The 461373-nt window shown below is 57.1% G+C and carries 416 protein-coding genes and 4 tRNA genes; 154 read left to right on the forward strand and 266 right to left on the reverse strand.

Translation table 11 applies throughout. The features are described 5' to 3' along the window. Window positions 1-30 precede the first annotated feature (30 nt). Window positions 31-1377, reverse strand: a complete 1347-nt coding sequence (locus tag ACN0XM_RS06300; protein ID WP_417566077.1) for a Na(+)-translocating NADH-quinone reductase subunit A — start codon at window positions 1375-1377, stop codon at window positions 31-33. Between the two features lie 267 nt (window positions 1378-1644). Beyond that, the gene (locus ACN0XM_RS06305) at window positions 1645-3099 is read right to left on the reverse strand and encodes a glyceraldehyde-3-phosphate dehydrogenase (protein WP_417566595.1); all 1455 of its coding nucleotides are present in this window, start codon (window positions 3097-3099) and stop codon (window positions 1645-1647) included. Between the two features lie 236 nt (window positions 3100-3335). Here ACN0XM_RS06305 and mfd point away from each other — a divergent pair, with 236 nt between their 5' ends. Further along, on the forward strand, window positions 3336-6869 hold the full coding sequence (mfd, locus tag ACN0XM_RS06310; protein WP_417566078.1) for a transcription-repair coupling factor: 3534 nt from the start codon (window positions 3336-3338) through the stop codon (window positions 6867-6869). Window positions 6870-6898: 29 nt separating this feature from the next. Next, window positions 6899-7723, forward strand: a complete 825-nt coding sequence (locus tag ACN0XM_RS06315) for a CsiV family protein (protein WP_417566079.1) — start codon at window positions 6899-6901, stop codon at window positions 7721-7723. Here ACN0XM_RS06315 and ACN0XM_RS06320 read toward each other — a convergent pair. Genes ACN0XM_RS06320 through ACN0XM_RS06340 form a run of 5 tightly spaced genes read right to left on the reverse strand, consistent with a single transcriptional unit; the run spans window position 7698 to window position 11899 of the window. Then, complete coding sequence (locus tag ACN0XM_RS06320; RefSeq protein ID WP_417566080.1) at window positions 7698-8486, reverse strand: S-methyl-5'-thioinosine phosphorylase; 789 nt, start codon at window positions 8484-8486, stop codon at window positions 7698-7700. The genes ACN0XM_RS06315 and ACN0XM_RS06320 overlap by 26 nt on opposite strands. Continuing rightward, window positions 8483-9700 (reverse strand): mechanosensitive ion channel family protein, encoded by a 1218-nt coding sequence (locus tag ACN0XM_RS06325; protein WP_417566081.1) that lies wholly within the window; start codon window positions 9698-9700, stop codon window positions 8483-8485. Before ACN0XM_RS06325 ends, ACN0XM_RS06320 begins: the two co-directional genes overlap by 4 nt. A gap of 23 nt (window positions 9701-9723) precedes the next feature. Then, window positions 9724-10218: a L,D-transpeptidase family protein gene (locus ACN0XM_RS06330; RefSeq protein WP_417566082.1), complete on the reverse strand. Its 495-nt coding sequence runs from the start codon at window positions 10216-10218 to the stop codon at window positions 9724-9726. 55 nt (window positions 10219-10273) lie between these two features. Beyond that, window positions 10274-10951, reverse strand: coding sequence for a TetR/AcrR family transcriptional regulator (locus ACN0XM_RS06335; protein ID WP_417566083.1), 678 nt, complete (start codon window positions 10949-10951; stop codon window positions 10274-10276). 60 nt (window positions 10952-11011) lie between these two features. Next, the gene (locus tag ACN0XM_RS06340) at window positions 11012-11899 is read right to left on the reverse strand and encodes a hypothetical protein (protein WP_417566084.1); all 888 of its coding nucleotides are present in this window, start codon (window positions 11897-11899) and stop codon (window positions 11012-11014) included. Between the two features lie 156 nt (window positions 11900-12055). Here ACN0XM_RS06340 and ACN0XM_RS06345 point away from each other — a divergent pair, with 156 nt between their 5' ends. Next, window positions 12056-12676 carry a riboflavin synthase subunit alpha gene (locus tag ACN0XM_RS06345; RefSeq protein ID WP_417566085.1) on the forward strand — a complete coding sequence of 207 codons (621 nt, stop codon included), beginning with the start codon at window positions 12056-12058 and terminating at the stop codon, window positions 12674-12676. A 24-nt stretch (window positions 12677-12700) separates the two neighbouring features. Here the strand turns inward: ACN0XM_RS06345 and ACN0XM_RS06350 are convergent, their stop codons facing one another. From ACN0XM_RS06350 to ACN0XM_RS06370, 5 genes are all read right to left on the reverse strand, one after another. After that, window positions 12701-13870 carry a class I SAM-dependent methyltransferase gene (locus ACN0XM_RS06350; RefSeq protein ID WP_417566086.1) on the reverse strand — a complete coding sequence of 390 codons (1170 nt, stop codon included), beginning with the start codon at window positions 13868-13870 and terminating at the stop codon, window positions 12701-12703. 165 nt (window positions 13871-14035) lie between these two features. Beyond that, window positions 14036-15085: a methyltransferase gene (locus tag ACN0XM_RS06355; protein WP_417566087.1), complete on the reverse strand. Its 1050-nt coding sequence runs from the start codon at window positions 15083-15085 to the stop codon at window positions 14036-14038. Window positions 15086-15201: 116 nt separating this feature from the next. Beyond that, the gene (locus tag ACN0XM_RS06360) at window positions 15202-15375 is read right to left on the reverse strand and encodes a hypothetical protein (RefSeq protein WP_417566088.1); all 174 of its coding nucleotides are present in this window, start codon (window positions 15373-15375) and stop codon (window positions 15202-15204) included. A 123-nt stretch (window positions 15376-15498) separates the two neighbouring features. Continuing rightward, window positions 15499-16179, reverse strand: a complete 681-nt coding sequence (gene can, locus ACN0XM_RS06365; protein WP_417566089.1) for a carbonate dehydratase — start codon at window positions 16177-16179, stop codon at window positions 15499-15501. A 65-nt stretch (window positions 16180-16244) separates the two neighbouring features. Beyond that, window positions 16245-21137 carry an NAD-glutamate dehydrogenase gene (locus ACN0XM_RS06370; protein ID WP_417566090.1) on the reverse strand — a complete coding sequence of 1631 codons (4893 nt, stop codon included), beginning with the start codon at window positions 21135-21137 and terminating at the stop codon, window positions 16245-16247. Between the two features lie 163 nt (window positions 21138-21300). Here ACN0XM_RS06370 and ACN0XM_RS06375 point away from each other — a divergent pair, with 163 nt between their 5' ends. The 6 genes from ACN0XM_RS06375 to ACN0XM_RS06400 are packed head-to-tail and all read left to right on the forward strand — an operon-like array spanning window position 21301 to window position 28232. Further along, window positions 21301-22263: an AAA family ATPase gene (locus ACN0XM_RS06375; RefSeq protein ID WP_417566091.1), complete on the forward strand. Its 963-nt coding sequence runs from the start codon at window positions 21301-21303 to the stop codon at window positions 22261-22263. 37 nt (window positions 22264-22300) lie between these two features. Then, window positions 22301-23242 (forward strand): DUF58 domain-containing protein, encoded by a 942-nt coding sequence (locus ACN0XM_RS06380; protein WP_417566092.1) that lies wholly within the window; start codon window positions 22301-22303, stop codon window positions 23240-23242. Further along, entirely contained in the window at window positions 23239-23709 is a 471-nt protein-coding gene (locus tag ACN0XM_RS06385; RefSeq protein ID WP_417566093.1) for a DUF4381 domain-containing protein, read from the forward strand. The genes ACN0XM_RS06380 and ACN0XM_RS06385 overlap by 4 nt, the downstream gene beginning before the upstream one ends. Then, window positions 23703-24731, forward strand: coding sequence for a vWA domain-containing protein (locus tag ACN0XM_RS06390; RefSeq protein ID WP_417566094.1), 1029 nt, complete (start codon window positions 23703-23705; stop codon window positions 24729-24731). The genes ACN0XM_RS06385 and ACN0XM_RS06390 overlap by 7 nt, the downstream gene beginning before the upstream one ends. After that, on the forward strand, window positions 24721-26514 hold the full coding sequence (locus tag ACN0XM_RS06395) for a VWA domain-containing protein (RefSeq protein WP_417566095.1): 1794 nt from the start codon (window positions 24721-24723) through the stop codon (window positions 26512-26514). Before ACN0XM_RS06390 ends, ACN0XM_RS06395 begins: the two co-directional genes overlap by 11 nt. Then, window positions 26508-28232, forward strand: coding sequence for a BatD family protein (locus ACN0XM_RS06400; RefSeq protein ID WP_417566096.1), 1725 nt, complete (start codon window positions 26508-26510; stop codon window positions 28230-28232). The genes ACN0XM_RS06395 and ACN0XM_RS06400 overlap by 7 nt, the downstream gene beginning before the upstream one ends. A 6-nt stretch (window positions 28233-28238) precedes the next feature. Here the strand turns inward: ACN0XM_RS06400 and ccmI are convergent, their stop codons facing one another. From ccmI to ccmA, 9 genes are all read right to left on the reverse strand, one after another. Further along, a complete protein-coding gene (gene ccmI / locus ACN0XM_RS06405; RefSeq protein ID WP_417566097.1) occupies window positions 28239-29507 on the reverse strand; it encodes a c-type cytochrome biogenesis protein CcmI in 1269 nt (422 codons plus the stop codon). A gap of 69 nt (window positions 29508-29576) precedes the next feature. Next, window positions 29577-30056: a cytochrome c-type biogenesis protein gene (locus tag ACN0XM_RS06410; RefSeq protein ID WP_417566098.1), complete on the reverse strand. Its 480-nt coding sequence runs from the start codon at window positions 30054-30056 to the stop codon at window positions 29577-29579. Then, window positions 30056-30592, reverse strand: a complete 537-nt coding sequence (locus tag ACN0XM_RS06415) for a DsbE family thiol:disulfide interchange protein (protein ID WP_417566099.1) — start codon at window positions 30590-30592, stop codon at window positions 30056-30058. Before ACN0XM_RS06415 ends, ACN0XM_RS06410 begins: the two co-directional genes overlap by 1 nt. Then, window positions 30589-32595 (reverse strand): heme lyase CcmF/NrfE family subunit, encoded by a 2007-nt coding sequence (locus ACN0XM_RS06420; RefSeq protein WP_417566100.1) that lies wholly within the window; start codon window positions 32593-32595, stop codon window positions 30589-30591. Before ACN0XM_RS06420 ends, ACN0XM_RS06415 begins: the two co-directional genes overlap by 4 nt. Window positions 32596-32632: 37 nt before the next feature. Continuing rightward, window positions 32633-33109 (reverse strand): cytochrome c maturation protein CcmE, encoded by a 477-nt coding sequence (ccmE, locus tag ACN0XM_RS06425; RefSeq protein WP_417566101.1) that lies wholly within the window; start codon window positions 33107-33109, stop codon window positions 32633-32635. Window positions 33110-33123: 14 nt separating this feature from the next. Further along, window positions 33124-33363, reverse strand: coding sequence for a heme exporter protein CcmD (gene ccmD, locus ACN0XM_RS06430; protein ID WP_417566102.1), 240 nt, complete (start codon window positions 33361-33363; stop codon window positions 33124-33126). A gap of 3 nt (window positions 33364-33366) precedes the next feature. Next, entirely contained in the window at window positions 33367-34110 is a 744-nt protein-coding gene (locus ACN0XM_RS06435; RefSeq protein ID WP_417566103.1) for a heme ABC transporter permease, read from the reverse strand. A gap of 31 nt (window positions 34111-34141) precedes the next feature. Beyond that, the gene (ccmB, locus tag ACN0XM_RS06440; RefSeq protein WP_417566104.1) at window positions 34142-34867 is read right to left on the reverse strand and encodes a heme exporter protein CcmB; all 726 of its coding nucleotides are present in this window, start codon (window positions 34865-34867) and stop codon (window positions 34142-34144) included. Beyond that, on the reverse strand, window positions 34857-35495 hold the full coding sequence (gene ccmA / locus ACN0XM_RS06445) for a cytochrome c biogenesis heme-transporting ATPase CcmA (RefSeq protein WP_417566105.1): 639 nt from the start codon (window positions 35493-35495) through the stop codon (window positions 34857-34859). Before ccmA ends, ccmB begins: the two co-directional genes overlap by 11 nt. A gap of 157 nt (window positions 35496-35652) precedes the next feature. Between ccmA and ACN0XM_RS06450 the strand changes: the two genes are divergently transcribed. Both ACN0XM_RS06450 and ACN0XM_RS06455 read left to right on the forward strand, forming a co-directional pair. Beyond that, window positions 35653-37005, forward strand: coding sequence for a flagellar hook-length control protein FliK (locus ACN0XM_RS06450; RefSeq protein WP_417566106.1), 1353 nt, complete (start codon window positions 35653-35655; stop codon window positions 37003-37005). Beyond that, window positions 37002-37310: an EscU/YscU/HrcU family type III secretion system export apparatus switch protein gene (locus ACN0XM_RS06455; protein WP_417566107.1), complete on the forward strand. Its 309-nt coding sequence runs from the start codon at window positions 37002-37004 to the stop codon at window positions 37308-37310. Before ACN0XM_RS06450 ends, ACN0XM_RS06455 begins: the two co-directional genes overlap by 4 nt. Window positions 37311-37362: 52 nt before the next feature. On the opposite strand, the gene ACN0XM_RS06460 is transcribed toward ACN0XM_RS06455, so the two are convergent. The 14 genes from ACN0XM_RS06460 to flhA all read right to left on the reverse strand — a co-directional run bounded on the left by ACN0XM_RS06460 (window position 37363) and on the right by flhA (window position 51577). Further along, window positions 37363-37755 carry a DUF2802 domain-containing protein gene (locus tag ACN0XM_RS06460; protein ID WP_417566108.1) on the reverse strand — a complete coding sequence of 131 codons (393 nt, stop codon included), beginning with the start codon at window positions 37753-37755 and terminating at the stop codon, window positions 37363-37365. 67 nt (window positions 37756-37822) lie between these two features. Further along, window positions 37823-38311: a chemotaxis protein CheW gene (locus ACN0XM_RS06465; RefSeq protein ID WP_417566109.1), complete on the reverse strand. Its 489-nt coding sequence runs from the start codon at window positions 38309-38311 to the stop codon at window positions 37823-37825. A gap of 134 nt (window positions 38312-38445) precedes the next feature. Next, the gene (locus ACN0XM_RS06470; protein ID WP_417566110.1) at window positions 38446-39192 is read right to left on the reverse strand and encodes a chemotaxis protein CheW; all 747 of its coding nucleotides are present in this window, start codon (window positions 39190-39192) and stop codon (window positions 38446-38448) included. Beyond that, complete coding sequence (locus ACN0XM_RS06475) at window positions 39185-39982, reverse strand: ParA family protein (protein ID WP_417566111.1); 798 nt, start codon at window positions 39980-39982, stop codon at window positions 39185-39187. Before ACN0XM_RS06475 ends, ACN0XM_RS06470 begins: the two co-directional genes overlap by 8 nt. Before the next feature lie 194 nt (window positions 39983-40176). Then, window positions 40177-40959 carry a flagellar motor protein MotD gene (gene motD / locus ACN0XM_RS06480; RefSeq protein ID WP_417566112.1) on the reverse strand — a complete coding sequence of 261 codons (783 nt, stop codon included), beginning with the start codon at window positions 40957-40959 and terminating at the stop codon, window positions 40177-40179. Window positions 40960-40977: 18 nt separating this feature from the next. After that, the gene (locus ACN0XM_RS06485; protein ID WP_417566113.1) at window positions 40978-41718 is read right to left on the reverse strand and encodes a flagellar motor protein; all 741 of its coding nucleotides are present in this window, start codon (window positions 41716-41718) and stop codon (window positions 40978-40980) included. Next, complete coding sequence (locus tag ACN0XM_RS06490; protein ID WP_417566114.1) at window positions 41718-42887, reverse strand: protein-glutamate methylesterase/protein-glutamine glutaminase; 1170 nt, start codon at window positions 42885-42887, stop codon at window positions 41718-41720. Before ACN0XM_RS06490 ends, ACN0XM_RS06485 begins: the two co-directional genes overlap by 1 nt. Before the next feature lie 42 nt (window positions 42888-42929). Continuing rightward, complete coding sequence (locus tag ACN0XM_RS06495; protein ID WP_417566115.1) at window positions 42930-45029, reverse strand: chemotaxis protein CheW; 2100 nt, start codon at window positions 45027-45029, stop codon at window positions 42930-42932. A gap of 16 nt (window positions 45030-45045) precedes the next feature. Next, window positions 45046-45831 (reverse strand): protein phosphatase CheZ, encoded by a 786-nt coding sequence (locus ACN0XM_RS06500; RefSeq protein ID WP_417566116.1) that lies wholly within the window; start codon window positions 45829-45831, stop codon window positions 45046-45048. Between the two features lie 20 nt (window positions 45832-45851). Beyond that, window positions 45852-46235, reverse strand: a complete 384-nt coding sequence (cheY, locus tag ACN0XM_RS06505) for a chemotaxis response regulator CheY (protein WP_008173086.1) — start codon at window positions 46233-46235, stop codon at window positions 45852-45854. Between the two features lie 162 nt (window positions 46236-46397). Then, window positions 46398-47141 carry an RNA polymerase sigma factor FliA gene (locus ACN0XM_RS06510; protein ID WP_417566117.1) on the reverse strand — a complete coding sequence of 248 codons (744 nt, stop codon included), beginning with the start codon at window positions 47139-47141 and terminating at the stop codon, window positions 46398-46400. A 32-nt stretch (window positions 47142-47173) separates the two neighbouring features. Next, on the reverse strand, window positions 47174-47986 hold the full coding sequence (locus tag ACN0XM_RS06515) for a MinD/ParA family protein (protein WP_417566118.1): 813 nt from the start codon (window positions 47984-47986) through the stop codon (window positions 47174-47176). Between the two features lie 57 nt (window positions 47987-48043). Then, window positions 48044-49336, reverse strand: a complete 1293-nt coding sequence (flhF, locus tag ACN0XM_RS06520) for a flagellar biosynthesis protein FlhF (protein ID WP_417566119.1) — start codon at window positions 49334-49336, stop codon at window positions 48044-48046. A 60-nt stretch (window positions 49337-49396) separates the two neighbouring features. Then, the gene (gene flhA / locus ACN0XM_RS06525) at window positions 49397-51577 is read right to left on the reverse strand and encodes a flagellar biosynthesis protein FlhA (protein ID WP_417566120.1); all 2181 of its coding nucleotides are present in this window, start codon (window positions 51575-51577) and stop codon (window positions 49397-49399) included. Window positions 51578-51796: 219 nt separating this feature from the next. Between flhA and upp the strand changes: the two genes are divergently transcribed. From upp to ACN0XM_RS06540, 3 genes are read left to right on the forward strand one after another with little or no spacing between them, the layout of a single operon-like run. Further along, window positions 51797-52435 carry a uracil phosphoribosyltransferase gene (upp, locus tag ACN0XM_RS06530; RefSeq protein ID WP_417566121.1) on the forward strand — a complete coding sequence of 213 codons (639 nt, stop codon included), beginning with the start codon at window positions 51797-51799 and terminating at the stop codon, window positions 52433-52435. A 2-nt stretch (window positions 52436-52437) separates the two neighbouring features. Then, entirely contained in the window at window positions 52438-53694 is a 1257-nt protein-coding gene (locus tag ACN0XM_RS06535) for a uracil-xanthine permease family protein (protein WP_417566122.1), read from the forward strand. Beyond that, window positions 53675-54529 carry a class I SAM-dependent methyltransferase gene (locus ACN0XM_RS06540; RefSeq protein WP_417566123.1) on the forward strand — a complete coding sequence of 285 codons (855 nt, stop codon included), beginning with the start codon at window positions 53675-53677 and terminating at the stop codon, window positions 54527-54529. Before ACN0XM_RS06535 ends, ACN0XM_RS06540 begins: the two co-directional genes overlap by 20 nt. Before the next feature lie 380 nt (window positions 54530-54909). Here the strand turns inward: ACN0XM_RS06540 and flhB are convergent, their stop codons facing one another. The 23 genes from flhB to ACN0XM_RS06655 form a co-directional block, all read right to left on the reverse strand. Beyond that, window positions 54910-56046 (reverse strand): flagellar biosynthesis protein FlhB, encoded by a 1137-nt coding sequence (gene flhB, locus ACN0XM_RS06545; RefSeq protein ID WP_417566124.1) that lies wholly within the window; start codon window positions 56044-56046, stop codon window positions 54910-54912. 197 nt (window positions 56047-56243) lie between these two features. Then, window positions 56244-57029 (reverse strand): flagellar biosynthetic protein FliR, encoded by a 786-nt coding sequence (fliR, locus tag ACN0XM_RS06550; RefSeq protein ID WP_417566125.1) that lies wholly within the window; start codon window positions 57027-57029, stop codon window positions 56244-56246. Between the two features lie 3 nt (window positions 57030-57032). After that, window positions 57033-57302: a flagellar biosynthesis protein FliQ gene (gene fliQ / locus ACN0XM_RS06555; RefSeq protein ID WP_417566126.1), complete on the reverse strand. Its 270-nt coding sequence runs from the start codon at window positions 57300-57302 to the stop codon at window positions 57033-57035. A gap of 12 nt (window positions 57303-57314) precedes the next feature. Next, the gene (gene fliP, locus ACN0XM_RS06560) at window positions 57315-58106 is read right to left on the reverse strand and encodes a flagellar type III secretion system pore protein FliP (protein ID WP_417566127.1); all 792 of its coding nucleotides are present in this window, start codon (window positions 58104-58106) and stop codon (window positions 57315-57317) included. A 4-nt stretch (window positions 58107-58110) separates the two neighbouring features. Next, window positions 58111-58560 carry a flagellar biosynthetic protein FliO gene (gene fliO / locus ACN0XM_RS06565; protein ID WP_417566128.1) on the reverse strand — a complete coding sequence of 150 codons (450 nt, stop codon included), beginning with the start codon at window positions 58558-58560 and terminating at the stop codon, window positions 58111-58113. A gap of 1 nt (window position 58561) precedes the next feature. After that, window positions 58562-59050: a flagellar motor switch protein FliN gene (gene fliN, locus ACN0XM_RS06570; RefSeq protein WP_417566129.1), complete on the reverse strand. Its 489-nt coding sequence runs from the start codon at window positions 59048-59050 to the stop codon at window positions 58562-58564. After that, window positions 59043-60041: a flagellar motor switch protein FliM gene (gene fliM / locus ACN0XM_RS06575; RefSeq protein ID WP_417566130.1), complete on the reverse strand. Its 999-nt coding sequence runs from the start codon at window positions 60039-60041 to the stop codon at window positions 59043-59045. The genes fliN and fliM overlap by 8 nt, the downstream gene beginning before the upstream one ends. Before the next feature lie 35 nt (window positions 60042-60076). After that, window positions 60077-60586: a flagellar basal body-associated FliL family protein gene (locus ACN0XM_RS06580; protein ID WP_417566131.1), complete on the reverse strand. Its 510-nt coding sequence runs from the start codon at window positions 60584-60586 to the stop codon at window positions 60077-60079. A gap of 165 nt (window positions 60587-60751) precedes the next feature. After that, window positions 60752-61954 (reverse strand): flagellar hook-length control protein FliK, encoded by a 1203-nt coding sequence (locus ACN0XM_RS06585; RefSeq protein ID WP_417566132.1) that lies wholly within the window; start codon window positions 61952-61954, stop codon window positions 60752-60754. Between the two features lie 155 nt (window positions 61955-62109). Then, the gene (locus ACN0XM_RS06590) at window positions 62110-62457 is read right to left on the reverse strand and encodes an Hpt domain-containing protein (RefSeq protein ID WP_417566133.1); all 348 of its coding nucleotides are present in this window, start codon (window positions 62455-62457) and stop codon (window positions 62110-62112) included. Window positions 62458-62486: 29 nt separating this feature from the next. Then, window positions 62487-64250 carry an ATP-binding SpoIIE family protein phosphatase gene (locus ACN0XM_RS06595; RefSeq protein WP_417566134.1) on the reverse strand — a complete coding sequence of 588 codons (1764 nt, stop codon included), beginning with the start codon at window positions 64248-64250 and terminating at the stop codon, window positions 62487-62489. Between the two features lie 24 nt (window positions 64251-64274). After that, on the reverse strand, window positions 64275-64580 hold the full coding sequence (locus ACN0XM_RS06600) for an STAS domain-containing protein (RefSeq protein ID WP_417566135.1): 306 nt from the start codon (window positions 64578-64580) through the stop codon (window positions 64275-64277). 122 nt (window positions 64581-64702) lie between these two features. Further along, on the reverse strand, window positions 64703-65146 hold the full coding sequence (gene fliJ / locus ACN0XM_RS06605) for a flagellar export protein FliJ (protein WP_417566136.1): 444 nt from the start codon (window positions 65144-65146) through the stop codon (window positions 64703-64705). Further along, entirely contained in the window at window positions 65146-66537 is a 1392-nt protein-coding gene (gene fliI / locus ACN0XM_RS06610) for a flagellar protein export ATPase FliI (protein WP_417566137.1), read from the reverse strand. Before fliI ends, fliJ begins: the two co-directional genes overlap by 1 nt. Beyond that, window positions 66518-67411 carry a flagellar assembly protein FliH gene (locus ACN0XM_RS06615; RefSeq protein WP_417566138.1) on the reverse strand — a complete coding sequence of 298 codons (894 nt, stop codon included), beginning with the start codon at window positions 67409-67411 and terminating at the stop codon, window positions 66518-66520. Before ACN0XM_RS06615 ends, fliI begins: the two co-directional genes overlap by 20 nt. After that, entirely contained in the window at window positions 67411-68454 is a 1044-nt protein-coding gene (gene fliG, locus ACN0XM_RS06620; protein ID WP_417566139.1) for a flagellar motor switch protein FliG, read from the reverse strand. Before fliG ends, ACN0XM_RS06615 begins: the two co-directional genes overlap by 1 nt. Beyond that, a complete protein-coding gene (gene fliF, locus ACN0XM_RS06625) occupies window positions 68447-70147 on the reverse strand; it encodes a flagellar basal-body MS-ring/collar protein FliF (RefSeq protein ID WP_417566140.1) in 1701 nt (566 codons plus the stop codon). The genes fliG and fliF overlap by 8 nt, the downstream gene beginning before the upstream one ends. Window positions 70148-70162: 15 nt before the next feature. Continuing rightward, entirely contained in the window at window positions 70163-70531 is a 369-nt protein-coding gene (gene fliE, locus ACN0XM_RS06630; RefSeq protein WP_417566141.1) for a flagellar hook-basal body complex protein FliE, read from the reverse strand. A 248-nt stretch (window positions 70532-70779) separates the two neighbouring features. Continuing rightward, window positions 70780-72243 (reverse strand): sigma-54-dependent transcriptional regulator, encoded by a 1464-nt coding sequence (locus tag ACN0XM_RS06635; protein ID WP_417566142.1) that lies wholly within the window; start codon window positions 72241-72243, stop codon window positions 70780-70782. Between the two features lie 12 nt (window positions 72244-72255). After that, on the reverse strand, window positions 72256-73491 hold the full coding sequence (locus tag ACN0XM_RS06640; RefSeq protein WP_417566143.1) for a sensor histidine kinase: 1236 nt from the start codon (window positions 73489-73491) through the stop codon (window positions 72256-72258). Window positions 73492-73722: 231 nt separating this feature from the next. Beyond that, window positions 73723-75174 (reverse strand): sigma-54 dependent transcriptional regulator, encoded by a 1452-nt coding sequence (locus ACN0XM_RS06645; protein WP_417566144.1) that lies wholly within the window; start codon window positions 75172-75174, stop codon window positions 73723-73725. A 70-nt stretch (window positions 75175-75244) separates the two neighbouring features. Further along, window positions 75245-75574, reverse strand: coding sequence for an SOS cell division inhibitor (locus ACN0XM_RS06650; protein WP_417566145.1), 330 nt, complete (start codon window positions 75572-75574; stop codon window positions 75245-75247). 17 nt (window positions 75575-75591) lie between these two features. After that, window positions 75592-76950: a DUF1329 domain-containing protein gene (locus ACN0XM_RS06655; RefSeq protein WP_417566146.1), complete on the reverse strand. Its 1359-nt coding sequence runs from the start codon at window positions 76948-76950 to the stop codon at window positions 75592-75594. 259 nt (window positions 76951-77209) lie between these two features. On the opposite strand from ACN0XM_RS06655, the gene ACN0XM_RS06660 reads away from it, so the two are divergent. Together ACN0XM_RS06660 and ACN0XM_RS06665 are read left to right on the forward strand one after the other, a co-directional pair. Beyond that, window positions 77210-77722 carry a hypothetical protein gene (locus ACN0XM_RS06660; RefSeq protein ID WP_417566147.1) on the forward strand — a complete coding sequence of 171 codons (513 nt, stop codon included), beginning with the start codon at window positions 77210-77212 and terminating at the stop codon, window positions 77720-77722. Window positions 77723-77773: 51 nt separating this feature from the next. Next, on the forward strand, window positions 77774-78034 hold the full coding sequence (locus tag ACN0XM_RS06665) for a hypothetical protein (protein ID WP_417566148.1): 261 nt from the start codon (window positions 77774-77776) through the stop codon (window positions 78032-78034). Between the two features lie 4 nt (window positions 78035-78038). On the opposite strand, the gene ACN0XM_RS06670 is transcribed toward ACN0XM_RS06665, so the two are convergent. Together ACN0XM_RS06670 and lexA are read right to left on the reverse strand one after the other, a co-directional pair. Beyond that, on the reverse strand, window positions 78039-78530 hold the full coding sequence (locus ACN0XM_RS06670; protein WP_417566149.1) for a cell division inhibitor SulA: 492 nt from the start codon (window positions 78528-78530) through the stop codon (window positions 78039-78041). Between the two features lie 42 nt (window positions 78531-78572). Then, window positions 78573-79181 (reverse strand): transcriptional repressor LexA, encoded by a 609-nt coding sequence (gene lexA, locus ACN0XM_RS06675; protein WP_417566150.1) that lies wholly within the window; start codon window positions 79179-79181, stop codon window positions 78573-78575. 219 nt (window positions 79182-79400) lie between these two features. On the opposite strand from lexA, the gene ACN0XM_RS06680 reads away from it, so the two are divergent. From ACN0XM_RS06680 to ACN0XM_RS06690, 3 genes are read left to right on the forward strand one after another with little or no spacing between them, the layout of a single operon-like run. Further along, window positions 79401-80402, forward strand: coding sequence for an amidoligase family protein (locus ACN0XM_RS06680; RefSeq protein WP_417566151.1), 1002 nt, complete (start codon window positions 79401-79403; stop codon window positions 80400-80402). Further along, entirely contained in the window at window positions 80395-81135 is a 741-nt protein-coding gene (locus ACN0XM_RS06685) for a gamma-glutamyl-gamma-aminobutyrate hydrolase family protein (RefSeq protein WP_417566152.1), read from the forward strand. Before ACN0XM_RS06680 ends, ACN0XM_RS06685 begins: the two co-directional genes overlap by 8 nt. Before the next feature lie 31 nt (window positions 81136-81166). Then, a complete protein-coding gene (locus tag ACN0XM_RS06690; protein ID WP_417566153.1) occupies window positions 81167-81853 on the forward strand; it encodes an SIMPL domain-containing protein in 687 nt (228 codons plus the stop codon). A 2-nt stretch (window positions 81854-81855) separates the two neighbouring features. On the opposite strand, the gene ACN0XM_RS06695 is transcribed toward ACN0XM_RS06690, so the two are convergent. Together ACN0XM_RS06695 and ACN0XM_RS06700 are read right to left on the reverse strand one after the other, a co-directional pair. Beyond that, entirely contained in the window at window positions 81856-85617 is a 3762-nt protein-coding gene (locus ACN0XM_RS06695) for a translocation/assembly module TamB domain-containing protein (protein ID WP_417566154.1), read from the reverse strand. Beyond that, window positions 85614-87368 carry an autotransporter assembly complex protein TamA gene (locus ACN0XM_RS06700; protein WP_417566155.1) on the reverse strand — a complete coding sequence of 585 codons (1755 nt, stop codon included), beginning with the start codon at window positions 87366-87368 and terminating at the stop codon, window positions 85614-85616. The genes ACN0XM_RS06695 and ACN0XM_RS06700 overlap by 4 nt, the downstream gene beginning before the upstream one ends. 186 nt (window positions 87369-87554) lie before the next feature. Here ACN0XM_RS06700 and ACN0XM_RS06705 point away from each other — a divergent pair, with 186 nt between their 5' ends. After that, window positions 87555-88562, forward strand: a complete 1008-nt coding sequence (locus ACN0XM_RS06705; RefSeq protein WP_417566156.1) for a hypothetical protein — start codon at window positions 87555-87557, stop codon at window positions 88560-88562. A gap of 43 nt (window positions 88563-88605) precedes the next feature. After that, entirely contained in the window at window positions 88606-90093 is a 1488-nt protein-coding gene (locus ACN0XM_RS06710; RefSeq protein WP_417566157.1) for an amidase, read from the forward strand. A 20-nt stretch (window positions 90094-90113) separates the two neighbouring features. Here the strand turns inward: ACN0XM_RS06710 and ACN0XM_RS06715 are convergent, their stop codons facing one another. From ACN0XM_RS06715 to ACN0XM_RS06725, 3 genes are read right to left on the reverse strand one after another with little or no spacing between them, the layout of a single operon-like run. Next, window positions 90114-92330, reverse strand: a complete 2217-nt coding sequence (locus tag ACN0XM_RS06715) for a PepSY domain-containing protein (RefSeq protein ID WP_417566158.1) — start codon at window positions 92328-92330, stop codon at window positions 90114-90116. Window positions 92331-92352: 22 nt separating this feature from the next. Further along, window positions 92353-92823, reverse strand: coding sequence for a DUF2271 domain-containing protein (locus ACN0XM_RS06720; RefSeq protein ID WP_417566159.1), 471 nt, complete (start codon window positions 92821-92823; stop codon window positions 92353-92355). 60 nt (window positions 92824-92883) lie between these two features. Further along, window positions 92884-93285, reverse strand: a complete 402-nt coding sequence (locus tag ACN0XM_RS06725; RefSeq protein ID WP_417566160.1) for a PepSY domain-containing protein — start codon at window positions 93283-93285, stop codon at window positions 92884-92886. A gap of 203 nt (window positions 93286-93488) precedes the next feature. Between ACN0XM_RS06725 and ACN0XM_RS06730 the strand changes: the two genes are divergently transcribed. Together ACN0XM_RS06730 and ACN0XM_RS06735 are read left to right on the forward strand one after the other, a co-directional pair. After that, window positions 93489-94154, forward strand: a complete 666-nt coding sequence (locus ACN0XM_RS06730; protein WP_417566161.1) for a response regulator — start codon at window positions 93489-93491, stop codon at window positions 94152-94154. Next, a complete protein-coding gene (locus ACN0XM_RS06735; RefSeq protein WP_417566162.1) occupies window positions 94144-95472 on the forward strand; it encodes an ATP-binding protein in 1329 nt (442 codons plus the stop codon). The genes ACN0XM_RS06730 and ACN0XM_RS06735 overlap by 11 nt, the downstream gene beginning before the upstream one ends. A gap of 75 nt (window positions 95473-95547) precedes the next feature. Here ACN0XM_RS06735 and ACN0XM_RS06740 read toward each other — a convergent pair. After that, window positions 95548-95624: transfer RNA gene (locus ACN0XM_RS06740), tRNA-Met, on the reverse strand. Window positions 95625-95723: 99 nt separating this feature from the next. Beyond that, complete coding sequence (locus ACN0XM_RS06745; protein ID WP_417566163.1) at window positions 95724-97061, reverse strand: acetyl-CoA C-acetyltransferase; 1338 nt, start codon at window positions 97059-97061, stop codon at window positions 95724-95726. Between the two features lie 410 nt (window positions 97062-97471). Here ACN0XM_RS06745 and ACN0XM_RS06750 point away from each other — a divergent pair, with 410 nt between their 5' ends. Further along, a complete protein-coding gene (locus ACN0XM_RS06750; protein WP_417566164.1) occupies window positions 97472-98878 on the forward strand; it encodes a 3-oxoacyl-ACP reductase in 1407 nt (468 codons plus the stop codon). A 41-nt stretch (window positions 98879-98919) separates the two neighbouring features. On the opposite strand, the gene ACN0XM_RS06755 is transcribed toward ACN0XM_RS06750, so the two are convergent. From ACN0XM_RS06755 to ACN0XM_RS06780, 6 genes are all read right to left on the reverse strand, one after another. Next, a tRNA-Val gene (locus ACN0XM_RS06755) sits at window positions 98920-98995 on the reverse strand. An 8-nt stretch (window positions 98996-99003) separates the two neighbouring features. Beyond that, a tRNA-Asp gene (locus tag ACN0XM_RS06760) sits at window positions 99004-99080 on the reverse strand. A gap of 67 nt (window positions 99081-99147) precedes the next feature. After that, window positions 99148-99223 (reverse strand) — tRNA-Val (locus tag ACN0XM_RS06765). Window positions 99224-99416: 193 nt separating this feature from the next. Next, window positions 99417-99632: a hypothetical protein gene (locus ACN0XM_RS06770; protein ID WP_417566165.1), complete on the reverse strand. Its 216-nt coding sequence runs from the start codon at window positions 99630-99632 to the stop codon at window positions 99417-99419. Between the two features lie 90 nt (window positions 99633-99722). Next, window positions 99723-100595, reverse strand: a complete 873-nt coding sequence (locus ACN0XM_RS06775) for a DUF2846 domain-containing protein (RefSeq protein WP_417566166.1) — start codon at window positions 100593-100595, stop codon at window positions 99723-99725. 139 nt (window positions 100596-100734) lie between these two features. Further along, on the reverse strand, window positions 100735-101718 hold the full coding sequence (locus ACN0XM_RS06780) for a hypothetical protein (RefSeq protein WP_417566167.1): 984 nt from the start codon (window positions 101716-101718) through the stop codon (window positions 100735-100737). A 181-nt stretch (window positions 101719-101899) separates the two neighbouring features. Between ACN0XM_RS06780 and purE the strand changes: the two genes are divergently transcribed. The 6 genes from purE to ACN0XM_RS06810 all read left to right on the forward strand — a co-directional run bounded on the left by purE (window position 101900) and on the right by ACN0XM_RS06810 (window position 109494). Continuing rightward, window positions 101900-102391: a 5-(carboxyamino)imidazole ribonucleotide mutase gene (gene purE / locus ACN0XM_RS06785; protein ID WP_417566168.1), complete on the forward strand. Its 492-nt coding sequence runs from the start codon at window positions 101900-101902 to the stop codon at window positions 102389-102391. Between the two features lie 446 nt (window positions 102392-102837). Beyond that, window positions 102838-103956 (forward strand): 5-(carboxyamino)imidazole ribonucleotide synthase, encoded by a 1119-nt coding sequence (locus tag ACN0XM_RS06790; RefSeq protein ID WP_417566169.1) that lies wholly within the window; start codon window positions 102838-102840, stop codon window positions 103954-103956. 71 nt (window positions 103957-104027) lie between these two features. Beyond that, entirely contained in the window at window positions 104028-104606 is a 579-nt protein-coding gene (sodB, locus tag ACN0XM_RS06795; RefSeq protein WP_417566170.1) for a superoxide dismutase [Fe], read from the forward strand. A gap of 328 nt (window positions 104607-104934) precedes the next feature. Continuing rightward, window positions 104935-106932, forward strand: coding sequence for a putative bifunctional diguanylate cyclase/phosphodiesterase (locus ACN0XM_RS06800; RefSeq protein ID WP_417566171.1), 1998 nt, complete (start codon window positions 104935-104937; stop codon window positions 106930-106932). A 31-nt stretch (window positions 106933-106963) separates the two neighbouring features. Further along, the gene (locus ACN0XM_RS06805) at window positions 106964-107551 is read left to right on the forward strand and encodes a LemA family protein (RefSeq protein ID WP_417566172.1); all 588 of its coding nucleotides are present in this window, start codon (window positions 106964-106966) and stop codon (window positions 107549-107551) included. A gap of 11 nt (window positions 107552-107562) precedes the next feature. Next, complete coding sequence (locus ACN0XM_RS06810; RefSeq protein WP_417566173.1) at window positions 107563-109494, forward strand: M48 family metallopeptidase; 1932 nt, start codon at window positions 107563-107565, stop codon at window positions 109492-109494. 5 nt (window positions 109495-109499) lie between these two features. Here the strand turns inward: ACN0XM_RS06810 and gspD are convergent, their stop codons facing one another. The 9 genes from gspD to ACN0XM_RS06855 all read right to left on the reverse strand — a co-directional run bounded on the left by gspD (window position 109500) and on the right by ACN0XM_RS06855 (window position 118504). Continuing rightward, complete coding sequence (gene gspD / locus ACN0XM_RS06815) at window positions 109500-111455, reverse strand: type II secretion system secretin GspD (protein WP_417566174.1); 1956 nt, start codon at window positions 111453-111455, stop codon at window positions 109500-109502. 32 nt (window positions 111456-111487) lie between these two features. Further along, window positions 111488-112342, reverse strand: a complete 855-nt coding sequence (locus ACN0XM_RS06820; protein WP_417566175.1) for a type II secretion system protein N — start codon at window positions 112340-112342, stop codon at window positions 111488-111490. A 1-nt stretch (window position 112343) separates the two neighbouring features. Continuing rightward, window positions 112344-113144, reverse strand: a complete 801-nt coding sequence (gspN, locus tag ACN0XM_RS06825) for a type II secretion system protein N (RefSeq protein WP_417566176.1) — start codon at window positions 113142-113144, stop codon at window positions 112344-112346. Between the two features lie 134 nt (window positions 113145-113278). Further along, complete coding sequence (groL, locus tag ACN0XM_RS06830) at window positions 113279-114931, reverse strand: chaperonin GroEL (RefSeq protein ID WP_417566177.1); 1653 nt, start codon at window positions 114929-114931, stop codon at window positions 113279-113281. Between the two features lie 78 nt (window positions 114932-115009). Then, window positions 115010-115297, reverse strand: coding sequence for a co-chaperone GroES (groES, locus tag ACN0XM_RS06835; protein ID WP_417566178.1), 288 nt, complete (start codon window positions 115295-115297; stop codon window positions 115010-115012). A gap of 193 nt (window positions 115298-115490) precedes the next feature. Beyond that, window positions 115491-116039, reverse strand: coding sequence for an FxsA family protein (locus ACN0XM_RS06840; RefSeq protein WP_417566179.1), 549 nt, complete (start codon window positions 116037-116039; stop codon window positions 115491-115493). A gap of 269 nt (window positions 116040-116308) precedes the next feature. Next, a complete protein-coding gene (locus ACN0XM_RS06845; RefSeq protein ID WP_417566180.1) occupies window positions 116309-116614 on the reverse strand; it encodes an MGMT family protein in 306 nt (101 codons plus the stop codon). A gap of 3 nt (window positions 116615-116617) precedes the next feature. Then, the gene (locus ACN0XM_RS06850; RefSeq protein WP_417566181.1) at window positions 116618-117943 is read right to left on the reverse strand and encodes an AmpG family muropeptide MFS transporter; all 1326 of its coding nucleotides are present in this window, start codon (window positions 117941-117943) and stop codon (window positions 116618-116620) included. Between the two features lie 78 nt (window positions 117944-118021). Then, window positions 118022-118504 carry a YajQ family cyclic di-GMP-binding protein gene (locus ACN0XM_RS06855; RefSeq protein ID WP_417566182.1) on the reverse strand — a complete coding sequence of 161 codons (483 nt, stop codon included), beginning with the start codon at window positions 118502-118504 and terminating at the stop codon, window positions 118022-118024. Between the two features lie 113 nt (window positions 118505-118617). Between ACN0XM_RS06855 and ACN0XM_RS06860 the strand changes: the two genes are divergently transcribed. Beyond that, entirely contained in the window at window positions 118618-119589 is a 972-nt protein-coding gene (locus tag ACN0XM_RS06860; protein ID WP_417566183.1) for a response regulator, read from the forward strand. Between the two features lie 327 nt (window positions 119590-119916). Then, entirely contained in the window at window positions 119917-120942 is a 1026-nt protein-coding gene (locus ACN0XM_RS06865) for an AraC family transcriptional regulator (protein ID WP_417566184.1), read from the forward strand. Here ACN0XM_RS06865 and ACN0XM_RS06870 read toward each other — a convergent pair. From ACN0XM_RS06870 to ACN0XM_RS06890, 5 genes are all read right to left on the reverse strand, one after another. Beyond that, window positions 120939-122150 (reverse strand): argininosuccinate synthase, encoded by a 1212-nt coding sequence (locus tag ACN0XM_RS06870; RefSeq protein ID WP_417566185.1) that lies wholly within the window; start codon window positions 122148-122150, stop codon window positions 120939-120941. The genes ACN0XM_RS06865 and ACN0XM_RS06870 overlap by 4 nt on opposite strands. A 75-nt stretch (window positions 122151-122225) precedes the next feature. After that, window positions 122226-122627, reverse strand: coding sequence for a flagellar export chaperone FliS (gene fliS, locus ACN0XM_RS06875; RefSeq protein WP_417566186.1), 402 nt, complete (start codon window positions 122625-122627; stop codon window positions 122226-122228). 36 nt (window positions 122628-122663) lie between these two features. Further along, window positions 122664-124667 carry a flagellar filament capping protein FliD gene (fliD, locus tag ACN0XM_RS06880; protein WP_417566187.1) on the reverse strand — a complete coding sequence of 668 codons (2004 nt, stop codon included), beginning with the start codon at window positions 124665-124667 and terminating at the stop codon, window positions 122664-122666. Window positions 124668-124903: 236 nt separating this feature from the next. Continuing rightward, entirely contained in the window at window positions 124904-125338 is a 435-nt protein-coding gene (locus ACN0XM_RS06885; RefSeq protein WP_417566188.1) for a flagellar protein FlaG, read from the reverse strand. Between the two features lie 73 nt (window positions 125339-125411). Then, the gene (locus ACN0XM_RS06890; protein WP_417566189.1) at window positions 125412-126872 is read right to left on the reverse strand and encodes a flagellin; all 1461 of its coding nucleotides are present in this window, start codon (window positions 126870-126872) and stop codon (window positions 125412-125414) included. A 389-nt stretch (window positions 126873-127261) separates the two neighbouring features. Between ACN0XM_RS06890 and ACN0XM_RS06895 the strand changes: the two genes are divergently transcribed. The 3 genes from ACN0XM_RS06895 to ACN0XM_RS06905 all read left to right on the forward strand — a co-directional run bounded on the left by ACN0XM_RS06895 (window position 127262) and on the right by ACN0XM_RS06905 (window position 133125). Beyond that, window positions 127262-128734, forward strand: coding sequence for a flagellin (locus ACN0XM_RS06895; RefSeq protein WP_417566190.1), 1473 nt, complete (start codon window positions 127262-127264; stop codon window positions 128732-128734). A 149-nt stretch (window positions 128735-128883) separates the two neighbouring features. Beyond that, complete coding sequence (locus tag ACN0XM_RS06900; protein WP_417566191.1) at window positions 128884-130959, forward strand: 6-hydroxymethylpterin diphosphokinase MptE-like protein; 2076 nt, start codon at window positions 128884-128886, stop codon at window positions 130957-130959. 165 nt (window positions 130960-131124) lie between these two features. Next, window positions 131125-133125, forward strand: a complete 2001-nt coding sequence (locus tag ACN0XM_RS06905) for a tetratricopeptide repeat protein (protein WP_417566192.1) — start codon at window positions 131125-131127, stop codon at window positions 133123-133125. Window positions 133126-133169: 44 nt separating this feature from the next. Here ACN0XM_RS06905 and sbcB read toward each other — a convergent pair whose 3' ends face one another. Together sbcB and ACN0XM_RS06915 are read right to left on the reverse strand one after the other, a co-directional pair. Next, window positions 133170-134615 carry an exodeoxyribonuclease I gene (gene sbcB, locus ACN0XM_RS06910; protein WP_417566193.1) on the reverse strand — a complete coding sequence of 482 codons (1446 nt, stop codon included), beginning with the start codon at window positions 134613-134615 and terminating at the stop codon, window positions 133170-133172. A gap of 49 nt (window positions 134616-134664) precedes the next feature. Further along, entirely contained in the window at window positions 134665-135564 is a 900-nt protein-coding gene (locus ACN0XM_RS06915; protein WP_417566194.1) for a hypothetical protein, read from the reverse strand. 267 nt (window positions 135565-135831) lie between these two features. Between ACN0XM_RS06915 and ACN0XM_RS06920 the strand changes: the two genes are divergently transcribed. Both ACN0XM_RS06920 and ACN0XM_RS06925 read left to right on the forward strand, forming a co-directional pair. Further along, window positions 135832-136860, forward strand: coding sequence for a response regulator (locus tag ACN0XM_RS06920; protein WP_417566195.1), 1029 nt, complete (start codon window positions 135832-135834; stop codon window positions 136858-136860). Between the two features lie 3 nt (window positions 136861-136863). Further along, complete coding sequence (locus tag ACN0XM_RS06925) at window positions 136864-137817, forward strand: GGDEF domain-containing protein (RefSeq protein WP_417566196.1); 954 nt, start codon at window positions 136864-136866, stop codon at window positions 137815-137817. Window positions 137818-137856: 39 nt separating this feature from the next. On the opposite strand, the gene ACN0XM_RS06930 is transcribed toward ACN0XM_RS06925, so the two are convergent. The 17 genes from ACN0XM_RS06930 to ltnD all read right to left on the reverse strand — a co-directional run bounded on the left by ACN0XM_RS06930 (window position 137857) and on the right by ltnD (window position 155474). Continuing rightward, the gene (locus tag ACN0XM_RS06930; RefSeq protein WP_417566197.1) at window positions 137857-138225 is read right to left on the reverse strand and encodes a histone-like nucleoid-structuring protein, MvaT/MvaU family; all 369 of its coding nucleotides are present in this window, start codon (window positions 138223-138225) and stop codon (window positions 137857-137859) included. A gap of 160 nt (window positions 138226-138385) precedes the next feature. Further along, entirely contained in the window at window positions 138386-140152 is a 1767-nt protein-coding gene (locus tag ACN0XM_RS06935) for an SLC13 family permease (protein ID WP_417566198.1), read from the reverse strand. A 4-nt stretch (window positions 140153-140156) separates the two neighbouring features. Next, window positions 140157-140762: an adenylyl-sulfate kinase gene (gene cysC / locus ACN0XM_RS06940; protein WP_417566199.1), complete on the reverse strand. Its 606-nt coding sequence runs from the start codon at window positions 140760-140762 to the stop codon at window positions 140157-140159. 15 nt (window positions 140763-140777) lie between these two features. Then, window positions 140778-142190 (reverse strand): sulfate adenylyltransferase subunit CysN, encoded by a 1413-nt coding sequence (gene cysN / locus ACN0XM_RS06945; protein ID WP_417566200.1) that lies wholly within the window; start codon window positions 142188-142190, stop codon window positions 140778-140780. Beyond that, complete coding sequence (gene cysD, locus ACN0XM_RS06950) at window positions 142190-143104, reverse strand: sulfate adenylyltransferase subunit CysD (protein WP_417566201.1); 915 nt, start codon at window positions 143102-143104, stop codon at window positions 142190-142192. The genes cysN (ACN0XM_RS06945) and cysD (ACN0XM_RS06950) overlap by 1 nt, the downstream gene beginning before the upstream one ends. A gap of 57 nt (window positions 143105-143161) precedes the next feature. After that, a complete protein-coding gene (locus tag ACN0XM_RS06955; protein WP_417566202.1) occupies window positions 143162-144124 on the reverse strand; it encodes a DHH family phosphoesterase in 963 nt (320 codons plus the stop codon). 40 nt (window positions 144125-144164) lie between these two features. After that, window positions 144165-145427, reverse strand: coding sequence for a Vi polysaccharide biosynthesis UDP-N-acetylglucosamine C-6 dehydrogenase TviB (gene tviB / locus ACN0XM_RS06960; RefSeq protein ID WP_417566203.1), 1263 nt, complete (start codon window positions 145425-145427; stop codon window positions 144165-144167). A gap of 90 nt (window positions 145428-145517) precedes the next feature. Beyond that, window positions 145518-146390 carry an NAD(P)-dependent oxidoreductase gene (locus ACN0XM_RS06965; RefSeq protein ID WP_417566204.1) on the reverse strand — a complete coding sequence of 291 codons (873 nt, stop codon included), beginning with the start codon at window positions 146388-146390 and terminating at the stop codon, window positions 145518-145520. A gap of 29 nt (window positions 146391-146419) precedes the next feature. Further along, window positions 146420-147868 (reverse strand): aldehyde dehydrogenase family protein, encoded by a 1449-nt coding sequence (locus ACN0XM_RS06970; RefSeq protein ID WP_417566205.1) that lies wholly within the window; start codon window positions 147866-147868, stop codon window positions 146420-146422. Between the two features lie 22 nt (window positions 147869-147890). Continuing rightward, the gene (locus ACN0XM_RS06975; RefSeq protein ID WP_417566206.1) at window positions 147891-149165 is read right to left on the reverse strand and encodes a TRAP transporter large permease; all 1275 of its coding nucleotides are present in this window, start codon (window positions 149163-149165) and stop codon (window positions 147891-147893) included. Next, window positions 149162-149674: a TRAP transporter small permease gene (locus ACN0XM_RS06980; RefSeq protein WP_417566207.1), complete on the reverse strand. Its 513-nt coding sequence runs from the start codon at window positions 149672-149674 to the stop codon at window positions 149162-149164. The genes ACN0XM_RS06975 and ACN0XM_RS06980 overlap by 4 nt, the downstream gene beginning before the upstream one ends. Before the next feature lie 69 nt (window positions 149675-149743). Next, entirely contained in the window at window positions 149744-150745 is a 1002-nt protein-coding gene (locus ACN0XM_RS06985; protein WP_417566208.1) for a TRAP transporter substrate-binding protein, read from the reverse strand. A gap of 62 nt (window positions 150746-150807) precedes the next feature. After that, on the reverse strand, window positions 150808-151770 hold the full coding sequence (gene denD / locus ACN0XM_RS06990) for a D-erythronate dehydrogenase (RefSeq protein WP_417566209.1): 963 nt from the start codon (window positions 151768-151770) through the stop codon (window positions 150808-150810). Window positions 151771-151775: 5 nt separating this feature from the next. Further along, a complete protein-coding gene (gene otnI, locus ACN0XM_RS06995; RefSeq protein WP_417566210.1) occupies window positions 151776-152591 on the reverse strand; it encodes a 2-oxo-tetronate isomerase in 816 nt (271 codons plus the stop codon). Between the two features lie 20 nt (window positions 152592-152611). Next, window positions 152612-153259, reverse strand: a complete 648-nt coding sequence (gene otnC, locus ACN0XM_RS07000) for a 3-oxo-tetronate 4-phosphate decarboxylase (RefSeq protein ID WP_417566211.1) — start codon at window positions 153257-153259, stop codon at window positions 152612-152614. After that, on the reverse strand, window positions 153256-154536 hold the full coding sequence (otnK, locus tag ACN0XM_RS07005) for a 3-oxo-tetronate kinase (protein WP_417566212.1): 1281 nt from the start codon (window positions 154534-154536) through the stop codon (window positions 153256-153258). Before otnK ends, otnC begins: the two co-directional genes overlap by 4 nt. A gap of 2 nt (window positions 154537-154538) precedes the next feature. Further along, window positions 154539-155474 carry an L-threonate dehydrogenase gene (gene ltnD, locus ACN0XM_RS07010; RefSeq protein WP_417566213.1) on the reverse strand — a complete coding sequence of 312 codons (936 nt, stop codon included), beginning with the start codon at window positions 155472-155474 and terminating at the stop codon, window positions 154539-154541. A gap of 120 nt (window positions 155475-155594) precedes the next feature. On the opposite strand from ltnD, the gene ACN0XM_RS07015 reads away from it, so the two are divergent. Then, on the forward strand, window positions 155595-156635 hold the full coding sequence (locus tag ACN0XM_RS07015; protein WP_417566214.1) for a LacI family DNA-binding transcriptional regulator: 1041 nt from the start codon (window positions 155595-155597) through the stop codon (window positions 156633-156635). Window positions 156636-156658: 23 nt separating this feature from the next. On the opposite strand, the gene ACN0XM_RS07020 is transcribed toward ACN0XM_RS07015, so the two are convergent. The 37 genes from ACN0XM_RS07020 to cysQ all read right to left on the reverse strand — a co-directional run bounded on the left by ACN0XM_RS07020 (window position 156659) and on the right by cysQ (window position 199158). Beyond that, window positions 156659-158065, reverse strand: a complete 1407-nt coding sequence (locus ACN0XM_RS07020) for an MBL fold metallo-hydrolase (protein ID WP_417566215.1) — start codon at window positions 158063-158065, stop codon at window positions 156659-156661. Window positions 158066-158134: 69 nt separating this feature from the next. After that, window positions 158135-159187: a pseudaminic acid synthase gene (gene pseI / locus ACN0XM_RS07025; protein ID WP_417566216.1), complete on the reverse strand. Its 1053-nt coding sequence runs from the start codon at window positions 159185-159187 to the stop codon at window positions 158135-158137. Window positions 159188-159189: 2 nt separating this feature from the next. Then, a complete protein-coding gene (gene pseH, locus ACN0XM_RS07030; protein ID WP_417566217.1) occupies window positions 159190-159687 on the reverse strand; it encodes a UDP-4-amino-4,6-dideoxy-N-acetyl-beta-L-altrosamine N-acetyltransferase in 498 nt (165 codons plus the stop codon). Between the two features lie 16 nt (window positions 159688-159703). Beyond that, the gene (pseG, locus tag ACN0XM_RS07035) at window positions 159704-160837 is read right to left on the reverse strand and encodes a UDP-2,4-diacetamido-2,4,6-trideoxy-beta-L-altropyranose hydrolase (protein ID WP_417566218.1); all 1134 of its coding nucleotides are present in this window, start codon (window positions 160835-160837) and stop codon (window positions 159704-159706) included. Further along, window positions 160815-161615 (reverse strand): SDR family NAD(P)-dependent oxidoreductase, encoded by an 801-nt coding sequence (locus ACN0XM_RS07040; protein WP_417566219.1) that lies wholly within the window; start codon window positions 161613-161615, stop codon window positions 160815-160817. The genes pseG and ACN0XM_RS07040 overlap by 23 nt, the downstream gene beginning before the upstream one ends. Continuing rightward, complete coding sequence (locus ACN0XM_RS07045) at window positions 161612-163240, reverse strand: aldo/keto reductase (RefSeq protein WP_417566220.1); 1629 nt, start codon at window positions 163238-163240, stop codon at window positions 161612-161614. Before ACN0XM_RS07045 ends, ACN0XM_RS07040 begins: the two co-directional genes overlap by 4 nt. Next, complete coding sequence (gene pseC / locus ACN0XM_RS07050; RefSeq protein ID WP_417566221.1) at window positions 163237-164394, reverse strand: UDP-4-amino-4,6-dideoxy-N-acetyl-beta-L-altrosamine transaminase; 1158 nt, start codon at window positions 164392-164394, stop codon at window positions 163237-163239. Before pseC ends, ACN0XM_RS07045 begins: the two co-directional genes overlap by 4 nt. Before the next feature lie 3 nt (window positions 164395-164397). Beyond that, the gene (gene pseB, locus ACN0XM_RS07055; protein ID WP_417566222.1) at window positions 164398-165396 is read right to left on the reverse strand and encodes a UDP-N-acetylglucosamine 4,6-dehydratase (inverting); all 999 of its coding nucleotides are present in this window, start codon (window positions 165394-165396) and stop codon (window positions 164398-164400) included. Between the two features lie 144 nt (window positions 165397-165540). After that, window positions 165541-167481, reverse strand: coding sequence for a polysaccharide biosynthesis protein (locus ACN0XM_RS07060; protein WP_417566223.1), 1941 nt, complete (start codon window positions 167479-167481; stop codon window positions 165541-165543). A gap of 118 nt (window positions 167482-167599) precedes the next feature. Beyond that, a complete protein-coding gene (locus ACN0XM_RS07065; protein WP_417566224.1) occupies window positions 167600-168778 on the reverse strand; it encodes a DegT/DnrJ/EryC1/StrS family aminotransferase in 1179 nt (392 codons plus the stop codon). A gap of 41 nt (window positions 168779-168819) precedes the next feature. Next, the gene (locus ACN0XM_RS07070) at window positions 168820-169440 is read right to left on the reverse strand and encodes an acetyltransferase (protein ID WP_417566225.1); all 621 of its coding nucleotides are present in this window, start codon (window positions 169438-169440) and stop codon (window positions 168820-168822) included. Next, window positions 169440-170036 carry a sugar transferase gene (locus tag ACN0XM_RS07075; RefSeq protein WP_417566226.1) on the reverse strand — a complete coding sequence of 199 codons (597 nt, stop codon included), beginning with the start codon at window positions 170034-170036 and terminating at the stop codon, window positions 169440-169442. The genes ACN0XM_RS07070 and ACN0XM_RS07075 overlap by 1 nt, the downstream gene beginning before the upstream one ends. Then, the gene (locus ACN0XM_RS07080) at window positions 170033-171154 is read right to left on the reverse strand and encodes a glycosyltransferase family 4 protein (protein WP_417566227.1); all 1122 of its coding nucleotides are present in this window, start codon (window positions 171152-171154) and stop codon (window positions 170033-170035) included. Before ACN0XM_RS07080 ends, ACN0XM_RS07075 begins: the two co-directional genes overlap by 4 nt. A gap of 221 nt (window positions 171155-171375) precedes the next feature. Then, a complete protein-coding gene (locus ACN0XM_RS07085) occupies window positions 171376-172506 on the reverse strand; it encodes a glycosyltransferase family 4 protein (protein ID WP_417566228.1) in 1131 nt (376 codons plus the stop codon). Then, on the reverse strand, window positions 172499-174388 hold the full coding sequence (asnB, locus tag ACN0XM_RS07090; protein WP_417566229.1) for an asparagine synthase (glutamine-hydrolyzing): 1890 nt from the start codon (window positions 174386-174388) through the stop codon (window positions 172499-172501). Before asnB ends, ACN0XM_RS07085 begins: the two co-directional genes overlap by 8 nt. A gap of 1 nt (window position 174389) precedes the next feature. Beyond that, window positions 174390-175610: a hypothetical protein gene (locus ACN0XM_RS07095; protein WP_417566230.1), complete on the reverse strand. Its 1221-nt coding sequence runs from the start codon at window positions 175608-175610 to the stop codon at window positions 174390-174392. A 19-nt stretch (window positions 175611-175629) separates the two neighbouring features. Then, window positions 175630-176514: a glycosyltransferase gene (locus ACN0XM_RS07100; RefSeq protein WP_417566231.1), complete on the reverse strand. Its 885-nt coding sequence runs from the start codon at window positions 176512-176514 to the stop codon at window positions 175630-175632. Window positions 176515-176709: 195 nt separating this feature from the next. Next, window positions 176710-178158, reverse strand: a complete 1449-nt coding sequence (locus tag ACN0XM_RS07105; RefSeq protein WP_417566232.1) for a lipopolysaccharide biosynthesis protein — start codon at window positions 178156-178158, stop codon at window positions 176710-176712. After that, on the reverse strand, window positions 178155-178955 hold the full coding sequence (locus ACN0XM_RS07110; RefSeq protein ID WP_417566233.1) for an NTP transferase domain-containing protein: 801 nt from the start codon (window positions 178953-178955) through the stop codon (window positions 178155-178157). The genes ACN0XM_RS07105 and ACN0XM_RS07110 overlap by 4 nt, the downstream gene beginning before the upstream one ends. Continuing rightward, window positions 178952-179827 carry a formyltransferase family protein gene (locus ACN0XM_RS07115; RefSeq protein ID WP_417566234.1) on the reverse strand — a complete coding sequence of 292 codons (876 nt, stop codon included), beginning with the start codon at window positions 179825-179827 and terminating at the stop codon, window positions 178952-178954. Before ACN0XM_RS07115 ends, ACN0XM_RS07110 begins: the two co-directional genes overlap by 4 nt. Further along, window positions 179814-180209 (reverse strand): hypothetical protein, encoded by a 396-nt coding sequence (locus tag ACN0XM_RS07120; protein WP_417566235.1) that lies wholly within the window; start codon window positions 180207-180209, stop codon window positions 179814-179816. Before ACN0XM_RS07120 ends, ACN0XM_RS07115 begins: the two co-directional genes overlap by 14 nt. 3 nt (window positions 180210-180212) lie before the next feature. Further along, on the reverse strand, window positions 180213-180821 hold the full coding sequence (locus ACN0XM_RS07125; protein WP_417566236.1) for a gamma-glutamyl-gamma-aminobutyrate hydrolase family protein: 609 nt from the start codon (window positions 180819-180821) through the stop codon (window positions 180213-180215). Next, window positions 180821-183913, reverse strand: a complete 3093-nt coding sequence (locus ACN0XM_RS07130) for a PEP/pyruvate-binding domain-containing protein (RefSeq protein ID WP_417566237.1) — start codon at window positions 183911-183913, stop codon at window positions 180821-180823. The genes ACN0XM_RS07125 and ACN0XM_RS07130 overlap by 1 nt, the downstream gene beginning before the upstream one ends. Continuing rightward, window positions 183907-185232, reverse strand: coding sequence for a CDP-glycerol glycerophosphotransferase family protein (locus ACN0XM_RS07135; protein WP_417566238.1), 1326 nt, complete (start codon window positions 185230-185232; stop codon window positions 183907-183909). The genes ACN0XM_RS07130 and ACN0XM_RS07135 overlap by 7 nt, the downstream gene beginning before the upstream one ends. A 9-nt stretch (window positions 185233-185241) precedes the next feature. Next, window positions 185242-186360: a DegT/DnrJ/EryC1/StrS family aminotransferase gene (locus tag ACN0XM_RS07140; RefSeq protein WP_417566239.1), complete on the reverse strand. Its 1119-nt coding sequence runs from the start codon at window positions 186358-186360 to the stop codon at window positions 185242-185244. Next, window positions 186357-186821, reverse strand: coding sequence for an acyltransferase (locus ACN0XM_RS07145; protein WP_417566240.1), 465 nt, complete (start codon window positions 186819-186821; stop codon window positions 186357-186359). The genes ACN0XM_RS07140 and ACN0XM_RS07145 overlap by 4 nt, the downstream gene beginning before the upstream one ends. Further along, the gene (locus tag ACN0XM_RS07150; protein ID WP_417566241.1) at window positions 186818-187234 is read right to left on the reverse strand and encodes a sugar 3,4-ketoisomerase; all 417 of its coding nucleotides are present in this window, start codon (window positions 187232-187234) and stop codon (window positions 186818-186820) included. The genes ACN0XM_RS07145 and ACN0XM_RS07150 overlap by 4 nt, the downstream gene beginning before the upstream one ends. After that, window positions 187224-188102 (reverse strand): glucose-1-phosphate thymidylyltransferase RfbA, encoded by an 879-nt coding sequence (gene rfbA / locus ACN0XM_RS07155; RefSeq protein WP_417566242.1) that lies wholly within the window; start codon window positions 188100-188102, stop codon window positions 187224-187226. The genes ACN0XM_RS07150 and rfbA overlap by 11 nt, the downstream gene beginning before the upstream one ends. A 47-nt stretch (window positions 188103-188149) precedes the next feature. After that, window positions 188150-189226 carry a dTDP-glucose 4,6-dehydratase gene (gene rfbB / locus ACN0XM_RS07160; protein ID WP_417566243.1) on the reverse strand — a complete coding sequence of 359 codons (1077 nt, stop codon included), beginning with the start codon at window positions 189224-189226 and terminating at the stop codon, window positions 188150-188152. A 90-nt stretch (window positions 189227-189316) separates the two neighbouring features. After that, the gene (locus ACN0XM_RS07165) at window positions 189317-190336 is read right to left on the reverse strand and encodes an NAD-dependent epimerase/dehydratase family protein (RefSeq protein WP_417566244.1); all 1020 of its coding nucleotides are present in this window, start codon (window positions 190334-190336) and stop codon (window positions 189317-189319) included. Between the two features lie 3 nt (window positions 190337-190339). After that, the gene (gene tviB, locus ACN0XM_RS07170) at window positions 190340-191614 is read right to left on the reverse strand and encodes a Vi polysaccharide biosynthesis UDP-N-acetylglucosamine C-6 dehydrogenase TviB (RefSeq protein WP_417566245.1); all 1275 of its coding nucleotides are present in this window, start codon (window positions 191612-191614) and stop codon (window positions 190340-190342) included. 82 nt (window positions 191615-191696) lie between these two features. Continuing rightward, window positions 191697-192671, reverse strand: a complete 975-nt coding sequence (locus ACN0XM_RS07175; protein WP_417566246.1) for a Wzz/FepE/Etk N-terminal domain-containing protein — start codon at window positions 192669-192671, stop codon at window positions 191697-191699. After that, entirely contained in the window at window positions 192671-195283 is a 2613-nt protein-coding gene (locus ACN0XM_RS07180; RefSeq protein WP_417566247.1) for an SLBB domain-containing protein, read from the reverse strand. Before ACN0XM_RS07180 ends, ACN0XM_RS07175 begins: the two co-directional genes overlap by 1 nt. 66 nt (window positions 195284-195349) lie before the next feature. Beyond that, window positions 195350-196831, reverse strand: coding sequence for a capsule assembly Wzi family protein (locus tag ACN0XM_RS07185; RefSeq protein ID WP_417566248.1), 1482 nt, complete (start codon window positions 196829-196831; stop codon window positions 195350-195352). A gap of 220 nt (window positions 196832-197051) precedes the next feature. After that, entirely contained in the window at window positions 197052-197810 is a 759-nt protein-coding gene (locus ACN0XM_RS07190; protein ID WP_417566249.1) for a Wzz/FepE/Etk N-terminal domain-containing protein, read from the reverse strand. Between the two features lie 95 nt (window positions 197811-197905). After that, entirely contained in the window at window positions 197906-198385 is a 480-nt protein-coding gene (gene rfaH / locus ACN0XM_RS07195; protein WP_417566250.1) for a transcription/translation regulatory transformer protein RfaH, read from the reverse strand. After that, window positions 198382-199158, reverse strand: coding sequence for a 3'(2'),5'-bisphosphate nucleotidase CysQ (gene cysQ, locus ACN0XM_RS07200; RefSeq protein ID WP_417566251.1), 777 nt, complete (start codon window positions 199156-199158; stop codon window positions 198382-198384). The genes rfaH and cysQ overlap by 4 nt, the downstream gene beginning before the upstream one ends. 93 nt (window positions 199159-199251) lie before the next feature. Here cysQ and ACN0XM_RS07205 point away from each other — a divergent pair, with 93 nt between their 5' ends. Further along, on the forward strand, window positions 199252-200613 hold the full coding sequence (locus tag ACN0XM_RS07205) for an MBL fold metallo-hydrolase RNA specificity domain-containing protein (RefSeq protein ID WP_417566252.1): 1362 nt from the start codon (window positions 199252-199254) through the stop codon (window positions 200611-200613). Window positions 200614-200868: 255 nt separating this feature from the next. Here the strand turns inward: ACN0XM_RS07205 and ACN0XM_RS07210 are convergent, their stop codons facing one another. Then, a complete protein-coding gene (locus ACN0XM_RS07210; protein ID WP_417566253.1) occupies window positions 200869-201369 on the reverse strand; it encodes a pilin in 501 nt (166 codons plus the stop codon). A gap of 392 nt (window positions 201370-201761) precedes the next feature. On the opposite strand from ACN0XM_RS07210, the gene pilB reads away from it, so the two are divergent. The 12 genes from pilB to ACN0XM_RS07270 all read left to right on the forward strand — a co-directional run bounded on the left by pilB (window position 201762) and on the right by ACN0XM_RS07270 (window position 215705). Continuing rightward, window positions 201762-203477, forward strand: coding sequence for a type IV-A pilus assembly ATPase PilB (gene pilB / locus ACN0XM_RS07215; RefSeq protein ID WP_417566254.1), 1716 nt, complete (start codon window positions 201762-201764; stop codon window positions 203475-203477). Window positions 203478-203479: 2 nt separating this feature from the next. After that, window positions 203480-204700, forward strand: a complete 1221-nt coding sequence (locus tag ACN0XM_RS07220; protein WP_417566255.1) for a type II secretion system F family protein — start codon at window positions 203480-203482, stop codon at window positions 204698-204700. An 87-nt stretch (window positions 204701-204787) separates the two neighbouring features. Then, window positions 204788-205663: a prepilin peptidase gene (locus ACN0XM_RS07225; RefSeq protein ID WP_417566256.1), complete on the forward strand. Its 876-nt coding sequence runs from the start codon at window positions 204788-204790 to the stop codon at window positions 205661-205663. A gap of 3 nt (window positions 205664-205666) precedes the next feature. Next, window positions 205667-206266 carry a dephospho-CoA kinase gene (gene coaE / locus ACN0XM_RS07230; protein WP_417566257.1) on the forward strand — a complete coding sequence of 200 codons (600 nt, stop codon included), beginning with the start codon at window positions 205667-205669 and terminating at the stop codon, window positions 206264-206266. Continuing rightward, complete coding sequence (locus ACN0XM_RS07235; protein ID WP_417566258.1) at window positions 206238-207353, forward strand: hypothetical protein; 1116 nt, start codon at window positions 206238-206240, stop codon at window positions 207351-207353. The genes coaE and ACN0XM_RS07235 overlap by 29 nt, the downstream gene beginning before the upstream one ends. Next, window positions 207353-208096, forward strand: coding sequence for a tRNA (N6-threonylcarbamoyladenosine(37)-N6)-methyltransferase TrmO (gene tsaA / locus ACN0XM_RS07240; RefSeq protein WP_417566259.1), 744 nt, complete (start codon window positions 207353-207355; stop codon window positions 208094-208096). Before ACN0XM_RS07235 ends, tsaA begins: the two co-directional genes overlap by 1 nt. A 43-nt stretch (window positions 208097-208139) precedes the next feature. Further along, on the forward strand, window positions 208140-210497 hold the full coding sequence (locus ACN0XM_RS07245) for a response regulator (RefSeq protein WP_417566260.1): 2358 nt from the start codon (window positions 208140-208142) through the stop codon (window positions 210495-210497). Window positions 210498-210538: 41 nt separating this feature from the next. Further along, window positions 210539-210727 carry a DNA gyrase inhibitor YacG gene (gene yacG / locus ACN0XM_RS07250; protein WP_088556790.1) on the forward strand — a complete coding sequence of 63 codons (189 nt, stop codon included), beginning with the start codon at window positions 210539-210541 and terminating at the stop codon, window positions 210725-210727. 122 nt (window positions 210728-210849) lie between these two features. Continuing rightward, complete coding sequence (locus ACN0XM_RS07255) at window positions 210850-211410, forward strand: YfaZ family outer membrane protein (RefSeq protein ID WP_417566261.1); 561 nt, start codon at window positions 210850-210852, stop codon at window positions 211408-211410. 168 nt (window positions 211411-211578) lie between these two features. Beyond that, entirely contained in the window at window positions 211579-213750 is a 2172-nt protein-coding gene (locus ACN0XM_RS07260; RefSeq protein ID WP_417566262.1) for a hypothetical protein, read from the forward strand. A gap of 92 nt (window positions 213751-213842) precedes the next feature. After that, window positions 213843-214778, forward strand: a complete 936-nt coding sequence (locus tag ACN0XM_RS07265) for a glucosaminidase domain-containing protein (protein WP_417566263.1) — start codon at window positions 213843-213845, stop codon at window positions 214776-214778. 12 nt (window positions 214779-214790) lie between these two features. Continuing rightward, window positions 214791-215705, forward strand: a complete 915-nt coding sequence (locus ACN0XM_RS07270) for an acyltransferase (protein ID WP_417566264.1) — start codon at window positions 214791-214793, stop codon at window positions 215703-215705. On the opposite strand, the gene ACN0XM_RS07275 is transcribed toward ACN0XM_RS07270, so the two are convergent. The 5 genes from ACN0XM_RS07275 to zapE form a co-directional block, all read right to left on the reverse strand. Next, window positions 215671-218361, reverse strand: a complete 2691-nt coding sequence (locus tag ACN0XM_RS07275; protein WP_417566265.1) for a LuxR C-terminal-related transcriptional regulator — start codon at window positions 218359-218361, stop codon at window positions 215671-215673. The genes ACN0XM_RS07270 and ACN0XM_RS07275 overlap by 35 nt on opposite strands. A 229-nt stretch (window positions 218362-218590) precedes the next feature. After that, window positions 218591-219952 carry a DUF1329 domain-containing protein gene (locus ACN0XM_RS07280; RefSeq protein ID WP_417566266.1) on the reverse strand — a complete coding sequence of 454 codons (1362 nt, stop codon included), beginning with the start codon at window positions 219950-219952 and terminating at the stop codon, window positions 218591-218593. Window positions 219953-219985: 33 nt separating this feature from the next. Continuing rightward, window positions 219986-221839, reverse strand: coding sequence for a DUF1302 domain-containing protein (locus ACN0XM_RS07285; RefSeq protein WP_417566267.1), 1854 nt, complete (start codon window positions 221837-221839; stop codon window positions 219986-219988). Between the two features lie 235 nt (window positions 221840-222074). Further along, window positions 222075-223259 (reverse strand): thiolase family protein, encoded by a 1185-nt coding sequence (locus ACN0XM_RS07290; RefSeq protein WP_417566268.1) that lies wholly within the window; start codon window positions 223257-223259, stop codon window positions 222075-222077. A 36-nt stretch (window positions 223260-223295) separates the two neighbouring features. After that, window positions 223296-224393, reverse strand: a complete 1098-nt coding sequence (zapE, locus tag ACN0XM_RS07295; protein WP_417566596.1) for a cell division protein ZapE — start codon at window positions 224391-224393, stop codon at window positions 223296-223298. Between the two features lie 232 nt (window positions 224394-224625). Between zapE and ACN0XM_RS07300 the strand changes: the two genes are divergently transcribed. Further along, window positions 224626-225066 carry a YhcB family protein gene (locus tag ACN0XM_RS07300; RefSeq protein ID WP_417566269.1) on the forward strand — a complete coding sequence of 147 codons (441 nt, stop codon included), beginning with the start codon at window positions 224626-224628 and terminating at the stop codon, window positions 225064-225066. Between the two features lie 45 nt (window positions 225067-225111). Here the strand turns inward: ACN0XM_RS07300 and ACN0XM_RS07305 are convergent, their stop codons facing one another. The 11 genes from ACN0XM_RS07305 to ACN0XM_RS07355 all read right to left on the reverse strand — a co-directional run bounded on the left by ACN0XM_RS07305 (window position 225112) and on the right by ACN0XM_RS07355 (window position 234288). After that, complete coding sequence (locus ACN0XM_RS07305; protein ID WP_417566270.1) at window positions 225112-225855, reverse strand: Nif3-like dinuclear metal center hexameric protein; 744 nt, start codon at window positions 225853-225855, stop codon at window positions 225112-225114. 248 nt (window positions 225856-226103) lie between these two features. Continuing rightward, window positions 226104-227156, reverse strand: a complete 1053-nt coding sequence (hisC, locus tag ACN0XM_RS07310) for a histidinol-phosphate transaminase (protein WP_417566271.1) — start codon at window positions 227154-227156, stop codon at window positions 226104-226106. A 157-nt stretch (window positions 227157-227313) separates the two neighbouring features. Further along, window positions 227314-228618, reverse strand: a complete 1305-nt coding sequence (gene hisD / locus ACN0XM_RS07315; protein ID WP_417566272.1) for a histidinol dehydrogenase — start codon at window positions 228616-228618, stop codon at window positions 227314-227316. Window positions 228619-228883: 265 nt separating this feature from the next. After that, window positions 228884-229525: an ATP phosphoribosyltransferase gene (gene hisG, locus ACN0XM_RS07320; protein ID WP_417566273.1), complete on the reverse strand. Its 642-nt coding sequence runs from the start codon at window positions 229523-229525 to the stop codon at window positions 228884-228886. A gap of 29 nt (window positions 229526-229554) precedes the next feature. Then, window positions 229555-230817: a UDP-N-acetylglucosamine 1-carboxyvinyltransferase gene (gene murA, locus ACN0XM_RS07325; RefSeq protein ID WP_417566274.1), complete on the reverse strand. Its 1263-nt coding sequence runs from the start codon at window positions 230815-230817 to the stop codon at window positions 229555-229557. Between the two features lie 28 nt (window positions 230818-230845). Further along, window positions 230846-231088 (reverse strand): BolA family protein, encoded by a 243-nt coding sequence (locus ACN0XM_RS07330; RefSeq protein WP_417566275.1) that lies wholly within the window; start codon window positions 231086-231088, stop codon window positions 230846-230848. A gap of 116 nt (window positions 231089-231204) precedes the next feature. Next, on the reverse strand, window positions 231205-231537 hold the full coding sequence (locus tag ACN0XM_RS07335) for an STAS domain-containing protein (RefSeq protein ID WP_417566276.1): 333 nt from the start codon (window positions 231535-231537) through the stop codon (window positions 231205-231207). Continuing rightward, the gene (locus ACN0XM_RS07340; RefSeq protein WP_417566277.1) at window positions 231534-232187 is read right to left on the reverse strand and encodes an MlaC/ttg2D family ABC transporter substrate-binding protein; all 654 of its coding nucleotides are present in this window, start codon (window positions 232185-232187) and stop codon (window positions 231534-231536) included. The genes ACN0XM_RS07335 and ACN0XM_RS07340 overlap by 4 nt, the downstream gene beginning before the upstream one ends. A gap of 16 nt (window positions 232188-232203) precedes the next feature. Next, window positions 232204-232662, reverse strand: coding sequence for an outer membrane lipid asymmetry maintenance protein MlaD (gene mlaD / locus ACN0XM_RS07345; protein ID WP_417566278.1), 459 nt, complete (start codon window positions 232660-232662; stop codon window positions 232204-232206). 34 nt (window positions 232663-232696) lie between these two features. Next, the gene (gene mlaE / locus ACN0XM_RS07350; protein ID WP_099616902.1) at window positions 232697-233479 is read right to left on the reverse strand and encodes a lipid asymmetry maintenance ABC transporter permease subunit MlaE; all 783 of its coding nucleotides are present in this window, start codon (window positions 233477-233479) and stop codon (window positions 232697-232699) included. After that, window positions 233476-234288, reverse strand: coding sequence for an ATP-binding cassette domain-containing protein (locus tag ACN0XM_RS07355; RefSeq protein WP_417566279.1), 813 nt, complete (start codon window positions 234286-234288; stop codon window positions 233476-233478). Before ACN0XM_RS07355 ends, mlaE begins: the two co-directional genes overlap by 4 nt. 189 nt (window positions 234289-234477) lie before the next feature. Between ACN0XM_RS07355 and ACN0XM_RS07360 the strand changes: the two genes are divergently transcribed. From ACN0XM_RS07360 to yjgA, 12 genes are all read left to right on the forward strand, one after another. After that, entirely contained in the window at window positions 234478-235458 is a 981-nt protein-coding gene (locus tag ACN0XM_RS07360; protein WP_417566280.1) for a KpsF/GutQ family sugar-phosphate isomerase, read from the forward strand. After that, window positions 235458-236033 carry a KdsC family phosphatase gene (locus tag ACN0XM_RS07365; RefSeq protein WP_417566281.1) on the forward strand — a complete coding sequence of 192 codons (576 nt, stop codon included), beginning with the start codon at window positions 235458-235460 and terminating at the stop codon, window positions 236031-236033. Before ACN0XM_RS07360 ends, ACN0XM_RS07365 begins: the two co-directional genes overlap by 1 nt. Before the next feature lie 20 nt (window positions 236034-236053). Further along, on the forward strand, window positions 236054-236623 hold the full coding sequence (gene lptC / locus ACN0XM_RS07370) for an LPS export ABC transporter periplasmic protein LptC (RefSeq protein WP_417566282.1): 570 nt from the start codon (window positions 236054-236056) through the stop codon (window positions 236621-236623). After that, on the forward strand, window positions 236607-237161 hold the full coding sequence (gene lptA, locus ACN0XM_RS07375; RefSeq protein WP_417566283.1) for a lipopolysaccharide transport periplasmic protein LptA: 555 nt from the start codon (window positions 236607-236609) through the stop codon (window positions 237159-237161). The genes lptC and lptA overlap by 17 nt, the downstream gene beginning before the upstream one ends. Further along, window positions 237139-237864, forward strand: coding sequence for an LPS export ABC transporter ATP-binding protein (lptB, locus tag ACN0XM_RS07380; protein WP_417566284.1), 726 nt, complete (start codon window positions 237139-237141; stop codon window positions 237862-237864). The genes lptA and lptB overlap by 23 nt, the downstream gene beginning before the upstream one ends. Before the next feature lie 157 nt (window positions 237865-238021). Beyond that, complete coding sequence (locus ACN0XM_RS07385) at window positions 238022-239548, forward strand: RNA polymerase factor sigma-54 (protein ID WP_417566597.1); 1527 nt, start codon at window positions 238022-238024, stop codon at window positions 239546-239548. Between the two features lie 101 nt (window positions 239549-239649). Further along, the gene (hpf, locus tag ACN0XM_RS07390) at window positions 239650-239958 is read left to right on the forward strand and encodes a ribosome hibernation promoting factor (protein WP_417566285.1); all 309 of its coding nucleotides are present in this window, start codon (window positions 239650-239652) and stop codon (window positions 239956-239958) included. An 86-nt stretch (window positions 239959-240044) separates the two neighbouring features. Then, window positions 240045-240515 carry a PTS IIA-like nitrogen regulatory protein PtsN gene (ptsN, locus tag ACN0XM_RS07395; RefSeq protein WP_417566286.1) on the forward strand — a complete coding sequence of 157 codons (471 nt, stop codon included), beginning with the start codon at window positions 240045-240047 and terminating at the stop codon, window positions 240513-240515. A gap of 28 nt (window positions 240516-240543) precedes the next feature. Beyond that, on the forward strand, window positions 240544-241428 hold the full coding sequence (gene rapZ, locus ACN0XM_RS07400) for an RNase adapter RapZ (RefSeq protein ID WP_417566287.1): 885 nt from the start codon (window positions 240544-240546) through the stop codon (window positions 241426-241428). Window positions 241429-241435: 7 nt separating this feature from the next. Further along, window positions 241436-241705: an HPr family phosphocarrier protein gene (locus ACN0XM_RS07405; RefSeq protein ID WP_417566288.1), complete on the forward strand. Its 270-nt coding sequence runs from the start codon at window positions 241436-241438 to the stop codon at window positions 241703-241705. Window positions 241706-241713: 8 nt separating this feature from the next. After that, entirely contained in the window at window positions 241714-243075 is a 1362-nt protein-coding gene (gene mgtE, locus ACN0XM_RS07410) for a magnesium transporter (protein WP_417566289.1), read from the forward strand. Between the two features lie 26 nt (window positions 243076-243101). After that, window positions 243102-243635, forward strand: a complete 534-nt coding sequence (yjgA, locus tag ACN0XM_RS07415; protein ID WP_417566290.1) for a ribosome biogenesis factor YjgA — start codon at window positions 243102-243104, stop codon at window positions 243633-243635. Window positions 243636-243691: 56 nt separating this feature from the next. Here the strand turns inward: yjgA and ACN0XM_RS07420 are convergent, their stop codons facing one another. The 7 genes from ACN0XM_RS07420 to ACN0XM_RS07450 are packed head-to-tail and all read right to left on the reverse strand — an operon-like array spanning window position 243692 to window position 252894. Beyond that, the gene (locus tag ACN0XM_RS07420; RefSeq protein ID WP_417566291.1) at window positions 243692-244537 is read right to left on the reverse strand and encodes a carbon-nitrogen hydrolase family protein; all 846 of its coding nucleotides are present in this window, start codon (window positions 244535-244537) and stop codon (window positions 243692-243694) included. Window positions 244538-244569: 32 nt separating this feature from the next. Next, window positions 244570-248325, reverse strand: a complete 3756-nt coding sequence (locus tag ACN0XM_RS07425) for a YhdP family protein (protein WP_417566292.1) — start codon at window positions 248323-248325, stop codon at window positions 244570-244572. 40 nt (window positions 248326-248365) lie between these two features. Then, a complete protein-coding gene (gene rng / locus ACN0XM_RS07430) occupies window positions 248366-249847 on the reverse strand; it encodes a ribonuclease G (protein ID WP_417566293.1) in 1482 nt (493 codons plus the stop codon). Then, window positions 249844-250449 (reverse strand): Maf family protein, encoded by a 606-nt coding sequence (locus tag ACN0XM_RS07435; RefSeq protein WP_417566294.1) that lies wholly within the window; start codon window positions 250447-250449, stop codon window positions 249844-249846. The genes rng and ACN0XM_RS07435 overlap by 4 nt, the downstream gene beginning before the upstream one ends. Before the next feature lie 2 nt (window positions 250450-250451). Beyond that, a complete protein-coding gene (gene mreD / locus ACN0XM_RS07440; RefSeq protein WP_417566295.1) occupies window positions 250452-250928 on the reverse strand; it encodes a rod shape-determining protein MreD in 477 nt (158 codons plus the stop codon). Beyond that, a complete protein-coding gene (gene mreC / locus ACN0XM_RS07445; RefSeq protein ID WP_417566598.1) occupies window positions 250928-251851 on the reverse strand; it encodes a rod shape-determining protein MreC in 924 nt (307 codons plus the stop codon). The genes mreD and mreC overlap by 1 nt, the downstream gene beginning before the upstream one ends. 2 nt (window positions 251852-251853) lie before the next feature. Next, entirely contained in the window at window positions 251854-252894 is a 1041-nt protein-coding gene (locus ACN0XM_RS07450; protein WP_048497043.1) for a rod shape-determining protein, read from the reverse strand. Window positions 252895-253268: 374 nt separating this feature from the next. Between ACN0XM_RS07450 and gatC the strand changes: the two genes are divergently transcribed. Genes gatC through gatB form a run of 3 tightly spaced genes read left to right on the forward strand, consistent with a single transcriptional unit; the run spans window position 253269 to window position 256496 of the window. Continuing rightward, window positions 253269-253556 (forward strand): Asp-tRNA(Asn)/Glu-tRNA(Gln) amidotransferase subunit GatC, encoded by a 288-nt coding sequence (gene gatC, locus ACN0XM_RS07455; RefSeq protein ID WP_417566296.1) that lies wholly within the window; start codon window positions 253269-253271, stop codon window positions 253554-253556. A gap of 10 nt (window positions 253557-253566) precedes the next feature. Continuing rightward, on the forward strand, window positions 253567-255024 hold the full coding sequence (gene gatA, locus ACN0XM_RS07460; protein WP_417566297.1) for an Asp-tRNA(Asn)/Glu-tRNA(Gln) amidotransferase subunit GatA: 1458 nt from the start codon (window positions 253567-253569) through the stop codon (window positions 255022-255024). Between the two features lie 20 nt (window positions 255025-255044). Then, window positions 255045-256496 carry an Asp-tRNA(Asn)/Glu-tRNA(Gln) amidotransferase subunit GatB gene (gene gatB, locus ACN0XM_RS07465; protein ID WP_417566298.1) on the forward strand — a complete coding sequence of 484 codons (1452 nt, stop codon included), beginning with the start codon at window positions 255045-255047 and terminating at the stop codon, window positions 256494-256496. Window positions 256497-256823: 327 nt separating this feature from the next. Here gatB and rimO read toward each other — a convergent pair whose 3' ends face one another. Continuing rightward, window positions 256824-258173, reverse strand: a complete 1350-nt coding sequence (gene rimO / locus ACN0XM_RS07470) for a 30S ribosomal protein S12 methylthiotransferase RimO (protein ID WP_417566299.1) — start codon at window positions 258171-258173, stop codon at window positions 256824-256826. 315 nt (window positions 258174-258488) lie between these two features. Here rimO and ACN0XM_RS07475 point away from each other — a divergent pair, with 315 nt between their 5' ends. The 4 genes from ACN0XM_RS07475 (at window position 258489) to ACN0XM_RS07490 (ending at window position 262761) form a co-directional block, all read left to right on the forward strand. Further along, a complete protein-coding gene (locus ACN0XM_RS07475; RefSeq protein WP_417566300.1) occupies window positions 258489-258899 on the forward strand; it encodes a PilZ domain-containing protein in 411 nt (136 codons plus the stop codon). Between the two features lie 159 nt (window positions 258900-259058). After that, window positions 259059-259967: a sulfate adenylyltransferase subunit CysD gene (cysD, locus tag ACN0XM_RS07480; RefSeq protein ID WP_417566301.1), complete on the forward strand. Its 909-nt coding sequence runs from the start codon at window positions 259059-259061 to the stop codon at window positions 259965-259967. Window position 259968: 1 nt separating this feature from the next. After that, window positions 259969-261627 carry a sulfate adenylyltransferase subunit CysN gene (gene cysN, locus ACN0XM_RS07485; protein WP_417566302.1) on the forward strand — a complete coding sequence of 553 codons (1659 nt, stop codon included), beginning with the start codon at window positions 259969-259971 and terminating at the stop codon, window positions 261625-261627. Between the two features lie 117 nt (window positions 261628-261744). Then, window positions 261745-262761, forward strand: a complete 1017-nt coding sequence (locus ACN0XM_RS07490) for a nucleoid-associated protein (protein WP_417566303.1) — start codon at window positions 261745-261747, stop codon at window positions 262759-262761. Here ACN0XM_RS07490 and trmH read toward each other — a convergent pair. Next, a complete protein-coding gene (gene trmH, locus ACN0XM_RS07495) occupies window positions 262697-263482 on the reverse strand; it encodes a tRNA (guanosine(18)-2'-O)-methyltransferase TrmH (protein WP_417566304.1) in 786 nt (261 codons plus the stop codon). The two genes, ACN0XM_RS07490 and trmH, sit on opposite strands and share 65 nt — an antisense overlap. 227 nt (window positions 263483-263709) lie before the next feature. Between trmH and miaB the strand changes: the two genes are divergently transcribed. From miaB to lnt, 5 genes are all read left to right on the forward strand, one after another. Further along, complete coding sequence (gene miaB / locus ACN0XM_RS07500; protein ID WP_417566305.1) at window positions 263710-265056, forward strand: tRNA (N6-isopentenyl adenosine(37)-C2)-methylthiotransferase MiaB; 1347 nt, start codon at window positions 263710-263712, stop codon at window positions 265054-265056. A 388-nt stretch (window positions 265057-265444) separates the two neighbouring features. After that, window positions 265445-266428, forward strand: coding sequence for a PhoH family protein (locus tag ACN0XM_RS07505; RefSeq protein WP_417566306.1), 984 nt, complete (start codon window positions 265445-265447; stop codon window positions 266426-266428). Then, window positions 266425-266898 (forward strand): rRNA maturation RNase YbeY, encoded by a 474-nt coding sequence (gene ybeY / locus ACN0XM_RS07510; protein ID WP_417566307.1) that lies wholly within the window; start codon window positions 266425-266427, stop codon window positions 266896-266898. The genes ACN0XM_RS07505 and ybeY overlap by 4 nt, the downstream gene beginning before the upstream one ends. After that, window positions 266895-267740, forward strand: a complete 846-nt coding sequence (locus ACN0XM_RS07515; protein ID WP_417566308.1) for an HlyC/CorC family transporter — start codon at window positions 266895-266897, stop codon at window positions 267738-267740. The genes ybeY and ACN0XM_RS07515 overlap by 4 nt, the downstream gene beginning before the upstream one ends. After that, window positions 267730-269292, forward strand: coding sequence for an apolipoprotein N-acyltransferase (lnt, locus tag ACN0XM_RS07520; protein ID WP_417566309.1), 1563 nt, complete (start codon window positions 267730-267732; stop codon window positions 269290-269292). The genes ACN0XM_RS07515 and lnt overlap by 11 nt, the downstream gene beginning before the upstream one ends. Here lnt and ACN0XM_RS07525 read toward each other — a convergent pair. Further along, entirely contained in the window at window positions 269261-269809 is a 549-nt protein-coding gene (locus ACN0XM_RS07525) for a zinc ribbon-containing protein (protein WP_417566310.1), read from the reverse strand. The two genes, lnt and ACN0XM_RS07525, sit on opposite strands and share 32 nt — an antisense overlap. A gap of 208 nt (window positions 269810-270017) precedes the next feature. Between ACN0XM_RS07525 and leuS the strand changes: the two genes are divergently transcribed. The 5 genes from leuS to ACN0XM_RS07550 all read left to right on the forward strand — a co-directional run bounded on the left by leuS (window position 270018) and on the right by ACN0XM_RS07550 (window position 275395). Continuing rightward, complete coding sequence (leuS, locus tag ACN0XM_RS07530; RefSeq protein ID WP_417566599.1) at window positions 270018-272603, forward strand: leucine--tRNA ligase; 2586 nt, start codon at window positions 270018-270020, stop codon at window positions 272601-272603. After that, on the forward strand, window positions 272587-273192 hold the full coding sequence (lptE, locus tag ACN0XM_RS07535) for an LPS assembly lipoprotein LptE (RefSeq protein WP_417566311.1): 606 nt from the start codon (window positions 272587-272589) through the stop codon (window positions 273190-273192). Before leuS ends, lptE begins: the two co-directional genes overlap by 17 nt. Beyond that, the gene (holA, locus tag ACN0XM_RS07540) at window positions 273189-274196 is read left to right on the forward strand and encodes a DNA polymerase III subunit delta (RefSeq protein ID WP_417566312.1); all 1008 of its coding nucleotides are present in this window, start codon (window positions 273189-273191) and stop codon (window positions 274194-274196) included. The genes lptE and holA overlap by 4 nt, the downstream gene beginning before the upstream one ends. A gap of 111 nt (window positions 274197-274307) precedes the next feature. Next, a complete protein-coding gene (locus tag ACN0XM_RS07545; RefSeq protein ID WP_417566313.1) occupies window positions 274308-274571 on the forward strand; it encodes a hypothetical protein in 264 nt (87 codons plus the stop codon). 188 nt (window positions 274572-274759) lie between these two features. Further along, window positions 274760-275395: an endonuclease gene (locus ACN0XM_RS07550; protein WP_417566314.1), complete on the forward strand. Its 636-nt coding sequence runs from the start codon at window positions 274760-274762 to the stop codon at window positions 275393-275395. Between the two features lie 97 nt (window positions 275396-275492). On the opposite strand, the gene ACN0XM_RS07555 is transcribed toward ACN0XM_RS07550, so the two are convergent. The 9 genes from ACN0XM_RS07555 to bioB form a co-directional block, all read right to left on the reverse strand. Further along, entirely contained in the window at window positions 275493-277283 is a 1791-nt protein-coding gene (locus ACN0XM_RS07555) for an acyl-CoA dehydrogenase C-terminal domain-containing protein (RefSeq protein WP_417566315.1), read from the reverse strand. Window positions 277284-277493: 210 nt separating this feature from the next. Beyond that, entirely contained in the window at window positions 277494-279293 is a 1800-nt protein-coding gene (locus tag ACN0XM_RS07560) for an acyl-CoA dehydrogenase C-terminal domain-containing protein (RefSeq protein ID WP_417566316.1), read from the reverse strand. A gap of 273 nt (window positions 279294-279566) precedes the next feature. After that, on the reverse strand, window positions 279567-280241 hold the full coding sequence (locus ACN0XM_RS07565) for a putative metalloprotease CJM1_0395 family protein (protein ID WP_417566317.1): 675 nt from the start codon (window positions 280239-280241) through the stop codon (window positions 279567-279569). 15 nt (window positions 280242-280256) lie between these two features. Beyond that, window positions 280257-280502 (reverse strand): flagellar basal body rod C-terminal domain-containing protein, encoded by a 246-nt coding sequence (locus ACN0XM_RS07570; RefSeq protein ID WP_417566318.1) that lies wholly within the window; start codon window positions 280500-280502, stop codon window positions 280257-280259. Window positions 280503-280553: 51 nt separating this feature from the next. Next, the gene (gene bioD, locus ACN0XM_RS07575) at window positions 280554-281246 is read right to left on the reverse strand and encodes a dethiobiotin synthase (RefSeq protein ID WP_417566319.1); all 693 of its coding nucleotides are present in this window, start codon (window positions 281244-281246) and stop codon (window positions 280554-280556) included. 12 nt (window positions 281247-281258) lie between these two features. Next, window positions 281259-282095, reverse strand: coding sequence for a malonyl-ACP O-methyltransferase BioC (gene bioC, locus ACN0XM_RS07580; RefSeq protein WP_417566320.1), 837 nt, complete (start codon window positions 282093-282095; stop codon window positions 281259-281261). Then, a complete protein-coding gene (locus tag ACN0XM_RS07585) occupies window positions 282083-282841 on the reverse strand; it encodes an alpha/beta fold hydrolase (protein WP_417566321.1) in 759 nt (252 codons plus the stop codon). Before ACN0XM_RS07585 ends, bioC begins: the two co-directional genes overlap by 13 nt. Next, the gene (bioF, locus tag ACN0XM_RS07590; protein ID WP_417566322.1) at window positions 282838-284013 is read right to left on the reverse strand and encodes an 8-amino-7-oxononanoate synthase; all 1176 of its coding nucleotides are present in this window, start codon (window positions 284011-284013) and stop codon (window positions 282838-282840) included. The genes ACN0XM_RS07585 and bioF overlap by 4 nt, the downstream gene beginning before the upstream one ends. Window position 284014: 1 nt before the next feature. Then, window positions 284015-285073 carry a biotin synthase BioB gene (gene bioB / locus ACN0XM_RS07595; protein ID WP_417566323.1) on the reverse strand — a complete coding sequence of 353 codons (1059 nt, stop codon included), beginning with the start codon at window positions 285071-285073 and terminating at the stop codon, window positions 284015-284017. A 224-nt stretch (window positions 285074-285297) separates the two neighbouring features. Here bioB and ACN0XM_RS07600 point away from each other — a divergent pair, with 224 nt between their 5' ends. After that, window positions 285298-285858, forward strand: a complete 561-nt coding sequence (locus ACN0XM_RS07600; protein WP_417566324.1) for a ComF family protein — start codon at window positions 285298-285300, stop codon at window positions 285856-285858. A gap of 20 nt (window positions 285859-285878) precedes the next feature. Here ACN0XM_RS07600 and ACN0XM_RS07605 read toward each other — a convergent pair whose 3' ends face one another. Then, window positions 285879-287006: an NAD(P)/FAD-dependent oxidoreductase gene (locus ACN0XM_RS07605; RefSeq protein ID WP_417566600.1), complete on the reverse strand. Its 1128-nt coding sequence runs from the start codon at window positions 287004-287006 to the stop codon at window positions 285879-285881. A gap of 130 nt (window positions 287007-287136) precedes the next feature. Here ACN0XM_RS07605 and ACN0XM_RS07610 point away from each other — a divergent pair, with 130 nt between their 5' ends. Genes ACN0XM_RS07610 through cmoB form a run of 5 tightly spaced genes read left to right on the forward strand, consistent with a single transcriptional unit; the run spans window position 287137 to window position 290756 of the window. Then, window positions 287137-287562 carry a hypothetical protein gene (locus ACN0XM_RS07610; RefSeq protein WP_417566325.1) on the forward strand — a complete coding sequence of 142 codons (426 nt, stop codon included), beginning with the start codon at window positions 287137-287139 and terminating at the stop codon, window positions 287560-287562. 9 nt (window positions 287563-287571) lie between these two features. Beyond that, entirely contained in the window at window positions 287572-288588 is a 1017-nt protein-coding gene (locus tag ACN0XM_RS07615) for a serine/threonine protein kinase (RefSeq protein ID WP_417566326.1), read from the forward strand. Between the two features lie 32 nt (window positions 288589-288620). Further along, window positions 288621-288989, forward strand: a complete 369-nt coding sequence (locus ACN0XM_RS07620) for a kinase (RefSeq protein WP_417566327.1) — start codon at window positions 288621-288623, stop codon at window positions 288987-288989. Continuing rightward, entirely contained in the window at window positions 288982-289761 is a 780-nt protein-coding gene (gene cmoA / locus ACN0XM_RS07625; protein WP_417566328.1) for a carboxy-S-adenosyl-L-methionine synthase CmoA, read from the forward strand. The genes ACN0XM_RS07620 and cmoA overlap by 8 nt, the downstream gene beginning before the upstream one ends. Before the next feature lie 2 nt (window positions 289762-289763). After that, on the forward strand, window positions 289764-290756 hold the full coding sequence (cmoB, locus tag ACN0XM_RS07630) for a tRNA 5-methoxyuridine(34)/uridine 5-oxyacetic acid(34) synthase CmoB (protein WP_417566329.1): 993 nt from the start codon (window positions 289764-289766) through the stop codon (window positions 290754-290756). A gap of 72 nt (window positions 290757-290828) precedes the next feature. Here cmoB and ACN0XM_RS07635 read toward each other — a convergent pair whose 3' ends face one another. The 11 genes from ACN0XM_RS07635 to ACN0XM_RS07685 all read right to left on the reverse strand — a co-directional run bounded on the left by ACN0XM_RS07635 (window position 290829) and on the right by ACN0XM_RS07685 (window position 303865). Then, window positions 290829-292124: an adenylosuccinate synthase gene (locus ACN0XM_RS07635; RefSeq protein ID WP_417566330.1), complete on the reverse strand. Its 1296-nt coding sequence runs from the start codon at window positions 292122-292124 to the stop codon at window positions 290829-290831. 86 nt (window positions 292125-292210) lie between these two features. Further along, window positions 292211-293392 carry an ATP phosphoribosyltransferase regulatory subunit gene (locus ACN0XM_RS07640; RefSeq protein WP_417566331.1) on the reverse strand — a complete coding sequence of 394 codons (1182 nt, stop codon included), beginning with the start codon at window positions 293390-293392 and terminating at the stop codon, window positions 292211-292213. 178 nt (window positions 293393-293570) lie between these two features. Further along, window positions 293571-294446 (reverse strand): protease modulator HflC, encoded by an 876-nt coding sequence (gene hflC / locus ACN0XM_RS07645; RefSeq protein ID WP_417566332.1) that lies wholly within the window; start codon window positions 294444-294446, stop codon window positions 293571-293573. A 2-nt stretch (window positions 294447-294448) separates the two neighbouring features. Next, the gene (gene hflK / locus ACN0XM_RS07650) at window positions 294449-295654 is read right to left on the reverse strand and encodes an FtsH protease activity modulator HflK (RefSeq protein WP_417566333.1); all 1206 of its coding nucleotides are present in this window, start codon (window positions 295652-295654) and stop codon (window positions 294449-294451) included. A gap of 83 nt (window positions 295655-295737) precedes the next feature. Beyond that, a complete protein-coding gene (gene hflX, locus ACN0XM_RS07655; RefSeq protein ID WP_417566334.1) occupies window positions 295738-297036 on the reverse strand; it encodes a ribosome rescue GTPase HflX in 1299 nt (432 codons plus the stop codon). A gap of 119 nt (window positions 297037-297155) precedes the next feature. After that, on the reverse strand, window positions 297156-297407 hold the full coding sequence (gene hfq, locus ACN0XM_RS07660; protein WP_417566335.1) for an RNA chaperone Hfq: 252 nt from the start codon (window positions 297405-297407) through the stop codon (window positions 297156-297158). 34 nt (window positions 297408-297441) lie between these two features. Next, on the reverse strand, window positions 297442-298479 hold the full coding sequence (gene miaA / locus ACN0XM_RS07665) for a tRNA (adenosine(37)-N6)-dimethylallyltransferase MiaA (protein WP_417566336.1): 1038 nt from the start codon (window positions 298477-298479) through the stop codon (window positions 297442-297444). A 1-nt stretch (window position 298480) separates the two neighbouring features. Continuing rightward, a complete protein-coding gene (gene mutL / locus ACN0XM_RS07670; RefSeq protein ID WP_417566337.1) occupies window positions 298481-300385 on the reverse strand; it encodes a DNA mismatch repair endonuclease MutL in 1905 nt (634 codons plus the stop codon). Between the two features lie 20 nt (window positions 300386-300405). Then, on the reverse strand, window positions 300406-301731 hold the full coding sequence (locus ACN0XM_RS07675; RefSeq protein WP_417566601.1) for an N-acetylmuramoyl-L-alanine amidase: 1326 nt from the start codon (window positions 301729-301731) through the stop codon (window positions 300406-300408). An 83-nt stretch (window positions 301732-301814) separates the two neighbouring features. Beyond that, entirely contained in the window at window positions 301815-302315 is a 501-nt protein-coding gene (gene tsaE / locus ACN0XM_RS07680; protein ID WP_417566338.1) for a tRNA (adenosine(37)-N6)-threonylcarbamoyltransferase complex ATPase subunit type 1 TsaE, read from the reverse strand. Continuing rightward, window positions 302315-303865 carry an NAD(P)H-hydrate dehydratase gene (locus tag ACN0XM_RS07685; protein WP_417566339.1) on the reverse strand — a complete coding sequence of 517 codons (1551 nt, stop codon included), beginning with the start codon at window positions 303863-303865 and terminating at the stop codon, window positions 302315-302317. Before ACN0XM_RS07685 ends, tsaE begins: the two co-directional genes overlap by 1 nt. Window positions 303866-304012: 147 nt before the next feature. Between ACN0XM_RS07685 and queG the strand changes: the two genes are divergently transcribed. Then, a complete protein-coding gene (gene queG, locus ACN0XM_RS07690; RefSeq protein ID WP_417566340.1) occupies window positions 304013-305092 on the forward strand; it encodes a tRNA epoxyqueuosine(34) reductase QueG in 1080 nt (359 codons plus the stop codon). Here the strand turns inward: queG and orn are convergent. After that, window positions 305087-305629: an oligoribonuclease gene (gene orn / locus ACN0XM_RS07695; RefSeq protein WP_417566341.1), complete on the reverse strand. Its 543-nt coding sequence runs from the start codon at window positions 305627-305629 to the stop codon at window positions 305087-305089. The genes queG and orn overlap by 6 nt on opposite strands. Window positions 305630-305882: 253 nt before the next feature. Here orn and rsgA point away from each other — a divergent pair, with 253 nt between their 5' ends. After that, window positions 305883-306938, forward strand: coding sequence for a small ribosomal subunit biogenesis GTPase RsgA (rsgA, locus tag ACN0XM_RS07700; protein WP_417566342.1), 1056 nt, complete (start codon window positions 305883-305885; stop codon window positions 306936-306938). A gap of 11 nt (window positions 306939-306949) precedes the next feature. Here rsgA and motB read toward each other — a convergent pair whose 3' ends face one another. Together motB and motA are read right to left on the reverse strand one after the other, a co-directional pair. Next, complete coding sequence (motB, locus tag ACN0XM_RS07705; RefSeq protein WP_417566343.1) at window positions 306950-307909, reverse strand: flagellar motor protein MotB; 960 nt, start codon at window positions 307907-307909, stop codon at window positions 306950-306952. Between the two features lie 31 nt (window positions 307910-307940). After that, complete coding sequence (gene motA / locus ACN0XM_RS07710) at window positions 307941-308792, reverse strand: flagellar motor stator protein MotA (RefSeq protein WP_417566344.1); 852 nt, start codon at window positions 308790-308792, stop codon at window positions 307941-307943. A 174-nt stretch (window positions 308793-308966) separates the two neighbouring features. On the opposite strand from motA, the gene asd reads away from it, so the two are divergent. After that, window positions 308967-309821: an archaetidylserine decarboxylase gene (asd, locus tag ACN0XM_RS07715; RefSeq protein ID WP_417566345.1), complete on the forward strand. Its 855-nt coding sequence runs from the start codon at window positions 308967-308969 to the stop codon at window positions 309819-309821. Window positions 309822-309868: 47 nt separating this feature from the next. Here the strand turns inward: asd and epmA are convergent, their stop codons facing one another. After that, window positions 309869-310837 (reverse strand): EF-P lysine aminoacylase EpmA, encoded by a 969-nt coding sequence (epmA, locus tag ACN0XM_RS07720; RefSeq protein WP_417566346.1) that lies wholly within the window; start codon window positions 310835-310837, stop codon window positions 309869-309871. Window positions 310838-310844: 7 nt separating this feature from the next. Beyond that, the gene (gene efp, locus ACN0XM_RS07725) at window positions 310845-311420 is read right to left on the reverse strand and encodes an elongation factor P (RefSeq protein WP_099616970.1); all 576 of its coding nucleotides are present in this window, start codon (window positions 311418-311420) and stop codon (window positions 310845-310847) included. A 45-nt stretch (window positions 311421-311465) separates the two neighbouring features. Here efp and epmB point away from each other — a divergent pair, with 45 nt between their 5' ends. The 3 genes from epmB to ACN0XM_RS07740 all read left to right on the forward strand — a co-directional run bounded on the left by epmB (window position 311466) and on the right by ACN0XM_RS07740 (window position 316728). Then, a complete protein-coding gene (gene epmB / locus ACN0XM_RS07730) occupies window positions 311466-312506 on the forward strand; it encodes an EF-P beta-lysylation protein EpmB (protein WP_417566347.1) in 1041 nt (346 codons plus the stop codon). A 223-nt stretch (window positions 312507-312729) separates the two neighbouring features. Continuing rightward, window positions 312730-314535, forward strand: coding sequence for a GTPase (locus tag ACN0XM_RS07735; RefSeq protein WP_417566348.1), 1806 nt, complete (start codon window positions 312730-312732; stop codon window positions 314533-314535). 108 nt (window positions 314536-314643) lie between these two features. Then, complete coding sequence (locus ACN0XM_RS07740; RefSeq protein WP_417566349.1) at window positions 314644-316728, forward strand: EAL domain-containing protein; 2085 nt, start codon at window positions 314644-314646, stop codon at window positions 316726-316728. 10 nt (window positions 316729-316738) lie between these two features. Here ACN0XM_RS07740 and serB read toward each other — a convergent pair whose 3' ends face one another. Beyond that, window positions 316739-317971, reverse strand: a complete 1233-nt coding sequence (serB, locus tag ACN0XM_RS07745) for a phosphoserine phosphatase SerB (protein WP_417566350.1) — start codon at window positions 317969-317971, stop codon at window positions 316739-316741. Beyond that, complete coding sequence (gene parC, locus ACN0XM_RS07750; protein WP_417566351.1) at window positions 317964-320273, reverse strand: DNA topoisomerase IV subunit A; 2310 nt, start codon at window positions 320271-320273, stop codon at window positions 317964-317966. Before parC ends, serB begins: the two co-directional genes overlap by 8 nt. 276 nt (window positions 320274-320549) lie before the next feature. Here parC and ACN0XM_RS07755 point away from each other — a divergent pair, with 276 nt between their 5' ends. Then, on the forward strand, window positions 320550-320807 hold the full coding sequence (locus ACN0XM_RS07755) for a hypothetical protein (RefSeq protein WP_417566352.1): 258 nt from the start codon (window positions 320550-320552) through the stop codon (window positions 320805-320807). A gap of 108 nt (window positions 320808-320915) precedes the next feature. Here ACN0XM_RS07755 and ACN0XM_RS07760 read toward each other — a convergent pair whose 3' ends face one another. Both ACN0XM_RS07760 and ACN0XM_RS07765 read right to left on the reverse strand, forming a co-directional pair. Next, on the reverse strand, window positions 320916-321497 hold the full coding sequence (locus tag ACN0XM_RS07760; protein WP_417566353.1) for a YceI family protein: 582 nt from the start codon (window positions 321495-321497) through the stop codon (window positions 320916-320918). A 72-nt stretch (window positions 321498-321569) separates the two neighbouring features. Beyond that, window positions 321570-322115 (reverse strand): cytochrome b, encoded by a 546-nt coding sequence (locus tag ACN0XM_RS07765; RefSeq protein ID WP_417566354.1) that lies wholly within the window; start codon window positions 322113-322115, stop codon window positions 321570-321572. A 536-nt stretch (window positions 322116-322651) separates the two neighbouring features. Here ACN0XM_RS07765 and ACN0XM_RS07770 point away from each other — a divergent pair. Then, window positions 322652-323938, forward strand: a complete 1287-nt coding sequence (locus ACN0XM_RS07770) for an EAL domain-containing protein (RefSeq protein ID WP_417566355.1) — start codon at window positions 322652-322654, stop codon at window positions 323936-323938. On the opposite strand, the gene ACN0XM_RS07775 is transcribed toward ACN0XM_RS07770, so the two are convergent. From ACN0XM_RS07775 to ACN0XM_RS07810, 8 genes are all read right to left on the reverse strand, one after another. Then, complete coding sequence (locus ACN0XM_RS07775; RefSeq protein WP_417566356.1) at window positions 323939-325711, reverse strand: SLC13 family permease; 1773 nt, start codon at window positions 325709-325711, stop codon at window positions 323939-323941. A gap of 95 nt (window positions 325712-325806) precedes the next feature. Then, complete coding sequence (gene parE / locus ACN0XM_RS07780) at window positions 325807-327702, reverse strand: DNA topoisomerase IV subunit B (protein ID WP_417566357.1); 1896 nt, start codon at window positions 327700-327702, stop codon at window positions 325807-325809. A gap of 67 nt (window positions 327703-327769) precedes the next feature. Continuing rightward, complete coding sequence (locus tag ACN0XM_RS07785) at window positions 327770-328246, reverse strand: protease complex subunit PrcB family protein (RefSeq protein WP_417566358.1); 477 nt, start codon at window positions 328244-328246, stop codon at window positions 327770-327772. Beyond that, window positions 328243-330945, reverse strand: coding sequence for a S8 family serine peptidase (locus ACN0XM_RS07790; RefSeq protein WP_417566359.1), 2703 nt, complete (start codon window positions 330943-330945; stop codon window positions 328243-328245). The genes ACN0XM_RS07785 and ACN0XM_RS07790 overlap by 4 nt, the downstream gene beginning before the upstream one ends. 120 nt (window positions 330946-331065) lie before the next feature. Beyond that, the gene (locus ACN0XM_RS07795) at window positions 331066-333117 is read right to left on the reverse strand and encodes a TRAP transporter large permease subunit (RefSeq protein ID WP_417566360.1); all 2052 of its coding nucleotides are present in this window, start codon (window positions 333115-333117) and stop codon (window positions 331066-331068) included. Between the two features lie 15 nt (window positions 333118-333132). Continuing rightward, the gene (locus tag ACN0XM_RS07800) at window positions 333133-334143 is read right to left on the reverse strand and encodes a putative solute-binding protein (RefSeq protein ID WP_417566361.1); all 1011 of its coding nucleotides are present in this window, start codon (window positions 334141-334143) and stop codon (window positions 333133-333135) included. 58 nt (window positions 334144-334201) lie between these two features. Continuing rightward, window positions 334202-335266 (reverse strand): hypothetical protein, encoded by a 1065-nt coding sequence (locus ACN0XM_RS07805; RefSeq protein WP_417566362.1) that lies wholly within the window; start codon window positions 335264-335266, stop codon window positions 334202-334204. Between the two features lie 205 nt (window positions 335267-335471). After that, a complete protein-coding gene (locus ACN0XM_RS07810; RefSeq protein WP_417566602.1) occupies window positions 335472-336086 on the reverse strand; it encodes a TetR/AcrR family transcriptional regulator in 615 nt (204 codons plus the stop codon). Window positions 336087-336232: 146 nt separating this feature from the next. On the opposite strand from ACN0XM_RS07810, the gene ACN0XM_RS07815 reads away from it, so the two are divergent. The 7 genes from ACN0XM_RS07815 to ACN0XM_RS07845 all read left to right on the forward strand — a co-directional run bounded on the left by ACN0XM_RS07815 (window position 336233) and on the right by ACN0XM_RS07845 (window position 347202). Next, a complete protein-coding gene (locus ACN0XM_RS07815; protein WP_417566363.1) occupies window positions 336233-338029 on the forward strand; it encodes an acyclic terpene utilization AtuA family protein in 1797 nt (598 codons plus the stop codon). 149 nt (window positions 338030-338178) lie between these two features. Continuing rightward, entirely contained in the window at window positions 338179-339045 is an 867-nt protein-coding gene (locus ACN0XM_RS07820; protein WP_417566364.1) for an SDR family oxidoreductase, read from the forward strand. A 10-nt stretch (window positions 339046-339055) separates the two neighbouring features. After that, window positions 339056-340672, forward strand: coding sequence for an acyl-CoA carboxylase subunit beta (locus ACN0XM_RS07825; RefSeq protein ID WP_417566365.1), 1617 nt, complete (start codon window positions 339056-339058; stop codon window positions 340670-340672). A 485-nt stretch (window positions 340673-341157) separates the two neighbouring features. Then, complete coding sequence (gene atuD / locus ACN0XM_RS07830; protein WP_417566366.1) at window positions 341158-342318, forward strand: citronellyl-CoA dehydrogenase; 1161 nt, start codon at window positions 341158-341160, stop codon at window positions 342316-342318. Window positions 342319-342404: 86 nt separating this feature from the next. Further along, window positions 342405-343223 carry an enoyl-CoA hydratase/isomerase family protein gene (locus ACN0XM_RS07835; RefSeq protein WP_417566367.1) on the forward strand — a complete coding sequence of 273 codons (819 nt, stop codon included), beginning with the start codon at window positions 342405-342407 and terminating at the stop codon, window positions 343221-343223. 154 nt (window positions 343224-343377) lie between these two features. Continuing rightward, window positions 343378-345354 (forward strand): acetyl/propionyl/methylcrotonyl-CoA carboxylase subunit alpha, encoded by a 1977-nt coding sequence (locus ACN0XM_RS07840; protein ID WP_417566368.1) that lies wholly within the window; start codon window positions 343378-343380, stop codon window positions 345352-345354. A gap of 18 nt (window positions 345355-345372) precedes the next feature. After that, complete coding sequence (locus tag ACN0XM_RS07845; RefSeq protein WP_417566369.1) at window positions 345373-347202, forward strand: long-chain-acyl-CoA synthetase; 1830 nt, start codon at window positions 345373-345375, stop codon at window positions 347200-347202. Between the two features lie 185 nt (window positions 347203-347387). On the opposite strand, the gene ACN0XM_RS07850 is transcribed toward ACN0XM_RS07845, so the two are convergent. Both ACN0XM_RS07850 and ACN0XM_RS07855 read right to left on the reverse strand, forming a co-directional pair. Then, window positions 347388-348368: an NADPH:quinone oxidoreductase family protein gene (locus tag ACN0XM_RS07850; protein ID WP_417566370.1), complete on the reverse strand. Its 981-nt coding sequence runs from the start codon at window positions 348366-348368 to the stop codon at window positions 347388-347390. 148 nt (window positions 348369-348516) lie between these two features. After that, window positions 348517-349083: a BLUF domain-containing protein gene (locus ACN0XM_RS07855; protein WP_417566371.1), complete on the reverse strand. Its 567-nt coding sequence runs from the start codon at window positions 349081-349083 to the stop codon at window positions 348517-348519. A gap of 195 nt (window positions 349084-349278) precedes the next feature. On the opposite strand from ACN0XM_RS07855, the gene ACN0XM_RS07860 reads away from it, so the two are divergent. From ACN0XM_RS07860 to ACN0XM_RS07880, 5 genes are all read left to right on the forward strand, one after another. Then, window positions 349279-349896 carry a trimeric intracellular cation channel family protein gene (locus tag ACN0XM_RS07860; protein WP_417566372.1) on the forward strand — a complete coding sequence of 206 codons (618 nt, stop codon included), beginning with the start codon at window positions 349279-349281 and terminating at the stop codon, window positions 349894-349896. Window positions 349897-350049: 153 nt separating this feature from the next. Next, complete coding sequence (locus ACN0XM_RS07865; protein WP_417566373.1) at window positions 350050-351348, forward strand: NCS2 family permease; 1299 nt, start codon at window positions 350050-350052, stop codon at window positions 351346-351348. 30 nt (window positions 351349-351378) lie between these two features. Further along, complete coding sequence (locus tag ACN0XM_RS07870; protein WP_417566374.1) at window positions 351379-351921, forward strand: adenine phosphoribosyltransferase; 543 nt, start codon at window positions 351379-351381, stop codon at window positions 351919-351921. A 23-nt stretch (window positions 351922-351944) separates the two neighbouring features. Beyond that, window positions 351945-352607 carry a fumarylacetoacetate hydrolase family protein gene (locus ACN0XM_RS07875; RefSeq protein WP_417566375.1) on the forward strand — a complete coding sequence of 221 codons (663 nt, stop codon included), beginning with the start codon at window positions 351945-351947 and terminating at the stop codon, window positions 352605-352607. 48 nt (window positions 352608-352655) lie between these two features. Then, window positions 352656-353969, forward strand: coding sequence for an ABC1 kinase family protein (locus tag ACN0XM_RS07880; RefSeq protein WP_417566377.1), 1314 nt, complete (start codon window positions 352656-352658; stop codon window positions 353967-353969). A 50-nt stretch (window positions 353970-354019) separates the two neighbouring features. Here ACN0XM_RS07880 and mscL read toward each other — a convergent pair whose 3' ends face one another. The 3 genes from mscL to ACN0XM_RS07895 all read right to left on the reverse strand — a co-directional run bounded on the left by mscL (window position 354020) and on the right by ACN0XM_RS07895 (window position 356631). Next, window positions 354020-354424 carry a large-conductance mechanosensitive channel protein MscL gene (gene mscL / locus ACN0XM_RS07885; protein ID WP_417566378.1) on the reverse strand — a complete coding sequence of 135 codons (405 nt, stop codon included), beginning with the start codon at window positions 354422-354424 and terminating at the stop codon, window positions 354020-354022. A gap of 126 nt (window positions 354425-354550) precedes the next feature. Further along, a complete protein-coding gene (locus ACN0XM_RS07890; RefSeq protein WP_417566379.1) occupies window positions 354551-355228 on the reverse strand; it encodes an SIR2 family NAD-dependent protein deacylase in 678 nt (225 codons plus the stop codon). Further along, window positions 355228-356631: an FAD-binding oxidoreductase gene (locus ACN0XM_RS07895; protein WP_417566603.1), complete on the reverse strand. Its 1404-nt coding sequence runs from the start codon at window positions 356629-356631 to the stop codon at window positions 355228-355230. Before ACN0XM_RS07895 ends, ACN0XM_RS07890 begins: the two co-directional genes overlap by 1 nt. 190 nt (window positions 356632-356821) lie before the next feature. On the opposite strand from ACN0XM_RS07895, the gene serA reads away from it, so the two are divergent. After that, entirely contained in the window at window positions 356822-358051 is a 1230-nt protein-coding gene (serA, locus tag ACN0XM_RS07900) for a phosphoglycerate dehydrogenase (protein ID WP_417566380.1), read from the forward strand. A 70-nt stretch (window positions 358052-358121) separates the two neighbouring features. Here serA and ACN0XM_RS07905 read toward each other — a convergent pair whose 3' ends face one another. Together ACN0XM_RS07905 and ACN0XM_RS07910 are read right to left on the reverse strand one after the other, a co-directional pair. Further along, a complete protein-coding gene (locus ACN0XM_RS07905) occupies window positions 358122-358778 on the reverse strand; it encodes an OmpA family protein (protein WP_417566381.1) in 657 nt (218 codons plus the stop codon). A gap of 36 nt (window positions 358779-358814) precedes the next feature. Continuing rightward, complete coding sequence (locus ACN0XM_RS07910) at window positions 358815-359822, reverse strand: alpha/beta hydrolase (RefSeq protein WP_417566382.1); 1008 nt, start codon at window positions 359820-359822, stop codon at window positions 358815-358817. A 94-nt stretch (window positions 359823-359916) separates the two neighbouring features. On the opposite strand from ACN0XM_RS07910, the gene ACN0XM_RS07915 reads away from it, so the two are divergent. Further along, a complete protein-coding gene (locus ACN0XM_RS07915; protein WP_417566383.1) occupies window positions 359917-360810 on the forward strand; it encodes an alpha/beta hydrolase in 894 nt (297 codons plus the stop codon). Here the strand turns inward: ACN0XM_RS07915 and ACN0XM_RS07920 are convergent. Together ACN0XM_RS07920 and ACN0XM_RS07925 are read right to left on the reverse strand one after the other, a co-directional pair. After that, on the reverse strand, window positions 360788-361066 hold the full coding sequence (locus ACN0XM_RS07920) for a GIY-YIG nuclease family protein (RefSeq protein WP_417566384.1): 279 nt from the start codon (window positions 361064-361066) through the stop codon (window positions 360788-360790). The genes ACN0XM_RS07915 and ACN0XM_RS07920 overlap by 23 nt on opposite strands. Next, window positions 361056-361964 (reverse strand): DMT family transporter, encoded by a 909-nt coding sequence (locus ACN0XM_RS07925; protein ID WP_417566385.1) that lies wholly within the window; start codon window positions 361962-361964, stop codon window positions 361056-361058. The genes ACN0XM_RS07920 and ACN0XM_RS07925 overlap by 11 nt, the downstream gene beginning before the upstream one ends. Before the next feature lie 170 nt (window positions 361965-362134). Between ACN0XM_RS07925 and dctP the strand changes: the two genes are divergently transcribed. After that, window positions 362135-363241 carry a TRAP transporter substrate-binding protein DctP gene (gene dctP, locus ACN0XM_RS07930; RefSeq protein WP_417566386.1) on the forward strand — a complete coding sequence of 369 codons (1107 nt, stop codon included), beginning with the start codon at window positions 362135-362137 and terminating at the stop codon, window positions 363239-363241. 28 nt (window positions 363242-363269) lie between these two features. Here dctP and ACN0XM_RS07935 read toward each other — a convergent pair whose 3' ends face one another. Beyond that, a complete protein-coding gene (locus ACN0XM_RS07935) occupies window positions 363270-364109 on the reverse strand; it encodes a 23S rRNA (adenine(2030)-N(6))-methyltransferase RlmJ (RefSeq protein ID WP_417566387.1) in 840 nt (279 codons plus the stop codon). Between the two features lie 155 nt (window positions 364110-364264). Between ACN0XM_RS07935 and ACN0XM_RS07940 the strand changes: the two genes are divergently transcribed. Continuing rightward, window positions 364265-365572: an MFS transporter gene (locus ACN0XM_RS07940; protein WP_417566604.1), complete on the forward strand. Its 1308-nt coding sequence runs from the start codon at window positions 364265-364267 to the stop codon at window positions 365570-365572. A gap of 22 nt (window positions 365573-365594) precedes the next feature. Here the strand turns inward: ACN0XM_RS07940 and ACN0XM_RS07945 are convergent, their stop codons facing one another. From ACN0XM_RS07945 to ACN0XM_RS07965, 5 genes are all read right to left on the reverse strand, one after another. Then, window positions 365595-365960: a DUF4870 family protein gene (locus ACN0XM_RS07945; RefSeq protein ID WP_417566388.1), complete on the reverse strand. Its 366-nt coding sequence runs from the start codon at window positions 365958-365960 to the stop codon at window positions 365595-365597. 68 nt (window positions 365961-366028) lie between these two features. Continuing rightward, window positions 366029-367669 carry a methyl-accepting chemotaxis protein gene (locus ACN0XM_RS07950; protein ID WP_417566389.1) on the reverse strand — a complete coding sequence of 547 codons (1641 nt, stop codon included), beginning with the start codon at window positions 367667-367669 and terminating at the stop codon, window positions 366029-366031. Between the two features lie 217 nt (window positions 367670-367886). Continuing rightward, a complete protein-coding gene (locus tag ACN0XM_RS07955; RefSeq protein WP_417566390.1) occupies window positions 367887-369911 on the reverse strand; it encodes a PhoX family protein in 2025 nt (674 codons plus the stop codon). Between the two features lie 178 nt (window positions 369912-370089). Then, entirely contained in the window at window positions 370090-370386 is a 297-nt protein-coding gene (locus tag ACN0XM_RS07960) for a hypothetical protein (RefSeq protein WP_417566391.1), read from the reverse strand. Between the two features lie 91 nt (window positions 370387-370477). Then, window positions 370478-370729: a hypothetical protein gene (locus tag ACN0XM_RS07965; protein WP_417566392.1), complete on the reverse strand. Its 252-nt coding sequence runs from the start codon at window positions 370727-370729 to the stop codon at window positions 370478-370480. Between the two features lie 182 nt (window positions 370730-370911). Here ACN0XM_RS07965 and ACN0XM_RS07970 point away from each other — a divergent pair, with 182 nt between their 5' ends. Next, on the forward strand, window positions 370912-372183 hold the full coding sequence (locus ACN0XM_RS07970; RefSeq protein WP_417566393.1) for an alkane 1-monooxygenase: 1272 nt from the start codon (window positions 370912-370914) through the stop codon (window positions 372181-372183). A 140-nt stretch (window positions 372184-372323) separates the two neighbouring features. Here the strand turns inward: ACN0XM_RS07970 and ACN0XM_RS07975 are convergent, their stop codons facing one another. Then, window positions 372324-373103 carry a crotonase/enoyl-CoA hydratase family protein gene (locus tag ACN0XM_RS07975; protein WP_417566394.1) on the reverse strand — a complete coding sequence of 260 codons (780 nt, stop codon included), beginning with the start codon at window positions 373101-373103 and terminating at the stop codon, window positions 372324-372326. After that, window positions 373103-374905, reverse strand: a complete 1803-nt coding sequence (locus ACN0XM_RS07980; RefSeq protein ID WP_417566395.1) for an acyl-CoA dehydrogenase — start codon at window positions 374903-374905, stop codon at window positions 373103-373105. The genes ACN0XM_RS07975 and ACN0XM_RS07980 overlap by 1 nt, the downstream gene beginning before the upstream one ends. A gap of 162 nt (window positions 374906-375067) precedes the next feature. On the opposite strand from ACN0XM_RS07980, the gene ACN0XM_RS07985 reads away from it, so the two are divergent. Then, on the forward strand, window positions 375068-376063 hold the full coding sequence (locus ACN0XM_RS07985; RefSeq protein WP_417566396.1) for a GlxA family transcriptional regulator: 996 nt from the start codon (window positions 375068-375070) through the stop codon (window positions 376061-376063). 111 nt (window positions 376064-376174) lie between these two features. Then, on the forward strand, window positions 376175-376339 hold the full coding sequence (locus tag ACN0XM_RS07990; protein WP_417566397.1) for a hypothetical protein: 165 nt from the start codon (window positions 376175-376177) through the stop codon (window positions 376337-376339). A gap of 63 nt (window positions 376340-376402) precedes the next feature. Here the strand turns inward: ACN0XM_RS07990 and ACN0XM_RS07995 are convergent, their stop codons facing one another. Then, a complete protein-coding gene (locus tag ACN0XM_RS07995; protein WP_417566398.1) occupies window positions 376403-378457 on the reverse strand; it encodes an NADPH-dependent 2,4-dienoyl-CoA reductase in 2055 nt (684 codons plus the stop codon). A 354-nt stretch (window positions 378458-378811) separates the two neighbouring features. Here ACN0XM_RS07995 and ACN0XM_RS08000 point away from each other — a divergent pair, with 354 nt between their 5' ends. The 8 genes from ACN0XM_RS08000 (at window position 378812) to ACN0XM_RS08035 (ending at window position 386795) form a co-directional block, all read left to right on the forward strand. Continuing rightward, entirely contained in the window at window positions 378812-381613 is a 2802-nt protein-coding gene (locus ACN0XM_RS08000) for a monovalent cation/H+ antiporter subunit A (RefSeq protein WP_417566399.1), read from the forward strand. After that, entirely contained in the window at window positions 381613-381981 is a 369-nt protein-coding gene (locus ACN0XM_RS08005) for a Na+/H+ antiporter subunit C (RefSeq protein ID WP_417566400.1), read from the forward strand. Before ACN0XM_RS08000 ends, ACN0XM_RS08005 begins: the two co-directional genes overlap by 1 nt. Next, window positions 381978-383495, forward strand: coding sequence for a monovalent cation/H+ antiporter subunit D (locus tag ACN0XM_RS08010; RefSeq protein ID WP_417566401.1), 1518 nt, complete (start codon window positions 381978-381980; stop codon window positions 383493-383495). Before ACN0XM_RS08005 ends, ACN0XM_RS08010 begins: the two co-directional genes overlap by 4 nt. Continuing rightward, window positions 383495-383983 carry a Na+/H+ antiporter subunit E gene (locus ACN0XM_RS08015; protein WP_417566402.1) on the forward strand — a complete coding sequence of 163 codons (489 nt, stop codon included), beginning with the start codon at window positions 383495-383497 and terminating at the stop codon, window positions 383981-383983. The genes ACN0XM_RS08010 and ACN0XM_RS08015 overlap by 1 nt, the downstream gene beginning before the upstream one ends. Continuing rightward, the gene (locus ACN0XM_RS08020; protein ID WP_417566403.1) at window positions 383980-384249 is read left to right on the forward strand and encodes a K+/H+ antiporter subunit F; all 270 of its coding nucleotides are present in this window, start codon (window positions 383980-383982) and stop codon (window positions 384247-384249) included. The genes ACN0XM_RS08015 and ACN0XM_RS08020 overlap by 4 nt, the downstream gene beginning before the upstream one ends. Before the next feature lie 39 nt (window positions 384250-384288). Continuing rightward, on the forward strand, window positions 384289-384621 hold the full coding sequence (locus ACN0XM_RS08025; protein WP_417566404.1) for a Na+/H+ antiporter subunit G: 333 nt from the start codon (window positions 384289-384291) through the stop codon (window positions 384619-384621). A 95-nt stretch (window positions 384622-384716) separates the two neighbouring features. Beyond that, entirely contained in the window at window positions 384717-384998 is a 282-nt protein-coding gene (locus tag ACN0XM_RS08030) for a pyrimidine/purine nucleoside phosphorylase (protein ID WP_417566405.1), read from the forward strand. A gap of 153 nt (window positions 384999-385151) precedes the next feature. Next, a complete protein-coding gene (locus ACN0XM_RS08035) occupies window positions 385152-386795 on the forward strand; it encodes a fatty acid--CoA ligase (protein WP_417566406.1) in 1644 nt (547 codons plus the stop codon). Window positions 386796-386871: 76 nt separating this feature from the next. Here the strand turns inward: ACN0XM_RS08035 and ACN0XM_RS08040 are convergent, their stop codons facing one another. The 6 genes from ACN0XM_RS08040 to ACN0XM_RS08065 form a co-directional block, all read right to left on the reverse strand. Further along, window positions 386872-388125: a D-amino acid dehydrogenase gene (locus ACN0XM_RS08040; RefSeq protein ID WP_417566407.1), complete on the reverse strand. Its 1254-nt coding sequence runs from the start codon at window positions 388123-388125 to the stop codon at window positions 386872-386874. Between the two features lie 86 nt (window positions 388126-388211). Continuing rightward, window positions 388212-388568 (reverse strand): translation initiation factor Sui1, encoded by a 357-nt coding sequence (locus tag ACN0XM_RS08045; protein WP_417566408.1) that lies wholly within the window; start codon window positions 388566-388568, stop codon window positions 388212-388214. Between the two features lie 36 nt (window positions 388569-388604). Continuing rightward, window positions 388605-389135, reverse strand: a complete 531-nt coding sequence (locus tag ACN0XM_RS08050; protein WP_417566605.1) for a DUF4136 domain-containing protein — start codon at window positions 389133-389135, stop codon at window positions 388605-388607. A gap of 81 nt (window positions 389136-389216) precedes the next feature. Further along, on the reverse strand, window positions 389217-389822 hold the full coding sequence (locus ACN0XM_RS08055) for a YigZ family protein (protein ID WP_417566409.1): 606 nt from the start codon (window positions 389820-389822) through the stop codon (window positions 389217-389219). Between the two features lie 48 nt (window positions 389823-389870). Continuing rightward, a complete protein-coding gene (locus tag ACN0XM_RS08060; protein WP_417566410.1) occupies window positions 389871-391190 on the reverse strand; it encodes a sensor histidine kinase in 1320 nt (439 codons plus the stop codon). Continuing rightward, complete coding sequence (locus tag ACN0XM_RS08065) at window positions 391187-391873, reverse strand: response regulator transcription factor (RefSeq protein WP_417566411.1); 687 nt, start codon at window positions 391871-391873, stop codon at window positions 391187-391189. The genes ACN0XM_RS08060 and ACN0XM_RS08065 overlap by 4 nt, the downstream gene beginning before the upstream one ends. Window positions 391874-392034: 161 nt before the next feature. On the opposite strand from ACN0XM_RS08065, the gene ACN0XM_RS08070 reads away from it, so the two are divergent. After that, window positions 392035-393201: a GNAT family N-acetyltransferase gene (locus ACN0XM_RS08070; protein WP_417566412.1), complete on the forward strand. Its 1167-nt coding sequence runs from the start codon at window positions 392035-392037 to the stop codon at window positions 393199-393201. A 47-nt stretch (window positions 393202-393248) separates the two neighbouring features. Further along, window positions 393249-393914, forward strand: a complete 666-nt coding sequence (locus ACN0XM_RS08075) for a hypothetical protein (RefSeq protein ID WP_417566413.1) — start codon at window positions 393249-393251, stop codon at window positions 393912-393914. A 27-nt stretch (window positions 393915-393941) separates the two neighbouring features. Here the strand turns inward: ACN0XM_RS08075 and ACN0XM_RS08080 are convergent, their stop codons facing one another. Genes ACN0XM_RS08080 through ACN0XM_RS08090 form a run of 3 tightly spaced genes read right to left on the reverse strand, consistent with a single transcriptional unit; the run spans window position 393942 to window position 396104 of the window. Beyond that, window positions 393942-395279 carry a nicotinate phosphoribosyltransferase gene (locus ACN0XM_RS08080; RefSeq protein WP_417566414.1) on the reverse strand — a complete coding sequence of 446 codons (1338 nt, stop codon included), beginning with the start codon at window positions 395277-395279 and terminating at the stop codon, window positions 393942-393944. A 30-nt stretch (window positions 395280-395309) separates the two neighbouring features. Then, window positions 395310-395858, reverse strand: coding sequence for an isochorismatase family protein (locus ACN0XM_RS08085; protein ID WP_417566415.1), 549 nt, complete (start codon window positions 395856-395858; stop codon window positions 395310-395312). Between the two features lie 30 nt (window positions 395859-395888). Then, the gene (locus ACN0XM_RS08090) at window positions 395889-396104 is read right to left on the reverse strand and encodes a dodecin (protein ID WP_417566416.1); all 216 of its coding nucleotides are present in this window, start codon (window positions 396102-396104) and stop codon (window positions 395889-395891) included. Window positions 396105-396301: 197 nt separating this feature from the next. Between ACN0XM_RS08090 and ACN0XM_RS08095 the strand changes: the two genes are divergently transcribed. Further along, the gene (locus tag ACN0XM_RS08095) at window positions 396302-397072 is read left to right on the forward strand and encodes a DUF3750 domain-containing protein (RefSeq protein ID WP_417566417.1); all 771 of its coding nucleotides are present in this window, start codon (window positions 396302-396304) and stop codon (window positions 397070-397072) included. Here ACN0XM_RS08095 and ACN0XM_RS08100 read toward each other — a convergent pair. The 3 genes from ACN0XM_RS08100 to ACN0XM_RS08110 all read right to left on the reverse strand — a co-directional run bounded on the left by ACN0XM_RS08100 (window position 397069) and on the right by ACN0XM_RS08110 (window position 398738). Then, window positions 397069-397380, reverse strand: a complete 312-nt coding sequence (locus ACN0XM_RS08100; RefSeq protein ID WP_417566418.1) for an AzlD family protein — start codon at window positions 397378-397380, stop codon at window positions 397069-397071. The two genes, ACN0XM_RS08095 and ACN0XM_RS08100, sit on opposite strands and share 4 nt — an antisense overlap. Continuing rightward, the gene (locus ACN0XM_RS08105; protein WP_417566419.1) at window positions 397377-398126 is read right to left on the reverse strand and encodes an AzlC family ABC transporter permease; all 750 of its coding nucleotides are present in this window, start codon (window positions 398124-398126) and stop codon (window positions 397377-397379) included. The genes ACN0XM_RS08100 and ACN0XM_RS08105 overlap by 4 nt, the downstream gene beginning before the upstream one ends. A gap of 69 nt (window positions 398127-398195) precedes the next feature. Beyond that, entirely contained in the window at window positions 398196-398738 is a 543-nt protein-coding gene (locus tag ACN0XM_RS08110) for a hypothetical protein (protein WP_417566420.1), read from the reverse strand. 331 nt (window positions 398739-399069) lie between these two features. Here ACN0XM_RS08110 and ACN0XM_RS08115 point away from each other — a divergent pair, with 331 nt between their 5' ends. Further along, window positions 399070-400191, forward strand: coding sequence for a Glu/Leu/Phe/Val family dehydrogenase (locus tag ACN0XM_RS08115; RefSeq protein ID WP_417566421.1), 1122 nt, complete (start codon window positions 399070-399072; stop codon window positions 400189-400191). A 91-nt stretch (window positions 400192-400282) separates the two neighbouring features. Next, a complete protein-coding gene (locus ACN0XM_RS08120; RefSeq protein ID WP_417566422.1) occupies window positions 400283-401695 on the forward strand; it encodes a sodium-dependent transporter in 1413 nt (470 codons plus the stop codon). A gap of 6 nt (window positions 401696-401701) precedes the next feature. Here ACN0XM_RS08120 and ACN0XM_RS08125 read toward each other — a convergent pair whose 3' ends face one another. The 4 genes from ACN0XM_RS08125 to ACN0XM_RS08140 all read right to left on the reverse strand — a co-directional run bounded on the left by ACN0XM_RS08125 (window position 401702) and on the right by ACN0XM_RS08140 (window position 405698). Beyond that, the gene (locus ACN0XM_RS08125) at window positions 401702-402604 is read right to left on the reverse strand and encodes an NAD-dependent protein deacetylase (protein WP_417566423.1); all 903 of its coding nucleotides are present in this window, start codon (window positions 402602-402604) and stop codon (window positions 401702-401704) included. Between the two features lie 15 nt (window positions 402605-402619). Next, complete coding sequence (locus tag ACN0XM_RS08130; protein WP_417566424.1) at window positions 402620-403351, reverse strand: spermidine synthase; 732 nt, start codon at window positions 403349-403351, stop codon at window positions 402620-402622. Window positions 403352-403355: 4 nt separating this feature from the next. Next, window positions 403356-403916: a DUF1415 domain-containing protein gene (locus ACN0XM_RS08135; RefSeq protein WP_417566425.1), complete on the reverse strand. Its 561-nt coding sequence runs from the start codon at window positions 403914-403916 to the stop codon at window positions 403356-403358. 195 nt (window positions 403917-404111) lie between these two features. Next, a complete protein-coding gene (locus ACN0XM_RS08140; RefSeq protein WP_417566426.1) occupies window positions 404112-405698 on the reverse strand; it encodes an ABC-F family ATPase in 1587 nt (528 codons plus the stop codon). 182 nt (window positions 405699-405880) lie between these two features. Between ACN0XM_RS08140 and ACN0XM_RS08145 the strand changes: the two genes are divergently transcribed. Further along, window positions 405881-406159, forward strand: a complete 279-nt coding sequence (locus tag ACN0XM_RS08145; protein ID WP_417566427.1) for a peptidylprolyl isomerase — start codon at window positions 405881-405883, stop codon at window positions 406157-406159. Window positions 406160-406182: 23 nt separating this feature from the next. Continuing rightward, window positions 406183-407109 carry a succinyl-CoA synthetase subunit beta gene (locus ACN0XM_RS08150; protein ID WP_417566428.1) on the forward strand — a complete coding sequence of 309 codons (927 nt, stop codon included), beginning with the start codon at window positions 406183-406185 and terminating at the stop codon, window positions 407107-407109. Here ACN0XM_RS08150 and ACN0XM_RS08155 read toward each other — a convergent pair. After that, window positions 407082-408284, reverse strand: coding sequence for a M24 family metallopeptidase (locus ACN0XM_RS08155; protein ID WP_417566429.1), 1203 nt, complete (start codon window positions 408282-408284; stop codon window positions 407082-407084). The two genes, ACN0XM_RS08150 and ACN0XM_RS08155, sit on opposite strands and share 28 nt — an antisense overlap. 97 nt (window positions 408285-408381) lie before the next feature. Between ACN0XM_RS08155 and ACN0XM_RS08160 the strand changes: the two genes are divergently transcribed. Then, a complete protein-coding gene (locus tag ACN0XM_RS08160; protein ID WP_417566430.1) occupies window positions 408382-409461 on the forward strand; it encodes an MBL fold metallo-hydrolase in 1080 nt (359 codons plus the stop codon). On the opposite strand, the gene ACN0XM_RS08165 is transcribed toward ACN0XM_RS08160, so the two are convergent. Then, the gene (locus ACN0XM_RS08165) at window positions 409433-410263 is read right to left on the reverse strand and encodes a DUF2059 domain-containing protein (RefSeq protein WP_417566431.1); all 831 of its coding nucleotides are present in this window, start codon (window positions 410261-410263) and stop codon (window positions 409433-409435) included. The genes ACN0XM_RS08160 and ACN0XM_RS08165 overlap by 29 nt on opposite strands. A gap of 99 nt (window positions 410264-410362) precedes the next feature. Here ACN0XM_RS08165 and ACN0XM_RS08170 point away from each other — a divergent pair, with 99 nt between their 5' ends. Then, window positions 410363-411070, forward strand: coding sequence for a lysozyme-like domain containing protein (locus ACN0XM_RS08170; protein WP_417566606.1), 708 nt, complete (start codon window positions 410363-410365; stop codon window positions 411068-411070). Between the two features lie 6 nt (window positions 411071-411076). Here the strand turns inward: ACN0XM_RS08170 and ACN0XM_RS08175 are convergent, their stop codons facing one another. Next, the gene (locus ACN0XM_RS08175) at window positions 411077-411976 is read right to left on the reverse strand and encodes a LysR substrate-binding domain-containing protein (protein WP_417566432.1); all 900 of its coding nucleotides are present in this window, start codon (window positions 411974-411976) and stop codon (window positions 411077-411079) included. 148 nt (window positions 411977-412124) lie between these two features. Between ACN0XM_RS08175 and ACN0XM_RS08180 the strand changes: the two genes are divergently transcribed. Next, window positions 412125-412319 (forward strand): hypothetical protein, encoded by a 195-nt coding sequence (locus ACN0XM_RS08180; RefSeq protein WP_417566433.1) that lies wholly within the window; start codon window positions 412125-412127, stop codon window positions 412317-412319. A 114-nt stretch (window positions 412320-412433) separates the two neighbouring features. Here ACN0XM_RS08180 and ACN0XM_RS08185 read toward each other — a convergent pair whose 3' ends face one another. Both ACN0XM_RS08185 and ACN0XM_RS08190 read right to left on the reverse strand, forming a co-directional pair. Next, window positions 412434-414116 carry an AMP-binding protein gene (locus ACN0XM_RS08185; RefSeq protein ID WP_417566434.1) on the reverse strand — a complete coding sequence of 561 codons (1683 nt, stop codon included), beginning with the start codon at window positions 414114-414116 and terminating at the stop codon, window positions 412434-412436. Between the two features lie 337 nt (window positions 414117-414453). Beyond that, window positions 414454-414882: an Lrp/AsnC family transcriptional regulator gene (locus ACN0XM_RS08190; protein WP_417566435.1), complete on the reverse strand. Its 429-nt coding sequence runs from the start codon at window positions 414880-414882 to the stop codon at window positions 414454-414456. A gap of 117 nt (window positions 414883-414999) precedes the next feature. Here ACN0XM_RS08190 and ACN0XM_RS08195 point away from each other — a divergent pair, with 117 nt between their 5' ends. The 3 genes from ACN0XM_RS08195 to ACN0XM_RS08205 all read left to right on the forward strand — a co-directional run bounded on the left by ACN0XM_RS08195 (window position 415000) and on the right by ACN0XM_RS08205 (window position 417827). After that, window positions 415000-416121: an arginine N-succinyltransferase gene (locus tag ACN0XM_RS08195; protein ID WP_417566436.1), complete on the forward strand. Its 1122-nt coding sequence runs from the start codon at window positions 415000-415002 to the stop codon at window positions 416119-416121. Then, window positions 416111-416917 (forward strand): DUF1338 domain-containing protein, encoded by an 807-nt coding sequence (locus ACN0XM_RS08200; RefSeq protein WP_417566437.1) that lies wholly within the window; start codon window positions 416111-416113, stop codon window positions 416915-416917. Before ACN0XM_RS08195 ends, ACN0XM_RS08200 begins: the two co-directional genes overlap by 11 nt. 244 nt (window positions 416918-417161) lie before the next feature. Then, a complete protein-coding gene (locus ACN0XM_RS08205; RefSeq protein WP_417566438.1) occupies window positions 417162-417827 on the forward strand; it encodes a hypothetical protein in 666 nt (221 codons plus the stop codon). Between the two features lie 25 nt (window positions 417828-417852). Here the strand turns inward: ACN0XM_RS08205 and ACN0XM_RS08210 are convergent, their stop codons facing one another. Continuing rightward, window positions 417853-418626, reverse strand: coding sequence for a TSUP family transporter (locus ACN0XM_RS08210; protein ID WP_417566439.1), 774 nt, complete (start codon window positions 418624-418626; stop codon window positions 417853-417855). A gap of 108 nt (window positions 418627-418734) precedes the next feature. On the opposite strand from ACN0XM_RS08210, the gene ACN0XM_RS08215 reads away from it, so the two are divergent. The 8 genes from ACN0XM_RS08215 (at window position 418735) to ACN0XM_RS08250 (ending at window position 427951) form a co-directional block, all read left to right on the forward strand. Then, window positions 418735-420612, forward strand: coding sequence for a methyl-accepting chemotaxis protein (locus ACN0XM_RS08215; RefSeq protein ID WP_417566440.1), 1878 nt, complete (start codon window positions 418735-418737; stop codon window positions 420610-420612). A gap of 91 nt (window positions 420613-420703) precedes the next feature. After that, the gene (locus ACN0XM_RS08220) at window positions 420704-421765 is read left to right on the forward strand and encodes a PA0069 family radical SAM protein (RefSeq protein WP_417566441.1); all 1062 of its coding nucleotides are present in this window, start codon (window positions 420704-420706) and stop codon (window positions 421763-421765) included. A gap of 62 nt (window positions 421766-421827) precedes the next feature. Beyond that, window positions 421828-423567, forward strand: coding sequence for a L,D-transpeptidase family protein (locus ACN0XM_RS08225; protein ID WP_417566442.1), 1740 nt, complete (start codon window positions 421828-421830; stop codon window positions 423565-423567). A gap of 44 nt (window positions 423568-423611) precedes the next feature. Beyond that, on the forward strand, window positions 423612-424268 hold the full coding sequence (locus ACN0XM_RS08230) for a c-type cytochrome (RefSeq protein ID WP_417566443.1): 657 nt from the start codon (window positions 423612-423614) through the stop codon (window positions 424266-424268). A gap of 14 nt (window positions 424269-424282) precedes the next feature. Next, window positions 424283-425263: a c-type cytochrome gene (locus ACN0XM_RS08235; RefSeq protein WP_417566444.1), complete on the forward strand. Its 981-nt coding sequence runs from the start codon at window positions 424283-424285 to the stop codon at window positions 425261-425263. Between the two features lie 46 nt (window positions 425264-425309). Further along, the gene (locus ACN0XM_RS08240; protein ID WP_417566445.1) at window positions 425310-425765 is read left to right on the forward strand and encodes a hypothetical protein; all 456 of its coding nucleotides are present in this window, start codon (window positions 425310-425312) and stop codon (window positions 425763-425765) included. A 4-nt stretch (window positions 425766-425769) separates the two neighbouring features. After that, window positions 425770-426708, forward strand: coding sequence for an alpha/beta fold hydrolase (locus ACN0XM_RS08245; RefSeq protein WP_417566446.1), 939 nt, complete (start codon window positions 425770-425772; stop codon window positions 426706-426708). A gap of 142 nt (window positions 426709-426850) precedes the next feature. Then, window positions 426851-427951: an NADH:flavin oxidoreductase gene (locus ACN0XM_RS08250; RefSeq protein WP_417566447.1), complete on the forward strand. Its 1101-nt coding sequence runs from the start codon at window positions 426851-426853 to the stop codon at window positions 427949-427951. Between the two features lie 8 nt (window positions 427952-427959). On the opposite strand, the gene ACN0XM_RS08255 is transcribed toward ACN0XM_RS08250, so the two are convergent. Next, window positions 427960-428199: a hypothetical protein gene (locus ACN0XM_RS08255; protein WP_417566448.1), complete on the reverse strand. Its 240-nt coding sequence runs from the start codon at window positions 428197-428199 to the stop codon at window positions 427960-427962. 18 nt (window positions 428200-428217) lie between these two features. On the opposite strand from ACN0XM_RS08255, the gene ACN0XM_RS08260 reads away from it, so the two are divergent. Next, a complete protein-coding gene (locus ACN0XM_RS08260) occupies window positions 428218-429003 on the forward strand; it encodes a ZIP family metal transporter (protein ID WP_417566449.1) in 786 nt (261 codons plus the stop codon). Here ACN0XM_RS08260 and ACN0XM_RS08265 read toward each other — a convergent pair. After that, window positions 429000-429911, reverse strand: coding sequence for a LysR family transcriptional regulator (locus ACN0XM_RS08265; RefSeq protein WP_417566450.1), 912 nt, complete (start codon window positions 429909-429911; stop codon window positions 429000-429002). The genes ACN0XM_RS08260 and ACN0XM_RS08265 overlap by 4 nt on opposite strands. Before the next feature lie 186 nt (window positions 429912-430097). On the opposite strand from ACN0XM_RS08265, the gene ACN0XM_RS08270 reads away from it, so the two are divergent. From ACN0XM_RS08270 to ACN0XM_RS08280, 3 genes are all read left to right on the forward strand, one after another. Beyond that, complete coding sequence (locus ACN0XM_RS08270; protein ID WP_417566451.1) at window positions 430098-431609, forward strand: CoA-acylating methylmalonate-semialdehyde dehydrogenase; 1512 nt, start codon at window positions 430098-430100, stop codon at window positions 431607-431609. Window positions 431610-431637: 28 nt separating this feature from the next. Further along, window positions 431638-433308: a GMC family oxidoreductase gene (locus ACN0XM_RS08275; RefSeq protein WP_417566452.1), complete on the forward strand. Its 1671-nt coding sequence runs from the start codon at window positions 431638-431640 to the stop codon at window positions 433306-433308. Window positions 433309-433398: 90 nt separating this feature from the next. Beyond that, complete coding sequence (locus tag ACN0XM_RS08280) at window positions 433399-434019, forward strand: LysE family translocator (protein ID WP_417566453.1); 621 nt, start codon at window positions 433399-433401, stop codon at window positions 434017-434019. A gap of 16 nt (window positions 434020-434035) precedes the next feature. Here the strand turns inward: ACN0XM_RS08280 and ACN0XM_RS08285 are convergent, their stop codons facing one another. From ACN0XM_RS08285 to ACN0XM_RS08300, 4 genes are all read right to left on the reverse strand, one after another. After that, on the reverse strand, window positions 434036-434707 hold the full coding sequence (locus ACN0XM_RS08285; RefSeq protein WP_417566454.1) for an NAD(P)H-binding protein: 672 nt from the start codon (window positions 434705-434707) through the stop codon (window positions 434036-434038). 187 nt (window positions 434708-434894) lie between these two features. Beyond that, window positions 434895-436421 (reverse strand): tripartite tricarboxylate transporter permease, encoded by a 1527-nt coding sequence (locus ACN0XM_RS08290; protein ID WP_417566455.1) that lies wholly within the window; start codon window positions 436419-436421, stop codon window positions 434895-434897. Beyond that, the gene (locus tag ACN0XM_RS08295) at window positions 436421-436867 is read right to left on the reverse strand and encodes a tripartite tricarboxylate transporter TctB family protein (RefSeq protein ID WP_417566456.1); all 447 of its coding nucleotides are present in this window, start codon (window positions 436865-436867) and stop codon (window positions 436421-436423) included. Before ACN0XM_RS08295 ends, ACN0XM_RS08290 begins: the two co-directional genes overlap by 1 nt. Continuing rightward, window positions 436864-437841, reverse strand: a complete 978-nt coding sequence (locus tag ACN0XM_RS08300) for a Bug family tripartite tricarboxylate transporter substrate binding protein (RefSeq protein WP_417566457.1) — start codon at window positions 437839-437841, stop codon at window positions 436864-436866. The genes ACN0XM_RS08295 and ACN0XM_RS08300 overlap by 4 nt, the downstream gene beginning before the upstream one ends. Window positions 437842-438100: 259 nt before the next feature. Between ACN0XM_RS08300 and ACN0XM_RS08305 the strand changes: the two genes are divergently transcribed. Together ACN0XM_RS08305 and ACN0XM_RS08310 are read left to right on the forward strand one after the other, a co-directional pair. After that, the gene (locus ACN0XM_RS08305; RefSeq protein ID WP_417566607.1) at window positions 438101-439690 is read left to right on the forward strand and encodes an ATP-binding protein; all 1590 of its coding nucleotides are present in this window, start codon (window positions 438101-438103) and stop codon (window positions 439688-439690) included. Then, complete coding sequence (locus ACN0XM_RS08310; protein WP_417566458.1) at window positions 439687-440370, forward strand: response regulator; 684 nt, start codon at window positions 439687-439689, stop codon at window positions 440368-440370. The genes ACN0XM_RS08305 and ACN0XM_RS08310 overlap by 4 nt, the downstream gene beginning before the upstream one ends. A gap of 7 nt (window positions 440371-440377) precedes the next feature. Here the strand turns inward: ACN0XM_RS08310 and mtgA are convergent, their stop codons facing one another. Continuing rightward, window positions 440378-441079: a monofunctional biosynthetic peptidoglycan transglycosylase gene (gene mtgA, locus ACN0XM_RS08315; RefSeq protein WP_417566459.1), complete on the reverse strand. Its 702-nt coding sequence runs from the start codon at window positions 441077-441079 to the stop codon at window positions 440378-440380. A 159-nt stretch (window positions 441080-441238) separates the two neighbouring features. Here mtgA and ACN0XM_RS08320 point away from each other — a divergent pair, with 159 nt between their 5' ends. Beyond that, window positions 441239-441751: a DUF2244 domain-containing protein gene (locus ACN0XM_RS08320; RefSeq protein WP_417566460.1), complete on the forward strand. Its 513-nt coding sequence runs from the start codon at window positions 441239-441241 to the stop codon at window positions 441749-441751. A gap of 27 nt (window positions 441752-441778) precedes the next feature. On the opposite strand, the gene ACN0XM_RS08325 is transcribed toward ACN0XM_RS08320, so the two are convergent. Further along, the gene (locus tag ACN0XM_RS08325; protein ID WP_417566461.1) at window positions 441779-442561 is read right to left on the reverse strand and encodes a substrate-binding periplasmic protein; all 783 of its coding nucleotides are present in this window, start codon (window positions 442559-442561) and stop codon (window positions 441779-441781) included. A gap of 211 nt (window positions 442562-442772) precedes the next feature. Beyond that, entirely contained in the window at window positions 442773-443684 is a 912-nt protein-coding gene (locus tag ACN0XM_RS08330; RefSeq protein ID WP_417566462.1) for a diacylglycerol/lipid kinase family protein, read from the reverse strand. An 84-nt stretch (window positions 443685-443768) separates the two neighbouring features. On the opposite strand from ACN0XM_RS08330, the gene ACN0XM_RS08335 reads away from it, so the two are divergent. After that, on the forward strand, window positions 443769-444659 hold the full coding sequence (locus tag ACN0XM_RS08335) for a haloalkane dehalogenase (RefSeq protein WP_417566463.1): 891 nt from the start codon (window positions 443769-443771) through the stop codon (window positions 444657-444659). A 10-nt stretch (window positions 444660-444669) separates the two neighbouring features. Here the strand turns inward: ACN0XM_RS08335 and rarD are convergent, their stop codons facing one another. The 5 genes from rarD to ACN0XM_RS08360 all read right to left on the reverse strand — a co-directional run bounded on the left by rarD (window position 444670) and on the right by ACN0XM_RS08360 (window position 449810). Continuing rightward, complete coding sequence (gene rarD, locus ACN0XM_RS08340; RefSeq protein WP_417566464.1) at window positions 444670-445560, reverse strand: EamA family transporter RarD; 891 nt, start codon at window positions 445558-445560, stop codon at window positions 444670-444672. 32 nt (window positions 445561-445592) lie between these two features. Continuing rightward, window positions 445593-446480 (reverse strand): DMT family transporter, encoded by an 888-nt coding sequence (locus ACN0XM_RS08345; RefSeq protein ID WP_417566465.1) that lies wholly within the window; start codon window positions 446478-446480, stop codon window positions 445593-445595. 103 nt (window positions 446481-446583) lie between these two features. Next, window positions 446584-448779 carry a hypothetical protein gene (locus ACN0XM_RS08350; RefSeq protein ID WP_417566466.1) on the reverse strand — a complete coding sequence of 732 codons (2196 nt, stop codon included), beginning with the start codon at window positions 448777-448779 and terminating at the stop codon, window positions 446584-446586. Beyond that, a complete protein-coding gene (locus ACN0XM_RS08355; protein ID WP_417566467.1) occupies window positions 448776-449510 on the reverse strand; it encodes a TVP38/TMEM64 family protein in 735 nt (244 codons plus the stop codon). Before ACN0XM_RS08355 ends, ACN0XM_RS08350 begins: the two co-directional genes overlap by 4 nt. Before the next feature lie 60 nt (window positions 449511-449570). Further along, window positions 449571-449810 (reverse strand): TIGR02647 family protein, encoded by a 240-nt coding sequence (locus tag ACN0XM_RS08360; RefSeq protein WP_417566468.1) that lies wholly within the window; start codon window positions 449808-449810, stop codon window positions 449571-449573. A gap of 55 nt (window positions 449811-449865) precedes the next feature. Between ACN0XM_RS08360 and ACN0XM_RS08365 the strand changes: the two genes are divergently transcribed. Together ACN0XM_RS08365 and ACN0XM_RS08370 are read left to right on the forward strand one after the other, a co-directional pair. Next, on the forward strand, window positions 449866-450564 hold the full coding sequence (locus ACN0XM_RS08365; RefSeq protein ID WP_417566469.1) for a pseudouridine synthase: 699 nt from the start codon (window positions 449866-449868) through the stop codon (window positions 450562-450564). Window positions 450565-450642: 78 nt separating this feature from the next. Next, entirely contained in the window at window positions 450643-451992 is a 1350-nt protein-coding gene (locus ACN0XM_RS08370; protein ID WP_417566470.1) for a dicarboxylate/amino acid:cation symporter, read from the forward strand. Window positions 451993-452028: 36 nt separating this feature from the next. Here the strand turns inward: ACN0XM_RS08370 and ACN0XM_RS08375 are convergent, their stop codons facing one another. Together ACN0XM_RS08375 and ACN0XM_RS08380 are read right to left on the reverse strand one after the other, a co-directional pair. Beyond that, window positions 452029-452517, reverse strand: coding sequence for a hypothetical protein (locus tag ACN0XM_RS08375; RefSeq protein WP_417566471.1), 489 nt, complete (start codon window positions 452515-452517; stop codon window positions 452029-452031). A 79-nt stretch (window positions 452518-452596) separates the two neighbouring features. Further along, window positions 452597-453121, reverse strand: a complete 525-nt coding sequence (locus ACN0XM_RS08380; RefSeq protein ID WP_417566472.1) for a shikimate kinase — start codon at window positions 453119-453121, stop codon at window positions 452597-452599. Between the two features lie 164 nt (window positions 453122-453285). Here ACN0XM_RS08380 and ACN0XM_RS08385 point away from each other — a divergent pair, with 164 nt between their 5' ends. Then, complete coding sequence (locus ACN0XM_RS08385) at window positions 453286-453987, forward strand: lytic transglycosylase domain-containing protein (protein ID WP_417566473.1); 702 nt, start codon at window positions 453286-453288, stop codon at window positions 453985-453987. 58 nt (window positions 453988-454045) lie between these two features. Here the strand turns inward: ACN0XM_RS08385 and putA are convergent, their stop codons facing one another. After that, the gene (gene putA / locus ACN0XM_RS08390) at window positions 454046-457675 is read right to left on the reverse strand and encodes a bifunctional proline dehydrogenase/L-glutamate gamma-semialdehyde dehydrogenase PutA (RefSeq protein ID WP_417566474.1); all 3630 of its coding nucleotides are present in this window, start codon (window positions 457673-457675) and stop codon (window positions 454046-454048) included. A gap of 170 nt (window positions 457676-457845) precedes the next feature. Further along, window positions 457846-461349, reverse strand: coding sequence for an NAD-glutamate dehydrogenase (locus ACN0XM_RS08395; RefSeq protein WP_417566475.1), 3504 nt, complete (start codon window positions 461347-461349; stop codon window positions 457846-457848). Between the last annotated feature and the right edge of the window lie 24 nt (window positions 461350-461373).

The following is a 461373-nucleotide window of genomic DNA, read 5'->3' on the forward strand; positions in this document are numbered from 1 at the left end:
CCATCGAGAAACTGTCTGATTGCCATCGTATTAGCCCTCGATCTCGATTCGGGTCAGGTTCTCGCGGAGAATCGGACCGTATTCATATTTACCCGGGCACACGAAGGTGCACAGCGCCAGATCTTCTTCATCCAGCTCGAGCGCGCCGAGTTTCTGCGCCATCTCGGTATCGCCAACGATCAGCGAACGCAGCAACTGGGTTGGAAGAATGTCCAGTGGCATGATCTTTTCGTACATGCCCACCGGCACCATCGCCCGTTCACTGCCGTTGGTAGTGGTGGTCATATCGAACCGCTTACCGCCGGCCAGTTTAGACAGGTAGATGTTCATGACAGAAAACCTGTTGGCTCCCGGTGAGAGATAGGCCATGAACTCACGCTTGTTGCCCTCTTCCAGCACCGAAACCTGGTTGGCAAACCGACCAAGATACGCACAGGGGCCATCGCCGCGACGACCACCGAACACAGAACCTGAAATCGCCCGCACTTCGCAGTCCGTGGCAATCTCACCATCAAGAAGTTCCGGAAGACTGGCGCCCAGACGAGTGCGGACCAGGCGAGGCTTCTGGGCCTTAGGACCGCCAATAGCCACAATCCGCTCGACCGGAACTTCTCCCGTTTCGAACAGCTTGGCGATATCAATTACGTCCTGATAATTGATGCTCCAGACGGTCTTGCTGCCGGATACCGGATCCAGATGGTGGATATGGGTACCTACATTGCCGGCCGGATGCACACCATCGAACTGATGCACTTCGATGGCATCAGACTTGGGAACAGCAACATTGGATCCCGGTTTACCGGTAACAAAAACCTTGCCGGAGGTCAGTTTGGTGAGGATCGTCAGGCCTTTCTCGAACGCCTGGCTGTTCTCTCCAATGACGACCGTCGGATCCGCTGCCAGCGGATTGGTGTCCATCACCGGCACGAAAATGGAGTGAGGGGCGGAATCGATCTCGGGAACCTTGCTGTAAGGGCGCGTCTTGAACGCCGTCCACAGACCGGATTCCACCAGATTATCAATGACCTGCTGGCGCTCAAGGCCGGCAAGGTCCGCTTCGGTGTAACGTGCAAAGGTCTCAGCCTCATCGCCATCAATTTCGATAACGATCGACTGAAAAACACGACGCTCACCACGATTGATCTCTTTCACTACGCCGGCGGCGGGTGAAGTGTAACGAACGCCTTCGGTCTTCTTGTCCGTGAACAGCAGCGTACCGCGCTTGACACGGTCCCCTTCTTTCACAGCCATCGTCGGCTTCATGCCGTTGTAGTCAAAACCGATCAACGCCACGTGGCGAACGGGTTTGCCGTCTGTAATGGTCTGTTCGGGTGCGCCGCTGATGGGAAGATCCAGGCCTTTTTTGATCTTAATCATTAGCCTCGTCCAATCATCAGAAACTTTTCAATGGATTTGTAACGCCCGACACCTGCGGCCCAGAAAATGATGAGAAACGGAGTGCCAGACATACCCAAAATCGCGCCAATTATAGAGTTTAAGGAATCCTATTTCCACCAGAAACCGGAACAGGTTTGTGCCCGAACGTAAACCGCCTGATTCACAGACCGATAAAACAAAAAACCCCGACAGCATTCACTGTCGGGGCTTTCATACCTTTCACCTCACCAGGTCAGTGCGATTTGCTCAGTCTCTCGCACGTTTGGGGAAGATCGGGTAACTTACGCCGGCCATCTGGCTAACGACGCGGATAACCTGGGCACTGTAGCCGAATTCGTTGTCATACCAGACGTACAGGATCAGGCGCTTGCCAGCGGCAATGGTCGCCTGGGCGTCGACAATACCGGCATGGCGGGAACCCACGAAATCGGTGGAAACGACTTCCGGAGAGTTCACGAAATCGATCTGTTTCTGCAACTCGGAGTGCAAAGCCATGTCCCGCAGGTAATCATTAACCCCCTCAACATCAACGTCCTTTTTGAGATTGAGATTCAGGATCGCCATCGAAACATTGGGCGTCGGCACACGGATGGCATTACCGGTCAGCTTGCCTTTGAGAACCGGCAACGCCTTGGCAACTGCCTTGGCGGCGCCGGTTTCCGTAATGACCATGTTCAGGGCCGCACTGCGTCCACGGCGACTACCCTTGTGATAGTTATCGATCAGATTCTGGTCGTTGGTGTACGAGTGAACGGTCTCAACGTGACCGTCCTCAATGCCATACTCGTCTTCGATCGCCTTAAGAACCGGGGTAATGGCATTGGTGGTGCAGGAAGCCGCTGAGAGGATCCTGTCTTCATTCGTGATCCAGTCGTTATTGATGCCATACACAATGTTCTTGATGTCGCCCTTGCCAGGCGCAGTCAACATCACACGACTGACACCCTTTGACTTGAGGTGCAGGCCAAGTCCGGCCTCATCACGCCAGATACCGGTGTTATCAATGACGATCGCGTTATTGATGCCGTACTTGGTGTAATCCACCTTATCCGGGCCATCGGAGTAGATCACCTTGATGTAGTTGCCATTGGCAATCAGGGCCGATTCTTTCTCGTCAACGGATATAGTACCGTCAAACGGGCCATGAACAGAGTCGCGGCGCAGAAGGCTGGCACGCTTCTCGAGATCATTCTCCGCACCACCCTGGCGAACCACGATGGCACGCAGGCGAAGATTGTTGCCGCCACCGGCCTTTTCAATCAGGATGCGCGCCAGGAGACGGCCAATACGTCCAAATCCGTAAAGAACCACATCTTTGGTGTCGTTGTTGGCGTCTTCCTCGGATTGCGCCGCATACTGACCAACCACCGGGCCGATTTCGCGCTTCAAAAATTCGGTGAGGTCGCCACCGTCTTCTTTGAACTTCACCGCCAGCTTGCCAATGTCGACGTGGGCACGGCCAAGCTCCAGCTTGTCCATGACTTGAAGGATCGGCAGGGTGTCGTGAACAGATAGCTCGCTATCCTCAACCTGGCGCACGAAACGGTGGGCACGAATGATATCGATCACCGACTGGTTGATGATGGCGCGACCGTATACAGAAGTTACCACGTTGTTCTTGCGGTAGAGGCGGCCGATCAGCGGAATCATGGCTTCCGCGGTGGATTCTCGCTCTGTCCAGTTAGACAGGTACTGATTGATCTGTTCGTGACTCACGCTTGGACCTCTGCAGTTGGCAGTTGGAATTTGGCGCGCATATTATCCAATTTAATCCAGCCGACCGCAAATACAGGCGCCCAAGACCTTCGTAACAATTTTTCATCGCCGCAGGCTGGCAGGCCCGCCAGCCGGGGCGACCATGACAGCGCCATCTGCGAGCGCTAGAATACGCGGCTCGCCGCCTCCCGGACATCCACAGCAGGAGAACCAGACTGCCCATGAGCCAAGGTGCAACCAAACGCCCGTCGTCCCAAACTCTGATTGCCCCGGAATTTCCACGCCGGCCGGCCGATCATCGCACGTGGGGCCAATTGCACGGCAGCAGTGACGCGCTGGCCATCTGTGAAAGTGCCCGCGCCCACAAGGGCCTGACGCTGGTAATTACCCGCAGCACCGACGATGCCATTCGCCTGGAACAGGCCATGCGCTTTTTCCTTGGCCTGCCCGCCGAAGAAGATGGCCCGGCAGTGAGCGAGGACGGACTGGAGCTGCTGTCACTGCCCGACTGGGAAACCCTGCCCTACGACCTGTTTTCACCGCACCAGGACATTACCTCGCGGCGTATCCGCACCCTGCACCGGCTGCCGGCCACCAGCCACGGCGTGCTCGTGGTGCCGGCGCGAACGCTCATGCACCGGCTACCGCCGGTCAACTATCTGCAGGGCAACACACTTCTGCTGGAAGTCGGCCAGTCCCTGGACATCGACAGCTGGCGCATGCAACTGGAAGCCGCCGGATACCGGCACGCGGAAAACGTTTACGAGCATGGGGAATATGCCGTTCGTGGCTCGATCCTCGACATCTTTCCCATGGGTGCCAGTCTGCCCTACCGGATCGACCTGTTCGATAATGAGATCGAAACACTCAGGACCTTCGACCCGGAGACCCAGCGCTCCATCGACCGCATAGGCCGCATCGAGCTGCTGCCCGCCTACGAGTTCCCCTGGCATAAAGAGGCCCGCTCGGGGTTTCGCAGCCGCTGGTTCGAACAATTCCCCAGCTCCGACAAAGACACGCCCATCTATCAGGATGTGACCCACGGCATCACCCCCCCGGGCATCGAGTACTATCTGCCCCTGTTCTTCGACGAAACAGCGACTCTGTTCGATTACCTTCCGGGCACAACCCATGTAGTTACCGCCGCCGAACTGAACGAAGCCGTCAGCCACTTCGATGCCGAAACCCGGAATCGGTACGAGGACCGCCGCCACGATCGATTGCGGCCAATCCTGCCCCCTGGACACTTGTTCTTGCAGCAGGATGAACTGTTCGGGCACCTGAAGGCCTTTCCCAGAGTATCGATTTCGTCGGAAACCTCAGACGCCTCCGGATCGTTCAATTGCCCCAGTGAAACCTTGCCGGACATTGCCATGGACGGCCGCGCCGCAGACCCTTCGGGTCGATTGAAACGGTTTCTCGGGGAGTTCAAGGGCCGGGTGCTGATCTGTGCAGAATCATCCGGGCGGCGAGAGGCGCTGATCGAGAACCTCGAAGGTCAAGGCCTTGAACTTGAGACCCTCACCGGTTGGCAGGCGTTTCTGGAGGACAGCACATGCGCCCTGGGCATAACCATTGCTCCGATGGAGCAGGGACTCCTGCTTCCGGACCACGCAGTTGCTCTGATTACCGAAACCGCGCTCTTCGGAGAGCGGGTACTGCAAAGGCGGCGACGGGAAAAACCCACGGAAACCGACGACGCCGGCTTTCGGGATCTGTCGGAGCTGCGAATCGGCGCCCCTGTGGTCCATATCGACCACGGCGTCGGCCGCTACCGGGGCCTGGAGACCATTACGGTTGAGGGCGAAGCCAGCGAATTTCTGATGCTGGAATACGCTGGCGGCTCCAAGCTCTATGTGCCGGTCTCCAGTCTGCACCTGATTTCCCGCTATGCCGGCAACGACACCGAGCACGCCCCGCTGCACAAACTCGGCACGGATCGCTGGAGCACAACCAAACAGAAAGCACTGGAGAAGATCCGCGACACCGCAGCGGAACTTCTGGATGTCTACGCACGCCGAGAGGCCCGCAAGGGTTTTAGCTTTGAAGATCCGAAAGAAGCGTACCGGGCCTTTGCCGCCGGCTTCCCCTTCGAGGAGACCCCAGACCAGCAGATAGCCATTGAGTCCGTTATTGAAGACATGACCAGCGAACGCCCCATGGACCGCCTTGTCTGTGGTGACGTCGGCTTCGGCAAAACCGAAGTGGCCATGCGGGCTGCGTTTATGGCGACCTGGTCCGGCAAACAGGTTGCCGTCCTGGTGCCAACAACCCTGCTGGCACAGCAACACTACGAGTCGTTCCGGGACCGGTTCTCAGATACGGCCGTGCAGGTGGAGCTACTCAGCCGCTTCCGCTCGGCCGGCCAGACCAGCAAGGCGATGGAAGCCATCGAAAATGGCAACGCCGACATTGTGATCGGCACCCACAAACTGCTTCAGAGCGACATCCGATTCAAAAATCTCGGGCTGGTGATCATCGACGAAGAGCACCGCTTCGGGGTTCAACAGAAAGAAAAGTTTAAGGCGCTGAGAGCGGAAGTCGACATGCTCACCCTCACAGCGACGCCGATTCCGCGTACACTCAACATGGCCATGGGACACCTGAGGGACCTGTCGATCATCGCCACCCCGCCGGCCCGGCGACTGTCGGTGAAAACCTTTGTCCGGCAGCGGGACAACCCCATGGTCAAGGAAGCCATTCTCCGGGAAATTCTCCGGGGCGGTCAGGTGTACTTCCTCCATAACGATGTGGCCACCATTGAAAAAACCGCTCAGGACCTCCGGGCCTTGATTCCCGAGGCCCGCGTGGGCGTGGCCCATGGCCAGATGCGGGAACGGGACCTGGAACAGATTATGTCGGATTTCTACCACAAGCGTTTCAATGTGCTGGTTTGCACCACCATTATCGAAACCGGCATCGACATCCCGAGCGCCAATACCATCATTATCGAACGGGCCGACAAGTTCGGCCTGGCCCAGCTGCATCAGCTCCGTGGGCGCGTGGGTCGCTCCCACCACCAGGCCTACGCCTATTTGCTGACGCCGCCGCCAAAATCGATCACGGCGGATGCCAAAAAGCGCCTTGAAGCGATATCGGAAGCACAGGACCTGGGTGCAGGCTTTATGCTGGCCACCCACGATCTGGAAATCCGGGGCGCCGGCGAGTTGCTTGGTGAAGAACAGAGCGGACAGATCGAGAGCATCGGCTTTACCCTTTACATGCAGTTGCTGGATGAAGCTGTCAAGGCCATCCGTGAGGGCCGGACACCTAACGCAGACCTGCCCCTGAGCCATGGCACCGAAATGAATCTGCGCATTCCCGCGCTGATTCCAGAGGATTACCTGCCGGACGTCCACAATCGACTGATGCTGTATAAACGAATTGCCAGCGTGGATAACATCGACGCATTAAAAGAACTTCAGGTTGAGATGATTGACCGGTTCGGATTATTACCGGATCCCGCTAAGAACCTGATCCGCCAGACCGAGCTTCGGCTTGAGGCCGAGGCCCTGGGCATCGTAAAAGTCGATGCCGGCAAGGAATGGGCGCGCCTGGAATTCGGCAGCTCGACACCGGTGGACCCCTTGGTGTTGGTTAAAAAGGTGCAATCCGGGCCGGACCAATATCGGCTTGAAGGTGCCAACAGCTTCCGTTTTCGGCTGAAGGATGCCACAACCGGTGGTAAACTCGACGGCATTTCCCGGATGCTTGGTGAGCTGGAACCTGCCAAACGTGGCGCATCCGGCTCATGAACGCCCGATCAACATGTGGAGTACGACCCTTGCAGATTGATGAAATTCGCTGGCTCCGATACGCGACACGGGCCATTCTGACAGCGCTCCTGCTGACTTTTTCACTCACTGGCAGTGCCCAGCAACCTGAGCGCGCCAATTTGCCACTGGAACCGGGAGAATCGATTCCTGCGGACTATTACCGGGCAGAACTCGTCATTCTTGAGCGGATTGTCGAGCCTGAGGCGGTGAACGAACGCATGTCGGGCCGGACCGTGGAACCTCCGATCGAGACAAATGAGGTGCTTTGGTCGGTGCTTCAGGGCGGGTCAACAGAAACCACGCTGGACCTGGTGCCTCGGAATGAGCTGTATCTTGCGAACGCAGCCCAACGACTGGAGCGCAGCGGCAGATACCGGGTACTGGTCAGCGCCGGCTGGTACGAAGCCTTCCCGCCGGATTATGAAGGCATCCCCCTGAGGATCGAGGCAGGCGACTGGATCGAAGGCGCAGGAACCCGCGAGGTGGAAGGCCACATCACCATCGACCGCCAGCGCTACCTCCACGTGGGTGTTCACCTGAACCATTGGCAGCCTGCGAAAGAGGAGCGGCCCGCAATTGATGAGCCGATGCCCGGAGCAGCCCCGGCAGCAACTCCTGAAGAGGCGCCCACCCCCGAGGGCGCAAACCCGGCCACAGGCTCAACCAGCGGGTCCGCCGCTCAACCGCAGGCCCTCAGGGCTGAACCGGCGCCCTTGGAATTGCTCACCTGGATTCGGGAAACACGCCGGATGCGGAGCGAGGAAGTCCACTTTCTGGACTCCCCCACCATCGGCGTTCTGGTTTTCTTCAAGAAGATTGAGGCAGCGGAGTAAGTACACCAAGACCGGCCATTGAGACCTCAAGGATTCGCCTGACTCCGGACATTCCCTGCTCAATGGCCTCCTCAATTTCCGCCATCGTGATGATGTGGTCGGATTTGCCGGCCGCCCAATTCACCACCAGTCCGAGACAGACGTAGCGCATCCCCAGCTCGGCTGCCAGGGCCGCCTCGGGCATGCCTGTCATACCCACCAGATCGCAGCCGTCCCGCTCCATCCTGACAATCTCGGCAGCCGTTTCCAGTCGCGGCCCCTGGGTTGCGCCGTAGACTCCAAAACCCGAAAACGGCACTTTCTCGGCGCCAGCGGCATCCACCAGAATCTGGCGGGCACTCTCGTCATAGGGCCAGGTGAAATCGATGTGGGTCACCGACTCCAGATCGCCCTCGAAAAATGTGCTCGCACGACCCCAGGTGTAATCAATGATTTGATCGGGAATAACCACATGGGCGGGCCCCATGTCCCGGTGAATCCCGCCAACGGCATTCACCCCGATCACCGTTCGCACGCCAGCATCGTACAGAGCGCGAAGGTTGGCCCGGTAGTTCACCTGATGGGGCGGGATGCGGTGCGGATTGCCATGGCGGGACAGAAAGACAACGGGCTGGGCTCCCAGCCGACCCTCAACCAGAGGCGCCGAAGGAACACCCCAGGGCGTCTCGAGCTGCCTTTCACCGGTGATCTCCAGGCCTGCGAGGGTCGTCAGGCCGGTGCCACCGACAATACCAACTGGGTGACGCTGCTCCGGCGACGTCATTCTGCATCTCCTGACTCTTCCACTTCCCCTGTTATCTGGCGCTGCCCGGTTTTCGCAGGCGCCTCTTCCGATGACGCCTCCGCGTCCCGGCCCCGGTCGCGATCCGCGCCGGTCAACCTCACCCCCTCCGGCAGATGCAAGGTCCGAGTCGGGAAGGCAACCTCGGCTCCATAGCCCTCGATAATGTCACTGATTTTCAGCAACACATCCTGCTTCACTTCGTGGAAGCGAACCCACTGAACCGTTTTGGTAAAGGTGTAAACCATGATATCTAGAGACGATGCGTTGAACTCCAGGAAATTCACGATCAGCGTCTGTTCACTGTCGATGTCTTCGTGTTGCTCCAGCATGGCCCGGATGTCGTCGACTATGGTTGCCATCTGGCTCACATCGGCATAGCGGATACCAATGGTCTCGTAAATCCGGCGATTGGTCATGCGGGAGGGGTTCTCAACCGCAATGGTGGTAAAGACCGCATTCGGCACATACAACGGGCGTTTGTCGAAGGTCCGGACGGTTGTCAGGCGCCAGCCAATATGCTCCACGGTACCTTCAATGTTTCGATCCGGAGACCGCACCCAGTCACCCACCTTGAACGGGCGATCCAGGTGGATGATAAACCCGCCGAAGAAGTTTGCCAGCAGATCCTTGGCGGCAAAACCGACAGCAATGCCACCGACACCACCGAAGGCCAGAACCCCTGACATGCTGTATCCAAGTGACTGCATCACAGTCAGCACGGCAGTAATTATAACCACGGCACGGGACAACTTGCTCACCGCGTTTACGGTGGTGTAGTCCATGGGCTTTTGCATTTTGAGAGGAGAGACAAGAATACCCTCGCCCTCCTTGATCAGGCGCAGCACCGCCCAGACCAGCACGAAAACGAAACCCATCCGGAGCACAGCATCATTGGCGGTGAAGATTTCCGCGTCCGAGTACCGGTGGGCCACTTCGGCAGCCCAATACACCCCCTGCAACCAGACAAACGCGACGACCGGCTTCCTGGCCGCGTGCAAGATCGCATCATCCCAAAGGTTTTTGGTATCGCTGAACTTGCGCTCCAGCGCCCCGATGATGTGGCTGGCGATATACGCTACCGTAGCTGTTCCGAACACAAGCGCAAAGACAACAATACCGACACGCCAGCTTTCTGACAGCAGCCCGAAATTTTGAATCCAGCCATTCACCATGGCCACGACATCCCCGATCATCGGATTCCTCTGAGACAAAAGGTTTAACGGATAAAAACAGCCGTTCCCGGCCTGACACGATCAAACAGGTCAATCACGTCGGCGTTACGCATCCGGACACAGCCGTGGGACAGCGCCACCCCCATGGGCTCGCTGTCCGGCGTGCCGTGAATGTATATGAAGCGGCGGAAAGTATCGACACCCGGGCCCCGGTTTTTTCCCCACTCACGGCCACATAACCAGAGAATCCGGCTGAGAATCCAGTCGCGATCGGGATATTCCAGGGCAAGCTCGGGGCCGTAAATTTCGCCGGTAGGACGCCGGGCACGGAACACGGTCCCCGGAGCAAGTCCGTAGCCGATGCTGGCACGGATGTAATGGCTTCCCAAGGGAGTACAGCCAGTGCCATCCTGCTCGCCAGCGCCGTTACGTGCGGTTGAAACCGGGTAGGATGCAAGAACCTCTCCGTCTCCGGCCAGGAGGCTGAGGCTCTGGAAGGTCAGATCAATGTCGATTCGGACTGCTGTGGAGTGAATCAAAACCGGCCAGGCTCCCTTATGGATTGATAGGGAAGCCTAACCGAGAGGAAGGAGTTCAGGCAACCGAGACCTTGCTGCCAGGCGACGGAATCAGCATGGCGTCCTCTGCCTGCATACCGGCGGCAAGAAAGGGGACCAGCCGGGCGGCAATTTCCTGAACCGTAGTCTCGACACCCAGCTTGTTCTGCAGAATATCTCGCAGGGCATCACTGCTGGACATGGTGAACGCAGTTGCTCCGAGCATGAACTGAATGCGCCAGTAACGGTCGACTGAAGACAACTGCGGTGTTGCTTCCTTGAGGAGGCGCATGAAACGGCTGAAAGGCTCGCTGTACTCCTGCTCCAGAAACTTCCGAAGATGCCCCTGGGACTGAGTGTAGGCGAGCCCCAGCAGGCGCATGAAGATGGAAATACCCTTCTCGTTCCGCTGAGGCATCCTTACCGCACTTTCCGTCAGGGCCCAGAGCGTTTGATTCAGCGTGGGCGGTTTACCCTCACAGCGCTCCTCAAGTTCGTCGAATGCGCTTTCAAGAGTTGCAGAAAACGGCGTCAGAAAACGCGCGAAGACAGCATGGATGAGGGCATTTTTTGAGCCAAAGTGGTAATTGACAGCGGCCAGATTTACTTTAGCCTTACTGGTAATCATCCGGAGCGAGGTTTCTGAAAACCCACGGTCGGCGAACAGCTCTTCGGCTGCATCGAGAATCCTGTCAACGGTATCAGACTGCGCCATTTTGTTTTCAATGCCTCTAGCAAACGTCTGTTTGAAACATACGTTTGAAGTGCAGTTATGTCAAGTTCTGGGCTCCGGCTCTGCCGCAACATCCTGCCAGCCATGGTCAATGGCTTTTTGATTGCCCTCGAAAAAAGCCTTCTGAACCCGACCGAAGGCCTTCTCTGCCTCCAGCAGGTATATCAGATAAAGGCGCACATGCTCGCGCCGGGTCAGCTGACGGGGAAGAATGCGGCTTTCAGACAGCCTCAGCAAGTGACTGAACTGCGGATTCCTGAGGGCCGGATTAAAGTCGGCCATATGGGCACACTGCCATATCAATCCGTCGGTGCCTTCCAGGTGCGCGGCATGCCGCCTGGCCTCCCGAAGCATCCGCTGACGGGTGACAACGAGATCCAGGTAGGATGGTTTCGACGTGTAGATTCGACGAACAACCGGTATTCCGAGCAGCAGGATCATCACAAAGACCCCAAAACCGCCACCTGCGATCCAGGCCGGCACAAATCCGGTCAAGCCGCTGAGAAAGACGACTGCCGCGAGCAGTGCACTGAACACCCACAGGTCCCGTCCCCGGCGCGCCTCGGCCAGAGTGTAGTTGTCGGGCCAGTCATTCATCGACAGCAAATCAAAATCCATCAGCAGGACGCGGTCGCACTGTCGCAGCATCAGCCGTAGCTTGCGTTGCCTGGATTCCGCCACCATCCGCTCTGTACTGCCACTGGCCTTATCACCATCCTCGTCAGTCCCGGCGTCGGGTGCAGCTGCAGCGTCTGAACCATGCCCGGGTGATGCGAGCTCCACGGCTCCGTCCGTGGCAGTCGCCGGGACCGAAGGCTGTGCATCTGTAGCCGAGGGTGCGGGCACAGGGTCCGCAGCCCGGCCAGGCCGCAGCACAGGAGCCTGAGCGGGCGCGTCTGCTTGCGTGGCTTTGCTCTGGTTTTGAGCCATGGCAGGTTGTCCGGATTAAAGGTGGTTTTAACAGGTATCGACTGCCAAACCGGATTCTTGAATCCTTTGCCGCCACCTTGGCATCGGGCGGTCCGCTCGCTATCCTTTGCTCTCCTGCCAAACCGGCAGCCGCACACCACTTCATGAGGTCAGGTTATGTTCACAGGCATTGTTCAGGGGATCGCAACCATTGAAGACGTCACTGCCGAACCCGGTCTGAGCACCTTCGCTGTCCGCTTCCCCGCAGACAGAGTGGGCGGCGTCACCATTGGAGCATCTGTGGCCATCAATGGCACCTGCCTGACCGTCACCCGCCAGGAAGGCAGCGCGCTGTACTTCGACGCCATGCAGGAAACCCTGAGACTGACCACACTGGGGGACCTGAAAGCCGGGGACACGGTTAATTTTGAACGCGCGGCCCGAATCGGGGACGAGATTGGCGGGCATCTGCTGTCCGGTCACATCCATACCACCGCAGAGATCGTGGAAATCCTGCGCCCTGAGAACAATGTCACCCTGTGGTTCGAAGTGCCTGATGAGTGGACCCGCTACATTTTCCCCAAGGGCTACATAGCCATTAACGGTGCCAGTCTGACCATTGGCGAAGTCCGGGGTAGACGGTTCAATGTCCACCTGATTCCGGAAACACTCAGGGCCACAACCTTTGGCTCAGCTCAGGAAGGCGAGCGGGTGAATATTGAAATAGACAGCCAGACTCAGACCATTGTGGATACTCTGGCTCGACTGGGCTATGACCGCCCGACACCCACCCTTTAGCCAGCCCATAACCAGCCCGACGTGTCAGCGATTGCCAGCCCGGAAGACCACGAACTTTGGGCTGGCATCCAACTGATATACAGACGAGAAATGCCGGTGCAGGCTGCGGTGATAGCCCAGATGGCGGTTTCCGACCAGCAACAATATGCCGCCTGGCGACAGATGTCGGGCGGCCTGCTCGAACAGACGCAGGGCGATGTGATCGCCAATCACGCCTCCTTCGTGAAACGGCGGATTCAGGAGTATAAGATCAAATCTGCCTTGCCCCGGCTCAATACCGTCGGCGTGCACAAAGGCCACCTCCGCGTCCGGAAACGCCCGTTCAACATTGTGGCGGGCGCTGAGCACCGCCTGGCTCGATACGTCGTTGAAGCACACCTGCAGATCCTGCCGCTCTGCCAGAGCCGTTAAACCAAGCACGCCATTGCCACAGGCGAGATCAAGAACCCGGGCTCCGGGTTCGGCACTTATCACCACCTCTGCCACGCGGGGCATCAGCAGCCGGGTACCGATATCCAGCTTTTCCCGCGCAAATACAGCGGGCAGCGCGTCAACCCGGCAATTGCTTTGCCCGTTTAGCAGATAGCCTTTCCAGATCCCCGGCCAATCTCCAAGAAGGGCACTCCCCTTCCTGCAACGAATGACCCGCGCCTTTTTTCGTGCCGGCAGTACCTGTTCGGTATTTACAGCTTCAGCAAAGACATCGACGCTTCTGGCCGGGAGGTGCTTGATCATGCCTCCAGCTAGCAGGACACCGGAGTCTGCCATTACGCCGTTGAGCCAGCGCAGCAGCCAGCCGAGGTAATCCGCCTGCCGTGGAATTCGCATGACCACAAGATCAAACGGCCCTTCAGGGGGGAAGATCCAGCTGTGTAGCTGGCCCGGTGCATTTAAGGAAGGATTCAGTGAAGCATTCTCGTCCAGCGCTGAGACCAGGGTTGCACTATCTGTGACGATCACCGGTGACCAACCGGAGAGACCAAGTGACAGGGCGCCATATTGATCATCCACGATCAGGACCCTGAGCTCTGCAAGACCACTGGCGGCACTTAGAGCCTCAGTCAGCAGAAGCTCATCGGCCGCGTCCCAGGCCCGGAGCGCCGGATCTCCGGTACCCGGCCGGTTCAGAGTCAGGGTCCGGGGCTCGTTCTCTACCAGAGTACCGCCAGCATAAACCAGTTCAGCAGTTGTCATTTCAGGCATCCCGAGGGCGTTTTGTCACAAAGGTGCCATTTTAGGCTGATTATTCTAGAAATTAACCCTAACGTTGCAGGTGTTCACTCTGAACATCCCTTTTCCGGTTAGCTCCGTTTTTCAGGACGCAAACCTTTTGCCCCTCACCCCAGGGGCTTTTTTATTTCAGGGCCGACGAAAAGCCCGGTATACGGTAAACCGGCGATCTTCGCGCAATCGCTCCACCGGGCCGATGCAGCGTTTCATCAAAGGCTCATAGGGCAGGAAGCCATTCGCAACGAGGCGAACCTCACCGCCAGGCTTCAGATGCCGCAGCACATCTCGCAGAAAACGCTCGGTCATGGACATATCGGTTCTCACGCCGCTATGGAAGGGGGGATTGCTCAGTATCGCCGACCAGACACCCTCAACACTGCTCAGGCCGTCCGACGCCATTATTTCGCCAGAAACACCATTACGCTGATAGGTTGCCCGGGCACAGGTTACAGCCTGGGACTGCACATCCACCCCGTCGACCGTGATTGCCGGCTGCTCCATTTGTTTTTGCCGGGCATCGAGCCAGGCGCCGATCACACCCGCTCCGCAAGCAAAATCGAGAATGTGACGGGCGTGCAAGGGGTGGGTGCTCAGAGTTTCCAGAAGCATTCGGGTGCCGTCGTCTAGCTCTCCATGGCTGAAAATTCCCGGAAGCCCGGCGACCTCCAGATGAATACCCGCGCATTCCATGCCGGTCCAGCTCATCCACTCCCGAAGCTCAAACCCTGCCAGCGGAACAACGGCTTCTGCACACCACACCTGGCAATGCCTGGCACTGTCGACTTTGGCCGCCCGCGGCGCCACCGTTTTTAACTGTTTGGCAGCCCCGGCAACCCCCTCCTTTTTCTCACCAACCAGAACCAGCCGGGCACCTTTTGCCGCCAGCCAACGGGCAAGTGCCAGCCGCAACTCCAGCTCGGCACGAGCCTTTGGCAAAAACACCACGAGGGTGTTGAAGGCACCCGCACTCAAGATCGGGTCGTCATAGCCGAAACCGACCTTCCAGTTTTCCAGCCCTCGCAGCGTTTCGCAAACACCCGCATGCTCACTCATGGCGATACCGCCGGACTCGGAAAGCTCAGATAGCAGGCCAGCGGAAGTAACACCCAACAGGGCAACCTCCCCTATCAGCAGGTCGCGATTCTTCAACAGGGCTTCGTGGGAATTGGGCAAAGACATTGAACAGGCAATCCCGTTTGGGTGGCTCGAAAACGGAATACTTTAACCGGAATGCGCCCTAGAGTCTCCCATGGCAGGCCAGACTCTCAGGGCTTCAGAGCGAAGGGAAATAGCGGTCACTTGTATCGGGCAACGGTACCCACACGCAGAGCATCTTCCGGGGACATGCCCCAGTCCTCAGGTTGTCGGTTATCAGAAGGCTTGCGTCCCTGGGTGTGCTCATCTGACGCGATAGAAACGCCTCTGCGATGATTTAAGGCTGTCAGAGCCTTTTGCATCAGTTCTTTCACGGTTCACCTCCTCACTTAAAGCAGTACTTACTCTACCAAAGCGGGAAGTGACCAACTGTGATGGCACCGAGGGTCAGGAAGTGACACTCATCACGAATTTTTGACGCAATTTTACATTCTTCTCTAGACGATTTTCTGACGCCCTGAGCGCACCGGCCTCAGAATCAGCTCATCCAGGCTGGCTTGTCGAACACGCTCAAGATCTTCTTCGCCAGACACCGACAACCCCATGTCCCGGAGAATACCGTCGGCCACGTCGTAGACAAAACCATGAACCGTCAGCGGTTGACCACGCTTCCAGGCTCCCTGGACTATGTTGTTCTGGCACACATGCCCTACCTGCTCAACCACGTTCAGTTCACACAGCCGGTCTACCCGGTCCTGCACTTTCGGCAGGGCATCCAGCACTTTCTGATGTCGGTCACGCACATCCTGCACATGTCGCAGCCAGTTACTGATCAACCCGAAGCCCTCGTTGAGCAGCGCTGCTCTTACGCCACCACAACCGTAATGTCCGACCACCAGAATGTGCTTGACCTTCAGCACATCTATGGCGAACTGGAGCACCGACAAGCAGTTGAAGTCCGTATGCACAACCACATTGGCCACATTCCGGTGAACAAACAGTTCACCGGGCAGCAAATCGACAATCTGGTTGGCCGGCACGCGACTGTCCGCACAGCCAATCCAGAGATATTCCGGTGCCTGCTGGTTCGACAGGCGATGGAAGAACTGGGGGTCCTGGGCCTTGATGCCGTCGGCCCAGGCCCGGTTTTTTTCGAGAAGATGGTCAAGCTGACCCATTACCCTACTCCATTTAGTGATTCCCGGCCGCCGATTGAACGGGAATCGTGGTCTCAAAGCAATACTCAGTTTGTCTGAGCCTCAGCCTCAACCTCGCCATGAGGCTGGTGCATGGTGGTCTGGGCCAGGTCCAGAAGCTCCCGCAAGGCCACCGAGAACATCGCATACTCTGGCTCTCTCACGCCCTTGAGCTCGGACAACATGGTTTTCCAGCGATCAATCATCTGCTGATATCGCTCCATCCAGCCCTCGACACAGGCGGGCACGTCGGCCGGCTTTTCTGCCAGCTTCAGTACACCCGTGGTCAAAGCCCGCTGCTGCCAGTCCAGATCCTCGCGAAAACTTTCCCTGGCAAGGGCCTGCCAGTGAGAGGCCGGCGTCAGAGCGGCAATGGCGTTGGCGAACCAGTTGAGATCAAGACGGTCACCCAATTCGTAGTAGAGATTGGCGACGGTTTTCAATGGCATTCCTGACGCTTCCTGAGCCTCAATAATACCGAGAGAGGAGTATAGATGTCCGGTACCGGAAACCACGGAAGCCAGCTCTGTCGGCAACCCGAGTTCCACCAGTGCCTGATGCCGCTTTTCCCAGTTGATCCGGGCCTGTTCTCCGAGATATTCCGGCAGGCCTGCGGTAATGGCCCATACGCTGTCGGCAAAACGCTCCATATGATTCTGGATACTCAGTTCAGCGCGACGGTTGCGCAACAGCCAGCGCACGGAACGGCGCATCAGCCGCATCAGGTCCTGCATCAACTGCATCTGAAGCTGGGCCTGGATATGAAAATCCAGAGCCTCAATTCTGTCCCACCAGTTATCAATGCGGAAAACATCCCGGGCAATGATCCAGGCCATTGCTATCGACGCCGCATCAGCACCGGTGGACTGGTTGAGCCGCTCCACAAAGGTAATACCCATGTGGTTAACCATGTCATTGGCAATCTGGGTGGCAATGATTTCACGACGCAGCTGGTGCTCTCCCAGCTCTTTCGAGAATTTCTGGGTCAGATCCCGTGGGAACACCTTGTACATTTCACCGGCCAGCATCGGGTCGTCCGGCAACGTGCTGTTGATTAGAGTTTGCTTGAGATCGCCTTTCACATAGGAGATCAACACCGACAACTCAGGCCGGGTCAACCCTTTCTTGTCCAGCTTGCGCTCAGACAGGGTTTCGTCATCCGGCAGAAATTCCAGAGCGCGGTTCAGCTTACCCTCACTCTCAAAGGTGTTCATCAGCCGCCGGTATTCCTCCAGGCGCGTTGCCGCATCCTCGTTGGCAATACTGATGGCCTGGGTCTGGCGGTAGTTGTTCTTCAAGACAAGCTGAGCCACATCGTCGGTCATTTCCTCAAGCATGATATTGCGCTGCTTGAAAGTGAGATCACCCATGGCCATTGCCCGGTTGAGCAGGATTTTCATGTTGACCTCATGGTCTGAACAGTCAACGCCACCGGAGTTGTCAATGAAGTCAGTATTCAGGCGCCCGCCCTTGAGAGCATACTCAATACGCCCAAGCTGGGTCAGCCCGAGATTACCTCCCTCGCCGACAACCTTGCAGCGCAGCTCCGACCCATTAATCCGAAGGCCATCATTAGCTTTATCGCCAACGTCGCTTTGGGATTCGCTTGTTGCCTTCACGTAGGTACCGATACCGCCTACCCAGAGCAAGTCCACGTGCGCCCTGAGAATATGGGATATCAGCATGTTTGGCGGAACCCGGTCAGACTTGATTCCCAACAGCTTTTTCATTTCCGGGCTGACCGGAATTGACTTGGCATTCCGGCTGAAGATGCCACCGCCCTTTGAGATAAGCTTGCTGTCGTAGTCGGTCCATGCGGATCGGGGCAGCGCGAACAATCGTTTACGCTCTATATAGCTGCGCTCCGGATCCGGGGTCGGGTCGATAAAGATATGAATATGGTTAAAGGCCGCAACCAGCTTGGTCTTCTCCGAAGACAACAGACCATTGCCGAACACGTCGCCGCCCATGTCGCCGATGCCAATGGCGGTGAACTCATCCAACGCCGGGTTGATACCCATCTCCCGGAAATGACGTTCCACCGAGACCCAGGCACCCCGGGCGGTAATGCCCATTTTCTTGTGATCGTAGCCATTGCTGCCGCCGGAGGCGAAGGCATCGCCCATCCAGAAGCCGTATTCCGAGGCCAGGCCATTGGCTATGTCAGAGAAGGTTGCCGTGCCCTTGTCCGCAGCCACCACCAGATAATGATCGTCTTCATCGTGACGGATCACCCGCTCCGGAGGCTGAATGCCGGCATCCACCAGATTGTCGGTAATATCGAGCAAACCACGGATAAAGGTTTTGTAGGCTTCGACACCCTCCGCCTGGAAGGCTTCCCGATCGGAGGGATCCGGCAGGCGTTTGGCAACAAAGCCGCCTTTGGCGCCCACCGGAACGATCACTGCGTTCTTGACCTGCTGGGCCTTCACAAGGCCCAGAATCTCGGTACGGTAGTCCTCAAACCGGTCAGACCAACGCAGGCCGCCACGGGCGACCTTGCCGCCCCGAAGATGCACACCCTCAACTCGTGGCGAATAGACGAAAATTTCAAACATTGGCAGCGGCAGAGGTACATCCGGAATCCTGGCTGGGTCGAACTTGACACTGATATAGGGTTTCGGGCCGCCCGTTTCATCCTGCTGGTAATAGTTGGTGCGCAGGGTGGCCTGGATCAGCTCCAGGTAAAGCCGGAGAACACGGTCTTCACTGAGATTCTCCACCTCCTCCAGTCCGGCATTGAACTCAATCTCCAGCTTTTGCTGGGCCGCCTGGCATTTACCCGGGCTCTGGTACCGCTCCGGGTTGAAACGAACTTCGAAAAACTCGAGCAGCAGCCGCGTCAGCTCAACATGGTTCACCAACGTGTTGGAGATGAAGGTCTGACTGTTGGAAAAACGGATCTGGCGCATATAACGGGCGTAAGTCCGCAGAAGCGCAATCTCCCTCCAGCTCATATAGGAGGACAGAAGCATCCGGTTGAAGGCATCGTTTTCAGCCTGCCCGTACCAGACTCGCCGGAACAATTCCTCGAAAATCGGCCGGATACGATGAATGTCCACCACATTGCCGGTGTGAGCCTGAAGGGTGAAGTCATGAATCCAGACTGTCTTGTTATGGCGGTCAGTCACCTCGAACGGATGCTCGCCAATGACGCGGAAGCCAAGGTTATCAAAAATCGGCATCACGTCTGAAAGCGGCAGCGGTTCGTCCGGATAGAATAACTTGAAGTGCAGCGTGCTCTCATCTTCTTCCAGCGCCCGATAAAAGCTCATGGCCAGAGCGCCTTTAGTGGCCGACGCCGAAATATGCTCTAGATCGATCGCTGCGCGCCTGGCCGAGAACATGTCGGTATAGCTGGCCGGAAAGCCAGCGGCCCAGAGCCGATACAGCTCATTGCCCTGCTCTTCACCATAAGCTTCGCTCAATGCCTCGGAGAGGCCGTCACGCCAGGACTGCGCCAGTTCAATGACTTTTTCACGGATTTCCGCAGTTGGCAGCTGACGATTTTCAACCTGGGGCACCCGGATAGTGAACTGGACCCGGGCCAGCACAGATTCCGAGAAATGGGTAACGAACTCAACGTCTTCGGCATCGAGCCGTTCAACCAGCACCTGCTCGACTTTCAGGCGGAGTTCGGTGTTATAGATATCCCTCGGGAAAAACGCCAGGCAAGTCACAAACTCGCCATAAACATCCTCCCGCATGAACAGTTCAATACGGCGGCGTTCCTGAATGTACAGGATGCTTTTGGCCACCTTGAGTAGCTCGTCCGACTCGATCTGAAACAACTCGTCCCGAGGGTACAGGGTCAGGATCTGCTCCAGTTCCTTGCCGGCGTAATCATCACGGAGGAAACCGGAGCGCTTCATCACACTCTGGAATTTACGGCGCAGCAGCGGAATTTCATCCGGCCGCTCGTTATAGACCCGGGCGGTATACAACCCCAGGAAGCGGCGCTCGCCAACAACCTCACCCTTGCTATTGAACTTCTTGACCGCGATATAGTCCGGATACGCCGGGCGGTGCACCCGCGAGCGCTGGGCCGACTTGGCGAAGATAAAGATATCGTCGGTCCGGGTCATCTCATGCCGGGTACGCTGGGGCATTTCGTTTAGGCGCACCCTGTCTGGCCGCTCATTGTTCACTCTGAGGATGCCCAGCTCGGAATTCTCGACCCGTCGGACCACCATCCCACTCTTGTCTTTGGCAAAATCGTATTCGTCGTAACCAAGGAAAGTGAAATGATCACGTGCCAGCCACTCAAGAAACGCCCGGGCTTCCTCCTTCTGCTCTTCGTTGATCCCGGCGGTAGTACTGTCCAGCTCCCCGATGATCTCGGTCACCTTCGCGCTCACCACGGGGAAATCGGATACGGCAATCCGGACTTCATGGAGCACGTTCTGCAGAGTGTCTGCCAGATCCCGGAGATCCTCCGGGTTACTGTGTCGGTCAATTTCCAGAACGATAAAAGCCTCAAAGGCGGATCCGGAGGCACTTTTTTTGGTGGTATGCAGTTTCTTCAGCTTGCCGTCCTTGTCCCGCTCGACCTGAAGAATTGAATGCTGAATCGAGTGAGTTCCGATTTCGCGCTGATTAATGGCAATGCGCAGGGAATCAATCAGAAACGGAATATTGGGGTGCAGAACAAAAATGACTGTATGGGTCGACTGCCAGCCGTCGCTTTCAAGGTCAGGGTTAAAAACCGCAACCGAGGTTTCTTCGGAGGAGCGCTTCTGCAGGAATTGCCAGGCCGCCAGTACGGCACCGTAGGTGTCAGCGAAACGTCGGCTGACCAGCTCTTCCAAAGGAATGTGTGCATAATGTTGCTTGGCAAATTCGCTGATTCTTTTGGCTTCGGTTTTGGTAATCTTCTTTGCAAAGGCCTCAGCCAATTGCTCAAAGAACTGATCCTTGCTGGCCACTGTCAGCGCATTCATGGTCGACCTCAGTTAGTGTGAAATAAACGTAATCACGGAATCGTTACATAAGCATAGTCAAACCCTTGATTTTTGCCGCCCAGACGCCAAAACTGCGGCAACTACTTACGCACGATACGGGTTTCTCCGGAAAATCCTCAAAGAGAGGGAGCAGTCACTTCCAATGTCGTTACAGCATACGTTCGGTGAGTTACGGGTACAGTTAGCCAAACGGATAATCGGCCAGGAAAAGCTGGTAGACCGCCTGCTGATCGCCCTGCTCGCAGACGGTCACCTGCTTGTGGAAGGGGCTCCGGGTCTGGCCAAAACCACCGCCATCAAGGCCCTTGCAGACCACCTGGACGGAGATTTCCACCGGATCCAATTTACCCCGGACCTGCTGCCATCAGACGTCACCGGCAGCGAGATCTACCGGCCGGAAACCGGCCAGTTCGAGTTTCAGCGTGGTCCCATTTTCCACAATCTGGTGCTGGCCGACGAAATCAACCGCGCACCTGCCAAGGTACAATCGGCACTACTGGAAGCCATGGGGGAACGACAGGTCAGCGTGGGCATGCGCACCTTCGCTCTGGAACAGCCGTTCATGGTAATGGCCACCCAGAATCCGATTGAGCAGGAAGGCACCTACCCCCTGCCCGAAGCTCAGCTGGACCGGTTCCTGATGCATGTGATGATCCATTACCCGTCGGCGGAAGCTGAGAAAGCCATTCTTCAGCTTGCTCGGAACGATTATCGGCAGGGCATGCCCAAGACAGACCTTCGCCTCACGGCCAAACAGGTTTTTGCCGCCCGGGCCGAGGTGGCCGACATCTACATGGCAGAGGCGGTCGAGCAGTACCTTCTTGCACTGGTGCTGGCGACCCGGGACCCGGGCACCCTTGACCCGGAACTTGCGCGCTGGACTGCCTTCGGCGCCAGTCCCCGGGGCACCATTGCCCTGGATCGCTGCGCGCGCGCGCTCGCATGGCTTGATGGCCGCGACTATGTCACGCCTGACGACGTCCGGGCCATGGCCTTTGATGTGTTCCGGCACCGCATCCTGCTGACTTTCGAGGCCGAGGCCGAAGGCATGACCGCAGACACCGTGATCGAGCGGCTGATCGAACGTGTTCCGGTGAGTGCCTGAAAGCGACGACGGAAGCAATTCACGGGAGCCGTCAGGAATGCCGAACACCGACGCAGTAACTCACATCGGCCTATCGGATCTCATCCGCCTACAGGCAGACGCACGGGCATTGAAACTGCCCTCGGCGCGTCCGGTTCGGTCCCGGCAGGCCGGCCTTCAGCGATCGCCCCAGCGAGGCCGGGGAATGGCCTTTGCCGAGGTCCGGCTATACCAGCCTGGGGATGACATCCGCAGTATCGACTGGCGGGTAACCGCAAGACGACAAGCTCCTCACACCAAGCTCTACGAGGAGGAAAGGGAACGGCCGGTACTCCTCCTGTGCGACCTCGGTCCTAGCCTGTTTTTCGCCAGCACCGGCGCTTTCAAACAGGTGCGTTGCGCCCAGCTGGCTGCCATTCTCGCCTGGCTGGCCCTTTGGTCAGGCGACCAGGTCGGCGGCATTGTCTTCAATGGTGAAACACTGAATGTCCAGCGCCCGGCCCGGCGCAAGAAATCGGTACTACGGCTGCTGGACACTCTGGCAGAGCAGCAACACAGGACGAGTCGCGACCTGGCGCAGAATGAAAGTACGGGGCAGGCCAAGCTGGATACAGCCCTGACCGAGGCGCGCCGGGTCGCCCATACCGGCAGCAGGATTTTCGTGATCAGCGATTTTTTGGAGATCTCACCAGAGACCGGGAAACTTTTGGGCGCCCTCGCCCGCCACAATGCGGTCAGTGCACTCAGAGTCGTCGATCCCCTGGAAAAGGAATTGCCTAAAACCGGGCGGTTCGCGGTGGCGGGCCCGGATGGCCCAGTCTGGTTTGATGCCGCCAACCCACGCTTCCAGAGGGCCTGGCATGAGAAAGTGGCCCACCATGAACAGCAGCTCGAAGACTGTTTCCGAACCTCGGGTGTTATTGCTGCGACTGTTTCGACGGGCGAGGATCCGGCGGTGACCCTGAAATCACTGCTCGGACCAGGAGGGCGAATCGGGTGAATCCGCAGGACCCCTTCAGCCAGCTCAGAGACATTCACCTGCCCGATCCCGGAGGTTTCTGGCCGCCGGCCCCTGGGTGGTGGATGCTGGCCATTCTGGCCATGGCTGTTAGCGCTGCACTGATCTGGCAGATTCTCAAGCGCAGACAGAGGAACCGCTGGTTCCGGGCGGCATGGTCGGAACTGGCCCTGCTGGAGAGTTCGGCGGCACCGAATGCCCGGTGGTTTTTGCTGCTGAATACGCTCCTGAAACAGGCGGCCCGGGAGCGATACCCGGAATCACACCCCGAAGCCCTGACCGGCGAAGCCTGGGTGGAATTCTTATTGGCCACAGCGCCCACACACAGGGTTGCCTCAAGACCGGTGGCAGAGGCTCTGGTAGAAAGCGCGTGGCGGCCTTCGGTGTCAACTGAGCCTGATCAGGCACTGGCATTTGCCAGGCTATGGCTGGGAGGCCAGAAATGCTGAGCCTTGCCTGGCCCTGGGTGCTGACTCTGGCAGTCATTCCCCTGCTTCTTCAGTGGCGCAAACCGCAGGGGCAGCAGGTGGATGCCCCAATCCTGCCAGTTGGCCACTGGCTCTCAGACCTGCCCGGCGTCAGCCGCCGGGGCAATGCTGTGCCACTGTGGCACAAACTGCTGCTGTTCCTGATGTGGGTATTGCTGGTCACCGCCCTTGCGAGGCCACAGCACGTTGGTGAGCAGACGCAGATGCCAGTTTCTGGACGTGACCTGATGCTTGTGGTGGATATCTCTCCCAGTATGGACGAGCAGGACATGGTGCTTCAGAACCGGAGCATTAACCGACTGCAAGCGGTAAAGCGGGTCCTTGATGATTTCATTTCACACCGCCGGGGTGACCGGTTGGGGTTGATCCTGTTCGGCACCGAACCCTACGTGCAGGCGCCCCTGACCTTTGACCTCGAAACCGTCCGAACCCTGATGCAGGAAGCTGGCCTCGGTATGGCAGGCCGGGCCACCGCCATCGGTGACGCCATTGGCCTTGCCACCAAGCGGCTCCGGGACAGACCCGAAGATCAGCGTGTGATGGTGTTGCTCACTGATGGTGCCAACACCGCCGGCGAAATAACACCGGACAAGGCTACGGAGATTGCCGCTTCCGCCGGCATCCGGATTTACACCATCGGCATCGGCGCGGAGTCCATGGTGCAACGCGGCCTGTTGGGGTCGCGCCGCGTCAACCCGTCCCGGGATCTGGACGAAAGCCTGTTGACCCGAATGGCGCAACAGACCGGCGGCGAGTATTTCCGCGCCCGCAGCCTGCCAGAGCTTGAGCTAATCTACGAAAGCATTGATCAGCTGGAGCCTATCGAACTGGAGGGCAAATACTACCGCCCTGTCACCGAACTTTACGCCTGGCCCGCCGGCCTCGCGGCAGCATTATGGGCCATGCTGTTTCTTTACCGGCAGATGGGTCAGTTGATGGCCGAGCGTCGCCAGCAAAGGGAGGGGGAACCGCATGTTGACTGATTTTCACTTCCTGCGCCCGCTTTGGTTGGCATTGGTTCTCCTGCTGCCATTGATGTATCTGGCATTCCGCCGGTTACGTCTGGGGGACAGTGGCTGGTCCCGGCTCATTCCGCCTCGCTTGCTATCGCCTGTCATACGTCACGAGGGCACATCAGGCCGGCCCCCGAAATCCCCTATGTTGCCAGCTGCCATTGCCCTTGTTGTCCTCGCCATTGCCCTTTCCGGACCGGCCTGGCGGGAGGCGCCTACCCCGCTGAATCAGCCGGGAGACAGCCTTGTGATTGCACTCGATCTTTCACTTTCCATGTTGGCAACCGACGTAGAGCCAGACCGCCTGACCCGGGCCAAACGAAAAATCCGGGATATTCTCGCAGTACGGCAGGGCAGCCTGACCGGGCTGCTCGTGTATGCCGGTGACGCTCATGTGGTCACACCGCTGACCGATGATGCCAGAACCATCGAGGGCATGCTGGACGTGCTTGATCCGGTCATTATGCCAGCCACCGGCAATCGCGCTGATCTTGCCGTCGCCAGGGCAGCCAATCTATTGAAACAGGGTGCGCCGGGTAATGGCCGGATTCTGGTAATCACCGATGAGATCAGTGAACGTTATTGGCCTGAAATACGGGACACCCTGTCCGGCGCCGGGTATCCGCTCAACACCCTGGTGGTGGGGACCAAAGAAGGCGGGCCCATCCCTCTCGCCCGCCGCGGATTCATTCGTGAAGATGGTGACATTGTGATCAGTCGAGCCACCCCGGAAGCCCTTTCGGAGCTTGCCCGGAGCACCGGGGGACTGAGCCATGAACTGACCCTCAACGACTCAGATATTGAATCCCTCGAACTCAGTCCGAGGGATTCCGATGACTGGCAGGAAACAAAAGCAGGGCTGACGGTTAGCCGTTGGCAGGATGACGGTTACTGGCTGCTCTGGCTGGCAGTCCCCCTGATTTTACTGGGGTGGCGCCGGGGCGCATTCACTGCCCTGGCTCTGGTGTTGTTGCCAGTGCTTCCTCAGCCGGCAGCGGCCATGACCTGGGCCGACCTATGGCAGCGTCAGGATCAGAGGGCCACCGAACTGATCCAGAACGATCCGAAGCAGGCAGCCGCCCGGCTGGATGATCCCGAGTGGAAAGGCTCCGCACTGTATAGGTCTGGTCAGTTCGATGCCGCGGCCCGGGTCTTTGACCTAGCCAAAGGACCTCGCGCCAATTACAACCGCGGCAATGCGCTGGCCAGAGCTGGCAAACTCGAAGAAGCACTCGCGGCCTATGACAGTGCCCTGGCCGAAAATCCGGACATGGCAGATGCCCGTCACAACAGGAAGATTGTCGAAGAATTGCTGAAGCAGAAAAAGCAGGACAGCGACCAGAGCAACAAACAGCAAGACTCGTCAGACTCCCAGGGCAGTGAAGGCAACAAACCGCAGGATAGTCAGAACCAGCCCGGAAACAATAAAGAGCCCGGTGACGCTGGCAACGAGCAGCAGCAGAACTCCGGGAACGGCCAGCCTTCCCCCGGGAACCCCGAAAAATCAGGCGAACCGGATAAGCAGAGCGATGAACAGCAGGGACAGGCTCAGGAACAGGCCTCGGGAGAACGGGAGTCACAGACGAACCAGGCCCAGGCTCCCGCGCCAATCTCTGAAAAACCCCTGACGCAAAGCCAGGAGCAATCGCTCAGGCGTGTTCCCGACAACCCCGGCGGCCTGTTACAACGCAAGTTCCTGCAACAGTATCAACAACGCCAGACTCCATCCGATGAGGGCGACACACCATGGTAAAACGCTTGATCAAAGCGGCTGTCTGTCTTTTTCTTCTGACCGCAATCTGGCTGCCGGTCCAGGCGCAAGAACTCACCGTCGAGCCGGATAGAACACAGCTATACGAGGGTGAGGTGCTGACCCTAACGGTTAAAGGCAGCATGGAAATCGATATCAACCTGGGCAACCTGTTCGACTTCGACATGTCCAACCTGCCCAAACCCGATATCGAAAAGGTACAGCCGGATTTCGAGATCCTGGCGCAAAATCAGCAGTACAGCATCCAGACCATCAACAACCAGATGGTGGGGGAGATAACCTGGACCTACCAGCTTGCCCCGACAACCACCGGCGAACTGACCATTCCGGCCCTCACCTTCAATGGCGCCGTTTCCCGGCCTGTCACCGTAGAAGTAGTGGACGGCACGCCACCGGACCAGGCGGACACCGGCCGCGACAGTTTTATTGAACTGTCTGCCGATAAGGCCGAGGTATATGTGCAGGAGCAGTTGATTCTTACCGTACGTCTATTTTTCCGCGGCAATCTGATCCGGGGCGAACTGTCAGAACCCACACACCCCAATGTCGTTATCGAACCGCTCGGCAGGCAACAGGAATTCTCACGCTACCGTGACGGCGTACGCTATCGTGTGGTGGAGCGCCGCTATGCTCTGTTCCCCCAGAGTCCGGGCAACTTCAAGCTCGCGCCGATCCGATTTGAGGGGCAGGCCCGGGACGCCCAGGGCACCCTGAAATTCCTCAGGGACAGCGAGGAGTTGTTTGAAATACCGGTCAAGAGCGTCCCTTCGCAGTTCACCGGGAAAACCTGGTTGCCGGCGAGCAGCGTAAACCTGACTGAATCCGGATTGCCACCAACACTTGAAGTCGACACTGGTGAAAACCTTACCCGGAAAATCCGGCTGACAGCATCCGGCCTGCCCTCGGAGACGCTGCCACCTCTGCCGGATGCCGTACCTCTGGGTTTGAGGAGTTACCCCGAACAGCCCGAACGAACCACCGAGACAACCCCTGATGGTCTTACCTCGTCATTGAGTCAGTCCGTGGCTCTGGTGCCCGTTGAGTCCGGGCAAATGACCCTGCCGGCCATCCGTATTCACTGGTGGGACACGCAAGCCGATCGCGAACGTGTTGCCGTGCTTCCGGAAAAAACTCTGACGGTCACAGCCCCGACACCCGGCACCGGCGCAGTACCGCCGGAGAACACGACGACAACTGGTGGGAAGCCCCCTGAAATAAGCACGGGGCCCAGCTCCCCGGATTTACCGGCTCCAGGCCGGACCATGCCCTGGAAATGGCTCAGCCTGGCGCTGGCAGCACTCTGGATCGGCACGTTGCTGGTCTGGTGGCTGTCACGTAGGAACTCGGCAAAACGACCGGTCACCAACGAAAACAGAAAGGATCGGGTCGTTTTTGAACGGCTCATCAAGGCCGCCCGGGACGGTGCTGCGTCAACGCCGGAACTGCTGGTGGAATGGGCCAATCTGCACGCACCCGGTCACGGCTTTCATTCTTCTGCAGACGTCGCCAGCCACTTCCAGAGCGAGGCGTTAACCGCGGAGATCAGAAAACTCCAGGCTCGGCTTTTCTCGCCCGGTCAGGGCACCGGCGACTGGGATGGGCGCCCCTTGGCCAAGGCATTGCAGCAGATAAGGGAAGCGACCGCAAAGCCCGAGACCCGGACTGACCTGCCGCCGCTCTATCCGAAAGGACTGGCCTAGACCAGGTCAGTTGGTCAGCTGCTGGTCGATCACAACGGATACTGGCTCTTTCCCGGCGTCGCCCACCGCAACCGGTGACTCCGAGCTGCCCTGCCAGTCTCCCGGCTGGGCACTCACACTGCCGGACCGGCTGAGCCGGGCAGTAATCACCACTTCTTCCGCACCAGAAATTCTGGCTTGGGGCGACATGGAATAACTGTCGTCCAGGCGTATTTCCGCCGGCAGCTGATCCGCCGTCAGCCTTGCCACCGCCAACGGCGGCCCTTGCTGGGCGCCAGCCTGGCGTGCAAATACGAACAACGTAGTATCCGCAGGCACCTGATCCCGGAACGCTTCCACCAGCGTTACCCGTACTGTAACCCCTGCTCCGGCAGCTTCGGGTTTGGCCGCCAGTTTGGGCGGCTCCTCTCCCAACCGGGTATAGGCTTCACGTATTCCCTCACGGATGGAGGCGATCTGGGGATGATCCGGAGCCACGGCCCCAATACGTTCCCAGTATTCGATGGCCTCGCGATAATTTTGCTGGCTGAAAGCGTTAATGCCCAGCAAGCCAAGCGCATTCACTTCATCGGGGTCCAGACTACGGGCCTGTTCGATGGTGGCATTGACTTCTTCTGTCATGGCGCCCTCGCTGCCGAAGAACAACGCCTGGGCCGCCAGGCCATAGGCAACGGCTTCGGAGCGATCATCCTCTGAGACGCTGTCCGCCAGTTGACGGAAGGCCCAGGCGGCATCGTCATAGCGTTCCAGGCGCATGTAAGTGCGGCCCAGCATGGCCCAGCCTTCCGGATTATCAGGGCTGGCTTCCAGTCGTTCGCGAAGCTGCCCTGAAAGTTCCGTCATCTGTTCTTGTCGGGAGGCGTCCGTGGTGCCCATTTTCTGCATGGTGATGAGTTGCTCGACCCGGTCCATGGCGCCCCACTGCTGATACAGATAGAACGTAGCTGCCGGCATCACAAGAATCGACACCAGGCCTACCACCATGGCGCTTCTCCGCCCCTTGATCAAAGGCTTCAACTGCTCGTTTTCCGGCACATCGTCTAACATGGCGCCGGCCAGCTCTTCTTTCAGTTGGCGGTAGTTCTCTTCGTCCAGAATGCCGGCCTCGTATTCGTTATCGAGCTCTTTCATCCGGGAGCGATAAGCCAACAGGTTCTGGTTTTTCCGATCCGCCTGTTTTCTGGCACCCGTATGGTGGAAAAACACCGGGTAAAGTACGAACGCCAGAGCAAGAATGATCAATACCGTTGCGGCAATCCAGAAGGTTTCAGTCATGGAGTTCCAGTCACAGGTTCAGAATTAAATGGAGTAGCAGCGTGAACATCAGGGCCGGCATCAAATGATTCAGGAGGCCCTGTCGTGCTTGTGAGCAGCCAGCATTTTATCCACGCGGGCCTTTTCTTCCTCGCTCAGCGCTGGGGCATCGGGTCCGGCCCGCCGGGACCGTATAACCACGCCGGCGACAACCAGGAGCCCACCAAAAACGGCGATGGCCGGCGTTGCCCAAAGCAGGAACGTGCGACTGTCGAATTGCGGCTTATAACGCACAAACTCACCAAACCGGGCGACCAACGCCTCGACAATCGCTTCATTGCTGGCGCCTTGCTTCATCATTTGGTAGACCTCTTCCCGCATATCCTTCGAGATCGGGGAGTTGGAATCAGCAATGTTCTGGTTCTGGCATTTCGGGCACCGAAGCTCGGAGATCAAGGTCTGATACCGCTGTTCCTGGCGGCTATCCTCAAAGTTATAAACGTCGGCAACTTCTGCCGCAGCAAGCCCGGAAAAAAGGACAGCGAAGGCAACTAATACAACCCGGATCATCAGCCATCCTCCCTGACTTCGTTGATGACCGGCAACAGTGTCTGCTCCCAAACGGTCTCATTGATCACGCCAACATGTCGGTAACGAACAACACCACCGGCATCAATTACGAAGGTTTCCGGCGCGCCGTAGACACCGAGATCAAACCCCAGGGTTCCCTTCGGATCATAAATCGTTTTCTGGTAGGGATCGCCCAGCCGGTCAAGCCAGACCAGGGCATCTTCACGGTTATCCTTGTAATTCAGGCCGATAATTGGCACTCCCTTTTCTTCTGCCAACCACATCAGGTCATCGTGTTCTTCCCGACAGGACGGACACCAGGTGCCCCATACATTCAACAGGGAAACCTGACCACGGAAGAGGCTCGGATCAAGCATGGCATCGGGATTATGCAGATCCCGCAGGCTGAACCCCGGGACCGGCTTGCCCACCAACGCCGACTCCAGTTTGGTGGGGTCCTTACCAATACCAGCAAACAGCACTATGCCAATCACGACGGCAACGAATAACGGGAGGAAAAGCAGGAACCGCTTCATGAGACGGCTCCTGCCGAGCGCGCCGAGCCAGTGTCCGTAACAGGCCCACCGGTGTCTACCGTCTCCTCTGCCCGCTCGCGGATCCGGTAACGGCGATCAGAAATGGCCAGGAAGCCACCTGCGGCCATGAACATCGCACCCAGCCAGAGCCAGCGCACCAGCGGCTTGTATTGCAGACGAATGGCCCAGGCGTCGTCGGAAATGCGTTCGCCAATTGCCACGAAAATGTCCCGGAACAGGCCGGCATCGATGTCCGCTTCCGTCATAACGCTCATGCCAACAGAGTACTGACGCTTTTCCGGATGCAGCTCGGCAATGCGCTCACCGTCCAGCATGACGTCAAAACTGCCATACTGTGCGGTGAAATTGGCTCCATTACGTGCGCCAATGTCCTTGAATACAAACTGATAATCACCAACCGTCGCCACGTCACCCGGCACCATGCGAACGTCCCGCTCAATACCGTAATTGGACACCACCGTGGCTCCCGCCATGGTAATTGCCAGGCCCAGATGGCCGAGTACCATGCCATAGTAGCTACGAGACTGGCGCTTGAGCCCATGGATTCGACCTTTCCTGGAAGACGACTTGTCCCATACATCCCAAAGGGTGGCAACCGTCACCCACATGGCTGTAAACACCCCAAGGAAGGCCCACGGCTTGAAGCCGCCATAACCAATCACCACGGCCGTACTGGCGATCAGGCTGACCGCCAGCGGCCACAGCAGCTTGCGCGCCAGCCAGCCACCGTCGGTCTTCTTCCAGCGGGAAAAAATCCCGGCGCCCATCAACAGACCTGTTGCCACCGCCAACGGGCTGAAGGTGAGGTTGAAGAACGGCTCGCCAATCGACAGCTTGCCCATGTCCAGAAAATCGAGAACCAGCGGGTATAGCGTACCCACGGCAACCAGCAGGGTTGCAGATACCAGCAGGACATTATTGAGCAACAGGAAGATTTCCCGGGACAGTGACCCGTACCGGGAACGGACATGAACTACCGGTGCCCGAACCGCATAAAGCGCAAGGCTGGCGACGATAGTGACTGCCAACAGCGCCAGCAGGAATGTTCCCCGCTCGGGATCGGAAGCAAAGGCATGAACGGACGTCAGCACTCCGGAGCGTACCAGGAAGGTGCCCAGAAGGCTGAGGGAGAAAGTGACAATCGCCAGCAGCACGGTCCAGCTCTTGAACACGCCGCGCTTTTCAGTCACTGACAGGGAGTGCATCAGCGCGGTGCCGGACAGCCACGGCAACAGGGATGCGTTCTCGACCGGATCCCAGAACCACCAGCCACCCCAGCCAAGCTCATAGTAGGCCCACCAACTGCCCAGAGCGATACCCAGGGACAAGAAGGCCCAGGCAACGGTGGTCCAGGGCCGCGACCAGCGTGCCCAGGCAGCATCGAGGCGGCCGTTGATCAATGCCGCAATCGCAAAGGCAAAGGCGACGGCAAAACCCACATACCCCATATAAAGCATGGGAGGATGAATGATAAGGCCGACATCCTGAAGCAACGGATTGAGGTCCGCGCCGTCTGCTGGCACATTGGGCAGCAGGCGATCAAACGGGTTGGACGTGACCACGATGAATAACAGGAATCCGACTGCGACCATGCCCAGGACCGAAAGCACCTGAGAAATCATCACCGAAGGCAGTCGGCGACTGAAGATCGCCACCGCCAGCGTCCAGCCGGAAAGCATCAGTATCCAGAGCAGCAGTGAGCCCTCATGGCCGCCCCAGACCGCACTGAACTTGAAGTACCAGGGCAGCATGCTGTTGCTGTTGTTGGCAACGTAGGCCACTGAAAAATCGTCCGTCACAAACGCGTGGGTCAGAACAGCAAAGGCAAGGCCAACAAAGACAAACATGCCAGCCGCCAGAGGCCTGGCAAATGCCTGAAGGTTGTCCCTGCCAGTCAGGGACCCCGCCAAGGGTACTGTAGAAAGGAGCACTGCCAACAACAGCGCGAGTATCAGTGCAAGCTGTCCGAGTTCGGGATACATCAAAGCCCTCCAGAAACCAGGCTGTCAGGTGAAGCGTTTAATAGGATACTGTATTCGTAGTCGCACTCTCACTGGCCTTGTTCTGGCCTTTTGATGCCTTTTCCAGTGCATCCGCAACTTCCGGCGGCATATAATTCTCATCATGTTTGGCCAGAACCTGATCAGCGACAAAGCGACCGTTGTTATTCAGTCTCCCCATGGCAACCACGCCCTGCCCTTCGGCAAACAGGTCCGGCAGGATCCCGGTGTATTCAACCGGTACCGAAGCGTTGAAATCGGTGACCCGGAACTCTACCGTGAGGCTGTCCGGATCCCGCACGACCGACCCCTCTTCGACCATTCCGCCAGCCCGGATTCTGACATCCACCGGCGCTTCACCGGCGGAAATCTGGCTGGGGTCGTAGAACAGATTGATGTTCTGGCGCAGGGCATAGGTTGTCAACGCCACAGCGATTCCCAGCCCCACTAGCAGGAACAGGACAATCGTCAGGCGCTTTTTTCGGATCGGATGCATCACATACCTGCCATTCAGTCTTGGGAAACGTTTACGCGGGTGAAGGAAGCGGCTGAGCCACGGGCAGCCTGTTGTCTACTTTTGCCAGCCTGAAATTCATAACCGCGCCGGCAGGATTCAATGGCTGCCTTGCGGCGACGAACAGACCAGACCATCATCGCGATCATCAGGATAAAGAAGACACCGTAACAGGCCCAGACATAGGATCCGTGGCCTTCCATCACCATAAATGCCGAAAAGGAATCAAACGCCATAGATCAGCCCCTCCCGGCCATAACATAATCTCGTACCCAGCGAGTTCGCTGTTCGCGTACCAGAATTTCTGTCTGCATCCGCAAGCAGGCCAGCCAGCCAAACAACAGATACAGGCCAAGAACTGAAAGCAGCAACGGAACCCACATGTCCGCAGGCATAGAGGGCCTTTCAGTCAGCTTGAAAGTGGCCGGCTGATGCAGGGTATTCCACCACTCCACGGAGTACTTGATAATCGGAATATTCACTACCCCGACCAGAACGAGAATCGCCACAGCCCGAGCTGCCGACTTTTCATCGTTGATGGCTCTGTCCAGGGCAATCACACCACCATAAAGAAACAGCAGGATTAGCATGGAAGTCAGCCGGGCGTCCCAGATCCACCAGGTTCCCCAAGTCGGCTTGCCCCAGACAGCTCCGGTGAATAGCGCGAGAAATGTGAGCACCAGCCCCACCGGGGCCACGGCCTTGACAAAAACATCCGCCAGCTTCATGCGCCAGACAAGGGTGACCACCGCCGCGACGGCCATCATGATGTAGATCGACTGGGCAATAAAAGCCGTGGGCACATGAATGAAGATAATCCGGTAACTGTTGCCCTGAAGGTAATCCTTGGGCGCGAAGGCCAGCCCCCAGACAATCCCTGCCATCAGCAGCAGTGCGCCACCTGCCAGCAGCCAGGGCATAAGCCGGGTCGCAATCCCGAAGAACCATTTGGGGGAACCCAGCTTGTGAAAAAATTGCCACATTAGATGGTCACCGTCCTACCGTTACCTTGTTTTAGCCGTTCGACAGGCTGATACGCAGCGCTGCAGCGGATGCAAAGGGCGCCAGCGTCAGCGCCAGCACGAGAAATGCCCCCATCAGGGCCACATAGGCACCAACCTGAGCTCCTTCGGCTGCAGCGGCCACTGTCCCCGTACCAAAAATCAGGACAGGAATGTACAGCGGAATGATCAACAGGGACAAGAGCACCCCTGCTGAGCGTAACCCGAGGGTCAGGGCCGCACCAATTGAACCAATCAGACTCAGCACCGGCGTACCGATCAGCAGCGTTAGACACAAAACTCCGATAGAGTTCCCGTCAAGATGAACCATTACGCCCAAAACCGGCGTCAGCATCACCAGTGGCAACCCCGTTAACACCCAATGCGCCATGGTTTTCGCCAACACCAGCAGAAACAGAGGCTGAGGCTGGAGTACCAGCTGTTCCAGAGTGCCGTCATCAAAGTCATGCCGGAACAGATGATCAAGCGACAGTAACACCGAAAGTAACGCAGCGACCCAAAGGATACCGGCACCAGCCTCCCGCAGAAATGACACTTCCGGGCTAACCCCCAGGGGAAAAAGAGTTACAACCATGACAAAGAACAACAACGGATTCAGCAAATCCTGCCGTTGCCGGAAAGCCACCTTCAGGTCCCGGGCAAAGACGCCTCGCATTGCTGCCAGAGCCCCTACTGTATCATCCCGCAGCTTCAGAACGGGGCGAACATCAGCATTCATCAGATGACCCTCCGCCTAGAACAATACGCCGCATTCCGGGCATCCGGAGATCGTGGTGGGTCGTCACAACTACTGCACCCCCCTCGGCGGCTCGCTGCTGAAGGAGTTTTTCAATAGCACCGACGCCATCTGCATCAATGGCCGTAAAGACCTCGTCGAGCAACCAAAGGGGCTCATCGGCGATCAGCAGTCTCGCAAGGGCTACCCGCCTCTGCTGCCCTGCCGAAAGCTTCCGGCAGGGCACGTCCTGGAAACCAGCCAGCCCGGTGCCCTCAAGCGCGTGGCGTAGCACCGGATCTGGCACCGGCCGTCGCCCGGACGTCAGGGCCCGAAGATTTTCCATCGGCGTCAGCAACGGCTTAATGCCCGGCCGATGACCAACAAAGAGGGTATTTCTGAGGAATTCTTCCCGCTGGGCGGACCTTCGCTTGCCACACCAAAGAAGCTCGCCGGACCAGGCATCGTTCAGGCCAGCAAGCATTCGCAGCAAGGTGGTCTTGCCGGAGCCGTTGGGGCCCTCGACACGGGTAACCGTACCGGGCAGTATGGAGAACGAGAGATCACGGAAAAGAATCCGTTCGTCCCGCTCGCACTGCAGATCGACAGCCTGTAATAACGGCTCAGACATCAGGGCCCCGTAACCAGGACGATGCGCGTGTGTACGGCATCGTGTGCATTCGTGACAAAGACGGCGGGTGCGCCATATTAGCGCATGGCCGACCGGCGCGGCGTATTATAACGAAAGAGCTTGCGGATTACTCTTGTCCAACATCAAATCAGTGAAGATGAAACTACCCAGCGGACAACAGCCCCCGACTCCTCCTGCCCAGCCCGCATCCCGGACGGCCCGGCCAACCGGCACCGCGGAAGTCAGCCGCGAGCCCGCCGCCGCCTCTGCCAGGCAACTGCTGGACCAGATCCAGCTGGCAAACCGGGAAACCACCCTGGCCCGGGTGGCGGAGATATTGAACCGGCAAAGCGGAAGTAGTGCCGATGTGTTGCTGGATATTCGCGGCAAATCCCTTTTGGTTCAGGCCTCAATTGGTAAAACCGAACTCTCGCCGGGTGACTGGGTAAAGGTGATGCGGGCGGGCAACGAACTTCAGCTTATGGGCAAACTGGCGCCTGCTCCCGAAGCGGGTATTGCCCGGGCCCTGGCCCAGCGACTGCCCTGGCAGCAAACCCTGGACACCGGGCTGGCAAAGCTTATGGGTACGCTAACCCAGGGCCTCAGGCAAGACCCGCTGCCCGGGCAGTTACCTTCATCCCGCCCGGCCCAACCCCTCCCGATAGCCGCCCGGCAGGCGATCGAACAGCTGGTGGCAAGGCTTCCCTCGGGGACCGGTCTGGCGTCCGGCTCCGGCGGTCAGGCTGTCACACCACAACAGGTTCGGCAATGGCTATCCGAAAGCGGCCTGTTTGCCGAATCCCGCCTCGTCCAGACCCCCGATGCCCAGCTCCCGGATCTCAAGCTGGCCCTTGGCAGGGTAATTACCGCATTGCTGGCGCACCAGGGCAGCAATCCGGAACAGTTCAACCGTTTGACGCCGATATCGACACCAGAATTAATGCAGGCACCCCTGCAATTCCCACAACCTCTGGCGACGCCCCAGGCAGCCAGCGACGGCGAACCTCCCAGCGTCGGGCAAATGCTCCGCCTGCTGGCAGGGATGCTCAACCGCATCACGGTGAATCAGTTACACACTCAGGTGCTGACAGCCCGGGGTAGCGGTGATGCCACAGCACCCACCTCTACCCTGCTAGTGGATCTGCCCTGGCTGACACCCCAGAACGAACCCAGGCTGGCGCAGCTGCGAATCGAACAGTATTCGGAGGAGCAGGAGTCAGAACGGAGTTCTGCGATGCCAGCTACCAACGAGTGGCGGCTGGCACTGGCCATGGATCTGGATGAGGCTGGCCCGCTTCATTTCGATGTCACTTTGCGACAGCACGCGGTCAGCGCCCGGGTCTGGGCGGAGAAACAGACGACGCTGCGACGGGTGAACCGGGAACTCCCCATGCTGAGGCAGAGCCTGGCGGACATCGGGCTGGAAGTGACGGATCTGGAATGCCGCCGCGGAACACCCCATAGCAGCATCACCCGACTCGAACACAGACTGGTGGATACCCGGGCATGACTTCAGAGACGCATCATACAGACACCAGGGCCGCCGTCGCACTCAAATACGATGGCGACAAAGCCCCCACCATCAGCGCAACCGGCACCCACGAACTGGCGGAGGAAATCATCCGCATTGCCCGGGAGCATAACGTTCCGCTGTATGAGAACGCCGAACTTGCCAGCATCCTGGCGCGACTGTCCCTCAACGAGGAAATCCCCGAGTCACTGTACCGGGTGATTGCTGAAATTCTTGCGTTTGCCTTCCATATCCGAGGGCTCACGCCGGATGACCGGAAACCGGATGGCTCAGCGGATCAGTGAACGGAGCGTCCAGGCGTGCAGGAAACGCTTGCCCCGGTGCAGCCCTCGGGGATCAGGCCGCCTGGCGTTTTCTGAGTGCTGACACCAACTCGGCCTCGGGACGGGATATTCCGCAGGTATTCATAAGATCGTCGATATCGGCACCGAGATCAACCAGTCTTGAGGCTTCATCGTAGGAGATTCGCAGCGGATCATTCTGGCGCATCTCGTCCAGTGTGGTCCGCAGTTCATGCAGTTGACGCTCGCAGGCCACAAGGCGCTGCCCCACCCCCATGCTGGCGCTGGTGGTGGCATGCAATTCTCGGCCGAGCGTGTCGCACCGTTCTTTCAGAGATGCCTTCAGGCCGCGTACCTGGCGCCCCAGAAGCAGCCCCTGAACGAGGACCAGAGACAAGGCGACAACAGTCAGCGCCCAGGGAAGATAGGAAGGAATTTCTGTAAACATGACGGATATCTCCCGTTAATTTCCACGGAAGGCATCCATCATCTGGCCTGAAACGGATTGCTCCGATCTACAGCGCCGCGACTTCAGCCCACTCGTGGTCTGACAGCATCTTGTCGAACTCGACCAGTATGATCAGTTCGCCATCCTTGTTGCACACGCCCTGGATGAACTTGGCACTTTCCTCGTTACCCACGTTCGGTGCAGTCTCAATTTCACTGGCTTTCAGGTAAACCACCTCAGCTACCGAATCCACCAGAATACCCATAACCTGATTGGCCGATTCCATCACCACGACTCGGGTTGCATCGGTCACTTCCGCATCCGAAAGACCGAAGCGCCGGCGAGTGTCGATCACCGTAACCACGTTACCCCGCAGGTTGATGATTCCGAGCACGTAATCCGGAGCACCCGGAACCGGCGCAATCTCCGTGTATCTCAGCACCTCCTGGATCTGCATGACATTCAGACCGTAAGTCTCATCATCCAGCCGGAAAGTAACGTATTGCAGTACCTGATTATCCTGGGCCTGATTGGTTTGTCCGCTCGGGGATGCCATAGCGATGTTTCTCCTCTTGGGCTGCCCGGCGGGCAACCTGATCGTCAAAAAATTATCGTCAGTGCCCAATACTATAGTTAAGGGCACAAACCGTGCCAGCACGGCTCGGTTTCATTCGGTAACCGTTATATGTGTCAGCTCAGATCCAGATGATGCTCCCGCTCGGCCCGCACCAGAAGATCTGCCATGGTACGCACGTCAATGAGCGCGCACATCTGGTCTATCACGGTTCCCGCCAGCCAGGGACGCTTGCTCCTGGCCGTCCGCCAGCGCACTTCATCTGGCTTCAGGGTAAAGGACTGGGCTACGTTGTCGCAGGCCAGTCCCCAGTCGCTGTTATCGAGTCGGATCACAAACCGGTAGTTATCTCTGGCATCAAGCGGCACCCGCCCCGCCATGATCCATTCCGCAGTATCCACCACCCTGAGATTCTGATCCCGGTCGGGCCGGATACCCATATACCAGCGCGGGCTTCCTGGTATGGGACGAATCTCTTCCTCAATGCGATGGATGGCACCGAGCAAAATCAGCGGCACCGCCAGCTGCAACCCGCCAACGGTAAAAATAAGGCACTCAAAGGGCTGTTCGGACCATTCGGGGCGCGAGGGTGGCGCGACCGGTTCTGGCTCAGGCGCGGCAACGACTTCTGGTTCCGGCATGGAGGCTTCCGGTGCCAGACGAACCGTTGGCCGAGCCACGGCGGGCTTTTCCCGCAAAGGTTTGGGCGACTTGGGCCTGGCCGCCGGTTTTTCGGCGGTCTTTTCCGGAGCAACAACTTCCTCTCGCAACGCCGTATCCGTTGCGATATGCAGCAACTCGTCGAGATAACTGGCAATGGCGGACTCCGGGCTCGCCAGCTGTGTCAATTTATCGTCAGCCATGCTGACGTTCCTTCACGGACCCTACCCGGGCCATCAGGTCGTCAAGGAGATGGCTGTAGGCCCGGACCCCGTGAGTCTCCGCATCCATCGCAGAGGGAATCAAGCCCGCCTGGCTGGCATCCCGGAATTTTGTATCCACGGGAATGGCAAACTGCCACAGGGATTCCCGGTAGGTTTTGCGTAGCAAGTTGAGGCTTTTCACTGAAGCCTGAGTGCGGCGGTCATAGAGCGTTGGCACAATGGTGTAAGCCAGCTCATTCTTCTGGGAACGCATGATCATCTTGAGCGTATGGAGCATTCGCTCAAGTCCCTTGATAGCAAGAAATTCGGTTTGTACAGGGATGATAAGGTGCTGGGCAGCGGCCAAGGCATTGACCATAAGCACCCCAAGGGACGGCGTGTTGTCCAGAAGCACATAATCAAAATCATCCCAGAGCTGGGTCAGGGCCCGGGAGATAATCAGCCCCATGCCCTCCACGCCGATCATCCGGCGCTCCAGGGTGGCCAGCGCAGCACTCGCCGGCAGCAGGGACAGCCCCCGGCAACTGGTTTCAGTAATCAGCTGGGCCGGGAGTCCCGCAGGGACCTTGCCCTGATGCTGGAACAGATCAAACACACTGTGGGCGATGGTGTCCGGGTCGTATCCGAACCAGCTGGTAAGCGAACCGTGAGGGTCCAGATCAACAACGAGAACGCGCTTGCCCCGCTCAGCGAGCAAGCCGCCCAACGCAACAACGGATGTGGTTTTGCCGACACCACCTTTCTGATTGGCTACTGCCCAGATTCGCACGCTTTGATTCTCCAGAATACTCATCGGTGTGGCCGGATTAACAGGGGCCACAGTCCCGTTTATCGGCAGCCCCCCCGGCAACTTGAACGAATAACAGGGGGGTTTCCGGCAAGCTCTTGCCGTCGCCTTTTATGGACGGGAAGTAATACAGGAACCGTGCCAACGGAGCCATACGCATCTGCCGAGGAACGGCATCATCTCATGGCGCCCCGGACACTGGCGTCGCGGGAAATCAGCAACACCACACGCCGGTTTCTGCGCCGTCCCTCTTCCGCGTCATTTCGGGCAACCGGCTGATACTGGCCATAACCGACCGCGGCAAGCCGCTCGGGCTCAATGCCTTCCATGACCAGCATCCGGACAACGGCCGCCGCTCGGGCAGCGGACAGCTCCCAGTTGGATGGGAAGCGGGGCGTACTGATGGGCAGATTGTCGGTGAAACCCTCGACCTTCACCGCGTTATCACGGTTGTTAAGGACGGCAGCAATCTTCTCCACCACCTCGAAGGCATCATAGTGCGGTTCGGCATCCCCACTTCCGAACAGAAGACTGTTGGGCAGGTTCAGCTCCAGCCACTTGTCACTGGTTTCCAGCGTCACCACCCCCTGACTGATCAGCTCGTCGAATTCCATGGTCAACTGATCCGCCATGGCCCGCAGGGCCTCGGTCCGGGCCTGGGCGTCCATTTCAGGGTTTCGGGGAGCTTCGGTGACCGCCGGGGGTATCACGTTTTCGGCGGGCGCGCTCAGAGACTGCCGAGGCTGGTCGCCGATTTCGACGGGCTGAAAGGATCGCTGGGGCGCATTGAAAACCCCGGTCAGGGTTTCCGACAACACCTTGTATTTGCCTTCATTCACAGATGAAACCGAGTACATCACCACAAAGAAAGCAAACAGCAGGGTGATGAAGTCGGCATAGGAAATCAGCCAACGTTCCTTGTTGTTCAGGTCGTCCTGAGGTTGCCTACGGCGCCGCATAAATTGACCTGCGCATGCTTACTGCAGGAAGCCCCGCAGCCGCAATTCGATGGATTTCGGGTTTTCACCCTCAGCGATGGCAATAATGCCGTCAATCATCATGTCCTCGTAGCGGGTACGCTCCCGCACGATGCCGCGCATCTTGTTGGCCACCGGGAAGAACAGCAGGTTTGCCAGGGCAACACCGTAGATGGTTGCCACAAAGGCGGTGGCAATGCCGCTGCCGAGTGACTGAGGATCTTCCAGATTGGTCATCACCTGGATCAGACCCATGACAGCGCCGATAATCCCGATGGTTGGGGAATAGCCGCCCATGGCCTCAAACACCTTGGCAGACTCAAGATCCCGCTGTTCCCGGGAATCCAGATCCACCTCCATAATGCCCCGGAGGGTTTCCGTTTCCGCACCGTCCACCAGTAACTGAAGGCCTTTCCTGGCAAACGGTTCCGGCTCTCTCTCGGCTAGTCCTTCAAGGCCCAGAAGCCCTTGCTTGCGCGCCTTTACGCTCCAATCAATGACCTTGCCAATACCATCTTCCATATTGACGTACGGCGGAACAAAAACCCAGCGCACCTGAGTAAAGGCTCTTTTGAGCACAGGCCACGAGGTCTGGAGAATCGTCGCGGCAAATGTGCCACCAATAACAATCACAGCCGCGGGGCCATTAAAGAGCGAGCCCAGCGCTCCGCCTTCCAGCAGGTTGCCACCCAGTATGGCGGCAAAGGCGAGAACCACGCCAAGAAGGCTGAGGATATCCATCAGCTGACGCCTTCCACCAGCCGCGGCCCGATTTCATCCAGTGACAGGACCTCGTCGGTCAACCCGGCCTTGGCAACGGCCATGGGCATTCCGTAAATGACCGACGATTTTTCATCCTGAGACCAGATATCCGACCCACTCTGCTTCATCATGCGGCAGCCATCCTTGCCATCAGACCCCATGCCGGTAAGGATGACACCCAGGGTCTTGCCCGGGAAACTCCTGGCCAGTGAACCGAAGGTCACGTCGACGCAGGGCTTGTAATTGAGCCGCTCGTCGCCTGGCAGGATCCGGACACGGGCCTGCCCGCCCCGGTTTTCAATCATCATCTGTTTACCGCCGGGCGCCAGTAAGGCAAGGCCCGGGCGAAGCACATCGCCATCCTCTGCCTGCCGAACCTCTATGCGACAGAGTTTGTTCAGCCGTTCGGCAAAAGCTGGCGTAAAACTGGCAGGCATATGCTGGACCAGCACCAGTGGCGCCGGAAACGAAGCAGGCAAGGCGGTCAGTACCCGCTGCAGCGCCACCGGCCCACCCGTTGACGTACCAATGCCGACTACCGCGTAATGCTTGGCGGGGCCCCGGCGAAGATGGCGTCTGGGAGCTTCCGCCTCTCCTGTGGATCCCACACCCGGGGCCCGGTCCTGGAGGCCGGGGCGCTGATGCGGCGTTGGTTCAGGCCGGGGTCGTCCTGAAGCAATTCCCTCCGTGGTTCGGGCAATATTCGATGGAGGCTCTGGCCTGGCGGGGGCAGCCGGCCGGGCGCCGGGACGGCTGCGGGCGACATCCAGAACCCGGTCGATCAGGATTTTCTGGAGCTGACTGTTATCCCTTGCAATCTCCTCGAAATTCTTCGGCAGAAAGTCAACCGCGCCGGCTTCCAGGGCATCCAGAGTCACCCGCGCACCTTCATAGGTAAGCGAGGAAAACATAAGTACTGGCACTGGATGCTTGCGCATGATTTCACGAACCGCAGAAATGCCGTCCATTACCGGCATTTCGTAATCCATGGTGATCACATCCGGACGCAGCCTCTCGGCGAGTTCGACACCTTCGCGGCCGTTGGCGGCAGCACCGACGACCTTGATCTGACCGGAGCTGGTCAGGATTTCCGTCAGCCGTTTTCGAAAAAAACCTGAATCATCAACGACCAGGACAGAAACTGTCATCCATTTCTCCTACCTATTCCGTAATCACCGGCTGGCAACGGGTTAACCGTAGTGTTGCAGCAGGCTGGGAACATCAATAATCAGCGCGATTCGACCATCGCCGGTGATCGTGGCGCCGGCCATACCCGGAGTGCCCTGGAGGGCACGACCCAGCGGCTTGATAACGACCTCTTCCTGCCCCACCAGCTGGTCGACCACAAAGCCTACCTGTTTGGTGCCCATGGCCACTATCACGACGTGGGCATTCGCCGGGACTTCCCGGGATCCGTTGTTACGCAACAGCCAGCGCTTGATGTGGAATAACGGGAACACTTTTTCCCGAACCACGATGCATTCTCGGCCGTCTACGATATTGGTTTTGGTGAGATCGAGATGGAATATCTCGACCACGTTTACCAGCGGCAAGGCAAAGGACTGGTCCCCGAGCATGATCATCAGGGTCGGCATGATCGCCAGTGTCAGCGGAACCTTGATAACAATTCGCGACCCTTTACCCAGCTCCGACTCAATGCTTAGCTGGCCATTGAGCTGGCCAATCTTGGTCTTCACCACATCCATGCCGACCCCACGGCCAGAGACATCGGAAATCTGCTCTTTGGTGGAGAAGCCGGCGGCAAAGATCAGGTTGTAGCACTCGGTATTGCTCAGGCGATCGGCTGCATCCTGTTCGTAAATCCCCTTTTCTACCGCCTTGCGACGCAACACTTCAGGATCCATACCAGCTCCATCGTCCTCGATGAACAGCAGGATGTGATCCCCTTCCTGCTCCGCCGACAGGGTCACCGTACCCTGGCGCGGTTTGCCGGCCTTTTCCCGAACATCCGGTGCCTCGATGCCGTGATCGACAGAGTTGCGGACCAGGTGCACCAGAGGATCGGACAGTGCTTCCACCAGGTTCTTGTCGAGGTCGGTTTCCTCGCCATGCATCACCAGATTCACTTCTTTCTTGAGGCTTCTGGCAAGATCCCGGACCACTCGCGGGAAGCGGCCAAACACTTTCTTGATCGGCTGCATGCGGGTCTGCATCACCGCGGACTGAAGATCGGTTGTTACCACATCCAGGTTCGAGACCGCCTTGTGCATGTGCTCGTCTTCGCTTGCCGCGCCCAGACGCTGCAAACGGTTCCGGACCAGAACCAGCTCGCCCACCATGTTCATGATGTCGTCCAGGCGCTTGGTGTCGACGCGCACGGTGGTTTCCGCCGCCGAGGCATGTTCCCTCGCTGGCATGGCCGGTGCCGCACCGCCTTGGGTGACCGGTTTGTCAGCGGGTTTCGGTTCTTCCTTCGGTTTGTCAGCCTTGGGTGGCCCGGCTTTCGGTTTTTGCGTTTTCGGCTGCGACGCCGGCTGACCGCCGATGGTCGGGCTTCCGCCCTTGCCATGGAGTTCGTCCAGCAGCTGCTCAAATTCGTCGTCGCTGATCAGATCATCGCTACCGCCGGTTTCAGTCTTCGGGGGCTGTTTTTCGCCTTGCTTGCCTGTCGTCTCATCCCCGGCAGGCGCACCCGCAAACTGACCCTTTCCATGCAACTGGTCCAGAAGCGCCTCAAATTCATCATCACTGATCTCATCACCACCGGAACTCTCGTCCTTGCTGGCACCGGCATCAGGACTGGACGGCGGTGACGGTTCGTCGGGTTGATCATCATGCAAGGCATCCAGCAACTTCTCGAATTCGTCGTCGGTGATGTCGCCGCCGTCTTCCTTCACTTGTTCCTGTAGTGGAGCAGTGGCCGGGGAGGCACTTTCGGACTCCGGCCTTGCCAGGGCGTCGAGCGCTGCAATCAGTTCCTTGGGGGCGGGCGTCGCTTCTTGGTTGTTCCGGACCTGCTCAAACATCGCGTTAACGTTATCGAGGGCTTCCAGAACCACATCCATCAGCTCTGAATCCACCTTGCGCTTGTGGTTGCGCAGGATGTCGAACACGTTCTCCGCGGAATGACAGCAACTCACCAGAGCATCAAGCTGCAGGAAGCCCGCCCCACCCTTTACGGTGTGAAAGCCGCGGAAGATGGCGTTGAGCAGATCACTGTCATCTGGATGTTGCTCAAGGTCTACCAACTGCTCTGACAGCTTTTCGAGTATTTCGCCGGCCTCTACCAGAAAGTCCTGCAGAATCTCGTCATCAGCATCAAACGCCATGCGTTACCCTCTTTGTTCAGAAACCGAGACTGGACAACAAGTCGTCTACATCGTCCTGTCCCGAGACTACATCTTCACGCTCATCGGCCTTGATCTGGGGCCCGACGCCCTTTTCCGCAGACTCTTCCCTTTCCTCAATCTGGTGCACTGTGCCCGTCAATTGATCGACATGACTGGCCATCACCACCAGGCTGAGCATCTGCTCTTCAACCTCTTTCACCAACGTGGTGACTTTCTGGATGACCTGCCCGGTGAGGTCCTGGAAATCCTGCGCCAGCAGTATTTCCGAAAGATTGTTGTACATGATGTCCGCGTTCGTGGTCATGCCGGCAAAAAAATTGTCGATCCGGCCATACAACTGGCGAAATTCTGCCGGCTGCATCTCCCGGCGCCGTAAACGTTGCCACTCGTCTCGCAAGGCCGACGCCTCGTCTCTCAGTGCGTTGGCTACCGGCATGGTTGCCTCAACCAGATCCATGGTCCGGTTGGCCGCTTCACCGGTCATTTGCACCACGTACTCAAGGCGATCAGAGGCGTCTGTCATTTTTGACAGCGCTTCCTGCTGCTCCGCGTTACGGGGATCTATCTGAAAGTTCCGAATTGCTTCGTGCAGGCTCCGGGTCAGTCGCCCGACCTCGCGATACAGACTCTGATCCCTGACTTCACTGAGCTCATTGATCAGGGTCATGGCTTTGGCATAGTCACCGGCATTAACGCATTCAGCCAGTTCGATTGCCTGACGCTGGAGCTTTTCCGTAACCTCTGGTTCGAGGCCCCGATGGTTCTTCTTGCTATCGCTCATGAGAGCCATCCGACCTCTGGTTACTGGATTCTTTCAAAGATTTTCTCAATCTTTTCCTTGAGCACCGCTGCGGTAAACGGCTTGACCACATAGCCATTCACGCCTGCCTGGGCAGCGGCAACAATCTGGTCCCGTTTGGCTTCCGCGGTCACCATCAGCACCGGCAGGGTTTTCAGGTTCTCGTCCGCCCTGACGGCCTTGAGCAGATCGAAACCGGACATGCCGGGCATGTTCCAGTCAGTGACCAGAAAATCGTATTTTCCACTCTTGAGCATCGGCAACGCCGTGTTGCCGTCATCAGCTTCATCGGTGTTGGTGAAGCCAAGATCACGCAGCAGGTTCTTGATGATCCGTCGCATCGTGGAAAAGTCATCCACAATGAGAATTTTCATGTTCTTGTCCAATGGGACCTCCAGTTAGTAACGCCCGGAATTCGTTTGACCTTTCTGCTCGAAAACCAGCAGGCCGCTGTTTTAAGCGCTTATTGTCTGATGTTTGCTTCGGTTGTAAAGCATCGGTTACCAAAAACTACAGACTGCCCCGCTGCGGTCACACACAGGCGGTGATCAGTTGCCCGCATCCTGGCGCCAGTCCGATAACCGTCCGCGAAGGCGCAAGGCCGCCTGGCTGTGAATCTGACTGACCCTACTTTCACTGACACCGAGCACCGCGCCGATTTCCTTGAGGTTCAGTTCGTCCTGGTAATACAGGCTCAGTACCAGTTTTTCCCGCTCTGGCAGATCCTCTATGGCTTCAGCGAGACTGCGGCGGAATGCGTCAGACGACAGCCCTTCCAGGGGATTATCCCGTAGGTCTGTCTGTTGTATCGGCAGCTCGCCGGATTCATTGAGCTCATCGAGACTAAAAAGTCGGCCACTGTTGGAATCGGAGAGGTAGGAGTGATACTCGTTTAACCCCATACCCAGTTCTTCAGCCACCTCCATATCCATGGCTCCCCGGCCGAGGCGATCTTCGGCGGTCTTGATGGCCTGGGAAATACGGCGGGCATTGCGGTGCACGGAACGGGGAACCCAGTCACCCTTGCGGATCTCATCCACCATGGCGCCACGAATCCGGATACCGGCATAGGTCTCGAAGGTTGCGCCCTTGGTGGAGCTGTAGCGTTGAGCAGCCTCAAGCAGACCGATCATTCCGGCCTGCATAAGGTCTTCAAGCTGGACAGAGGCCGGTAGCCGGGCCATCAGATGAAGGGCGATTTTCTTGACCAGAGGCGCATGCTCCTCAACGAGCTGAGAAGGCTTCTGCGCGCCAGACTGGTTATAGATTCCGAGGTTTTTCGCCAATGTCATGTATCCGGTTTTTTTGTTTGACTGGATCCGATTCAGACTTCGACGAGCCGCTCCACAAAGAATTCCAGGTGGCCGCGGGGAGAGGAAGGCAGCGGCCAGCTATCAACTTTTTCCGCCAGCGCCTTGATAGCCAGCGACGCTTTCGCCCTGGGATAGGCATCCAGCACTGCTCTCTGCCGCTGAACCGCTTTTTTCACAGCCTCATCGTACGGCACCATGCCAACATATTGTAGTGCCACATCCAGGAAGCGCTCGGTGACCCGGGTCAGTTTTTCAAACAGATGCCGGCCTTCCTGCTCATTCCTCACCTGGTTGGCAAGAATGCGAAAGCGGTTGGTGCCGTAATCACGGTTCATAAGTTTAATCAGAGCGTAACAGTCAGTGATGGATGTGGGCTCGTCGACCACCACCAGGAGCAGCTCCTGGGAGGCTCTCAGAAAACTCACCACGGATTCGGAAATGCCCGCCGCGGTGTCCACGATCAGCACATCGATTTGGTCACCGAGTTCACTGAATGCGTTGATCAGCCCGGCATGCTCCATGGGGCTAAGCTGGGTCATCCGCTGGGTACCGGAGGACGCCGGTACAATCTTGATACCACCCGGGCCATCGACCAGAACATCCCTGAGATCACAGTCACCCGCCAGTACATCCTGAAGGTTCCGGTTGGCGGTAATACCGAGCAGTACATCGATATTGGCCAGCCCCAGATCGGCATCAAGAAGCACCACTCTCCGGCCTTTCTGCGCCAGAGCAATCCCGAGGTTCACCGACACGTTACTCTTGCCGACTCCACCTTTCCCGCCGGAAACTGCAATCACCTGTACCGGTTGTGCTCTGCTCATACTGTTTTTAGTCTCTCGCCACGTTTAGCCGGGTGCTGTTTTTGGAGGCTAGCTCTCTCACGCTCCTTCAGCGACTGCCTGCTGCTTCTGGAGGGTTTTAAGCCGGTCCACGGCCAGCCGCACCAGCGGAACAGCTTCCGCGTGGTGCAGGTCTTCGGGAATCTTTTGCCCGTCTGTGTAATAAGCCACCGGCAGGCCGGTTTCCATCACAAAGCCGAGCGACTCGCCCAATGTCAGGGCCTCGTCGATCTTGGTCAAAACACAGCCCGCAAGTTTAGCCATCTTATAGCAATGCCAGACGGATTTCATGATGCGCGGCTGACTGGTAGCCGAGACAACCAGATGTGTCTTGATATTGTGATGGCTGCGCGCCAGTTCGGCCAGCTGTTCCTGATAGCCTTTGTCCGAACTGGTGAGCCCGGCGGTGTCAATCAGTACCAGATGACGGTCTGACAACTCGTCCAGAATATCATCCAGACTATGACTCTCGTCGACGACTCTCACCGGAACATTCAAAATGCGACCGAAGACAAACAACTGTTCATGGGCCGCCACCCGATAACGGTCAGTGGTCACCAGCGCCACGGAATCAGCACCGTGCTTGAGCACATACCGCGCCGCGAGCTTGCCAATGGTGGTGGTTTTACCCGAGCCTGTCGGCCCCACCAGGGCAAAGACGCCGCCCTGATCCAGCCATTCCGTGCGGGAAGTCCGTACGCCGGTGCACAGCATTTTAAGGGATTGCTTCCAGCCATCCTCCAGACGCCCAGCCTTGTGGCGGCGAGAAATTGACCCCGCCAGATCGCTTCCCAGACCAAACTCCTGAAGTCGCTCGGCCAGCCTCTGCTGAACCGCATTGGTTGCCGGCACCTCAGGCTCCGGCTTACGACCCTGCATCATGTCCTTGAGGGAACTGATCTCCGCGCGCATCTGCGCCAGCTCATCGGAATAGACTTCCCCGGATCGGTTTAAAGCCGGATCCTGATCATCAAACCCGGAACCCAATGTCTCTTGAACCGCCGCGAACGACGCCCCGGTATAACCCGCCCCCTGGGAGGCCCGCCTTTCCCGCACCTCGCGAATACGATCCCGGGACCGGCCGAGCTCGTCCTCAAGACGACGGTGCTGATTCGCCTGCATTTCTGCCAGGCGCGAGCCGTTGGTAGCTTCCTGCGCCTGGTCACCCAGTCGCTGGCGCGCCATGTTTTCGTCATAGTCCAGCGCCGTCACAATTTCGACGCCGCCGTCCACCCGGCGGTTTGAAAGAATTACGGCGTCCGGCCCCATTTGTTCGCTGACCTGTTTCAGCGCCTCTGCCATAGTCTTGGCAAAAAACCGTTTTACTTTCATGATGCCTCTTCCTCCACCGGCAACGCCGTTCCGGCGTAGTCCGTTATGTCATCCGCGCCGTTACTGACCAACGGACGCCACGATCGTGATCTGTTTGTTATCCGGTATTTCCTGGTACGAGAGCACATGCAAGCGCTCTACCCCGTAGCTGGCAAACTTCGCCAGCACCGGCCTCAGCGGCCCGGAAACCAGCAAGATGGCCGGCTTACCTAGCATTTCCTGCCGCTGGACGCTCTCCTGAAGGGAGCGCTGGAGCTTTTCAACCATATTCGGCTCCAGAACCAGGCCAATGTCTTCCTGTCCGCCGGATTGTTGACTCTGCTGAACAGACTTTAGCAATAACTGTTCCAGATCCGGATCCAGGGTGATTACCGGTATCTCCGCCCCATTGCCACAGATGCTTTGCACGATCATCCGTCGCAATGACTGACGGGCAACGGTCGTCAGCAACTTCGGATCCTGGCTCTTCGGATGGACATTGACGATAGCCTCGGCAATGGAACGCATATCCCGGATCGGTACTTCTTCCCGGAGGAGATTTTGCAGCACCTTGAGAAGCAGACTGATGGAAACGGTGGTCGGCACCAACTCTTCAGCCAGCTTGGGCGAGACCTTCTCCAGCTGATCCAGCCACTTCTGAACCTCCTCGTGACCCAGCAATTCATGGGCGTGCTTCTGCAACACCTGATTGAGGTGGGTCGCCACAACCGTGCTGGCATCCACAACTGTATACCCGAGGGTCTGGGCCTGATCTTTGCGATCCGGCTCGATCCAGCAGGCATCCAGGCCAAAAGCCGGGTCCTTACCTTCAATCCCCTCTATTTTCCCGAACACCTGGCCCGGATCGATGGCCAATTCCCGGTCAGGGTGAATCTCAGCCTCGGCGATGGTCACCCCCATCAGCGTGATGCGATAGACGTTGGGCATCAGATCGAGATTGTCGCGAATGTGAACCGACGGCATCAGAAAGCCGAGATCCTGGGACAGCTTCTTGCGCACGCCCTTAATGCGGCTGAGGAGCTGACCACCCTGGGATTTGTCGACCAGTGGGATCAGCCGGTAACCCACCTCCAGGCCGACGATATCGACTGTAGCAACATCGTCCCAGCCCAGCTCTTTGGTTTCGCCCGGAGCCGGAAGCTGGCGACCCGGATCGCCACCCACATCCCCGCCTGGTGGCAGATCGCGACCAGCCGTACGAGACGTACCAGCTGTCCCGCCGCGCCCCGGGAATACGCCCTCTTCTTCTACCGTCTGGCGCTGATGTTTCCAAATATACCAGGCGGCCCCCCCTGCCAGCGCACCCAGACCCAGGAAGGCGACATGCGGCATACCCGGAATCAGGCCGAGAATGATCAGGATCCCTGCGGCAATTGACAGCGCCTTGGGTGCACTGAACATCTGCTGCAAAATCTGCCCACCCATGTCCTGGCTGGAAGTTACCCGGGTAACCATGATGGCGGCAGAGGTTGAGAGCAGCAGCGAAGGAATCTGGGCGACCAGGCCATCACCGATGGTAAGGAGTGCATAGCGCTCCATGGCCAGACCAAAATCCAGGCCATGCTGGAGCATGCCGATCGCCACCCCACCGATGATATTGATCGCCAGAATCAGCAGGCCGGCAACAGCATCGCCTTTCACGAACTTCGACGCACCGTCCATGGAGCCATAGAAATCGGCTTCCTGGGCAATCTCGGACCGACGATGCTTGGCTTCGTCCTGGTTGATCAGGCCAGCGTTCAGGTCGGCATCAATCGCCATCTGCTTGCCGGGCATGGCATCCAGCGTAAACCGGGCACTTACCTCGGACACCCGACCGGCACCCTTGGTCACCACCAGGAAGTTAATGATCATCAGGATTGCAAAGACCACCAGGCCAACGGCGTAGTTGCCGCCAATCAATACGGCGCCGAAGGATTCAATGACCTTACCGGCGGCGTCTCCGCCCTCATGGCCATTGAGCAACACGATCCGGGTAGACGCCACGTTCAGCGCCAGGCGCAGCAACGTGGCGACCAGCAACACCGTTGGGAAAGACGCAAACTCCATGGGCCGAAGCGCATAGACACACACCAGAAGGATGACGATCGACAGGGTGATGTTAAAGGTAAAAAACACGTCCAGCAGGAAGGCCGGCATGGGCAGAATCATCATGCCCAGCAACCCCATCAACATGACGGGTACGCCCAGATTGCCCCGCGTCAGGGTTTTGACGTTATTGAGGACTAAAGCTCTGTCCATGCCGGAAAATTCTCCGATTGGCCGTGCCTGAAGGCATTTTGAAGGTCGAGATTCTGACGCCGGGACGTCGTTTGAAGGGGTTATCGCAAGATCCGTACCACTCCTTGAGGATTTTCACCCAGACCAGCGCTCAGCGGCCTGACGCGACTTGCCAGATGCGGTATCCTTGCGCCATTTGATCGCGACATTGAACCCCTAACCAGACACACAGGTGACCCCATGCCAATCCACGAGGTAAAACACCCGCTCATCCGCCACAAACTCGGCCTGATGCGCCGTGCGGATATCAGCACCAAGAATTTTCGTGAGCTGGCACAGGAAGTCGGTGCCCTGCTGACCTACGAGGCCACCAAGGATTTCTCCCTGCAGGAGAAGACCATTGAGGGTTGGGCCGGCCCGGTGAACGTGGAACAGATCCACGGCAAGAAAATCACCATTGTTCCGATTCTTCGGGCGGGTCTTGGCATGCTCGACGGTGTACTCAGTCTGATCCCGGTCGCCCGGGTCAGCGTTGTCGGCCAGATCCGCAACGAGGAAACCCTGGAAGCCAGCACCTATCTGGAAAAACTGGTGGGCGAACTGGACCAGCGCATGGCCCTGATTGTCGATCCGATGCTGGCTACCGGCGGCTCCATGATTTCCACCATCGACCTGCTCAAGAAGGCAGGCAGCACCGAGATCCGGGCCCTGGTTCTGGTCGCCGCCCCTGAAGGTGTTGAAAAGGTTCTCGAAAAACACCCGGATGTGTCTATCTACACGGCCTCCGTGGACCAGCGCCTGAATGAGAAGGGCTATATCCTCCCGGGTCTCGGCGATGCCGGCGACAAGATCTTCGGCACCAAGCAGAAGGACGTTTGAGCATGCAGGATCACACCAATGACCCGGTCTGGAAACAGGCAATTGCCGGCTCCCAGATGCTGCTAGTGGCCTTCGGCGCCCTGGTTCTGATGCCACTGATCACCGGGCTGGACCCCAATGTGGCCCTGTTCACAGCTGGCCTTGGAACCCTGATCTTCCACGTGGTCACCGGCGGCCAGATTCCCATTTTCCTGGCCTCTTCCTTCGCCTTTATCGCACCCGTTATTGCCTCCAAGGGCCGGTTCGGCATGGAAGAAACCCTCGGCGGCCTGATGGCCGCGGGTATTCTCTACATCATTCTGAGCGGACTGATCCGCCTTCGCGGCACCGGTTTTGTTCGCCAGCTGCTGCCACCGGTCGTGATCGGGCCGGTAATTATGACCATCGGGCTTGGCCTCGCGCCAGTGGCTGTGCATATGGCCTCCGGTCGCACCGGCGACGGTGCGACCCAGTTGATTCCCCACGACACCGCCATCTGGATCGCCATGACCTCCCTTGCTGTGACCATCATCATGTCGGTCTGGGCCAAGGGGATTTTCCGGCTGATTCCCATCATGTTTGGGGTTATCACCGGCTATATCCTCTCCGCATTCGCCGGCATTGTGGATACCACGCCTATTCAGGAAGCGGCGTGGTTCGCAGCACCCAACTTCGTTGCGCCGTCCTTCAGCTGGGGCGCGGTCCTGTTCATGATTCCGGTAGCCCTTGCGCCGGCCATCGAACACATCGGTGACGTACTGGCCATCGGCAACGTGACCCGCAAGAACTACCTGGAAAAGCCCGGCCTTCATCGCACCCTGCTGGGCGACGGCCTCGCCACCAGCGCCGCCGCCCTGCTCGGCGGACCGCCCAACACGACTTACTCGGAAGTCACCGGCGCGGTCATGCTGACCAAGAACTTCAACCCGAAGGTGATGTGGTGGGCCGCCTGTATCGCCATCGTTCTGGCCTTCGTGGGCAAGTTCGGCGCCGCGCTGCAGACCATCCCGGCGCCGGTCATGGGCGGCATCCTGTGCCTGCTGTTCGGCTCCATCGCGGTAGTTGGCCTTAACACACTGATCCGCCATCAGGTGGACCTGTCAAAGTCCCGCAATCTGGTTATCGTGGGTGTCACCCTGGTGTTCGGAATTGGCGGCATGGTTCTCGGCAACCTGGAAGGTATCGCGCTGTGCGCGGTGGCCGCCATCAGCCTGAACCTGGTGCTGCCCGGTAGCCGCGAGGCTTGGGGTAAAGCAGTCTATGAGCAGAAAGCCGACTGACAGCTCGGGCATCAGTTTCACCGCCCTGTACACCGGTGCCGTCTGGCACCGTTACGGGCTGTCGGATGACGCCCTCGCCACCACCAAGGGGCGTGTGCTCTACCACCTGATGACGCCATTTGAAGCCGCCAGCAAGGCGGCCATCGGCGGCAACATCCGCACCTTTCTGCTCCAGCGCCACCTCATCATCGACCACCTGATTGACCGGGCAATCCGGGACCGAGGCTTCACCCAGGTCCTGGAAATCGCCTGCGGCATGTCACCCCGGGGCCTCCGCCTCCGGCAAAGGCACCCGCTGATCCACATGGTGGAGGCCGACCTGCCCGACATGGCCGGCCGCAAGGCCCTGAGACTCCTGGCCACCGGCCGGTTGGGCGACCACCACCAGGTAACACCGATTGATATCCTGGCAGACCACGGCGAGTATCAGCTTGAGACTGTGATCAACCGGGTGTTCGACAACACCCAGCCGGTGATCATCATCACCGAAGGCCTGACAAGTTATTTTTCGGTGGATGTCATCAGCAACTTCTGGCGCCGGCTCGCCGCGGCCACGGCAAAGCGCCCCGGTTCCATCTACCTGTCCGAAAGCTACTACCAACCCACCCAGCCGCTGCTTAGCGCCACCCTCAAAGCCCTCGGCAGCATGCTCGGAGCAGCCACCCGAAGCCAGGTTACCTTCCACTTCCAGACCGACGAACAGGCCCGGGAGCATTTCCGTTCCTGCGGGTTCAACGCCACGACCGTGCATGATCCCCGGTCCTGGTATGGAATCCTGCCGATACCGGAAAGCCGGGGGGAGCCGATGGTTCGGGTTATTGAGGCTGGCTGTTAAGTAGGTTTTCGGCTTCGGCTCTAGCCCAAGCCTGAAATTGGAGAGGAGGAGGCTTGCGGGGTTACTTCCCAAAAACCGCTACGAGCACGTCCATGTGCGCTTGTTTCCGGCCATCCATGGCCTCCAACATTTTTGGGAAGTAACCCCGCAAACCTCACCAACTTCACAGGAATCCTCCGGTTCCCCAGCGACACCTCTTCAGCGTTTTTTGAGCGATATCGATTGGCTTGAAAAGTGGTTGTGAGCGGCCTTTTCAGGACTGTCTGTGGCCATGGATGGCCACAGTCAAGCGCACATGGATGTGCTCGTAGCGTGTCCTGAAAAGGCCGCTCACAACCACGCTTACTCCCTAACAGGCAGGCTAATAAAAGAACGCAAACTCAAACATCGCGCCGCAAATCCGAAGGAATAGGCAAGTCAGGCATACCAGGCTTGGCCCCACGCCCCTTGCGGAACTGCCGCAACTGGAACACATAGGCAAGAACCTGCGCGATAGCCATATAAAGGCCATCGGGAATCTCCTCGCCGATGTCGGTGTTGTGATAAACCGCCCGGGTCAGCGGTGGCGTCCGCAAGATCTCGACTTTGTTCTCGCGGGCGATTTCCATGATCTTGAAGGCAATCTCATCGGCGCCCTTGGCCACCACCACCGGCGCGCCCATCGCCTGCTGATCGTATTTCAGGGCCACCGCATAATGGGTCGGGTTGGTAATAACCACGTCCGCCGTGGGTACGTCCTGCATCATGCGGCGCTGGGCCATTTCGCGCTGGAGTTGGCGAATCTTGCCCTTGACCTCCGGCTTGCCCTCGGTGTCCTTATACTCGTCCTTCACTTCCTGCATGGTCATCCGGAGCTTTTTCTGATGATCAAAGATCTGGAACGGCACGTCGATCATCGCGATGATGATGGTGGCGCATGACAGCGCGAAAAAGCTCCAGCCAAGGGTCCAGAGTACGTGCTCCATCGCTGGTACCGCCGGTTCTTCAGCGATGCTGAGCAGATCTTCGGTGCGAAGATTAAGGATGAGTATGGCCACGGCCATGACGAGACCGACTTTGGCGATGGCTTTGACCAGTTCGATCAATGAGCGCATGGAAAACATCCGGCCAAGGCCCTTGATGGGGTCCATGCGGTTGAGTTTGGGGGCGATGGCTTTGCCGCTGATCAACAATCCACCGATGCCGATGGAGCCGAATACGGCGGCGATCAGAAGCATAACCAGGATGGGCGCGAGTGCCCAGGCGGCTTCCTTGGCGGAGGCCAACAGTTGGAGGCTCATGTGCCGGGTGTCGTAGATGGCGGAGCGTTCGATAACGAAGCTGTCGCGCATGATGGCTTCCAGCGATGCCCCCAGACTGCCGCCAAACATGAGCAGGCCGCCGGCGCCGGCCAGGAGCACGGCCATGGTGGCCAGCTCTTTTGAACGGGCAGTCTGGCCCTCCTCCCGGGCTTTTTCTAACCGTCGGGGGGTGGCCTCTTCCGTTTTTTCCTGACTGTTGTCGTTTTCATCGGCCATTCTTTGGATCCGGCTTTGGCTTTGGCGGTGCCGGCCGGGAGGAACCGCTTCCCAAAACACGCTCCTTGCGGCACATCCCTGTGGCGCTTGAGCTCCGCCATCCATGGCTCCGCACAGTTTTGGGAAGCGGTTCCTCCCGGCCTCATCAAACTTTCGAGATAGATTCCCGTGATATTTCCGTCTTCATTCGAGCGAAATTAGGGCTGCCCCTGGAGCCCCCGCATGAAATCAAACGTCTCTCTCGTGTACTGATCGAAGTGCGGCAGGAAATTGGCGTGCAGCACCCATATGGCAAACAATCCAAAAATCAGGCCAATCGGGAAACCCAGGGCGAAGATGTTCATCTGGGGCGCAGCACGGGTCATGACACCGAAGGAGATGTTGACGATCAGCACGGCAGTGACGGCCGGTAGTGCCAGCAGCATAGCGGAAGCGAACATCCAGCTGATGCGATGGGCCAGTTCCCAGACACCGGTTTGCCCCAGGCCTTCCATGCCGATAGGCAGGGTTTGGAAGCTTTCGATGAAGACTTCGAAGGCAACCAGGTGTCCATTCATGGCCAGGAACAACAGGGTGATGGTGATGGTGTAAATCTGGGCCAGAACAGGCACGTTAACGCCGTTGGCGGGGTCAACCATGGAGGCGAAGCCGAGACCCATTTGCATGGCGATCATCTGGCCGGCAACAACGAAGAGTTGCCACAAGGCCGTCAATGCGAAGCCCATACCAACGCCAATCAGGATCTGTTGCAGAGTGATCACCACAGCGTCCGCACTGAGAGCCTCTACCTGGGGAACCGGCGGGATCATGGGCACAATGAGGATGGTCATCAGCAGGGCCAGGCCCAGGCGCACCCGGGCGGGGACCAGCTGGGTGCCGAAGATGGGGACCACCATCAGAAAACTGGCCAGGCGGAACAGGGGCCAGAGGTGTTGGCCTACCCATTGGCCGATCAGGTCCGCGCTGATGTCTGCCGGTGTCATCCGTCAACCAATCAGGTAGGGAATGTTGGCGAACAGGCGGTTGGCATGATCGAGGAGCTGGGTCAGCATCCAGGGGCCCGCGACGATAATCACAATCAGTGTAATCAGCAGGCGCGGCAGGAAACTCAGGGTCTGCTCGTTGATCTGGGTGGCCGCCTGGAAGGTGCTGACAACCAGGCCGATGACCAGACCCGGTACGATGATGACGGACGCCAGCAGGACGATCAACCAGAGTGCTTCGCGCAGGATGTCGATAACCGTTTCCGGAGTCATAAGCCCCTTCCCCTATATTCCGTAACTGGCAGCCAGGGTGCCCATGATCAGGGCCCAGCCGTCCACCAGAACAAACAGCATGATCTTGAATGGCAAGGAGATAATGATGGGCGACAGCATCATCATACCCATGGCCATCAGAACACTGGCCACCACCATGTCGATAATCAGGAACGGGATGAACAGGATGAACCCGATCTGGAATGCGGTCTTGAGCTCACTGGTGACAAACGACGGCATCAGTATCCAGAAGGAGACGTCCTGAGGGGTGTCGTACTGGACGTCGGCAATCCGCATGAACAGGGCCAGGTCGTCTTCCCGGGTTTGTTCGAGCATGAATTTTTTGAAGGGCTGGCTAGCCAGTTCAACCGCTTCAAGGGAGGTCACTTCTTCCTGCAGATAAGGCTGCAACCCCACCTGGTTGGCTTCTTCCAGAACCGGCTTCATGATAAAGATGCTCAGAAACAGGGCCAGGCCCAGCAAGATCTGATTCGATGGTGTGGACTGCAGGCCAATGGCCTGACGGAGGATGGCAAACACGACGATGATTCGAGTGAAAGAGGTCATCATCATGAGCATGGCCGGCAGGAAGGTAAGCGCGGTCATCAGCGCCAGTATCTGCAGGGTCACCGAATACTCCTGTGCGCCCTCGCCCTGCCCCGGGGTCACAGTAAACGCTGGAATGCCGGGAATACCGGTTGATTCCTGAGCCAGAGCCAGTGGCGCCCAGGCCAGGCCGGCGAGCACAACCAGAGCCGGAATCAGTCGCTTGATAATGGCAGGCTTGAGAGTAACGGCAAGCATGGGCCTAATCATTCCTTGTCGGGGAGGTCCAGGATTTGCCGATCATGCTTTGCAGACGGCGGGCAAAGTCACCGGAATTGGCATTGCCGGCCTCGACAACGGGTTCGTCAAAGACGTGCAGGGTTCTTATGGCCGAGGGGGTAATCCCCAGCAGGATCTGCTGGCCGCCGACCTCAATCAGTGCGATACGCTCCCGTGTTCCGATAGCCATGACCGAGACCACCTTGATGGCGTTGTTGTTCATGCCGGTCATGCCGTTCATCCGGCGGATGATCCAGGCGCAGCCATAAATCACCGCAATCACGGCGACAAGGCCAAGACCAAGGCTGACAATGGTACCAAGGGTATCCGGCGACCGAACCGGGGAAGCCGGAGCTGTGGTGCTGGCCGTTTCCTGAGCCAGGACGGGAATCGCCAGCACCAACAATGAGAGGCCCGGGAGCTTTGACCACATATTACTTCTGCAACCGTTTGATTCGTTCACCCGGGCTGATCACGTCAGTCAGGCGAATGCCGAACTTTTCGTTCACCATAACAACCTCCCCGTGCGCAATCAGAGTGCCATTTACCAGGACATCCAGCGGTTCACCGGCCAGCCGGTCCAGTTCGATCACCGAGCCCTGGTTCAGCTGAAGCAGGTTGCGTATCGGAATCTGGGTATTGCCTACTTCCATTGATATGGTGACCGGAATATCCAGGATAACGTCGATATCCGGTGACAGGTCATCGCCCAGGGCGGGCTGGGCTCCCGTCTCGAATTCCTCCATGGGGGCGGTCTGAACGCCATTGCCCGCTTCCTCGGACTCACCGGCCTCGGCCATGGCGGCAGACCATTCGTCCTCACGACCGCCTTCATCGCCGGACTCTTCCATGGCTGCTTCCCACTCGGCAGCCAGCTTTTCGTCTTCGCTGAGCTCCTGCTCGTTCTTCTTGTCGTCAGCCATTGCGTCCCACCTTCAGTTGTTTCTTTACTTTGGGCCGCGTGGCCCGTTCGTGAATTCTCAGTGCCAGTTTTCCGTCACGAGTACCCATCGTAGCTTTGTAGATGGGAATGCCGTTGGCGGTAACGGTCAGGTGTTCCGGCATCTCCACCGGGATGATGTCTCCGGCCTTCATTCTTGCGATATCCCGCAACGAAATCCGCCGGCGACAGACCGTTGTGTTGATCGGCACGCTAACCTCCTTGATGTCTTCCTGGAGCGCGTTAACCCAACGCTCATCAACATCATCGATATCACTCTGTACCCCGGCATCCAGAACGTCGCGGATTGGCTCTATCATGGAATAGGGCAAGGCGAAGTGGAGCTCACCTCCACCACCGTCCAGTTCAATATGGAATGTGCTGACTACCACCACTTCGCTGGGGCTGACGATGTTGGCCATAGCCGGGTTTACTTCCGAACTGAGGTACTCGAAATCGACCTTGAGCACCGCATGCCAGGCCTCTTTCATATCCTGAAAAACCTGGTTCAGAACCATCTGCACGATGCGGGTCTCGGTCGGGGTGAATTCCCGGCCTTCGATCTTGGCATGGCGCCCTTCCCCACCGAAGAAATTGTCCACCAGCTTGAACACCAGCTTGGCGTCCAGCACGAACAGGGAGGTGCCGCGCAGCGGGCGCACCTTGCACAGGTTAAGGCTGGTCGGCACATACAACGTGTGGATGTACTCACCGAATTTCATGATCTTGACGCCGCCGGTGGAAACGTCGGCATTGCGGCGCATGAGATTGAAAAGACTGATTCGGGTATAGCGTGCAAACCGCTCATTGATCATTTCCAGGGTCGGCATGCGACCACGGACAATTCGGTCCTGACTGGAGAGGTCGTAGGACTTTATGCCGGTATCATCGGTCTCTTCGTAGGTATCAATGTCACCATCATCCACCCCGTGGAGGAGGGCATCGATCTCATCCTGTGACAACAAGTCCTGCATACTTAATCCTGCCCTTGATAGGCTTCGGCCGTACCCTATTGCACGACAAAATTTCTGAATAACACCCGTTTGACGGCCGGTTCACCTTCCTGCTCCAGCACCTGGTTCACGGTCATCAGCATTCGCTCGGCCAGACCGCGGCGCCCTTCGGGCGTCTGCAGATCATTGAACTGACTGTTACCAAGAACCATGACCAGCTGGCTGCGAATCAGTGGCAAGTGCAGTTGTGCCGCCGACAGAGCCTGAGGGTCGGTCGCTTCCAGCGCCAGAAAGACCTGAGCATAACGCTGGCGCCCCTGGGCCTGCACCGTTGTAACCAGAGCCTTATCGATCAGCACGTAGGTGCTGGGAGCAAAACTTTCTTCTGCTGCTTCGACTGTTTCCCCATCGTCTTCGCCCATTCCGGGCAAACCACCGCCAAGAAACCACAGGGTGCCCACAACGGACAGTACAATCGCCAGAATAACGACCACCATCAGCATGATGATCAGCTTCAGTTTGCCTTTTTTGGCGGGAGCCGTTTCAGACGCGTTATTTTCAGCCATAGTGATCGCTTTGCCAGAAATCCGTCAGAGGGAGCGTTTTTCCGTGACTTTCTCAGAGTGGATGCAAAGGCTGGGCCAGAAACCCCACCCTTCCCGTTCAGAACAGCAGTTTAGCGTTGCCGGGAAGGATGGGCAAAAGAGATTGGAAGAGAATTTCGGCAGCCGTCAGGCGAAGATGTCCACTTCGCCTTTCCAGCTGAGATCAAGGTTACCGGAGTTCAGGCTGTCGTCATCCTGGCCGGAGTCGGCAAGTGGCGATGCCGTGGTTGTACCGGAGCCATGGCTTTCGTCCGCTCCCTGATCACCAGTCTGCTGCTGGGGCGAATCAGATACATCAAACCCGGCCAGAGACAGGCCCTGCTCTCCCAGCATATCCCGCAGCCGGTGGGAATGCAGTTCCAGCTGGTCCCGCACCACAGGGTTGGCAGAGTGAACGATGATATTCGCCTGCTCATTCTGAACCCGAACCTTGACCTCCATCGGCCCCATATCGGGCGGAGTCAGGTGAATTTCCGCCACCGACATGTTCCGGGCCGTCAGCCAACTGAGTTTACCAACCAGTTTGTCACCCCACTCGGCGTGGCCAACCGGCACATCAATAGAGGTGGCATAACCTTTCAACGGGCCCGCCAGTGAGCCTGCTGTCTCGGCAGCCAGTTTTGCCGCATTGGTGCCGCTTGCCCCCTGCTGAGACACCAGGTCCAGGGCTGACTGGAAACGACCGGAGGAAAGCACTGTACCCGAATCCGCGTTCCGGCCAAGGTCCGTGAGCGCCGCAGCTTTCATGGCTTCCGTAACCGTTACATCCGATGTGACACCGGCAGGAGTCTTAGCTTGCTGACCCGGAGCATTCGACAACAGCCCGCTGAACAACCCGTTGCCTGGGGTCAACTGGCCCGGCACTCCGGCCGATACATCGGAGGGGGTTTGGGGGGCAGCTGCAAACCGGCCGACCTCGCCCGAACTAGCAGATTTAGGGCTTAGCCAGGCCTGCAACTCGGCAAAGGTAAGTGGCAGTGCGGTAGCGTCCAGGTCTGTTCCCTCATCGGCGACCTTGGCCTCGGTGGGCTTTGAACCCGCTGCTTCAGAGGACCCGGCGGCCTTCTCGTCACCTTTCCTGACGATGTCTTTGTCGCCGGGGGTCTCACGCTGGCCGACGTCAGATTGGGCTGACTGCGGCTCATCAGTGGAATTTTCCTTGTCGTTTCGCTCCGCTTTCTGGCGGTCCAGACGTTTTTGCTCAGCCTGTGAAACTGACTCATAATCGCGCTTTCTGTCAGTCGTATCACCACTGCTGGTGGATCTGGACGAACCAGATTCCTTCTGAATCCCGGGCGCGGGAGTTTGGGGAAGAACCATTTGGGCCATGGCAACCTCTTGCCGCTTTTGTCATGTTGGCGCCCTCACCTTGCCGGACTCTGGCCAATGCAGGGGCGATTTATCCACTATTACAAAAGGCTTTGCAAATGCGGTGCCAGAGCAGTCTTGTTTAATAAAGCCGAGGTTGATAAAGCGGGCACCCATTAACGTTCCAGCAGACCCTCCAGCCGTTCGGCTACCTGATGAAACTCGACATCAATGGCATCCAGCAATGCCGGGGCTTCTTTTAGACGAGAATCTTTTCCGGCCTTTTCAGCATTCCGGCTAAGTTCACCGAGCCGGGGAGCGCCAATATTGATACAGCTGCCCTTGAAACTATGTGCGGCTTTCGCGAAGGCATCACTGTCATTTGCCTCCAGCGCTTCTCGCAAACTCCGGATCCTGTCCCGGGAATCCGCAAGATAGGTCTGTATCAGAACTTCAAATTCGTCTTCCATGACGTCCCGAAGCTCAGCCAGTGCTTCCTCGTCAAGGTGTGGCTTATCATTCATGACCAACCCCCTGGTGCGTTTGATGACATTTAACGGCCCAAATCTCTCTGGTTTACAGCGGCGCCGCTGAAATGCCAGTCATAAACAATTTCAACATGATTGCCCTTCTCACGAAACCTGACTGATTCAGAGAGACGCTTCAGCAACGACAGACCCCGCCCGGCAAATTGCTTAGTACCGCCCGGAAGAACTCCGGATATGGCACCCGGATGGTTTCGGAAATCAAATCCCTGACCGCTGTCCTCACATACGACACGCAGCCGGCCACCATCCGGTTTCAGGGAATGATGAAGAGTGAAGCGAATGTAATGGCCTTCAACTTTTCCCAGCCGTCGCTTTCGCTCCAGATAATAACGGCCAAATCCTTCCGGTGAGTGCTTCCACTCCGACGGCAGTTCCAGCACTCCATGTTCAAGCGCATTGTTGTAAAGCTCAGCCAGCAAGGCATAGACCTCACCGCTTCTCCGACGAAGACCAGGAACCTCCATGCAGATATGTAGAAGCAACGGTAGCGGACTGAATTCCGCGAGTGTCTGCTCCCGAATCTCATAGCTGCAATGCCACTCCGCAGGACCGGCAAGCGCGGAAGGCACTGCCCGATCCGGCAAAGCGGAAAAGCCCGCCTGGTCGCTCATTTCCAGGCAACAGAGCGTCAGATCGTCACCATCTTTAAAGCCACCGGTAAACCGGTGTACTGCAGACATCATGGAATCAAACGGGTGCTCATTGTGATCAAGATGTGTCAGAGCATCAACCACACCCTGCTCGCCAAATACATTGCCGGCCCTGTCCGCGGATTCCAGAAATCCGTCGGTCATCATCATCAGGCGGTCGCCCGGCCCGGTGCCAAGCCTCTCGAATTCCGCATTGAACTGGCCAGGCGCAAGAATACCGAGGGGCAGGTGCTGCGACGGCAGCACCTGCCGGTCGCCAGAAGAGCGTATTAGCCAGCCGTCCGGCAAACCGCCATTCCAGACCTGAACCTGGTTGAGCTTGAAATCCGCCTCAATCATGGCGCCGCAACAAAACATGCCGGTGGGAAGAATTCGCTTGAGTTTCTGATTGATCTCCCGCAATACATCCTGACCGTTAAAGCCTTTGCTGGCCATTCCGTAAAAAATTTCTGCAACAGGCATGGCGCCAATGGCTGCCGGCAATCCATGGCCGGTAAAGTCGCCCATGAAAATGAGCATGCCACCAGCCGGTCTCGGAGATGCAAACAATACGTCACCATTAAAAATCGATTGCGGCGACGCATGATAGCGAATATTGCTTGCGTCCAGGCAACCGGAATGAGCAACGTTATCGAAAACCCGCTTGGCAATTTCCTGCTCTTCGGTCAATTGCCGGTGCCGCTCACGGATCAGATCCCGCTGGTCAGACAGAGCCTGGTGCATCAGCCGCATCCGGTTGAACGCGTTGATCTTCGCTTCAATGATAATTCGGTTATAAGGTTTTCCCAGGAAGTCATCGCCGCCAGCCTCCAGACACCGGGCCAGCGCGCCGGCCTCGGACAACGACGTCAGGAAGATCAGTGGAACCAGCCGTTCGCCGGCCAGGGCTTTGATCTGCCGGGCCGCCTCCATGCCATCCATCAGCGGCATCAACGCATCCAGCAGAACAAGATCCGGCTGTTCCTGCTGGAACAAGGCGACGGCATCGAGGCCATTCGATGCATCCAGCACTTCGTGGCCCAGGCGCTTTAAAAGGGTTTTAAGGATGAGGCGATCGCTGTCCGAATCATCGGCGATCAGAATTCTGAGTGGGCTGTCTTCTCCAACGGCATCATCCATGAGAGCTCCGGCAATTCGCACGCATCAGCGAATATTGAACAGTTGCTCGAAGTTGGAAATGGAGAGGATTCGCCGGACGTCGTTATTGCAGTTCTCAATCACAATGCGAGCGCTATCGCCGCCGGCATAATCCCTGAGCAACAACAACATGCCCAGCGCCGAGCTATCCAGGTAGGTTGTATCCGACAGGTCTACGATATAACCCCGAATATCCGGGTCGCCATGCTCGTAGGCATCCCGAAAGGCCTGGTGCGTGCTGAAGTCAAAGCGCCCTTCAATCCTGATAACAAGGGTCTTACCGTCATCATCGCGGCGCGTCTGAATCGGCATTCCGAAACCTCCAAAGGCGTCAATAGCAGCATCAAACCGGAACTACCCTCCGGCTATTCCTGGGTTAAGAATAGCTGAGTGACCTGAAATTGCATCTGCATTCGTTTGATGCAGGACAACATTTAGCGCCGCCGGCGGTTAAAGGCACGGCCTGCGGCCTCATCCGAGAGCTTCTGTTCACGAAGGTCCTGCTCTCTGCGTTCCTGTTGACGGCAGGTGTCTATGTATTTTCCCATGCCACGACGCCGCTCCCAGGCTTGCTGCCATTCCTGCTTGCGCACCTCGAACACTTTCTCCGCCTGGTCCAGCTGCGTCTGCTGCTGCCGGATCACTTGGTCAAGTTGCGCGATGAAAGCCTGCCAGGCCTGCAGACGGGATACCTGAACCACCCCTTGCTGACTGTTCCGGATCTGCTGGCGGTACTCCTCCTGGTAACGGTTCAGGTTTTCTACCTGTTGGCGCTGCTGGTCAACCAGTTTGCGGGCGTCGCCCATCCGCTCCAGGGCTTCCCGCTCTTTGCGCTCCTCAAGGGCGAGAACCACTGCCAGACGCTGTGACCTCAGCATCAGCCATCACCCGCACTGCTGGCGGGATTCGGTACGGCAGTTTTGCGCCGCTCGGGAGATCGGCGCTCAGGCACAACCGCCAGCAACTGTTCGACACTGTCTTTCAGCGATGCCCTTTCATTAAGCCCCTGTTGCAGAAACTGGCGCATATTGCCGATGTGGGTAATGGCAAAATCGGTTTCCGGATCGGACCCTTTCACGTAGGCACCAACGGATATCAGGTCCCTGGCCTGCTGATAGCGAGAGTACACCTGCTTGAACCGCTGGGCCCGGGCAAAATGTTCGGTGTCCGTGACCTGGGGCATTACTCGGCTGATAGAGGCTTCCACATCGATTGCCGGATAATGCCCTTCTTCCGCCAGCCGGCGGGACAAGACAATATGGCCATCGAGAATGGCACGGGCGGCATCGGCGATCGGATCCTGCTGGTCGTCGCCTTCGGTCAGAACGGTATAGAACGCGGTGATGGACCCACCACCAGGGCGGCCATTGCCAGTTCGTTCAACCAGCTGGGGTAATTTGGCAAACACGGATGGGGGGTAACCCTTGGTCGCTGGGGGCTCACCAACAGCCAGGGCAATCTCCCGCTGGGCCTGGGCATAGCGGGTCAGGGAATCCATCAGCAGGAGTACACGCTTGCCCTGATCCCGGTAATACTCGGCAATCCGGGTGGTCAGCATGGCGGCGCGCAGGCGCATCAGCGGTGAATCGTCCGCCGGTGAGGCCACCACCACGGATCGTGAAAGTCCTTCCTCGCCAAGGATGTCCTCAATGAACTCCTTGACCTCTCGGCCCCGCTCGCCAATCAGGCCGACCACGGTAATATCGGCATCAGTAAACCGGGTCATCATGCCCAGCAGCATACTCTTACCCACGCCACTGCCAGCAAACAGACCCAGGCGCTGGCCCTGGCCAACGGTCATCAAGGCATTAATCGCCCGAATGCCGACATCCATGGACTGGCGCACTGGCGCACGGTTCAGGGGGTTGATGATATCGCCGCTCAGCGGCACCCGGGCTTCCGCCTGCAAGGATCCCTTTCCGTCAAGGGGCTCACCACTGCCATCGACCACCCGACCCAACAGTTGCGGGCCTACCGGAACGCGGCTCGCCGCCGACAGGGGCACCACCCTTGCCCCCGGTTGGAGGCCTTCAATGGCGGTGAGGGGCATCAGGTAAACCCTGTCATCTTCAAATCCCACGACTTCGGCTTCAACATTGCCGGTGCCCTGGCCAAAAATCACGCACCGGTCCCCCACCACCATGGGACAGCCAACGCATTCGAGGGTCAGACCGACCATGCGGGTCAGCCGACCGGATAACTCGGGTTCGGGCTCATTGCCCAGAAAACCCTTGAAGCGGTTCAGGCGGTCAGCGAGGCTCGAGGTCATCGCCGTCACCCTCATTCTGATCCGGCTTCGGGTCTTCCCCGGAATTCTCCGGCTCCTGCGAATCCAGGACATCTCGATGGAAACCGGTCAGATCTTCCATCAGCAAATCCAGCTCTTCGGTTTCTCCGCTGTCACTCTCGCTCATCTGCTGGTCCAGCATGCTCTGAACAGCTCGCTGAAAGCGCTTCTCCACCGTGAAATCAACCAGGCTGTGCCGGGTTTCAACCTTGCAGCCACCGGGCAGGATGTTGTCGTCTTCAATCACCGAAGCGGTCGTTTCGAGGCGTACAGCAACTTCCCGGACCATTTCGCAATCTTCCGGATGAATATGGATGCGGACGTTTTCGGCTGTCGACGGGAGGACCTCCAGTGCCCGGCGAACCACATGCCGAATCTGAGAAGAATCGATGGTAAGTTCCCGGTAGACCACCGCCCGGGCCAGCACCGTGGTGAGATTGACCAGGGCCGTTTCCAGTTCGCCCTCGTGTCGACGAATGGGCAGCAGCAACTCGCCCAGCAGGTGCTCGAGCCGGTCAAGTTTGGTATCAATTTCCTTTCGGGTATCGTCGTAGCCCCTACTCTTGCCCTGTTCACGGCCTTCCGCCAGCCCGGTTTCCACGCCTTCCTGGTGCCCCTGATCGCGCCCTTCCGCGAGCCCGGCCTGGTAGCCCTGCTCCCGACCCTCGTTGTAGCCATCGTCCCGCGCAGCCTGGCGGATCTCGTCGATGTCCGCCGCCGTTAGAGGTTTGACGTCTCTCTCCTCTTCCCTGGCCACTTCGTTGCCACGCGCATCCAGCAAAGGCAGCTCCCAGCGCTCATAGGCTGTCAGCTGCTCTTTCGGAATCCGGTTGAGGTCGCGGATGGAATCTTTCATCACATCATTTCTTCGCCAGCGCCGCCGAGGGAGATTTCACCGGCTTCAGCCATCCGACGTGCGATGGTGATGATGTCTTTCTGTGCGGACTCCACTTCGCTGACCTTGACCGGTCCCTTGGCTTCCAGGTCATCCTGAAGCAGTTCCGCAGCGCGCTTGGACATGTTCTTGAAGATCTTCTCCTGCACCTGGTCATCCGCACCCTTGAGCGCCACCACCAGAACCTCCGAGGACACTTCCCGCAGCAGTGCCTGGATACCGCGGTCGTCGACCTCTTTAAGGTTGTCGAACACAAACATGAGGTCTTCGATGGTGCTGGCAAGATCCGGATCCATATCCTTGATGGAATCCATCAGATTGCCTTCAATGCTCCGATCCATGAAGTTCATGATATCCGCCGCCCGCTTCACACCGCCGATCCGGCTGGTCTGGGACGCGGCGCCACCGGAGAACTGCTTCTCCAGAATATCGTTCAGTTCCTGCAGGGCCTGGGGCTGGATACTCTCCAGCGATGCCACCCGCATCATCACATCGAGGCGGACTTTTTCATCAAGGGTGCCAAGAATCTCTGCGGCCTGGTCCGGATCCAGGTAGGAAATAACAATGGCCTGGATCTGGGGATGCTCGTAACGAATGATGTCACCCACGGCCCGGGGCTCCATCCATTTGAGGGTATCCAGCCCCGTGGTGTTGCCACCAATCAGAATCCGGTCAATCAGGCTGGCGGCTTTATCGTCGCCCAGGGCCTGGGTCAGCATTGCCCGGATGTAGTCGTCATTGCCGACGCCAAGACCGGTCTGACCACCCACGGCATCGACAAACTGGTTCAGTACAAAGGTCACATCATCCTTGCTGACGTCTTTCATCTGCGCCATGGCAACGCCCACACGCTGAACCTCTTTGGGCCCCATGTGCTTGAGAACCTCTGCGGCATCAGTCTCGCCCAGGGACATCAGCAAAATGGCAGCCTGCTCAACCCTGGGAATTTTCCGCTGGAGTTTCTGCGGTGCGTTGGCATTCTGCTGATTGGCTTGTTCAGTCATCGACATTCACCCACTGGCGCATCACCTGTGCGACCCTCGCCGGGTCTTCCGCGATTAGGCCTTTCAGTGCATTCAGTTGCCTATCATAACTGTCTGTCGCGCCGGGCAAAAGCAGCTCATCCTGGGACGACATGGCCTGGCGCAGTTCATCACCACCCTCAATCTGGTCCAGACCGCCGTAACCGCCGTCACCGGAATCCATGCCCCGCCCCCGATGACCACCACCAGAAAGGCTCTTGAGAGTGGGACGCAAAAGACCAAGCACCAGAACCAGAATAACCAGCCCGGCCAGAACCTGTTTCATCAGGTCCCAAAACCAGGGCTGTTCCCAGAATACGGGAGCCTCGAATTCAACGGCTTCTTTCGGTGCGAAGGCAGTGTTCATTACGGTAACGCTGTCGCCCCTTGCCGCTGAATAACCAACGGCATCCCGCACCAACATGCTCAGGCGCTGCAGTTCCTGTTCCGGCCAGGGCTCATAGCTGACCTCGCCGGTCTGGGGATCGACCACCCTCATGTCGTCCACGGCAAGCGCTACGGTAATTCGTTTGATCCGGCCGAGCTCCTGGCGCACGTAGCTGACCGTGCGGTCCATTTCATAATTCCTCGTCGACTCGCGACGGACATTCACCGGCTGGGGCGCACCACCTTCGCCATTACCACCAGCTGCCTGCTCTGGCACTGTCGCATCTGCCGGCGGCTGGTTGGCCAACGCGCCGGGGATCCCGCCGGGAGCCCCAGCGCTACGCTGCTCGGTAAGCTCACGCTCACTCCGCACGGCTTGCTGCTCTGGATTGAACAGTTCTTCCGCTTGCTCAACGGAGGAGAAATCAAGATCCGCGGAGACCTCGGCCCGGTATCGGCCATCGCCTACAATCGGCGATATCAGGGAAGCGACACTGCGCGCCAGTCGGTCTTCAACCCTGGAAGTGTAGTCGTACTGATCCCCCATCCTGTCGGCATTACCCTTGCTCTCCCTTCCGGTGAGCAGGTTGCCGTTCTGATCCACGACAGTTACTCCGTCCTTGTTCATCATCGGAATGCTGCCAGCAACCAGGTTCACGATCGCGCTGATCTGTTCCTGCTCTGGCCGACCGCCGGCGAAAACCTCAAGAAACACAGACGCAGACGGCTCCCGGGCATCACGGACGAAAACCGAACGTTCGGGAATGGCCAGGTGTACCCGGGCATTGCGCACACCTCGCATGCTGGAAATGGTGCGTGCGAGCTCACCCTCAAGGCCTCTGCGGTAGCTGATGGTCTCCATGAACTGTGAGGTACCCAGTCCGCGCTCCTGGTCGAGCAATTCATAGCCCATGGTTTTGCGGTCCGTTACCCCCTCGGCTGCCAGCTTCAGTCGCGCGTTGTAGACCTGGTCCGACGGCACCAGCAATGCGCCGGTTCGGGGGTCCATCTTGTACTCGATGCCATTGCTTTCGAGGATGGAGGTAACGTCCTGCGGGTTGTAGGAAGACAGATCCCCCACCACAGGCTGGTAATTGGGCTCCTGGGCCCAAAGCACCACAGCAAGCCCCAGTGCCACACTGGCAGCAAGACCAACCATCAGGCCAATCTGGCGCAACAAATTCAGTCGGTTAAACCCCAGGAACAGATCGCTCTGGCTCTCAGGCGCATCACCATCCCGGGCTGCCGGAACATTAGAGGCGTTGGTTTGTGCAGGTACGCTGGCCATGACTCTGCTCCGTTATCAGATCGGCATGTTCATAATGTCTTCATAGGCCCGGACCACCCGATTACGTACCTGGGTCAGTGCTTCGAAGGAGACAGAGGACTTCTGGGCGGCAATCATGACACGGGTGATATCCACGCTCGGATCGCCCATATCGTAGGCGGTGCGGAGATCCCCGGCGGTTTGCTGGAGGTCATTAACATTGTTCACAGCCTTGCCCAGCATATCGCTAAAGGTTGAGGGCTCCTGAGTTTCCCGGACCTGGCGGGGGCCGTCGATTCGGCCACGAACCGATTGATCCTGCTCGATTTGCTGGTTCTGCATCATTTGTGAACGCAGAGACCGGATATCGGACAAAACACTGTTGATGTCGGCGCGCTGAACCATAGCTCTCTCCTGGCTCCGTCCTCCCACGGACGAAATTGCTCTTGGGACTCTGTTACTTCGACTAAAGCAATCGGCAGGCCAACTAGACTTTATTATTATATTTCATAGCCTTACTGGTATCTTTTCTGTAAGACAGGAAGACCAACGACGGACTTTTGACGACGCAACGGGAGTTCCCCAAGGACATCGGAGAAAGGAAAAAAAAGGCACCCCAGAGGGTGCCAATGAAGGAGTTCGTTTTGCAGGGGTCAGGCCATAGCCATTTCAGCATCCAGATCGATTCCGGCATCACGCATCTGGGCCAGTTTGTACCGGAGCGTTCTGGGGCTTATCCCCAACTGCTCCGCGGCCCGATTGCGACGCCCACGCTCTTTCCGGAGGGTCTGAATAATGATACGGAATTCCTGCTGTCGCAGATCATCACCCAGCGATCCGGCCCCATCAGCGTCCTGGTCGCGCGAGGCCTGAGGTTGCTCGTCTGCAGCAACAGCGCGGCTCAAGACGTCCTCCTGCGGCCGCGACTCGCAAAAGTCCGGCGGGGCAGAGACGGGCGCCACGCTGTAAATATCAGGCCTGCCGGTGATGCCAAGCTCCAGACACAGGTCGCCGGCATGAATGACATTGCCCTGGTGCAACACCAGGGCACGCTGAAGGGCGTTATCCAATTCCCGGACATTGCCTGGCCACCGATGGTTCATCAGGGCCGTTCTGGCATCCTGGGCAAAACTGATACCGGTGAGTTTCATCTTACGGCAATGCTTTTTCAGCAGCGACATGGCCAGCGGCATAATGTCCAGTGGCCGCTCCCGCAAAGGTTGCCAGTGCATGGGAAATACGGTCAGTCGGTAGTAGAGGTCTTCCCGGAACTTGCCTTCGCGAACGTAGTCCGCCAGATCCCGGTTGGTGGTAGCCACCACTCGGACATCCAGGCTGATGGTCTTGCGGCCACCCACGCGCTCTACCTCCCGCTCCTGCAACACCCGCAGCAGCTTGGACTGAAGCCCCAGATCCATTTCAGAGATTTCATCCAGAAGGATGGTGCCGCCGTTGGCCTGCTCGAACTTGCCCGGCGACGAGGCCACCGCCCCGGTAAAAGCCCCCTTCTCGTGGCCAAACAGAATCGCTTCCAGCATGTTCTCGGGAATGGCCGCGCAATTAATGGCCACAAATGGCTGATCTGCCCGAGGGGACTGCTGGTGAATGAAACGGGCAAGCACTTCCTTACCCGTTCCGCTTTCGCCGGAGATCATCACCGTGGAGTCAGTGCCGGCGACTTTCGTGGCAAGCTGGAACATGCGCTTGCTGATCGGGTCTTCGGCCACCGGTTCATCGCTGGATTTCTGGCGCCCGCCGCCCACAACTTTGCTGACCGCATCCACCAGGAACTGCGGCTCGAACGGTTTGACCAGATAATCGGTAGCGCCAGCCTGCATCGCAGATACCGCATCGCTGATCTGGCCATAAGCGGTGATCAGCATCATCGGCAAACCGGGATAAAGGCGGTGCACCTCAGCCAGCAGCTGATGCCCGGACAAGCCCGGCATATTGACGTCACTGACCACCATATCGACCGGAGACTCTGCCAGCCGCTCCAGTGCCTCATTGGCGTTCGACGCTTCCCGGACCCGGAACTTCGCCAGCTCGAGGGTGGTGACCAGCGCTTCCCGCAGGTCATGGTCATCCTCGACTATCAGAATCTGGGCCTTGGCCATGGTTGCCTCCGATCAGTATTTGTTACGCAGTTGAGGTAAACGCAGAGTGGCGACAGCACCGCCCTGCTCCGGCGATTCTATGGAAAAGCGGCCCTGATGAGCCTTTACGACAGCCTGCACCACCGCAAGCCCGAGACCAGTGCCATGGGATTTCGTGGTGTAGAAGGCTTCCGTCAACCGGCTCGCTTCAGCAGGCTGAAAACCCGGCCCGTTATCCACCACCCGGATCACCAGTTCGCCGCCCTCTTCAACAATGTGAAGGGCAACCTTGGTGGCGCCGGATTCAAGACTGTTATTAACAAGATTGGTGCAGGCACCGACGAGCGCGTCCCGGTTGCACATCAGACGACATTCCCCGGAAATCCCATCCTGCAGAGTGACCTCCGCCCCCGGTGCTGGTCGGAGCCCCTCGACTGCGGAAGACAGCGCTGCGACCAGTTTTCCGGCGGACAACTCCTCGGCCAGCCGGGTTTCACCGCGGGCAAAAATCAGCATATCCCGGACCTGCTGCTCAAGATGGGTCAGGCGGGACATCAAACGGGACGCGCAACGCTGACGCATTTCTTCATCCAGGTCTTCCTGGCTGAGATGGCCACCATAAAGAATGGCCGCAGACAACGGCGTTCGAATCTGGTGAGCGAGAGACGCCACCATCTTGCCCATGGCGGACAACCGCTGAGCATGGGCAAGCTGGGCCTGAAGATGGCGGGTTTCGGTCAGATCGGTTAGCAGAATCAGCTGCCCGGGCTGGTTTTCCATGGTTCGGATTTCGATGCTGACCCGGCGACCATCCTTCAGGGATACTTCGTGACCGTCATCCCGGCGCGGCGCAAAGCAGCGCTGAATCACATCAATCCAGCGGGCGCCGTCCAGAGGTTCGCCAAGCAGGGCGATGGCGGCAGGGTTAGTCTGGGTGACCACCCCCTGGCTATCCAGCACAACAACACCTGCGGGCAGTGCATTAAGCAGAGTGGATAACCGGTCTGCAAGCTGTTCCTTTTTTTCAAGCTCCTGCTGGCGCTGCAGGGATTCCTGGGTCAACTCACCGGACAGCTGGTTAACCCTGGATTCCAGAGTTCGGTAGGAGTCGGTGATCTGGCGCGACATCCGGTTAAACAGTTCCAGAGCGGAATCCACCGCCTCATCATCCTGTTGCGGAAACAACGCTGTAACCTTGTCATTAACGTCCGCCGCCGCGTTGGCCTTTGTGCCAGCTTCGGACTGAATAACAAACTGTGCCTGACTCATAACCTGACTCCCCGATCGGCCCGTTGGCCTGGACCCTATTGTTCGGATGCTTCGTTTTCAGGTTATTAAGCCAGCGCCGTGCCAACTTGAATTTTGTCATATATTTCATATAGAAAGGGAAACACATCGGAGGGAAATGACAATTTTACGTCGTCCAGAAACGAAAAAGGCGCCTCAGGTTACGAACCTTTGACGCCATTGCTGGAAACGCTGCCACCCGTAATAAGGGTTTCAGGACTCTTCAGACTCCTCCTCCCGAAGCCCATACTTGCGCACCTTCTCCACAAGAGTTGTGCGCCGGATTCGCAGCTTTTCGGCGGCCCGTGCAACCACGCCGCCCGCCTCGTCCAGAGCCTGCTGGATCAGCTGCCTCTCAAGATTCGAGAGGTAGTCTTTCAGGTCAATTCCGTTCACTGGCAGCAGCGCTGGTGCATCCAGCCCCACCAGACCGGGCATGCCAGAGGGCATTCCTGTGTCTTCGACCGGCCGGTTCTCATCGTAATCGTCAACGTACCGGAACTTCTTGGGCAACTCCTGTACACCGATAACGCCGTAAGGATGCATGATGGAAAGCCGCTCCACCAGATTGGCCAGCTCACGCACGTTACCCGGCCATTCATGTCGACAAAGGCTCATGATCGCTGCGGAATTCATTCGCAAAGATCCACGCTTCTCCTTTTCCATTCTGGAAATCAGCTCGTTGATCAACAGAGGAATGTCCTCTACCCGCTCCCGCAATGACGGCATTTCGATCGGAAACACGTTCAGCCGGTAATAAAGATCTTCCCGGAAGTCCCCGGCCTCTATCATGACCTCAAGATGTTTGTGGGTCGCTGCGATGACCCGGACATCCGCCGACAAGGTGCGATTGCTACCCACCCGTTCGAACGTGCGTTCCTGTAGAACCCGCAGAATTTTCACCTGCATATTGAGCGGCATATCCCCGATTTCATCCAGAAACAGCGTGCCACCCTCTGCCAGCTCGAAACGCCCGACCCGGGCAGTGATCGCGCCGGTAAAGGCGCCTTTCTCATGGCCGAATAATTCGCTTTCCAGCAACTCCGCGGGAATGGCGCCACAGTTAACGGGAACAAACGGTTTGTCACGGCGGGAGGAATGATAATGAAGGTTGCGGGCCACCACTTCCTTGCCGGTGCCGGATTCACCGGTAATCAGAACACTCACGTCCTTGTCGGCCACCTGCTGCATCAGCTGACGTACGTGCTGAACTTTCCGACTGGTGCCCACAAGGCTCCGGAAAAGCTGAAGGTCTCGCTGCTGGCCACGTTCCCGGGAATGACTGAACTGGTCCCGGTAGACCTGGGCACGGTAAAGCGAATCAACGAACTTGGTGTAATTCAGTGGCCATTCTATACGGGCAATAATACGGGCATTGTCATCATCGGACAGGCCTTTGAGCTCCGGGTGCCCCAGCAAAAGCAGAGGAACCCCTTTAACCGCTTTGCACATAGCCATAATGGAGTCGGCGGCCCCAGCATCTTCACCGTTCACCACCGCCGCCGAAATATCCGAAAGGCTCTCCTCATCGCCACTGCTCAAAAGCGCCTTAGCGTCCTCGCCGGCAAGGACCTGCTCCTCGCCCAGGAACTCGAGAATAGTGACCATGTCACGCAATCTTGTATCATCCTCGCTCAGCACCAGCACTTTGTTATTTTTAGACATTCAACCGAAACTCTTGAGGGATTTGTGCGGTATTTAAGACTGTAAGGATCGCAGAGTCAATTTTATGACGCTATTTTGGCGGATTAGAAGAGATGTTTTGATAGGCCCTGGCCGCACTGCGATTCCGGTTGACCCCCTTGAGGCCATCTTCTGCTTCCTTGCGGGCGATGTGGGCGGATTCATCCGCAGCGTCAATAAACTGCTGCAGCTCCTCCAGCCGAAGCCGCAACGGCTCCGGTTCAAGTTCTCCAGACTCCAGGGCAGCCATCAGAGGCTCAACCGCGGGCTTTACCTTGTCATTCAGTTGCGCCATAGCGTCCCAGTCCTTGTCCGCCAATGCGCGACCGAGATCGGCCATCAGCCGATCCAGGTGTTCCAGTTGCGCTTGCAAAGCTGTCATTCCGATCTCCTGATCGATCAACGGCGCGCGGCCCTACGTGCCGCTGATGCGGTGAACTCGCTGCCCCGGAACCCGGGTTCGAAATCGTACGCCGGAAAGCCATCGTCCAGGCCATCGACGTAGTACCGCGAGGCTTTCAGGTCGTAAGTCATTTCCATGGTAGTCCAGAATACCGGCTCACTGTAATAGCTGATGTTGTGAGCCTCTGATACTCGCCACAAATTGCCCTTCGCATCGTACTCCTCAGACGCAAGAATCTGCCAGCTGTCCTCATCCACATAAAACACCCGACGATCATAAATGTGCCCGATGCCGGTTCTGCGCCTGGCCTCAACCACCCACACCCGATGGAGCTCGTATCGTGTCAGCGCCTGATTGATATAGCCGGGCCGGATCACGTCAGTTGGCCTCACAGTCGGCCCGTGAAGTTTATAGGCATTGTAGGGCACGAACAGTTCGCGCTTCCCTCTGAGCTCCCAGTCATACTGATTCGGAGCCCCGTTGTACATATCTTTCTGGTCCACCGAACGCAGTGAGGATGAGTTCGGCAGATCCGTCTCGTAGGCCAGATTCGGGGACCGGCGAAGACGGCGGGACCCGGAATCATAACGCCACGCGAGGCGCGGCGAACGCACCTGGTCCAGGGTTTCATGAACCAGGGTAATGGTCCCGGCCAGCGACGATGGCGAAACGGTATCGGTTTTCAGGTAGAAGATTTTGTTGTCAATTTCTGACAGTTCTGCGCCCTTCTGACTGTAGGCAAAAAAGTAGCTGTAATCGTTGACCACGGGATTAAATGAACCGTCTACCTGAGGTGTTGCAGAAGCGCTACGAAAGGCAATCTCCTCGCCCCGATAACGCAGAATGTGGTTCCAGATCACCTCCAGGCCATTGGCAGGAATGGGAAAAGGGCTGGTCATGATGGTGTTCCGGACGCCATTGCCGTTATCAAGCAACTCGGCAGTAACCGCATTTTCCCTGTACTTGTCGTAAACATGCTCGGGGAATGCCGCTGTGCGCCGGGTCTGGTAAACCGGCATGAAGAAATCCGGGCCATACTTCTCGAGCATGGCAATGTGGGCGTCTGAAAGCTTGTCCCGATAGAGCTCAAGATTGTCCGCGGTAATCACAAACAGGGCTTTATCTTCCGGGAATGGATCCATCTCCACCTGGCCTTTACGCCAATTTGCCGGTGGTTGGGCAAGACCTCCAGTCCACTCGGGAATGCTGCCCGAGGCATTTGCGCTCCGCTCGGCGCCGACTGGGGTGAGATCATCACCCAGGCGCTGGGCCTCGGGCGCCGTGACCTTGGACAGGGCTTGTCCGGACAAACAGAGAAAAACCGCTGCAACACCTGCAACTATGTGGCTTCGCATCCCTTACACCTCCAGATATTCATGCTGTTGGGCGGCTGCAACGATCAGAGTTCGTAAAGCCGGGCGCCTTTTTGCCAAATTCAAACGATCGTTTCAAGTGAATGTTTGTATTTAATTGTGAAACCCTCTGCCATCGTAGGGGGACTCTCTGTCACCGCACCCCTCCAAAAGACAGCTGCAGAAAATTTCTGTCAGAAATGGTATAGTGACGGATTAATTTTCCGGCATTACACCCCCATTCCGGGATCGCAGGTATTACATGGCCTCACAATGGCATTCACTGGTTTCGCAAAAACTGTTCCTCGCCCGGACACTGCTCGGTCAACTCGACCGGCCAACGGCTCAGAATGAGGAACATGCACCTAACGAAGCAGAGAAGGCGTTATGTCGCGAAGCGATGATACAGGGCGCCACGGAGCTACTTCTGAGGTCCAGGCGTCTGCTACTGGTGATGATTGCCCGGCTATACCAGAAAAGATCCGACGAACCTTCAACACTGGACGATCTGGCCAGGGCAATCGGGGAGGAGCCCAGCGAAGTAAACGGGCTGCGGGAGATTGAGCACAGAACAGGAAGTTGGTGGAACCATCTGGATCAGCTGGAAATGGCCCAAAGCCGGCCGCCGACAACCCGAAAAACAGTCAGTACGGACAATATCATTGCGGTATCCGCCGACTCGGGCCCGGACCGCTCTGCTACGGCGTTGTTGAAAACACTCAATGCCGTCAAACACTTTGCCGACGACCTGGAAGAGCAGCACAGCGAGTGGTAAGCGCATAAAGCTGCCCGTTTTCCGGATCTCAACAACTGAAAGGTTTATTGAATGTCACCATCGTTTTTTGAAATTGTACAACTGACCAATGGCGACTATGCCCTGCGCCGCATCGACGATGACAGTGCACCCCTGGTGAAGATCTCATTCTCGGAAGAAGCGCGGGAAATGATGGAGGATCGTGACCTGTCCGTTGCCAAGGCGATGATCGCGGCGGGCATCGAAGCAGTCGGCAACGTTGCACACGATATCGATTGGGAAGACGACGAACTGGACGCCCCCGACGCCCAGCCCTCCCACACGCTGCACTGAGCGGTTAACGCTGCCTTAACACCACACCGTGGCTGTTACCCTCTGCGGACGCCTTTTGCAGGGAGTCGAAGGCAGCACGACCCAGCTTCCGGGTCCACATAACAACCGCATGGCAAGTTCCCGCGCTCAAGGCGCGCTCTGCCAGCTCCTGCGCGGGGTATTCCGGGGTTGAACGCAGCACCAGCAGCTCGCCGGCAATAATCCCGTGCATCTTCTGCCATTTGCTGACCAGTGCCTGAGGCGGGTCAATCCATGCCAGCCAGCGCTTTTCCTGGTTCAGCTGAGTCAGCATAGGCAGCAGCAACTGGAAGTTTTCTACCTGCCCCTGCGGCAGGATAATTTCTGTCACGTTTCCGGTAGCGGGCGCTTCCGAGGTATCCGGGGTGCGTCGGGCGCGAATGACGGAACGTCGCTCGCGGGCGACAGCTGCCGGCACTGAACAGGACAGAGCGTTGTGTTGGTATGCCAGATTCTGGTTAAAGCTCAGTTGTTCCATAATTCACCCGTTTCTCAATAAATCTGTGGTTGTCCGGCCGGATCAGTGAAGATCAGAGCGGCGGATAACCCCCACACCCAGACCTTCAATGAACAGGTCCTGTTCTTTCAGGTCGACTTCAATGGGCGCGAACTCTTCATTCTCGGCAATCAGATAGACCTTTGAGCCTTCCTTGCGAAAACGCTTAACGGTGACCTCGTCCCCCACCCTGGCAACGACCACCTGACCGTTATGAACATCCTGGGTGCTGTGAACCGCCAGCAGATCGCCGTCCAGAATACCGATATTTTTCATACTCATGCCCCGCACCCGCAGCAGGTAATCAGCCGAAGGTGAAAAGAACTCCGGCTTAAGGGTGCAGTGATCCTCAATGTGCTCCTGCGCAAGAATCGGGCTACCGGCAGCCACCTGACCAATCACCGGCAAACCCAGATCCTCTTCTGCCTCAGGCAGACGGATGCCCCGGCTTGCTCCGGGCACCATTTCAATGGCGCCCTTCCGGGCGAGTGCCCGCAGGTGCTCTTCAGCGGCATTGGCTGAACGAAAACCCAGCTCGGCCGCGATTTCCGCCCGGGTCGGCGGATAGCCGGTCTCGTCAACGTAACGGCGGATAATATCCAGTACCTGGGATTGCCTTGCTGTTAGCTTCATTAAGCTGCTCCGCTTGATCAGGGCCGGCATTCCCGCTATTAAAAAGGGGCACCCCAAGGGGCGCCGGCAAACCTGTTTTTATATACAGTGATTTGACTATATACAGTGTTTTATCCAGTGTAAAGCCAACACCCGAAATTTCTTGCCAGCGCTTAACGGTGACGATCAGTACCGGTGTGATATGGTGAGCGAATCACTTACTAGCTACCAGGGAGCTCCATGACACGGACCAAAGCCTGCAGGATGCCCGACGCTCTGAAAACCGCAGAAGGAAAAGAACGCAGGGTTGGCATTGAAATTGAAATGTCCGGTCTTGGCTACGACGAACTGGTGGCCCTGTGTGCAAAGCTGCTCGGAGGAACACCGGTCCTGCAGTCGCGATACGTGACCACGCTCAAGACGGAACTGGGAGAATTCACGGTTGAACTGGATTCCGACCCCATTAAGGATCTTGATCTGACCGATGAGCGGCTTCCCCGTTCGGTTCGGGAATTGGGCGGCCAGGCCATGGATATGATCGACGCCGCTGCAGAAAGGATCGTGCCTCTGGAAATCATCAGCCCACCGCTGCCATTTACCAGCCTGGAGGCGGTCGAATCCCTGGTCGATAGTCTCCGGAATGCCGGCGCCCTTGGCAGCCGTGATGCAATCTACTTTGCCTTCGGGCTCCAGCTCAATCCCGAGCTGCCAGACCTCAAGCCAGCAACGCTGGTGCGGTATTTCCAGGCCTTCGCCATGCTGTACGACCGGCTCAAGGCAAGGCACCAGCTTGATGTCAGCCGCAAGTTCACAACCTATATTGAACCCTGGCACACCCGGTATACAGAACTGCTCATGGAAGACGACTATCAGCCGGACCTGCCGCAACTGATGGAGGATTACCTGGAGTTCAATCCGACCCGGAACCGAGCCCTGGACCTTCTACCCCTGTTTGCCCATCTCGATCATGAGCGGCTTGAACGCCACGTTCGGGACCCGAGAATCAAAAGCCGGCCAACCCTGCATTACCGGCTTCCGGATTGCGATATCGACAACCCGGCCTGGCATTTTTCAGCGGTGTGGAATGACTGGGTGGTGCTCGAACAATTAGCCAACAACCCTGATGATCTGGCGGAGATGCGCGTTCTGTTCCGTGAAAGCCGCAAACTCAACCTGCACAATCTGACCCACAGCTGGCAGGAAACCACCGAAAACTGGCTTGCCAGGAAGGGCTATGTCTGAGCGGTCTGCAAAGCCCGACCGGGAACCGGAAATTCCTGGCCTGACGATAGGCATCAGCGGCCCCGCACGAAAAAGCCTGGCACACCGGTTGATCAGCCTTGGCCTGAGACTGCACGGAGCCAGGACCTACTACATTCGCCCCGGCTCACGGGTCGATGTATCCCTGCTCGACGGCCTGGTGTTGTCCGGTGGCACCCACGTGCACCCGGAACGCTACGGCCAGGAACCGAAGGTAACCGCGCGTTACGACCGCAAGCGGGACGCCACCGACCAGGCGCTGCTGGAACAGGCGGAACGCATTGGAATTCCTGTGCTGGGCATCTGCCGCGGAGCTCAGTTCATCAACGTGTTCCACAATGGCTCCCTGTGCCAGAACGTGACACCCTTGCGCGTGAACACAAGGCATCGCCCTCTGTTATTGCCACTGCAGACGGTTCGTCTGGTTGAGCACAGCCGGCTGCGGCAAGTGATGGATTCCCCGGTGATCGGCGCCAACCGGATTCACAGCCAGACCATCAAGCGCCTGGGCCGGAATCTGCGCGTTACCGCCGTCGACAACGATCTGTTTGTCCAGGCCATTGAAAGCACCCGGGGCCAATGGCTGATGGGCATTCAGTGGCATCCAGAGTATTTGCTTTACCACAGCGGGCATAGACGCATCTTCGGCAATTTCGTGGATGCCGCCCGCCGATTCAAACTGGCGCGCCTGGAATCGAATACCGGCGAGGCCTGATATCAATGCTGTATGCACAGGAGGAACATCCATGGCCGGACGGAACCCAAAATCCCGCTTTCTTCTTACCCTTGCCCTGATGGTACCGGCTCTGTCCCTGGCGGGCGAAGTCACACTCAGTGGCGAGGGCAGTGTTCGATATGAGCCGGACAGTGCCCGGCTTCAGTTCACCGCCAGTGCCGAAGATGCTCTTCCGCAGAAGGCCACGGAAAAGGTGGCAACAATGGTGACCCAATGGCGAGACGGCATCAGCCGCTACCGGGATCAGCTCGGGGAGTATTCCGATTCCACTCTCAACCTTTACACTCGCACCCTTCCCCCTGAAGAACGGGGGGAAGCGTCGCAAAAGCAGGCCATGGCTTCCCAGACCATCAGCTTCACAATCAACGACCTGACTCTCCTTAACCCCTTGTTGCAGCAGGCTCAGGCCCTGGGATTGGATTACAGTCTGGGACCCCACCAGTTTTTCCACTCGGATGAAACCGGAATGGAAAAGGAGGCTCTGGCCAGAGCCGTTTCCGATGCCAAAGCCCGCTGCAGCTTCGTGGCCAGCCAGCTCGACCACACCTGCGGCGATGTCGTGACCATCAACGTCAATGGCGGCCATCGCCCGGCACCGATGATGATGGCGGAAGCTAAAGGCATGTCGGATACCGTGTCCAGCGTGAGTGAACGGGAAATTCGGGCTTCGGTCAGTGCCACCTTTGAACTGGACTGAACTCAGAAGTCCCGGGTATAGAAGATATCCAGGGAAGCCGCCAGACCACTGGCGGCTTCCAGGTAGAAATACCGGCCCAGATCGTACCGCAATGCGACGGTGGTAATCGGCTCAAAAATGCCAACACCATAACGAACACTCAGCTCATCTGTCAGGTAACCACTGGCCACCACCGATGTCTGCTCGCCGGAGCCCTCAGCCTCCAGGGTCAGCTGGCGAATACCGAACTCCTCCCCGATCTGCCCGGTCACCTTGTTGGCCTGGGTCAGGCCCAATGACAGCGCCGCCCGGCTCATCTGGCCCTCATCGCCCCGGCTCTGGGGCGCCCGGCCCAGAATCACATAGGACAGCGCATCCGTTTGCGGCATATCAGGGTTGGAGAAGACCTCTGTATTGGGTGACTGAACGGGGCCGCTCAGGCGAATACCGGCGATGACGGTACCAACTGTCCTCACGGCTTCGATGTCCAGATAGGGTTGAGTGAGATTGCCGACGAACAGCAGACGGGCCCGCCTGAGCTCAAGCTCCTGCCCGTAGGCTTCATACTGGCCATTGACCAACTGCAGCGTGCCCCGGGTGTCCATGTCGTTTCCAATCCGCAGAGTGCCTTCCAGATCGCCGGTCACTCCGAAGGCCGCGAAAGTGACCTGGTCTTCACCCACCACAACGGTGACGTCCATATTCAGGGACCGGACAACAGGCTCTTCCCGCTCCACGCCAACGATCACTTCGTCTTCGGATACCGACACCGCCTGGGCCGGCAAGCCCTTGATCTCAATATTGCCTCTCGGAACCCCGACCTGTCCCGACACCTGCAGGGATCCATCCCGGAAAACAATTTTCAGGTCCGGTTCCACCTCAAGCTGCGCATAGGGCTCGAGGTTAAACGGCACCCGGCTGCCGGAAATAGTTATCTCTCCCCGCGGCGCCTGCTGCCAGTCAATCTCGCCATCGATAACTGTGCTGCTCCGGGCATTACTCTGGATCCGACCACTGAGCCCGGCGGAGTAGCCGGTAAGCTCAAGGCTGGCAACCACCTCTTCCATGGGTACCGGTAGTCTGGGGTCCGACACACGGCCCTTGGTCAGATGCAATTCCCCATTCACAGCCGGCTTCATCAACGGCCCGGATATGCGGCCTTCTCCATCCACCCTGCCAGCAACTTCCTGAAGTCCGGAGAGCAGACCGGCAAGTGCAATATTCAACCCTTCAATTCGGAAGGATCCATCAACAGCACGATCGTCTGAAGTTGGGTCCAGTGCCATATCCAGAGAAAAATCACCAAGCTCGGGGCCGGAAAGACGGACTGCAAGATCCGCCTGATCCGGCTTCAGACCCACCTCGGTTGAGAGGGCATTGTAGTCCAAGGACTCCCATTCACCGTCCACCATCAGCTCAAATGCTCCGTCTCCGGCGTCCAGGAAGATCCTGCCATCAGGGCCGGCATCGGTGGTCGTGAAGTCAATTTCTCCGTTCAAACGGGCATTCCAGCGCAGTGTTTCCGGCAGCAGCGGCGCCAGAGCCAGCGTCGGAAACTGGTCGATACGATAGGCAATACGGGGCACGGGCAGCAGTGTCTGGTCGTCAGCGCATACCGTGCTCTGCTGCCAGCGCCAGCAGTGGTTGCCAAACGTAAGTTCGCCGCTGTCACTGAAGGCCAGAGACGCCGGCGACTCCAGTTGCCACCGCTGGGACTGCTCCGGCAAGGCAATAACACCTTCTGATAGCGCCCCCTGCCAGGTTCGCCAATCAGCCCCTGCTCCGCCTTCAAAGACAAGCTCAAGGTCAGCCTCCGCATGGTTGACGGCGATCGTAACCCTGTGCCGATCCTGGCTGCCATTCGCTTCCACCGTCAGCGCTTCAAGTTCCTGCCCAAAACCATGAATATTGCCCGCATCCAGCTGGCTCCTGAGACTCAGGCCGGTCGTCAGACGCGCCTCCAGGTTCAGATTCCCAACGGCCAGTTCATCCCGCCAGCGCAGGTCGCGGGCATTCGCTGTCAGCTCTCCCGTCGGGTCTTCGGGCGTGCCCTCGGCTTTCAGCGTCGCCTCCAGGCTGCCGGCAAAGCCCGGCAGGAACGCTTCAGGATCGGGTACGTTCAGAGCCAGGTCACCGCGGACGATAGTGCCCCAGGCCCCGCTTCCCTCTATCCGGTTATCACCCACTACCAGTTCCAGGCCCGACAGCTCCCAGTTTCCCGAAGCGGTATCCAGACTGCCTGCCAGGGATGCCGGATTGGAGCGCCAGTCACCCTCGAGATTCCAGCTGGCGTTCATGATGGGGATGGGACCATCTCCGAGCTGTCCTTCGGTGGTTACATCACCGCTTAGGCTGGCCTCAAGAATCGGCACCCAGTAACCTGGATTGAAATCCTGAAGCCGGAGGGCCGCCTGCCAGGACAGGGGCCCGGAAAAATTCACCGATCCTTTGCCGGTGAGCGAACCGGCACCGGTTACAACGCTCAGATCCGTCAATGTGGTTTGCCGGGTGTCGCCATCCACGGTGGTCGACAATTCGGCCTGGCCCTGAGGACCATCAACATCCGCGGTCAGCTCGGCGTGGTAGCTTCCCGCCCGCCAGGAAACGGTGCCATCCAGCGAACGGAGTGAAACAGCCGGAGGCTCGAAGCCGGGAATAAGCGTGTACCAGGGAAACCCGCGCAGACGGACATCCGCACTTGCATCCAGCCCGTCACGCCAATCGACCGCACCGTTGACTACCACCGTATCCTGACCGCTCCGGGCTTCACCGTCAGTTGCCAGCTCAAGGCGAATATTCTCCGCCGACTGAGTGGTGACCAGCCCTTCCAGAGACAGCCGAACCGGTCCGGAAGTACCGGGCAACCGTGCCTGTCCGCGGGCATCGAAGCCATCTTTCAGACTGCCTCGTGCCTCTACAAACCAGTCCTGAAGAATCAGGGTTTCCGGGAGCGCGTCAACCGCCCTGAACTGATCCGACGTCAACCTGAGTCTTGCCGGAAGGTCCGGATCCAGAGGCTCGACTTTTCCCGACAGGGCGGCTTCCAGATAGCCACGACTTCTGGCGGTGACCATGAGGTCCCGAACACTGCCGGATAGCGTGGCATCCAGGGTCCAGTCGTCCCCCTCCGGTGGGGGCAGATTTGCCGTGACTTCCAGACTGATTGGCCAGTCCCGACGGGTCTCGATCCTGCCCGATGCGGCAACCGTGTAGTCGTCCCGCTGATACCAGGCATGGTCAATGTTCCAGGCAGCCCCGGAACCGCCGCCATCCAGCTCAAACCGGTCCCAGATCTTGTTGCCATTAAAGGTAAATGTCCCCAATCGGACGCCACTGACTCTCAGGGCGAGAGGCAGATCAACACCAGGAAGCGCTATTACACCGCTGCCGCCGGATTTTTCGGCTGGTGGCAATTGAGCAACCTCAAGCGTTTGTGCCTGAAGCTTCTCCATACACAGCTGTTTGCGGAACAGACAGGAAGGCGACCAGTCCACCAGCGGCGCCTGCACGATCACCTCAACACCATACCCCCGCCATTCGAGATGATCGGCCTGCCATTGGCCAAACAGCGAGCCACGGTCATTTTCGGCCTGCAGGCCGGGCACCTGTTCAATCACCCAGGCGGTACCGGTCTCAGAACGCAAGGCAAGCAGAACAGCGGCCACCAGCAGGACTGGTAAAAGCACCAGAAGGCCGAGGGACAAAAGCAGCCAGAACCGGAAATGGTGCCGCCCTTTCGACCGTTCCTGATTCCGGTCTGGCGATTGTTCTGGCGTCTGCGTCACAGCTCAGGCCCCATGGAAAAGTGAATGCGCCAGCCGCCGCCAAACTCCCGGTCCAGCCCCTTGGCAATGTCCAGCCGCAGGGGGCCCACCGGGCTGATCCAGCGAATGCCCACACCGGCGCCGGTCGCCAGCGGGTCGTTCAGGTTGTTGATCGCGTTACCGTGATCCACAAACAGCGCTGCCCGCCATTTGTCGGCAAACTGATACTGATACTCGCCACTACCAACCATCAGGAAACGCCCACCCACCGGCACGCCGTTGTCGTTTTCCGGAGACAGGGTTTCGTAGCCATACCCACGAACACTCTGGTCACCGCCGGCAAAAAACCGCAGCGATGGCGGCACATCTTCAAACCGGTTAGTCGCAACTGCCCCGGCCTGAAACCGGGCGAGGAACCGGTGTCGGTCGAAAACAGTGTACAACCCCTTCACCAGAGCATTCACGTGCAAAATATCCACATCGGAGAGGACCGCCCGGTGAGACCCCGTCGCATCAAACTGCAGGCGGTAACCGCGGGAAGGATCCAGTTGCGAGTCGGCAAAAATCTTAGAGTATCCGGCCCCGGGTAACAGAAGCGTACTCGTTCCTGTCTCATCGTCACCGATGTTGAAACGCTCACCTTCCCAGCGCAGCGACAGTACCTGCAACCAACCGTTATCCAGCTGATGCTGCCACTGCTGCCCGAAGGTCAGTAGTTCCGATTCGATATTTTCGATGTCCTCCCGCTGATACCCGGCGGTCAGCCGGATCAGGTCTGTCATGGGCGGATCCAGAGGCAGTTCATACCAGGTACTGAGATTCTGCCTGGGTACTGAGAGCTCGGTCTCGGCACCGCGTTTGTGCCCCATGGGATTGATCCAGTGCTCCCGCCAGGTACCCCTGAACCGGGGACCGACATCGGTTGAGAAGCCGACACCTGCCGCCACCGAGCGAGCCTCCCGCCGGGTGAGCCCTATGCGTATCGGAATCACCCCATTTTCGGCATTGGTTGGGGAAGCATCGATATCCACCCCCTGGAAATAACCGCTGCTTTGCAGGTCATTGTTCAGCTTTGCAATCTGATCGGAATGATAGGGAATACCTGGTTCGAAGGTGACGAAACGTTTCAGAAGGCCGAGCTCGAACCAGTGATCTTCCTCGAAGGTCACCTGGCCGAGGCGGTACCGATCGCCGCTGTCATAAATCAGGGTAATCGTGGCGCTCCGGGTTGCCGGGTCCACCTCCAGAGTTCGGGTGACAAACTTGCCATCAAAATAACCACGGCGGCGGGCTCGGGTCTGGATGGTGTCCCGGAGGCTTGCGTACTGGCCATGGTTGAGGATGTCGCCTTCCGCCGGGTGCGGCGGGAGATTGGCGGTAAAGCTTTCATCAGAAGCCGCGGCGCCCCGTATTTCTACATTACGTGACCTCACCCTGACGGGCTCACCAGGCTCAATAGACAAAATCAGCGTTGCAGTTGCATCCGAATCCCCATGCTGAATCCGCCAGTCGATCGTTGGGCTGTAGTATCCCAGTGCCCGTAACGCTTTCCTGGCCTGGCTCACCGCAGTGGGTGCATAGCGGCGAAGGTTTCCTTCGCTGCGGCCCTCCACCTCACCAATGAAGGCCTCCGCGTTGGCCTTAAGGTTCGGATAATCCCCTTCCACTTGCACTTCGACCTGTTGCGCGGAAACCCATGCGGGTGCGCACCAGAGCAAAGCCACGAAAAGCCGGATCCGACACGATTTCACAGATTGGTAAATTGATAGCATCCGGCTTTATCAGTGATGGTGGTAACAATAAGTATTTCCGTTCAAGCGTGGAAGTTTAATGGCAGACCGTCAAGTTAATCCATGGTTGGCCATACCGACACCGGGCACCGCCTTCACAGCCAGTCGTTTGTCGTAACGAAATACGCTAACCTGCCAGATACTTAGCAACAAACCGGGCTCTGGCGAATGCTGAAAATAAACCGAGAAAACCTGAAATCCAGCCACCAGCTTATCTGGTTCATCATCGATTTTGCGATGTTGGGCCTGCTGATTATCAACCTGGCGTTCATCATCTGGGACTCGATTTACAATTTCATCGCCATCCAGAATCTGCTCAAAGAGCAAGTGCCGACCATCCAGTCCCTCTACCACCCGATCCACGAACGGTTCATTTTCTACGATCTGATCTTCGTGGCCGTCTTCCTGACCGAGTTTTTCGTCCGCTGGGGTTACGCCCTCAAGGCCCGGGTTTACGACCGCTGGTATTTCTACCCGTTCATCCACTGGTATGACCTGGTCGGCTGCATCCCCATCGGCAGTCTGCGGTTCCTTCGTATTCTCAGGGTGATCTCCATCGTCTATCGCCTGCACCAGTACAAGATCATTGACGTTACGAACACCAAGATCTACCGGTTCGTTAACTTCTATTACGAAGCGTTTATGGAAGAACTTTCGGACCGCATCGTACTCAAGGTACTCAGCGGTGTTCAGCAGGAGGTGAAACGGGGCTCCCCGCTATTTGACAAGATCCAGGAGGACATTCTCTACCCCCGGCGAGACATGCTGTCTGACTGGATTTCCAAGCGGGTGGCAGAAGCGGCCCAGGAGGGCTATGTGCCCAACCGCGGCGCCCTGAGGAGCTATTTGGAGGACAGAGTCGATAACGCCCTCAAACAGAATCTGGAGCTGTCCCGACTGAAATTTCTGCCGGTGGTCGGGCCCACGATCCAGGAAACCCTGGAAGAGGCCGTAGGCGACATCGTTGCCCATGTCATCCACCAGATCCTGGAGGACCTGGCCTCCGCTTCGAATCACGCCTTCATTGAAGACATCGTGAACGTGTTCCTGCCGTCACCTGGTGAAGTTCAGGCAGATGAAGCCCAGAACGAAGCGCTGATCAATCTGATCATCGAGATCATCGATGCCGTCAAAGGCCAGGTGAGGGTAAAACACTGGCGTACCGAACTGCCCTGAACACAGGCAATCGTCCATTACCCCAACAACAAAGAGAACCTTCATGGATGCACTCCACCCTCCACTGCACTATCAGCCAGCCCATGAACTCCTGAGTCAGCTGGAGGCGGGGACCCTGACCAGCGAGGCACTGACGAGGGCCCTGCTGGCGCGAATCCGTGAGCACAACCCTGGCATCAACGCGATCGTGACCCTGGATGAACAAAGCGCACTGGCCAGTGCGCGCGAGGCCGATCAACAACGTGCGGCAAATAACGTTAAAGGGCCACTTCACGGACTACCACTTACCCTGAAAGACACCTGGGAAGTGGCAGGAATGGCCTGCACTGCCGGCGCACCGGCGCTCAGGAACCACCGGCCAGAAACCCATGCTGATGTGGTGCAACGCCTGGAGGATGCCGGGGCAATCATTTTGGGCAAGACCAATGTGCCGATCTATGCCACCGATCTACAAAGCTATAACAAGCTGTTTGGCGTAACCAACAACCCCCACAATCCCGACCTTACCCCCGGTGGTTCGTCAGGTGGTGCCGCTGCGGCGCTGGCGGCCGGCATGACCCCCCTGGAAGTGGGCAGTGACCTGGCCGGCTCCATTCGCATACCCGCGCATTTCTGCGGCGTGTTTGGTCACAAGCCCACTCGTTCTCTGGTCTCCTTTCGGGGCCACATCCCTGGCCCGCCCGGCACCCAGTCCAGACCGGACCTGGTGGAGGGTGGGCCCATGGCCCGCAATGCCCGGGATCTTGAGCTGCTATTGAAGGTCATTGCAGGCCCACGACCTTCAGAGGAGCGCAGCTGGGCCCTGAACATGACGCCGGCTGAGCTGCAGACCCTCGATCAGGCCCGGGTCGGCCTTTGGCTGGAGGATCCGCTATGCCCTGTCGAACAGGCGCTCACCGAGGGTTATCGCACCCTGGGCAAGTCCCTCGCTGACAGGGGCGCCCTGGTGACAGAAGCCCATCACCCCCTACTCAGTCTGGAGCATATTCTGCCCACTTACTTTAACTTGCTGGGCAGCCTGCTCAGCATCTCCCTGAAGCCTGCCCAGCGCCGACAAATGAAATGGATCGCCCGGCTTGAACCCTGGCTGAAGTTTCTCGGCCCCATGACCCCGTTCATCGGAGAGTACGGCCGAGGTGTGAATCAGCCCGTCTACCAGTGGATGGCCTGGAGCGAAATGCGGGAGAAAATGCGGGCACAGATTGAATCCCTGTTTCGGGAGGTAGATGTACTACTAACACCAATAACGCCCACTACCGCCATCAGGCATGACCACTCACACCCGGTTTTCAAGCGCCGCATCACCGTCGCCGGCCAGCCTCGGCCCTACATGGACCAGTTCTGCTGGATTGCCTTCGCCACCCTGCTGGGCCTGCCGGCCACCTCGGTGCCAATCGGTCGAACGAAGGATGGCCTGCCGTTCAATATTCAAGTGATTGGTGCGCCGGGAATGGACCTGACCACTATCCGGTTTGCGCAGTTGTTGGAGGACGCCGGGCTTGCCGGGTTTGTGCAACCGGCAAGGTTTTGAAAAGCAGGCAGGCCTTCCATTCAGTAGACATCCTCCAGATACCGCCCCTGGGCTCTGAGTGCTTCAACATCAATTGCCAGGGGCTTGAGAATGTCTTCAATGACCTGCCTTACCCCCGCTGCCATATCCCGGCCACCACAGACCAGAATCTGCGCCCCTGCATTAACCATCTGGCGCACAGCCCTCTGATCCTGCCTGAGCTTATCCTGAACATAAGCGCGTTCGTCAGATCGTGAAAACGCCGTATTCAGCCCCGTCAGCCGATGGTCGTCGAGGTAGAGCCCGAGCTCGGGTTGATACAGAAAATCCGATTGCGAACTGCGCCCGCCCCAGTACAGGTACATGGGGTTACGTTCGGTATTTTTCCGGATGAAACCGGTCAATGGGCCAATCCCGGCACCGGCTCCGATCAGAATCACAGGGCTGCCGCCAGTAGCTGGGCGGAAACCCGGATTATGGCGGATAAAGCCATCAATACGATCACCTGGTCTTAGCTCGTGCAAATACCCGGAGCAAAGACCGCCATCCTGTTTGCGGACGCACACCTCCAGAACCCCGTCGGTAGAAGAAGACGCCAGAGAATAGAATCGCGCGGCCTGCCCCTGCGGAGGCATTACACCAAGCAGATCGCCCGCTTCGAATGAGGGCAGAGCTTTGGTTCGGATGAGAAACTTCAGCCGCCCACCCTGATGCGCCTCCTTGAAACGGAGGATACTAGTCGGTGCCTGTACCGCCAGACCGTAATCCGCCCGTTCCACGAGCTCCAGCTTTACCGTGGGAGGCAGCACCGGATTGTAGGTAAGAGAAAACGGAGTTCCGATCAGCTCGCTAATCCTCCTTCCCCACTCGCTGAATTGCGCAGGGCAACACCGGTCAATCAGTTCAGCGTTGTGCAAACGGCTGAGTCCTTTGCTGGCGAGCGCCGCATCCACCTCCACTGCAAACTGACAGAAGTTTGGAAACTGCCTGTCACCAAAGCCCAGCACAGCGTATTTCAGAGTCTTCTCACCCCTGAAATCACGGAGCCTCGCCATAAAGCGCCGAGCGGACGCCGGCGCATCGCCGGCCCCATAGGTCGAGGTCAGCACAAAAAGCATGGAGGCCTGGGGATAATGGTCAACCATTGCATTCATCTCAGCACAATGCACCCGAAAGCCTGCGGTGTTCAGGCTGGCTTGGAGAGCGCGGGCAAATCCCCAGGTGGCATTACCTTCGGAGCCAACGAGAATAACGGTATCCGCCTGAGAGGCATCGGCATTGTCCAGACACTTCCCTGGCGAGCGTCGTCTCTGCCACCAGATTGTCACCCCCGTCACCGAAAGCACCGGTACTGTCAGCGCCGCAACTCCGAGAATCAGGCCGAGCCACCACAGGCCCTCGCCGGTATGCAAACTGACGATCCACTGCTGGAATAGGCTACCTTCAGAGCGGGGCTGGTACTTCAGAAGCTCACCCGTCGCCTGATCAACAAATCCGGAACCACCGAGGGTTGTCAGGGAATAGACATCCTGGGGGTCATCAGGATAGGGAAACACCAGTTCCCGTAATTCCCTGAGATCAACATTCGAGAGGGCGCTCAGCGTGGCCACCGGTGCTGGTTGCCCCCCAGAAACCTCAGCAGGAAACATTGGCCCGATTTCGGCCGGTTCGGGCAACAGGCCAAAACGCTGGGCCGACAGGTAACTGCCGGTCAATGCTGAGAGCAGTAAGCCCAGAACGGCAAACCGGGCCAGTTCGGAGTGAATCCGTTTGCCACCGGAACCGGCGAACGGCCGTAATAAAGCCTTCCAGCCGCCGGTCCTGCGGACCAGCAGCAGGATCCCTGAGAGGCACAGCAGTGCCATGAAGGCGGCCATCACCCCGGCCAACATCCGGCCGGCGTTATCCATCAGAAACGAGCGATGCAGATCCTTGATCCAGGTGAAAAACGGCGATGGCTCATAGGGCGCAATGCCCTCGCCGGTTAAGGGGTTGACCAGGTCCGCCCCGGGCTGGCCGTCACGGTTGTAATACACGATCACGCCACCGGAGGGGCCCCGCACAATCTGTTCGGTTCCCGGGTAATGGGCCACCACCCGTCCTGCGAGTTCTGCCACGCTTACCTCGCCAGAAGCCGGGATCACTACTGCAGCCCTGTCCATCGCCGGCGCCAGGGCCAGGACCGCCCCGGTGATAGCGAGCGTCATCAGGAACAACGCCGCCAGCAGCCCGGTTAAACCGTGCAATTGTCGTAACATTGCCTTAGCTCCTGCCAGTCCGTTAAAAGTCGTAGCGGAATGAGGCAACATAACCACGCCCGGCGACCGGTTTGCCGGCACCCTCGCTGGTCAGCGGTACGGCGACATCCGCCCGATTGTCCCGCATATCTTCGACGGCGGTGTCGACACGGACTTCGTGGCCACTGTCGATCAAGGCGTCATCCAGGTTAAGGGTGATTTTCAGGGTTCGACCGCTGGTTATACTGGCGCCGGTCAGGCCATCATACTCAGCCGGATTAAGCCTGCTGCCGCGAGCCCAACCACTCAGGTGCTTGTAGTATTTGGATTTTTTACCCGCAACCCAGAGGGTCCCCTGGTAGTTCCCGGCAGCATCCGTGAGGTAAAGCGCCAGGTAGGCGCCATCGCCGCCATAGTTGAGCAATTCGGTCGTGAAGGTCACTTCACGAGCCTGTGCAAGAGCCGGCAACGCAACGGCAATAACCAGGCCCAGAGCAAAAACAATCTTTTTCATACAATCTCTCCGGTAGAAACCTAAAGCGCGTAAGAAGAGTAAACAGAAAGAACAGTCCGGTTATTCAACCGTTACAGTGGGGCGACCCTTGACGATGCCATTGCTTGGAGCCGGCGCCTGGCCATTGCCCTGAGCACCCTCCCGCATCTGGTTGCCGTAGCCCCGATCGTCGTTGTCATCATCGTCGTCATCGTCTTCTTCCCGTTCCATTTCCATCAGCTTCAGGGAGGCCGGTGCAAAAGACGCCTCCGCCCGATAGCCCTCCGGCGCCAGGCCTTTTACCTCATAACAACCGTCATCCACCTTGATGCGGTATACCTTCCAGCCTTCGCTTTCCAGTTTCTGGCGGAGGTTTTCCCGGGGCTGCCAATTGGCCACCGGATCATCACAATCGTCGTCGGCCAGTAGCGGAGTTCCCACCACCAACAAAGCGAGGCTCAGAATCACGGGTTTGGTCTTCATGAAATGTCTCCTGTTGAATCCACACCAAACACTCTATGCCGGTAACCTGACACTGGCCTGAACGCGCCCGGCCCTGATCGGCGAAACTGAAACGCCTTTCCATGGAATCGCAACGGAAGGGAAAACAACCATGACCATGCCATTCAGGCTGTTGTCAGATAATGGCTGTAGTATCTTTCCTGGATAACCGGACAGGGTGAACTATGCGGGTACTACTGGTTGAGGATACGGCCGGACTGGGCGAGGCAGTGCGGGATCAAATCACAGATGACGGCCACGCGGTGGACTGGGTGCAAACCCTGGCCTTTGCCGAAGGCAGCGTTCAGACCACAGACTACGATCTGATCCTGCTCGACCTGATGCTGCCGGACGGGCATGGCTTTGGCTTTTTGAGGAAGCTTAGGGCAAGCGCAAACACGACACCCGTGATCATCCTTACCGCCAGGGATCAGGTATCTGACCGGATTGAAGGACTGAACGCCGGCGCCGACGACTACCTGGTGAAGCCCTTCGATCTTTCCGAGCTGTCAGCCCGTGTCGCCGCCGTAGCCCGTCGTTACCGCGGCAACCCAAGTCCGCTGATTCGCGTGGGTGAGCTGGAGGTGGATCTCGGTGATCACCGCATCAGTCGCAACGGTCAGCCAGTGGAGCTTACTGCCAGGGAGTGGGCACTGTTCGAAGGCTTTATCCAACGCCCCGGAATGCTATTATCGCGATCGCAGCTGGAGGATCGCCTTTACGCCTTCGGGGCAGAAATCGAAAGCAACACTATCGAGGTTTATGTCAGCCGTTTGCGTAAAAAACTGGGGCGCGAAGCCATCATAACCGTCCGGGGCATGGGCTATCGCCTGGAAACACATGACCAGTAGAACCAGCTTACAAAAAAGCCTGGGCATCGGCCTCACACTCGGCATCACCGTTCTCTGGCTGTTAGGCGTTACAGCATCAGGACTCGTGGCACAGCACGAAATGAATGAGGTCTTCGACAGCGCCCTGGAAGAAACGGCCCAACGCATCCTGCCGTTGGCCGTCACCGACATCCTGAGCCGGGAAAATGGCACCGGGAATCAAACCGCCCCTGCCATGAAAGCTCATGACGAGTACCTCACTTACCTGGTCCGGGACCAAGAAGGTAACCGCCTGCTCCAGTCCCACGATGCCGACCCCCGAGTGTTTGGCACGTTGCCCCGGGAAGGGTTTTCAAACACGGCGACACATCGGATATACGGCGCATCTGCCGTCAGTGACACCATCTACATTGAGGTGGCCGAACCTTTAGCTCACCGACGCGAAGCGGCACTCGAGGCGGGTCTGGCGTTGCTGTTGCCCCTGATTTTCCTGGTTCCGATCAGCCTGCTGGGTGTCTGGTGGATTGTCCGGTTTTCTCTGCGAAAAGTGGTCGAATTCCAGCAGTCGATAGAATCCCGGGGTGCTGGAGATCTCTCCCCCGTTGCGGAAGATCGGCTACCAAAAGAATTCGAGCCGATCGCCGTTGCCGTTAACCGGTTGCTGGAACGATTGCACCGCGCCCTTGACGCAGAACGGAGTTTTACCGCGAACAGCGCCCATGAACTGCGGACACCCCTTGCAACCGCGCTCGCCAAAGTGCAGCGACTGAAAACCCAGGTACAGAGTCATCAGCTCAAGAATAATGTTGCCGAGATTGAGGACGCACTGCACAGTCTGTCGATGCTGTCCGGGAAACTGCTCGAATTGGCGAAAGCCGAAGGCGGGGGCGCCATATCACAGGATCAGCACAATCTTGTGCCAATACTGGCGATGATCGTTGCTGATTTTGAAGGCCAGGTACCGGGCCGGATTATCCTGAACCTGCCCGAGCGAGAGGTGAACTCTTTCCTTGATCCCGACGCCTTCGCGATCCTGGTGCGCAACCTGATTGAGAATGCCCTCAAGCACGGCTCCGACAATCAGCCTGTGGAGGTCTGCATGACAGACGATGGGACGCTGAGGGTATGCAATGGCGGCGACATCGTGCCACCGGGTCAGCTCGCCCTGATACGGAGCCGGTTTGCCCGCTCAAAAACGGACGCGACCGGATCCGGCCTGGGCCTGGCCATTGCGGATGCGATTGCCACGGGTGCTGGTATTGCATTGCACCTGCGGTCGCCGGCAACAGGACGACAGGACGGTTTTGAAGCGGAGCTTAATGTACGCTCCACCACATGAAACACAGAAGCAGATGACGTAATTAGCGCCTTCCAAAACGAATAAGGCCCGCGATTGCGGGCCTTATTTCAATAGTGGTAGCGGGGGCTGGATTCGAACCAACGACCTCCGGGTTATGAGCCCGACGAGCTACCAGACTGCTCTACCCCGCATCAAACTGGTTGTTTTTCAGGGATCTCCTGATCAACGTGGCGCGCATGATAAGGGGTGTGGCCGACACTGTCAAAGGAAAGTTCCGGTTTTTCGAAAGCTTACCTCTCCAGAATTGCGGTTACCCCCTGCCCGCCAGCCGCGCAGATGGAAATCAGGCCGCGGCCACTGCCTTTTTCCTCCAACAGCTTGGCCAATGTCGCCACAATGCGTCCGCCGGTGGCTGCAAACGGGTGCCCGGTGGCCAGGCTGCTGCCGTTCACATTGAGCTTGTCCCGGTCAATGCTGCCAAGAGGCTTGTCCAGTCCCAGACGCTCCTTGCAGAAGACAGGATCCTCCCAGGCTTTCAGGGTACACAGTACCTGCGCTGCGAAGGCTTCATGAATTTCATAGAAATCGAAGTCCTGAAGCGTCAGCTCCGCTTTTGCAAGCATCCGGGGCACGGCATAGGCCGGGGCCATCAACAGCCCCTCTTTCTTGTCCACGAAATCCACAGCCGCGACTTCAGAGAACGTCAGCCAGGCCTTCACCTCGTAGTTATTCTCCTTCGCCCATTCCTCACTGGCCAGAAGCACGCAGGAAGCACCGTCCGTCAACGCGGTACTGTTGGCCGCTGTCATGGTGCCGTGCTCCCGATCAAACACCGGCTTGAGTGTTGCCAGCTTCTCCAGGGTCGTGTCCGGCCGCAGAAGGTTATCCTTCTCCAACCCTGCCAACGGCGTCAGCAGATCCGTGAAGAAGCCCGCCTCATAGGCCTTGGCCAGCTTCTGATGACTCTCCCAGGCCAGCCAGTCCTGATCCTCCCGGGGAATGTCCCACTCCTTGGCCGTCACCTGGGCGTGCTCACCCATGGACATCCCGGTGCGGGGCTCGCCGTTCTCCGGCACCTCTGGTTTCAAGTGCCCCGGCCGGAACCGCCCCAGAATCTTCAACCGCTCGCCGGTGGTCTTGGCCCGGTTCAGATCCAGCAGGATCTGCCGAAGGCCTTCACCCACACCAATTGGCGCGTCAGACGTAGTGTCCGCACCACCGGCAATACCACAGTCAATCTGCCCCAGGGCGATCTTATTGGCCACCAGAATAGCCGCCTCCAACCCCGTGCCGCAGGCCTGCTGAATATCATAAGCCGGCGTCTCCGGCGCCAGCCCACAACTCAGTACCGACTCCCTGGTCAAATTAAAATCCCTGGAATGCTTGATAACCGCCCCCGCGGCCACCTCACCCAAACGCTTGCCCTGGAGACTGTACCTATCCACCAGTCCGCGAAGCGCGGACGTGAGCAATTCCTGATTACTGATCTTGCTGTAAGCGGTGTTGGATTTGGCAAACGGAATCCGGTTTCCGCCGATCACTGCGACTCGGCGGATACCCGCCGGAGCACTTACGGGCTGTTTGGAAGTTGACGCTTTCTTTTGATGAGTTTTCGGTGCCTGTGCCATGATGAATACATTCCTTTTTTGAGAAAGTTACGATGTCCGAAGGGGCATTGGGGGCTGGCTTCCCAAAACCGTGCGGAGCCATGGGTGAAGCGCAAAGCGCTTCACGGGCAAGCCATGGACGGCTTGCCCAGGACCTTTAGCGCGACGCAGGAGCAATAAGCGCTAAAGGGCGGAGCCGAGCGTACAGGGACGTATTCACAGCGTGTTTTGGGAAGCCAGCCCCCAATGCTCCCTGCACCCAATCCAGCAATCCGTGAACGAAAGACAGTGTAGCGACACCTCGGTGCGCCTCATTGGCACCCCTGACAACAGCGTACAGGCATTGAGTCAATCCAAAAACTGTCCGATTCTTTACCCTGTAGGACGATTCGCATCCAGAAAACCGATTGCAACCACAAGGAAGCCCCCCAATGTCTGACCTTTATCTAAAAATAGTAAACACCCCCGCAGGTAAAACCGCCGCACAAACCCTTGGTCTGCCGGCACCAGTGCCCCTCAAACGACTAAAGCGCACCGACCAGCCATTTATCGAAGGCGACGTGCTCATCGGCGCCGCCAGCGGAGGAAAAGCCATTGCCGCACTGGGCAGCATACTCAGTGCCAGCGCCGCCAATCTTCACCATGCCAGCAGCAACGACCGCCTGAAAGAATCGGCCAAAGCCGGCAACAAGGCTCAGCCGCTGGAGCTGGATTCTGAAATCAACCAGAAATTCTCGGCGCTGGTCTTCGATGCCACCGGCCTTAAAAGCCCGAGCGACCTACGGGCACTGTACGACTTCTTCCATCCCACCATCAAAAAACTGGACAGCAACGCCCGCGTTCTAATTATCGGCCAGAATCCCAGCAGCTGCCGCAAGGCACCTCAGGCCGCCGCACAGCAGGCCCTTGAGGGCTTTGTCCGCAGTGTCGGTAAGGAAATCGGCAAGAAAGGTTCCACTGCCAACCTGCTGTGGATGGTGTCCGGGGCCGATAAGCAGCTGGATTCCAGTGTGCGCTTTTTCCTGTCTCCCCGCTCGGCTTATGTATCCGGGCAAGTCGTTAAAATCGGCAAGAGCGAGGCGGCACCAGCAACCAACCCCGTTTCACCGCTGACCGGCAAAGTGGCACTGGTCACTGGAGCGTCCCGGGGCATCGGCGCCGCCATTGCCCAAACCCTCGCCCGGGATGGCGCCACCGTAGTCGGGCTGGACATCCCACCAGCCATGGAGGAGCTGGAAAAGGTCACCGGAGCTATCAACGGCAAGGCTCTCGCCTGCGACATCACCGATGACAAAGCCCCGAAGCTGATCGGCGATTTCCTGGAAGAGCATTTTGGGGGCGTTGATCTGGTCATCCACAATGCCGGCATCACCCGCGATAAGACTCTCGGCAATATGCCAGAACACTTCTGGGACATGACCATCGCAGTGAATCTGACCGCAGAGGAACTGATTGATGAGGAATTGATGCAGCGGGAGCTGCTGAAAGAGAACGGGCGTATTGTCTGCATCTCGTCCATCAGCGGCATTGCCGGCAATTTCGGGCAGACCAATTACTCCACCGCCAAGTCCGGAGTCATCGGTTACGTGGAAGCCATGGCCCGGCAGGTAAAAAACGGCATCACCATCAACGCTGTCGCACCCGGGTTTATCGAAACCCAGATGACTGCCGCCATGCCCATCACCGTGCGTGAGGTCGGTCGCCGCATGAACAGCCTGTCACAGGGTGGGCAACCGGTCGATGTTGCCGAAACCATCGCCTGGTATTGCAATCCCGCATCCAATGGCGTGAACGGCAATGTGGTTCGGGTTTGCGGGCAATCTCTGATAGGCAAATAAAAAAAGGGCCGATCCTTGCGGATCGGCCCTTTTTGGAATTCTGGTGGGTGGTACTGGGATCGAACCAGTGACCCTCGCCTTGTAAGGGCGATGCTCTCCCAGCTGAGCTAACCACCCGGGAAAAATGGCGGAGCGGACGGGACTCGAACCCGCGACCCCCGGCGTGACAGGCCGGTATTCTAACCAACTGAACTACCGCTCCGCATCAATTCTGGCCGTTAGGCCTGAATCTGAAACCGGATGGGGTGATCCGGTGATGCTATTGAAAGTGGTGGGTGGTACTGGGATCGAACCAGTGACCCTCGCCTTGTAAGGGCGATGCTCTCCCAGCTGAGCTAACCACCCACTTTCAAGCCTTTCTCTAAAACTCTGAAAAGGCTTTTAAACCTTTCAAAGGTGCTCACTTGCCGGCCAGCAATGCTGTCTCAATCAAGTGAGAGGCGCATTTTAAGCATTTGGCTGGCGGTGTCAAATATTTTCAGGAAATTTTCCAGGAAAACCTGCAAGCCTCTAAAAAGCGGATGATTTTCAAGCAATCTTACTTCTTTCTGGCGGCCCTGCCAGCGGTTTGGACGCCCCTCATCTTCGGACCATTCTGGCCGGCCTGCTGCGCTTTTTCCCGCAGAGACAGTTCACTCACACGACCGCGCCGGTCTTCCGGAACCGCACGGTTGGCCAAAGAGCAATTCAGATCGTCGAGACTTTTCTGCAGATCACCCCAACGTTCCAGCAGCTGCGGAACAACATCATCCATCAGTTTTTCCAGCCGGTTTCGCAAAGAATCCTTGAGCGACATTGTTTTCAATTCCCATGCAGTTTCAACTGCAAACAGTGTAGTCAGCCCTCAGAAAATCCACCAGCCGCCGCCGGATTCCGCCTCCTCACGTCGTTCACGTTCCAGCTCCAGTTGCGCATATTCCTCTTCCAGGTTCTCGATCTTGCGATCCGCTTCCAAAGGAACTGTGGGGCCGCCGCCAAAGGGCCAGAACCATGAGGCGGATTCGTACTTGCCCTCTTCCTTAAGACGCTCGATTTCAAGCTCACGCTCTTCTTCAAGTAGCACCAGCCGACGCTCATAATCCATATCCTCATTAACTTCGACAATGGACGTCGCTGCATGATTTGGTGCCAATAGATCGCTGTTCAGAAAACGGGTTGAGACAATCTCCTCGGCCTGCATCGCGTATTCACGAGTCACCAGCTGAAGATCGCCCTGCGCCAGCGGGTGGTCGGGATCCAGGTCCGGGTGCCGCTGCCCGGGCTCCGAGAGTTCGTTATACCGCAGATAATAGATCTGGCCCGGCTCAACCTGCAGTGTAGCGTCAGCAATCAAGCTCAGACTGAAGGAATTCATCCCCTCCAGGCCCAGCAGTGGTCGGCGCATGGCAATATGGCGCTCACCAGGGCTGACCTCCAGCCAGGTAAAACTGTCATTGCGGATATTAAAATAGTGCGTGTCATCGATGTAGACGCTGGGGGCCTCAATCTCATCAGCCGCCCACTGGGAATGAGTCCGGTAGAAATACAGCACCGCATTCCGGCGGTCCCAGCTGTCGTTAGCAATGTGTACAAAGTCGTGGCCGGACACTGGATGCAGGAACGAACCAACACTCTTTCCTATGGACTGGTAAACCGTACAACCCGACATCGCCAGCATCAGAGACAACACAGCCAGCGGCCGGAGAACAGACAGAACAGAGGGCACTCGGGTTTTCATTGTTGTTAACTCTTCATCCTGATTGCGAGTTGCCTGATCATAACAACTGCAAAACGGCAGAAATGAGAGCTACCGCATGGGATGACTACAAACCGTTACAAAACCCGAAATGCCACCTCTAATTAATCGGAAATCCTGACTACTGCCGGCTCACCTGAGTGCGTAGCTGGTTGACCTCCTCGGATAGCCGAACCAGACGGGAAGTCAGCTGCGAACGGGATGCGTCAATGGATTCCACCGTCCGTTTCAGGCTTGCAAGCTCATTCCGAAGGGCCTGCACCCGGCCGTCGTCGGAAATCTCCGCTGTCTCCCGCTCCAGAGCCGCAATCCGCCCTTCCATTCCGCTGATCCCCAGCTTTTGCTCCTGCTCAAACCGCCGGATACGACTCTCGATCACCTGATCCACATCTGCAAGTTGCTGGCTGAGCTTCGTAAGCTGTGCCGTCGCCTGCCGGTTTGCATCCTGCAGGGCTGTTACTGACGTCTCCGTCTGTTGCTTCAGGGAAGCAACGTCTGCCGAAAACGACGTCCGGACCTTCTCAACTGAAGCCTCAAGCCCGCCAATCGCCTGTTTGCTCTCAGCCAGGCCAGACTCCACCGCAGCGATCCGCTCCTGATGCTCATCCAGGCGCTTCTTGTTGCGCTCATTGGCAATGGCCCAGAGCTTCCGGATCTCACTGTCCGCCGTATCCAGCTGCTTCTTCTGCGCAGCAATCTGATCCGCCAGCGATGCCCCACGCTCCTGAAGATTCTCCCCGGTCTCAGAAAGATCCCCTTCAAACCGTGCCAACGCCAGCTTACTCTGCCGAGCCCAGTAATCCGCCTCCTCCAGCTGGCTTTCCAGAACCTGAACCCGCTGATTCTGCGAATACCAGCCAGCACCGGCGGCCACCGCCACCGCAATCACCAGCAACCAGAGCATCGCCAGACTCCCGCGGCCACCACCGCTGCCGCTGCCACCCTTGTTGCCTTTATCCCCGCCAGCTGACCTCTCACGCCGCGGCGGCTCCCCCTTCCCGGCGGAAGATGGCCCAGGCCTCTTCTCTGCCGCCGCCTTGGGCTCGGCACTACCAATCGGTCGCTGGGCTCTCAGCTCATCATCATCTGGACGGATGGGTTCCATTACAGCTCCTGACTATGGACGGTTAAAACAATAAGGAACGATAATACCTGTACTTATAAGCAGGATGAAATAACAGCGCATCATAGGAATCCCAACCGCGCCTTACACTATGGCTTTGTTGCATGGTAAGTAGCCAAAACATACAATGGCCGGCTTTCCAATTATCATAGGACAGTTGCATATGCAGCCGCTTGTAGGACTCATCATGGGCTCCAAATCCGACTGGCCCACCATGGAACACGCCGCCACCATGCTCGACAAACTTGGCGTGCCCTACGAAACCAAAGTCGTCTCGGCCCATCGCACCCCGGATCTGCTGTTTGACTATGCCAAAACCGCCTCAGAGCGCGGCCTGAAAGTCATCATCGCCGGTGCCGGCGGCGCAGCGCACCTGCCAGGCATGGTTGCTTCACAAACCGCCCTGCCAGTTCTGGGCGTGCCCGTACAGTCCAAAGCCCTGAATGGCCTGGATTCCCTGCTGTCCATCGTCCAGATGCCCGGCGGTATCGCCGTTGGCACCCTGGCCATCGGCAAAGCCGGGGCCACCAACGCTGGCCTGCTGGCAGCACAGATTATCGGCACATCCGACGACAACGTCCGGAAAGCCGTGGAAGAATTTCGCTCTACTCAAACACAGTCGATACTGGACAATCCTGATCCCAAGGATCAGTAATCAAACTTGGGAGCATGAGCCTTCGGGTGTGGCCCTTCCAAAACACGCTACGAGCACATCCATGTGCGCTTGTTTCGGGCCGTCCATGGCCCTCAACAGTTTTGGAAGGGCCACACCCGAAGGCTCCTCAGCTTTTGGTGATTCATCATCAATGGCACCATGGTCAGTCAAATATTGCTACGCATTGACTCCAAGGCCTGCTGAGCGGGCTGGGAACCACTTTCCAAAACTGTGCGGAGCCATGGATGGCGGAGCCCAAGCGCCACATGGGTGGGGCCGAGCGCTTATGAAGCGAAGCTTCATGCGACAGCCGCACGACTGCAATCTACCATTGCAGGCCGGACCCCGGAGGGGTGCCGCAAGGAGCGTGTTTTGGAAAGTGGTTCCCAACCCGCTCACACTCCAAAAGTCAGACGCTAATCGCCAAACAAGGCAGGAGAACACAAATGAGAATTGGTGTACTGGGCGCCGGCCAACTGGGAAGAATGCTGGCACTGGCCGGATATCCCCTGGCCAAGACCTTTGTTTTCTATGACATGTCCGGCAGCCCCAGCGCTGGCCTTGGAGAAGTCATCATTGACCGCGATGGCGAATACCTGGATGACTTCCTCTCCCGCGTTGACCGCGTCACTTACGAATTTGAACACCTGCCGGTAGATGTTGCAGAGAAAATTGCCGCCCACAAACCCGTACACCCATGCCCCCGGGCCCTGCAGGTCTGCCAGAACCGCGAAGCGGAGAAAACCCTGTTTGGCCAGTTGGGCATCCCGACACCCAAGTGGAAAATCGCCGACAGCGCCGCCTCACTGAAAGCCGCTGCAGAAGAGCTTGGCTGCCCGGTGGTGGCAAAGTCCAACACCGAAGGCTATGACGGCAAGGGCCAGGCAGTGCTGCAAAGCCCGGAAGATGCCGGGGCGGCTTGGGACTCCATCGGCCATCCGCGCCTGATCGTGGAAAAGTTTGTCGATTTCCACCGGGAAGTATCGATTATCGCGGTCAGAGCCGAAGACGGTGACTTGGCTTTCTACCCCATGGCGGAGAATACCCACCATGAAGGCATCCTGCGCTACTCGATTGCGCCGGCACCAAAGCTTGAGAAACATGTCCAGGAAGACGCAGAACGTTACATCAAGGCACTACTGAACGAATTGGATTACGTCGGCGTATTAACCCTCGAGCTGTTCGAGACTGCCGAAGGTCTTGTTGCCAACGAGATGGCGCCCAGGGTCCACAACTCCGGGCACTGGACCATTGAAGGCGCCATGACCAGCCAGTTCGAGAATCATATCCGAGCGATTGGCGGACACGCTCTGGGCAACGTGGCGCCGCGAGGCGTAAGCTGCATGATCAATATCATCGGCGAACATGGCGACATTGAGCGCATCCTCGAACTCCCTTACGCGCACGTTCACCTCTACAATAAAGGCGAACGGCCGGGCCGGAAGCTGGGCCATGTGAATATTCTTGCCGAGAGCTACGAAGAGCTGGTCTGGCGGGTTAAGAACTGCGCGCAGTTCCTGCCCGGTTGCCCGGAGTTTAATAGTTCTTTAACGACAAAGGGTTGATCTGACTCAAATCGACCTTATATTGGGTTGACGTACATCCACATAAACAGAGAGACAGGGAGAACGACCTCATGGCATTTGAACTTCCCGCACTGCCTTATGAAAAAAACGCACTGGAACCGCACATCTCTCAGGAAACCCTTGAGTACCATTACGGCAAACACCACAACACTTACGTAACCAAGCTGAACGGCCTGGTAGAAGGTACCGATAACGCCAACAAGTCTCTTGAGGACATCATCAAGAGCGCCAGCGGCCCGCTGTTCAACAATGCCGCTCAGGTCTGGAACCACACTTTCTACTGGCACTGCCTCAGCCCGAACGGTGGCGGTGAGCCGACTGGCACTGCCAAGGAAGCCATTGAGAAAGCCTTCGGCTCCTTCGAAGACTTCAAGAAAGAGTTCAACGACAAAGCAGCCAACAACTTCGGCTCCGGCTGGACCTGGCTGGTGAAGAAGGCTGACGGCAGCGTTGCGATTGCCAACACCAGCAACGCGGAAACTCCGCTGACCGGCGCTGACAAGCCGGTGCTGACCGTCGACGTGTGGGAGCACGCGTACTACATCGATTACCGCAACTCCCGCCCGAACTACCTGGAAGCTTTCTGGAACCTGGTCAACTGGGATTTCGTGAACGAAAACCTGGCCTGATCAGAGCCAGTCTTCCGAGTGCAGCCGTAAAAAGCTGCCGCCCAAGAACGCCCGCCCTGCGCGGGCGTTCTTGCATCTGTCACACAGAAACAATTACAAATTGATACAACCGCACCCTGAAATCTTTGGGAAAATCACCGATACTCAATGAACTTTCGTTAACTCTGAACCATACTTAAAAATAATTCTCAGGGTGAGACTTAAAGCGCACCACCCCTTATGCGACGCTTTCGTCCTGAAGAAACCGGATTAAAAACGGGCCTGAATGCAAAACTCTTTCGAGGTTGAACATCGCCTGGGCTACCGAATCTTACGATGGATTCTTGCCATGGCCCTTGTCAGCGGCATCATTGTCAGCTCTGTGCAGGTGATCTTGGACGCCCGTCGCGTGTCCGAGGGGTTGGACACTGACGCCAGGCAGACCATTGCCATGGTGAAAGACGCCGCTACCCAGGCCGTATTCAGCATTGATGCCGAGCTGGCCCAGCAGGTAGTCGACGGCCTGTTTGCCAAGGAAGCCATTCACATGGCCCGCATTGTTCATCCGGAAGGCGAACCGCTGGGCAATCGCAGCCGGCCCCTTAACGAGACCGCCTTCAGACCCGTGACCGATCCGATCTTTGGCGCTGAGCGGCTGTTCCGCGAGCCGCTGGCAAGAGAAAGAAGCCCGGAGACAATTTACGGATACCTGGAAGTTCACTACGACACCGAACCGGCGGCAGGCACCTGGCTGGACCGGGCTGCAGTCACCTTTGCCTCAGGGATAGCCACCGCCCTCATCCTGGGCTTGGTGCTGTTTTATGTGTTCCACCTACTGCTCACTCGGCCACTACTGAGAATTGTCCGCTCCGTGAAGCAGGTTGACCCTGCCCACCCGGACGATCGTCTGGTGACCATTCCCTCCGGCCACGAAAGCAATGAACTCGGCCTCTGGGTAAACGCCACCAACAACCTCCTGGTTGGCATTGGCGATAGCCAGAAACGTCACCGAGATGCTGAAGACAGGGTCAGCCGCCTGTCTCGCTACGATCAGCTGACCGGCCTGCCCAGCCGCGATACGTTCATGGAATTGCTGGTTCGGGACATTGATGAAGCCGCCAAACGGAACACGGTGCTGTCCCTGATTGTCTGCGGCATTGACGATTTCAAATCCGTGAATGAGCAATGCGGTTTCCGCACTGGTGACCTCATTCTGCAAACAGTGGCGGACCGGCTTACCAGCAAACTGGATAATGCCCGCTTTACCATTGCCCGCTTGGGCAGTGACCAGTTCGTGGTTGTTGAGAAAGGCCTCCGGGACGGATTCCAGGCCGCCGATACCGCCGAACGTATTCTTGACTGCGTCAGCAGTCCGATGATGGTTGACGACCAGAACGTCGCCATGACGGCAACCATGGGCGTGGCACTGTTCCCCTCCGACACCGACCAGGCCGACCGGCTGCTTCAGAGTGCCGAACAGACCATGACCCTGGCCAAGCAAAACGGCCACAATCACTTCCAGTTCTACGTAGCCAGTATTGACCAGGAAATCCGGGACAGGAAACAGCTGGAAAAAGATCTCTCCCAGGCGCTGTCCAATCATCAGTTCTACCTGGTCTACCAGCCTCAGATCAACCTGGAGAGCAAACGGGTGATTGGTGCCGAGGCTCTGCTGAGGTGGGAGCACCCTGTTCGTGGCCTGGTACCACCAGACTTTTTCATTCCCGTGGCCGAATCCAACGGCTCCATCGTCGAGATCGGCCAATGGGTACTGGATCAGGCATGCTGGCAGGCAGCCCGATGGGCTTCCGATGGTTCTCCGCTCCGGATCGCCGTGAACCTCTCTGCGGTTCAATTACGCCAGGCAACCATCGTTGACGACATCCTCGATACCCTGAAGCGCCACAAGATCCCCGCCGGCCGATTGGAACTCGAAGTGACCGAAACCAGCTTCATGACCAATCTTTCAGACGCCGTGGCCAAGCTTCACCGCCTGAACAGGGCGGGCATCAGCATTGCGGTGGACGATTTCGGCACCGGGTATTCTTCCCTCACGTATTTAAAGCAAATGCCAGTTAAACATCTGAAAATCGACAAGCAGTTCATTCACGACCTGCTGGTGAACGAGGAAGATACCCGAATTGCCAACACCATCATCGATCTGGGCAAGAGTCTGAACCTCTCCGTGGTTGCAGAGGGGGTGGAAACCGCAGAGCAGGAGTACTACCTCACCCAGCGCGGATGCCAACTGGCACAGGGTTACTACTTCAGCAAACCACTACTACCGAAAGATTTTGAGACTTTTGTAAAAGGTTTCCACGAACAAATTGTGGAAAATAACGCCTGATTCATTACCCATTACCCACCGAGGAGTTGCCATGGGAACTACCGTCATTGGCCTGATCGTTATTGTTGTCGCCGTAATCTTTCTGGTTTTTATCTATAACCGCCTGGTATCCCTGCGTAATCAGTTCAAAAACGGCTTTGCCCAGATTGATGTGCAGCTGCAGCGTCGCCACGACCTGATTCCAAACCTGGTTGAGGCTGCCAAAGCCTACCTCACCCACGAAAAGAGCACCCTTACCCAGGTCATGGAAGCCCGCAACAATGCGGTCAGTGCCCAGAAAGATGCGGCGACAGATCCCGGTGACGGCACCAAGATCCAGCGGCTCGGCAGTGCGGAAAATCTCCTGACCAAGGCCCTCGCCAACTTCTATGCCGTTGCAGAGAACTATCCGGAGCTGAAAGCCAACGAGACCATCCAGCAACTGATGGAAGAGCTGTCCAGCACCGAGAACCGGGTCGCGTTCGCCCGCCAGGCTTACAACGATGCGGTAATGAGCTACAACATTTTCCGGGAGCAGTTCCCCAACAACATCATTGCCGGCATGTTTGCGTTCAAGGAAACGGCCCAACTGGAACTGGATTCCCCGGAAGCCCGCCAGGCCCCGAAAGTCGCCTTCTGAGGCCCTGAGGCATGGCTCATCCCGGTTTCTTTCAGCGCCAGGCCCATGCCCGGCGCAACACCAGCCTTCTGGTGCTCCTGTTCCTGACAGCGGTCGCCTTTATCACCCTGGCGGTTTGCCTCGTGGGGTATTTTGTGACCCGCAGTGAATCGTCCAGCCTCGCCTTTCACCACTGGCTGCTTTCCAATCACGGGCTGTTAACCGGCGCAACGGTCGTACTGCTGATTGGCTTGGGATCCCTGCTGCGCTGGATCGATCTGGCCGGCGGCGGCAGCCGGGTTGCCAAAATGGTGGGCGCCCAACCGATAGACCCGGACACCCGCGACAGCGACGAGCGCAAACTGCGCAATATTGTTGAAGAAATGGCCATTGCCAGCGGTGTTCCGGTGCCGGAACTCTACGTGATGAATCAGGAAACCGGTATTAACGCCTTTGTGGCCGGCTATACAGCCAACGAAGCGGTGATGGTGGTCACCCACGGTGCCATTACCCAGCTGTCACGGGACGAGCTCCAGGGCGTCGTCGCCCACGAGTTCAGCCACATATTTAACGGCGACATGCGACTGAACGTTCGACTGATTTCCCTGCTTGCCGGCATTCTGATGATCGGCCAGATTGGTGGTTTCCTGCTCCGGGCATCGTTTTACCGGGGCCATCGGGTAGGACGATCCCGGGACGGTCGGGCACAGGCCGCCATGGGCATTATCGGCCTGGCACTGTTTGTGATTGGCTACGTCGGTGTTTTCTTCGGCCGGCTTATTCAGGCAGCCGTCTCGCGCCAACGGGAAATGCTGGCAGATGCCTCATCGGTTCAGTTCACCCGCAACCCCGAGGGGATTGCCGGCGCGCTGTTCAAGATAGGCCTGAAGGGTGGCTACCTGGACACCACCAGCCACGCCAGTGATATGAACCATATGTGTTTTGGCGAAAGCGCCCGAATGAAATTTGCGTCCCTGCTGGCATCCCACCCCCCCATCGATGAGCGCATTAACGCGATTCAGCCCGGCATGCTGGCCAGGCTGCGCAGTCGGCTCCGAGATACCGAGCCGGGGGTGGATCTTTATCGGGGGTCGGGCGCGGCACCTGTGGCCGGAACATCGGGATTTACAGGCGCAGGTCCGACAGCCAAACCTGCCCGCAAGTTTTCAGACCAGGTCGGTACCATCAGCCAGCAGAGTGAGGATTTTGCCCTCCGCTTCCTGAGCCAACTCCCGGCCACCTTCCGGAATCTCCTTTACACCCGCGCCGGTGCGGTTCAGCTTTGCTACGCCATGCTGATCAGTGAACTCTCCCGGGACCAGCAGATGCAGAGGCTCGCCCTGCTGCCCCCTCACCCGGTACTGGGCAGCCAGCCAGACCTGCTCGGAAAACTGCTGCCTGCCCTGAAGACCATTGGCGAGGGTGTCCGGTTTCCAGCCCTGGAACTGGCCATGCCCGCCCTTCGCAAGCTGGATCCGGAAGAACGGGAAATTCTGATTACCAGCGTCCAGAAACTGGTGGCGGCGGATAACCGGGTCAGTCTGTTCGAGCTGGCGTTGACCAGCTTCCTGTCTCGCCACCTCGGTGCCGAGGCAGACAGAGTGGTTCCGGTTCGCTATAAAAGCTACAAACCGGTACTGCCGGCCCTGCAAAGGCTTCTGAGCCTATTGGCTCGCGCAGGCTCCAGCTCCCAGCCAGACGCAGAAGCACTTTACCGGGAAGCCATGGCGGGCTTTGCGAATGCCCGGAATGGAACCCAGCCGGTCCTGGAGAAGGTCACCATGCGCCAGCTACGGGAAGCCCTGACCGCACTGAATGGCCTGTCCCCGTTACTGAAGCCGGCGGTGATCGATGCCTGCGGGCACTGCATCACCCACGATGGCAAAGTTGATACCCGGGAATACGAGCTAATGCGGCTTGTGGCGGACCAGATGGATTGTCCCATGCCGCCACTGATGGTGTAAGCGGCCTACTGCGTCCGCTGGCTCCTGCCAGAATCGAAGAGCTCGTCGAGGGGCGGCTGTGAGACATTCTGGGGCAGCCCGAGCTTTTTCCGCACATCAAGGTCAACCTCCCACAGGGCCCGGTACTTGATCTCCGTGGCCGCCACTGTGTCCGCCTTGCCCAGCATAATTGTGGGCTTCAGGAATACCAGCAGGTTGCGCTTGATCCGGCTGGTGTTTTCGGATGAGAACAGACGCCCCAGATAGGGAATATCCCCGAGCAGCGGCACCTTGCTCTTGGTGACATTGGTATCTTCACGAATCAGCCCGCCGAGCACGATGGTCTCGCCGTCATCGGCCAGCACCGTGGTCTTGATCTCACGCTTGTTGGTGACAATGTCGGAGGCATTTTCAATACTGGCTGCAACGCTCTCGGTGGTCTGCTCCACCACCAGCCGCACCAGACCATCGGCGCTGATGGTCGGCGTGACCTTCAGGGTCAGCCCCACATCCCGACGCTCAATGGTGGTAAACGGATTGCTCAGACCATCGCCTGTGACCGCTGTCTGGCCCGTGCGAAATGGCACGTTCTGGCCCACGGTAATCTCCGATTCCTGGTTATCGAGCGTTATGATGCTCGGCGTGGACAACAGGTTGGCCGCCGTGGATGTGGACAGGGCCTGCAACAGCACCCCCCAGCTTACGCCATTTTTGTTGCGCTCACCGGCGCCGATGGTGATCCCGCCCACGGCCGGGGCGATGGGGGTATCAGACAGGATGGCCGTCAGCACATCCTCCAGGCTTCGACCGACATTGCCGAAACTGGTGCCAAGCACCGGCGTGGAACCGCCCGACTCGTCGCCGGCCGCCAGCTGCACACCCAGGTCCCGGCCCATTTCATCACTGATTTCGACAATAGCCGCTTCAATCATAACCTGAGCCCGACGCACATCCAGGGCCGCTACAATCTGCTCCGCTTCCTGCATCAATGATGGTTCGCCGCGAACCACCAGGGCGTTCAGGCCCTCATCGGCAAATACCGTAAAGGAATTACCGGGAGAGCCGCCGCCCGCTGCGGAACCTGCCGAACCGGCACCTTCCTTCGCCACTTCACCCATCACGCCTTTGAGAATCTCCGTCAGATTCTTGGCGTCGGCATGTTTCAAACGGAGAACCTTGGTGGTGCCGCCAGTAGCAGAGGGCTGGTCAAGCTGCCGAATTAACCCCCGCATCTTGTCGCGAAAGGTTTCGTCGCCTCGGAGAATCAGCCGATTGGAGCGCTCATCCGCGGTAACACTATACTTGCGGGCAGCATTATCACCGCCGGCGCGGCCCAGCTCGTCCGGCGCCAGTTCCTGGAGCAGCGTGACCATGTCCCCTACCCAGGCTTCCTCGAGCTGGATGACCTCAACCTCATATTTTGATGGGCTGTCCAGCTCCCGGACAATCTGTTCAATGCGCGCAATATTCGAGGAATGATCGCTGATGATCAGAGCATTCGCGGCAGCGACACCAGCCAGATGCCCGTACTTCGCAACCAGCGGCCGAAGAATCGGCACCAGCTCCAGGGCGTTGGCATTATCAATCTGAATAACCCGGGTAATAAGCTGTTCCGAGGGCGTTTCCTCAAAGCGGGTCAGGATTTCGGCGGACTGCTTGGCATCCACCTGCTGTACCACCTTGATCACCTCCTCGCCGGGAATGGCGGTGAAGCCGTGCACATTCAGGACCGCCAGAAACAAGTCGTAAATCTCATCCTTGTTCATGGGAGCGCTGGAGAGCACCGTAACCTTGCCTTTTACCCTCGGATCCACCACAAAGCTGTAGCCGGTAATGTCCGCCACCTGGGTGACAAACGCGCGGATATCCGCGTCCTTCAGGTTCAGCCGCCAGGTTTCTTCCTGCCCGTGCGCCAATGACATCATTGGCAGCAAAATGAGCAGAGCAATGGCCCGTAACAGATTAGTCTTATGGTTATACATCTGGCGATTTCTTCCTGTTTCGGTGAACCCGGTCAGCGCCACTGCTCGGGTATGGCATAACTGATGGTTAGGATGGAGCCGTCACGCTCGATTTCTATCTCCAGCTGAGACTGGTCACGCCAGTTCTCAAGCAAGGCCTTGTCCTGATCGATATTTCCCAGCCGCTGGCCATTGATGGCGGTAATCACATCACCGGCCTGTAGATTGACGGCATTCAGCATGGCGTTGGAACCGTCATACACATACCCGGCCATGCCGCTGTTATCCACCTGGCTAAGCCCAAAGGGGGCAAGTGCCGCAATGCCCTGGCTATCGATCTGTTCACGGGCGCTGGCCAGAAACGCATCGGGAGACGATTCTGCCGGCTCTGGGGCTACCTCTGCAACCAGGTCCGAAGACACCGATTCTTCAAAGGCCAGTGATTCATAACGCCCGCCCCTGCGTATCAGCACGCGCCCCGGTTCCACCTCAGCGAGTTCTGCGTTACCGGGCAATATCTCTCCCACCCGGTAATACGCTGTTTCACCATTGCTTCCTGCAACTATAGCACCGGAGTCCTCGGGCCGCTGCGCAACCAGTACGCCTTCGAGCCGAAGCCTCAAGCGGGTCTCCGGTGCCGAACGGCGAACGGCTTCAGCCACCTCCACCGCGCGCTCTGATCGACCGAAGAAATCGTAGAGGGCCATGGAACCTGTTACGCGACCGCCCGTTGCCAGACTGCCGGCGCCGTCCGATACCGGTGAGTGGGGAACCGGCTTGTCGTCCCAGGCAATCAGCCAGGTAATCCGCGCCAAAGCGACGCCCAGGTAGAGCACCAACGCCACCAGCAAGAGGTTCGCGACACTCCTGGCGATCCGGCTCTGGGCCTGGGCACTCAGCAGAGCCATACTATCGTCCCCCCGGGATAAGCGGCTGCCGCACCCGGAACACAACGTCACCCGGGCTTGCAGAGTCTGGCCAGGGCTGGCCGGCCAGATCCACCATGCGCTTGTAAACGCGCAGCTCCATCATTCCGTTCCAGAATATCGTCGCATCCGCCGCCGGACCCTCTCCGCCCTGCTCGGCGACGGCCAGGGCCACACCACCCTGGCTGGTATCGACCGTATCCAGTGTCGCCTGCATCGGCGGGAAATCAGCCTGGCCCCGCTGATCGCCCATGGGCCAGGTAACCAGCCCGCCACCCCAGCGCCCGAGGCCTTCAGCCCGGGTAATCCGGTTGTCAGCCCACGCCATTTCCAGGCGGTCAATGGTCACCTCACCCTCAATTATTGCGCCGCCACTCCGGCGGATAAGCTCCTCAAATTCAGCAACCGCCACTTGCCCGCGCGCATCCAGTCGGGCGCTGGCTGGCCACCCGATCGTAACATCACCATGCAGCGAAGATTGTGACGATTCCACGGAAATCCGAAGCGGCAGCTCCAGGCGGGTCACTGAGGGCAGGTGCAGGCGCCAGTCCACACGCAGCGGAAACCCCGCAACGATCACGCCAGCCTCACCATCCCAAAGCCGTCCGGCCACCTGCCGGACCTGGATCTGGGCCGGCAACGGCACATGGGCAGACGCCTGCTGCCAGACCCAGCCGGCAGGTACCAGAAACACCAATGACAACAGATAAACCAGAGCGCCCAACAACAGCAGCAAAAACACCTTGCCTGGGCGGAGAAAAGACTTTGGTTCAGCGTCACTCATTCAGCTACACACAGAAAATGGACCGGAAGCCGAGTCTAGCAAAGGCATGGCGCAAGTTCATGACAAAAAAACAAAAAACCCCGCGCCAGTGTGAACCAGCGCGGGGTTTTTCAGGGGCCAGGATCAGGCCGGCATCACATCATGCCGCCCATGCCTCCCATTCCGCCCATACCACCCATGTCCGGCATACCGCCGCCGGCTTTCTCGTCTTCCGGCTCGTCTGCAATCATCGCCTCGGTGGTGATGATCAGAGACGCAACGGAAGCAGCAGCCTGCAGCGCGGAACGGGTTACCTTGGCAGGGTCCAGGATACCCATTTCCAGCATGTCGCCGTATGCTTCGGTGGCAGCGTTGTAGCCAAAAGCGCCTTCGCCTTCGCGAACCTTGGCAACCACAACAGAAGATTCGCCACCGGCGTTGTACACGATCTGACGCAGCGGAGCTTCCATGGCACGGCGCAGGATGTTAACACCGGCTTTCTGCTCTTCGTTCAGAGCATCAACCTTGTCCAGGGCCGCGATGGCACGGATCAGGGTGACACCGCCACCAGGCACAATGCCCTCTTCTACCGCAGCGCGGGTCGAGTGCAGAGCGTCTTCAACGCGGGCCTTCTTCTCTTTCATTTCCACTTCAGAACCGGCGCCCACCTTGATAACGGCAACACCGCCAGCCAGCTTGGCAACACGCTCCTGAAGCTTTTCCTTGTCGTAATCGGAAGAGCTGTCTTCGATCTGCTTACGGATCTGGTCAACGCGGGCTTCGATATCCGCCTGCGCACCGGCACCACCGATCAGTGTGGTGTTTTCCTTGGTGATGTTGATGCGCTTGGCCGTGCCCAGGTCGTCCAGAGTGGTGTTCTCCAGAGTCAGACCCACTTCCTCGGAAATCACGGTACCACCGGAGAGGATCGCGATGTCCTGCAGCATTTCCTTGCGACGGTCACCAAAGCCAGGCGCCTTCACTGCGGCGACCTTCACGATGCCGCGCATGTTGTTCACAACCAGAGTCGCCAGCGCTTCGCCTTCGATGTCTTCAGCGATGATCATCAGCGGCTTGCCAGCCTTGGCAACAGATTCCAGCACCGGCAGCAGTTCGCGGATGTTGGAGATCTTCTTGTCGACCAGCAGGATGTACGGGTCATCCAGCTCGGCAGACATGTTGTCCTGGTTGTTGATGAAGTACGGAGACAGGAAACCACGGTCGAACTGCATGCCTTCAACCACGTCCAACTCGTCTTCCAGACCACGGCCTTCCTCGACAGTGATCACGCCTTCCTGACCCACACGCTCCATGGCGTCTGCAATCAGTTGACCAATGGTTTCATCACCGTTGGCGGAGATAGTACCTACCTGGGCGATGTTGCGAGCGTCGTCACACGGCTTGGCCATCTCACGGATCGCTTTCACGGCCTGAGCAGTGGCCTTATCGATGCCACGCTTCAGATCCATCGGGTTCATGCCGGCAGTAACGGCCTTGACACCCTCGTTGACAATGGACTGAGCCAGAACCGTCGCGGTAGTGGTGCCGTCACCCGCAGTATCGTTGGTCTGGGAAGCAACTTCCTTGACCATCTGCGCGCCCATGTTCTCGAACTTGTCTCTCAGCTCGATTTCCTTGGCCACGGAAACACCGTCTTTGGTGATGGTTGGCGCGCCAAAGGATTTTTCCAGAACCACGTTACGGCCTTTCGGACCGAGGGTTACCTTAACCGCGTCTGCCAGAACGTTGACGCCTGCGACCATGCGCTTACGAGCGCTATCACCGAATTTAACGTCTTTTGCTGCCATATCTTCAATTCCTGTTCGTTAAACCGAATTCGTTGAATCAATCGGAATAATAAGAGTTCGTGCCGGTCGCTTCCGCGATCACTCAAGCACGCCGTAGATGTCGTTCTCGCTCATGATCAGGAGCTCTTCACCGTCAACCTTTACGGTATTACCGGCGTACTGACCGAAAACCACGGTGTCACCCACCTTGACCGCCAGTGCACGGGTTTCGCCGTTCTCGAGGATACGGCCATTGCCCACGGCAATTACCTCACCCTGGGACGGCTTTTCCTTGGCGTTGCCCGGCAGCACGATGCCACCTGCAGTTTTCTCTTCTTCTTCCTTACGGCGCACGACAACACGATCGTGTAACGGACGAATTTTCATCGTTCGATTTCTCCAATAGCCAGATTGATGTGGCAATGACATTGTTGATGTAGGTCGGATTAGCGAAGCGTAATCCGACAAATTGCCCGACCTGATAACCAACTGTTTTCAGTGGAAATCAGCCCGCAGCGAACTTGTGATACCTATTTGGGGTAGCAGCTAGGGGTTTTCAACACCCCGAGACAAAAATTTTTCACTTTTTTTCGATGCGATCACGATCGGATTCCGTTTCGTCCCGGAATTCACCTTCGATAATGTCGCCATTGCTATCCCGGTCATACGGCCGCTGCTGACCAAAGGGATTTTCCTGGCCACCAAACGGATCCTGACCGAACGGATTCGAACCGCCGCCGGCCCGGAAATAAAAGCTCTGGCTCCGGCTTTGACCCGCAACGACCATGCGCTTGAGCGCTTGGGCGGCAAGCCAGTGACGGGTTCCCGGGATCAGGCACAGGAAGCCAACGGCATCGGTAATAAAACCCGGGGTCAGCAACAAGGCGCCACCCACCGCGAGGATCAGCCCCTCCGCAACCTCTTTGGCAGGCAACTCACCACTGTTCAGCCGTTGGTTGGCCCTCAGCAACGTTGCCAGACCCTGCTGGCGCAAAAGCCAGGCACCGATAACAGCGGTCAGCAACACCAGCCCAATGGTGTTGAAAACACCGATCATACCGCCAACCTTGATGAGTACCGCCATCTCGGCAATCGGCATGATAATAAATAGAAACAGAAACACAGACATCAGGCCCTCACGGTCTGAATAGGAAGTTCAGAAGGTCTGGTATACTCGCAGCCCTTCAAAATGAGAACGCGGCCAACATTGTAAGTTCATGCGCCACCGGGCACACAGAAACCGCTGAACCTTTTAATTTAGTTAGGGCAAAACATGAAACTTCAAGATTCCGTGACCGCAATTACCGGTGGCGGCCAGGGTCCGGGCGGGTGATTGAAGTGGATAGTGCGCTGCGGCGCTGATCAACGGAGGAATACATGGGGCATCCCGGCGCCCCATTACCAACGAAACCGGGACATTGAAACCCGACCGTTGATAACCTCCACCCCCTCGGCCTCAAGCCGGCTTACCTGCTCCCGGAAAATGTCTGAACCTTCCGGGAAGGCGATCTGACCATTACTGCGAATTACCCGGTACCAGGGCACCGAATGGCCGGCCGGCAACTTGCCCAAAGCCCGGCCTATGTAACGAGCCTGTCGGCCAAGACCGGCCATTTCCGCAACCTGGCCGTAACTGACCACCCTGCCCTCAGGAACCGCCAGCACCACTTGCCAGATTTTTTGATCTTTAGTCGGTTCGGACACAGGCTAACCTTCTTCCGCCTCGCGTTCATGCCGTGGAGCCAAAGCGTCCAGCCGCTGCCCCTGACGAATCATAAACATTGCCAGAAGAACCGCCGGCACACCCATCACCGCGGAGACCAGGAAAAACTCGGCGTAACCGAACCCGGCAACCACCATGCCGGAAAAACCACCGAGAAACTTACCCGGCAAGGTCATCAGAGAGCTGAACAGCGCGTACTGAGTCGCCGTAAACGAGGCACTGGTCATGCTCGAAAGCCAGGCGATCAGCGCAACATTGGCAATACCGCCACTCAGGTTATCGGCACTGACCACCGCCGCCAGCGTAACAAGATTGGGCGGATACTGAGCCAGCAGCACGAACAAAAGGTTGGTGGCGGCTGTCATGATTGCGCCCAGCAACAGAATGCGCCGCACTCCATAGCGAACCACCATCACGCCCCCCATAAGTGAACCCGCGATGGTCATGAAGAAACCGAAAATCTTGGTAACGTCCGCGATCTCGGTTTTGCTGAAGCCCATAAAATCCAGATAGAACGGATTGGCCATCACCCCCATGGCAATGTCTGAGATCCGATACATCGCCACCATCAGCAGGATCGCAATAGACAGTTCCTTGTAGCGGCGGAAGAAATCCAGAAACGGGCCGGCTACGGCCGCATAGAACCAGCCGATCAGCCGCGCCAGCCGTGGATTGAGATGGGCTCGCTTGCCGGCTTCCTGCTCAATCTTGTGGGCAATGTCCTGGGCCGCCGCGAAATGATTTACCCGGGGCTCACGCACTATCAGGACCGTCAGCGCGCCAACGCCAACGAGAGCCGCCATTACCTCATAGGACACCTGCCAGGACCAGAATTCGGCCAGGTAAAGGGCGCCGGCACCGGCCACCAGCAGGGCCAACCGATAACCAAAAATGTAGGTGGCCGCCAAGGCCGCCTGCAGACGCTCCTCGGCAATTTCAATGCGGTAGGCATCAATGGCCACATCCTGGGTGGCAGAGGAGAACGCTACCAGCAACCCACAAAGGGCCATCATCTCCGGCGCAGCGGTGGCGTCCACATGAGCCATCAGGTAAAGCCCCGTGGCGATGCCAACTTGCGCAAAAATAATCCAGCTCCGGCGCTTGCCTAACAGCCGGTCCAGCAACGGCAGCTTCAGGCGATCCACCACCGGCGCCCAGAACACCTTGATAGAATAGGTAATACCGAGCCAGCTGAAGAACCCGATGGTGGCTGTTTCCACCCCCACATCCGCCAACCGGGCGTTCAGGGTGGAAAACACCAGCAAAAACGGCAAACCGGCGGAAAAACCCAGGAACAGCAAGGCAATCACCTGCCAACGGGTGTAGGTGTAGAGTGTGTCCCGGATCAGGGTCAGGCGGGTGCCGGTTAAGATAATCGAGCCTCCGGGTCAGTCGCGGAAATTATTAAACTGCAGCGGGATTTCCAGCTCAGCTTCGCGGAGCATCGCCATGGCAGCCTGCAGATCGTCCCGCTTCTTGCCAGTCACCCGAACCTTGTCACCCTGGATGCTGGCCTGCACTTTCAGTTTGGCGTCCTTGATCATTTTCACGATCTTCTTCGCCATATCGGTTTCAATGCCCTGCTTTAGCAACAGGTGCTGCTTTACCAGCTTGCCGGACTTGCTTTCACCGTCCTCGGACAGGGCGCGGGCGTCGATTTTGCGCTTCGCAAAGGCCATTCGCAGCATGTCCATCAGCTGTTCCAGCTGAAATTCCTGCTCCGCACTGATGGTAATGCCCTTGTCATCGTGCTCGATATTCGCTTCCACGTTCTTGAAGTCCCAGCGGGTTGCCAGATCTTTCCTGGCCTGGTCCACCGCATTGGTCACTTCGTGCATATCAATTTCTGAAACAATGTCAAAAGACGGCATGGTCGTTATTCTCCAAGCAGGGTAAGCAGGTATACTTCTTCCATTTGCAGGGGATGATACCAACCCCCGGCAACTCCCGCATCTGACAATGGACTGGTAAAAAGAAGATAACAATGCCGAATCTGGACCTTCCCATCCTCGTAGTAGACGACGCGAAATTCAGCAGCATGGTTGTTGGACGCACCTTGCGAAAAGCCGGCTATCGCGACGTACGCATTGTCAACAACGCACCGGAAGCCCTTGAGCTGATCGAACAGCGACCGGTGAGCGTATTGATCGCCGACTGGCTGATGCCGGAAATGGATGGGCTGGAACTGACCGACCAGGTTCGCCAGCAGGACGAGCAGAACAACCACTATACCTATGTGATCTTGCTCACTGCCCGGGAAAGCGTAGAAGCTCTCTCAGAAGCCTTTGACCGGGGCGTCGATGACTTCATCTACAAGTCCGACATGACCAAACAGCTGATCCCCCGCATCTTTGCGGCAGATCGAATGGCCGACCGGCAGAACACCCTGCTGCGCGCCAACTCCCTGCTTATCGAGAACAACCGTGAGCTGGAATCCACCAACATCATTGATCTGGAAACCGGCCTCTGCAACACCAGGTACGGTCGGGAGCGGCTGACCAAAATGCTGCGCCACGCCGAATCCCGTGGCGGCTGCTCCGCTTACGTGCTGTGTGGCATCCGGAACTGGCAGGAGCTGAAACACAAACACCCGCCCACGGTAATGAGTGAACTCGCCATTGGCATTGCACGCCGGCTAAGCACCCTGATCCGCCCGATCGACGCACTGTGCCGAGTGGGCGACAACCAGTTCGCCCTCATCGCGTATTTTCCGAACAGCGACCATTGCACCACCACCGCGTTCCGGCGCGTGTTCGACGGCATCAACCACAAAGCCCTGAAAACCACCGCCGGTTATATTTCCGTCGAAGCAGGCATGGTGCTGTGCAAGGCTGATGCCGAGAAAGGCACGCCGTCCATTCAGGACATGGAGCGGGCAGCGGTGCAGGGATTGGTGGATGCCTATGATACCCGGCGGTTTACCGAAACCGCTCCGGAAGTCAGCGCAACAACATAATCCGACACTCGTGTATCCAGCACCACCTCATCACATTCCGTAACACTGATACACACTTCACAAACAGACAGAAAGAGCCCGAAGACTTATTCTGAAATTGTGGATTCAAGCAGTATCCCCCATGGCGGAGGAGCCGTGTAGTACCTCCGCCGCCATATGGGGAAAGATCCACCGAATTAACGAATTTTTCAGGCACTTTCGTTCTTTCCTTGTTTTTCAGGCCAGCTTCTTAGCTGGCCTTTTTATTTTTGCACTCCCCGCTCAGACTCTTCCGCACCAGTTCCGTTATACTCCGCCTATAACGACTCCAAAAACAGTGCTGTAACCATGAAAACCCTCGGAACCGCCTCAGTAGCCGCATTACGACAATATGTTCGCGCTGCCGAATCTGCCGGTGTTGATATCAACAAACTGTTCGCCAAAGCCCGCCTGAACCCGAACCTTCTGGACACCGACGACGGCCGCATTAACGGCGAGCAGTTTCAGGATTTCATCCATCGGCTGTGCGACCAAACCGGCAACCCGATACTCGGGCTGGAAACCGGGGATTTCGTGCAGCCCGGCTCCTACAGTGTTCTTGGTTACATCACCATGAGCTGCGCCACCCTGGGCGAAGCCGTGGCACGGATTGCACCATTTGAGAAGTTGGTCGGAGACATGGGCACCACCAGCCTCGCCGTGAAAGGCAACGACATCAAACTGAGCTGGAACTGCAATTACACCGATCCCGTAGTCCGGCCACAGCTGGTGGATAACGTCTTTGCCTCCTGGGTAAACTATGCCCGCTGGCTGGCCGATGACCAGGAGGCCTCACCCAGTTCCGTAAAACTTCGCCGCACCTCTCCCGGCCCGGAGCTTGAGCGGGCATACCAACAGCGATGGCAGTGCCCGGTCACATTTTCTGCCAACGAAGACAGCATCACCCTCAAAAAGACCCTGCTGGAAACCCGCCTGAGGCAACCAGATCCCCTGCTCCGCAAAACCCTCGAAGCCCACGCCCTGAGTCAGCTGGCGTCTTTGGACACCAACAGCGACCTGACCTCAAGGGTGCGGCATAGCATCCAGCAGCAGCTGATGCACGGCATTACACGGCAGGACATGGTCGCAGAAGACCTGGGGATGACCAGTCGCACTCTACAGCGGAAGCTGAGCCAGGTCGGCGTGTCTTATCAGAAGCTTCTGGATGAAGTGCGGCAAACAATGGCCGAGGATTACCTACAAAACAGCGAGCTTGCCATTCCGGATATTGCACTGAGGCTGGGGTACAGCGAAACCACGTCGTTTCACCGGAAGTTCAAGGCTGTGAAAGGCAAGACGCCCGGAGAGTTCCGGGCGTCCAGAGAGCAGACTTAGAGCTTGCGACCTTTACCAGCCGCTATCCGAAGCCGCAGGGCATTCAGCTTGATGAAGCCTTCCGCGTCTTTCTGATCGTAAGCACCCTGATCTTCCTCGAAGGTGGCAATCTTCTCGTCGAAGAGGGAGTCTTCAGATTTACGGCCAACCACGTCCACGTTGCCCTTATAGAGCTTCAGACGAACCGTACCGTTTACATAATGCTGGGTCTGATCAATCAGCGCCTGCAGCGCTTCCCGTTCCGGTGACCACCAGTAACCGTTGTAGATCACCTCGGCGTAGCGCGGCATGATGCTGTCTTTCAGATGTGCCACTTCGCGGTCCAGCGTGATGGACTCAATGGCACGGTGGGCACGCAGCATGATGGTGCCACCCGGGGTCTCGTAACAGCCACGGGACTTCATGCCCACGTAGCGGTTCTCGACGATATCCAGGCGACCAATACCGTTCGCACCGGCAACCTTGTTCAGGGTTTCCAGCACTTCATGCGCCTTCATCTCCTGACCATCAACGGCAACAATGTCGCCCTTCTTATAGGTCAGCTCAACATAGGTCGGCTTATCCGGTGCAGCTTCAGGAGACACACTCCAGCGCCACATATCTTCCTCGGCTTCCGCCCAGGGATCTTCCAGATTGATACCTTCGTAGGAGATGTGCAGCAGGTTGGCATCCATGGAGTAAGGGCTCTTGCCCTTCTTCTTCTCCACCGGAATATTGCGTTCGTCACAGTACTGGAGCAACTTCTCGCGGGAATTCAGATCCCACTCACGCCACGGTGCAATAACCTTTACACCGGGCTTGAGCGCATAGGCGCCCAACTCGAAACGAACCTGATCGTTACCCTTACCGGTAGCGCCGTGAGAGATGGCATCTGCACCCGTCTCATTAGCAATGTCGATCAGACGCTTGGCAATCAGCGGGCGGGCAATGGAGGTACCCAGCAGGTACTCACCTTCGTAAACGGTGTTGGCGCGGAACATCGGGAACACGTAATCGCGCGCAAACTCCTCGCGCAGGTCCTCGATGTAAATTTCCTTAACGCCCAGCGCCTCGGCTTTCGCACGCGCCGGTGCCACTTCCTCGCCCTGGCCGATATCGGCGGTGAAGGTCACCACCTCACAATTGTAAGTGTCCTGCAACCACCGAACGATAACGGAAGTATCCAGGCCACCGGAATAGGCCAGCACCACCTTTTTAATATCAGACATGCCCTTGCTCCAGACTGAACAGAATGGATGTGTTGAAAAGAAGGGCAGTATTGTACGGGAGAGCGGGGGGAATGGCTATTGGCCAGCAGCCTGCTGCCCCATCGCCTCCTCCCGAATGCCATCCCAGCCTTCCTTGATGGAGCGCAGCAAGTTAGCCACTTCATCCAGCTTGGCAACATCATTCCTGGCATTGGCCTCAAACAGAGCCCGCTCCATATAGTCGTAGAGCCCTTCCAGCCGAACAGCCAGATCTCCGCCCTGCTCGAAATCCAGGAAGCTGCGCAGACCGCCAATGATCTCGATGGCCTTGGTAATCAGCTTGCCCTTGCCCTCAAAGTCCTTAGCCTGCATCCGGGCCTTCGCCATGTTAATGCGCTCCAGGGCTCCGTTGTACAGAAGCTGGATCAGCTTGTGCGGGTCGGCATCGGTAATGCTGGTTTGGGTGTTTACCCGCTGATATGCCTGTAAACCGTTCATATAAGGCCTCTTCGTTCGCTAACTGGCGTTCGCCGGTCAGTTGTTATTCCGATTGTTTTGGGGGGCCAATGCGGCCAACTGCTGAGTCACGTAATCCCGGGTGCTGTTGAGCTGTGAAATCAGGGAATCGGCGGCACTGAACTGGGCGACCAGGCGCTCGCGATAAGAAATAATCCGCTCCTCCAATCGCGCACGACTCTCCTGAATCTGCTCCAGGTTCCGATTCAGGCTTTCGGTTCGGGCTTCAATGGCACCGCCAGAACCCACAAAATTAGTCACCAGATCGACTGTTCGTTCACCCACGCCTTCCACAAAGGTAATGGAACCCCTGGATCCAACCTGATCACCGAGGACTCTCACCTGCAAACCGGAGGCGCCACCGTTGCCACTCCCAAGGAACAGCACCTGACCGTCCCCTTCAGCCGAACGGCCACCGATCGTCCCTGCAACGTCCTTTCCGGCAGCCCCTGTCGCCACCGTCAAGCCATAGGCCGCGCCATCCTCTACGCTGGTCACGCTCACATTCGATTCACTACCATACTCAGAGGAAGTAAACGTCAGTTTCCCACCTGCATCCAATCCCACCTGAACCGACACATCGGCCGCATTCAGGGCATTACTGCTATTCAACTGGGATTGTATTTCATCGACAAAAGCCTGCGGAGATGTGTAGTCGCCCTGGGTCAATGTCAGGCTTACGGAGGTTTTTCCGTTTACCTGCAACGTAAACTCATCATTAGCGCCAGAGATAGTCACGGGAGTAGTGGCGTTGGCAACCAGTGCGGCATTCCCCGTCAACGAGCCCTGAGTTGCCGCCTGGGTAATTGCAATATCGTAAGTGCCCGGCTCAGTGCTCAGGCCGCTGCGCACAAACTCTACCTGACCATCGGTAGTCCGGCCCTGCTCAGCAAACAAAGCAGTCACGTCATCCGGGTAGGCTTTGAGCTGCTCCTCAAACTTTGAGCGATCAAGCTCCAGCCCGCCGGTTTCAAAATTGGTGGTGATGCCGACATCCGCGAGGCTGCGCACATTGGAATTTTCCAGGCCGGGAACTATCCGCGTCAGGATCTGGCGCAACTGATTCTGGATGCCACGCACAGTGGAGTCCCCTGTCAGCAAGCTCCCCACACCCGCCTCGGCATTGAACCCAGCCAGGCTGTCAATCGTTGATTGCAAGGCGTTGAACTTATCCACAAAACCCTGAACACGGTCAGCTACCGCACCAAAGTCTTGCTCCACTTTAATGGTGGAAGTGCCTGTCGCCTGAATATCAAATGTCAGGCCATCTATCACATTTTCGAAGCTATTGGTGGACCGGGTGACGGCAACGCCGTTGATTTCCATCACCGCGTCAGTCGCAGCAATCGTTTCAGTCAGGCCTGCGCCTACGTCCATGCCAGCATTGAAGGCAAATCGCGAGAGACCCTGATTATCGGTGTCAGTGCCACCGCTGTCTCCCGATACAGAAATACTCACCGCATTGGCCGTGCCGGTTTCATCCGCAGAGAGCACAAGCTGGAACCCACTGCCTGTATCAATAACGCCTGCGGAAACCCCAGAATCGGACTCGTTAATGGCGTTTGCCAGCCCCTGGAGTGTGTCATTGTTACTGTCAATGGTGATATTCGTGGTTTTATCGCCAACCGACAATGTCAACGTGCCCTGGCCGACACTGGTTGCATCCCGGTCCGCAAACACCGCATTGGAAGCCAGTGCCTGAGCCTGGGCCAGACTAGTAACATTCACACTGTAAGTGCCGCGACTGGCCTTGGTGCCATCGACAGAAACCGCAATATCTTCGTTGGAGGAGCTTGCCGAGAAAGCCTTCAGATTATCCGGAGCGCTCAGTTGCCGCATCGGAAGTCGCAATTCTGTCACCGCACTACGCAGCTTGCCATAGGCCGACAACAGGGCCTCGTTTTTCTGGGTCTCCCGACTCAGGCGCGTATCAGTTGGCTTGCGTTCCGCAGCCACCAACTGGTCCACCAGGTCTGCGTTCAGCACCCCGGACCCAACACCCAACGATGAAATACCAGCCATATTCATGCCTCCTCAAGGGGGCGAAAATCCATACTGATCAGTTTATCGGCAAAAAGCGGCAAAACTTTGCCTTTTTCTCTCACTGATTTGTAACGCCACGTAACTCAAGATCTCATTCCCCTCGCGGGAAAGGAGTCAGGGGAGAATCTCACCCCAAAACGCAAAGCACCGCCAAACCCAAGGGTAAGGCGGTGCTGAAATACCGTCATTTTTATCAAAGCAAAGGCAGCAAGCCCTTACACCTTGATGTTAAACAACGTCAGCGGCTCATTCTGCTGCAAGTTCTCTGCCAACCTCAATGCCACTTCGTCCGGGATCTGGCGAATAACCTCTTGGGTCTTTTGATCAACCACCTTCACGATGGTCTGCCCATGATCATTATCCACTTCGAATTGCAGATCCCGCTGCACATTCTGAACAAAATCATTCAGCTGGCTGACCGCGTCGTCGAGTTCCTCTCGCTGGACTTCACTACGCGCCTGCAGCTTCTCAGCTTTAGACGGCTCTGAAGCGGCCTGAGTACTCTGAACCGGGCGGGCAGCGGCAGACGAAAGAGCAGGGTCGGAGGCACTCCTGCCCTCGGCCTGAGATGACGACATTGCCTTCACCGGAACCTGATCACTCGCTCTAACCAGCTTCAGACTCGGGTTGTTCAGGTTAACGTCATTCATAGCTTTACCTCGCTATCCTCAAACGGCATTAAGCCGGAACCCGAAGGTTCCGGCCGTTACCGCTAAGCCCCAATTACTGCAGGAGGGACAGAACCTGCTGCGGACGGGCGTTGGCCTGAGCCAGTACAGAGATGCCGGCCTGCTGCAGCACCTGAGACTTAGAGAGTTTCGCAGTTTCAGCAGCGAAGTCAGCGTCCAGGATACGGCTATTGGCAGCGCTCAGGTTTTCTGAGGTTGTTGCCAGGTTGGCAATGGTGGAGTCGAAGCGGTTCTGGACCGCACCCAATTCACTGCGCACCGTATTCACAGACTGTAGTGCTGAATCGATACGCTTGAGGGCGTCATTAGCCTTATCAACATCTGTAACACTAATGGTATCAATCGAACCTGTAGCAGCCTGAGTCTGACCGTCAGTGAAGCCCGCGACGGTTTCAGTATTCCCGCTTAATGTAATATCTTCCAAGGCTTCGACTGTAACCTGCCCTCTTTGGGTTGCAGCGCTACCGACAGTACCTGTGGTTGCAAAACCCTGAGCGCCAATTGCCGGAGAGCCACCGGTAGAGGTACTCAACGTTTGGCTTGTGATGGTAAAGTTCTGACCCTCGGCTTGAGTGAAGACAAGGCCGGCAGTCCCCGTAGCTGCTGTGAGTCCTTCAATGCCTGCATCGTTTACAGCTGATGCAAATTCTTCATCGGTAATCGTATCGCCGGTAGTTCCCGACGTCGAGACAGATACCGTGTATGAAACGGTACCAACACTAATATCAGCAGACAGGGTTCGAGTTGTCCCCGCAGCGCCGGTAGCAGCAGCCACATCCCCAAAGGCAATCTCATTTACGTTCGTTGCCGAAACAGACGTTAAGCCGGATACATTCGCGTCGTTGATTGCCTCAGCAATTGATGCTGCCGAATCGCTGTCCGAAGCACCAATCGCAACCGAAGGTCCAGTACCTACCTGGATCTCAAGATCACCGGCAGCCAGAGCACCAGTAACATCAGTGCCTTCCAGAGTTGCCAGCGACCCAATCTGGTCACGACGAGTACCCTGCGAAAGGTCAACACCAATGGTTTCGCCCGCGTTGGCGCCAACCTGGAACTGTTGCTCACCGAAGGTACCGTCAAGAACCTTCAATCCGTTAAACGCAGTCTGAGTAGAAATACGCTCGACTTCTGCAAGGCGCTGCTGCACTTCCTGATCCAGAGCCGCACGATCAGATGCGCTGTTGGTGGCGTTGGCCGACTGAACAGCCAGGTCGCGGATGCGCTGCAGGTTGTTAGTAATCTCGTCGAGGGCACCTTCAGCAGTCTGAGCCAGAGAAATGCCGTCATTGGCGTTGCGCTGAGCAACGTCCAAACCACGAATCTGAGACTGAAAGCGGGTGGAGATGGCCAGGCCAGCCGCATCGTCCTTGGCAGAGTTTATCCGGAGACCGGATGAAAGGCGCTCAAGGGCCTGATTACTAAGATCCTGAGATTTTTGAAGTTGGTTCTGTGCGCTGATTGACGCCACATTGGTGTTGATACCAAGAGCCATAGTGCTTCTCCTTTCGACAAATGTCGTTACTTTTTGGAAAAGGTGTGGCGCCCAAGAGATCTGTGATTTGGGAGCGCCTCCCTGTTACACCGCTTAACGGCCCTTTATTCCGGTCCTTTAACGAAAAACACGTTTTTTTCGTAAAGGAATGTAAAAAGCGGCAAAGATCTGCCAATCATTTGCTTCACTAATTCTGCAGCCGGCTCTCCTCCCAGCCAAAATTAAAACTATAAATCTGTTTATATTCATAAACTTCTAAGCAATTAAAGAAAGGTGGCATGGAACTCGCTTAACCCCTAAAAACGGCAAATGAATTAATTCCGGCCTGCCTGCGCCCCGTTTTATTCAGAAACGTGGGCAACTGGTATCGCTGAATAGGGAGAAAAGTTATGCCCCAAGTCATCAATACAAATATTGCATCACTAAATGCACAACGAAACCTGAATGAATCTCAGCGCGATGCCAACGTTGCGTTTGAACGCCTGTCCTCGGGCCTTCGGATTAACTCTGCCAAGGACGATGCGGCTGGCCTGGCCATCTCCACACGATTCCAATCTCAGATATCTGGCCTCAATGTCGCTCAAAGAAACGCCAGCGATGGCATTTCCTTGGCACAGACAACAGAAGGGGCGCTAAGCGAAGTCATTAACAACCTCCAACGCATCCGCGACCTGGCTGTTCAGTCGGCCAACGCAACCAATAGTGCATCTGACCGGCTCGCTCTTGACCAAGAAGTGCAGCAGAGGATTGAGGAGATTGCCCGAATCGCGGATCAGACCTCCTTCAACGGCCTGAAGGTTCTCGACGGATCTTTCGGCGAACAGCAATTTCAGGTGGGCGCCAACGCGGGAGATACAATTTCAGTAAACCTCTCCAAGGGCTCACGTGCCGACCAAATAGGGTCATTGGCTCTGTCCGGCTCAAGACAGGTAAGCAACACTCCGCTCGCAGAGGGCGATTTAACCATCGCTGTGGGCGACAGCGAGGCTTTCCCGATCCCTGGCACCGGCACTGATTCATCGGCCAAAGCGAAATCTGAAGCCATTGACGCCGCAAATATTCCAGGACTGCCAACCGTTACTGCTACCAATGTCCAGGACATCGCCTTTTCCGATATCGCTGCCGCTACAGGCTCCGGGACTCGCATTTATTCGATCGACATCAGCGTCGGAACAACCTCCTACACGGTATCTGCCTCGACGTCGGGAACTACCGGCGACACGATTACTACTGACGAACTTGCCACCGCTGTTAACAGTGCCGGAATTGATGGCTTAACTGCGAGCGTGGGTACCGCCGGGCTGGTATTAACCGAAGAAGCAGGTGAAAACTTCACAATTACGGCTCAGTCGCTTACCACTTCAACCGGCGGAAGTCCCGCACTGGGAACCACCGGGGTTGTCGCTGCGGCCGTCGGGACGGTCGGATCTGCGGCCACTTTCCAAGGCCAGATCTCCATTGAAGCCCTGGAGGCTATAACAATCGGGGGGACCGCACCAGAAAAAGCAGGCTTTCTGACTGGAGGTGAAACCATTGCAGTAAGCGGAAGCCTTGAGGACGTGAACGTTAAGACGGTAAACGGTGCGAACGATGCCATAAAACGCGTGGACTCGGCACTCACCACTATCAATAGCATACGTAGCGAACTGGGTGCCGTGCAAAACCGTTTTGAATCGACAATATCCAATCTGAGCACGACATCAGAGAATCTCGCAGCCGCTAACAGCCGCATACGAGATGCCGACTTTGCCGCAGAAACCGCCGAATTGGCTCGGACGCAGGTCCTCCAGCAAGCAGGGCTTTCCGTGCTATCGCAGGCAAACGCCCGTCCTCAGCAAGTGTTGCAGCTCCTTCAGGGCTGAACCGCTAAATGGATGACAATGCTCGAAACGTTACCTGCCCTACAATGGCTAGGGCAGGTTTCATTTATTCTGTGTGTTAACATTCTTGCCAAAAGGCTTTTGCCAACTTGGGCAATATGGCCTCTGCAATTATGCACTCGGAGAAAGATGTGACCACGCAAAGCCAGAATCACAACCTAGCCCTTTCTTTCGCCCACCAGCGCACCCGCAATCTCGATTTCTTTCGTAAAACGTATCCCGCTATCTATAACTTTTTTAAAGACTATAGAATGACAAGGGCTGAGGTGGTCATCAGTGCCAAAGAGGAGGAGGTAGATCTCTGGGTTGATGGGAAGTCCTTATACAACGGTGAAGCGCGAGCGCGCGCCAAACATGGAGTAGAGCTTTTCGTAAGCACATTTGCTCCGGGCAAAAAAATCCCGTCCTTACCACCTCCCTGGCCAGGCGACTATTACCATCCCAGATTTGCGCATATGGCCGTAGATAGCCTGACCAAGCTATCCCCCGTAACGCGCGAAACCTTTAATGGCTACCCCATTCCCAACTTCTATCCTCTGGTTGTTTTCCAGGGCGTTGGCTTGGGCTATCAGATTGAAAAGCTAATAGAATCCTACGACGTTGAAAACGCCATCGTTCTGGAGCCCGATGTAGAAATCTTCGCCGCGAGCTTGTTAACAACTGACTGGGAAAAGGTTTATAAATCTTTTCAGAAATCCGGGCAATCATTACGATTTCTGATCGGAGCTGAGCACACAGAGGAAGGACTATGGGGTGCGCTGCTGGAGAATTTACTCCATTTTTCCCCGGTTTTTCCTATTATGAACTTCTTTCTCAACGAAAGAGGTGACCCTGTCATGGAGCAGGTGGCGCGTCGACTGAACCGAGAGGCAGTCGCATCCCTTACGGTCTGGGGCCATTACGATGATGAGGTCCGGCAAATCAATAATGCTTTGCATGCATTTCATAAAGGCATTCGAACCATACCTGATCGAGGAAGCCTGGACTCAGACGTTCCGGTTCTCGTTGTTGGCAGTGGCCCTTCTCTCGATCAACGCATTGATGACATAAAATCCGTCCGTGATGAGGTATTTATAGTCAGCGCAGGCACAGGACTTCGGGTCCTTCTCGAAAACGATATATACCCCGACTTCCACGTTGAACTCGAATCGGACTACCTCAACTACCGGGTTATCTCCTCCTATAACCGGGAAAAACTGAAAAAAATCTGTATCGTTGCCGCCTCACAAGTCTGTCCACTAGTCTGGGACCTTTTTGGCGAGCAGAGGCTTTATTTTAAAAAAGAGAGCCCCATTAGCGGACTGTTTGGTACTCCAGAGGTCACGATCTCCCATGGCACTCCGACATGCACTAACGCCGCACTTGCTCTGTGCTCCCAGATGGGGCTGCGCAATATTTATCTTTTCGGTACGGACTTTGGTTTTGCGGACAATACAAAGCATCATGCGGAGCAGTCGGTTTACATGAAAAGTGAGGATGAAGCTCTTCATACAGAGCTCACCGAGGGCGCTACGAAGGCGTTCTCAAGCAACAAGACGTTTTCGGTTAAAGGTGTTCAAGGTACGAGGGTCCACACTACTCCCACTTACTTCACAGCAAAACGAAGCGTTGAATATCTGATAAGCCTGGAAAAGGCTAAAAATCAGCGAATTGATTATTTTAACTGTGCGGATGGCGCTGATATTGAGGGCGCGAATTGGCTGGACAGCGGCGCATTTTTGGAAGCCGTAAAAAGCTATGGATCCCGAGAGAATCGAAACCGTGTCTTCAACACGCTCTTTTCCAGAGATGCGAAACCAGTGGGGACTGGTCGGATTAAATCCCAACTTGAGGCAACGGAGAAGGATTTAGAAAATCTTCACTCGATAATATCTCAACTGATCAAAGGCAAGAAATTGGAAGGGAAAAAGGATATTACGAGAGTTACGTCCGAAGTAAGTCGATACATGGAACAAAACCTGATCAATCAAAACCCCAGTTTCTACTACATGATCCGCGGGGCAGTCAGACACTTTCTGTATGTGGGTTTTGCCCATGCCTTAGCCATGGATGACTCTCAAGACGTGGCAGGTTTTCTAAAGACCTGGAAAAGCCGATTTCTTGATTGTCTGGAAGCGCTACCGAAGCACTTTCACAAGGTGACTCATAAAGACTACGACATGACGACCGATCCATGGATCTACCAGTCGATAAATGATCCGGAGTAATTCCTAATAAGCGCCTCCTATGTTAAGGGGGCGCTTAAGCTCCCTTGATTTCTTCGATTTGCACTTGGCACACCTTTCGCAACATCTCCCCCAAAGCACGGCAAACGGTCAAAAAACTGCAGACCTTTGCCGCTCCCTATTGCGGCAGGTATTACGAGGTGTCCCATGCAAGCCAAGCATCAAGTCCAGGTATCCCAATCCCAACAGGCCCAGGTTGCCCGCCTGCTTCTGCAGGCCAACCTCGCCTATGGGGAGTCCAACAGCAACGGCCTCAGCCACATTCAGCGGTTGAAGGCTCGCCATGAATGCCGGGCGTACCTGACCGACGCACTTGCACTGGAGCCGGAGGACGCCGGTGCTCTGGGCTTGCTTGGCCGGGTCGAGATGGACGACGGGCAGCTTGAGAAAGCTCACACCCTCTTCAACGCCAGTCTGGAGCATCAGCCCGATCAGGTGCAGCAGTATTGCAACCTGGGCTACTGGGCTCTGAAAACCGAACGGCCGGCACTGGCGGAACAGTATTTTCTCCAGGCCCTGGAGTGCGACCGGCAATCCGCCGCCGCTTTCTGTGGCGTTGCCCACGCCAAGCGCTTGCAGGGCCAGTTCGATGTGGCCTACCTGCATTACCGCAAACTGCTGGAAACCGGGGCCGAGTGGCAATCCGTGTACAGCGGCATGCTCACCTGCGCCCAGCATTTGGAAGTGAACAAGGCGGATTCAACCCTGGCCTGGGATGCCATCGCCCTGCTCCAGCGGGACGGCTTGCCGCACCAGGAACTTGGCCGCTTCGTGGGAGCGATCATTTACCAGCAGTACGATCTGGACAACCCGGACGCGCAGATTTTTCTGGAAGCCGCCAGCGAAGATGAACTGCTGATCCTGGCCCTCCAGAAAACCCTGATGCCCAATCCGGCGGTGGAAGAACTGGTTACCTTGTTGCGCCGTGCCATCATGGCCGAAGTCGCGCAAACCGTTGAACTGCGCGACGAGCTTCAGCGCCTGACCCTGGCTATCGCCCAATATGCAGACAGAACCGGCTATGCCCAGGCCGCCGAGGATGACGAAGAGCGATTGGTTTCCGCCATCAACGACAGTATCCAGGCGCAATTCGCCCTGGGCGAGGATCAGGACACCCTGATCGGCTCCCTGATGATCAGCGCCATGTACGGCGCCCTCTTCCACCAGAGTTTTGCCGTCCAGCTGGGCCAGTGGAACCTAGTGGACTGGCCCCTGGCGCTGCAGCCGGTTCTGGCCACCAGCTATTACGACCGGGCCGAGGAAGAAGCCATCAAGCAGAACTTCGACGAGAAAGCCGAAGAACTCTGCCTGGATAAAACCAACGTGCCCCAGGCCTGGCCTTCCTGGTCTCAGCTGGCTTATCGCGCTGAAACCAGCCTGAAAACCCTGATGGCAACCGAATTGGGCCTGGCTACCGACAACCTCCCGGCCACCCTGCGTATCATGGTCTGCGGCGCCCAGTCCGGCCAGCGCGCCATGGAACTGGCCAGCTATCTGGACGATGTGGAAGTGATCGCGGTGGACGAATCCCTGGCCAATATCGCCAAGGCCACCCGCATGGCCAACGAAATGACCATGGACAACATCGTGTTCTGGCCCTGGTCCATCGCCCAGCGTTTTGTGGCGGATGGCCATCAGGTGCACTGGATCGAAGTCGGCCGCCTGCCCTCAGCGGCCATGACCACCCTGTCACTGGCGGCGCTGTTAAATGATGCCACCGGGTCCGGTGCTGTCGTTCACATGCACACCGCCGTTGCCGAGCAAACCGGCGCTGACAAACAGGTGCGCAACCTGATTGCCGAACACAAACTCCAACCTACCCGCCAGGCCCTGCGCCAGCTCCGCCGGATGGTTCTGGCCAACCGGAAAGACGCAACCTGGCAGGAACTGACTGCCGACGCCGATTTCTACAGCCTAGGCGGCTGCCGCGACCGCTGGTTCCGGCCGCAGGATACCGCCCAGCTGAAAGAGCTGATGGCCATGGTCAGCAACGAAGTGGAATGGAAGCTGGTGAAGGCCCGGGATATTGATGGCCACAGCCTGGTAACCGGGCCGGTTCAGAAACAGATTCAGGCAGAAGCGCTGGGGAGCGAGGTGCAGAGTTTGATGGGGCAGAATTTGAGTGTTTATTTTTTGAAGCGGCGGTAAGTGTAACGTTGGGGTCAGATGAACGTTTCATCTGACCCCATTTTTCAGATATAAGGAATCAACGACTCCCCATACAAATGCAAATCCTCCAACACCTGCCGCTTCTCCGGCGTCAATTCCGGATCCGCCGCCAGCCGCTGTAATTCCTTGGCAAAGGCTTCCAAAGACCGCCAGCCTTTCTTCGGATTCATCAACCGCTGGCTACGGAATTCCTCCCAACGCTCGAGCTCCTCGCCGGCCAGGGTGCCCGGGTAATTCCGGGCCCGGTAGCGGAACAGTAGCGTCTGCAGGCGGTCATCCTCGAAGGTCACATCCAGCTCCCCCAGAGTTTCCACTGGCTGCTCCAGTACCCAGTTCAGCTTTTCGCGGTCTGTCTTGCTGATGAAACCACCGGCGTAGAGCTGCTCGTCCGGGTCGGTGAGGTCGCTTTCGTGGGGCTGGTCAAAGGCCTCGGCAATCCTTCCCGGCAGATCCGGTGCTCTGCGTAGCATGGCCAGGTTGGCCCTGAGGGTATCGCCATCCAGCGCCAGTTCGTCCAGCCGTTCCTGCGACAACGTGGATAGCATGGTCGCCGGCGCCAGCACCGGGCACTTGTTCAGTTGCACTCCTTTTAGGGGAAAGCGGCTAACACCCTCCCCCAGTTCCGCCTGAGAAGTAAATACCCGCTCACGAATCTGTTCAGGGCTGGCGTTAATCAGATCACTCGGGTCTTCCCGCAGGTCGTAAACAATCACCAGGTTCTTGTTGGTGGGGTGATCGGCCACCGGGGCGACCAACGCGCAGCAACCCCGGCTGGCTGGGTACTTGGCGGAGATGTGAAACACCGGCTTCATGGTTGCGGTGTCCAGCATGGCGCGGGCCGAGTGCTTGTCCTTATTCTGCAGCACAAAATCAAACAGCTTGGGCTGTTTATCCTTGATCAGCTTGGCCACTGCAATGGTGGCCTCGACGTCCGACATGGCATCGTGGGCAGCTTCGTGAGCGATGCCATTCGCAACTGTCAGTGCCTCCAGCTTGAAACTGGGGCTGCCGTCTTCCTTGCGCGGCCAGTTGATGCCTTCCGGGCGCAGGGCGTAAGTCAGGCGCACCATATCGATGATGTCCCAGCGGGAATTGCCGTTCTGCCATTCGCGGGCGTAGGGATCGCGCAGGTTGCGGTACAGAGTGTGGCGGGTTACTTCGTCGTCGAAACGCAGGCTGTTATAGCCCACCACACAGGTGCCGGGCTGACTGAAGGCCTCGTTGATCTGGGCGATAAATTCCGCCTCGGGAAAACCGTCTTCGAGGGCCTTTTGCGGGGTAATGCGGGTGATCAGGCAGGCTTCCGGCGACGGCAGGTAGTCATCCGCTGGCTTGCAGTAGATCACCAGCGGATCTTCGATGATATTGAGGTCCGCATCCGTCCGCACACCGGCAAACTGGGACGGCCTGTCATGAACCGGATCTACGCCGAAGGTTTCGTAATCGTGCCAGTAAAACGAGCGGATCAAGGGACTAAGCTCCTGCCGAATGGGTTAGATACTGGCAGGAGTTTAGCATTTAAAACAACTGTGTACCCATATCCTCACGGTGGGTCTGCAACCGCTGCACGCCATTGGTCATGAGTTCGCTCATGTTCACTGTCATGCTGGTGGGCAGGTTGATAAATACGCCCTTGCCGGCATTGATCACATTTGCGCCATCGAGGCTTTGCCAGTCCACGCCTTCGCGCTGCAGACCGATAAAAAAGTCGTTGGTGAAGCCGGTGGTGCCATCGGTGTTTTTCTCACCGACAATAATCGACTGCAGATGCGTCAGGGGCGCGCAGTTGGTGGCTGCACCTGCGGTACAGTCAGCAGGCGCGGCAGCTGGATCGGCAATACCAATATGGCTGGCCCGGCGGCGGGTGGCCTGGGCATTCTGGTCAAGCAACGTAGCGTCGAATTCCGCACCATTGTCGTCAACCAGTTTGAGGCCGATATCACCACTGAAGCTGCTGGTGAGTGACGAGACTGAACCCCGCGCCTGCGCGAAGCCCATGCGGAAACCGGAAAGCTTGCCCTCGCCGGGATCCTCCGCAAGTTCGATATAAGGTTTGAAGGCTTCAAAATGCACCGTATCACCGGCACTGTAGGTGCGGCCGTTATACTGAACGCCATCATTGCGGGCAATGTGCCCCAGGGCCACATGCTGGGCAGAAAAATCCGCTCCGCCGTCAATCTCGCCGGCTTTCACATCATCTATATTCATCCGGGTTTCCACATCCATAGTCAGCGTCATGCGCGTAAACTTATGGGGGTTTTCCGGAGTGTCCGGAATGTTCTCGATCTGCATAAAAGCCTGCCCGGTCACCTCACCCATGGTTTCGTCAGAAATGGGCTTCAGCTCGGCCAGGGCAACGGGCGCAATACCCAGGCAGAACAGGGTGACGGCAGCGTATCCATACGCCTGCTGTCTCATAGTTTTATGTCTCTGAAGAACCCTTATTATTCTATTTGCTGCAGGCACACTATAACCAAGGCACATCGGCCCATAGAGTGAGCGGAGTCACAATCACTGTTTACAATTCAGTAATACTCGGCCAAGTTTGAATACAGTCACAAAACTTTCCGCTAAAGATACTTACATACCCTTACTGAACGTTACGAATGGTGTAGCTTGCGTGTACACAACGAACTCCGCTGGTATACTTGGCGACCCTGTGATTAATCTCCAACGGCCACATTAATGACCACCCGCATACTGATCTGCGACGATTCCGCCCTCGCCCGAAAACAAATGGCCAGAGCTTTGCCGCAGGGCTTGCAGGCCAGCATCAGTTTCGCCGTGGACGGCAAGGAAGCACTGGAGAAACTGCGCAATCACGAAGCGGAATTACTGTTCCTGGACCTGAACATGCCAGGAATGGATGGCTACCAGGTACTGGAGCAGATCCGCAACGAAGATCTGCCCGTGATGACCATCGTGGTCTCCGGTGATATCCAGACTGAAGCGCGGGAGCGGGTAAGAAAACTCGGCGCCATCGATTTCATCAAGAAGCCCACAGAGACCAGCACCGTGGTGGGCCTGCTGGTGGATTACGGCGTTTACCGTCCCGGAGACATCGAGGACGCGGCACTGCAGGACGCAAGCCTCCGAAGCACCGGCAGCAGCACCCCCGAAATCTCTGTGTCCCTGAACGACTACCTGCAGGAAATCTCCAATGTGGCCATGGGCCGGTCCTCGGACCTGCTGGCGCGCCTGCTACGGGTGTTTGTGAAACAGCCCATACCCAAGGTGGCTTTCCTCGCCAATTCCGAACTGCACATGGCGATTTCCTCGGTCGGCGACAGCGACACTTACTCGGCCGTGTGCCAGGGCTTTACCGGCGCCGGCATTGCCGGCGAGGCCTTGCTGCTGTTTGCGGATGCCAGCTTCAAAGACATGGCAGAGATGCTGCACTATGAGAACCTCGAAGGCGAAGCCGTCAACGTCGAAGTGTTGATGGATATGTCCAGCATCCTGTTCGGCGCCTTCCTCAAGGGCATCGGCGACCAGCTGGACCTGAAGCTCGGCCTGGGCCACCCCACGGTTCTGGGCCAGCACCGGCAGATCACCGAACTGCTTGATCATCACAGCGCGCGGGAAGAACAGCTGTTGTGCATCGAAATCTGCTACACCCTGGAAAACCGGGACATCGAATGCGACATGCTGATCCTCCTCACCGAGGATTCAGTGCCCTTTCTCGAAGATCGCCTGCAATACCTGGTGGACTGACCCATGGCCATGAACGATTTTGAAGCCAACTCCTTCCACTGGCTGGTGGATATGCTGGAATCGGTGGAGGTAGGCCTGGTAGTGCTCGACCTGGATTTCCGGGTACAGGCCTGGAACGGCTTCATGGAAAACCACAGCGGCATCACCGCCAGCAAGATCCGCAACCAGGTGCTGTTCGATGTGTTTCCGGACATCCCCAAAGCCTGGCTCACCCGGAAAGTAGATGCCGTGGCCCTTCTGAACACCCGGGCCTTCACCTCCTGGGAGCAGCGCCCTTACCTGTTCCAGTTCCGCAACACCCGGCCGATCACCGGCACCGAAGAATACATGTTCCAGAACCTCACCATCAGCCCACTCTCCGGGGTTACCGGGCAAGTCGAGAAAGTGTGCCTGATGGTGTACGACGTCACCGACATCGCCAGCAGCAAACGGGCGCTGGAGCAGGCCAACGAACAACTGGCCAAACTCAGCATGACCGACCGCCTCACCGGCCTGCTCAACCGCGGTACCTGGGAAAACCTGGTAGACGCCGAATTCGAACGTTTCCGCCGCTACAACCATAACACCAGCCTGGTGATGTTTGACATAGACCACTTCAAACCCGTCAACGACACCCACGGTCACCTGGCCGGCGACGAAGTGATCAAGCACACCGCGGGCATAACCCGCGCCAACATCCGCCAGTCCGACAGCGCAGGCCGTTACGGTGGTGAGGAATTCGGCATCATCTTGCCGGAAACCGACGCTGAAGGCGCACGAATAATCTGCGAGCGGATTCGGGAAAATATTGAACAGAGTGTGGTGGAAACCAGTGTGGCGCCGATTCGCTATACCATCAGCATTGGCATTGCCCAGTTAACGGAGAAGCCCGAGAACTATATGCAGTGGATGCAGCTGGCGGATGAGGCGTTATACGCGGCGAAGGAAGGAGGGAGGAATCGGGTAGTGGTTGGTTAATCGCCCCTCCGCCCTGGCGGGAGAGGGGCGTAACTCAAATCAGTCTTGCTGCCAGCTCTGCACAGCTTCTTTACCGTACTTCTTACGCCACTCATTCAGCGTTTTGTGATTACCGCCACGGGTTTTAACCACTTCACCGGTATGAGGGTTCTTGTAGGTCTTCATCGGGCGCTTCGGGCGGCTGCCAGCTGTTGAATCCGCCTTGCCACCGGCCACAGAAGGATCGATCGCAGAAAGGATCTGAAGTACATCCTTCGGTGATTTATCATATTCCTTCATCAGATTACGAACCTTGTTTTCAAACTCCAGTTCGCTTTTCAGAGATTGATCTTTTTCAAGCTGTTCCAGCTCTGAAGCAAGCTTTTCCATAAGCTGTTTTTTCTGGTAATAATCGTTAATCTTTGCCATTGAATTAAAACCTTACTCAAGTAGGGGTTTTAAAATAGTAATTGGAGTTGACCAAAAGTCGCCACCAATAATAAACAAATAAATGTACCCTGGCAAAATTATTTATTTACGAGTCTTTAACAAAAAATCCGACCTGCAATTAAAAAAAGACAATCCCAACTCAAAACGACCATACCAATGGAATTAAAATAATCGCGGTAAAGGCCACCAAGCCGCTTAATGGTATGCCAATTCGAACGTAATCAGAAAATTGATATCTTCCCGGGCCGTATACCATCAGGTTAGTCTGATATCCCAAAGGCGTTATGAACGATGCAGATGCCGCAAACATGACGGCAATAGCAAAAGGAATGAAGTTAACACCCAGTTGTTCGGAAACCGCAAGGGCGATAGGGAACATCAACACAGCAGCGGCGTTGTTGGTAATCACCTCGGTGAAGAGTGCAGTCAGTAAATACACAATCGCCAGCGCCAACCACGGTGTTAATGCTCCAAATCCCAGCAGGCTGCCGGCTACCCATTGGGCGGCGCCGGTTTCAGTCATGGCATTCCCCAGGGCGAAGGACGACGCAATTACCACCAGCACCGGCAAATCCAGACTACGCCGGGCCCGACTCGCAGTAATGCACCCCGAGACAATCATCGCACCCGCGGCCAGAAATGCCGCTTCCAAAATCTGCAGAAGCCCCGTCGCGCTCACCAGCACCATCAACGCCAATATCCCCATCGCCCTTGGTGCCCGGTGGAAATCCGGCGGTGTAGAATCATTCAATGCGCTGACCAGCAGGAAGTCGCGCCGGAAGCGGTACTGCTCTGCAAACTGATGGCTGGCCTCAAGCAACAGCGTGTCACCCATCCGAAAGGTGATATCACCCAGCTTACCTGGTACCCGTTTGCCCTCGCGGGACAGGGACAGAATGACGGCATTGAACCGGGTACGGAACTGACTATCGCGAATCGTCTTGTTCAGGGCCGGGAACTCCGGCCCAAGAACCACCTCCACCAGGCACCGCTGGTGGTTAGCCACATCCAGCTTATGCACACTGCCATTGGCAGGTTTCAGGCCCTGAATCCGGCGCAGCTCACTGGCGCATTCGGGCGCGCCCACAAAATACAGCCGGTCCCCGGCCTGCAGGGTCCGGTCCGGCTCTACAGCCGTAATCAGGCGGCCACCGCGATCAATCTCCGTCAGGTAGCCGTAATTCAGGGCTCTGAGACCTGCCTCAGCAATGGTTTTGCCCACTAAGGGCCCTGGAGCTATCACCTCAACCTCAACCCCGTATTGACGAACGAGGTCCAGCTCCTCGGTAACACCGCCCCGGTCCGGTAATATCCTCGATGCAAACAGAACCAGAAACGTGCCGCCGACCAATAGCAGGGGAACGCCAACCCAGGCCAGCTCGAACAACCCAAGATTGACGCCAAGAGTGCTCTGAAGCAGGCCATCCACCACCAGGTTGGTGCTGGTGCCGATCAAGGTGCAGGTGCCGCCAAGAATGGCGGCATAACTCAGAGGCAACAGCAGCTTGGACGCCGGAACCCCCAGCCGCTGGGCCCAGTCCTGAATCGCGGGAATAAACATGGCAACCACGGCAGTATTGTTCATGAACGCGCTGAGCATGCCGGTGGGCACAATCATTCGCAACTGGGCACCTTTCTCCGTTTTCGGGTGCCCCAGCAACCGGCGGGCAATCCACTGCACGGCTCCGGTTTCCTTCAGCCCGGCCGCCACCACGTACAGAGTTGCAATGGTAATCACGCCCGGATTACCGAACCCTGCTAAAGCCTCTGCCGGCCCAAGGATTCCCGAAATCAACAGGAATGCCAAAGCCGCCATCAGCACCAGATCCGCAGAAACACGGGTCAGCGCGAGCGAAGATAACACCGCAAACAGCGTTATCAGGGTCACTATGCCTTGCCACTCCATGGATTCAATCCTTATGGGCGATCATTTCCCGCTCAAGCAAATAAGCAACCAGAGACTCAACACACTCTTCCACCGTGTGGCGGGAAGTATCCAGCCGAATCTCGGGGTGTGCCGGCACTTCGTAGGGTGAGTCGATCCCGGTGAAGTGCGTAATCTCGCCTGAACGAGCCTTCTGATAAAGCCCCTTCGGATCACGCTCTTCACAGGTAGCCAGCGGGGTATCCATATACACTTCAATGAACTCGCCCGCCGGGAACAACTTACGAACCAGGCGCCGGTCACTGGTAAACGGCGAAATGAACGCACTCATCACGATCAGGCCAGCATCGGCAAACAGCTTGCACACCTCGCCGACGCGGCGGATATTCTCTTCCCGGTCGTCGTCCGAAAACCCCAGATCCTTGCACAAGCCGTGGCGAACGTTGTCACCATCCAGCAGGAACGTGTGGTAGCCGCGCTTGTGCAAAGCCACATCCAGTGCATTGGCAATTGTCGACTTGCCGGAACCGCTCAGGCCGGTGAACCAAAGCAGGCAGGGTTTCTGGTTTTTGTTAACGGAACGCTCGGCACGGGTGATCTTGTGATCGTGCCAGACAATATTATCAGCCAAAGTATTTCTCCCTTTTTAAACCGGCTTACAACCCCACTCCGGGTAATTCTCCCGAATAAACCGATTCAGGTTGCGCTCCGCCTCGGTGTATTCCCGTTCAGTCTCGGCGTTGCCGCCATCCAGCGCCCGCTGCACCATCCCCGCCGCCACAGTCACATTGGTCAGTTTATCAATCAGGATAAAACTGCCCGTGCCCGGGTGGCGCTGATAATCCTCCACCACCACCGGCTCCGAAAGCTCCACATCACAGAGCCCAATGGCGTTCAGCTCAAGGCCTCCCTCGGTCTCTGGATAGCGCTCCAGTGTGTTTACATCAATCTCTTCAAGCACTTGGTTCACGTAACAATTGGTCACCCGGGTCCCGATCTTGATGCCATATTCACGGCCGGGCTTAAGCGCCGTTTCATTCATCCAGACAATATGGGCCGCAAAACGGTTGCCCAGCGGCGGGCGGCTGTTGGCATGCACCAGAAGATCCCCGCGGGAAATATCCACTTCGTCTTCCAGGGTCAAGGTGATGGCATCCCCCGGCCAGGCGCGCTCAATCTCGCCCTCGGAATTATGGACCCCTTTCACACGGGAGGTTTTGCCGGAAGGCAGCACCGCCACCTCATCGCCCTTGTGCACCACACCGCTGGCGAGGGTGCCGCAATAGCCCCGGAAATCCAGGTTCGGGCGATTGACATACTGCACCGGGAAGCGCAGGTCGGTCACGTTCACGTCGTCCAGAACCTCCACCTGCTCCAGAATGTTCATCAACGTCTCGCCGTGGTACCAGGGCGTCTGCTCGCTGCGGTTGACCACGTTATCGCCGTTCAGAGCAGAAATCGGTACGTAGTACACATCTTCCAGGCCAAGCTGGGTGGCCAACTTCTGGTATTGCGCACGAATGTCGTTGAACACCTCCTCAGAGAAGCCCACGAGGTCCATCTTGTTGATGGCCACCACAATGTGCTTCAAGCCCAAGAGGCTGACAATGAAACTGTGCCGGCGGGACTGGGTGAGCACGCCCTTACGGGCGTCAATCATCACCACCGCCAGATCACAGGTGGAGGCACCCGTGGCCATATTCCGCGTGTACTGCTCATGGCCCGGGCAATCGGCGATGATGAACTTGCGCTTGTCAGTGGAGAAATAGCGGTAGGCCACATCAATGGTAATGCCCTGCTCCCGTTCAGAGGCCAGGCCATCCACCAGCAAGGCGAGGTCCAGCGACTCGCCGGCATTGCCCTGGCGCGCGCTGTCTTTGTGCAAAGCCGCCAGGTGGTCTTCAAAAATCAGTTTGGAATCAAACAACAGGCGACCAATCAGCGTGGATTTGCCGTCATCAACACTGCCACAGGTCAGAAAGCGCAGCAGGTCCTTGTTTTCGTGCTGGTCCAGGTACGCGAGGATATCGGATTCAATCAATTCAGAGGCATGTGACATTAGAAATACCCTTCGCGTTTTTTCTGTTCCATAGAAGCAGCCGAATCATGATCAATCACCCGCCCCTGTCTTTCGGACGTCTTCGTCAACAGCATCTCCTGAATAATCTCTGGCAGCGTCGCCGCTTCCGACTCCACGGCACCGGTCAACGGATAACAGCCCAGGGTACGGAAACGCACCATCTTCATCTCCGGCGTCTCGCCTGGCTCCAGCGGCATGCGATCATCATCCACCATGATCAGGGTGCCATCGCGCTCCACCACCGGGCGCTCCGCGGCGTAATACAGCGGCACAATGTCGATGTTTTCCAAGTAGATGTACTGCCAGATATCCAGCTCCGTCCAGTTGGAAAGCGGAAACACCCGAATACTCTCGCCCTTGTTCACTTTGCCGTTGTAGAGATTCCACAACTCCGGGCGCTGGTTTTTCGGATCCCAACGGTGGAACCTGTCCCGGAATGAATACACCCGCTCCTTGGCCCGGGACTTCTCTTCATCCCGCCGGGCACCACCAAACGCAGCATCAAAGCCGTACTGGTCCAGCGCTTGCTTCAACGCCTGGGTTTTCATCACATCGGTGTGCTTGGCACTGCCATGGGTAAACGGCCCGATGCCCTGGGCCACGCCTTCCTGATTGGTGTGCACAATCAGCTTCAGGCCCAGCCGCTGTGTCAGTTCATCCCGGAACGTGATCATCTCCCGGAATTTCCAGGTGGTATCCACATGCATCAGCGGAAACGGCGGCTTGCCCGGCGCGAAGGCCTTCATAGCCAGGTGCAGCATGACCGCGGAATCCTTGCCGATGGAATACAGCATCACCGGGTTATCAAACTCGGCGGCCACTTCGCGGATGATGTGGATGGACTCGGCCTCAAGTTGTTTGAGGTGGGTTTTCTTTGGAGGGGTTAAGGTCATTGTTATTTCCAGTCCTTCTTTTGGATTACGCCTTTGGCTAATCCGACGGCCGCGCCATCAAGCCCAAAACGCTGCGACAACTTTCAAAAATTGATCCAGCTGACCCTCCGGAAGCGCATTTATCCCCGCAGCCGCCTTCCGCCCACCACCAGTCGGGAACTGGCGCGCCACTTCATCGGCACCACTTCGATTATTCAGCGGCGCGCGAATACTAACCAGGTAGATGTTACCGGCACTCCTCGTGACGATCGCACACGCCTTATCCGGGTTTCGGTTGGCAAGCTCATTACCCAACACGCCACTCACCCGGCGTGCCCAGGCTTCATCCGGCAGCTTCACCACCAGTGAGGTGGCAGTTTCGGAAAGAACAGGAGCCGCCAGTCCCCGGGACATATCCGCCTCGTAGCCATCTCGCAATTGCTGCCACGCTGCGGGAGCGGAATCGATCAGCTCAAGAGGGTCTTTAAACTTTACGCACTCCCGGTACACATCCGCAGGGTGAAAGTGCAGGTCCTCAACCGAAGCGCCATACCCATTGTAGTTGATGCAAACGCCGAGCGTTTTCAGTGCTTCAGTCTGGTCGGCTGACAGGCCGGCTTGATCAGCCAGTTCCTCGCCTACAGCATTGAGGTTATCGCCAAAGGCAGCAGCAATCGCCCAGTTGTGGAACCGCCCGCCAAGGTGTCTGTCCATCAGCAAGCTGGTGCAGGTGGTCGGCTGAGTATCGATCAAAGCAGTGAAATTGGGGCTATCGGGCAGCTCATCACCCGGAAAGTGGTGATCCACATAAAAAACCGAGCAGCCCGCGGCAAGCAGTGTATCCACTGCGCCCCGATTCTTGTCGAGACTGACATCAAGGATATTTACCCGGGCCGGCTCGCCCGCTGGCACCTGTTGCGCCAGGGCAATGTCCCGTTTTACGCCAGTGATGAGTGTTGTTTCCGCAGGTTCAGCCAGGCGGAGCTGGATCAGGGCACAAATACCATCGGCATCGCCATTGAATACATCGTATATCGGCATACATTCTCTTCAATAAGATACTGTTGTAGTACTACTGCGCTCACAACCTCAGATCAGCTTCACCCAATGGCAAAACACCCTTCAGGTCAAACAAAACACCATCGTCTTTCAAATAAGCCCGGAGCTCCTTTGACGATTTCGCCGCATATTCCCGATGCGGCACTGCAAGAAAAAGCGCATCGTAGTCACCGGCGCTGGGGGCATCCACCAAAGAAATGCCGTATTCATGCTCGGCTTCCTCATTATCCGCCCAACAGTCCGTGACCTCCACAACACAACCAAAATCTTCCAGTTCACGGATAACATCAACCACTCGGGTATTTCGCAAATCCGGACAATTCTCTTTAAAGGTCAGGCCCATCACCAGTACTTTTGAAGAAGCCACGGTATGCCCGGTTTTGATCATTGCCTTAACAAGCTCTGCCGCTGCATACGGGCCCATATTGTCATTTACCCGACGGCCGGCAAGGATAATTTCCGGGTGATAGCCAATGGCCTGGGCTTTATGGGTCAGATAATACGGGTCCACACCAATGCAGTGCCCGCCCACCAGGCCCGGCTTGAACGGCAGAAAGTTCCACTTGGTGCCCGCTGCCGCGAGTACTTCGTGGGTATCAATCTTCAGCCGCGCGAAGATCATCGAAAGTTCATTCATCAGCGCAATATTCAGGTCGCGCTGGGTATTCTCGATAACCTTTGCCGCCTCGGCCACTTTAATCGAACTGGCCCTGTGGGTACCGGCGGTAATAATACTCGCATAGAGTGCATCCACTTCATTGGCAATCTCCGGAGTGGAGCCGGAGGTGACTTTCATAATGCAGGTTACCCGGTGCTCTTTATCGCCCGGGTTAATACGTTCTGGGCTGTAACCGGCAAAGAAATCCTGATTAAACGCCAAACCGGAAACTTTCTCCAGAACCGGCACACAGACCTCTTCGGTCGCGCCGGGGTATACCGTGGATTCATAAATCACGATATCGCCCTTTTTCAAAACCTTACCAACGGTTTCACTGGCCTTTACAAGCGGCGTTAAATCCGGCGTTTTGAACTCATCAATCGGGGTAGGTACCGTCACAATATAAATCTGGCAATCACGAATGCCGTCCAGATTATCCGTAAACGACAACCCCGGTGAGGCGGCTAACTCTTCCCGGGATACCTCGCGGGTATAATCAACCCCGTCTTTAAGATCAGCAATGCGCTTGCTGTTGATATCAAAACCGACGATTTCCCGTTTTTCACCAAACGCGGCCGCCAGCGGAAGCCCCACATACCCAAGACCGATAACTGCAATTTTCTTCATTTGAAATCCTTTCCCTAGAAGTAAACCCGGCGAGGTGTCGCCTTACTCTGCTGGAATAATTATGTCTGTACCGAGCAAGGATTGAAAACATTAATGCTTTTGGAGGAGTCTAATCAATTCCGGAACGGTGGCGTCCTGTTCACCGATAGAACCATAGAGCTCGCCAACGCTATCCGCAATGGTTCTGGCGCTTTTGAGATCTTCAAGCATGGCCCGATAGTAACCGACATCCTTATTGGCATTGGCAATGCTGAACTGAAAACCTGACGGGTCATTCCGCTCGATATAGGGCCGCAACCTCTCCAGAACCACACCACCGCCCCCGCCATTGCCCAGAACGGAAAGAAGCGATTCGTCGTCAATGCCTGCCTTGCGAGACGCCGCAACCGCCTCGGAAAGAACCGCCGAAAAACCCAGCGACACAAAATTATGCACAAGTTTCAGAGTGTGCCCTGCTCCCACACCACCGGCATGGGTAATGGTTTCCGCGAAACTCTGAAGCAAAGGCAAGGTTTCCGAGAACAGGGCATCAGGCGCCCCAACAATCAAATTGAGTCGCCCTTCTTCCGCCTCCTTGGGGGTTCTGGTCATGGCTGCGTCCATGAACTGTCCGCCAGCATCGTTCACCCGTTTGGCAACCTCTGCGGTCGAGCGTGGCAACGCTGTGGAACAATCAATCACTATCGTTTCCGGACGCAGCCCCTCCAACACACCCCCAGACTCAAAGAGCACGGCATTAACCTGAGGAGAGCCGGTCACGCACAGGATAACAACGTCGGAATGCCGGGCCACCTCACAAGCGCTTTTCCGGGGCGTGGCTCCCGCAGACACCAGATCCTCAACAGGTTGATTACCAGGATGCTCAAGAAAACTCAGGGGGTAACCTGCTCGCTGGATATTACGTGCGATACCATGGCCCATCAGGCCAACACCAACAAGCCCAACTTTATCCATATGCGACATCTGCCCTCCCCCAAACAGCTAATTGATGGTTAGCCATGCCGAACAGCAACCGTTTTAATACGAGTAAAGCTGCGCAACCCCTCAAAACCTTTCTCACGACCATGGCCCGAACGCCCTACCCCGCCAAAAGGCAGCTCTATGCCACCACCGGCACCGTAATTGTTGATGAACACCTGGCCACATTGAAGCTGCCTGGCCAGGCGCCATTGGCGCCCGCCGTCCGTCGTCCAGACTCCCGCGCATAACCCAAAATCCGTTTCGTTGGCTAACGCGAGGGCCTCATCCTCAGATCGGAAACGCTGTACAACCAGCACAGGTCCGAACAACTCCTCCCTTAACAGTTCATGGCCCTCCGGGACATCAACCAGAACCTGAGGCACTACAAAATTGCCTCCCTTTGGTGCCGTGTCTGCCAACCGGCCTTTCGACAGAACCTTTACACCGCTGGAAATCGCCGCCTCAAGCCGCGATTCCAGCACAGATTTCTGTCGGGCATTGATCAAAGGCCCGCAATCCACGTCGGCCTCGCCGGCGTCGCAGCGCAGTGCGGAAAAGCGCTCAGCAAGGCGATCAAGAAATTCCTCCGCCACCTCATTGTCTATGAGCAGCCGGCTACCGGCCGAGCAGGTTTGGCCTGCGTTCTGAACAATGCCTCTCACAACTGTCTCAAGTGCCGCATCGATATCTGCATCGGCAAACACGATCTGTGGCGATTTACCACCCAGCTCGAGCGTCACGGGCACATGGTGCCTGGCCGCCGCCTGAGTCACCAGGGTGCCAGTCTCCGGCGAACCGGTGAACGACAGGTGATCAATCCGTGGATGGGCCGCCAATGCCGCGCCGGCCTCGCGCCCGAGGCCCGGAACCACATTGAGTACTCCGGCAGGAAGACCGCACTCCACCGCCAGTTCAGCCAGGCGCAACACGCTCAGGCAGGCATCTTCGGCCGGTTTGACCACCACCGTGTTACCCGCTGCCAGCGATGCCGCAACGCAACGCCCGAAAATCTGTGCAGGATAATTCCAGGGAATAATCTGCGCACACACCCCGAAAGGCTCCCGAAACGTCATGACTGAAAAGCCACTTTCGAACGGAATTGTCTCTCCATGGAGTTTATCGGCGGCACCGGCATAGAAACGGAAGTAGCGGGCACAGGCCTTTATGTCGCCGCGAGCCTGCGACATCGGTTTGCCAGTATCAGCACACTCCAGGGCCGACAGCTGCTCCTCGTTTCTTTCAATTTCCTGAGCAAAGTCCAGAAGCCACTGGCCACGTGAACGCGCCGTCCAAGTCAACCAGCCAGACAGTGCGCGAGAAGCCGCGCCAACCGCGGCGTCAACTTCACCAGCGCCACACCTGGCAATCTGGCTGATTGGTTCTCCGTAGGAGGGCGCCTCAACCGTGAGCGTTGAGCGGGTGGTGACCCATTCACCACCAATCAGTGCTTTTTCTGTTGGCATGTCGGGTAACGAAAGCATATCCGGCCTCCATGGTTCGCGATCAGTAGAGAAGGTCCACCAGCCCCATAGAGATCCAGGGCATATAGGTGATGGCCAGCAGGCACGCTAATACAACGAGCACAAACCGCATCAACCAGGGTAGTAGCTGATCAATAGAGAGTTTCGCCACAGCACACGCTGCAAACAGATTCACACCGAGCGGTGGTGTGAACATCCCAAGCGCCAGATTCACAACAACGATCAGGCCAAAATGAACCGGGTCAATACCGTACTGGATTGCGATCGGGGTAAATATTGGCGCCAGCACCAGAATTGCTGCAGACGTCTCAATAAACATACCGACGATCAACAGCATCACGTTTACTGCCAGCAAAAAGGCAATGGGACTCTCGAAGATTTTCGTTACCCATGCCGCAACTTCACCGGGCAGCCCGGAACGGCTGATCAGGAAGCTGAATAGGGCCGCCGCCGCAATGATCAACATCACAGCCGCCGTTGAGATCACACTTTCCCGGAAAATCGGGAACAGTTCAGCCATCGGCAGTTCCCGATAAACCAGTCCTCCGACGATCAGGGCATAGACGACCGCCACTGCAGAAGCCTCAGTGGGTGTAAACACACCACCGTAAATACCGCCAATAACAACGACTGGCATCAGCAAAGCCGCCCAGGCGCGCTTGAAGGCAGTCATGAAGTCGTGACGATCCTCTCTGTCTCGCAATCCATACCCACGTTTCTTGCAGAACAGGAAAAGGAACAGCAGTAACGCGCCACCAATCAGAAGCCCCGGGCCGATACCGGCAATGAAAAGCTTTCCAATGGATGTATCCGTGCTCACGCCATAGAGAATCAGAGGAATGGAGGGCGGGATCAGAACACCCAGCTCAGCCGATGAAGCCTGGATCGACGCAGCCAGTGGACGCGGATAGTCATGCTTGACCATTGCGGGAATAAGAATTGAGCCAATTGCAAAGGTTGTTGCCACGCTTGACCCAGACACCGCTGCAAACATCATGCAGGTCAGAACGCAGGTCATGGCAAGACCACCCTGAACGCCACCCACCATGGATTTGGCAAGATCCACCAGCCTTCGGGAGATACCGCCCGCCGACATCAGATTGCCCGCCAGAATGAAAAACGGAATCGCCATCAACGGAAAACTGTCGATGCCGACAAACATTTGCTGGGGAACCAGCAACAGCGGCAGAGGGGAAAAGAACTCAATGCCGATGATGGACGCCAGGACTATGGATATGGCAATAGGAACGCCCAGACTGAAAAGAATGATCAGTGACAGGCCAATGGCAGCATTCATACCGGCTCCCCCTCGTGGACAGGGCCAATAGACTCCTGGCCCCTGATTTGGGCAACCAGTCGAGTCACAACGGCGATCAGAGCAAAACCCGCACCCACGGGCATCGCGGCGTAAGCCCAGGCAATGGAAATTCCAAGCCCTGAGAGCATCTGTGATTGCACCCGGATTGTCATTGCCGTACCGAAGTAGATCAGTACCAACAGAACCAGAGCGCAGCAACTCGCAATAAAGAGCTCAGCCCATACCAGTTTCCGCCCTGGCACCAATTTATAGATCACCTCTACGGACATCATGAATCCACCCCGGAAACCCGGAGCGGCACCGAGAAAGACACACCAGATCATCGTGGACCGGGAAATCACCTCAGACCAGGTAGACGGCGCATCAAAAACAAATCGTGTGAGTACCTGATAGAAACCAAGGGTCACAGAAATCACCAGCATCACGACGGCACCGAGAAGGGCCAATCGAGTTGTCTGGCGTTCAATGCTAAAAAGAAGTTGCAGCATCGTGGCCACCATTAGAAAGCAATCCCGGCACCGTCAAAGTGACAGGTACCGGGGAATTGGATTGGTGGTTTAGCAGCCGCTGGCGCGAATGCGGTCCAGCATCTTGCTTCCATACTGATCTGTGTAGATCTTGTAGGCGGGTTTGACCGCCTCCTGGAAGGGTGCCTTGTTAATATCGGTCTTGACCGTCATTCCCTTTTCACGCAACAGCTTTACACCGTCACGCTCCAGGCGGGAGACTTCTTCACGGGTCGCTTCGGCGGATGCCTTGGCGGCCTGCTCGAACCAACCCCGCTCCTCTTCTGTAAGACTGTCAAGGAGCACCGGGGAGCCAAGCACCGCTGCGGGTGAATAGACGTGTCCGGTCAAAGAAAGGTGATCCTGAACTTCCCAGAACTTCGTGGCGACGATCACGGTGATGGGATTTTCCTGGCCATCAACGGTGCCCTGCTGCAGTGCTGTAAACACTTCCGGGAACGCCATTGGGGTTGGATGAACGCCCATCTGCTCGAAGGCTTCCATATGTACCTTGTTTTCCATGGTACGCACCTTCAGCCCCTCGGCATCGGCTGGGCTGGTCACAGGGCGAACGCTGTTGGTCATGTGGCGAAACCCGTTTTCTGACCATGCCAGCCCCACCAGATTATGGTCAGACATCTTGGTCAACAGATCCTGGCCGATCTCGCCATCAAGAACGCAACGGGCCTCTTCGTAACTCTTGAAAAGAAATGGCAGGTCAAGCACATAACTCTCCGGTACGAAATTACCCAAGGGACCTGTCGACGTAATCACGACATCAACGGTGCCAATCTGCAGGCCCTCGATCATGGCCCGTTCCCCGCCCAGGGAGCCGGAAGGGTGCTCGGCGACTTCAAACTCCCCGTCACTAAGGCGCTCCAGAGTTTCCTCAAAGGCATCGGCACCAACGGAATAGTGGGAACTGTCAGACAGCGTATGGCCAAGGTTAACGGTTCTTGCTGCCTGTGCATTCACTGCTGTCACGGCAAGCAAAGCTGAAGTGGCACCGGCGATGGCGGTGGTCAGACTACGGCGTGCGAACGTTGCTTTCATTGTTGTTACCTCATTTTGCATTGTCACGCTTTGGGTAAATTCCGGGGTGCGTAAGCCCGGAATCAGGCATTCTCGTCCATAAAAGCCCTTACGATTTCGCGAAAGTCCTTATCGCTTCTAAACCCGAGCTTGCTCGCCCGGAGGTTACTGAATCTCGATGGCCAGCTACCGACAATCGCCTCAATCTTCGGATCCGGCTGGAACTTAACGCGGGCAAGCGCAGACTCACCGCCCACCTCACGCAATGTCTCCAACATGTCCGAAACGCTGACGGTAATACCCGGCAACATGAAAGCCCGGAAAGCGCCGAGTGCCTCACCCGGAACTTCGGCACCGTGCACAAGGGCATCAACCACCGTTGCCGGTGACATAATGAACAGTTCGAGATCGGGCGAAACCGGGCAGATGGCATCCTCACCCTTGAGGGGTTCCCGCAGGATACTTGAGGCAAAACTTGAGGCAGCCGCATTCGGACGGCCCGGGCGGATCACAATGGTGGGCAGGCGCAGCACCAGCCCATCCACAATGCCACGGCGACTGTAGTCATTGATCAGCAGCTCGCTCATGGCCTTCTGGGCACCGTAGGAATTCTGTGGATGCAATGCCGTCATGTCGTCCAGGGTGTGAGGTAAATCTCCGCCGTAGGCGGCCACGGAACTTGCCATGATCAGCCGGGTACGGCTGAGGCCATGCTTCCGGCAACCTTCGAGTAAATCGCGGGTTGCATCGAAATTGACTCTCATCCCCAGATCCAGATCGCCTTCCGCAGCGCTGCTGACAACCGCTGCGAGGTGGTAAATCACATCCGGCTGCTCGGCAAGAACATCATCCAGCGCACCAGGCTGGCTGATATCCAGAGCGATCGTTTTAGTGGCCAGCTCACCGGTCTCCGGCTGGGGTGGCTCAGTCTGATCAATCAGAGTCAGACGGCTCAGCGAGTTACCGGCGAGTTGCCCGGCGCTGACGAGATGATCAACTAACCGCTGCCCGAGAAAGCCCGCGGCTCCAGTAATGACAATATGCATAACCTTTACTGCCCTCTTGTTGTTGTGTCGGTGCTCAGCCCGTAGGCCTTCCCCCATCCCAGACCGGCACGGGTGTTACCGGCCGGTCGATACTCGCAGCCAACCCAGCCGGTGTAACCCAGCGAATCCAGTCTCGCGAGCACCTCCGGGTAGCAGACTTCCCCTACATCCGGTTCGTGGCGTTCCGGCACGCCGGCGATCTGCACATGGCCGATGGCGTGGAACTGGCGTTCCATTTGGCGAATCAGGTCGCCGTCCATGATCTGGCAGTGGTAAACATCAAACTGCAGCTTCAGGTTGTCGGCGCCAACCGCCTCTATCACCCTGATGGCGTCTGCTTGCCTGGACAGGAAATACCCCGGCATATCCCGTTGATTGATCGGCTCAATCAGAAGATCCCGACCCGCTTTCGCGGCCTCACCGGCGGCAAAGCGAAGATTTTTCAGGTAGGTGTGGTGATGGGCCTCGACCGTCTCCCGGTCGGCGCCCTCCGGAAGCAGACCCGCCATCGCATGGATACGGGGGCAATCCAGCACCTCGGCATAACGCAGGGCCTCGGCCACGGATGCCTGGAACTCCGCCTCCCTTCCGGGCAGGCTGGCAAGGCCCCGTTCACCAGCGTCCCAGTCACCGGGCGGCAGGTTAAACAACACCTGTTCCAGTGCGGCCTCGCGCAGGCAACGCGCCAGATCCTCCGGGCGATAGGCGTAGGGAAACAGATACTCAACGCCCCGGAAACCCGCCTCTGCGGCAGCACCGAACCGGTCCGGAAAATCGTATTCCTGGAACAGCATGCTCAAATTTGCGGCCAGCCTGATCATTACAACACCCTCCTGAAGATTCAGTCCCTGGGGAACCGCTGTTCCAGTGCCGCAACCTGTTCAGGTGTCAGCGCTCGTGGGTTTTCCCCGCGAAGAAGCAGAAACAGCTTCGCTGTCTCTTCCAGCTCCTCCGTGGCATACACTGCCGCTTCCAGGTTCTTTCCAGCCACCACCGGCCCATGGTTGGCGAGCAGCACGGCACTGTGCTCTCCGGCCAGGCCGCGAACCGCATCGCCAAGTTCAGGATCCCCGGGCATGTGGTAAGGCACCAGAGGCAGCCGACCCACCCGCATCACGTAATAAGCTGTTAATGGAGGAATGCAGTCGCAGGGGTTGATGTCGGGCAGGCAGGACACCGCCACCGAATGCGTCGAATGCAAGTGCACAATGGCACCCGACTGTGGCCGCTCCTCGTACATGGCCGTGTGCAGAAACTGCTCCTTTGTCGGCTTATCGCCCTCCAGCAACCGCCCCGAGCGGTCAAGCCGGGAAATTCGCTGAGGATCAAGCCGCCCAAGGCAGGCGTTGGTGGGGGTCATCAGCCAGCCGCCATCGTCCAGCCGAACGCTGATATTGCCGCTCGAACCCATGGTCAGCCCGCGATCAAACAGTGACTGGCCGAGCGTCGCAATCTGCTCTCGCAGTCGATTCACCTCACTGGCATTCATGGCAACACCTCAAACGCACGTGTAAAGAAATCCGGCCCGCCAAAATTGCCCGATTTCAAAGCCAGAGACAGCGGGCCTACCCCGCCGACATCCGCGGTTTGGGTCCAGGGCACCCCCGGATCAATCTGGTCGCCGATCCGCAATGTGCGAATATCAAGCGCAGAGACAACCGCGCCAGAGGTCTCGCCACCGGCCACCACCAGGCGACCAACCCCTTCCTTAACCAAGGTAACGGCGAGGTGGCCAAGCGCAGATTCAACAAGCTCGCCGGCACGCTCCGCCCCCAAGGTCGCCTGAGCCTGCCGCACCTGATCCGGGTCCGAGGAGGCGTACACCAGAACCGGTGATCCCTCTTTCAGTCTTTCCCGGGCGAAGGCCAGAGCCGCCTCCAGGTGATCACCACGCTCCGCAAGCTTTAAAGGATCAAGAGCAAAGCCTTCACCCTTGCTCAGAAAATCCGCTACTTGCCCCAACGTTGCCCTCGAACAACTGCCGGATAACACCAGCGCACCGCCAACACCAGGCTCCAGGCGCCCGGCTTCGGACACATCCGCCAACCAGCCGCGCGAACGGTACTCCGCGGGCAACGCCTGGCCCAGGCCGGAGCCTCCGGTCACCAACGACTTATCAGCAACCGCTCCGGCCAAGGTTGCCAAATCCGATTCATCCAGGGTGTCACAAATCACATGCCGCACCCCTTCGGATTCCAGCGCCTTCAGTCTTTCGCCGGCGGCTCCGGGCCCTTGCCTCAGTACCGGCCATGGCAGCAGGCCCACGTTGCCCGTTGTTTGCCGGGCCAGCACACGCACCAGATCGGCATCCTTCATTGGATTGAGCGGGTGGTCCTGCATACCGCTATCATTCAACAGCCTGTCACCCACAAACAGGTGCCCCTGATACACCGTGCGCCCATTCACCGGAAACGCCGGCACCATCACCGTTTGGCTGGCCTTCAGGGCATCCAGAAGAGCATCGCTGACCGGGCCAATATTGCCGCGATCCGTGGAATCAAACGTGGAGCAGTACTTGAAGAAAATCTGCCGGGCACCGAGGCCCTGAAGCCAGGCCAGAGCCGCCAGCGACTCACTGACCGCCTGTTCGGCGGGGCATGAGCGTGATTTAAGCGCCACTACAACGGCATCAACGTCGCTCAGATCGGGTTTGCCCTCAGGCACGCCAATTACCTGTACACAGCGCATACCACTGCGAACCAGATTGTTCGCCAGATCGGTTGCCCCGGTGAAATCATCGGCGATTGCGCCCAACACAATACTCATGCTCACTCCTCACCACTGTCGTTGGCGGCATCCGGCAACCTTATGCCGGCAAGCCGTTCGTAGACCTTGATCACCGCTGAATCGTCTTCCTTCCCGAACCCGGCCGCCTTCGCTGCGGTAAACTGCTGAAGCGCACTGGCGGCCACGGGGGTTGGCATGGCCAGCTCCCGCCCGGTGTCGTGAACAATATTGAGATCCTTAACGAAGATATCGACGGCTGAGAGAGGGGTGTAATCGCCCTTGAGAATATGCGGGACGCGGTTCTCGAACATCCAGGAGTTACCGGCCGAGTGAGTAATCACCTCGTAAACAACCTCGGGCGGCAACCCCATACGGATCGCCATAGCCATGGCCTCTGCCGCTGCAGCAATATGAACCCCAGCCAGCAGCTGATTGACCAGCTTCATACTCGACCCGACTCCGGGCGCATCCCCTAACCGATAAACGGTCGCGGCCATGGCATCAAGGACCGGCTCGGCAAGGCCGAAGGCATGCGTGCTTCCCGAGGCCATCACCGAAAGCTGGCCGGCCCTCGCTTTGGCCGCACCGCCACTGATTGGCGCATCCAGCATCTCAATACCAGCCTGGCCGAGCCGTTCAGCAAAATCACGGGCAACCGCAGGTGCCACAGTCGCACACTGAACAACGAGGCTGCCCGGTTTTAACCCCCCAACAAGCCCTGATTCGCCAAAAAGCACCTGCTCTACCTGGGCCGCATTCACTACCACCACCAACACAACATCGCTCGTGGCAGCCAGTTCAGCGGGCTCACTCACAGTGCGACCACCAGCCTGCTCAAAACTGGCCCGGGCCGTGTCGTTGACATCACACCCGGTAACCTCAACCCCACGTTCAAGCAGCGCCGTGGCTGTCCCCATGCCCATGGCGCCCAGCCCTACCACACCCACGCGGGGCTTTGTTCCGGATAAGCTTGTCACTTGCTGGCCTCCTGATTCTTGTTCTGATTATTTTCATGGTAGCGCTACCATGTTAGCGCTACCATCGTTTTAGTTGATAAGATTGCGATCAGCAAGTTAACGTCGCGAGGACTACGACCAATGTCTAACATGGAAGCCCCCTCCCCAGAACCCCGCAAGCGGAGAGGTTCTGACAAACCAACGCTGAAACAGGTGGCGGAGGCGGCCGGGGTTTCCCCCATCACCGTATCCCGGGCCCTGAACACACCAGACCGTGTGAACAAGGAAACACGCCGACTGGTCACCGAAGCCGTAGAGCAACTGGGCTACGTGCCCAACCTGATCGCCGGCAGCCTGGCCTCGGCCAGTTCGCGGTTTATTGCCGTTATCGTTCCGTCGCTCGCCAACGCCGTTTTCATTGAAGTGATCAAGGGGCTTCAGGAAACCTTCGAAGCCAAGGGCTACCAGATACTGCTGGGTAATACCGATTACGATCTACAGAGGGAGCACCAACTGGTACGAACGTTTCTGGGGTGGTCCTGTTCAGGACTGGTGATTGCCGGCTTGCACCACAGCAAAGCCTGCCAGAGCCTTCTGGAGACCTGGAACAAACCGATCGTGGAAATCATGGAATTGGGTGAAGGGCTGGACTTGAACGTGGGGCTGGACCACCGGGAAGCGGGCGCCTGCATGGCCAGGCACCTGTTAGACAGGCACTATCGCTCCATCATCTATGTGGGCGCCTGTATGGACAGGGATTACCGGGCGAACATGCGGTATGAGGGACACAAGGAAATTCTGGAACAAGCCGGACTGGAAGCGCCGATAATCGAGCTGGACAGACTCGGCAGCCTGGAAGCCGGCGCGGCCGCACTCGACATGGTCCTGGAACAACACCCCAGAACCGACGCCATCCACTTCGCCAACGACGACCTCGCCACTGGCGCTTTGCTGCACGCCCAAAGGCTGGGCCTTGGCGTGCCACAAGACATTGCCATCGCAGGATTTAACGGCCTGCCCCTCGGCCAGCAGGTAACGCCACGACTGACAACCATTCAGTCTCCAAGGGAAACCATGGGACGACTGGCAGCCGAGCAGATACTCAGGCGCCTGAACGACGAACCCATAAAGGATAAACAAGTGAACGTGGCATTCCGCATCCTCATTGGTGAAAGCACGTGAGCCGAAAGAAGTGGTTTAACGGCTCAGCCGGGAACTAAAACCCGCGCTTGCGGGAACAAACTCTCAAGCATTCCCCGAAACGCAGCTTTCGCATCGCCATCCCCATGTACCACCCGGATTTCCGAGGGCGTCTCAGGAATGCCCTGAACAAACCGAACCAGATCACTCTGCCCGGCATGGGCCGAATAACCACCCACCTGATGAACCCTCGCCCGAATCTCATAACGCTCATCGTCCAGCTCAACCCAGCCACCCCGGGGGCCATAAGTCAGAATATCCCGCCCCGGCGTACCGGCCGCCTGATAGCCCACAAACAGCACATCATTGCGTTCCTCACCAAGCATGGCCTTCAGATAATTCACCACACGCCCACCCGCGCACATGCCAGAGCCCGCCAGAACCACACAGGGACGATGGGAGCGGGCCAGGTAATCCACCGCGTTCAGATGGTCTTCGTGGGAATTGATCACCGTGAGTTGCTCGAATGAAAGAGGATGACGGCCCTGAGTGACCAGTTCCGTTGCTTCAGCGTCCCAGTAGGGCTTCAGATCCTGGTATATCCGAGTGAACTCCGCGGCCAGCGGCGAATCGACGACGATCTCCAGATCCTGCCAGACAACGCTCGGGCTTACCGGCTTATCCCCGAACTCATGAATCAGGCTCTCAATCTCATAGAGCAGCTCCTGAGTGCGCCCAATACTGAATGCCGGCACCAGCACCGCGCCACCGTCCTCAAGCGCATGCTCCAAAACTGCCTTTAACCGGTAGCGGCGAGTCTGCCGATCCTCATGATCCTTATCACCATAGGTACTCTCAATTACCAGCCGATCTGCCCGCTCCGGAGATTCTGGCGCCGGAAGCAGCGGCGCATGGGGTGCGCCCAAATCACCACTGAACACAATGCGCTCTTCGGAATCCCCAACTCGGGCATCGCATTCCACATAAGCGGATCCCAGAATATGGCCGGCTCTTTGCAACCGGACCGAAAGCGACCGGTCTTCCTCATTAAATACCGAATGCCACTGACCATAAGGCACCGGCACCAGCCGAGAACGAATCAGCCCCAGAACCCTCTCAATCAGCTGCCTGTCCCGGGTAAAGCCAATCTTCAGGGCATCTTCCAGAATCTCCGGCAACATAATCGCCGAAGGCTCTGAACAGATAATCGGCCCTTCAAACCCAGCCGCCAGCAGATATGGAATCCGGCCCACATGATCAATGTGCACATGAGTTACTACCAGTGCCCGGATATGATCGATGGGGAAATCAATGGAGAGATCAGAAGCGGAAGCGCCCCGCCCCTCGTCCTGGCCCTGGAACAGGCCGCAGTCTATCAAGGTGCCACTTTTGCGGGCTCCGGAGCCGAGGGTGAGTTCATGGCAGGAGCCTGTCACGCCGTTGGTGGCGCCATGGTGGGAAATCGAGATCATGCTTAAACGTCCTTGTTGTTGCTGTATCACTTGCCTCTCCGGGCGAGTACTTTGGATTTGGGTTGTGGCCTACCGGAAGTCTGATTCCTTAACCGGAGAATTCCTGCTGATGTCCTGTGTGGCGACCTTGCCGATGATGCTTTTCAGGTGTTTTGGCGCCATCCCATAGCCTGGGCGAACACTTCGTATATCATCCCCGGTTATCACTTCGCCGGCCTTGATGTCATTCACAAAGTACAGAGAACGACGAAACAGGGCATTTCCCTGCTCGCTGGATTTTCGCCCGTAATCTACCTTGCCCAGAGCCTTCCAGGCTGTCTTGCTATCCCGGCAAAGCGCTTTCAGGTCCGCAGGTTCGAGTGAAAAACTGTCATCCGGGCCGCCACCGGATCGGTCAAGGGTAAAGTGCTTCTCAACAATCGAAGCGCCCAGAACAACACTGGCAATTGCCGTAGTATTGTCCAATGTATGGTCAGACAAACCGGTTACCAGTCCAAAACGCTGCTGCATATCCAAAATGGTACGCAGGTTGTAGTCTTCCGCAGGCGCCGGATAGCCACTTACGCAGTGCAGAATGGCCAATTGGGTACAACCCGCTCCCAGTGCTGCATTGATGGCTTCCTGAATCTCATCAGCATCCGCCATCCCCGTGGAAATAATCATCGGTTTGCCGGTCCGCGCCACGTACTCAATCAATGGCAAATCCACGGCTTCAAACGAGGCGATCTTATAGGCTGGCGCGCCCAGGTCCTCGAGCAGGTCAACCGCAGTGGCATCAAACGGGGAACTGAAAATCGTGATCCCCCGCTCCTTCGCACGTTCAAAAAGCGGTTTGTGCCACTCCCAGGGCATGTGGGCCTCTTCATACAATTCATACAGCGTGCGGCCGTCCCACAAGCCGCCCTTGATTTTGAAGTCGTCGTCGTCAGAATCCAGCGTGATGGTATCGGGCCTGTAAGTCTGTAACTTCACCGCGTCCGCGCCGGCTTCAACCGCCTCATCGATGATTTTCAGGGCCGTTTCCAGTTTGCCGTTATGATTCGCCGATAATTCGGCAATGATATAAGGCGGCTGTGATTGCGAAATCTCACGACCATCAATGACAATCTTTGCTTCACTCATAACTACGCCCTTATACCTCTATTTCGGGTTTTCCATTCAGCTGCCAGGAGTCCGAAACAAACCACATCCTGATAATGCTCACCATCATAATGCTGCTCTCGAAGGACGCCCTCCCGGATAAACCCAAGTCGTTCATGGAACCGGATTGATCGTTCATTGAAGCCGAGTGCCTGGCCACAGAGTTTGTGCAGACCCAGCTCTTCAAATGCGTAACTCAAGGTGGCCATACCGAGCGCATGCCCTGTCCCGGGCTCTGAATCCGGGGCCAGATAGAAGCCCCAATCCGCCACCTGAGGACAACGAGTCGACGAGATATTAACAAACCCCATCGGAACGCCAGCCACCTCGTAGATTAACAGCCAGACCCCGGGCGCTCCGCTGTTCCGCTCAAACCAGCTTGCGTGCTCCTTCGGAGTGATGACATGGCTGGTATACATGAAGCGGCGAACCTCCGGATGATTCCGCCACTGCAGAACCCGCGCGAGGTCCCCCGAAGTCATCAGCCTCAACCGGCCATTATCCACCTTCAACCTCCGTCAACGCATCGACCACCCGTTGCGCGCCCCGCCCATCGCAGATTGCGGCAGCGGTACAGCTCATTCGGTGCAACTCTCCGGGCATCAAAACCTTTTGCAAAGCCAGGGGCAACGTCTCGTGAACACTATCCGGCGACCCTATGCACAATGCCGCTCCAGCCCTGTGCAGGGCCTCGGCACCCTGGCGTTGATTGTCAGCCATGATCACAAGTAAGGTCGGCAAACCCAGGCAGCAGCGCTCCCAAGCAGAGCCGCCAGCCGCGCCGATGGCGAGATCGGCCTCGCTCATCAGCGCCGCCATGTTATCGGCATTAACAATTACCCGGGTGTCCAACTCCATAGATGCAGCCTGCCGGATTACCCCCTCAACATGGGGGCATGCTGCACCCAGAACAACGGTTAGGCGGCAAGACCCAAGACCGCCATTGGTATCCAGCACCCGTAAAACCTCACCAGTGACATTCTCAACATCAGCGCCCCCCATACTGATCAGGATGTTTTCCAACTCCCGGGATTGCCTGGCTTCAATGCTCCTGGTCCGAGCCTGTGCAAACTCCGGTCGCAAAAGTGCATAAGCAGAACCGACCAATCGTGTAGTGCGGTGCGGTACAAGGCCATCGTAATCGGATTGCTCACGGCCCAGATTCTGGTCCAGAAGCAAATCGCAGTCGTGCTCCCGATCCGCAAGGTCATCAATGACCATCAGGCGTTTTGAACATCCGGAAACGAGTGATTCCCAGCGATGATCCAAGGCATAGTGATCAACCACCAGCCAGTCCGGTTCCATTCCCGCCAGGGCGATAAGGGTTTCGTCCGCATCAGCTTTCCAGCTGGTTCCTAACCAGGAGGCATGGGTTGAATCATTTTCAAGGGAAGATCCCACTGATACCGGACTGCCTGCCGGAAGCAGCTTAAACGTATGCCCTCTTCTGCCGACGGCGGTCTCCAAACTCCCCGATTTTTGACGCATCACGAAATGACACCGGCTCCCTGAAGTTGTCAGAGCGTCGGCAAGCGTGAGACAGCGCATAACATGCCCAGATCCGATGGCAGAGGACGCATCAACCCTGAACACCACCAACATCAGAGAATCACCAACACGTCCAACCACCATCAACCATCAGACTGGCGCCGTTGACATAGCTTGAGGCCGATGAAGCAAGAAACACCGTGGGGCCGGCAATCTCGTTCGCCCTGCCAATGCGCCCCATCGGAACCTTGGCTGCCAACGCATTGATGAATGCCAGAGAATTATCCTGAACTGTCTGAGCAGGAAACGGCCCGGGACAAATCGCGTTCACGCGGATACCTTCTTTACCGAATTCACAAGCTGCGTATCTTGTCCATTGCAGCAGCGCTGCCTTGGCCGCGCCATAAAAAGGAGGGTTTGCAGATTCCGCATCTGGATAAAGCCTTTGATCCGGGCTGACAACGCCGTACATTGAACCAATATTGATGACCGAAGCATCGCCATCTCGGACGACTGCCCGGCGAAGCAAAGGCAACGCCTGCTGGAAAAGAAAGTGGGCGGCTACAACAGACACTTCGTAACTCTGTGTGAAACTCTCGGGCGATGCAGATTCAATGCCTCCGGCCCCTCCGGCATACGCATTGTTGATCAGTACATGTAATGTTTCCGGCCCACTCTGCTCGAAGAACGCCACAACGGCTTGCCTGTCTGATACATCAAAGACGGCGGGAACGGCATCGAATCCCTTCGAGCGCAATGCTGCGGATAGCGATTCACACTTTTCCGAATCTCTGCCATTCACAAGAACCCGGGCACCTGCACTCGCCAAAGCCTCTGCCATAACCGAGCCCAAGTGGCCGGTCGCTCCCGTTATCAGGGCTATCTTGCCAGACAGCGAAAACAGGGATCGATCACTGCTCATGATTCTCTCCTCCACTGGGCGGGATCCAGAGTTCGCGCAGCGAGCATCGGTCGGTCTTCTTTAATCAAGTGAACCTCTTCGGGCCCAAGCCCGGATTTATCAAAAACAGCGATATTCTGTTTCAGCTGAGCCAGGCTCTCCATACCAATCACCACACCATCAATCCACGTCTGCGCCAGACAGTATCGTATGCAAAGCTCTGAAACCGACTGACACCCGTGATCATGGGCAGCATCCCGAAGCCACCGAATACAGGCTTCCGGTGTTTGTTCTCCAGCCTGTCGCCAGAGCCCTGGATCATCCGAAACCAGCAGCCCCTGAAGCATGGAGCTTCGCACATGGACAACCAACCCCCGGTTAGCACGCGCTTCCTCAATTTTCGGTATCAGACTATCCCATCGCCAATCAAGAATATGGAATGGCATCTGAATCAGCCCTACCTCTGGTACTAAGAGGCTTGCGGCTAGCTCTTCCGGCGACTGAACAGACACACCAAGCGTACCAATAGTCCCTTCCGCTCTCATTTCTCTGAGACAGGACCAAACTTGCCCGCCCCAATCATGAAGATGCGTTGCCCGGTGCAACAGCACGACGTCCAGGCGGTCCGTTCGCAAAAAGGCCAGGGAATGAAAAACGCTGCTCTCCACGAATGCCCGGACCACTTCCAATGAAGTCTCTTCAGGGCATTCCGCCAGGGGAGAAAGCTTCGTTATAACCGGCGTACGCCCGTGCCACCCAGACGCCAGCGACCGGCCGATTACTTCTTCACTTCGGCCATAGGCACGGGCAGTATCGATGTACCCAACGCCACTGCCAATGGCTGTTTTCAGAATGATCTCTGCCGCATCCAAAGAAGGCATGCCCGAAGCATTCGAAATGCCATAGTCCATTCCCAGCTGGGCCGTACCAACCACCAACCTGGAACAACGGTGGCGCCCAACGGGTTGAAATCGCGTGCCTTCCAGCTTTTGTATGAGGTCCATCCAGGGATGGTTTACCGGGTCGGGGACCTCCCGAAACACCTGTTGCACCGCCACATAGTCATCAAAGCAGTCCACAGTCGCCCGATAATGGCCCTTGCCAAGATCCTGATATCGTCGGAAATAGGTGTCACCGAATTGGCGGCGTACCCAGGGCGTTACATGTTCAAGGTCATGTTGTTCAAAAGTCGACGCAAGCGCATTGCGAAGGTGTCTTAGCCAGGTCAGCTCAACGCTTACCCCGTAAGGCAATCCGGAGGGCTCACCGTTGCAGCACAGATAGTCCAGTTGTTGCTGAATGAATTCGTCATACAATTCATCCAGTAACTGGCCATCGGGAAAAACGTTGTCTGCGGTGAGCCGGAAAACGCAGGTATCGTCATCATAATCCGCCAGCGCAGATACAATTCTGTCCAGCGTGTTATCAAGGTCGCCCCGATAACAGCGAATACCCGCGCGTTCGATCGTATCGGCAAGGCAATCGTCTGCTGGCTCCCTCGAGGTCGCAACAAGAACATCACAGCCGTTGTTGCCCGCTCGTCTGGCAGCCAGCACTGCCAACGGGATACCACCAACAGGCAAAAGAACCTTACCGGGCAGCCTTGATGAATTTGAACGGGCTTGCAGAATGGCAACCCGACTCACGTCAGCGCTTCCTTCAACGCCGCAACAACTTCCAGCTGTTGCTGGTCCGTTAACAACGGAAACAAGGGCAGGCTGATCGCCTCCCCGTAGTAGCGCATGGATTCAGGAAAGTCGTCGCTCTCAAATCCCATAGCTTGATAAAAAGGCTGGATATGAACCGGAATATAATGAAGATTCACGCCAATGCCGCGATTACGCAGAGCTTCGAACACTTCTCGGTGGGAACGGGAGATCAGGTCCAGCCTGAGCCGGATGACATAAAGATGGAAGCCGGAATAGCTATCGGGATGCTGCCAGGGAGTGATGACTGGCAACTCCTGAAATAACTCATCGTACCGACCAGCCAGTTCGTGGCGCTGGGCCACATATTGATCCAGACGCTCCATCTGGCTTATTCCCAGTGCCGCTTGTAACTCCGTCATACGGTAGTTAAAGCCCAGATCAACTTGCTGGTAGTACCAGGGTCCATCCGGCTCCTGAGTCATTTCGGCGGGGTCTCTCGTGATGCCGTGGCTGCGCAGCCGCATCATCCGGCTCGCCAACTGATCATCGTTGGTTAGCGCCATGCCTCCCTCGGCGGTCGTTACAATTTTCACCGGGTGGAAGCTGAAGACAGTTATGTCACTAAACCGGCCACTGCCGATGAATTCGCCCTGATACTTCCCGCCGATTGCATGAGAAGCATCCTCGATGACGCGGAAACCGTATTGCCGCGATAACTCGTAAATCGCGGCCATGTCACAAGGCTGCCCCGTCAGGTGAACAGCAACAAGAACCTTAGGCAAACGACCTTCGGCTTTTGCCTTCGCCAACTTTTTAGCCAACGCCTCGGGGCAAAGGTTGTAGGTTTTTGGATCAACATCCACAAAATCTACCTGGGCACCACAATAAAGACCGCAATTCGCTGAAGCAACGAAGGTGAGAGGGGACGTCCACAACCAGTCCCCCGTTCCCAGCCCGAGGGCAATACATGCGACATGCAAAGCCGAGGTTGCACTGTTTACCGCACAGGCGTGTTTTGCGCCGACATGATCGGCTACCCGGCGCTCAAAATCTGGGACTTTGGGGCCCTGAGTCAGGAAATCAGATTTCAAGACCTCAAGAACAGCTGCGACATCCTGGTCAGTAATCTCCTGTCGGCCATAGGGAATCATCGCTTATATACTCCCGATCTTTTCCCGGTTGGCATCAATCCAGGTTCGCAACTGGTCTTCCGTCATCCACTCGGCATTGTTGTCACTGGAATACACAAACCCCTCCGGGACCTTCTTACCGTCCTTAATCCGGTTCGCATCCGCACTCCAGTTGTGGATAGCGGGCAGGATCTTGAAGTGCTCCGGATACTCATAGGTGTAATGGGAGTCTTCGGCACCAATCATCTGCTCATGGAGCTTCTCTCCGGGGCGGATACCAACAATCTCGTGCCTGGCATCGGGCGCGACAACACGGGCGAGATCCGTCACCTTCATAGAGGGAATCTTCTTCACGTAGATCTCACCACCTTCCATGTCTTCGAAAGCATGCCAAACCAGCTCTACCCCTTCTTCGAGGGAAATCATAAAGCGCGTCATTCGCTCATCGGTAATGGGCAAAACCCCCTGATCCCTGACCGACATGAAGAAGGGAATGACCGACCCCCGCGAGCCCATCACATTGCCATACCGAACAACGGCAAAACGGGTTTCATGGCCCCCGGCGTAGGAATTGCCGGAGACAAATAGCTTGTCTGAGGCCAGCTTGGTGGCGCCATACAGATTGATCGGGCTACTGGCCTTGTCTGTGGACAGCGCTACAACCCGCTTCACACCCTTGTCTATACAGGCATCGATAAGGTTCATGGCACCATTGATATTTGTCTTGATGCACTCGAAGGGGTTGTATTCGGCCGTTGGAACAATTTTGGTAGCTGCCGCATGCACCACATAATCCACGCCATCCAAAGCCCGATAGAGCCTGTCTCGATCACGTACATCGCCTATAAAAAAACGCACACGATGATCACCGGCAAACTGCTTGGCCATCTCCCACTGCTTCATCTCATCCCTGGAGAAAATGATCACTTTTCTCGGGTTATATTTTTCAAGAAGCATAGGAACGAAGGTATGGCCGAAAGAGCCTGTACCGCCGGTGATCAGTATGGAGCTGTTTTCAAACATGGGAGGTCGAATACCTTTGGTCGTTTATTGCAGCGCGCGTGGCTCACTGGAATCGCTCCTGCATGATAAAAGAAAAAAGGGGCAAGATCTCCCCGATCCGCCCCTTCTTTCACTCACCCTTGTGGTCCCGCAAATAAAACAGGCTCAGGCAGGGAATCGTCTGATCTTCCCAGCTTCCTGAGAAATCGCCGCTACCCGATGGTCACCGTTACGCCAGACAAGATCGGCAACATCGCCATTCGGCGCGAAACCCGCAGGAGCAGCCTTCAGAATATCCACCACTTCCTGGCAATCAAAGTCCTGGCTGGCGCGCATCAGGCGGTTGAGAGTGTGCTCAACCTCATCCCAGGCCATAGAAGCCTCACGCGCCATCATAATTCGTGGGTGTGCCGTGCCTTGGGGGTCATCACCAATCAATAACTCCTCAAAGAGCTTCTCACCCGGCCGTAGACCGGAGAAGACTATTTCGATATCACCATCAGGCTGCTCGTCGGTTTTCTCCATCAGACCCATCAGATGAATCATCTTACGGGCCAGATCGGCAATTTTTACGGGCTCGCCCATATCCAGCACAAACACTTCGCCACCCTGCCCCATACTACCAGCCTGTAATACCAGCTGACTGGCCTCGGGAATGGTCATGAAGTAACGGATGATATCCGCATGGGTCACGGTCACTGGGCCGCCATCACGGATCTGGTCCCGAAACAACGGCACTACCGAGCCGGATGACCCCAGCACGTTGCCAAAACGCACCATGGAAAAGATAGTATCCGACTGCCGCTGGGCCAAACCCTGCAATACCAACTCCGCCAGACGTTTGCTCGCGCCCATCACATTCGTCGGCCGCACGGCTTTGTCGGTAGAGATCAGAACAAAGCGTTCAACTCCAGCTGCAATTGCAGCCTCGGCCACGTGAAAAGTACCGAAAACGTTGTTCTGAACGCCCTCGATAATGTTGTGCTCAACCAGAGGCACATGTTTATAGGCGGCCGCGTGATAAACCGTCTCAATACCAAAGCTGCGCATGGCCGCTTCGCAGCGCCTCCGATGGCTAACGCTACCCAGCAGCGCATAAATCTCCACACCCAACCCCTCAACCTGGTTCAGGGTCTGGAGTTCACGTTCAATTGCATACAAGGAGAATTCAGACTGCTCAAACAACACCAGCCGGCTTGGCCGGTGCCGGATAATCTGGCGGCACAGCTCCGAACCGATGGAGCCACCGGCACCAGTGACCATCACCGCCCTGTTATACAGGCTTTTGGCAACCTGAGCGTTATCCGGCTGAACCGGGTCACGACCCAGTAAATCCTCCAGTTCCAGATCCCGGATATCGTTAATACGTGCCTGGCCAGCCACCAGCTCCGACATCGTGGGAACTGTCTGCACCGGAATCGCCAACGGCTCCAGCTTTTTTAGCAAGCGTTTGCGATCAATCCCCGAATTGGCATCCAGGGCCAGCAACAAGCGCTTGATCCGGTGCTCCTTCACCGCCCTTTCAATATGACTGATGTCGTAAACCGGAATACCGTTGATCAGTGCCCGGTGATTGGCTTTGCTCAAGGTAATAAAGGCCGCGGGATGGTATTCCGTACCCTGGTCCAGGGCATTGGCCAGCTGTAACCCTGTTTCACCCGCGCCTACAATCCCGACATATTCCTTGTTGCGGCGCCTCGGGCGATGCACCAGCATCCGAACGGTCATCCGCGTGCCGCTCACAAAAATAAACGCCAGAGCACCATAGATGACCGGGACCGAACGCGGAACCAGCACATGAAGCCAGTAGCCAAGCAGAATGAGTGTTACCGATGAAATGAAAACGCCAGTAATGATCGTGATGAAGGCCCGGTCGCTAAGGTAGCGAACTACCGCCCGGTAAAGGCCCAATCGAACAAAAACAATGATTGTGAAAGCTACCGTAAGTCCGGAAACAATCAACTGATCCCTATTGGGAACCCAGAGTTGCTGATCCAGACGCAACGAAAACGCCGCCCAAAGGGAAAAAAACAAAACGACGACGTCTGCAAAAACAGATACCAACCGTTTGTGAACTCGAGACAAGTTCAGGAATTTTTCGAACATGGTTGTCCTTTACCAATAATCGTATGACAACAACGCGCCTTTAACATGCACAATTTTGCTCTCATCGAGGAGTTTGTCCAGACTTGCAGCATTACAAGTGTCACTTACAGCCCCTTTCTTAGCCGCCAGCGGCCTGCTCCATCACAGAGCGCAATACCCCACAAGTCTTTTCGAGCTCTGCAGTCGTCAACGTAGGGTGTACCAGAAACATCAGGCTCGTTTGCCCAAGCTCCTGAGCTACGGGCAGAGGCCGTTCTGGCCGGAAGCCTGTATTATCAAAGGCCTTTTCAAGATAAACCTCGGAACAAGAGCCAGAGAAACAGGGCACACCGGAGGCAACAATTTCATTGAGAATGCGATCACGATTCCAGCCATCTCGCAGCTGGTCAGGCTCAACGAACACGTAACACTTATAGGCTGCATGCTCGATGTCCTCAGGAACTTCAGGCACCCTCAAGCCGGGCAGAGTCCGCGCACAAGCCCAGATTCGCTCCGCATTCGCTAGCCGCCGGGAATGCCACTCCGCCATGCGTTTAAGCTGTATACGACCAATAACACCCTGCATTTCTGTCATACGCCAATTGGTGCCGAAGCTCTCGTGCAACCAGCGAAAGCCGGGAGGATGCTCGCGTTCATAAACCGCTTCCCAGCTTTTACCGTGGTCCTTGTAAGACCACATCCGGCTCCACAGCTGCCGGTCGTTCGTGGTTACCATGCCACCCTCACCACCGGTGGTCATAATCTTATCCTGGCAAAACGACCAGCAACCAACATGTCCAATCGAACCAACAGAGCGGCCTTCAAACATTGCACCATGTGCCTGGGCACAGTCCTCTATCACATTGAGTCCCTGCTCTTCGGCCAGGGCCATAAAGCCACTCATGTCACAAGGCCAGCCTGCCAGGTGAACACACACAATGGCTCGTGTCCGTGGCGAAAGCACCTTGCGAACGGTTTCAGGAGTTATGTTTTGAGAATCCGGGTCTACGTCCGCAAACACTGGTACAGCGCCGGCGGTAACAATGCTGGAAACAGACGCCAGGAAGGTTCTGGGGGTAACAATTACCTCATCACCCTCGCCTATGCCCAGCGCTTTCAGGGCAAGGTCTAGTGCAACCGTTCCATTGGCAACCGCAATCGCGTACTCAGCTTGCGCAAAACCTGCGAATTCGCACTCAAATTCACGGCATTCCCGGCCGGTCCAGTAATTGACCTTGTTGGATAGTAAAACATCACGTACAGCGTTGGCTTCTTCGTCTGAAAACGAAGGCCAGGGGGAAAAGGGTCCGTTCAACATGGGTTACTCAGTTGTATCCTGATTTTAAGACTTGAAATCATTCATTGGTTGCGAGTTCGCGCAGGATTTCCCACCACAGTCACACCAGACTCAACATCTTTAGTCACTACGGCACCCATGCCCACGATCGAGGTTGGCCCAACGCAAATCAGCTGCTTTACGGATGCACAGGCGCCCACCCAAACTTGTTGCCCGAGCTTTACGCCACCTGCCAACACTGCATTCGGACTGATGTGGGCGAAGTCACCAATAACACAATCATGCTCTACCACTGCTCCAGTATTAACGATAACTCCTGCGCCGACCACTGCACAGGGGTTAACAACTGAGTTGGCAAAAACGACGGTGCCTGCGCCAATGGAGGCGTGGCGACTAACAATCGCTGCAGGATGAACGATAGGTACCAGGTTCGCGCCAGCTCTCGCCAGCTCTGAATGCTTTTCTTCGCGAATTCGGTTGTTGCCAATACCAACGACGACACCTTCAAAATCCGATAGCCGAGCGAGTAACGCCTCCGTATCACCCTGGACACTCCAAGGCCCGTTCGCCCCAATCCCCGGCCAGGCATCATCGAAAAAAGTGACATTCTGCCAGCCGAGTTGCTCTGCTGCGTCGGCAATCACTTTGCCGTGACCACTAGCTCCAAGAACTGCTAAATGCATCAATCGTTATTCCCGGTAAATTTCGACATAGTGGCCTCGCCCTCGCCACTAATGCCATCACGAACCACCACCTTCTTGACCGTAAGGAACAGAATCTTCAAATCCAGCCAGAATGAGCAATTATCCACATACCATACATCGAGTTTGAACTTGTCTTCCCAGGAAATCGCATTTCGCCCATTTACCTGCGCCAAGCCAGTTACCCCGGGCCGAACCTCGTGGCGGCGGTATTGCTGCTTTGAATACAGAGGTAAATATTCCATCAATAAGGGACGAGGGCCTACCAGGCTCATCTCGCCTTTCAGAACGTTCCAGAGCTCCGGCAACTCATCCAAGCTACTAGAGCGCAAGAATTGGCCAAACGGTGTCATCCGTTCTGAATCGGGCAGAGGATTGCCTTGGGCGTCCACCGCATCCAGCATGGTACGGAACTTCACCATCTGAAAAGGATTGCCGTCTTTTCCGGGGCGTACCTGGCGGAACAAAACCGGTGAGCCAAGCCTGCGACGAATCAGGACAGCGACCACCGTAATCACCGGAAGTAAAAACAGAAGCGCCGCAGCTGACAACAGGACATCAAAAATACGTTTGATCACCGAATCCCCATCTCGTCCAACATAAATTTGTTCACTTTATGCACGTCATATTTCTCTTCAGCAACCCGTCGGGAGCGCTCCCCCATTCGTACGACCAGCGCCGGTTCTTCAATAAACCGAATCATAGCGCTAACCAGCTCATCTACGGACTCTACAGGCACCAAGAAGCCGTTATCACCATCAACAACCGTCTCCCGGCAGCCGGGCGCATCAGTGGTAATTACCGGCCGGCCCATGGCCATCGCCTCCAACACTGTGCGGGGCGTCCCCTCGCGGTAAGACGGCAACACATATACATTGCTGCCAGCAATAGCAGGGCGCACATCTGTAAGCTTACCCAGAAACTCCAGCGTGTCGGACTTTACCCATTCATCTAGCTCATGCTGACTGATGGCATCCGGGTTGTTGTCAATCCAGCCAACCAGCTTAAAGCTCGCCTGGGGATACTGTTTCTTCACCTTCCTGGCTGCCCTCGCGTATTCACGAACCCCCTTATCGCCTAACAGGCGGGCAATGAGGAGAAAAGATGGCTTTCCGGGTAGCGGTTCCACCGAATAATCTGCCACATCCACCCCTGAGCCATTAACCACACAGGAGGGAATATTCTCAGCCAGCAAACCAAGCTGCCTGAACAGAGTTTGATCATCCGGGTTCTGAAAGAAAACCCTGCGGCTTTTGGAAAGCCCGAACCGATACAATCTTTGAATCAGGGTTCGGAGCAAGCCGCGTTTACCCGAGGCTTCGCCGGTGAAAGCATAGCCGAGCCCCGTAATCAGTGAGAATCGGTTGGGAACACCCACCAGCCAGGCTGCAAGAGAGCCATAAATTACCGGCTTAATGGTATAGCCCATCACGTAATCCGGACGAATTCGGCGCATCAGCCGCCACAACTCAGCCAAGGTCGCCATATCCGCTAGCGGGTTAGTACCAGTTCGCTTAAGCCTGATTTCATGCAGAGTAATGCCAAGTTCGATTAGCTCACCCCGGATATCTTTTGCCTGAGACAAATCCGGCACCGCCACATGCACATTCAGCCCCTTTTCTAACAAGGCCAGCAGCAATGGCCCTCGGAATTTGATGAGTGAATCGGGAAAACTTGCGATAAGTAGAAACGTCATCAGATCCGCAAACCCGCTTCGCTCCTGAGTAACACACCATTCGATTCATGAAACATATCAATTTCCTCAAGGCACCCCGCGAGGGCTGCCGATTTCAACTGACTTCCAATTAAACTGGTAATATCAAAACACTTCAGAGATGAGAGTGCCCGTTCTACTGGTGATGAAGATGTTCCTTACACCGCAAGTGCAGCCGACCACGACTTATAAAAATTCCTATATCAGCCACGAAACCAGCGCGCCTCATAAGCTTCAGTCATTGCCGCTAATGAAAACTTCTCTGCAATTCGCCGGCTACTCGCGACTTTCCGAGCTTGCCAGGCAGAAGAGGATTGTTGCCACTCCTGAGCAAGCCTGGTGATCACGTCACCCAATGCTCGTGGGTCACGAGCAGGACAACAGGCTCCTTCATCGCCCACGATTTCCAAAGCATCACCCACATCGGTTGAAACACAAGGCGTCCCACAGGCCATGGCCTCGGCAAGAACATTCGGGAAGCCTTCCGACAGACTGGAAAGCACATGCAGATCCAACGCATTCATAACCGCGGGAATGTCGGACCGTTGCCCGACCAACAATACATTATCTTGCAGGCCGAGCTCGGCAATTTGCTTCACCAGCCCTGTGTTATCGGGAGAAAGACCTTTACCGATTAGAGCGCAGTGAAAGGGAACCTCGCATTCCGCCACCCAAGCCAAAGCTTGCAGGAGGTTGGAATGATCCTTCAGAGGATCAAAACGTCCAACGTTGCCAATGATGAAATCATCTGCGCCCAAGCCCAGCTCGGCTCGCACCCGGGCACCTGCGCAAGTATCTGGCCTGAAGCGCGACAAATCATACCCGTTTGGTATTACGCTCAGCTTTCGCGCTGAGTAGCCAATAGCTGCATGAACATCCCTTGCCTTGTTGGCACAGCAAATAATCTCTTCAGGCACCCAGCCCGATAAAAACGCACACAGACGGGCAATCATGATCGTTGATCGTTTCGACTTGCCCTTTTCCAGTGTTGAGTGACGAATACCCCAGAACACGCGGCGTACGCCCGCCAGCCTCGCCGCAATACCACCTAACAAGTCAGCATGGTACATCCAGGTTTGCACCACATCAGGCTGCTCCGCACGGATCAGTCTGATTAAACGGAAAAACCGAACCATGCTGGGCTTCCCGGGGTTCATTCCCAGACAGTGAACCGCCACACCCGATTCGGCCAATAGAGAGCCATATTTTCCCTCGTCCATTAGCGAAATCACTACATGCCGCACCTCTTTACTGTGCAAGCACAAACGGGTTAGAACACCCTCTGCACCTCCATCATTCAAACCCGTGATAATGTGTACAACTTTTTTAGTCATGCTGGTATTCCAGCCATGCCTGAAACATCAAAACACTCCAAAGTCGCAACGAATTATCGCGTCTGCCGTTCTGGTGCTCGCTCCATAGTTTGCGGATGGGCGCGGCATGGAAATAGCCCTCTCTTCTTAAACGAGTTTCTTCCAACAATGCCTCGGCCCAATCACGCAGAGGGCCACGCAACCATTGTGCAAGCGGGATGGAAAAACCTTTCTTCGGACGTTCAATCATCTCGCGCGGCACATGGCGGTAAAGTACCTCTCGCAACGCCCACTTTCCGGTTCCATTGCGGATTTTCTGGTGCATAGGCAACTGCCAGGCAAACTCAACTACCCGGTGATCGAGCAGAGGCACCCGGGTTTCAAGGCTGTTCGCCATGGCTGCGCGGTCAACTTTTACCAGAATGTCGTCGCTCATGTACTGCTTGGCGTCTACGGCCATCATCCAGTGTTCGAAGCTGTCAGTTTTAGGCCAACTGGAAGGGCTATTCATTGTCGTCGGAACAGTTCCTGCCCCAATCACTGTCTGCTCCGGATACTGCCAGTGGCTCATCAGCGCATCGTAAAAGGCTTCGCGATTGGCACTGGGCAGTACCCGAAGTAATTTATGCAACTTATCCGGCATGGGAACGTCTGCCATTACAGCCACAGCCAACTTCCGCAGAGACAGCGGTAGCCGACGAATGGCTCGCCATACCTTAGGTGCGAACTGGTAAGGGTTATAACCTCCAAACAGCTCATCGCCTCCATCACCGCTCAAAGCAACCGTCACCTGTTGCCTTGCCATTTTGCTTACCAAAAAGGTTGGGATCTGAGAACTGTCTGCAAAGGGTTCACAGTAAATGGTAGGCAAATCGGGAATCACCGCCAGCGCCTCCTCTGTGCCGACATAAAGCTCGGTATGATCGGTACCAAGGTACTCCGCCACCTCTTTTGCGTATTGCGCCTCATTGTAGCCCGGCTCATTAAACCCAATCGCAAAGGTACGCACTGGCTTGCTACTTTGTTTCTGCATCATTGCCACGATAGTGCTGCTATCGACGCCGCCACTTAAAAATGCACCCAGCGGAACGTCCGCCAGCATCTGCCCCGCCACACTCTGAGTGATACGCTGTTGCAGTGCTGTTACCGCTTCATTATCCGGCCCAATAAAGGGGTTCGCCAAACCTGACTGAACCACCTCATTCAGAGCCCAGTATGCCTTCGGTATCGCATCGCCCTCTCCATCGCCCTGGCGTACTTGGACCATATGGCCCGCGGGCAACTTCTGGATACCATGATAAATGCTGTAAGGTGCCGGAATCGCGTTATATCGCAACAATAACGCAAGAGCATTCCTATCTACATCTGCATTGAACGCAGGATGCACTTTCAGTGCCTTGAGTTCCGAACCGAACAACAGCGTTTGATTACACCAGCCCCAATACAGAGGCTTTTCGCCAAGACGATCGCGTGCCAAGGTCAGCACTTGTTCCTGCCTATCCCACAACGCTAGAGCAAACATGCCCACCGCAGCTTGAAGAGTCTTTTCGATGCCCCAGGCAGAAAAACATGCAAGGAGCGTTTCAGTATCGGAATGGCCTCTCCATTTTGGAGTTTCTCGCTTTGCTTCCAGTTGCTGGCGCAAAACCAAGTGATTATATATTTCTCCGTTAAACGCGATTACGTACCTATTACAAGCCGACTCCATAGGCTGACGACCGGCCTCGGATAACTCCAAAACCGATAACCGTGCATGAGCAAGACCTACCCCGATCGACGAATCGGACCATGAGCCCAACTGATCCGGCCCACGATGCTCTAGATTAATCGCCATCAATCTCAGAAGATGATCACTCGAAAATTGAGCCAGACTAGGCAACAGAAAACCAGCTAAACCACACACGTTAAACGCTCAACCTCTCTTTGAAAAATTTATCTTCAACTAAGCTTGCGTACATTGCGAGCCCAATAGAACACCAAAAAAATGGAAGATAGAGGTGAGGTGTAGCAAACATAGCCAAACCATAGCCAATAAATATAGAATAAAATCGAATGCCCTTCTTCATCCTTAACAAAAAATAAAATCCTGAAAAAACAATTAATGCGACCAAAAGAAAGCCACCCTCGAGAAAAAACGTCACATAGGTATTATGAGGAGCCAAACTTAAGCCAAACTCTTTTCCAAAAACCAAAGCGGACTGCCCAAGACCGATACCAAACACAAAAATTAAAACATCTGATAAGATAATTTCAGACGCAAATTTAATAAGTAGACTCCTAATATCGCCACTTCCAACAACGATGGATTCATCAAGTCCCAAAACGAAATTAATGAGATTTGATGTTCTCTTTATCGCCACTAAATCGCTATCTACAAAGAAAATTTCATGCGGATCAACCAAAAAAACAAGAAACACAACAACGAGGCCAGAACATCCTAAAATAAAAACGAATTTTAACTCTTTCAAAAAAACTTTCGAAAGAATAAACGCAACGCTTGCCAGCGCGATACCTGAAATAGAGCCTGTAAAAAATAAGCAAAATAAGGACAAACAATAAAAAACCAAAAACGAAAAAAAATTATAAAAAGTAGAATACCTAATTCTGCTCAGAGTATAATTAAATATTGGTATTTGTATAACTATGAAAAGAGCAAGATAATTTGGATTGGAAAAATAACCGGCCAATCGCCCAAACATTATCGCTCTTTCCGGGTCGACATAAAACAATACAACTGAATATGCCAAGGGAAAAATCGAGCTCCAAATCAAAACCTTAAAGATAAACTGAGAATCATCGAATGGAGATTCTTTTAAAAAATGAAAAGCGCACCCTAAGAACAGAAATATCTGAAGGTACCTAAAATAAACTGTTAAAAACTGCTGGGAATCATTATCATTTTTTAGGGCTGAAATAGAGAAACCAGTAAAAACTATTAAAGAAAAACAAATTAAAAAAGCAACAAAAGATTTACTAACTTTGCCTCTAGAAAGGAAAAATAGTAAAATAAACACGAATAAAAGATCAAAAACGTATGCTGAAGTCTCTCCAACCCTAAATTGATACATCACAGAAAAAAGAGGCGATAAATAAAATAGGTTCAAAACTATGGATCGCGCATTCATAGATCAATTACCGCTCTAATCATCGAGACCTCATGATAAACATCTTTAAAAAGTAATAAAATGTTCTTTTTTCAAATAAAACCAAACGATTTTTTGAAAGCGCCATTCTAAAAAATTTCAAACTCGAAAACTTATTAATCGGCTGGACATCGATAGCAGCTGAAAGATAAACGGCAGCCCGGGCAAATTCATAGAGATTGTGTTTTCTGTAGTCTTCTACTATTTTAGTACGGTTTTCAGACATTAACTCTAGTTTCGACGAAGCATTATCTTCATGTCGGCGATAGTTAACAAGCGTATCAGGGATAACGTGAATCCTAGCATGGAGATAGGTTAAGCGAAGCCACATATACCAATCTTCGATATAACAGCCAACCGGATAATTGCCAGCCCCTCTAATTGAAGATGTACGGATTAATTGTGTAGGCGCACACAATGAATACCTCATAAGAAATAGGTCCTCAAAGACAACTGTTCTTTTAGCAGCCCTTCTCTTTCCGACGATATTCCCATTTTTATCGATAATATTCGCGCTACCAAAAACGGCATCACATTCAGGATTTCTAAGAAAATATCCAACCTGCGTACTAATTTTGTGCGGAAGCATCAAATCATCAGAAGCAATAGTCGCATAGTATTCACCTTTACACCAAGAAATCGCCTCATTAAGGGTTCCGCACAGACCTTTATTACCCCTAGATCTGAATTCGAATCTAAAAAAACGCTCTTTGCATTTCGAAACCAATTCCTCAATCTTGCGAACAGACCCATCTGTAGAACCGTCATCGATAACTATTAGCTCAATATTTTCATGATCTTGACTAATGATGCTCTTTATACACTCCTGCACATATTTCTCATGATTAAAACAAGGAACCACAATAGAAACTAGATCTTTAGGCATCGAAAACCACTTAATCCTTTGAATTGAAAAATTCAATCAAGAAAGGCCAATTTAATCAATAGAAGACATCATTCAGGTTCGTTATTTATGAACACTTAAATTATTCTTGCCAAAAACCATGAACTCGTCCGCAAAATCAGCGAAATGCTTGTCACGCTTAATAGACTAGCATGAAATTTTATTTTAAAAGATTTATTATTGCTCACATTTACTTATCTTTTTTGAGAGTTCCGAAAAAATCATCCTCTGTATATCGTCTTTAAGAAGCCATACGATTGATATGTATACAACAACGCCTATAACAATACTCACGAGAAAATCTAACCAAAGTGAATCCAAACTAACAGACCGAACTACAAAATACATAAGAAAAGCTGCAATCAAATAATTCAAAGCAGCCTTTATTTGCTCAAAACTACCAAAACCGAACAGCTTCCCAGGAAAATATGCATTAATGAAAAATGATACTGCCACATTAAATAGTAGAGCTAGTGCCACAGCTTCAAGCCCATAATTAATAGATACCATTAATGTTCCGAGAGTTATTGGGAGTTTGACCAAATCGACTTTAAGATATAGATCTGATCTCCCGACGGCGCTGAGGATACTCATATTAATAGAACTAACCGGCGTAATAGCTCGCGCGAAACAAAGAATCTTGATTATGGGGGTCGCTGCTATCCAGTTTTCACCCAGAAATAGAGAAACAAATGAGTCAGATATCGCTGCAAAACCAAATAAAGCGGGTAAAGAAAAAAACATAGTGACTTTGACCAACTTTCGATATAAAGAAATTAATCGATCACTATCTTCCTTTATAGAAGTGAGTATTGGATAGGTCACCCCTTGCAGCGTAGATGAAATAAACTGTGAAATAAAATTCGTTAGATTAGTTGCCTGCGTAAAATATCCAACATTTGTAGCATTAAAATAGCGCCCAATCAACGCAACGTATAAATTGTTAACTAATGTCGCCACAAATCCGGCCAGCATTAGATTAGACCCAAACTTGAATAATGTTCGAAGCGAATTTATATTGAATATCAGCTGTGGAAGCCAACGAGAAAAGCACCATAGTCCTAGATTCTGAAACAACGCTCTTAACAACAGCAACCAAACAAATGCCCAGTAATCATAGCCGGCTGTTGCCAAATAAATTCCAACGGAGGAACTGAGCATCGTAGCAACGGCCCCTGCTATAGCTTGACTTTTAAAATCTACTATAATTAAAAGTTTTGCGCGCACCACAACAGTCAGAGAATTAATAATAATTATTAAAAACAATAACCGGGATATGTCCAGGAGCAATGGCTCATTATAGAATTGTGCTATATGCGGCGCTAGGGCATAAAGAATAACATATATGACACCGCCCAAAATTAAATTGGTATAGAATATTGTTGACGAATCTTCTTCTGATAAAGCATGGCTTCGCTGTACCAATGCCTGCGAAAACCCGTTGTTGACTACACTCTCTGTCAACAACATAAATATCGTAAGCATCCCCACCAAACCAAAGCTTTCAGGTCCAATTAGTTTTGCTAGGTAAAGAGTGGCTACTAAAAAACCGAACTGGGATATAAGTTTGTCAGCAACGCTCCATATAACGCCATTGATTAGTCGGTTTTTAATGCTCTGAGTCACTTTTGGGAGCACGTCGATTGAGGGAGCTGAAAATATGAGCTAAGCAACCGTTTTTGATACATATTATTGTACTTTTCTAATTCTGCTGCCGTATCAATCTCCAGCCAACCATTATCAACTAAGGCGGGGCGCACATCCCAATTTGCATCAATTAATTGTTGCAGAAAGCTTGTCATGTACATATTTTGATAATTTTTGTCGTCATAATTGATCGACTTATCCAAATCATGATAAAAATCAATAAAATTCTGTACTTTGTCCGCCCGAACCTTGATCAGCCCCATATACTGAGCTTGCACCTCCTCGTAGCTAATGGGCTTCTTTCCGAGCTCTAAAACCCTGCCGGACTTTATCTTAAACGTTTCTGCGTCAGAGAGCGGATCGTCCATTCGCAGCGACCATAGTCGCCTCCATTTTCGGTCTGCTGCCAGAACTATTTCACCTTCGGTTTGCAGCAATGTTTCCAGAACCTTCGGCTCGTATACAATGTCTCCATAACAAATCAGTAAGTCTTGCCCTGAATCCACAAATGATTCAGCACAAAACAATGTACTCACCATGTTCGTTTCCGCGAATCGCTTATTCACGAACAGATGCACACCCGGTGCATTTAATTTTTCCTTGAGATAGCCGCCAACAAGAGCTATATCGTTCGCTTCTATTCCGCACGCTTTAAGAACGTCTAGTTGGCGGTGTAGTAAAGGCTTGCCCGCTAATTCAACCATGCATTTTGGTCTATCGTTCGTATAAGGCCTCAATCTGGTACCCTGACCTGCTGCCAACACAATCACTTTCATGTGCTTCCTCCCCTATTTTTGAGGCCATCGATTACAAAATTCCGAAGGCTCCTGTGCATGAAAAAGTAGGTTCTTCCTTCTGCGGGATTCTGTGCTTTGCTCGGAATACTTCGAAGATCCAAATTTTCGTTATCGCCCATCAGTTGTTTTTTGTCAAAAACCGTGTTCAGGAAATGAATAAATGTCATGATGCGAAAACAAGGATCATAGAAATCGAGAAGGGCTCGATAGACCTCATCGTTGCCGTAATTCTCTAATCCTATGCAACTTAAATCGACCTTAAACTCCTGCTGTACAATAATATCACCCGTATCTATCCCAGGATTCATGTAAAACGCGCTATATCCGGGTTTCCCTCTCAGTAACAGTGACCAAAACAATCCGTCAGCCCCTTTTACTTCTGGCACTATTCCAGGGTGAATGTGAATAAACCGTATTTTATCGAGCGATAGCAAGGGTTCTTTCAACAATCCGCCACCGGTGAACAAGATCGCTTTATCGCTTGAGGATTTCAAATACTGCACTAAACTCGAATCATCAAGACCGTTAACCGAGATAGTCTCAACCGGACCCTCCGTGTATGATTCCAAACTGTCCTTCAAACATTTCAGGGTCAATCCATGGTGTTTCAGCAGTTGTTCCGATAAATCTGGGGAAACACGCGATTCTGAATATCTTTTGAAAACCCTAAGTGCGGTCGTGGCGATAAAGCGACCGAAATACCTTCTTAATATCTGGTACTTTCCGGATACTGGTTCAATATCGAGAGAAAGAATTTTTTTTGGTCGATATCCGTGCTTTTTAAGTAGCGCTAAGTAGATTCTTGCAGGAATGGTATCGACGAACAAAACCGTTAAATCAAGATCTTTCATTGGCTGCTCCTGGACGATTCTCCAAGCAAGCGGTCATCAAAGCAGAGAGTTGGCGAGAATTGTCCTCAGCCTGTTTTTCAGTAAGCGCGCACCTTTCATACAATAATTTATTTAATTTGAATGCTGTATTCAAGAACTTATAGTCTTTTAACAAGGTAACTGCCGAGCACATTAATTCGAGTAACTCTTGATAGCTGGTATGTTCAATCTCTTCACTACTAAGCTTTGCAGAGAGGTCGGCCGAGTAAACTTGATAAACCCTTTTTACCACGTCTACTTTCTTGCACAGTCGATCAATGATCGGAAAGTCGGAGTCACCGATAGCGTAATTCTGATTTCTTTTTTCGGTTAAATATTGCTCTGTCACAAACTCGTTTTTCACGTCTTACTCGCCAAGAAAATGGTTCTTCAATAGCGCCAGATCACTTTCAGATGGCACTTTTTCACGTTCGGGATGCCACATAATGCCAAGCCAAGGAAGTGCTTTATGCAGCAGGGCTTCGACAATGCCATCCTCCGATTCTGCTAACGAGACCAGGTCTCCTGAAAGCGTTTCCTCCAAAATGGCCTGACTGTGATAACTGTTTACGTTCCCAAAACCATGCTCTTTCGCCCACCGACCCACCAGGTTGTGTCGAGTGGCGACATGTCCTGAGACTTCCACCAGGCTTCCACCGCAGTAAACATTAATAAACTGCATACCACGGCAAACACCGAGAACCGGCAGTCCCCTTTCCAAGCTGTAGTCCAGCACACCTTTTTCCAGACGATCCCGAGCGTGGGCACTGCCAATATCATTCCCCCCGCTGAGAATAAAGCCATTGAGGTTCAAAGCTTCCAGATATGCAGTGACGTCAGACACGCCACTGCTTAGCGATAAAGGCACATACCCAAGATCCCAAAGCAAAGGGGCCCAGCGCGCGTCCAGAGCATCTCGCTGTTCGTCGCGCCCGGAAATTGTATCCAGTCGTGCGCTAATGCCAATTCGTCTCATCAATGCAGAATCTTAAGCTGTCGGTTGGTGGGATCCAGCTCCAAGACATTCGCCCTCGCTAACTGACGATAGAGTTGCTCACCAATTCCAATCGCCGCAGGGAGTCCAAACTCCGCGGCTCGTATGGCCATGTGCGAGTTTGCGCCACCATACATCGTGACAAGACCAGCGATTTCCTGCCCAAATAGCCAGTCATAGCCTGGATCGGCCTGAGGGATTAATACAATTTTCCCCTGGACCTTATGCTGTTCCCGGTCAGAGTCCATGTCCATCAAGTTGATACAGTCTGCTAATACCCGTTCGGACCCTATATAGTTCGGTTGCCCTTCCTGCAATAGAAACGAATAGAAATCCCGGCGTCCACAAATGAGCGGGGGGAGCTCGCAGGCCAACGATACTTCTCTTCGCGTAGCACCTCGGATAGCGAGCTGTCGCAAAGTCATCAGATGTTCATCACGGTTGCTACCCATATCAAGCGAATTCAGCAATTCGGACAACGTTAAGTTAGCAAGCTCTTCCCGTGTCAATGCCCATTGTTCGCCCCACTCCGCCAAAAGGTCGAGAGCAGCGGACAAATTTCGCGTAAATATGAACTTGGCTTTTTCCCGACCTTCTATCGCATCGGTGAGAAAAGATTCGATGTCCTGATCTGAATAATCGAGTCCCTGGGCGCGGACAGCATTAAAAAATGCTTCTTTTTCTGTTGTCCAATGCTCAACACCCCTAGGCGTTAATTCGCTCTCGCCACTGCTGGACAAAATGGGGCGTAGATATTTTTCTGGATCGTCCCGGTAGGCTGGTGAGACCAGATCATAGGTCCCCGGGCGCAAGTGACCGAACTTGCTTACGAAATCTTCCCATTGCATCGAGCCTTTTGCCGTCGCTTTTGCATCCTCATTCAACTCGTGAGAAACCGTTCGGACAGTCATCATAAACTCATCCTTGGCCGCCTCACTTATTACACCGGTTATGACTGCCTCTTTGAGCAAAGTAACAGCAACAAATGCACTGCGGGCAAGATGTGCGAACGGTAATGTACCTAACAATCGACAATCATCAAGCAAGACCTTTGCTTTGCTGATCAACGTAATATCACACGTGGCTGGTCTATTGTTCGTAGCTGTGAACCGTGACTCCAAACGAACAAGGCCTTCAATATCTGCGCGGGTTCGTTCTATGGCATTGGCGGTGATCTCGCGCAAACCGGATTCCAAACGGTCGACTTCGGACTCCTTGAGCCCTGCCTCATTCAACAGACGATTCCTCCAGCCGGTGAAATCCAGGCCCAGGCACGTCGGCACAACATCAAACTCTACTTTGTCATGCAAATGAGGGTGTCTACGCAACCAACTCAGATAAAAGGTCACCAACCGATCTGCGAGTGCATCCGGAATGCTGGCGGGGACAAAAGAGTTAAAGCTGGCTCTGACGTCGATGTACGGTTTGCCGGCAAAGCTTATCAAGAGAGGGTGCGGCCGCACATCCCGGTAACCGAACTCTGCACGCTGAGTCGCCCAAACCTCATCAAGAATGAGATAACGATACAGGCTTTCTGCAAGACGAGTGGGGTGGGTACCTATAATCTCAGCAGGGTTCCAGTCTGGCATCACCCCGTAGATCACACCGTCTCCAACTAAATGGGGTAAGGGTCGCTCCATACCACGCCAGCGCTGCTCAGCTTGATGCATATTTTCACTGATGAGTCCCGCCAGTTCTACGCCACTGGTCTGCTCTACAGCAATCGGTCGCACTTGAAGTATGTATACATGTCCATTTTTATCAACAGCGAATTCTACATCCAGGGCGTCGTATGCCAGCAAGCGCTCTATTTCCTTTAACGCTTTTACCAGTGGCACCAATCTCTGGTCGGCAACAACATCCATTGACGCGTCTCTACGGACATAAAGGGTACGATTGTCGTTGCTCTGCCCTCCGGTAATTCCTTCAGTTCCGCCGCTTTCTTCGTAATTGATCACATACCAGGGAGCCCCACGCTCCAGCGTTCGGGTGAACGCCACTCCGCTCATCAACACACTTTCTAACATTGGCTGAATTAGTACCTGATCCTCGGGACAGGCATTTTCGTAGGACGCAATCACAGTCGATATTGCATCCTCTAATCCCAACTGAACATCAACGTTCAATAAACTAGTGTAGGCACCTGCGTTGGAGTTACTAAATCCATCCTCACTTCGAGCACTTGAACGAACTACTATAGAAGAGTTGCTCTCAAATTTATCTTGAGCAGACCTCAATATCTCTTTTGGGGCTCTTTTCCAATCAGCGATGCTAAAAGATACCTGATCAAGAATCACGGCAGAGGAAATCATGCCACGTAGACGGGCAAGAGTGTCTGCTTTGGTTCCCAGCACGAAATGGGCAATATCTCTTGCTTGGTTCACTTCAGCCCAATCACCAGCCACATCACATCCAGCCACATACAAACCCTCGTTCCGCAGCCATTCAACGAGACCTGAAAGGTGCAAACGTCGCAGGCTATCGGGGGCTTCTGTCTTCAATCGGCGAAGGTGATCCAGAGCTTTCCCATTAAACCAAACCAAACCGATAAATTCTCCGCTAGCCCAGTCCATTGGGATATCACTTCCAAGCCTTCGCACATCAGGGTTTCCGCCTAGAACTTTCTCACTGACAGCCATATCCTCGGAATCACGATCCACATAACGTTGCCGCCAATAACTGTCCCAGGCAACGACGACAGGGGCATCCATTTTTCGAAGTTCATCGGCTACATGACCTCGAAAAAGAATATCGCCATAACAGACCAGTAAATCGTCGACACCCTCAAGATCGACCTCAAGAAGCGATGCTGCACTTCCTGTGGTTTCCCAGTGTGGATTCACCACATTCCGAATGCCCGGGTACCGCTGGGCAATATCCTCCGAGTGATAACCCAAGACCAGATCAATCTGTGCCTCCGGTAGGGCAACAGCGTTGAGTAGCCAGTTGAAAACGGAAACGCCATTCACAGGCTCAAGTAACGTGGGTTGTTCACCTTGATGGGGCGCACCAGCGCCCAGAATTACACAACGGCTATAAGACGATTTCAAAGCAACCTCAAGTTTAATCAGCAAACGTTAGCGCCCAACGCAACCTTGATATCTTTAAGAATCCTGTCTGAGGGCATTTCTGCGCTATAAAACTCAGAGAGATACTCGTCAAAGCAGGGATTATCATGTTTTGCCCGAGATCGGTGGTTTCTTATCACGTCCAAGACAAATTCATTAATCTCGGGCGCCGAATCCGCGGTTTGATAGGCCCGAAAAGCACACTTCCCAAAATCATTCAGAAATACCATCTCTCCCCCGACTCTGTTTACGAGATACAATGCTGGCTTTCGGGTAACCGCATACTCAACGATAAACGAGCTGCAGTCATGAATAATTGCATCGGACTGAATAAACAAATCTTCATACTCGCCCTCGTCCAGCTGTGTGTATGCCTGAGACGACCAAAAACCATAGTACTGGTCGGTCCGCTCTCTGCCCCAAGCCGGATGAAGATAGAGTTTTGACTTAAGAATGGGATGAGGCTTGAACGACCATTGCACGGAATCTTTATATTTCGCAGCAACTTGCTGAATAGTCAAACCAAGCTTTAGGAACGTAGACAGCGACGACTTGTCATTTGATATTGTATGGTGCGGCGCGTAAATGATTTTTTTCTTTTCCTCACCCTGAACCTTCCAGACTTCATCGCTTTCGCCGAGATCACCTTTTAGCAAAGCTTCTGTCGCAGGATAACCGGTTAACTTGCTGTTTTTTCCTCGCACCTGAGAAACGGCAGCGAACTGCTCGAAGATATGTTGATGTGGCCAATAAATCCGCCACATGGCATTGAGCATCGGCTTATCGAGTTCGTCTTCAGGATTACCCGCATGATTTGTTGCCATATAATAGTAAGGCACATAGCAACTCAAATACCGCGTATAAGCGTCCTGATAATATTCTCGGCGGGTAAGTTCGTTAGGATTCGTAAACACAACCAGATCTGGCTGTAATTCCTCCAGTTGAACCCAGTCACCATCGTCTTTGAGAGATCTCTTGACGGAATAACCTCTCTGTTCGAAATAATCGTATGTTTGATCCAGCTCCTGGAGCATACTCTCTTCACCAAACTGAATATAAGGACAAACCAGAATCTCAGGTTCGAAAAAGGGATCCCGCGCCATTTTTTGATAGACCACGTCTACTTTCCAGACACTCTTGTGAATCACAAGAAAAACAACTTTTATTCTTTTTCGGGATGTTAGTTCTGCAATCAATTGACTGTGCCTAGCTCGCATTCTTTTTATGAGAAGGAGCTTTCTAACTTTGTCGAACGTCTTGCGTTTCAATATCCTGAGGAAGCGCTTCAGGATTTCGGGAATGGAGGCCTTGATAAGACTTAGCATGAGTATACTTTACTTCTGAAAGCTGTTTGCAGCTTCAATCACTGCACGAACCTGTGATTCCGTCATAACCGGACTCATTGGCAAACTAAGAACTTTCTGATGAATGGCCTCAGAAATGGGATAGTGATGATGCTCCCACATCGTAAACGCTTGTTGCTTATGTGGCGGGATAGGATAGTGAATCAGAGTTTGAATGCCCGCTTTATTCAGATGTGCCTGAAGGTCTTCCCGTTTTTCGGTCCGCACAACATAGAGGTGAAATGCATGTGACTCCAATACTGAAATACTACTTTGAGGTGATATGGGATGTTTTATTGCCGCATTATCTATGTGCTGCGCATAATTCCGCGCAATTTCACGACGACGTAATGTATCTTCCCCAAGGTTGCGAAGTTTGACACGCAGTAACGCTGCCTGCATTTCGTCCAGGCGACTATTAACGCCTTGGTAAAGATTCTCATATTTCTTGCGGCTGCCATAATTGCCCAAGGCACGAATGGTTTGGGCGAGCTCCTCATCGTTGGTTGTTACAGCACCCGCATCTCCTAATGCCCCAAGATTCTTGCCTGGGTAAAAACTGAACCCAGCAGCATGCCCCCAGCTACCGGCTTTCCTGCCATCAAGAGTGGCACCGTGGGCCTGAGCAGCGTCTTCCAATACAAGAAGGCCCAGACGGTTCGCAAGAGAGATTATTCCGGGCATGGGAGCTAGCTGACCATATAAGTGAACAATCAGAATAGCCTTTGTATTGGCGGTAAGAGCTGCCTCAATACTCTCAGTAGAGAGGTTAAAAGTAGACTCATCGGGCTCGACCAGCAAGGGTTTAAGACCGTTTTCTGTGATCGCTAAAATGCTGGCAATATAGGTATTTGAGGGGACGATAACTTCATCGCCCTCCTTGATCTTGCCCATCTCTTTCCAAGCGCGAAGGGTGAGTGTAAGCGCATCTAAGCCATTAGCGACACCTACACAGTGGTTAGTTCCGCAGTAGTCCGCAAACTCATGCTCAAAAGCGCTCAGCTCGGCACCTTGTATGTACCAACCTGAATCGATGACTCTGGTGGCAGCCTCCACCAATGCTTCACGATATTGGCTGTTGATAGATTTCAAATCTAAAAAAGGAATCATTCTTCAATATACCTGACAATTCTGGCGGGATTACCAACAACTAGAGCCCGGGCGGGGACATCTTTAGTTACCACCGCACCCGCACCAACCATTGCCTCCTCACCGATACAGATCCCTGGCAGCAAGGTTGCATTCGCTCCAATACTCGCCCCTCTTTTAACCGTAATACCTGAAAACGTATCTGGATAGGCCTTGGAACGAGGATACGGATCATTTGTGAACGTTGCATTCGGCCCAACAAACACATCGTTTTCAATAAGGGTTCCTTCCCAAAGCTGCACGCCAGATTTGACGGTTACATTGTCTCCAACAACCACACCACCCTCGATCAGAGTCTGCGCGCAGATATTACAGTCTCTTCCTATATAGGCGCCTTCAAGAATAACAACGAATTGCCAAATCCGGGTTCCCTTTCCGATTCGTGAGCTTGCGACATCAGCCGTCGGGTGAATGAAACTCATTGATTCACCTGATGGATAAAATCGTCGTAATTCCGGATATAATCACTCTCTTCATAATGCTCACTGGCGAGAACCAGCAACACACAATCGTCGCTGAAATCGTGCATTTCCCGCCAAACCATATCTTCTACTAACAGGCCTTTGGTCGGTGAATCCAGCCAAACTTCACCTTTTTGTGTCCCGTTATCCAACAGTATTCTGCATTTGCCGATGACGCATACCGCAACTTGCTTCAAAGCCTTATGGGCATGAAAACCACGCGCTACACCAGGCTGGGTGCCAAAAATGTAGTACACACGCTTTATGTCAAAGGGTACCGATTTGTTGCCTTCGAGCGCGACCAATGAGCCACGGTCGTCACCGAGTGAGGGGAAGTCAATCCATTGGATCAGGCCGGTACGCTTATCGCTCATCAACCAACTCCTGCAGGTAGGTTCCGTAACTGTTTTTCTTAAGCTCATTTGCTTGGGCAAGCAGTTGGGCCTTGCTCAACCAGCCATTATTGAAGGCAATCTCCTCCAGGCAAGCGATCTTGTAACCTTGTCGTTTCTCTATCGTTTCAACAAACTGGGCTGCTTCCAGCAGGCTTTCGTGGGTCCCGGTGTCCAGCCATGCGAAACCGCGCCCCAATAGCTCCACGTTCAGTTCACCCGCGTCCAGGTAGGCTTTGTTCACGTCGGTAATTTCCAGTTCGCCCCGGTGGGAGGGCGTTACCGCTTTCGCAATGTCGATCACGCGATTATCGTAGAAGTACAGGCCGGTCACCGCAAAGTGAGATTGGGGTTTGACGGGCTTTTCTTCAATGGAGAGGGCTTTGTGGTTGCCATCAAACGCCACTACGCCAAATCGTTCGGGGTCTTTCACCTGATAACCAAATACCGTGGCGCCCTGCCCTTCCTCGGTGCGTTTGACAGCGTCCCGCAGTTTGGGTGTAAAGCCCTGCCCGTAAAAGATGTTGTCGCCCAGTACCAGACACACGCTGCTGTCGCCAATGAAGTCCTCACCGATGATAAACGCCTGCGCCAGACCATCGGGGCTGGGTTGCTGGGCGTAGGTTAGGTTGATACCAAACTGCTCGCCGCTGCCCAGACTCCGTTTGAAACTCGCCTCGTCTTCCGGGGTGGTAATGATCAGGATGTCCCTTATGCCCGCCAGCATAAGCACGGAGAGCGGGTAATAGATCATCGGTTTGTCGTACACAGGCAAAAGTTGCTTGGAGGTGCCGAGTGTAATGGGGTAAAGCCGGGTACCCGAGCCGCCCGCTAGGATGATGCCTTTCATAATCGCTTTAATCCCTTTTATTTGAAAGTGGGGTCAGCTGAAGGTTCTCATCTGACCCCGGCTGGCCCCGCCCCCAGGCGCTCACGCTGGTAGCTGCCGTCTTGCACCCGTTTGCACCATTCCAGGTTATCCAGATACCACTGCACGGTTTTGCGCAGGCCGGATTCGAAGGTTTCGGCTGGTGCCCAGCCCAATTCTTTCTGGATTTTGCCGGCGTCTATGGCGTAGCGCAGGTCGTGGCCGGGACGGTCGGTTACGAAGGTGATCAGATCACGGTAGTTTGCCAGTCCGGCGACTTTTTCAGGGACCAGCTCTTCCAGCAGGCTGCAGATGGCCTGAACCACGTCAATATTGCGTTTTTCGCTGTGGCCACCAATGTTGTAAGTTTCGCCGATTTTGCCGTCAGTCACCACTGTGTAGAGTGCCACGGCGTGGTCTTCCACATACAGCCAGTCGCGGATTTGTTCGCCTTTCCCGTAGACAGGTAAGGGCTTGCCTTCCAGGGCGTTGAGGATAACCAGCGGTATGAGCTTCTCAGGAAAGTGGTAGGGGCCGTAGTTGTTTGAGCAGTTGGTAACCAGTACCGGTAGCCCATACGTCCGGTGCCAGGCGCGGACGAGATGGTCTGAGCTGGCTTTGCTGGCGCTGTAGGGGCTGCTTGGCGCATACGGAGTTTGTTCGGTGAAAAGGTTTTCCGGGCCGTCAAGATCGCCGTAGACTTCGTCGGTACTGATGTGGTGAAAGCAGAAGTTCTGGCGGCGCTGGGCCTCGAGTGCCTGCCAGTATTGGCGGACCGCTTCCAGCAGGGTGTAGGTACCGACAATGTTAGTTTCTATAAAATCCGCCGGGCCATCGATAGAGCGGTCTACGTGGCTTTCAGCGGCCAGGTGCATGATCGCGTCTGGTTGGTGTTGGGTCAGTACGCGGTCCAGTTCAGCGCGATTACAGATGTCGACATGTTCGAAGCTATAGCGTTCGCTGCCGCTTACTTCAGCGAGGCTTTCGAGATTGCCGGCATAGGTGAGTTTATCGAGGTTGACCACTTCATCCCGGGTGTTGGCGATTATGTGGCGGATGACAGCGGAGCCGATGAAGCCGGCGCCGCCGGTTATCAGGAGTTTCATAGTTTGGCTATTTGTTGGTAGTTCGGTGCTTGGTTTAGTGAAGATGGGGTCATAACTTTGGTTCTGACCCCGGCCCGCCTGCCTTCCATTCTATACGTGTTCAATATACCAGGGCATGGCTTTGGCGATGCCTGCTTTAATTTTGTATTCCGGCTTGTAACCGAGATTACTCTCAGCCTTGCTGACATCGGCTTGAGAGTGGCGCACGTCGCCGGCCCGGAAGTCCCGGTAAGCCGGTGGTTTGGCATAGGGTTTGCCGTTTTCTGCCAATGCTGATTGCAGCGCGTTGAACAGGTCGTTCAGGGTGGTCCGGTCGCCCACGGCTACGTTGTAGACTTCATTTTTGGCGCTTTGCCCCGCGGTTGCAGCGAGCAGGTTGGCCTGGACAGCATTTTCGATAAAACAGAAATCCCGGCTGGTTTCGCCATCACCGTTAATAAAGATATCGTCGCCCTGGATCATCCCAGCGGCCCATTTCGGGATAACGGCAGCATAGGCGCCGTTCGGATCCTGGCGCTTGCCAAACACATTGAAGTAGCGAAGGCCGATGGTATTGAACCCGTAGGTTTTGGCGAAGACGTCGGCATACAGCTCATTGACGTATTTGGTAACGGCGTAGGGGGATAAAGGCTTACCGATGTTCTCTTCCACTTTCGGCAGCGCCGGGTGGTCGCCGTAGGTGGAGCTGCTTGCGGCGTAGGTGAAACTGGCAACCCCAGCATCGCGGGCGGCCACAAGCATATTCAAGAACCCACCAATGTTTGTGCCATCGGTGGTGATCGGGTCGTTAATGCTGCGTGGCACAGAACCGAGGGCGGCCTGGTGGAGCACGTAGTCCACACCCTCGCAGGCTTGCTGGCAATCCTTCAGGTTGCGAATATCACCTTCGATAAAAGAAAAACGTTGCCATTGCTCGGGGCTGACCTGGGCTCTGACTTCGTCCAGATTATGCTGGTGGCCGGTAGCAAAGTTGTCCAACCCGACCACGGTCTGGTTCAGTGTTAGCAGGTGCTCCAGCAGGTTGGAGCCAATAAACCCGGCTACGCCGGTCACCAACCAGGTTTTGGGGGCGCTGTTTAACTCGTTCTGCAATTCTTCGTATCGGGTCATTGTTTACAGCCTGATGTCAGATTCGTGTGCGGACAGAATGTATTTCAGGTCGTAAACCACTCCGACCGGTTTCGCCAGCGCCCGGATACCTGCCGCACCCAGTGCTTTAAACTGATTGTGCCCCACGGCAAGGATCACACCGTCGTACTGGCCGTGTTTGGGCTGCTCAATGGGTTCGATGCCGTATTCATGCTGCGCTTCGGCGGCGCTTACCCAGGGGTCGTAAACGTCCACTTCAATGTTGTATTCGGCCAGCTCTCTTACAATATCAACCACCCGGGTATTGCGCAGGTCCGGGCAGTTTTCCTTGAAGGCGAGGCCCATCACCAACACCCGGGCGCCTTCCACCTGAATGCGCTTTTTAAGCATGGCTTTAACCAGCTGGGAGACCACGTAGGCGCCCATGCCATCGTTCAGGCGTCGGCCGGCGAGGATGATTTCCGGGTGGTAGCCGATGGTCTGTGCCTTGTGGGTCAGGTAATACGGATCTACGCCAATGCAGTGGCCACCCACCAGCCCGGGGCGGAATGGCAGGAAGTTCCATTTGGAACCCGCGGCCAGCAGGACGGCTTCGGTGTCTATGCCCATTTTGTTGAAGATCATCGCCAGCTCATTGATAAGGGCGATATTCAGATCCCGCTGGGTGTTTTCGATAACTTTGGCAGCCTCGGCCACTTTGATACTGCTGGCCTTGTGAGTGCCTACGGTAATAATCTCGTTATAAAGCGCGTCTACCAAATCGGCGATTTCCGGAGTGGAGCCGGCGGTGACCTTTTTTATATTGGTAACGCGGTGTTCCTTGTCGCCGGGGTTAATCCGCTCCGGGCTATAGCCGGCGTAAAAATCACGGTTGAACACCAGGCCGGATACCCGCTCCAGGACCGGTACGCAGTCTTCCTCGGTTGCCCCGGGGTAAACCGTGGACTCATAGATTACGATATCGCCCTTTTTGAGTGATTTCCCGATGGTTTCGCTGGCTTTGATCAGCGGGGTCAGGTCCGGGCGCTTGTGCTCATCGATCGGAGTGGGCACCGTTACGATGTAGACGTTGGCGGCTTTGAGATCCTCGGCGCTGGCGGTATAGCTCAGGTGAACTGCCTGCCCCATCTCATCGCTACTAACTTCCTGGGTGTGGTCCCGGCCGCTTTGGAGCTCGGCGATACGCTCTTGGCTGATATCGAAGCCGATGACGGGGCGCTTTTTGCCGAATTCGACGGCCAGAGGCAGGCCTACGTAACCGAGGCCGATCACTGCGAGGGTTAGGTTGTCTGTTTGCATAGTGGTTGCTTGCTTTTTTCGGTGGAAACTGGACTTCGGATTTGTGAAAAAGGGGTCTGACCCGTGGGGTCAGACCCCAACTTCAGGTTCCGACTTCGGCCCCATGTTCAGGCCTGCCGCCTTTCAAGAAGGACCGAAAAAATACGACGAAAACACCGAGCATACCGCCGAGCATGATGGCAAGTATGGCAATCATCGCCCGCTTCGGTTCACTCTTCTCCTGCGGCACCACCGCCGGGTCGATGGTTTTGAACACGTATTCCTGCTGGGCATTGGCCAGCATCACCGTACGGGTTTCGCTCTCGATAAGCTGGTAGAACACCTGTTGCATACCGGCGATATTGGTGTCGGTCAGTTTGCTTTCCAGATAGTTGATTCTGGCCTCGGCCTCTGCCACGTCTTGCCGGCGCATGTGTTCGTTGATGTCTTCGACCAGCCATTGCGCCCACTGCTGTGCGGCAGGGGGAGAGAGGCTCTTCACGGAAAACGTGACCATGCCGTTTTCTTTGTTTTCACTGACGCTCAGATGGTTTTCTTTAAATGCCTTTACGAGGTCCCAGTCTGTGGGTTGCTGGCTTTTCCCATCTTCGTTCGGCAACCATTGCCCGGTTTCGGGATTGTACACCTCCCGGTTGTATTGCCAGTCGCTCTGCTTGATGTTCCAACCATCCACAGCCATGAGGGGCACGGCCAGATTGTGGCGATCAATAAAGTCGGCCAGGAAGGCGCGGGACCGGAGCACTTCCTTGGCGATAACAGTCTGGTTGGACCCACCGCTGCCGATGTTGATACCGGCAAGGCTGGCCAGGCCACCAAGTTGGCCGGAGATACCGCCCATTCCACCCTCTTCATTGGCGGGGGCGAGCAAGACGCTAGATTGGTAGATATTGGGCTTAGATAGGGCGTATGCAGCGCCGCCAGCAGCGAACAGGAAGGTGACCGCAATAATAAGCCATTTACCGGCCCAGAGAGTGGCGAAGAGCTGACGCAGGTCTATTTCGTCATCTGCAAAGCGGCTATCGTCTGAAATATCCGGAAGGCGTTCGTATCGGGTCATTACAGGTTCCCCACTGCGGCTGCGCCAAGCGCCATCTGGTAAACAATCTGACTAACGTTGCTCCACAGCTCCAGCTGGTTCAGTCGGTCTACATCAATCGGTACGATAACCGTATCTCCCGGCTGCAACTGCTGGCTCCTGCCTCCAAACCAGGCACTCTTCTCCGGCAACATTACGGAACCGTCTGCCTTCACAACATACACCCTGTCCTGGTCTGCCTGTCGAGTCGGGCCGCCGCTCCTCTCAAGGTAATCGTCTACAGTTAGGCCGGCCGAATGGAGATGGCTCGTCGGGAACTGAACTTCGCCGAATACGCTGACGGCTTGGGGAATGGTCGGCACGCTCAGCGTATCGCCATCCTGTAATCGGATGGGTTGGTAACCGGTGTCTGCCAGCACTTGCGGCAGATCTATCACCATCCTTCCCACGGGCCGGCTACTCTGAACGTCTTCAAGCAACCCCTTAACTTCGTCTACACGCTGGGCATTCTGCCCCCCAAAAGAGTCACCCTCCAGCTGCACGCCCAGCAGGTCGCCCTGCAGTCGCTCCTCGGCTTCACGGAGGCGCTGCGCTTCCAGTTGGCGGAGTTTCTCCCGGGTGAATACCGCGCCACGGGGAAAGGCATTATCGGTGAGGCCACCGGCCCGTTCCAGTACTTGACTGAGGGTTTCACCCTCACGGAAGGTGTATTGGCCGGGATACCGTACTTCGCCTTCCAGCGTTATGGTACGGTTGGTACCGAACGACGGAACGGACTTGATCAGAAGCCTGTCCCGGCTTTTCAGTCGTACATCGCTTTTCCCGAGCATGGCTGCAGCCAGATCTACCTGAATGATTTGGGTTTGCTCTACGCCATTATCATCGGTGTAGCGACGGGCAAGTTCCGCGGAATACATGGAGGCGGAATCGGTGAGGCCGCCAGCCACGAAAATCGCATTCTTTACGGTGCCTGTGGTCGGTAACGGGTATTCGCCGGGATAGCGAACCGGGCCTGAGATACGCATGGTTTGTTGCGGTGAATAGGGGCCCGCTTGTGCTTTCAGGCGTTTGATGACCGGTTCAAACAATGCGGTCCTGGTGAACTGTTCTGCATTGTTTTTGAGTTCTTCCTGTGCCTTCAGCCGTTCCCGCTCATCCGGGTTCTCAGATGCCTGGATTTCCCTTTGCGGTCTCTTTTGCTTCTGTACTTGCAAACCATCTTCACTGCCCTCCAGTTCAAACGGCACTTTGCCGGTGTCTGTAAAGAACAACAGCTGATCCTTCTCCTGGAGCATCAAGTCCGCCGAACTACCGGGAACGGTTACAGCAGTTCTAAGCTGCAGGTTCACCACTGAAATTCTTTTGGTTTCTGGATCTGTTCTCACGATGGCTGCGTAATTGGTATCGCCGAAATCCAGCAGATCGGCATCCAGGTTCCGGATAATTGAGCTCACTCGCATTCCCGGCACCCAGGCGAACTTACCCGTTCTGGTGGCAGCGCCTTTGACTTCCACGTACTGGCCGGTGACGTCCGCAATGGAGGCTACGGAAATCCGGTCGCCAGATCTCACCTGCGCCTGCTTACCTGAGCTTTGGGTTAAATCGGCTTCGGCAATAATGCGCAGGAAATCCTCATTGGTACGCTCAATTTTCGTGATCTGGGGATAGGCCTGGGGTGTCAGCCCGCCCGCCAAGTCAACAAGCTCTTGCAGGCTGGTGCCTTTCTCGATTTCGTAAAGGGCTGGCCGGTACACCTCTCCGTCAATACCGGCACGGCTGCCAACTGCCGGAACAAAGATGACATCGCCGGCCTGAAGGCGAGCGTCGCCTGAGGTGTCACCCTTCAGAAGCAGATCGTACAGATCCAGGGTTCCGATCAGTTTGCCGTTGCGTTTGTGCTGAACATTCCGCAAGGAGCCCGTCTGCTTGATACCGCCGGAAACGTATAGGGCGTTAATAATCGTCGAAAGCGAGCTTACGCTATAAGAGCCCGGGGTTCTTGCCTCACCCAGCACGAACACCCGGATACTGCGCAACTCTCCCAGCGAAACTGCGGCTTTCACCCCGATATACTGTTCGGAAACCAGCTGGGTAATGTGATCGCGAGTTTGCTGAAAGGTCAGGCCGGCAACCGAAACCGGCCCGCGCTCCGGGAAGTCAATCGTACCGTCGCGAGAGACCGGCAGTTCCAGTTGCTGGTTTTGATTGCCCCAAAGCTGGACCTTCAGAACGTCGCCGGGGCCCATGGTGTATTCCGCCGGAACCGGGATCTCGGTTACAGGTGCAAAGGTGGTGGGAGAGCCGGCAAACAGTTCGTAGCCAAAAGGCTCCAGCCCATTATTCTTTTTGGCAAACTCTTCGTCCTTTCTCGCCTGCTCTTCAGCCGCCTGGCGGGCTTCCTGCTCACTCTCCTCCAGAGGCTCCACAACTTCCTGCAAAGGTTGTTGCGGGCGGGACTGGCTGGATGAACCGGTCAACTGGCTTAAATCCACTCCGTATTGCTTGGCCAACGCTTCCTGCTGGGCTTTGGGCAGGGATTTGAACTGCTCTATCTGCGCTGGAGTGATCGACTGGGCATTTGCCACGAGTGGCAACAGGAGACTGACTGTAAAGAGTAGTTTTTTCAGATTCACGGTGTTGAAGATCCGGGATTTGATGATTTGAATTTGGGGTCAGCCCCCTTTTTCACCTTTCAGAGTTCAAAATCGGTAAGTCCATTCAGCGCTGAGGGACCACTGGTCTTTCTCGCCGCCAAGGTAGTCAATTTTCTTGTCGGTGGCCTGAAGGTTCAGGTCCAGCCAGCCGTTGAGCATGTGAGTGCCATAGCCAACGTCGAGAACAGCTACGTTTTGATCGCCTTCCGGCACTGTGTAAAAGACATCTCGGTTGGGGATGACAGTACGGTTGCCACCATCCTTGTTCAGCCGTGCGTAGGTTATTTTCGCACTGAGGTTTGTACCGTCATCAAAGAAGTTGAACGCCCCGAGGGTGACGGCTTCGGCATCGCCATCAAAGCTGGCCGCCATGCTGCGACCGTAATAGCGGTATCCGGAGCGATAGCGGGAGTGATCAAAGGTGATGTTGGGCATCGCCTCACCGAGGAAGTCGTCGGCCAGGGTATTGGTGTATTCAAGGAACCATTGCTGGTCGGCATTAACGAATTGGGTGGTCCAGTCCGCGCCGAGCAGCCAGGATTTACGAGCCGGGAAGGCGCCAGCTTCATCTTCGCCCATCATCTGGGCATAGACACCCATGGATTGCTGGCCCACTGCAAAACCGTAGCGGGCATCAATGCTGGCAAGCTGATTGCCGGGATCATTTTCCTCCAGCTGGCCGTTGTCCCGGCCAATGAGCGCATTCCAAAGGGTAGACGCGCTTTCCGGGCGGCCTTCACCCCCGAGCATGATGGCCCTGGACAAACCAATGTCCAGCCCGCTTACTGGGCGAAACGTCAAGCGCATGCCGATCAGCTTGGCATCTGGCACCGCCCTGTCGCTTTCGTATTGGCCCGCGAAGGCGGTGAACTGCCAGGGCCCAACCCACTTCAGCCAGTCCGCTTCCGGCGCGTAACTGTTATTGCGATTGAGCCAGAGTGCAGGCATTGGGCGGGCGTTATTGGAGAGGATCAGGCTGGACTGCCAACCCGGCCCCCACCAGCGGTCTATGGCACCGGCACCAAACACCCAATTGCCGGCAGCGGCGGCCAGATAGGAGCCATCCAGGCGCAGCTCTTTGTCGTCATCGGTTTTATGGGCATAGGCCGGCTTAAGCCCGAGGGCCCAGACTTCGCCCTGCCACTGGAGATCGACCGCCGTTCCGGCTTTCGCCAGCGAATTCTGATCAAACCCCCGAATGCCGGGAATTTCGCTGCCGCCAAACAGGCTGTACTCGCCCCGAAAACCTTGCTGAGCCTGTTCGTCTTTCTCGAACTGGAGGTAGGCGGCCGCTGAGCCTACTGACGGTTGATCGGAGCTAACACTGGTTTTTAAACCGCTGTGCACCGTGCTCCACATCAGCGGCCAGGTGCTAACGTTGCGATTCATATGGCCGCGATCTGCCAGCTTCTGTACCGCGAAACGTGCCCGGGAATCTCCCGGCTCAAGCCAGGGGGCTGCCGAGAGGGTAAAACTTGCCAGACACGCTACCGCCCCACCGACCAGGGCCCAGTGTTTTAAGGTCATAAAGTAAAATTATCTATGGAGCGACAGGGAAACGGCAATAGGAAGGGGACAGCTGACTCCCAACTGTATCCCTGTCGGTCAATGAATATCGTGTTTCAGAAGGCTGACGATTTTACGGCATCGCCTATGACAAGCAAGTGACAAAAGGCCCGGCACTAAGCGATTCAGCAGGTTACCTGAGTAAAGAATTGTTAAACTGTCGGAAATGCAAGGAATTCGTTCACATTTCGGCCAACTGCGCCTTCACCAGACCTGCGAACTCTGTGAAGAATGCGAGGAAAATACCTCCCATCAAGCCCAGCAGTCCAGCCAGCAGAACGACCAGGCTACGAGCGGGCCCCTTACGCTCCGTGCCCTCCCTGCTTACCGCCAAAATCTCCATGGGCTGCATGGAGTTGAGGGTGGCCTCGAGCGATAACCGCTTTTCGACAGTCGCTGCAATTGCTACACCGGCATCCGTTGAATCTTCCAGCATAGTTATTGTTGAGGAGAGCGATTCGATTTGCCTCTCGAGGTTCTGCTTCAGGCTCGATACAGCGGCCGATTGCGCGTCCGCGAGCTCATCAATAAGTTGAGTATGGGCCTGTTTAACACCATCTCTCTGGGACGGCGAGGCCTCAGACACCAGTCGGATCAGCCCGGTGCTCTCAGGATTATCAAAGTGGACCTTGAAAGGGACAGACCGGTCATGCTCTGCGAAGTAGGTGGACTGGTATTCCGGCAACCAGCGATTTTCAAGTGTCGCGATTATCGCTGCCGGATTATCAATGTAATTGCCGGGCGACTTCTCTGCCAGCTTGACTAGGCTGACATAATCGTATCTTTCCGGTATCAACACTGCGTATACAATTCCCGCCAGCAATGCTGCGAGAACTACTGCGTAAAACACTCTCCGGCGCTTGAGAAAAGTAGCTGCCAGATCAACCAGGCTTATTTCATCGTGGTACTGCAGTTGAGGTTCGCGACGCCTTTCTTCCATTTAATTAAGCTCCACCTTTTTTCTTATAGAGTGCGGGCTGAGCTCCCATTCAAGCTTGCCCGGATATGTTTCAATTGCTCTGCCGGGTGTCCCAGTTATTTCTTTATAGCAGACACTGGCACTTTCACCTTCTGCTGCTTGTGCATGAAGCTGATCAGGACAATCGCCCGCGCTTCTCCATCATATGCCTGAAAAATCGCATTAATACCCTCAAAAGGGCCTTCGCTTAGTTGTATGGCCTGGCCTGGTTTAATACCACCCTGCTCGGCCACCGAATCGAGACTGTCCTTGATGTGCTGAATGACATCGTCGCTGATTGCAGCGGGCTTGTTGGCAAAGCTGACGATTCTCAGAACACCACGGGTGGAACGCAGTTTTGCCCACATGGGGTCGGTCTGGTCCAGATTCACGAACAGATAGCCCGGGAACAGGGGTTCGAGTTTTTTGCTGCGCTTGCCCGCCTTGATTGTTTCCACGGTGATTTTTGGAAAGAAGCAGGCAATATCCTGATTCTGGAGATTCGCGAGCGCGCGATCACCCTGGGCAGGCTTGAGTTGAAGTGCATACCAGGTCATGGCCGGTGACAGTACCAGCTTCCCGCGGCGACGAAATACGGATTTAACACATCCTGTTTGCCATATTTCAGTGGTTTTCCATCCAGAGTCTCAACTTTGCCTCCTGCCGCCATCAAAACGGCCTGGGCTGCGCCAGTATCCCACTCGCAGGTTGGCCCCAGGCGCGGATAGATGTCGGCATGGCCTTCGGCGATGCGACAGAACTTGAGGGAGCTGCCGGCTTGCACCAGTTCGTGTTCTCCGAGCGCATCAATAAAGGCTCTGGTTTCTTCGTTGAGGTGGTTTTTGCTGGCCACCACCCGTTTTGCTGTTTTGGGCTCTGCTACCCGGATGCGACGAACCCTGCCGGTGCGGTCGCGCATGTGGGCGCCCTCACCCATTACGCCCCAGAAGGCTTCCTTCAGAGCTGGGGCGATTACCACGCCCATCACCGGCTCGCCGTCTTCAATCATCGCGATGTTGACGGTAAATTCCCCGGTACGCTGGGTGAAATCCTTGGTGCCGTCGACGGGATCCACCAGCCAGAACCGGCGCCAGTGTTTGCGCTCTTCCCAGGGAATGTCTTTGCCTTCCTCGGAGAGGATGGGGATGTCACGGCTGATGTTGCGCAGGCCGTGCACGATGATGTCATGAGCAGCGGTATCTGCCGCAGTGATGGGCGAATCGTCGGCTTTGTAGCTCACCTTGAAGTCCGACTGGTAGATATGCAGTACTTTCTCGCTGGCCTCATCGGCCACTTTGATGACATCCGGGAGGATGGAGCTGTAATGCATGTAATTCGCTTCCTGCTTCAGATCAATACGTTATGAACTAAGATAGATGATAGTAACATTCCAGCAATAAATAATCAGAAGGATGCCTCTATTATGAAACTTCGATTCCTAGGCGGCACAGGAACTGTCACCGGGTCCCGCTACCTGCTCTCGGACGACAAGCACCGGGTGCTGGTGGATTGCGGCATGTACCAGGGCGTAAAAACCCTGCGCCGGCGCAACTGGGCGGAGTTTCCGGTGGACCCGTCCACGATTGACGCGGTGGTGCTTACCCATGCCCACATCGACCACTCCGGCTACCTACCCGCCCTGGTGAAAAACGGCTTCAAGGGCAAGGTTTACTGCACCAAGGCGACCCATGAACTGTGCAAGGTTCTGCTGCCGGATGCCGGGTTCCTGCAGGAGGAAGATGCGAAATACGCCTTTCGCAAGAAGTTCTCAAAGCACGAGAAGCCGGAACCCCTGTTTACCGAGAAGGACGCCTGGGAAGCGCTCAAGCATTTCGAATCCCTGCACTACCACGAGATGTTCGAGCCGGTAAAAGGGTTCCAGGTAACCTTCACCCCCGCCGGGCATATTCTGGGCTCTTCCTGTGTGCATGTTCATCACAAGGGCGCCGACAGAACGGTGGTGTTCAGTGGTGACGTGGGGCGGCAGAACGACATCATCATGCGGCCGCCGGAACCCCTGCAGAAGGCGGATGTGCTGGTGTGCGAGTCCACCTATGGCGACCGGGCCCATGGCGAGACGGATCCCGAGGCGGAGCTAGCGGACATTATTACGCGAACGGCGGGCCGAGGAGGCATCGTGCTTCTGCCTGCCTTCGCCGTTGGCCGGGCGCAGATGCTGCTTTATGTGATTCACAAGATAATGGGCGACGGGAAGATTCCCAAACTACCGGTGTTTTTGAACAGCCCCATGGCCATCAAGGCTACGGAGATTTTCTGCAAGCACCATAAAGAGCACAAGCTGAACGCGGCGCAATGCGAACTGATGGACGAGAAAACCGAATTTGTCCGCACCGTGGAACAATCCATCGAACTGGACGCCGTGCGTTACCCCTGCGTGATTATCTCGGCCAGCGGTATGGCCAGTGGTGGGCGGGTGCTGCACCACCTGAAGACCCTGTTACCCAATCCGCGCAACAGCGTGGTATTTGCCGGCTTCCAGGCACCGGGGACTCGCGGGGATGCGCTGGTGAATGGCGCGGAATCGGTGAAGATTCACGGTGAGTATTGGCCGGTGAAGGCGGAGATTCACAATATGGATTCGCTGTCAGCGCACGGGGATTATAACGAGATTCTGGCGTGGTTGGAGCAGGGTTCGCTCAAGCCGGAGAAGGTGTACGTCACTCACGGAGAGATGGTGGCTAGTGATGTTATGCGCAAAAGGATCCGGGAGAAGTTTGGCTGGGATGTTGAGGTGCCGGAGTTGTTTGAGGAGGTGGGGGTTTAACTCGCGCATCATTTCTTTACACGCGCGAGACCCTGCAATCTTAAATAAACGGATTACGGCTGGCAGTCCAAAGGGAGGCGTACTCCCCCGCTATGCATGATGCCTCTCAGACTCAAAAAGCGCACATCCCATTCCTTCCAAAGAAAGGTAAGTTAACGATTAAAGTATCACGCACGATATCTTTTGATACAAAAAAACCCCGATTGCTCGGGGTTTTTTCAATCACACTACAGATCTAGCCCATTAATACTTAGCTTAGACCGCAGCACCTGCAAGAGTACAGCTGGATGGAACGTAAGAGTTCTTAAACGCTGCTGGCACGGTAGTAAGATCGCAACTCCAAACGCCGTCCGCAGCGCGACTGAGAGTGATCGTTGTATTGGCGACAGGGGCGCTTGCATCTCCTCCGAGAATAACTACCAGCGTTCCAACACCGCCGTCAGCAGAAGCGAAAGTGGGCGCGAAAGTATCTGCTCCGGCATTGTCTTCTGTAATGTTTGAGGCAGTTCGGCCAAGAGTAGCTGCTGTCATCGGCCCAGTCGCACTATCAGTAAATTTACCACGGGAAAGATGCTCTTCTACAGCTGTCTTGAGAGAAGACACTTCTCCGTAAGCCCGGTTAACCTGGGTCCGCGCAATATAATCCTGGTACTGTGGAATTGCGATAGCCGCAAGAATACCGATGATCGCAACAACGATCATCAATTCGATGAGGGTAAAACCTTTCTGGGCGTGGTTAATTTTTACGTTCTTCATTATCGACCTCTGTGTTTGTCGTTAATCATCTCTATTTCGGCCCGGGCCCGGTGGAGCTTTGCCCCGCGGCCGGAAGTTTGAGCCTAAATTCTCGAACGCATGATCCATGCCAAATAGCAAAAATATACACTATCGCGCCAATTTTCAAACACCTGCAGAGTTAGGAGAACAGCACCAAATGGGTTGATAAAGTATTTTTATGCCCTCGGACGTCAATGGATGACAAATTTTGTCACAACACTCACGCCAAAATTCTCTACCAAAACAATTGCCCCTCCTCGCTGCCTACTTCTGCACCTTATACCTTTCCAAACCCCTGCCAGCCATCTAAACTCACTGCAATTGACAAAACTCCGATTTCAGCAACTCAGGCTGTGTTTCTTACTTAAATTATGTCTACTAATCAAAACAAAATTACGCTCACAGGTCTTGCAAGGCGCTTCGTGGAGGATGGGCTTCTGGACGAAGCAACGGCGAAGGATGCGTTCCTGCAGGCCTCCCAGAACCGCATACCGCTAATCACCTACCTCACCCAAAACAATCTCGCGAACAGCTCCAAGCTGGCATTTTCTGCCGCTATGGAGTTTGGCGTCTCGGTGCTTGATTTGTCGGCGTTTATGACTGAAATGATGCCCGAGAAGGTTGTGGACGAAAAACTGGTTCGAAAGCACAACGCGCTTCCTCTATACAAGAGAGGCAACCGCTTGTTTATCGCGGTATCGGACCCGACCAATATTCAGGCACTGGACGAGATCAAATTCAACACCGGCCTGAGCACCGATGCCATTCTGGTGGATGACGCCAAGCTTCGCGAAGCCATTGACAAGTATCTGGAATCCCAGGACACGTCCATGGGGGATCTCGATGACGCAGACTTGGAAGGCGTAGAAACGGAAGGCGGTGAGCCTGAAGATGAAGGTGCAGTATCCACCAGCGAGGTGGATGATGCACCTATCGTTAAGTACGTGAACAAGATGTTGCTTGATGCCATTCGCGGCGGGGCGTCAGATGTGCACTTCGAGCCTTACGAGAAAATTTACCGGGTTCGCTATCGCACCGACGGCATCCTGAAAGAGGTTTCCCGCCCCTCCATCAAGCTGGCTCCGAAGATTTCCGCCCGCGTGAAAATCATGGCGCAGCTCGATATATCCGAGCGGCGGGTGCCCCAGGATGGCCGGATCAAGATGAAACTGTCCAAAACCAAGGCGATCGATTTCCGGGTGAATACCCTGCCCACCCTCTGGGGCGAAAAGATCGTATTGCGAATTCTGGACCCCAGCCAGGCGAAACTGGGCATCGATGTACTCGGTTACGAGGAAGACCAGAAAAAGCTGTACATGGACGCCCTGGCACAACCCCAGGGCATGATTCTGGTCACCGGCCCGACCGGGTCTGGTAAAACCGTTTCTCTCTATACCGGCCTGAATATTCTGAACACCCCGGGCATCAACATTTCAACGGCGGAGGATCCTGCCGAAATCAACCTGGAAGGCATTAACCAGGTAAACGTGAACACCAGGGTGGGCCTTGGTTTCGCCGAGGCCCTGCGGGCCTTCTTGCGTCAGGATCCGGATGTGATCATGGTGGGCGAGATCCGGGACCTGGAAACCGCAAACATCGCCATCAAGGCGGCGCAAACCGGTCACTTAGTCCTCTCTACCCTGCACACCAACAGTGCCGCGGAAACACTCACGCGGATGATGAACATGGGCGTGCCCTCGTTCAACATTGCCACGTCGGTAAGCCTGATTATTGCCCAGCGCCTTGGCCGGCGGCTCTGTAGTTCCTGCAAGCAGCCCTTCGAAATCCCGAAGGACGTGCTTTTGGAGGAAGGGTTCACACAGGAACAAATTGATACAGGCTTCGCGTTGTACCGCCCAAAGGGCTGTGATAAATGCAATGGAGGATATAAGGGCCGCGTCGGTATTTACGAGGTGGTCAAGATTACCGGCGAGCTGGCGAACATGATTATGGAAGAGGCCAGTTCCATCAAAATTGCAAAACAGGCTCAGGCAGAAGGCTTCCGAACGTTACGGCAATCCGCTCTTCGCAAAGTGATTGAGGGGGTTACCAGCCTTGAGGAAGCCAACCGAGTGACGAAGGATTAAGCATGGCAGAGAAAGCACAGAAGCTGGAATCGTACGTTTGGGAAGGGAAAGACCGGAGGGGCAATAAGTCCAAGGGTGAGCTTACCGGCTCTAACTTGGCTCTGGTCAAGGCGCAGCTGCGCAAGCAGGGGATCATTCCAGACAAGGTGAAGAAGAAGCCCAAACCTCTATTTGGTGGCAGCAAGAAGATCACGCCATTCGATATAGCGATGTTGACACGCCAACTGGCGACCATGATGAAAGCGGGTGTGCCCCTGGTTCAGAGCTTTGACATTGTGGCTGATGGCCTGGAGAACAGGGGGCTTCAGGAACTGGTGATGAGTATCCGGAATGACATCTCCTCAGGTACGAGTTTTGCCGGCGCTTTGCGCAAACATCCTAGACACTTCGACGACCTCTACTGCAACCTGGTTGATTCCGGCGAAAAGGCTGGTGCACTTGAGACTATGCTGGACCGAATTGCCAATTATCTTGAAAAAACTGAGCTTTTGAAGAAGAAAGTCAAAAAGGCAATGACTTATCCGATTGCCGTTGTTGTTGTCGCGATTATTGTGACTGCAATTCTTTTGGTAAAGGTAGTGCCTCAGTTTGAGCAACTGTTTCAAGGTTTTGGGGCAGAACTGCCGGTTTTCACGCAGATGGTTGTGCACTTATCTGAATGGATGCAAAGCTGGTGGTTTGTTGTTTTGCTTGGAATCGTTGGCACTATTTTCTTGTTTAAAGAGGCAAAACGACGTTCCCAGAAATTCTCGGATCTGGTGGACAAGTATGTGTTAAAGATCCCGGTAATGGGTGAGATCCTCGACAAATCCGCAGTCGCGAAATTCGGCCGAGTACTCTCTACTACTTTTGCAGCCGGCGTCCCCTTGGTGGATGCGCTTGACTCTGTGGCGGGCGCTACCGGTAATGCGGTTTACCGGGATGCTATCGACCGCATCAAGAACGATGTCTCCAGCGGCACTCAGCTGCAAGCTTCCATGCGCCAGCAGGATGTTTTCCCCGTTATGGCGGTTCAGCTGACAGCTATCGGTGAAGAGTCCGGTAACCTGGATGAGATGCTGGCCAAGGTGGCGGAGCACTACGAGGCGGTGGTGGACGATATGGTCGATAACCTGACCGCGCTGATGGAGCCGATGATTATGGCGGTTCTGGGTGTGCTTGTGGGTGGTTTGATTATTGCGATGTACCTGCCGATCTTTCAGATGGGACAGGTTGTTGGTTAATGCCCCGCCCCTCTCCACCCTCTCCCGCAAGGGGAGAGGGGGGATTAAAGCCAAACCCTCCTACATTTTTTAACTCTGGGCGTTTTGATGGTCTCCCTTGATACATTTCTTGCTACCCCTTGGCTTCTTTACCTTACCGTTACCCTCGTTTCTCTCTGCATCGGCAGTTTTTTGAACGTTGTGATTCTTCGTTTACCAAAAATGATGCACCAGGACTGGCGCTGCCAGTGTGAGGAGTTTTTGGAGCTGCCCGAGGCGCAGCGGAAGGAGGAGGAGCAGGTTACGCTTTCCAAGCCGGCTTCCACCTGCCCTTCCTGTGGCCATGGGATTCGTGCCTGGGAAAACATCCCGGTGGTGAGCTATCTGATTCTTCGGGGCAAATGTGCTTCGTGCAAGGCCGGCATCTCTCCCCGGTATCCGATTATTGAGGCCGTTACCGCCTTGTTTTCGGTGGTCACGATTGCTGTCATCGGGTCTAACGAGGCTGCGCTTTGGGCGTTGTTGCTGGTTTGGGCTCTGGTGGCGCTTACCGTGATTGATTTCGATACCCAGCTTCTGCCGGATAACATCACCCTGCCCCTGATGTGGTTGGGGCTGGTGCTGAATTATTTTGGGGTGCTTACGGACTTTACCAGTGCCTTCTGGGGCGCTGTGGCGGGTTATCTTTCGTTGTGGTCTGTTTACTGGCTGTTCAAGCTGGTGACGGGGAAGGAAGGTATGGGCCATGGGGACTTCAAGCTGCTGGCGGCGCTGGGTGCCTGGTTGGGATGGCAGTTGTTGCCGGCGGTGATTCTGCTTTCTTCGGTGGTTGGTGCAGTTGTGGGTATCAGCCTGATGGTGTTCAGGAAGCATGGTCGGGAGGTGCCGATTCCGTTTGGGCCTTATCTGGCGACGGCTGGGTTGATTTGTTTGTGGTTTGGGAGTGAGATTCAGGCATTCTGGTTTGGGTTTTTGGGGGTCTGATCCATGGCGATTGTTGGCCTGACCGGCGGGATTGGTTCCGGCAAATCCACTGTGGCGCGCCTTTTTGGTGAGCTTGGTGTGCATTGGGTGGATGCCGATGATGTGGCGCGGGAGGTGGTTGAGCCGGGGATGCCTGCGCTGGCGCGGATTGCGGAGCATTTTGGGGAGGAGATTCTTACTTCTGAGGGTGCTTTGGACCGGGGGCGGCTTCGGGGGATTGTCTTTGAGGAGCCGGAGGAGAGGATCTGGTTGGAAAAACTTTTACATCCGGTGATTCGTGAAGAATTGGCTCGGCAGTTAAACCCGAAAAACTGCCAGCTTCCCTATGGGCTTCTGGTCTCCCCTCTCCTCCTCGAAACCGACCAACACGAACTTGTCGACCGCATTGTGGTAATTGATGTGCCAGTGGATGTGCAAATTGAGCGCACCATAGCCCGGGACACCAACTCCCGGGAGCAGGTTGAGCGGATTATTGCAGCGCAGATGTCACGGGAGCAGCGGGTTGAGCGTGCGGACGCTATAATTGACAATAACCGCCCTTTGGATGAGGTGGAGCGTCAGGTGCGTGAGCTGCATGAACGATTTATGGTGGACTTTGGTTAACCGGTCTTTCCGCTTTCGGTTTGCAGGTCTGGCGGCTGCGTTCGCCCTAACCTTTTCTTCTTTCAGCTACGGCATTGAGCCTGAGTCTGAGACGGAGTACCGGCCTGTGGTTGAGATTCTGTCGCCAGATCGGTTGCCTATCGGGTTTTTTACGTTTGAACCGGATGAGTACTGGGCGGAGCCCAGGGATTCTTATTGGCTGAAATTCAGTAACTGGGTGCTGCGCCAGGAGCGTATTCAGGGCCCAAGGATTCAGTCTTTGGGCCAGTGGGCAGACCGAACTCTCTCCGGCAGTGAACTGGGCCTTCCGAATAATCAAAGCTACCTGCGCATTGGTTTTGCTACGGAATCGGAGTACGGAGATATTGCGCAATTCGAGCCGGAGGCGCGTTTCCGGCTGGATATTCCGACCACTGAGGAAAAACTCCGGCTGGTAATTGAGAGCGAAAGCGAGGATCTGATTCCCCTCGATGAGCGCCAGCGGGATAGGCAACTTACCGAGCCGGACCGCTCAGACACCCAGGCAACCGGCGCCCTGCGTTATCTGACGGAAGTGGGTGACGCCATTAACTTCTCCAATGACGTGGGTGTGCGCCTGCGGCTTCCCCCGGATGCATTCTGGCGCGCAACGGCTGAGAAGCGGTGGCGACTGGACGACAAGTGGGTCCTGAACGCCCAGCAGCGCTTTTATTATTTTCACCAGGATGGCTGGGGCGAGCGAACCTGGATTGGTGCCGGTCGGCCGGTGTGGAATGGCTGGTACTTTCAGTCCTCATCCGAGTTGGAGTGGGTGCACAGAAACCGGAAGTTTGCCGCTGCGCAGATTTTCAATGTTCGAAAGCGGGTGAACAACCGGCTGATCGTAACGCCCCGGCTGGGTGTGCTGGGCGAAAGCCAGCCTTCCTGGCGCACCACGTCAGCATTCGGGGATCTGACCTTTCGGTACCGGCTGCACAGCAACTGGCTATACGCGGAGCTGATTCCAGCACTGGAGTTTCCCCGGGAGGAGGGCTTCAAGGACCAGGCTTCGGTGGTTTTCCGGATTGAGATGTTCTTCTCCGGTATCATCGAAGAGGATCGCCTGTAATGCCACGACACCCATCCAAACCGGCAGCTGAGGCCCTCACGCTCTCGCCCATTGCCATTGCCCGTTCCTGCTTCAGGGACAAGTTCGGTGTGCCGCGCCAGCCCGGGCTGACCCGCCATGCCCGGGCGGATCTGGTTATCCAGTCACCGTTTGACCGGGAGGATGCGTTTCGGGGGCTGGAGACCGCCAGTCATCTGTGGCTCACCTTTCAGTTTCATGAGGCCGTGCGTGTCGAATGGCGGCCGGTGGTGCGCCCTCCCCGCCTGGGCGGGAACCGGAAGGTGGGTGTGTTCGCCAGCCGGTCGCCATTCCGTCCCAACAGCCTGGGTCTGTCCGTGGTGCGGAATGAGGGATTGGCCCGAATCGACGGCCGGCTTGTGCTCCGCATCAGCGATCATGACCTGATCGACGGTACGCCGATTCTGGATATCAAGCCTTACCTGCCCTTTGCCGATTCTGTGCCGGAGGCCACCCTCGGTTGGGCCGATTCACCGCCCACGGAAAGGCTGGATGTGGTGTTCCTGCCGGAAGCGGAGGAGCAGATCCGCCAGCTTCCGCCGGAACACTATCGGGAGCTGCGCCCCCTGATTGAGGATGTGGTGGGCTATGACCCCCGCCCCTCTTTTCGCCGGGGGCGGGAAGAAGATCGCATTTACGGCGCCCACCTGTACGATCTGAATGTGCGCTTCCGGTTCGTGAATGACCAATCACAGAAACGTGTCGAAGTGCTAACGGTCTGTTAAACTCGGTCTGGTGATTTTGTAGTCGACACAGGGAATTTGTGCCTTGCCTTCAAAGCGGTTCTTCGAACGATTGGGAATACGGCCATTGGCCGCAAGACTGCTTGCCTACGTATTGCTGTTCAGCGTGCTGTTATCACTGGTCGCCACTGGCGTTCAACTGATCGGCGAGTTCGAACGCCGCAAGGCCGATCTGCTGAGCACCCAGACCAGGGCCGCCGAGCTGGTTGCCGGGGGTATGAGCAACAACATCTGGCTGATGAATTTCAGCGAGGTGGCCAACAGCCTGGATGACATGAAGGCAGTGCCCGCGATCCAGCATGCCCGGGTGGTGACCAGCACCGGAGAGGCATTCAGCACCGGCGTCTATCCCGATGGCCGGGTAATCACCCAGTCGTTTCCCCTGGTGTTTGATCGTTCCACCATCCGTAGCCCCGAGAATGTGGGCGAGCTGACCATCACGTCTTCCATTGACCAGATCTACGCCGATCTCCGGAATCAGGCGTTACTGAACCTGCTGTTCCAGTCCATTGTGGTGATGCTGGGAACCCTGGGGTTGCTGGTGATTGTTCGCCTGACCCTGTCCCGGCACCTGGAATCCATGGCCGATTACGCCGCACGGCTGAACCTGGACGCCCTCGTTGACCCCCTGAAACTGAAACGCAAGGCCCGGAAAACACCGGACGAACTCTCCGAACTGGAGCAGGCCCTGAACAAGATGCGCCTGCAGATTCTGGAAGACACCCGCTCCCTGCGCCAGACCACCATTCAATCCCAGGGGGAGCGGGACGACGCGGTGCGCGCCAACAATGCCAAGAATCAGTTCCTGGCCAACGTCAGCCACGAGCTGCGCATTCCCCTGCAGTCTGTGCTGGGTTACGCCAACCTGCTGACAGACACGCCCCTGGACCAGGAACAGCGGGAATATGTTCAGACCCTGCTGAGTGCCTCGGAAAGCCTGTCCGCCATCATCAACGACCTGCTGGACATTTCCAGGATGGAGGCCGGTAAGCTGGTGCTGGATGACATTCCCTTTGACCTGCGGGAAACCCTCAATGATCTGGTACACATGCTCGGCGCCCGGGCCCGGGAGAAGGGGCTGGCCCTGGAGCTGCGCATTGACGAGAACCTGCCCTGGGCCCTGAAGGGCGATCCGGTGCGGATTCGCCAGATCCTGCTCAACCTCACCTCCAACGCCATCAAGTTCACCGATTCCGGCCACGTGCTGATCAGCATTGAAGTGTTGGGCCGCAAAGACAACCAGGCGCGGATTCGCCTGGCGGTGGAAGATACCGGCGTAGGCATCAATCCGGAAGATGTGCCTCTGGTGTATGAACCCTATGTGCAGCTGGGGCAGCAGTTTCAGCGCCAACTGCCCGGCGCTGGTCTGGGCCTGACCATTTGCCGGCAACTGGTGAACCTGATGGACGGCTCGCTGGAACTGGAAAGCCGGCCCGGCGAAGGCTCCACCTTCTGGATGGAACTGACCCTGCCTGTTGCCCCGGAGAACACCGCCCGGGTTCGGCCGGACACCCGGATGGTGAAGAACCGCCGGATTCTGGTGGTGGACTCCTATGAACTCTCCCGCAAGATCACCCTGGAAATGCTGTCGCGCCATGAGGTGCACATTGAGGCGGTGAAATCGGCCGGTGAGGCGCTGACGTCCCTGCGTACAGCGTTTGACGGCCAGCAGCCGTTCGACGCCATTATTCTGGATGGCTTTGTGCCGGATATGGACAGCGATCTGCTATGCCGGCAGATCCGCAGCAACCCGCTGTGGGCGGATATGCGCCTGCTGATTCTCTCGTCTAACCCGCAGAGGGGCGATGCCGAGCATTTCCGCCAGGCCGGGGCCGATGCCTTCCTCAGCAAGTCGCTGCGGGAATCCTGCCTCACCCCCATTCTGCACCAGTTGTTTGCCGACGCCGCCAGGCAGGAACGGCGCTTTCTGACCCGCTTCTCGCTACAGGCGGCAACCGATACGGCCCGGCGGCGTGAATTGCCGTGCGGCCGCATGAAGGTGTTGCTGGTGGAAGACAACCCGGTTAACCGCACCCTTACCCGCCGGCTTCTGGAAAAACTGGGCTGTGATGTGATGACAGCCAATGACGGCGAGGCTGCCGTCAGCCTGTGGCAATGGCACCCGTTCGACCTGATATTTATGGACTGCGTGATGCCCCGGGTGGACGGTTTTGAGGCTACGCGCCGGCTCCGGGAGTGGGAAAAAGAAAATAACCGCGATCACATTCCGGTGGTGGCCCTGACCGCCAGCGCCATGGAAGAAGACGAGGAACGCTGCCGCCGTTCCGGCATGGATTTGTTTGTTGCCAAGCCTGTCAATATTGAAATGCTACGGGCAGTACTGGAACAATACTGTAAAGCGTCCGCCGCCTCCTCAGTCTGAGGCGCGGACATCCGGTTTGTTTCCAATACGCCAAGGTAGCCATGAACGTTGAATGCCCAACCTGTAAAAAATCCGTGGAATGGACGGAATCCAACCCCTGGCGCCCGTTCTGCTCGGAGCGCTGCAAGCTGATCGACCTGGGGGCCTGGGCCAACGAGGAGTACCGGGTACCCGCAGAGAACGCCTCACCGGAGGACCTGGACCAGGGCGGGGAAACCACCCGGCACTGAGCGCCTGAACCGAAACCCGAAACGCTGAGGCGACAGGGAATTACCGCCTTTTAAGTTGAGTGGTCTCAGGCGCCCCGTTACCATACGGCCAAATCAATTAATAACTTACCGAAGGTGCACACATGAAAGCGTCCCGGATTTCCCTGATGATTCTCTCCCTGGCTGCCGCCCCGGCATTCGCAGGCGACGTCGATTTGAGCCTGACCAACGATTCGGTGAAAGGCCAAGTGAATTTCTTTGGCAGCAACAACGACATCCAGCTGGGCACGGGCTACACCTATCACGAAGGCAGCCGTGACATCCTGAACGTGGATTTCCATGCCCAGGGCCGCACCGCTCTGGGCAACCTGCCCACCACTGCCGGCATTGGAATGCGTGGTATCTACTGGGATCAGAGCCGGGCTGATGGCGGCGCCCTGGCTCTTGGCGGTTTTGCCACCGTCAACATTCCGAACGTGCCGGGCCTGTCCTTAACCGGCGGCCTGCACTACGCACCCAGCATTCTCTCGTTCGGCGATTCTGATGACATGACCAGCCTGGAGCTGCGTGGCAGCTACCGGGTTATCCGCAATGCGGAGGTGTTTGCCGGTTATCGTTACCTGAACACCGAGCTGGATCGCCCGCTGCGCGGTGACGTGAATCTGGACGAAGGTGTCATGGCCGGCATGAAGATCTTCTTCTGATTCTTGCCTCTTTGTAAGGGGTTGATAACGGGCGCCTGAGATCGCCAAACGAAGTCTCAGGCGCCCGATTTGTGCCTTTCCCGTAGCTCTTTCGTGCTTTTCCTCACGCTTTCCCGAAAAACCGACTGTTAGACTGTCTGCCTGTACTTTCTGCACGGATAGCCAGGTATGCGATTCAGTTTTGGTTTACTGCTCTGCTCCACCCTGTTGATCACCGCCGGATGCGGAAGCGGCGAAGATGCCCTTCAGGGAGCGCGTACCCAGCCCAATGATTTTGCCGGCAGCAGCAACCCGGTGGATGACTTCAGTTCAGGCAGCACCGGCGATTCCACCAACGCGCGCGGGCTGGAAACCAACGAAGTCCGGATTACCATGGAAGTGCCGGATGGCGTAACCAGCGATGGCGAACTCACGCGCCGTAACCTGAGAATCGTGCAGCCGGACCGGGTGAGTGTTTACGCCACCAACACGGCCCTGCAGACCCTGGGCGAACCACCGATCTCCACCCGCACCGACAGCGAAGGCTTTACCATTATCGCGTTCACCGACGGCCTGCCTCTGGGCCCGGACGTGATCATTGAAGCTGTCTATGGCAACACCCGCATGCGGGCCCTCGCCGCCGATGCCGACCGGGATGTGAAGGTGAATCCGTTCTCCGAGTACCTGGTGCGGAACACCCTGAGCAACTACACCCCCGGGGAGTTCCAGACCATCCTGGACTGTGTCGCCGATGCCAACGGCGAGCTCTGCCTGAACAAATACGTGTGGTCGACCCTGGCCGACCAGGTTCACGATTTCGAGATCGACATTCCCTCCGGGGCCGACCTGCAGGAGGCCTTGGACTTACTCTCCGCGCGGGGTGATTTCGCCCGTTATGTGAGCGCCATGGCCGACTACGCGGTGCTGGATGAGTCGTCTTCCGGCAAGATCAGCGCCAGCTCGGCAGACTACAACTCGGTATTCCTGGGTATCGAACTGGACCAGACCTTTCTGGAAGCGTCCCTGGCGGACTCTGGCCAATGGGGTGTTCGCACCGCCCAGGAAGAAGTGCTGGAAGACGACAATGGCACCGGCTACGTATACCCGGCCCTGACCCTGACCAGCTTTGATGCCTTCAACATCAGGGTTACCTCCCTGGCGAATGACATTCCCTATGACCGCGAAGCCCTGATCCATCAGGACGGTAACAATTTCTTTGTGCGCGGCTCTGAAGCTTGGGAACGTAACACCCACTCCTCCTCTCCCGGTGCTGCCACCCTGCTGAAAGACACCCGCCTGCTGGCTGGCCGGGCCCTGTTCCAGAGCATTACCGGCCGGGGCAGCTCAAAGATCATCGGTTGGACCCGCAACCCCTACTACCTCAATGCCTTCACCAGCCTTCCCGTGGATGAAACCACGGGGCCGGACCGGGTGATCAGCGGCTATTTCAGCGCGGGCAAGGCCATTGAACTGGAAGCCGAAGGCGACCAGTTGCGGCGGCTCGGCACACTCGAAGACCAGTATCTGTCAGTGCTTGAGATCAATCTGCTGCGCAAGGAAGGTTTCGATGCAAGCTCACTCAATGGCAGGAATTACAACATTCTGTACCTGGCAACCCGCTTCAGCGACGGGGCGGTGCCGATGGCGATTGAAACCGGGCTTGGCCAGTGGCAGGTCAACTCCGGCACCGTCAGCCAGTCCCAGATGTATACGACCGTGCGCAGGGGCGATGCCGGAGGCGTTGCCACCGACAACACCGGCATTCGCACGGACTCCTGGACCCTGAGCAGCCGGACGTCCCGGCTAAGCACGAAAAATGAGGATATTGGCCGGCTGAACCTGGACATAAACACCGCTTCAGGGGACTTCGAACAACCGGACATTGGCATTGGCGCCAGCACCCCGGACGGCACCCTGATGGCCTTCAACCTGGACGACAGTCCCATGGGCGACGGGCTTCTGATCGCCGCGGAACAGACCACCAACAGCGCCCCGTCTACCGGCCAGTTCCGGCTTCAGGGGGTGGCGCTGGGGCTGGGACCGGATACCAACCGGCTGCGGCATTTCGACAATGCCCTGCTGACCATTGACGCTTCCACGACAGCAACGCTCTCGCCCATTACCCTGACCAGCAGGCATTCGGTGAACAATGAGACGGTGACAACGCCGGAACTTCAGGCAGATCCGGACATTGCCCTGACCTACACCCAAACCGGTGATGGCCGGGTCCGGTTCAGTGCCGGCAGCCTGGTGCTCGAAGGCTTTTACACGGGCAGCCAGGACCAGTTCTTCCTGCGGTTCCGGACGACAGACGGCAGCGAGGAGCAGGCGGGGCTGGTGATTGCCACGCGTGCCCCCTGACCTGCCCGCAGCCATGCCCGAAAACCCAACTGGCAAACCCGCTCGTACAACCTGTTATAATCATTGCCATATCGATTTGGACGAGAGGTTTTATGTCTGCACCTAAACGGGCTCTTATGCTGATGGTTCCGCTGATTGCGTTTGCGATCGGGGGCAGTCTCTACACGCCATCGGCGAGCGTCGGGCAGAACCGTTCCGACAACAGTGGATTTGAACCCGCACTGTCCTCCCTGCCCCCACTGCCCAGCTGGGCCAACGAGGACCTGCCGGACTTCTCTAATTATCGGGATACCACCGAAAAGAAGGCGGCGTTTTTCTCGTTCCTTTATCCGCGCATTGTTCTGGCCAACTCACGAATTCTGATTGAACGGGATTATCTCGACAGCCTGGCCAGCAAGAAGGAACTGACCGCCAAGGAATACCGCTGGCTGGCCCAGCAGTCCGAGCGCCTGAGAGTGGATGCCGAACCCGGAAGCAAGGAGCAGTTTGCCCTGCTTCGCAAACGCCTGGATGTGATTCCGCCCTCGCTGATTCTGGCCCAGGCTGCCAATGAATCCGCCTGGGGTACCTCGCGCTTTGCTGTCAAAGGCAACAATCTGTTTGGTCAGTGGTGCTTTTCCAAAGGCTGCGGCCTGGTGCCTCGGGGGCGGGTCGAAGGTGCCAGCCATGAGGTTGCGGACTTTTCGTCGCCTTACCGCTCGGTACGAGCCTACATCCAGAACCTGAACCGCCACCCCACCTACCAGCTGCTGAGGGATGTCCGGCTTAGGGATCGACGCAACAATGCCTCGCTTTCCGGCCTGGACCTTGCGGAGGGCCTGCTTGGCTATTCTGAGCGCGGTGAAGAGTACATAAAAGAGATCCGGGCCATGATTCACTACAACAACCTGGAGTTTTATGACAACGATTTCCGGAGCGTGGTGCGCAACCTGACTCCGGACAGTCTGGAACAGCTGGCATCCGCCGAAACCGAAGCCAGGCTGCTACCCCGGCAATCTTCAGTGAACGGTACCCCAGCCGAAGGTTAGAGACACTCTTCCATGGTTAATTTCCTCCCTGCGCCGCTGAAGGGAACCCTGGCGGCCTTGCTTATCCTGTGTAACACACTAGTCCTGTTTCCCGTTTTGCTGGCCTTTGCCCTGCTCAAGCTGGTGCTGCCCATTGTTGCCATTCGCAAAGGCTGCACGGTGGTTCTGAACACCATTGCCTGGGTATGGATCGGCTTCAACAACCTGCTGATGGACCTGCTGCACAAGGTGGCGTGGGAGGTTCGGGGAGTGGAGAACCTGAGCCGGCGGCACTGGTACTTCGTGACCTGTAACCATCAGAGCTGGGCCGATATCCCGGCCATCCAATACGTTCTGAACAGTCAGATTCCGCTGCTGAAGTTTTTCCTGAAAAAGGAGCTGATCTGGGTTCCGTTTCTGGGGGTTGCCTGGTGGGCACTGGATTTTCCATTCATGCACCGGCATACCAAAGAGCAGATCGCCAAACGGCCGGAACTGAAGGGTAAGGATGTTGCCGCAACGCAGGCTGCCTGCGAGAAATTCCGCTACACCCCGGTGACCGTCTTCAACTTCATGGAGGGGACCCGGTTTACGCCGGAAAAACACGACCGTCAGCACTCACCCTACCGGCACCTGCTAAAGCCGAGGGCCGGTGGCACGGCGTTTGTGCTTGAGGCCATGGGCGAGAAGATTCACACCATGCTGGATGTCACCATTGTTTACCCCCACGGCCGGGCCAGTTTCTGGGATTACCTGTGCGGACGTATCCGGAGAATCATCGTCGACGTTCGTGTACGCGAGATTCCCGGGGAATTTCTGAGGATGGATTACGAAAACAACCGGGAAACCCGGGCCGCGTTTCAGCGCTGGGTCAGTGAGATCTGGGCCGAGAAAGACGCCAGGATCGAAGCACTCAAAGCAACCCCAGTTCTCGGGCGCGCACAATAGCCTGAGTGCGGGATTTTACTTCCAGCTTGGCGTTGATGCGCCGGGCGTGGGTTTTCACGGTATGCAGGGAAATGTGCAGTTTGTCGGCAATTTCCTGATTCGAAAGCCCCTTGGCAATCAGCTCCAGCACGCTCTGCTCCCGCTCACTGATCGGCTCCGCCAGGACTTCGATACCACTGGCCTCGGGTTTCAGCTCGAAAAGATTTCCCAGGGCCTCCTTGAATGGGCCCTCCGGCAGCTGGCCGAAGCCCTTCTCCATCAGATCCTGAAGCTCTCCCCGTAATTCCGAGAACGGGCTTATAAAGTGCTCGCGAGCCGCTTCGATAACCACGGCGGTCAGAATCTTCTGGGCAACCACCGGACCTTTTTCATCCTGAACAATAACCGCTTCAAGCAACCGCATATGCAGTTCAACCCCCCAGGGGATCGTGCCCTCATAGCGTTCACGAATGCCTTGTAGGGTTTTCCTGGCACGGATCAGGTCATTGCGGGCCAGATCAATTCGGACCTGCAGACAGTCCAGCAGGCCCGGCATCATCGGAAACAGTTCCGGCACGCAGCCCGCTTCCCGGTAGGGTGCAAGTTTGCTGACTGCCTGCTCGGCGCTGTCGATCTGATTCTGGGCCAGCCAGCAGCTGGCCTTGAGGGCCTCAAGAACCGGCACGAACAGCGATTCATCCACCTGCCAGGAATGCATGGTGCGCTCGGCCCTGCCTATCCAGACAAAAGCATCTTCCAGCCGGCCCTGAGCCCGGCACATCAGCACCCTGATGGTCATCGCCAGCAGCAGCCCCAGATCCCGGGTCTGTTCGGCATGCCGACCACAGGTTACCAGCAGCCGGTCGGCTTCTGCTTCCCGGCCCTGGTGCCAGAGCACCAATACCAGGTTCAATTGAAGCCGGGTTTCACCAATCCGTGCCGGCCGGGCCAGCTCCTGCATGGCCGTATCCAGGCCGGTGCGCAGTAATTGCTCAGCGTGCTTGAGAGCACCTTTGCCCAACTCGATGCGGGCATGGGCATAGACCGCCAGCGCCTCCGAGCCCGAATCCCCAGCTTCCCGGGCCAGCCGTGCAGCGGCCCGGTTGGCTTCCCGGGCTTCCTGGAAGCGACCAGCCGCGCACAGGGCACTGGAACGTACCATCTGCGTCACCAGTTGCCCCTGGGTACTGAGTTCACCTTCCGAAAGGGCCTTGTCGGCCATGTCCAGTGCCGGGCCCACACTGCCCTCGCCCCTCAGAATAAAGGCCTTGAGAGCGCAGATCCGTGCCCCGTGCTCTTCCCGATCAGACTCCGGCAGACCTTCAACGAGGGCTCTGGCCTGATGGAACTGCCCGCCAATGGCATGAACCCAGCTGTAAACAATCCTCAGGCGGGCACTGCGCTCAAGCAACTGGGCAGGCAGACTCTTGCGAAGCCTGAGCAATGACGCCGTATCCTGCCCCAGCAGCAAGGCTTCGGAGCCCTCGGAGGCGATTCGGATAACTTCGTCAGCGTCTCCGGCCAGCAGGGCGTATTTGAGGGCTTCCGGGAACTGATCCCGCACACCAAACCATCGACTGGCCTGAAGCATCCGCTCGGAGTAGCCTGCCATCATGGGGGCTCTGAGCCATTCCTGCATCAAGGGATTAAGCCGATACCACCGTCCCCGGCCGGGCAGTGACTTGAGAGGGAGACCTCGGTCAACGGCCTGGGAGGGAACGAAGCCGGTGTCTGGTAACAGCGATTCAAGGGCCAGAAACAGCTCATCGGAACACAGCTCCAGCTCGGCAATGCCGCGCAGGGATCGAAGCTGGCCTGGCGTGAGGCCGCCAAGCACCGATTCTTTCAGGAATCGTTCCACACCCGCCGTTTCCTGTATCGGCTTTCTCTCCGGATTCCGTGACACTTCACGACGATAAAGCGCCAAGGGCGTAGCCCAGCCTTCGGTGATGTCGTACAGGTTGTCAACGGCCACGCTGGTCAGTTGGCTGCGTGCCATGACTGGCTGAAAGAAGTCGAAGGTTTCTGAGCGTGAGAACTCCAGTGCCTCAGAACCAATTCGGGTAAACCGGTTTTCAAGCTCGAGACCGTGGGTTTCAAAAGGCAGTGCTTTACGGGAAATGAGTACAATCGAGGAGCCAGCCGGGAAGCCTGCAACCAGTTGTTGCAGGAGTTCGACTACGGCCGGGTTGCCGAGATTCTGCAGATTGTCCAGTACCAGAACCCGTGGTTGCTCCGCGCTCTTGCGGGCCAGCACCACCTGCATCATTGCCAGGGTGTCGGAGAAGGCGGCGCCACTCTGATGGCCCTGCTCCGGGGTCTCGGGCAGGTCCAGGGCAATGGCGAGCAGCGTCAGAAAGCGTGATGGAGCGTTGTCCTGGGCATTCAGCGCAATCCAGCGGGCCTGATCGCTCGGCACACCGGAGTCACCGAGGGCGCTGACCACAGCATGGGATTTGCCGTAACCACAAGGCGCCTCAATAAACAGAACACTGCTGGCATTCAGCGCCTCGGAAATCTTGCTGTCGAGCTTCGGCCGTACCATTGAATCCGGCGGCACGGCAGGAATCTGCACCCTTTGCCGGAGCAGGTCCCTGACCAATTCACCCCGCTGAAGACCACTGTTCGCTGACTGGAATTCATCGTTGGCTGCACAGCCATCATTGAATCGTTTCACGCACTGCCCCAGTTAAATCCGGCCTGAACTGCCTAATACCGCCGGAATAGTGGATCTTTGCACTGACTTTTGAGTGGCGACCGGCATCGGGTACGCCTTTAGTATGAGAAGAAGGTTAAACCAATTGAGGGGCGGGCTGCAAAATTTTGACGTAAAAGGATTTTATGGCGTGTTAAAAAAACGGCGGGCCCAAAGGCCCGCCGTTTTTATTCATGCTTTGAGGTTGCGCTTATCGGGTACCCGCGCGGCGAAGTGCCGCGGGAGTGTAATCCCTGGAGCTACGCTCAACACCAAACTCATATGGGTTTTCTTCTTCGTTTGTCAGGCCAAGGGCCAGATAACGACCAGAAAGCAGATCATACAGTGTCTCTATGGCATACCAGGGAACGTTCTGGTCATAGAACTGCATGTTGTGGGCTTCAGCAACACGCCAGAGCTCACCACGACCGTCGTAGTGGTCAATTACCGAGGCCTGCCAGGAGTCTTCATCGACGTAGAAGTCACGCTGGGCATAGATGTGACGCTCACCCTCTTTCAGAGTTGCACGCACGTGCCATACTCGATGCAGTTCATAGCGGGTGAAATCCTGATTTATGTGGCCGGCCTTGATGATCTGATCATAGGTCAGGCTCCGGTCAACCAGCTTGTAGGAGTTGTACGGAATGTACATTTCCTTCTTACCGACCAGCTCCCAGTTGTAACGATCCGGTGCACCGTTAAACATGTCAAAGTTATCAGAGGTACGCATACCATCTGCGGCCGTACCCGGTCCGTCGTAGGCTACCTGGGGCGCACGGCGAACGCGGCGCTGACCAGCGTTGTAGACCCACGCACGACGTGGCTCAGCAACCTGATCGATGGTCTCGTGAACCAGCAGTACGTTACCGGCCAGGCGAGCCGGACCGGTAATAGCCTGCTTGAAGTAGAACAGCACGTTCGGATCTTCACCCGGGCTGTAATCTTTGAGGTAGGTACGCCAGGTCAGCTCGTCCTGAAATTTCACGACAGAGAAGTCGCCGCCCTCGGTTGGTGTTACCTGGCCAACGTTACGCTGGACCGACCCACCGCGGTAGCGGGTAATGTGGTTCCAGATCACTTCCAGGCCGTTCTGAGGGATCGGGAAGGGCGTCGCAGACTGGTAGTTGCCCAGGCCATTTCCATCCTTGATCAACTCAACCTTGGTTGCATTCTCAACGGTCTGCTCCATGACTTCCTGCGGGTAGGCCGCAGAGCGGTGAGTTTCATACACCGGCATGAAGTAGTCGTCGTAACGCTTGATCATGGCAACCTGCCCCGGGGACAGCTTGTCTTTGTACTGTTCAACGTTGCTCTGATCGATGGTGAACTTCGGCTCTTCGTCGGGGTAAGGGCTTACGTATATGCCGTCACCCTTGTAGTTGGCCGGAGGCGTGGTCACGCCCCCTGTCCACGGGGGGATTTCCCCACCATTGCCGGCTTTCATTGCACCCATCGGTGTCAGTGAATCACCCAGCTTGGCCGCTTCTTCAGCAGAAACCGCACCCCAGGCCTGGCCGGCAAACATGCTCGCTGCCAGAACGCCTGTGGCCAGTAGTTTCTTGTTCAGTTTCATTTAAATTCCCTCGTTAAACGAATTTTTGCCGGTTCAGAATGAGTAGGAAACACTTGCACTCACGAAATCGCGGTCAGTCAACTCGTTATACGGCTTGCCGCCGAAAAAGTTTGTATAGCCGATTTCACCGGTGATCTTGTTCTGGTAAACCGCCTCAACGGACAGGCCGATAGCCTTGCTGCCCTCGTTGAAGGCGCCGCCTGGTTGCGGGCTGTAACCCTCAACATCGTGGCTCCAAGCCAGCTGCGGTGACAGATTAACACCCGCAAGCGCGTTCGGGTAACTCCACACCAGCCGGGTACGGTAACCCCAGGAGAAGTCGGTTGTGAAGCCTTCGTTGTTACAATAGTTGGTATTGATGTTTACACCCAACTTACAGGCATCAAGACCGCCAGCGCTTGGGATCGTTCCCACGCCGAAAGTACCTGATCGACCGTAACGAGCCTGATCGTAATCCGGCAGGTCATGCACGTAGGTCGCGCCGAATTCCGTGATCAGGGAGAGGCGGCTTGCGCCCATTACCTGGTCAAAGAACTTGATCAGAGTGAACTGGGCCTGCGACACGCCGAACTCGTCGTAGCCTTTAACCTTGGAGCCCGGTGGGATTTCGCCTCCAAATTCTTCCTTTCTACGCTGCTCGAGAAGACTTACATCGGTGCCGTCCACCGGGTTATCCAGCTGAACACCGCCGTAGAGCAGCTCGAAGGCGTTCCACTGCAGGGGCAGCTTGTCGCGATAGGAGTATTCCGCACCCAGTGACCAGCCGCCCGGGGTGGTGGTGTTGATGCTGATGCCGTAGAGGTTGATGTTCTCCGGGTACTCGATGAAGTAGGAGGGGAACTGCTCTCCGGTATCCTTCACCGTGCCGCTGACGTAGGGCAGACGGCTGTTGTACTTGATGTAGTAGAAGCCCAGCTCGGAATCATTCAGGGCCGGCACGTACCAGCGCATGGCGACACCGAACTGATCTTTGGAATCGGCTTCATTGTCACCCAGGCGTGGCGCGACAAAGCCCTGGGCCAGTGCCTGGGAATCCGACAACTGGCCGGCAAGCAAAACCGGGCCACAGCCGTCTGATGCAAAATCGTTGGTGGAGAAGAAGGTGCCGCAGTCGTCAGCGCGAATGGGTTCCCAGTCGGCCTGCACGAAGGTTTCCAGGGTAATGTTCTCGGTCACACCGGCAGACATGTAGAACATTTCAACAGGCAGCAGGGCGTCTTTCAGCTCTGAGCCAGGCGCCCGGAAGGCGGGAACGTCTACCGGGTTGATAACGTTGATACCGCCCTGGATGAAGGTACTCTCACCCCAGCTCAGCACCTGTTTGCCATAACGGAGACTGACCGGAACATTACCGAAGTACCAGTCCGAGAATACATAGGCGTCGAGGATTTCCCCACCAGAGGCGTTGCCTTTGGCTTCGTCGTTCAGTTCGCGGCGCTGGCCAACGTAATCAACAGCACGGCCTTCGTCTTTCAGTTCAAAGTCATACCAGTAGCGGCCCCGGAGCAAGCCACCGACTCGTGTCAGGTAGGTACTGTCGACGTCGTAGTTGAGGTAAAGTTCGCTGTTGCCTTTAACGATTTTGGAGTAGGTGTCGCCTTTTTCGAAGTTCAGGTTGCCGTCGTCGTAGTTGTTGGTGGAGGCACCGATATTCGCGAGTGAGCCGCCTGGAGCATACTCAGGGCCAAGGTTACCCTGAGCGATGAGGCGTTTATCGCGATCTTCGACTCGCCAACCGACACCGGCGGACAGCGTGGTGTTGAACTGGGCTTCCACATCTCCCATGTAAAACGAATAGGCTGCTGCCTGACCGGACATTCCGGCTGCAACTGCCACGGCCAGCGGTAATTTGGTCCAACGCTGCCATTGGTATGTTTTTCTTGTCATTGGAAGGCTACTCCATTGTTGTTCTGAGTCGCTGCTCTGATTATTGGTGTTCACGATGTATTGGAGGCTTCGTGCACAGTGCTCGTGATGTTGGCACTATAGCTAACGCCTTCGAGCGCTTTGATCAGTCAAAAGTATGATTTTGCTCTCACACCTCTATTACCGCCGGGTTTCGTCGCACAGAATCACTATAGACAACAATTTTCGTTGCAACCACTTTGGTTTTGGTGGGTTTTTAGAGCATCTCGATCGCCATGGCAGTCGCCTCACCACCACCAATGCACAGTGCCGCGATGCCTTTCTTTTTGCCGTAACGCTGAAGGGCATACATCAGGGTAACCAGCAGGCGAGAGCCAGTGGAGCCGACTGGGTGGCCCTGGGCGCAGGCGCCGCCGTGGATGTTGACTTTCTCCGGGTCCAGCCCGAGTTCGCGGATCGGCATCATGGCAACCATGGCGAAGGCTTCGTTGATTTCAAACAGGTCGACGTCTTCCTTGCTCCAGCCGGTTTTGCCGAACAGGGTTTCGATGGCACCAACCGGAGCGCAGGTGAACTCGGATGGATGCTGGGACTGTGTGCTGTGGCCAACGATTCGGGCCAGGGGTTTGAGCCCACGTTTTTCGGCTTCGGATTCACGCATCAGAACCAGTGCGGAGGCGCCATCGGAGATGGAGGAAGCGTTGGCGGCGGTTACGGTGCCGTCTTTGGAGAAGGCTGGGCGGAGGCTGGGGATCTTTTCGATGTTGGCGTTGTGGGGTTGTTCATCATCTTCGACAACCACTTCGCCTTTGCGGTTTTTTACGGTGACCGGGATGATTTCGTCCTTCAGCAGGCCCGCTTCGATGGCTTTCTTGGCCCGGGTCAGCGAGGTGATGGCGTATTCGTCCATTTCTTCGCGGGTGTAGCCTTTCTTGTCTGCCATTTCCTGGGCAAAGGCGCCCATCAGGCGACCGGTTTCGGCGTCTTCCAGCCCGTCGAGGAACATGTGGTCCTGGGGCGCCTGGCCCGGGCCCATCCGATAGCCGGTGCGAACGCCCTGAAGGATGTAAGGGGCGTTGGACATGCTTTCCATGCCGCCGGCGACCATGATGTCGTTGCTGCCGGCCTTGATCAGATCATGGGCGAACATGGCGGCTTTCATGCCGGAGCCGCAGAGTTTGTTGATGGTGGTGGCACCGGTGTTGTCCGGCAAACCGGCCTTGCGCATGGCCTGGCGTGCCGGGCCCTGTTTGAGGCCGGCGGGAAGCACGTTACCCATGATCACTTCCTGCACGTCGGCAGGTTGCAGGCCGGCGCGCTTTACGGCTTCGGCGATGGTGATGGCGCCCAGGTCAGTAGCGCTGACACCGGCCAGGCTGCCCTGGAAGCCGCCCATGGGGGTGCGTGCACCGCTTACGATTACTATGTTGTCATTGCTCATGGCTGAATCTCTCTGTCGGTTCAATATCAATGTTTTTTATGGTTTATGCGGTGCTTCGAGGTACTCCCGGGACTGCATTTCCAGCAGGCGGGATTCGGTACGCTCGAATTCGAAGCTCAGGCGGCCGCCGGTGTAGAGTTCGGTGATGGGCGCGGCGGCAGAGATGATGACTTTGACGTTGCGATCGTAAAATTCATCAATCATGTTGATGAAACGACGGGCCTGGTCGTCTTTTTCCTTGCCCAGCACTGGCACGTTGCTGACGATGATGGCGTGGAACTGGCGGGCCATTTCGATGTAGTCGTTCTGGCTGCGGGGGCCATCGCAGACGTCTTTGAAATCGAACCACACCACGTCGTCCGCGTGGGCCTGAGCCGGGATTTTTCGACCGTTGATTTCCATGGTCTTACTGTGCTTTCCGGCCTCAACCGCCAGTCCATCAAAGCTTTTCCGGAGGCTGACGTCGGCGTCCTCGTCCAGGGGCGAATGGAACAATTCTGCCTGCTCCAGAGTCCGCAACCGATAGTCGACGCCACCGTCGACGTTGACCACATCGGTGTGCTGTTTGACCAGTTCAATGGCAGGCAGGAACCGAGCTCTCTGAAGGCCGTCTTTGTATAGTCCGTCTGGCACGATATTGGACGTGCACACGAGGGTGACGCCCCGACTGAACAGGCCGTCCATCAGGGTGGCGAGGATCATGGCATCGCCGATGTCCGAGACGAAGAATTCGTCGAAGCAGATAACCCGGGTCTCGTCCGCAAACTTCTTGGACACCAGCTCCAGGGGGTTTTTTTCGCCCTTGAGGGATTTGAGTTCGTTATGAACCCGCTGCATGAAACGGTGAAAGTGAACCCGCATTTTGCGATCGAACGGCAGGGACTCGTAGAACGTGTCCATCAGGTAGGTTTTACCGCGGCCGACTCCGCCCCAGAAATACAGGCCCTTAACCGGCTTTTCCCGACCTTTTTTCAGTTTGCGGCGCAGTTTGGTCACTGCCTTGTTACGATCGCTTTCGGCTTCCACCAGTTTGTCGTACAGTGATTGAAGTCGCTTGACAGCATCTTCCTGGGCCGGGTCCTTCTGAAAATCCGGGCGTTCAAGATCCTTCTGGTAACGTTGCCAAGGGGTCAGGGTCGCATTGTTTTCGGAGGACATCGGAACTGTCATCAAGGTATTCCCGGAAGTTGGTCGTAAATTTGGGCGCAGTATTGTCTCGCATTTGGCGATTTTTCGCCACGTTGGGCGCCAGGGGAGCAATACGACGATTGGCGCAGGCCACAATTATGGGATGATGGAGCCCGGGGCGTTATACTCGGGTTACAGGGGCTTGGCTCACTTCTAGGTAAAAAGGACGACACAGCATATGACAAACCTGATTCTGGCAGCGATTGCCGCATTGGTTGTTGGCATTGTCATCGGGGTATTTGTTGGCCGTTCCGGGCAGGGAACGACGCTTCGGCAGCGCCGGGCGGAACAGCAGATTGACGAACTGAAAAGCGAGTACACGCGCTACCAGGCCCAGGTGAATGAGCATTTCATGGAATCGGCCCATTTGCTGCGCCGGTTTAATGATGTCTACCGGGATGTAAACCAGCATCTGGCACGTGGTGCCAACCGTCTTTGTAATGATGAAGACTGGATGGAGGAGCTGGCGCAGGAGACTTCCAGGAAGCGTCTGGAGGAGGTTCGTGAGGATGGCGTTGAGCCGCCGAGGGATTATGCTCCCAAGACGGACCCGAAGGATTCCGGGACGCTTGCTGAGGACTTCGGTCTCAAGAAGGGCGACAAGCCTCAGCAGGCTTGATGCCCTGAATTCTATAAGACTGCGCGTTTGGTGCTTTCACTCTCGTTAAACCGGATTATCGCAATCGATGAATTTGTGCGTTATGCCAAACTCATTAGCCAACGCCTTCCCGAGAGCCTGCACACCATAACGTTCAGTGGCGTGATGGCCGGCGGCATAATAATGAATGCCGCATTCTCTTGCTGTATGCGTTGTCGGTTCGGATATTTCGCCGCTGATGTAGGCATCGAGGCCGGCTTCCAGGGCTGTATTGATGAATCCTTGTGCGGCGCCGGTGCACCAGCCTACCCGTTTAACCAAGCTAGGGCCCTCGCCAACCCATAAGGGCTCGCGATGGAGCTGTCTGGCGAGATGCGAGCCGAATTTCTCTGGAGACATCGCCTCTTCAAGCTCACCTTCCCAGACCAGACCACCCAACGGGCGTGGGTTTTTTATGCCCAGAACGTCCGCTAACTGGCGGTTGTTGCCGTATTCGGGGTGGTCATCCAACGGCAGATGGTAGGCGACGAGGTTGATGTCGTTGTCGAGAAGCTGTTTCAGGCGTTCACGTTTCATCCCCTGGATGCGCTGGTCTTCGCCTTTCCAGAAATAGCCGTGGTGAACGAGGATCATATCGGCGTTCGCCTCAATGGCGGCTTCGATCAGGGCTTTCGAGGCGGTTACGCCGGATACGACGGTCTTGATTTCGGACTTGCCTTCAACCTGCAGACCATTCGGACAGTAGTCCTGAAAGTCACCGGGCTGAAGCCATTGTTCGATTCTAGTAAGGATCTCGTTTCGATCTGCCATAAAAATCTCCCGACGGGGCTATATCTTCGAAGTTAGAAGAGCGGGGCGGCGATCACGTTTCGGAAATGTTGGAGGCCATGAATGGCCGGAAACAAGCGCACATGGGTGCGGCCGAGCGCTTATGAAGCAAAGCTTCATGCGACAAACGCACGACAGCAATCTGTGATTGCTGGCCGGACCCGCTTGCGGGTGCTCGTAGCGGTTTCCGAAACGTGATCGCCGCCCTGCTCCACCCGATAACCCGAAGGCTAGAGTGACTGGAGGCCAGCAATCAAGGCATCATTCTGAGACGGTGTGCCGATAGTGATCCGCAAAAAGTCACTAATACGGGCCTTGTTAAAATGCCGAACAATAATGCCCTGCTCTCTCAGGCCTTTTGCCAAAACCTCGCCCTGCTGCTCTTTATGGCGGGCAAAGATGAAATTTGCCTTCGAGGGTAACACCTCAAAACCAAGGCCCTCGAGGGCTGCCGTTACCCGTTCCCGTTCGCTGATCACGCCGTCACAACATTTCCGGAACCAGGCTTCGTCTTCGTAGGCTGCCTTGGCGCCGGCAAGGGCCAGACGATCAAGGGGGTAGCTGTTGAAGCTGTTTTTTACGCGATTCAGCGCTTCGATCAGGTCCGGGTGCCCCACGGCAAAACCCACTCTCAGGCCCGCGAGAGAACGGGCCTTGGAAAGCGTCTGGGAAACCAGCAGGTTCGGATACTGGTCGACCAGGGTAACTGCGCTTTCACCGCCAAAATCAATGTAGGCTTCGTCTACCACAACCACGCGGTCTGGATTGGCGAGCAGGATTTCTTCGACATGCTGCAATCCAAGGTAACGGCCTGTCGGCGCATTCGGGTTCGGGAAGATGACGCCGCCATTGGGCTGTTTGTAGTCTTTCGGGTTGATCTCGAAGCTGTCAGTGAGCGGTACAATTTTGCTCTCGATGTTGTAGAGGCCGCAGTACACCGGGTAGAAGCTGTAGGTAACGTCCGGGAACAGAATGGGTTCGCCGTGCTGGAACAGGCCATAAAAAATGTGCGCCAGGACTTCGTCGGAGCCGTTGCCCAGGAAGACCTGTTCGGGCTTGATGCCGTGGTAGGTGGCAATGGTCTGGCGCAGACTTTCACCTTCCGGATCCGGGTAGAGACGGAGGTTGTCGTTCAGTTCGGCCTGGATGGCTTCTATGACTTTTGGCGAAGGGCCAAAGGGGTTTTCGTTGGTGTTCAGCTTCACCAGGTTGGCCATTTTTGGCTGCTCGCCTGGGACGTAAGGGACCAGGTCGTTGACCAATGGGCTCCAAAATTTGCTCATTTTAGGCTCCGAGCTTACGGCATGTTGGTGACCGCCTTTCCGGGAACCGCTACGAGCACATCCATGTGCGCTTGTTTCGAGCCATCCATGGCCCTCTACATTCCCGGAAAGGCGGTCACCAACATGCCTGCGTACATAAGGGGTAGATTCGACTAACTTAATCCTTAATTCGATATTCCGCTGACCGTGCATGGGCGGTTAACCCCTCGCCCCGTGCCAGTACTGATGCCACACGTCCCATCCGATTCGCTCCCTCGGCGCTGAAGCCAATGAGGGAGGACCGCTTCTGAAAATCGTAGACGCCCAGCGGCGACGAGAACCGAGCGGTGCCGCTGGTGGGCAGTACGTGGTTCGGGCCGGCGCAGTAGTCACCGAGGGCTTCGGCGGTGTAGCGGCCCATGAAGATGGCGCCGGCGTGGCGGATGTCTTCGAGCATGGCCTCGGGGTCTTCCACCGACAGCTCCAGGTGTTCCGGAGCAATGCGATTAGAGACAGCGGCGGCGGCTTTCAAATCGGCGACCTGGATCAGGGCTGCGCGGTCGGTGATGGAAGTGCGGATGATGTCGGCGCGCTCCATAGTGGGCAGCAGTTTATTAATGCTGGCTTCGACTGCGTCGAGGAACGCGGCGTCCGGGCTGATCAGGATGGACTGGGCCTGCTCATCGTGCTCGGCCTGGGAAAACAGATCCATGGCGATCCAGTCCGGGTCGGTTTTGCCGTCGCAAATCACCAGAATTTCCGAAGGACCTGCGATCATGTCGATGCCAACCACACCGAAGACCTCCCGCTTTGCCGTAGCAACGAAGATGTTACCAGGGCCGACGATCTTATCGACGGCAGGTATGGTTTCGGTGCCATAGGCCAGCGCACCCACTGCCTGGGCGCCACCCACTGTGAAAACGCGATCAACACCGGCAATAGCCGCAGAGGCCAGGACCATATCGTTCACAACACCGTCTGGCGTGGGGACAACCATGATCACCTCGCCCACACCCGCAACCTTGGCCGGAATGGCATTCATCAGTACAGAAGATGGGTAAGCGGCTTTGCCGCCCGGCACGTAGAGACCTGCCCTATCAAGTGGTGTGACCTTCTGGCCAAGCACGGTTCCGTCTTCGTCCTCGTACTGCCAGGATTTCTGGTTCTGCCGCTCGTGATAATCCCGAATCCGGTCAGCTGCTTTCTCCAGTGCCTGGCGCTGGTCCCGTGGGATCGCTTCCAGAGCCTGCTGCAGACGGCTCTGGCTCATCTCCAGATCAGCAACGCTGCCCACCTTCAGGCGATCAAACTTCTCAGTAAATTCCAGAACCGCCTGATCACCACGGGTTTTCACCTCATGCAGGATATGACGCACCGACTCGCTCACCTGATGATCAACGCTATCGTCCCAGGCCAGAAGTTTGGCCAACGAGCTGTCGAAGTCACTATTCAAGGCGTTCAGTCGTTTGATGCTAACGGTCATAACTCAAATCCTGCTCTGGATTGTTGACTTGCTTCTGCCGGATACCCGCCAGCAATGCGGGATACTAACTAAAAGTGTAAGGCTTTCCAGGCAACGCAGTGTGACGAAGCGATCGGGGCAGGCATTCCAAAACTGTGCGGAGCCAGGGATGGCGGAGCCCAAGCGCCACAGGGATGTGCCGCAGGGAGCGTGTTTTGGAATGCCTGCCCCGATCGCTTCAGCCCCAAGGCTCAAACTGGAAAGCCCTTCCTGACCGGCTCTTGCACTATGGCCGGCGCTTTTCCACGGCTGCGGACATTTTTTCAATTATGGGATTAATACGCTCGTGTTTCATCTTCATGGACGCGCGATTTACCACCAACCGGCTACTGATGTTCTCGATCAATTCTCGGGCTTCAAGGCCGTTGGCCTTCAGGGTATTCCCCGTATCAACAATGTCCACGATCTCATCAGCTAAACCAAGAATAGGAGCCAACTCCATTGCACCATAAAGCTTGATGATGTCCGCCTGACGACCCTGTGCCGAGTAGTAACGGCGAGCCAGGTTCACAAACTTTGTCGCCACCTTGATACGACCAGGCGGTGGAGTTTGACCTTTCGGACCAGCCGTCATCAGGCGGCAACGGGAAATGTTCAGGTCCAGAGGCTCATAGAGGCCTTCCCCACCGTGCTCCATCAGGACATCCTTGCCCGTCACACCCAGATCCGCACCACCATACTGAACATAGGTTGGCACATCGGTCGCGCGGATGATCAGCACCCGTACATGGGGATCCGTGGTCGGAAACACCAGCTTGCGGGATTTCTTGATGTCGTCAACCAGCTCGATGCCGGCTTCCGCCAGCAGCGGCAGGGTTTCTTCCAGGATTCGTCCCTTCGACAAGGCGATGGTGATGGAATCTGTCATGGATTCTTCCGGTTTCCCGTTGATGTCATTCACGCCGGCAGTCGGCGGATGGTGGCACCCAGCAACTGCAGCTTCTCTTCGATGCACTCGTATCCGCGGTCAATATGGTAAATACGGTCTACGATGGTATCGCCGTCGGCCACGAGGCCGGCGATCACCAGGCTGGCGGATGCCCTGAGGTCCGTGGCCATGACCGGTGCGCCGGTCAGATGGTCGACGCCCTTGATAATGGCAGCGTTACCTTCGAGGGTGATGTCCGCGCCCATTCGGATCAGTTCCTGCAGATGCATGAACCGGTTTTCGAACACGGTTTCCACGATGGTGCCTGAGCCTTCGGCAACTGCGTTCATGGCGGCGAACTGGGCCTGCATATCCGTCGGAAACGCCGGATAAGGCGCTGTACGGATGCTCACCGCTTTCGGGCGGTTGCCTTTCATGTCCAGTTCAATCCAGTCCGGGCCTGTACTGATGTGAGCCCCGCCCTCTTCAAGCTTGAGCAGAACCGCTTCGAGCAGTTCTTCTCGGGTATCCTTGAGCTTTACCCGGCCGCCGGTTGCGGCGGCTGCGACCAGGTAGGTGCCGGTTTCGACACGGTCTGGCAGCACGTTGTAATGACAGCCGTGCAGGCGCTCGACTCCGTTGATTTCGATGGTTGCCGTGCCATGGCCCTTGATGTCGGCACCCATGGCAATCAGACACTCGGCCAGATCCACCACTTCGGGCTCGCGGGCGGCGTTTTCCAGGATGGTTTTACCGTCAGCCAGCGCAGCAGCCATCATCAGGTTTTCGGTGCCGGTTACCGTGACCGTGTCGAGGAAGATATGGGCGCCCTTGAGGCGGCCATTGGTCTTGGCCCTGATGTAGCCATTCTCGACGGTAATGTCCGCGCCCATCATTTCCAGGCCGTGAATGTGCAGGTTTACCGGGCGGCTACCGATGGCGCAGCCACCGGGCAGGGATACTTCCGCTTCACCGAAGTGGGCGACCAGCGGGCCCAGCACGAGAATGGAAGCCCGCATGGTCTTCACCAGTTCGTAGGGCGCGTGAAAGTGCTTGATGGTGTTAGCGTGGATTTCCACACTCATCTTCTCATCAATGATCACTTCAACGCCCATGCGGCCCAGGAGCTCGATCATGGTGGTTACGTCGTGCAGGTGTGGCAGATTGCCGACGGTCACCGGCTCATCCGCCAGCAGGGTCGCTGCCAGAATAGGCAGAGCAGCGTTCTTGGCACCGGAAATCCGGATTTCACCATCCAGGGGCTTGCGGCCCCTGATCAGAAGTTTGTCCACAATAAATATCCTGTCTTGTATGGGCTCTTCAGCCTTGGCGCTCAGCCCATTCAGCCGGAGTAAAGGCTTTCGGATGGAGTGCGTGAATTGCGCCATCCATGATCTGCTGGAACAGCGCCTTGTTGATCAGCTGCTGGCGCTTGATGGTCGGCAGGCCTTCGAATACATCACCCACCACGACGACCATATAATGGGTACCATCAACCTGTACCTGCACTTCGCAGCCGGGCAGTGCCTTTTTGACCAGCTCGGTTACTTCGGCGGCATCCATAGAAAATCCTCGGGTGTTTTGAAATCAGGGCGGGATTGTAACCAATTCCGAAGCCCGGGTCAGCTTTCCTGTCCTGCCACCAGAGGGGTCGGAACCGGCAAGCTTGGCGGGAGGGTTCAGTGGGCGGGATGCACGGATTCTGGGCCGAAGCCAGCAAGCTGGTCTTCCAGGTTGCTCAGGGCGGCCAATGAGGCCAAGCGACCACTGACACCCCGAAACGACAGGGCAATACCCGCCTGGTGCGCCAGTCGCTGCCAGCAAAGCAACATGGACAAGACAACACTGTGGGCGGTGACCAGCCCGTCCAGATCGACAACAAGATTTTCGGACGCGGTCCTGATCAGCCTTTCGCCCTGCTCTCTCAGGGCTACGACAGTATCCGCGCTCACTTCCCCGGTAACCATCAGCACGCCATCCGTCAGCTGAGCCTGCGGCACTCTGGAGGTCATGACTTGTCCACTTTATTCTCAAGGTCCAGGGACTTGGCTGCATCACTCCAGCCGTCGATCACAACCTGAATCTGGCCTCGGTTTTCTTCCATTTCCTGGCTGAAACGGTCCCGGAAGGCCAGCCCGATGTTCACACCTTCAACGATGACGTTCTCCATCAGCCAACGACCATCGCCGGTCTTGTACATGGAATAGGTGACCGGATACCGGTTACCGGACGCACTAATCACCTCCATCTGAACTGACGCCCGGGCGTCATTCTCCGGGTTGATGGTGGCTTCCTTGACCTCGATTGCGAAGTCCTCGGCGTTTACCAACGCCTGAGCGTAACTGTCGAAGAGGCTGCGCTTGAACGCGACCACAAACGCATCCCGCTGCTCAGGGGTGGTCTGGCGGGCGTATCGGCCCATCACCCGGGCTGCAATGCGCCGGAAATCCACGAAATCTGTCAGCGCCTCGTCCATGCTCTGGTAGAACGCGTCGGGATCCTTCTCGTAGAGCCCCCGCTCTTTATTAAGCTTGTCTACCAGCCGCTGAGTATTCTCATCCACATAGTCGCGGAGATCCTCAGCTTCGCCAGCCTGAACAGGCGCCACCAGAAACAGCGCCATTAAAAAGCCAAGGAAAATGTGGTTTTTCAGTGCAGACATCAGGGTCTCCTGTCGATTAATTCTCAGCGCGGCCTGAAGCAAAGTTACTGATAAGTCGCTCAAGGTTCATGGCCGACTGGGTGGAATAGAAGGTATCACCCTCTTTGAGGGACTCCATTTCGGCACCGATTGATATATCAATGTACTGCTCTCCGAGCAGGCCGGATGTACGTATAATTGCGGAACTGTCAGCCGGAATGTTATCAACGTCAGAGTAAATCGACATCTTAACCCGCGCCTGAAAGGTCTCCTTGTTAAGCGTGATGGATTCAATGGTCCCGACGGTGACACCTGCCATGGATACACGGCCGCGCGGAGTCAGCCCGCCGGAATCGTTGAAGTTGGCATAAATGGTGTAGGTGCTTTCAGCGGATTTCGCCGACAAGCCGCTCACCTGCAGCGCCAGAACCAGCAGGGCTGCGCAGCCCGCGATCATGAACAGGCCAACAATGATCTCAGTCGTTCTTTGTGCCATTTCCGGCTCCGGTATTATCTCGTTAATCGATGATTCAGAAATCGCCAAACATGACAGCGGTCAGTATAAAGTCCAGGCCCAGCACAGCCAGAGACGAGTACACCACGGTTTTGGTGGTCGCGGAGCTGATGCCTGCCGATGTCGGCACACAGTCGTACCCCTGGTACACAGCAATCCAGGCGCAGACGAAACCGAATACGACACTTTTGATCATGCCATTGAGCACGTCGTCAACAAAATCCACCGACGACTGCATGTTGCCCCAGAAGGAGCCCTCAAACACGCCAAGCCAGTCTACGCCAACCAGCATGCCACCCCAGATACCGATAACGGAGAAAATGGCAGCAAGCACCGGCATGGAAATAAAGCCGGCCCACAGCCGCGGCGCCACCACCCGGCGCAGCGGATCCACCCCCATCATTTCCAGGCTGGACAGCTGCTCGGTGGCCTTCATCAGGCCGATTTCCGCCGTCAGGGCGGAGCCGGCACGGCCCGCGAACAGCAGCGCCGTTACCACGGGGCCCAGCTCCCGCACCAGGGTCAGGGCAATCATCTGGCCGATGGCGGCTTCGGAGCCGTAATCACTGAGAATGGTGTAACCCTGCAGCGCCAGCACCATGCCGATGAACAGGCCGGAAACTACGATAATTGGCAGCGATAACACGCCAACCGCATACAGCTGTTTCACCAGCAGCGGGAAGCCGGTTGCCGGCCGGGGCACGCCCGCCAACACGCCGGCAAGAAAACGGCCCGACCGGCCAAACGACGAGACAACGTCCAGGCCAAGCCGGCCGAACGCAGCAATTCGGTCTATCAAGACACACCCCCGGAAAGCCCGAAATCCCTGGCGGCACCCTCTGCCGGATAATGGAAGGGCACTGGCCCGTCTGGCTGGCCCTGAAGAAACTGCTGGACCTGGCCGGACGGGTGTTCGCGAAGCTGCTCCGGTGTGCCCTCACCAATGATCTTGCCATCGGCAATGATGCAGGCGTAATGGCAGATGCTGAGGGATTCCGGTACATCGTGGGATACGAGCACACTGGTCAGCCCCATGGAGCTGTTCAGATCCCGGATCAGCTTTACCAAAACGCCCATGGCGATGGGATCCTGGCCGGCAAAAGGCTCATCGTACATGATCAGTTCCGGATCCAGCGCAATGCTTCTCGCCAGGGCAACGCGTCGGGTCATGCCTCCGGACAGTTCCGAAGGCATCAGGTGCCGGGCACCACGCAGCCCCACGGCTTCGAGCTTCATCAGCACGACATCCCGGATCATGTCCTCCGGAAGTTTGGTGTGCACACGCAGGGGGAAGGCAACGTTCTCGAATACGCTCAGGTCGGTGAACAACGCACCGCTCTGGAACAACATTCCCATTTTTTCCCGGAATGCGTAGAGGGCTTTGCGCCTGAGCTTGGGCACGTCGTGGCCGTCTACCACGACACTGCCGGAATCAGGTCGGAGTTGACCGCCGATCAGACGCAGGAGTGTGGTTTTACCAGTTCCGCTGGGACCCATGATCGCGGTTATCTTTCCGCGAGGAATATCCAGGCTGACGCCGTCGAAAATACGGCGCCCGGAACGGGAAAACACAACGTCCCTGAGCGATATGTAAGCCGATGAATCCATAGTCCTTACCTTTCAAAGAGGGGCTACATTATGCCAAGGAGCGCCTAAGCTCAATCCAAAGAACCCAAAATGTACTGACAGCAATGATCAGTCTGACTGAACTTTCGGTAACCGGGCATCGTTTCCGGGCGAAAATGATATACTCCCCCTCACCAATGCCAATGTCTCAACAGTTAGGCCCAAAGCCCGATGACCGAACAGAACCCGATCGATTTCCGAACGCCCGCCCTCCGAGCCATCCGCATCGAGCGTGATGCCATCGATGCCCTTGAGGGCCGTATCGACGATCACTTTACCCGGGCCTGCGATGTCATTATGAAGTGCAAGGGCCGCGTGGTGGTTACCGGCATGGGCAAGTCCGGCCACATCGGGAACAAGATCGCCGCAACGCTGGCCAGCACCGGCACGCCCTCGTTTTTTGTTCATCCGGGCGAGGCCAGTCACGGCGACATGGGTATGATTACACCCCAGGATGTGGTTATCGCCATTTCCAACAGTGGCAACACCAGCGAAGTAGTCACCATTCTGCCACTGATCAAACGCATGGGCGCCCCACTGATCAGTATGACCGGCAATGCGAATTCCACTTTGGCTCGCGAAGCCGTGGCCAACCTGGATGTCAGCGTACAGGTAGAAGCCTGCCCCCTGGGCCTGGCACCAACGTCGTCCACCACCGCAACCCTGGTGATGGGCGATGCGCTCGCGGTCGCCCTGCTTGAGGCAAGAGGCTTCAGCGCCGAAGATTTCGCCTTTTCCCATCCGGGCGGAAGTCTGGGCCGACGACTGTTGCTGCGGGTTTCTGACATTATGCATACCGGCGATCGCATTCCGGTGGTCAGCGAGAGCACGCCGCTCAGCGGTGCCCTGCTGGAAATCTCCCGCAAGGGCCTCGGCATGACGACTATCGTGGATGAAAAGGGCGCGCTTACAGGAATATTTACGGACGGCGACCTTCGCCGGACCCTGGACCGCTCAGTAGACATCCACAATACCCCGATTCATGAGGTGATGACCCGGCATGGAAAAACCATCCAGGCCGATCATCTGGCGGCAGAAGCACTGAATGTGATGGAAGAAATGAAGATCAACGCCCTGCCAGTCACCGATGACAACGGTGCCCTGGTCGGCGCCATCAATATGCACGACCTGCTTCGGGCGGGAGTGATTTAATGGTCAGCCACCCGCTGCAAAACGAATGGCCCGAATCCCTCTTGGCGAAAGCGGCAAAAATCCGGCTGATCGCGCTGGATGTCGACGGCATCATGAGCGACGGCAAGCTTTACTTCAGCGCCACCGGCGATGAGCTCAAGGCGTTCAACATTCTCGACGGCCTGGGCCTGAAACAGCTGATGGCTGCGGGTATAACTGTGGCGGTCATCACCGGGCGCAAGTCGCCACTGACGGAAAAACGCATGGGGGACCTGGGTATTGCCCACCTGATGCAAGGGCGGGAAGACAAGAAAGTGGCCCTGCAGGAACTGGTCAGCACCATGGACATCAGCCGCGAAGCGATTGCCTACATGGGTGACGACCTGCCAGACCTGCCGGCCCTGACGTTTGCAGGCCTGGGAATCACCGTGCCCAATGGTTACTGGCTGGTCCGGCAGCATGCGGATTACTGCACCCGGGCCCAGGGAGGAAACGGTGCCGTCAGGGAGGCTTGCGATCTGCTGCTTAGCGCCCAGGGAAAGCTGAACGCAGCGCTGGCCCCTTATCAGGGGTCTGACCAAGAGGTTAGCCCGTGAACTGGCTCCCGGATCGACCTATGTTGCGAACACTGGCACTGGCGGGCACCATTGTCGCGGCGGTGTTCCTGCTCTGGCGAAGCGATGAGCCTAAGGTTTTCGACAGGCAGGCCGCCGATCTGAGAGGCGATACCGAACCCGACGGATTCGTGATCAATGGCGACTACACCTCATTCGATGAAGCCGGCAATCTAAAGGTCAGCTTTACCAGCCCGCGGATCGAGCAGTTCGAGGAGGGCAACCTGGCCACCATGGAATCACCCCGGGCCGAGCTTTACGGCGACGCCGGCGGTGCAGATACCCTGCCCTGGATTGTGGAAGCCGAAAATGGCAGCCTCCTGCAAAATGAAAATCTGCTTTACCTGACCGGCAATGTCCGGATACTCCGGAGTATTGGCGGTCGGGACACTACCCTGACAACGTCAACCCTGACCCTGGACAACGACCGGGGCATGGCATACACGGATGCGCCCGTTGAAATACGCGACGTTACGGGAATCACCCGCGCCACGGGCATGAAAGCGTGGATCGACGAGCGGATTCTGGAACTGAACTCCCAGGTGGAAGGACTCTATGAAACCGGAAACTAACCGATACCGGGGGCTAATTGCTGCCCTGCTGACCATCGCCATGGCCGGTCCGGCAGCAGCTTTTGACCTTAATTCTGACATTCCCATCAGGGTAACCGCAGACAACGCCCGCCTCGACGATGGCCAGGGTATCGCCACCTACACCGGCGACGTAGAGCTGGAACAGGGCAAGACCCGGCTGAGCGCGGAGCGTGTGGTTCTGTACCGTGACCAGAGCGGCCTGAGCCGGATTGAAGCTTTCGGAAGTCCGGCCCGTTACCGCCAGCCAACCCGTGCGGGCGATGGTGAAACCGACGCCAGGGCCCTCAACATCACCTGGTCAGCCACTGACCAGCGCCTGACTTTTGAAAGGGAAGCTGTCATCGAACAGAATGGCAACCTGTTCCGGGGCGATGTCATCCATTATGATACCGCCCGCCGGGTCGTTACTGCAGAAGGTGGTGCCGACACCGGAAGCGGTTCCGGCCGGGTTGAGATGGTGATTCAGCCACGCAGCACCAACATACAGGGTTCCGATGGCAGTTCTGAGAGCCAGTAATCTGGCAAAGAGTTACAAACAGAAAAAAGTAGTGATCGACGTTTCCCTGGAAATCCGCAGTGGGGAAATTGTTGGCCTGCTGGGCCCCAATGGCGCGGGTAAAACCACCTGTTTTTACATGATTGTGGGGCTGGTTCCCGCCGACCGCGGCCGGATCACCATCGACAGTCGCGACATCACGCATTTGCCCATGCACGGCCGGGCTCGCCAAGGCATCGGCTACCTCCCCCAGGAAGCCTCGGTATTCCGTAAACTGACGGTACGGGACAACATCATGGCGATCCTGGAGACCCGCAAGGGGCTGGGCAAGGCAGAGCGGGAAAGCAAGCTGGAAGAACTGCTCAAGGAGTTCCACATTACCCATATCCGCGACAGCATGGGAATGGCCCTGTCTGGTGGTGAGCGGCGGCGTGTGGAAATTGCCAGAGCCCTGGCAATGGAGCCAGCCTTTATCCTCCTGGATGAGCCGTTCGCCGGTGTTGACCCCATTTCCGTAAGTGATATCAAGCACATCATCCGGCATCTGCGAGACAAGGGGATCGGTGTGTTGATTACCGACCACAATGTGCGTGAGACCCTGGACATCTGCGAGAATGCCTACATCGTTTCCGGTGGACACATCATCGCCTCCGGCAATGCCGAGGCCATTCTGGCCAATCAGCAGGTGAAGGAAGTGTACCTGGGCAATGAATTCAGGCTGTGATGCCTAATGGCCGATTGTTTTGATGATCTGTAGCAAGTAAACTCGGCAAAGAACTTGCTAGGGTAAAACGAAACCAAGGCAAGTGACCGACATATATAGATTTTTTCACTACCTACGACACCAATCGCTGATGAGTGACGGATCCTGAACCATGGTGATGAAAGCCTCCTTACAGTTAAAGCTGGGTCAGAGCCTGACCATGACGCCCCAGCTGCAACAGGCGATCCGGCTGCTACAGCTTTCCACTCTCGACCTTCAGCAGGAAATCCAGCAGGCTCTGGAGTCCAACCCCATGTTGGAAACGTCCGAGGATGATGACCAGTCTGAGTCGGAGACCGACACCCGGAATGACGAACGGGAGGCTAATGCCACCGAGTCAGCCGCTGAAACAGCACCCGAACCTACGTCCGACTGGGACGAAACCGAAAACGGGCCAGACTGGTCCTCGGAAAACGAGATTCCGGACAATATCCCCGATGACCTGCCAGTCGACACCGCCTGGGATGATATTTACCAATCCGCGCCGGCGTCGGCAGCCCGTAACGACGACGAAAACGATCACGACTTCGAGACCCGCAACTCCCCCACCGAGACGCTCCAGGATCACCTGGAATGGCAACTGAACCTCACGCCCATGAGCGAACGGGACCAAGCCATTGCGCATGCACTGATGGACGCAGTGGATGAACGCGGTTATCTCACCAGCCCCCTGGAAGAGATCCATGCGGGGTTGCTGGATGAAAACGAAGAAGACCCCCTTGAACTGGATGAAGTGGAGGCGGTCCTTCACCGGCTGCAGCATTTCGATCCTCCCGGCGTGTTCGGCCGCGACCTGCAAGAATGCCTGCTGATCCAGCTCAACCAGCTGCCGCCGGAGACGCCCTGGCTGGCCCAGGCTCGCCTGATTATCACCCATTACATCAATCTGCTGGGCAACCGCGACTACGCCCAGCTGTTGCGCCGCAGTCGACTGAAAGAAGAGCAGTTGCGGGACGTACTGGCCTTGATTACCGGCCTGAACCCCCGCCCCGGCGACGTGATTGACCGCGCCGAACCTGACTACGTGATTCCGGATGTGATTGTTCGCAAACACAACGGACGCTGGCGCGTTGAGTTGAATCCGGAAATTGCTCCGCGCATCCGCGTCAATGCCAGCTATGCTTCTCTTATAAGGCGGGCGGACAGCAGTGCCGACAACACCTACATGCGGGACCAGCTGCAAGAGGCGAAATGGTTTATCAAGAGCCTTCAGAGCCGCAATGAAACTCTGCTGAAAGTGGCTACCCGTATTGTCGAGCACCAGCAGGGCTTTCTGGATCAGGGTGAGGAAGCCATGAAACCGCTGATCCTCTCGGACATCGCCCAGGCGGTTGAGATGCATGAGTCCACGATTTCCCGGGTAACCACCCAGAAATACATGCACACTCCCCGGGGAATTTTTGAGCTTAAATATTTCTTCTCCAGCCATGTCAGCACTGACGAAGGCGGCGAATGCTCTTCCACGGCGATACGCGCGATGATCAAAAAGCTGATTGCCGCGGAAACGCCGAAAAAGCCGTTGAGCGACAGTAAAATTGCAGCCATGCTAGGAGAACAGGGAATCAAGGTTGCGCGACGCACCGTTGCCAAGTATCGGGAGGCCATGCACATCCCGCCCTCGAATGAACGCAAGCGACTGGTCTGAACACCTTGAGGTCCGGGCGCTACGCAGTAATCGCCGGCGCACAATGCGCCAGCACCCAGACCGGCTCCCGGGAGCCGGTACGATGACAACAGGAGACGCCTATGCAACTCAATATTTCAGGCCATCACGTAGAACTGACTCCCGCATTGAAGGATTATGTTTCAGAGAAGTTCCAGAAGCTCGAGCGCCACTTTGACCACATCAGCAACTCCCAGGTAACCCTGGAAGTGGAAAAGGTGCGTCAGATTGCGGAAGCGACGCTGCACGTAGTTGGTGGTGAGATTCACGCAAAGGCAGAGAACGAGGATATGTACGCGGCTATCGACGCCCTGATCGACAAGTTGGACCGCCAGATTCTCAAGCACAAGGAAAAGAACGTAGACCGGATGCACGGAAACGGCGGCCGCTAACGGGCTGTTTTCATGCAAGTCACCCAATCGAGCTGCGACACGGTTGACGTGCCGCAGCCTTTTTTTAACGGAAGTGCAGTCGATTCATGAGCGACACACCCCTGACCATAGACAACATTCTTGCACCGGAGCTGACCCTTTGCCGGGTGTCCGCCTCCAGCAAGAAACGGGCCCTGGAGTTTATTGCCGAGCAGATAAACCACCAGGACAATACGCTCAGCGAAACCCAGATTTTCAATAATCTGATCTCCCGGGAGCGTCTTGGCAGTACCGGCATTGGCCAAGGCATTGCCATCCCGCACTGCCGCCTGGAAGGCCTGGATCACGTGGTAGGCGTGCTGATGACGCTGGGAGAAAGCGTTGAGTTCGACGCCATCGACAACCAACCCGTGGACCTGATCTTTGCCCTGGTTGTGCCCAAGGAGGCCACCAGTGAACACCTGGAACTGCTCAGCCAACTGGCCGAAAAATTCAATGACCGGTCGTTCTGTGATCGCCTCCGGCAATGCGAGGACGCCAGCACCTTGTACGAGCGCATGACCGCCCCGGGCGGATGATATTCATTGCAGTGGAGGTAACGTGGTCATGAAGCTGATTATCGTGAGTGGCAGGTCTGGATCGGGCAAGAGTACCGCACTACATGTGCTGGAAGATCTCGGCTTCTATTGCATAGACAACCTCCCTATTGGTCTGCTCTTTCCCCTCACCCGGGAAGCCGCCAGCCAGACCAGGCCCGGCCGGCTCGGCAAGATGGCCGTCAGCATCGATGCCCGTAACCTTTCCGGGGAACTGGCCAACTTCGAGGAGATCTACCGTCGCCTTCAGGAAACCGGGGTGACCGTTGAGATCATCTTCCTGGATGCCGACGAGCAGTCCCTGCTGCAGCGTTTCCATGCAACCCGCAGAAAGCACCCGCTCAGTGATGACAAAACCTCCCTGCGGGAAGCCATCGCCAGTGAAAAGAACCTTCTTGAACCGCTTTCCAAGCTTTCAGACCTGTATGTGAACACCACCGGCATGTCCATGTACGAACTACGGGATATGGTGAAGCAGCGGGTTGTTGGCAGGAAAGACCAGGAACTGGCACTGCTGTTCCAGTCGTTTGGCTTCAAGCACGGTGTACCACTGGATTCCGACTATGTCTTCGATGTTCGATGCCTGCCTAACCCCTACTGGGATACCAGTCTTCGCAAGTATGTGGGTACGGACCAACCGGTGATCGAATTCCTTGAAAAGGAGCCGGCCAGCCGGAAGATGATCGAAGACCTCAAGGCTTTCCTGGACACCTGGCTGCCCTCCTTCGCGGACAGCAATCGCAGCTATATGACGATTTCCATTGGCTGCACCGGAGGCCAGCACCGCTCTGTGTATGTGTGTGAACAGCTGGGCGAGCACTTCCGGCAGCGGTACAACAATGTGCAGGTGCGCCACACCGAACTGCCACATTTGCAGACACGGGAAGAGATCTGATCAGCCCATGATTCGCCGCCCGATTACCATCATCAACAAACTGGGGTTGCACGCTCGTGCCACCGCCAAGCTGGTTGCCACCGCCTCCGAATTCGACTGCAGCGTTCGAATTACTGGCAAGGGCCGGGATGTGGACGCCAAAAACATCATGCAGGTGATGATGCTGGCCGCCAGCAAAGGCACCGATGTTGAGCTCGTTGCCGACGGGCCAGACGAGGATCAGGCCATTGAGGCGCTGGTGGAACTCATTAATGATTATTTCGGCGAGGGCGAATAAGCTCCCCCATGACCGACATTCTCGAAAAAAGCCAGGCCCGCCAGCGCCTTCGTTCCCTGGGCGAAGCCCTGGACAGCGGCGCACTGAAGCAGGTTGCACGCATCCTGAACGGGGGTCTGAGCCCCAGTGATATTGCTCACCTGCTGGAATCGTCTCCGCCCCGGCAGCGGGCCCTGTTGTGGAACCTGGTCGACAAGCAACTGGAAGGGGAAGTCCTCCAGTACCTGAGCGATGATATTCGCGGTTATTTCCTGAGCCAGCTGAACGCCCAGGAACTGGCGGACATTATCGAGGATTTCGAGTCGGACGATCTGGCCGACTTGCTGCAGCAGCTGCCGGATACGGTGATCCAGGAAGTTCTGGACACCATGGACGAACAGGATCGCCAGCGTGTCGAGGAAGTGCTCTCGTACCCGGAGGACACCGCCGGCGGCCTGATGAACACGGACACCATCACGGTGCGCCCGGACATCAGCATCGACGTTGTTCTACGTTACCTTCGCCGGCACCGCACGTTGCCGCCAATGACCGACAGCCTGATTGTGGTCAGCCGGCGCGATGAGTTCATCGGCATGCTGCCGATTACCAAAATGCTGGTGTCCAATCCCGCCGCAACCGTGCGGGAAGTCATGGACACGGACATTGAGCCGATCCCCGTCAGCCTCTCCGACACCAAGGTGGCGACACTGTTCGAGCGCTACGACCTGATCTCCGCGCCGGTGGTAAACGAGGACGGCCGTTTGCTGGGCCGGATCACGATCGATGACGTGGTTGACGTTATCCGGGAAGATGCGGACCACTCGCTGATGAGCATGGCCGGTCTGGATGAAGACGAAGATACCTTTGCTCCGGTCTGGAAAACCACGCGCCGCCGGGCGGTATGGCTCGGCATCAACCTGCTTACCGCACTTGCCGCATCCGCGGTGATCGGTATGTTCGAGGCAACCATTGCCAAAGTGGTGGCGCTTGCGGTGCTGATGCCGATTGTGGCCAGTATGGGCGGTATTGCCGGCAGCCAGACTCTGACCCTGGTGATCCGGGGCATGGCAGTCGGTCAGATCAGTGGCGCCAATGTTGGCTGGCTTCTGAACCGCGAATTTCTCTCCGGGATACTGAACGGCCTGCTCTGGGCGGCCGTGGTGGCAGGTGCGGCCATGGTCTGGTTCCAGGAGGTTCTGATCGGTTTGATCATTGCCGCCGCACTGGTGATCAATCTGGTTGCGGCGGCACTGGTGGGCACGGTGCTGCCGCTGTTTCTGAAATCACGCAATATCGATCCGGCTCTGGCAGGCAGTGTGATACTGACAACCGTAACGGATGTGATTGGCTTTATGGCCTTTCTTGGCCTGGCGACCATTTTTTACGCATAATCCGACAAATCGAACCGGGCACAATTATGAAAGATCATCAAGACGACAACGACGCGCCGGAATACGACGGCCCGAGCAAATCCCAGGTCAAGCGGGACATGCATGCGCTGCAGGCCCTGGGCAAGCGAATGCTGGACCTGAGCAATGATCAGCTGGAAACCCTGCCGATCAGCGAGACCCTCAGGGCTGCCATCGAGGAATCCCGGCGCATCCGCCAGAATGAGGCCAAGCGCCGGCATTTGCAGTACATCGGCAAAATCATTCGCCAGGAGGATGACCCCGAGGCCCTGGAAAAGGCCATCGACGCCTTTGATGCTGGCAGCGAGGAACACACTCGCCGGCACCACCTCGCGGAACGCTGGCGCGACCGGATGATTGCCGAGGGTGATTCAGTGGTAGGGGAATTCTTCAGCTACTGCCCTGGGGCAGACATGCAACACCTGCGCAACCTCGCCCGAAATGCCCGAAAGGACGTCGAAAAGCAGAAAAACACGGGCCAGGCCCGGAAACTGTTCCGCTATCTTCGCGAATGCATAGATGACGCGGAAGCCACGGGATAAGTCGTGAACACGGGGTTGAAATCGGGGTCAGATGAACTTTTCATCTGACCAGGTTGTCAGCCTTTAAGTCGACGATGCTCCCAGACCGGCATCCGGGTTCGGAGATTGGACAACTGATCAGTATCCAGTTCCGCGACGACGACACCCGGACCCTCGCCAATTTCTGTCACCACACGGCCCCAGGGATCGCAGATCAGGCTATGACCATAGGTCCGCCGCCGCTCACTGTTCTGGCCACCTTGCCCGGGCGCCACCACCCATATCTGGTTTTCAATGGCCCGTGCCCGGATCAATGGGTGCCAGTGGGCATCTCCGGTTTGCCAGGTGAAGGCACTCGGCAGGCACACCCAGTCGGCCTCCTGCTCTCTCAGTGCCCTGAACAGCTCCGGGAAGCGCAGGTCATAGCAGATGGCCATACCCAGCTTCCCAGCTGGCGTATCCACGGTGACCACTTGCTCCCCCGGCTCAAAGGTGTCGGATTCCCGGTACTGACCATGGGCATCGTCAACCATGGCATCGAACAGGTGGATCTTGTCGTAACGGGCAACCTCCGTTCCCTGGTCGTCAAACACCAGGCAGGTTGCGCGGACCCGGGTTTGAATGTCTAAGCCATCCGGGCGCTGTGCCAGCGGCATCGAGCCGCCAACGATCCAGATCCCGAGTTTCCGGGCCTGTTGCGCCAGAAAGGCCCGTATTACAGGTTCGTCCCCCGCTTCCCTGCGGCCACAGTCAACCATCTGGCCGGTTGCCAGGACTGCAAAATTTTCTGGCAGTACCGCAACCCCGACCCCCTGTCCTGCAGCCTCGGCCAGCAATCGCGCCGCTTCGGACAGATTGGCCTGCATATCATGACTGCTAACCATCTGAATGGCTGCAACACGACTGGAAACACGCTCGATCATGACTGCCTCCCCCGCTTATTCACCGGTGTTTGTTATCCACCAGTATCAAATACCCGTTGCAGATCAACTTCCGGTTCGTCCCATGTGCCCGTGACACTGTAGGTTGCGCTGGTCAGCTTGCTCAGAGGGTCGCCCAGAATCTTGTCCAGTACAAACAACGCGCCGCCAATGGGCGCACCGGCCCCCATCAGCAGCGCCGCCAGCGGCAGATTCTGGGTCAGTGGCAACACAACCACTAATCGCATATCCAACTCCTCACTGGCCATATTAGTGATTCCACTGAGCTTGAAGGCACCGGAAGGGCCCACCACCTGAAGTTCCGGATTCATTGTCAGCAGGCCATTGATGATCTGAGCCTTGCCCGAAATTGCATCGAATGCCACGCCCCGCTCGTACAGGTCGGAGAAATCGAGCTTGAGTCGTCGCCACAGCGTGTCGGCGTTCAGCAAGTTGAAGACCCGGAATAGCTGCGCAGTGTTGCTACGCTCAAGAATCACACCCTCATCCAGCCTCAGGCTGACCGAGCCATTAAGCTCCGCTATCGAGAATTCATCCGGACGGCCCGGCCAGTCCAGGTCCAGTTCAATGTTGGTCGCCTTGTTGGTCACTGGCATATCGGCGCCAAACAGTTCGTTCAGGTCTGCCAGAGAACCACCGTTAATGGATCCCCAGAACCGGCTGGTCTCCCGCTCACCAACGATGCTCCAGGTCATGTTGCCCAACAATGTCAGGGAGTTGAGCCGTCCCTGAATGTCATTGACGTTCAGCCGGTAGGGTTCGGGGCGGACCCGAAAAGCCCAGCCACCCAAAGAGTCAGCGTCCAGCCGGAGATCACTGATGGTTACGTTAATGTCTGGCCAGTTGCCCATATCCAGAGCCCGGAACGCTTCGAGCTGTTCTTTCAGGGTGAGCAGATCCGGGGACTCCTTCGCAGCTTCTTCGCCACGCATGAGCTGAAGAAACTCAAAATCCACCATCACCGTATCTAGCTGGTCAGGGATCACCACTCGCCCCTTCGCACGCTCCGAGTTCGTTGTGACCACCCAACGGTCGCCGAGATCCAGAGCATTGATGTCAATATTGGTCAGGACCTGGCTCCCGAGATAAAGATGGGCCAGGTGAAGGTCAACTCCGGTCTCCTTCCACAACAGATCGAACGCCAGCCGGTTTTCCCATTCGCCGGAGATCCCGAGGCCCCCGGACGCAGAGGGATTAATGACCGCCCTCAGGGGCGCCGCTTCGCCAGCGGGCTTTGACAACGGCTCCGGCCAGTCAACGGCCAGGCCTTCGAGGCTGGAGCGCACTCGGATGCCGGAGGTCGAATCCGCCCCCACATCCAGTTCGGCGGTGTAGGACACTCTCCCCTGGAGACCAAAATCGGAATTCGTTGAGAGCCCCGCGCGGGCAAAAACACCCGGCACCGGGAGTTCTCCGGACTGGCGAATACTAAGAGCTTCACCTGACGGAGCCCGACTGAACCCTATGGTGACAGGCTCACCGAAGAACTTCGCCGCCAGTGAACTGCCGGAAAACCCATCTTCGCTGTGGTAAGTCAGCTCGCCTTGTATTGCCTCCCAGGCCAGACTCGCGGCGGGGTAAGCAACGGAACCGCCATCAGTCGCAATGTCGGCCTCAACCACCGGGGCTTGCCCCGAGCCAAGTGGCAGATCAATTCCCAGGGCGACCTGATATTGTCCCCCATACTGTAGTTTCCGGGCTTCCACCCCCGCCAATTCCCCCAGAGGACTGTTGTCCATCCAGTAGCCGATTGACTCGCCCGGTACCCTCGCCGATACATCCACTCTTACCCCGACACCCTCTTCACCGGGTATAACTCTGATAGTGCCCGGATTCAGACTCAGGCCCCCGGTCTCACCGGCTTCGAGCCTGACCAGCGTGTTGCCGTTGTGAACCTCTACCCGGCCCCGGGCAGAGCGAACCTCCGGCCAGTTTTCGTCATAGCGAACGGTGGCCTGATCGAACTGGTAGACCATGGAGGAGACGAAGGAGCCCTTGGGGGCATCGGAGCCTATCTCGCCATGCCCGTAGTATGTTCCGGAGGTGATATCCGCTTCGAGGATGGCCGTGGTCAGCCAGTGGTGCAATTCGGGACTGACAACTTTGGCCGGAACAAAATCGGCCAGCATCCCAGCGGTGCCGTTTTCCAACGACACCCGGAGCCCCAGGTTGTCCTCGCCCTCGCGGTTGAGCTTCAGGTCAAACGCACCCTCAAGTTCCGTGCTCTTGCCGTAGACCATCCGGACACCATCGGAGAATACACGGGTGATGGGGCCATCCAACTCCCAGGCGACCTGGCCTTGAACCACCGGGAATGTCCAGGCACTGCCATACAGTAGGGGAAATTCGAGGCTCACGGGAGTCTCCCCGGCCGCTACCTGCACATAGCCGCCACTTCTATCCAGAAAGACCAAACCGTTAATGGATGTCACCCCGGGTGCTCCGCCATAGGCCCGGACACTCGAATCCCGAAGCCGGCCCGAAAGCTCGAATTTCTCTGGCGACTGGTCAGGCAGGTACACTTCAAGCTGGTCAAGGAATCCGCCAGGGCGATAATTGCGCAGTGCTCTCAACGCCCGTTCCGGCAGGATTGGAAGCCTCGCGGCCAGGCGGCGGGTGGGCGCAAGGGGCAGCGCATCGGCAATCACGGACATACCGCCTTCCGAAGGCGCCAGACGCAGACTGAACGGGGAAACCACGTCACCATCCCAGGTCCACTGGAGCTGCTTCAGGTGCCATTCTCCGAGGGCAAGCGAATCGGGATCTTCCGGGCTTTCCTCGGTCATGACGTCCTCATGACGCCGCCAGCCAAACCGGGCCTGTATATCCTCCAGTGGCGCCAGAGACTCCTGCCCGACGCCAAGCTGAAGGTAGGGCGTCCGAACGGTTCCTGTCACCTGTTGCAACGAGCCATCACGGAACGTCAGCCAGGCCTCACCGCCAAGGTCAAACCCTTCCACCCGAAGGGTCCGCCACTGGTATTCGTCGATCAACCCGTCAAACAGCCGACCGGAGTCCACATCGAGATACAGCTGGCCGGTGAAATCGCCCCGAAAGAAGTGCTCTCCCACCAGGGCAAAGCTGGCCAGTTGCTGGGTCGTACCCGATTGCATGGCCCGACCGGAGGCATGGAACAATCCGCGGCGATAGTCCAGATCCAGCTGGGGAATGTCCAGATGGCGAAGGTTGCCCTGATTGTCCCGGATACCAAGATCTACGCGGGTAATCTTCACATAGGGATCAGACAGCCAGTTACCTGCAAGCTCCAGCCACTCACGCAGCTGGTTGCTGACCGGCTCCGGAATGTCCGCACCCCGCACCGCCACATCGCCGCTCTGCTCCTGGTTAACGGTAAGCTCCAGTCCGTCGGCTTCAAAGTCTTCAAAGACAATTCGCAATCGCATCAGAGATGCGAGGGCATCAAACCGGATATTGAGATACTGCAGGTTTGCCACAACAACACCCGTCTCGGCATTACTGATCCGGATATCACGGGCGGAAAAGGAAGGATCCAGCCAGTACCAGTGAGAGGAGAGACTGCCGATACTGACGTCGTGCCCCAACCGGTCGGAGAGGTCACGAGCCAGGTCATCGCGAAAGCTGTCGACATTCTGGGTCAGCTGGCGCCCCAGGCCGGCGTATAGGGCGAATAGCACGAGCACGACCAGCAGGAACCACCAGATCAGGCTGGCAAGACGTGCTGCCAACCGAACCGGAGGGCTCTCTGGCAGATTCTCCGGAAGCGGCGGCTCGTAATCGATGGAGGACATTCGGGCCCCCTACTCCCCTGGCCTGCAGGTTGCCCCGGGGTCAGAGCAGAACGACATCGTACTGCTCCTGGCTGTAAAATGGCTCTACCTGGAAGCGAATGGTTTTGCTGATAAACGTCTCCAGATCGGCCACGTTGTCTGATTCTTCATCCAACAGGCGGTCGACCACACTCTGTGACGCCATGACCAGGTAGCTCTCGGCATCGTAGGCACGATTGACCCGGAGAATCTCCCGGAACACTTCATAACACACGGTCTCGCTCGTTTTCAGAAATCCCCGGCCGTCACAGATCGGACAGGGCTCGCAAAGCACCTGGCCAAGGCTCTCTGTGGTGCGCTTGCGGGTCATCTCCACCAACCCCAGTTCCGACACGCCGGTAATCTTGGTTTTGGCATGATCCCGCTCCAGCATTTTCTCCAGCATGCGGTGAACCTGACGCTGGTGCTCGGGATCTTCCATGTCAATAAAATCGATAATGATGATGCCACCGAGATTTCGCAGGCGCAGCTGGCGGCTGATGGCCCGGGCGGCCTCAAGGTTGGTTTTGAAGATGGTTTCTTCCAGGTTCCTGTGGCCCACAAACGCACCGGTATTAATATCGATGGTGGTCATGGCCTCGGTCTGATCGATGATCACGTAACCGCCGGACTTGAGCTGAACCTTCCGGCTCAGGGCTTTCTGAATCTCGTCTTCTACCGAGTAGAGATCGAACAGGGGTCGTTCTCCCGGGTAGTATTCGACTTTATCAGCAAATTCCGACACAAACTCATCAACAAATTGCATTACCCGCTGATAGCTCTCGCGGCTGTCGATACGAACCTTCTCGGTCTGGGGCCGGATCAGGTCCCGGATGGTACGAATAAACAGGGGCAGATCCTGATAGACCACCGCCGGTGCCTGAACCCGGGAAATCCGTTCGTGGATGGACTGACTCAACCGGTGCAGATAGGTCATGTCACCGATCAGATCTTCCGGTGAAGCCGCCTCGGCAGCAGTCCGGATGATGTAGCCACCCTGGACGTCCGGGTCCTCTGCAGAGGCCTCCTCGACCAGCGTTTTCAGGCGGACCCGCTCGTTATCGTCCTCGATCCGCTGGGAAATACCCACATGGCTGACCCCAGGCATGAATACCAGGTACCGGGAGGGTATAGAAAGCTGGGTTGTCAGCCTCGCGCCTTTGGTCCCAATGGGGTCTTTGGTGACCTGAACGACAAGGGACTGACCCTCCCGAAGTAGGCTGCGAATGTCCGGAACAGTTTTAGGGGTATTGGCCGGATCATCGCCATTGGACTGGCTCGGAACCACATCGGAGGCATGAATAAACGCCGCCCGCTCCAGACCAATATCGACGAACGCGGCTTCCATACCCGGCAGGACTCGCACTACCTTGCCCTTATAGATGTTCCCGACTATCCCTTTCCTGCTGGTGCGCTCAATATAGGCTTCCTGCAGCATGCCGTTCTCAACCAGGGCCACGCGGGTTTCCACGGGTGTGACGTTGATCAGGATTTCTTCACTCATAATGTTTGGCTCTCCAGACTGCGCGGCCAGTGTTTCCAGACCGGGTAACCGGCATCTGCCAGCAATGCTGCTGTTTCCTGCAGCGGCAAACCAACCACGGCACTGTAGCTACCCCGAAGTTCATTAACAAAAATACCACCAAGCCCCTGAATCCCATAACTTCCGGCCTTGTCCATTGGTTCACCGCTGGCAACGTAGGCCTCGATTTCCTCAGCAGACAAGGCCCTGAACCCGACTTCCGTTACCACGAGCCGGGAATGGCACACGCCATGACAAGCCAGTGCCACAGCGGTCATCACCTGATGGGTGGCACCGGAGAGCTGGGCCAGAGTCGCTCTGGCCTCCTCGGCGCAAGAGGGTTTACCCAGAATAACGCCATCAAGGACCACCGAGGTATCGGATCCAAGTACCAGGCATTCCGGAGACGATTCTGCCACCGCCAGCGCCTTCCCCCTGGCCAGCCGCTCCACGTAGTGTTCCGGCGTTTCGCCAACTTGGGGCGTTTCATCGACATCCGCCGGACGAACAGAAAAACTCAGGCCAATTTGCTGCAACAGCTCTGCACGTCGCGGCGAGGCCGAGGCAAGAATGAGTGACGACATGGCTAACCCAGTTTGCGGTTAATGTTGTCCAGCAGAATGGAGAATACCGGCCATACCAGAGCACTGGTCAGCGCCGGCCAGAGATAGCTGAATCCAGCATCCTCGGCACCGAGCAGCTGCTTCAGGAAATGCACCAGCATCTGGTTGATCCCGAGCAACAGGAACACCATCAGGCACTGCTGGGGCATCGGATACATTCGGAGGCGCTGGTGGATGGTAAGCACCAGGAAGGCGATCAACGCCATGGCCATGGCGTTGACACCCAGGGGGGTAGCTTCCAGGACGTCCAGCAGCAGCCCCAGGCACCAGGCCAGCAGAATACCGAACTGGGCCGGCGCCCGGAACGTCCAGTAGAAAACGAGCAGCCCCAGCCATTCGGGACGGAACTCAAACCAGCCAACGGGGAACAGGGAAATACTGAAAGCCAGGGCGAAAATAACGGACAGTACAAAAACCGGATAGCTGATTACCGATAGCATCAGCCCTGCCCTCCCTGCATGGTGCCTGCCTCAACGTCAGCGGCGGACTCGCCTTCCATGGGCTCACCTTCGGTCAATGACGCCCCCTCCGGTGGAAACACCACCAGCACCAACCGGCTCTGGTTCAGCTGCGCTTTCGGCGTTGCCTCTATGGAGACAAATGGCTCACCCTGCTCCTTGCTGATGCGGCTCACCTCTGCCACCGGGTAGCCCCGAGGGAACCGGCCACCGAGACCGGAACTTACCAGAAGATCGCCCTCACGGATGTCGGCGGTGTCTGGCACGTGGACCAGATCAAGGGTATCGCTGTTGCCGGTGCCCAGCATGATAGCCCGCAATCCGTTGCGGACCACTTCCACGGGAACTGCATGGCTGCTGTCGGACACCAGCAGAACGCGAGAAGTTAACTGACTGCTCTGCACCACCTGCCCCATCAGCCCGTGGGCGTCCAGAATAGCCTGGCCTGGCACCACGCCATCGCGTCGACCTTTGTTGATAATGACCTCGTGGGAGAAAGGGTCCGGAGAGACAGCAACCACTTCACCAACAATGACTCGGTCATCCAGCACCTCAGAAGAGTTCATCAGGCGACGCAGTTCGTTGTTTTCGGAGGCAAGTGCCGCGTATTTCAGGGCACGGCGTTCAAGGATCAGCAAACGGGCCCGAAGATCCTCATTTTCCTGCTGAAGGTCTTTCTTGTTTTCAAACAGGCCCGCCACCCAGTCGGTGAATTCGTAGGGGGCGTTGCCGAGCCAGTACACCGGAGCCAGGCCTGTGGCAATGGTGCTGCGCACGGTTGAGAGCTTGTCGAAACGCGCATCGGCAACCACCAGGGCTGCCGATACGAGAAGAACGATGATGAGTCTGAAGCCGGGAACAGGCCCCTGGACGAAGATGGTTTTAATGGCGAGCCCTCCCCACAGGATTATCCCTCCTGGGAGAACATTCCGATGCCACCCCGATCAATCACTTCCAACGCCTTGCCGCCACCACGGGCAACACAGGTCAGCGGGTCTTCAGCGATGATCACCGGCAGACCGGTTTCTTCGCTGATCAGTTTGTCCAACCCGCGCAGCAGTGCGCCACCACCGGTCAATACAATACCGCGCTCGGCGATATCGGAAGCCAGTTCAGGCGGCGATTGTTCCAGCGCACTTTTCACGGTCTGGACGATCTGCGCCAGGGATTCCTGCAGCGCGTCGAGAATTTCTTCGCTGTTCAGGGTGAATGCCCGGGGCACCCCTTCTGCCAGGTTACGGCCGCGAACGTCGATTTCGCGGATGTCGAGGCCTTCGTAGGCACAACCGATTTCGTGCTTGATGCGTTCTGCTGTGGAGTCGCCAATGAGGCTGCCATAGTTGCGGCGCACGTAGGTGACAATGGCTTCGTCGAATTTGTCACCACCAACCCGGACGGACTCGGCATAGACAATGCCGTTCAGGGAGATGATGGCGATTTCGGTGGTGCCACCGCCGATGTCCACGATCATGGAGCCACTGGCTTCTTCCACTGGCAGACCTGCGCCGATGGCGGCTGCCATGGGCTCTTCGATCAGGAAAACTTCCCGGGCGCCGGCACCAAGTGCCGATTCGCGAATAGCTTTGCGTTCTACCTGAGTGGACTTGCTGGGCACACAGACGAGTACCCGGGGGCTCGGCGTAATGAAGCTGTTTTCGTGCACTTTATGGATAAAATGCTGAAGCATTTTCTCGGTGACGACGAAATCTGCTATCACACCGTCTTTCATGGGGCGGATGGCGGTGATATTGCCAGGCGTACGGCCCAGCATGCGCTTGGCTTCTGCGCCAACGGCCGCAACCATTTTCTGGGAGCCACTGGTGCGAATGGCCACAACGGATGGTTCGTTGAGAACGATTCCGCGCTCGCGCACATAGATAAGGGTGTTGGCGGTGCCCAGGTCGATGGACAGGTCGCTTGAAAATAAGCCTCGGAGTCTTTTTATCAACATTCGTGTAATTTCAACCTGAGAGTTGCAGTCGCGTAGAAAAGATGCGGCAACTTTAGCAGTGAGCACCCCTGCAGGCAAGGCGCGAACGGGCCCCGCGCCTTACGTTTCACACATTTACCTTGTGGGCTGGGGCCTCCCGCGATTGTTCGAATCTGTTACCATACGTACTTTCTTTTTCGGCCTCAGTGAAGGGCCGCTCGAGGATTCCTTTTCAAAACACGCTACGAGCACATCCATGTGCGCTTGTTTCGGGCCGTCCGTGGCCCTCAACAGTTTTGAAAAGGGGCCCCCGAACGCCCCGAAGCCCTGAGTAACCTTCTTTACATTACAACGCTTCATTAACGACATTTCATTTATCTTGGAGGCAATGCGTGACCATTTCCCGCAAGGACATTGAGAAAGTCGCTGTGCTCGCCCGCATTCGCGTGGATGACGAGCAGGTCTCGGCACTGGAGAAGGATCTTGGCAACATCCTGGATCTGGTGGATCAGCTGGGTGCAGCCGATACCGATTCGGTAGAGCCCATGGCTCATCCGCTGAATGCCGTCCAGCGCCTGCGTGCCGATGAGGTGACCGAGATCAATCAGCGGGAAGCCTTCCAGGCAATTGCACCGGCCACCGAGAACGGGCTGTATCTCGTGCCCCGCGTTATTGAGTGAAGGACGTATCATGCATAACAAATCCGTAGCAGAGCTTTCCCGGGAACTGGAGAGCAGCCAGATTTCCAGCGTGGAGCTGACCCAGCAGCTTCTTGACCGTATCAGGCAGGAAGACCGCAAGTACAACACCTTTATTACCGTGACCGAAGAACAGGCGCTGACTGATGCTCGGGCAGCAGATGCGCAGCGGGCGGCGGGGAATGCGACGCCCTGGACCGGGATTCCGTTTGCTCATAAAGATATTTTCTGTACCAACGGCGTTCGCACCACTTGTGGATCGAAGATGCTGGAGAATTTTGTTCCGCCCTACGATGCCACGGTGACGGCGAATTTCCGTCAGGCCGGGGCGGTGTGCCTTGGAAAGACCAACATGGATGAATTCGCCATGGGGTCGTCCACTGAGTCCAGCTATTTTGGTGCGACCACCAACCCCTGGGGTTTAGGCCAGGGTGAAAAGCGGGTGCCGGGTGGATCTTCCGGTGGTTCTGCAGCAGCAGTGGCAGCCCGGCTGGTGCCGGCAGCTACGGCAACGGACACCGGCGGCTCCATTCGCCAGCCGGCGGCTCTTTGTGGCGTTACCGGGCTAAAGCCAACGTATGGTCTGGTGTCTCGATACGGGATGATTGCCTTTGCCTCCAGTCTCGATCAGGGCGGCACTATGGCCCGCACCGCTGAAGACAACGCGCTGATGCTGAATGTGATGGCCGGGTTCGACCCAAAGGACTCCACCTCGCTGGATCGTGAAGTTCCTGATTACACCGCCACGCTGAACGAGTCGTTAAAAGGTCTGAAGATAGGTTTACCGAAGGAGTACTTCAGCGACCAGCTCAGCCCGGCCATGGAGCAGCAGGTTCGCAATGCAGTGAAGGAATACGAAAAGCTGGGTGCCACAGTGAAAGAGGTGTCCCTTCCCAACGCCAAGCTGGCGATAGCGGCCTATTATGTGATTGCGCCGGCGGAAGCCTCCGCCAACTTGTCCCGCTTTGACGGGGTGCGTTACGGCTACCGCTGCGAAGACCCGAAGGATCTGATGGATATGTACACCCGCACCCGGGCCGAAGGCTTTGGTGCGGAGGTGAAACGCCGGATTCTGGTGGGCACCTATGCGCTGTCCGCCGGTTATTATGATGCCTATTATCTGAAGGCCCAGAAGGTGCGCCGGCTGATCCAGCAGGATTTCATCAATGCCTTTAAGGAAGTGGACGTGCTGATGAGCCCGACCACACCCTCGCCTGCATTCATTCAGGGCGAGAAGACCAACGACCCGGTCACCATGTACCTCGAGGACGTGTTTACCATTGCTATTAACCTCGCGGGCATTCCGGCCATGTCGGTGCCGGCGGGCTTCGTGGATGGTCTTCCGGTAGGTCTGCAGATCATTGGGGATTATTTCTCTGAAGCCCGTTTACTGAACACCGCCCATCAATACCAGCAGGTGACCGACTGGCACCAGCGTGAACCGCAATAAGCCCGGACAGGAGAACGACTATGCAGTGGGACATTGTGATCGGGCTGGAAATTCACGTTCAGCTCGCCACCCGAACCAAGATCTTTTCCGGCTCCAGCACCGCGTACGGCGCCGAGCCCAACACCCAGGCCAATGCCGTTGATCTGGCCATGCCGGGCACCCTGCCGGTTCCGAATGAGCAGGCCTTCCGATATGCGGTAATGTTTGGACTGGCGGTGAATGCCGAGATCGAGCGACGCTCGGTGTTTGAGCGCAAGAACTATTTCTATCCGGACCTGCCCAAAGGCTACCAGACCACCCAACTGGAGCGCCCGATTGTGGGACCCGGCTATGTGGACCTTGACCTGGCCAATGGCGAAACCAAACGCGTGCGCATTCACCACGCCCACCTGGAAGAAGACGCTGGCAAATCCCTCCATGAAGACTTTCATGGCATGACCGGTGTCGACCTTAACCGGGCCGGAACACCACTGATCGAAGTGGTCACTGAACCTGATATGACCAATTCGGAAGAGGCCGTGGCGTTTGCCAAAAAACTGCATGGCATTGTGACGTCCCTCGGCATCTGCGATGGCGATATGTCCCAGGGCTCCATGCGCTTCGACGTCAACATCTCCCTGAAGCCCAAAGGCGCAGAAACGCTGGGCACCCGTACCGAAACCAAGAACCTGAACTCGTTCCGCTTTATGGAACAGGCCATTGCCCATGAAGTCGAGCGGCAGATGGACATCCTGGAGGACGGCGGCAGGATCGTGCAGGAAACGCGCCTGTACAACGGCGACCGGGACGAATCCCGCTCCATGCGCACCAAGGAAGAAGCCAACGACTACCGCTACTTCCCTTGCCCGGACCTGCTGCCGGTGGAGATCGATGACTCGTTCATCGAACAGGCCCGCAATAGCCTGCCGGAACTGCCGGATGCCAAGAAAGCACGGTTTATGGAGCAGTATGGCCTGAACGACTACGACGCAAGCCTGCTCAGCGGCGACTCACAACTGGCCGCCTTCTTCGAGGAAGCCGCCAGCCACTGCAAAGATGCCAAGCTGGTGGCCAACTGGATCCAGGGCGAATTCTCCGCCCGCCTGAATGCCGAAGAGAAAGCCGTTGCCGACTCACCCATCAACGGGGCCCAGCTGGGTGACCTGGTGGTGCGGATTGCCGACAACACGGTCTCGTCCGCCGGTGCGAAGAAGGTCTTCGAGGCGCTTTGGTCTGGCGAGAACGACAATGTCGACGCCATCATCGACGCCAAGGGCCTGAAGCAGGTATCCGACACCGGGGAACTGGAGAAGATGGTCGATGAGGTTCTGGCCGGCATGCCGGATCAGGTCGCGCAGTACCAGGAGGAATCCGATCCCAAGAAGCAGAAAAAGATGCTTGGTGGGTTTATGGGGCCGCTGATGAAGGCCTCTAAAGGTCAGGGGAATCCGAAGCTGTTTAATGAGATTCTGGTCAAGAAACTCGGAGGCTGACTTTTCGGTTCTCCTGCTAGCCGTGGGTCGTGATTTTGATTGCGGCCCCAGCCTGGTTGTTGCGGGGGAGGCCTTGGCAGGAAGCTTCTCCCAAAAACCGCTACGAGCACGTCCATGTGCGCTTGTTTCCGGCCATCCTTGGCCTCCAACATTTTTGGGAGAAGCTTCCTGCCAAGGCCTGCGAACTCCTAGGTATTCGTGGGTTGGATTAGCAAAGCGTAATCCAACCAAAATCCTGAATTTGGTGTTAACTGCCTGTCCGGGCAGCCGTCCCCGCCCGTGCGTCAGCTCCAACCCAAGAAGGCTAGGAGCCCAACGAGAGGCCGGTCACACCAACCTGGCCCAAAGATCATGCTCATCGGCATGCTCAACCACAGCCTGAACAATCTCCCCAGGAACAAGGTCGGTTTCATCGTTGAGATAAACCATGCCGTCAATCTCCGGCGCATCCGCTTTGGAGCGACCGATGGCGCCCTCTTCGTCAACTTCGTCGATCAGCACGTCGATGGTTTTACCGATTTTAGCCTGCAGGCGGGCGGCTGAGATTTCGGCCTGCTTCTCCATAAATCGGGCCAGGCGCTCTTCCTTTACCTCTTCCGGAACCGCACCTTCCAGCTCGTTGGCTTTCGCGCCTTCAACCGGGCTGTATTTAAATGCGCCGACACGGTCCAGCTGCGCTTCGTCGAGCCAATCCAGCAGGTACTGGAAATCTTCCTCGGTTTCGCCGGGGAAGCCGACGATGAAGGTCGAGCGGATGGTCAGCTCGGGGCAGATTTCCCGCCACTTGCGGATACGGTCCAGGGTTTTGCTGTCGTGGGCCGGGCGTTTCATGGCCTTGAGGACTTTCGGGCTGGCGTGCTGGAACGGGATGTCCAGGTACGGCAGGATTTTGCCTTCGGCCATCAGCGGGATGATGTCGTCCACATGGGGGTACGGGTAAACATAGTGCAGTCGCACCCACACACCCATTTCACCCAAAGCCTCACACAGCGCCTGCATTTTGGTTTTCAGCGGGCGACCCTGCCAGAAGCCGGTGCGGTATTTGATATCCACACCGTACGCCGAGGTGTCCTGGGAAATCACCAGCAGCTCCTTGACGCCAGCATCCACCAGGCGCTGGGCCTCATCCATCACATCCCCTATGGGGCGACTGACCAGATCGCCGCGCATGGATGGAATGATGCAGAAGGTGCAGCGGTGGTTGCAGCCCTCTGAAATCTTCAGGTAGGCATAGTGCCTTGGCGTCAGTTTTATACCCTGGGGTGGAACCAGATCGGTGAACGGGTCGTGCTGTCTTTTCTGGGGCACAAACTGGTGAACGGCGCCGACCACCTCCTCGTAGGCGTGGGGGCCTGAGACAGCCAGAACTCCTGGGTGAGTCTCACGGATCTTGTCGGCTTCGACACCCATGCAACCAGTGACGATGACTTTTCCGTTTTCGCTGATGGCCTCGCCAATGGCATCCAGGGACTCCTGCTTGGCCGCATCGATAAAGCCACAGGTATTCACCACCACGATATCGGCGTCGTCATAGGTTGGGACCACATCGTAACCATCGAGCCGAAGCTGGGTGAGGATACGCTCGGAATCCACGAGGGCCTTGGGGCAGCCAAGGCTGATAAAGCCGACCTTGCCATTACCGGTTTGTGTAGCGGGGTTCTGGGTGTTGTCTGTCATAAAAGGCTTGGAATTCCCGGAGCTCGGTAAGAGCCCACAAATGAATGAAGACCGGCATTTTACACCAGGCACGGTGCTACCTGCAGCAAAAGCCCGACCTGTATTTCGGGTGGATAATACTGACAGGTGTCAATTTTTGTGACGCTTTGTTCAGAAACATTTAACAAAACTGCCACAATAGGCGGCAGACTTCTTGCTGATCACAAAGTAAACAACTACACTTTCACGCGTTTATCATGAGTTTAAGTGTTTTTCTGGAAGGGATTTATGGGAAAGGCAGCCTCATTTGCAACCAGACACGCCAGAAGAGTAAACATGAAACCTGTCGCCGCCAAACAGAATCTGCGCAATCAGCAACGGGTGGACGTAGCCACCGACATCACCATTGAAACGTCGGATGGCTGCTGCCTGACCTGTTCGATTTCCAATCTTTCACGCACCGGCGTGATGATTTCCTGCAATCAGGAAACGGTGAAACGATTGATTCCAGAGCAAAAGGCGCCTGCGCCCGGCAACTGGATTGCCGTCAAAGCCCGGTTCTCGGTGCCCGTTGTTGCCACCCAACCGGTTGCCATCATTGCTGATGGCAACATCGTACATATGCGCCGGATCGCCAGAGACGAATTCTGGTTGGGCATCCAGTTCGCGGAATTTGAGGGCAACGGCTTCGACTATGTCGACCGATACGTTGCCAAGCTGCTGGCCGATTCCCCCAGTCCGGTCTGAGCCGAGCGCCCGCTTTTCCGAGGCCCAGCGCCAGCCACCTGCTATATTGTTATAACGCCAATGTCTAGTTGGCCGTCTTCTTATGCCCTTACCAGCTCTGGTATAGTTGCCTATAAATTCGCATAGCCACAACGGCCCGCACGGCGGCAACGGATTACCATGACCACATACAACCTCACGCACCTGAAACAGCTGGAAGCGGAAAGCATCCACATTATCCGGGAAGTGGCAGCCGAGTTCGACAATCCGGTGATGCTGTATTCCATCGGTAAAGACTCCGCGGTAATGCTGCACCTGGCCCGCAAGGCCTTTTATCCTGGCAAACCGCCCTTCCCCCTCATGCATGTGGATACCACCTGGAAATTCCGCGACATGATCGATTTCCGGGACCGCAAGGTAAAGGAATACGGACTGGACCTGATCGTTCACAAGAACGAGGACGGCATCAAACAGGGCATTGGCCCATTCACTCATGGTAGTGCCAAGCACACCGACGTAATGAAAACCCAGGCCCTCAAGCAAGCTCTGGACAAATACAAGTTTGATGCGGCGTTCGGCGGCGCCCGCCGGGACGAGGAGAAATCCCGGGCCAAGGAGCGCGTGTATTCCTTCCGCGATGAATACCATCGCTGGGACCCGAAAAACCAGCGCCCCGAGCTGTGGAACATCTACAACGGCAAGATCAACAAGGGCGAAAGCATCCGGGTGTTCCCGTTATCCAACTGGACCGAGCTGGATATCTGGCAGTACATCTACCTGGAAGACATCGAGATTGTTCCCCTTTACTACTCCGCAGTGCGCCCGGTGGTTGAGCGCGATGGCACCCTGATCATGGTGGACGATGACCGCATGCCTCTGAAGGAAGGCGAGAAGCCGATGATGAAATCGATCCGCTTCCGCACCCTCGGCTGCTACCCGCTGACCGGCGCTATCGAATCCGAGGCGGACACCCTGCCGGAGATCATCCAGGAAATGCTGCTGGCCACCAGTTCCGAGCGGCAGGGTCGCGTGATCGACCACGATTCAGCCGGCTCCATGGAACAGAAAAAGCGGGAAGGATACTTCTAAGATGTCACACCAGTCTGATCTGATTGCTGAAGATATTCAGGCCTACCTGAAACAGCACGAAAACAAGGAACTCCTGCGCCTGCTCACCTGCGGCAGCGTCGACGACGGTAAAAGCACCCTGATTGGCCGCCTGCTGCATGACACCAAGATGATCTATGAAGATCATATGGCGTCGCTCAAAACCGACAGTGCCAAGATGGGCACCACCGGCGAAAAGCTGGATCTTGCCCTTCTGGTAGACGGCCTGCAGGCGGAACGCGAACAGGGCATTACCATTGATGTGGCCTACCGGTACTTCTCCACCGACAAGCGCAAGTTCATCATCGCCGACACCCCGGGCCACGAGCAGTACACCCGGAACATGGCCACTGGTGCATCCACTGCACAGGTCGCGATCCTGATGATCGATGCCCGTCACGGTGTGCTGACCCAGACCCGACGGCATTCCTATATCGCATCACTGCTGGGCATCCGCCACATTGTTGTCGCGATCAACAAAATGGACCTGGTGGCTTTCAGTGAAGAGCGCTTCAACGAAATCCGGGACGACTATCTGGGATTTGCCGCCAAGCTGGGCCTGAAGGATATCCGCTTCGTGCCGATTTCCGCCCTGGAAGGTGACAACGTGGTAAACAAGAGCGAGAGCATGCCCTGGTTCACCGGCCAGCCGCTCATGGAAATCCTGGAAACCGTGGAAGTGGGCCGGGACAAGAATCTGGAGCACTTTCGATTCCCGGTTCAGTACGTAACCCGCCCGAACCTGAACTTCCGCGGCTTCTGCGGCACCATCGCCTCCGGCGTGATCCGCCCGGGCGAAAAGGTCATGGCATTGCCCTCCCGGCGCACCAGCACCGTGAAAGAAATTGTAACCTTTGACGGCAACCTCGAAGAAGCCTACATCGACCAGGCCGTCACCCTCACGCTGACCGATGAAATCGACATCAGCCGCGGCGACATGCTGGTAAAGGTGGAAGACGAGCCCGAAGTGGGCAACCGCTTCAACGCCAACATCGTGTGGATGACCGACGCGCCGTTGGAAACCGGCCGGCTTTACGACATCAAGCTCGGGCCCACCTTCACCTCGGGCACAGTGAAGAAAATTCACCATCAGACCGACGTGAACACCCTCGAAAAGAACGAGGATCCTGCCGCCCTGCAGCTGAATGAGATCGGCCTGTGCGAGCTGACCCTGAACCAGCCGATCGCCTTCGACGCGTACCAGCGGAACCACGCCACAGGCAGCTTTATCGTGATTGACCGGCTGTCAAACGTCACCATCGGTGCCGGCATGGTTGCAGGCCTGGCGGATGCTGGCGAATCCCTGGACCCCGTGTCCGTCGAAGAACGTGAGCGCCGCCTGGCCCAGAAGCCGGCAATCATCGCCTGCAACGGCAAACAGGCGCCGGCGCTGGCTCTGGCGGTTGAGCGGGCGTTGTTCGACCAGGGCAAGACGGCGGTTGTGGTCTCCGAGGAGAACGCCGGTAATGCGGACGAACGTCGCGGCGTTGCTCAGTTGCTCTCCGCCCACGGCCTGATTGCCATTGCCGTTAACCTCGGATCCGACATCGCCAATGCCACCACTACGGCAGACAGCGAACAGGAAATTCCTGAGGCCGTCAGCCAGCTTGTGCAGGAATTGGTTCGCAGCAAGCGTATTTAATATTTTGATGTGCGACCATAACGGTTGCTGAAGGTCGCGGCCGACCATGGCAAAATCACCAGCCCCGGAAACTGACTCCGGGGCTTTTTTCATTCTGCCAACAGGAGCATTTCGTCTATGGCCATCAAACACCTCCGCACCGCCTTCGCCAGCCAGTACCAGCCGGGCCAGCCCGCCCGCCTTGTTACCGGCGAGGCCCTGCAGGAGCCCGGTGGCGATTACGAAGGCCTGCACAAGCAGATGAAGCGGCTGTTCAACAGCAAACCCGGCAAGAAATACGGGCGGTTCTCCGAGGATCTCGGCGAGTGCCCGCTCAGCGCCTGGCTGAAGGACTACCTGGAAGACAAGCAAAGCTTCGGCGCCATGACCGACCGCCTGTTCGGGCAGTGGCAGGAGCTGCTGACCGGCAGTCAGGAGGAGTTTGATGGCCACTTGATGATCGTGCATGACGCCCTGGCCGACTCAGAGGTGGTCTACCTCTTTATCCTGGAAAACGACAGCGCCATGCGGTTCGATGGCAATGAGTCACTGGATGCCACCGATGTTCTCAGCGTCTCGCGCCTGAACCTGGCTGTTCGCATCGAACTGGACGACTGGCGCAGCAATAACCCGGCAGAAAACTACATGACATTGGTCCACGGCCGCGGCACGGGCGAGCCCGGGGAGCTGTTTATTCGCCTGTGCGGGTTTACCAACCAGGTGGATGTGGAAAAGGAGACCATGACGTTCCTGGATGCGGTGGAGGCATTTGCCAAGTCCTCCGAACCGGAAAAGGCCGGCGAGGTACGCAACAAGGCGTACGAATTCTGCAAGGAGCAGCATGCCCTTGGGGAACCGGTGGAAATCGAGGCATTGTCCGGCTATCTGGACGAGAGCGAGCCGCAACGTTTCAAGGAATTTGCCTCGAAAACCGCAGAGCTTCCGGAGAGTGGCGTGCTTCACCCAGATCACCGAAAGGTCAAGAAGCTGGTTCGTATTGCGGGCTCCGGGGGTGGTATGAGCGTGTCGTTTTCATCCGACCTGGTGAACCAGGCGATTTACTATGACCGGGACAAAGATGCCCTGACGATCACTCGACTTCCCAAGGCTTTGCGGGAGCAGCTTCAGCGGTATCTGGAAGCTCGCGAGGAGTAAGGTTTTTGGGGTCGTCGTCCCATCTTGGGCGATTTGCCCTTAACTTTCGAACCTCCTGCATCCAGCCGACACCGTCAATCAATTCTCCGGTTTCCGGATCAATAGGCGGGTATGGCAGCTTGCGGTCGTCGCAGTAGCGTTTGACCGTGGGCTGGCACCAGCGGAACAACAGGCGGTTGTATTCGTCATCCGGCAACCGGCGCCGGTCAAACAGGCCAGCCAGTTTTCTTTGCCTCTGGGCTTCGGACAGGATAATTGCGCAGGCGGCGGAGACGTTCAGGGATTCCACCATCCCCATCATCGGAATCACGATGTGCTCATCGGCCTGGGCCGCGGCATCGGCGCTGACACCGTCCACTTCGTTTCCCAGGATCACCGTGCACGGCACGGTAAAGTCCGCCTCCCGGAAATCAATGGCCCGATCCGAAAGCTGCGCCGCGTAGAGCTTGTGGCCCTGCCCTTTCAGGTTTGCAATGGCCTCGTCCATGCTGCGGTGGGTATGGGTGGTTACCCAGTTGTAGCTGCCGCCGGCGGTTTTCCGGAACGCCCGGAAGCCTTCTTTTGGCCACACCACGTGCGTGTTTGCCAGCCCGAATGCATCGCAGGAGCGAATGATGGCAGACAGGTTGCGGGGTTTGTGGACCTGGTCGGTGAGGACGCTGAGGTCCGGTTGCCGGGTGTTGAGGGTTTGTTTGATTCGGGCGAGGCGTTCGGGGGTCATTGTATTTTGTGAGTTTGTTTGTGTGTTTAAAAGGTCTTCTCGCGAGGACCGTCGAAGCGATTGGGGAGGAGTTTTCGAAAAATAATACCACAGTCCGACTAGCAACAAGCCGAGACAAAGGTGGTTGAAGAATGATCACCCCGTTATACTACGCAGTTCCTTTTTGCTGGCGCCCTTTAGCAACCACCCAGTTCCCGGCGCAACATCCACCAGATTACGTGAGACCCATGGCCAAAAAGCTGTACATCAAAACCCACGGCTGTCAGATGAATGAGTACGACTCAGCCAGAATGGCAGACCTGCTCAAAACCGGCGAAACCGTCGAAATGACCGATTCGCCGGATGATGCCGACATCCTGTTGCTGAATACCTGCTCCATCCGGGAAAAGGCCCAGGAGAAAGTGTTTCACCAGCTCGGCCGCTGGAAGAAGCTTAAAAGCAAAAAGCCCGACCTGATCATCGGCGTAGGCGGCTGCGTGGCTTCCCAGGAAGGCCAGGCCATCATCGACCGGGCGCCCTACGTCGACATGGTCTTCGGCCCCCAGACCCTGCACCGACTGCCGGACATGATTACCGAAGTGCGCGCCAAGGGTAATGGCGTGGGCGTGGTGGATGTCAGTTTCCCGGAGATCGAAAAGTTCGACAACCTGCCCGATCCGGGTGCCGACGGCCCGTCCGCTTTTGTGTCTATCATGGAAGGCTGCAGCAAATACTGCACCTTCTGTGTGGTGCCCTACACCCGCGGTGAAGAAGTCAGCCGACCAGCCGACGATGTGGTCGCCGAAGTCGCCCACCTGGCCAGCCAGGGGGTTCGGGAAGTGAATCTCCTTGGCCAGAATGTGAACGCCTACCGTGGCGCGACCCACGATGGCGACACCATGGACCTGGCGGAACTGATTGAGCTGATTGCCTCCATCGACGGTATCGACCGCATACGTTACACCACCTCCCACCCGGTGGAGTTCTCGGATGCCCTGATCGACGTCTACGAGCGCGTACCGGAGCTGGTCAACCACCTGCACCTGCCGGTTCAAAGCGGTTCTGATCGCATCCTGTCTGCCATGAAGCGCGGCCACACGGCACTGGAGTACAAATCCAAACTCCGCCGCCTGCGCAAGATTCGGCCGGATATCAGCTTCTCCTCGGATTTCATCATTGGCTTCCCGGGGGAAACCGAGAAAGACTTTGAAGACACCATGAAGCTGATCAACGACATCGGCTTTGATATGTCCTTCAGCTTCGTCTACAGCGCCCGCCCGGGGACGCCGGCCTCGGATCTCCCGGACGAGACGCCGATGGAGGTGAAGAAGCAACGCCTGAGCATTCTGCAGGAGCGTCTGAACCAGAACGTGATGGATATTAGTCGGAAGATGGTTGGAAGCACCCAGCGGATTCTGGTGACCGGCCTGTCCAAGAAGGACCCTGGGGAGTATGCGGGGCGCACGGAGAACAACCGGATTGTGAACTTCCGGCATGAGAATCCGGAGGTTGTTGGGCACTTTATCGATGTCGAGATTGTGGAGGCTTATCCCAACTCTCTTCGCGGGTTGCCCGTTAGCTCTGAGTTGTTTTAGGCCCGGCTTCGTAAGCGTCCGGCTTGGGAGTTTGCCGAGTGGTGGAATATCTCAATGAGGGGATAACGGATACAGGTCGTAGTCTGCGTTGGATTAGACGAAGTCGTAATCCAACAACATCCCTGTAACGGAGAAATCTGTCGGATTACGCCTCCGGCTAATCCGACCTACTTGTTTTTTTATGTTCGGGCCGGCACATAGATTGATCAGGGTGAGGGGCGGAAGGGGGCTTCCAAAAACGTGGAGCGCCAGGGATGGCGCGACCGAGCCCTACAGGGACGTACTTGCGGGCGCTTTTTGGAAGCCCCCTTCCGGCCCTAGCCCGTTACAATGAAATCAGAAACACGTGCTCCCCGAAACTAGGGGAGTAGACCAAAACGGAGCACTTTTGAACGCCAACGATCACAGACAATTTGACCTGCACCCGATGGACCAGCGTCGGCTGGCGACCCTTTGTGGCCAGTTTGATGAAAACCTGAAGATGATTGAAAAACGCCTGCAGGTGAAAATTGGCCGGCGTGGACATCACTTCCGGGTGGAAGGGGAAACCGAACATGTGGCGGCGGCCGTTGAGGTTGTGCGGCATCTGTATCGGGAAACCGACGCCACAGAGGACATTTCGCCCGATACCGTGCACTTGTTTATCCGGGAAACCGGCTTTGAGCGGTTGCCCGAAGATGTGCCCTATGACGGCTCGGTGTCGGTGATCAAAACACCCAAGCTTCAGGCCAAGCCCCGTGGTGCGAATCAACAGAAATACGTGCACAGCATCCGCACCCACGATATCAACTTCGGGATCGGCCCCGCCGGTACCGGCAAGACCTGGCTGGCGGTTGCCTGTGCGGTGGAGGCTCTGAAAGACGAGCAAGTGAAGCGGATTCTGTTGGTGCGCCCGGCGGTGGAAGCTGGTGAGAAGCTCGGCTTCCTGCCCGGAGACCTGGCTCAGAAGGTGGACCCGTATCTACGCCCGCTGTACGACGCCCTATATGAAATGCTCGGCTTTGAGCAGGTGACCCGGCTGATCGAGAAAAGCGTGATCGAGATTGCGCCGCTGGCGTTCATGCGCGGTCGAACCTTGAACAACTCGTTTATCATTCTCGATGAAAGCCAGAACACCACCCGGGAACAGATGAAAATGTTTCTGACCCGGATCGGCTTCGGTTCTACCGCCGTCATTACCGGCGACACGACCCAGGTAGATCTGCCCCGCGGCCAGAATTCCGGGCTGATTCATGCTGCCGGTGTGCTGAGCAAGGTGCCGGGCATTGGCTTTACCCGGTTTGAAGCGAAGGACGTTGTACGCCATCCGCTGGTTCAGCGCATTGTGGAAGCCTACGATTCTTTTGACGACGGGAGCGCGACCAGCCGGTGAGCAAGCTGACAGTGGATTTTCAGCAGATTTACGAGGCGCCCGGAATTCCATCGGAACAGGCGTTCCGGAAATGGGCGCAACTGGCGTGGCAAGGGGAGGATCCGTCCGAGGTAACTGTCCGTATTGTCGGAGCCGAAGAGAGCCGGTCGCTGAATTATCAGTACCGGGGCAAGGACAAGCCGACCAATGTGTTGTCCTTCCCATTTGAGGCGCCAGCCGGTATAACGGTGCCTTTGGCGGGAGATCTGGTAATTTGCGCGCCGGTTGTTGAGAATGAAGCTCGGGAGCAGCGGAAATCGCCGGAAGCGCACTGGGCCCATATGGTGGTGCACGGTATGTTGCACCTCCAGGGTTACGATCATATTGAAGACGAAGATGCCGAGGCCATGGAAGCCCTCGAAGTCCGGTTGCTGGCACAGCTTGGATTTGGCAACCCCTACGAAGCAGAGGAAACGGAAAAAGACTCATGAGCGACGATCAGTCGAGTCGCAGCCAGGGCAGCAAATCCTGGCTGGAACGTATATCACAGGCCTTCTCCAGCGGGCCTGAGTCCGTCGAGGACGTGCTGGAAATCCTGCGGGACGCCGAGTCCCAGAACATCATCGATGTCGATGCCATGAGCATCATCGAGGGTGCCATGCAGGTGATTGACATGCGGGTGGATGAAATCATGATTCCCCGCTCCCAGATGGTCACCGTCAAGGCATCCCAGGACCCGAAAGAGTTTCTCGGAGAAATAATCTCCTCTGCCCACAGCCGCTTCCCGGTGATCGGCGATAGCCAGGATGACGTGATTGGCGTCCTGCTGGCCAAGGACCTGCTTCCCCTTGCCCTGAACAACGATCTGAACTGGAATCGAATCCGGGAAATTCTGCGGCCGCCAACCTTTGTTCCCGAAAGCAAGCGCCTGAACCAGCTTCTCAAGGAGTTCAAGGAAAACCGCAACCACATGGCCATTGTGGTGGACGAGTACGGCGGCACTGCCGGGCTGATCACCATCGAGGACGTGCTTGAGCAGATCGTCGGCGAAATCGAAGACGAACATGACTTTGATGAGGAAACCCACATCAAGGCACGGGGTGATGGCAGTTACGCGGTCAAGGCGGTAACGCCAGTCGATGATTTCAACGAATTCTTCGAGACCGAATTCGATGAAGAAGAATTCGATACTATCGGTGGCGTTGTACTCAAGGAGTTTGGACACCTGCCCAGACGGGGCGAATCGGTTGAATTCGGCGGATTGGGCTTTACCATTGCCAACGCCGATAACCGTGTCATCCGTCTGTTGCAGGTAACCCGCAGTGAACCATGATGTTAAAAACGCCAACGCCCTGAATACCCCGCTATCAACCAACCGCTGGCTCGGCGCGGCGACCCTGGTGGTTGCCGGCGCGCTGCAAACCCTGACCTTTTCTCCGTTTCAGCTCTGGTGGCTGGGGCCGGTCTCGGTTCTGCTGATCCTGCTGGTCACGGTTCCTCTGGCACCGGAAAAGCTGTTCAGGGCCGGATGGCTGACCGGGCTTGGTCTGTTCGGCAGTGGTGCCAGCTGGGTGTATATCAGCATCAGCGAGTACGGCAACACGGCGATTCCCGTCGCCATCCTGCTGACCGTCGCCTTTGTGGCTGGCCTGGCACTGTTCCACGGCCTGGCGTTCTGGTTCTGGGGCATTCTCGCAAAGAAGAGCGCCATCCGCCGACTGATCCTGTTCCCTGCGATCTGGATTCTGGGGGACTGGCTTCGGGGCTGGTTGCTGACCGGTTTCCCATGGCTGTATCTCGGTACCGCTCACACCGATGGTCCGCTGGCCGGCCTGGCGCCTGTAACCGGTGTCCACGGCCTAACCTTCTGGATCACCGCTACCGGCGCTGCGCTCTACGCGGGCTGGTGGCTGGCTAAACATCTCAGACCGGTCGCCGCAGCTATCACCCTGGCGATGGCACTGATTCCCTGGCTGATCGCTCCAACCATGAACCGGGTTGACTGGACCGAGCTCAGCACCGAGGCCACAACCTTTGCCGCCATGCAGGGCAATATCCCCCAGCAGATCAAGTGGGATCCGGACTTTCTTAAAGACCAGATTGTGACGTACCTCGGCATGACCGAGGGCTACTGGAACACCGACCTGATCCTGTGGCCGGAAACGGCCATTCCCATTCCCCAGGATCAGGCCGGCAAAATCATCGAGCACATCAGCGGTGAGCTGGGCGAAAACAGCACTCTCATTACCGGCATTCCATGGTACGGCTTCAGTGATCGTATTGAGGATTTCACATATCACAACAGCATCATGGCCATCGGCAATGGCGACGGCATTTACCATAAGCAGAAGCTTGTTCCGTTTGGGGAATATGTGCCTTTACAAAGCATGCTGAGGGGGCTGATCGGGTTCTTTGACCTGCCCATGAGCAGCTTCAGCCGGGGACCCGCCGGGCAGGATCCACTCAAGGCAAATGGCATCAAGATCATGCCATTCATCTGTTACGAGGTGGCCTACCCGGATTTCGTCGCGTTCAACGCCCGAGGTGCCGACCTGTTGCTGACCATCAGTAACGATGGCTGGTTCGGAGATTCCATCGGGCCCCTGCAACATTTGCAGATTGCCCGGATGCGCGCCTTGGAAACGAGCCGCTATATGGTGCGGGGCACCAATAATGGCGTGACCGCAATCATCAATAGCCGGGGCGAGCTGACCGAGACCATCCCTCATTTCGAACGCGCAACTCTTACCGGCGAGGTCTTCACCGCCACCGGCAGCACGCCTTACATGCAAACCGGTTCCTGGCCAGTGCTGACTCTGGCGGTCATCCTGATCGTGTTTGTCCGGGAGCGGATCATTCCTCCCGTTTCGGCCAGCGGCTCGTAACCCGCTCGTAGTAATGGGAGCCGCAGGCATCGCAAGGTTCGAGATGGCTGGTAGCGGTCAGGCAGCGCATATGGCCGCAATTCAGGCACTGGAACATACCTGCGGTGGCCACTTCTCCGGAAATATACTGACCGACCTCCTTGTTCTCCAGTTTCTGTTTGAGTTCCAGGGTATCGACCAGGGTTTTGTCGGCAACAGACAATAACCGGTCCGCCAGTTGGTGCTCCAGCAACGCAATGTCCAGCTGTAACCACTCCCCCAGGCCTTCACCGGTTTCGTCCACAAAATGCATCAGGTGCTCAAGGTCCCGCTGCAGGTAGGCCCCCAGAAGATCCGCTTCCTCCCGGGTCATTTCCTCCAGTTCGTACTCGAACTCCACCGCCTTCTGCACCTCTTCCTCCAGAGTCTGGAGCGACGTCTGTTCCAACACATGGAGACGGGAATTCACCCGTTCCAGCATTCGGTCATAAACTTCCAGGGCTTTTCCTGAGAGATGGCTTCTTTCTGGTGCTGTCATAATGACTCCTCGATACTGGACTCGGGTGCAAGGGCCAGGCTGAATCCGCTGCCGGCACTTCTCCCATACCAGCTAGTCTGGCACAAGACGGGAAAATTGGCAGACTACCTGTAAAGCCAAGTGTGCGTTAGAATGTGCGGCCCGCTCCGGACATCATTTTGGTACAGGGTTTTATTTTTCACACAAGGTAATTTCGGTAATGGCAGGAATGGACGAGCAATACAATCCCCGTGACGTAGAGCAGAATGCCCGCAATTTCTGGGAAGAGAACAAGACCTTCATGGTCAAGGAAGAGCCAGGCAAGCCCAAGTACTACTGCCTGTCCATGTTCCCCTACCCCAGTGGCAAGCTGCACATGGGGCACGTCCGTAACTACACCATTGGCGATGTCGTTTCCCGTTACCAGCGCATGCAGGGCAAGAATGTGATGCAGCCCATGGGCTGGGATGCTTTCGGCCTGCCCGCCGAGAACGCTGCCATTGCCAACAAGACGGCTCCAGCCAAGTGGACTTACGCCAATATCGAATATATGAAAAACCAGCTCAAGCAGCTGGGTTTTGGTTATGACTGGGACCGGGAGCTGGCCACCTGCAAGCCCGATTATTACCGTTGGGAACAGTGGTTTTTCGCCCGTCTGTATGAGAAAGGCCTGGTGTACAAGAAGATGTCCACGGTGAACTGGGATCCCGTGGATCAGACGGTTCTGGCCAACGAGCAAGTCGTGGATGGCCGTGGTTGGCGCTCCGGAGCCCTCGTGGAGCAGAAGAAGATTCCCCAGTGGTTCATCCGCATTACCGACTATGCCGAGGAGTTGCTGAACGACCTGGATCAGCTGGAAGACTGGCCCGAACAGGTCAAGACCATGCAGCGGAACTGGATCGGCAAGTCAGTGGGTACCGAGCTGACCTTCCCGCTCAAGGACAAAGACAGTGGCCTGACAGTCTACACCACACGCCCCGACACCCTGATGGGCGTGAGCTACATGGCGGTTGCCGCCGAGCACCCGCTGGCTAAAGAATCAGCAGAGCGCCACCGTGATGTGGCCGAATTTGTGGAGGAGTGCCGTAACAGCAAAGTGGCCGAGGCCGAGCTGGCCACCATGGAGAAGCGTGGCATCGACACGGGCTTCAAGGCCATTCACCCGCTGACCCAGGAAGAAATTCCGGTCTGGATAGCCAACTTTGTTCTGACCGACTACGGTACCGGTGCCCTGATGGCCGTTCCGGGCCACGACGACCGGGACCATGAGTTCGCCCTGAAATACCGCCTGCCCATCAAACAGGTTATTGCGGCAAACGATGGTCGCGAGATTGATGTTCAGGAGCAGGCCTTTACCGAGAAGGGCACGCTGGTGTCTTCTGGCAAGTACAGCGGCCTGACCAGTGAAGAAGCCTTCGACGAGATCGCCAGTTACCTGGAAGAACACAACATCGGCACGCGCACGGTCAACTATCGCCTGCGTGACTGGGGCGTGTCCCGGCAGCGTTACTGGGGCGCACCGATTCCGATGATGACCCTGGAAGACGGTACCGAGATGCCGGTTCCCGATGACCAGTTGCCCGTCCTCCTTCCGGAAGACGTCGAGATGGACGGGGTGCAGTCGCCAATCAAGGCGGATCCGGAGTGGTGCAAAACCGAGTACAACGGCCAGCCGGCGACACGGGAAACCGATACCTTCGACACCTTTATGGAATCGTCCTGGTACTACGCCCGCTTCTGCAGCCCCAATTACGACAAGGGTATGCTGGATCCGGCCGCTGCCAACTACTGGCTGCCAGTGGATCAGTACATCGGTGGCATCGAACACGCCATCCTGCACCTGCTGTATGCCCGCTTCTTCCACAAGCTCCTGCGGGATGTGGGTCTGGTGACCAGCTCCGAACCCTTTAATCGGCTGCTCTGCCAGGGCATGGTCCTGGCCGAAACCTACTACCGCGAAGACGGCAAGGGCGGCAAGGTATGGATCTCTCCCGCCGAGGTCATCGTTGAACGCGATGAAAAGGGTCATCCCATTCGGGCGGTACACAAGGACGATGGCGAGCCTGTGATCTCCGGCGGCGTCACCAAGATGTCCAAATCCAAGAATAATGGGATCGACCCCCAGGCCATTATCGACCAACACGGCGCCGATACCGTGCGCCTGTTCATGATGTTTGCCGCGCCGCCGGAGCAGTCCCTGGAATGGTCCGACAGCGGCGTGGAAGGCGCCCACCGTTTCCTTAGGCGTCTGTGGCGCCTGGTGAATGAACACGCAGGGTCCGGGTCTGCTCCGGCGGTGGACTCAGCTGCCCTGGACGAGAGCCAGAAGAATCTGCGGCGCAAGACCCACGAAACCATCGCCAAGGTCAGCGACGATATCAGCCGCCGACTGACATTCAACACGTCCATTGCCGCCGTTATGGAACTGCTCAACGAAGTTGGCAAACTTCAGGATGACGAACCCCAGACCCGAGCCGTTCGTCAGGAAGCCCTGGACACGGCGGTTCTGGTGCTCTCCCCGATTGTGCCTCACATCTGTCATACGCTCTGGCAGGCACTGGGCCATCAAGAACCGGTCGTCGACGCACCCTGGCCGAAAGCCGATGAGAGCGCCATGGTGCGAAGCCAGATTCAGGTGGTGCTTCAGGTCAATGGCAAGGTTCGCGCCAAGGAAGACGTTCCAGCGGACATCAGCAAATCCGATCTGGAAAAACTGGCTTTGGAAAACGAGAACGTGATGCGTTTCACCGAAGGTGCCACGGTGCGCAAGGTGATCGTGGTGCCCGGTAAGCTGGTGAATGTGGTGGCTAACTGATATGCCCCGGCACTCTGCTCTGAGATCCCTGGCCCGCCTCTCGATTGCTACCTCCCTGTTGGCGATTCTGGCGGGATGCGGATTCCAGCTGCGGGGCGCGCCTCCGGTATCAGCCGCCCTTCAACCGCTTGCGGTGGATTGTTCCTCACCGGTTCCCGAAACGCTTTGTCTGTCGGTCAGGGAGCAGCTCAAGCTTGGAGAAATCAACCTCGTTGACGTTGCGCAGGCCGACTATATTCTGCGCCTCGGTAACTTTGAGGAGGACCGGCGAGCGACCGCCATCACCGCCCAGGCGGCCGCTGCGGAGTATACCCTTCGTCATTCGGTGGTTCTTGAGGTTGTCGGTGCTGACCGCATCCCTATCGTTGCCTCAACCCGACTGAGCTCCAGTGAAAGTTACCGGTACGATGAAACCAATGTACTGGCCAAACAACGTGAGGAAGAAACACTTCGCCAGCAACTGAACGACCGTTTGGCGCAGCAGGTTCTTTTCCGCCTCGCGCCTCTGACCTCCGAACGGATTGATGCCATTCGGGCGGAATACAACCGCACTCAGGATGCCGACGCTCCAGCAACAGGCAAGCCATGAAGACCAATCCGGGACAACTATCCCAGCTACTGAAAAAGAGCCTTGCCCCGGTCTATCTGATTTCCGGGGATGAACCGCTGCTCGTTCAGGAGTGTTGCGATCAGGTCCGAAAGGCCGCGAAAGAAGCCGGATTCCATGATCGCCTGACTTTCCATGCGGATCATCAACTGGACTGGAACGCGGTCGCGGACGAATTCAGCGCCATGTCCCTGTTCGCCGAAAGACGGCGCATCGAAATTCATCTGCCAACCGGCAAGCTCGGAGACGGCCGCGCGGTACTTGAGCGTGTGCTTCAGGAACCTCCTGAGGACATCATTCTGCTACTGATCAGCGCCCGCCTGGATGCCGCGGAAACACGCCGCAAATGGTACAAAGAGCTCCAGGGCAAGGGTGTGCATGTACCGGTTTGGCCGGTAGACGCTGACAAATTCGCGGGCTGGCTTCAACAAAGGGCCAGCAGCCGTGGACTCAGCCTGACCCGTGGCGCTCTGGCGATCATGAGCGAACGCCTGGAAGGCAATCTGCTTGCCGCCAGCCAGGAGCTGGACCGGCTGGCTCTGCTGGCGAACGGCAATACGATTGACGAAGAAACCGTTGAACAGGCCGTCCAGGACAGCTCCCGGTTCAGTGGCTTCGAGCTGGTCACGGAGCTGATATCCGGCCGGGCACCCCACGCCTGCAAGATGATCAGCGTGCTGCAGCAGGAGGGTGAAAACCCGCTGGGATTGCTGGCAGTCCTGAGCCGCGACCTGAACCTGTTGCTTGAACTGAAATCCGCAGCCGGCCAGACGGAAAACCCCGCCTCATTCCTGAAGAAAAGAGGCGTATTCCAGCCTCAGCGGGCACGAGCGATGGAACAGGCTTCCCGCCGCCTGAATCGCGCTCAGCTGCACGACGCCATTGCACTTTGCAGCCAGGTAGACCGGGCAACCAAAGGCTTCGACCCCCTTTCCCCCTGGCACTATCTCAGAGATATGTCGGCGCTCCTCGCCGCCCGCGCCTGACCCAGGTCAAACTGTCTCCCCCTTGTTATCTTTGTGGCCCGGCAACCCCTTGACAGTTTTTCGGAATCGGGCGCATTGTAAGCACACCATCAATCCAAGGAGGAGTTTTAGATGAGTCTTCAAGACGAGTTCAAAAAGCTATCGGAAAAGGTCAAACAGTATCGGGATGAAGCGCATGTGCAGCTTCACCTGGCCCGCGAAGACGTAAAGGACGAATGGGACGATCTTGAGCAGGACTGGGATCGCTTCCGCACCAAGATCGAACAGATGATGCACGATGCGGAAAATGCCTCTCAGGAAGCCCGTCAAACCACCAAGAAGCTGGGTGAGGATCTGAAGGCTGGTTACCAGAACATTCGCAAGAAACTGAAGTAAAAGTGTCAACCCGTTAACACTACGCTACAAATATCTACCATAGAGGCTCCGTGGGTCGGAGTCTCTGTGCCATACTTCACAGTATCAGTGAACAAAGCGTCATAGTTTTGACCCCGCCTGCTCAAATCCCGACCAGGAGGGCCTGAATTGCCAGGGCGCTTGACCACACTGCGAGGTATAAATGGCGTATGACACAATTCTTACTGATACCCACAACATTCGTCCTCCTGCTCACCACAACCCTCGTTATTGGCCAAAACATCCGTTTCAGTGATCCGGAAACGGTAATTTCCGACCATTTCTGGGGCAATCTTTACGTCAATGGCGGGAATTCATTCTTCTGCGACACCCCTTTTACCGGCAATGGCTTCATGCTCACCGATGGGTATGTGTACCCGCTAGCGGATGTGCGCAGCGCGCTCGACTGTGGGACGTCGCGCCAATGTGAACGAGACAACCGTTATCGGCAGATAGCCTCAGACCTGCACAATATGGTGCCAGTGCGTAGCAGGACCGAAATGGGTCGGCGCAATACCCGGTACGAAGACTTGGGCACTGCCGTTAAAACAGACGAGTGCGGTATTCGCCAGAGCGCTCAGTTCTTTGAACCCCCCGCTCGGGTCAAAGGCGATGTTGCCCGGACGGTTGCCTACATGGTCGACACCTACCAACTGCCATGGCTGGGAGCCGCTGCCGTGTTCAAGGGCTGGAATCAGCTGGACCCGCCTGACGACGGAGAGCTGACGCGCCATCGACGCATTGTCGAAATTCAGGGGAACGAAAACCCATTCATCACAGATCCCGAGCGAATGGAAAGGCTTTGAACTTCCGGCCCTGAGCTGGTGTCTACCCGTATCAGACGAAAAAGGGTCAGATGAAAATTCCATCTGACCCTTTTTGTTATTCGCCGTAACTCTGGAATCAGAATTCCTCGGCAGTCAACGCCATCATCGATTCACTGCCGCTACGGATACCCTCGGCCAGAGAAACGGTTTTTGGCAGTAGCCGGTCGAAATAGAACCGCGCTGATTTCAGTTTTCCGCTGTAAAAGCCTGAGGTATCGCCTTCAGCCTTGGACGCAGCGGCCTTCGCGATCTTCGCCCACATGTACCCGAGAGCAGTCAGGCCGAACAGGTCGAGGTAATCTACCGAGGCAGCGCCAACGGCGTTCGGGTTGTCGGCCGCCTGCCTGATCACATGTTCTGTCACATCGTCAAGGCGCTCAATTGCAGCAGCAAGAGGCTCCAGGAACGGGCGCAGGTGTTCGTCACCGCTGTTTTCTTCAAGGAAGGTCGCGACATCCTGGGCAAACAGTTCGTAAAGCTTACCCTGGCTGCCGACCACTTTGCGGCCCATGAGGTCCAGCGCCTGGATGCCGTTAGTGCCCTCGTAGATCTGAGTAATCCGACAGTCACGAACGAGCTGTTCCTGTCCCCACTCGCGAATGAAACCATGGCCACCGAAAACCTGCTGGCCCATGATACAGGCTTCCAGACCACGATCGGTCAGAAAGGCCTTGGCCACCGGTGTCAGCAGTGCCACCATGCCTTCAGCATGCTTGCGGCGCTCGTCATCTTCAGCATACTTGGAGATGTCCAGCCACTGCGCCACGTAGGTTGAGAAAGCGCGGCCGCCTTCGACATAGCCTTTCATGGTCAACAGCATGCGGCGTACATCCGGGTGCACTAGAATCGGGTCCGCCGCTTTTTCAGGCTGTTGGGCACCGGTGGGTGCACGGCTCTGAATACGATCAAGAGCATATTCCCGGGCACTTTGCAGCGAGGCTTCCGCGGCACCGATACCCTGGATACCAACGCCCAGGCGCTCGTAATTCATCATGGTAAACATGGCTGCCAGACCTTTGTTCTCCTCGCCGACCAACCAGCCTTTGGCGCCGTCGAAGTTCATTACGCAGGTGGCGGATCCCTTTATGCCCATCTTTTTCTCGATGGAGCCGCAGCTGAAGCTGTTGCGCTCACCCAGAGACCCATCGTCGTTCACCATGAACTTGGGCACCAGGAACAGGGAAATGCCCTTCGGGCCTTTTGGGGCGTCCGGCAGCTTGGCCAGCACCAGGTGGATGATGTTCTCCGCCATGTCGTGCTCGCCCCAGGTTATGAAGATCTTGGTACCTGTAACGTTGAAGGAGCCGTCATCGTTGGGTTCGGCCTTGCTACGGATAATGCCCAGGTCCGTGCCGGCATGGGGCTCAGTCAGGTCCATTGCACCGGACCAGACACCAGAGTACATATTGGGGAGGTATTTTTCTTTCAGCTCCTGGCTGCCGTGGGCATCCAGGGCAAGGCAGGCACCAGCGGTCAGCATGGGTGCCAGGCCAAAGGCCATGTTGGCACCCTGCATCATCTCTTCGAACTGAGCCACCAGCGTCTTGGGCATACCCATACCGCCAAATTCCGGGTTACCACCCAGGCCATTCCAGCCACCTTCCACGATGGTCTGGTAGGCTTCCTTGAAACCCTCAGGGGCGGTTACTTCTCCATTGCTCCATTGGCTGCCCTGCTCATCACCTTCGCGGTTCAGGGGGGCAAGAACGCCACTGGTAATCTTACCGGCCTCTTCCAGGATCGCGTCTGCCGTATCCGGGTCAACATTTTCGGCAACTTTCGGCAACGACGCCCACAGGGCGGGCGCGTCAAAAACTTCGTTCAGAACAAAGCGCATGTCACGTAGGGGTGCCTGATAATCAGCCATCTAAAACTCTCCAAAATTTCTGTCAGTCTGTTCAGGTGGCAAAGGGGCCTTGGTTCCGGCCGGTCACACCTGCTTGGGCTATGTGTCCGCTGAAGATTATTTTTATGGGCATTCATTCTACCCCAAAAGCGGACCGCAACTCATGAAAAAAGCCCGCCTCCGGGGAGCGCGGGCTTTTACGTCCTGAAAGCTATCCGTCAGTGCCCGCGCTTAGATAGCGAAGGCTTCCTCAGGCATATCCATCAGGCTGTCAGCGCCAGCCAGCATGCTTTCAGCATGACCCTTGGCACGGGGCAGCATGCGCTTGAAGTAGAAGCGCGCGGTCTGGATCTTGGCGTTGTAGAACATTTCCTCGGACGTACCCTCAACCATCCTGTCCAGCGCAACCTTGGCCATACGAGCCCACAAGTACGCGAACACGGCGTAACCTGAGTACATCAGGTAGTCCACTGACGCGGCGCCCACTTCTTCGCGGTTCTTCATGGCGGTCATGCCGATCTTCATGGTCAGGTCGCCCCATTCCTTGTTCATCGCCGCCAGCGGCTCCAGGAATTCCTTGAGCTGTTCGTTATCGGCATTTTCCTTGCAGAACACGTGCACCTGCTTGGTAAAACCTTTCAGAGATTCACCTTGGGTCATCAGAACCTTACGGCCCAGCAGATCCAGTGCCTGGATGCCAGTGGTACCCTCGTAAATCATGCCGATACGGGCATCACGTACGTTCTGCTCCATACCCCACTCGGAAATAAAGCCGTGACCACCAAACACCTGCATACCCAGGTTGGCCGCCTCATAGCCGATTTCGGTCAGAAATGCCTTGGCGATCGGGGTCAGGAAGCCCAGTGCCTCGTCAGCAGCTTTGCGCTCTTCTTCAGTCTTGCCGCTGTGAACGATATCGGCCTGCTGCGCGGTCAGGTAAATCAGGGCACGGGCACCTTCGGCAACGGCCTTCTGGGTCAGCAGCATACGGCGTACGTCCGGGTGAACGATGATCGGATCTGCAATACCTTCGGGATTCTTCGGGCCGCTCAGAGAGCGCATCGCCAGACGATCCTTGGCATAGGCCAGAGAACCCTGGAAGCCCAGCTCGGCAGCACCCAGACCCTGGATAGCGGTACCGATACGAGCCGTGTTCATGAAGGTGAACATGCAGTTCAGCCCCCTGTTCTCCGGCCCGATCAGCCAGCCCTTGGCACCGTCGAAGTTCATGACGCAAGTGGCGTTGCCATGGATACCCATCTTGTGCTCAATAGAGCCACAGGAAACCGCATTGCGCTCGCCGGAGGAGCCGTCCTCGTTTGGCAGGTTCTTGGGCACGATGAACAGAGAAATGCCTTTGGTGCCTTCCGGGGCGCCCGGCAGGCGTGCCAGAACGATGTGAACGATGTTCTCCGCCATATCGTGCTCGCCGGCAGAGATAAAGATCTTGGTACCGGTAATGGCGTAGGTGCCGTCCGCATTCGGCTCCGCCTTGGTACGCAGGGTACCCAGGTCGGAACCACAGTGGGACTCGGTCAGACACATGGTTCCGGTCCACTCACCGCTGATCAGCTTGGTAAGGTACGTCTGCTTCTGCTCTTCGGTGCCATGCTCTTCGATGGTATTGGTCGCACCGTGGCTCAATCCGGGATACATGCCGAATGACCAGTTGGCGGTGCCGACCATTTCGCTCATGACCAGGCCAAGCGAGTGCGGCAGACCCTGACCACCGTAGTTGGTATCAGCTGTCATGGACGGCCAGCCACCTTCCACGTACTGCTGATAGGCTTCTTTGAAGCCTGTCGGTGTCTTTACACTGTCTTCGCTCCAGGTGCAGCCTTCTTTGTCACCCACCTGGTTCAGCGGAGACAGAACCTGCTCACAGAATTTCGCACCTTCCGCAATAATGGCATCCACCATATCCGGAGTTGCGTCTTCAGCACCTTCCAGGTTGGCGTAGTGCTGCTCGCTGTTCAGCAGCTCGTTCATTACGAATTTGATGTCACGCAGGGGCGCTTTGTACTCAGGCATGGAATCCACCTCGGTTTTCGGTCTCAGCTGAAACAGGTTTGACAGCTTCTGGCCTTGGGTTTGCTCAGACACCGCAGCGCACTGCGCCGCAGCCTTAATTAAACACTTGTTTGAAACATACGTTTACAGGCACAGAATTGTCAATAGCCGGATGCAAAAATAGTGTTGCTGTATGTCACAGGATCACGCGCCATAACCGTGCGCCGAGCATTCTCACCGGTCGTCGTGGAGCGAAGAAATCAAGCGGGGAAAGGGAGTTGAAAAAAAGCCGTTTCAGGCAGAAACAGGCTCGAACGCGGAGGATCCGGCTCGCTCTTTGTCACCGTCGTTTTCAGCCATGGCGGAGACCTCACGGTAAGTATCGCCGGCCTTCTTTGACTGCCCGTTTTCAATTGCGAGCTCAGACTGGGCCTGGAGCATCAACTGCATGGCCTGAGCCGCAACCGCTCGGTCCTGACCAGAAGGTTCCGCTGGAGCCATGGCGGCGGCCCGGACAGTCTGCATTTTCTGGATGGTAGCCTTGGGGTCACCCTGCACCGGTGAGAGATCAATGGAGACTTCGCCACCAGCCGCGTATTGGGCACCGTCCGGTCCTCGCTGGTAGGTAAATGACATGGCCCCGGCGTATTGGCCACCCACTGCCTGATGCGCTGCCTCATGGGCTCGGACTTCACGATCCCGGGCTTTAAGCTCGGTCAGTTGCTTGAGCTCGTCGCCATTCAGCCCCCGAGAGTTATCGGAGGCCTTTTCAGTGCGATCAGATTCCCGCTTCTTCCGTGCAGAATCAGCTGGAGCCGCGGCTTCGGTTGCCTTATCGCCTACGGTAGGCCCTTCCTGCTGAGCTTCTTTGCCAGTTTGTTGAGCCCGAGCGAAGCCCTGAGCGGGGTGAGACGCTCCAAGAGGACCTTTAGAAGAGGTCGGAAATACAGGAGGAAGGGAAGAAAACACGTTCACGACCGCCGATCAGGCCATGATATCCAGAAGCGTTCCGAGCGTTTCATCGGCAGTTTTTACCACCTGCGCTGAGGCTTCCACACTACGCTCGTAGACCTTGAGGTCAACAATGGGCTCGATCAGATTCCCCGCACCGTTGGCAGTCCCTTGAGGGCCATCTACGCCGCCACGGGCAATCTTACGGGCGGCATTCTCCATGCCGACCATCCCGTCCTGAATACCCTGGATACCAACTGCGAGTGTGTTGTTGATCATAACCGCTCAGCCCAATGACCATTATTTGACTCGATTAAGCCATATTATTGGTCATTTTTCAAACAGAGAATCGATGTTAAGGTAATTTGCCAACACCTCCGGGCCCGTCCGCTCAAGCCAGGGCAGTATTCCCAGGCACGGCGATGCCATGTGATCAACCAGGTAACTCAGGGTGTCCTGTTCAAAGCTCATTGGCTCGGACTCGGTCCGGTTAGCAACCCAGCCCGCCAGCATAAGTCCATCATTCCGTATAGCCTCTGCCGTAAGCAAGGCGTGGTTGATGCAACCCAGCCTTAGCGAGACCACGAGAATCACCGGCATACTCAGCTGGCGCGGAAATTCTCCGTACGTTTCCCGATCATTGAGCGGAACCCGCCAACCTCCAGCCCCTTCCACCAGCAGCAGATCCGCGGGTCGAATCTGCAAACCACGGCAGAACCCCACCAGGCGATCAACAGAAATGTGCCGGCCCGCCTGTTCAGCAGCCACGTGGGGCGCAATGGCCGGTTCCAGCGCAACCGGATTGATGACCTCATACGCCAGTGGTTCCGAGATCGCACTCTGCAAGATCAACGCATCTTCGTTGCGCAGGCCCTCGGGTGTCCGCTCACAACCGGAGGCAATGGGCTTCATCGCCAGTGTCCGCTTCCCCATGGCTCGTGCGGCGTGCAGTATCGCGGCAGAAACCATGGTTTTCCCCACCCCGGTGTCGGTGCCTGTTACAAAATAGGATTTTTTTGCCATGGTTCAGTTCCGTCAATGCTTCTGCCAGTATATCCAGACGGCCTCGTAGTTGGCCATAATCGTACCGTCCGGCTCCTTCACATAATGCCTGCACATGTCCCGCAATCTGCCCGGAGCAGTGATAGCCTTGCGGCGTTCAGCCCCACGAAAACCGGCACCAAGATGCCGGAGCTCACCTGCCAGCATCATGGGCGACGTGTAGGGCAGGCGGATGGTCCTACTTTCAATGGTCGCCTCTGGCAGCTCAGCGTGCACTTTCGCACGCAGAGCTGCTTCAGTCTCGAAGCGGTTTACATGCTCATGATCCGGATCGGCCACTCTCCAGGCGTTTTTTAGCTCCGTCAACGTACCGTCGAGGAGACTGGAGACCATCAGCCGTCCGCCGGGACGCAGTATCCGCCGACATTCCCGAAACACCGACCTGGGATCCTCACACCACTGGATCATCAGGTTACTGAAGATCAGGTCGCAGCTTGCATCCGGCAAAGGCAGGTACTCGGCATCGCCAACGATCCAATCAATGCTTTGAGAACTGTTTTCCCGGGCTTCCTGCACCATACCCCGAGACAGATCCACCCCTGCCACTGCCCCCACCTGTTCCATTGCCGCGAGCTTGCGGGTGAACCATCCCGTGCCACAGCCAAGATCCAGGACCTCTGAATCTGCCTGCACCACGTCCTGGGTGTAGAGCTTTTGCAGCATGGTGTTGCCCATGAAACGCTGCAATCGGGAGGCGCTCTCATAGGTGCTTCGGGCGTTGCCAAAGCCCCGCGCAATATCAGCCTTAAGCGTCCGTGAGGCACCTTTCGGGCCGCTCCGACTACCCGCCACCAAGCTCATGATACCCATGCCGGCGACTCCAGTTTCGTGGCAAGAAAAGACTGGATGGCCCCCCAGCAATCTGCGGCCGAACACCCTCCTGGCCAATGCGCCATTCCTTCAACCACTGCAATGCGACTTGAGGCAGGAAGTTTGAGGTTGCCAGCCCAGGGCCTAACGACAATATCATTCCTTCCCATCACGTGAAGGACAGGCGTGACGAGTGAGCGCCACAGGACTCTTTGATCCCCGACATCAAGCCAGGCAAGGCTTTTACAAAGATGATCGTGGGAAACCAGGGTGCCTTTTTCGAGCCAGCACTTGAGATTCTGGCGCTCCTGCTTCTCGTCTGCCGAACCGTTGATCATCAACAAAAGAAAGTGCAGCCAATACCGTTGCGGATCCTGGTGAATTCCCCGGGCAAACGCCTTGAACTCACGGGCCGCCATTCCATGGGGCCAGGTCTCATCAGCGACAAATTTCGGAAAGCCGCCCAAAGTGATCGCACAGGACACCGAACCGGTTTCCCGGGCGGCTGCCTCCATCACAATCTGGCTGCCGAGGGACCACCCCACCCAGACCGACGGTTGGGGATACAGCGAGAGCAACTCCTCGGCCACTTCCGGCACGGAATTGCAGCGCGCCAGCAATTCATCGTCCAGCGATACCGGCACAACCTCGCCCGACCAAAAACCATAGAGCTGAGCCAGCATCTCCGCCCGGACACCCCAGCCACCGACAACAACAAGGCGCGGACAGACGTTCGCAGAACTCATATTGCCACTTCCGTGTTCTGAACCAGATGACGACACTCCGACAACGCTTTCAACAGAAAATCGAGATCCTCCTGAGAATGTGCAGCACTGAAGGTGACCCGCAGACGAGCCTCTCCCACGGGAACCGTGGGAGGACGTATCGCTGATACCAGTAACCCCTTGTCTTCGAGCGCCTGACTCAACGCCAGCGCAGCGTGATTATCACCAATCATGATCGGCTGAATGGGCGTATGGGAGTGCATCAGCTTATAACCCTGCGCAGATGCCTCTCTCCGGAACCGGGAAACCAGCCCCAGAACATGTGCCCGACGCGCGTCATCGCGCTCGATCAGATCAATACTGGCACAGGTTGCCGAGGCAAGTGCCGGCGGCATGGCCGTAGTATAGATGTAGGTTCGCGCTTTCTGAACCAGATAATCCATCAGCAGCGCCGGCCCGGCCACGAAGGCTCCGCTGGTCCCCACTGCCTTGCCCAGAGTGCCGATCAGCACGGGCACATCCTCTTCCGACAGCCCCATTTCGGCCACACTGCCTCGCCCCTGCGGCCCGAGAACGCCAATGCCATGGGCGTCGTCGACCACCAGCAAGGCATCATGGACCCGGCAGACCCGGGCCAGCTCAGCCAACGGTGCCACATCGCCATCCATGCTGAACACACCGTCCGTCACCACTAGCTTGTGGCCAGGCGTTTCCGCCAGCATAGACTCCAATGCGGCGACATCCCCGTGGGCATACCGCCGAACCCGGGCCCGGCTGAGAATACAACCATCGATAATGGAGGCATGATTCAGCCGGTCCGAGAAGATCGTATCTCCACGACCCGCCAGCGCTGAAATCACTCCCATATTGGCCATGTAACCGGTGGAGAAAAACAGCGCTGAACTGCGCCCGGTGAATTCCGCCAGACGCCGCTCCAACTGGTGGTGCGCATCGTGGTGGCCACAGATCAGATGGGAAGCCGCGCCCCCGAGACCGGTCTCGGGAAGTGCCGCACGCAGTGCGTCGATATTGGCGGGGTGGTTGGCAAGACCGAGATAATCGTTACTGCAAAACGACAGCAAGGATTGGCCATCGGCAACCAGGGACGGTTGCTGGGGGCCCGAAATCAGCCGGCGTGTTCGGTACAAGCCGGCCTGTTTGCGTTGTTCAAGTTCCAGGGCAAAGTCCCGCAAGTCAGGCAGATTCCCTGGTCGCGTCATAAAACATGTGGCGAGTCGCCTCATACTCCACCGCCTCGGCAATCGCCTCCTCTTCCTGCTCCTCAGAAGCACACTGCTCACGCTGCTCCGGCCGGATGCCCAGGCGTTTGAACAGCAGCATATCCGCATCGGCTTCCGGATTGGCCGTCGTCAGCAACTTCTCACCGTAGAAAATCGAATTCGCACCAGCCATGAAGCACAACGCCTGCATCTGCTCATTCATATTCTCGCGGCCCGCCGACAGGCGCACATGGGAAGCTGGCATCATGATCCGCGCCACCGCAATAATACGAATGAACTCAAACGGATCCAGATCCTCCACATTTTCCATGGGTGTGCCCTTTACTTTCACCAGCATATTCACAGGAACACTTTCCGGATGCTGGGACAGGTTCGCCAGCTGGACCAACAGGCCGACCCGGTCATCCTCATCCTCGCCCATACCCATGATGCCGCCGCAGCAAACCTTCATTCCAGCCTTACGAACATTATCCAGCGTGTCCAGACGATCCTGGTAGGTGCGGGTAGTAATGATGTGGCTGTAATACTTCTCGGAGGTGTCCAGATTGTGGTTGTAGTAATCCAGACCGGCTTCGGCCAACTCTACCGCCTGCTCTTCCTTCAGCATGCCCAGGGTCATGCAGGTCTCCAGCCCGAGGGACTTCACCTGCTTCACCATATCAAGCACATAGGGCATGTCTTTCTTCGAAGGACTGCGCCAGGCCGCGCCCATGCAGAACCGGGAGGCGCCCTTCTGCTTCGCCGCCTGAGCCTCGGCCATCACCTTCTCGATTTCCAGCAGCTTCTCTTTCTCAAGGCCGGTGTTGTAATGGCCACTCTGAGGGCAGTATTTGCAGTCTTCCGGGCAAGCGCCGGTTTTGATCGACAGCAGCGTGCTCACCTGCACTTCGTTGGGATCAAAGTGCTCCCGGTGCACGCTCTGGGCACGGAACAGAAGATCGTTGAAGGGAAGCTCAAAGAGTTCGCGGGCTTCCTGCAGTGTCCAGTCGTGACGGAGTTCTGTAGCGGTCATATAAAAGTCCTGTTAACCTTTCCCGGTCTCTGGGTTTACGGATGAATCAGATGATAAAGGGACTGAACTGGCTGTCAACCTTAATGGAACTAAAGGTTAACAGCGCCAGGCAGGCCGGGCTCTGCGTTGCCTGCCTTTCTTCTAATGCTTTCAATGGGTTATGTCAGTCATGCCGGGAAGATTTACCGGTCAACCGCTGGCACTGCCGTTGTTGCGCCTTGCCCATGGCGTTTCCCTCCTCGGAGCTGTTTTGCGGCGACTGTCTGAAATTCCCACCTCCGTTCACGACATCCTGCATTCCCTGGCGCTACCAGTATCCCCTGGATGGCATGATCGGCCGTTACAAATACAACGGACAGCGGAAGTTTGCGCGGCCGCTGATCTCGGACTTTTCAGATCGTCTTGAAAAAGAGCTGGACAGCGGAGCCTCACAACGACCGGATATTCTGGTGCCTGCTCCCATGGATTCGCGACGCCGGCGCCAGCGCGGTTTCAATCAGGCTCAGGATATTGCCGAACATCTCGGGCGGGATCTGGGAATTCCCGTGGACGCCGGGCTGGTGCGACGGGTTCGCCGGGTACGGGCGCAAAGGGAATTGAACCGGGAGGCGAGGCTGGCGAACCTTCGCGGGGTGTTTGAGGTGACTTCCGCAGCACCTGAGCGGGTGGCCATTGTGGATGATGTCGTGACGACGGGGGCGACGGTTCGGGTTTTGGCTTCAGTGTTGCGGGAGGCGGGGGCCAAGGATATTCAGGTATGGGCTTTGGCTCGGACGCCTGCCTGACCGGCGCCGGAAGCTTTCAGTTAGACCAACATTGCTTTTACACGTTCTGCAATTGCCAGACATGAAGTCAGTCCTGGTGATTCGATTCCAAACAGGTTAACGAGGCCGGGCACGCCATGAGCTTCGGGGCCATCGATTCGGAAATCGGCAAAGCCACCGTCAGGTCCTGCCAGCTTCGGTCGGATGCCGGCGTAGGCGGGTTGGAGCCGGGATGGGTCGAGGGCGGGCCACCATTGGCGGATGCCGTTGGCAAAGGTTTCGAGGCGGTCGGGGTTGACGGTGTAGTCTTCCTGGTCGATCCATTCCACGTCGGGGCCGAAGCGGACCTGGCCAGCCAGGTCGAGAGTCAGGTGGATGCCGAGGCCGCCGGGTTCGGGAACGGGGTAGATCAGGGTTTTGAAGGGGTGGCGACCGCTGTAGCTGAAGTAGACGCCGCGGGCGAACCATTGCCGGGGTCTTTGGTGGCCGGGTAGACCTGCCCAGTTGTTTGCGAGGGGGACAGCACCCAGGCCGGCGGCGTTGATGACGTTGGTAGCCCGCAGGGTTAGATGGTTGTCACCTTCTACTCTGAGCAGATGGTGGCTATTGCCGGATTCTGCGGTAACGACCGGAGACCGGAGAACGAGCTGGCCTCCGGCATCTTCCAGTTCTCCGAGCAACGAGAGCATGAGGCCATGGCTGTCGATAATCCCGGTTTCGGGTGACCAAAGGCCAGAACAAGCATTGATTTCCGGAATCTGGCGACTGAGGGCACCCGCGTCATGCATCGCTAGCTCAACACCATTGCCGGCGGCGGCCGCCTGGATACCCTCAAGTTTCAGAGTCTGGGGTTCGTTGGCGGCGATAATCCATTTGCCGCATTTTCGGTGGTCGACTTTGTGGCTCTGGCAGTAGTCATAAAGGCGCTGACGGCCCTCCACGCACAGCTCAGCCTTTAGTGACTGCTTCGGGTAGTAGAGCCCGGCGTGGATGACCTCACTATTTCGGGACGAAAGGCCTTCTCCGAAGCGGCCCCCTCTTTCCAGAACAATCACATCGTGCCCATTTTTGGCCAGTGCCCGGGCAATGGCCAGGCCGACGACACCGGCGCCAATAACAACAGTTTCTGTTTCGAAGAACTCTCCAGGCACTTCTTGCCTCTCCCGCATACCTGCTAAGAACCGGATCATAACCCATCCCCGCACGCCAGCGGAAACCCGCTTCCCGGGTGTCAAAACATTACTCAGAGACTCATACCGGTTATACTTGGCCCCGGAAATAAGTGCACGGAGCCCGACGATGATGTCTGACAGGAAGCAGTTTGTACTGGTGATGGTGGTGGCGGCCCTGTTTGTGGGCTGGCTCGGGTGGCGCGGTTTTGAGGTTATCAGCCTGAATGAGCAGCTGAAAGCGGATGACATGGTTGCCAGCTACCCCTACAAGCACCGGGTACTCAGGGTGGAGGGAGATACTGCCATCATGAGTTCCTTGCGCTCACACACAACATCTACCCATGAGGCCCTGAGCGCCGTATTCCCGAGTATGCGAAATCTTGGCGACAGCCACCGGGACTGGCAAAGGGCAGAGCGCGAGCTGGCCCAGGTGCAGGCCCGTGCAGGCGATGTTGTCCTCGGAGCTTCCGGCATATCCCGTATTCGCTGGGAGCTGGATGAAAACTGGTACCATCTGCAGTCCATGAAATCCAAATACGACACAAGGCTCTAACGTTCCGTTATGACCCATGAACCCGCACTTTCAGCATCCACTCACCCCTATGACTCCCTGACTCCCGACACCATTCTGGACGCAATGGAAGACGCCGGGTTTGCGGTAAGTGGTCGGCTTTTTGCGCTGAACAGTTACGAGAACCGGGTTTATCAGGTGGGTCTGGACGAAGGCCCGCCAGTAATTACGAAATTCTACCGGCCCGGGCGATGGAGTGAGGCGGAGATCCGGGAAGAACATGACTTTACCCTGGAGCTGGAGCAGGCGGACATTCCGGTTGTCGCGCCCATGCGGCTTGCCTCCGGAGACACCCTCGGCCTCCACGGCGAATTCCTGTTCGCCGTCTTTCAGCAGCGCGGTGGCCAGGCTCCAGACACCAGCGTGACAGACACTCTCTACAGGCTGGGCCAGTGGCTTGGCCAGATACACAACATTGGTGCCCGAAAGCCTTTTGCCCATCGACCTGCCATCTCATTGCTCGATGGCATTGAAGCCAGCAACCGGCTATTGGTGGAAGGCAGCTGGATTCCAGCGGATCTCCGGCCGGCATGGGACAGCCTGATCCCGGATCTTCAGGCGCTTTGCGCCGCCCGTATTGATGAGGCCGGCCCTGTTGAGACCCTGCGCCTGCATGGCGACTGCCACGCCGGTAATATTCTCTGCCGGGAGGAACAGATGCTGTTCGTGGATCTGGACGATTGCCGTTCAGGGCCGGCCATTCAGGACATGTGGCTGCTACTCAATGGTGACGACTTCGAGCGCGGTGTCCAGCTTGGCGAATTGCTGGAAGGTTACGAGATGTTCCGTGATTTTAACCGCCGTGAACGCCACTTGATCGAACCATTGCGCTGCTACCGACAGATTGCACACTGCGCCTGGCTGGCCAAACGCTGGGATGACCCCGCGTTTCCACGCTTTTTCCCCTGGTTTGCCCAGCCCAGGTTCTGGTCCGACCAGATTCTCTCGCTCCGGGAGCAGCTCTCCGCCCTGCAGTCACCGGCAATCACTGTGCCAGGGCAGTACTAACCGCACACAAACACGCTTGAAATGAGGTAGGCATGAGCCAGAATGAGGCCCGTTACACCGTTCGCAGTCTGATCGTGACCGCGCTGGCTGCCATTATCGGCACGATCCTGATGCTTGAGGTGACCGGCAAGATCAGCCACACAGAGAACAAGGACCACGTCCCGGTTGGCGACTTCGAAGCCATCCATATCACCGAGGGTGAGACCTTCCGAATGTCCCCGAAAGCATCGGAACTGCATGCTGCGTGTGAGAACGGTTACCTGGCCATTGCGGCGGATGTGGACCCGTCGTTCCGGGGTATCCTGGTGGATTACAAGAACCGCGGCGTGCGGTGCAGGCGCCCTTCACCGACCGGGCCGGCAGTGCCGCCGCAGCCGGAGACACAAAGCGACAATGAATAAGCCCCGCCAACCTTCCGGGCCACCCGAGCAGATGACGGACCGGCTGTTTGCCACCGAGCGCCGCCCGGAGGATTTTCGGTTTGACGCGTCGGTAGCGCGGGTTTTCCCCGACATGATCCGCCGTTCGGTGCCCGGTTACACCACCATCATCCCGATGATCGAGGTGATCACCGAGCAATACGCGCAGCCTGGCTCTCACTGCTATGACCTGGGTTGTTCGCTCGGCGCCTCTACCCTGGCAATGCGGCACGGCATTCCATATCCGGACTGCACCCTTGTGGGTGTGGACAACTCCGAGGCGATGATCGAGCGATGTGAGCATTACATTGCCCTGGATGACAATAATCTGCCCGTTACTCTGCGTTGCGAAGACATTCTGGACACCGAACTCAGTAACGCGTCGGTCACAACGCTCAATTTCACACTGCAGTTCGTCGATCCGGTCCAGCGGGCCAGCCTGCTCACCCGGATAGCCAATGCAACCCAGCCCGGCGGCGTGCTGATCCTGTCAGAGAAAATCCGGTTTGAATCGGAAAGCGAGCAAGCGGTACAGACCCGCCTGCATCATGAATTCAAGCGCGCCAATGGTTATTCGGACCTGGAAATCAGCCAGAAACGCTCGGCCATTGAGCAGGTCCTGATTCCGGAAACACTCGCCGCCCACAAGCAGCGACTCCAGGCGGCCGGCTTCGATGAAGTTGTGGTCTGGTACCAGTGTTTTAACTTTGTTTCCATGCTCGCCATCAAGACCAATACACCCGACACCGACTGACCATGGCAGACTTCGACTGGAAAACCCGATTCGGGCCGCTTCTTAATCAGCTTTCAGAGGACGGCCTTGATGACTGGGCACAAACGCTCAGGCAGCAACTGACCCGCCGCTTTGACGACAACCCCCATGGCGATCTCGATCGCTGGCTAGCCGCCCTCGCGCGCCTGCCTGAGATGGCCGGTGTGAAGGCACACCTGGACCGCTCCGCAGTAACGCTGGCATCGCCACAGGCGCTCACGCCGGAGCAGCGGGAGCAACTGCAGCAGGGATTACGCGGGCTGATGCCCTGGCGCAAGGGCCCTTTCGATTTCTTCGGTACCCGGATTGATACCGAATGGCGCTCCGACTGGAAGTGGGACAGAGTGTCCCCCTACCTTTCAGACCTTTCCGGCCGTCGTATTCTTGATGTGGGTTGCGGCTCCGGCTATCACTGCTGGCGAATGCTGGGGGAAGGTGCTGGCCGGGTCATCGGCATCGATCCCGGCTTGCTGTTCCTGTGCCAGTTCCTGAGCGTCAAGGATTACCTGGGCAATGTACCGGTAGACCTGCTGCCGGTCCGGATGGAGGATATTCCGGAAGGTCTTGAGACCTTTGATACCACGTTTTCGATGGGTGTCCTCTACCATCGCAGGTCACCGCTGGACCATCTCCTTGAACTCAAGGGGACACTGAGGCGAGGCGGAGAGCTGGTACTGGAAACTCTGGTGGTTGAAGGCCCCGAGGGCTACAGCCTGATGCCCAAGGATCGCTACGGGCAGATGCGCAATGTCTGGTTCCTGCCTACCTGCGATACCCTGCTGCGTTGGCTTGACCGCACCGGGTACCGCAATGCCAGGGTGGTTGATGTGACCGCCACCACGACAGACGAGCAGCGCAGCACCGACTGGATGCGGTTCAATTCCCTGCAGGACTTCCTGGATCCGGACGACCCGTCAAAAACGGTCGAAGGCTATCCGGGACCCTTGCGCGCAACACTGATTGCCCAAAAGCCCTGAATACAAAGAGCCCCCTTTAACACAAAAAAACCGCCGTGCCGACTGGCAGGGCGGTTCTTGTTCCGCTGGCAATTACTCGCCGAACGGATGACGGAGTGTGATGGTTTCAACACGGTCCGGCCCGGTGGAGATCACATCAATCGGCGCTTCAATCTGCTCCTCCAGGAAGCGGATATAGGCCTTGGCATTCTCCGGCAGCTGCTCCAGGCTGGTCAGGCCCACAGTGCTCTCGCTCCAGCCCGGCAGATCGGCATACACCGGCTCGATATCCTTGTAGGTATCACAGCCAATGGGCGGGCGAGTGATTTCGCCGTTTGGCGTCTTGTAGCCGACACAGACCTTCACCGTTTCCATTCCATCCAGAACATCCAGCTTGGTAAGGCAGATGCCGGAAACGCTGTTGATCTGAATTGCGTGGCGCAGGGCAACCGCATCAAACCAGCCACAACGACGAGAACGACCCGTGGTGGTTCCCACCTCATTGCCCTTCACAGCCAGGTGCTGACCCATATCGTCGAACAGTTCCGTGGGGAACGGACCTGAACCAACACGGGTGGTGTAAGCCTTGGTGATGCCCAGCACATAATCCAGAAACAGCGGACCGAAACCGGAACCAGTGGCAGTACCGCCGGCCGTAGTGTTGGAAGAAGTCACATACGGATAGGTACCAAGATCAATATCCAGCAGAGAGCCCTGGGCCCCCTCAAACAGAATGTTTTCGCCACGCTTGCGGAAGTCATGAAGCATATCGGTAACATCCGCCGCCATGGGCAGGATTTCTTCGCCCATCAGTTTCAGCTCTTCCAGGGCTGCATCGATGTCCTCAGCCTCCTCCTTGAAGTACTCAGTCAGGATGAAGTTGTGGAAGGACATGATTTCCCGCAGCTTTACCTCAAACCCGGCGAGATTGCACAGATCGCCCAGCCGGAGGCCACGCCGAGAAACCTTGTCTTCATAGGCCGGACCAATACCGCGGCCAGTCGTGCCGATCTTGTCGACACCGCGGGCCCGCTCACGGGCCTGGTCAATACGGACATGGGTACGCAGGATAAGGGGGCATGCCAGGCTGATCCGCAGACGATCACGGACAGCGACGCCATTGGCTTCCAGCTCACGCACTTCCTTGAGCAGCGCCTCCGGGGACAGAACGACGCCATTGCCAATCAGGCAGTAAACATGCTGGCGCAGGATACCGGACGGGATCAGATGAAGCGCCGTTTTCTTGCCGTCAATGACCAGGGTATGACCGGCATTGTGCCCGCCCTGGAAGCGAACGACGGCTGTGACCTTGTCGGTCAGCAAATCAACGATTTTACCCTTGCCTTCATCACCCCATTGGGTGCCCAGCACAACAACGTTTTTACCCATGATTCTCTCTCAATGCGGCTGCCCCGAAGGACAGGCGTTTCGCAAGTTTACCTGTAAATGAAATCACCAAAGCCCCGGAGGGGGCGTTAGCCCAACTTTTCCACGACCCACTGGCCGCTCTGTTTGACGAGCTTCCGGTCACAGCCCCTGGCGGCCGGATCAGTACTATTGTCTTCCGGCAGCGCCCGGACAACGGTTTCCGTCATTCGAAGACCGGAAATCACACCTTCAAGGGCAGGGTCGTCGTCCGCAGGTGCCCAGACTGCACCGGCGTTCCGCGTCGGCCGCTCACCCAGGGCTACCAGAGCGCGGATATCGAGACTGAAACCAGTCGCAGGCCGCGCTCGACCAAAATCACTACCAATGGCATCGTAGCGTCCGCCCTTGGCCACCGAGTCGCCGTGTCCGGGAACGTAAGCGGCAAACACAAGACCGGTGTGGTAGTTGTAGCCACGCAACTCGCAGAAATCGAAGCCGAAGCTGATGTCGGGGTAGTCCCGGCCCAGCATGTCCGATACCCGGCCGAGCTGATCCAGTGCCGCATCAAGATTTTCGGATGCTCCCTGCAGGACACGACGCGCCTCAGTCAGCGCCTCCGGGCCGCCACTGACCCTTGCGAGCTCACACAGGCGTGCGCCAGCAGACCCGGCAGGGCATGCGCCAAGCAACTCGTCGAGCTCGGGCACCGATTTACGGGCCATGGCGTCAAAAATCGCGGCTTCGGTGTCCCTGTCAAAATCGGCCTCGCCAATCAGGCTCTCGTAAATCGACACGTGGGCCAAATCCAGATGAACACGCGGTAGCCCGGCAACCCGAAGGGTTTCCAGCATCAGGCTGATCACTTCCATATCCGCTGCTTCAGAAGCGCTGCCAAAAAGCTCGCAGCCTGCCTGGATCGGCGTCCGTCCGGTCAGCATATGGCGCGGACGGGTATGGAGCACATGGCCAGCGTAGCATAGGCGGGTTATGCCATCCTGACCCAGGGTGTGGGCGTCGATACGGGCAGCCTGGGGTGTCATATCCGCCCGAACGCCCATCATCCGTCCGGTCAGCTGATCGGTCAGTTTGAAGGTTTGCAGTTCCAGATCGTGTCCGGTCCCGGTGAACAGGGATTCGAGGTATTCAATAAGCGGCGGGATTACCAGCTGATAACCCCAGCGCTGGCAGGTATCCATTACATCCCGACGAAGGGATTCGATCCGTCCGGCCAGCGGAGGCAGAATATCCTCTACCCCGTCCGGCAGTAACCAGCGATCAGATACTGTCATGAGATTCCGTTGTCCGTTATATCCGCACCAGCGCAGTTGGCCAGGGGATCACACAGGATTTAAGGCGACATTCGGGCAGAAAACCCGACACAAAACCGCCAGAATTTTACACGGTTGGCAGGCACAAAAAAACCGGAATACGGATGTATTCCGGTTTATTTCAACTCTCAGGTGCGTATCACTTAGCGCCCTGGGGGTCCCTCATGTACTTCATGAAATCGCCTTCCGAGTCGATCACCATGATGTCGTCCTTGTTGGAGAACGCATTCTGGTAGGCGGAAAGACTTCGATAGAAGCTGAAGAACTCACCGTCCTGACTGTAGGCATCGGCGTAAATCTGCGCCGCCTGACCATCGCCTTGACCGCGAAGCTGCTCGGACTTGGAGAAAGCTTCCGCCAGAACCACCGTGCGCTGACGATCGGCATCGGCCCTAATCCCTTCAGCGGCCTCGCGACCACGTGAACGGTACTCCTGAGCCAGCTTTTCACGTTCAGTCGCCATGCGGCGATACACGTTCCCACGGACCTGTTCGGGAAGCTCAATGGCCTTGATGCGAATATCCAGCACCCGAATGCCAAACTCGTTGAGCGCGGTTTCGTTGACCAGATCCTTGAGTGCAGCCATCAGCTGATCGCGCTCGCCTGAAACCACCTCATGCATGGTACGAACACCAAACTCATTGCGAAGGCCGGTGTCCACCCGCGAAGCGAGAAGATTCTGGGCCCGGAATTCATCACCACCGGTGGCCCGGTAGAAGGTATCTACGTCGGTGATTTGCCAGGCAATATAGGAATCAACGTCCAGCGGCTTTTTCTCAATGGTCAGGTACTGACGCGCGGGAACGTCCATGGTCAGAACCCGTACGTCGAATTGCCGAACCTCATCAATAACGGGAACCTTGAAATGAATGCCCGCGGGAACGTTGGTTTCAACCAGCTCTCCGAAACGCAGCATTACACCACGGTGGGTTTCCGGAATAATGTAAACGCTGGACGATACCAACAACAGAATGATGAGGGTACCAGCAAGACCGATAATGCTTTTGGGTCCCATGATTATCTCCCCTCTCTCGTCGTGGTGGTCTGGCGATTACGCAATTCGCGAAGCACCTGGTCCGTCAGGGACTGGATATCAACCTGCCCGGTCAGGCTTCCGGCGTCCCCGGCACTCTCATTCCGGCCCGAGGCCATGTTGGCGCTGCCCTGACGGGTCAGCCGATCCAGAGGCAGGTACATCATGTTATCGCCGGACTTGGTGTCCACCAGTACCTTGCTGGAACTGGCCAACACATTCTCCATGGCCTGCAGATACATGCGCTCTCGGGTGACCTCAGGCGCCTTCTCGTAAACGGTCAGCAGATCCATATACCGGGCAGTTTCACCGTCTGCGCGCTCAACCACCTGGGCCTTGTAAGCCGCCGCTTCCTCAACCATGCGCTGAGCCTGGCCGCGGGCTTCCGGTACAACCTTGTTGCGGTAGGTTTCCGCTTCTTCCTTCAGTCGCTGCTCGTCTTCACGGGCTCGCTGCACTTCCCGGAACGCATCCTGAACCGCCTCAGGCGGCTGGGTGCTTTCCACGTTTACCCGCACTACCTGGAGACCAGTACCATACTGGTCCAGAAAGTTTTGAAGCCGCTGCTCAACATTGACTGCAAGCTCGACCCGGCCTTCCGTCAAAACAGCATCCAGAGTGGCACTACCCACTTCGTGCCGAAGTGCACTGTCGGTGGCAAAAGCCAGAGCCTGGTTGGAATCACGGACATTGAGCACGTAGTCACGGGCATCGCTGACCCGGTACTGTACCTGCAGATCAACGCTCACCAGATTCTCGTCCTGGGTCAGCATCTGACCAGTCGAATCGGCTGTACGGACGTTGGTAACCCGCACCTTGGTGACATCATCAATCAACGGCACCTTGAAGCGCAGACCCGGGCTCTCTGTCCGGTCGTACTCCCCGAAACGCAGAACAACGGCTCGCTCCTGTTCATCCACTGTATAGAAAGACTGGAAGATGACATAGCCAACAACAACGATGGCAGCGAGGGCCAGGATAGCGCCAAAGCCACCGCTGCTTCCGCCGGTACTGCCGCCATTGCCGCCTGACTTGCCACCTTTGCCGCCCAACATCTTGTTGAGCTTGTCCAGCCCTTTCTTTAATGCTTCATCGAGGTCTGGCGGACCCTGATCATTGCCGCGCCGACCACCACCGGTACCCCAGGGGTCGTTGTCGTTACGGTTTCCACCCGGTTCATTCCAGGCCATAGTACTCTCCGTTACTGACTGATAAATAGAATGGCTGCAAATACTAGGGATTTATGTCCGCCCCGGCAATAGCCGTTCCGGTTTCAGGCATGCCCGAACTCGAGCCTGACCGATTCTTCCTTCACTCCGGCCCGGCTCAGAAGCTGCAACCAGTCCCGATTCTGCAGGCGAACTTCCAACACCGTATCCCCTGTCTCGCGGTGTTCCTCACTCAGCACGGAACCGGCCTCATGCAGCAGCGCGCGAAGCTTACCATCGGCAGGGCCGAGCAAAACAAAGTGGTGCACAACATCTTCCGCTACCCGCTCGACGATAGCGTCAAATAGGCCGTCGAGCCCTTCCCCGGTCACTGCAGACACCCAGGCCCGCACGGGAACACCGTCCTCATTGCGCTCGATTCGCGGCGCGAAATCTTCCAGCAGGTCGATCTTGTTAAACACCTGCAGCATCGGGATCTCATCAGCCCCGATCTCTGCCAACACCGCTTCAACCTGTTCTATATTTTCGTCACGGCGGCTGTCGTGGCTGTCGATAATGTGCAGCAGGAGGGTCGCTTGCGTCGTTTCCTCAAGGGTCGCCCGGAATGCTTCAACCAGCTTGTGGGGAAGGTGCCGGATGAAGCCGACTGTGTCCGCCATTACGACCGGCCCGATATCCGGAAGTTCCAGACGCCGCAGCGTCGGATCCAGAGTTGCGAACAACTGGTCTGCAGCATATACGGATGAAGTGGTAATTCGATTGAATAAGGTGGACTTTCCTGCGTTGGTATAACCCACCAGAGACACGGTTGGGATGTCCGCACGCTGACGAGCCCGGCGACCCTGGTTCCGCTGCCGACGAACCTTCTCAAGACGCTTGTGGATGGACTTGATCCGCTCCCGAAGCAGGCGACGGTCGGTTTCCAGCTGGGTTTCACCGGGACCCCGAAGACCGATACCGCCCTTTTGCCGCTCCAGGTGGGTCCAACCCCGCACCAGCCGCGTCGACATGTGGTCGAGCTGTGCCAGCTCCACCTGCAGCTTACCTTCGTGAGTCCGCGCGCGCTGAGCGAAGATGTCGAGAATCACACCGGTACGATCGAGCACCCGACACTTGAGCTCCTGCTCGATATTTTTTTCCTGACGCGGACTCAGTGCATGATTGAACAGCACAACATCGGCTTCACTGGCGGCCACGGCGTCACGAATTTCCTCCAGCTTACCCTCGCCAACGAAAAATCTCGGGCTGGGTTGCTTGCGGGAACCGGTTACCGTGCCCACCGGCTCAACGCCGGCGGACGTTACCAGTTCCCGAAACTCGCCGGGGTCTTCCGTGCCGTCATGGGCAGTAAAATCGATGTGGACAAGTATCGCGCGCTCACCGACATCAGGACGTTCAAACAAGTGGCATCAGCTCCAGGACAGTGAAATTGTCAATATTATAAAAACAAACACCCGCGGCCATCAGACCCCTGAAAAGGGTCCTCTGGAACGCGGGTGGCAATACCGGGAAAGCGGATGGATCAGTCTTCAGACTCGTCCTCTCCTCCCGGCGCCTGCTGCGGAATGCGAACATTGCGGGCAGGGACCACAGTGGAGATAGCGTGCTTGTAGACCATCTGGCTGACAGTGTTTTTCAGCAAAATCACGAACTGGTCGAAGGACTCAATCTGGCCCTGGAGTTTTATACCATTCACCAGAAAGATGGAAACCGGAATGCGTTCCTTGCGCAATGCATTAAGGTAAGGGTCTTGTAACGAATGCCCTTTTGACATGTGTTTTCTCCTGTTTTTTAGTAAGTGCAGATCGTCATTTGTTAGAACTAAATGTGGTGCGAAGTCTGATTTTTTTCAAGGCTGCTTCAGAGATAAGTTTGTCGTCGCTGTCCAGCCAGTCCACATCGGACCACTTACGCAACCAGGTCAACTGCCGCTTCGCCAACTGGCGTGTGGCCGCAATGCCCTTGCTTACAAATGTGTCGTAGTCGTCTACCCCGGACAAATGGTTCCAGGCCTGACGATAGCCGACACAACGCATGGAAGGGAGATCAGGGTGCAAGTCTTCCCTGAGCATCAATGCTTGCACCTCGTCGAGAAAGCCCGCCTCCAGCATCTTGAGGAAGCGCTGTCGGATTCTCTCGTGAAGCACTCGCCGCTCCGGAGGCATCATGGCAAGTTGAACCACAGTATACGGAAGCAAAGGTGTTTCGTCTGCCTGCCAGCGGGTGAAATAGGTGTAATCCTCAATATCGCTTCCAGTGCCTGGCTCGGCCACGCCCTCGTTGTTTTTACCTGCAACCTCCGCCTGCCAGAACGCTGAAATCGGCTTACCAGTCACGCGCAGAACCTCCAGGGCCCGCAGCAGTCGCTGGCGATTGTTCGGGTGGATCCGTTCCGCCGCGACTGGATCACCGCCCTGCAGCTCACGGTGCAGGGCCTCCCAACCCAGTGCCGCAGCTTCCTGCTCCAACGTCCTGCGTACTTCCGGGCTTGCCGCAGGTAAACCGGACATGCCGTGCAGCAGCGCCTTGAAGTACATCATGGTCCCACCCACCAACAAGGGTATCCGGCCCGCCGCCGAAATCTCGGCCATGGCAGCGAGCGCATCGCGGCGAAAATCGGCTGCCGAGTAAGTCTCAGCCGGATCACAGATATCGATCAGCCGGTGCGGGGCCCGGACCAACTCTTCGGGGGTCGGCTTGGCGGTGCCGATATCCATGCCCCGGTATATCATGGCCGAGTCGACACTGATGATCTCGCAAGGCAGGCGCTCGCACAGAGACATGGCCAGGTCGGTTTTACCGGACGCTGTCGGGCCCATCAGGAAAATGGCCGGAGGCAGAGGCATGCTAGCGCCCCCGCAGGAACAGCTTGTCCAGCTCGGACAGGGTTACCAGCGTCCAGGTCGGCCGGCCGTGATTGCACTGGCCACTCCGCTCAGTGGCCTCCATGTCTCTGAGCAATGAATTCATTTCCGGAATGGTGAGCTGACGGTTCGCTCTGACCGAGCCATGACACGCCATGGTACCAAGCAGCTCGTGAGTAACCGCTTCCACCCGATCGCTCTGGCCATGCTCAATAAGATCCGCCAGCACGTCACGCACCAGCTGCTCCGTGTCGGCACCCCGCAAAAGCGCCGGCACCTGCCGGACTGCCAGCGTTTCCGGGCCGATCCGCTCTATCTGCAGGCCAAGCTTGTGCAGCTCTTCGCCATGGCTCTCGGTAAGCGCGGCCTCTTTCTGACTGACCGCCAAAGACAGCGGAACTAACAAGGGCTGGCTTTTCAGGTCCTGCTCGGCAAGTGCTCGCTTCATCCGCTCATAGGTAATGCGTTCGTGGGCCGCATGCATGTCCACCACGATCATCCCTGCCCGACCCTGGGCCAAAATATAGATACCGTGCAGCTGGGCAATGGCATACCCCAATGGCGGCTCCTCATCACTGTCGACCGGCGGCGTCGGCATGGGCGAGACAATCCCGTCATGGACCGGTGTCGACTGGGGGCCTCCGGTTCCACCACCGGCGTTCAGGGACTGATAGAACGCCATCTGATCACTGGCTCGCCATTCCTGCTGAGGCTGTGACTGACCACCGAATCCAACTGATGCGCCTGAATGACCGTAATTCGGCACCGCTGGCCGGCCATTCCAGGAAGCCCCGGCTGGAGCGCCCGTGGCCGGCGAACTTTCCGCCTGAGCCGACGCTTCACGGCCGAAGGACTGGGCCACCGCCCCCCGGAAATGATCATCCGGACGAACATCGGCCAGGGCCTTGTGCAGGGTTCTGAAGATAAAATCGTGAACCAGCCGACCGTCGCGGAAGCGGACTTCGTGTTTTGTGGGGTGTACATTCACGTCCACCGTGGCCGGGTCGACTTCCAGATACAACACAAAGGCCGGGTGGCGGTTGTTATAGAGAACATCCCGGTAGGCCTGGCGCACGGCATGGGCCACCAGCCGGTCCCGAATTACCCGCCCGTTGACGAAGAAATACTGCAGATCGGACTGACTGCGGGAGAAAGTTGGCAGCGCGACCCACCCCCAGAGACGAAGCCCCGTCGCTTCCGCATCGATAACCACCGCATTGTCGATGAACTGCTGTCCGCACAGGGCGCCAATCCGTCGTTCCCGGTCAAGGGCCGAACCCGCGGGCCTCAGGCTTTGAACAACCCGCTGGTTGTGACGGAGGGTGAAGCCGGCATCAAAGCGGCTCAGGGCCTGCCGGCGCACGCACTCCTCAACGTGGTTGAATTCGGTTTTTTCAGTGCGCAGAAACTTGCGGCGGGCGGGGGTATTAAAAAACAGATCACGCACTTCAACAGTGGTGCCTACCGGATGTGCGGCGGGAGAGATTCTGGCGTCCATCTCCCGGCCTTCCACCTCGACCCGGGAAGCCGCCTCCTGCTCCGCCGTCCGGGAGGTCAGCGCCAGACGGGAAACAGAACTGATGCTGGCGAGCGCCTCACCGCGAAAGCCCAGGGAAGCCACCGCTTCCAGATCATCAAGGCTGGCAATCTTGCTGGTCGCGTGCCGACTCAGGGCCAGCGGCAAATCAGCCTCTTCAATACCACTGCCGTCGTCCCGCACGCGGATCAGCTTGGCGCCGCCCTGCTCCACCTCAACATCAACCCGGGTGGCACCGGCATCCAGGGCATTTTCGACCAGTTCCTTAACGACAGATGCGGGGCGCTCCACCACTTCCCCCGCGGCAATCTGGTTCGCGAGCCGCGGTGACAGCAATCGAATGGGGGGCATATTACGGGAAAACCTCTTGATCAGGACGCGGGAATACGAATGGTTTGCCCTACCATAACACGGTCATCCCGCAGGTCGTTATACTGCATCAGCTCACTGACGGTGGTCTGGTTTTGCCTCGCCACTTCTGAAAGCGTGTCACCATGCTGGATCCGGTATTGACTGACGCTGTTTCCACCTTGGCGGTTATGCTTCTGCCAGGCCAGCAAGGTGCCCGGCGGCGGGGTTTTCTGAAAATAATCGTGAACGCCTTTCATAATGGCGCCAGCCAGCTTGTTGCGGTACCACTCGGCCGATAGGTTTTTCTCTTCCTGGGGGTTGGATATGAACCCGGCCTCCACGAGGATGGAGGGGATATCCGGTGATTTCAGCACCACAAACGCAGCCTGCTCCACACCCGGCTTATGTAGCTCCGCGACGCGGCCGAGTTTGCCAAGGACCGAGCTGCCGACACCCAGGCTGGCGTTGATACTGGCGGTCATCGACAGATCCAGCAACACGCCTGCAAGCGTGTCGTCACGGCCATCCAGCGACAATCCGCCCGCACCGCCTATCAGGTCTGAACGATTTTCGCTGTTTGCCAGCCAGCGGGCGGTTTCACTGGTCGCCCCGCGCTGGGACAGGGCGAAGACCGACGCCCCCTTCGGCTGGGGCGTGCGGAAGGCATCTGCGTGTACGGATACGAACAGATCGGCGTTGTACTTTCTGGCCAGCAGTGTCCGGTTGCGAAGGCCAATGTAATAGTCACCTGTGCGGGTCAGCTTGGCAGTGTATCCCGGCTGGTCATTGATCAGACCGGCCAGGGTTTTCGCCATTTTCAGAACCACATCTTTCTCGCGAGTGCCTCTGGGGCCGATGGCACCCGGATCCTCACCACCATGGCCGGCATCAATGACCACAATAACATCCCGTTTGCCAACAGAATCCTGGGTAACGGTTGGCTTGGCCGCCTTTTCCAGACGGCTGCCGCTTTCATCAATCAGATCAACGACCAGCCGATGGCCATATTGCTGGTTCGGCTCAAGCTGAAAGCTCCGGGGCTTGATATCCGTTTCCAGATCCAGAACCACCCTCAGGTCGTTTCCGTTGCGAGGCGCACTGCGAATCCGCTTGATCGGGCTCCCGGAGAGATCCAGCCTGGAGAAATCGGCTTTCAGGCGGGTGTTCTTGAGGTCGATGACCAGGCGGGACGGCCCAGAAAGAGAGAAGATGTTGTGCTCTACCTGCCCGACGGTATCGAATACCAGGCGAGTATGGTCTGGCGCTGGCCATATCCGCGCACTTTCTACCTGCGTTCCGGCTAGCGTTGTTCCGCACAAAACGGACAACGCCAAGATAGCCAGCATCAGTGCCAGCGGCTTGACCAGTCTTGTTTTGAGTTCAGCAATTCTCATACAGCCTACCTGCCAGTTTCCATCAGGTTCCCGACCTAGCTGTGGTCCGGACCAATCATTTGCAACTCACTGAGTACCCAGCGACCCCGCTCAGAACCGGCTCTAATGACGACAGAGCGCCCCTCACCCTGCCGCTCCAGATGAATTTCCAGATCCGGGTCGGGCAGTATCCCTCTGCCCCGCTCGGGCCACTCGATCAGACACAGATTATCGCCGGCGAAGTAGTCCCGAATGCCCATGTACTCCAGCTCTTCCGCATCACCGAGCCGGTAAAGGTCGAAATGGTAAGCCGGCGGCTGGAGGTCCTCATAGGGCTCCACCAGGGTATAGGTTGGACTTTTTACCGCGCCGGTATGGCCCAGCCCACGCATGACACCTCGGCTGACGGTGGTTTTGCCCATACCCAGATCGCCATCCAGATAGATCACGAGGCCGCAGCCGGATTCGGCAACACGTCTTGCCAACTCCTGGCCCAGCCGCTCGGTTTCAGCTTCGCTTTCGAGAAACAGGCGGCGCTCATTCTCCACCATGCTCATCAATCCTCCCGCACCCGACTGCTTTCAGACTCGCGGAATACCAGCGGCAGTGCATCAATCACATCGTTGGGGATTAGCCCAATGAATCCCCGGGTCTCTGAAGCTTTGTCGGCGGCCGCCAGATGCACCGAAGCACCGAGAACGGCCGCTTTGTCCGCCTCGCCAAGCTGGGCGTAGACGGCACCAATAATGCCGGACAGCACATCACCCATGCCACCGGTGGCCATTCCCGGATTGCTGCCGCTGACAATATCGACTGCTGCGTTACCCGAAGCGACCACTGTGCCTGCTCCTTTCAAGAGTACAGTGCCGCCGTACATGGCCTGTAATTTCCTGGCCGCGGCCACTCGATCCGCTTCCACTTCGGGCACCAGACAATTGAGCAATCTGGCAGCTTCGCCCGGGTGTGGGGTTAAAACATGGTTATCCGCCGGAATGGCAACCCGAGCGGACAACAAATTCAGCGCGTCGGCATCCAGAACCCGGGGCTTACCGCTGGAAATGACCTGCTCCAGCATCTGCTGGCCCCAGGCGCTGCGGCCGATCCCGGGGCCACAGACTATAACCGAGGCTGCATCTAGCAACGGTGGCAATTCCGACCCATGGATCAGGCCATGAACCATGACCGAGGGGCACCGGGCGAGCGCGGCACTCACATGCTCGGGCCGGGTTGCCAGAGAAACCAGGCCGGCCCCGGAGCGCGCTGCGGCCTCAGCCGCCAGCAGGCCGGCTCCGCCAAACCCGCGGTCGCCGGCCACCACCAACACATGCCCGAAACGGCCTTTGTGAGCATTTGCCGGTCTTTTCGGAAACCAGGACATAACCGACGCCCAGTCACGGCGGAGCGCAATCGGCTCCTGGCCGCTATCTGCAACGCTATCAGCCGTCCCAAGGGACTCAAACACAACCTCACCGGACACTGCGACCCCATGACCGGTAAACAAGCCGGCTTTGAGGCCAATAAAGGTGACGGTCATGGTTGCTTTTACCACGTCACCCTCAGCCGCCCCCGTGGTCGCATTCAGCCCGGAGGGTAAATCCACCGCAAGGACCGGCGCCGACGCCCGGTTGCACCGCGCTATCAGTGCGGCAAAGGGCTCACGAGGCGCACCCGACACGCCGGTTCCCAGCATGGCATCAACAATCAGCCCGGCACTGGCAAAAAGCGCGTTAAGGCCAGATTCCGGAATATCTGCCAGTTCATCGACAGCCACGCCGTCTGTAAGCGCTTTTTGCCAGGCCTTTCGCGCATCGCCGGTAAGCTTCTCGGTTGGTGCGACGGCCACACAATGAACTTCCATGCCATGACGCTGTGCGTTGGCCGCAACCAGATAACCGTCGCCACCATTGTTGCCGGCGCCGCAGAGAACCAGCACCGGACCACAATCGCGCCAGTGCCGGACCAGGTGTCTGAACGCCGCCTGGGCGGCAGACTGCATAAGCTCAAAACCATCAATACCTTGCTGATCAATCACATAGCGATCAATCTGTCTGACCGCATCGGCGGAAAACAGCGCGTCTGGTAGACTGTGCGCAGCGGACGGTGGCATGAACCTTTGCTCCCGTTACAGAAACCGGTTTAAGAAAATTGGCCAGATACCTGTAAAGCATAGCAAAACAGTGGAAAAGGTCATAACTTAATCAAATTAAATATCCGTACCCTCGTACACGGACGGATCTCATCCCCGGCAGCATCTATGAGCGCCTCATCAACCTCTGACAAACCATCCCCGGAACTGGCTGATCTGCCAGCACTAATCCGCCAGTGGGCCGCTGAGCTGGGCTTCTCCGATGTCGGCGTTACCACGCCGGATACCGGGGAGCACGCCCAACACTTGCAGGATTGGCTTGCAGCGGGTTACCAGGGCGCCATGGATTACATGGCGCACCATGGCGACAAGCGTTATACCCCCACCTCGCTGGTGCCGGGCACCACCCGAGTCATCTCCGTGAGAATGGACTACCTCCCGGCGCCGGACAGCCCCAAAAAAGCACTTAGTCACCGGGATAAAGCCTACATTACCCGCTACGCACTGGGACGGGATTACCACAAACTGATCCGCAAGCGTCTCGCCCAGTTGGCGTCAAGAATTGACGAAGCGTTGAGCGGACACGACTACCGGGCCTTTGTGGACAGCGCGCCGGTGCTCGAACGCGCCCTGGCCCAGCGAGCGGGTCTTGGCTGGATTGGCAAGAACAACATGCTGATCCACCCGAAATCAGGCTCCTTCTTTTTTCTGGGGGAAATTTTTACCAGCGCGCCGCTGCCAGTTGACGAACCCTTTAAGACAGACCATTGCGGAAGCTGCTCTGCCTGCCTGGACCTGTGCCCCACCGATGCGTTTGTAGGTGCGCACAAGCTCGATGCCAGGCGCTGCATCAGTTATCTGACCATTGAACTCAAGGGCAGCATTCCAGAAGAGTTACGGCCGCTGATGGGCAACCGGGTGTTTGGTTGCGATGACTGCCAGCTGGTCTGCCCCTGGCAGAAATTCAGCACACCCACCAAAGAGCAGGACTTCCAGCCCAGGCACGGGCTGGACAACACCGACCTGGCCGAGCTGTTTCTCTGGACTGAGGATCAGTTCCTGAAGCGCACGGAAGGCTCTGCCATTCGGCGGACCGGCTACGAAGGGTGGCTTCGCAACCTGGCCGTTGGGCTGGGCAACGCACCCTCAACCATTCCGGTGATTGAAGCCCTGAAAAAGCGCGCGGACTATCCTTCCGAGATGGTCCGCGAGCATGTTCAGTGGGCCTTGCGGCAGCACGGCCTATAGCTTGAAGAAGTGTTCCCGGTAGTGGCGCAATTCGTTGATCGAGTCCCGGATATCGTCCAGAGCCAGATGACTGCCTTTCTTTTTGACGCCTGCCAATACATCCGGCCGCCAGCGACGGGCCAGTTCTTTCACCGTGGACACATCCAGGTTCCGGTAGTGGAAGAACGCCTCAAGTACTGGCATGTACTTGACCAGGAACCGGCGATCCTGGCCAATGCTGTTGCCACACAGGGGCGACTGGCCCGCCTCGATGTGTTTCTTCAGGAATTCAATGGTCTGCTGCTCGGCTTCCGTTTCGGTGATATTGCTTTCCCGAACGCGCTTGGTCAGCCCACTTTCACCGTGGGTCCTGGTACACCATTCATCCATGCTGTTGAGCAGGGTGTCTGATTGGTGAACGGCAATGACAGGGCCCTCCGCCACTATGTTGAGTTCCGAGTCGGTGATGATCGTTGCCATTTCAATGATCCGTTCTTTTTCCGGATCCAGGCCTGTCATTTCCAGATCGATCCAAACCAGGCGATTGCCATCTGACATTTTTTTCCCAGCCTTCTGAGTGTGGTGGTAGTGGGGCTGGCACCGGCTTTCCGGAAACCGCTACAAACACATCCATGTGCGCTTGACTCCGGCCATCCATGGCCTCCGACATTTCCGGAAAGCCGGTGCCAGCCCCACTCTGAAATCAGGTGATATACATTTACCGTTTCGGCAATGTCCAAGCCGATTAACTACGATTGCAGTATGATGGCACACCAAAGGCAAAATTTTCATCTAATTAACCGGGACGTAAATGGCAAAACGGCGACTGAACAAACAGCAGCAATTCCGCATCAAGAAAGTCCAGGAAGAACGGGCAACCCGTGCGGCGCGCAAGGAGAAAAAGGTTCAGGAGCAGGCCGACGCCGGTGAACTTGGCCCCGAGCAGGAGGGGTTAGTCATTGCTCACTACGGACAACAGCTGGATGTGGAAGCATTGGAAGGTGAGCTGACCGGGCAAGTTGTGCGGTGCTTTGTCAGGGCCAACATTGACAGCCTGGTGACCGGGGACAAGGTTGTCTGGAGGCCAGGAAAGAATGAGACCGGCGTTATTGTCGCGCGCTGTGAGCGCCAGAATCTACTGCAACGGCCGGATAATTTTGGTGCCCTGAAGCCGGTAGCAGCAAATATTGACCATATTATTCTGGTCATTGCGCCAGAGCCGGAGCCCCACGACAACCTGATCGACCGATACCTCGTTGCTTCGGAAATGACCGACATCCCGGCAGTTATCCTATTGAACAAGACGGATCTGCTTACCGACAGAAACCGGCAAAGCATTGATGCCCTGCTCGGGCGTTACGAGGCGCTGGGCTATGAAGTGGTGCGAACGTCTGCAGCCGAATCCGGTGATAAACCGTCACCGGAGGTTGAGGCCCTGGTGAAGAATCAGACCAGTGTGTTCGTGGGGCAGTCGGGCGTGGGAAAGTCGTCGATTATCCAGACACTGATGCCCGATGAGGCAATCCGCGTGGGCGCCGTGTCAGAGAGTACTGGCAAGGGTGTGCATACCACCACGACCGCAAAGCTTTTTCATCTTGCTATGGGAGGCGACCTGATTGATTCGCCGGGTATTCGCGAGTTCGGGTTGTGGCACATGACGCCAAAGGAGATTGAGTACGGGTTCCGGGAGATCCGGGAGGTCATCGGCAACTGCAAATTCCGCAACTGCAGGCATCTGGGAGATCCAGGCTGTGCGATTGATGCGGCGGCGGATCAGGGGAAAATCAGCCCGCAGCGGCTGAAAAGTTTTCACCGGATTCTTCAGGACATGACGGAGCAACAGGGCCGCGGGCTGAGAGTGGACTAGACAAGCCCGCCCTACCAGTTCAGCTCACCCGGTGCCGGTTTTTCTTTTTCTTCCAGCCATTCCCCACTTTCCAGACGCTTGCGGGCGGCCTCCTGCTCTGCGTCTGACGGGCCGGTAAGGTCAATCAGGGGCTCATCGGAGCGGCCTGCACTGTTTTGGATGCTGTCCACGGTTTTCTTGTTCAAAACAATAATGGAAATTCGGCGGTTTACCGGCGCAGTCGGGTCCTCCTGGTCAAACAGTACGGAATCGCTCAACCCTACCACCCGGGCAATCTGTTCATTGCGAACCCCGCCGGCAACAAGCGCCCGGCGAGCGGTATTCGCCCGGTCAGCTGACAGCTCCCAATTAGTGTAGCCCGGTCGACCATTGAACGGCGTCGAATCCGTATGCCCGGTGATGCTGAGCTTGTTATCGACCGAGCCCAACGTCTTAGCCAGCTCAAACAGGATATCCTGGGAGTAGTACTTGAGCTCGGCGCGGCCGCTGTCGAACATGGGACGACCGGAGCGATCCACGATCTGGATGCGCAGGCCTTCATCGGTGATGTCGATCAGCAGCTGATCCTTGAACTCCTGCAGGGTTTCGTTCTGCTCGATGCGCTCTTTCAGCTCCTGGAACAATTCCTCCATGCGGCGTTGCTCAAGGGTTTCAGAAAGCTCGTCCACCACCTGGTCTTCGATCTGGATCTGGCTTGATTCGATGTCCGGGCTTGCCTCGCTTACTACGGATGCACTGCCTTCCAGGTCTACCGGGTTCGGGGATCCACCCTCGGTGAACCCCACCGGATCACGGAAATAGCCCTCCACTGCCCGCTTTTGTTCGGGAGACGCCGTCGCCGTCAGCCAGAGCACAAGGAAGAAGGCCATCATGGCGGTGGCAAAGTCAGCAAACGCAACTTTCCAGGAGCCACCGTGATGGCCCCCGACGATTTTCTTCTTGCGCTTGATGATGATCGGTTTTTCTTCCACGAATCGGCTCCGGGGTCAGATGCTGGCGGTATTACTTGGAGCGAACGTGATCGTTCAGTTCCTGGAAACCGGGACGCTTGTCAGTCGGCAGTGCCTTACGACCGAACTCGATCGCCATCTGGGGCGCCTGCCCTGATACTGTGGCTACGATGGCCGACTTTACGCATTCGTAGGCCTTGAGTTCGTATTTGGCGGCGTGCTCCATGGCAATAGAGGTGGGACCAACGAAGCCGTAGCCCATAAAAATTCCCAGAAAGGTACCTACGAGCGCAGCGGCAACACTCAAGCCAATCTTCTCGGGACCTTCGCTCATGAAGTTCATGGTGATAACAATACCCAGCACCGCCGCCACGATCCCGAGGCCGGGCAGCGCATCCGCAATCTTGTTGACGGCGTGCGCAGGCTCTTCAATCTCGTGCTGGCGACTGTCAATTTCGTTTTCCATCATGCCTTCCAGCTCATGGGTCGCCATGTTGCCAGAGCTGATAATTCGCAGGTAATCGGTGATAAATGCCTGCAATTCCTTTGATTTCATGATGGCAGGGTAGCGACTGAAGATCTGGCTGGACTCGGGATTGTCGATGTCTTCTTCTATTGCCATAACGCCCTGCTTCCGGGACTTGTCAAAAATCTCGTAGAGCAGGCTGAGAAGATCCATATAGAAGGATTTATTGTAGGGAGAGCCGGTAAGCAGCTGAAAGCCCCGGCTAAACGTTTCTTTCAGGGTATGCATAGGATTGGCAATGATGAATGACCCCAAAGCCGCGCCGAAAATGATCAGCACTTCTGTTGGCTGCCACAGCACCATCAGATTGCCGCCATGGAGAACGTAGCCAGTAAACACACTGGCAACAACAATAATTGCACCGATGATCAGTAACATGGTAGCTAAGCACGCCTTATATTCTTGGTTATCGGCCGGAGCCGGAAGTCTTCACGCACAAGGTGTCCCGATAATAGCAAGGCCTCACCAGAACAGCGAAGCCATGAAACAATTTCTATACACGTGGCAGTCTTTGGTAAACTTCGCGACTTTGAGCGCAAAGGATCACTTTTAATGTTCGATAAGCTTTTTGTTCTGAGCCAGTACATCACGCCGCAACTGGCGATTTCCCGCCTTGCTGGCCGTCTGGCCGACAACGACCAATCTCCAGCGCTCAAGAACCGGGTGATCAAATGGTTTATCGGCCGCTATGGCGTAGACATGAGCGAGGCGGCCGAATCCGACCCAGAGGCCTACCCGAGCTTCAACGCTTTCTTTACGCGGGCCCTGAAACCCGGCATCCGTCCGTTGGCCGAAGGCGACAAAACACTGATCAGCCCAGTTGATGGAGCGATAAGTCAGCTTGGCCAGGTTACCGGCGACCGGGTTTTTCAGGCCAAGGGCCAGTCCTTCAGCCTGAGCGAACTGCTCGGCGGAGACGAGCAAATCACCGCCCCGTTTGCAGGCGGCGAATTCTCCACCATTTATCTTTCGCCAAAAGATTACCACCGGATCCACATGCCCACGGCCGGCACGCTTCGGGAGATGATCCATATTCCGGGCAAGCTGTTTTCAGTAAATCCGGCGACCGCGGAAAATGTCCCCAACCTGTTTGCCCGCAATGAACGGGTGGTATGCATGTTCGATACCGATTCCGGCCCTCTCGCCCTGGTGCTTGTGGGGGCAATGATTGTCGGCAGCGTGGAAACCCGGTGGAACGGTGTGGTGGTGCCAAGCGGCAATCAGGTTAACGCAACTCGTTACGAAGGAGAGCAGGCGATCAGGTTTGCCAAGGGCGAGGAAATGGGACGGTTCCGGCTGGGCTCGACTGTGATCATGGTAATGCCCAAGGGAGCAGTTACCTGGAACAGTGATCAGGTGGCTGGCAAGACCGTGCGCATGGGAGAGGCCTTTGGCAAACTGTCCTGAACACCTTCACCTGAAGGCTCTTCCGGGCAGGAGCACGGTCTGAAACATCATGCCCGGTCGAACGGGAACGCCAGCACCTCTCGGATGTCGTCAACGCCCAGCTTGATCATCAGCAGGCGATCCAGCCCAAGCGCCACCCCGGAACACTCGGGCAGCCCCTGCCCGAGTGCCGCGAGAAACGCCTCATCCAGCGCCATTTCAGGTTTCCCGGAACGTCGACGCAGCCTGTTATCCGTCTCAAAGCGGCGGCGCTGTTCCTTTGGATCCGTCAGTTCCCAGTAGCCATTGCACAGTTCCAGGCCATTGATATAGAGCTCGAAGCGGTGCGCGATTTCATGGCCATCCAACGTGGACACCCGAGCCAGGGAGGCCTGAGACGCCGGATAGCCGGTTATGAATACCGGCCTTTGCCGGCCAAGATTTGGCTCAACCGCAAAACTCATCAGCAGGTCCAGGCAGCCATCTCGCCCCAGATCCGCCAGCTGTTCCGGCTCCAGCCATTGCTCACAGTGACGAAGCAGTTCGCGATCCGTAGCCTCAAATGCGTCTATGTTTGCCCAGCGTTTAACCGCGTCCCGGTAACGGATGATTTCCGGCGGCTGGCATCCAAGCCAGCCACACACAAGATCTGAAACCTCAGACATCAATGCCACATCATCGAACCCTTCGCGATACCATTCCAGCATCGAGAATTCAGGGTTATGGCGACGCCCCAGCTCGCCATTACGGAAAACCCGGGACACCTGATAAGCCGACCCGCAGCCCGCAGCCAGTAGGCGCTTCATGTGGTATTCAGGAGAGGTCTGTAGCCAGCCGCCCGTTCGGGCGCCGGCTGAGACATGCGCCTGAATACCGTCCAGATTTGGATCGGTAACTCCACGCTGCCCGAGAATCGGTGTTTCAACTTCCAACACCCCTCTTTGCGCAAAAAAGCCGCGCACAAACGCCAGTTGTTGTGCACGGCTTTTCAAGGCAGCCTGCGCGGCAGAGGGCTGCCAGACAGGTTCGTTGGTCATCGCAGGATTAACTGCTCTTGACCCGGTTGACGTACTCTCCAGAGCGAGTATCAACCTTGAGCACTTCACCGATGGTGATAAACAGAGGCACGTTAACCACGGCCCCGGTTGAGAGCGTTGCAGGCTTGGTGCCACCCTGAGCGGTGTCGCCCTTCATGCCCGGATCGGTATCGACCACCTCGAGCTCAACGAAATTGGGCGGCGTAACCGACAGGGGCGCGCCGTTATAAAGGGTCACCGTGTAGACATCCTGCTCTTTCAGCCACTTCAGGGTGTCACCCACGGCCTTGGCATCCGCTGGGTACTGCTCGAAGGAGCCATCAGTGAGCATGAAATGCCAGAATTCGCCATCGGTGTAGAGGTATTCCATGTCCTGATCAATCACATCCGCCGCTTCCAGGCTTTCACCGGATTTGAAGGTGCGCTCCCAGACACGATTGGTCATGAGGTTACGCAGCTTGACGCGGTTGAAGGCCTGTCCCTTTCCGGGTTTTACGAATTCGTTCTCAAGAATGATGCAGGGGTCGCCATCGAGCAAAACCTTAAGACCGCCGCGAAATTCGTTGGTAGAATATGAAGCCATGAAATGTCCACCTGACAAAATGCTGTTTAAAATTGAAAGGTCGCTATGATACAGCGAACCCCCGCCCGTATAGAAGCCCACCTTTGTGACCACGAGCAACGCAGTTGGCAGCAACTGCTCTCGGAGTCGGTGACATCGCCTGAGGAGCTGCTCCGGCGGCTGGGACTTCCCGATGACCCGTGGCTTTCCGGCGCACGGCAGGGGCACCGACTGTTTCCGATAAGGGTGCCGGAACCATTCCTGGCCCGGATGGAAAAGGGCAACCCGGCCGACCCTCTGCTCAGGCAGGTGCTGCCACTTGAGGATGAAACCGGCGATGTGCCGGGCTTTGTGAGCGACCCTCTGCAGGAAGCGGGTGCCATTCCGACCACCGGGCTGATCCGAAAATACCGCAGTCGGGCGTTGCTCATGGTAACAGGCCAGTGCGCGATAAACTGCCGGTACTGCTTTCGGCGGCACTTCCCCTATGACGAACAGCGGCTGAGTCCGGAAGACCGACAACGTGTCATCGAGACCCTGGCTGCCAGCCCGGAGGTTAATGAGGTGATTCTTAGTGGTGGCGACCCGCTGGCGGTCAATGACCGGCTTCTCGCCCAGTGGGCATCCGCGATCAGCGGCATCCCTCATATCCGCCGACTGCGTCTGCATACCCGCCTGCCCGTGGTGATTCCCCAGAGAGTCTGCGATGAGTTGCTGAAGTGGCTGTCAACAACACCCTTGCAGGTGGTCATTGTTCTTCACATCAACCATCCGGCGGAAATTGATACCCCAACCCGCCGGGCCCTGGGATACCTCAGGGCAGCCGGTGCCACTCTACTGAACCAGAGCGTTATCCTTCGGGGCGTGAATGATGAAGTGTCTGTACTTGAAGCCCTGAGCGAGGCCCTGTTCGATGCTGGCGTGCTACCCTATTATCTGCACGCCTTCGATCCGGTGGCCGGTGCGCACCATTACGATGTAACTGATCAGGAAGCGAAGGAACTGGTGCGTGAACTGCTGGGAAGACTGCCCGGGTTCCTGGTTCCCAAGCTTGTCCGGGAAGAGCCAGGAAAGGATGGCAAGACCCCCATCAACCTGTTCCCATGACAGGCTTCTCAAAAAAGGCCTCAAAATCACTTGTCAAAGATTGTCAACTCGTGATCTTCTCGCTTTTTGAGACGGGTTTGCTACTTTATAGTCCAGTAGCGCTCAATGATAAAAACATGTATTTACGGCGTTTTCCTGACAGGTTGGCAAACAGTGAGTGGCCGCCAGCTGAGCAGGGCCAACCCCGGAATACCACCTGTGGTCCAGATATTGGCATGAATTCATGGAAGGTATGACCCTGAAACCAGATCTCCGCGTTCCCGAACAGAAAACGGCCAGCCTGTCGTTCTGTGACACAACGCCCAAAGCATTCAGGATCTGGACAGATCAGCTGCCGATGGCCAATATCGGTGAAGTCTCGCGCCAGCTTTACCATGCCATCATAGAACTGAACCATCTGTTCCTTGCTCCCCAGCAACGCATGCAGTTCCTGGAGCTTATCCGGGAAAAAATCCATTTCGTCTGCAACGAACTCTCCCGGCATTATCTCGGCCTGGCCGTTGCACTTCCGGAAAAACAGCGCAAGATCGCTAACCTGTCCCAAGCCTTGCAGTTACATTTGGCGGGTGGATACAAGCTTTGCCTCCTCGAGTTTATTGACAATGGTGGTCCGGACAAAAACCGCAGGCAGATCGCCAGTGCCGTTCACAGAGCCATCTCTGAACTGGCAGCAACCATTGTGAGATCACACCAGCTCTATTGCCCCAGCCCGACCCAGAGCTGGCTGGAATGCCACCGACTGTACCGTTTCGCCCACCGCAACAATCTTTCCGTAGTCCAGGTGGAAGATGACACATTGCAGCACCGCCGCACCAGCTCGGTTGCCGACAGTTACAAGCGAATTCTTCTGCTTGGCTGTGCCCGGCCCAACCAGCTTCGCCAATCAGAGCTCTTACAGGTTTACGAACTGTTCGAATCCTGGACTGATCACACCAGATGCGGGCCAGAGATCGGCGACGAAAGCCTCTTTGTAGTCAATATGGAACGGGACAATCCGCCGTTCTACCGCAGCCTGCTCAGTCAGAAGCCCGGTGATGAGAGCTTTGGTTTCGATTCCAGCGAGCTGTCGGCCATGCTGTCGGATGCCCTCCATGCCCGCCGTGAGCAAAGAGGTACAAGTCAGGAACTGTTGGTCCCGACGAAAGTCAGTGACACGCTGCTGACCCATCTCACTCAGGCGCTGGGCATCCTCGCCAAACGAAACTTTAACCGCATTTCAAGTCAGGGTTACCTGGAAGTCTGCGTTGGCCTGACAGCTGCGCACTACTTCATCGCCGGCGAAAAAACCTTCACCCAATTCGTGAATGGCAATGACAATGGTCACCACGAAGAAGAAAACCTGTTCGTACGCTCTGCGCGACACAACCAGGATGCCTGGTCAGGAGCACACGATGCAGCCCCAAGCGATGAACGACTGCATGCTGCGGATGCACCGATCAATTTCCGGGGCAGCTATGGCAACTCCCAGGCGCCGTCCACCGACAGAAACCGGCCAAGATCACACCAGTCCCTGCTGATCAACACCAGCCCGGGCGGGTATTGCGTGGCCTGGGAGAGCAATGTTCCACCCTCGCTTCAGGCCGGCGAAGTGCTTGGCGTTCGGGAGCAACGTACGCACCCCTGGAGCGTGGCGGTGGTGCGCTGGATCCGTCAGATAAAGAATCAGGGCACCCAGGTCGGCATTGAGCTGCTGGCCCCCAGCGCCTCCCCCTGCGGCATCCGCCTGATCCAGAAAATAGGTAACAACAGCCAATATCTCCGCGGGCTTTTGTTACCGGAAATCAGCGTGGTTAATCAGTCGGCTACCCTGATTACACCCCGGCTGCCATTTCAGTCGGGTAGCCGCATATCACTGCTTCATGACGGGCGGGAGGATCAGGGACAGCTGTCTCGAAAGGTTTCGTCCACCGGCAGCATCAGCCAGTTCGAGCTCAAGTTGCAGAACACCGCGGCGCTGAACACCAGCACTGCTCCGGAGTCCTCCAGAGCCAGCGAGGATGAATTCGACTCGCTCTGGCCGTCGTTATAATGTTGCCAAACTGAGACGCCGGAGCCCCGGCGAGGGTTGTTATTGAACCGCAACCCCTGCATCATTCAGCGTTAGTGAATGAACCGTGTATCACGAGACGCCTTACGAATGCAGAAAAAGAACGCGACCGTACACCTGCTGATTCTTGATCCATCCCAAAATGATGCCGAATCGCTGGTCAGCCTGCTCCGGAACTCAGGCAAAGCCACCAGAGCCCATCGCATCACCTCCGCGGAAGACCTCGAAGAAACCCTGAAAGCGGGTAACTGGGATCTGCTCCTGGCCCGCGATCTGGAGGAGGAATTCTCAGCCGACGATGCGCTGGCCATGATACGCCGGATGGATAAAGACATCCCCTTCGTCCTGCTCACAGAACAGGAAAGCCGTGAGCGCACCGTAGCGATGATGAAGGCGGGCGCGCAGGACACCGTCCCCTTTGAGTACACCGACCTTCTTGTGCTCGTGGTTAACCGGGAACTGGCTGCCCTTGACGAGCGCCGCCGGCGCCGGGCGCTGGAGTCCCACCTTCGGGAGGCCGAGCAACGCTGCCAACTGCTGCTCGAGAGCTCCAAGGATGCCATCGCCTACATCAACGATGGCATGCACATCTACGCCAACCAATCGTATATGGAATTCCTTGGCTACGACGATATCGACGATCTGATCTGTATTCCGGTACTGGACACTCTTACCCCGGAAAGCCAGGACAAGTACAAGGGGTTCATGAAGTCCTTCGCCGAAAAGGGCGAAGACGGTATGACAATGAACTGCACGGCACGCCGCAGTGACGACTACGAACTGAATGTCACCATGTCCGTTTCCGCGGCCACCTATGATGGCGAGGCCTGCACGCAGATTGTGCTGCAACCGGAGCACAGTGACGCGGAACTCGAAGAAAAACTGCGCCAGATAAGTAGCCAGGACCTGCTGACCGGTCTTTACAATCGCCAGTACCTGATGGATGCGCTCGCCGAAGCGATCTCCAATGCCGGCAAGAACAACGAGACCGGTGCGCTTGCCTATATCGCCCTGGACAACTTCATGAGCATGAAGAGCCAGGTGGGCATATCCGGTGCGGACTTGCTACTTGGCGATCTGGCCAACCTGCTGAAGGAGCAGGCCGGGGACGATCTTGCCCTAGCCAGACTGAGTGATGACGCCTTCAGCCTTCTGTGCCAGCCATGCGATGAAAAAACCATGGTTGATCACGCCGAACGCATCCGAAAGGCGGTTGAAGACCATCTGTTTGATATCAATGGCCGCACCGTTCAGCTCACTCTGAGTATCGGGGTGGCCGCAATTACCGAGAACTCGCCGAAGGCCGAGGAGCTGATGGCCCGGGCCCATACCGCATCGGCGGAAGTCCGCAAACTGCAAGGCCATGCCCAGGGCAACGGTGTCGTACTCTATAACCCGGCAGACTTCGAAACACTGGATGAGAGCAATTCGGTGGAGGCAATTCAGAAAGCCCTGGACGAGAACCGTTTCCGCCTTCTGTTCCAGCCGATCATCAATCTGCGCGGAGAGGGCGAGGAGCATTACGAAGCTTTCGTACGGATGCTCGACAAGGACGAGAAGGAAGTCTCACCTTACGATTTCCTGCCACCAATGGGGCCAAGCGATACCGCCATCAAGATCGACCGCTGGGTGATCCTGCAGACCATCAAGCAGCTTTCCAGCCATCGTTCCCGGGGCCACGACACCCGTCTGTTCCTGAACGTAACTGCGGAAACCCTGCAGGACAAGACCTTCACACCCTGGCTCAGCGTCGCCCTGAAAGCCGCGCGCCTGCCGGGGGATTCCCTGATTTTCCAGATCCGGGAAGGCGATGCCAATAACTACATGAAACAGGCCAGGGACTTTGCCAAAGCCGTTCATGAACTCCACTGCAAGGTTTCCATTGCTCAGTTTGGCTGTGCCCTGAACCCGTTCAACACGCTCAAACATATCGATACAGACTATGTGAAGATTGATGGCTCCTTTACGGAGGAAATCCAGAAGAGCGATGAGGCCAAAAAACAGGTGAGTGAAATGGTCAAGAGCCTGCAGAATAATGGCAAGCTGACTATCATACCGTTGGTCGAAAATGCCGGTGTTCTCGCCACCCTTTGGCAGGCAGGTGTCAACTATATCCAGGGTTACTACCTGCAGGCCCCGGTTCCGGAAATGAACTACGATTTCGGTGACAACTGAGCCGGACGGCTCAGAAGTCCGCCTGTTCCAGGTCCTGATTGGTATCGCTTTCCCGGAAACCAATCAGGTACAGGATTGCATCCAGCCCTAGTGTCGAGATGGAGTGCCGGGCCGATTCCTTCACCAGGGGTTTGGCCCGGAACGCGACGCCCAGCCCGGCCTGACTCAGCATCGGCAGGTCGTTGGCGCCATCACCCACCGCAATGACCTGCTCCCTGGAGATGTGTTCCTTTTCAGCTATTTCCAGTAACAATTCGGCCTTGCGCTTGCCATCGACGATCTGCCCGGCGACCCGGCCGGTAACCTTTCCGTTTTCGATCTCAAGCTCATTGGCATAGATATAGTCGATACCCAGCTTACGCTGCAGATGGCGGGCGAAATAGGTAAACCCGCCAGACAGAATCGCAGTCCGGTACCCCAGGGCCTTGAGACTGAGAATCAGGTGTTCGGCCCCTTCGGTCATGCGCAAACGGCTGGCGATACCCTCCAGGACTGACTCATCAAGCCCTTTGAGCAGCGCCAGACGCTCGGCAAAGCTCTGGCTGAAGTCCAGCTCGCCTTGCATGGCCCTTTCGGTAATTTCCGCCACCTGCTCCCCGACCCCGGCTTCCATGGCCAGCTCATCAATCACCTCTGCCTCAATCAGCGTCGAATCCATGTCGAAGACCACCAAACGGCGGTTACGCCGAAAAATCGAATCCTCCTGGAAGGCGATATCCACATTCATTTCACCGGCAATATGGAGAAAATCCGCGCGCAATTGTTCAAGGTCCGAAGGAGTGCCACGAACCGAAAACTCCACGCAGGCAATCCGGTTTTCGGAGGCATTCAGTGAGGGCCTCGCAGAGAGCCGGGAGATGTTGTCGATGTTTAACCCATGGCGAGCGGTAATGGCCGATACCCGGGCAATCTGTTCGGCCTTGATGTCCCGGGAAAGCAGGGTCACGATGTAACAGGCGCGATTCCGGGCCGCAGCCCACGACTGATATTCCTCAACGGTGATCGGCGCAAACCGCACCTGCAAATCAAGGGCGTGGAGCCGGAACAGCAGATCCCGAATGACCGGCGAGGATTTCGATTCGTCCGGGATATCAATCAGGATGCCCCAGGTGAGATGATCGTGAATCACCGCCTGGCCAATATCCAGAATCCGCACATCGTAGCGGCCCATGATGCCGGTGATTTCCGACGTGAGGCCGGGCTTGTCACGCCCAGAGACATTAATCAGTACCAGCTCACTCACTGTCAGAACCCTCACTTTCAGAGCTCTGCTCTTCCCTGGCACGGGCGGCGGAAGGAATCACCTCAATGGCATCGACCCGCTGCAAGCCCCGGGGCAGCTTGTGGCCGCGACGACCACGCTCGCCGAGGTAATGCTCGAGGTCGCTGAACTGCAGCCCCAACTTGCGCTTGCCGGCCCGGATTTCCAGCTGGTCATCCTCGGCGAATACCGCTACGGACACCACGTATTCTTCGCGGTTCTGGACCCGCGCAGAAGGTATGCTGATGATTTTGTTACCTTTGCCCTTAGCCAGTTCCGGCAATTCACTCAGGGGAAACACCAACATACGGCCTTCGTTGGAAATAGCCCCCAGATACAGCGTTTTTTCGGTGGCGGGTATCGTTACCGGAGGCAGGATCTTTGCCCCTTTAGGAACGCTCACTACCGCTTTGCCGTTGCGATTTTTGCTCAGCATGTCGTTCAGTGACGTCACAAAACCATAGCCGCCATCCGTGACCAACAAGGTCTTGCGAGATGGATCGCCCATCAACAGCCCCGAGAATGTGGCGCCGGAAGGCGGATTGATCCGGCCGGTTAAAGGCTCGCCTTGCCCCCTGGCCGACGGCAGGCTGTGGGCCATCAGCGAATAGGCGCGCCCGGTTGAATCCAGAAAGATCGCCTGCTGGTTGGTTCGCCCTCTGGCCGCCAGCGCAAAACGGTCGCCGGCCTTGTAACTCAGGCCTTCGGGCTCGATGTCATGGCCCTTGGCGGCACGAACCCAGCCTTTATCGGACAGCACCACGGTGACCGGATCGTTCGAGATAAGGTCCACTTCACTGAAGGCCCGGGCTTCCTCCCGCTCAACAATCGGAGATCGGCGGTCGTCCCCAAAGTTATCGGAGTCCGCTTTCAGTTCGCTTTTGATCAGCTCCCGCAGTCGGTCTTCGGAACCAAGAATCGACTGAAGTTCGTCCCGCTCCGCAGACAGCTCATCCTGCTCACCGCGGATCTTCATTTCTTCAAGCTTGGCCAGATGACGTAATTTGAGCTCAAGGATGGCTTCGGCCTGATCGGGAGACAAGCCGAAGCGAGACATCAACTCGGCCTTCGGCTTGTCCTCGGTACGAATGATTTCAATAACCTCATCGATATTGAGGTAGGCAATCAACAAACCTTCGAGGAGGTGCAGGCGCGCCAGAACCTTGTCGAGCCGATGCTGAAGGCGACGGATAACGGTGGTCCGACGGAACGTCAGCCACTCGGTCAGAATCTGACGCAGCCCTTTGACTCCGGGCCTGCCGTCATTGCCAATCACATTTATGTTGACCCGGTAAGTCTTCTCAAGATCAGTGCTGGCGAACAGGTGGGCCATCAGGCCATCGAGATCCACCCGGTTGGAGCGGGGTACAACGACCAAACGAGTCGGGTTTTCGTGGTCCGACTCGTCGCGGAGGTCAGCCACCATCGGCAGCTTTTTAGTCTGCATCTGTTGGGCAATCTGCTCCAGCACCCGGGCACCGGATACCTGGTGCGGAAGGTCGGTGACAACGATCTCACCGCTTTCCCGAATCCAGCGGGCACGCATGCGCAAAGAACCGCGGCCGGTTTCATACATCTGCCGGATATCCTTGCGCGGGGTAATAATTTCCGCAAAGGTGGGGAAATCCGGCCCCTTGATGTGTTCGCAGAGCTCATCCACAGTTGCATCCGGCTCATCCAGCAAACGGATGCAGGCAGCGGTGACTTCCCGCACGTTGTGGGGTGGGATATCGGTGGCCATGCCGACGGCAATACCGGTGGTACCGTTCAGCAGCACGTGAGGCAACCTTGCAGGCAGCACCGACGGCTCATCCATGGTGCCATCGAAATTGGGCACCCAGTCCACTGTACCCTGGGCCAGCTCGCCCAACAGTGCTTCGGCAAAAGGCGCCAGGCGGGATTCGGTGTAACGCATGGCGGCAAAAGATTTGGGATCATCCGGCGAACCCCAGTTACCCTGCCCGTCCACCAGTGGGTAACGGTAGGAGAACGGCTGCGCCATCAGCACCATGGCCTCATAGCAGGCGCTGTCGCCATGGGGGTGAAACTTACCCAACACGTCACCGACAGTACGGGCAGATTTCTTGTACTTCGACGTGGATTTCAGCCCCAGCTCAGACATCGCGTAGACAATCCGACGCTGCACCGGTTTAAGCCCATCACCAACATTGGGAAGCGCCCGGTCAAGAATGACGTACATGGAATAGTCGAGATAGGCCTTTTCCGTGTAATCCCGGAGCGCTACCCGCTCAAAGCCTTCATCCGTTGTCTGAAACTCTGGCATGGATGCCTCTTTTGCCTGTATTACCTGATTTGAATAACGCCAGTGATGCTACTCCCTGTGCCCGTAATAATCACCGGGCAGCAGGAGCTGCACATTATATGGAGCACGGCGCCGATACACCAACAACCTGCGGATTTATTAGCCAAAACCGGCAATCTATCCCGTGAAGGGCTGATTCCAATAGCGGAATTCCCGCATGGAGAGTCTGTAAGGTGCGACGTATGCTCGCCAACAGTAGATAGAAGACCGTTTTACTCATCTGACAAGCGGAACACTATGAAACCCAATATCAAAGCCTGCGGGCAAGCCATGGCCACGGCCCTGGTCAATGCGGTTCTGGCCGTCGCGCTGATGCTTCTCGTGGAGTTTGCGATCAGTGGCAGCTTCCAGGTCCCCGAGCCCTATCTCTGGGCGGGTTTGCTGATCTGGGTGGTCATCTTTGCGGGACAGTTCTGGCGCCAGCGCTACTTATGCAAGGCCTGTGAGTCAACGCGGGAATCGCACACCCCGTCGCACGGCAAGTCTACACTTTGAACTATTCCCTTATTCAGAAATGAACGGGGACCCAGGAAGGGAATGAAAACTCCGGGAGGCAGGTTCCGGGTATAGCCCCGGAACCTGTTTTGGCAGGGTCAGCTAGGCCTACTGCTGGACACCTTCGACAGAAATGATCATCTCAACAGTCTCGGAGGCCTTTCCAAGATCCATCGGGATTCCGAAATCCTTCAGGCGGAGTTCGGTTCCGGCTTCAAAGCCCATACGGTAACCGCCCCAGGGGTCTGCACCATGGCCAACCACTGCGGTATCCAATGTTACTTCTTTGGTAACGCCACGCAGGGTCAGGTCGCCAATGATATCGGCTTCACCTTCGCTATCAACCACCACCCGCTTGCTCTTGAACGTAGCCTGGGGGAACTCATCAACATAGAGGAAGTCCTCGCTGCGCAGATGCTTGTCACGCTCAGCGTGATTTGAATCAACGCTGCTGGTGTCGATGGAGACGTTAACCGAGCTATTTTCCGGGTTTTCCGCGTCGTACACGAACTGACCATCGAAATCATTAAACCGGCCATAGAGCCAGCTGTAGCCAAGGTGTGAAATCTTGAAGGTGATGAATTGATGGGTGCCTTTGGAGTCAAACGCGTAGGTGCCACTGTGTTCATCGGCATTAACTACGCCCGTAAATGCCATCGATAAAGCGGAGGCAAGCAACACTTTTTTCATGGTTATCTCCCTTATTTCATTGGTGCCCGACTCTCGGGCGTTACACGAATTCAGATTCGGGTGGCGCGCTCGTTACTTCCCCAGCATACGACGGAGCGTCGGGTCGCGATCAATAAAGTGGTGCTTGAGAGCGCCGGCTGCGTGGACCAGGGCCAGACCGAGAATCGCCCAGGTCGTCCAGTAATGGACAGTCCCGGCAATATCTTCCATGCCCTTTACCTGACCGGTCACAGAAGGTACTTCAAACCATCCGAAAACACTGACGGAGGAGCCGTCCGCTGTTGAGATGAGGTAACCGCTGACCAACGCCACGAAGATCAGCACATAGAGCAGTCCGTGACCCAGGTGCGCACTGCGAACCTCCCATCGCTTGTGCTCTGGCGGAGAGGCCGGCGATACATTTAGACTTTTCCAGATAACCCGGAAGACCATAACCGCCAGCAGCAAAATTCCGACACTGCGATGGATGTCGGGAGCCCTATTGTACCAGTCGTGGTAATAGGTCAAATCCACCATCCAGTACCCGAGTCCGAAGAGGCCGAAAACCACCAGGGCGACAAGCCAGTGAATGGCAATTGCCACCAAGCCGTAGCTGGATGCTGTATTTCGGATTTGCATGATAAGACTTAACCCCGATCCTTGGCCCACATTCGATGCACTCAGTCTAGAAATGTCCCATCGCGAAAAAAATCAAAATCTTTTGCTGCCTTACATCAGAATTTCTGACTGACCTCTCGTAATCAATGCCTTAGCAACCTTTGCCTTTGGTCGCATACGGGTATTACGGATTGCTCGAAATTATTGCAACGATAGACTTTAGAAATACTGCAATGCCCCGTCGGGGGCCTCATTGACCGAGAGGACAAGACATGGAACTTGAATTCGACGAAACCGTGGTTGTACCCAGCAACAACTGATTCTTTGGCGGTCTTCCAAGGCCGCTAGGTTTCCATTTCCGCCCTACCCGACCGCAAAAGATACAAACCGTTTCCAGTTTGTACATGAAACAGTGGTAATAAACTCGTTTTTTTGGCAATCTTCCTCCCAACTATCAGTAACTTCGGGATTTTTCAGCAATACCCGTACTGATATGAAACAGTTCAGGTGTCTGACTCGGGCCCCTGATGCGTTCGCCAAATTAACCAGAATCGTCTATGTCGAAACGCCTCCCTGAAAAGCTGACGGCTCCGGAAGTGGAACTGTTATCCCCTATGCTAAACAGGGAAGGTGACACATGGACCGCTGATTTTCGAGGGCTTACGCTCAGAACGGCACTTCAACCCATCTATAGCATCTCGCACAAACGAATTGTCGGTTACGAAGCGCTGATCCGGGCCTTCGACAATGACAACTCAGCAGTTCTCCCACTGCACCTGTTTCAGCTTCCCGATTCCGCCGCAGAAAACCTGCTACTCGACCGTCTTTGCCGGTATCTTCATATACGCAACTACAGTGGTATCAGTGACCAGCTGAACTGGCTATTTCTGAACGTATCGCCGCAAGTGGTCACCAGTGGCAGCCAGGCAGATTCTTTTTTTGGTCATTTACTCGCCAAGACCGGCCTCCCTCCGCACCGAATAGTGATGGAGATCGTGGAGCAGCCAACAGACGATGCTGAAAGACTTCGGGAAACCGTTGCCTATTACAAAAAACTGGGTTGTCTCACCGCCATCGACGACTTTGGTGCCGGCCATTCCAACTTTGAGCGGATCTGGAATCTGTCGCCCGATATCGTGAAACTAGACCGGAAACTGCTGACCCGTGCAACAGACGATCACAAGGCCCGCCAGATTCTCAACGGGATTGTGTCACTTCTGCATCAGTCTGGTTGTCTGGTGCTGTTGGAAGGCGTGGAAACCCGTGACCAGGCAATGATCGCCATTGATGCCGGTGTCGACTTTGTTCAGGGTTTCTATTTCCGAAAGCCAAGCACAGACCTGGACCAATTTGCCCATGCGCCTGCGGATTTCGACCAACTGCTGCAGGAATACAAAACTCGCAACCAGGTCACTCGTGACCCGAGAAGCCAACTGGTGGAATTTTTCAATGGTTTTTTTGATCACGCCATCACCAGATTGCGGAACGGCCTGGGCATGGAGGCATCCTGCCTGGAATTGCTGAACCATCCGGCCGTGTCGAGGTGCTATCTCGTGGATGACAAGGGCGTACAGATTGATGACACGCTGGTATCCGACACGGGCACCCGCAGCCTGGACCCGCGCTTCAAGCCCCTGGAGAGCACCAGCAGCGCCGACTGGTTCCGCCAGCAGTATCTGCGCCAGGCGCTGGCGCAGCCTGAAAGCCTGCATGTAACGGCACCCTATCTGTGCGTCACCGGTGCCTACATGTGTGTGACGCTGTCCCTGGGCTACTACCAACATGGCAAGCTGCAGGTATTGTGCTGCGACATCCTTGCCAACCACTCGTCGCCCGCCCTGTAGCTACGGGTAAATGCCGTACACAAGGGCGATGACCGCTACGGTCACGGTGCCAATAAACACATTCATTGGCACCCCCACACGAACAAAATCACTGAACCGGTAACCTCCGGGACCGAACACCATCATATTGGTCTGGTAACCCAACGGCGTGGCAAAGCTCGCCGACGCGGCCATCATTACGGCGATCACAAACGGTTCTGGCGCAACGCCCATACTGCTGGTCATGGAGAGGACAACCGGAATAATCAGCACCGCTGCGGCGTTATTGGTGATCACTTCCGTCAGCACGGAAACGGCAAAATAGACCAGGAAGATTGTAAGCAACACATGCCCCTGGCTGAGCTCCAGGATGGCCTCAGCGACAAAGCTGGCCGCACCGGTCTGTTCCAGCGCCGCACCCATCGCAAATGATGCTGCGATGGTCAGGATAACCGGCACATCCACCGATTTCTGGGCCTGACCGACCGAACAGCAGCCAGACAGAATCATCAGCGCAGCGCCCAGTAATGCCGCATTCAGCATACTCAGAATGCCGCAGGCTGCCAGGCCAACCAGAACGGACAGGATCCCCCAGGATAACCAGGCACGATCGTGCCGGGGGGTTTCGGTTTCCAGGTCGTTGATCAGCAGGAAATCCTTGTTGTAGCGCTGGCGACTGACAAACGCCGGCCGGGCTTCCAGCAACAATACGTCACCCGGCTTCAGACGAATGTTGCCCAGATTGCCAGATACCCGCTCTCCCCCCCTGGCTACGGCCAGCACCACCGCACCATAACGGTCCCGGAAACGGGCATCCCGGATGGTCAGCCCGAGCACATCGGACTGAGGCGACAAGGCCGCCTCGACCAGGCGCCGCTCTGCCCTGTCTTTGCTCAGACTCGGCTCGTCTTCATGGACGGAGGGTACGATGCCGTTGATCCGCAGCAGATCCGAAATGGCCTGGGTATCACCGGCAAACACCAGTCTGTCGCCCCCTCTGAGCCGCTCTTCGGATGGCACCGCCGTTACCACAGAGCCATCACGCTCAATCTCAACCAGATAAAGCCGCTCCAGCTCCCTGAGCCCCGCTTCGCCAACGCTTTTGCCTACCAGCGGGCCGTCGAAGGATACCGCCACTTCCAGGGTGAACTCCCGCATTGAGCCGAACTTCTGCTGATCCTTGCGATCGGGAAGCGCTCTGGGCATAAACAGCAGCAACGCCGCCACACCGATGATTGCGACGGGCAGCCCCACGGCAGTAATGGAGAAGATGGAGAAGCCCTGCTCACCGGTCAGCTGCTGGTATTGGCCATTAACCACAAGGTTGGTGCTGGTGCCAATCAGCGTAAGAGTGCCACCGAGAATCGCCGAATAGCTGAGGGGAATCATTAACTTGGACGGCGATATACCAATTTTCCGTGACCAGGCGTGAACGGCCGGAATCATGGTAGCCACAACAGGGGTGTTGTTAAGAAAGCCGCTGAGAAGCGCCACCGGAAACGCAATCCGCGCCTGGGCCGAGCGAACCGTTCTGGGGTTTCGGAGCAGGTGATGAACCAGGAGGTCCACGCCACCGGAATGATGAATGCCCGCCGCTACCACGAACATGGCAACAACGGTGATAAGGCCACTGTTACTGAAGCCGGCCAGGGCCTGATCGGCAGACACAATACCACTGGCACTGAGCACCACGAGCACACCCATCATCACCAGATGGGGCGCAAATCGTCCTGCACTCATCAGTAACAGCGCAGTGCCTGCGAGGCCCAGCGCAAACCAGCCTTGCCAGTCCATCAACGGTTCTTCCCGATCAGAAAACTGGCAGGATAAAGGGTTTACAGAATACTTAGAAAGAATAAAGGATGCTTTTTATAGCACCTTAAGGAATATCAGACCGCGATGTCCGCCATGTTGCCGTAGGCTTCCAGCCACGCCCTGCGATCGGGTGCGCGCTTCTTGCCGAGCAGCATGTCCATGCGGCTATCGGTGTCGTCACCGTCTTCAATGGTCAGCATCACCAGGCGCCGGGTGTCTGGTGCCATAGTGGTCTCACGAAGCTGCAGCGGATTCATTTCACCAAGCCCCTTGAAGCGGGTTACTGAAATCTTGCCTTTGCGTTTCTCCGCCGCAATGCGATCAATAATACCCTGCTTTTCGTGTTCATCCAGGGCATAAAAGGTTTCCTTGCCCAGATCCACCCGGTACAGGGGCGGCATGGCAACGAAAATGTGACCCGCAGCAACCACCGGGCGGAAGTGTTTTACAAACAGTGCGCACAGCAGCGTGGCGATGTGCAGTCCGTCAGAATCGGCATCCGCGAGGATGCAGACCTTGTTATAGCGCAAGCCATCCAACTGGTCCGAACCGGGATCGACACCAATGGCAACGGCAATGTCGTGCACTTCCTGGGAGGCCAGGATCTCACCCGAATCCACCTCCCAGGTGTTCAGGATCTTGCCCCGCAACGGCATCACCGCCTGAAATTCCCGATCCCTTGCCTGTTTTGCGGAACCACCGGCTGAGTCACCTTCCACCAGAAACAGCTCCGAACGGGCGGTATCGCTTCCGGAGCAGTCCGCCAGTTTGCCCGGCAGGGCCGGGCCGGATGTCACCCTTTTGCGTGCTACCTTCTTGCTGGCCCGCAGACGACGCTGGGCATTATTGATAAACAGCTCCGCCAGTGCTTCCGCCACGTCGGTGTGCTGGTTCAGCCAGAGACTGAAGGCATCCTTGACCACGCCGGAGATAAAAGCCGCTGCTTCCCTGGACGAAAGGCGCTCCTTGGTCTGACCTGAAAACTGCGGTTCCTGCATCTTGAAGGAGAGTACATAGGCCGCCCGCTCCCAGATATCCTCGGGGGAGAGTTTCACGCCACGGGGCAACAGACTCCGGAACTCACAGAACTCCCGCATGGCTTCGAGCAGGCCGGTGCGCAGCCCGTTCACATGGGTTCCACCCTGGGCGGTCGGAATCAGGTTCACATAGCTTTCCATGACCGCTTCACCGCCTTCCGGCAGCCATTGAATCGCCCAGTCTACGGCTTCCTTGTTACCGGAAAAGCTGCCGGTGAAGGGTTCCAGTGGCACCGCTTCAATGTCGGCCAGCGCAGTGACCAGGTAATCCCGCAGACCGCCCTCATAACACCACTCGTCTTTTTCGCCGGTCTTTTCCTGAAGGAAGGTCACGGTCAGGCCGGGGCATAACACTGCCTTGGCTCGCAGGTTATGGCGAAGCCGGCTGACGGAAAAATTGGGGCTGTCAAAGTAGGTCACGTCGGGCATGAACTTCAGGCGAGTACCTGTGTTGCGCTTGCCAACTGTGTCGATCACTTCCAGCTCAGAGACCTTCTCGCCATTGGCAAAGGTCATCCGGTGCAGCTGACCATCACGTTTGATGCTGATTTCCAGGTGCGTGGACAGGGCATTTACAACGGAAACACCCACGCCGTGGAGGCCGCCGGAAAAGTTGTAGTTGCCCTGTGAGAACTTGCCACCGGCATGCAGGCGGGTCAGGATCAGCTCAACGCCGGACAGACCTTCTTCTTTATGAAGATCCACCGGCATCCCCCGGCCGTCATCCTCAACGCTGAGAGAACCGTCAGTGTAAAGCACCACATCAATACGCCGGGCGTACCCCGCCAGTGCCTCATCCACACTGTTATCAATCACTTCCTGTGCCAGGTGATTGGGCCGACTGGTATCTGTGTACATCCCGGGACGCTTGCGCACCGGATCCAGACCACTCAGTACTTCAATAGCATCGGCGTTATATTGTTGCTGGCTCATGGGCAGGAACGGACTCCGCGATAGATAGAAAAAGCTGGGCCCTAGCTTAGGGATTCGTGAAGAAAGATCAACGGTTGTTTTCGGCGCGGGTGATCTGGATATCGTTCCAGCCTTCGGCGGTGACTGCGATTACCGCACAGGGGGTGGTCAGGGCCTGGGAGACCATTGTGCCGGGTGCCGGTTCGGCAACCCTGATGGTCAGTTGCAGGGTTCCGTCGGAAATTTCCGAACTCTCCAGTGTCACTCCGAAGCCACCGGTTGGCTTTTGCCCAATGGAAGCCAGCACAATATGTTCTCGCTGATAATCAATATCCCTTAGCGCCTGAAGGGAAAGGGTGCGTGTCGGCAGCGCCTCAAGACGCGCCAATTCCTCCAGACTGCCGATTTGGAGATAGCCGGGCGCAGTCATCCCACAGTGGGCTGACTGGGCAACCTGCCTGGCCAGGGGCGCGCCGGCATCGGTCTCGGTCTGACTGACAGCACAGCCGGCACTCAGGACGCCCGCCGCTATCAGACTGCTTCGGATCAGGGGCTTTATGTTCATGGAATCTGGATCGCCTTAACGCTGGTGGACTGGCTACCAGCCTGCTCCGGCAGTAACCGGTAGCCCATGAAACCCGGCCTGGGCAGAAAATCCGGTGAATTCACTGACAGGGCCGGCCTGGAATAGCTGGTGGTCATTCGAAGTCCCGTAACCGGCTGATTCTCGCGCACTTCGATGACCTGCCGCAAACCGGCAACCGGGTATTCGGCACAGGCCTCACCGGCATGACAAATCAGGCCATCATTGTCGAGGTCCGTTCCCGCAACCAGGAAGTACTCGCCCGGCGGCACTTCGTTCTGGAGTTGCGGCGCCTCACCGTCATCCGGGAGGAACTCGAACTGATATTGGCCTTCATTTACCGTGGCAACTGTCTGACCAACCGTCACAAACGTGTCCCCCTGAGGCACAGGTTCAACCAACAGGACGAAATGCCGACCGGCGTCCCGGGCCTGTTGATCGGTGATCTGCTGGCCGATCACGGGGATGGTCAGAGTCGCCTGGGATTCGGTGCCGGAATTGTAGGTAATTGCAAGATTCGCTCGAGAAGACAGACCTGCCTCAAGGTTTTCTGGAATCAGGGTCAGCTCTAACCGGGCGGGCGCGTCCGCAGTGATCGCTTCCTGGGGAAATGGCGACACAGTGAACCAGTCATCCGACACGGAAACACCGGTAATGGTGATATCGTAGTTTCCCAGAGGTGCCAACTCCACTGTTTTACTAACTGGCGCGCTGGCTTCGGTTGTCAGGTTGACGACGGCCGGGGTAGAGGTCAACAGCTGCGGAGGGGATGCCAAAAGCACCGACTGAACCGACTTGGCCGCATCAAGAACACCATACCCCAGCTGATCGGTTCGGCTGCAGTCTGCTTCACAAGGCGGCGCCGTCAGAGCTCCCCCCCTGAGATAGCCTTCGATGTCAGCAGAAGTCAGTGCGGGCCGGGCCTCTTTCATTAACGCCAATACACCCGAGACGTGGGGCGCCGCCATGGACGTTCCCTGCAACCCGCGATAGACGGGCTGAAGCACTCCATCGACCACTGCAGCGCTGGTGCTACTGACCAGGTCACCCTGACCATCGCCATTGCCGTCGCGACTTGCATCGCCCCCCGGCGCGGCAAGATCAATCGTGCTCCCGAAATTCGAATAGGATGAAAGGTTGCCAGCACCATCCACGGCGCTGACCGAGAATACATTGTCCAACGCGGCCGGACAGGAAGGCTCGCTGGTGGCAGAGTTGCCCGCGGCGGCGACATAAATAATGCCTTTGTCCACACCTTGATTGATAAGCTGCTGAAGCGTGCCCGCAACGCCCGGGTCACCGCAGGGAAGCCCTCCGAGACTAAGGTTCACGATATCTGCGAACGGCCTGGACTGATCACCCAGAACCCATTGCATTCCCTCGAGCAGATCACTGAGCGTGCCAGAACCACCCTCGCCCAACACCCGCACCGGCATCAGGCTGGATCCGAACGCAACACCCGCACCGCCACTGCCATTGACGGTCGCCGCTACGGTGCCCGCAACATGGGTGCCGTGATAGACGCTGCCACCTATGGCACTTCCCGGATCAATAGGAAAGTCATCGCCGTCTACGGCGTCGAAGCCGGCGATAACATTCGCCGTCAGGTCCGGATGCCACTGCCCGCCATCCCGTAACAAGCCGGTATCCAGGACCGCTACATTGACACCCACACCGCCACCCGGCGCAAGCTGCCAGCCTACCGGGCCGTTGATCAGGGCGTAATGCCACTGCTGCGCCAACACCCGGCTGGTATAGAATGGCTCATCCACCGGCGTGGCGAATGAGCGGGTCTTATAGTTTGGGGATGCGTGCCGGATGGCCGGATCACTTCTCAGGCTCCGGATCCAGGCAAGGGTCTGTTCTGCCGGGCTACTCTGACGCAACGCCGCCACCGCGCCGGGGCGCCGGACGGTCCAGAGCCCGGGGGCGATCTGGCGCCCGGGTGTCATCAGTGCATTGGCTGCAAGCCCGTTGCTCCGAACGCCGGGATCGCGCAGGGAAACAATCGCCTCGTCCTCAACGAATTCATGCTTCGGCCAGTCATAGGCTGTCGCATTAATTGTTTCTGTTCTCGATGAAGACAGGATATACAGCATTGGCGAGTCGCCCAGCGCTGTGACAGAGACGGTGTAGTCACCCACCTGTTCGTTGTTGAGGGCGATGCTGACTGACGCCCCGTTACCGGGCGCAATGACCTGCCCGACATTCGTGCCGTCAGGCGCGTCCACCCTTAGCTGCAAATCAGCCGCCGCTCCAAGCCTTGTGGTAAAGCTCTGCAGGGTCAGTTCCAAACCGGCCTGCAACGATGCAACGTACCGATCCTCTTGATCGGGAAAGTACTGGAACGCCTCTGACTGCCCGGATAAAAGTGGGTAGTCCCCGACCTGCAACGTATCACTTACATAGCCCGCGAGAATAAACTCCGGCGGCAACAGCTGGGCGGTGGTCAGCGGGGTCCGTCCAAGCAGCGCATCGGCATTGTCCGCATCAACCCGTGTTCCCGCCTCAATGTCGATGACTCCAGCCAGAGCGACCGGAGCTGGCAGGTCACCGCTGCCGGAGCCTCCACTGCACCCGAGCACCGCCAGACCGAGCGCCATGACGATGCACAATTTACCAACGTTCCCGGGAACCGACGCCAGCGCCATAAAAAACACCCCCACCTTTTCCACCAGCATAACTCATCGCACCCGATGTGTTATTTACTGACTGTTAACCGTTACGCGGACCAGTGACTAACGGATGCAAAAGAGCCGCCGGAGGAAACCTCAGGCGGCTCTCAAATTAACACTCGAACATTACAGTGCGTAGAACAGCATCGGTATGAAAGCCGTCACTAGCAGCGTCGGCCCCATCACTGCCAAAGGCAACAGCAGGCGCTGATAACGGTGCCAGAAGGAGCCGGTACGTTCCGCCGCCAGCACTTCCGTCTCACCCACCACCTGGCGGGTCAGCAGATGGTTGAGCGCTACCGGCGGGCTCAGGTAGCCCAATTCGAACGCCACCAGGCACACAATCCAGAAATGCAGGGGATCAATGCCCAGCTGGATAGCTGGCTGGGCGATGGTGGCCGATACCAGAATCACCGCGCCGAACGGATCCATGACCATGCCGATGACAGTGAGCATTACCACAATCACCAGCATGGCAATCCATGGGCTGGTCAGGCTCTCCGGGAACAGGGCGTGGACGATATCCGAACGCTCCAGAATTCCGCCGAGGCAGATCGAAAAACCGATGAGGGCCAGCAAGGCTCCGATATGAACGGCAGAGTCGCTGGCGGCTGCGGAACTCCGGTTCCAGAATGCCTGCAGCCTTGTCTCCCGTTCGCCCCGGTTATCCCTGCCAGCATCGAGAAATACCAGCGCCAGCATCACCAGCGGCAGAATCAGCGGAGCACTGTACTCATTGAACTGAAGCCCAAGCACACCCCAGATAGCCAGAATCACAACAGCGCCGAGCAAGACATAGGGCATCAGCGGCTTCATCCTGCGCACGGATTCCCGAAACGCCCCTGGCGCCGGTCTGGGCTTCCAGTTCCCCTCGGTTTTGCAGACAACCAGGGAAAACAGTGTGGCCGACATGATGAACACCCATAGGCCCCAACCATAGAGTTCCGTGGTGGTAACCTCCTTGTTCAGTGCCGCAACCACCACAATCAACAAACAGGGGTTAAGAACGACACCCAGACTCCCCGACATGGCAGTGGTGGCCAGGGAAAGCTGTCGCCCGGCGCCCGCGCGGCGAAGTTCGTCATAAACGACGCCGCCCACAGCGAGAATAAATATCCCCGAGGCGCCGGTGAACGCCGTGGGAAACGCAGTTGCGAATATAATCACAGACGCCAGCATGGGTGCCGGCAGGTTGTAGGGTTTGATCACGTCAAGCAGCAGCTCCGGTAACCGGGTCTGCTTCAGCACCATGCCGACCAGCACATACAGGCCGATGTTTATGAACATCGAGGACAGGTTCGACATCATCCCGAAATAGATGGCGAGGCCAGAGGCGTAGCCATCCACCAGGAAGAAGTAACTCATGGCAATCAGACCCATGGCGCAGTGCAGCGGCAGCACAAGACCCGATGAAAGCGAGAGACTTCCCGCCCGCATCCGTTCCGGCACGTTCACAAAGCGGACCGCGTTGATCACCATGAACAGGCCGAATACGGCCACCCAGGCAGACTGGAGCTGGCTCGTCGATTCCGATCCCGGCGAACTGGCCAGCTGCCCCAGATAGGCATTCAGAGACGCGACCATCAGCCCGTTGACGACAAACTGCATCCCCTGACTCAAGCGCCACTCAGCCCGGTTCCGAGGCAGGCGCAGCGCGATATGGTCCGCATCAAGGGCTGCAACAGCCGCTGCCAGGGCGAACATGGCAATGAACAGATACTTGGTGAGTTCAATGTTTTCCAGCAGGAAATCCGCCAGCCCCTGCTCCACACTCTTGAACACCCCGAGGGCCGGGGTGGCGTGCCTGAGGTTCTGCTCGTAAGCCATGTACTCCCGGTTGCAAAGCTCAAGATTGCGCTGCAGGGAAGTCCGGATGGCCTCCGGATTGGGCGGCGAACTGAACAGGTCCTCCGGATCAGGCTTGTAGGCTTGCACCCGCTTGCGCACTTCGGCATCAACATCCATTTCCAGCTGACAGGTCGGTTCAGTGGCGTCCGGGTTCAGCAGGTAATAGTTTGGCCAGGTCTGCTCACCGACCCACAGCAGACGGGAGTGGAGTGAATTGCCCATGCCCAGAGCCAGCGTGGAAAGGAGCAAAAGCAAGAGTACGGCCCCGTGCAGCCGGTGCACGGGGTATAGGGTCCTGACCGCCGGGGCCGTCAATGCGCGCCAGTTCATAGCCGTGCCGCCCCTTTATTCGCGATTGGCCGAGGTGCACTCGGACGCAGACGGGTTGCTGGCGCAGCGGATCTTGCTCAACAGCCCCAGCATCTTGGGGTGGTAGACATCCGGCGCCCCGTTGAGACCATCGCGCATCTCAATCCGGTTCTGGCGGAACATCTCCTGGTAGCCCTGAATGTCCTTTTCCGGGATGCGAATCCATTTCTCCTCCGGAATTGCCTGTTCCTGGCTGGTGATCAGGTTCATGGCCTGCGGGAACATCGCCCAGGCAACTTCCCGGGCGTTCTGGGATGTGGCATCGGCAAGGACGCCTTCCCGCGCAATGATCTGAATGGTCAGCTGTGCCAGCGGATAATCCACAATGCCGCCGGTGTCACCAATGCCCTTGTAGAGCTCCAGTGCCTCATAGGCAAAAGCAGGCGCATAGGCAGTGTCTACGGAGCCGTTGTTGAACTTTCCCGCAAAGTTCGTGATGTCTGAAGGCACCACCGTGGCCTTGATAAAGTTCACCATGTGAATGGCGTCTTTCTGATAATCCAGCGTTGCCATCCGCTTGCCAGCCAGCTCGCCGGCGGTGTCTATGCTGCGATCGTTCACGAACAGGTAACCGGCACCCACAGGGATAATACCCAACACCTCATAGCCATTGGCTTTCATGAGGGGGGCCGCTTTGGGCTGAGCGAGGGTTGCCAGCAGGGTCTTGAGGTCGTCATAGGTGGGGATCGCACCCACCGCGCTGACGCTGCCGGTGAACCTGTTGAACGGGCGGGTACGAATGTCCGTGGCGGCCACCGCGTCGCACTGGCCGGCATTGAAATCGCCAACGGCAACGCCCTCATCAGTGTAGGGTTTGAGCTCGAAATCAACGCCGTGGACCTTCATTTCCAGCGCATAGTCCTTAATCATGTTGAAGACATCACCATTGGCACCGATCACGTCAAAGACACAAATTTTCACGGTTTGGGCTGAGGCAAAGGGTGCAATGGCAGCGAGAGTCAGAGCGGCAACGACTTTTCGGATCATAACGACCTCCAGGTCATTCTTGTGGTTATAGGTAATCAGAAGGCTCGGGACGCCTGCCTCAGAGCAGGTCGTCCAGATTCATGGTTTCAACGTTTTCCGTACCCTGATCAGGGCTCATTTTTCCGAAGGAGCTTTGCGGGGTGCGATAGCCATAACTGGCGCTCCAGTGCTTGTCCGAAGAGAACCGGATAACTCTCGCCGCCACTTCATCGACCAGGCGGTACTCTTGCCATACCTCAATTTGGTCTTCAGCTTCGGCAAAGCGGGCAATAGCATCGTCGAGGACATCCGGGCGGCCAAAAGTTTCTGCCGCCACAGCCTCAACCGCGAGGGACGCACGGATACCAGCCCGGACACCGAGATCCGAGCTGTGCTCGAGAACGCTCCAAGGATCCGGGGAGAGTTCAGGCCGTATGTCGGGAAACAACAACCAAACCAGGGCCCGTATGGCGTTGGGTAACCCACCCCACTTTTCATTATCGACACAGGTGGCCGCCCGCTCAGCCTGAGGCGCGATGCTGCGGGGGATGCCCGCCATGGCTCCGGAGTTGGCGTCGTTCACGATAGCCTGCATGCCAGTCAGCAGGCCCAGCAGGAAGGTAATTTCATCCTGCTCGTTAAACAGAAAGGGGCACTCGACAGGTTCTGCAGCCGGGTCGAAATCGTAAGCTGCCATCGCACGATTGAACGCGAGATACCGGCGTTGTGCAGTTTTTGCGTTCAGCCGTTTGGCTTCTTCCCGGGCGTCTTTGGCTGCGGGCACTTTGCCTGCGTGGTCGGCTCGCAAGTAAGCAAGCTCAGCCTCCCAGGCCCGGTATTCCATGCAGTTGGCAGCCAGCAACATCAGGAGGGAGCCGGTGCTGTTCGGCGCCTCGGTAACGCGGGAAAAGGAATAAAGCAGCGGGTCGACGCCTTCACCCAGGGCACAGGCCATTTCCGGATCTGACATCTGCATCACATAAGGTGTGGCTTCGCCTTCGGAGTAACCAGAAAGTACAACACCGGTCGTCGTGTATATGGGGTTGGCTGAACAGCCTGCGAGCGCGGCCACCGCCGCCAATGTGAGAGCCTTCAGGCGCGAGCCCGCCAGGCCCGGACCAAACCCTGCTAGTGAGGAGATCATATTTCACCCTGCATCACGTTGTTTTTGTTTGCCCGATCTGAACTCGGTTTTTTGTCAACGGATGCAAGAATGCGTTGAAAACTGTCCTACAAAAATGGCTCGAATGCCGATTTTGTTATGCCGATCGGGCCAATGGCCCGGAAGGAAAGGAGCTTCTCAGGATTTTCTTGAGATAAAACAATAATTTTTAGAAATGCCAACCCGCTTACAGAGCCATCATTGCCATTACCTGATCGGTCAGGCCATCCAGTGTCAGGCCTCCCCGCTCCGGCTTGTACCAGGTCACCGTCCAGCTGAGGGCACCGGTCAACATCCGGCGAACCACGAACGGATCGGCTTGCAGGGCGCCCTCGCGTTTCAGCGATTTCAGTACATCCAGCCAGAGCTTCTCGTAGATATCCCGTAGTTCCAGCACTTCAACCTGGGAAGATGCCGACAGACTCCGCCATTCGAATACCAAGACCGCCATGGCCTCACCGGTCTCGCCATTGATCGACTCAAGTTCGGCACGAACCAGGCCCCGAAGTTTCTGCCTGTTGGTATCGGCAGCCTCTAAAGCCGCTTGCATCAGCGACGTATTCAGCCGGATGGTTTCGACCATTACCGCTTTCAGAATCTCCTCCTTGGTCCGAAAATGGTGAAACAGGCTACCGGACTGAATACCGACGGCGGCCGCCAGATCACGAACTGTGGTCCGCTCGTAGCCTTTTTCCCGGAACAGCCGGGCGGCCTCAGTGAGCAGGCGGCCGCGGGCACCACTGGGGTCTGACACAAGGTTTTCGGCGATCAGGGACTGGAGGATCTGGTTCACTAAAGCTATCCGGTTGGCATAAGAGGCCTTTAATTCTACCTTAAACTTGCCTGTTTACAAACCAAGCGCTTGCTTGGTATCGTCAGCTTCATCGTGTGACAAAACCGCGATTGCCACAGGCATTGAATCGGTAACCATAAACAGGGCACAGGAACATGGCTGAATCCCCCAAAACTGTTCGCATCGGATGCTCCGCCGCTTTCTGGGGCGATACTGAAACCGCCGCAGCGCAACTGGTTCATCAAGGCAACATCGACTACCTGGTTGCCGATTATCTGGCAGAAATCACCATGTCGATCATGGCAGGCCAGAAAATGAAGGACCCGTCCCAGGGGTATGCGCGGGATTTCGTCCAGACGGTCATGGGCCCCCTGCTTGGAGACATCAAGGAAAAAGGCATCCGCGTTCTGGCCAACGCGGGCGGCGTGAATCCTGTGGCTTGTCGAGATGCCTTACAGGCTCTCTGCGAAAGGGCGGGCGTGGCCATGAAGATTGTCCTGGTGCTGGGCGATGACCTGCTGATGAAAAAGAAAAAGCTCGCCGACATGGGCATCACGGAGATGAGCTCCGGCCAACCAATGCCGCCGATGATGGTCAGCCTGAATGCTTACCTGGGTGCGCCTGGCCTCGTGGCGGCCCTGGAAGAGGGCGCTGACATTGTTATTACCGGCCGGGTTGCCGACAGCGCCCTGGTGCTGGCGCCTCTGGTGCACGAATTCGGATGGAGCTGGGAAGACTACGACAAGCTGGCCCAGGGCAGCCTGGCTGGGCATCTGCTTGAGTGTGGTGCCCAGTCCACCGGCGGCAACTTTACCGACTGGGAAGCGGTAGCCGGTGGCTACGCCAACATGGGCTTCCCGATTGCCGAAGTGAGTGCCGACGGCAGCTTTTTTATCACCAAGCCCGGAGACACCGGCGGCCTTGTCAGCCGAGGCACAGTGGCCGAACAGCTGGTGTACGAAATTGGCGACCCCAGAGCCTACCTGCTGCCGGATGTTACCTGCGATTTCACGGGGGTTGAGCTGGACGAAACCGGTAAAGACCAGGTTCAGGTTCGGGGCGCCCGAGGGCTCCCGCCCACGGACAGCTACAAGGTATCGGGCACCTGGCCGGATGGTTTCAAGTGCACAGTCACCTTCCTTCTGGCCGGCATGAATGCCAAGGCCAAGGCACAGACCGTGGCCCAGGCCATTCTGGCCAAGACCTCACGCATGTTCAGCGAGCGTGGCCTGCCTGATTACAGTGAAACCAGTATCGAGCTTCTGGGCACCGAAACCACCTACGGCGCCCATGGCCAAGGCGAGGACTGCCGGGAACTGGTGGTCAAAATCAGCACGGCCCATCCCAAGAAAGAGGCTCTGGTACTGTTTTCCCGGGAAATTGCCCAGGCGGCAACTGGCATGGCGCCTGGGATCACCGGGATTGTAGGGGGGCGGCCCACAGTGTGGCCGAAGATCCGGTTGTATTCCTGCCTGGTGCCGAAAACGGAAGTCGAGGTATCAGTGGATCTGGATGGCGAGCGGCAAACCGTTGAGGTTGAGACCGACGGCGGTTTCAATGCTAGCGATCTCCAGCCACAGTCGTTCACACACGAGACAAACACCACGGACACGACGGTGCCACTGGTGCAATTGGCCTGGGCCCGGAGTGGCGACAAGGGCGATCACGCTAATATCGGCGTGATCGCCCGAAAACCGGAGTATTTGCCCTTTATCGAAACGGCCCTGACCGAGTCGGCTGTAGCAGAGTGGATGGCCCATACCCTCAATCCGGAAACCGGCCGGGTCACCCGCTGGGCCATGCCCGGATTGCATGCCATCAATTTCCTGCTGGAGCACAGCCTTGGCGGTGGCGGTGTCGCCAGCCTGCGGATTGATCCCCAGGGGAAGGCGTTTGCCCAGCAGTTACTGGAGTTTCCGATTCCGATTTCTTCAAAGGTCATCAACAAATAAACCATGGAGCATGCACTCTGGCCGTTTGGTCCTTCCGGGACACGCTGTGAATACATCCCTGTACGCTTGATCGCAGCATCCCTGCTGCTCACAGTCCCGGAAGGACCAAACGGCCAGAGCGCCCGAACTTTGAAAGGGTCTTCATTTTTATGAGCTATCAATCTGTTTTTCATCGGGACCTGTTTAAGGGCCAGGTGTTTATTGTTACCGGCGGCGGTTCTGGCATTGGCCGATGCACGGCCCATGAACTCGCTGCCCTGAGTGCGCGGGTAGCCCTGGTGGGCCGCAAGGCCGAGAAAGTCGAGTCTGTAAAAGCAGAGATCACTGAGGACGGCGGCATCGCGTCTGCCCATGTCTGCGATATTCGGGAAGAGGAATCGGTGAAGGCCACCGTCAAGGCGATTATTGCCGAACATGGCGGCCTGAACGGGTTGGTGAACAATGCCGGCGGACAGTTTCAGGCACCGCTGACGGGGATCAACCAGAAGGGCTGGGAGACCGTCGTGCGAACCAATCTGACCGGCGGCTTCCTTATGGCCCGGGAAGCCTACACCCAGGCGCTGTCCAAAACCGGGGGCGCCATCGTCAATATTGTGGCTGATATGTGGGGCGGTATGCCGGGCATGGGGCACTCCGGCGCCGCCAGAGCCGGGATGGTCAACTTTACCCAGACAGCTGCGGTTGAATGGGGCGCTTCCGGCGTTCGGGTGAACGCGGTTGCTCCAGGCTGGATTGCCTCCAGTGGCATGGACAATTACCCAGAACACATGAAGCAGTGGATCCGAAGCCTTGGCGATAACGTGCCCATCAAGCGGATGGGTACCGAATCCGAAGTCAGCTCCGCCATCTGTTTTCTGCTCAGTCCCGGGGCGGCGTTTATCAGCGGGGACTGCCTAAGGATAGATGGCGGTGCCTCCCAGGGCGGCCGAGTCTGGCCGTTGCCGAAGGCCAAAAACAACGAGCCTTACAACGGCTTTCACCGGGCCATCACCCCGAAAGTTCTGAGCGGCGACTGAGGAGCCGAACATGCAGGTACTTGAATCCACCGTAAGCCCCCAGTCCGAAGACTTTCGCACCAATGCCGAAGCCATGGAAGCCCATATCACCACGTTTCGGGACGTAGAGCAGAAGGTCCTGGATCTGGCGGAAGCGGCCCGGGAAAAGTTCACCAAGCGAGGCAAGCTGCTCCCGAGGGACCGCATCAACCGGTTGCTGGACCGTGGCACGCCCTTCCTGGAGCTCTGTTCCCTGGCCGGCTACAAAATGCACGACGACAAAGACGGCAGCATGGCGGGCGGCGGGATCATCGCCGGTATTGGCTATGTCAGTGGCATTCGCTGCCTCGTCGTTGCCAGCAACAGCGCTATCAAAGGCGGCACCATTACCCCGGCCGGCCTGGACAAGACGCTGCGGCTGCAACAGGTCGCCATGGAGAACAAGCTCCCCGTCGTGTCTATGTCCGAAAGCGGCGGCGCTAACCTTAACTACGCTACCGACATTTTCGTGCTCGGCGCCCGGGGCTTTGCCAACCAGGCGCGTATGTCAGCGGCCGGCATTCCGCAGGTAACCGTGGTCCACGGCAACGCCACGGCAGGCGGTGCCTACCAGCCGGGCCTGTCCGACTATGTAATCGTGGTGCGCGAGCAGGCCAAGATGTTCCTCGCCGGCCCGCCGCTTCTCAAGGCCGCCACCGGTGAAGTTGCCACCGACGAAGAACTCGGCGGCGCGGAGATGCATGCCACGGTAGCAGGCACTGCCGAATACCTTGCCGAAGACGACGCCGACGGCATCCGCCAGGCAAGAAATATCCTCGAAGCCCTGCCCTGGAGCGAGCAACTGCCGCCCCGGCGCGAGCTTCAATGGGAGGAACCGCTCTACCCGGCCGATGAACTGTTGGGCGTGATTCCGGCAGACTCCAAGAAACCCTACGATGTTCGCGAAATCCTTGCCCGTATCGCCGACGGTTCGAAGTTCATGGATTTCAAGAACGAGTTCGACGACCAGACCGTCTGCGGCACCATCCGGATCGAAGGCCACTCGGTTGGCATCATCGGCAACAACGGCCCGATCACACCGGCAGGCTCCGCCAAGGCCGCCCAGTTTATCCAGCTCTGCGACCAGGCCGGAACGCCGCTGCTGTTCCTGCATAACACCACCGGTTTCATGGTGGGCACACACTCGGAGCAGAACGGCATCATCAAACACGGCTCGAAAATGATCCAGGCCGTGGCCAACTGTCGGGTGCCAAAGGTCGCAATTGTCATCGGCGGTTCCTATGGTGCAGGCAACTACGCCATGTGCGGGCGTGGTCTGGACCCTAGGTTCATCTTCGCCTGGCCCAACAGCCGAACCGCGGTCATGGGCCCGGCGCAGGCAGGCAAGGTGATGCGCATTGTGGCAGAGGACAAGCAACGCCGCGGAGGCATCGAGCCGGATCCGAAGACGCTGGATTTTCTGGAACAGGCGACGGCGAAGAAACTGGAGGAAGGCTCTACGGCGCTGTTTGGAACAGCCCGGTTGTGGGATGACGGGCTGATTGATCCGCGGGATACCCGGCGGGTTCTGGCTCTGGTTCTCGACATTTGCCGGGAAGCCGAGGCTCGGCAGTTGCGGCCTAATACGTTTGGGGTGGCCCGCTTGTAGCCTTTCTGGGTTTGGTGGGGCCCGCCTCTTGGCCTTTGAGCTTTTGGGCTGGAACCGGGGCGGAGGGCTTCCCAAAAAACGCCCGTAAATACGTCCCTGTAGGGCTCGGTCGCGCCATCCCTGGCGCTCCACGTTTTTGGGAAGCCCTCCGCCCCGGTTCTGGTCGACCACGAGTTATCGTTTTAAGAGAGAAAGCTTTTCCACTGATCGAGAGAACAAACACGTAGGTCGGATTACGCCTTTGGCTAATCCGACCTACAGAGACAACAAAACTGCCAGCGGGCAGCAACACATTTGCAGACATTGGCGTGTGTGTGGGACCGACTTCAGAAAATGTAGAGGGCCATGGATGGCCCGAAACAAGCGCACATGGATGTGCTCGTAGCGGTTTTCTGAAGTCGGTCCCACACACACGCCGCCCAAGCTAAAGAACGTGCACCCGAACATAGAAGGCACGAACTCTCTATCACCAGGAGAACAAGAACGTGAAATTCACAGCCGAACACGAAGCCCTGAGAAAAACCGTCCGCGATTTCGTGGAGAAGGAAATCAATCCCCACTGCGACGAATGGGAAGCCGCCGGGGAATTCCCGATTCATGAGCTGTTCAAGAAGCTCGGCAACCTCGGGATCCTGGGCATCCAGAAGCCGGAAGAATACGGCGGCATGGGGCTGGATTACAGCTACAACCTGGTGGCAGCGGAAGAGCTTGGCATGGCCAACTGTGGCGGTGTTCCGTTGGCCATCGGGGTGCAGACCGATATGTGTACGCCGGCCATCTCCCGGTTTGGTTCCGATGAACTCAAACGCAGCTTCCTGGCACCAGCCATTGCCGGTGACATGGTGGGTTGTATCGGCGTCAGCGAGGTTGGTGCGGGTTCCGATGTGGCAGGGATGAAAACTACCGCCAAGAAAGACGGTGACGACTACATCATCAACGGCTCCAAGATGTGGATCACCAATAGCCCAAAATCCGATTTTATCTGCCTGCTGGCCAACACCTCGGACGACAAACCCCACAAGAACAAGTCCCTGATCGTGGTGCCCACAAAAACACCCGGCATCTCCTTCAGCCCGCACCTGAACAAACTGGGCATGCGCTCCTCGGAAACCGCGCAGATTTTCTTTGACGACGTGCGCGTTCCCCAGCGTTACCGCATTGGCGCTGAAGGGACCGGTTTTATGATGCAGATGCTGCAGTTCCAGGAAGAGCGCCTGTGGGGTGCCGCCAATGTGATCAAGGCGTTGGAAAACTGCATCACCAAGACCATTGAGTACTGCCGAGAGCGCAAGACCTTCGGCCAGCCATTGATCGACAACCAGGTCATCCATTTCCGCCTGGCCGAACTGCAAACCGAAGTCGAAGCCCTGCGCGCCCTCACCTACCAGGCATGTGAACTCCACGTTGATGGTAAGGATGTGACCCGCCTAGCTTCAATGGCCAAGCTCAAGGCCGGGCGTCTGGGGCGTGAGGTCACAGACAGCTGCCTTCAGTACTGGGGCGGTAACGGTTACATGTGGGATAACCCGATTTCCCGGGCACACCGGGATGTTCGGCTGGTGTCCATCGGTGGAGGTGCCGATGAAATCATGCTCGGGATTATTTGCAAGATGATGGGGACCCTTCCGGGTAAGAAGCGCGACTGAGGCATCAGACATTGGCGGAAGGCTATCAGGTCGGCTGGGAGGCCCAGCCAACCTGATAGCTCCAAACCTTTTACGTGGAGTCAGTTATGGATCAGCTACCACATTGCGAGACACTGTTACTGGAGAAACAGGGCCCTACCCTGTTTCTCACCATCAACCGACCGGACGTTCGCAACGCCATGAGCCTGGAAATGGTTGCGGAACTGTCGGCGGTTTTTGCCCAGATTGAAAACGACCTGCACATCCGCGTCGTCGTAATCCGGGGTGCCGGTGGTCATTTTTGTGCCGGCGGTGATATCAAAGACATGGCCGGTGCCCGCGGCCAGAAGGCTGCCGAGGGTGAGGCCGATCCGTTCTACCGCCTGAACAGAGCCTTCGGCCAGATGATCCAACAGGTCAACGAATCCTCGAAAGTCGTTGTCGCGGTCACCGAAGGCGCCGTGATGGGCGGGGGCTTCGGACTGGCCTGCGTTTCCGACGTTGCCATCGCCGGGCCGACGGCCAGGTTCGGCATGCCGGAAACGTCCCTCGGCGTGATTCCCGCCCAGATTGCGCCGTTTGTGGTTGAACGAATCGGCCTAACCCAGGCTCGCCGATTGGCTTTGCTGGGCTTGAGAATCGATGCGAACGAGGCATGCAGTCTTGGAATCGTTCACCAGGCGGCATCATCGGATGATGAACTGGAAGAGATGCTGGCTGCCGCTTTGGAACGTGTTCGCCATTGCGCTCCGGTTGCCACCGCTGAAACCAAGGCGTTGCTTCATCGGGTTGGTCATGAGTCGATGAGCGGCCTGCTCGACAGCGCGGCTGAGAAATTTGCGGAAGCCATTCGGGGAAGCGAAGGGACCGAGGGCACCATGGCTTTCATGCAAAAGCGGTCACCGGCCTGGGCGGGCCACTCTTGATGAATGCGGAGCGTGGGAGGCTGGATGTGCCTCCAGAAAATGTTGGAGGCCATGGATGGCCGGAAACAAGCGCACATGGACGTACTCGTAGCGGTTTTCTGGAGGCACATCCAGCCTCTCGCGCGGCCCCACACCCAAGCAAGAGAACAAGAACATGTTAAGAAAACTGTTAATAGCCAACCGGGGCGAAATCGCAGTTCGGATCATCCGCACCGCCAAAGCCCTCGGTTACCGTACCGTCGCTGTCTACTCTGAGGCCGACGCCAAAGCCATGCACGTGGAGATGGCCGACGAGGCCGTATGCATTGGCCCGGCTCAGGTATCCGCCTCCTACCTGAACAGCGACGCCATCCTCGAGGCCGCCCGCAAAACCGGCGCCGACTGCATCCACCCCGGATACGGTTTCCTCTCCGAGAATGCCGCCTTCGCCGATGCCTGCAAAGAGGCTGGTCTGGTCTTCGTGGGCCCGCCTGCATCTGCCATCGAACTGATGGGCAGCAAGCGTCGATCCAAAATCGCCATGCAGGAAGCCGGCGTGCCCGTGGTACCCGGTTATGAGGGTAACAACGCCAGCGACGACGAACTGATCGCAGCCGCCAAAGACATCGGCTACCCCTTGATGATCAAAGCCTCTGCCGGCGGCGGTGGCCGTGGTATGCGCCTGGTTGAGAGTGAACCTGAACTCGCCGACAACATCAAGCGGGCCCGTTCCGAGTCCAAGCAGGCCTTCGGCGACGACGAGCTGATCCTCGAGAAAGCCGTGATCGAGCCCCGCCACGTGGAAATCCAGGTGTTCGCCGATAGCCTCGGCAACGCCGTGTACCTGGGCGAGCGAGACTGCTCCGTTCAGCGCCGGCACCAGAAAGTGGTCGAAGAAGCACCCTCTCCCTTTGTGACACCGGACCTGCGCCAAGCCATGGGCGAGGCCGCGGTCAAAGCGGCGCTGGCCTGCAATTACGAAGGTGCCGGCACCGTCGAGTTCCTGGTCGACCAACACCGGCACTTCTATTTTCTGGAAATGAACACCCGTCTGCAGGTGGAACACCCTGTCACCGAGCTGATTACCGGTCAGGATCTTGTTGCATGGCAGCTTACCGTTGCCGAGGGATTACCACTGCCCTTGGCCCAGGAAGAGATCAACCTGAACGGCCATGCCATCGAGGTGCGGCTTTACGCCGAGAATCCCGCCCAGGGTTTCACGCCCCAGACCGGTCCTCTCTATGTATTTGAACCCGCGGAAGGTGAGGGCCTAAGGTTCGACACCGGCGTTCGATCAGGAGACAGCATCACGCCCCATTACGATCCCATGCTGGCAAAAGTGATTGCCTGGGGCCAGAACCGCGATGAGGCCCGCCGCCGTCTGATCCGGGCCCTTGAGGACACGGCAGTCTTCGGCGTCACCACCAACCGCTATTTCCTGAGCCGGATTATTGCCAACGACACCTTCGGTGCTGGAGAGGCAACCACAGCATTTTTGCAGCAAGCCTTCAGTGATGATCCTTCACTGAAGCCACAGGAGCTGGACATCCGGAAGATCGCCCTTGCGGCCTGCGTTCTCGACCATGGCATTTCGGGCCAGACCGCCTGGAGCAATGCACCGGCCACCATGACCCCGATCAAGCTGGAAAGCGGCGACACGATCGTTGAGCTGCTGGTTACCCGGACCGGCAACCGGTTGTCGTTCAGCATGGGCAAAACCCGCCACACCCTTTTGTTTGAAAGCCAACGTGATGGCCTTTTGTGCATTATCGACAACGGCGTTCGTCAGACTTGCCAATATCACCGCCAGGGCAATTCCCTATATTTGCAGGCGTTCGGGCAATCCTGGTCGGTCCGGGACATTACCCACCTTCCGGCAACCGGCCCCAACGGCGTTGGCAGCGGTCGCATCCAGGCAACGATGGATGGTGCCATCATTGATGTGCTGGTCGAAGCTGGCCATACCGTTCGCCAGGGCGATACGCTCGTAGTCCTGGAAGCCATGAAAATGGAGCATCCGGTGAGAGCAGACCGCGATGGCGTCGTCGGCCAGGTTCACGCCAGTAAAGGTGAACAGGTTAAACGCAGCCAGTTGCTGGTGGAGATCACTGCGAACGAAACCTCTGAACAGGAGGCCAGCGCAAAAACATAAGCCGGGTAAAGAACCATCATGAGCCAAGACAACGTATCCCCACTGGACATCGCCCGCGGCCTGCGGGGCGTCATCAGGCGGCTGCCCGCCATAGCCAGAGGTTTTTACTACTATTCCCTGAAAAATGAGGACCGGGGACTGACCCTCGGCACGCTCATTGAAGCCAATGCCAATCATGTCGGCAACCGGCCTGCCATTCTTTTTGAGGACCGTTCCATTACCTGGCGCGAGCTCAATGGCTGGGCCAATCGTATCGCCCGCTACCTGCAGGACCAGGGCCTCCGCAAGGGCGATGCCATCGCAGTATTCCTGGAGAACCGCCCGGAGCTGCTCGCTGTGGTAGCCGGCGCCGCCAAACTGGGGGTGGCCTGCGCCATGCTAAACACCTCCCAGAAAGGCAAGGTACTTGAGCACAGCATCAACCTGATTGAACCGAAAATGGTGGTGGTCGGTGAGGAGCTGGTTGAGGCATTTAATGGCGTAAAAGCTGATCTGAAGCCCCGACACCCTCATCCATTCCAGTTCCTCGCAGACATCAACACCCTGAACGCCTTTGGCGATGCCCCGGACGGGTACGTCAATATGGCCGAGCAAGTCAGCGCCTTCAACAGTGACAACCCGGCTCTGGCAGACCCACCCAGATTGGGCGACACCGCGATCTACCTGTTCACCTCCGGCACCACCGGCCTGCCCAAAGCAGCCCCGGCCTCCCACCGCAAGTTCATCAAGGCCTACGGAGGGTTTGGCCTGATGTCCCTGGCCATGGAGCCCGAGGATGTCCTCTATTGCACCCTGCCCCTCTACCACGGCACGGCGCTGGTGGTTTGCTGGAGCTCCGTACTGGCCGGCGGCTCGGCCATTGCCCTGCGCCGAAAGTTCTCAGCCAGCGCCTTCTGGGACGATGTGCGCTACTACCATGCCACCATCTTCGGCTATGTCGGCGAGCTCTGCCGCTACCTGCTCAACCAGCCTCCCAGCGAGCAGGACCGTAACCACACCCTGACCAAGATGATCGGCAACGGCCTGCGCCCATCCATCTGGAAAGAATTCAAGGAACGCTTTGGCATCGAAACCGTGGCGGAACTTTACGCCTCTAGCGAGGGTAACATCGGTTTCAGCAATTTCTTCAACATAGACAACACCGTCGGCTTCTCCACCGCCCCTTACAGACTAGTGAAATTCCACGACGGCACCCGGGACCCGGTTCGCAACGGGAAAGGCTTTCTGAAGGAAGTCGCCAAAGGTGAACCTGGCCTGTTGATTGGGGAGATCACCAAGAACTGGTCCTTCGAGGGCTACACCCAGAAAGAAGCCACAGAACAGTCGATCCTTCGCAACGCCTTCAAAAACGGCGACGCCTGGTTCAACACCGGCGATGTCCTGAAAGAAATCGGCTGCGGCCACCTGCAGTTTGTTGACCGCATGGGGGATACCTTCCGCTGGAAAGGCGAGAATGTCTCAACCACGGAGGTGGAAAACATCATAGACGGTTCCGGGATGGTCGAAGAGGCCATTGTCTACGGCGTGGAAGTCCCCGGCACCAACGGCAAGGCAGGGATGGTAACCCTGGTACCCCAAAGCAACGGCCGCGAGTTCGACGTTAACAGCCTGTTCGCCTACCTCCAGGATAACCTGCCGGCCTATGCCATTCCGGTGTTTGTGCGGGTCACCCACGCCATCGAAAAAACGGGGACGTTCAAGTACCGGAAGGTGGACATCCAGAGAGCCGGCTATTCACTCGGCCATTCCGGCGAGAAAGTTTATGCCTGGCTGCCTCGCACTGATGGGTATACCTTGCTGACGCCCAGGTTGGTTTCGGAGATTGATGGGGGGAAGGTCAGCTTTTGATGCTGGCCTGTGTGTGTTGGCCCTAGCCTGCAAGGATTGGTGCGGGGTCGTGTCGGGCTGAGCTCCCCAAAAATGTTGGAGGCCATGGATGGCCGGAAACAAGCGCACATGGACGTGCTTGTAGCGTTTTTTGGGAGGGGGCTCCAATCGCCGACCTCCCCCGAGCTACCAGGCTGCGCAACAACTCAGGAGCCGACTTTAAGAACAACCTTCCCGGTAGCCCGCCGCTCAGTCAGCGCGCCCAGGGCCTTGGCGTAGTCTTCAAACTCGAAGACCTCGCTGATTTGCGGGTCAATCTTGCCTTCGGCGTAGAGCTTCATCAGCTCCATCATGTTCTGGGCACTGGCCTCGGGTTCGCGCTGGGTGAAGCTGCCCCAGAATACGCCGACCACCGAACAGCCTTTAAGCAACGTCAGGTTTGCGGGAATTTTCGGAATCTCGCCGGCGGCGAAGCCCACGATAAGGTGCCGGCCATTCCATGCCATGGCTCGCAGGGCCTGTTCGGTGAAATCACCGCCCACAGGATCGTAGATCACATCCACGCCCTTGCTATTGGTGAGCTTCTTGACGGCGTCTTTCAGAGGTTCTTCGGAGTAGTTGATCAGCTCATCCGCACCAGCTGCCTTGGCGACAGCTAGTTTTTCGGCGGAGCTGGCCGCAGCGATGACTTTTGCGCCCATAGCCTTGCCCAGCTCAACCGTCGCCAGACCGACTCCACCACTGGCGCCAAGCACCAGAAGCGTCTCACCCGGCTGAAGGTTTGCCCGCTGCTTGAGTGCGTAATAGGAGGTGGCGTAGACCATCGTGAACGCAGCGGCCTTTTCATCCGACATGCCTTCTGGAATCGGCAGCAGGTTCTGCTCGGGAACGACAACCTCTTCGGCAAAAGCTCCGTACCCGGTCAGTCCAGCCACACGGTCGCCCACCTTGAAACGGCTAACCTTGTCACCCACACCGATCACTTCACCAGACATCTCGCCGCCAGGTGAAAACGGCATGTTGGGTTTAAGCTGGTATTTACCCTCGATAATCAGGGTATCCGGAAAGTTCAGGCCCGCCGCTTTCACGCGAACCTTGACGCCGTGACCTTTGACATCCGGGCTGGGGACGTTTTCGATGACCAGCTTTTCGGCCGGGCCGTATTCCTTGCAGAGTATGGCTTTCATGGGTGCTCCGTTTTTGTTTGATCGCGTTTCAGGCAGGGGATTCGCCTGCTATTTGATACCCGTCAAGCTAAACAGAGTCTTACCCTGAAGCAAATAAAGTTCTCTTATTGCAGCCCATAAGCCGTGTTTATTTTCTGACATCCATCGGTCAGAGCATGGAGCCGGCGAAAAAAAGCGCACCCAACAGGCACAGGGCGGCGGCAATCAACCCCGCCTTCAGACCCGGGGAGAATGCTTGGGGCGCGTCGCGCATGGTCTGTGTGTCATCATGATTAACCAGCTTCTGGTCGTGACTGGAGTTGCGGATCAGCTCAATCATGTCCTCGCACTGGGCGGACGTAAACGATGCCGGCTCGAAGTACTGCAACCCCTGCGACTCCAGAAGCCGCTGAACGTCCCGGGAGAGCGGCACGTACTTCATTGACCAGTTGGTGAAGGTGCGCTCGGCGAGTGGCTCTTCAATCAGGGTCACGATGTTGCGGTGTCTTTCGTCCTTCAATATGCGCTCGTAGGTTTTCCTCACCTCATCCTCTTCGCCTTCGAGATACTGGAAAAAATGGTTGTTGCCGTAATACAGCCCACCCATAAGTTTTCCTCGGGCATTATTTCTTCTCGAGGTCATCAAAATCCGGGCGACGTGGGGCTCAACACCTTTTTCCACCGGCTTGGCTTCAAATGTGGCTTCACTGGCGTAGGCCAGACGCATCAGGGACATAACAACTCCGTACTACAAGATTAAGGTAAGTTGGATGCAAGATACGTGCGGACCTGTCGTTATGGATCACAGTACTGGAGACCAAGCGACTCGCCAACGGCGCCCACGAGGATGAACTGAAAGGCGTTTTCAGCTATCCTGCGCGCTCCGAAATTCGCCGCCCGGCCAATCCTTGTTCACCATTCAGGGCCTGCCATGCCAGACATTATCTACGTGCTTGAAATGATTGGGATCATCGCCTTTGCGATTTCCGGCATGATCGTGGCGCGTTCCAAGAATATGGATCCTGTCGGCGTGTTCACCATTGGGTTCATAACGGCCCTCGGCGGCGGTACCCTCCGCGACATGATCATGGACAACCACCCGGTTTACTGGATCAAGCACCAGGAACAGCCCATTCTGATTCTGGGCATGGCAATTGTGTTCAGTTACTGGAATCGGGCCGAGCGGATTCGCGAGTCCAGAATCGTACTTCCCGACGCCATCGGCCTTGGTGTCTTTTCCATTCTCGGCGCGCAACTCGCCCTTGATTTGGGGCACTCCTGGTTTATCGCCTCACTTCTCGGGGTGATGACTGGCACCTTTGGTGGCGCGCTCCGGGATACTCTGTGTAACGAGGTGCCCTACATATTCCGCAAGGATCAGATCTACGCATCCATTTCCTTCGCCGGCTGCTGGCTGTATTTCGTATGCCAGTGGTTCCTTGAGAATGAAGCCCTGCCCCTGACCATCGGGCTGCTGTTCATTACGATTGTGCGAATGCTTGCGGTGCGATTCGATATCCGGCTGCAGCGGGATCCTCAGGGCAACTGACCGGGTGTTCCGGATGTGACAAACTGTCAATCATCCCTTGGCCTTCCGCCGCTCAGCCGGTAAGATTGCCGTTTTTTCACGCAATCTACCAATTCCGTTCAGACCAGACTTCCAGACACCAACTTTCAGAATCCTGTGAGGCAGACCCACGTCATGCTTGAACGACTGTTCCAACTCGATGCACACGACACCACCGTTCGCAAAGAAGTGGTTGCGGGCATTACTACCTTCCTGACCATGGCTTACATCATCGTGGTTAACCCCAGCATCCTCTCCTCTACCGGCATGGATTTCGGGGCTATTTTTGTTGCAACCTGCCTTGCAGCGGTTATCGGTACGCTGATTATGGGCCTTTGGGCCAACTACCCGATCGCCCTGGCGCCCGGCATGGGGCTGAACGCTTTTTTCTCCTTCACCGTGGTTGGCAGTATGGGCTACAGCTGGCAGGTGGCACTGGGAGCCGTATTCCTGTCGGGCTTGATCTTCTTTCTGCTGAGCATTTTCAAAATCCGGGAATGGATCATTAACAGCATCCCCCTGTCCCTGCGCTATGGAATCTCTGCGGGCATCGGCTTCTTCCTGGCTCTGATCGCCCTGAAAAATGCCGGCATTGTGGTGGACCACCCGGCAACCCTGGTCGGTCTCGGCGAGATCAAGACAGCAGAAAGCCTGCTATTCTTCGGCGGTTTCGTGCTGATCTGTGCACTGTCGTTCCGGCAGGTAACCGGGGCTGTGATGATCGGCATTATTGCGGTGACTGGCGTGGCCATGACACTTGGAATGGTGGAATACAACGGCTTTATTTCGGCACCTCCCAGCATTGCTCCCACCTTTATGCAGCTGGATCTCGCCGGCGCATTCAACCTGGGCATGATCAGCGTGATCTTCGCCTTCCTGTTTGTCGATCTGTTCGACACCTCCGGAACGCTCATCGGAGCCGCCCAGCGCGGCGGGCTTCTGGACAAGGATGGCAAGCTTCCCCGCCTCGGCCGCGCGCTGATGTCGGACTCTGTCGCCACCATGTCCGGCGCCGCTCTCGGCACCTCGACCACTACCAGCTACATTGAATCCACGGCCGGCATTTCCGCCGGTGGCCGCACCGGTCTGACCGCCGTGGTGGTCGCCATACTGTTCCTGGCCTGCCTCCTGCTCTCGCCGATTGCGAGCATTATTCCGGCCTATGCCACCGCACCGGCACTGCTGTATGTGGCTGTTCTGATGGCCAGCGGGCTCAAGCTGATCGACTGGGACGATGTAACCGATGCCGCCCCCGCCGTGGTCACCGCTCTGATGATGCCACTGACCTTCTCCATTGCTAACGGCATCGCTTTGGGCTTTATTACCTACGCCCTTCTGAAGGCATTAAGCGGCCGCTGGTCTGAGCTTAACGTCAGTGTTGTTATCATTGCGGTCGTCTTTATCCTGAAATTCACTTTCCTGGACGTGGCATAACCTGCGTCCAGAACAATCACCGGATCTGTTATGGATTATTTTTCGGAGAGCATCAAATCGGCTATTCGCACCGTACCGGACTGGCCGAAGCCCGGTGTCGCCTTCCGCGATATCACCACGGTACTTCAGGACAAGACCGCCTTCCGAAAGCTGATTGATGCCTTCGTGCATCGCTACCACGGTCACAGGGTTGACGCTGTCGCCGCCGTTGACGCCCGTGGGTTTATTATTGGCTCCGCACTGGCCTATGAACTGAACGCCTCTCTGGTACTGGTTCGAAAAAAGGGCAAGTTGCCATTCGACACTCTGGTTGAAGACTACGAACTGGAGTACGGCACGGCCTCCGTGGAACTGCACAAGGATGCGTTCAAGTCAGGTGACAAGGTCGTACTGGTGGATGATCTGATCGCCACAGGCGGCACCATGCTGGCGGCAAGTCGTCTGATCCGGCGAATAGGAGCGGAGATTGTGGAAGTCGCCGCGATGATTGATCTGCCCGATCTCGGAGGCTCCCGGAAGCTGCAGGATGAGGGCCTTCAGGTTTATACTGTTTGCTCGTTTGACGGGGAATAAACAACAGCATACTGGAGGCGACCATGCCGGATTACCAACACCACTGGAAGGACGGCACACCCGTTCATCTGCCTCTGGGCAAGATTGTCTGCATTGGTCGCAATTACGCGGAGCATGCAAAGGAGTTGAATAATCCGGTGCCCGATGAGCCGCTGCTGTTCATCAAGCCCGCCACCTCGGCTGTCCATATCACCCGCCCTCTGGACTTCCCGAGAGACAAAGGTGAGGTTCACTTCGAGACCGAGCTGGCGGTGCTCATCGGTCGCCCCCTGACCCATGCCTCAGCCAGTGAGGCGGAGGCCGCCATCCTCGGATACGGTCTGGCGCTGGACCTGACGCTGCGGGACCTGCAAAGCAAGCTCAAGGAAAAGGGCCAGCCCTGGGAGCGTGCCAAAGCCTTTGACGGTGCCTGCCCGCTTTCGCCCTTCGTGGCAGCCGATAAGTTTGCTGGTGGCAATATTCACTTCACGCTGGACATAGATGGTAGCCGCCAGCAAACCGGTGACACCCGGGACATGCTCAATCCGGTGGTTCCCCTGATTGCCCACATCAGCAGTCAGTTCACGTTGCTACCGGGCGACGTTATCCTGACCGGCACCCCCAAGGGCGTAGGCCCGCTGACGTCCGGCCAGACTCTGTCACTGGAACTGGAAGACCTGCTGTTCGTGGCGACCAAAGTGGTTTAACGTGCAGGCCCGGCTAAACCCATATCCGGTCAAAGGCGTACATCTGTTATGGCAAAGAAACCGGTTACCTCCCGAAGTGGGCGCTTCTTCAAACTCGCAGGCATGACTGCCTCAGTCGCAGGGCATTACGCTGGCCAGCGCGCGCGCCGAATGTTCCGAACGGAGAATGACCAAGGCGCCCAGAGCGAGAGTTACACCCGCATGGCGGATCAGATTGCCGACACCTTGGGAGAGCTCAAGGGTGCCGTCATGAAGGTGGGCCAGATCGCCTCCCAGACTCAGGATTTTCTGCCCAAGGAGTTTTCAGACGCACTTGAAAAGTTGCAGAAAGAAGCCCCTCCGATGCCGTTTGAGGTAATCGTTGAGCAGATTGAGTCAGAGCTGGGAAAACCGGTTTCCGAGCTGTTCGAATACCTTCAGGAGAAGCCTTACGCAGCGGCTTCTATCGGCCAGGTACACCGGGCTCGACTTCAGAACGGCGTCGATGTCATCGTAAAAGTTCAATACCCCGGTGTTGACGAGTCCTGCGATTCCGATCTAAAGCAACTGCGCCTGGCCCTTAAACTGGGCGGCTTGTTGAAGATGCCCAAGGAATCGGTTGACCGCCTTTTCGCAGAGATCCGGGAGCGGCTCAAAGAGGAGCTGGACTATGAGAATGAAGCGAGGAATATAGAACTCTTCCGCAAATTTCACGAGAACCAGCCGTGGGTGCTGATTCCTTCGGTGGAAAAAAGCCACTCAACCCGTCGTGTGCTGACAATGGAGCTGGTCGAGGGTGACCACGTGAGCAAAGTCAGCCATGACCGGTATGACCAGGACACCATCAACCTGATCGGCCATCGGATTTTCACCCTGATGGCGGACCAGCTGTTCCGCTTTCAGTGCATCCATGGCGACCCTCATGCCGGCAACTTCGCTTACCGTCCCGACGGCTCGATCATCATGTACGACTTCGGGTGTGTGAAGAAACTGAAACCGGAGATCGTCGAGGCTTACAAGAACGCCCTGACCGCCGCCTTAAACGAAGATTATGAAGCCCTCGACCGCTACCTGATTGACCTCGGCGCCCGGGTCGGCAGCCAACCGGCGGTGGATGAAGCCTACTACGCCATGTGGCGGGATATCCTTGTAGTGCCGTTCGAACATGATGAACCCTACGACTTTGGCGAATCTGAAATTCACAAGCGGGTGGCGGCAAAGACCAGCACGGTGTTCAAATACCTGGATTTCTTCAAACCGCCGGTGGAAAGCATTTTTATTGACCGTATGATTGCCGGTCACTACTGGATGCTGAAGCGGCTCGGGGTTCAGGCGGCATTCCGAACAGAACTGCAGAAGTATCTGCAGGAAGCGTCGGGCTGAGGGACGAGCCCCGACGCTTCGGCCTCTGGCGTCGTTGAAACGCGATCAGGCTAGGGTTTGGCTTTCAGCAAGTCCCGAATTTCCATCAGCAGCTGCTCCTGGGCCGACGGCGCGGGCGGTGCCGCCGGCGTTTCAGCCTCTTTCTTGCGCAAACTGTTCAACGCCTTCACCGCCATAAACACTGCGAAGGCGACGATAACGAAATCGAACACGGCCTGGATGAACACGCCATAACGTATCGCGACGGCCTCGACGCCGTCCTCCGCAGCCTTGAGTGTGATCACCAGGTTCGAGAAATCCACACCTCCGATCAACATTCCGATCGGTGGCATCAGGACATCGGCCACGAACGACGACACAATCTTGCCAAAGGCCACACCGATGATGATACCCACCGCCATATCCACGACATTGCCTTTGACCGCAAACTCCTTGAACTCTTTCATTATGCTCATCGCACACAGCTCCTTGAATGTCAGACCCTGTTGGCCCCACAAACATCGAGGGCACGCCATCACAAGCGTACTCTGAGTGTAGCGTATGGCTGCAAAAAGATTAAAGAACCGTCGCGGGTAGCGGGCTCAGCGCAGACTTGCGACCCAGTCAGCGGTACCCTCGCAGGCCCCCTTTCGGATCACCCGGGCCCTGGAAACCGAAGCCGGCTCCCCGGGATCGATGACAGTAATGGGCACATCCCTGTCGACTTCATAAACCAGCCCGGCCGCAGGATAAACCTGCAGAGACGTTCCCACGATCAGCAGGTGATCCGCAGTGCGGACAATCTCGGCTGCCTTGTCCAACATAGGCACTTCTTCGCCGAACCAGACAATATGAGGGCGTAACTGGGCGCCCCGCTCGCAGGTATCCCCGGGATTAATGTCCCGGTACCCGATGTCATACACCAGCTCGGGATATCGGGAACTCCGGGCCTTGGTGAGTTCGCCGTGGAGATGAATCACATTGCTGGCACCACCACGTTCGTGGAGATCGTCCACGTTCTGGGTAACCACCGTTACCCGGTAGCGCTTTTCCAACTCCGCCAGCAGGCGATGCGCCTGGTTGGGTTGTGCGGCTTTCAGCTGGCGACGACGTTCGTTGTAAAACCGCAACACCAGCGCCTGATTGCGGGCAAACGCCTCCGGCGTCGCCACATCGTAAACACTGTGCTGATCCCACAGACCGCCATTATCCCGGAAGGTGGAGAGACCGCTCTCGGCGCTGATTCCGGCGCCTGTCAGTACTACGATGTGATCCTGCATCAGTCGAAAATCTTGCCCGGGTTCATGATTCCGTTGGGGTCAAAAACCTGCTTGATTCCTTTCAGATAAGCGATTTCAGCCTCACTGCGGGTGTACTTCAGGTAGGGCTTTTTGGTCATGCCAACGCCATGCTCGGCGGAGACACTGCCCTGATAGCGCTCAACAATCTCGAACACCCACTTGTTGACCTGCTGGCACTTCTCGAAAAAGTCTTCCTTGGCCATATCCTCTGGCTTGAGGATGTTGAGGTGCAGGTTGCCGTCGCCGATATGGCCGAACCAGATGATTTCGAAATCCGGGTAATGTTCGGTGACCACCTCGTCAATTTCCTGCAGGAAACCGGGGACCTTGGACACCACCACAGAAATGTCGTTCTTGTAGGGGGTACGGGGCGCAATGGACTCGGAAATCCGCTCTCGCAGCTGCCACAGATTCTGGGCCTGGGTTTCGCTCTGGCTGATGACGCCATCAAGCACCCAGCCGTTCTCCATGCATTGCTCGAACAATCCCATGGCATCCTCCATCACCTGGTCCGAGACCGCTTCGAACTCCAGCAGCGCGTAGTAAGGCGCCTCTGTCTCGAACGGTGCCTGCACCTGGCCATGGGCCAGGACGTGGCCCATGGCCTGATGGGAAAAGAACTCGTAAGCGGTGAGGTCGATCTTCTTCTGGAAGGTCTGCAACACATCCATGGTGTTGGTCAGGTCGTTCAGGCCCAGAACCAGTACCGTGAGGTTGTCCGGCTTGCGGGCGAGTTTCATGGTGGCTTCGGTAATAAAGCCCAGGGTACCTTCCGCACCGATAAACAGGTGCCGCAGATCGTACCCGGTGTTGTTCTTTTCCAGGTCCTTGTTCAGATCAAGGATGTCGCCCTTGCCGGTCACCACTTTCAGGCCGGCAACCCAGTCCCTGCTCATGCCGTAACGGATTACCTTGATGCCGCCTGCGTTGGTAGAGAGGTTACCACCAAGCTGACTGGAACCGGCGGAAGCAAAATCCACCGGATAGTAGAGGCCGTTTTCCTCGGCAGCGTTCTGCAACTGCTCAGTCACAACGCCGGCCTGACAGCGAACCGTGCGGTCACTGGCATTGAAATCCAGGATCCGGTTCATGTTATCGAATGCCACAACCACTTCGCCGTTGGCTGCTACCGCACCGGCGCTCAGACCTGTCCTGCCGCCTGAGGGGACCAGTGCCACCTGATTTTCATTGGCGAACTTCACCAACGCCTGCACCTGCTCGGTGGTCTTCGGTAACACGATCGCCAGGGGTTTAGGCGGATAAATCCGGGTCCAGTCCTTGCCGTAGGTGTCCAGATCCGCAGGGTCGGTCAGTACTTTTCCGGGGGCATCGCCGGAAGCCATCAGGTCTTTGAGGGAAGCAATGATCTGTTCGGAATTCATGGATTCGTCGGTCTCGTCAGGTTTGGGCCGGGACATCTTGCAACAGGAATCACAGACAGTTGATTCAGGCAAACCGGCGCGCTGTGAAAGTCTGCGTTTATGGTATCATACCGCCCCTGTTCTGTGAGCCAGCCCTGACGATCACTGGCCACGGGTCATTTCACGTGACGAAAGGTTCGGAAGCAAGCCCATGTCAAATACGTCTCTTGAGAAGAGCAAAATCCGGATCCTGCTGCTGGAAGGTGTGCATCAATCTGCCATTGATACCCTGAATGCTGCGGGCTATACCAACATCGAGTATCTGACTCACTCGCTGACTGAGGAAGACCTGATTGCGAAGATTGCCGATGCGCACTTCGTCGGGATTCGCTCGCGTACTCAGCTGACCGAGAAAGTATTTGAAGCTGCCAGGAAGCTGGTGGCGGTGGGTTGTTTCTGTATCGGCACCAACCAGGTTGATCTGCAGGCGGCTACCCGTCGGGGCGTTGCCGTATTTAATGCGCCCTTCTCCAACACCCGGAGCGTTGCAGAACTGGTTCTGGCCCAGGCGATCCTGCTGCTTCGGGGCGTGCCTGAGAAGAACGCCAAGGCGCACCGCGGCGAATGGCTGAAGTCCGCCAAGGACAGCTATGAAATCCGCGGCAAAAAGCTGGGCATTATCGGCTACGGCAACATCGGCACCCAGTTCAGTGTCCTTGCCGAAGGCCTGGGCATGGACGTGTACTTCTACGACGTGGTTTCCAAGCTGTCAATCGGCAACGCCACCCAGGTGGGCACCATGCAGGAGCTGCTCAACATTGCCGATGTGGTCAGCCTGCACGTGCCCGAAACCCCGGCCACCAAGTACATGTTCAAGGCCGAGCAGTTCGCCCAGATGAAGCCGGGAAGCATCCTTATGAATGCCTCCCGTGGCACCGTTGTCGACATCGACGCCCTTGCCGACGCTCTGGGTAGCGGCAAGCTGCTGGGTGCCGCCATCGATGTGTTCCCGGTTGAACCGAAGTCCAATGATGAAGAGTTTGTCTCTCCCCTGCGGGAATTCGACAACGTCATCCTGACCCCGCACGTGGGCGGTTCAACTATTGAGGCCCAGGAGAACATCGGGCGCGAAGTGGCGGAAAAGTTGGCCATGTACAGTGACAACGGAACCTCGGTGTCTTCCGTCAACTTCCCGGAAGTTGCGCTGCCGTCACACCCCAATCAGCATCGCTTGCTGCACATTCACGAGAACGTGCCCGGCGTAATGTCCGAGATCAACCGGGTATTCTCCGAGAATGGCATCAACGTGTGTGGTCAGTACCTGCAAACCAAGGAAGACATTGGCTACGTGGTGGTTGATGTGGACAAGGCCTACGGCGAACTGGCACTGGAGAAGCTGCTCAAGGTGAAGGGCACGATTCGCTGTCGCGTTCTGTTCTGATCAGGGCCCGTAGCAATAAAAAACCGGAGCACTGACTCCGGTTTTTTATTGCCCTTTACTGCCGAACCTCTTACTGCATAGGAACGAGAGTCAGCTCAACACGACGATTCTGCTCGCGGCCGGCTGCGGTATCGTTTGATGCGATCGGATAACGCTCACCGTATCCCACTGCGCGGGTGCGCTTGGGCTCAATGCCCTGGTTCAGCAGGAAGTCCCTGACTGAGGAGGCTCGACGCTCACTGAGCAGCTGGTTGTAGCTGTCTGAGCCCGAACTGTCGGTGTGGCCCTCAATCTGGATGATGGTCTTGTCATACTCTTTCAAAACCAGAGCCACAGATTCCAGGGTTCCACTGAAAGACGATTGGATGCTGGACTCATTCAGATCAAAGGTAATATTGCCCGGCATTACCAGCTCGATCTCGTCGCCATTACGGACAACTCGAACACCGGTGCCTTCAAGCTGGCGCCGGAGTTCGGCTTCCTGCTTATCCATGTAATAACCGATGCCACCACCGATGGCCGCGCCGCCGGCCGCGCCAATCAGCGCACCTTTGCCCCGATCGCTCTTGCTTGATGTTGCTGCACCGATTGCGGCGCCGCCAATTGCGCCAATGATGCTGCCCTTGGTGGCACTCGATGTTTTCTCTTCGCCTGTGTATGGATCATAGGTCATACAACCGGCGAGACTGGTGGTTGCCAACGCAAACGCAAGAATGGTTTTTTTCACTACTTTCTCCTGTGCCTTATTATCTCAGCTGCCCCTTTAGTGAGCGTCTGGTGCCGAGTTCGTGAAGGTATCAATGATGGTATTGAATACCGTTGCCTGTAAATCCTGAGCTTCGTTCACAAGATGATGACGTCCGTCAGGGATTCTCCGTTCCTCCACAGAGGAAAATTTATTCCGGATAATACGCAGATTGTGATGCCAATCTACCGTGAGATCCTTTTCACCCTGCACCACCGTCACTGGAAAGTCGACAGGCCGGGAGGATTCAATATGCGGAACCCATTTCCGAAGAGCGCTGATCCAGTCCACATGAACCGCGCGGGCCTGGAGTGGATCGTGTTCCCGCAAAAACCTGAGGAATCGGGTGTTGCCGCTGTTCTGTGCAAACACCCGGCGCCAGCGGGACAAAAAAGGCTTTGCCAGGCTATGGAGCGTTTTGGCCCCAAGCCAGCCCATGGGCCTGATCAGTGGCGCCAGCAAGACCACCTTGCGGAAATCGGATGAGGCCTGATCGTGCTGATTGGATAACAGATAGTCGATCAGGATCGCACCACCGGTGCTCTGCCCGACCGCAAACCACGGCTCACGGACCTTGCCCCGAGCGTGCGCCATAACATCTGCCAGAACCGCCTGATACTCCAGGAAGCTTCCGATCGCCGCAGGTGTGCCGCTGGACAGGCCATGGCCCGGTTGATCATAGGCCAGCACGTCAAATCCCGCGCCAATGCATCGTTCAATCAACTGGCTGTAGAGTCCGACATGATCGAAGTATCCGTGCAGGATAAACACTGTGCCGCGGCCCGGCTTCGAGTCCGGGAGCCGGAAATAGTGCACCATAACCTCGTGACCACCCGCTTTGATATAGCCCTGATGGTAATTGACTTCCGGATGCTCAACCCAGAGATCCAGGCCGTAAAAACGGCAATAGGCGACCATCTCCTCACGGAGTTCCCGTGAGTGAGCGGGATCAAATGGTTCAAGCCTGTCCAGAAGCGAGTGTCTGTCCCAATGCGGTATTTCTATGGTATCTGTTTTCCAGTACACGTAGAGTTAAGCGCCTGTCTTGGATGAGTTATAGGTCTTCGGCCTGTAATCCTAACCTATAGCCGGCCTAACCCATAGCGAGGGAATACCACAGATGTTGCAACAGCTTCTCGAGACGGGGTTGCGCCAGACTATGAATCGTCTGGTAAAGCCAGTGCTCAACCCGGCGGTTCCGGTTCCACTCCAGAGAAGAATTGTCAGCCAGGCTTATCGCAGTTCGAGACCGCCGCGGGGCGCCCGGTTTGAAAAAGCCGTCGTCGGCGGAATACCGGCCACTCGGACAACCTGCGGAAACAACCCTCACGGAGCGGTGCTGTACCTGCACGGTGGCGGCTACATCATCGGATCCTCCACCACCCATCGTGGAATTACCGGCCATCTGGCCAAAAGCAGTGGCTGCACCGTGGTTGCGCCTGATTACCGGCTGGCGCCCGAACACCCCTTCCCCGCAGCGCTGGATGATGCGGAAGCCTGCTGGTCTGGCCTGATTGAAGAGGGTTACAGACCGGAGCAGATAGCCGTCGCCGGCGACTCGGCGGGAGGCGGACTCACTCTCGCCCTGGCCTTGCGCCTGAGAGACAAGGGGCTGCCGTTGCCGGCATCACTGACCGTATTTTCACCCTGGGTTGATCTGACCCAGGAGCACCTTTACTCGCCGGAATGTGAGCCAGTCTTGCAGCCAGCCTGGACCAGCAAGGCTGCCAGGCTATATGCCGGTAAGGAGCCGCTGAACACCCCCCTGATATCACCGGTTTTTGCCGATTTGAGTGGTCTGCCTCCATTACTGATTCAGGTGGGCAGCCAGGAAATCCTGCTGAACGACGCCGAACGGCTGGCCAGTATCGCTAAGCGGGATGTCGTTCAGACTCGGCTCGAGATATTCAATAACCTCTGGCATGTATTCCAGGTGCATAGTGGCCAGCTCGATCGCGCAACCGCTGCCATGGAAACCGTCGGGGAACACATCAAAGGTCATCTGGCAGGCTGAGCTCGCCCCGGGCAAGGGCCTCTTTCCGTGACCGGGGCCATTGTTTGACATGCCATTCCAGCTTCAAAGCCCGGCTTCGGTCTCCTGCGGCAGCGCTGAACGCCAGCTCAAGGGGGCCTTTACCCCGTAAACTCCGGGCACCCTTCGGGGTACCCGCCTGGTGCTCTTCGAAACGGCGCTCCACGTCGGTGGTGATACCCGTATAAAGCGCCCCCCGGGCAGTCCGCACCATATAGACGAACCAGTTACCCGCCATGGACAAGCACTTCCGCCCGAGCCCTTACCTTTTTCTGCTGCAGCCAGAGCCCTACCATAATCAGGACAAGGCCAATGTAGGTCGAGGGCAGAATCTGCTCACCCAGTATGAAATAGATAAAGATCAGAGACAGGAACGGAGAAATGAAAATCAGATTGCTGACCTTTGACGTATTCTCCGCTTTCTTCATGGCGTAGGACCACAGCACAAAAGCAATGCCCATCTCAAACACACCGACATAGACCGCAGCCGCCAGAGACGTTCCAGTGGCGAAGGTCAGACCTTCCGTCCACCAGCAAATCATCAGAATCACCGGCAGCCCGCACAGGAAATTCAGAAACAGGCCAACCACTGGATCCCGGGTGTCACGGGTGGCAATAATCCAGTAGGACGCCCAAACTACGGTACTGCCAAGAGCGAGGGCAACCCCGAGCGGATCCTCGAAACTCAGGGAGGTTACGGCCCCGCGGGTGGCAATCACCACCACCCCGGCATAGCAGACCAGGCCCGCCACAATATCCAGTTTGCGCAGCCGATGCCCCAGAAACGGTACCGACAGGTAGGCCAGCACCAGGGCCCAGGTATAGTTCAGCGGTTGCGCTTCCTGAGCTGGCAGCCTGTCAAAAGCCCCGAACAACAAAAAATAGTACAGGCAGGGGTTGATCAGCCCCATGCCAAAAGACTGGGCATATTGTTTCCGGCTCAGGGAAAACACCAGATGCCACCGCCCCTGGAGCACCAGGATAGTCGCCATTACAACCACCGATGCGGTGCAGGCAATCAGCAGCATCTGAACAGGCGCCAGCTCCCGCAGAGAGAGCTTGAACGCCGTTGCCACGGTGGACCATAAAAGCACCGTACCTAGGCCATACAGCATCGCCTGTTTCTGGTTTGTCATTGCCGGCCTCCTGCCGGCACAAAGATTGTCATCGCGCTTCTCCCACACCACCGAATCTGTCTCGGCGACAGTGTAATACAATCACGCTCTGTTACCCACGGCAGTGGGTGTTCTTGTGTTACCTTGTACACCAGGATCAAATAAGGATTGAGAGAACTGGAGTCCTCGTTATGCACACGTTCCATTTCAGGTTTTGGCCACTGTGCGCGGCCTTGGTATTGGCGTTGGCCGGATGCTCTGACGACCAGAATACCGACAATGGGGAATCCACTGCCAAAAGCGCGGAGCCCCCCGAATACCCCGTTACCTGGCGCTTTGCCCTGGAAGAAATTGAAGGTAGTGTGCAGCATGCCTATGCCGAGGCCCTGAAAGAGCGCATTGAGAAGCGGTCCGACGGCAAAATCCTGATGGACGTCTTTCCCTACGGATCTCTGGGGACTTCAACCCAGCTCACCGAACTGGTGCAGAATGGTTCGGTAGATCTCGCTTTCGCCTCACCCGGACACCTGGCCGACAAAGTTCCGGAAGTGGGCATTTTCACCCTGCACTTTGTTCTGCCCGAGGACACTAGCGTTACCCGCCAACTGTTGGCAAGTCCGGATCTGATCAGCCTGTTCGATCAACCCTACGCGAGTCAGAACATGAAGTTGCTGGGGTTCGTTCCGGAAGGCTGGATGGCCTGGACGGCGGATAAGGCGCTGCGCACACCGGAAGATTTTCAGGGATTCCGAATCCGGACCATGACCTCCGAAATTGCCGAAGAGGCCTATCGCGCTTACGGCGCCGAACCCAGCCAGATTCCCTATTCCCAGGTATACAGCGATCTCCAGCTGCGGAAAATTGATGGCCAGAGCAATCCTGTTTTTGCCATTGAGGAAATGGATTTTTACGAGGTTCAGAGCACCTTGACCGACGCCCGGCCGGCCCAGTTTGTTTCGTCGGTCATCTCAAATCATGAATGGTACAGCAGTCTGCCGGTGAACCAGCAGCAGTGGCTGGATAACGCCCTCAAGGATGTCGCCGAGATCGCATGGGAAACCCAGGAGGAGCTCAACCGAACACGGCTTCAGAAAATGCTGGAGGAAGCCCAGCTAAGCGTGGTTCGCCTGACCGATGAGGAGCGGGAGGCATTTCGAGCTGCCAGCATGTCGGTGCGGGATATTTATCTGGAGCGCACCGGAGAAAGCGGACAGCGGATTATGGGAACGCTGCTTCAGCTGATCGAGGAACTGGAAGCCAAAAGTCTGCAACCGGCGGATTCCGGCAACGAGGACTGAGGCAAAACTAACGTCGCTGGCGGTCGGCCTACTCTGGCACCAGCCAGTCCACGCCATGGGACAGGTGCAGGGCATCCTGCCCGGTAACGTCGTTCATCATTGCAGACAACCGGGCATCGAAGCCCCAGGGCGGATTGATCACCAGCATCCCGGATCCGGTCATGCCCCGCTCGGGTGGTGTTCGCAGGTGCACCTCACTGCACAGCACCTTGCGGACAACGGTGGCCCTGACAGCGTCTTTCAGCTGCTCCTGAAGGCCACTGCTCAGTATCGGATACCAGATAAGAAAGACCCCATGGCGGCACTTTTGCCAGGCTTTTCCCAGAGTTTCAGCCACATCCCGGTAATCGGACTTGATCTCGTAGGACGGATCAATCAATGCCAGCAGGCGAGGCTGCCTCGGGGGCAACTGCCGGATAAGGCCCGCCAGACCATCCTGCCTTAACACATGAACCCGGCCAGCGGAGGCCCAGTCCGCCAACTGTTCCCCTTCAGAGGGGTGGAGCTCAAACAGGGTCAGATCATCTTCAGACCGGAGAAAATGCCGGAACCAGGCCGGTGACCCCGGATAAACTGTCAGTTCTCCGCTTCCGGCATTGAACTGTGCCAAAACATCCAGCAATGGGCGCCAATCCTCCGATCGCAGCTGTTCCCGGGCCTTCCAGAGCCGCTGGATACCGTTGTCCGCCTCGCCCGTCTTCCGGGCTCTTTCACTGAGCAAATCATAGATGGCGCTGCCGGCATGGGTATCAAAGCAGGCAATGCCGGATTTTTTTACCTGCATCATTGCCAGAGCCAGGGTCAGCGCCGCATGTTTCTGGACATCGGCAAAGTTGCCGGCGTGGAAGGCATGTAGATAGCTCAGCATCGGGCTTCCTGTGTGGTAAGAACTCGCGCCTATTAAGCCGCAGGATGACCTGTAATACCACCCTTCCAACACACAGTGTTTAAGGGTGACAGATTCAGCTGGTATGCTCTTCCGCTCATTTTCCGGAGGGCGACCGCTTGTCCAAAAAAGAATCCATGCCCAGAAGAGAGGCCATCGAACAACTCTACAGCCTGATTGCCAACGAGGAGGACGCGCGAGTCTGCAAGGATATTCCTGCAGAAGCCTGCCATGAAGTACCCCGCAACTTCCTTCTCATTCTTGCCAGCAATGTCCTCACCAAGCTGGGGGACCTGCTGATCAGCCCGAAAACCGTGCTGGCCTGGGTGATGAGTGCCGTTGGCGCGCCTGCCCTGGTGGCCTGGCTGGTGCCCATCCGGGAATCGGGTTCCATGGTGCCGCAAATGGTCATCGGAGCCTGGGTTCGACGCAAGGCGGTGCGCAAATGGTTCTGGACCCTGGGGAGTTTCGGTCAGGCTGCCAGTGTCGTGGCCATGGCGGCGAGCATATGGTCTCTGGAGGGCTATGCTGCCGGCAGCGGCATTGTAGCTTCGCTCATCGCGTTTTCACTGGCCCGGGGATTCTGCTCGGTCGCCATGAAGGATGTTCAGGGCAAGTGCATTCCGAAAACCCGGCGCGGGCGGCTCTCCGGGTTGGCGTCCACCATCGGTGGCACAGCGACCGTGGCTCTGACAGTCCTGCTGTTCTGGGATCGGGGCGACCCAACCCTTGCCTTTTATAGCGTGCTGCTGCTTCTGGCCGCAGCGCTCTGGATCGTTGCCGGCCTGCTCTTTGCGGGCGTTGAGGAGTACGAAGGTGAGACTGGTGGCGGCGGGAATGCCATCAACGAAGCGTTCGGGAGCCTCTCTCTGCTGCGGGATGACGCTCCGTTTCGGAACTTTGTCATTACCCGGGCGTTGCTGCTCTGCTCAGCCCTGGCCTCACCGTATTTTGTGGTTCTGGCCCAGAAAGAGTCGGATATTGGTTGGATGCTGGGAATTTTCCTGCTGGCCAGCAGCCTTGCCAGCTCGCTCAGTGGCAGCTTCTGGGGCTGGGCTGCCGATACCTCAAGCCGAAAGGTGATGATCCGCGGTGCCGCCATGGCCAGCGGCGTGTGCCTGGCGGTCGGCTTTACCGCGCTCTGGGTCGGTACCGATGTCGGCAGTGTCTGGTTCTACCCGGTCGCATTCTTCGTGCTGAGTGTCGCCCACGCCGGCGTCAGGCTCGGGCGCAAAACCTATCTGGTTGATATGGCGGGTGGCAACAAGCGCACTGACTATACCGCGGTGAGCAACACCGTTATCGGCTTCCTGTTGCTCGCCACTGGCGGTCTGACGGCTCTTGTTTCAATGATCTCGGAGGTGGCCGTTATTATCATGCTCGGTCTGATGGGGCTGGCCGGGATGTTCAGTGCCATTCGCCTGAAGGAAGTGACGGAGGGTTGATGGCTGGCATCCCGCAAACCGATCAGGAAGGCGCCTTGCCCTCGTTCAGCGCCAGGGCGCCTTTTACAATGCGTACGATGATCCAGATCGAAATACCCAGAAGAATGAACCAGCCGATGATTAACGGCGTGGTAACGACTCCGATCACCGTCCAGAGCATACCAATCCAGAAGGTGCGGATCTGCCAGCGGAAATGACGCTCCACCCAGGTATTGCGCACGTCGCCCAGTTTGACGTAGTTGATAATCACGCCCACCAGACCCGTAATCCCCCCCACAAAAAACGACAGCGCCTGCAGGATATAGACCACCACCGCCAGGTTACGGGCGGGGTCTGAGCGGCGGGACACGGGGTCCGAATCGGCAGGAATAAACTCCGGTTCAGTCAAGGCAGGTCTCCTCTGGGGCAATTGACCGGAGTTTACCACAGCACGTCAGGCCGGAACGCCCAACGCGATCAGTGATTGTCCGGACGGTAGCCAAGTCGGAAGCCGCCCCAGTGCTTGCCATTCACATGGATGGGCACGGACAGGTCGTGCATGATCTCGCCGGTATCCCGCCGGTAGGTTTGCAGCAGCATGTTTTCGGTGTGGGTGCCACAACGGATGCCAGTCCGGTCATTGAACAGCCGCTTGCTGCGGCTCTTGACCAGATCCACCTTCGGATCCCCGGTCGGGGCATGGGCGAAGTCCCGGTTGTGAGTGGGCACGTAGCCATCCGGCGCCGCAGAGATAGCAAAGACAATCGCCTCATGGGCATTCTTGACCTGCTCCTGAACCGTGGGCAAGTACTGGTCGGTGAACTTGTCGAAACTGCTGGAGTACTTGGGCGGATGAGTATTCTGGATGGGTGTTCGTTTCTTGTCGAACAGAGCGCTCTCGGACAGTTTGCCGTCGCGAATGGCCTGCTCGAACAGCTGGCCAATCTGGTCGGCACCGGCCCGGGCCTGGTCATAGAACGGACGGTGATAGCTCGCCTCGCTGTTCAGCGCGAAGGAGGCATTGGCCTGTTCCGCCAGCTCCATCAATGTGGCGGCCTGCTCTGCCAGGGACGCCACACTGGAATCGCTCTCGGAAATCTGGTCTCGCACGGTTTCGATGGCTGAGAACACCTGCGCGAGACTCTGTTCGTTGTTCTGGTCAATCTCGGCAATTCGGGCGACCTGCTGTTGAACCCGGTCAGACTGGTCCCGGATCTGCTCCAGTCGCTCACCCACGCTTTCCACGGAAGTCAGCCCTTCCTCGACACTGCGAGCCAAATCTTCAATGCGGGACACGATCAGCGTGGTATCTGACCGAATTTCCTCAAGGGTTGCTGCCACTTCACCGGTCGCCTGAGCTGTGCGGCCCGCCAGTTGGCGAACCTCATCGGCCACCACCGCAAATCCTCGACCCTGATCGCCCGCACGGGCCGCCTCGATGGCCGCGTTGAGCGCAAGAAGATTGGTTTGCTCGGCGATCCCCTGGATAGTGGTGGTCACGCCCTGAATCTTGTTGGACTTCTCGTTCAGCTCCTGAATCAACCGGAGATTCTCGCCGGACTGCTGGTGTACCGCTCGAACACTGTCGATGGCCGAGTTCAGCGCTTCGCGCCCCTCGATACTGACCTGTTTGTTCTGCAAAGCCATTGTGGCAGCATCGGTCGCCTGCTCGGAGGACTCCCGGACGGTCTCGGTAATCTGGCCCGCGTAATCGGCCATCTGCGCGGTTTCTTCCACCTGACGGTCCAGCCGAATCTTGAGCTGGTCCGCGGCAAAAGATACCTGGGCGGCGGAAATGGCATTCCTGTCGGCACTGCCCGAGAGGGTTTCCACCAGGGCACGCCCGGCTTTTGCCTCGGAGAGCAGCTGACGGCACTGGGCCTGTAGCGGATGATCCTCTGCCAGGGTGCCATTATTCAGAGCCTTGAGACCCCGCTCAGTCGGCTCCAGCACCTGGACAATCAGAAACCCGCCGGCGGCCACCAGGCCCACCACCAGCCCGATCAATATCGATGCGGCATCAAGACCTAACAACGGCGCCACCCCTGCACAAATGATCCCGAGAATAACGGCACCCGCAATCCCCCATAGAACTGAAGCCCGATCCAATAACCCCATAGCCACCTCGTATTTATCGTTGCTTCTGCAATCATTTTGTTATTTAAGGCCATCGCGGAGACTAAAGAATTGATGTGAGTTAATAACTCATACTTTAGTTTATTTGTCCTGCTTATCGGCAGGGAAAGGCGTTTCTGAAACAAAAAACCGCAAACCCGACTCACTCTGTTACCGAGTGGGCCGGGTTTGCGGTGTTCAGGCAATCCTCTGTGCGGGATCAGGCGCCGATAACACCCCCATCGTCACGGGTGACGATGACGGTGGCATCACGCGGACGCGGATCGCTGGCATCAGGCCAGTTACCGTCCGGGTGCTGGATGTTGACAAACAGGGTCTTCACATCCGGTGTGGAAACGACTCCCGTCACCTCACATCCCTGGGGACCTACGAAGAAACGTTTGATTTCGCGGGTCTCCGGGTTTGCGGCCAGCATCATGTTGTTCTGGTAGGGCGCGGCGTCTGAACCGTCAGTCTGAATCCAGAGGCGACCGTTGTAGTCAAACCACAGGCCGTCCGGGCTGTTGAAGATGTTGTCATCGGTCAGGGATACAATAACCTCGCCATCAACCACTGTTTCGGTACCCTGCTCTCCAGCGAACACGAAGATGTCCCAGTCGAAGCTGGTGGCACTGTGATCGTTGCCTTCCTCGCTCCAGCGAATGATGTGGCCGGTATTGTTGAGTTCATTCGGGTTCGCAGCATTGACGCCTTCGAAGCCTGGCTTACCGCGATTAGAGTTATTGGTAAGCGTGAAATACACCTGCCCGGAGTTCGGGTCGACAGCCCCCCATTCGGGACGATCCATGGTTGTTGCGCCAGCAATGTCCGCGGCCAGCCGGGAATTTAGCAGAACGTCCGCCTGATTTTCGAAACCACTGAAGGCCACATCACCAACCGTCGTCCCTAAAGCGGCATCAACCCTGGCTTTGAAATCCGCGTTTTCCAGATCCAGCGGCAGCCAGTCTCCGGAACCATCGTCGTTGAATTGGGCCACGTACAGGGTGCCCTCATCCAACAGATAGCCACCGGCAGTCGCCGCATAGTACGGCTTCGAAGAGACGAACTTGTAGATGTACTCGAAGCGGGAATCGTCCCCTGAGTAGCAAACCACAGGCTGACCCTCTTTGACGGGCGCAAAAATCACGCCCTCATGGCCAAATCGGCCCAGGGCGGTACGCTTTTGAGGCTTGCTTTCAGGGGTAAACGGATCGATCTCGACCATGTAGCCATAGGTATTGGCTTCGTTGCGGTAATCATCGGCTGCCGTCGCACCAATCGTGCTTACATTGAACCGAACATATTGGTCATCGCCACTGTCTGCCAGCTCCCAGTCGTAGCGGCTGGAGCTTCCCACGCCATGGCGAATCTGTTCTCGCGGCTGGGTGACATCGCCATTGGCAAAGTAGCCATGCCAGTTTTCTTCTGCGGTAAGATAGGTGCCCCAGGGTGTCGGGCCCATGGAGCAGTTGTTCAGGGTGCCGCGGGTCTCGGTGGCATCAGGGCTGTACTTGGTAATCAGCTTGCTGTAACCGCGAACCGGACCACGGATATCCATTTCCGTATTACCGGTAATGCGGCGATTGAAGGGGCTTCCAAACACCACATCCCATTTGCCACTGCTATCGCGTTTGATATGAACCACGGACACACCGTGAGCCGCAACTTCCTTACGAACCTCATCGGCGGGCCGGAAACCACCGTTATCAGCGGCACTGGTCGGACCATTGGCGTGCAAAGCGCCCTGATTGATGTATTCATGGTTCATTACCAGAAGACCTTCGGTCGAACTGTTGCCGCCAGCCTTCTGGTCGATCGGGAAGAAGTGCATGCCGTCGTGATGCATGCCAACCTGCTGCTCCTGATCGGCACCGGTATTGGTTCCGTCTGCGCGGTAGGCGGGGTACGAGCCGGTAATGGGAGTGCCCCAGGGCAGGAATGCCTCAGATGAATAGCCTTCTGGAACAACCACTTCATTGGCAGAGGACGTTGCGACGGCTTTGAACCCGAGATCGGTGGTCGCGACGTTACCGCTCGTCGCAGGGCTGGCATCGTCATCGCTGCCACAGGCTGCCAGTCCCAAACCCATCACGCTGGCAAGGGCAGCGCCTACGCTACCTTTCATCACAGTACGGCGTTGCATGCGCGCGGCGAGAACCTGATGAAAAGGCGTGTTGTCGGAATGGTTAACTACCGGCTCGTAGTTGGGATCCAGGTAATTGGGGTCAAGGTCGTGCTTCGCCATGATAATGCCTCTCTCAAAGAACAGCGGGTCAATGTTGATGAGAGGACAGTTTCGGCGGGAAATATGACAGTACGCGTACGTTTAAAAGACAAAGCCGTTAACATTCTCTTACAGAGCACGGCTGAAACATGCTGACCGCCCCTAAGACAGGATGCTGCGGGGCGGTCAGGGCAATCATTTACTGCTGCGTGGCGTCATTGTAGCCTTCTTCCATGGCGTCACCCGCCTCCTCTGCGGCGTCACCCATTTCATCAGCCGCATTTTCCGCGCCCTGCTGCATTTCACCAACAGCACCATCGGCCTGTCCGGTGGCTTCTTCATACGTCTCTTCGACAGACTCTCCGGCCTCTTCCATCATATCGCTGGCATTATCAGCAGCCTTTTCGACATCCACCCCTTCGTTGTCTTCGGAGCTGCAGGCGGCAAGGCCCAGTGTCACAACCATCAAAAGCGCACTCAGCGTGAGCTTGTTCATACCATATCCCTCTGTTGGTAAGTATTTACAACGCGAAACAGGGTACGGCGAGGCCCGGCCTGAAGGCAATTACCGGGTGATTACCCTTTGGTTAGCCAGCGGTGTCCGCCAACAGCCGGCCATTAATGGTGATGACGTGATCGAACGGGAGCATGGTACCTCGACCGAGTAGCAGAAAGTCCTGCCCGGCGCGGCTGCAAAGATCGCGAATGACATCGTGCACCGTGCATATCTGGCCGGCACTGTCCCGGTAGACCACCTCAGTCAGCTGCCCTGAACCCAAATACTCCCGAAGCATGCCCTGAACTGAATACGAAGCCGTCATGGAGGATAAATTTGGCATGCCTGATTCTTCCCAGTCGTCAAGCTTTTGTTATCTCCGAAGTCTGGCTCAGAAAACGGGATTTCGCCAAGAGAATGATATTTGTCATTTTGCGCCAAGCTGTTCCGACACTCCTGAAGATTGTTGCATTGCAAGATTGTCCGACATAAATTGCAGTTAAGCGCATCGAATGGGAGAGAACAATGAATGCCAAGACCCGTGACATTCTGGAATCGCACCAAATGGCTTCGCCGGCAGACGCTGCCTCAACCAGCAACTGGAAGGATCCGAAGCGGTACATGTGGCTGATGGGGCCAGCTCTGCCGGGCATCGGACTCGCCGCCCTGACCGGCTACGCCCTGGCCCCAAAAAAACTCAAGGCGCTGGCCTGGACCGGGCCCGCGTTGGTGCACGGCATAATCCCGGCCCTGGACCGGGCCGCTGGCGAAGACCAGAGCAACCCGCCGGAATCCGCCGTGAAGACGCTGGAACAGGACAAGTACTACGACCGGATCGTGAAGGCCTTTATTCCGACCCAGTACGCCATGACCTTTTTGGGTGCCTGGCTGGCCAGCCGGAAGAATACGCCTCTGGACGATAAAATTGGTCTGACGCTTACCGTCGGCGCCATCAATGGTGTCGGCATCAATACCGCTCATGAACTGGGCCATAAATCTAACAAGCTGAACAAGCTGTTGGCGATGGCCGCTCTGGCACCTACCGGGTATACCCACTTTGTTGTCGAGCACAACTTTGGCCATCACAAGCGGGTCGCGACACCGGAGGATCCGGCCAGCAGCCGGATGGGCGAGAGTTTCTGGAAGTTCCTGCCACGCACTGTGATGGGTGGTATCAAGTCATCAATCAGGATTGAGAAGGGGCGGCTTGAGCGCAAAGGTAAGGGCTTCTGGAGTCTGGACAATGAGTTGCTCCAGGGCTGGGCCATGAGCGCGGGGTTCTTTGGCGCGACGACCCTGGTTTGCGGACCCCGAGCTTTGCCATTCCTGGCGGCACAGGCGGTGTATGGCGCGAGCTTGCTGGAGAGTGTGAATTACATTGAGCACTATGGCCTGCTGCGCCAGAAGGACAAACATGGCAAGTACGAGCGCACCCAGCCGGAGCACAGCTGGAACAGCAATCATATTGTGACCAATCTGTTCCTGTATCAGCTGCAGCGGCATTCGGACCACCATGCCCACCCGCAGCGCAGCTTCCAGGCTTTACGCCACTTTGAGAAGGCGCCTCAGTTGCCGGGTGGTTATGCGTCGATGCTGCTGCCGGCGTACCTGCCACAGTGGTGGTATGAAACCATGGATAAGCGGGTGATTGATCATTACGAGGGCGATCTGAGCAAGATCAACTGGGATCCGGACCGGAAAGAGGAGCTGATGGCCAAGTATGCGGATTACGCGGCAGATGTGGCTGCCGAGACGAAGGCTCGGCGGGAAAATTCAGTTCCGGAGGAAGCTGTCTGAGAAATGCGCTTGCGTGCCGGCGGGCAACTGGCCCCTTCTCCCGGGACACGCTGTGAATACGTCCATGTAGGCTTGAGTGCAGCATCCCTGCTGCACACAGTCCCGGGAGAAGGGGCCAGTCGCCCGCTCATAGCTCGGTGCTACCTTCCTTTGAAAACAGCCACTCTCCTTTCGAGAAAAGACTGGAGGCCTTCCTTCACATCCTCGCTCGCCATAACCGGCTGCAAATCCGGAAACAACCGTTGCTTCGCCACTTCCTGCCCTTCGCTGACCGCGATCTTCGAGGACTTCAGACTACCTTGAACACCCAGCGGGGCGGCCTTTGCAATCTTCTCGGCAATGTCCAGCGCGACGTTGAACTGCTCGCCCGGCTCTACCAATTCCTGGATCAGGCCCCATTGGTAGGCTTGATCCGCCGACCATTCGTCGCCGGTGAGCAGGTATCGCTGGGCATTGCCCCAGCCGATTTCCCGTTGCAGACGGATGGTGGCGCCGCCACAGGCGAAGATGCCGCATTTTACTTCCAGTTGGGCGAAGCGCGTGCCTTTAGCCGCGACGCGAACATCGGTGTTAAGCATCATTTCGACGCCGCAGGTGAAGCAGATGCCCTGGGCGGCGAAGACGACCGGCTTGCTGAGGCCTTCACCGGTAATGTGGAACGGATCCAGCTCGCCCTCGCCGGGCTCAATGCCTTTGCCACTGGCAAACACCCCGGCCCAGTCGTCCAGTTGCAGGCCGCTGGTAAAGTGGTCGCCTTCGGCGTACATCAGACCGACCCGCAAATCCGGGTCATGCTCCAATTGGTGATAGGCCGCTGCGATCTGATGGTACATTTCGCGGTTCATAGCGTTCATTTTTTTCGGGCGGTTTAACCCGATGAGCAGGATGTGGTTTTTCTTTTCAACGTTAACCAGGGCCATCAGAACCACTCCGTCTTCATGTTGAGGCAGGTGTCGTCCTGGTTCCGCAGCAAGACGAGGTCCTGAGCCACGGTCGGCAACTCCCAGTGGAAGAAGTACTGCGCGGCCTGAAGCTTGCCCTGGTAGAAATTGCGTTCGTCATCGCTGTTGGCCGAACCGAGAGCGTGGGAGGCCGCATTTGCCTGGCGCAGCCACATCCAGGCGACCACGATGTGCCCGAACAGGTGAAGGTAACAGGAGGCGTTGGCGAGGCTTCTGTCGATTTCGCCGCCCATCAGGGATTTGCCCAGGCTCTGGGTAACTTTTACCGCCTGCTGCAGGGTTTCGCTTAATGAGAGTGCCCACTGCTGGCAGCGATCTGTGGTGGCGGCCTCCAGATCTACCTGCATTTCCTGCATCAGCAATTGCAGGCCGTGGCTTTGGTCCTGCCAGATTTTGCGGCCCAGCAGGTCCAGGGCCTGGATGCCGTTGGTGCCTTCGTGGATGGGATTCAGGCGATTGTCGCGCCAACACTGCTCTACCGGGTATTCGCGGGTGTAGCCTGCACCGCCATAAACCTGAATGGCCAGATCGTTCGCCTTGGGGCCGTATTCCGAAGGCCAGGCCTTGATCACCGGGGTGAGCAAGTCCAGCAGTTTGCCAGCTTCCCGACGCTTCTGATCGTCCGGGTGAGTGTGCTGGTCGTCCATCAGCCGCGCGCCATACAGGCAGAGGGCAAGACCACCTTCGCTGTAAGCTTTCTGGGCCAGCAACATGCGCCGCACATCGGCGTGCTCAATGATGGGCACCTGGGGAGATTCCGGGTTCTTTTCACCGGCCTTGCGGCCCTGCAAGCGGTCTTTGGCGTATTCCAGGCTGTGCATGTAGCCGCGATAACCAATCACCGCCGCACCAAAGCCCACGCCAACCCGGGCTTCGTTCATCATCTGGAACATGTATTTCAGACCCTGATGGGGTTCGCCAACCAGGTAACCGTGGCAGGGGGCGTCGTCGCCGAAACTCAAGGCGGTGGATGTCGTGCCACGGTAGCCAAGTTTGTGAATCAGGCCAGCGAGGCTGACGCCGTTGCGCTCTTTGGGATTACCCTCGTCGTCTACCAGGAACTTGGGGACGATGAACAGGGAGATGCCCTTCACACCCGCCGGAGCGCCTTTGATCTTGGCCAGCACCATATGGACGATGTTGTCGGTGATTGACTGTTCGCCGCCGGAAATATAGATCTTGGCACCTTTGATCAGGTAATGCCCTTCGTCAGTGGGCGATGCCGAGGTGCGAATATCCGCCAGGGAGGAACCGGCGTGGGGTTCAGTAAGAGCCATGGTGCCGCTGAAGCGGCCGCTGAGCATGTACGGCAGGAAGGTGGTTTGCTGCTGTTCGTTGCCGAATACGCGGATGAGGTTGGCCGCAGCAGTGGTCAGGAACGGGTAACCCGCGGTTCCGGGGTTGGCGGCGGTGAAGAAGCCGTTGCAGGCAGCCATAACCGACTCCGGTAACTGCATTCCACCCAGGGCGTAGTCATCGCGCCCGGCGATGAAGCCTGCTTCGGCGTATGCATCGAAGGCTTCTTTGACCTGCGGGAGCATTTCGATCTGGCCGTTAATGAACCTGGGTTCGTCCTTGTCGGCGGCGCTATTGTGAGTGGCGAACTTTTCCCGGGCCATCTTGTCGGCGGTTTCGATGACGGCGTCGAAGGTGTCGCGGTTGTGTTCGCTGAAACGTTCCCGGGTGGTGAGGTTTTCGGTATCGAGGACTTCATAAAGCTGGAACGCCAGGTCGCGGCGGTCGATCAGGGTGTCGGTCATTCTTGGTCTCCTGTTTGTAGCCGATAGCCTCTCATACCTTGTTTTCTTGGGAAACCGGCGTTTATGACATAATCATGGTGATTCTCGCCACTTCCGGCTTACCACTGCATTAATCAGGTGTTCGCCGGCGGCCCTCCTTCCACATACTACTTCGGGGTTTGTATGCGAACAGTGTCTATCATTGGCTTTGATGGCGCTTTGGCCAGTGCCATTACCGGCATCATCGATCTGTTTCGGCTGGCCGGGGTTACCTGGGCCCGGATTAACGGCCAGATGCCTGAACCGGAGTTCACCACTCGGCTGCTCACCAGGGATGGCTCGCCCTGCTGTTGCATCAATGGCCTGACGATTCAGTCGGATGGAGCCTGGAACGAGCCTCATCGATCCGGCAACGGGAGCGACCTTGTCATCATTCCGACCATTGGCGGGCGGATCGATCGGGTGCTCGCAGAGAATGCGGAACTGATTAACTGGCTGGGTCGTTTTCAATCATCAGATTCTGGCCGGGTTCGCGTGGCGAGCAACTGCACGGGCGCTTTCATGCTGGCGGAGGCCGGTTTACTGGATGGGCGGCAGGCGACGACTCACTGGGGGTTCAGCAACCAGTTTCGGCAGCGTTATCCGGCAGTGGACCTGCAGTCGGACAAGCTGGTGACGGTGGACGGGCACGTTGCCTGCGCCGGGGGCGGGATGGCCTGGTGGGATCTGGGGGTGTACCTGGTGGAGCGTTATGCCGGGGCGAAGGTGGCGCGAGAGTTGGCGAAGGCGTTTGTGATTGATGCGGGCCGCACCAGTCAGGCGCCATACAGTGCCCTGCAGGCTCGTCGGTACCATTCGGATGCCGCCATCCTCAGGCTGCAGGACTGGCTCGATGGCCATTACAGTCAACCGGTCAATCTGCACTTTCTGGCCTCGTTAAGCGGCCTGACTGAGCGTTCGCTGATTCGCCGATTCAAGGCGGCCACAGGGGATACTCCCACCGGGTACCTGCAAGTTCTGCGGATTGAGGCGGCCAGGCAGCACCTGGAAAACTCCCGGGCGGCGGTTGAGGAGGTTACCCGGTTAGTGGGCTACGACGACGTCAGTTCCTTCAGCCGCCTGTTCAGGAAACACACCGGTCTGGCGCCCGGGGTTTACCGCTCGAGATTTGGGCGCTGATGCTGGCAGAACTGCTTTGTGGCGCGAGTTATGCTTAGAATCTTCCAGAAGGCCAGTTTCCGGCCGGCAACGTAAAGAATACCGACAGGGGACGCTATGGGGAGGTCCGCCATGAACGCACCAATGAAACAAAGCCAGGCAGACATTCTCAGCCGGCTATATGATATGAAGCGTAAACAGATCGAAAACGCCCTCCAGCAGGGCAACAGCTTTCGCTGCCAGGTCCTTGAAGCAGAAGCCGAGGCTATTTCAAGCGCGCTGAAATCCATTCGGTAGCCACTTGTCCAAACTGGCTACTGACTGACACTTCTGGTCACCTGTTGCCGTCTTCTGGCATCGTCATATGGCTGCTGCCACTTCGGTGCCTTGACGGATAGCACGTTTTGCATCGAGCTCCTCAGCGACATCCGCGCCGCCAATCAGGTGCACTTTCACGCCAGAATCCGAGAGCTGGTCGAAAAGTTCCCGACAGGGTTCCTGACCTGCGCAGATGATCACATTATCCACGGGCAACACCATGCTCTCCTGAGCCTTGCCATCTTTATCGGTCAAGGTAATGTGAAGGCCGTTGTCATCGATGCGGTCGTAGCGACAGCCCCGGAGCATTTCAACATCCCTGTGCTTCAGACTATTTCGGTGAACCCAGCCCGAGGTCTTGCCCAGTCCCCCACCGACCTTGCTGGTCTTTCGTTGCATCAGGTAGATTTTCCGTGGCGATGGCGTCGGTTGGCGTTCGACCAAACCACCCGGGCCTTCAAACTCGGGGTTAACGCCCCACTCCGCCTGCCAGTCGGCGACACTGACCTGCTCACCTTCCGAATGATGGCGGATATCGTGAGCCAGGAATTCACTGACATCAAAACCAATGCCACCAGCGCCAATAACCGCCACCGTCCTTCCGACCGGCTTGTTGTGACGGAGAACATCGAGGTAGCCGAGAACTTTCGGATGGTCGATGCCATCAATATTCGGTGTTCTTGGCTTCACGCCGGTAGCGATAATGACATCGTCAAACTCCTCCACCGTCAGTGAGGTCTCGTCAACGCGTGTATTGAGCTTCAAGTCAATTCCGAGAAGCTCGATCTGACGCCGGAAATAACGCAGAGTCTCGAAGAATTCTTCCTTGCCCGGAATCCGCTTGGCGTAGTTGAATTGGCCGCCGATCCTGTCGTCGGCTTCGAACAGGGCCACCTTGTGGCCGCGTCTTGCAGCCGTTGTGGCCGCAGCCAGCCCGGCAGGGCCAGCACCAACCACGGCAATCCGACGCGCCACAGGAGCCACGGTAAGCACCAATTCCGTCTCGTGGCAGGCCCTCGGGTTCACCAGACAGGAGGCCCGCTTAGCCTGGAATACGTGGTCAAGGCAGGCCTGGTTGCAGGCGATGCAGGTATTGATCTCATCGCTGCGGCCCTGTTCAGCCTTACGCACAAATTCGCTGTCCGCGAGCAATGGACGGGCCATGGAGACCAGGTCCGCCTTGCCGGCAGCAAGAATCTCCTCCCCTTTCTCAGGCGTGTTGATGCGGTTTGTGGTGCATAAAGGGATACCCACCTCGCCGTAGAACTTGGCGGTTACGTCGGCAAAGCCACCTCGCGGCACAGACGTCACAATGGTGGGAACACGTGCTTCGTGCCAGCCAATGCCGGTGTTGATAATGGTTGCGCCCGCCTGTTCGATCGCTTTGCCCAGCGTGACAATCTGGTCCCAGGTCTGGCCGCCCTCCACCAGGTCCAGCATGGACAGCCGGTAGATAATGATGAACTCCGGGCCAGCCGCTTCACGCATACGCCGGACAATTTCCACGGGCAGACACATGCGGTTCTCATAGGGCCCGCCCCACTTATCCGTGCGTTTATTGGTCCGTTCGCACAGGAACTGGTTGATGAAATAGCCCTCGGAACCCATCACCTCAACGCCGTCATAACCCGCAAATTTCGCCAATTTTGCGCTATTGACGAAATCGTTGATCTGTCGCTCAACACCTTTTGTCGACAAGGCACGGGCCGTGAATGGGCTGATCGGAGCTTTAGTGGCAGAGGCGGAGACAATCAGCGGCTGGTAGCCGTAGCGCCCTGCATGCAATAACTGCAGGCAGATCTTGCCGCCGGCTTCATGGACAGCCCCCGTGACATGGCGATGAAGCAGAGCCGTCGCCCGGTTGTTCATCGTCGAGGACAAGGGTGCCAGTTGCCCGGCGAAGTTGGGCGAGAAGCCGCCAGTTACCATGAGACCCACCCCCCCTTCGGCCCGTTCCGCGAAATAACGGGCCAACTTGTGGATGTTCCAGAACCGGTCTTCCAAACCTGTATGCATTGAACCCATTAATATCCGGTTTTTCAGTTCGGTAAAGCCAAGATCGAGTGGTTTCAGCAGGTTGGGATACGTTGCGCTCATGGGACTCTCTCAAAGAGTATTTATGTGAAGTATACACTTGATCAATAGCAAGTTGACTTGACCTTCCGGACGGGCCACGTATCATCGGGCTTCAAGTTTTACTGACGGAGCAACCATGACCGCAAGGTCCTGCGGCTGCAATAGTATTATCCGCCCACCTGTTATCGCTGACATCGCGCGGCATCGGGGACGTCTTCCGTACTTCCCGGACCCGCCCGTTTCCTGCTGATCCACCTCACCGTCCCCTCCGTAATGGCACCGGAACACGTTATGCAGGGACGCTGGCAGGAGACTAGACTCAGGCAAACATGCCTCTGATACTCACTTAAGAAAAAAGCCAATAACGAGGTTGCGATGTCGCTACCGCTGGTTGTTTTACTGCCCTTTCTGGGCGCCCTGGCCGCACCCCTGTTTGCCCAGGGCGGACGAACGGCGATTGCCATCGCGTCGTCGGTTCCCGCACTGATTGCGCTGGCAGCCCTCTTTCCTCACTGGCAAACCCTGGCTGATGGCGGCGTGGTTCTGCACAGCTATGAATGGCTGCCAGCCCTCGGCCTTTCCTTCAGCTTCCGGCTGGACGGGCTGTCCCTGCTGTTCGCCCTGCTGATCCTGATAATCGGGCTGCTGATCATCCTGTACTCCCGCTACTACCTCAAAGCGCACGAGAATGTCGGCAAGTTCTACGCGCTTTTGCTGTGTTTCAAGGGGTCGATGCTGGGCATTGTGCTTTCCAGCAACCTGCTGCTGATGATGATCTTCTGGGAGCTGACCAGCCTGACATCGTTCCTGCTGATCAGCTTCTGGAATCACAAACAGGATGCCCGTCGGGGTGCCCGGATGGCGCTTGCCGTGACCGGCGGTGGTGGCCTGGCCCTGCTCGCCGGCGTACTGATCATCGGCAACATTGTTGGCAGCTTTGAGCTCGACGACGTGTTGGCGGCCGGCGAGCAGATCAAGGCGCACGCCCTGTACCCGGTTGCCCTGACCCTGGTTCTGCTGGGCGCGTTCACAAAATCCGCCCAGTTTCCGTTCCATTTCTGGCTGCCTCACGCGATGCAGGCGCCAACACCGGTATCTGCCTACCTGCACTCGGCCACTATGGTAAAAGCCGGCGTCTTCCTTCTGGCACGGCTTTACCCGGCATTGGCGGGAACCGAGCAGTGGTTTTACATGGTCAGCTTTACCGGCATGGCTACGCTGCTCCTTGGCGCTTATGTCGCCATGTTCAAGCACGACCTCAAAGGCCTGCTAGCGCATTCAACGGTGAGTCATCTGGGCCTGATTACCCTGCTGTTCGGCATGGGGACGCAGCTTGCCGCTGTTGCCGCGGTCTTCCATGTAATCAACCACGCCACCTTCAAGGCCTCCCTGTTCATGGCCGCCGGTATCATCGACCACGAGACCGGTACCCGTGACATGCGCCGTATCAACGGGCTGTGGCGGTACATGCCACATACCGCCACCCTGGCTATGGTTGCCGCGTCTTCTATGGCCGGTGTTCCACTGCTGAACGGGTTCCTGAGCAAGGAAATGTTCTTCGCAGAATCCCTGCAGCTGAACCTGCCCGGGTTCTGGGCCTGGCTGCCACCGGTTGTGGCAACCCTCGCAGGTATTTTTGCAGTGGCTTACTCGGCCCGCTTCATCCACGACGTTTTCTTTAACGGCAAACCGGTCGATCTGCCGATCTATCCGCCCCACGAACCCCCCCGGTACATGAAATTCCCGGTGGAAATCCTGGTGTTTGCGTGTGTGATGGTGGGGATGTTCCCGGCAATTTCCGTCGGCCCGCTCCTCTACATGGCCGCATCGGCCACCCTGGGCGGCAATGTGCCCGATTACCAGTTGGCGATTGTGCACGGCTTCAATCTTCCCCTGCTGATGAGCTTTGTGGCGTTTTTCGGTGGCTTGCTTATGTACAGTCAGCGTCAGCGCTTCTTCGACTTTCACGCCCGGTTCCGGGAAATTGACGAGAAGGCCGTGTTTGAGGCGGTCATTTCCCGGGTAGTGGATCTCGCCAACCGATTCACCGCTCGGGTGGAAAATGGCTCCCTCCAGCGTTATGCCATGCTGCTGGTCGTCAGTGTGATTGCGGTTGCTGCTATGCCGCTTATCAACCTGGGGATATTTATCGGGGAGAGCGGGCTCAGCCCTGTGGACTGGCCCACCGCTATCCTGGCTGGCACCCTCATGCTCTGCGCCATAGCGACCGCCATAATGCATCGAGAGCGATTCTACGCTCTGGTGTTACTGAGTGTGGTGGGACTGATCGTGGCTCTGGCATTTGCCCGATTCTCGGCGCCTGACCTTGCAATGACGCAGCTGTCGGTGGAAGTGGTGACCATTGTTCTGCTGATGCTCGCGTTGTACTACATGCCATCCTGGACCCCTGTCGAAACCTCCAATGGCCGGCGTTTACGCGACATTGCCATTGCGCTGGCAGCGGGAACCGGCATGACAGCGGTTACCCTCGCCATGCTGACTCAGCCGTTCACTTCCATCTCGGATTTCTTCCTTGAAAACAGCAAGCCGGGTGGCGGTGGCACCAACGTGGTTAACGTGATCCTCGTCGACTTCCGTGGCTTTGATACCCTGGGCGAGATTACCGTTCTGGCCATCGCAGCCCTGGGCATCTACGCCATGCTCAAGCATACCGCCCTGACACCACCACCGGGCGATGGCCAGGGTAATACGTGGACACGGGATGCCTACCCCCTGATGCTTCGCCAGATTGCCCGCCCGATGCTGCCGCTGGCACTGATGGTGTCGGCCTTTATCTTCCTGAGGGGTCACAACATGCCAGGCGGTGGCTTCATCGCTGGCCTGATCACCTCGGTCGCGCTGATTCTGCAATACATTGCCAGCGGCATGATCTGGACCCAGGATCGCGTTCCCCTCCGCTACCACAACGTCATCGGCCTGGGCCTACTGTTCGCCACCATCGCCGGTGCCGGTAGCTTCGCGTTCGGCTATCCATTCCTGACCTCCACTTTTGGTTACATTACATGGCCCGTGGTCGGGAAGTTCGAGGTTGCTTCCGCCCTGGTGTTTGACCTTGGCGTCTACCTGACGGTTATCGGAGCCACCTTGCTTGCCCTGGTAAGCATTGGTCGGCTGTCACCTCACTCCGCCATCAAGAGTAAAAAGGAGAGTGCGTAATGGAGCTTGTTTTCGCACTGGTCATCGGCGCCCTGACGGCATCCGGCGTTTACCTCGTTTTGCGGGCACGCACCTTCCCTGTGGTGGTGGGGCTTACCCTGCTGTCCTATGGCGTGAACCTGTTTCTTTTTTCCAGTGGCCGGCTGGCGACAGGGCATCAGCCTGTTATCGGTACAGCGGCAAACTATTCCGATCCGCTGCCTCAGGCGCTGGTGCTGACCGCCATTGTGATCGGCTTCGCCATGACCGCATTTGTTGTTGTGCTGTCACTGAGAAATCTGGCAGATAATGAGGACGACCATGTGGATGGCCGTAAGCACTATAAGTCTCCTGCTCCCGAGGAAGAAGTGGAGGTAATCGGTAAATGAACCACTGGCTTACCGCTCCCATTCTGATCCCCCTGCTCGGTGGCATCCTGCAGGCCTTGATGGGCTACGCCCCCATCAGCCTGCGCCGTACGCTGGCCCTGGCAACCACCGTTCTGATACTGGTCTCGGCCATTGTGCTGCTGGTGCTGGCAGACGATGGCAGTTACCGGATTTATGCCTTCGGGAACTGGCAACCGCCGTTTGGTATTGTTTTGGTCCTGGACCGGCTTGCCGCCCTGATGCTGATCCTCACCTCTGTTCTGGCCCTGTTCTGCCATCTCTACGCGATTGGTGGCGCCGATGAGGGCAACCGTCAATTCCACGCGCTATTCCTGTTCCAGCTGATGGGACTGAACATTGCGTTCCTCACCGGCGACCTGTTCAACCTGTTTGTCGCCTTTGAGGTGCTCCTCATCGCCTCTTACGGCCTGTTGATGCATGGCGGAGGAACGGTAAGAACCGTGCCGGGGCTGCATTATGTGGTGCTGAATCTCGTTGGCTCCGCAATTTTCCTGATCAGCGTCGGCATGATTTATAGCGTCACAGGCACCCTGAATATGGCCGACCTTGCGGTCAAAATTCCCGAGGTCTCCGGTGAAAATCTGAATATCGTCAAGGCCGGCGGCATGATGCTGCTGGTGGTTTTCGGGTTGAAAGCCGCCATACTGCCCCTGTGTTTCTGGCTGCCCCGAGCCTACTCAAAAGCCACTGCCCCCGTAGCTGCCCTGTTCGCAGTGATGACAAAGGTCGGCGTGTACGCCATCTTGCGGGTTTATCTGCTGATCTTTGGTGACAATGCTGGCGAACTTGCCAACCTCGGCATGGATTGGCTGTTCCCGATTGCCCTCGCTACCCTGGCCATGGGTGTTATCGGCGCTCTGGGTTCCGGCAGCCTGAAGACACTGGTCGCCTGGCAGGTGATTATTTCAGTGGGCACACTGCTGGCGCCGGTGGCCCTGGGTTCCGAGGCCGGTCTTTCCGCCGCCCTGTTCTACCTGCTGAGTACCACCTGGACCGTTGGCGGCCTGTTCCTTGTCGCGGAGCTGGTCGCCAACCAGAGAGGCAGCGCCGACGACCGAATCATTACCGCCCCACAGATGCGAAATCGCACTTTCCTAAGCGCTCTGTTCCTGATTGGTGCCGTTGCAGCAGCCGGCTTACCGCCCCTGAGCGGTTTCTTCGGCAAGTTACTGATCCTGCAATCCGTTGAGCCGGGAACCGAAATGGCCTGGCTGTGGTCAGTGCTACTGATCGGAAGCTTCCTGACGCTCATTGCTTATAGCCGTGCAGGGAGTATTGTTTTCTGGCGAACCGTGGACGGCCACCTGGAAACGCCCGACCCACTCAATGGGCGAATCTCTGTTGCGGCCGGAGCACTGACTGCCCTCGCGGTTGTAATGGTGGTCCTGGCCGGACCCATTACACGCTTTACCGATGCGACAGCAGCCCAACTGCATAACACTGACGCTTACATCCAAATCTTGCAGACCCCCATGGTCGGGGAGGACAACTAATGCTTGATCGCCTGAGTTTTCCACAGCCCTGGTTAAGCCTGGTCCTGTTAACTACCTGGCAGCTGCTCAGTGACGGTGTGTCCGGAGCCAGTATTGTTATGGGGCTGATCCTGGCCTGGCTGATACCCCAGCTGACCGCCGGCTTCTGGCCCGAACGCCCGGCCTTCGTCAAAGCCTGGCGCATGCCGGCCTATCTGGCGATCGTGCTCAAGGACATTGTCGTTGCCAGCTTCTCTGTGGCCCGCCTGATCCTGAGCCCACGCCAGCCCCGGCCCATCTTCGTCTGCTATCCACTGAAGCTTGAGCATCCTCTGGCCATTTCCATGCTTGCCAGCACCATTTCGCTGACGCCGGGGACCGTAAGCGCGGATGTCAGTGATGACCACGAAACCCTCTTGATCCATGCGCTTGATGCCGGGAGCGATCAGGAGGTCATTGACGCCATACACAACCGCTATGAGAAGCGGTTGATGGAGATGTTCCAATGATGACGATCGCCCTCTACATCACTATTGCCATGGTTATCCTGGCTGCCCTGCTCAACGTGTACCGGCTGATCAAGGGCCCTGACGCACCAGATCGTGTGCTGGCACTGGACACGCTCTACATCAACGCCATTGCCCTGATTATCCTGCTCGGCATCACACTGGGCACGCGAATGTATTTGGAGGCCGCTCTACTTATCGCTGTCATGGGCTTTGTCGGAACCGTGGCCATGGCCAAATACCTGAAACGGGGCAGTGTCATTGAATAGCGCCGGCCCCAACCGATTACGTCGTGGAGGACATTGACCATGAGCCCCATCGTGGAAACCATTATTGCTGCCATGCTGCTACTGGGGGGTGCCTTTACCCTGGTTGGCGCCATTGGCCTGGCGCGGCTTCCAGACTTCTTTACCCGCCTTCACGGGCCCACCAAGGCCACAACGGTCGGCGTGGGCGCCATAATGCTCAGCTCGGTGGTCTATTTCAGCGTCGTGGGCGAGGGCATCGGCATTGCGGAGATCCTGATTACCGTGTTCTTGTTCATGACAGCCCCTGTCAGCGCAAATATTCTGGCCAAAGCTGCCATGCACATGGGCGTACGTACGATGGAAGGAACCGAAGGCAAACCCTGGGACCAGTGAATCGGCGTAACCTGGTACCGACCGGCATTTTGTCATTGGACTTGAAGAATTTTGCCGTATAGTAGCCCCCCAACCCTTTTCGAGGAGCCCAGCGTATGCTGAAAGTAAATGAGTATTTCGACGGCAAGGCCAAGTCCATTGCCTTCCAGACCTCTACCCTGCCAGCCACCGTTGGTGTGATCAGCCCGGGCGAGTATGAGTTCGGCACTAGCAAAAAAGAAACCATGACGGTGATCAGTGGTGCCCTGACGGTTCTGCTTCCGGGCATGGAAGAATGGATGACCTTCGGCGCGGGTGAAAGCTTCGACGTTGCCGGCCAGGCCAGCTTCAAAGCCAAAACCGATATCGATACCGCCTACCTCTGCACCTACCAGTAACAGGCCAGGCCGCAGAGCGAAACAAAGCGCTTATCTAAGCATCGGTTCGCTCTGCACTTTTTCACTTTCCACGGTTCCCGTTTCAGCCAATCTGTGTCAGATTTATCCTGTTTCTCGCGATAACATCAACAACTGAGAAAGAGGAAATGAGTAATGGCACAGACCCGCATTCTATCGCCGGCTGACAACGCCTATCAGTATCCGCTGCTGATCAAGCAACTCCTGCTTTCTGGCCCCCGCTACAACCCGGACCAGGAAATCATTTACGCCAACCGCAGCAAATACACCTATACCGATCTGGTGGACCGTATTCACCGCCTGGCCAACGCCCTGACCGATGCCGGTGTCAAGCCGGGTGATACGGTTGCAGTTATGGACTGGGACACGCCTCGCTACCTGGAATGCTTCTTTGCCGTCCCGATGATTGGCGCCATTTTGCACACCATTAACGTGCGCCTGTCTCCAGAGCAGATTGTCTACACCATGAACCACGCCGAAGATGACGTTGTACTGGTACACGACGATTTCCTCCCCATCATCGAAGGGGTGAAAGACGAGATCAAGACCGTCAAGACCTGGATTCAGCTGACCGACAGCGACACCGCAAAGGCCGCGCCTGTCGATGCCATCGGTGAGTATGAAGAGTTACTCGCCAAGGCCGACAACCAATTCGAATTCCCGGACTTCGACGAGAACAGTGTAGCGACGACTTTTTACACCACTGGTACCACCGGCAACCCCAAAGGGGTGTACTTCAGTCACAGGCAACTGGTGCTGCACACACTCGCCATGACGGGGACCATTGCGGCGTTCGACGAGATGCCATTACTCCGCTCCTCATCCGTTTATATGCCCTTGACGCCCATGTTCCACGTTCATGCCTGGGGCGTGCCTTACGCCGCCACCATGATGGGCATCAAACAGGTCTATCCCGGCCGTTATGAGCCTGAACTGCTGGTCGACCTTTTGAAGGAACACAAAGTCACCTTCTCTCATTGTGTGCCAACGATCATGCAGATGATCATGGCCACCGAATCCATCAAGACGGCAAATCTGAGCAACTGGCACGTACTTATCGGCGGTAGCGCACTGACGAAAGGGCTTTGCAACGCAGCGGCAAAGCTCGGAATCAACATGTATACCGCTTACGGTATGTCCGAAACCTGCCCGCTGCTCAGCGCTTCGCATCTCAAACCAGAAGATATGGAGCTGCCCCTGGAGCAGCAGACGGCCATCAGGGTGAAAACCGGCATTGCCGCCCCCCTGGTGGAACTGGAAATAGTGGACCCTGATGGCAAGCCAGTTCCCCATAATGGCGAAGCCAAAGGTGAAGTCGTTGCCCGCGCTCCCTGGCTGACCCAGGGCTACTTCAAACAGCCTGAAAAAGGCGAGGAACTCTGGGAAGGTGGCTGGCTGCATACCGGTGACGTCGCGTCCATGGAGCCCGACAACACACTCACTATCAAGGATCGTATCAAGGACGTGATAAAGACCGGTGGCGAATGGTTGTCCTCCCTCGACCTTGAGAACCTGATCAGCCAGCACCCGGCGGTTGCCGGCGCTGCGGTGGTTGGTGTACCCGACGAGAAATGGGGCGAACGTCCTCACGCGCTGATCACCCTCAAGCCCGGTGAAACTGCCGGTGTTGAGGACATTCAGAATCACCTGAAGCAGTTCGTGGACAGCGGCGAGATCAACAAATGGGCGATCCCCGGGGAGATTGATTTCGTTGAAGATATTCCGAAGACGAGTGTTGGCAAGATCAACAAGAAGCTGATCCGGGATCAGCTGAAGTAACAGACCTGGAGTCATAAACAGGCGAAGACGGGGTCAGATGAAGACTGTCATCTGACCCCTTTTTATCAGGCCTGTTTTATAACCCGGAAAACGTGAAGTCCACTTCCGGTTTGCGTCCCTCAATGATATCCGCCAGCGCAGCTGCAGACCCGCAGGAATGCGTCCACCCTAGCGTGCCGTGCCCGGTATTCAGGTACAGGTTGGCGAAGTGGCTTTTGCCGACGTAGGGAACGTTGGAGGGAGTAGCCGGGCGCAAGCCGGTCCAGAACTGGGCCTGGTCCCAGTAACCTGCCTCTGGCATGACTTCCGCAGTGCGCCGGACGATGGCACGGCACCGGGTGTAATTCAGCTCCCGGCTATAGCCGCCCAGTTCCGCCGTGCCCGCAACACGAATCCTGTCGCCAAGACGGGAGTAGACCAGCTTGTATTCATCATCGGTAAGGCTGACCTTGAACGCCGCCTCTTCATTCTTGACCGGTACGGTTATGGAATAGCCCTTCGCCGGATAGATGTTCAGAAAGATACCAAGCTGGCGGGCCAACGCGGCACTGTAGCTCCCAAGGCTCAATACATAGGCATCGGCCCGCAGGGTCTCATGGCGTCCTTCGGTAAGGGTCTGAATGCCCAGTACACGCTCACTTGCCTTTTCGAAGCGGAGAATCCGGGTGCCGTATCGGAACTCCACACCGGCCTCGGCACAACGCCTGGCCAGGTTCTGGGTGAACATGTGGGCGTCACCGGATTCGTCGTCCGAGGTATAGGTGGCACCCGCGATCCGGTTCCGGATGGGTTTCAGGGCCGGCTCCAGTTCAACCGCCCGATCGGCATCGATGATCTGGCGGTCGCAGCCCAGCGACTGCATGATCCGGGTCGGCTCTTTGGCACCGTCAAACTCGGCGGGATTGGTGTAAAAGTGCAATATGCCCTTCTCGAGGTGGTCGTATTCGACATTGGCATCTTTGCGCAGTGCCTGTAACTGACTGCGACTGTAAGTGCCCAGATTGACCATCTGGCGAATGTTGTGGGCTGCTTTGGCCGAGGTGCACTCCCCGAGAAAAGCCAATGCCCAGCGCCATTGGGCCGGATCGAGCTTCGGCCGGAACAACAAGGGAGCATCTGCCCGGGCCAGCCATTTCAGCACTTTCAGGGGGGCCGACGGATTGGCCCAAGGCTCGGCATGGGACACGGAAATCTGGCCCCCATTGGCGTAACTGGTTTCTAACCCGGCCTGATTTTGTCGGTCAACCACGGTGACCTGGTGCCCCTGCTTTTGCAGAAACCAGGCTGTTGTTGTACCAACAACGCCCGCACCCAAAACCAGTATGTGCATTCTTGCCTCCGGTCTGTTTCAAATCTGGGAATCGTATTCGCGGGCCGTATTGTAGCGTGAGCGCACAACGATTGCGTGTTATACCATCAGCCACCGGCTCGTTTGACGGTCCAGCCTTTCTGCTCTAGCAACGGCACGAGGATGTCCCTCTGGTCGCCCTGGATTTCAACCACGCCGTCTTTTACGGTGCCGCCGGTACCGCATGTCGCCTTCAGGGTTTTTGCGTAGGCCTTCAAAGCCTTTTCATCGAGCGGAATGCCGGTTATCAGGGTCACGCCCTTGCCCTTGCGCCCTTTGGTTTCCCGGCTGACTCTTACAATGCCGTCGCCGGCGGGCTGCGTGGATTTGCTGCAGGTACAGTCCGCCACCGGATTCCGGCAGCCCGGGCACATTCGCCCCGTTTCGGTGGAGAACACCAGTCCCCCATCGGATTGCTTTTTCATCCTGTCTCCGTGCTTTTTAACGTCTTGCCCAAGGCATCAGTCGAGGCCCGGCGGATACTTGGTGAACATTTCTGTCACGACTTCGTCGATCAGCTTGCGGCGGGTTTCCGGGGACTGGCTTTCGTTCAGATAACGACGACTGGCTGCCCGCCAGACCACCTCTTTGGTCTTGCTGTCCGCCAGCTCCACCACCAGCTTGCCCTCTTTCACCTCACGCACAGGTGGCGGCGCGGAGAGCGCCCAGCCGAAATTGCCGCTGCCAAAGCCGAATCCAAGGCCGAGCCCGGTCTGCTCCAGCCTGTCCTCTGGAACAATTCGCCAGCTCACCAGCAAGTCAGCCTCCGCTTGCGAAACCCGTTGCAGGGCCTTGCGGTTGAGCTCTCTTTCAATGGCATCCCTAACCCGGCTGCCATCCAGCGATACAAAGGTCGAATCGGCCTCGCTCGTGGACGCAAATGCCCAGGACGAGTAGTTTCCAAAAACCACAGCCGAGTTGTAATCCGTCACCACATTGCTGGCGCAGCCACTCATGGCCAGCGCCACTATCGACAACATCACGAAACGCATCATGTTTTCTTCCCTCAATGGAGGATTTGCCTGTTAATCAGTATACGCACAGCTGACGCGTGACGGCGCCTTTCAGCTCCATCACCTTTCAAAACTGTAATCCAGCTTCTGGGCATCACAGAATGCCCCGAACTCCCTGACCCGGTTCTCGGGCACCGAGAGCCTCGCCTGGACGGAAGAACCATAATCAACTGAGTCCACCGTCGCACCATGCACCTCACACCAGTGCCTGAGAGGTTGCTCATCCGCGAAAGACAGGATAACCCGTGCATCGATCACCGGCTGATGGACAACCCGGTCCACAGCGGACAGGACACTCTCCGCCGCACCCGCGTACGCTCGCACCAAGCCTCCGGCACCGAGCTTAATGCCCCCGAAATAGCGTATTACCATGACCAGTACGTCACCCATATCCTTGTGCTGGATCACATTCAATATGGGTTTTCCGGCAGTCCCTGATGGCTCACCGTCGTCGTTCATGGCCGCCTCAGCCGCCGAGCCCGGGCGCCCGATCTGGTAGGCCCAGCAGATGTGCCGGGCATCCGGATGATCCTTGTGGGCCTGCTCCAGCCAGGTTTTCACGTCATCGCGGGAGCTCACCGGGGCCACACGGGCGATGAAACGACTTTTCTTCACTTCCGTTTCGCGCTCAAGGTATCCTGCCGGTACCGGGTAATCTTTTTTCATGGACAACGACCTATGGCCTCTGAAGACGAAATCAACAGCCCGGAGCCATCACCCTCCGATAAAAACCGGAAGGCGAACCGTAACCTTTAGACCACCAGTCTCGCCAACCGCGGCTGTGATCTCGCCATCGTGAGCGGAAACGATGTCTCTGGCAATAGCCAGCCCCAGGCCCCAACCCGTTCCACCCCGGGATTTATCGGCCCGGAAGAACGGCTCGAACAGGTGCGGCAGTAACTCCTCCGGGACCCCGGGGCCCTCATCTTCTATGGCCAGACCAAGCCATCCACCCGACACAGATACGGCAAGGTTAACGGCCTTACCAGGTGGCGTGTGATCCAGCGCATTCTGCAGAATATTGTCGATTGCCCGCTGTAACAGTCCTTCATCGCCCAGCACCGAGGTACCGGCACTTCCCGGCGAGGCAACAAGCTTACAGTCGACACCCTGATGTTCCGCGTAATCGGCCGCGTCCTGCAGCACCCGATTGATCACCTTGACCGGCTTCACGGGCTCCCGCTCAATATCGCCGCCAGCTTCGGTGACCCGGTACAAGGTCAGGATCTGGCCCGTCATCGTTTCGAGTCGCTCGTTCTGGCGCAGAATGCTTGCCATCAGCTCTTCATCTGCGCCGGCCTCGCTCGCCAGTTCAATGGCGATGCGCTGACGCGCCAGAGGTGTACGCAGGTCGTGGGAAATATCCCGGAGCAGGTGTTTCTGCCGCTCCAGCAGGCTGCATAGTTGCTCCGTCATGGCATTGAATGCCGTGGCCAACTGACCCACTTCATCCCGGCGCTTTGCAATCCTGTCACTGACTCTGAGGGAATTATCGCCGCGGGCAATGGCCTGAGCCGTCGTTTCCATGTGCCTGAGCGGTCGTGAAACAAGGCGGGCGATCCACCAACACGCCAGGGAAATCATGATCAACGCCAGCCCCAGTTCTATGGCACGGAAGAACTTCGGATCCAGCCAGCCGGCACCGTTGATTCGCGGCCAGGCCACCAGGCGGTACCCATCACCAACTTCAAGAACTGCAGGCTTCTGCGGATACCAGCCCGAATTCATCCGGTCACGGATAAATGAGGGCAGCTTGCCATCGTTTTCGTCCTGTTCAATCAGAACGAGATACAACTCAAGGCGCTCACCCTCAGACCGCAGAAAACGCCAGGCCTCACTCCGGTCACCAGACTCTCGGATTTCTATCGCTTCCGCAGCCAGATCCCTGAGGCCCACCTGACGCTCAATAGCCTCCCGTTCCCGGTCCAGAAGCACACGGGTAGCCAGGTTGCTGACCACCACAGTCACGACCATGGCCAGCCAGATCGAGAGGAAAATCCGCCAGAACAGTGGGAAAATGGTTCGGCGCTTCATGCGGGCACCCGGTAACTGTAGCCGAGCCCGCGAACTGTCTCGATTCTGGGCGGGTCATCATTGCCCAGCTTCTTGCGGAGATTGCTGATGTGCATATCGAGGGTCCGATCGTAAGCCTCGAGCCGTCGGCCAAGGGCCCACTGCATGAGGTCGGTTTTTCGTACCACGCTGCCCGCATGGGCAAGCAGAACCTGCAGCACTTCGTATTCGGTGGCAGTCAGATCCAGCACCTCTTCGTTCTGGAAAATCCGCCGGTGGCCAGGCTCAACCCTGAGATCTCCGTAAGTCCGGGCAGCATTGACTTCCGTTTTCTGGTCCCAGGCAATCCTGCGTAACAATGCCTGCAGACGAGCCACCAGCTCCCGTGGATTACAGGGTTTGGGAATGTAATCATCGGCACCAACCTCGAACCCCACGATCCGGTCGGTTTCATCACCCCTGGCCGTTAATAGCACAACCGGCAAATGAGTTTCTGCTCTCAGCTCCCGCAGCACCTCAAGGCCACTGATATCCGGCAGCATGATATCCAGAACCACGATGTCGCAGTGCTGGCCCAAAGCCAGAGCCAGCCCGTCCCGGCCACTGGCCGCTTCACGGACGGTAAACCCCTGGTTTGTCAGGTAGCGGGCAAGCAGCTCCCGCAGTTCGTCATCGTCTTCGACCAGTAAAACCCTGTTCTGCATCTTTGCTCTCCACCGTTGCTGCCTGAAGTCTAACACGCTGCCGGCAAGCTGCTGATTCGACGAAATTTCCTTTGCAGAACCTTTACAAAGACTAATGAGGGGTGATCAGAAGCCGGGTTCTGACGTATGGTATCGGGTAGATCAAGGAGCCCCGTCCAACCATGTCAGTAACCGGATTGTCTTCCCTCACCCTGGAAACCTGTGCCAGCATCGATGATATCCCGCAAGAGGACTGGCAGCGGCTGGCGGGACGCTCAAACCCGTTCCTTCGCCAGGAGTTCTTCCAGGCTCTCGAGAAATCCGGCTGCACCACAGCGGCCACCGGGTGGGCGCCCAGCCATCTGGTTTTCCGAATGGCCGGCAGGATCGTCGGCGTGGCGCCGGCGTTTCTGAAAAGCCACTCCATGGGCGAATATGTATTTGACTGGGCCTGGGCCGAGGCCTACCAGCGCCACGGGCTGGACTACTACCCGAAACTGCTGATCGCCATTCCCTTTACGCCCTCAACCGGACCCAGATTGCTGCTCGACCCGGCCTTGCGCGAACAGCTCGAACCGGAACAGCTCCAGGACCTGCTGGATACGCTGACCCACAGGCTTGGCGCGCACTCCTGGCATCTTCTGTTCCCGGACGCCGATGACCAGATGCTGCTTCATCACCACCGGGAACTGCACCGCCTCGGGTGCCAGTTCCACTGGCACAACCACGGGTACCGGAGCTTTGAGGATTTTCTGGCGGCTCTGAATTCACGCAAGCGCAAATCAATACGCAAGGAGCGCCGGCTGGTTGCCGAACAGGGCATCTCCTTTGCCCGCTTTCACGGTCGGGACATTCCGGACCATGTACTCGACGCGTTCCATGTGTTCTATCAGGCAACCTACCTGAAACGGGGCCAACGGCCCTACCTGAACCAACGCTTTTTCGGACTGCTGCGGACACACCTGCCGGAGCACCTACACCTCGTGATGGCCGCCCGCGAGGGAGAGATGATTGCCGGCGCCCTGTTTCTTGCCGGCGAAGATACCCTGTACGGACGGTATTGGGGCTGCCTCGACGAGTACAACCACCTGCATTTCGAGACCTGCTATTACCAGGGCATCGAGCTGGCGATGGACCTAGGCCTTCAGCACATCGACGCCGGTGCCCAGGGCGAGCATAAGCTGGTGCGGGGCTTTGAACCCGTCCTTACCCATTCCTGGCACGGCATTCTGCACCCGGGCTTTCGCGAGGCTATCGAAAACTTCACCCTCGAAGAGGCTGACCATGTGTTAGGTTACCTCAACGACGCGAAGTCCGTTCTTCCGTTCCGGCAGCAGGGGAAGGATTAACTTCTATACTGAAGATCCGAGACAGGAATTCGACGGAGTTAGATACCATGGACACGGACGCACTTTGGCGCATGCTTTCATCAGTCAATTTACCGCTATTTGTCTCCGTAAGCGCCTTTCTTCTGGCCCTGGTTTCCCTTGGCCTTATTTCCGGCGCCCGACGCCGCAACCAGGACCAGGTGGCAAACCTGCGCGAGAAGTGCGACACCCTCTGGCGTGAATTGGATGACATTCGGGTAGCGCAATTCAACCGGCCCGGAATTGCCGGAGGCGCTGGGACATCCTCGCCCTTTGAGGAAGCCAGCTACCATACTGAGATGCAGGCCTACAGCAAGATCTGGCCCCAGGTGTGGCAACTGTATGAGCGCCTGGGCACGTTCCTGAGGGCCGTAGAAGCGGGAGAGGCTGCAGGGGAGCTGAGACTGGAATCCCGGAACGCTGCCTTGGAAGCGCGAAACCTTCTGAACAGGAACCGCCCATTCTGCAGCCAACCCGTAGATGAACTGGTCACACGCTTTATTGACGCCGAAATCAAGGCCCACCTGTCCGCCTGCCAGTATCTGGATTTGCTCAAAGACGCTTCCAGCGCCTCTTCCAGCCACGACCGGAGGGTTCTGCAGGACAAATGCCACAGTCTGCACGAGGGGGAAGCCCGGGACCTGATGAACCAGCTGACGGCATTAATTCGCCAGCGATCCATCCGCAGCGCGTGACCAGTCGACTGGCTTCACCAAGCCATATCAGACGGCTACTTTCCTGAAGGTTTCAGCCTGTAAATTCTGCAGGTAATCACTGATTTCAACCTCGTAGCCCGAGGACGGTTTGATGGTTCGCAACCCCGGAGGCAGTGACTGGATGCGCCGCTGCGCGTTTGCAACCTCCTCGTCAAGCGGCGTCAGGGCTGCGGGCAGCAATTTACCGTCTTCCATGACCGTTTTCAGCAGAGGTATGCCACCCATCGGTTCATACAAACCAGCAATGACATCCCTCTTCGCAATGCCATGGTCATCATACTGCCGAAAGACCTGCTTCTCTCCCGGCCAGGACTTCTTACCTGAAGAGCTCTTCATTTTTGGTTCGCCGGCGTATTCGGTCAGCTTGTAAGCCAGATCCAGAGCCGGTGCATCATTGGCTGCGCCAATGGCGGTGCCAACGCCAAAGCCGTCAATGGGTGCGCCGTTCTCTCGCAAGGAGGCGATGCGATATTCGTCCAGTCCACCACTGGCCATGATCTTTATGTCCTTGAAACCGGCATCGTCCAGTATCGCCCTGCAGTCCCGCGCCTCCTCAGCCAGGTCTCCGGAGTCCAGGCGGATCGCGCCAACACTCACATCGGGCTCCCGCTGCAGCCAATTGACCATCCGTTTTACTGCCCGCCGGCTGTCGTAGGTATCCACAAGCAGTGTCGTACCAGGATAAAGCCTCGCATAAACCTTGAAGGCTTCAATTTCATCGGCATAAGCCTGCACAAAACTGTGCGCCATGGTGCCGTTTACTTGCATTCCAAAATCAAGGCCAGCAAGCACATTACTTGTTCCGGACAAACCCGCCAACCGGTAAGCCCTCACGCCCCGATGGGCAGCGTCCAAGCCGTGCATTCGGCGCATGCCAAAATCGACCACGGGACAGTCGCCGGCGGCGAATTTTATTCGTACTGCCTTGGAGGCTAGAACCGACTCAAGGTGAACATAGTTCATCACAAGGCTCTCAAGAATCTGGGCTTCGGCAATCGGCGCCCGTATCTCCAACAAAGGCTCTTGGGGGAACAATGGTGTGCCTTCATCCACGGCACGGATGGCACCGCTGAACCGGAACGCCTTTAACCAGTCCAGGAAGCCCGGCCGAAAACGATCAAGCTCGCGGAGACGTTCGAGATGCCTATCAGTGAAACTCAGTTTTTCCACTACCTCTGCGATACGCTGCTGGCCACAAGCCAGCACGAAATTTCGGTGTTCGGGCAGCTCCCTGAAAAATAGACTGAACACTGCGGACTCTTGCATTCCCTCGGCCCAGTAGGCCTGCGCCATGGCGAGTTCATACAGATCGACCATCAGGGGAAGGTCTTCTTGACTGATCACATTGCCCCCTCTCTGCCCGCCTTCACTTTTTCAGAGCAGCAACGCTCCGCCGGTTTCAAGCTCAGCAAAGACGCCCTGGGCACCGGCCTGATCGACCGCACGGGTTCCGCCTTTCACCAGCTCAACGCCAAACCCGAGTTTCAGTGCATCCAGAACCGTCGCGCGAACACACACGTCCAGAGCCAGTCCAGCTACTTTGATCTGGCTGATGTGATTGCGCTTTAGAAAGCTTTCCAACTGGGTACCGTCGAATGCCGAGTAGGCGTCCGTATCAAACCCTGTACCCTTACTCACCCGCACAGCACTGTCGGGCAGCGCCAGAGACGGGTGAAACTCCGCACCAGGGCTATCCTGGACACAATGTGGTGGCCAGGGCCCTCCTCTGGCCACAAAACTCACATGATCAACGGTATGCCAGTCACGACTGGCGATGATCAACTCGTCAGCCTTCATGGCACCGGCAATCAACTGGTTAACCACGGGCAGAATGTCACTGGCATCCGGCACGGCGAGGCTGCCGCCCTCACAGAAATCGTTTTGAATATCGACAAGCAGCAATGCACGACTCGTATTCGGCATACTCAACCTCTTGGATTTCCAGGCCGGCTCTCAGCTGTCGGCTATTCGAAAGCCGACCTTCATCACTACCTGGTAATGGCCGACCTTTCCGTCAGCAATGTGGCCACGGGTCTCAGTGACTTCAAACCATTCCATGTTGCGGACACTCTTGCCGCATTCTTCAAGTGCGTTTTCGATGGCGTCTTCAATGCTTTTTTGGGACGAGCCAACAATTTCCACTTTCTTATACACGTGATGGTCAGACATGACATGGCTCCCTCAAAGATCATTTGTGGTACTACTGAGACTAGAAGAGAAGGCGCGCCCCGGCAAACCACCAGGGGCATCACAAGTTCATCCAACCGATCCCGTCGGGCGTATTTGTTCACTACAATTAGTCGGGAGGCCAGGAACTTAATGTTACTCGCCGGATCCCCATGGTCTCCAACCTTCGGACAGGGTTCATGAAACGATTTTTGAAATACTCCGGCTGGTTTCTTGGCGGCCTGCTGTTCCTTCTCTCCGGCCCACTGCTGCTGGCCACCAGCGGCAGTTTACAGGGCGCGGAAAGCTGGCACACTGCCACCCGTGAAAGCGCCGGGATCGCACCACCACCGGATACAACTGAGGCAGCCATCGTGCAGGTATACGGCGCCCGGGCCTGGAGCTGGCGCGGCTACTTCGCCGTGCACACCTGGATCGCCACCAAGGAAAAAGGCGCTGGCCATTACCGGGTTCACGAGGTCACCGGCTGGCGCCACTACGTGGTCAATTCACGTCCCGGCGAACCGGACCGGCACTGGTACGGTGCCAAACCGGAACTGTATGCGGACATTCGCGGCGAACACGCCGAGAGACTGATTCCCCGTATCTACAAAGCCGTGGAATCCTACCCGTACCCCACCGAATACGATGCCTGGCCAGGCCCCAACAGCAATACCTTCGTGGCATGGGTAATCCGGGAAGTGCCCGGCCTTGATGTTGCGTTGCCCAATCACGCCATCGGCAAAGACTATCTGGGCGATCAGATCGTAGCCGAAGTCCCGGGCGGGGCCGGTTATCAAGTTTCATTCGGAGGGTATTTCGGCCTGTTAGCAGGCGTCAGGGAAGGTCTGGAGCTGAATGTGCTGGGACTGTCGTTCGGGGTTAACCCGCTGGCACTCGGCATCAAGCTTCCGGGCATTGGGGAGCTTGCCTTGCGAAATGCCAACCCAATGCCCGACGCCACTCCTTAGCCAAGATAACGCACGAATCCTGCCGCCGCGATACCGGCGGCAATGGCTGGTAGAGGTTTACGCAGTGCCAGCATGGTCACTGCCGTGACCACCAGTGCCGCGAGAGCCCCGGCATCGCCACTGACGGCCATGGGCACGATGATAGCGATCAGCACCGAGCTGGCCATGGTGTTGATGAAGCTTTCGATCCGGGGATTGATCCGGACAAACGACATGATGAAAACGCCGCCAAATCGGGTCGCCAGGGTAACCGCGGTCATGATAGCGATAAGGGTCAGAATACCTGCCGTAGTTGTCTCGATGGTCATGGACGCTCCCCTTGCCCCTCAACCTCTGACTCGGCAGGGGCTGGCTTGTGTTCAAGCCAGAAGAACCCGATCGCGCCACCCGCCAGAGCTCCGACCACAACATGGGTATTCGGCGGCAGCCATTTCCAGGCCGCGAGCGAGGCAAGGGCCGCGACTGTCCAGGCCACCAACACCCGGGGGGATTTCTTCCCGCCCAACGCCATGGCCAGCAGGAAGCAACCAAGAACCATATCCAACCCGAGGGATTTCGGATCCTGCAACAAGCCCCCAAAGTAGACGCCTAGCCAGGTGCCGACAATCCAGGCCAGCCAGAGCACCAGGCCACCACCAAGAATCACCTCAAGATTACGCCGGCCACTCTGATATTCCTGAGCCGAAACTGCCCAGTTGGCATCCGTCAGCAACAACAACAGGCCATACCGTTTACCGGGGGACAGATCCTTGAGCATCGGGTACAGAGAAGCGCCCATGAGCAAGTGGCGGGAATTGATGGCAAATACCACGGCCATCAGAGGCAGGATCGACACTTTGCCGCCCCACATGTCGATGGCGGCAAACTGGGAGGCACCGGCAAAAACCGTGGTACTCATCAGGATCGCTTCCAGCGGTTGGAGCCCCTTCTGGGTAGCGGCCAGGCCGAAGGCAGCACCAAACGCCACCACAAATAACGAGATGGGTAAGAGCCGGAAGAATTCAGCGCGCACCTTGGCCGGCTGGAGCTGATAACAATAGGAAGCGACAGACATCCGGGGAAGCTATGCCAGTTTCCCCGGTGAGCGTATAGGTAAATACCGAAGCAAGCGCCCCATCTGCGACTAATGGACCGCGTGCACCTTGTCATTCGCCGCTGCGAACGGGTTGTTGAAGCTGCTGCTTTCACCCTGAAGCTCGGCCTCCGGATGATTCAGGGCCATCAGCTCTTTCATTTGTGCCACGTCTGCCTTCGGCACATCCACCATCACCAGGTGACGGCCGGCCTCAATGTCATTGTGGTATTTGCGGATGCGGTAGTTCTCCGTGCCTATGCCGCCGAATCCGCCAAGCCAGCCACCGGCAAGCACCGCAAATACGCCCATTGCCACGTAGGCCGCTATCGGCCAGCCAAGCCCTCCCCAGATCGCCATGGGTATCACAAAGAACAGTGTAAACAGTGCACCGATAATCATCCCCCGCTCAACAAACCTGGGAAGATCGGTCTTGTCGAGCACGCTGGCGGAATGCAGCCTGTGGGTATAAAGACCCGCCTCATCCTTACTGAAAATATGAAAACGCCAGTCGGTAATACCCCGCTCGTGAAGGTCTGCAGAAATGCTTTCAACGCTGTCGATGGAGTCCACGAGATAGAAAAGCCGTTTCATAATATTCCCCCCACTCAGAAACTCTGAGTCAGACGATATATTTGAATTATAAATCACCCAGCGCAGGCAACCCCATGATTGCTCGAACCGTTTTACGATAAGCAGACGCAGAATATGACGCTTGCGCATAACTGGCCCGCTCTTACATGTTGACGTTAACGTCAATTATGGCTAATTTGTTTTTCGTCCCGCCCCAAAAGGGCGCATTCCAAAGGGAAACCCCCAACGGAAAAACCGGACACCTGAAATCAAAACGCCGGCCATAAGCCGGACGACAAGAACAAGATACCCGCTCATGCCGAGATCCGGCCCGGTGGGAGAGGATTTCAATATGCTCGATAGCACCCCCTCTGTGAACGTATTCAGCCATCCTGAATTCGACAACCATGAACACCTGTCCTTTTTCTGCGACCCGGAGACCGGGCTGAAAGCCATTGTTGCCATCCACAACACCTCTCGCGGTCCTGCCCTGGGCGGTTGCAGGATGTTTCCTTACACCACGGACGAAGAGGCCCTGCGCGACGTCTTGCGGCTGTCCCGCGGTATGACCTACAAATCCGCTCTGGCCAACCTGGATCTGGGCGGCGGCAAGTCTGTGATTATCGGCGACCCGCGCACACAGAAAACCGAAGCTCTGCTGGAAGCCATGGGGCGCCATCTCGAAACCCTGGGCGGGCAATACATTGCGGCGGAAGACTCGGGGACCACTGTGGCCGACCTCAAGGTCATGGGCCGGCGCACCAGTCATGTCGCCGGAATCGCCTCGCGTACCGGCTTCGACGGCAATCCCAGCAACGGCGACCCGTCACCTGCAACGGCCTACGGTACCTTTATCGGCCTGAAGGCGGCGGTAAAACACAAACTGGGCCGGGATAACCTGAGCGGGCTGAAAGTGGCCATTCAGGGCATTGGCAATGTTGGTTTCCGACTCGCCAAACACCTGAAGGAAGCCGGTGCCGAGCTTTGGGTGTACGACATCCACGAAGAGAACATGCAGCGGGCGGTGGATCAGCTGGGAGCCGTGCCTGCTACCGCCGATAACATCCTGATACTGCCGGTAGACGTGGTCGCCCCCTGTGCCATGGGTGCGGTACTCAACGATCACAGCATTCCGCAACTGCGGGCCAGCATTGTGGCGGGCGCCGCCAACAATCTGCTGGAACACCCGGAGCACGACAGCATGCTGCGGGATCGGGGCATCCTCTATGCACCGGACTTCGCCATCAACGCCGGAGGCATCATTGATGTCTTCTACGAACGTACCGGCGCCACACCGGAAACGGTGCGCGCCCACGTTGACACCATCGGCGATACCCTGACCGAAATTTTCAATCGTTCTGACCGCTCGGGCCGACCGACCGGAGAGATCGCCAACGAACTGGCGGAAGAACGGTTCCGAAAGCACACCGCCGGGGCCGGGCTGACACCCGGGCGGTTGGCTCGCACCGGATAACCTGACACCGGCGCATCCCTCCGGGGGCGGCAGGCTTCTGCAGCTCCCTAATTAAACCCTGACACAAAAACAAATACTCCAGGAGATAGTTATGTCTGTCACTTCATCAGATTCCGCCGCCTATTCGGGGGCGCTTGAAGGTTCCAACGCCGAGCGCGGGCTCTGGTCATCACGCCTTGCCTTTATCCTTGCCGCCACCGGTTCCGCCGTTGGCCTGGGTAATATCTGGAAATTCCCCTACATCACGGGCGAGAACGGCGGTGGCGCCTTTGTTCTGGTTTATCTACTGTGCATCGCCGTCGTCGGTATTCCCATCATGATGGCAGAAGTCATGATCGGCCGTCGCGGTGGTTGCAGCCCGGTCAAGAGCTTGAGCCAGATTGCCAAACGCGACCGACTCAATTCAGCCTGGAAGGTGGTAGGTGCCGTAGGCATCCTGGCGGGCTTCCTGATTCTCTCGTTCTATTCGGTCATCGGCGGCTGGGCCATTTCCTACGTGGGCACGACCGCCAGCGGTCAGCTTACCGGCCAGTCGGCCGATGCCGTGGGCGCGATCTTCTCCGGCCTGCTCAGCGACCCCACCACCCTGCTGGCCTGGCACACCCTGTTCATGGCGCTGGTGATGGTTGTGGTTGCGAGGGGTGTACGCTCAGGGCTGGAGCGGGCGGTGAGCATCCTGATGCCTGCCCTGTTCGTTCTGCTGCTGATTGTCGTGGGCTATGCTATGACGACCGGCCACTTTGGCCAAGCCGCTGCCTTCCTGTTCCAGCCGGATTTCTCCAAGCTCACTACCTCCGGGATACTGGTAGCGCTGGGGCACGCGTTCTTTACCTTGAGCCTCGGTATGGCCGTGATGATGGCCTACGGCTCCTACCTGCCCAAAAACATCTCCATCGCCAAGACGTCTATCACGGTCTCGCTCATCGACACCGGTGTGGCGCTGCTGGCGGGCCTCGCCATTTTCCCGATTGTGTTCGCCAACGGCCTTGAGCCGGGCGCTGGCCCTGGTCTGATCTTCCAGACCCTGCCGCTAGCCTTCGGTCAGATGCCCATGGGCTCACTGTTCGGCACCCTGTTCTTTGTACTACTGATATTTGCCGCTTGGACGTCCGGGATTTCACTGCTGGAGCCGATTGTGGAATGGCTGGAAGAGCAGAAAGGTATGAACCGCACCGTCAGCACGCTGGGCGCGGGCATTGTCTGCTGGGCGCTGGGCATTGCCTCCATTCTCTCCCTGAACCTGTGGGCCGACTTCGCCCCCCTCGGCTTTGTGCCCATGCTGGAAGGCAAGACCATCTTCGATCTTCTGGACTTCTTCACCGCCAACATCATGCTGCCCCTGGGCGGACTGCTGGTTGCCCTGTTTGCGGGCTGGGTGATGTCACGCAACGCCATGGAGAAGGAACTGGCCCTGTCCCCGACAATGTTCAACCTGTGGCTGATCACCGTACGCTTCGTTACCCCGGTAGCGGTGGCCGTGGTGTTTATCTACAACCTGATGTAACCACTGCTATAACTGATCAAGGGAGGCCTTCAGGGTCTCCCCGATCCTCGCGTTAAGTTTCAGATCCACCAAATCCTCAGCCCGTGTCCGCCCCAGGTTCAGGGTGGCAATGGGCTTGTTCCACTCGTTGGCGTACCGGCAGAAACGGAAGCCGGAATACACCATCAACGACGAACCAATGACCAGAAGGCCATCACTTGCCTTCAGCGTATCCAGGGCCGAATACACCCGGTCTTTGGGGACAAAATCACCGAAGAACACCACGTCCGGCTTCAGAATCCCCTGACACTTCGGACAGTCCGCCAGTCGGAAATCCTCGAAATCCACATCCAGATCGGCATCGCCATCCGGTGCTGTGTCGGCGGTATATTGCTGGAAATCCGGGTTCAGATCCGCGCAGCGGTCATGCACCTCATCCCGCGGGCAACGGTAGCCGCAACTCATGCACACCACCTCATCGGCCCGCCCGTGCAGATCCGTCACCGCCCGGGTGCCCGCCTTCTGGTGCAACCGATCTACGTTTTGGGTAACCACCAGGCTGCTGTGGTTGAGCAGTTCCAGGTCGGAGATATAGTGATGAGAGCGGTTGGGCCTGGCATTGCGCATTACCGGCCAGCCAATCAGGCTGCGGCCCCAGTAGCGTTGGCGGGTGTATACATCTTCCATGAAGGCCTTGTGCTGAACTGGCTGCTTGCGCTTCCAGGCTCCATCGCCATCCCGGTAATCCGGGATGCCCGAATCCGTGCTGACCCCGGCGCCGGTCAGAATCAGCAAGCGAGGGTAGCGATGGATAAACTCCGCCAGCAACGCCCCGGCCTCGTCCGGTTCGTGCAACACCGGCGGCTGATCCGGCTCAGGCAGACGCTGGCTGGGACTGAAAGGTCGACTGCGGTGCGTGGTTACAGGCATACAGACTCCGGTTTCTCAGCCCAACTTGCGAGCCACATACACGGTGTTGAACGATTCCCTGTTCTGAAATGGATTGAAAAAGGATACGACATGGCAAGCCACATCGGTGAACACCTCGTTGAGAACGGCCATGAACTCGTCATCCTCACCCTCGTTTGACCACATGGCAAACACCCCTCGGGGCTTCAGTTGCCGGGCCATCAGGCGCAGATTATCGGCGGTGTAAAAGCTGGCACTGGAATCGTGCAAAAGGGCCCGGGGTGAGTGGTCGATATCAAGGAGAATGCCATCGACTTGTTTGCCGGGGTTTTCCGGATCGAAACCACCAACCTCGGGATCGGCAACCGCAAGGTCGAAGAAACTGCCATGAACGTAACGGGTCCGCGGATCGCCGTTCAGGTCTCTACCCAGAGGCACCAACTCCTGCTGATGCCAGCCGATGACGGGCTCCAGGTATTCAACCACCAGCAGCTCAGCAACCCGCTCATGCTTGAGCGCCGCCACAGCGGTGTAACCCAGGCCCAGACCCCCGACAACCACACGGAGGTTGTCGCCCTCGGTTTCGCCCAGTCCGATGTCTGAAAGGGCAACTTCGGCATCCACGAACATACTGGACATCAGGAATTCCTCCCCCAGCTTCACCTCGTAGATATCCCGATCGCCAATAGCCGGAATCCGGCGCCGGCGCAGAGTGATCTCACCAATCACCGAAGGTTGGCTGTCAATTTGCTCGAAAAGCAGTCCCATCTGATCAGACCTTAGGGTTTGATTCACCAAGGCACGAACGCAGGATGCTCCGCATCTTTGCCGTGCCCAGCTCGTTCATCAGTTCAATATTTCTCTGCGGGATGCCATCCACATCCGGATAACTGTCAATTGCCGCTTCCAGACTCGCTTCCCTCAGCAGATGCAACATCGGAAACGGTGAACGGTTGGTATAATTCTCCGCTGCATCCGGCTCGGTGCCTTCGAACTGATAGTCCGGATGGAAACTGGCGATCTGGTAAACGCCTTCCATATCCAGATACGCCAACAAACCATCCGCCGCGTCCAGGAATTCATTGTATGGACCGAAGTCCTGCAATACACCCGGGTGGATTACCAGAGTGGTTTCAATCTCCGGCTCATCTTCCAGGCGCTGAAGCTCCGAATGCAGGGCCTGCAGCAGCTCGTCTTCGGTCTCGGCTTCCGAAACAACAAACCGAACCCGGTTCCGGACCAGCTCCCGTTTGGCAAACGGACACAAGTTGTAGCCGACGACGACTTCTTCGACCCACTTGCGGGTTGCGTTGATAATCTCGGTCTCGCTCATGCCGCGCTCTCAAATAGTAGTGAAGGCCACACAAAGGTACGATCGGGCAGCCGGGGAGGGCTGTCCAAAACTGTGCGGAGCCATGGATGGCGGAGCCCAAGCGTCACATGGACGTGCCGCAAGGAGCGTGTTTTGGACAGCCCTCCCCGGCTGCCCGGCCCCCAAGGTTTGGGGTTTAAAAACAAGGTTTGAAGCTTAAAGGTACCCCTGGCTCCGAAGATAATCATCATAAGACCCACTGAAGTCGGTAATACCGTCGGCCTTAAGTTCAATAATGCGCGTAGCCAGTGAAGAAACAAACTCCCGATCGTGGCTGACGAAAATCAGAGTGCCCGGATAGTTCTCCAGCGCCAGGTTCAGAGCCTCTATGGACTCCATATCCAGGTGGTTTGTCGGCTCATCCATCAGCATCACGTTCGGTTTCTGCAAAATCAGCTTGCCAAAGAGCATCCGCCCCTGCTCGCCGCCCGAGATTACACGGACCGATTTCGCGATATCGTCGCCGGAGAACAGCATACGCCCCAGGGTCCCGCGAACCAGTTGCTCGCCCCCGGTCGTCCACTGGGACATCCAGTCGGTCAGGTTGTCGTCATCGGCGAAATCTGCAGTGTGGTCCTGGGCGAAGTAGCCAACCTCAGCGCTGTCGGTCCACTTCACCTCACCGGAATCCGGCTCCAGCTTGCCGGCCAGACACTGCAGCAGGGTGGTCTTGCCGATGCCGTTGGGACCAATGACGGCCACCCGCTCACCAGCTTCGATCTGCAGGTTCAGTTTCGACAACACACACTCTTCACCGAAGCCCTTGTAGAGATCTTTCAGGGTGACCGCCTGGCGGTGGAGCTTTTTGGTCTGCTCGAAACGGATAAACGGGCTTACCCGGCTTGAGGGCTTCACCTCTTCCAGCTGTATCTTGTCGATCTGGCGGGCTCGGGAGGTGGCCTGCTTGGCCTTGGAGGCGTTGGCAGAAAAGCGGCTGACGAACTGCTGCAGCTCGGCGATCTGGGCCTTTTTCTTGGCGTTGTCTGACAACATGCGCTCGCGAGCCTGGGTGGCGGCGGTCATGTATTCGTCGTAGTTGCCCGGGAACAGGCGCAGTTCGCCATAATCCAGATCGGCCATGTGCGTGCACACGCTATTCAGAAAGTGCCGGTCATGCGAAATGATGATCATGGTGCTGTTACGGGCCACCAGGATGTTTTCCAGCCAGCGGATGGTGTTGATGTCCAGGTGGTTGGTGGGCTCGTCCAGCAGCAGTACATCCGGATCGGAAAACAGCGCCTGGGCCAGCAAGACCCGCAGCTTCCAGCCCGGCGACAGGGCGCTCATGGGGCCATTATGCTGCTCCAGTGGAATATCAAGGCCAAGCAGCAGCTCACCCGCACGGGCGTCAGCGGTGTAGCCATCCATTTCGGCAAACTGGACTTCAAGGTCCGCCACCGCCATGCCGTCTTCTTCGCTCATTTCCGGTAGGGAATAGATGCGGTCCCGCTCTTTTTTGATGTTCCACAGTTCCTCATGGCCCATGATCACGGTATCAATCACCGAGCACTCTTCAAAGGCGAACTGGTCCTGGCGCAGTTTACCGAGCCGGGTGTTGGGCTCCAGCATGACCTGGCCAGCGGAGGGCTCCAGATCTCCACCGAGGATCTTCATCAGGGTGGATTTGCCGCAGCCGTTGGCACCGATCAGGCCATAACGGTTGCCGTTGCCGAATTTGGCGGAAACATTTTCAAACAGGGGCTTGGCCCCGAATTGCATAGTGATATTGGCGGTGGAAATCAAGAAACAAACCTGTCGATGTGGGGCCGGATAGGCGCCGGCGAATAGAAAGCCGGCATTGTACAGGTTTGCGGGCAGGACTGTGAGACAGCAGAAACACGGATAAAAAGCGCTTGCCTCCGGCGAGCTGTCCGGGCAGCATTCCCGTTCTGACATACCATTCATTCGACAACAGGAAATTGATCATGGCACAGGCAACCGCACGCCACATTCTGGTAGATAGCGAAGCAAAATGTGAAGAACTGAAGACAGCCATTGAAGGTGGCCAGGATTTCGCGGAAGTGGCAAAACAGCACTCGTCCTGTCCCTCCGGCCGCAACGGCGGCGACCTGGGCTCCTTCGGCCCGGGCCAGATGGTTCCGGAGTTTGACAAGGCCGTATTCAACAGCGAGCTGAACACCGTGCTCGGCCCGATCAAGACCCAGTTCGGCTACCACCTGCTGGAAGTGACCAGCCGCAGCTGATGTTTCCGGGCACCCCACCGGGAATGCCCTGTACCGGTCGGCGGCTTTCGCTGCTGGCCGGTCTGCTCTCACTTCTTATTATCCCGTTTCTCTTTATCGGCGGGCCGGACTGGTCCTCGGGACCGGTGTACAAATCGGCCTGGAATCTTGGCCACATCCTCCTCTTTGCCCTTCTGACTCTCGCCGTGAGACCCTGGCAGTGGCTACAAGGCTGGCGCCTCTGGCTGGCAGTGACCGGGGTATTGCTGGCCACCGGAATGGTCATTGAACTGCTCCAGTATGGATATGGCCGCGATATGGACTGGCGGGACCTGGTCCGAAATTTGATCGGCAGTTGGCTAGTTCTGGCTTGGCGCCCCCTGGTCTTTCCGCAGAATCGGGCAACCGCCGGTAACTGGCTCATGGTCGCCGTTACCACGCTGTTGCTGCTGGCTGAACTGGCCACTACCGCTCAGGTAGCCGCCCGGCAATTTCAGATGAACCGTCAATTGCCGGCCCTCTATGATTTCCAGCGAGACCAGCCTGCCCCCTTCTGGAGCGGAGCAATCGCATCCTCCACCGCACATGCCCTGGACGGGTCAAAAAGCCTGAAAATTGATTTGGGCACGGAAACCTATTCGGGTGTATCCCTGAACAACTTTCCGTCCGATTGGCGCGGATTCGCCACTTTGTCCCTTGCTCTGTTCAACCCCGATTCCCGGCCGCTTTCGATAACCCTTCGAATTAACGATGTGGCGCATGACAGGAGTGACAACGCCTACAGCGACCGTTTCAATTTCAGACTTGATCTGGAGCCGGGCACCAACATCTACACAATATCGCTGGCAACCATCGAACAGGCACCAGAACAACGTTCGATGGATATGAACAATGTACGCAGGCTCGGGCTTTTTGCCACTCGCTTGCCCGAACCAAGGACGGTTTACCTGTTGGCGTTGGCGCTTGACTGACCCAGTGTCCAAGGGTTGGATGTGATCGGCTCAGCCCCGGCATCGGTTACCAGAATCGTTTCACTACACCCGATACCCCATTTCCCGGGAGCTCGCAGGCAAATCGGGAGATGAAACACCATTCCGGGACTGAATTCCGTGTTGCCGCCACGTGCAATAAAACCCGAACCTTCCACCCAGGACGGCGGAAACTGCGCGCCGACGGTGTAGCCGAATACGCCCGAGAAAAACACAGTACCGGCAAGGGGGGCCAGGGCTTTTTCAGCGGCCTGGGCTGCGGAATCAAAGGTCACCCCCGGTTTCACTGTCGCCACAAGGGCATCCACAATGCTCCGACAGCCGTCAAATACCTTCCGCATTTCCCGGGACGGCGTTCCGGCAACCACGGTTTGCATCATGGGCGCAGTGTAGCGCTGCCAGGCAGAACCGAACTCCAGAAATACCGGTTCATCCTGCTCTATCCTGCAGCGTTTGTGGTTGGTGTGAATCACGCTGCTACGCCGGCCTGTGGTGACAATGGGCTGCATGCTCATGAACTCACTGCCTTCTTCCAGGAGGGCGTGGGCTCCAATCGCGGCGATGTCATTGTCTGTCACACCGGGCCGAACACCCGCCACGGCTGCCTTCAGGGCCTCACCGGTAATACGCGCACTCTCTCGGAGGTATTCAATTTCGGCAGCAGACTTAACGATCCGAATCTTCTTTACCAAACCGCCACTATCAATAAATCGAACGCTTGAGAGCCGGGCTTTCAAGCCTTCAAGCACCCCCTGCCGGAGCGAACCGTGCCAGGCATCAATGCCGACAATGTCCGCAGAACCATTGAGGGCATCAATCAAAGGTGACAGCACTTCGCCAATGCCTTCCCACCGGTAGCCGGCGACGTTGGTTACCCGGGTCGTCACCATGGCTGGCCCCATTTCAATGGAGGGTACTTGCAGGAACAGGGATGAGCCGGTGACCAACAGAGCGACGTGAACGGACACTTCGAACGTACTGTAGCCTGTCAGATAGAAGATGTCGGAAGGGTCTGTGAGCAGCAGAGCATCCATATCTTCAACCGCCATCCGCTGCTGAACCCGGCTAAGCCGCTGATCTAACTCCTCGACTCCGAAGGGGCACTCGGATCCGCGCAATTCTGCCGGAAGCGCTTTCTGATAGGCGTTGAAATCCATAACGACTCTCTCCACTCGCATATACTAGTGAGAGTGGACCGAGATCTGGCTTTGTACAAATTTTCCAGACCGGAAACCTTACCGGCCGGGAGCATGTATGGACTGCAAAAGAACGCCCACCGGGGCGGTTAAGGTTAGCGTTGAGTTGGGCGCCCTGACCAGCGTGGCAAAAGACCCACAAGTGGCCGTGCGGGTCGGCCCGGTGGTGGCGTCCCTTGTAAACGGCGTGGGCGGGGACCCGCTATTGCAGTTGAGGCTGCTGCATGAGCGCCGCAGTCTGCTGTTTGACCTTGGCGATACCGGGCGCATGCCCCTTCGCTCTGCGCATCAGGTCAGCGACGTGTTCATCAGTCATTGCCACGCAGACCACATCGGCGGGTTCATGTGGTTCCTGCGAAGCCGGATTGGTCATTTCCCCCCCTGCCGTCTGTTCGGCCCGCCCGGGTTGATGCAGCATATCACCGGGATGATCAGCGGCATCCTGTGGGATCGCGTCGAAGACCGTGGCCCCCGGTTCGTGATTCACGAATGGCATGGCGATTACCTCAGGCGCTGGAAAGTGACCGCTGGCGATCCAACTCCAACACCGCTGGAGGACCGGCCCACTCCCGGCAACGTACTTTACAGTGAACCGGAATTTCAGGTTCGCGCTGCATTGTTGGACCATGGCACGCCGGTTATGGCCTATGCCTGGGAGCCCTTTGGTAAACTTCAGGTGCGGAAAGAGCAATTGGAGGCCTCAGGATGGCGCCCGGGCCCTTGGTTGCACGATCTGAAGATGGCGGTGCTGCGCCAATGCCCCGATGAACTGATATCTCCCAATCCATCCGAAACCTGGCGTGCAGAAGATCTCGCCCGCAAACTGCTGATTCAGGCACCGGGAGAAAAAGTAGTCTATGGTACGGATTTCTCCGGATCTTCAGATAACATCGACAAGATGCTGGCGCTGGCACGAGGGGCCCACACCCTGTTCTGCGAGGCGTCGTTCATGGTGAAAGACGAAGACCAGGCCCGTCGCACCCATCATCTGACAACCATGGACTGCGCCCGCATTGCCGAAGGCGCAGGGGTCCGGCAACTGGTCGCATTCCACTTTTCTCACCGCTATGAGAGCAAGAGGCACGATGTCTATCGGGAACTTGGCGAGTTCACTGACCGCCAGATGATTCCGGACTAAGAAAACGGGATACCTGCTTGCCGATGGATTCGATAGGGTCGGTAATTGCCTGCTGTATGCTGTTGGTAACAACCTTTGAGAACGCGGCACCTGCGGGGCTTTCCAGGAACCCCAAATACAGATCCATTTCCTGGGCACTGATATTTTCGTAAGTGTGGAGATAGCTGTCATACACCTGCTGGCCAACCACGCCACTCAACACGCTCCGCTGGCTTTCAATGCGTTGACGGAGCTGATCGTAATTTGCCGAATCACTGCTGAATGCAGCCATGGCGGTTGCCAGCCCGATTTGCACCGCAATGGTGGTATCCACTGCGCTTTCAGTGGCGCGGGATGCACTATCAAATCGGTCAAACATTTCCGCTTTGCGACTGCCCTCGTATTTGCTCTTCAGTTCCGGAGCGCGGGCCTGGATCTGCTGCCAGGCAGAGGGCGCAGAAGCGGCAATCTCGGCGGCCGAAATCTTCTTCGCAACGGGTGTTTCATACCAGCCCTGCACCGCTTCGAGTTGCGCGTCCGTCAGCTCGTTTTGCAAATCGGTAATAATCTGTTGCTCAATATCGGCGGCACTGAAACTGCTGCTCACCACATTACCAATCGTATCCGCGACCATTGGTGGCAACTGGCCGGTCCGTTTCAGACCGTCCCGGATGCCCTGGCTCATCATGGCAGGGTATCTGGCGACAATATCGTCAACCGGCGAGACCTCCAGAACCTGACGGGCATCTGTTGCCGCCTGGGCCGCTCCTGCAAAAAGCATGGCGGTGACTAAAAGAGGTTTAATTAGGGGAAATCGCTTCATTTACCTATCATCCCGAATGAGTCGTTGATTCCCTTATGCCACGGGGACGATGCATGCAGCAAGCAATCCCGCAGTCCCGGAGATGACGGTTTGGTAGGAATACGGAAAAAGTCCGGCCGGAAGGGAAAACGCCGAAGGACTGCCACTGAAATCTGGAAAATTCGCGCCAGGTGGTACGGACTTCCGGTGTTGGGGTTGCTGATGGGAGTTTGGGCCACTTTGCGGTTCAGCCTGCTGGCGCCGGATCCCCCGGCAAACCCGGAAAACCTGTGCGAAATTCTTCGGGAACATCCCGTCTGGTATGACTACGCCAGCGAATCCGAGCAACGGTGGGGCACACCGATCGCCACTCAAATGGCCTTTGTCTACTACGAATCGTCCTTCCGCAGCCATGCCCGGCCACCGCGCTCACTGCTCTGGGGCTTTATTCCCTGGACCAGGCCAACAACCGCCTACGGTTATGCTCAGGCCCTGGACCCGGCCTGGCGGGAATACCTGCAGGCCAACGGCGAGGGTTGGTTTACCGTTCGCACCGATATGGAGTACGCCCTGGATTTTGTCGGCTGGTACAACCATCTGACTCACCAGCAACTAAATGTTCCATTTTCAGCCCCGCGGCAATTATACCTCGCCTATCACGAGGGCCGGGGCGGCTATGCTCGCAAAACGTTCAAGCAAAAGCCGGCCGTGACGGCCCTCGCCTCCCGGGTGCAGACCCGGGCCTTCCGATATGACCATCAGCTCAAAACCTGTGAACAGGAGTTCCAGTGCTGGCGCTGGTACCAGTTCTGGCCTTTCTGCGGCTGAATCCCGTCAAAGCGCGGTTTTGATCTCCAGCTGGGGCTCAAGCGCCTGCAACCGCTCCACTAGATACTCCATCACAATCCGGACACGAGCCATCTGCTGGGTATCCTGATTCACATGCAGCCACAGATCGACACTCTCGCCGTCCAGTGGCTCTGAAAGTCGACGAAGCTCCCGGGTACCTTCACCCAGGTAGCAGGGTAAGACCGCCAGACCGGCGCCCGCCCTGGCAAGGGCGTGCATGGACTGGAGGCTGTTGCAACGAATGACGGATGTCACATTCTTCAGGTGCTTCCGGTACCACCGGCCCGTGGCCAGATGACTGAAGGTTTCATCGGGAATCACCCACAGGCAGGCCTCCGGATGGTTCTCAATGTCCATGTTACGATTTCGCCGGCAATAACGCGCGGAACCGTAAACTGCCGATTCGATGGCAGCAATCCGCTCCCCTTCGAGGGTTGCCTGTGGTTTGTTTTCTGGCCGGAGTGTCAGGTCCGCTTCCCGATGGCTGAGGTTCGCCACGTCGTTGTCGGTCAGAATTTCCAGCTCAATATCCGGGAACTCCCGCACCAGCTCCGCCAGTATCGGACTGAGCAATTCGTTCATCATGGCGTCTTCGGCTGCCAGGCGAACCTTGCCCACCGGCGCGGAGTCCTGCCCCACCAGTTTCCGTTCGAGATTTTCCATCTCGACGGCCAGCCGTTCAGCTTTCCTAAATGCCGTCTCACCCACCGGTGTAAGCTGCAGTCCGTCTCGGCTTCGTTCAAAAAACTGCACACCCAGCGACTCCTCCATCTGATCAAGTCGCCGTAAAACAGTAGTCTGGTGCACACCCAGTAATTCCCCGGCCTTGGCGAGCGTTCCGCCTATTGCCAGCGCTCTGATATATCGAAGATAATCCCAGTCCATAGTTACTGCATATTTGCAACGTGAGTACGGATTTTAACGTATTCAAGCTGCAAATAAGAACCCTTAGAATGCTGTTTAAATTAAAGGTAGATCCCTAACTAATCTGCCCAGTTGAATCAACCCACCCCATAGAAAGGAGGAAGGCGCTATGACTCAGAACCATATCGCAACCGTTAACCCGCTGCCGTCCAGTATCCTCCACAACAGTGTTGAGATCAGGCGCCAGTATAGCCGTACTGCAGCAAGGCAGGCGGTTCAGTTTTTCAGTCGCAAGATGCGGAGCTTCAACCGGAAAACTGCAAACGTTGCTCCGGACATGACCCAGATGCAGGGCGGCCACTGAGCCACCACTGAAGTCTGGCATGAACGCGAGGACCGCGTAGGCTGGAAACGAAACACAGGGATTTGAAAACGCCGGTGGCGCCAGAGGGAGCCACCGGCGTTTTGCGTTTGGACGTCAGAACTCCCAGACCACCTTTTTCTTCTGGCTGAACCAGTCGTCCATTTTTTGGTTGTAAAAGTCTTCGATCACATTCCGCTTGATCTTCATGGTTGGCGTCAGCATGCCGTTCTCCATGGTCCAGGGCTCTCTGACCACTACGACAAAAGCCACTTTCTCGTGGGATTCACACCCCGCGTTTACGACCTCCAGTTCCGCGGCCAGCTCCTGCTCCAGTTCACTCCGATCGGCACCGTTTTCCAGTTCAACCCGCGCTTCCTCGGAAAGCAGGATCATCAGACACGGCTGCGGCTGGTTGGCGCCGGCAACACAAACCACTTCAGCTCTGGGATGATTAAAGCGGTTCTCGATAGGAACCGGAACAACATACTTGCCCTTAGAGGTCTTGAAGAGGTCTTTCACCCTGCCAGTAATCCGGAGGGTGCCGTCCCGGTCAATTTCCCCCATGTCTCCGGTTTTCAGGAAGCCGTCCTCGGTGAGGTCCTTTTTGGTTTTTTCATCATTCTTGTAATAGCCCAGCATCTGGCCAGGGCTCTTTACCTGCACCTCACCGCCTTCGCCAATGCGATGTTCCACGCCTGGATTGGCCATACCCACAGAGCCAGCCCTTGCCTGCCCGGGGCGATTGGCGTGGGAATAACCAAAGTTTTCAGACATCCCGTAGACCTCCAGCAACTCCAGCCCGAGATTCCGGTACCAGTTGACGATGTCGGCTGACAGGGGCGCGGCACCTGTCAGCGCCGCCCGGCAATGATCCAGTCCCAGCTGCCGGAGTACTTTCTTTTTAACCAGACCGCTGACAATGGGAAGACTGAAAAGCAGCTTCTGTTTTTTCGGCGGCAGTTTCGCGTTAACACCCAGATAGAACTTCATCCACAGGCGAGGAACGGAAAAGAACAGAGTCGGCCGCGCCCTCTGAAGATCCTCCTGAAATGTATCCAGGGAGTTGGCGAAGTACAGATGAAAGCCATAGTACAGGGACTGGGTTTCCACCGCCGCCCGCTCTGCCACATGGGCCAGCGGCAGGTACGAAAGCATTCTTTCACTGGAAGACACCGGAAACAGCTGCTGCAATCCGTCCGCCACCGAAATCATGGTACGGAAACTGTGCATCACCCCTTTCGGCCGGCCGGTACTGCCGGATGTATAAACAATGGTCGCCAGGTTATCCGGATCGGGCAGCTTCGGCTCCGCAGTCTCCTGGCCGGAAATGATCTCCAGCCACTTTGAGGCGTCGTCCCTTGGTGACATGGGCAGGGAAATAAGCGGCAAATTATCGGGAATATGGTTTTTTATATCATTCCAGCCATCGGCGGTGCCGTCGAGTTTACCGAGGAACAACAGTTTGGCCTCGCAGTGCTCAAGCACATAGGCCGCCGTATCACCGTTGAGGGTAGGATACAGCGGCACCGACACGTGCCCGGCGGCCCAGATTGCTAGATCAGCCAGGATCCAGTGCGCACTGTTCTTGCCCAGGATACTGATATTGCTGGACTCGGGTAGGTTCAGGCTGTTCAGGTAGGCTGCCATTCGGGATACCTGGTCAGCGGCCTGCTTCCAGGTGATGTCCTCAACCCGGCCATTCGGGTATGGCTGGGTAAGGTAGACCTGATCGGGGGTCGCCTCGGCCCAGTAATACAGGCAATGGAGAGAGGTTTGCTTCCGGGGATCAACCGCCATAAACGATTCCTTTCTTGTTATTGTGCTGTATGTGTCAGGTTCTGAACTGCTAGTCATACTAGCGCCATTTGGCGAGCGCTCAATAGCATTTACTGCCCTTACCGTTGGCCAATTAATCCTCTGTTGCGAACTGCCTCTCAAAACACTTCGTGACATTGGTCAAGATTGATCTACAGTGAAGATTGCTGCGTTTCGGATTCCACCACTGCAGGAGGTGACCATGCGAACATCGACTCGCTCTTCCCTGATTTTCCCCGCCTGGGGCGTCATTCTGATAGGTTCCGGTGCGTTTCTTTACTGTGCATATGCCGGACTGCTGGGATCCTGAGGCAATAGTCTAACGACGAAACTTTGTTTCCAGCACGACCGCAGAGTTGGTACGCTCAACCCCTTCAAGATTGCCAATATCGTCCAGAACCGTGCTCAGTTCCTCAAGGGATTGTGCCTGGACAATGGCAATGAGATCGTACTCGCCGCTCACTGAAAACAGTTGTGACACCTGGCTGATTTGCTCCAGCGCCATATTCGTCCGGGCGGTCAGTTTCTGGAATACCTTGATCGACACATGGGCCTCAACCTGGCTGGCCGAGAATTCCCCGCCCAACTGAACCGAGTAGCCCCGAATGACACCGCCGGCCTCGAGGCGGGAGATGCGATTCTGTACCGTTGACCGGGACACATGCATGGCTTTGGCTAGCTCCGTGATACTGGCCCGGGCATTCTGGCGCAGCAGCATCAGCAGCTTCTGGTCCTGCGGACTGATCATTTTGTCGCTTCCTTTTTACACTTTGACTCTATTGTAGATCATTTCGATCATTCTGAAGCTCCAATCTGTTGCTGCCTGCTCTCATACTGAGCCAAAACAACGCTCAGGACGCTCGCCATGATTATCCGACCTATCACCCCCAGGGATCTCGATGCGCTCTATCACATCGCCGTTGAATCCGGCCCCGGGTTTACCTCTCTGTTGCCGAACCGGGATGCCCTTGCCCGAAAGATCGACCATTCCGTATCGAGCTTCGCCAGATCGGTCACCGCACCAGGTGACGAGCACTACCTGTTTGTTCTGGAGGACAGCGGGACTGGAGAAATCCTGGGTACTACCGGAATTGAAGCCGCAGCGGGCCTGACCCGGCCACTCGTTCATTTTCGCCGCAATGCCGTTATCCAGCACGCCAATGTCCGCCAGATGCGGCACACTGAGGAAAGTCTGACCCGCTGTCAGCACTACGCCGGCTGCACTGAAATCTGTTCACTCTACCTGCGACCAGGGTTTCGCCGGGCTAATGCCGGCAAACTTCTTTCCCGGGTAAGGTTCCTGTTCATGGCACTTCACCCTGAACGGTTCTCGGACATCGTCATCGCAGAAATGAGAGGCGTTTCAGACCAGGCCGGTCGGTCCCCATTCTGGGACTGGTTGAAGCATCATGTTGCCGACCTGGACTTTGCCTCAGCCACCCAACTGGCGGGCTCTGCACATGCCGGCTTTATTGAGGAATTCATACCCGCTATGCCGTTCTATACTCAACAGATGAACCATGCGGCCCGGGCGGTCATCGGCCAGGTTCACGAAGACACCCGCCCAGCCCGGCACATGCTGGAACGGGAAGGCTTCCGACACCAGGGGTTTATCGATCTTCTAGACGGCGGACCCACCCTGGAGTGCCCGAGGGCGGAGATCGCTAGTGTGCGCAATACCAAGAAGGGCAAGGTTCAGCTTCACACGGGAGCAAAGCTCCCTGAAAATCAGGAGGGTGAACGCTACCCCAACGCTATCGTTGCCAACGCCAGCTGTTCCGGTTTTCGGGCAACGGTTACCGACCGGGCGTATCCGGAATCCGAAACCGGCGAATTGGTGGTGACAGCCCGACTGGCCGAGCAACTGGGCCTGGGCGCTGGCGACCTGGCTTGCTGCCTTCTCCTGGCCGTCAGCAGTAAACAGTCACAACCAAGTCAACAGATTCACCATACACCTGCCACCGAGGAGATTCGCTATGCATACTGATCCGGACACACTGTTCGCCCAGCTCTGGGAGTCCTATCGTCAGGTCACCCCGTCCGCCGATCGCATCCACAAAATCCTGGGTGCCGAGGAAGGTCAGGAAATCGTCAACGACCACATTGCACTGCGCACCTTCAACCTGGATCCGGTGCGGCTCGAGGTTCTGGCCGAGCATTTTCTGAGCCTTGGTTATCAGCAAGGCGGCGAGTACCATTTTGAGGCCAAAAAACTGTATGCCCGGCACTATGAACACCCGACCAGGGAACTTCCAAAGGTCTTCATATCGGAGCTGCTTGTCGAGCAGTGTTCACCGGCACTGCAGGCAGTGGTGAAAAACCTGGTTGCCCAGGTGCAACCGGATGCCGTTAAAGCAGATGATTTCCTGTATTCCGGGCGGCACTGGACGATTGACTACAATACTTATCGGGACCTCCTTCAAGAAAGCGAGTATGCCGCCTGGATGGCTGCCTGGGGCTACCGAGCCAATCATTTCACGGTCAGCATCAATCATCTGGAACAGTTCCAGACGGTGCCGGAGATCAACCAATTACTGAAAGATCACGGCTACACCGTAAATACCTCAGGAGGCGAGGTGAAGGGATCGCCGGAAGATCTGCTGGAGCAGTCCTCAACCATGGCAGACAGGGTGCCGGTTACCTTTTCCGATCAGACCGCGACAATCCCGAGCTGCTTTTACGAGTTTGCCCTGAGGTATCGGAAACCGGACGGCAAACTCTATTCGGGGTTCGTGGCCGCCTCCGCAGACAAGATTTTCGAGAGCACCAACGCCGCGGGCTGAGAAGCTTCTCGGTCACTCAGCTTGGGCAACCCACCGCGTCGGAACCAGCCATGTTCACCGAGTCTCCGTGCTGCCGGCTACCACTTACCGGCGGTTACAAAGCAGTAACTTTTTTACAACGGTGGCTATCGCATTATCTGACTATTTTTTACTCACCGGTAGTTTAAGAAACAACCGCCGAACGCTAAAACAATAAAACGCACAACGGGCTGAGAACCAGGGAGCCCGTTGTTGAGGAGAAAAAATGTCGACATCCGTTAACCACCTCGACGAGCGGACGCGGGATTCCGCCGAGCTGCTTGAAGAAATCATGCCCTCTGCCATCACCCTTGCCATGATGCTCCGCCACCGGAAAATGGCGGCGTGGCTGCGCACCGAATTTGATGGCTATCAGGATCTGGATGCCGCCCCACCCTATCGGCGGCAATTGCATGGTCATATTGTTGCGAAGTCTCCCCAGTATGGCTGGATTCCCGCACCAATGGATGATGAGCAGAAAGAAGAGTTCGGCTATATGGACCTGCTTGATGGCGTAAAAGCCCTCGAGAAGGTTTGCATCAACTGCAAAAAAGGTAATGGCACCCGGATCTTGCTGGCCAAAGAAGATATGACTGTTCTGCAAAAGCAGATCAACCTCACTGCCGAACTGGCCATCAACCTCAGCCGCGACGTCTATTGCCAACTACTGAGGACCATCCGGGGAGCGATCTACCTCTGGACCCAGGAGCTCATGGCCGAGGGTATCACCGGTGAACACAACCACTACAGCCCCGATGAGCGAGCGAAAGTGGCGCAACTGGATAACCCGGAAAAGTTCTGGCGTCAGGCCCTGGAGGAAATCGACAGCCTGCCGATACCAGACGTTCGTGAAGTGGGATTCTTTGAGCGGGTGTTCGGACGGGCGGGCTGACGCCTGCCATGGTCCAACCAATGACTTAAAGGACACTGACAATCCCGATGCTGCTCACCAGGAGTAGCACCGCGCCAAGCAAACGGAAAAAAACCGGCGTTTCAGCCCGGAGAATGCGGTCGTGGGCATAGAGACCGATCACATGGCCCACGGCTGCGCAGGGTAAAAGCCAGAGATGGTGAATGAGCTGGAGGTCCACGCCGGCCCAGACGAAGGCCGCCATCTTGATCAGTACCAGGATGAACCAGAGTGCAAACAATGTATCCCGGAGTTTCTCCTTGGGCAGGTGCTGTGCGGCGACAGCGATAATCAACGGCGCTCCGATCAGGGATGTACCACTGATATAGCCCCCGGCCATCAGAAACACTGCGTCGACGGTTTTGCTGCCGCTGCGAAAGGGTCGATTGATGATATAAGACACAGAATAAAGGCCGACAATCACAAAGATAATGGCACTGAGAATGTCGGAAGGCAGGGTGATCAGGCCGAAAACGCCAATGAGCTTGGGCACGATCATGATTCCTAGGATGCGCCACAGGTACTGCCAGTCAACAGTCCCGGAAGCTGCATCACGAGGCTCTCCGGCCTTAGAGCGATTATTCATCCAGATGGTCAGGGAAGAAAACACCAGCAGGTGAACCGCGATAATCGGGAGAAACACCAACGGCTCATCAAGAACCAGCAGAAGAAATGGTAAAGACAGGACCGCGCCACCAAACCCAAGCCCGGACCGGACGAAACCGCTCCAGACAAAAATCAGGGCAATCAGCAGATATTGATAGTTTGCAAGGTCTGACATGGAACTCCTGTTGAAAAATGGACCGGCCTTTTTTCCGAAACTGATCTAAGCTCTGGTAGTTGTAAATAGTTGCGAAGCAAAACAATAGCATGCGGAGGATGTTAGTTAATGGCCCTGTCCTGGAAACAGAAGTTTATGATGTTGATCATTGCCACGTTCATAGGGCTGGCGATTGCCACCGCGGCATCCCTGAGCGGACTCGGCAAGGTGTCGAATGCCTATGAAGCGCGCGGGCAGGCCCGGGCCTATGAGTCAGCCTCCCTCACACTGCTGAACGACTGGCTCGCCCTGGAGAGACTGAGCGAGAGTCTCGCGTCAGAACAGGTCGAAAGCTACCGGGAGCAACTGGAGTCCCTGACATCACAGGCACTTGCACTGAGCGAATCTGCAACCAATCTCCCGGACGACGCGATTGCCGCCATCGCGCAAAAAATCCGCGAACAGGTTGCGGAGTATACCCGACTTCGCACCGAATGGCTGGCCCTGAACCAGCAACTGGGGCTGACCGCTGACGCCGGGCTCAGGGCCACAATGTCCAGCGCCATTGACGATAATCTCCGGAAGATCAGCATCTCCATCTTCAACGACGACATCAATGTCATTTCGTCGACTTATCGGGATTACCTTTCCACCTTTGAGGCTTCCTATGCCCAGGCGACCCGCGAGGCGCTTGATCGAATGCTGGTCACCGTCCGGGATATGGAATGGCAGGAAAACGACATTGGCAAGGCCGTACAGGCGTTCGACGACGCTTTCGCTCAGGCAGAACAGCTGGTCGCCTCGCTTGCGTCCATCGAAAACCAGCTGGCCGACGCCGGTGCCAGCATTCGCAGCCAGATCACCGACCAGAACAACTTGCTTCGAAGTGAGCTTATCGTGGCTACCAGCCAACGCGCCGAGGAAGCACGGGCTTCCTCTACCTGGCTTATCATCGCAACCGCCGCCGCGGTATTGGTCATTCTGGTTATTACTCTGACAGCCGCATCCAGGACCCTGGTAAAACGACTCAATGACGCCGTAAATCTGCTCACCCAGGTCGCGGGTGGCGATCTCAGCCAGCGGCTTGAACCGGGCAGGAATCCGAATGATGAGTTCAACCAGCTGGGCCAGGCTGCCAACAAGATGCTGGACGATGTGTCCCGCGTGATAGGCCAGGTGGTTGAAGGCAACCGGACCCTATCCGCTCTACAGAGTGAACTGGACGCTCTGGTCGATCAGATGGGGCGCAACGGTGAGCAGGTTGAAGAAGAAACCGAGCAGACCGCCACCGCCGTCCAGGAGATCTCCCACACTGCGGTGGACATTGCCCAGTATACCCAGTCGGTCAACGAAGCCGCCCAGAGCGCCAACGGCGCTGCCCATTCAGGCGCCGAGGTTGTCAGGCGCAGTGCGACAACCATGAGTGAGCTGGCCGAGCGAATCCAGAAAACCCACGATCAAGTTGGCCAGCTGAGCAAGACTGGTGAGAAAGTCAATTCAATCGTCGGCGTGATCAACAGCCTCGCCGAACAGACAAACCTGCTTGCCCTGAATGCCGCCATCGAAGCTGCAAGGGCCGGTGAGGCAGGTAGAGGTTTTTCTGTGGTCGCCGATGAGGTGCGGTCCCTGGCGGAGAAAACGGTCTCCGCCACCAACGGCATCGCCGAGATTGTGGAATCACTCAACCGAGAAACGGCAGCCATTTCCAAATTGATGAAGGAGGGGCTGGATTCCGCCGGCGACGGCGAAGAAAGCTCCAAAGAGGCGGCTCATTCGATTGATCAGATCACTGGCTCTATCCGTCAGCTGGCCGGCGATATGAATCAGGTGGTTTCTTCGGTTGAGGGCATATCCACCACAACCGAAGAAATTGCACAAAAAGTAGAGCAGATTCACGGCCACACCCGGGAAACCTCGGACATTCGCCAGAAACTCAACGCCCACATTGAGCGACTTTCAACACAGGTAACGTTACTGACCCAGGCCTCCCAGGGATTCCGCCTGTAACGGACCAACGGACAATAACTCTGGTTGCATAGCACGGGGCGGACGATTAGCATACCTGGTACTGTACATTTAAACAGTATTAGGTATGCCTATGAAAACGCGCGCCACCGGCCTGAATCCGCACAATCGCTTCCAACCCATCGTCAGCGATCGTCAGCATGACGATGGCTGGTACCAGGATCCGGAGGATGAGCTGAATCCGGACACCCTGGCCACCGAAGTAATCTATGAAACCGTCCGGTCAATCATCAGCCGCAACACTTCGCCGGACGTGCCTTTTGATCAGTCCATCAACCCCTATAGGGGGTGCGAGCATGCCTGCATCTATTGCTTTGCCCGCCCCACTCACGCTTACTGGGACATGTCGCCGGGGCTGGACTTTGAAACCCGCCTGATCGCCAAGTCCAACGCTGCCAGCAAGTTAAGGGAAGAGCTGGATCGGCCCGGTTACAGGGTTTCGCCCATTGCTCTGGGCATGAATACCGATGCCTATCAGCCCCTTGAACGCGAACAGAAGATCACCCGGCAGATACTGGAGGTGTTGTCGGAGTACCGACATCCGGTTTCAATCATCACCAAGGGGGCCCTGATCCTGCGGGACCTCGATTTACTATCTGATCTTGCCAGCGAGGGACTCTGTACGGTGCGGGTGAGCCTTACCACCCTGAGCAACGACCTGAAACGTCGAATGGAGCCCAGAACCGCCGCTCCGGCAACTCGTCTGAAAATGATCAGGCAGCTCTCGGAAGCCGGAGTCCCAACGGGCATCATTCTTGGGCCGGTCATTCCGTTCATTAACGATCATGAGATCGAGGCCATTCTGGAAGCTGCGTCTGAAGCCGGCGCAACCCGTGCCAGCTGGATTATGCTACGTTTACCTTATGAGTTGGATGATCTGTTCCAGGATTGGCTGCAGCGGCACTTTCCGCAGCGGGCGGAACACGTCATGAACCGGATGCGGGATTTGAGGGGCGGAAAAAGCTATGACGCCACTTTTGGTCGCCGAATGACGGGAACGGGCCCCTACTCCGACCTGATCCGCCAGCGGTTCTCAAAAAAGGCCCGGCGTCTGGGTCTTAACCTCCATGAGGAGGAGCCCCTGCGGACCGACCGGTTCCGCCCGCCAGGCGGGGAACAAATGGGGTTTTGGTGACGTCGAAATCTACAAGTCTGACACTTTACCGATGTTGCCCAAGGACGAGGCGGAGATAACACATGCATGGAACTCGCCGTTTTTCCCTAACCACAGCATTAATTGCCGCATTGCTCTCTTCGTTGTGGCTCCCGCCCTGTTCGGCAGCGGATGAAGCCATCGTTCAGCGAATCGAAGCACTCGATGCGGGCTTTCCGGTGAAGGTACTCGGTGACAGGCTGATGGCAGAGACGGCACTGTCCGCGTTTTATGGTGCCAGAGGTTACCAGCCTGCCTGGCACCCTCCCGAACTCCGGCGCCAGCTGATCAACGCGGTAGAGCGGGCCAGTGATGACGGCCTGAACCCCGCTGACTATCACGCCGAGATTCTTTCGGAGCTGTCGCTCCGTCCAATGTCCGACTTCTCAAACGAACTAAAGGCCGATCTGGACCTGCTTTTTTCCGACGCCTTCCTGATGCTCAGCTCCCACATGCTGGAGGGCAAGGTCAACCCGCAAACGGTTCATGCCGAATGGACCGCGAACCGTCGCCACAGAGCCATGGAATCGGTTCTGGCTGAGTCCCTGGCCAGTGGCGATATTGTCGGCACCCTGAATGCACTGCGGCCGGCGGATCCGGCCTACCGAAAGTTGATGACTGCGCGGCGGGAACTCACGTTACGCCTTGGGCAGCCCTGGTCGCAGCTAGCCTCGCAGCCGGTCATCCGTCCTGGTGACCGCGATGACAGGTTGCCCGAGATTCGCCGCCGGCTTTCAGCGCTCGGGGACCTGGACGCTCAACCTGCCGCCTCCGAAGACCCCGTGTTGTATGACGGCCCCCTGGAAGGCGCCATACCGAAATTCCAGGCGCGTCATGGGCTGGAACCCGATGGCCTGATTGGTCGTGACACCTTCCGGGCGCTGAACCTGATGCCCGTCGAGCGCCTGCGGCAGATCGACGCCACCCTTGAGCGCTGGCGGTGGCTTCCGGAGTCATTGGGCGACACTTATGTGCTGGTGAACATCGCCGGCTATGAACTGACAATGGTGGAAAACAGAGAAGAGGTCCTGCGCAAACGGGTTATTGTCGGCCAGCCTTTCCGGCAGACCCCAGTGTTCAGCGATCACATCCGGTACCTGGTGTTCAACCCCACCTGGACCATACCGCGCAACCTCATGATCCGGGACCAACTCCCCCAGATCATTCGGGATCCGGGCTATCTCAGCCGCCTTAACATCAGCGTATACCGAGGATGGGGCGCTGACAGGGTGCAGGTGGATCCTGCGGACATCGACTGGCAATCGCTCCACCGGAACAACTTCCCCTACCAGCTGGTACAGGAGCCAGGGCCGCAGAATGCCCTGGGACAGGTGAAATTCATGTTCCCCAATCAGTACGATGTCTACCTGCACGACACGCCGGGACGCGGCCTCTTTGGCCGGACCGATCGTTCTTTCAGCTCGGGCTGTATCCGGGTTGAACAACCGTTCGACCTGGCTGATCGCCTGCTGGCAGCTTCGCCGGATTGGAACAGGGGCAGAATCGATAAACTGGTGGCGGAATCGAAGCCCCAAACTGTGATGCTGCCACGCCCGGTACCGATCCATATCCAGTACTGGACTTCTTGGGTTGACGGCGAAGGCCGCCTGCAGTTCCGGAATGACGTCTACAACCGTGATGCCCGGCTGATTACGCAACTGCGCCAACCGGTATCCGGGGATGGCCAACGGCTGACACCGGTGGCTGCACCGGATATCTCTGCAAACCTCCCCTCCACTGTACCAAGGGAACAACCCACCAAAGCCCGATTGACAATATTCTAAAATTGAATATGCTAATTCCCTTTTCTTATTATCGGAGGAGAATAATGGCACCTCTCTCAAAATTGATTCTTGCCTGGGCTCTTATTAGCCTGGCAACCGGAGTAACTGCTGCCGACGGTGATCCCGAGCGGGGCGAGCAACTGGCAGCACAGGGTGATGGCAGCGGTGCCCCCTGCCTGGCGTGCCACGGAGCCGATGGCTCCGGCAACAACGCCGCCGGCTTTCCTCGCCTGGCAGGCCTTGACTCTGCGTACCTGGCAAAGCAGATGTTGGACTATAACGCCGGTGCGCGGGTGAGCCCGATAATGCAGCCCAACATCAACAACTTCGACGAACAACAGATCCGTGATCTGGCCGCGTACTACGCCACCATGTCCGTACCGCAGGCCACCGCGCCTGCACCTGTCAATGAGGACGTGCTGGCGCAAGGTGAAAAGCTTGCCAACCAGGGCGACTGGGACAACTATATTCCACCGTGTTCTTCCTGCCATGGCCCCGGTAACCGCGGTGTCGGGGAATCCTTCCCGGCAATTGCCGGACAGCACCCGAATTACATCCGATCCCAGATTGATGCCTGGAGAAACAACCTGCGCAACAACGATCCGAATCAGCTGATGACTGCAGTTGCAGAGCGGCTGACCGGGGAACAGATTGACGCCGTGGCCGCCTATCTTGGCAGCCAGAGTGCAACCGCAGAATAACAGGAGGTAGAGCCATGAAACTCAAGCAAATGATTTCCCTGCTCGCCGGTCTGCTGGTTGCCAGCACGGTGATACAGGCCGAGCCTGAAGTGCCGGTTGATCTGCCCGCATTCAAGGAAGGCCAGTACGTTCACCACGCCCCCACGGTGCAGGACCTGATGACGGATGAAAGTATTCACCCCGAGCTCAGGAAGGTCATTCTCAAAGGTCGGGACATGTTCATGAACACTCAACAACTCCGTGGGAAATACGTGTTCAATGACCTGAACTGCAAATCTTGCCACATGGGCGAGGGACGCATGAACTGGTCGGGGCCGGTCTGGCCGGCCGCAACGACCCTGCCGGATTTCCGGGGTAAGAATCAACATGTAAACTCTCTGGAAGAACGCATTGCCGGCTGTTTCTCCTTCTCCATGAATGGCACGCCGCCACCCTATGGCAGTGACGATATGCTGGCGATGGTGGCCTATCATAAATGGCTTGCCACAGGTGCCCCAGTCTATGAAAAGAACATTGGTGGCCGCGGATTCAGTCACCTGGGCCGGGAAAAGCCTGAGCTGAGCTACCAACGGGGCAAAGAGGTTTATCTGGAGAACTGCGCGGTATGCCACGGCGAAAACGGCCAGGGACAGGAAAAGGATGGAGAGGTTGTCTTTCCGCCTCTGTGGGGGGACGGCTCCTACAACTGGGGCGCGGGTATGACCCGGATCTTCACGGCGGCCTCATTCATCCAGAACAACATGCCGCTCGGCAAACCAGGCTCGCTGACCGATGACGAGGCCTGGCAGGTTGCCAACTTCATCAACTCCAAGGAGCGACCACAGGATCCACGCTACACCGGTGATGTCAAACAGACCCGTGAAAAATTCCTGAACTTCCACAAACACACGAATTATGGAACAGTAGTGAATGGTAAGTTGTTGGGTGATCACGACAACACTGGCGCCAAGCCTTTCCTCAAGCCCGATGTTCTGCGGCCCCGAACGTTCGAATAAGGCCGCAGCGGGCTGGCGGCGAGGAAGGCAATAGTCAGGAGATTTTATGCCACGGGTCCGGCTTCTGCTGCTGGCAATGCTTTTGTTAGCTGGCTGTCAGTCACTGCCCTCCGGAACGGAGGGCAGTCTTCCGAATGACAGAATTCTGTTGAGCGCTCAGCATTGCCTCAACGAATACATTGAAGACCAGGACAGGGTTCATTTCGGCCCCTGCCTGAAAGTCATTTCCGTCAATGGTAAGAAGCCCGTGGTGAGGGAGGACGGTTTCATCGAACTGCCGGTGGCCACGGCGCTCAGCCTGCAGACCACCTGTGTCTACCGACATGCCGATGGTACTCCGATCCCCGCTACCGTGAGCACTGCCGCGTTTGACGTAAAAGCCAACACCTTTGCATACGGTGGGCAACGTTGGTACCTGCATGCGCATAGGCAGGCGCGGGGCGTCACAGGCTGTGAACCGACTCTCGCGCGATCAATCTATCCGACTGATAGAACGGACTAGGCCTGTGCGCCCGCATTCAACCCCCGCGCCCGACAACCGTGACCACCAAATCCGGCTCAAGGATGGCAGGCGACTGGCCTATACCGATCTGGGTAATCCCCTCGGCTACCCTTTGCTGTTCGGGCACGGCATGCCCGGCTGCCGGCTGGAGGGCCATTTTCTCCACGAGCGGGCACGCCGCTATGGATTTCGGATCATTACGCCAGATCGGCCCGGGATAGGGGGGTCCGATTACCGGCAGCGCCAGACACTGCTGGAATATGCCGACGACATACGGCAGCTGATTGATGCCCTGAACGTACCGCGTTTTTCCCACCTCGGCTGGTCCAGTGGCGGCTCCAGGGTACTGGCCTGCGGAAATGCCCTTGCAGACCGCATGGATCTGGGCGTTTGCCTCTCGGGCTATACCCATTTCAGCGAATTTCCCGGCCATAACAGACTGATTGAGAGTACACGGTGGCCCGGCCCCCGCCTGGCACGGATGAGCCCGACATTGCTGAAGCTCGTCGTCCGCCTGGTCGTTCGATTTTCGCGCCGCCATCCGGGCCTGTACATGCGTGAGGCCAGGCAACTGGTAAGCGAACAGGACAGATCCCTGCTTCGTGCTTTCCTGAAGGGCGAGTACTTCAGGCGCGACCAGTTGGAATGCCTGAACAGCGGCGCCAGAGCCATTGCCTCCGATCTGCTGACCGAACTGGGAGACTGGGGTTTCAAGCTCAAAAGCGTGAAGGTCCCCATTTTCATCTATCAGGGCGAGCAGGATCCTTTCATACCGGTCGATTATGCCCGCCATCTTGCGGACAATCTGCCCGACGCGGAGCTGATCCTGATGCCGGAAGCAGGCCACCTGTACCCACTGGCCGAGCAGTTTCAGGATTACCTGTTTCAGCGCCTGGACCAGTATCTGAACAACCAACCCCAGGAGCAACACACCGCGCCATGACCAACAAGTCTGATTAAAGCTATCCTCGCCAGAATAATCGTTCAAAAATACTGACAGGCTGAGTCGATATTCTTCGCTTTAAGTGTCCGCACTGCGGCCGGATAGTAGATGCCCATCAATTCACTGACACATGAGGGTATCTATGAGCGACGTGATGCAGTCCAAAAAATTCAAATCTATCCAGGTACCTAACCGGTTTGCGCTGGCCCCGATGACGCGTACCAGCGCGGAGCCCGACGGCACGCCCAACAGCCTGATGGCCGATCATTATGAAGGCTATGCCAAAGGCGGGTTCGGGCTGGTAATCACCGAAGGCACCTACACCGATGACAAGGCCAGCCAGGGTTACGCCAATCAGCCCGGAATCATCAACGATGCCCAGATTGCCGGCTGGAAGACCATCGTGGACCGGGTACACGCAGCAGGAAGCAAGATCGTGGTACAGCTGATGCACGCGGGTGCCCAATTCCAGGCTAACCGTTATACGGATCAACCGCTGGGTCCGAGCGAGGTAATTCCAAAAGGCGCTCCGCTCGGCTTCTATGGCGACCAGACAGAATGGAAATTCCCGAAGGCGATGACCAAGGCCGATATTCTGGCCGCTATCGATGGTTTCGCACAGTCCGCCACCAATGCAAAAGCCGCCGGTTTCGACGGCATTGAGATTCACGGTGCCAATGGCTATCTTCTGAACCAGTTCCTGAGCACCCACTTTAACCGCCGGGAAGATGAGTACGGTGGGCCGATGGAGAACCGCCTACGTCTGTTGGTGGAAGTGGTCCGTGCCGTTCGCGAGGCTGTTGGCGAGGGCTTTACGGTAGGGATCCGCCTGTCACAGGGCACGGTAACCGATCCGGACTATCAGTTGCCCGAAGGCGAATCCGGATTCCGCCAGATTGTCGAAGCGGTGCGCGATGCCGGCGCGGATTTCGTCCACACCACCGACGGAGACGTTAACCGGAAGCACTTCATCGAAGGCGATCAGAGTCTGGCAAGCGTGGCGGCCAGCGTTGAGGGCATCGAACTGATCATCAATGGCAACATTGATGAAACCAACTGCCAGGTTGTTGCCAACCAGTTTCCCGGAGCCCTGCTTGCAGTGGGCAAGAAAGCTCTGGCGAATCCGGACTTTGTACAGCGCCTCAAGGATGGCAAGGAAATCGCCGACATAGACTTCGCCATGCTGCAGCCGAAGGCCACGATTACCAACGAACTGGCCTGGCGAAGGAAGACTGCGGCCTGAACACCCGGCTATCGCGTTAAGAAAAACCGCCTGAGCTTCTCTCGAAGGTAATAATCCGGGTCCAGACACAGCCGGTGAATCACCCGGGCACCTCGGTGATGACCGGCGACGCTGGAACCCTGATGCCCGAATGCCTTCATCACAGAATCCATATCCGAAGCCATCTGCCGTTTGCTGTAGGTCTGGTGCTCCGGGTCGGAATCCGGTTTACTGCTGTCGCCGGAGCAACACAGTTGTGCTGAAGCCACAAGCCAACAGGAGCATGAATGACGCCTGATATCGGTATTGTCTGGCTGGGGACTCTGGCCAGTCTGTTTGCAGGTCTGGCCACCGGGGTGGGCGCCTTGGCGATTTTTCTGGTTCGCAGTGTCAGCCACAGACTCCGGGATGGCATGCTGGCCGCGGCGGCCGGGGTGATGCTGGCCGCTTCGTTCTTTTCCCTGCTGTTGCCCGGGCTTGAATACGGAGAGCAAATCACCGGGCAAACCTGGAGCGCGGCGCTCATTGTCATCTTTGGCTTGCTTTCGGGTGCCGCAGCCCTGTTCTTCGTGCATCAGAAACTTCCGCACCAGCATTTCGAACTGGGGCGGGAAGGGGCGGATGCCTCCTATATCCGGGGCATCTGGCTATTTATTATCGCTATCACCTTACACAACTTTCCCGAGGGTATGGCAGTAGGCGTCGGCTTTGCAGGCGGTGACGTAAACAACGGCTATGTGCTTGCCACCGGCATTGGCCTTCAGAACATTCCGGAAGGCCTGGCCGTCGCCTTTTCTCTGCTGGCCATCGACTACTCAAGGGCCAAGGCCTTCGGCATTGCCCTGATGACCGGGCTTGCGGAGCCATTGGGCGGTCTGCTTGGCGCCACCATGGTGTGGCTGGCAGAACCCCTGATGCCCTGGACACTCGGTTTCGCGGCAGGTGCCATGCTGTTCATCATCAGCAATGAAATCATCCCGGAAACCCATCACCGGCAGTGGAAAATCATGTCCACTTTCTGCCTGCTGGGTGGCTTTGTGGTCATGATGTTTCTGGATGCCACCCTGGGCTAAGCTGCGGCAGACAGATTCCAAACCCCTGCCAGAGCCTCAAGCGCCTCGGAAATCAGCGGTTCATCCTTCCGGTCACGGTGCCAGATAAAGCTCAGTGCGCAGGGCAGCTGGACCCCCTCCACAACCACCAGCCCCCTTTCCTGGCGCTCGGCCATGGCCAGGGCATCCCTGGCCAGACTCAGGCCGACGCCGGCCCGAACCAGATCCAGCATGCAGGCCTCCTGGTCGACCTGGGCAACGCCGTGGGGCATCAGTCCCAGCGGTTCCAGGGTATCTTTGAGCAGCCGATGGTGGACAGAGTTGTCGGGTGTGACAATCCACGGCATACCGGCAAGATCCGACCACTCGCTTGACAGAATCCGTTGCCCCCAGCCGGCCGGTGCAACCACATAATAATGAAACCGGGTCAGCTCACGATGGGCCACTTCAGGCGCCAGCGCCCCGGGCCCCACTCCCGGCGGAGCCAGAAAAAACCCGACATCCAGCCGGCCATCCCTGACCTGCTCCAGTACGCTACCACTCATACCCTGCCGAAGCTCCGTTTCCAACTGAGGTGCACGCTCCACCAGTCGGTGCAGAAATGCGCCCAGGCGAATGAACTCGGGATCGACAATGGTGCCGATCCTGAGACGCCCTCGCAGGGTACTATGCAGCGCCCTGGCGCTCTGCTCGAACGCCGCCATGGCCGCCAGCGCTTTCTCAGCCGAGGGCAGCAGGGCCTGACCATCCGGCGTCAGTACCAGCCCCTGGGGCTTGCGCAGAAATAGCTTCAGATCCAGCTCATCCTGCAAGTGCTTGAGTTTCAGGCTGACCGCCGGCTGGGTCAGGTGAAGACGAACCGCCGCACGGGACACACTGCCCTCACGGGCAACCGTAACGAATGCCCGCAGGCTCTGGAGGGGGTGCATAAGGCCTCATTCGCATCGAAGTGATATAATATTATCTTATATCTAGCTTTTGAAAATCTCAATTGCTTTGGCCTCTGATCCGCTCTAACCTGTATGGTTAAATATCCACCAATTTCGATAAGAAGCCTGAAAAATAAGATAAAACGGCATCTCCCGAAGATTTTACGCGAATTAGTCGAGGCACCCATGACCAACGCAACCATACTGCATTATATCAATGGCGAAATATCGTCAGGTACGTCCAACCAGACTCAGGACGTGTTCAATCCGGCCACTGGCCAGGTGAGCGGTCAGGTTGCCCTCGCCAATCGCACAGATGTGGACGATGCCGTTGCCGCGGCCAATGCGGCCTTCCCCGCGTGGGCCGATACCCCACCCATCCGGCGCGCCCGAGTAATGTTCAAATTCCTGGAGTTGCTCAACAAACACAAAGACGACCTGGCCCGGGCCATCACTGCCGAGCATGGCAAGGTCTTCACCGATGCCCAGGGCGAAGTGGCCCGGGGCATCGACATTGTGGAATTTGCCTGTGGCATTCCGCAGTTACTGAAAGGGGACTATACCGAACAGGTCAGCACCGGCATCGATAACTGGACCACCCGTCAGCCACTCGGTGTGGTCGCTGGGGTCACCCCGTTCAACTTCCCGGTCATGGTACCCATGTGGATGTTCCCGGTCGCCATCGCCGCGGGCAACACCTTTGTCCTCAAACCCAGCCCCCTGGACCCGAGCGCATCGCTGATGATTGCCGACCTGCTCCGTCAGGCCGGCCTGCCCAATGGCGTTTTCAACGTGGTTCAGGGCGACAAGGAAGCGGTTGAAGCGCTGATTGAGCACCCGGATGTGCAGGCCCTGAGCTTTGTCGGCTCCACCCCGATCGCCAACCTGCTTTATGAGAAAGGGGCAAGACACGGCAAGCGTATCCAGGCCCTGGGTGGCGCGAAAAACCACATGGTGGTGATGCCCGACGCAGATCTGGACAAGGCCGTCGACGCCCTGATCGGCGCGGCCTATGGCAGCGCCGGTGAGCGGTGCATGGCCATTAGCGTCGCGGTTCTGGTTGGCGATGTGGCGGATCAGATCGTGCCACGACTGGTTGAACGGGCCCGTACGCTGAACGTGAAAAACGGCGAGGACCTGGACGCCGAGATGGGACCCATCGTCACGGCCGCCGCACACCAGCGCATTACCGGCTACATTGATAAGGGCGTGGCCGAAGGTGCCAAACTGGTGGTTGATGGCCGGGAGTTTGATGCCTCAAACACCGGGAAAGGCTGTGAAGACGGTTTCTGGATGGGCGGATCTCTGTTCGATCAGGTAACGCCGGACATGACCATCTATCGGGAAGAAATCTTTGGCCCGGTTCTCGCTTGCGTGCGAGTGCCAGATATTGCTACCGCCATCCGACTGATCAACGACCATGAATTTGGCAACGGTGTCAGCTGCTTTACCGAAAGCGGCAGTGTGGCCCGGGAGTTCGGTCGCCGCATCCAGGTCGGCATGGTGGGCATTAACGTGCCGATTCCAGTTCCCATGGCCTGGCACGGCTTCGGTGGCTGGAAGCGCTCCATGTTCGGCGACACCCATGCCTACGGCGAAGAAGGCGTGAAATTTTACACCCGCCAGAAATCCATTATGCAGCGTTGGTCCGATTCCATCGACGCCGGTGCAGAATTTGTCATGCCGACCGCCAAGTAACGGCTGAACCAGCTGCGGAGAAAGCGCTATGTCCGACAACAACAAAGCAACGGGACATCAGGAGTTCGACTACATCGTGATAGGCGCCGGCACCGCCGGCTGCCTGCTCGCCAACCGCCTGAGTGCAGATCCGGCCAACCGGGTATTGCTGATCGAGGCCGGCGGCCGGGACAACTATCACTGGATCCACATCCCCGTCGGCTACCTCTACTGCATCAATAACCCGCGCACCGACTGGTGCTTCCGCACCGAGCCGGATCCCGGGCTGAATGGCCGGTCCCTGATCTATCCCCGGGGCAAAACCCTGGGCGGCTGCTCCAGTATCAATGGCATGCTCTACATTCGTGGCCAGGCCCGGGATTACAATCAATGGGCGGAGATCACCGGCGAGGACGCCTGGCGCTGGGACAACTGCCTGCCCGACTTCATGTACCACGAAGATCACCACAGGCTGGATGACGGCGGAGACACCGATCCGGAGCACAGCAAATACCACGGCCATGGTGGCGAATGGCGCGTGGAACGCCAGCGCCTGAAATGGAAAGTGCTGGAAGACTTTGCCACGGCCTGCGTTGAAGCTGGCATTCCCCGGACCCAGGACTTCAACCGTGGAGATAACGAGGGTGTGGACTACTTTGAGGTAAACCAACGCTCGGGATGGCGCTGGAACACCTCAAAAGCCTTCCTCCGGGACGCCGAAAAGCGCCCCAACCTTACGCTCTGGCACTCCACTCACGTACTCGGCCTTGAAACGGAAGCCTCCGGCCCAGGACCCCGCTGCACCGGTGTGCGGGTGGACCGACCCAATCATGGTGAAATTATTGCCCGGGCAGACAGAGAAGTTATCCTCTCCGCCGGCGCCATCGGCTCTCCGCAATTGCTTCAGCTGTCCGGAATCGGCCCGGCCGATCTGCTCAAAGAACACGGCATTGATGTGGTTGCGGACCTGCCCGGTGTGGGTGAGAATTTGCAGGATCATCTCCAGATCCGATCCGTGTACAAGGTGAAGGGGGTCACCACCCTGAACAACATGGCCAACTCACTGATTGGCAAGGCCCGCATCGGCCTGGAGTACCTGCTCACCCGTTCCGGCCCCATGAGCATGGCGCCGTCGCAGCTTTGCCTGTTTACCCGGAGTTCTGAGGACTACGAGCATGCCAATATTGAGTACCACGTCCAGCCCCTCAGTCTGGACGCCTTCGGCCAGCCATTACACGACTTCCCTGCCATCACCGCCAGCGTCTGCAATCTGAACCCGACCAGCCGCGGTACGGTGCGGATTCGTAGCAACGACCCGAAACAGGCCCCGGCCATTGCGCCCAATTATCTGAGTACTCCGGAAGATCGTAAAGTGGCGGCGGATTCACTGCGGGTAACGCGGCGCATCGCTGAGCAACCTGCGTTCATGCAGTACCAGCCAGAAGAATTCAAACCCGGCCTGCAGTATCAGAGCGACGATGAGCTGGCGAAACTGGCCGGGGATATCGGCACCACCATTTTCCATCCCGTGGGCACCACCCGTATGGGTCGCGACGACGATAAGCAGGCGGTGGTGGACCCCCACCTGCGAGTCCGCGGGGTGGCCGGCCTGAGAGTGGTGGATGCCGGCGTTATGCCCACCATCACCAGTGGCAACACCAACTCCCCCACTCTGATGATTGCAGAGAAAGCCGCCCGCTGGATCCTGGCTGGCGAATAGGGACTGAACTGGTTGCAGTTCTGACGTTTTTTGCAAGCAACAGGCTGCTAAACTTGGCGGCCTGTTTCACTTGCAAGGGACTGATCCGCAATGACACTCGCCACCTGGCTGACCGTTGTCGCCATCTGTGTTCTCGGTGCCATGTCACCCGGCCCCTCACTGGCACTGGTGCTCAAGCAGACGCTGACTGGCGGGCGCCGCAATGGTGTCATTACCGCCCTGTCGCACGGTATCGGCGTCGGAATCTATGCCTTTCTGAGCATCCTCGGGCTGGCCGCCATCATCACCGCCTCCCCCATCGCCTTCTCGATCCTGCAATGGGGCGGAGCCCTCTACCTGGCCTGGCTTGGGGTCAAAGGGCTGATGGCAAAGCGCAAGGCCGACGAAGAGCTACCGGAACCCCCGACCTCAAAAAGCGCGGCCCGGGATGGCTTTCTGATTGCTTTCTTCAACCCGAAAATCGCCGTGTTTTTCCTGGCCCTGTTCAGCCAGGTAGTCGGTACGGACACCAGTCTGGTGGCCAAGTTCGGCTATGCCGCCACGGCTTTGATCATCGACACCAGCTGGTACCTGATCGTCGCGTGGCTGTTTTCCAATCCGAAATGGTTGGCCTTGCTCAGGCAAAAAGCCGTGTGGTTCGAGCGAGTTTTTGGTGCCATTCTGGTTGGCCTGGCAGGACGTCTGGTGTTCGGCATCCTGAACGGAAAATGACCAGTGTCTCGCCAGGCTAATCCGCCAACCTGACAATTTCGTCGTATTCGCGAATCTGAATCACGCGTTCAGCGGCCGGTTCAGAGGCCAGGCTGCACACTTCGTTGACGATGGCACTGGCCACCGTTGCCGCATCAATGCCCCGGTATTTTTCCAGCGGCCCGATCAGCGCGCGGTTGATCAGCGGCATGGCCTTGATGCCCAGCGCTTCGGCGGTTCGATGCTCCCTCCGGTCACCCAACAACAGGCTGGGGTGGTAGATGGAGAGGTAGGGATAACCAAGCTCCCTCACGGAATCTTCAAGCTCCCCTTTCACCCGGTTATAGAAGATCGTCGATGAGGACGACGCGCCAATGGCGGACATCAGAATAAAGGCCCTCACGCCCTGCGACTTGCCTAGCTCTGCTGCCTTCAGGGGATAGCCGAGGTCCACCTCGCGGAACTTGCTCTGGGAGCCGGCCTTTTTGATGGTTGTGCCAAGGCAGCAGATAATAATATCCACATTGAACAGATCCGCATGATCCGCCATTTGGCCAAAGTCGATTTCATGCTGCTGCAGTTTCTCGTGGAGGGTCGGCAATTTATGGCGGACCAGTGCGACCACCTGAGAAATTTCATCTCTAACCAGCAACCCTTCCAGCACCTTGCCACCCGTCAGGCCAGTGGCACCCAGTAACATCACCCTCATAACAATCCTTCCCCGGACAAACCCGTCACTATCCTACCAAAAACTCATCGAAACGGGGTCATCGGTCCATCTACCTCAATGGTCCACAGTGTGATCGATCTGTCCCTCTGAGGCCATAAAAAACACCGGGCAAAGCCCGGTGCAAAGACTGACAAGAGATCGTCCGGTAAGAGCATTCAAGACAGGGTCAATCGCTGACTGGACCCTCCTTCAGTGCTGCCCGCATCCGCCGGCGGAGAATTGGCCCTACCAGCGTTGGCAGCACCAGCCCGAGACCGGCCACCAGCCAGAACCCGATGGCCAGTGGGCTGGACCACAGTACCGTCCAGTCACCGTCGGACAGAATGAGCGCGTGCCCGAGGTTTTTCTCCATTTCCGGACCCAGCAGGAGGCCGAGTATGATCGGCACCAGGGGGATCTCAAGCTTGCGCAGGAAATACCCGCCAACACCGAAGGCCACCATGAAGTACAGATCGAAGGTGCTGTGGCTGATGGAATAAACTCCCACGAAGGCCACCATGGTCACGATGGGCAACAGGTACATCGGTGGTACCGAAAGCAGCCTGACAAAGAAGCCCACCAGGGGTATGTTGATTATCAGCAACAGCACGTTCCCGATCAGCAGAGCCGCAATCACGCCCCAGACAATATCGGCATGCTGGGTGAACATCAACGGGCCCGGAGTGATGTTGAGAGAGATCAGCATCGCCAGCAGCACGGCGGTGGTTCCACTACCCGGTACACCCAGGGTCAGCATCGGCACCAGGGCGCCGGAAGATGCACCGTTATTGCCGGCCTCTGGCGCCGCCACCCCCCGAATATCACCTTCGCCAAACGTGCCTTTCTTGCCCAGCACCTGCTTTTCCAGGGTGTAGCTGATAAAGCTCCCCAGAGACGCACCGGCACCGGGCAAAACGCCGGCAATAAAGCCCAGGACTCCGCCCCGAAGCTGGGTCGGAATAGTGCTGACCAGCTCCTTTAAGCTCAGGGTTATTTTGCCCACGCTCATCTTCTTGCGACCACCACCTATGCGGGCCTCAACAAAGAACAGCAGCTCGGAAATCGCGAACAGGCCGACAATGGCCAGGATAAAGTCAATACCCTCGTACAACTCCAGGATATCGAAGGTGTACCGCTGAGTGCCGGTCGCGATATCAATACCAACAGTGGAAATCATGATACCAATGGTCGCGGCAATCACCGTTTTCATCGGGTTTTTACCGGTGATACCCCCAAGGGTGGCAAACGCCAGCATGAACAGCGCAAAGTATTCCGCCGGACCGAAAGTCAGGGCGAATTTTGCCAGAATGGGCGCCAGCATGATCAGGCCAATAGTCCCGATCAGGCCGCCGGTGAACGATGCGATGGCGGAAATGGCCAGGGCGTCCGCCGCCCGGCCCTTCTGCGCCATGGGGTAGCCGTCCAGACAGGTCATCATCGCGGGCTCATCCCCCGGAATATTCAACAGGATCGAAGAGATCCGTCCACCGTACATGGCGCCGGCATACACCGAGGTCAGCAGAATCATCGCGGTTTCCGGAGGCAGCCCCAGGGTGAACGCCAGCGGAATCATGATGGCAACACCATTGGCGGGGCCAAGGCCCGGCAGACAGCCAATCAAGGTTCCCACAAAGGCGCCCAACAGTGCGAACATCAGGTTGTACGGGGTCAACGCCACCGCAAACCCTTCCATCAGAAAGCCCAGGGTTTCCATCAATTCACCTCCAGCAGGCCACCGGGCAGGCTCAGGTCCAGGCCGTAGTTAAACAGCACAAATACCACAACTGCACTGATCAGGCCGGTGAGGAAAGCCCTGACGGGTGTACCACCCATGCGCCAGCTCAATGTACCGACGGCCAATGTCGTGGAAATCACAAAGCCCAGAGGTTCCAGAAGCAGGGTATAAATCACCAGCACGACCACGGAAATTGCCAGCTCCAGTGCGGACTTGCCTACAGGCCAGCGCGCGTCCGGATCCGGCTTGATCATCAGGTAAAGGCTGCCAGCCACCAGAACCACCGACAGAATGGTAGGGAAGGTTTCGGGCCCCACGCCCTCGGCACCGCCGAATGGCTCGGGCCACTGTTGGGCAGCCCAGCCATAGGCAACGGCGAGGACCAGAAGGCCCAGACCGAGTATTCGATCACCAGCGCCTGTCATTTCAGCAGACCGATTTCGCGGGACAGTTGTTCGATCTCCTGAACCTGGTTTTTGACAAACTCATCAAACTTGTCCGCCGGCGGATGGAATGGAATCAGGCCATTGCTCTTCATGACCTTCTTCCATTCCTCACTGGCATACAGTGTGTCCACGGCGTTGACCCAGTATTCCCTGGCCGCCTCATCCGCTCCTTTGGGCATGTAGAAGCCGCGCCAGTTCGGACCAACAGCCTCGATACCCTGTTCTTTGGCTGTCGGAATATGGTTGAACTTACCGGGCAGGCGCTCGTCTGCGAGCACAGCCAGTACGCGCAGGTCCCCCGATTCCATGAAACCGGTGGCTTCGGAGATATCTCCGGTAAAAGCATCAACCTGACCGCCGACCACCTGGGTCATAGCCTCACCACCGTTGTTGTAGGACAGGTACGGAATGCGCGGCAGGTCGTCTGCACCCGCGGCTTTGGCGGTAATCAATACCTTCAGATGATCCCAGCCACCCCGGGCACTGCCACCGGCGAATTTGACGGATCTGGGATCGGCACTGACAGCGGCCATCAGGTCGTTCAGATTCTTGTATTCGGAATCCCTGCCTACGGCGATGACGCCGTAGTCGGCGCCCAGTGCGCCGACCCAGGTCACCATATCGGCGTTCATGCCGGGAAACTGTTTCTGTGCCAGGCGTGTGGTGGTGGCGGTGGACGCCGCAACCAGCAATTTATTTTCTTCGGCACGCTTGCTCACCGTGTGTGCGTAGGCCACACCACCGCCAGCACCGGCCATATTGACGGTTTGTACACTGCCATCAATCAGACCAAGTTCCTGCATCACATTACCCGCACTGCGGCAAGTAAAGTCCCAGCCGCCACCGGGATCAGACGGCGCGATGCACTCAACTTTTCCGGATGGCTCCCAGGCCAGGGCAGACATACTGACGGCGGCCGCCGCCACAAAAGACAGGGTACGTTTGATCAACATTGTGTCACCTCATGTTTGTTTTTGTGATCGCTCCCGAGGCAGGCCTGTTGGCAAGGCCAATGGGGCGACTCGCATACAGGTTAAAGGTGGATCGGCACGGTCTAGAAGTTTGTGGTCGTAAAACCTTTAAAGAAACTAATGGCCGTTTTGTTCATAAAGTTCACGGGCAATCATTCCCGGCGTGAATTACCCTGATAATCAAACGACAACAACATCAGCAGTCCGCACCGTGCTTAGAAAGACCAAACTCAAAACCCGCATGATTCTTACACTCGGGCTCGTCGGTGCCTTGCAGACAGTCCTGATTGGTGTCTTTGCCGGCTATTATCTGAGTGAATCCCTGTACGACGAGATCGGCCAGCGGGCCTTGATGGTCGCCAAGACCGTGGCCGCCACACCGGCGGTCATTTCCGGCATCCAGAACCGGAACGTCGCGGAACTCAACCACCTGGCGGACCGGCTGGCGGACACTAACGAAGCCCTGTTTATCGTGATCGGCGATCACAACGCCATCCGCCTCGCCCACCCGGACCCGGCTCGCTTGGGCCACTCCATGGCCGACGACGACGGTGATTACGGCCGCCAGGCACTGGTGCACGGCGAGGCCTACGTAGCTCGGGCCATGGGCAGCCTGGGTGAGTCCGTGCGCGGCAAGGCGCCAGTGATCATTCCGGACACCGGAAAGATTATCGGCATCGTGTCGGTGGGTTACAGCCTGGCTCAGGTTGAGGCCACCATTGAGCGATACAATTTTGTGCTCTATGGGGTCATTGGAATGATGGTGATGATCAGCATTGTTGCGGCTATCGTGATTGCCGGCCGGTTCAAACGGGCGATTTTCGGCCTGGAACCGGAAGAGATCGCGCGACTGTTCCGGGAACGGGATGCCACCCTGCAGTCCGTTCGCGAAGGCATCATTGCCATCAACCGGGAAGGCCTGATTACCACTGTCAACTGGACCGCCCTGGACACCCTGGGGCTGGAACCGGAAACGCCCCTGGCCGGCCAGCCGATTTTGTCGGTATTGCCGGAAAGCGACCTGCTGTCAGTGCTGGAATCCGGGATCCCGGATTTCGACCGGGAAGTGTGGCTGCGGGGCCGGCAAATGGTTGTGAACCGGCTGCCGGTGCGTGAAGGTAGCGACATCATTGGCGTGGTGGCCAGTTTCCGTCTGCGTGATGAGGTGGATCAGGTTAGCCGCCAGCTGACCCGCATCCAGCAATACGCCGATACCCTGCGCAGCCAGACCCACGAATACTCCAACAAGCTGCACACCATTGCCGGCCTGATCCAGATTGGCGCCACCGACGAGGCCATGGCCCTGATTGGCAGTGAAGTCAGTGATCACCAGGCGCTGCTGCACCTGCTACTGGAAGCAGTGCCCGATCCGGTCCTGGCCGGCTGCCTGCTGGGTAAATACAATAGGGCACGGGAAATGGGCCTGCACCTGGACATTGATCCGGACAGCCAGATGGCTGACATACCCGAGAGACTGCCCAGAGATCAGCTGGTCAGTGTAGTTGGCAACCTCATCGACAACGCCCTGGAGGCGACCCGGCTTCATACCGGCGAAGGGGGCCGGGTCCAGCTCTCCATGACCGATCTGGGGCAGGAATTGATTTTCGAGGTGGAAGATCAGGGCCCCGGTATTACCCAGTCCGCCCAGCAGGAGATCTTCGAGAAGGGGGTCAGCAGCAAGGAGGGCGACGAACACGGTATTGGGCTGCACCTTGTGCGGCTATTCCTGAACCGCTGGGGCGGCTCAGTCACGGTTGAGAACCTGCCCACCGGCGGCAGCCGCTTTACTCTATACTTACCTAAAACACCGGACGCGAGGACAACCCGTTGACCCCCATTCGACTCCTGATCATCGAAGATGACCGCAAAATAGCGGAGATTCAGCGACGGTTTGTGGAACGACTGGAGCAGGTCGAACTCTGTGGCATCGCCCACACCCTGGCAGACGCGCGGGACCAGATTGATGTGCTGGCTCCGGACCTGATCCTGTTGGATGTGTACTTTCCCGATGGCAATGGCCTGGAGCTATTGCGGGAATTGCGGGCTTCGGACAGCAGCAGCGATGTCATCCTGATCACCGCCGCCAAGGAAGTCGACACCCTTCGAAGCGCTCTCCGGGGCGGAGTGTTCGACTACATTCTCAAACCGCTGGTCTTTGAACGCCTGCAGGAGGCCGTCAACCGTTACCGTGAACACCTGGAGCGGCTGTCCGGTCTCCGCCAGGTTGCACAGAAGGAAGTAGACGCACTGCTACCCCGGAGCACCGTTGATGACAGCCACCCCGGGGACGATCGCCTGCCCAAGGGCATTGATGCACTGACCCTGGACAAAATCCGGGAGGTGATGGCCAGCGGCGACCACCACAGCGCCGAGGAAGTGGGCAACGCCATCGGTGCCTCCCGAACCACCGCCCGCCGCTATCTGGAGTTCCTGGTTGGCTCCGGGGAATTGTCGGCGGAAGTCACCTACGGCAGTGTCGGCCGCCCGGAACGGCGATACTGTGGGCGGTGACACTCATTTACTCATATAGTCCCTGCAGGTAGCGCAGCCCGGACAACTGCGTCATCTGCCCGCGGATCCACATTACCCGCTCCCAGACATAAGGCGACGGATCCGCGGCATTCAATACCCGCGGATTGGGCAGTACCGCTGCCAACCGTGCTGACTGGCCAGGCGAGAGTTCACTGGCGCCGATACCGAAAAAGGCCCGGCTGGCCGCCTCCACGCCGTAAATCCCCGGTCCGAATTCAGCAACGTTCAGATACACCTCCATGATGCGCCGTTTGGGCCACAAGACTTCCATGGTTAGCGCCAGGCCGGCCTCCAGCGCCTTGCGCACGAAGCTGCGACCGTTCCAGAGAAACAGGTTCTTGACGGTCTGCTGGGTAATGGTACTGGCGCCTCTCAGCCCCTCACCGGCGCGATGTTCCGCCAATACCTTGGCGATGGCATCAAAGTCTACGCCCCGGTGGTACGGGAAACGCTGGTCTTCGCTGGCGACCACCGCCAGTGGCATCCAGGGGGAGATATTACCCAGCGCCACCCACTCCTGCCGAAGTTCAGTGTCAGGATTGGCGATGACGTGCCCCAGCATGAACGCCGAGGTGGGCGGGTTCACAAACCGGAACAGTAGTAACAGGGCAAGCAGCAACAGCACAGCGCCCGCCAGTGCCCAGCCAAGCGTAAACAGGGATTTTTTTACTATGGATTTGCCAGCCACCGCACCACCATCGAATGAGAGTTGACTATTATCAATATCAGGCCACCAGTATGTCGTGGTTCCGGTCGCCTTTGAATTACACCTGATTCAGGCTGCCAAAGCTCATCGGAGCAGACTGGCTGCACGTATTAAGAAGAGAATGCAATTGAGGCAATGCCCATGGTGGAGCGCATACCACGCCCGGATGGCCTCCGGCTAATGCTTACTCCGAACCGTTCCCTGAGCTGGCACGGTAACGTCAGGGTCTGGCTCGGCCTTTTGGCTATCTCCGCCATCATTGCCACAGGCTTCAGTCTGGCGGGCGCCTGGGTCATCATTCCTTTTGCCGGCCTGGAACTGATCGCACTGGCATCCGGCATCTACTTCACTTCCCGTGCCTGCCAGCGACAGGAGGTGGTGACCATCAACGATACAAATATTCACATCGAAAAAGGCATGAAGCAGAAACAGGCGGAGTGGACTCTACCGAGACGGTACGCCCGCCTCCGGCTGGAAGCACCGGTGCATCCGTTTGCACCGGCGAAACTGTCTCTCACCCATCGCGATACCAATGTGCCCCTCGGGCAATTCCTTAACATTGACGACACTGCCATTCTTGTCAACTTGCTGGAATCCAGTGGTGTGGTGGTGGACCGCAGAGAGCCCGATCCGCAGATCGGGCTCTGGTTCTGAAAGCACTTCCAGACTAATCCGAGGCCCTTACTCGTAACGAGCCACAATCTTTGCGATTTCGCCGGCACTGCGCGCCTTATCCAGCGCCTGCTGAAGATCTTCAATAATGGCCGGGTCTGTATTGGTGCTGAAGGCGAGGTACATAGGCGTTTCCCGGAAAACCAGCACCGGCTTCAGGCCAGTAATCCCATGTTCTTCTTGCGCCACCAGCGGCCCCACCAGGCCGTCGGTCACCCAGAGGTCGGCCTGCCCCAATGTCAGACGACGGGGGTTCACATCACCCGACATGCCCATCACGACATTAAAGCCCTGATCCACCAGGTACCCGGACATGACATCGCCCTTGTACCCGGCGATTCTCAAGTCCTTGGCATCTTCGAGGGAGTCCAGTGTGATGTCGGAGTCCGGTGCGGCAAATAACGTCCATTTAATGGACGCCAAAGGCCCTACCCACTGGAACTGCTCTTCCCGCTGGTCTGTCCGGGCCGTGCAGAAAAGCCCGTGATTCTCCCTGTCCTGAACCCAGTTGTAGGCATAGCTCCAGTCGCGCATCTTCATCACGTAATCGTAATCCACTCGGGCGAGTATGGCCTTCACCATATCGGTACAGATACCGGTAATGCCGTCTTCGCTGTGGGCGAAACCTTTTCCTGACTCGGAAGCGTTATAGGGCGGGTAGTTTTCAGTAAAAATATACAGGCGTTCAGCCGCCAGAGCGGTATGAGCAAGAGCAGACAGTGTGAGCGCGATCAAGCCGTATTTAACGCCTTTTATAACCTTTGAGGGAACCAATACACATTCAGAGGGCATTCTCTTGTCCTTTTCGACGATTCAGATGGAATGAAGATCGAGCGCCTGGAATCAATTCAGTGATAGCCATAGGCCGCAAAACGGCTGCAAAATCGACACCTTGGTATTTTGTGTCAGCGATTGTGGTTGATTTTGCCAGTACTACCCATGATTGCGCGTCCTGCCGGAAAAGTCAGTGACAAAACGTATCTGAAAATGACAGGTCGAGCGGTCAGAAAGAGCCGAGAATTCCGTCATCCCCACCACTGGCAGCTGAGGTGCTGACCACTCTTGGCCCGATAACACTCAGACTGCCCCTCGAGCAGGTTACGTCCAGCGGCGTTTTGGAGACCACATCACCATCGGCCGTTACCGTTTTGGGCTTTCCGGTATGCACTGAACAGTGCTGGCCTTTCATATGAACCATGGTGCTGGTGCGCTTGGGCGCCCGCTTGTTAAGGCGCACCAGCAGGAAGGTGAACAGAAGCTGGAAAAGCGGACGGGGCCTGACTGCGATAACGTCCAGCTGACCATCGTTGGCCGAGGCTTCGGGAATCTCATTGCCGCCGCCAAAAAAAGCGCCGCTGGCCACAGCAACGGTAAGCCACCGTCCTGAAACCACAGCCTTATCACAACGAATGGTCGCCCTGAAGCCGCGCCTGGCATTCAGTCGGCGCAGCAATTCCACAACGTAACTGAAACGGCCGAGTAGTCTTTTACCGGCGCCGCCGGACTCGCGTGCGGGCAGGGTCCCGATGCCCACGTGGGCCACGTTAAGGAAGATACCCTCACCATACTCCGCCACATCCACCCGTTGCGTCGTGCCGCCGGCGATCAGTTTACACAAGGCGTCCGGCTCACCGGGAAGCTCAAGATTCCGGGCAAAATCGTTGGCAGTGCCGGAAGGCAGGATGGCCAGGGTGGCGCCTTTTTCCCGGCACAGGCGAGCCCCCATATTCACCGAGCCGTCGCCGCCAGCGATGATGACCGTATCCTGGTTCCGGACGCGCGCCGCCCAGTCCATGTCCTCGAAATCACAGGCTTCAGGGTCCGGAATTCCGGCGGCCGCAAGGTGCTGCAGCCAAAATTCACGGCCCCGCTCACCATCACCCGCTTTCGGGTTGCAAACCAGCCAGTAGGTCATTGAACTTGTCTCTCCCTTGACACGGAACCCGGGGTGGGTTGCCATAGCTATTCCCTCACAATAATGAACAACAAGGCAAGTGACATGGATTTCGTCAGAACTCCGGAAAAGCGTTTTGAACGCCTGCTGGATTATCCCTTCAATCCGCATTATGTGGAGTTGGGGGGGCTGCGCATGCATTACGTGGATGAAGGCCCCGCCGAGGCCAGCCCCGTCCTTATGATGCACGGTGAACCTTCCTGGTCTTATCTATACCGCCATATGATTCCTGTCTGTGCGGCAGCCGGCCATCGGGTGATCGCGCCAGACCTGATTGGCTTCGGCAAGTCCGACAAACCGACAGCTATCAGCGATTACAGCTATCAGCAGCACATGGACTGGATGCAGGCATTTATTGATGACCTCGGCCTGACCGATATCACGCTGGTATGCCAGGACTGGGGTTCCCTGCTGGGTTTGCGGCTTGCGGCAGAAAACCCGAGCCGATTCAGGGCCATCGTGGTAGGTAACGGCATGCTGCCCACCGGAGACCAGAGAGCGCCACCGGCGTTCAAGATCTGGAAAAACTTTGCCCTGTACAGCCCCTGGTTCCCTGTAGCCCGGATTATCAATACCGGCTCATTCCGGAAACTGGGTCCTGATGAACTCCGCGCCTACAACGCTCCCTTTCCGGGCAAGAAATACAAAGCCGGTGCCCGCGCCTTTCCGCGCCTGGTTCCAATGCACCCAAATGACCCTGCAAGCGAGGCCAACCGTAACGCCTGGAAAGTTCTGGAGCGCTGGGAAAAGCCCTTTCTCACCACCTTCAGCAACGGCGACCCGATCACCCGTGGGGGTGATGTCTATATGCAAAAGCGAATTCCGGGCGCAAAAGACCAGCCCCATGTAACCCTGAAAGGTGGTCATTTCCTGCAGGAAGATTCGCCAGTAACTTTCGCCCGGGCGATCAACGACCTGCTCGCCACCCTGGCCTGAAGACTTCCCTTCAGTTCTGGCCAGCCACTACCCGGGGCCGATAGTGCCAGGACGACCAACTGTAGAGGCCAAGGGCTATCCAGATCACCACAAAGCTGGCCAGCTGGACTTCGCTCAGCGGCTCCCCGAAAACCAGAAGGGCGATAAAGAACTGCAGGGTCGGATTGATGTACATCAGGAAGCCGACCGTCGCCAATCGCAAACGCCGGGCGGCCCCTGCGAACATGAGCAACGGGATGGCGGTAACGATGCCGCTTGCCATTAGCAGGGTTCCGATATAGGCACTATCGCCAAAACTGGAGACCCCTTCTCCCACCAGCCAGCCAAAGGTGAGCAGGCCCACCGGCAGCAGTAACAGGGTTTCCACGAACAGGCCAGACAGGCCATCAAGAACCACCTGCTTCCGCACCAGGCCATAGGTACCGAAACTGGCTGCCAGCACCAGGGAAATCCAGGGCAGCTCTCCCAGAAGGATGAGTTGGATCAGGATACCAATACCCGCCAGAATCACGGCCGCCATTTGCCATGGCCCCATCCTCTCTCGAAGCACCAGCATGCCCAGGGCCACATTCACCAGCGGGGTGAGGAAGTAACCGAGACTGGCCTGCAGAACATGCCGGGTTTCCACGGAGTAGATGTAAATGCCCCAGTTGATTGCAATAAGCACGGCACAGGCCAGTACCCGCCAGAGCTGGGCCCGATTACCGAGGGCCGCCCTGACGGCCGGCCAGCGCCGCAAACCGCTTATGACCAGGGCAAGGAAAACGCAGGACCAGATAACCCGGTGAATCAGGATTTCAAACGCCGGCACGCCTTCGAACAGCGCGAAGAACAATGGAAAACAGCCCCAAATGGTATAGGCACTGAGGCCATACCAGACGCCTTTGGTCACTTCCGTCATGCTTTAGCCATCCCCGGGAATCCTTGTCCTTGTTAAGCCGGTTTTTTCTGGGTAACCACCAAAGCCACGCCGACAATCGCGATCAGGCCGCCCGCCATGGCAAGCCCGCCGAGGCGCTCATCAAACAATAAATAGGCTTCAAGCGCGGTTACCGGTGGCACCAGGTAAAAAAGACTGGCGACCTGCGAGGCGGCGCCTTGACGGATCAGCCACATCAACAACAGAATCGCGCCGATCGACACGCCGAACACCAGCCAGGCCATGGATAATTGCAATTGCAGACTCCACTCGACTTCCCGGGTCTCGAGGGTGAAGGCACCGACCGCAAAGAAGGTTGCCGCGGCGGCATACTGAATCATGGTACCGGCCACCAGGTCTGCCCCGGTCCCATGGCGCTTCTGGTATACCGTGCCCAGGGATATACCCGTCAGCGCAAAGAGCGCCCACAGCAGGCTCCAGGGTGAGAAGCCCGACCCGGCGCCGTTAACACCGAATTTTTCCAAAAGAACAAGGGCGACACCCACCAACCCCAGTGCCAGCCCGACCCACTGCCGGCCACTGACCGATTCTTTGAGAATAGCGACGGCTGCGGCCGCGGTCACCAGCGGTTGCAGGCCCACAATCAGCGATACAATCCCTGAGGCCATGCCCCCCTGAATGGCGTAATACACGCCACCGAGATAGCAGCCGTGTACCAGCACCCCGGTAACCGCCAGATGGCCGGCACCACGCCAGCCAGGCCAGCGGGTCTTCATGATCCAGGCCAGACCAGCCAGCAGCACCAGCGTCATCAGCATGCGGAGCAGCAGCAGAGTAAAGGGCTCAGCAAACGGCAAACCGTACTTGGCGCCGATAAAACCAGTGCTCCAGAGCCAGACAAACAATGCAGGAACAAAAAACGAATAAAACAATGAGCGCATGTGTTGCAACCGGATTCGATGTATCTGTCAGTCAGCTTACTTTATAAGTTAGCAGGCAAACAAAACAGATACAGGAAACCGGTTTCACGACCAGCACAGATGGTCACGGATGAACCTCCGGCAGCTTCACATCGATGGTGGGCTCATCTTGATGCCAGTGCCCTTCCCAAGTCACTTCAGGCGCACCACCTGGCTTGGGATCAATGGTTATGAATATGGTTCCGAAACTGGTCGGTGCTGGGCCAAAGCGGATGGGTTTGTCCTGTTTCAGCCAGCGTGTGGGAATGCCCGCACAGAGAATCAGCCGATCGCCCTCCTCCCGCACGAAGCAATTGCGCACCATCAGCACCCACTCGGCCGATGCCCAGACATGGTGCCCATCCCCCATACAGCCACCTCCGGTACCGGGGTGAATGGCCTCTGGCCACTGTCCGGTTGGCGATGCCAGCCTGGCGACGGCATCCACCAGCGCCAGATAACGGGGATCCCCGGCCCGCAGCAAAATCTGCGCGACATGAAGGGTCAGGTAGGCATTGAGACCCGAGTGAATCATGTCCTGGTAGAACGCCCCTTTCACAAAGCAGGTCTCAAGCAGGAATTCCACACAGTCCAGCAACCTTGGGTCATCCGCCCTACATAGCTGAGTGGGATACCCTATAGCCAGGGAACCGATGGCGCCTGCGTCCAGCCGACGGTAGGGGGAGGCCGGCATGCCCGGGCGTTTCAGACGCTCCGCACATCTCGCCAGGCTGCGATCGACCGCATGGGCAAATTCCCGGGCACCCACACCAAAGCGTTCGCTGCCTTCCGGATCCACCGGACCGAGCAACGTCTCAGCAGCCCGCAGGCCAGCAATTCCCCAGAAATCGTCCCAGTAATAATAGTCATTGGGCCCCAAGTGCTCGGCGCTGAAACCGGCCGGCAACAAACCTGCATGGGGCTTGGCCAGGGCATCGCTCAGACGCTTCTTCTGGATCCAGCGGGCGCCTTTGCGCAATGGATCCAACCATTCCCGGTGCAGGGGCCGACCGGTCAGCTCGTGGAAACGCCTCAAAATCCAGAGCACCTCGCCGTTGGCGTCCCACTCTCCTTCCTGGGACCGGAAGTATCCGTTGTTCAGCTGTCGGCCGGGAAACTGATTCAGCGCCCGCTCGGCTCGGTCCGTCAACCCCGCACAGAGCAAAGCGTGGATAATAAAGGCAGCATCTCGAAACCAGAAGCGCTTATAGGTGTAGGGCCCGGGATAGACATCCTCTGGTGAGTGCAGCACCAGAGAATGAATGGCCGCATCGTAGAGGAACTGCCAGGTTTCATCCGGGCATTCCAGCTGAGCATGCCCCTTCAGGGCACTGAACCAGCTGCCCGAAGAAAGTGCCGGAACCGACTCGGCCGATAGAGGAACCCGCACGGTAAGCTCCGAAACCTCTCCGGCTCGCAATGGAAACAGAGCCGCCGCTGTGACCATGCCGACATCGCATTTACCGTGACTCTGGTCGTCATTGTCCTGGAGGTGAATCCGTACATCGCCCTGCCGATAGTCCGAGACATGATGGCGCTCGGCCGGCCGACTGAAGAAAACCGTCTGCTTCCCGTCAACGGTCCAGGCATCCCGCTGCCCTGACAGACTTACCCGATTGATAAAGCTGATGCCCTCCGGGTTTGCCGGCCTCAGCGAGAGTACCAGGGAGCCAGATGTTTCCGACCTGGCTATCAGGACCAACTCACAGACCGGCTTGCCGTTTTCCACCACGACCCGGGAACGACTGGTCAGACTCAACCCATTCAGCTCTGAATCGGTCACTATACAGGGGCCACCCTCAAACTCCTGACGCTGCCGGGCGGTCTTGCTGCGGGAGGGCAGCAAGCAGCGGCCGTCGTCGGCCAATACCCAGGCATCCAGAGACCAGCCGTCATAGAAAGGTGTCAGAAGGCCCCGGGGGTCAACAACCGGCAACTCGACCACGTCAGGCTGCCCGATAGCCGTCCAGTTACGGTTGCTCAGGTTGATATGGGTAATGGAAAACGCCCGGGGAATAAAGGCTATATCTCCGGGATCAAACTGCCGCTCAACCCAGTAAGGCCAGACCCAGTCCAGGTTATGCTGAATCACCCGGCTGTTTATCAGTCCCCGGGCATGAAACACCACTCCGGCTCTCAGCAATTCAATCGGTTCGCCAACCTCTGAAGGCTGGGCAAAACTGTGCAGCTTTGCCAACAGCGCTATCGGATCCAGAAAACCATGCCGATGGGCCATCCGCTTCACCAGATACCGCCAGGGCAACCAATTCATCCAGCTCATTGGCCCGTCTCCCGCTCCGCTGGCTCGGTTTCAACCCGGTAACGGGCCAGTGCCTGCCGGGCAAGGCGGTTCAGAAACACCACCGCCAGTACTGTGCCTACGAACCCGGCACCATATATGGCCCACTCAAGCGGCGTACGACCGGACTCCCGCTCGCCAAGAGTCGTAAGATCCGCTGCAAGGGAGCCCAGGTACACGTTATGGAGCGAGAATGGAATAACACCCAGAAATGTCCCCGCAACGAACCCGCCAAACGAAAAATTGGTGAGACCGAACAGGAAGTTGGAAAGTTTTCCCGGAAAGAAGGGGATCAGGCGAGTCAGCAGCACAATTTTCCAGCCATGGGGCGCCATCTCATTGCTCACCATGGAGAGCCGTGCTCGATTGCGAATATAAACGTGGGCGTGTTCACCAAGAAAATGCCTCGCAATCAGGAAAGCAATCGCGGCCCCCAGCGTGGTTCCAATCACCACATAGGTCGTGCCCTCAACAACGCCAAAAACAAAGCCCGCACCGGTGGTCAAAAGCACGCCCGGGAGCAACAGCACCATGGCGAGCACCATGATGCTGATAAACAGAACGGCCGCCCAGGCACCCTGGGCATCAAACCAGCGCAACAGGTCGACAACCTGCTGGTGAACACCGAGCGCATAGAGCAGACCAACAATCAGTCCGACTCCGGCGATGCTGCCACCCATCCACAGCAGGGGTGATTTTTTCCAGTCACTCATGCGTTAACCATAACGCGAGAGCACACCACGTCTCAAAGAAACGGGCAGGCGGCCCAACTTTCAGGGATTGCCAAGAATCGACTGCAGCTTCTGGGTCAACTCCACCGCTTCTGCCCCGAGCGGAGTCAGGTATCCTCCATCCCTCTGGCTGATAAGCCCCTTGGAATACAAATTCTCCGCGGCCCTCACCGTTTCCGGAGCCGCCGAGTGGGCATGCACCTTGAGCCCTTCCTGGGTCGAGGTGGACGGAAACTGGCCCAGAAGGTTGAGTTCCGCGAGATGATCAACAGAGAATGGCATGGCATTTCCTCGTATTATGGTCAGGGGTTTACACTCAGCATAGCCGATTCACACCATGAAGCTTTCACGAATTCTCAGCAACCTTAATGGCATCAGTCGCAGCCAGGCAAATTTCCTGATTGCCTCTGGTCGGGTAACAGTGAACGCCGCCCCATGCAGGGAACCTGCATCTGAGGTCGACCGGTTTGCACTGGTTCGGGTGGATGGGGAGACCATTCAGGCCGGCGAGCCTGCCTACTACCTCATGCTCCACAAACCTGCCGGCTACCTCAGTGCTACGCTCGATGATACTCACAAAACCGTTCTGGATCTGATTGCCCCGGCGTTACGCCCCGAGCTGCACATTGCCGGAAGACTGGACCGGGCCAGCACCGGGCTGCTGATTCTCACCAATGACGGCCAGTGGTCACGTCAGCTTACCGAGCCCCGGATCAAGATCCCGAAAGTGTACTTGGTAACCACGGCCAACCCGATCTCGCCGGATACGGCCATCCGGTTTGCGGAGGGCATCTGGTTTGAGTTCGAGCAACTGACAACCTCACCCGCGAAACTGGAAATCCTCGCCCCCCGGGAAGCGCGGGTAACTATTTATGAGGGTCGCTATCACCAAGTGAAGCGCATGTTTCATGCCGCCGGAAACCGCGTAACTGCACTGCACCGGGAAAGCATGGGGAACATCCGGCTGGACGAAAAGCTGGCTCCAGGGGAGTATAGGCCGTTGAGCGGTGAGGAAATCTGTCACATCCGTGATTGATCTGGCTCAGACGTCCGGAGGTCAGTTGAACTATGCTACCCGTCAGGCAGTTCACAGAAACACGGATGATTCGAGATTATGACAAACCAGGCGAGCAATCATTACCCCCGGCCTCTCCGCCACCTGAGTAGCTATCTTTCCGGGCTAGTGCAGGGAAAGCTGTGGCTGAAAGTGCTGGTCGGCATGTTTCTTGGTCTGGTGACAGGAACATTGCTCGGTCCTTCCGTCGGCCTCGTTAAACCAGAAACCGGCACCCTGATTGGTAACTGGCTGGCCTTTCCGGGGCAACTGTTCCTGGCTACCATCCAGATGATCGTGATTCCCCTGGTGATTGCCTCTGTGGTCAGGGGACTCGCCGCCAGTGAAGACCTGGATCAACTGCGAAAACTGGGGCTGCGGGTAACCAGCTTCTTCGTTATCACTACCGCTATCGCTGAATCCATTGGTCTGTGGATCGGCGATCTCATCAATCCTGGCAGCATGATGGGAGGCCTTGCAACTCAGGTTGGCACCGGAGAAACCAGTGTGCCGACCGCCACTATGCCGAGCGTGGATGAACTGCCCAGGACCCTGATTGGCCTGTTACCCGGCAACCCTCTGGATGCCATGGTCGAAGGCCAGATGCTGCAGGTCGTGATTTTCTCCATCATTATCGGGATTGCGCTGGTCAGCATGGCCCCGGACAAATCTCGCCCCATGCTTGATCTACTCGACTCTCTCCAGCAGATCTGCATGACAGTCGTGCGCTGGGCCATGCGGCTTGCCCCGATTGCGGTCTTCGGCCTGATGGCACAGCTGACAACAACCCTCGGGTTCCGGGCAATGCTGGGGATGGCCTCCTATGTGGCAACTGTTTTAGCCGGATTGATCGTCCTGCTGGGCGTTTACATGCTGATTCTGAAATTTCTCGCGGGCCAGCCCCCCCTGCGCTTTCTGAAAGACAGCAAGGACGTGTTACTGCTTGCGTTCTCGACATCCAGTTCTGCGGCTGTCATGCCATTGTCCATCCGAACCGCGGAGGACAAATTGGGGGTCCGTCCCTCGGTTTCCCAGTTTGTTATCCCCCTTGGCGCTACCATCAACATGAACGGCACGGCGCTCTACCAGGCCGTCGCAACCATCTTCCTTGCGCAGGTTTACGGCATTGATCTCAGCATGGGCAGCATGGCGCTGGTGGTTGCAATGGCGGTAGGCGCGTCTATAGGCTCTCCGGCCACACCCGGCGTGGGAATTGTCATTCTCGCCATGGTGTTGCAGACCGTGGGGATTCCGCCCGGCGGCATTGCCCTGATCATCGGCGTTGACCGGATTCTGGATATGTGCAGAACGGCCATCAACGTGACGGGAGATCTGGTAACCTGCCGCCTGATGGAGAACTGGTCCGGCAAACGGCTTTCTTCCGAGTCACTGCCTCAAGAGTCCTCATAGCCGAATGGACATGGACGATAAACGCTAACGCCTCGATCAGATGCTGTCAGTCCGCTTGTCCGTGCCCTCTTCAAGCTCCTTCTCGGTGTTATTCCACTGCTCCGAAAGCGCTTCATAGGCCTCAGAAAACCCCTTGCGGGCGCGTTCCCAGGCAGACGCTGAACTGGCCTTGAGCTCCTGATACCAGCTCTGAACGCGCGCCCTCTGTTCCCGCAATGACTCCAGACTTTTCTGGGCCCGCTCACGGGCGGTGTCGCTCATGTCGTCCCAGTTTTCCGAGAGTTGTTGCTCAAGCTCTTCGATGCGCCGGTCCAGGGCAGACAGTGTTTCATTGATGGAATCTTCTGCCTGCTCTTTCTGGTCGGAACCATATTCCTTCAGAGCCGTGCCCAGCTCCTCGGTTTCCTGTTTTAACGCCTCCACCGAGGAATCTGAAGAGGAATCAGAAGAAGACCCTGCCAGAACGGCCCCTGAGAACATCCCCGCAAATACCAGGGCAAGCGAATAAGCCAACGGCTTCATCATTATTCATACTCCTGCCTGTTTACCTGAACTTTAGCAGCGTTATCTGGTTGCATACACCTTAACTAACCCTAATGCTGGTTCACGGCTGACCGGAACAAAGTCCCTCCACTACAGCTTCGCAGACCTGATCCTGATTCAGCCCCGCGCCTTTCACTGTCAGGTCTGCGTAGCGGGAATACAAGGCATACCGCTCTTCGAACAACGCCTGAAGGGACTGGTCGGGGCGGCGGGAAATACCCCTCATGCTGTGATCACCGATTCGCTTGGTCACCAGGTCCAATGGTATGTCCAGAAAGACCACAGTCCCGTTCGCCTTGAGGTGCTCCATGGCACGGGCACTGTAGACTGCACTGCCCCCGGTGCTGATAACTTTATGCCGGACATCGAGCTTGAGCAGTACCTGCTCCTCAATGTGGCGCAGGGCCTCATAGCCATCCTGGTCTACAATTTCCTGCAGGGTGCGACCGGCGTCTTCCTGGATGAGCAGATCGGTATCAATGAACCCCAGCCCCAGTCGCTTTGCCAGCAACACCCCAACGGTGCTCTTGCCGCTACCGGGCATACCGATAAGAATGAGGTTTCGGGCTTTGGTCTGGCTTTCCATAATGTTTCCGGGCAAATGAGAACTGGCTGGCAATACTCAGAACGTAACATTTTTCCGACAGAGTGAGCGCTTTATTCAACCTCGTAACGCCGTATAATCCATAGAAAACCGGCTTGAAAGAACGCCCTGAGCCGACCGTTGCTCAAATCATTCACGAGTGAATAATGATAATCGGCAGATCTCTACTGATCCCACCTCTGGCAGCTTTGCTGTTTGCACTGCCCGCACCCATCCTGGCAGACAGCGTCAAGCGCATTGTGCACCCGGATGGCAGGGTCGAGTTCACCAACGTGAAGCGCACTGACCAACCCAGGGCCTCTACCGGTAATGACACAGTTTACCGCTACAAAGATGAAAATGGGGTTGTAGCCTACAGCAGTATCCAGCCAGCCGGTGCAGAGTTCGATGTGATCCGCTTCCACTGCTATGCCTGTGATCCGGATTCCAAGGTGGACTGGCGCAAGACCCCCCTGTTCACCAGGCCTTTCCGTTCCGAGATCCAGACCGCAGCCCGGGATTACGGTGTGGATCCGGCCCTGGTTCGGGCGGTAATTCATGCGGAGTCTGCGTTCAATGAAAAGGCGACCTCCCCGGTGGGCGCTCAGGGTCTGATGCAACTGATGCCGGGAACGGCCAGGGAAGTAGGTGTGGCCAACGCCATGATGGCCGCCGAGAACATCCGGGGCGGGGTCAGTTATCTGTCAAAAATGCTTGATCGCTTTGGCGGCGATATCCGGCTTGCAACGGCTGCCTACAACGCAGGCCCTGGCGCCGTAGGCCGTTACGGAGGCGTGCCACCCTACCCTGAAACCAGAGCCTACGTCGAACGCGTGGGTATTCTCCACGAGCGCTACGCGGCCCGGTAACAACCGAGCTCATCAAGCGCGATTGCCACCAGAGACTTCACGGAAAGAGCCAGACAGCTTACTCGGAAGCAGCAATCAGACTTGCGTTTCCACCGGCTGCGGTCGTGTCCACACACAGGTGGCGTTCGATCACGAACCGTTGATCCAGAGCGTGCTCGGTAATCAGCGGCAGCAACGCGCCGTCACGCTTGGCAAGCGCCTCGCGGTATTGCTTCAGCAGGGCCTGGTCTGCGCAACTCACTGCCGCCTCGAAGCCACTGACCGTTGCCAGCGCTTCCGGTTCCACCAGGCCCTCAATGCCGACGATCGGCAGCCCGGCCTTGGCAGCGCCATCGACCGTGTCCCGAACCCCCGGCGCAATCACGACTACCTTGTTGCCCTGGGACAACGCCATACAGGCCTGTTCCAGAGCGGTTTCCTTATCCGGCCCCAGACAGAGTACGACACCCCGGGCGTGGTTAGACAGGCGGTTGGTCTCACCCGTTGGCCCCGGCAGCGCTTCCACGTGGGCATCCAGCGGCTCGGGTACATTCCCGAAGATGGGCTTGAGGGCGTCTACTCTTGCCTCCGGCCTTGGAGCGCTCAGCTTGTCCAGCTGGCCAATCAGTTTCTGGAGCTGTTTGTCATCGACCTTCTTGGCGCTCGGATCCGCCTCACACTCGACGGTCTTACCTTTCAGGAAGCGACGAACGTACTGCGGACCACCAGCCTTGGGACCGGTCCCGGACAGACCTTCTCCACCGAACGGCTGGGAACCGACAATGGCCCCGATCTGGTTCCGGTTCACGTAGGTATTGCCTACCTTGATCCGGCTGCTGATGCGCTCCACCCGACGGTCAACCCTGCTGTGTATACCAAAAGTCAGGCCGTAACCCTTGGCGTTGACAGAATCCACCACCTTGTCGATATCCTTGGCGTCGAAGGTGGCAACGTGCAGCACTGGCCCGAAAATTTCCTCTTCCAGCTCCTCAATGCCACTCACGCTCAGCACCACCGGGGAGACAAACAGCCCCTTCTCGGGAACCGGCAGTTTCTTCAGAAGCTTGCCATTGCGCTCAAACTTCTCGCAGTGGTCCACAATTTTCTTGCGGGCGTTCTCGTCGATCACTGGACCGACATCGGTAGACAGCAACCAGGGATCGCCAATGCCCAGTTCTTCCATGGCGCCGTAAAGCATCTCCAGCAGACCTTCAGCAATGTCCTTCTGCACGTATAGCATGCGCAGTGCCGAGCAGCGCTGACCGGCACTCTGGAACGAGGACGCCAGAACGTCACGGACAACCTGCTCCGGCAACGCGGTGGAATCCACAATCATGGCGTTCAGGCCGCCGGTTTCCGCCACCAGCGGTGCATCGGGAGCCATGTTCTCTGTCATCACCTTGTTGATGCGCTGGGCGGTTGCGGTAGAGCCCGTAAAACACACGCCACTGACACGGGAATCGGAGGTCAGCGCCGCACCCACGGTTGCACCGGTACCCGGAAGCAACTGAATGGCATTTTCAGGAATGCCCGCCTGGTGCATCAATTCCACCGCACGAACCGCGAGCAACGATGTCTGCTCTGCCGGCTTGGCAACGACGGTGTTACCGGCTGCCAGATTTGCCAGAATCTGCCCGGTGAAAATCGCCAGCGGGAAGTTCCAGGGTGAGATACAACAGATCACCCCGCGGGCACTGCCGCTGTCCTTGTAGCGGATCGCTTCATTGGCGTAATACTGGGAAAAGTCCACCGCCTCGCGGACCTCCGCAATGGCATCCAGCAGGGACTTACCCGCCTCGCGGGTGGTCAGAGCGAACAGCTCATCGACGTTTTCTTCGTAGAGATCACCGACTTTGCGAACACAGGCTGCACGCTCTTCCGCCGACTTCTGCGACCAACTCTTGAAGCCTTCCGCCGCTGCGGTAATGGCAGCATCCACATCAGAATCAGACGCCTGGGTTACATGTCCCACGAGGTCATCCGGATCCGCCGGGTTACGCACCACCTGAACCTCCGTTCCGGCGACGTCCCCGGCAATCAGAGGACCGCCTTTCCAGTGATACTCCTTGTATGCGCCGCGGCCTTTTTCAATTGCTTCCACGGTCACTGGATCAGTAATGTCCCAGCCCTTGGAGTTGCGACGGTGCTCTCCGAACAGATTGAACGGATGCACGATAGCCTTGCTGGAGATGTTGCTGCCCATCTCTTCCACGCTGACAATCGGGTCTTTCGCGATTTCCTCAGGAGTGATGCTGGTATCCACGATCTGGTTCACAAAGGAGCTGTTGGCGCCGTTTTCCAGAAGGCGGCGCACCAGGTAAGCCAAAAGATCCTTGTGGGGACCAACCGGCGCGTAGATGCGGCAGGGCACGCCACTAACCTTCAGTACTTCGTTGTGCAGGGACTCGCCCATGCCGTGCAGGCGCTGGAATTCATAATTGTTCACCCCTTTGGTTTTGGCCATTTCGAGAATGGCGGAAACCGAGTGGGCGTTGTGAGTGGCGAACTGCGGGTAAATGCGGTTGGTCATGTTCAGCAGTTTGGTGGCGCAGGACAGGAACGAAACATCACTGCAGGCCTTCCGGGTGAACACCGGAAAGCCATTCAGGCCCATCACCTGCGCGCGCTTGATTTCGGCATCCCAGTAGGCGCCCTTGACCAGACGAACCATGATCTTGCGGTCGTGCTTCTCCGCCAGCCCATAAATCCAGTCGATCACGAAGGCTGAACGCTTGCCGTAAGCCTGAACCACAACACCAAAGCCATCCCAGCCGGCCAATTCGGGGTCAGACACCAGTTCTTCGATCACATCAAGGGACAGGTCAAGACGGTCTTGCTCTTCAGCGTCGATATTGAAACCCATATTGGCGGCGGCCGCTTTCCTGACCAGCTCGCGGGCACGGGGCAGCAACTCGTTCATCACCCGATCCTTGTTGCCATACTCATAGCGGGCCAACAGGGCGGAGAGCTTCACGGAAATGCCCGGATTCTTGCGCACATCGCCCTTGCTCGCCTTGGCAATGCTTTCAATAGCATTGGAATAGGCGTCGTAATAGCGCCTGGCGTCGTCATCCGTGCGGGCAGCCTCACCCAGCATATCGTAGGAGTAGGTGTAGCCTTTCGCCATGTAGTCTTTGGCTTCGTCCTGGGCTTCGTCGATGTCGCGGCCCAACACGAACTGGCGGCCCATCTCTTTCATCGCCTGGCCGGCGACCGTCCGAATCACCGGCTCGCCGAAACGCTTGAGCAGTTTACGGAGGGTTTCGCCCACGGTGTTGCGCTCAGAATCCCTGAGCAGGTTGCTGGTCATCAACAAGGCTACGGTGGCCGTGTTGATAAGCGATGATGATGCCTTGCCCACGTGGCCGGCCCAGGCACCCGAAGTGATTTTGTCTTCAATCAGTTCGTGGATCGTGGTGTTGTCGGGCACGCGCAACAGCGCCTCAGCGAGACACATCAGGGCGACCCCTTCCTTGGTCGTCAGACCATACTCCGCCAGGAACTTCTCCATAATAGTGGACTTGGCGCTCTTGCGGACGTTGCGTACCAGATCCGCCGCGCGGGCAGAAATGGCATCCCGCTCGGCCTGGGACAACTGGGCGCCAGCAATCATCTCGTGGATCACCTTGTGCTCATCAGCAAGAATGTAATCACGGATCGCCTGCCGGCTGTCAACAAGCTCCGGCGTCTCTGATTGCTGCGGTCTCATAGTTGTACCCTCTTAGTTGTTTGTCTCTCCGGCATTCTACCTAGATCAACAAAGACTATTTCTCCATAAAAACAAGGCAAGCACGACATTACGTCTTTTTTAGCTGAAAAAAATTTAACATTCTTCTCAGAAACCATTAACTTTAAGGCGCTTTGCCTTCTTGACCTCTTTTATCCGGCCTTTGCCGCCAATTCTCTCAGCATTCCGTGGGCGACCGAGAAAACGGCACAATCCAGGTCACTTGCAGCCTGAATATCGCGCAGCATTCGCTCCCACCGTGTGAGCAACGTCTGCTTGTCATCTCGCCATGCCTCAAGTCGCTCTACCGGTGCTCCGTGACCTTCTACCGGCTCGGAAAACACACTGAGTGTGAGATTCCGCAACTGATGATCCAGATCGTCCCTGTAGTGAATGATCGCCAGCACCTGCCAATGACCCTTTGCCCGGAATGCCCGCATCTGCCGATCCAGCCAGGTCAGGTTCAGACTTTCGCCAAGCCTGAAATAGACCCAGGCAACGGCGTCCAGGTCCTGGCTCAGCTGTCTGCAAATCTCGATCATATCCATCAGCCAGTAGCGGCTTTCAGCGGAAGCGCACCAGGCTGACAAATCCTCCGGAACCTTCCGCTTACAATAATCAGCATAGCGTTCTTGCCAACGACTTGCAGGAATCACCGATTCCAGACGCTCCCTTGAGGCAAGAACATCGGCCATCGGACCCCGGTAATGATCAATACAGGACGCCGGATCCAGCGTCTGCCGGCGGTTCTGCAACAGCCAGCTGGTGCTTCGGGTCACCAGACGGATGGCATCTGCAAACAGCTCTGCCTGCACGCCTGAACTGATTTTCCCATCCAGCGATTCAATGGCTTCCCAATGGGCGTCTACGTCGTGAATCCGGAGGGAGATCAAATAAGCTGCGGCAATCCGCCCGGCATCCGCTCCTGTGGCACTGCGGATCCGGTCGAACCAGGTGATTCCCATGCGGTTCACCAGATCATTGGCAATCTGGGTTGCCGAAATTTCGGCCCGCAGTGGATGAGCATCTACCGCTTCCGGAAACGCCGCCAGCAAGGACGCCGGGAAAGCCGAGTGAAGTGCCGAGTTAAACCGGGAATCATGCACAATCGGCGCTGCCACCAGCGCCTGTTTCAACTCGATCTTGGCGTAGGACACCAGGACTGCCAGTTCCGGCCGGGTCAGGCCCTCCCCCCGTTCCCGGCGCGCCTGCAGTTCTTCATCGGAGGGGAGAAACTCAAGGCCGCGATCCAATTTGCCCTCAGCCTCCAGGCGCCGCATCAATCGGTCATACTGGTCAGCGCTGGCAACTGCCGTGTTCTGCGCCAGACTCAATGCCATGGCCTGCCGATAGTTGTTTCTCAGCACCAGACCCGCCACTTCCGTGGTCATTGCCCGGAGCATGCCGTTGCGCTCAGGCAGGGTCATCCGTTGCCGGTTTACCAGATCATTAAGAAGGATCTTGATGTTGACCTCGTGGTCCGAGCAGTCCACGCCACCGGCGTTATCGATGAAATCACTGTTGGCCGAGCCGCCCAGGCGGGCGAAGTCAATCCGCGCCCTCTGGGTAACCCCGAGGTTGCCACCCTCTCCCAGCACCTTGCACCGCAGTTGGTTACTGTCGATTCTCAGGGCATCATTGGCCTTGTCGCCCACCTCTTCATGGGATTCGGAGGGCGCCTTTACGTAGGTGCCAATGCCACCATTCCACAGCATGTCCACTGGCGCTTTCAGCAAGGCGCTGATCAGTTCGGAGGGCGGCAGGGTCCGCGCCTTGATGCCCAAGGCCCGACGCATTTGCGCAGACACCGGAATGGACTTCATGGAGCGCGAGAATACACCGCCACCGTCACTGATCAGCCGTGTGTCATAGTCGGCCCAGGTCGACCCCGGCATATTGAACAGGCGCTGGCGCTCACGGAAAGAGGCCTCGGCATCGGGCTGCGGATCGATAAAGATGTGCTGGTGATTGAAGGCGCCGACCAGGCGAATTCGCTCTGACAACAGCATGCCATTGCCAAATACATCACCTGCCATGTCGCCAATTCCGACCACGGTGAATTCGTCCGTCTGAGTGTCTGTGCCCTTTTCGAGAAAATGCCGTTTCACCGATTCCCAGGCACCCCGGGCGGTAATCCCCATTTTCTTGTGGTCATAGCCCTCACTGCCGCCAGAGGCGAAGGCATCGCCCAACCAGAAGCCGTATTCGGCAGCAATCATGTTGGCAATGTCAGAAAAAGTGGCGGTTCCCTTGTCTGCGGCAACAACCAGATAGGTATCGTCGCCGTCGTACCGGACCACGCTTTCCGGGGGCACAACCCTGCCGTCCTCCAGATTGTCGGTGATGTCCAGAAGCCCCCTGATAAAGATCTGATAGCAGGCAACACCCTCTTCCCGCAGCGCCTCCCGGGACCCATCCTGCGGCGGCTGTTTCACCACAAAGCCCCCCTTGGCACCTGCAGGCACAATCACTGAGTTCTTTACCTGCTGTGCTTTTACCAGGCCGAGAATCTCGGTGCGATAGTCCTCGATCCGGTCAGACCACCGCAAACCACCCCGGGCGACAGGGCCAGATCTCAGATGAACTCCCTCAATCCGTGGCGAGTAAACGAAAATCTCGAATTTCGGTCGCGGCCGGGGGATGTCCGGAATAGAAGAAGGATCCAGCTTCAGAGACAGATAGCTTCGGAAACCTTCACCCTCCTGGCGCTGGAAATAACTGGTTCGAAGCGTCGCCCGAATCAACACGAAAAAGCGCCGGAGAATCCGGTCATCATCAAGGCTTTCAACTGCTTCAAGTGCGTCCAGTATCTCGGCCCCAGTCTTTTCTGCTGACGCCTGGCCCTTCTTTTTTCTCTGTAACTCAGGGTCAAAGCGCTTCTGGAAGAAGGAGACCAGCATGGAAGTGATGTCTGGGTGGCGGGCCAGGGTCTCGGCAATAAAGGGCTGGCTAAAGCCGAAACGCAGTTGCTTGATATAGCGGGCGTAGGCCCTAAGCAGCGCCACCTCACGCCAGCCAAGGCCACACAGCATGATCAGCTGGTTAAAATCGTCGTTTTCTGCAAAGCCATTCCAGATCTCCCGGAAAGCTCCCTGGATCAGCGGCCTGGCGGTATCCAGGTCAGCCTCCCGGCAACGGGCATGGAGCTCAACCGTAAAATCACTGACGCCAAAGGTTTCACCGTCCCGGCGCCGTACCCGGTAAGGATGTTCACCGAGCACCCGCATGCCCAGGTTCTCCAGGATCGGGATCACATCTGACAGAACAACCGGCTGCCCCTGGCTGTATAGTTTGAAGTGAAATCCGGTTTCGGAAGGGTCCCGAGGCTGATAAAAACGCATGGGTACATCGGTGCTGACGGCGATGGACTGGATCTGCTCGATGTCAGCCAGCGCTTCGGGTACCGAAAACCTGGCCCGGTAGGTCGAGGGAAAGCCGCCGCTAAACACTTGGGCGTAACGCCCCCCGAGGGATTCACCAAAAACCCGAACGAGCTCTGCGTGCAAATCGTCGTCCCATGACCGGGATTCCTGAACCATCCGGGCGACAATCTCTCGCAATTCAAGAGAATCGTCATTGTCGGTGGACTGGTTCTGAAGGACATCGGCAAGCTGTTCCAGCAGGGTTTGTTTTTGTAATGTGTGTGGATCGGTCATCGAAACTCTCCGGGCTTTTTTCCA

This window comes from Marinobacter sp. (assembly GCF_048269445.1).
Classification (GTDB): domain Bacteria; phylum Pseudomonadota; class Gammaproteobacteria; order Pseudomonadales; family Oleiphilaceae; genus Marinobacter.

Excerpts from the sequence above, each read along its gene's own strand:
- pseB (WP_417566222.1), bottom strand. The coding sequence starts at position 165,396 with ATGTTTGAAAACAGCTCCATACTGATCACCGGCGGTACAGGCTCTTTC.
- cmoA (WP_417566328.1), top strand. The coding sequence starts at position 288,982 with ATGAATAAGCCCCGCCAACCTTCCGGGCCACCCGAGCAGATGACGGAC.
- ACN0XM_RS08370 (WP_417566470.1), top strand. The coding sequence starts at position 450,643 with ATGACAAACCAGGCGAGCAATCATTACCCCCGGCCTCTCCGCCACCTG.
- ACN0XM_RS08075 (WP_417566413.1), top strand. The coding sequence starts at position 393,249 with ATGGACACGGACGCACTTTGGCGCATGCTTTCATCAGTCAATTTACCG.
- ACN0XM_RS07360 (WP_417566280.1), top strand. The coding sequence starts at position 234,478 with ATGACCGAACAGAACCCGATCGATTTCCGAACGCCCGCCCTCCGAGCC.
- ACN0XM_RS08280 (WP_417566453.1), top strand. The coding sequence starts at position 433,399 with ATGACACTCGCCACCTGGCTGACCGTTGTCGCCATCTGTGTTCTCGGT.
- fliO (WP_417566128.1), bottom strand. The coding sequence starts at position 58,560 with ATGTGGTCAAAGCTCCCGGGCCTCTCATTGTTGGTGCTGGCGATTCCC.
- ACN0XM_RS08320 (WP_417566460.1), top strand. The coding sequence starts at position 441,239 with ATGGTGGAGCGCATACCACGCCCGGATGGCCTCCGGCTAATGCTTACT.
- ACN0XM_RS06600 (WP_417566135.1), bottom strand. The coding sequence starts at position 64,580 with ATGCCGATTCAGACGCGCCGCGATGATGACGGTAAGACCCTTGTTATC.
- ACN0XM_RS06465 (WP_417566109.1), bottom strand. The coding sequence starts at position 38,311 with ATGGCATCCCCGAGCGGACAAACCAATCAGGCCCAGGATAATCAGGTA.
- ACN0XM_RS07285 (WP_417566267.1), bottom strand. The coding sequence starts at position 221,839 with ATGACAAGAAAAACATACCAATGGCAGCGTTGGACCAAATTACCGCTG.
- ACN0XM_RS06300 (WP_417566077.1), bottom strand. The coding sequence starts at position 1,377 with ATGATTAAGATCAAAAAAGGCCTGGATCTTCCCATCAGCGGCGCACCC.
- ACN0XM_RS07920 (WP_417566384.1), bottom strand. The coding sequence starts at position 361,066 with ATGGCGGGTAACTGGTTCGTCTATATGGTGCGGACTGCCCGGGGGGCG.
- ACN0XM_RS08085 (WP_417566415.1), bottom strand. The coding sequence starts at position 395,858 with ATGCCGAATACGAGTCGTGCATTGCTGCTTGTCGATATTCAAAACGAT.
- ACN0XM_RS07065 (WP_417566224.1), bottom strand. The coding sequence starts at position 168,778 with ATGTTGAACGGACCCTTTTCCCCCTGGCCTTCGTTTTCAGACGAAGAA.
- ACN0XM_RS07610 (WP_417566325.1), top strand. The coding sequence starts at position 287,137 with ATGATGTCTGACAGGAAGCAGTTTGTACTGGTGATGGTGGTGGCGGCC.
- ACN0XM_RS07405 (WP_417566288.1), top strand. The coding sequence starts at position 241,436 with ATGATTCGCCGCCCGATTACCATCATCAACAAACTGGGGTTGCACGCT.
- ACN0XM_RS07850 (WP_417566370.1), bottom strand. The coding sequence starts at position 348,368 with ATGAAAGCCATACTCTGCAAGGAATACGGCCCGGCCGAAAAGCTGGTC.
- purE (WP_417566168.1), top strand. The coding sequence starts at position 101,900 with ATGCAGCCGCTTGTAGGACTCATCATGGGCTCCAAATCCGACTGGCCC.
- ACN0XM_RS08300 (WP_417566457.1), bottom strand. The coding sequence starts at position 437,841 with ATGTTGATCAAACGTACCCTGTCTTTTGTGGCGGCGGCCGCCGTCAGT.
- ACN0XM_RS08050 (WP_417566605.1), bottom strand. The coding sequence starts at position 389,135 with ATGCGTTTCGTGATGTTGTCGATAGTGGCGCTGGCCATGAGTGGCTGC.
- ACN0XM_RS06580 (WP_417566131.1), bottom strand. The coding sequence starts at position 60,586 with ATGGCTGAAAATAACGCGTCTGAAACGGCTCCCGCCAAAAAAGGCAAA.
- ACN0XM_RS07675 (WP_417566601.1), bottom strand. The coding sequence starts at position 301,731 with ATGCTGGCTATCTTGGCGTTGTCCGTTTTGTGCGGAACAACGCTAGCC.
- ACN0XM_RS06810 (WP_417566173.1), top strand. The coding sequence starts at position 107,563 with ATGGCTCATCCCGGTTTCTTTCAGCGCCAGGCCCATGCCCGGCGCAAC.
- ACN0XM_RS06685 (WP_417566152.1), top strand. The coding sequence starts at position 80,395 with ATGTCTGAGCGGTCTGCAAAGCCCGACCGGGAACCGGAAATTCCTGGC.
- ACN0XM_RS06645 (WP_417566144.1), bottom strand. The coding sequence starts at position 75,174 with ATGTCTAAAAATAACAAAGTGCTGGTGCTGAGCGAGGATGATACAAGA.
- ACN0XM_RS07880 (WP_417566377.1), top strand. The coding sequence starts at position 352,656 with ATGGCAAAGAAACCGGTTACCTCCCGAAGTGGGCGCTTCTTCAAACTC.
- ACN0XM_RS08160 (WP_417566430.1), top strand. The coding sequence starts at position 408,382 with ATGGACTGCAAAAGAACGCCCACCGGGGCGGTTAAGGTTAGCGTTGAG.
- ACN0XM_RS06340 (WP_417566084.1), bottom strand. The coding sequence starts at position 11,899 with ATGGCTCAAAACCAGAGCAAAGCCACGCAAGCAGACGCGCCCGCTCAG.
- mutL (WP_417566337.1), bottom strand. The coding sequence starts at position 300,385 with ATGCCCCCCATTCGATTGCTGTCACCGCGGCTCGCGAACCAGATTGCC.
- ACN0XM_RS07165 (WP_417566244.1), bottom strand. The coding sequence starts at position 190,336 with ATGACCCGATACGAAGAATTGCAGAACGAGTTAAACAGCGCCCCCAAA.
- lptE (WP_417566311.1), top strand. The coding sequence starts at position 272,587 with ATGTGGTGGCTAACTGATATGCCCCGGCACTCTGCTCTGAGATCCCTG.
- ACN0XM_RS06725 (WP_417566160.1), bottom strand. The coding sequence starts at position 93,285 with ATGAAGACCAAACCCGTGATTCTGAGCCTCGCTTTGTTGGTGGTGGGA.
- ACN0XM_RS06640 (WP_417566143.1), bottom strand. The coding sequence starts at position 73,491 with ATGAGTCAGGCACAGTTTGTTATTCAGTCCGAAGCTGGCACAAAGGCC.
- gatB (WP_417566298.1), top strand. The coding sequence starts at position 255,045 with ATGCAGTGGGACATTGTGATCGGGCTGGAAATTCACGTTCAGCTCGCC.
- rfaH (WP_417566250.1), bottom strand. The coding sequence starts at position 198,385 with ATGACCTGGTATGCACTTCAACTCAAGCCTGCCCAGGGTGATCGCGCG.
- ACN0XM_RS08325 (WP_417566461.1), bottom strand. The coding sequence starts at position 442,561 with ATGCCCTCTGAATGTGTATTGGTTCCCTCAAAGGTTATAAAAGGCGTT.
- hpf (WP_417566285.1), top strand. The coding sequence starts at position 239,650 with ATGCAACTCAATATTTCAGGCCATCACGTAGAACTGACTCCCGCATTG.
- ACN0XM_RS06320 (WP_417566080.1), bottom strand. The coding sequence starts at position 8,486 with ATGACGTCGCCGGAGCAGCGTCACCCAGTTGGTATTGTCGGTGGCACC.
- ACN0XM_RS07755 (WP_417566352.1), top strand. The coding sequence starts at position 320,550 with ATGAAACCCAATATCAAAGCCTGCGGGCAAGCCATGGCCACGGCCCTG.
- ACN0XM_RS07940 (WP_417566604.1), top strand. The coding sequence starts at position 364,265 with ATGCCCAGAAGAGAGGCCATCGAACAACTCTACAGCCTGATTGCCAAC.
- ACN0XM_RS06435 (WP_417566103.1), bottom strand. The coding sequence starts at position 34,110 with ATGTGGCAATTTTTTCACAAGCTGGGTTCCCCCAAATGGTTCTTCGGG.
- ACN0XM_RS07020 (WP_417566215.1), bottom strand. The coding sequence starts at position 158,065 with ATGATCTCGATTTCCCACCATGGCGCCACCAACGGCGTGACAGGCTCC.
- rsgA (WP_417566342.1), top strand. The coding sequence starts at position 305,883 with ATGGCAAAACGGCGACTGAACAAACAGCAGCAATTCCGCATCAAGAAA.
- ACN0XM_RS07100 (WP_417566231.1), bottom strand. The coding sequence starts at position 176,514 with ATGCCTAAAGATCTAGTTTCTATTGTGGTTCCTTGTTTTAATCATGAG.
- orn (WP_417566341.1), bottom strand. The coding sequence starts at position 305,629 with ATGTCAGATGGCAATCGCCTGGTTTGGATCGATCTGGAAATGACAGGC.
- mlaD (WP_417566278.1), bottom strand. The coding sequence starts at position 232,662 with ATGGCACAAAGAACGACTGAGATCATTGTTGGCCTGTTCATGATCGCG.
- hflK (WP_417566333.1), bottom strand. The coding sequence starts at position 295,654 with ATGGCCTGGAATGAACCGGGTGGAAACCGTAACGACAACGACCCCTGG.
- ACN0XM_RS07190 (WP_417566249.1), bottom strand. The coding sequence starts at position 197,810 with ATGGAAGAAAGGCGTCGCGAACCTCAACTGCAGTACCACGATGAAATA.
- epmA (WP_417566346.1), bottom strand. The coding sequence starts at position 310,837 with ATGACCAACGAACCTGTCTGGCAGCCCTCTGCCGCGCAGGCTGCCTTG.
- ACN0XM_RS08145 (WP_417566427.1), top strand. The coding sequence starts at position 405,881 with ATGGCACAGGCAACCGCACGCCACATTCTGGTAGATAGCGAAGCAAAA.
- ACN0XM_RS06585 (WP_417566132.1), bottom strand. The coding sequence starts at position 61,954 with ATGGCCCAAATGGTTCTTCCCCAAACTCCCGCGCCCGGGATTCAGAAG.
- ACN0XM_RS08180 (WP_417566433.1), top strand. The coding sequence starts at position 412,125 with ATGACTCAGAACCATATCGCAACCGTTAACCCGCTGCCGTCCAGTATC.
- ACN0XM_RS08260 (WP_417566449.1), top strand. The coding sequence starts at position 428,218 with ATGACGCCTGATATCGGTATTGTCTGGCTGGGGACTCTGGCCAGTCTG.
- ACN0XM_RS08045 (WP_417566408.1), bottom strand. The coding sequence starts at position 388,568 with ATGAAAAAGCAATCCGATGGGGGACTGGTGTTCTCCACCGAAACGGGG.
- ACN0XM_RS07875 (WP_417566375.1), top strand. The coding sequence starts at position 351,945 with ATGCCGGATTACCAACACCACTGGAAGGACGGCACACCCGTTCATCTG.
- mreD (WP_417566295.1), bottom strand. The coding sequence starts at position 250,928 with ATGCTATCGGTAATCAGCTATCCGGTTTTTGTACTGTCCGTTATTTTC.
- lptC (WP_417566282.1), top strand. The coding sequence starts at position 236,054 with ATGTTGCGAACACTGGCACTGGCGGGCACCATTGTCGCGGCGGTGTTC.
- ACN0XM_RS08355 (WP_417566467.1), bottom strand. The coding sequence starts at position 449,510 with ATGAGTGACTGGAAAAAATCACCCCTGCTGTGGATGGGTGGCAGCATC.
- hisD (WP_417566272.1), bottom strand. The coding sequence starts at position 228,618 with ATGACCGTTAGCATCAAACGACTGAACGCCTTGAATAGTGACTTCGAC.
- rapZ (WP_417566287.1), top strand. The coding sequence starts at position 240,544 with ATGAAGCTGATTATCGTGAGTGGCAGGTCTGGATCGGGCAAGAGTACC.
- rng (WP_417566293.1), bottom strand. The coding sequence starts at position 249,847 with ATGAGTGAAGAAATCCTGATCAACGTCACACCCGTGGAAACCCGCGTG.
- ACN0XM_RS06345 (WP_417566085.1), top strand. The coding sequence starts at position 12,056 with ATGTTCACAGGCATTGTTCAGGGGATCGCAACCATTGAAGACGTCACT.
- ccmI (WP_417566097.1), bottom strand. The coding sequence starts at position 29,507 with ATGACTGAAACCTTCTGGATTGCCGCAACGGTATTGATCATTCTTGCT.
- ACN0XM_RS08105 (WP_417566419.1), bottom strand. The coding sequence starts at position 398,126 with ATGTCTGTCGCTTCCTATTGTTATCAGCTCCAGCCGGCCAAGGTGCGC.
- fliS (WP_417566186.1), bottom strand. The coding sequence starts at position 122,627 with ATGAACGGTTTACAGGCATATCAGCGGGTAAACACCCAAACCAGCATT.
- ACN0XM_RS08250 (WP_417566447.1), top strand. The coding sequence starts at position 426,851 with ATGAGCGACGTGATGCAGTCCAAAAAATTCAAATCTATCCAGGTACCT.
- ACN0XM_RS06680 (WP_417566151.1), top strand. The coding sequence starts at position 79,401 with ATGACACGGACCAAAGCCTGCAGGATGCCCGACGCTCTGAAAACCGCA.
- tviB (WP_417566245.1), bottom strand. The coding sequence starts at position 191,614 with ATGCAAACAGACAACCTAACCCTCGCAGTGATCGGCCTCGGTTACGTA.
- ACN0XM_RS06500 (WP_417566116.1), bottom strand. The coding sequence starts at position 45,831 with ATGAGCGATAGCAAGAAGAACCATCGGGGCCTCGAACCAGAGGTTACG.
- ACN0XM_RS06710 (WP_417566157.1), top strand. The coding sequence starts at position 88,606 with ATGGATGCACTCCACCCTCCACTGCACTATCAGCCAGCCCATGAACTC.
- ACN0XM_RS06325 (WP_417566081.1), bottom strand. The coding sequence starts at position 9,700 with ATGATCGGGGATGTCGTGGCCATGGTGAATGGCTGGATTCAAAATTTC.
- ACN0XM_RS08125 (WP_417566423.1), bottom strand. The coding sequence starts at position 402,604 with ATGCCTGTAACCACGCACCGCAGTCGACCTTTCAGTCCCAGCCAGCGT.
- ACN0XM_RS08270 (WP_417566451.1), top strand. The coding sequence starts at position 430,098 with ATGACCAACGCAACCATACTGCATTATATCAATGGCGAAATATCGTCA.
- rfbB (WP_417566243.1), bottom strand. The coding sequence starts at position 189,226 with ATGAAACTCCTGATAACCGGCGGCGCCGGCTTCATCGGCTCCGCTGTC.
- ACN0XM_RS08240 (WP_417566445.1), top strand. The coding sequence starts at position 425,310 with ATGCCACGGGTCCGGCTTCTGCTGCTGGCAATGCTTTTGTTAGCTGGC.
- ACN0XM_RS06905 (WP_417566192.1), top strand. The coding sequence starts at position 131,125 with ATGCAAGCCAAGCATCAAGTCCAGGTATCCCAATCCCAACAGGCCCAG.
- ACN0XM_RS08230 (WP_417566443.1), top strand. The coding sequence starts at position 423,612 with ATGGCACCTCTCTCAAAATTGATTCTTGCCTGGGCTCTTATTAGCCTG.
- yacG (WP_088556790.1), top strand. The coding sequence starts at position 210,539 with ATGAACGTTGAATGCCCAACCTGTAAAAAATCCGTGGAATGGACGGAA.
- ACN0XM_RS06895 (WP_417566190.1), top strand. The coding sequence starts at position 127,262 with ATGCCCCAAGTCATCAATACAAATATTGCATCACTAAATGCACAACGA.
- ACN0XM_RS06670 (WP_417566149.1), bottom strand. The coding sequence starts at position 78,530 with ATGGAACAACTGAGCTTTAACCAGAATCTGGCATACCAACACAACGCT.
- ACN0XM_RS07175 (WP_417566246.1), bottom strand. The coding sequence starts at position 192,671 with ATGACCCGATACGAACGCCTTCCGGATATTTCAGACGATAGCCGCTTT.
- ACN0XM_RS07115 (WP_417566234.1), bottom strand. The coding sequence starts at position 179,827 with ATGAAAGATCTTGATTTAACGGTTTTGTTCGTCGATACCATTCCTGCA.
- pseH (WP_417566217.1), bottom strand. The coding sequence starts at position 159,687 with ATGACTTCGGGGGACCTCGCGCGGGTTCTGCAGTGGCGGAATCATCCG.
- fliM (WP_417566130.1), bottom strand. The coding sequence starts at position 60,041 with ATGCAGGACTTGTTGTCACAGGATGAGATCGATGCCCTCCTCCACGGG.
- ACN0XM_RS06470 (WP_417566110.1), bottom strand. The coding sequence starts at position 39,192 with ATGGCTGACGATAAATTGACACAGCTGGCGAGCCCGGAGTCCGCCATT.
- ACN0XM_RS07770 (WP_417566355.1), top strand. The coding sequence starts at position 322,652 with ATGTCGAAACGCCTCCCTGAAAAGCTGACGGCTCCGGAAGTGGAACTG.
- ACN0XM_RS06395 (WP_417566095.1), top strand. The coding sequence starts at position 24,721 with ATGTTGACTGATTTTCACTTCCTGCGCCCGCTTTGGTTGGCATTGGTT.
- ACN0XM_RS06965 (WP_417566204.1), bottom strand. The coding sequence starts at position 146,390 with ATGTCGCATATGGATAAAGTTGGGCTTGTTGGTGTTGGCCTGATGGGC.
- fliE (WP_417566141.1), bottom strand. The coding sequence starts at position 70,531 with ATGGTTCAGCGCGCCGACATCAACAGTGTTTTGTCCGATATCCGGTCT.
- ACN0XM_RS08070 (WP_417566412.1), top strand. The coding sequence starts at position 392,035 with ATGTCAGTAACCGGATTGTCTTCCCTCACCCTGGAAACCTGTGCCAGC.
- ACN0XM_RS07795 (WP_417566360.1), bottom strand. The coding sequence starts at position 333,117 with ATGAACTGGCGCGCATTGACGGCCCCGGCGGTCAGGACCCTATACCCC.
- ACN0XM_RS06715 (WP_417566158.1), bottom strand. The coding sequence starts at position 92,330 with ATGTTACGACAATTGCACGGTTTAACCGGGCTGCTGGCGGCGTTGTTC.
- ACN0XM_RS08335 (WP_417566463.1), top strand. The coding sequence starts at position 443,769 with ATGGATTTCGTCAGAACTCCGGAAAAGCGTTTTGAACGCCTGCTGGAT.
- ccmE (WP_417566101.1), bottom strand. The coding sequence starts at position 33,109 with ATGCATCCGATCCGAAAAAAGCGCCTGACGATTGTCCTGTTCCTGCTA.
- ACN0XM_RS07915 (WP_417566383.1), top strand. The coding sequence starts at position 359,917 with ATGTTGCAACAGCTTCTCGAGACGGGGTTGCGCCAGACTATGAATCGT.
- fliD (WP_417566187.1), bottom strand. The coding sequence starts at position 124,667 with ATGGCTGGTATTTCATCGTTGGGTGTTGGGTCCGGGGTGCTGAACGCA.
- ACN0XM_RS07785 (WP_417566358.1), bottom strand. The coding sequence starts at position 328,246 with ATGAACATAAAGCCCCTGATCCGAAGCAGTCTGATAGCGGCGGGCGTC.
- ACN0XM_RS08110 (WP_417566420.1), bottom strand. The coding sequence starts at position 398,738 with ATGAAACGGCTTTTCTATCTCGTGGACTCCATCGACAGCGTTGAAAGC.
- ACN0XM_RS07040 (WP_417566219.1), bottom strand. The coding sequence starts at position 161,615 with ATGAGCAGTGATCGATCCCTGTTTTCGCTGTCTGGCAAGATAGCCCTG.
- ACN0XM_RS07255 (WP_417566261.1), top strand. The coding sequence starts at position 210,850 with ATGAAAGCGTCCCGGATTTCCCTGATGATTCTCTCCCTGGCTGCCGCC.
- ACN0XM_RS07845 (WP_417566369.1), top strand. The coding sequence starts at position 345,373 with ATGAGCCAAGACAACGTATCCCCACTGGACATCGCCCGCGGCCTGCGG.
- ACN0XM_RS06920 (WP_417566195.1), top strand. The coding sequence starts at position 135,832 with ATGACCACCCGCATACTGATCTGCGACGATTCCGCCCTCGCCCGAAAA.
- ACN0XM_RS07735 (WP_417566348.1), top strand. The coding sequence starts at position 312,730 with ATGGAAGGTATGACCCTGAAACCAGATCTCCGCGTTCCCGAACAGAAA.
- ACN0XM_RS07210 (WP_417566253.1), bottom strand. The coding sequence starts at position 201,369 with ATGAAGAACGTAAAAATTAACCACGCCCAGAAAGGTTTTACCCTCATC.
- ACN0XM_RS07340 (WP_417566277.1), bottom strand. The coding sequence starts at position 232,187 with ATGTCTGCACTGAAAAACCACATTTTCCTTGGCTTTTTAATGGCGCTG.
- ACN0XM_RS08285 (WP_417566454.1), bottom strand. The coding sequence starts at position 434,707 with ATGAGGGTGATGTTACTGGGTGCCACTGGCCTGACGGGTGGCAAGGTG.
- ACN0XM_RS06970 (WP_417566205.1), bottom strand. The coding sequence starts at position 147,868 with ATGCTTTCGTTACCCGACATGCCAACAGAAAAAGCACTGATTGGTGGT.
- ACN0XM_RS07080 (WP_417566227.1), bottom strand. The coding sequence starts at position 171,154 with ATGACGTTTCTACTTATCGCAAGTTTTCCCGATTCACTCATCAAATTC.
- ACN0XM_RS08100 (WP_417566418.1), bottom strand. The coding sequence starts at position 397,380 with ATGACCATCGAGACAACTACGGCAGGTATTCTGACCCTTATCGCTATC.
- fliP (WP_417566127.1), bottom strand. The coding sequence starts at position 58,106 with ATGCTTGCCGTTACTCTCAAGCCTGCCATTATCAAGCGACTGATTCCG.
- pseG (WP_417566218.1), bottom strand. The coding sequence starts at position 160,837 with ATGGTGGTTGGACGTGTTGGTGATTCTCTGATGTTGGTGGTGTTCAGG.
- ACN0XM_RS06915 (WP_417566194.1), bottom strand. The coding sequence starts at position 135,564 with ATGAGACAGCAGGCGTATGGATACGCTGCCGTCACCCTGTTCTGCCTG.
- ACN0XM_RS06455 (WP_417566107.1), top strand. The coding sequence starts at position 37,002 with ATGACTTCAGAGACGCATCATACAGACACCAGGGCCGCCGTCGCACTC.
- ACN0XM_RS06540 (WP_417566123.1), top strand. The coding sequence starts at position 53,675 with ATGAGCAGAAAGCCGACTGACAGCTCGGGCATCAGTTTCACCGCCCTG.
- leuS (WP_417566599.1), top strand. The coding sequence starts at position 270,018 with ATGGACGAGCAATACAATCCCCGTGACGTAGAGCAGAATGCCCGCAAT.
- ACN0XM_RS06800 (WP_417566171.1), top strand. The coding sequence starts at position 104,935 with ATGGCCCTTGTCAGCGGCATCATTGTCAGCTCTGTGCAGGTGATCTTG.
- ACN0XM_RS07355 (WP_417566279.1), bottom strand. The coding sequence starts at position 234,288 with ATGGATTCATCGGCTTACATATCGCTCAGGGACGTTGTGTTTTCCCGT.
- ACN0XM_RS08365 (WP_417566469.1), top strand. The coding sequence starts at position 449,866 with ATGAAGCTTTCACGAATTCTCAGCAACCTTAATGGCATCAGTCGCAGC.
- fliQ (WP_417566126.1), bottom strand. The coding sequence starts at position 57,302 with ATGACTCCGGAAACGGTTATCGACATCCTGCGCGAAGCACTCTGGTTG.
- ACN0XM_RS07515 (WP_417566308.1), top strand. The coding sequence starts at position 266,895 with ATGAGCGACGATCAGTCGAGTCGCAGCCAGGGCAGCAAATCCTGGCTG.
- ACN0XM_RS08305 (WP_417566607.1), top strand. The coding sequence starts at position 438,101 with ATGATTCTTACACTCGGGCTCGTCGGTGCCTTGCAGACAGTCCTGATT.
- ACN0XM_RS08040 (WP_417566407.1), bottom strand. The coding sequence starts at position 388,125 with ATGCACATACTGGTTTTGGGTGCGGGCGTTGTTGGTACAACAACAGCC.
- ACN0XM_RS06690 (WP_417566153.1), top strand. The coding sequence starts at position 81,167 with ATGGCCGGACGGAACCCAAAATCCCGCTTTCTTCTTACCCTTGCCCTG.
- hisG (WP_417566273.1), bottom strand. The coding sequence starts at position 229,525 with ATGACAGATTCCATCACCATCGCCTTGTCGAAGGGACGAATCCTGGAA.
- gatA (WP_417566297.1), top strand. The coding sequence starts at position 253,567 with ATGCATAACAAATCCGTAGCAGAGCTTTCCCGGGAACTGGAGAGCAGC.
- ACN0XM_RS08210 (WP_417566439.1), bottom strand. The coding sequence starts at position 418,626 with ATGTCAGACCTTGCAAACTATCAATATCTGCTGATTGCCCTGATTTTT.
- queG (WP_417566340.1), top strand. The coding sequence starts at position 304,013 with ATGAGCGCCTCATCAACCTCTGACAAACCATCCCCGGAACTGGCTGAT.
- fliI (WP_417566137.1), bottom strand. The coding sequence starts at position 66,537 with ATGACCTCGAGCCTCGCTGACCGCCTGAACCGCTTCAAGGGTTTTCTG.
- fliF (WP_417566140.1), bottom strand. The coding sequence starts at position 70,147 with ATGGCCAGCGTACCTGCACAAACCAACGCCTCTAATGTTCCGGCAGCC.
- ACN0XM_RS07270 (WP_417566264.1), top strand. The coding sequence starts at position 214,791 with ATGGTTAATTTCCTCCCTGCGCCGCTGAAGGGAACCCTGGCGGCCTTG.
- ACN0XM_RS06840 (WP_417566179.1), bottom strand. The coding sequence starts at position 116,039 with ATGTCTGTGTTTCTGTTTCTATTTATTATCATGCCGATTGCCGAGATG.
- ACN0XM_RS07235 (WP_417566258.1), top strand. The coding sequence starts at position 206,238 with ATGAACGATTTATGGTGGACTTTGGTTAACCGGTCTTTCCGCTTTCGG.
- ACN0XM_RS06885 (WP_417566188.1), bottom strand. The coding sequence starts at position 125,338 with ATGAATGACGTTAACCTGAACAACCCGAGTCTGAAGCTGGTTAGAGCG.
- ACN0XM_RS07825 (WP_417566365.1), top strand. The coding sequence starts at position 339,056 with ATGCAGGTACTTGAATCCACCGTAAGCCCCCAGTCCGAAGACTTTCGC.
- ACN0XM_RS06745 (WP_417566163.1), bottom strand. The coding sequence starts at position 97,061 with ATGGCACAGGCACCGAAAACTCATCAAAAGAAAGCGTCAACTTCCAAA.
- serA (WP_417566380.1), top strand. The coding sequence starts at position 356,822 with ATGTCAAATACGTCTCTTGAGAAGAGCAAAATCCGGATCCTGCTGCTG.
- ACN0XM_RS06720 (WP_417566159.1), bottom strand. The coding sequence starts at position 92,823 with ATGAAAAAGATTGTTTTTGCTCTGGGCCTGGTTATTGCCGTTGCGTTG.
- parE (WP_417566357.1), bottom strand. The coding sequence starts at position 327,702 with ATGAGCCAGCAACAATATAACGCCGATGCTATTGAAGTACTGAGTGGT.
- ACN0XM_RS07980 (WP_417566395.1), bottom strand. The coding sequence starts at position 374,905 with ATGACCGACACCCTGATCGACCGCCGCGACCTGGCGTTCCAGCTTTAT.
- ACN0XM_RS07015 (WP_417566214.1), top strand. The coding sequence starts at position 155,595 with ATGTCTAACATGGAAGCCCCCTCCCCAGAACCCCGCAAGCGGAGAGGT.
- fliG (WP_417566139.1), bottom strand. The coding sequence starts at position 68,454 with ATGACTGAACAAGCCAATCAGCAGAATGCCAACGCACCGCAGAAACTC.
- ACN0XM_RS07995 (WP_417566398.1), bottom strand. The coding sequence starts at position 378,457 with ATGAGCGCAACGTATCCCAACCTGCTGAAACCACTCGATCTTGGCTTT.
- ACN0XM_RS06495 (WP_417566115.1), bottom strand. The coding sequence starts at position 45,029 with ATGGCGTTTGATGCTGATGACGAGATTCTGCAGGACTTTCTGGTAGAG.
- ACN0XM_RS07860 (WP_417566372.1), top strand. The coding sequence starts at position 349,279 with ATGCCAGACATTATCTACGTGCTTGAAATGATTGGGATCATCGCCTTT.
- ACN0XM_RS07475 (WP_417566300.1), top strand. The coding sequence starts at position 258,489 with ATGAAACCTGTCGCCGCCAAACAGAATCTGCGCAATCAGCAACGGGTG.
- ACN0XM_RS06450 (WP_417566106.1), top strand. The coding sequence starts at position 35,653 with ATGAAACTACCCAGCGGACAACAGCCCCCGACTCCTCCTGCCCAGCCC.
- motD (WP_417566112.1), bottom strand. The coding sequence starts at position 40,959 with ATGCGGCGCCGTAGGCAACCTCAGGACGACCTGAACAACAAGGAACGT.
- ACN0XM_RS08005 (WP_417566400.1), top strand. The coding sequence starts at position 381,613 with ATGGAGCTTGTTTTCGCACTGGTCATCGGCGCCCTGACGGCATCCGGC.
- ACN0XM_RS08360 (WP_417566468.1), bottom strand. The coding sequence starts at position 449,810 with ATGCCATTCTCTGTTGATCATCTCGCGGAACTCAACCTTCTGGGCCAG.
- bioD (WP_417566319.1), bottom strand. The coding sequence starts at position 281,246 with ATGGCAAAAAAATCCTATTTTGTAACAGGCACCGACACCGGGGTGGGG.
- sodB (WP_417566170.1), top strand. The coding sequence starts at position 104,028 with ATGGCATTTGAACTTCCCGCACTGCCTTATGAAAAAAACGCACTGGAA.
- ACN0XM_RS07615 (WP_417566326.1), top strand. The coding sequence starts at position 287,572 with ATGACCCATGAACCCGCACTTTCAGCATCCACTCACCCCTATGACTCC.
- ACN0XM_RS06665 (WP_417566148.1), top strand. The coding sequence starts at position 77,774 with ATGTCACCATCGTTTTTTGAAATTGTACAACTGACCAATGGCGACTAT.
- ACN0XM_RS06515 (WP_417566118.1), bottom strand. The coding sequence starts at position 47,986 with ATGAGCAGAGCACAACCGGTACAGGTGATTGCAGTTTCCGGCGGGAAA.
- ACN0XM_RS06975 (WP_417566206.1), bottom strand. The coding sequence starts at position 149,165 with ATGAATGCTGCCATTGGCCTGTCACTGATCATTCTTTTCAGTCTGGGC.
- trmH (WP_417566304.1), bottom strand. The coding sequence starts at position 263,482 with ATGACCCCCGAACGCCTCGCCCGAATCAAACAAACCCTCAACACCCGG.
- ACN0XM_RS08000 (WP_417566399.1), top strand. The coding sequence starts at position 378,812 with ATGTCGCTACCGCTGGTTGTTTTACTGCCCTTTCTGGGCGCCCTGGCC.
- ACN0XM_RS06615 (WP_417566138.1), bottom strand. The coding sequence starts at position 67,411 with ATGAAAGATTCCATCCGCGACCTCAACCGGATTCCGAAAGAGCAGCTG.
- ACN0XM_RS07970 (WP_417566393.1), top strand. The coding sequence starts at position 370,912 with ATGAATGCCAAGACCCGTGACATTCTGGAATCGCACCAAATGGCTTCG.
- ACN0XM_RS06930 (WP_417566197.1), bottom strand. The coding sequence starts at position 138,225 with ATGGCAAAGATTAACGATTATTACCAGAAAAAACAGCTTATGGAAAAG.
- ACN0XM_RS07955 (WP_417566390.1), bottom strand. The coding sequence starts at position 369,911 with ATGGCGAAGCACGACCTTGACCCCAATTACCTGGATCCCAACTACGAG.
- ACN0XM_RS08150 (WP_417566428.1), top strand. The coding sequence starts at position 406,183 with ATGCCCTGTACCGGTCGGCGGCTTTCGCTGCTGGCCGGTCTGCTCTCA.
- ACN0XM_RS07490 (WP_417566303.1), top strand. The coding sequence starts at position 261,745 with ATGGCCATCAAACACCTCCGCACCGCCTTCGCCAGCCAGTACCAGCCG.
- ACN0XM_RS06700 (WP_417566155.1), bottom strand. The coding sequence starts at position 87,368 with ATGCTATCAATTTACCAATCTGTGAAATCGTGTCGGATCCGGCTTTTC.
- ACN0XM_RS06730 (WP_417566161.1), top strand. The coding sequence starts at position 93,489 with ATGCGGGTACTACTGGTTGAGGATACGGCCGGACTGGGCGAGGCAGTG.
- ACN0XM_RS06820 (WP_417566175.1), bottom strand. The coding sequence starts at position 112,342 with ATGGCTCTGCTGAGTGCCCAGGCCCAGAGCCGGATCGCCAGGAGTGTC.
- ACN0XM_RS08275 (WP_417566452.1), top strand. The coding sequence starts at position 431,638 with ATGTCCGACAACAACAAAGCAACGGGACATCAGGAGTTCGACTACATC.
- ACN0XM_RS06735 (WP_417566162.1), top strand. The coding sequence starts at position 94,144 with ATGACCAGTAGAACCAGCTTACAAAAAAGCCTGGGCATCGGCCTCACA.
- bioC (WP_417566320.1), bottom strand. The coding sequence starts at position 282,095 with ATGGGTATCATGAGCTTGGTGGCGGGTAGTCGGAGCGGCCCGAAAGGT.
- upp (WP_417566121.1), top strand. The coding sequence starts at position 51,797 with ATGCCAATCCACGAGGTAAAACACCCGCTCATCCGCCACAAACTCGGC.
- ACN0XM_RS07300 (WP_417566269.1), top strand. The coding sequence starts at position 224,626 with ATGACAAACCTGATTCTGGCAGCGATTGCCGCATTGGTTGTTGGCATT.
- ACN0XM_RS06805 (WP_417566172.1), top strand. The coding sequence starts at position 106,964 with ATGGGAACTACCGTCATTGGCCTGATCGTTATTGTTGTCGCCGTAATC.
- ACN0XM_RS08025 (WP_417566404.1), top strand. The coding sequence starts at position 384,289 with ATGAGCCCCATCGTGGAAACCATTATTGCTGCCATGCTGCTACTGGGG.
- ACN0XM_RS08225 (WP_417566442.1), top strand. The coding sequence starts at position 421,828 with ATGCATGGAACTCGCCGTTTTTCCCTAACCACAGCATTAATTGCCGCA.
- ACN0XM_RS06980 (WP_417566207.1), bottom strand. The coding sequence starts at position 149,674 with ATGCTGCAACTTCTTTTTAGCATTGAACGCCAGACAACTCGATTGGCC.
- ACN0XM_RS07790 (WP_417566359.1), bottom strand. The coding sequence starts at position 330,945 with ATGCTGGTGGAAAAGGTGGGGGTGTTTTTTATGGCGCTGGCGTCGGTT.
- rfbA (WP_417566242.1), bottom strand. The coding sequence starts at position 188,102 with ATGAAAGGCATCATCCTAGCGGGCGGCTCGGGTACCCGGCTTTACCCC.
- ACN0XM_RS08030 (WP_417566405.1), top strand. The coding sequence starts at position 384,717 with ATGCTGAAAGTAAATGAGTATTTCGACGGCAAGGCCAAGTCCATTGCC.
- ACN0XM_RS08345 (WP_417566465.1), bottom strand. The coding sequence starts at position 446,480 with ATGCGCTCATTGTTTTATTCGTTTTTTGTTCCTGCATTGTTTGTCTGG.
- ACN0XM_RS07765 (WP_417566354.1), bottom strand. The coding sequence starts at position 322,115 with ATGCAAATCCGAAATACAGCATCCAGCTACGGCTTGGTGGCAATTGCC.
- ACN0XM_RS08295 (WP_417566456.1), bottom strand. The coding sequence starts at position 436,867 with ATGACAGGCGCTGGTGATCGAATACTCGGTCTGGGCCTTCTGGTCCTC.
- ACN0XM_RS07965 (WP_417566392.1), bottom strand. The coding sequence starts at position 370,729 with ATGCCAAATTTATCCTCCATGACGGCTTCGTATTCAGTTCAGGGCATG.
- miaB (WP_417566305.1), top strand. The coding sequence starts at position 263,710 with ATGGCCAAAAAGCTGTACATCAAAACCCACGGCTGTCAGATGAATGAG.
- motA (WP_417566344.1), bottom strand. The coding sequence starts at position 308,792 with ATGTTACTGATCATCGGTGCAATTATTGTTGTTGCCAGTGTGTTTACT.
- ACN0XM_RS08185 (WP_417566434.1), bottom strand. The coding sequence starts at position 414,116 with ATGGCGGTTGATCCCCGGAAGCAAACCTCTCTCCATTGCCTGTATTAC.
- ACN0XM_RS07330 (WP_417566275.1), bottom strand. The coding sequence starts at position 231,088 with ATGGATGCCGCCGAAGTAACCGAGCTGGTCAAAAAGGCACTGCCCGGC.
- ACN0XM_RS07335 (WP_417566276.1), bottom strand. The coding sequence starts at position 231,537 with ATGACCTCCAGAGTGCCGCAGGCTCAGCTGACGGATGGCGTGCTGATG.
- flhA (WP_417566120.1), bottom strand. The coding sequence starts at position 51,577 with ATGGACAGAGCTTTAGTCCTCAATAACGTCAAAACCCTGACGCGGGGC.
- ACN0XM_RS07815 (WP_417566363.1), top strand. The coding sequence starts at position 336,233 with ATGGCTGAATCCCCCAAAACTGTTCGCATCGGATGCTCCGCCGCTTTC.
- dctP (WP_417566386.1), top strand. The coding sequence starts at position 362,135 with ATGCACACGTTCCATTTCAGGTTTTGGCCACTGTGCGCGGCCTTGGTA.
- ACN0XM_RS07135 (WP_417566238.1), bottom strand. The coding sequence starts at position 185,232 with ATGCTAAGTCTTATCAAGGCCTCCATTCCCGAAATCCTGAAGCGCTTC.
- efp (WP_099616970.1), bottom strand. The coding sequence starts at position 311,420 with ATGGCTTCATATTCTACCAACGAATTTCGCGGCGGTCTTAAGGTTTTG.
- ACN0XM_RS07280 (WP_417566266.1), bottom strand. The coding sequence starts at position 219,952 with ATGAAACTGAACAAGAAACTACTGGCCACAGGCGTTCTGGCAGCGAGC.
- ACN0XM_RS06375 (WP_417566091.1), top strand. The coding sequence starts at position 21,301 with ATGTCGTTACAGCATACGTTCGGTGAGTTACGGGTACAGTTAGCCAAA.
- ACN0XM_RS08090 (WP_417566416.1), bottom strand. The coding sequence starts at position 396,104 with ATGTCTGACCATCACGTGTATAAGAAAGTGGAAATTGTTGGCTCGTCC.
- ACN0XM_RS06985 (WP_417566208.1), bottom strand. The coding sequence starts at position 150,745 with ATGAAAGCAACGTTCGCACGCCGTAGTCTGACCACCGCCATCGCCGGT.
- ACN0XM_RS07095 (WP_417566230.1), bottom strand. The coding sequence starts at position 175,610 with ATGAATGCGCGATCCATAGTTTTGAACCTATTTTATTTATCGCCTCTT.
- groES (WP_417566178.1), bottom strand. The coding sequence starts at position 115,297 with ATGAAAATTCGTCCGTTACACGATCGTGTTGTCGTGCGCCGTAAGGAA.
- ACN0XM_RS07070 (WP_417566225.1), bottom strand. The coding sequence starts at position 169,440 with ATGCATTTAGCAGTTCTTGGAGCTAGTGGTCACGGCAAAGTGATTGCC.
- ACN0XM_RS07560 (WP_417566316.1), bottom strand. The coding sequence starts at position 279,293 with ATGCCTGAGTACAAAGCGCCCCTGCGTGACATCAAATTCGTAATGAAC.
- parC (WP_417566351.1), bottom strand. The coding sequence starts at position 320,273 with ATGCCAGAGTTTCAGACAACGGATGAAGGCTTTGAGCGGGTAGCGCTC.
- ACN0XM_RS08350 (WP_417566466.1), bottom strand. The coding sequence starts at position 448,779 with ATGAGCTGGATGAATTGGTTGCCCTGGCGGTATCTGGTGAAGCGGATG.
- otnC (WP_417566211.1), bottom strand. The coding sequence starts at position 153,259 with ATGAATGCCAGTGAGGTGAATCGACTGCGAGAGCAGATTGCGACGCTC.
- ACN0XM_RS07220 (WP_417566255.1), top strand. The coding sequence starts at position 203,480 with ATGGCAGAGAAAGCACAGAAGCTGGAATCGTACGTTTGGGAAGGGAAA.
- ACN0XM_RS06660 (WP_417566147.1), top strand. The coding sequence starts at position 77,210 with ATGGCCTCACAATGGCATTCACTGGTTTCGCAAAAACTGTTCCTCGCC.
- ptsN (WP_417566286.1), top strand. The coding sequence starts at position 240,045 with ATGAGCGACACACCCCTGACCATAGACAACATTCTTGCACCGGAGCTG.
- hfq (WP_417566335.1), bottom strand. The coding sequence starts at position 297,407 with ATGTCAAAAGGGCATTCGTTACAAGACCCTTACCTTAATGCATTGCGC.
- ACN0XM_RS06705 (WP_417566156.1), top strand. The coding sequence starts at position 87,555 with ATGCTGAAAATAAACCGAGAAAACCTGAAATCCAGCCACCAGCTTATC.
- ACN0XM_RS07935 (WP_417566387.1), bottom strand. The coding sequence starts at position 364,109 with ATGCTGAGCTATCTACATGCCTTCCACGCCGGCAACTTTGCCGATGTC.
- ACN0XM_RS08095 (WP_417566417.1), top strand. The coding sequence starts at position 396,302 with ATGAAACGATTTTTGAAATACTCCGGCTGGTTTCTTGGCGGCCTGCTG.
- ACN0XM_RS06415 (WP_417566099.1), bottom strand. The coding sequence starts at position 30,592 with ATGAAGCGGTTCCTGCTTTTCCTCCCGTTATTCGTTGCCGTCGTGATT.
- ACN0XM_RS07925 (WP_417566385.1), bottom strand. The coding sequence starts at position 361,964 with ATGACAAACCAGAAACAGGCGATGCTGTATGGCCTAGGTACGGTGCTT.
- ACN0XM_RS06380 (WP_417566092.1), top strand. The coding sequence starts at position 22,301 with ATGCCGAACACCGACGCAGTAACTCACATCGGCCTATCGGATCTCATC.
- fliR (WP_417566125.1), bottom strand. The coding sequence starts at position 57,029 with ATGACACCGGCAGACATCAGCGCGGACCTGATCGGCCAATGGGTAGGC.
- ACN0XM_RS08395 (WP_417566475.1), bottom strand. The coding sequence starts at position 461,349 with ATGACCGATCCACACACATTACAAAAACAAACCCTGCTGGAACAGCTT.
- hisC (WP_417566271.1), bottom strand. The coding sequence starts at position 227,156 with ATGAGCAAATTTTGGAGCCCATTGGTCAACGACCTGGTCCCTTACGTC.
- ACN0XM_RS07985 (WP_417566396.1), top strand. The coding sequence starts at position 375,068 with ATGCGAACAGTGTCTATCATTGGCTTTGATGGCGCTTTGGCCAGTGCC.
- cysN (WP_417566200.1), bottom strand. The coding sequence starts at position 142,190 with ATGTCACATGCCTCTGAATTGATTGAATCCGATATCCTCGCGTACCTG.
- ACN0XM_RS07990 (WP_417566397.1), top strand. The coding sequence starts at position 376,175 with ATGAACGCACCAATGAAACAAAGCCAGGCAGACATTCTCAGCCGGCTA.
- pseC (WP_417566221.1), bottom strand. The coding sequence starts at position 164,394 with ATGATTCCCTATGGCCGACAGGAGATTACTGACCAGGATGTCGCAGCT.
- ACN0XM_RS07205 (WP_417566252.1), top strand. The coding sequence starts at position 199,252 with ATGAAACTTCGATTCCTAGGCGGCACAGGAACTGTCACCGGGTCCCGC.
- tviB (WP_417566203.1), bottom strand. The coding sequence starts at position 145,427 with ATGAAGAAAATTGCAGTTATCGGTCTTGGGTATGTGGGGCTTCCGCTG.
- coaE (WP_417566257.1), top strand. The coding sequence starts at position 205,667 with ATGGCGATTGTTGGCCTGACCGGCGGGATTGGTTCCGGCAAATCCACT.
- ACN0XM_RS08290 (WP_417566455.1), bottom strand. The coding sequence starts at position 436,421 with ATGGAAACCCTGGGCTTTCTGATGGAAGGGTTTGCGGTGGCGTTGACC.
- ACN0XM_RS06490 (WP_417566114.1), bottom strand. The coding sequence starts at position 42,887 with ATGACAGTTTCTGTCCTGGTCGTTGATGATTCAGGTTTTTTTCGAAAA.
- ACN0XM_RS08265 (WP_417566450.1), bottom strand. The coding sequence starts at position 429,911 with ATGCACCCCCTCCAGAGCCTGCGGGCATTCGTTACGGTTGCCCGTGAG.
- cysQ (WP_417566251.1), bottom strand. The coding sequence starts at position 199,158 with ATGCATTACAGCTCCATCCTCCCGGATGTCATCAAAGTGGCCGATGAG.
- ACN0XM_RS08175 (WP_417566432.1), bottom strand. The coding sequence starts at position 411,976 with ATGGACTGGGATTATCTTCGATATATCAGAGCGCTGGCAATAGGCGGA.
- ACN0XM_RS08205 (WP_417566438.1), top strand. The coding sequence starts at position 417,162 with ATGTCGACATCCGTTAACCACCTCGACGAGCGGACGCGGGATTCCGCC.
- flhB (WP_417566124.1), bottom strand. The coding sequence starts at position 56,046 with ATGGCCGATGAAAACGACAACAGTCAGGAAAAAACGGAAGAGGCCACC.
- ACN0XM_RS06510 (WP_417566117.1), bottom strand. The coding sequence starts at position 47,141 with ATGACATTGGCGAAAAACCTCGGAATCTATAACCAGTCTGGCGCGCAG.
- ACN0XM_RS08130 (WP_417566424.1), bottom strand. The coding sequence starts at position 403,351 with ATGGGACTGCTTTTCGAGCAAATTGACAGCCAACCTTCGGTGATTGGT.
- ACN0XM_RS07225 (WP_417566256.1), top strand. The coding sequence starts at position 204,788 with ATGGTCTCCCTTGATACATTTCTTGCTACCCCTTGGCTTCTTTACCTT.
- ACN0XM_RS07870 (WP_417566374.1), top strand. The coding sequence starts at position 351,379 with ATGGATTATTTTTCGGAGAGCATCAAATCGGCTATTCGCACCGTACCG.
- ACN0XM_RS07365 (WP_417566281.1), top strand. The coding sequence starts at position 235,458 with ATGGTCAGCCACCCGCTGCAAAACGAATGGCCCGAATCCCTCTTGGCG.
- can (WP_417566089.1), bottom strand. The coding sequence starts at position 16,179 with ATGGGTCAGCTTGACCATCTTCTCGAAAAAAACCGGGCCTGGGCCGAC.
- ACN0XM_RS07640 (WP_417566331.1), bottom strand. The coding sequence starts at position 293,392 with ATGACAGTATCTGATCGCTGGTTACTGCCGGACGGGGTAGAGGATATT.
- ACN0XM_RS06855 (WP_417566182.1), bottom strand. The coding sequence starts at position 118,504 with ATGCCGTCTTTTGACATTGTTTCAGAAATTGATATGCACGAAGTGACC.
- ACN0XM_RS06410 (WP_417566098.1), bottom strand. The coding sequence starts at position 30,056 with ATGATCCGGGTTGTATTAGTTGCCTTCGCTGTCCTTTTTTCCGGGCTT.
- ACN0XM_RS06955 (WP_417566202.1), bottom strand. The coding sequence starts at position 144,124 with ATGCCGATATACGATGTATTCAATGGCGATGCCGATGGTATTTGTGCC.
- lptA (WP_417566283.1), top strand. The coding sequence starts at position 236,607 with ATGAAACCGGAAACTAACCGATACCGGGGGCTAATTGCTGCCCTGCTG.
- ACN0XM_RS08195 (WP_417566436.1), top strand. The coding sequence starts at position 415,000 with ATGATTATCCGACCTATCACCCCCAGGGATCTCGATGCGCTCTATCAC.
- ACN0XM_RS07185 (WP_417566248.1), bottom strand. The coding sequence starts at position 196,831 with ATGACCTTAAAACACTGGGCCCTGGTCGGTGGGGCGGTAGCGTGTCTG.
- cysN (WP_417566302.1), top strand. The coding sequence starts at position 259,969 with ATGTCACACCAGTCTGATCTGATTGCTGAAGATATTCAGGCCTACCTG.
- ACN0XM_RS07525 (WP_417566310.1), bottom strand. The coding sequence starts at position 269,809 with ATGACAGCACCAGAAAGAAGCCATCTCTCAGGAAAAGCCCTGGAAGTT.
- ACN0XM_RS07385 (WP_417566597.1), top strand. The coding sequence starts at position 238,022 with ATGAAAGCCTCCTTACAGTTAAAGCTGGGTCAGAGCCTGACCATGACG.
- ACN0XM_RS08060 (WP_417566410.1), bottom strand. The coding sequence starts at position 391,190 with ATGAAGCGCCGAACCATTTTCCCACTGTTCTGGCGGATTTTCCTCTCG.
- ccmD (WP_417566102.1), bottom strand. The coding sequence starts at position 33,363 with ATGGCGTTTGATTCCTTTTCGGCATTTATGGTGATGGAAGGCCACGGA.
- ACN0XM_RS06770 (WP_417566165.1), bottom strand. The coding sequence starts at position 99,632 with ATGGATGATGTTGTTCCGCAGCTGCTGGAACGTTGGGGTGATCTGCAG.
- ACN0XM_RS08010 (WP_417566401.1), top strand. The coding sequence starts at position 381,978 with ATGAACCACTGGCTTACCGCTCCCATTCTGATCCCCCTGCTCGGTGGC.
- ACN0XM_RS07740 (WP_417566349.1), top strand. The coding sequence starts at position 314,644 with ATGCAGAAAAAGAACGCGACCGTACACCTGCTGATTCTTGATCCATCC.
- ACN0XM_RS08015 (WP_417566402.1), top strand. The coding sequence starts at position 383,495 with ATGCTTGATCGCCTGAGTTTTCCACAGCCCTGGTTAAGCCTGGTCCTG.
- flhF (WP_417566119.1), bottom strand. The coding sequence starts at position 49,336 with ATGAAAGTAAAACGGTTTTTTGCCAAGACTATGGCAGAGGCGCTGAAA.
- ACN0XM_RS07820 (WP_417566364.1), top strand. The coding sequence starts at position 338,179 with ATGAGCTATCAATCTGTTTTTCATCGGGACCTGTTTAAGGGCCAGGTG.
- bioB (WP_417566323.1), bottom strand. The coding sequence starts at position 285,073 with ATGACCGCTACAGAACTCCGTCACGACTGGACACTGCAGGAAGCCCGC.
- ACN0XM_RS08165 (WP_417566431.1), bottom strand. The coding sequence starts at position 410,263 with ATGAAGCGATTTCCCCTAATTAAACCTCTTTTAGTCACCGCCATGCTT.
- fliN (WP_417566129.1), bottom strand. The coding sequence starts at position 59,050 with ATGGCTGACGACAAGAAGAACGAGCAGGAGCTCAGCGAAGACGAAAAG.
- ACN0XM_RS07585 (WP_417566321.1), bottom strand. The coding sequence starts at position 282,841 with ATGAGTTCTGCGAACGTCTGTCCGCGCCTTGTTGTTGTCGGTGGCTGG.
- ACN0XM_RS07950 (WP_417566389.1), bottom strand. The coding sequence starts at position 367,669 with ATGGGGTTATTGGATCGGGCTTCAGTTCTATGGGGGATTGCGGGTGCC.
- ACN0XM_RS07865 (WP_417566373.1), top strand. The coding sequence starts at position 350,050 with ATGCTTGAACGACTGTTCCAACTCGATGCACACGACACCACCGTTCGC.
- yjgA (WP_417566290.1), top strand. The coding sequence starts at position 243,102 with ATGAAAGATCATCAAGACGACAACGACGCGCCGGAATACGACGGCCCG.
- ACN0XM_RS06865 (WP_417566184.1), top strand. The coding sequence starts at position 119,917 with ATGAAAACCCTCGGAACCGCCTCAGTAGCCGCATTACGACAATATGTT.
- ACN0XM_RS08155 (WP_417566429.1), bottom strand. The coding sequence starts at position 408,284 with ATGGATTTCAACGCCTATCAGAAAGCGCTTCCGGCAGAATTGCGCGGA.
- pilB (WP_417566254.1), top strand. The coding sequence starts at position 201,762 with ATGTCTACTAATCAAAACAAAATTACGCTCACAGGTCTTGCAAGGCGC.
- ACN0XM_RS06335 (WP_417566083.1), bottom strand. The coding sequence starts at position 10,951 with ATGGCGCAGTCTGATACCGTTGACAGGATTCTCGATGCAGCCGAAGAG.
- ACN0XM_RS06350 (WP_417566086.1), bottom strand. The coding sequence starts at position 13,870 with ATGACAACTGCTGAACTGGTTTATGCTGGCGGTACTCTGGTAGAGAAC.
- ACN0XM_RS06400 (WP_417566096.1), top strand. The coding sequence starts at position 26,508 with ATGGTAAAACGCTTGATCAAAGCGGCTGTCTGTCTTTTTCTTCTGACC.
- ACN0XM_RS08035 (WP_417566406.1), top strand. The coding sequence starts at position 385,152 with ATGGCACAGACCCGCATTCTATCGCCGGCTGACAACGCCTATCAGTAT.
- ACN0XM_RS07570 (WP_417566318.1), bottom strand. The coding sequence starts at position 280,502 with ATGATCAACAACACACTCGCAGTTGGTATCCAGGGTATTCAGGACGGG.
- ACN0XM_RS06890 (WP_417566189.1), bottom strand. The coding sequence starts at position 126,872 with ATGGCTCTTGGTATCAACACCAATGTGGCGTCAATCAGCGCACAGAAC.
- ACN0XM_RS07305 (WP_417566270.1), bottom strand. The coding sequence starts at position 225,855 with ATGGCAGATCGAAACGAGATCCTTACTAGAATCGAACAATGGCTTCAG.
- gspN (WP_417566176.1), bottom strand. The coding sequence starts at position 113,144 with ATGAGTGACGCTGAACCAAAGTCTTTTCTCCGCCCAGGCAAGGTGTTT.
- ACN0XM_RS06595 (WP_417566134.1), bottom strand. The coding sequence starts at position 64,250 with ATGGATGATGCCGTTGGAGAAGACAGCCCACTCAGAATTCTGATCGCC.
- ACN0XM_RS06355 (WP_417566087.1), bottom strand. The coding sequence starts at position 15,085 with ATGTCTTTGCCCAATTCCCACGAAGCCCTGTTGAAGAATCGCGACCTG.
- ACN0XM_RS08190 (WP_417566435.1), bottom strand. The coding sequence starts at position 414,882 with ATGATCAGTCCGCAGGACCAGAAGCTGCTGATGCTGCTGCGCCAGAAT.
- ACN0XM_RS08055 (WP_417566409.1), bottom strand. The coding sequence starts at position 389,822 with ATGAAAAAAGATTACCCGGTACCGGCAGGATACCTTGAGCGCGAAACG.
- cmoB (WP_417566329.1), top strand. The coding sequence starts at position 289,764 with ATGGCAGACTTCGACTGGAAAACCCGATTCGGGCCGCTTCTTAATCAG.
- ACN0XM_RS08135 (WP_417566425.1), bottom strand. The coding sequence starts at position 403,916 with ATGAGCGAGACCGAGATTATCAACGCAACCCGCAAGTGGGTCGAAGAA.
- holA (WP_417566312.1), top strand. The coding sequence starts at position 273,189 with ATGAAGACCAATCCGGGACAACTATCCCAGCTACTGAAAAAGAGCCTT.
- ACN0XM_RS06775 (WP_417566166.1), bottom strand. The coding sequence starts at position 100,595 with ATGAAAACCCGAGTGCCCTCTGTTCTGTCTGTTCTCCGGCCGCTGGCT.
- ACN0XM_RS06635 (WP_417566142.1), bottom strand. The coding sequence starts at position 72,243 with ATGGCCAAGGCCCAGATTCTGATAGTCGAGGATGACCATGACCTGCGG.
- gspD (WP_417566174.1), bottom strand. The coding sequence starts at position 111,455 with ATGTATAACCATAAGACTAATCTGTTACGGGCCATTGCTCTGCTCATT.
- rimO (WP_417566299.1), bottom strand. The coding sequence starts at position 258,173 with ATGACAGACAACACCCAGAACCCCGCTACACAAACCGGTAATGGCAAG.
- asd (WP_417566345.1), top strand. The coding sequence starts at position 308,967 with ATGTTCGATAAGCTTTTTGTTCTGAGCCAGTACATCACGCCGCAACTG.
- ACN0XM_RS07545 (WP_417566313.1), top strand. The coding sequence starts at position 274,308 with ATGAGTCTTCAAGACGAGTTCAAAAAGCTATCGGAAAAGGTCAAACAG.
- ACN0XM_RS07960 (WP_417566391.1), bottom strand. The coding sequence starts at position 370,386 with ATGAACAAGCTCACGCTGAGTGCGCTTTTGATGGTTGTGACACTGGGC.
- ACN0XM_RS06485 (WP_417566113.1), bottom strand. The coding sequence starts at position 41,718 with ATGGATATCCTCAGCCTTCTTGGCGTGGTTCTCGCCTTTGCCGCCATA.
- ACN0XM_RS08020 (WP_417566403.1), top strand. The coding sequence starts at position 383,980 with ATGATGACGATCGCCCTCTACATCACTATTGCCATGGTTATCCTGGCT.
- mfd (WP_417566078.1), top strand. The coding sequence starts at position 3,336 with ATGAGCCAAGGTGCAACCAAACGCCCGTCGTCCCAAACTCTGATTGCC.
- denD (WP_417566209.1), bottom strand. The coding sequence starts at position 151,770 with ATGCATATTGTCATTACTGGAGCCGCGGGCTTTCTCGGGCAGCGGTTA.
- fliJ (WP_417566136.1), bottom strand. The coding sequence starts at position 65,146 with ATGCTGAGGTCACAGCGTCTGGCAGTGGTTCTCGCCCTTGAGGAGCGC.
- ACN0XM_RS07855 (WP_417566371.1), bottom strand. The coding sequence starts at position 349,083 with ATGTCCCTGATGCGTCTGGCCTACGCCAGTGAAGCCACATTTGAAGCC.
- putA (WP_417566474.1), bottom strand. The coding sequence starts at position 457,675 with ATGAGACCGCAGCAATCAGAGACGCCGGAGCTTGTTGACAGCCGGCAG.
- ACN0XM_RS06780 (WP_417566167.1), bottom strand. The coding sequence starts at position 101,718 with ATGGAACCCATCCGTCCAGATGATGATGAGCTGAGAGCCCAGCGACCG.
- ACN0XM_RS07600 (WP_417566324.1), top strand. The coding sequence starts at position 285,298 with ATGGCGTTTCCCTCCTCGGAGCTGTTTTGCGGCGACTGTCTGAAATTC.
- ACN0XM_RS06860 (WP_417566183.1), top strand. The coding sequence starts at position 118,618 with ATGCCGAATCTGGACCTTCCCATCCTCGTAGTAGACGACGCGAAATTC.
- ACN0XM_RS08200 (WP_417566437.1), top strand. The coding sequence starts at position 416,111 with ATGCATACTGATCCGGACACACTGTTCGCCCAGCTCTGGGAGTCCTAT.
- ccmA (WP_417566105.1), bottom strand. The coding sequence starts at position 35,495 with ATGTCTGAGCCGTTATTACAGGCTGTCGATCTGCAGTGCGAGCGGGAC.
- ACN0XM_RS08065 (WP_417566411.1), bottom strand. The coding sequence starts at position 391,873 with ATGCAGAACAGGGTTTTACTGGTCGAAGACGATGACGAACTGCGGGAG.
- ACN0XM_RS07605 (WP_417566600.1), bottom strand. The coding sequence starts at position 287,006 with ATGCGGGAGAGGCAAGAAGTGCCTGGAGAGTTCTTCGAAACAGAAACT.
- ACN0XM_RS08120 (WP_417566422.1), top strand. The coding sequence starts at position 400,283 with ATGTCTGTCACTTCATCAGATTCCGCCGCCTATTCGGGGGCGCTTGAA.
- ACN0XM_RS06590 (WP_417566133.1), bottom strand. The coding sequence starts at position 62,457 with ATGAATGATAAGCCACACCTTGACGAGGAAGCACTGGCTGAGCTTCGG.
- ACN0XM_RS06370 (WP_417566090.1), bottom strand. The coding sequence starts at position 21,137 with ATGAATGCGCTGACAGTGGCCAGCAAGGATCAGTTCTTTGAGCAATTG.
- ACN0XM_RS08220 (WP_417566441.1), top strand. The coding sequence starts at position 420,704 with ATGAAAACGCGCGCCACCGGCCTGAATCCGCACAATCGCTTCCAACCC.
- ACN0XM_RS08385 (WP_417566473.1), top strand. The coding sequence starts at position 453,286 with ATGATAATCGGCAGATCTCTACTGATCCCACCTCTGGCAGCTTTGCTG.
- lptB (WP_417566284.1), top strand. The coding sequence starts at position 237,139 with ATGGCAGTTCTGAGAGCCAGTAATCTGGCAAAGAGTTACAAACAGAAA.
- ACN0XM_RS07125 (WP_417566236.1), bottom strand. The coding sequence starts at position 180,821 with ATGAGACGAATTGGCATTAGCGCACGACTGGATACAATTTCCGGGCGC.
- ACN0XM_RS06390 (WP_417566094.1), top strand. The coding sequence starts at position 23,703 with ATGCTGAGCCTTGCCTGGCCCTGGGTGCTGACTCTGGCAGTCATTCCC.
- lexA (WP_417566150.1), bottom strand. The coding sequence starts at position 79,181 with ATGAAGCTAACAGCAAGGCAATCCCAGGTACTGGATATTATCCGCCGT.
- ccmB (WP_417566104.1), bottom strand. The coding sequence starts at position 34,867 with ATGAATGCTGATGTTCGCCCCGTTCTGAAGCTGCGGGATGATACAGTA.
- mgtE (WP_417566289.1), top strand. The coding sequence starts at position 241,714 with ATGACCGACATTCTCGAAAAAAGCCAGGCCCGCCAGCGCCTTCGTTCC.
- ACN0XM_RS08375 (WP_417566471.1), bottom strand. The coding sequence starts at position 452,517 with ATGATGAAGCCGTTGGCTTATTCGCTTGCCCTGGTATTTGCGGGGATG.
- ACN0XM_RS07890 (WP_417566379.1), bottom strand. The coding sequence starts at position 355,228 with ATGCAGGATCACATCGTAGTACTGACAGGCGCCGGAATCAGCGCCGAG.
- ACN0XM_RS07150 (WP_417566241.1), bottom strand. The coding sequence starts at position 187,234 with ATGAGCGATAAGCGTACCGGCCTGATCCAATGGATTGACTTCCCCTCA.
- groL (WP_417566177.1), bottom strand. The coding sequence starts at position 114,931 with ATGGCAGCAAAAGACGTTAAATTCGGTGATAGCGCTCGTAAGCGCATG.
- ACN0XM_RS07975 (WP_417566394.1), bottom strand. The coding sequence starts at position 373,103 with ATGGCCCTGGTTAACGTTGAAAAGAAAAACCACATCCTGCTCATCGGG.
- ACN0XM_RS07800 (WP_417566361.1), bottom strand. The coding sequence starts at position 334,143 with ATGATCCGAAAAGTCGTTGCCGCTCTGACTCTCGCTGCCATTGCACCC.
- ACN0XM_RS07145 (WP_417566240.1), bottom strand. The coding sequence starts at position 186,821 with ATGAGTTTCATTCACCCGACGGCTGATGTCGCAAGCTCACGAATCGGA.
- ACN0XM_RS07435 (WP_417566294.1), bottom strand. The coding sequence starts at position 250,449 with ATGTCGTCACTCATTCTTGCCTCGGCCTCGCCGCGACGTGCAGAGCTG.
- ACN0XM_RS06870 (WP_417566185.1), bottom strand. The coding sequence starts at position 122,150 with ATGTCTGATATTAAAAAGGTGGTGCTGGCCTATTCCGGTGGCCTGGAT.
- rarD (WP_417566464.1), bottom strand. The coding sequence starts at position 445,560 with ATGACGGAAGTGACCAAAGGCGTCTGGTATGGCCTCAGTGCCTATACC.
- ACN0XM_RS06420 (WP_417566100.1), bottom strand. The coding sequence starts at position 32,595 with ATGTATCCCGAACTCGGACAGCTTGCACTGATACTCGCGCTGTTGTTG.
- otnI (WP_417566210.1), bottom strand. The coding sequence starts at position 152,591 with ATGATCAGGCTGGCCGCAAATTTGAGCATGCTGTTCCAGGAATACGAT.
- ACN0XM_RS06460 (WP_417566108.1), bottom strand. The coding sequence starts at position 37,755 with ATGTTTACAGAAATTCCTTCCTATCTTCCCTGGGCGCTGACTGTTGTC.
- ACN0XM_RS07775 (WP_417566356.1), bottom strand. The coding sequence starts at position 325,711 with ATGGACTGGCAAGGCTGGTTTGCGCTGGGCCTCGCAGGCACTGCGCTG.
- miaA (WP_417566336.1), bottom strand. The coding sequence starts at position 298,479 with ATGCCTCTGCCTCCGGCCATTTTCCTGATGGGCCCGACAGCGTCCGGT.
- ACN0XM_RS08115 (WP_417566421.1), top strand. The coding sequence starts at position 399,070 with ATGCTCGATAGCACCCCCTCTGTGAACGTATTCAGCCATCCTGAATTC.
- ACN0XM_RS07685 (WP_417566339.1), bottom strand. The coding sequence starts at position 303,865 with ATGCCACCGTCCGCTGCGCACAGTCTACCAGACGCGCTGTTTTCCGCC.
- cysD (WP_417566301.1), top strand. The coding sequence starts at position 259,059 with ATGACCACATACAACCTCACGCACCTGAAACAGCTGGAAGCGGAAAGC.
- otnK (WP_417566212.1), bottom strand. The coding sequence starts at position 154,536 with ATGAGTATTGTGTTGGGCGCAATCGCCGATGATTTCACCGGGGCAACC.
- ACN0XM_RS07635 (WP_417566330.1), bottom strand. The coding sequence starts at position 292,124 with ATGGGTAAAAACGTTGTTGTGCTGGGCACCCAATGGGGTGATGAAGGC.
- pseI (WP_417566216.1), bottom strand. The coding sequence starts at position 159,187 with ATGAGTGAAGCAAAGATTGTCATTGATGGTCGTGAGATTTCGCAATCA.
- ACN0XM_RS07420 (WP_417566291.1), bottom strand. The coding sequence starts at position 244,537 with ATGATCGAGCGTGTTTCCAGTCGTGTTGCAGCCATTCAGATGGTTAGC.
- ACN0XM_RS08215 (WP_417566440.1), top strand. The coding sequence starts at position 418,735 with ATGGCCCTGTCCTGGAAACAGAAGTTTATGATGTTGATCATTGCCACG.
- ACN0XM_RS08235 (WP_417566444.1), top strand. The coding sequence starts at position 424,283 with ATGAAACTCAAGCAAATGATTTCCCTGCTCGCCGGTCTGCTGGTTGCC.
- hflC (WP_417566332.1), bottom strand. The coding sequence starts at position 294,446 with ATGGGACCCAAAAGCATTATCGGTCTTGCTGGTACCCTCATCATTCTG.
- ACN0XM_RS07805 (WP_417566362.1), bottom strand. The coding sequence starts at position 335,266 with ATGATCTCCTCACTAGCAGGGTTTGGTCCGGGCCTGGCGGGCTCGCGC.
- ACN0XM_RS07760 (WP_417566353.1), bottom strand. The coding sequence starts at position 321,497 with ATGAAAAAAGTGTTGCTTGCCTCCGCTTTATCGATGGCATTTACGGGC.
- mscL (WP_417566378.1), bottom strand. The coding sequence starts at position 354,424 with ATGAGCATAATGAAAGAGTTCAAGGAGTTTGCGGTCAAAGGCAATGTC.
- ACN0XM_RS07555 (WP_417566315.1), bottom strand. The coding sequence starts at position 277,283 with ATGGCTGATTATCAGGCACCCCTACGTGACATGCGCTTTGTTCTGAAC.
- ACN0XM_RS07620 (WP_417566327.1), top strand. The coding sequence starts at position 288,621 with ATGAGCCAGAATGAGGCCCGTTACACCGTTCGCAGTCTGATCGTGACC.
- tsaA (WP_417566259.1), top strand. The coding sequence starts at position 207,353 with ATGCCACGACACCCATCCAAACCGGCAGCTGAGGCCCTCACGCTCTCG.
- ACN0XM_RS07425 (WP_417566292.1), bottom strand. The coding sequence starts at position 248,325 with ATGTCCTCCATCGATTACGAGCCGCCGCTTCCGGAGAATCTGCCAGAG.
- ACN0XM_RS06925 (WP_417566196.1), top strand. The coding sequence starts at position 136,864 with ATGGCCATGAACGATTTTGAAGCCAACTCCTTCCACTGGCTGGTGGAT.
- ACN0XM_RS06750 (WP_417566164.1), top strand. The coding sequence starts at position 97,472 with ATGTCTGACCTTTATCTAAAAATAGTAAACACCCCCGCAGGTAAAACC.
- ACN0XM_RS07140 (WP_417566239.1), bottom strand. The coding sequence starts at position 186,360 with ATGATTCCTTTTTTAGATTTGAAATCTATCAACAGCCAATATCGTGAA.
- ACN0XM_RS07060 (WP_417566223.1), bottom strand. The coding sequence starts at position 167,481 with ATGTTCGAAAAATTCCTGAACTTGTCTCGAGTTCACAAACGGTTGGTA.
- cysD (WP_417566201.1), bottom strand. The coding sequence starts at position 143,104 with ATGACCTTAACCCCTCCAAAGAAAACCCACCTCAAACAACTTGAGGCC.
- ACN0XM_RS06650 (WP_417566145.1), bottom strand. The coding sequence starts at position 75,574 with ATGACAGCTTTGCAAGCGCAACTGGAACACCTGGATCGGCTGATGGCC.
- ACN0XM_RS06535 (WP_417566122.1), top strand. The coding sequence starts at position 52,438 with ATGCAGGATCACACCAATGACCCGGTCTGGAAACAGGCAATTGCCGGC.
- ACN0XM_RS08330 (WP_417566462.1), bottom strand. The coding sequence starts at position 443,684 with ATGACCTACTGGCTGGTTTGCAACCCGAAAGCGGGTGATGGTGAGCGG.
- ACN0XM_RS06935 (WP_417566198.1), bottom strand. The coding sequence starts at position 140,152 with ATGGAGTGGCAAGGCATAGTGACCCTGATAACGCTGTTTGCGGTGTTA.
- ACN0XM_RS07085 (WP_417566228.1), bottom strand. The coding sequence starts at position 172,506 with ATGACTAAAAAAGTTGTACACATTATCACGGGTTTGAATGATGGAGGT.
- ACN0XM_RS07840 (WP_417566368.1), top strand. The coding sequence starts at position 343,378 with ATGTTAAGAAAACTGTTAATAGCCAACCGGGGCGAAATCGCAGTTCGG.
- tsaE (WP_417566338.1), bottom strand. The coding sequence starts at position 302,315 with ATGAGCATGGTGGAGAATGAGCGCCGCCTGTTTCTCGAAAGCGAAGCT.
- epmB (WP_417566347.1), top strand. The coding sequence starts at position 311,466 with ATGATACAGCGAACCCCCGCCCGTATAGAAGCCCACCTTTGTGACCAC.
- ACN0XM_RS07260 (WP_417566262.1), top strand. The coding sequence starts at position 211,579 with ATGCGATTCAGTTTTGGTTTACTGCTCTGCTCCACCCTGTTGATCACC.
- ACN0XM_RS07835 (WP_417566367.1), top strand. The coding sequence starts at position 342,405 with ATGGATCAGCTACCACATTGCGAGACACTGTTACTGGAGAAACAGGGC.
- ACN0XM_RS07265 (WP_417566263.1), top strand. The coding sequence starts at position 213,843 with ATGTCTGCACCTAAACGGGCTCTTATGCTGATGGTTCCGCTGATTGCG.
- ACN0XM_RS07290 (WP_417566268.1), bottom strand. The coding sequence starts at position 223,259 with ATGAGCAATGACAACATAGTAATCGTAAGCGGTGCACGCACCCCCATG.
- ACN0XM_RS07895 (WP_417566603.1), bottom strand. The coding sequence starts at position 356,631 with ATGAATTCCGAACAGATCATTGCTTCCCTCAAAGACCTGATGGCTTCC.
- ACN0XM_RS08380 (WP_417566472.1), bottom strand. The coding sequence starts at position 453,121 with ATGGAAAGCCAGACCAAAGCCCGAAACCTCATTCTTATCGGTATGCCC.
- ACN0XM_RS06790 (WP_417566169.1), top strand. The coding sequence starts at position 102,838 with ATGAGAATTGGTGTACTGGGCGCCGGCCAACTGGGAAGAATGCTGGCA.
- ACN0XM_RS06655 (WP_417566146.1), bottom strand. The coding sequence starts at position 76,950 with ATGCGAAGCCACATAGTTGCAGGTGTTGCAGCGGTTTTTCTCTGTTTG.
- ACN0XM_RS07550 (WP_417566314.1), top strand. The coding sequence starts at position 274,760 with ATGACACAATTCTTACTGATACCCACAACATTCGTCCTCCTGCTCACC.
- ACN0XM_RS07110 (WP_417566233.1), bottom strand. The coding sequence starts at position 178,955 with ATGAAAGTGATTGTGTTGGCAGCAGGTCAGGGTACCAGATTGAGGCCT.